This window comes from Phreatobacter stygius, assembly GCF_005144885.1.
In the GTDB taxonomy this organism is placed as follows: Bacteria; Pseudomonadota; Alphaproteobacteria; order Rhizobiales; family Phreatobacteraceae; genus Phreatobacter; species Phreatobacter stygius.
This window is the reverse complement of record NZ_CP039690.1, coordinates 1,412,269-1,866,381: the sequence shown is the minus strand read 5'-3', so window position 1 is coordinate 1,866,381 and position 454,113 is coordinate 1,412,269. Positions and strand designations below refer to the sequence as shown.

Annotated in this window: 409 protein-coding genes, 1 tRNA gene, 4 pseudogenes and 2 riboswitches (2 of these 416 cut by a window edge); of the genes and pseudogenes, 210 read left to right on the top strand and 204 right to left on the bottom strand. The window is 66.8% G+C overall.

Going from position 1 to position 454,113, the window contains the following annotated elements; genetic code table 11:
• The 6 genes from E8M01_RS08515 to E8M01_RS08480 all read left to right on the top strand — a co-directional run.
• Positions 1 to 1,683, top strand: the 3' portion of a protein-coding gene (locus tag E8M01_RS08515; RefSeq protein ID WP_136959733.1) for an IlvD/Edd family dehydratase. Its footprint begins 123 nt before the window's first position; the window shows 1,683 of its 1,806 coding nt (coding positions 124-1,806); the start codon falls outside the window, past its left edge; it ends in the stop codon at positions 1,681 to 1,683.
• Positions 1,684 to 2,146: 463 nt separating this feature from the next.
• Positions 2,147 to 3,496, top strand: coding sequence for a group II intron reverse transcriptase/maturase (gene ltrA / locus E8M01_RS08505; protein ID WP_246088531.1), 1,350 nt, complete (start codon positions 2,147 to 2,149; stop codon positions 3,494 to 3,496).
• Positions 3,497 to 3,634: 138 nt separating this feature from the next.
• Positions 3,635 to 4,570 carry a class I SAM-dependent methyltransferase gene (locus tag E8M01_RS08495; protein WP_136959732.1) on the top strand — a complete coding sequence of 312 codons (936 nt, stop codon included), beginning with the start codon at positions 3,635 to 3,637 and terminating at the stop codon, positions 4,568 to 4,570.
• On the top strand, positions 4,567 to 5,310 hold the full coding sequence (locus E8M01_RS08490) for a pseudouridine synthase (protein ID WP_136959731.1): 744 nt from the start codon (positions 4,567 to 4,569) through the stop codon (positions 5,308 to 5,310). The genes E8M01_RS08495 and E8M01_RS08490 overlap by 4 nt, the downstream gene beginning before the upstream one ends.
• A 101-nt stretch (positions 5,311 to 5,411) precedes the next feature.
• Entirely contained in the window at positions 5,412 to 6,245 is an 834-nt protein-coding gene (locus tag E8M01_RS08485; RefSeq protein WP_211596706.1) for an isocitrate lyase/PEP mutase family protein, read from the top strand.
• Between the two features lie 39 nt (positions 6,246 to 6,284).
• Entirely contained in the window at positions 6,285 to 7,433 is a 1,149-nt protein-coding gene (locus E8M01_RS08480) for a GNAT family N-acetyltransferase (RefSeq protein ID WP_246088646.1), read from the top strand.
• A 29-nt stretch (positions 7,434 to 7,462) separates the two neighbouring features.
• Here E8M01_RS08480 and E8M01_RS08475 read toward each other — a convergent pair whose 3' ends face one another.
• Positions 7,463 to 7,702 carry a hypothetical protein gene (locus E8M01_RS08475; protein WP_136959728.1) on the bottom strand — a complete coding sequence of 80 codons (240 nt, stop codon included), beginning with the start codon at positions 7,700 to 7,702 and terminating at the stop codon, positions 7,463 to 7,465.
• A 195-nt stretch (positions 7,703 to 7,897) separates the two neighbouring features.
• Between E8M01_RS08475 and E8M01_RS08470 the strand changes: the two genes are divergently transcribed.
• Entirely contained in the window at positions 7,898 to 8,824 is a 927-nt protein-coding gene (locus E8M01_RS08470) for a metallophosphoesterase (protein ID WP_136959727.1), read from the top strand.
• 70 nt (positions 8,825 to 8,894) lie between these two features.
• Here E8M01_RS08470 and E8M01_RS08465 read toward each other — a convergent pair whose 3' ends face one another.
• The 5 genes from E8M01_RS08465 to E8M01_RS08445 all read right to left on the bottom strand — a co-directional run bounded on the left by E8M01_RS08465 (position 8,895) and on the right by E8M01_RS08445 (position 16,055).
• On the bottom strand, positions 8,895 to 12,407 hold the full coding sequence (locus E8M01_RS08465; protein ID WP_246088645.1) for an indolepyruvate ferredoxin oxidoreductase family protein: 3,513 nt from the start codon (positions 12,405 to 12,407) through the stop codon (positions 8,895 to 8,897).
• Between the two features lie 287 nt (positions 12,408 to 12,694).
• A complete protein-coding gene (locus tag E8M01_RS08460; protein WP_136959726.1) occupies positions 12,695 to 13,531 on the bottom strand; it encodes a class I SAM-dependent methyltransferase in 837 nt (278 codons plus the stop codon).
• A complete protein-coding gene (locus E8M01_RS08455) occupies positions 13,528 to 14,592 on the bottom strand; it encodes a glycosyltransferase family 4 protein (RefSeq protein WP_136959725.1) in 1,065 nt (354 codons plus the stop codon). The genes E8M01_RS08460 and E8M01_RS08455 overlap by 4 nt, the downstream gene beginning before the upstream one ends.
• Positions 14,589 to 14,990: a 6-pyruvoyl trahydropterin synthase family protein gene (locus E8M01_RS08450; RefSeq protein ID WP_136959724.1), complete on the bottom strand. Its 402-nt coding sequence runs from the start codon at positions 14,988 to 14,990 to the stop codon at positions 14,589 to 14,591. Before E8M01_RS08450 ends, E8M01_RS08455 begins: the two co-directional genes overlap by 4 nt.
• An 87-nt stretch (positions 14,991 to 15,077) precedes the next feature.
• Positions 15,078 to 16,055: a zinc-dependent alcohol dehydrogenase gene (locus E8M01_RS08445; RefSeq protein ID WP_246088644.1), complete on the bottom strand. Its 978-nt coding sequence runs from the start codon at positions 16,053 to 16,055 to the stop codon at positions 15,078 to 15,080.
• Positions 16,056 to 16,104: 49 nt separating this feature from the next.
• Here E8M01_RS08445 and mdoH point away from each other — a divergent pair, with 49 nt between their 5' ends.
• From mdoH to E8M01_RS08425, 4 genes are all read left to right on the top strand, one after another.
• Positions 16,105 to 17,910 (top strand): glucans biosynthesis glucosyltransferase MdoH, encoded by a 1,806-nt coding sequence (gene mdoH, locus E8M01_RS08440; protein WP_425467712.1) that lies wholly within the window; start codon positions 16,105 to 16,107, stop codon positions 17,908 to 17,910.
• Positions 17,907 to 18,665 carry an FkbM family methyltransferase gene (locus E8M01_RS08435; RefSeq protein ID WP_136959723.1) on the top strand — a complete coding sequence of 253 codons (759 nt, stop codon included), beginning with the start codon at positions 17,907 to 17,909 and terminating at the stop codon, positions 18,663 to 18,665. The genes mdoH and E8M01_RS08435 overlap by 4 nt, the downstream gene beginning before the upstream one ends.
• A 4-nt stretch (positions 18,666 to 18,669) precedes the next feature.
• A complete protein-coding gene (locus tag E8M01_RS08430; protein WP_136959722.1) occupies positions 18,670 to 19,647 on the top strand; it encodes a hypothetical protein in 978 nt (325 codons plus the stop codon).
• Between the two features lie 74 nt (positions 19,648 to 19,721).
• Positions 19,722 to 20,609, top strand: a complete 888-nt coding sequence (locus E8M01_RS08425; RefSeq protein ID WP_136959721.1) for a UTP--glucose-1-phosphate uridylyltransferase — start codon at positions 19,722 to 19,724, stop codon at positions 20,607 to 20,609.
• Positions 20,610 to 20,630: 21 nt separating this feature from the next.
• Here the strand turns inward: E8M01_RS08425 and E8M01_RS08420 are convergent, their stop codons facing one another.
• The 3 genes from E8M01_RS08420 to E8M01_RS08410 form a co-directional block, all read right to left on the bottom strand.
• The gene (locus E8M01_RS08420) at positions 20,631 to 22,322 is read right to left on the bottom strand and encodes a pilus assembly protein TadG-related protein (RefSeq protein ID WP_136959720.1); all 1,692 of its coding nucleotides are present in this window, start codon (positions 22,320 to 22,322) and stop codon (positions 20,631 to 20,633) included.
• A gap of 13 nt (positions 22,323 to 22,335) precedes the next feature.
• Entirely contained in the window at positions 22,336 to 22,773 is a 438-nt protein-coding gene (locus E8M01_RS08415) for a TadE/TadG family type IV pilus assembly protein (RefSeq protein WP_136959719.1), read from the bottom strand.
• 408 nt (positions 22,774 to 23,181) lie between these two features.
• Positions 23,182 to 25,065 carry an outer membrane beta-barrel protein gene (locus E8M01_RS08410; RefSeq protein ID WP_136959718.1) on the bottom strand — a complete coding sequence of 628 codons (1,884 nt, stop codon included), beginning with the start codon at positions 25,063 to 25,065 and terminating at the stop codon, positions 23,182 to 23,184.
• Positions 25,066 to 25,258: 193 nt separating this feature from the next.
• Between E8M01_RS08410 and E8M01_RS08405 the strand changes: the two genes are divergently transcribed.
• Together E8M01_RS08405 and E8M01_RS08400 are read left to right on the top strand one after the other, a co-directional pair.
• Entirely contained in the window at positions 25,259 to 26,257 is a 999-nt protein-coding gene (locus tag E8M01_RS08405) for a KpsF/GutQ family sugar-phosphate isomerase (RefSeq protein WP_136959717.1), read from the top strand.
• Between the two features lie 77 nt (positions 26,258 to 26,334).
• Positions 26,335 to 27,057, top strand: coding sequence for a lipase family protein (locus E8M01_RS08400; protein WP_136959716.1), 723 nt, complete (start codon positions 26,335 to 26,337; stop codon positions 27,055 to 27,057).
• Here the strand turns inward: E8M01_RS08400 and E8M01_RS08395 are convergent.
• The 3 genes from E8M01_RS08395 to E8M01_RS08385 all read right to left on the bottom strand — a co-directional run bounded on the left by E8M01_RS08395 (position 27,020) and on the right by E8M01_RS08385 (position 28,986).
• The gene (locus E8M01_RS08395; protein ID WP_136959715.1) at positions 27,020 to 27,325 is read right to left on the bottom strand and encodes an AzlD family protein; all 306 of its coding nucleotides are present in this window, start codon (positions 27,323 to 27,325) and stop codon (positions 27,020 to 27,022) included. The two genes, E8M01_RS08400 and E8M01_RS08395, sit on opposite strands and share 38 nt — an antisense overlap.
• Positions 27,322 to 28,053 (bottom strand): AzlC family ABC transporter permease, encoded by a 732-nt coding sequence (locus tag E8M01_RS08390; protein WP_246088642.1) that lies wholly within the window; start codon positions 28,051 to 28,053, stop codon positions 27,322 to 27,324. The genes E8M01_RS08395 and E8M01_RS08390 overlap by 4 nt, the downstream gene beginning before the upstream one ends.
• 66 nt (positions 28,054 to 28,119) lie before the next feature.
• Positions 28,120 to 28,986, bottom strand: coding sequence for an AraC family transcriptional regulator (locus tag E8M01_RS08385; RefSeq protein WP_170181832.1), 867 nt, complete (start codon positions 28,984 to 28,986; stop codon positions 28,120 to 28,122).
• A 298-nt stretch (positions 28,987 to 29,284) separates the two neighbouring features.
• Between E8M01_RS08385 and E8M01_RS08380 the strand changes: the two genes are divergently transcribed.
• The 8 genes from E8M01_RS08380 (at position 29,285) to E8M01_RS08345 (ending at position 37,928) form a co-directional block, all read left to right on the top strand.
• Positions 29,285 to 31,279 carry an AMP-dependent synthetase/ligase gene (locus E8M01_RS08380; RefSeq protein WP_425467711.1) on the top strand — a complete coding sequence of 665 codons (1,995 nt, stop codon included), beginning with the start codon at positions 29,285 to 29,287 and terminating at the stop codon, positions 31,277 to 31,279.
• On the top strand, positions 31,276 to 32,076 hold the full coding sequence (locus E8M01_RS08375; protein WP_136959712.1) for an ABC transporter ATP-binding protein: 801 nt from the start codon (positions 31,276 to 31,278) through the stop codon (positions 32,074 to 32,076). The genes E8M01_RS08380 and E8M01_RS08375 overlap by 4 nt, the downstream gene beginning before the upstream one ends.
• 142 nt (positions 32,077 to 32,218) lie before the next feature.
• Positions 32,219 to 33,193 carry a branched-chain amino acid ABC transporter permease gene (locus tag E8M01_RS08370; RefSeq protein WP_136964514.1) on the top strand — a complete coding sequence of 325 codons (975 nt, stop codon included), beginning with the start codon at positions 32,219 to 32,221 and terminating at the stop codon, positions 33,191 to 33,193.
• 13 nt (positions 33,194 to 33,206) lie between these two features.
• Entirely contained in the window at positions 33,207 to 34,286 is a 1,080-nt protein-coding gene (locus E8M01_RS08365; RefSeq protein ID WP_136959711.1) for a branched-chain amino acid ABC transporter permease, read from the top strand.
• 104 nt (positions 34,287 to 34,390) lie between these two features.
• Complete coding sequence (locus tag E8M01_RS08360; protein ID WP_136959710.1) at positions 34,391 to 35,722, top strand: ABC transporter substrate-binding protein; 1,332 nt, start codon at positions 34,391 to 34,393, stop codon at positions 35,720 to 35,722.
• A 171-nt stretch (positions 35,723 to 35,893) separates the two neighbouring features.
• Positions 35,894 to 36,739: an ABC transporter ATP-binding protein gene (locus E8M01_RS08355; protein ID WP_136959709.1), complete on the top strand. Its 846-nt coding sequence runs from the start codon at positions 35,894 to 35,896 to the stop codon at positions 36,737 to 36,739.
• 80 nt (positions 36,740 to 36,819) lie between these two features.
• Positions 36,820 to 37,506 carry a zinc metallopeptidase gene (locus tag E8M01_RS08350; protein WP_136959708.1) on the top strand — a complete coding sequence of 229 codons (687 nt, stop codon included), beginning with the start codon at positions 36,820 to 36,822 and terminating at the stop codon, positions 37,504 to 37,506.
• Positions 37,507 to 37,532: 26 nt separating this feature from the next.
• Positions 37,533 to 37,928, top strand: a complete 396-nt coding sequence (locus E8M01_RS08345) for a nuclear transport factor 2 family protein (protein ID WP_136959707.1) — start codon at positions 37,533 to 37,535, stop codon at positions 37,926 to 37,928.
• Between the two features lie 186 nt (positions 37,929 to 38,114).
• Here the strand turns inward: E8M01_RS08345 and E8M01_RS08340 are convergent, their stop codons facing one another.
• The 3 genes from E8M01_RS08340 to otnK are packed head-to-tail and all read right to left on the bottom strand — an operon-like array spanning position 38,115 to position 40,812.
• Positions 38,115 to 38,897 carry a hydroxypyruvate isomerase family protein gene (locus tag E8M01_RS08340; RefSeq protein ID WP_136959706.1) on the bottom strand — a complete coding sequence of 261 codons (783 nt, stop codon included), beginning with the start codon at positions 38,895 to 38,897 and terminating at the stop codon, positions 38,115 to 38,117.
• A 5-nt stretch (positions 38,898 to 38,902) separates the two neighbouring features.
• A complete protein-coding gene (gene otnC / locus E8M01_RS08335) occupies positions 38,903 to 39,559 on the bottom strand; it encodes a 3-oxo-tetronate 4-phosphate decarboxylase (RefSeq protein ID WP_136959705.1) in 657 nt (218 codons plus the stop codon).
• On the bottom strand, positions 39,556 to 40,812 hold the full coding sequence (gene otnK / locus E8M01_RS08330; protein WP_136959704.1) for a 3-oxo-tetronate kinase: 1,257 nt from the start codon (positions 40,810 to 40,812) through the stop codon (positions 39,556 to 39,558). The genes otnC and otnK overlap by 4 nt, the downstream gene beginning before the upstream one ends.
• Positions 40,813 to 41,026: 214 nt before the next feature.
• Here otnK and E8M01_RS08325 point away from each other — a divergent pair, with 214 nt between their 5' ends.
• The 10 genes from E8M01_RS08325 to E8M01_RS08275 all read left to right on the top strand — a co-directional run bounded on the left by E8M01_RS08325 (position 41,027) and on the right by E8M01_RS08275 (position 49,643).
• A complete protein-coding gene (locus E8M01_RS08325; RefSeq protein ID WP_136959703.1) occupies positions 41,027 to 42,442 on the top strand; it encodes a flagellar hook-length control protein FliK in 1,416 nt (471 codons plus the stop codon).
• A 13-nt stretch (positions 42,443 to 42,455) separates the two neighbouring features.
• Positions 42,456 to 43,106, top strand: a complete 651-nt coding sequence (locus tag E8M01_RS08320; RefSeq protein ID WP_170181831.1) for a flagellar hook assembly protein FlgD — start codon at positions 42,456 to 42,458, stop codon at positions 43,104 to 43,106.
• Between the two features lie 190 nt (positions 43,107 to 43,296).
• Entirely contained in the window at positions 43,297 to 43,572 is a 276-nt protein-coding gene (gene sciP / locus E8M01_RS08315) for a CtrA inhibitor SciP (protein WP_038301404.1), read from the top strand.
• Between the two features lie 420 nt (positions 43,573 to 43,992).
• Positions 43,993 to 44,730, top strand: a complete 738-nt coding sequence (aztA, locus tag E8M01_RS08305) for a zinc ABC transporter ATP-binding protein AztA (RefSeq protein ID WP_136964513.1) — start codon at positions 43,993 to 43,995, stop codon at positions 44,728 to 44,730.
• A gap of 14 nt (positions 44,731 to 44,744) precedes the next feature.
• Positions 44,745 to 45,611, top strand: a complete 867-nt coding sequence (gene aztB / locus E8M01_RS08300) for a zinc ABC transporter permease AztB (RefSeq protein ID WP_136959700.1) — start codon at positions 44,745 to 44,747, stop codon at positions 45,609 to 45,611.
• 22 nt (positions 45,612 to 45,633) lie between these two features.
• Positions 45,634 to 46,581 carry a metal ABC transporter solute-binding protein, Zn/Mn family gene (locus tag E8M01_RS08295; protein WP_136959699.1) on the top strand — a complete coding sequence of 316 codons (948 nt, stop codon included), beginning with the start codon at positions 45,634 to 45,636 and terminating at the stop codon, positions 46,579 to 46,581.
• 65 nt (positions 46,582 to 46,646) lie between these two features.
• Positions 46,647 to 47,726, top strand: coding sequence for a CobW family GTP-binding protein (locus E8M01_RS08290; protein ID WP_136959698.1), 1,080 nt, complete (start codon positions 46,647 to 46,649; stop codon positions 47,724 to 47,726).
• Positions 47,723 to 48,460, top strand: a complete 738-nt coding sequence (locus E8M01_RS08285; protein ID WP_215908870.1) for a hypothetical protein — start codon at positions 47,723 to 47,725, stop codon at positions 48,458 to 48,460. Before E8M01_RS08290 ends, E8M01_RS08285 begins: the two co-directional genes overlap by 4 nt.
• Before the next feature lie 88 nt (positions 48,461 to 48,548).
• Positions 48,549 to 49,259, top strand: a complete 711-nt coding sequence (locus E8M01_RS08280; protein ID WP_136959697.1) for a class I SAM-dependent methyltransferase — start codon at positions 48,549 to 48,551, stop codon at positions 49,257 to 49,259.
• Between the two features lie 102 nt (positions 49,260 to 49,361).
• Entirely contained in the window at positions 49,362 to 49,643 is a 282-nt protein-coding gene (locus tag E8M01_RS08275) for an Rdx family protein (RefSeq protein WP_136959696.1), read from the top strand.
• Positions 49,644 to 49,792: 149 nt separating this feature from the next.
• Here E8M01_RS08275 and E8M01_RS08270 read toward each other — a convergent pair whose 3' ends face one another.
• Complete coding sequence (locus E8M01_RS08270) at positions 49,793 to 51,388, bottom strand: OpgD/OpgG family glucan biosynthesis protein (RefSeq protein ID WP_136959695.1); 1,596 nt, start codon at positions 51,386 to 51,388, stop codon at positions 49,793 to 49,795.
• Between the two features lie 196 nt (positions 51,389 to 51,584).
• Here E8M01_RS08270 and E8M01_RS08265 point away from each other — a divergent pair, with 196 nt between their 5' ends.
• From E8M01_RS08265 to E8M01_RS08250, 4 genes are read left to right on the top strand one after another with little or no spacing between them, the layout of a single operon-like run.
• Positions 51,585 to 52,364 carry an SDR family NAD(P)-dependent oxidoreductase gene (locus E8M01_RS08265; protein WP_136959694.1) on the top strand — a complete coding sequence of 260 codons (780 nt, stop codon included), beginning with the start codon at positions 51,585 to 51,587 and terminating at the stop codon, positions 52,362 to 52,364.
• 48 nt (positions 52,365 to 52,412) lie between these two features.
• On the top strand, positions 52,413 to 52,727 hold the full coding sequence (locus E8M01_RS08260) for an NIPSNAP family protein (RefSeq protein ID WP_136959693.1): 315 nt from the start codon (positions 52,413 to 52,415) through the stop codon (positions 52,725 to 52,727).
• 32 nt (positions 52,728 to 52,759) lie between these two features.
• Positions 52,760 to 54,304 carry an acetolactate synthase large subunit gene (locus E8M01_RS08255; protein ID WP_136964511.1) on the top strand — a complete coding sequence of 515 codons (1,545 nt, stop codon included), beginning with the start codon at positions 52,760 to 52,762 and terminating at the stop codon, positions 54,302 to 54,304.
• A gap of 40 nt (positions 54,305 to 54,344) precedes the next feature.
• The gene (locus E8M01_RS08250) at positions 54,345 to 55,100 is read left to right on the top strand and encodes a hypothetical protein (RefSeq protein ID WP_136959692.1); all 756 of its coding nucleotides are present in this window, start codon (positions 54,345 to 54,347) and stop codon (positions 55,098 to 55,100) included.
• A gap of 18 nt (positions 55,101 to 55,118) precedes the next feature.
• On the opposite strand, the gene E8M01_RS08245 is transcribed toward E8M01_RS08250, so the two are convergent.
• Both E8M01_RS08245 and irrA read right to left on the bottom strand, forming a co-directional pair.
• On the bottom strand, positions 55,119 to 55,916 hold the full coding sequence (locus E8M01_RS08245) for a creatininase family protein (protein ID WP_136964510.1): 798 nt from the start codon (positions 55,914 to 55,916) through the stop codon (positions 55,119 to 55,121).
• 160 nt (positions 55,917 to 56,076) lie between these two features.
• Complete coding sequence (gene irrA / locus E8M01_RS08240) at positions 56,077 to 56,592, bottom strand: iron response transcriptional regulator IrrA (protein ID WP_136959691.1); 516 nt, start codon at positions 56,590 to 56,592, stop codon at positions 56,077 to 56,079.
• Positions 56,593 to 56,810: 218 nt separating this feature from the next.
• Here irrA and fabA point away from each other — a divergent pair, with 218 nt between their 5' ends.
• From fabA to fabI, 3 genes are all read left to right on the top strand, one after another.
• Positions 56,811 to 57,323: a 3-hydroxyacyl-[acyl-carrier-protein] dehydratase FabA gene (gene fabA / locus E8M01_RS08235; RefSeq protein ID WP_136959690.1), complete on the top strand. Its 513-nt coding sequence runs from the start codon at positions 56,811 to 56,813 to the stop codon at positions 57,321 to 57,323.
• Positions 57,324 to 57,388: 65 nt separating this feature from the next.
• A complete protein-coding gene (fabB, locus tag E8M01_RS08230) occupies positions 57,389 to 58,615 on the top strand; it encodes a beta-ketoacyl-ACP synthase I (RefSeq protein ID WP_136959689.1) in 1,227 nt (408 codons plus the stop codon).
• A gap of 209 nt (positions 58,616 to 58,824) precedes the next feature.
• Positions 58,825 to 59,670 carry an enoyl-ACP reductase FabI gene (fabI, locus tag E8M01_RS08225; protein WP_136964509.1) on the top strand — a complete coding sequence of 282 codons (846 nt, stop codon included), beginning with the start codon at positions 58,825 to 58,827 and terminating at the stop codon, positions 59,668 to 59,670.
• A gap of 60 nt (positions 59,671 to 59,730) precedes the next feature.
• On the opposite strand, the gene E8M01_RS08220 is transcribed toward fabI, so the two are convergent.
• From E8M01_RS08220 to efp, 3 genes are all read right to left on the bottom strand, one after another.
• Positions 59,731 to 63,210, bottom strand: a complete 3,480-nt coding sequence (locus E8M01_RS08220) for an ATP-binding protein (RefSeq protein ID WP_136959688.1) — start codon at positions 63,208 to 63,210, stop codon at positions 59,731 to 59,733.
• Entirely contained in the window at positions 63,210 to 64,484 is a 1,275-nt protein-coding gene (locus E8M01_RS08215) for a metallophosphoesterase family protein (protein WP_136959687.1), read from the bottom strand. The genes E8M01_RS08220 and E8M01_RS08215 overlap by 1 nt, the downstream gene beginning before the upstream one ends.
• A 158-nt stretch (positions 64,485 to 64,642) precedes the next feature.
• The gene (gene efp, locus E8M01_RS08210; protein WP_136959686.1) at positions 64,643 to 65,212 is read right to left on the bottom strand and encodes an elongation factor P; all 570 of its coding nucleotides are present in this window, start codon (positions 65,210 to 65,212) and stop codon (positions 64,643 to 64,645) included.
• 116 nt (positions 65,213 to 65,328) lie between these two features.
• Here efp and epmA point away from each other — a divergent pair, with 116 nt between their 5' ends.
• Positions 65,329 to 66,387, top strand: coding sequence for an EF-P lysine aminoacylase EpmA (gene epmA / locus E8M01_RS08205; protein WP_136959685.1), 1,059 nt, complete (start codon positions 65,329 to 65,331; stop codon positions 66,385 to 66,387).
• On the opposite strand, the gene E8M01_RS08200 is transcribed toward epmA, so the two are convergent.
• From E8M01_RS08200 to E8M01_RS08185, 4 genes are read right to left on the bottom strand one after another with little or no spacing between them, the layout of a single operon-like run.
• Positions 66,377 to 66,979, bottom strand: coding sequence for a GNAT family N-acetyltransferase (locus E8M01_RS08200; protein WP_136959684.1), 603 nt, complete (start codon positions 66,977 to 66,979; stop codon positions 66,377 to 66,379). The two genes, epmA and E8M01_RS08200, sit on opposite strands and share 11 nt — an antisense overlap.
• Complete coding sequence (locus tag E8M01_RS08195) at positions 66,976 to 68,922, bottom strand: molybdopterin biosynthesis protein (RefSeq protein ID WP_136959683.1); 1,947 nt, start codon at positions 68,920 to 68,922, stop codon at positions 66,976 to 66,978. Before E8M01_RS08195 ends, E8M01_RS08200 begins: the two co-directional genes overlap by 4 nt.
• The gene (locus E8M01_RS08190) at positions 68,919 to 69,974 is read right to left on the bottom strand and encodes a MoeA family protein (RefSeq protein ID WP_136959682.1); all 1,056 of its coding nucleotides are present in this window, start codon (positions 69,972 to 69,974) and stop codon (positions 68,919 to 68,921) included. Before E8M01_RS08190 ends, E8M01_RS08195 begins: the two co-directional genes overlap by 4 nt.
• Before the next feature lie 11 nt (positions 69,975 to 69,985).
• On the bottom strand, positions 69,986 to 70,876 hold the full coding sequence (locus tag E8M01_RS08185; RefSeq protein ID WP_136959681.1) for a helix-turn-helix transcriptional regulator: 891 nt from the start codon (positions 70,874 to 70,876) through the stop codon (positions 69,986 to 69,988).
• 104 nt (positions 70,877 to 70,980) lie between these two features.
• Here E8M01_RS08185 and E8M01_RS08180 point away from each other — a divergent pair, with 104 nt between their 5' ends.
• The 3 genes from E8M01_RS08180 to E8M01_RS08170 are packed head-to-tail and all read left to right on the top strand — an operon-like array spanning position 70,981 to position 73,285.
• Positions 70,981 to 71,682 (top strand): ABC transporter permease, encoded by a 702-nt coding sequence (locus E8M01_RS08180; RefSeq protein WP_136959680.1) that lies wholly within the window; start codon positions 70,981 to 70,983, stop codon positions 71,680 to 71,682.
• 5 nt (positions 71,683 to 71,687) lie between these two features.
• On the top strand, positions 71,688 to 72,419 hold the full coding sequence (locus tag E8M01_RS08175) for an ATP-binding cassette domain-containing protein (protein ID WP_136959679.1): 732 nt from the start codon (positions 71,688 to 71,690) through the stop codon (positions 72,417 to 72,419).
• Between the two features lie 26 nt (positions 72,420 to 72,445).
• Positions 72,446 to 73,285, top strand: a complete 840-nt coding sequence (locus E8M01_RS08170; RefSeq protein ID WP_136959678.1) for an ABC transporter substrate-binding protein — start codon at positions 72,446 to 72,448, stop codon at positions 73,283 to 73,285.
• Between the two features lie 6 nt (positions 73,286 to 73,291).
• Here the strand turns inward: E8M01_RS08170 and E8M01_RS08165 are convergent, their stop codons facing one another.
• The 16 genes from E8M01_RS08165 to E8M01_RS08090 form a co-directional block, all read right to left on the bottom strand.
• Positions 73,292 to 74,176, bottom strand: coding sequence for an ABC transporter permease (locus E8M01_RS08165; protein WP_136959677.1), 885 nt, complete (start codon positions 74,174 to 74,176; stop codon positions 73,292 to 73,294).
• Positions 74,177 to 74,179: 3 nt separating this feature from the next.
• Complete coding sequence (locus tag E8M01_RS08160) at positions 74,180 to 75,121, bottom strand: ABC transporter permease (RefSeq protein ID WP_136959676.1); 942 nt, start codon at positions 75,119 to 75,121, stop codon at positions 74,180 to 74,182.
• Between the two features lie 13 nt (positions 75,122 to 75,134).
• Complete coding sequence (locus E8M01_RS08155) at positions 75,135 to 76,658, bottom strand: ABC transporter substrate-binding protein (RefSeq protein WP_136959675.1); 1,524 nt, start codon at positions 76,656 to 76,658, stop codon at positions 75,135 to 75,137.
• A 65-nt stretch (positions 76,659 to 76,723) separates the two neighbouring features.
• The gene (locus tag E8M01_RS08150; protein WP_136959674.1) at positions 76,724 to 77,785 is read right to left on the bottom strand and encodes an ABC transporter ATP-binding protein; all 1,062 of its coding nucleotides are present in this window, start codon (positions 77,783 to 77,785) and stop codon (positions 76,724 to 76,726) included.
• Positions 77,782 to 78,804, bottom strand: a complete 1,023-nt coding sequence (locus tag E8M01_RS08145) for an ABC transporter ATP-binding protein (protein WP_246088641.1) — start codon at positions 78,802 to 78,804, stop codon at positions 77,782 to 77,784. The genes E8M01_RS08150 and E8M01_RS08145 overlap by 4 nt, the downstream gene beginning before the upstream one ends.
• Positions 78,801 to 79,517 (bottom strand): DUF1028 domain-containing protein, encoded by a 717-nt coding sequence (locus E8M01_RS08140; protein ID WP_136959673.1) that lies wholly within the window; start codon positions 79,515 to 79,517, stop codon positions 78,801 to 78,803. The genes E8M01_RS08145 and E8M01_RS08140 overlap by 4 nt, the downstream gene beginning before the upstream one ends.
• Positions 79,514 to 81,316 (bottom strand): gamma-glutamyltransferase family protein, encoded by a 1,803-nt coding sequence (locus E8M01_RS08135; RefSeq protein ID WP_246088640.1) that lies wholly within the window; start codon positions 81,314 to 81,316, stop codon positions 79,514 to 79,516. The genes E8M01_RS08140 and E8M01_RS08135 overlap by 4 nt, the downstream gene beginning before the upstream one ends.
• A 72-nt stretch (positions 81,317 to 81,388) precedes the next feature.
• Entirely contained in the window at positions 81,389 to 82,165 is a 777-nt protein-coding gene (locus tag E8M01_RS08130; protein ID WP_136959672.1) for an SDR family oxidoreductase, read from the bottom strand.
• A gap of 24 nt (positions 82,166 to 82,189) precedes the next feature.
• Positions 82,190 to 82,978 (bottom strand): enoyl-CoA hydratase, encoded by a 789-nt coding sequence (locus E8M01_RS08125; RefSeq protein ID WP_136959671.1) that lies wholly within the window; start codon positions 82,976 to 82,978, stop codon positions 82,190 to 82,192.
• Between the two features lie 12 nt (positions 82,979 to 82,990).
• Positions 82,991 to 84,184: a CaiB/BaiF CoA transferase family protein gene (locus E8M01_RS08120; protein ID WP_136959670.1), complete on the bottom strand. Its 1,194-nt coding sequence runs from the start codon at positions 84,182 to 84,184 to the stop codon at positions 82,991 to 82,993.
• Between the two features lie 90 nt (positions 84,185 to 84,274).
• Positions 84,275 to 85,072, bottom strand: a complete 798-nt coding sequence (locus E8M01_RS08115; RefSeq protein WP_136959669.1) for an alpha/beta fold hydrolase — start codon at positions 85,070 to 85,072, stop codon at positions 84,275 to 84,277.
• 3 nt (positions 85,073 to 85,075) lie between these two features.
• Positions 85,076 to 85,450 carry a hotdog family protein gene (locus E8M01_RS08110; protein WP_136959668.1) on the bottom strand — a complete coding sequence of 125 codons (375 nt, stop codon included), beginning with the start codon at positions 85,448 to 85,450 and terminating at the stop codon, positions 85,076 to 85,078.
• Positions 85,437 to 85,871 (bottom strand): MaoC/PaaZ C-terminal domain-containing protein, encoded by a 435-nt coding sequence (locus E8M01_RS08105; protein WP_246088639.1) that lies wholly within the window; start codon positions 85,869 to 85,871, stop codon positions 85,437 to 85,439. The genes E8M01_RS08110 and E8M01_RS08105 overlap by 14 nt, the downstream gene beginning before the upstream one ends.
• Complete coding sequence (locus tag E8M01_RS08100) at positions 85,868 to 87,376, bottom strand: acyl-CoA synthetase (protein WP_136959667.1); 1,509 nt, start codon at positions 87,374 to 87,376, stop codon at positions 85,868 to 85,870. The genes E8M01_RS08105 and E8M01_RS08100 overlap by 4 nt, the downstream gene beginning before the upstream one ends.
• Entirely contained in the window at positions 87,373 to 88,146 is a 774-nt protein-coding gene (locus E8M01_RS08095) for an enoyl-CoA hydratase/isomerase family protein (protein WP_136959666.1), read from the bottom strand. The genes E8M01_RS08100 and E8M01_RS08095 overlap by 4 nt, the downstream gene beginning before the upstream one ends.
• The gene (locus E8M01_RS08090; RefSeq protein WP_136959665.1) at positions 88,139 to 88,759 is read right to left on the bottom strand and encodes a TetR/AcrR family transcriptional regulator; all 621 of its coding nucleotides are present in this window, start codon (positions 88,757 to 88,759) and stop codon (positions 88,139 to 88,141) included. Before E8M01_RS08090 ends, E8M01_RS08095 begins: the two co-directional genes overlap by 8 nt.
• Positions 88,760 to 88,988: 229 nt before the next feature.
• On the opposite strand from E8M01_RS08090, the gene E8M01_RS08085 reads away from it, so the two are divergent.
• The 8 genes from E8M01_RS08085 (at position 88,989) to E8M01_RS08050 (ending at position 99,113) form a co-directional block, all read left to right on the top strand.
• Entirely contained in the window at positions 88,989 to 90,176 is a 1,188-nt protein-coding gene (locus tag E8M01_RS08085) for a substrate-binding domain-containing protein (RefSeq protein WP_425467732.1), read from the top strand.
• A gap of 152 nt (positions 90,177 to 90,328) precedes the next feature.
• Complete coding sequence (locus tag E8M01_RS08080; protein WP_136959663.1) at positions 90,329 to 91,111, top strand: ABC transporter ATP-binding protein; 783 nt, start codon at positions 90,329 to 90,331, stop codon at positions 91,109 to 91,111.
• The gene (locus tag E8M01_RS08075) at positions 91,104 to 91,841 is read left to right on the top strand and encodes an ABC transporter ATP-binding protein (protein ID WP_136959662.1); all 738 of its coding nucleotides are present in this window, start codon (positions 91,104 to 91,106) and stop codon (positions 91,839 to 91,841) included. The genes E8M01_RS08080 and E8M01_RS08075 overlap by 8 nt, the downstream gene beginning before the upstream one ends.
• Before the next feature lie 12 nt (positions 91,842 to 91,853).
• Positions 91,854 to 92,885, top strand: a complete 1,032-nt coding sequence (locus E8M01_RS08070; protein ID WP_136959661.1) for a branched-chain amino acid ABC transporter permease — start codon at positions 91,854 to 91,856, stop codon at positions 92,883 to 92,885.
• A 5-nt stretch (positions 92,886 to 92,890) separates the two neighbouring features.
• Positions 92,891 to 93,952: a branched-chain amino acid ABC transporter permease gene (locus E8M01_RS08065; RefSeq protein WP_136959660.1), complete on the top strand. Its 1,062-nt coding sequence runs from the start codon at positions 92,891 to 92,893 to the stop codon at positions 93,950 to 93,952.
• Between the two features lie 145 nt (positions 93,953 to 94,097).
• Positions 94,098 to 94,706: a TetR/AcrR family transcriptional regulator gene (locus E8M01_RS08060; RefSeq protein ID WP_136959659.1), complete on the top strand. Its 609-nt coding sequence runs from the start codon at positions 94,098 to 94,100 to the stop codon at positions 94,704 to 94,706.
• 12 nt (positions 94,707 to 94,718) lie between these two features.
• Positions 94,719 to 95,816, top strand: a complete 1,098-nt coding sequence (locus E8M01_RS08055; protein WP_136959658.1) for an efflux RND transporter periplasmic adaptor subunit — start codon at positions 94,719 to 94,721, stop codon at positions 95,814 to 95,816.
• Positions 95,817 to 95,924: 108 nt separating this feature from the next.
• Positions 95,925 to 99,113: an efflux RND transporter permease subunit gene (locus E8M01_RS08050; RefSeq protein ID WP_136964505.1), complete on the top strand. Its 3,189-nt coding sequence runs from the start codon at positions 95,925 to 95,927 to the stop codon at positions 99,111 to 99,113.
• A 16-nt stretch (positions 99,114 to 99,129) separates the two neighbouring features.
• On the opposite strand, the gene E8M01_RS08045 is transcribed toward E8M01_RS08050, so the two are convergent.
• Positions 99,130 to 100,230: a calcium:cation antiporter gene (locus E8M01_RS08045; protein ID WP_136959657.1), complete on the bottom strand. Its 1,101-nt coding sequence runs from the start codon at positions 100,228 to 100,230 to the stop codon at positions 99,130 to 99,132.
• 149 nt (positions 100,231 to 100,379) lie between these two features.
• Here E8M01_RS08045 and E8M01_RS08040 point away from each other — a divergent pair, with 149 nt between their 5' ends.
• Positions 100,380 to 100,949, top strand: coding sequence for a hypothetical protein (locus tag E8M01_RS08040; protein WP_170181830.1), 570 nt, complete (start codon positions 100,380 to 100,382; stop codon positions 100,947 to 100,949).
• Here the strand turns inward: E8M01_RS08040 and E8M01_RS08035 are convergent.
• From E8M01_RS08035 to E8M01_RS08005, 7 genes and pseudogenes are all read right to left on the bottom strand, one after another.
• Positions 100,862 to 101,752 (bottom strand): sugar kinase, encoded by an 891-nt coding sequence (locus E8M01_RS08035; RefSeq protein WP_136959655.1) that lies wholly within the window; start codon positions 101,750 to 101,752, stop codon positions 100,862 to 100,864. The genes E8M01_RS08040 and E8M01_RS08035 overlap by 88 nt on opposite strands.
• A 97-nt stretch (positions 101,753 to 101,849) precedes the next feature.
• Complete coding sequence (locus E8M01_RS08030; protein ID WP_136959654.1) at positions 101,850 to 102,191, bottom strand: cupin domain-containing protein; 342 nt, start codon at positions 102,189 to 102,191, stop codon at positions 101,850 to 101,852.
• Positions 102,192 to 102,205: 14 nt separating this feature from the next.
• Positions 102,206 to 102,963, bottom strand: a pseudogene (gene kduD, locus E8M01_RS08025) (2-dehydro-3-deoxy-D-gluconate 5-dehydrogenase KduD).
• The gene (gene kduI / locus E8M01_RS08020) at positions 102,963 to 103,799 is read right to left on the bottom strand and encodes a 5-dehydro-4-deoxy-D-glucuronate isomerase (protein ID WP_136959653.1); all 837 of its coding nucleotides are present in this window, start codon (positions 103,797 to 103,799) and stop codon (positions 102,963 to 102,965) included. The pseudogene kduD and the gene kduI overlap by 1 nt, the downstream one beginning before the upstream one ends.
• Before the next feature lie 28 nt (positions 103,800 to 103,827).
• Positions 103,828 to 105,108 (bottom strand): TRAP transporter large permease, encoded by a 1,281-nt coding sequence (locus E8M01_RS08015; RefSeq protein WP_136959652.1) that lies wholly within the window; start codon positions 105,106 to 105,108, stop codon positions 103,828 to 103,830.
• A 4-nt stretch (positions 105,109 to 105,112) separates the two neighbouring features.
• Positions 105,113 to 105,640 (bottom strand): TRAP transporter small permease, encoded by a 528-nt coding sequence (locus E8M01_RS08010; protein WP_136959651.1) that lies wholly within the window; start codon positions 105,638 to 105,640, stop codon positions 105,113 to 105,115.
• A gap of 65 nt (positions 105,641 to 105,705) precedes the next feature.
• Positions 105,706 to 106,698, bottom strand: coding sequence for a TRAP transporter substrate-binding protein (locus E8M01_RS08005; protein WP_136959650.1), 993 nt, complete (start codon positions 106,696 to 106,698; stop codon positions 105,706 to 105,708).
• 136 nt (positions 106,699 to 106,834) lie between these two features.
• Between E8M01_RS08005 and E8M01_RS08000 the strand changes: the two genes are divergently transcribed.
• Complete coding sequence (locus tag E8M01_RS08000) at positions 106,835 to 107,530, top strand: GntR family transcriptional regulator (protein WP_246088638.1); 696 nt, start codon at positions 106,835 to 106,837, stop codon at positions 107,528 to 107,530.
• A gap of 131 nt (positions 107,531 to 107,661) precedes the next feature.
• Here E8M01_RS08000 and E8M01_RS07995 read toward each other — a convergent pair whose 3' ends face one another.
• Genes E8M01_RS07995 through E8M01_RS07985 form a run of 3 tightly spaced genes read right to left on the bottom strand, consistent with a single transcriptional unit; the run spans position 107,662 to position 110,462 of the window.
• Positions 107,662 to 108,063, bottom strand: a complete 402-nt coding sequence (locus E8M01_RS07995) for a (R)-mandelonitrile lyase (RefSeq protein WP_136959648.1) — start codon at positions 108,061 to 108,063, stop codon at positions 107,662 to 107,664.
• A 30-nt stretch (positions 108,064 to 108,093) separates the two neighbouring features.
• On the bottom strand, positions 108,094 to 109,689 hold the full coding sequence (locus E8M01_RS07990) for an MBL fold metallo-hydrolase (protein WP_136959647.1): 1,596 nt from the start codon (positions 109,687 to 109,689) through the stop codon (positions 108,094 to 108,096).
• Positions 109,689 to 110,462, bottom strand: a complete 774-nt coding sequence (locus E8M01_RS07985; RefSeq protein ID WP_136959646.1) for an LOG family protein — start codon at positions 110,460 to 110,462, stop codon at positions 109,689 to 109,691. The genes E8M01_RS07990 and E8M01_RS07985 overlap by 1 nt, the downstream gene beginning before the upstream one ends.
• A 264-nt stretch (positions 110,463 to 110,726) precedes the next feature.
• Between E8M01_RS07985 and E8M01_RS07980 the strand changes: the two genes are divergently transcribed.
• On the top strand, positions 110,727 to 112,172 hold the full coding sequence (locus E8M01_RS07980) for an aldehyde dehydrogenase family protein (RefSeq protein WP_136959645.1): 1,446 nt from the start codon (positions 110,727 to 110,729) through the stop codon (positions 112,170 to 112,172).
• A gap of 160 nt (positions 112,173 to 112,332) precedes the next feature.
• Here the strand turns inward: E8M01_RS07980 and E8M01_RS07975 are convergent, their stop codons facing one another.
• From E8M01_RS07975 to E8M01_RS07965, 3 genes are all read right to left on the bottom strand, one after another.
• Complete coding sequence (locus tag E8M01_RS07975; RefSeq protein WP_136959644.1) at positions 112,333 to 116,721, bottom strand: autotransporter domain-containing protein; 4,389 nt, start codon at positions 116,719 to 116,721, stop codon at positions 112,333 to 112,335.
• Positions 116,667 to 117,587 carry a GAF domain-containing DNA-binding protein gene (locus tag E8M01_RS07970; RefSeq protein ID WP_215908869.1) on the bottom strand — a complete coding sequence of 307 codons (921 nt, stop codon included), beginning with the start codon at positions 117,585 to 117,587 and terminating at the stop codon, positions 116,667 to 116,669. Before E8M01_RS07970 ends, E8M01_RS07975 begins: the two co-directional genes overlap by 55 nt.
• Before the next feature lie 185 nt (positions 117,588 to 117,772).
• On the bottom strand, positions 117,773 to 118,381 hold the full coding sequence (locus tag E8M01_RS07965) for a TetR/AcrR family transcriptional regulator (protein WP_136959643.1): 609 nt from the start codon (positions 118,379 to 118,381) through the stop codon (positions 117,773 to 117,775).
• Positions 118,382 to 118,678: 297 nt separating this feature from the next.
• Here E8M01_RS07965 and E8M01_RS07960 point away from each other — a divergent pair, with 297 nt between their 5' ends.
• Positions 118,679 to 120,064 (top strand): aspartate aminotransferase family protein, encoded by a 1,386-nt coding sequence (locus E8M01_RS07960; protein ID WP_136959642.1) that lies wholly within the window; start codon positions 118,679 to 118,681, stop codon positions 120,062 to 120,064.
• A gap of 112 nt (positions 120,065 to 120,176) precedes the next feature.
• Here E8M01_RS07960 and E8M01_RS07955 read toward each other — a convergent pair whose 3' ends face one another.
• From E8M01_RS07955 to E8M01_RS07945, 4 genes are all read right to left on the bottom strand, one after another.
• Positions 120,177 to 120,929: an SDR family NAD(P)-dependent oxidoreductase gene (locus E8M01_RS07955; RefSeq protein WP_136959641.1), complete on the bottom strand. Its 753-nt coding sequence runs from the start codon at positions 120,927 to 120,929 to the stop codon at positions 120,177 to 120,179.
• A 44-nt stretch (positions 120,930 to 120,973) separates the two neighbouring features.
• A complete protein-coding gene (locus tag E8M01_RS35030) occupies positions 120,974 to 121,123 on the bottom strand; it encodes a hypothetical protein (protein ID WP_170181829.1) in 150 nt (49 codons plus the stop codon).
• A 186-nt stretch (positions 121,124 to 121,309) separates the two neighbouring features.
• Entirely contained in the window at positions 121,310 to 121,693 is a 384-nt protein-coding gene (locus E8M01_RS07950) for a type II toxin-antitoxin system VapC family toxin (RefSeq protein ID WP_136959640.1), read from the bottom strand.
• Entirely contained in the window at positions 121,693 to 121,905 is a 213-nt protein-coding gene (locus E8M01_RS07945; protein ID WP_136959639.1) for an AbrB/MazE/SpoVT family DNA-binding domain-containing protein, read from the bottom strand. Before E8M01_RS07945 ends, E8M01_RS07950 begins: the two co-directional genes overlap by 1 nt.
• A gap of 261 nt (positions 121,906 to 122,166) precedes the next feature.
• On the opposite strand from E8M01_RS07945, the gene pimC reads away from it, so the two are divergent.
• Positions 122,167 to 123,366, top strand: coding sequence for a pimeloyl-CoA dehydrogenase large subunit (pimC, locus tag E8M01_RS07940; RefSeq protein ID WP_136959638.1), 1,200 nt, complete (start codon positions 122,167 to 122,169; stop codon positions 123,364 to 123,366).
• A gap of 108 nt (positions 123,367 to 123,474) precedes the next feature.
• Complete coding sequence (locus E8M01_RS07935) at positions 123,475 to 124,623, top strand: acyl-CoA dehydrogenase family protein (protein ID WP_136959637.1); 1,149 nt, start codon at positions 123,475 to 123,477, stop codon at positions 124,621 to 124,623.
• 244 nt (positions 124,624 to 124,867) lie between these two features.
• On the opposite strand, the gene E8M01_RS07930 is transcribed toward E8M01_RS07935, so the two are convergent.
• The 4 genes from E8M01_RS07930 to E8M01_RS07915 all read right to left on the bottom strand — a co-directional run bounded on the left by E8M01_RS07930 (position 124,868) and on the right by E8M01_RS07915 (position 127,064).
• Positions 124,868 to 125,536, bottom strand: coding sequence for a DUF998 domain-containing protein (locus tag E8M01_RS07930; protein WP_136959636.1), 669 nt, complete (start codon positions 125,534 to 125,536; stop codon positions 124,868 to 124,870).
• A gap of 45 nt (positions 125,537 to 125,581) precedes the next feature.
• Complete coding sequence (locus E8M01_RS07925) at positions 125,582 to 126,061, bottom strand: SRPBCC family protein (RefSeq protein ID WP_136959635.1); 480 nt, start codon at positions 126,059 to 126,061, stop codon at positions 125,582 to 125,584.
• Complete coding sequence (locus E8M01_RS07920) at positions 126,058 to 126,378, bottom strand: ArsR/SmtB family transcription factor (protein WP_246088637.1); 321 nt, start codon at positions 126,376 to 126,378, stop codon at positions 126,058 to 126,060. Before E8M01_RS07920 ends, E8M01_RS07925 begins: the two co-directional genes overlap by 4 nt.
• Before the next feature lie 356 nt (positions 126,379 to 126,734).
• Positions 126,735 to 127,064 carry a hypothetical protein gene (locus tag E8M01_RS07915; protein ID WP_136959633.1) on the bottom strand — a complete coding sequence of 110 codons (330 nt, stop codon included), beginning with the start codon at positions 127,062 to 127,064 and terminating at the stop codon, positions 126,735 to 126,737.
• 14 nt (positions 127,065 to 127,078) lie between these two features.
• Here E8M01_RS07915 and E8M01_RS07910 point away from each other — a divergent pair, with 14 nt between their 5' ends.
• Positions 127,079 to 127,333 (top strand): hypothetical protein, encoded by a 255-nt coding sequence (locus E8M01_RS07910; RefSeq protein WP_136959632.1) that lies wholly within the window; start codon positions 127,079 to 127,081, stop codon positions 127,331 to 127,333.
• A gap of 132 nt (positions 127,334 to 127,465) precedes the next feature.
• Here the strand turns inward: E8M01_RS07910 and E8M01_RS07905 are convergent, their stop codons facing one another.
• From E8M01_RS07905 to E8M01_RS07885, 5 genes are all read right to left on the bottom strand, one after another.
• On the bottom strand, positions 127,466 to 128,389 hold the full coding sequence (locus E8M01_RS07905; RefSeq protein ID WP_136959631.1) for a dihydrodipicolinate synthase family protein: 924 nt from the start codon (positions 128,387 to 128,389) through the stop codon (positions 127,466 to 127,468).
• A 99-nt stretch (positions 128,390 to 128,488) separates the two neighbouring features.
• Entirely contained in the window at positions 128,489 to 130,009 is a 1,521-nt protein-coding gene (locus E8M01_RS07900) for a tripartite tricarboxylate transporter permease (RefSeq protein WP_136959630.1), read from the bottom strand.
• Positions 130,010 to 130,019: 10 nt separating this feature from the next.
• Complete coding sequence (locus E8M01_RS07895; protein ID WP_136959629.1) at positions 130,020 to 130,496, bottom strand: tripartite tricarboxylate transporter TctB family protein; 477 nt, start codon at positions 130,494 to 130,496, stop codon at positions 130,020 to 130,022.
• Positions 130,497 to 130,597: 101 nt separating this feature from the next.
• Entirely contained in the window at positions 130,598 to 131,596 is a 999-nt protein-coding gene (locus tag E8M01_RS07890; protein WP_136959628.1) for a Bug family tripartite tricarboxylate transporter substrate binding protein, read from the bottom strand.
• A 74-nt stretch (positions 131,597 to 131,670) separates the two neighbouring features.
• Positions 131,671 to 132,708 carry a 4-hydroxythreonine-4-phosphate dehydrogenase PdxA gene (locus tag E8M01_RS07885; protein WP_136959627.1) on the bottom strand — a complete coding sequence of 346 codons (1,038 nt, stop codon included), beginning with the start codon at positions 132,706 to 132,708 and terminating at the stop codon, positions 131,671 to 131,673.
• 150 nt (positions 132,709 to 132,858) lie between these two features.
• Between E8M01_RS07885 and E8M01_RS07880 the strand changes: the two genes are divergently transcribed.
• Positions 132,859 to 134,244, top strand: a complete 1,386-nt coding sequence (locus tag E8M01_RS07880) for an SAF domain-containing protein (protein WP_136959626.1) — start codon at positions 132,859 to 132,861, stop codon at positions 134,242 to 134,244.
• 115 nt (positions 134,245 to 134,359) lie between these two features.
• Here E8M01_RS07880 and E8M01_RS07875 read toward each other — a convergent pair whose 3' ends face one another.
• Positions 134,360 to 134,791: a MarR family winged helix-turn-helix transcriptional regulator gene (locus E8M01_RS07875; protein ID WP_136959625.1), complete on the bottom strand. Its 432-nt coding sequence runs from the start codon at positions 134,789 to 134,791 to the stop codon at positions 134,360 to 134,362.
• A gap of 65 nt (positions 134,792 to 134,856) precedes the next feature.
• On the opposite strand from E8M01_RS07875, the gene hmgA reads away from it, so the two are divergent.
• From hmgA to E8M01_RS07855, 4 genes are all read left to right on the top strand, one after another.
• The gene (gene hmgA / locus E8M01_RS07870; protein ID WP_136959624.1) at positions 134,857 to 136,206 is read left to right on the top strand and encodes a homogentisate 1,2-dioxygenase; all 1,350 of its coding nucleotides are present in this window, start codon (positions 134,857 to 134,859) and stop codon (positions 136,204 to 136,206) included.
• Positions 136,207 to 136,213: 7 nt separating this feature from the next.
• Positions 136,214 to 137,521, top strand: a complete 1,308-nt coding sequence (gene fahA, locus E8M01_RS07865; protein WP_136959623.1) for a fumarylacetoacetase — start codon at positions 136,214 to 136,216, stop codon at positions 137,519 to 137,521.
• 65 nt (positions 137,522 to 137,586) lie between these two features.
• The gene (gene maiA, locus E8M01_RS07860) at positions 137,587 to 138,222 is read left to right on the top strand and encodes a maleylacetoacetate isomerase (protein ID WP_136959622.1); all 636 of its coding nucleotides are present in this window, start codon (positions 137,587 to 137,589) and stop codon (positions 138,220 to 138,222) included.
• A 258-nt stretch (positions 138,223 to 138,480) separates the two neighbouring features.
• On the top strand, positions 138,481 to 139,287 hold the full coding sequence (locus tag E8M01_RS07855; RefSeq protein ID WP_170181828.1) for an IclR family transcriptional regulator: 807 nt from the start codon (positions 138,481 to 138,483) through the stop codon (positions 139,285 to 139,287).
• A 97-nt stretch (positions 139,288 to 139,384) separates the two neighbouring features.
• On the opposite strand, the gene E8M01_RS07850 is transcribed toward E8M01_RS07855, so the two are convergent.
• From E8M01_RS07850 to E8M01_RS07820, 7 genes are all read right to left on the bottom strand, one after another.
• Positions 139,385 to 139,912 carry a carboxymuconolactone decarboxylase family protein gene (locus E8M01_RS07850; protein ID WP_136959620.1) on the bottom strand — a complete coding sequence of 176 codons (528 nt, stop codon included), beginning with the start codon at positions 139,910 to 139,912 and terminating at the stop codon, positions 139,385 to 139,387.
• A complete protein-coding gene (locus tag E8M01_RS07845; protein WP_136959619.1) occupies positions 139,887 to 140,741 on the bottom strand; it encodes an SDR family NAD(P)-dependent oxidoreductase in 855 nt (284 codons plus the stop codon). Before E8M01_RS07845 ends, E8M01_RS07850 begins: the two co-directional genes overlap by 26 nt.
• A gap of 184 nt (positions 140,742 to 140,925) precedes the next feature.
• On the bottom strand, positions 140,926 to 141,657 hold the full coding sequence (locus tag E8M01_RS07840) for a glutathione S-transferase N-terminal domain-containing protein (RefSeq protein WP_215908868.1): 732 nt from the start codon (positions 141,655 to 141,657) through the stop codon (positions 140,926 to 140,928).
• Positions 141,658 to 141,681: 24 nt separating this feature from the next.
• On the bottom strand, positions 141,682 to 142,353 hold the full coding sequence (locus E8M01_RS07835; RefSeq protein WP_136959618.1) for an EthD domain-containing protein: 672 nt from the start codon (positions 142,351 to 142,353) through the stop codon (positions 141,682 to 141,684).
• Positions 142,354 to 142,530: 177 nt separating this feature from the next.
• Positions 142,531 to 143,484, bottom strand: coding sequence for an MBL fold metallo-hydrolase (locus tag E8M01_RS07830; protein WP_136959617.1), 954 nt, complete (start codon positions 143,482 to 143,484; stop codon positions 142,531 to 142,533).
• A gap of 52 nt (positions 143,485 to 143,536) precedes the next feature.
• A complete protein-coding gene (locus tag E8M01_RS07825; RefSeq protein WP_136959616.1) occupies positions 143,537 to 145,294 on the bottom strand; it encodes an FAD-dependent oxidoreductase in 1,758 nt (585 codons plus the stop codon).
• A 12-nt stretch (positions 145,295 to 145,306) separates the two neighbouring features.
• Positions 145,307 to 146,485, bottom strand: a complete 1,179-nt coding sequence (locus tag E8M01_RS07820) for an NADH:flavin oxidoreductase/NADH oxidase (protein ID WP_246088636.1) — start codon at positions 146,483 to 146,485, stop codon at positions 145,307 to 145,309.
• Between the two features lie 431 nt (positions 146,486 to 146,916).
• On the opposite strand from E8M01_RS07820, the gene E8M01_RS07815 reads away from it, so the two are divergent.
• The 5 genes from E8M01_RS07815 to E8M01_RS07795 all read left to right on the top strand — a co-directional run bounded on the left by E8M01_RS07815 (position 146,917) and on the right by E8M01_RS07795 (position 152,815).
• On the top strand, positions 146,917 to 148,140 hold the full coding sequence (locus E8M01_RS07815; protein WP_136959614.1) for an ABC transporter substrate-binding protein: 1,224 nt from the start codon (positions 146,917 to 146,919) through the stop codon (positions 148,138 to 148,140).
• Between the two features lie 153 nt (positions 148,141 to 148,293).
• Positions 148,294 to 149,226 carry a branched-chain amino acid ABC transporter permease gene (locus E8M01_RS07810; protein ID WP_136964502.1) on the top strand — a complete coding sequence of 311 codons (933 nt, stop codon included), beginning with the start codon at positions 148,294 to 148,296 and terminating at the stop codon, positions 149,224 to 149,226.
• 4 nt (positions 149,227 to 149,230) lie between these two features.
• Positions 149,231 to 151,042 carry a branched-chain amino acid ABC transporter ATP-binding protein/permease gene (locus E8M01_RS07805; RefSeq protein WP_136959613.1) on the top strand — a complete coding sequence of 604 codons (1,812 nt, stop codon included), beginning with the start codon at positions 149,231 to 149,233 and terminating at the stop codon, positions 151,040 to 151,042.
• 8 nt (positions 151,043 to 151,050) lie between these two features.
• A complete protein-coding gene (locus tag E8M01_RS07800) occupies positions 151,051 to 151,764 on the top strand; it encodes an ABC transporter ATP-binding protein (RefSeq protein WP_136959612.1) in 714 nt (237 codons plus the stop codon).
• A 349-nt stretch (positions 151,765 to 152,113) separates the two neighbouring features.
• Positions 152,114 to 152,815, top strand: coding sequence for a GntR family transcriptional regulator (locus E8M01_RS07795; RefSeq protein WP_246088635.1), 702 nt, complete (start codon positions 152,114 to 152,116; stop codon positions 152,813 to 152,815).
• Between the two features lie 15 nt (positions 152,816 to 152,830).
• On the opposite strand, the gene nikR is transcribed toward E8M01_RS07795, so the two are convergent.
• Positions 152,831 to 153,277 (bottom strand): nickel-responsive transcriptional regulator NikR, encoded by a 447-nt coding sequence (nikR, locus tag E8M01_RS07790; protein WP_136959610.1) that lies wholly within the window; start codon positions 153,275 to 153,277, stop codon positions 152,831 to 152,833.
• A gap of 231 nt (positions 153,278 to 153,508) precedes the next feature.
• Between nikR and denD the strand changes: the two genes are divergently transcribed.
• Positions 153,509 to 154,483, top strand: a complete 975-nt coding sequence (gene denD / locus E8M01_RS07785) for a D-erythronate dehydrogenase (RefSeq protein ID WP_136959609.1) — start codon at positions 153,509 to 153,511, stop codon at positions 154,481 to 154,483.
• Positions 154,484 to 154,538: 55 nt separating this feature from the next.
• On the opposite strand, the gene E8M01_RS07780 is transcribed toward denD, so the two are convergent.
• On the bottom strand, positions 154,539 to 157,739 hold the full coding sequence (locus E8M01_RS07780; RefSeq protein WP_136959608.1) for an autotransporter outer membrane beta-barrel domain-containing protein: 3,201 nt from the start codon (positions 157,737 to 157,739) through the stop codon (positions 154,539 to 154,541).
• 610 nt (positions 157,740 to 158,349) lie between these two features.
• On the opposite strand from E8M01_RS07780, the gene E8M01_RS07775 reads away from it, so the two are divergent.
• From E8M01_RS07775 to E8M01_RS35755, 13 genes are all read left to right on the top strand, one after another.
• Positions 158,350 to 158,814 carry a (2Fe-2S)-binding protein gene (locus E8M01_RS07775; protein WP_136959607.1) on the top strand — a complete coding sequence of 155 codons (465 nt, stop codon included), beginning with the start codon at positions 158,350 to 158,352 and terminating at the stop codon, positions 158,812 to 158,814.
• A 21-nt stretch (positions 158,815 to 158,835) separates the two neighbouring features.
• Positions 158,836 to 160,992 carry a xanthine dehydrogenase family protein molybdopterin-binding subunit gene (locus E8M01_RS07770; RefSeq protein WP_136959606.1) on the top strand — a complete coding sequence of 719 codons (2,157 nt, stop codon included), beginning with the start codon at positions 158,836 to 158,838 and terminating at the stop codon, positions 160,990 to 160,992.
• 103 nt (positions 160,993 to 161,095) lie between these two features.
• A complete protein-coding gene (locus E8M01_RS07765; protein ID WP_246088634.1) occupies positions 161,096 to 161,329 on the top strand; it encodes a c-type cytochrome in 234 nt (77 codons plus the stop codon).
• The gene (locus E8M01_RS07760) at positions 161,326 to 162,609 is read left to right on the top strand and encodes an NAD(P)/FAD-dependent oxidoreductase (RefSeq protein WP_246088633.1); all 1,284 of its coding nucleotides are present in this window, start codon (positions 161,326 to 161,328) and stop codon (positions 162,607 to 162,609) included. Before E8M01_RS07765 ends, E8M01_RS07760 begins: the two co-directional genes overlap by 4 nt.
• Entirely contained in the window at positions 162,602 to 163,045 is a 444-nt protein-coding gene (gene soxX / locus E8M01_RS07755; RefSeq protein ID WP_136959604.1) for a sulfur oxidation c-type cytochrome SoxX, read from the top strand. The genes E8M01_RS07760 and soxX overlap by 8 nt, the downstream gene beginning before the upstream one ends.
• Before the next feature lie 4 nt (positions 163,046 to 163,049).
• The gene (locus E8M01_RS07750; RefSeq protein WP_136959603.1) at positions 163,050 to 163,514 is read left to right on the top strand and encodes a SoxY-related AACIE arm protein; all 465 of its coding nucleotides are present in this window, start codon (positions 163,050 to 163,052) and stop codon (positions 163,512 to 163,514) included.
• 2 nt (positions 163,515 to 163,516) lie between these two features.
• Positions 163,517 to 163,834, top strand: a complete 318-nt coding sequence (gene soxZ, locus E8M01_RS07745; protein ID WP_136959602.1) for a thiosulfate oxidation carrier complex protein SoxZ — start codon at positions 163,517 to 163,519, stop codon at positions 163,832 to 163,834.
• 2 nt (positions 163,835 to 163,836) lie between these two features.
• The gene (gene soxA, locus E8M01_RS07740) at positions 163,837 to 164,640 is read left to right on the top strand and encodes a sulfur oxidation c-type cytochrome SoxA (RefSeq protein ID WP_136959601.1); all 804 of its coding nucleotides are present in this window, start codon (positions 163,837 to 163,839) and stop codon (positions 164,638 to 164,640) included.
• A gap of 281 nt (positions 164,641 to 164,921) precedes the next feature.
• On the top strand, positions 164,922 to 166,391 hold the full coding sequence (locus E8M01_RS07735; RefSeq protein ID WP_136959600.1) for an efflux transporter outer membrane subunit: 1,470 nt from the start codon (positions 164,922 to 164,924) through the stop codon (positions 166,389 to 166,391).
• Positions 166,388 to 167,815, top strand: coding sequence for an efflux RND transporter periplasmic adaptor subunit (locus tag E8M01_RS07730; protein WP_136959599.1), 1,428 nt, complete (start codon positions 166,388 to 166,390; stop codon positions 167,813 to 167,815). Before E8M01_RS07735 ends, E8M01_RS07730 begins: the two co-directional genes overlap by 4 nt.
• On the top strand, positions 167,812 to 170,931 hold the full coding sequence (locus E8M01_RS07725) for an efflux RND transporter permease subunit (RefSeq protein WP_136959598.1): 3,120 nt from the start codon (positions 167,812 to 167,814) through the stop codon (positions 170,929 to 170,931). The genes E8M01_RS07730 and E8M01_RS07725 overlap by 4 nt, the downstream gene beginning before the upstream one ends.
• 3 nt (positions 170,932 to 170,934) lie before the next feature.
• On the top strand, positions 170,935 to 174,039 hold the full coding sequence (locus tag E8M01_RS07720) for an efflux RND transporter permease subunit (RefSeq protein ID WP_136959597.1): 3,105 nt from the start codon (positions 170,935 to 170,937) through the stop codon (positions 174,037 to 174,039).
• Positions 174,040 to 174,368: 329 nt separating this feature from the next.
• Positions 174,369 to 177,026 carry an OmpA family protein gene (locus E8M01_RS35755; protein ID WP_281287840.1) on the top strand — a complete coding sequence of 886 codons (2,658 nt, stop codon included), beginning with the start codon at positions 174,369 to 174,371 and terminating at the stop codon, positions 177,024 to 177,026.
• Between the two features lie 154 nt (positions 177,027 to 177,180).
• Here E8M01_RS35755 and E8M01_RS07710 read toward each other — a convergent pair whose 3' ends face one another.
• The 8 genes from E8M01_RS07710 to E8M01_RS07675 all read right to left on the bottom strand — a co-directional run bounded on the left by E8M01_RS07710 (position 177,181) and on the right by E8M01_RS07675 (position 186,627).
• Positions 177,181 to 178,326 carry an acyl-CoA dehydrogenase family protein gene (locus tag E8M01_RS07710; protein ID WP_136959596.1) on the bottom strand — a complete coding sequence of 382 codons (1,146 nt, stop codon included), beginning with the start codon at positions 178,324 to 178,326 and terminating at the stop codon, positions 177,181 to 177,183.
• Positions 178,327 to 178,411: 85 nt separating this feature from the next.
• Positions 178,412 to 178,849, bottom strand: a complete 438-nt coding sequence (locus E8M01_RS07705; protein ID WP_136959595.1) for a MaoC family dehydratase — start codon at positions 178,847 to 178,849, stop codon at positions 178,412 to 178,414.
• Complete coding sequence (locus E8M01_RS07700; protein ID WP_136959594.1) at positions 178,846 to 179,685, bottom strand: shikimate dehydrogenase family protein; 840 nt, start codon at positions 179,683 to 179,685, stop codon at positions 178,846 to 178,848. Before E8M01_RS07700 ends, E8M01_RS07705 begins: the two co-directional genes overlap by 4 nt.
• Positions 179,682 to 181,298 carry an acyl CoA:acetate/3-ketoacid CoA transferase gene (locus tag E8M01_RS07695; protein ID WP_136959593.1) on the bottom strand — a complete coding sequence of 539 codons (1,617 nt, stop codon included), beginning with the start codon at positions 181,296 to 181,298 and terminating at the stop codon, positions 179,682 to 179,684. Before E8M01_RS07695 ends, E8M01_RS07700 begins: the two co-directional genes overlap by 4 nt.
• Positions 181,299 to 181,314: 16 nt before the next feature.
• Positions 181,315 to 183,381, bottom strand: a complete 2,067-nt coding sequence (locus E8M01_RS35505; RefSeq protein ID WP_246088632.1) for an ABC transporter ATP-binding protein — start codon at positions 183,379 to 183,381, stop codon at positions 181,315 to 181,317.
• An 8-nt stretch (positions 183,382 to 183,389) separates the two neighbouring features.
• Positions 183,390 to 184,268, bottom strand: coding sequence for an ABC transporter permease (locus tag E8M01_RS07685; protein WP_136959592.1), 879 nt, complete (start codon positions 184,266 to 184,268; stop codon positions 183,390 to 183,392).
• A 2-nt stretch (positions 184,269 to 184,270) separates the two neighbouring features.
• Positions 184,271 to 185,281 carry an ABC transporter permease gene (locus E8M01_RS07680; RefSeq protein WP_136959591.1) on the bottom strand — a complete coding sequence of 337 codons (1,011 nt, stop codon included), beginning with the start codon at positions 185,279 to 185,281 and terminating at the stop codon, positions 184,271 to 184,273.
• 302 nt (positions 185,282 to 185,583) lie between these two features.
• Entirely contained in the window at positions 185,584 to 186,627 is a 1,044-nt protein-coding gene (locus tag E8M01_RS07675) for a LacI family DNA-binding transcriptional regulator (RefSeq protein WP_136959590.1), read from the bottom strand.
• Between the two features lie 110 nt (positions 186,628 to 186,737).
• Here E8M01_RS07675 and E8M01_RS07670 point away from each other — a divergent pair, with 110 nt between their 5' ends.
• The 6 genes from E8M01_RS07670 to E8M01_RS07645 all read left to right on the top strand — a co-directional run bounded on the left by E8M01_RS07670 (position 186,738) and on the right by E8M01_RS07645 (position 192,355).
• Complete coding sequence (locus tag E8M01_RS07670) at positions 186,738 to 187,457, top strand: enoyl-CoA hydratase/isomerase family protein (protein ID WP_215908866.1); 720 nt, start codon at positions 186,738 to 186,740, stop codon at positions 187,455 to 187,457.
• Positions 187,454 to 188,476 (top strand): Gfo/Idh/MocA family protein, encoded by a 1,023-nt coding sequence (locus tag E8M01_RS07665; protein ID WP_136959588.1) that lies wholly within the window; start codon positions 187,454 to 187,456, stop codon positions 188,474 to 188,476. The genes E8M01_RS07670 and E8M01_RS07665 overlap by 4 nt, the downstream gene beginning before the upstream one ends.
• The gene (locus E8M01_RS07660; RefSeq protein WP_136959587.1) at positions 188,473 to 189,480 is read left to right on the top strand and encodes an NAD(P)-dependent oxidoreductase; all 1,008 of its coding nucleotides are present in this window, start codon (positions 188,473 to 188,475) and stop codon (positions 189,478 to 189,480) included. The genes E8M01_RS07665 and E8M01_RS07660 overlap by 4 nt, the downstream gene beginning before the upstream one ends.
• Complete coding sequence (locus tag E8M01_RS07655; protein WP_136959586.1) at positions 189,477 to 190,322, top strand: amidohydrolase family protein; 846 nt, start codon at positions 189,477 to 189,479, stop codon at positions 190,320 to 190,322. Before E8M01_RS07660 ends, E8M01_RS07655 begins: the two co-directional genes overlap by 4 nt.
• 141 nt (positions 190,323 to 190,463) lie before the next feature.
• Positions 190,464 to 191,498: a Bug family tripartite tricarboxylate transporter substrate binding protein gene (locus tag E8M01_RS07650; RefSeq protein WP_246088631.1), complete on the top strand. Its 1,035-nt coding sequence runs from the start codon at positions 190,464 to 190,466 to the stop codon at positions 191,496 to 191,498.
• Positions 191,495 to 192,355 (top strand): transglutaminase domain-containing protein, encoded by an 861-nt coding sequence (locus tag E8M01_RS07645; RefSeq protein ID WP_136959585.1) that lies wholly within the window; start codon positions 191,495 to 191,497, stop codon positions 192,353 to 192,355. Before E8M01_RS07650 ends, E8M01_RS07645 begins: the two co-directional genes overlap by 4 nt.
• 55 nt (positions 192,356 to 192,410) lie before the next feature.
• Here E8M01_RS07645 and E8M01_RS07640 read toward each other — a convergent pair whose 3' ends face one another.
• The 9 genes from E8M01_RS07640 to E8M01_RS07600 form a co-directional block, all read right to left on the bottom strand.
• Positions 192,411 to 192,761 carry a type II toxin-antitoxin system RelE/ParE family toxin gene (locus tag E8M01_RS07640; RefSeq protein WP_342778691.1) on the bottom strand — a complete coding sequence of 117 codons (351 nt, stop codon included), beginning with the start codon at positions 192,759 to 192,761 and terminating at the stop codon, positions 192,411 to 192,413.
• 2 nt (positions 192,762 to 192,763) lie between these two features.
• Positions 192,764 to 193,051 (bottom strand): CopG family ribbon-helix-helix protein, encoded by a 288-nt coding sequence (locus tag E8M01_RS07635; protein ID WP_136959583.1) that lies wholly within the window; start codon positions 193,049 to 193,051, stop codon positions 192,764 to 192,766.
• Positions 193,052 to 193,175: 124 nt separating this feature from the next.
• A complete protein-coding gene (locus tag E8M01_RS07630) occupies positions 193,176 to 194,801 on the bottom strand; it encodes an ABC transporter substrate-binding protein (protein ID WP_136959582.1) in 1,626 nt (541 codons plus the stop codon).
• A gap of 196 nt (positions 194,802 to 194,997) precedes the next feature.
• Positions 194,998 to 195,495, bottom strand: a complete 498-nt coding sequence (locus tag E8M01_RS07625) for a MaoC family dehydratase (protein WP_136959581.1) — start codon at positions 195,493 to 195,495, stop codon at positions 194,998 to 195,000.
• Positions 195,496 to 195,525: 30 nt separating this feature from the next.
• Complete coding sequence (locus E8M01_RS07620) at positions 195,526 to 196,311, bottom strand: 3-ketoacyl-ACP reductase (RefSeq protein WP_136959580.1); 786 nt, start codon at positions 196,309 to 196,311, stop codon at positions 195,526 to 195,528.
• Positions 196,312 to 196,506: 195 nt separating this feature from the next.
• Entirely contained in the window at positions 196,507 to 198,123 is a 1,617-nt protein-coding gene (gene ggt, locus E8M01_RS07615; RefSeq protein WP_215908865.1) for a gamma-glutamyltransferase, read from the bottom strand.
• A 38-nt stretch (positions 198,124 to 198,161) separates the two neighbouring features.
• A complete protein-coding gene (locus E8M01_RS07610) occupies positions 198,162 to 199,700 on the bottom strand; it encodes an ABC transporter substrate-binding protein (protein ID WP_170181826.1) in 1,539 nt (512 codons plus the stop codon).
• A gap of 128 nt (positions 199,701 to 199,828) precedes the next feature.
• Positions 199,829 to 201,013, bottom strand: a complete 1,185-nt coding sequence (locus tag E8M01_RS07605) for an ABC transporter substrate-binding protein (protein ID WP_170181825.1) — start codon at positions 201,011 to 201,013, stop codon at positions 199,829 to 199,831.
• Entirely contained in the window at positions 201,010 to 203,166 is a 2,157-nt protein-coding gene (locus E8M01_RS07600; RefSeq protein WP_170181824.1) for a TonB-dependent siderophore receptor, read from the bottom strand. The genes E8M01_RS07605 and E8M01_RS07600 overlap by 4 nt, the downstream gene beginning before the upstream one ends.
• A 352-nt stretch (positions 203,167 to 203,518) precedes the next feature.
• On the opposite strand from E8M01_RS07600, the gene E8M01_RS07595 reads away from it, so the two are divergent.
• Positions 203,519 to 204,250, top strand: a complete 732-nt coding sequence (locus E8M01_RS07595) for an AraC family transcriptional regulator (RefSeq protein ID WP_246088630.1) — start codon at positions 203,519 to 203,521, stop codon at positions 204,248 to 204,250.
• A 75-nt stretch (positions 204,251 to 204,325) separates the two neighbouring features.
• Here the strand turns inward: E8M01_RS07595 and E8M01_RS07590 are convergent, their stop codons facing one another.
• The 3 genes from E8M01_RS07590 to E8M01_RS07580 form a co-directional block, all read right to left on the bottom strand.
• The gene (locus E8M01_RS07590) at positions 204,326 to 205,117 is read right to left on the bottom strand and encodes an ABC transporter ATP-binding protein (RefSeq protein ID WP_136959575.1); all 792 of its coding nucleotides are present in this window, start codon (positions 205,115 to 205,117) and stop codon (positions 204,326 to 204,328) included.
• Positions 205,117 to 206,190 carry a FecCD family ABC transporter permease gene (locus tag E8M01_RS07585; protein WP_136959574.1) on the bottom strand — a complete coding sequence of 358 codons (1,074 nt, stop codon included), beginning with the start codon at positions 206,188 to 206,190 and terminating at the stop codon, positions 205,117 to 205,119. The genes E8M01_RS07590 and E8M01_RS07585 overlap by 1 nt, the downstream gene beginning before the upstream one ends.
• 115 nt (positions 206,191 to 206,305) lie before the next feature.
• Positions 206,306 to 206,995, bottom strand: a complete 690-nt coding sequence (locus E8M01_RS07580) for an RraA family protein (RefSeq protein WP_136959573.1) — start codon at positions 206,993 to 206,995, stop codon at positions 206,306 to 206,308.
• A gap of 208 nt (positions 206,996 to 207,203) precedes the next feature.
• Between E8M01_RS07580 and putA the strand changes: the two genes are divergently transcribed.
• The 8 genes from putA to cydX all read left to right on the top strand — a co-directional run bounded on the left by putA (position 207,204) and on the right by cydX (position 219,190).
• Complete coding sequence (gene putA / locus E8M01_RS07575) at positions 207,204 to 211,079, top strand: trifunctional transcriptional regulator/proline dehydrogenase/L-glutamate gamma-semialdehyde dehydrogenase (protein WP_136959572.1); 3,876 nt, start codon at positions 207,204 to 207,206, stop codon at positions 211,077 to 211,079.
• Between the two features lie 3 nt (positions 211,080 to 211,082).
• Positions 211,083 to 211,919 (top strand): pyrroline-5-carboxylate reductase, encoded by an 837-nt coding sequence (proC, locus tag E8M01_RS07570; RefSeq protein ID WP_136959571.1) that lies wholly within the window; start codon positions 211,083 to 211,085, stop codon positions 211,917 to 211,919.
• Between the two features lie 188 nt (positions 211,920 to 212,107).
• Complete coding sequence (locus E8M01_RS07565) at positions 212,108 to 212,680, top strand: GbsR/MarR family transcriptional regulator (RefSeq protein ID WP_136959570.1); 573 nt, start codon at positions 212,108 to 212,110, stop codon at positions 212,678 to 212,680.
• Between the two features lie 166 nt (positions 212,681 to 212,846).
• Positions 212,847 to 214,502 (top strand): thiol reductant ABC exporter subunit CydD, encoded by a 1,656-nt coding sequence (gene cydD / locus E8M01_RS07560; RefSeq protein WP_136964496.1) that lies wholly within the window; start codon positions 212,847 to 212,849, stop codon positions 214,500 to 214,502.
• Positions 214,499 to 216,187, top strand: a complete 1,689-nt coding sequence (locus tag E8M01_RS07555) for an amino acid ABC transporter ATP-binding/permease protein (protein WP_136959569.1) — start codon at positions 214,499 to 214,501, stop codon at positions 216,185 to 216,187. The genes cydD and E8M01_RS07555 overlap by 4 nt, the downstream gene beginning before the upstream one ends.
• An 86-nt stretch (positions 216,188 to 216,273) precedes the next feature.
• Entirely contained in the window at positions 216,274 to 217,851 is a 1,578-nt protein-coding gene (locus E8M01_RS07550; protein WP_136959568.1) for a cytochrome ubiquinol oxidase subunit I, read from the top strand.
• Positions 217,852 to 217,856: 5 nt separating this feature from the next.
• Positions 217,857 to 219,011 carry a cytochrome d ubiquinol oxidase subunit II gene (cydB, locus tag E8M01_RS07545; RefSeq protein WP_136959567.1) on the top strand — a complete coding sequence of 385 codons (1,155 nt, stop codon included), beginning with the start codon at positions 217,857 to 217,859 and terminating at the stop codon, positions 219,009 to 219,011.
• A gap of 14 nt (positions 219,012 to 219,025) precedes the next feature.
• Positions 219,026 to 219,190, top strand: a complete 165-nt coding sequence (cydX, locus tag E8M01_RS07540; protein WP_136959566.1) for a cytochrome bd-I oxidase subunit CydX — start codon at positions 219,026 to 219,028, stop codon at positions 219,188 to 219,190.
• Between the two features lie 57 nt (positions 219,191 to 219,247).
• Here cydX and E8M01_RS07535 read toward each other — a convergent pair whose 3' ends face one another.
• Both E8M01_RS07535 and E8M01_RS07530 read right to left on the bottom strand, forming a co-directional pair.
• On the bottom strand, positions 219,248 to 220,786 hold the full coding sequence (locus E8M01_RS07535) for an MFS transporter (protein ID WP_136959565.1): 1,539 nt from the start codon (positions 220,784 to 220,786) through the stop codon (positions 219,248 to 219,250).
• 30 nt (positions 220,787 to 220,816) lie between these two features.
• Positions 220,817 to 221,557, bottom strand: coding sequence for a 3-oxoacyl-ACP reductase family protein (locus tag E8M01_RS07530; RefSeq protein WP_136959564.1), 741 nt, complete (start codon positions 221,555 to 221,557; stop codon positions 220,817 to 220,819).
• A 100-nt stretch (positions 221,558 to 221,657) separates the two neighbouring features.
• Between E8M01_RS07530 and E8M01_RS07525 the strand changes: the two genes are divergently transcribed.
• The 3 genes from E8M01_RS07525 to E8M01_RS07515 all read left to right on the top strand — a co-directional run bounded on the left by E8M01_RS07525 (position 221,658) and on the right by E8M01_RS07515 (position 224,017).
• A complete protein-coding gene (locus E8M01_RS07525) occupies positions 221,658 to 222,320 on the top strand; it encodes a TetR/AcrR family transcriptional regulator (RefSeq protein ID WP_136959563.1) in 663 nt (220 codons plus the stop codon).
• 90 nt (positions 222,321 to 222,410) lie between these two features.
• Entirely contained in the window at positions 222,411 to 222,860 is a 450-nt protein-coding gene (locus E8M01_RS07520; protein WP_136959562.1) for a nuclear transport factor 2 family protein, read from the top strand.
• A gap of 126 nt (positions 222,861 to 222,986) precedes the next feature.
• A riboswitch (SAM riboswitch) is annotated at positions 222,987 to 223,064 on the top strand.
• Between the two features lie 32 nt (positions 223,065 to 223,096).
• Entirely contained in the window at positions 223,097 to 224,017 is a 921-nt protein-coding gene (locus E8M01_RS07515) for a homoserine O-succinyltransferase (protein WP_136959561.1), read from the top strand.
• 23 nt (positions 224,018 to 224,040) lie between these two features.
• Here the strand turns inward: E8M01_RS07515 and E8M01_RS07510 are convergent, their stop codons facing one another.
• The 7 genes from E8M01_RS07510 to E8M01_RS35025 all read right to left on the bottom strand — a co-directional run bounded on the left by E8M01_RS07510 (position 224,041) and on the right by E8M01_RS35025 (position 231,306).
• On the bottom strand, positions 224,041 to 225,459 hold the full coding sequence (locus E8M01_RS07510; protein WP_170181823.1) for a patatin-like phospholipase family protein: 1,419 nt from the start codon (positions 225,457 to 225,459) through the stop codon (positions 224,041 to 224,043).
• Positions 225,460 to 225,694: 235 nt separating this feature from the next.
• A complete protein-coding gene (locus tag E8M01_RS07505) occupies positions 225,695 to 227,089 on the bottom strand; it encodes a sensor histidine kinase (protein ID WP_136959559.1) in 1,395 nt (464 codons plus the stop codon).
• 38 nt (positions 227,090 to 227,127) lie between these two features.
• Positions 227,128 to 227,802 carry a response regulator transcription factor gene (locus E8M01_RS07500; RefSeq protein ID WP_136964495.1) on the bottom strand — a complete coding sequence of 225 codons (675 nt, stop codon included), beginning with the start codon at positions 227,800 to 227,802 and terminating at the stop codon, positions 227,128 to 227,130.
• A gap of 117 nt (positions 227,803 to 227,919) precedes the next feature.
• Positions 227,920 to 229,245, bottom strand: coding sequence for a S1 family peptidase (locus E8M01_RS07495; protein WP_136959558.1), 1,326 nt, complete (start codon positions 229,243 to 229,245; stop codon positions 227,920 to 227,922).
• A gap of 216 nt (positions 229,246 to 229,461) precedes the next feature.
• Positions 229,462 to 229,938, bottom strand: coding sequence for a hypothetical protein (locus E8M01_RS07490; protein WP_136959557.1), 477 nt, complete (start codon positions 229,936 to 229,938; stop codon positions 229,462 to 229,464).
• Between the two features lie 54 nt (positions 229,939 to 229,992).
• Positions 229,993 to 230,226: a hypothetical protein gene (locus E8M01_RS07485; RefSeq protein WP_136959556.1), complete on the bottom strand. Its 234-nt coding sequence runs from the start codon at positions 230,224 to 230,226 to the stop codon at positions 229,993 to 229,995.
• Between the two features lie 153 nt (positions 230,227 to 230,379).
• Entirely contained in the window at positions 230,380 to 231,306 is a 927-nt protein-coding gene (locus tag E8M01_RS35025; protein WP_170181822.1) for a hypothetical protein, read from the bottom strand.
• Between the two features lie 171 nt (positions 231,307 to 231,477).
• Here E8M01_RS35025 and E8M01_RS35020 point away from each other — a divergent pair, with 171 nt between their 5' ends.
• Positions 231,478 to 232,545 (top strand): caspase family protein, encoded by a 1,068-nt coding sequence (locus E8M01_RS35020; RefSeq protein WP_170181821.1) that lies wholly within the window; start codon positions 231,478 to 231,480, stop codon positions 232,543 to 232,545.
• A 34-nt stretch (positions 232,546 to 232,579) separates the two neighbouring features.
• Here E8M01_RS35020 and E8M01_RS07475 read toward each other — a convergent pair whose 3' ends face one another.
• The 4 genes from E8M01_RS07475 to E8M01_RS07460 form a co-directional block, all read right to left on the bottom strand.
• Entirely contained in the window at positions 232,580 to 234,355 is a 1,776-nt protein-coding gene (locus E8M01_RS07475; protein ID WP_136959554.1) for a caspase family protein, read from the bottom strand.
• Between the two features lie 130 nt (positions 234,356 to 234,485).
• Positions 234,486 to 234,794, bottom strand: coding sequence for a hypothetical protein (locus E8M01_RS07470; RefSeq protein WP_136959553.1), 309 nt, complete (start codon positions 234,792 to 234,794; stop codon positions 234,486 to 234,488).
• Between the two features lie 244 nt (positions 234,795 to 235,038).
• Positions 235,039 to 235,401, bottom strand: coding sequence for a hypothetical protein (locus E8M01_RS07465; protein ID WP_136959552.1), 363 nt, complete (start codon positions 235,399 to 235,401; stop codon positions 235,039 to 235,041).
• A gap of 135 nt (positions 235,402 to 235,536) precedes the next feature.
• The gene (locus tag E8M01_RS07460) at positions 235,537 to 236,049 is read right to left on the bottom strand and encodes a hypothetical protein (protein ID WP_342778690.1); all 513 of its coding nucleotides are present in this window, start codon (positions 236,047 to 236,049) and stop codon (positions 235,537 to 235,539) included.
• A 138-nt stretch (positions 236,050 to 236,187) separates the two neighbouring features.
• On the opposite strand from E8M01_RS07460, the gene E8M01_RS07455 reads away from it, so the two are divergent.
• Positions 236,188 to 236,709, top strand: a complete 522-nt coding sequence (locus E8M01_RS07455; protein ID WP_170181820.1) for a hypothetical protein — start codon at positions 236,188 to 236,190, stop codon at positions 236,707 to 236,709.
• On the opposite strand, the gene E8M01_RS07450 is transcribed toward E8M01_RS07455, so the two are convergent.
• A complete protein-coding gene (locus tag E8M01_RS07450; RefSeq protein WP_136959549.1) occupies positions 236,676 to 237,383 on the bottom strand; it encodes an IS1 family transposase in 708 nt (235 codons plus the stop codon). The genes E8M01_RS07455 and E8M01_RS07450 overlap by 34 nt on opposite strands.
• 1,229 nt (positions 237,384 to 238,612) lie before the next feature.
• Here E8M01_RS07450 and E8M01_RS07445 point away from each other — a divergent pair.
• The 9 genes from E8M01_RS07445 (at position 238,613) to E8M01_RS07405 (ending at position 251,074) form a co-directional block, all read left to right on the top strand.
• On the top strand, positions 238,613 to 239,470 hold the full coding sequence (locus E8M01_RS07445; RefSeq protein ID WP_136959548.1) for a hypothetical protein: 858 nt from the start codon (positions 238,613 to 238,615) through the stop codon (positions 239,468 to 239,470).
• A 124-nt stretch (positions 239,471 to 239,594) separates the two neighbouring features.
• Positions 239,595 to 241,604, top strand: a complete 2,010-nt coding sequence (locus E8M01_RS07440; RefSeq protein ID WP_136959547.1) for a hypothetical protein — start codon at positions 239,595 to 239,597, stop codon at positions 241,602 to 241,604.
• Positions 241,605 to 241,665: 61 nt separating this feature from the next.
• Positions 241,666 to 243,732 (top strand): type I secretion system permease/ATPase, encoded by a 2,067-nt coding sequence (locus E8M01_RS07435; protein ID WP_136959546.1) that lies wholly within the window; start codon positions 241,666 to 241,668, stop codon positions 243,730 to 243,732.
• A gap of 49 nt (positions 243,733 to 243,781) precedes the next feature.
• A complete protein-coding gene (locus tag E8M01_RS07430) occupies positions 243,782 to 245,125 on the top strand; it encodes an HlyD family type I secretion periplasmic adaptor subunit (protein ID WP_246088629.1) in 1,344 nt (447 codons plus the stop codon).
• 111 nt (positions 245,126 to 245,236) lie between these two features.
• The gene (locus tag E8M01_RS07425) at positions 245,237 to 245,539 is read left to right on the top strand and encodes a hypothetical protein (protein ID WP_136959545.1); all 303 of its coding nucleotides are present in this window, start codon (positions 245,237 to 245,239) and stop codon (positions 245,537 to 245,539) included.
• Between the two features lie 158 nt (positions 245,540 to 245,697).
• On the top strand, positions 245,698 to 246,729 hold the full coding sequence (locus E8M01_RS07420) for an ABC transporter substrate-binding protein (RefSeq protein WP_246088628.1): 1,032 nt from the start codon (positions 245,698 to 245,700) through the stop codon (positions 246,727 to 246,729).
• 33 nt (positions 246,730 to 246,762) lie between these two features.
• Entirely contained in the window at positions 246,763 to 247,788 is a 1,026-nt protein-coding gene (locus E8M01_RS07415) for an ABC transporter substrate-binding protein (RefSeq protein WP_136959544.1), read from the top strand.
• A gap of 11 nt (positions 247,789 to 247,799) precedes the next feature.
• Positions 247,800 to 250,016, top strand: coding sequence for an ABC transporter permease (locus tag E8M01_RS07410; protein ID WP_136959543.1), 2,217 nt, complete (start codon positions 247,800 to 247,802; stop codon positions 250,014 to 250,016).
• A complete protein-coding gene (locus E8M01_RS07405; RefSeq protein WP_136959542.1) occupies positions 250,013 to 251,074 on the top strand; it encodes an ABC transporter ATP-binding protein in 1,062 nt (353 codons plus the stop codon). The genes E8M01_RS07410 and E8M01_RS07405 overlap by 4 nt, the downstream gene beginning before the upstream one ends.
• Before the next feature lie 24 nt (positions 251,075 to 251,098).
• On the opposite strand, the gene E8M01_RS07400 is transcribed toward E8M01_RS07405, so the two are convergent.
• From E8M01_RS07400 to E8M01_RS07375, 7 genes are read right to left on the bottom strand one after another with little or no spacing between them, the layout of a single operon-like run.
• Positions 251,099 to 251,992, bottom strand: coding sequence for an amidohydrolase family protein (locus E8M01_RS07400; RefSeq protein WP_136959541.1), 894 nt, complete (start codon positions 251,990 to 251,992; stop codon positions 251,099 to 251,101).
• Positions 251,993 to 252,012: 20 nt separating this feature from the next.
• On the bottom strand, positions 252,013 to 252,813 hold the full coding sequence (locus E8M01_RS07395) for an SDR family NAD(P)-dependent oxidoreductase (protein ID WP_136959540.1): 801 nt from the start codon (positions 252,811 to 252,813) through the stop codon (positions 252,013 to 252,015).
• A complete protein-coding gene (locus tag E8M01_RS07390) occupies positions 252,810 to 253,328 on the bottom strand; it encodes a carboxymuconolactone decarboxylase family protein (protein ID WP_136964492.1) in 519 nt (172 codons plus the stop codon). Before E8M01_RS07390 ends, E8M01_RS07395 begins: the two co-directional genes overlap by 4 nt.
• Positions 253,329 to 253,345: 17 nt before the next feature.
• Complete coding sequence (locus tag E8M01_RS35015; protein ID WP_170181819.1) at positions 253,346 to 253,498, bottom strand: hypothetical protein; 153 nt, start codon at positions 253,496 to 253,498, stop codon at positions 253,346 to 253,348.
• Positions 253,499 to 253,519: 21 nt separating this feature from the next.
• A complete protein-coding gene (locus E8M01_RS07385) occupies positions 253,520 to 254,125 on the bottom strand; it encodes a DUF4286 family protein (protein ID WP_136959539.1) in 606 nt (201 codons plus the stop codon).
• A gap of 8 nt (positions 254,126 to 254,133) precedes the next feature.
• Entirely contained in the window at positions 254,134 to 254,946 is an 813-nt protein-coding gene (locus E8M01_RS07380; RefSeq protein WP_170181818.1) for an alpha/beta fold hydrolase, read from the bottom strand.
• A gap of 5 nt (positions 254,947 to 254,951) precedes the next feature.
• Positions 254,952 to 255,920 (bottom strand): Bug family tripartite tricarboxylate transporter substrate binding protein, encoded by a 969-nt coding sequence (locus E8M01_RS07375; protein ID WP_136959537.1) that lies wholly within the window; start codon positions 255,918 to 255,920, stop codon positions 254,952 to 254,954.
• A gap of 195 nt (positions 255,921 to 256,115) precedes the next feature.
• On the opposite strand from E8M01_RS07375, the gene E8M01_RS07370 reads away from it, so the two are divergent.
• Positions 256,116 to 257,078 carry a LysR family transcriptional regulator gene (locus E8M01_RS07370; protein ID WP_246088627.1) on the top strand — a complete coding sequence of 321 codons (963 nt, stop codon included), beginning with the start codon at positions 256,116 to 256,118 and terminating at the stop codon, positions 257,076 to 257,078.
• On the opposite strand, the gene E8M01_RS35310 is transcribed toward E8M01_RS07370, so the two are convergent.
• The 4 genes from E8M01_RS35310 to E8M01_RS07350 all read right to left on the bottom strand — a co-directional run bounded on the left by E8M01_RS35310 (position 257,052) and on the right by E8M01_RS07350 (position 260,524).
• The gene (locus E8M01_RS35310; RefSeq protein WP_215908864.1) at positions 257,052 to 257,417 is read right to left on the bottom strand and encodes a TfoX/Sxy family protein; all 366 of its coding nucleotides are present in this window, start codon (positions 257,415 to 257,417) and stop codon (positions 257,052 to 257,054) included. The two genes, E8M01_RS07370 and E8M01_RS35310, sit on opposite strands and share 27 nt — an antisense overlap.
• A gap of 84 nt (positions 257,418 to 257,501) precedes the next feature.
• Positions 257,502 to 258,698, bottom strand: coding sequence for an ABC transporter substrate-binding protein (locus E8M01_RS07360; protein WP_136959536.1), 1,197 nt, complete (start codon positions 258,696 to 258,698; stop codon positions 257,502 to 257,504).
• Positions 258,695 to 259,750, bottom strand: coding sequence for an N-acetylglucosamine-6-phosphate deacetylase (locus E8M01_RS07355; protein WP_136959535.1), 1,056 nt, complete (start codon positions 259,748 to 259,750; stop codon positions 258,695 to 258,697). Before E8M01_RS07355 ends, E8M01_RS07360 begins: the two co-directional genes overlap by 4 nt.
• 27 nt (positions 259,751 to 259,777) lie before the next feature.
• Positions 259,778 to 260,524, bottom strand: coding sequence for a glucosamine-6-phosphate deaminase (locus E8M01_RS07350; RefSeq protein ID WP_211596704.1), 747 nt, complete (start codon positions 260,522 to 260,524; stop codon positions 259,778 to 259,780).
• Between the two features lie 139 nt (positions 260,525 to 260,663).
• On the opposite strand from E8M01_RS07350, the gene E8M01_RS07345 reads away from it, so the two are divergent.
• A complete protein-coding gene (locus tag E8M01_RS07345; RefSeq protein ID WP_170181817.1) occupies positions 260,664 to 261,854 on the top strand; it encodes an ROK family transcriptional regulator in 1,191 nt (396 codons plus the stop codon).
• A gap of 311 nt (positions 261,855 to 262,165) precedes the next feature.
• Here E8M01_RS07345 and E8M01_RS07340 read toward each other — a convergent pair whose 3' ends face one another.
• Positions 262,166 to 263,356, bottom strand: coding sequence for an extracellular solute-binding protein (locus tag E8M01_RS07340; RefSeq protein ID WP_136959533.1), 1,191 nt, complete (start codon positions 263,354 to 263,356; stop codon positions 262,166 to 262,168).
• A 111-nt stretch (positions 263,357 to 263,467) separates the two neighbouring features.
• Here E8M01_RS07340 and E8M01_RS07335 point away from each other — a divergent pair, with 111 nt between their 5' ends.
• A complete protein-coding gene (locus tag E8M01_RS07335) occupies positions 263,468 to 264,637 on the top strand; it encodes an AGE family epimerase/isomerase (RefSeq protein ID WP_136959532.1) in 1,170 nt (389 codons plus the stop codon).
• A 31-nt stretch (positions 264,638 to 264,668) separates the two neighbouring features.
• On the opposite strand, the gene uxuA is transcribed toward E8M01_RS07335, so the two are convergent.
• Together uxuA and E8M01_RS07325 are read right to left on the bottom strand one after the other, a co-directional pair.
• Positions 264,669 to 265,850 carry a mannonate dehydratase gene (gene uxuA / locus E8M01_RS07330; protein ID WP_136959531.1) on the bottom strand — a complete coding sequence of 394 codons (1,182 nt, stop codon included), beginning with the start codon at positions 265,848 to 265,850 and terminating at the stop codon, positions 264,669 to 264,671.
• 32 nt (positions 265,851 to 265,882) lie between these two features.
• The gene (locus E8M01_RS07325; protein ID WP_246088779.1) at positions 265,883 to 266,578 is read right to left on the bottom strand and encodes a GntR family transcriptional regulator; all 696 of its coding nucleotides are present in this window, start codon (positions 266,576 to 266,578) and stop codon (positions 265,883 to 265,885) included.
• Positions 266,579 to 267,063: 485 nt separating this feature from the next.
• Here E8M01_RS07325 and E8M01_RS07320 point away from each other — a divergent pair, with 485 nt between their 5' ends.
• The 3 genes from E8M01_RS07320 to E8M01_RS07310 are packed head-to-tail and all read left to right on the top strand — an operon-like array spanning position 267,064 to position 269,883.
• A complete protein-coding gene (locus tag E8M01_RS07320; RefSeq protein ID WP_136959530.1) occupies positions 267,064 to 268,131 on the top strand; it encodes an ABC transporter ATP-binding protein in 1,068 nt (355 codons plus the stop codon).
• Positions 268,132 to 268,139: 8 nt separating this feature from the next.
• Complete coding sequence (locus tag E8M01_RS07315; protein ID WP_136959529.1) at positions 268,140 to 269,036, top strand: ABC transporter permease; 897 nt, start codon at positions 268,140 to 268,142, stop codon at positions 269,034 to 269,036.
• Between the two features lie 4 nt (positions 269,037 to 269,040).
• A complete protein-coding gene (locus E8M01_RS07310) occupies positions 269,041 to 269,883 on the top strand; it encodes an ABC transporter permease (protein ID WP_136959528.1) in 843 nt (280 codons plus the stop codon).
• Positions 269,884 to 270,207: 324 nt separating this feature from the next.
• Here E8M01_RS07310 and E8M01_RS07305 read toward each other — a convergent pair whose 3' ends face one another.
• The 7 genes from E8M01_RS07305 to zwf all read right to left on the bottom strand — a co-directional run bounded on the left by E8M01_RS07305 (position 270,208) and on the right by zwf (position 277,441).
• Positions 270,208 to 270,606 carry an MmcQ/YjbR family DNA-binding protein gene (locus tag E8M01_RS07305; RefSeq protein ID WP_136959527.1) on the bottom strand — a complete coding sequence of 133 codons (399 nt, stop codon included), beginning with the start codon at positions 270,604 to 270,606 and terminating at the stop codon, positions 270,208 to 270,210.
• Positions 270,606 to 271,880 (bottom strand): peptidase T, encoded by a 1,275-nt coding sequence (gene pepT / locus E8M01_RS07300; protein WP_136959526.1) that lies wholly within the window; start codon positions 271,878 to 271,880, stop codon positions 270,606 to 270,608. The genes E8M01_RS07305 and pepT overlap by 1 nt, the downstream gene beginning before the upstream one ends.
• Positions 271,881 to 272,031: 151 nt before the next feature.
• Positions 272,032 to 273,048, bottom strand: a complete 1,017-nt coding sequence (locus E8M01_RS07295) for a Gfo/Idh/MocA family protein (RefSeq protein WP_136959525.1) — start codon at positions 273,046 to 273,048, stop codon at positions 272,032 to 272,034.
• A gap of 10 nt (positions 273,049 to 273,058) precedes the next feature.
• Entirely contained in the window at positions 273,059 to 274,075 is a 1,017-nt protein-coding gene (locus E8M01_RS07290) for a Gfo/Idh/MocA family protein (RefSeq protein ID WP_136959524.1), read from the bottom strand.
• Positions 274,076 to 274,083: 8 nt separating this feature from the next.
• The gene (locus tag E8M01_RS07285; protein WP_136959523.1) at positions 274,084 to 275,271 is read right to left on the bottom strand and encodes an extracellular solute-binding protein; all 1,188 of its coding nucleotides are present in this window, start codon (positions 275,269 to 275,271) and stop codon (positions 274,084 to 274,086) included.
• A 191-nt stretch (positions 275,272 to 275,462) separates the two neighbouring features.
• Positions 275,463 to 275,966, bottom strand: coding sequence for a CinA family protein (locus E8M01_RS07280; RefSeq protein ID WP_246088626.1), 504 nt, complete (start codon positions 275,964 to 275,966; stop codon positions 275,463 to 275,465).
• The gene (zwf, locus tag E8M01_RS07275) at positions 275,963 to 277,441 is read right to left on the bottom strand and encodes a glucose-6-phosphate dehydrogenase (protein ID WP_136959522.1); all 1,479 of its coding nucleotides are present in this window, start codon (positions 277,439 to 277,441) and stop codon (positions 275,963 to 275,965) included. The genes E8M01_RS07280 and zwf overlap by 4 nt, the downstream gene beginning before the upstream one ends.
• Before the next feature lie 118 nt (positions 277,442 to 277,559).
• On the opposite strand from zwf, the gene E8M01_RS07270 reads away from it, so the two are divergent.
• Positions 277,560 to 278,168 (top strand): YdeI/OmpD-associated family protein, encoded by a 609-nt coding sequence (locus E8M01_RS07270; RefSeq protein ID WP_136959521.1) that lies wholly within the window; start codon positions 277,560 to 277,562, stop codon positions 278,166 to 278,168.
• Positions 278,169 to 278,212: 44 nt separating this feature from the next.
• On the opposite strand, the gene E8M01_RS07265 is transcribed toward E8M01_RS07270, so the two are convergent.
• Positions 278,213 to 278,866 carry a phosphoribosyltransferase gene (locus E8M01_RS07265; RefSeq protein ID WP_136959520.1) on the bottom strand — a complete coding sequence of 218 codons (654 nt, stop codon included), beginning with the start codon at positions 278,864 to 278,866 and terminating at the stop codon, positions 278,213 to 278,215.
• A 223-nt stretch (positions 278,867 to 279,089) separates the two neighbouring features.
• Between E8M01_RS07265 and E8M01_RS07260 the strand changes: the two genes are divergently transcribed.
• Complete coding sequence (locus E8M01_RS07260) at positions 279,090 to 280,010, top strand: adenylate/guanylate cyclase domain-containing protein (RefSeq protein WP_136959519.1); 921 nt, start codon at positions 279,090 to 279,092, stop codon at positions 280,008 to 280,010.
• Between the two features lie 27 nt (positions 280,011 to 280,037).
• Here the strand turns inward: E8M01_RS07260 and E8M01_RS07255 are convergent, their stop codons facing one another.
• The 3 genes from E8M01_RS07255 to E8M01_RS07245 all read right to left on the bottom strand — a co-directional run bounded on the left by E8M01_RS07255 (position 280,038) and on the right by E8M01_RS07245 (position 283,736).
• Positions 280,038 to 280,319, bottom strand: coding sequence for a PAAR domain-containing protein (locus E8M01_RS07255; protein ID WP_136959518.1), 282 nt, complete (start codon positions 280,317 to 280,319; stop codon positions 280,038 to 280,040).
• Positions 280,320 to 280,438: 119 nt separating this feature from the next.
• A complete protein-coding gene (locus E8M01_RS35500; protein ID WP_246088625.1) occupies positions 280,439 to 281,041 on the bottom strand; it encodes a tail fiber domain-containing protein in 603 nt (200 codons plus the stop codon).
• 37 nt (positions 281,042 to 281,078) lie between these two features.
• Positions 281,079 to 283,736, bottom strand: a complete 2,658-nt coding sequence (locus E8M01_RS07245; RefSeq protein WP_136959517.1) for a caspase family protein — start codon at positions 283,734 to 283,736, stop codon at positions 281,079 to 281,081.
• A gap of 526 nt (positions 283,737 to 284,262) precedes the next feature.
• Between E8M01_RS07245 and E8M01_RS07240 the strand changes: the two genes are divergently transcribed.
• The 8 genes from E8M01_RS07240 (at position 284,263) to E8M01_RS35260 (ending at position 296,833) form a co-directional block, all read left to right on the top strand.
• Positions 284,263 to 285,597 (top strand): M23 family metallopeptidase, encoded by a 1,335-nt coding sequence (locus E8M01_RS07240; RefSeq protein WP_170181816.1) that lies wholly within the window; start codon positions 284,263 to 284,265, stop codon positions 285,595 to 285,597.
• A 187-nt stretch (positions 285,598 to 285,784) separates the two neighbouring features.
• On the top strand, positions 285,785 to 286,576 hold the full coding sequence (locus tag E8M01_RS07235; RefSeq protein ID WP_136959515.1) for a Crp/Fnr family transcriptional regulator: 792 nt from the start codon (positions 285,785 to 285,787) through the stop codon (positions 286,574 to 286,576).
• 222 nt (positions 286,577 to 286,798) lie between these two features.
• A complete protein-coding gene (gene tssK / locus E8M01_RS07230) occupies positions 286,799 to 288,136 on the top strand; it encodes a type VI secretion system baseplate subunit TssK (RefSeq protein WP_136959514.1) in 1,338 nt (445 codons plus the stop codon).
• The gene (tssL, locus tag E8M01_RS07225) at positions 288,133 to 289,602 is read left to right on the top strand and encodes a type VI secretion system protein TssL, long form (protein WP_136959513.1); all 1,470 of its coding nucleotides are present in this window, start codon (positions 288,133 to 288,135) and stop codon (positions 289,600 to 289,602) included. The genes tssK and tssL overlap by 4 nt, the downstream gene beginning before the upstream one ends.
• Before the next feature lie 22 nt (positions 289,603 to 289,624).
• Entirely contained in the window at positions 289,625 to 293,209 is a 3,585-nt protein-coding gene (tssM, locus tag E8M01_RS07220) for a type VI secretion system membrane subunit TssM (RefSeq protein WP_136959512.1), read from the top strand.
• A gap of 7 nt (positions 293,210 to 293,216) precedes the next feature.
• The gene (gene tagF / locus E8M01_RS07215; protein WP_136959511.1) at positions 293,217 to 293,888 is read left to right on the top strand and encodes a type VI secretion system-associated protein TagF; all 672 of its coding nucleotides are present in this window, start codon (positions 293,217 to 293,219) and stop codon (positions 293,886 to 293,888) included.
• A gap of 4 nt (positions 293,889 to 293,892) precedes the next feature.
• On the top strand, positions 293,893 to 294,711 hold the full coding sequence (locus E8M01_RS07210) for a PP2C family protein-serine/threonine phosphatase (protein ID WP_136959510.1): 819 nt from the start codon (positions 293,893 to 293,895) through the stop codon (positions 294,709 to 294,711).
• Positions 294,704 to 296,833, top strand: coding sequence for a serine/threonine-protein kinase (locus E8M01_RS35260; protein ID WP_136959509.1), 2,130 nt, complete (start codon positions 294,704 to 294,706; stop codon positions 296,831 to 296,833). Before E8M01_RS07210 ends, E8M01_RS35260 begins: the two co-directional genes overlap by 8 nt.
• Positions 296,834 to 296,849: 16 nt before the next feature.
• Here E8M01_RS35260 and tagH read toward each other — a convergent pair whose 3' ends face one another.
• From tagH to E8M01_RS07190, 3 genes are read right to left on the bottom strand one after another with little or no spacing between them, the layout of a single operon-like run.
• The gene (tagH, locus tag E8M01_RS07200; RefSeq protein WP_170181815.1) at positions 296,850 to 298,256 is read right to left on the bottom strand and encodes a type VI secretion system-associated FHA domain protein TagH; all 1,407 of its coding nucleotides are present in this window, start codon (positions 298,254 to 298,256) and stop codon (positions 296,850 to 296,852) included.
• 52 nt (positions 298,257 to 298,308) lie between these two features.
• Positions 298,309 to 298,863 (bottom strand): DUF6931 family protein, encoded by a 555-nt coding sequence (locus E8M01_RS07195; RefSeq protein WP_136959507.1) that lies wholly within the window; start codon positions 298,861 to 298,863, stop codon positions 298,309 to 298,311.
• Positions 298,864 to 298,876: 13 nt separating this feature from the next.
• The gene (locus E8M01_RS07190; protein WP_136959506.1) at positions 298,877 to 300,736 is read right to left on the bottom strand and encodes a type VI secretion system Vgr family protein; all 1,860 of its coding nucleotides are present in this window, start codon (positions 300,734 to 300,736) and stop codon (positions 298,877 to 298,879) included.
• A gap of 424 nt (positions 300,737 to 301,160) precedes the next feature.
• Between E8M01_RS07190 and E8M01_RS07185 the strand changes: the two genes are divergently transcribed.
• The 11 genes from E8M01_RS07185 (at position 301,161) to E8M01_RS07135 (ending at position 315,427) form a co-directional block, all read left to right on the top strand.
• Entirely contained in the window at positions 301,161 to 301,718 is a 558-nt protein-coding gene (locus E8M01_RS07185) for an OmpA family protein (protein WP_136959505.1), read from the top strand.
• Positions 301,719 to 301,813: 95 nt separating this feature from the next.
• Complete coding sequence (locus tag E8M01_RS07180; RefSeq protein WP_136959504.1) at positions 301,814 to 303,205, top strand: type VI secretion system protein TssA; 1,392 nt, start codon at positions 301,814 to 301,816, stop codon at positions 303,203 to 303,205.
• 85 nt (positions 303,206 to 303,290) lie between these two features.
• Positions 303,291 to 303,815 (top strand): type VI secretion system contractile sheath small subunit, encoded by a 525-nt coding sequence (gene tssB / locus E8M01_RS07175; protein ID WP_215908911.1) that lies wholly within the window; start codon positions 303,291 to 303,293, stop codon positions 303,813 to 303,815.
• Between the two features lie 63 nt (positions 303,816 to 303,878).
• On the top strand, positions 303,879 to 305,372 hold the full coding sequence (gene tssC / locus E8M01_RS07170) for a type VI secretion system contractile sheath large subunit (RefSeq protein WP_136959502.1): 1,494 nt from the start codon (positions 303,879 to 303,881) through the stop codon (positions 305,370 to 305,372).
• 104 nt (positions 305,373 to 305,476) lie between these two features.
• Complete coding sequence (locus E8M01_RS07165) at positions 305,477 to 305,956, top strand: Hcp family type VI secretion system effector (protein ID WP_170181814.1); 480 nt, start codon at positions 305,477 to 305,479, stop codon at positions 305,954 to 305,956.
• Positions 305,957 to 306,132: 176 nt separating this feature from the next.
• Positions 306,133 to 306,699, top strand: a complete 567-nt coding sequence (tssE, locus tag E8M01_RS07160) for a type VI secretion system baseplate subunit TssE (RefSeq protein ID WP_170181813.1) — start codon at positions 306,133 to 306,135, stop codon at positions 306,697 to 306,699.
• Positions 306,696 to 308,660: a type VI secretion system baseplate subunit TssF gene (gene tssF / locus E8M01_RS07155; protein WP_136959499.1), complete on the top strand. Its 1,965-nt coding sequence runs from the start codon at positions 306,696 to 306,698 to the stop codon at positions 308,658 to 308,660. The genes tssE and tssF overlap by 4 nt, the downstream gene beginning before the upstream one ends.
• Positions 308,657 to 309,676, top strand: coding sequence for a type VI secretion system baseplate subunit TssG (gene tssG, locus E8M01_RS07150; RefSeq protein WP_246088624.1), 1,020 nt, complete (start codon positions 308,657 to 308,659; stop codon positions 309,674 to 309,676). The genes tssF and tssG overlap by 4 nt, the downstream gene beginning before the upstream one ends.
• A 93-nt stretch (positions 309,677 to 309,769) precedes the next feature.
• Positions 309,770 to 312,397 (top strand): type VI secretion system ATPase TssH, encoded by a 2,628-nt coding sequence (tssH, locus tag E8M01_RS07145; RefSeq protein WP_136959498.1) that lies wholly within the window; start codon positions 309,770 to 309,772, stop codon positions 312,395 to 312,397.
• A gap of 125 nt (positions 312,398 to 312,522) precedes the next feature.
• Positions 312,523 to 313,656 carry a hypothetical protein gene (locus tag E8M01_RS07140; RefSeq protein WP_136959497.1) on the top strand — a complete coding sequence of 378 codons (1,134 nt, stop codon included), beginning with the start codon at positions 312,523 to 312,525 and terminating at the stop codon, positions 313,654 to 313,656.
• Positions 313,657 to 313,828: 172 nt separating this feature from the next.
• Complete coding sequence (locus E8M01_RS07135; RefSeq protein ID WP_136959496.1) at positions 313,829 to 315,427, top strand: ABC-F family ATP-binding cassette domain-containing protein; 1,599 nt, start codon at positions 313,829 to 313,831, stop codon at positions 315,425 to 315,427.
• Here E8M01_RS07135 and E8M01_RS07130 read toward each other — a convergent pair.
• Positions 315,424 to 316,398, bottom strand: a complete 975-nt coding sequence (locus E8M01_RS07130) for a Bug family tripartite tricarboxylate transporter substrate binding protein (protein ID WP_136959495.1) — start codon at positions 316,396 to 316,398, stop codon at positions 315,424 to 315,426. The genes E8M01_RS07135 and E8M01_RS07130 overlap by 4 nt on opposite strands.
• 137 nt (positions 316,399 to 316,535) lie before the next feature.
• The gene (locus tag E8M01_RS07125) at positions 316,536 to 317,309 is read right to left on the bottom strand and encodes an IclR family transcriptional regulator (RefSeq protein WP_136959494.1); all 774 of its coding nucleotides are present in this window, start codon (positions 317,307 to 317,309) and stop codon (positions 316,536 to 316,538) included.
• Positions 317,310 to 317,403: 94 nt separating this feature from the next.
• On the opposite strand from E8M01_RS07125, the gene E8M01_RS07120 reads away from it, so the two are divergent.
• On the top strand, positions 317,404 to 318,021 hold the full coding sequence (locus tag E8M01_RS07120; RefSeq protein ID WP_136959493.1) for a nuclear transport factor 2 family protein: 618 nt from the start codon (positions 317,404 to 317,406) through the stop codon (positions 318,019 to 318,021).
• 27 nt (positions 318,022 to 318,048) lie between these two features.
• On the opposite strand, the gene lpdA is transcribed toward E8M01_RS07120, so the two are convergent.
• The 10 genes from lpdA to E8M01_RS07075 all read right to left on the bottom strand — a co-directional run bounded on the left by lpdA (position 318,049) and on the right by E8M01_RS07075 (position 326,845).
• Complete coding sequence (lpdA, locus tag E8M01_RS07115) at positions 318,049 to 319,446, bottom strand: dihydrolipoyl dehydrogenase (RefSeq protein WP_136959492.1); 1,398 nt, start codon at positions 319,444 to 319,446, stop codon at positions 318,049 to 318,051.
• A 5-nt stretch (positions 319,447 to 319,451) separates the two neighbouring features.
• Entirely contained in the window at positions 319,452 to 320,768 is a 1,317-nt protein-coding gene (locus E8M01_RS07110; RefSeq protein ID WP_136959491.1) for a dihydrolipoamide acetyltransferase family protein, read from the bottom strand.
• 2 nt (positions 320,769 to 320,770) lie between these two features.
• Complete coding sequence (locus E8M01_RS07105) at positions 320,771 to 321,784, bottom strand: alpha-ketoacid dehydrogenase subunit beta (RefSeq protein ID WP_136959490.1); 1,014 nt, start codon at positions 321,782 to 321,784, stop codon at positions 320,771 to 320,773.
• A 3-nt stretch (positions 321,785 to 321,787) separates the two neighbouring features.
• Positions 321,788 to 323,020: a 3-methyl-2-oxobutanoate dehydrogenase (2-methylpropanoyl-transferring) subunit alpha gene (locus E8M01_RS07100; protein WP_136959489.1), complete on the bottom strand. Its 1,233-nt coding sequence runs from the start codon at positions 323,018 to 323,020 to the stop codon at positions 321,788 to 321,790.
• A gap of 529 nt (positions 323,021 to 323,549) precedes the next feature.
• Entirely contained in the window at positions 323,550 to 324,188 is a 639-nt protein-coding gene (locus E8M01_RS07095) for a VOC family protein (RefSeq protein WP_136959488.1), read from the bottom strand.
• Positions 324,175 to 324,351, bottom strand: coding sequence for a hypothetical protein (locus tag E8M01_RS35000; RefSeq protein WP_170181812.1), 177 nt, complete (start codon positions 324,349 to 324,351; stop codon positions 324,175 to 324,177). Before E8M01_RS35000 ends, E8M01_RS07095 begins: the two co-directional genes overlap by 14 nt.
• Positions 324,352 to 324,359: 8 nt before the next feature.
• Positions 324,360 to 324,674 (bottom strand): antibiotic biosynthesis monooxygenase family protein, encoded by a 315-nt coding sequence (locus tag E8M01_RS07090; protein WP_136959487.1) that lies wholly within the window; start codon positions 324,672 to 324,674, stop codon positions 324,360 to 324,362.
• A gap of 115 nt (positions 324,675 to 324,789) precedes the next feature.
• Positions 324,790 to 325,698, bottom strand: coding sequence for a LysR family transcriptional regulator (locus tag E8M01_RS07085; protein ID WP_136959486.1), 909 nt, complete (start codon positions 325,696 to 325,698; stop codon positions 324,790 to 324,792).
• A gap of 80 nt (positions 325,699 to 325,778) precedes the next feature.
• Positions 325,779 to 326,375 carry a hypothetical protein gene (locus E8M01_RS07080; RefSeq protein WP_136959485.1) on the bottom strand — a complete coding sequence of 199 codons (597 nt, stop codon included), beginning with the start codon at positions 326,373 to 326,375 and terminating at the stop codon, positions 325,779 to 325,781.
• A gap of 38 nt (positions 326,376 to 326,413) precedes the next feature.
• The gene (locus tag E8M01_RS07075) at positions 326,414 to 326,845 is read right to left on the bottom strand and encodes a VOC family protein (RefSeq protein WP_136959484.1); all 432 of its coding nucleotides are present in this window, start codon (positions 326,843 to 326,845) and stop codon (positions 326,414 to 326,416) included.
• A gap of 69 nt (positions 326,846 to 326,914) precedes the next feature.
• Between E8M01_RS07075 and E8M01_RS07070 the strand changes: the two genes are divergently transcribed.
• The 15 genes from E8M01_RS07070 to E8M01_RS07000 all read left to right on the top strand — a co-directional run bounded on the left by E8M01_RS07070 (position 326,915) and on the right by E8M01_RS07000 (position 340,273).
• Positions 326,915 to 327,526 carry a TetR/AcrR family transcriptional regulator gene (locus E8M01_RS07070; RefSeq protein ID WP_136959483.1) on the top strand — a complete coding sequence of 204 codons (612 nt, stop codon included), beginning with the start codon at positions 326,915 to 326,917 and terminating at the stop codon, positions 327,524 to 327,526.
• Positions 327,527 to 327,632: 106 nt separating this feature from the next.
• Positions 327,633 to 327,935, top strand: coding sequence for a hypothetical protein (locus E8M01_RS07065; RefSeq protein ID WP_136959482.1), 303 nt, complete (start codon positions 327,633 to 327,635; stop codon positions 327,933 to 327,935).
• A gap of 73 nt (positions 327,936 to 328,008) precedes the next feature.
• Positions 328,009 to 328,683, top strand: coding sequence for a response regulator transcription factor (locus E8M01_RS07060; RefSeq protein WP_136959481.1), 675 nt, complete (start codon positions 328,009 to 328,011; stop codon positions 328,681 to 328,683).
• Between the two features lie 13 nt (positions 328,684 to 328,696).
• On the top strand, positions 328,697 to 330,040 hold the full coding sequence (locus tag E8M01_RS07055; protein WP_136959480.1) for a sensor histidine kinase: 1,344 nt from the start codon (positions 328,697 to 328,699) through the stop codon (positions 330,038 to 330,040).
• Between the two features lie 161 nt (positions 330,041 to 330,201).
• Positions 330,202 to 330,828, top strand: a complete 627-nt coding sequence (locus tag E8M01_RS07050) for an outer membrane protein (RefSeq protein WP_246088623.1) — start codon at positions 330,202 to 330,204, stop codon at positions 330,826 to 330,828.
• Between the two features lie 246 nt (positions 330,829 to 331,074).
• Positions 331,075 to 331,908, top strand: a complete 834-nt coding sequence (locus tag E8M01_RS07045) for an energy transducer TonB family protein (RefSeq protein ID WP_136959478.1) — start codon at positions 331,075 to 331,077, stop codon at positions 331,906 to 331,908.
• Positions 331,909 to 331,936: 28 nt separating this feature from the next.
• The gene (locus E8M01_RS07040) at positions 331,937 to 332,848 is read left to right on the top strand and encodes an alpha/beta fold hydrolase (protein ID WP_136959477.1); all 912 of its coding nucleotides are present in this window, start codon (positions 331,937 to 331,939) and stop codon (positions 332,846 to 332,848) included.
• Positions 332,845 to 333,492, top strand: a complete 648-nt coding sequence (locus tag E8M01_RS07035) for a TenA family protein (protein ID WP_136959476.1) — start codon at positions 332,845 to 332,847, stop codon at positions 333,490 to 333,492. Before E8M01_RS07040 ends, E8M01_RS07035 begins: the two co-directional genes overlap by 4 nt.
• A 1-nt stretch (position 333,493) precedes the next feature.
• Entirely contained in the window at positions 333,494 to 334,165 is a 672-nt protein-coding gene (gene tenA, locus E8M01_RS07030) for a thiaminase II (protein WP_136959475.1), read from the top strand.
• A 264-nt stretch (positions 334,166 to 334,429) separates the two neighbouring features.
• Positions 334,430 to 336,175 (top strand): cyclic peptide export ABC transporter, encoded by a 1,746-nt coding sequence (locus E8M01_RS07025; protein WP_136959474.1) that lies wholly within the window; start codon positions 334,430 to 334,432, stop codon positions 336,173 to 336,175.
• A 206-nt stretch (positions 336,176 to 336,381) separates the two neighbouring features.
• Positions 336,382 to 337,407 carry a tonB-system energizer ExbB gene (exbB, locus tag E8M01_RS07020; protein WP_136959473.1) on the top strand — a complete coding sequence of 342 codons (1,026 nt, stop codon included), beginning with the start codon at positions 336,382 to 336,384 and terminating at the stop codon, positions 337,405 to 337,407.
• A 4-nt stretch (positions 337,408 to 337,411) separates the two neighbouring features.
• Complete coding sequence (gene exbD, locus E8M01_RS07015) at positions 337,412 to 337,906, top strand: TonB system transport protein ExbD (protein ID WP_136959472.1); 495 nt, start codon at positions 337,412 to 337,414, stop codon at positions 337,904 to 337,906.
• Positions 337,903 to 338,754, top strand: a complete 852-nt coding sequence (locus tag E8M01_RS07010; RefSeq protein WP_136959471.1) for an energy transducer TonB family protein — start codon at positions 337,903 to 337,905, stop codon at positions 338,752 to 338,754. Before exbD ends, E8M01_RS07010 begins: the two co-directional genes overlap by 4 nt.
• Positions 338,755 to 338,759: 5 nt before the next feature.
• Positions 338,760 to 339,587 (top strand): ATP-binding cassette domain-containing protein, encoded by an 828-nt coding sequence (locus E8M01_RS07005; protein ID WP_136959470.1) that lies wholly within the window; start codon positions 338,760 to 338,762, stop codon positions 339,585 to 339,587.
• A 41-nt stretch (positions 339,588 to 339,628) separates the two neighbouring features.
• Positions 339,629 to 340,273, top strand: a complete 645-nt coding sequence (locus tag E8M01_RS07000) for an invasion associated locus B family protein (RefSeq protein WP_246088622.1) — start codon at positions 339,629 to 339,631, stop codon at positions 340,271 to 340,273.
• Positions 340,274 to 340,327: 54 nt separating this feature from the next.
• Here the strand turns inward: E8M01_RS07000 and E8M01_RS06995 are convergent, their stop codons facing one another.
• The 3 genes from E8M01_RS06995 to E8M01_RS06985 are packed head-to-tail and all read right to left on the bottom strand — an operon-like array spanning position 340,328 to position 344,260.
• Positions 340,328 to 341,875 (bottom strand): ABC transporter substrate-binding protein, encoded by a 1,548-nt coding sequence (locus tag E8M01_RS06995; RefSeq protein WP_215908863.1) that lies wholly within the window; start codon positions 341,873 to 341,875, stop codon positions 340,328 to 340,330.
• 25 nt (positions 341,876 to 341,900) lie between these two features.
• Positions 341,901 to 342,749, bottom strand: a complete 849-nt coding sequence (locus E8M01_RS06990; RefSeq protein ID WP_136959469.1) for an alpha/beta hydrolase — start codon at positions 342,747 to 342,749, stop codon at positions 341,901 to 341,903.
• Positions 342,749 to 344,260, bottom strand: coding sequence for an amidase (locus E8M01_RS06985; RefSeq protein ID WP_246088621.1), 1,512 nt, complete (start codon positions 344,258 to 344,260; stop codon positions 342,749 to 342,751). The genes E8M01_RS06990 and E8M01_RS06985 overlap by 1 nt, the downstream gene beginning before the upstream one ends.
• Positions 344,261 to 344,319: 59 nt before the next feature.
• Here E8M01_RS06985 and E8M01_RS06980 point away from each other — a divergent pair, with 59 nt between their 5' ends.
• Positions 344,320 to 345,237 carry a GntR family transcriptional regulator gene (locus E8M01_RS06980; protein ID WP_136959468.1) on the top strand — a complete coding sequence of 306 codons (918 nt, stop codon included), beginning with the start codon at positions 344,320 to 344,322 and terminating at the stop codon, positions 345,235 to 345,237.
• Between the two features lie 117 nt (positions 345,238 to 345,354).
• Positions 345,355 to 346,689, top strand: a complete 1,335-nt coding sequence (gene aptA, locus E8M01_RS06975; protein WP_136959467.1) for an omega-aminotransferase AptA — start codon at positions 345,355 to 345,357, stop codon at positions 346,687 to 346,689.
• Positions 346,690 to 346,812: 123 nt separating this feature from the next.
• Here the strand turns inward: aptA and E8M01_RS06970 are convergent, their stop codons facing one another.
• Entirely contained in the window at positions 346,813 to 348,024 is a 1,212-nt protein-coding gene (locus E8M01_RS06970; protein ID WP_136959466.1) for an MFS transporter, read from the bottom strand.
• A gap of 112 nt (positions 348,025 to 348,136) precedes the next feature.
• Between E8M01_RS06970 and E8M01_RS06965 the strand changes: the two genes are divergently transcribed.
• Together E8M01_RS06965 and msrA are read left to right on the top strand one after the other, a co-directional pair.
• Positions 348,137 to 348,742, top strand: coding sequence for a TetR/AcrR family transcriptional regulator (locus tag E8M01_RS06965; RefSeq protein WP_136959465.1), 606 nt, complete (start codon positions 348,137 to 348,139; stop codon positions 348,740 to 348,742).
• Positions 348,743 to 348,874: 132 nt separating this feature from the next.
• Positions 348,875 to 349,621 carry a peptide-methionine (S)-S-oxide reductase MsrA gene (gene msrA, locus E8M01_RS06960; protein ID WP_136959464.1) on the top strand — a complete coding sequence of 249 codons (747 nt, stop codon included), beginning with the start codon at positions 348,875 to 348,877 and terminating at the stop codon, positions 349,619 to 349,621.
• 18 nt (positions 349,622 to 349,639) lie between these two features.
• Here msrA and E8M01_RS06955 read toward each other — a convergent pair whose 3' ends face one another.
• A complete protein-coding gene (locus tag E8M01_RS06955) occupies positions 349,640 to 350,344 on the bottom strand; it encodes a haloacid dehalogenase type II (protein WP_136959463.1) in 705 nt (234 codons plus the stop codon).
• Positions 350,345 to 350,645: 301 nt separating this feature from the next.
• On the opposite strand from E8M01_RS06955, the gene E8M01_RS06950 reads away from it, so the two are divergent.
• A complete protein-coding gene (locus E8M01_RS06950) occupies positions 350,646 to 351,875 on the top strand; it encodes an aminotransferase-like domain-containing protein (protein WP_136959462.1) in 1,230 nt (409 codons plus the stop codon).
• Between the two features lie 11 nt (positions 351,876 to 351,886).
• Here the strand turns inward: E8M01_RS06950 and E8M01_RS06945 are convergent, their stop codons facing one another.
• The gene (locus E8M01_RS06945) at positions 351,887 to 353,731 is read right to left on the bottom strand and encodes an ABC transporter ATP-binding protein (protein WP_170182208.1); all 1,845 of its coding nucleotides are present in this window, start codon (positions 353,729 to 353,731) and stop codon (positions 351,887 to 351,889) included.
• 375 nt (positions 353,732 to 354,106) lie between these two features.
• Between E8M01_RS06945 and E8M01_RS06940 the strand changes: the two genes are divergently transcribed.
• The 5 genes from E8M01_RS06940 to E8M01_RS06920 all read left to right on the top strand — a co-directional run bounded on the left by E8M01_RS06940 (position 354,107) and on the right by E8M01_RS06920 (position 359,681).
• Positions 354,107 to 355,042: an SMP-30/gluconolactonase/LRE family protein gene (locus tag E8M01_RS06940; RefSeq protein WP_136959461.1), complete on the top strand. Its 936-nt coding sequence runs from the start codon at positions 354,107 to 354,109 to the stop codon at positions 355,040 to 355,042.
• A 59-nt stretch (positions 355,043 to 355,101) separates the two neighbouring features.
• On the top strand, positions 355,102 to 355,845 hold the full coding sequence (locus E8M01_RS06935; protein WP_136959460.1) for an SDR family NAD(P)-dependent oxidoreductase: 744 nt from the start codon (positions 355,102 to 355,104) through the stop codon (positions 355,843 to 355,845).
• A 250-nt stretch (positions 355,846 to 356,095) separates the two neighbouring features.
• A complete protein-coding gene (locus E8M01_RS06930) occupies positions 356,096 to 356,563 on the top strand; it encodes a (2Fe-2S)-binding protein (RefSeq protein ID WP_136959459.1) in 468 nt (155 codons plus the stop codon).
• A gap of 2 nt (positions 356,564 to 356,565) precedes the next feature.
• Positions 356,566 to 357,543, top strand: a complete 978-nt coding sequence (locus E8M01_RS06925) for an FAD binding domain-containing protein (RefSeq protein WP_136959458.1) — start codon at positions 356,566 to 356,568, stop codon at positions 357,541 to 357,543.
• Positions 357,540 to 359,681, top strand: a complete 2,142-nt coding sequence (locus E8M01_RS06920) for a xanthine dehydrogenase family protein molybdopterin-binding subunit (protein ID WP_136959457.1) — start codon at positions 357,540 to 357,542, stop codon at positions 359,679 to 359,681. Before E8M01_RS06925 ends, E8M01_RS06920 begins: the two co-directional genes overlap by 4 nt.
• A 27-nt stretch (positions 359,682 to 359,708) precedes the next feature.
• Here the strand turns inward: E8M01_RS06920 and E8M01_RS06915 are convergent, their stop codons facing one another.
• From E8M01_RS06915 to E8M01_RS06905, 3 genes are all read right to left on the bottom strand, one after another.
• Positions 359,709 to 365,807, bottom strand: coding sequence for a DUF4347 domain-containing protein (locus E8M01_RS06915; RefSeq protein ID WP_170181811.1), 6,099 nt, complete (start codon positions 365,805 to 365,807; stop codon positions 359,709 to 359,711).
• Positions 365,808 to 366,364: 557 nt separating this feature from the next.
• Positions 366,365 to 367,681: an HlyD family type I secretion periplasmic adaptor subunit gene (locus E8M01_RS06910; protein ID WP_136959455.1), complete on the bottom strand. Its 1,317-nt coding sequence runs from the start codon at positions 367,679 to 367,681 to the stop codon at positions 366,365 to 366,367.
• On the bottom strand, positions 367,674 to 369,446 hold the full coding sequence (locus E8M01_RS06905; RefSeq protein ID WP_136959454.1) for a type I secretion system permease/ATPase: 1,773 nt from the start codon (positions 369,444 to 369,446) through the stop codon (positions 367,674 to 367,676). The genes E8M01_RS06910 and E8M01_RS06905 overlap by 8 nt, the downstream gene beginning before the upstream one ends.
• A 364-nt stretch (positions 369,447 to 369,810) precedes the next feature.
• Here E8M01_RS06905 and E8M01_RS06900 point away from each other — a divergent pair, with 364 nt between their 5' ends.
• The 4 genes from E8M01_RS06900 to arsC are packed head-to-tail and all read left to right on the top strand — an operon-like array spanning position 369,811 to position 371,792.
• Positions 369,811 to 370,167, top strand: coding sequence for an ArsR/SmtB family transcription factor (locus E8M01_RS06900; protein ID WP_136959453.1), 357 nt, complete (start codon positions 369,811 to 369,813; stop codon positions 370,165 to 370,167).
• Positions 370,160 to 370,687 carry an arsenate reductase ArsC gene (locus E8M01_RS06895; RefSeq protein ID WP_136959452.1) on the top strand — a complete coding sequence of 176 codons (528 nt, stop codon included), beginning with the start codon at positions 370,160 to 370,162 and terminating at the stop codon, positions 370,685 to 370,687. Before E8M01_RS06900 ends, E8M01_RS06895 begins: the two co-directional genes overlap by 8 nt.
• Positions 370,687 to 371,388: an aquaporin gene (locus tag E8M01_RS06890; protein ID WP_136959451.1), complete on the top strand. Its 702-nt coding sequence runs from the start codon at positions 370,687 to 370,689 to the stop codon at positions 371,386 to 371,388. The genes E8M01_RS06895 and E8M01_RS06890 overlap by 1 nt, the downstream gene beginning before the upstream one ends.
• Positions 371,385 to 371,792 carry an arsenate reductase (glutaredoxin) gene (arsC, locus tag E8M01_RS06885; RefSeq protein ID WP_136959450.1) on the top strand — a complete coding sequence of 136 codons (408 nt, stop codon included), beginning with the start codon at positions 371,385 to 371,387 and terminating at the stop codon, positions 371,790 to 371,792. The genes E8M01_RS06890 and arsC overlap by 4 nt, the downstream gene beginning before the upstream one ends.
• A 73-nt stretch (positions 371,793 to 371,865) precedes the next feature.
• Here the strand turns inward: arsC and E8M01_RS06880 are convergent, their stop codons facing one another.
• Together E8M01_RS06880 and E8M01_RS35495 are read right to left on the bottom strand one after the other, a co-directional pair.
• Positions 371,866 to 372,252 (bottom strand): hypothetical protein, encoded by a 387-nt coding sequence (locus E8M01_RS06880; protein ID WP_211596703.1) that lies wholly within the window; start codon positions 372,250 to 372,252, stop codon positions 371,866 to 371,868.
• A complete protein-coding gene (locus tag E8M01_RS35495; RefSeq protein ID WP_136959449.1) occupies positions 372,245 to 372,496 on the bottom strand; it encodes a GDCCVxC domain-containing (seleno)protein in 252 nt (83 codons plus the stop codon). Before E8M01_RS35495 ends, E8M01_RS06880 begins: the two co-directional genes overlap by 8 nt.
• A 75-nt stretch (positions 372,497 to 372,571) precedes the next feature.
• Between E8M01_RS35495 and E8M01_RS06870 the strand changes: the two genes are divergently transcribed.
• From E8M01_RS06870 to E8M01_RS06850, 5 genes are all read left to right on the top strand, one after another.
• Positions 372,572 to 372,970 (top strand): MerR family transcriptional regulator, encoded by a 399-nt coding sequence (locus E8M01_RS06870; protein WP_136959448.1) that lies wholly within the window; start codon positions 372,572 to 372,574, stop codon positions 372,968 to 372,970.
• Positions 372,971 to 373,081: 111 nt separating this feature from the next.
• Positions 373,082 to 373,405, top strand: coding sequence for an ArsR/SmtB family transcription factor (locus E8M01_RS06865; protein WP_136959447.1), 324 nt, complete (start codon positions 373,082 to 373,084; stop codon positions 373,403 to 373,405).
• Positions 373,406 to 373,450: 45 nt separating this feature from the next.
• Positions 373,451 to 374,881 (top strand): NAD(P)-binding domain-containing protein, encoded by a 1,431-nt coding sequence (locus tag E8M01_RS06860; RefSeq protein WP_136959446.1) that lies wholly within the window; start codon positions 373,451 to 373,453, stop codon positions 374,879 to 374,881.
• A 3-nt stretch (positions 374,882 to 374,884) separates the two neighbouring features.
• A complete protein-coding gene (locus tag E8M01_RS06855) occupies positions 374,885 to 376,072 on the top strand; it encodes an MFS transporter (RefSeq protein ID WP_136959445.1) in 1,188 nt (395 codons plus the stop codon).
• Positions 376,073 to 376,107: 35 nt separating this feature from the next.
• On the top strand, positions 376,108 to 377,310 hold the full coding sequence (locus E8M01_RS06850; RefSeq protein ID WP_170181809.1) for an MFS transporter: 1,203 nt from the start codon (positions 376,108 to 376,110) through the stop codon (positions 377,308 to 377,310).
• Between the two features lie 44 nt (positions 377,311 to 377,354).
• On the opposite strand, the gene E8M01_RS06845 is transcribed toward E8M01_RS06850, so the two are convergent.
• Together E8M01_RS06845 and E8M01_RS06840 are read right to left on the bottom strand one after the other, a co-directional pair.
• Positions 377,355 to 378,587 (bottom strand): MFS transporter, encoded by a 1,233-nt coding sequence (locus E8M01_RS06845; protein ID WP_246088620.1) that lies wholly within the window; start codon positions 378,585 to 378,587, stop codon positions 377,355 to 377,357.
• Positions 378,588 to 378,741: 154 nt separating this feature from the next.
• Positions 378,742 to 379,788, bottom strand: coding sequence for an MBL fold metallo-hydrolase (locus tag E8M01_RS06840; RefSeq protein ID WP_136959443.1), 1,047 nt, complete (start codon positions 379,786 to 379,788; stop codon positions 378,742 to 378,744).
• Positions 379,789 to 380,020: 232 nt separating this feature from the next.
• Positions 380,021 to 380,120: riboswitch (glycine riboswitch) on the top strand.
• A gap of 132 nt (positions 380,121 to 380,252) precedes the next feature.
• On the opposite strand from E8M01_RS06840, the gene E8M01_RS06835 reads away from it, so the two are divergent.
• Positions 380,253 to 381,518 carry a D-amino acid dehydrogenase gene (locus E8M01_RS06835; protein WP_136959442.1) on the top strand — a complete coding sequence of 422 codons (1,266 nt, stop codon included), beginning with the start codon at positions 380,253 to 380,255 and terminating at the stop codon, positions 381,516 to 381,518.
• A gap of 79 nt (positions 381,519 to 381,597) precedes the next feature.
• Here E8M01_RS06835 and E8M01_RS06830 read toward each other — a convergent pair whose 3' ends face one another.
• From E8M01_RS06830 to fmdA, 3 genes are all read right to left on the bottom strand, one after another.
• A complete protein-coding gene (locus E8M01_RS06830) occupies positions 381,598 to 381,897 on the bottom strand; it encodes an FmdB family zinc ribbon protein (protein WP_136959441.1) in 300 nt (99 codons plus the stop codon).
• A gap of 56 nt (positions 381,898 to 381,953) precedes the next feature.
• On the bottom strand, positions 381,954 to 382,466 hold the full coding sequence (locus E8M01_RS06825; RefSeq protein ID WP_136959440.1) for an AmiS/UreI family transporter: 513 nt from the start codon (positions 382,464 to 382,466) through the stop codon (positions 381,954 to 381,956).
• 86 nt (positions 382,467 to 382,552) lie between these two features.
• Positions 382,553 to 383,779 carry a formamidase gene (gene fmdA / locus E8M01_RS06820; protein WP_136959439.1) on the bottom strand — a complete coding sequence of 409 codons (1,227 nt, stop codon included), beginning with the start codon at positions 383,777 to 383,779 and terminating at the stop codon, positions 382,553 to 382,555.
• A gap of 394 nt (positions 383,780 to 384,173) precedes the next feature.
• Between fmdA and E8M01_RS06815 the strand changes: the two genes are divergently transcribed.
• On the top strand, positions 384,174 to 384,911 hold the full coding sequence (locus tag E8M01_RS06815; RefSeq protein ID WP_136964479.1) for a response regulator: 738 nt from the start codon (positions 384,174 to 384,176) through the stop codon (positions 384,909 to 384,911).
• On the opposite strand, the gene E8M01_RS06810 is transcribed toward E8M01_RS06815, so the two are convergent.
• Entirely contained in the window at positions 384,881 to 386,110 is a 1,230-nt protein-coding gene (locus E8M01_RS06810) for a response regulator (protein WP_136959438.1), read from the bottom strand. The genes E8M01_RS06815 and E8M01_RS06810 overlap by 31 nt on opposite strands.
• Positions 386,107 to 388,767: an ATP-binding protein gene (locus E8M01_RS06805; protein WP_136959437.1), complete on the bottom strand. Its 2,661-nt coding sequence runs from the start codon at positions 388,765 to 388,767 to the stop codon at positions 386,107 to 386,109. The genes E8M01_RS06810 and E8M01_RS06805 overlap by 4 nt, the downstream gene beginning before the upstream one ends.
• Positions 388,768 to 389,039: 272 nt before the next feature.
• On the opposite strand from E8M01_RS06805, the gene E8M01_RS06800 reads away from it, so the two are divergent.
• The 6 genes from E8M01_RS06800 (at position 389,040) to E8M01_RS06780 (ending at position 394,316) form a co-directional block, all read left to right on the top strand.
• Positions 389,040 to 389,648 carry a putative glycolipid-binding domain-containing protein gene (locus E8M01_RS06800; protein WP_170181808.1) on the top strand — a complete coding sequence of 203 codons (609 nt, stop codon included), beginning with the start codon at positions 389,040 to 389,042 and terminating at the stop codon, positions 389,646 to 389,648.
• Positions 389,645 to 390,196 carry a hypothetical protein gene (locus E8M01_RS06795; RefSeq protein ID WP_136959435.1) on the top strand — a complete coding sequence of 184 codons (552 nt, stop codon included), beginning with the start codon at positions 389,645 to 389,647 and terminating at the stop codon, positions 390,194 to 390,196. The genes E8M01_RS06800 and E8M01_RS06795 overlap by 4 nt, the downstream gene beginning before the upstream one ends.
• A gap of 202 nt (positions 390,197 to 390,398) precedes the next feature.
• Positions 390,399 to 390,953 carry a class I SAM-dependent methyltransferase gene (locus E8M01_RS06790; protein ID WP_246088619.1) on the top strand — a complete coding sequence of 185 codons (555 nt, stop codon included), beginning with the start codon at positions 390,399 to 390,401 and terminating at the stop codon, positions 390,951 to 390,953.
• Between the two features lie 32 nt (positions 390,954 to 390,985).
• Positions 390,986 to 391,201 carry a hypothetical protein gene (locus E8M01_RS35490; protein ID WP_246088618.1) on the top strand — a complete coding sequence of 72 codons (216 nt, stop codon included), beginning with the start codon at positions 390,986 to 390,988 and terminating at the stop codon, positions 391,199 to 391,201.
• A gap of 235 nt (positions 391,202 to 391,436) precedes the next feature.
• A complete protein-coding gene (gene pstS / locus E8M01_RS06785; protein WP_136959434.1) occupies positions 391,437 to 392,495 on the top strand; it encodes a phosphate ABC transporter substrate-binding protein PstS in 1,059 nt (352 codons plus the stop codon).
• A 90-nt stretch (positions 392,496 to 392,585) separates the two neighbouring features.
• Entirely contained in the window at positions 392,586 to 394,316 is a 1,731-nt protein-coding gene (locus E8M01_RS06780) for a Na/Pi cotransporter family protein (protein ID WP_136959433.1), read from the top strand.
• Positions 394,317 to 394,457: 141 nt separating this feature from the next.
• Here the strand turns inward: E8M01_RS06780 and E8M01_RS06775 are convergent, their stop codons facing one another.
• The 3 genes from E8M01_RS06775 to E8M01_RS06765 form a co-directional block, all read right to left on the bottom strand.
• Positions 394,458 to 395,351: an alpha/beta fold hydrolase gene (locus tag E8M01_RS06775; RefSeq protein WP_215908862.1), complete on the bottom strand. Its 894-nt coding sequence runs from the start codon at positions 395,349 to 395,351 to the stop codon at positions 394,458 to 394,460.
• A 5-nt stretch (positions 395,352 to 395,356) separates the two neighbouring features.
• Complete coding sequence (locus E8M01_RS06770; protein ID WP_136959432.1) at positions 395,357 to 396,496, bottom strand: alanine racemase; 1,140 nt, start codon at positions 396,494 to 396,496, stop codon at positions 395,357 to 395,359.
• Positions 396,497 to 396,601: 105 nt separating this feature from the next.
• Positions 396,602 to 397,432 (bottom strand): GntR family transcriptional regulator, encoded by an 831-nt coding sequence (locus tag E8M01_RS06765; protein WP_170181807.1) that lies wholly within the window; start codon positions 397,430 to 397,432, stop codon positions 396,602 to 396,604.
• A gap of 253 nt (positions 397,433 to 397,685) precedes the next feature.
• Here E8M01_RS06765 and E8M01_RS34995 point away from each other — a divergent pair, with 253 nt between their 5' ends.
• From E8M01_RS34995 to E8M01_RS35485, 10 genes and pseudogenes are all read left to right on the top strand, one after another.
• The gene (locus E8M01_RS34995) at positions 397,686 to 397,823 is read left to right on the top strand and encodes a hypothetical protein (RefSeq protein WP_170181806.1); all 138 of its coding nucleotides are present in this window, start codon (positions 397,686 to 397,688) and stop codon (positions 397,821 to 397,823) included.
• A 23-nt stretch (positions 397,824 to 397,846) separates the two neighbouring features.
• Complete coding sequence (locus tag E8M01_RS06760) at positions 397,847 to 398,626, top strand: putative hydro-lyase (protein WP_136959430.1); 780 nt, start codon at positions 397,847 to 397,849, stop codon at positions 398,624 to 398,626.
• Between the two features lie 35 nt (positions 398,627 to 398,661).
• Positions 398,662 to 399,621 (top strand): glutamate cyclase domain-containing protein, encoded by a 960-nt coding sequence (locus tag E8M01_RS06755; protein ID WP_136959429.1) that lies wholly within the window; start codon positions 398,662 to 398,664, stop codon positions 399,619 to 399,621.
• Between the two features lie 60 nt (positions 399,622 to 399,681).
• Positions 399,682 to 399,834 (top strand): annotated as a pseudogene (locus tag E8M01_RS06750) (SDR family oxidoreductase); the annotation flags it as partial.
• A 25-nt stretch (positions 399,835 to 399,859) separates the two neighbouring features.
• Positions 399,860 to 400,867: a DUF2891 domain-containing protein gene (locus E8M01_RS06745; RefSeq protein WP_136959428.1), complete on the top strand. Its 1,008-nt coding sequence runs from the start codon at positions 399,860 to 399,862 to the stop codon at positions 400,865 to 400,867.
• A 183-nt stretch (positions 400,868 to 401,050) separates the two neighbouring features.
• Entirely contained in the window at positions 401,051 to 402,811 is a 1,761-nt protein-coding gene (locus tag E8M01_RS06740; protein WP_136959427.1) for a caspase family protein, read from the top strand.
• A gap of 356 nt (positions 402,812 to 403,167) precedes the next feature.
• Positions 403,168 to 404,199: an extracellular solute-binding protein gene (locus E8M01_RS06735; protein ID WP_136959426.1), complete on the top strand. Its 1,032-nt coding sequence runs from the start codon at positions 403,168 to 403,170 to the stop codon at positions 404,197 to 404,199.
• Between the two features lie 82 nt (positions 404,200 to 404,281).
• Positions 404,282 to 405,460: an ABC transporter ATP-binding protein gene (locus E8M01_RS06730; protein ID WP_136959425.1), complete on the top strand. Its 1,179-nt coding sequence runs from the start codon at positions 404,282 to 404,284 to the stop codon at positions 405,458 to 405,460.
• Positions 405,457 to 406,293, top strand: a complete 837-nt coding sequence (locus E8M01_RS06725) for an ABC transporter permease (protein WP_136959424.1) — start codon at positions 405,457 to 405,459, stop codon at positions 406,291 to 406,293. The genes E8M01_RS06730 and E8M01_RS06725 overlap by 4 nt, the downstream gene beginning before the upstream one ends.
• Positions 406,294 to 406,298: 5 nt before the next feature.
• Positions 406,299 to 407,096, top strand: coding sequence for an ABC transporter permease (locus E8M01_RS35485; protein ID WP_136959423.1), 798 nt, complete (start codon positions 406,299 to 406,301; stop codon positions 407,094 to 407,096).
• 102 nt (positions 407,097 to 407,198) lie between these two features.
• Here E8M01_RS35485 and E8M01_RS06715 read toward each other — a convergent pair.
• Positions 407,199 to 408,056, bottom strand: a pseudogene (locus tag E8M01_RS06715) (LysR substrate-binding domain-containing protein); the annotation flags it as partial.
• Positions 408,057 to 408,318: 262 nt separating this feature from the next.
• Between E8M01_RS06715 and E8M01_RS06710 the strand changes: the two are divergent.
• From E8M01_RS06710 to E8M01_RS34990, 4 genes are all read left to right on the top strand, one after another.
• A complete protein-coding gene (locus E8M01_RS06710) occupies positions 408,319 to 410,025 on the top strand; it encodes a class I adenylate-forming enzyme family protein (RefSeq protein ID WP_136959421.1) in 1,707 nt (568 codons plus the stop codon).
• The gene (locus E8M01_RS06705; RefSeq protein ID WP_136959420.1) at positions 410,022 to 411,470 is read left to right on the top strand and encodes an amidase; all 1,449 of its coding nucleotides are present in this window, start codon (positions 410,022 to 410,024) and stop codon (positions 411,468 to 411,470) included. Before E8M01_RS06710 ends, E8M01_RS06705 begins: the two co-directional genes overlap by 4 nt.
• Complete coding sequence (locus E8M01_RS06700) at positions 411,467 to 412,333, top strand: amidohydrolase family protein (protein WP_136959419.1); 867 nt, start codon at positions 411,467 to 411,469, stop codon at positions 412,331 to 412,333. Before E8M01_RS06705 ends, E8M01_RS06700 begins: the two co-directional genes overlap by 4 nt.
• A 190-nt stretch (positions 412,334 to 412,523) precedes the next feature.
• Positions 412,524 to 412,898: a nuclear transport factor 2 family protein gene (locus E8M01_RS34990; protein WP_170181805.1), complete on the top strand. Its 375-nt coding sequence runs from the start codon at positions 412,524 to 412,526 to the stop codon at positions 412,896 to 412,898.
• A 163-nt stretch (positions 412,899 to 413,061) separates the two neighbouring features.
• Here E8M01_RS34990 and E8M01_RS06690 read toward each other — a convergent pair whose 3' ends face one another.
• Together E8M01_RS06690 and E8M01_RS06685 are read right to left on the bottom strand one after the other, a co-directional pair.
• A complete protein-coding gene (locus E8M01_RS06690; protein WP_136959417.1) occupies positions 413,062 to 413,784 on the bottom strand; it encodes an FMN-dependent NADH-azoreductase in 723 nt (240 codons plus the stop codon).
• A 90-nt stretch (positions 413,785 to 413,874) separates the two neighbouring features.
• The gene (locus E8M01_RS06685; RefSeq protein ID WP_136959416.1) at positions 413,875 to 414,753 is read right to left on the bottom strand and encodes an NAD(P)-dependent oxidoreductase; all 879 of its coding nucleotides are present in this window, start codon (positions 414,751 to 414,753) and stop codon (positions 413,875 to 413,877) included.
• Positions 414,754 to 414,892: 139 nt separating this feature from the next.
• On the opposite strand from E8M01_RS06685, the gene E8M01_RS06680 reads away from it, so the two are divergent.
• The 6 genes from E8M01_RS06680 to E8M01_RS06655 all read left to right on the top strand — a co-directional run bounded on the left by E8M01_RS06680 (position 414,893) and on the right by E8M01_RS06655 (position 420,976).
• On the top strand, positions 414,893 to 415,813 hold the full coding sequence (locus E8M01_RS06680; RefSeq protein WP_136959415.1) for a LysR substrate-binding domain-containing protein: 921 nt from the start codon (positions 414,893 to 414,895) through the stop codon (positions 415,811 to 415,813).
• Between the two features lie 526 nt (positions 415,814 to 416,339).
• Complete coding sequence (locus E8M01_RS06675; RefSeq protein WP_136959414.1) at positions 416,340 to 416,741, top strand: hypothetical protein; 402 nt, start codon at positions 416,340 to 416,342, stop codon at positions 416,739 to 416,741.
• Positions 416,738 to 418,420 (top strand): relaxase/mobilization nuclease domain-containing protein, encoded by a 1,683-nt coding sequence (locus tag E8M01_RS06670; RefSeq protein WP_136959413.1) that lies wholly within the window; start codon positions 416,738 to 416,740, stop codon positions 418,418 to 418,420. The genes E8M01_RS06675 and E8M01_RS06670 overlap by 4 nt, the downstream gene beginning before the upstream one ends.
• Before the next feature lies 1 nt (position 418,421).
• Positions 418,422 to 418,715, top strand: a complete 294-nt coding sequence (locus E8M01_RS06665) for a hypothetical protein (protein WP_136959412.1) — start codon at positions 418,422 to 418,424, stop codon at positions 418,713 to 418,715.
• Positions 418,716 to 418,808: 93 nt separating this feature from the next.
• Positions 418,809 to 420,251 carry a type IV secretory system conjugative DNA transfer family protein gene (locus E8M01_RS06660; RefSeq protein ID WP_136959411.1) on the top strand — a complete coding sequence of 481 codons (1,443 nt, stop codon included), beginning with the start codon at positions 418,809 to 418,811 and terminating at the stop codon, positions 420,249 to 420,251.
• A gap of 38 nt (positions 420,252 to 420,289) precedes the next feature.
• The gene (locus E8M01_RS06655) at positions 420,290 to 420,976 is read left to right on the top strand and encodes a hypothetical protein (protein ID WP_136959410.1); all 687 of its coding nucleotides are present in this window, start codon (positions 420,290 to 420,292) and stop codon (positions 420,974 to 420,976) included.
• 42 nt (positions 420,977 to 421,018) lie between these two features.
• On the opposite strand, the gene E8M01_RS06650 is transcribed toward E8M01_RS06655, so the two are convergent.
• Both E8M01_RS06650 and E8M01_RS06645 read right to left on the bottom strand, forming a co-directional pair.
• Positions 421,019 to 421,210: a hypothetical protein gene (locus tag E8M01_RS06650; RefSeq protein WP_136959409.1), complete on the bottom strand. Its 192-nt coding sequence runs from the start codon at positions 421,208 to 421,210 to the stop codon at positions 421,019 to 421,021.
• A gap of 218 nt (positions 421,211 to 421,428) precedes the next feature.
• Entirely contained in the window at positions 421,429 to 422,055 is a 627-nt protein-coding gene (locus E8M01_RS06645; RefSeq protein ID WP_136959408.1) for a tyrosine-type recombinase/integrase, read from the bottom strand.
• A gap of 300 nt (positions 422,056 to 422,355) precedes the next feature.
• Here E8M01_RS06645 and E8M01_RS34985 point away from each other — a divergent pair, with 300 nt between their 5' ends.
• Together E8M01_RS34985 and E8M01_RS06640 are read left to right on the top strand one after the other, a co-directional pair.
• Positions 422,356 to 422,526: a hypothetical protein gene (locus tag E8M01_RS34985; protein ID WP_170181804.1), complete on the top strand. Its 171-nt coding sequence runs from the start codon at positions 422,356 to 422,358 to the stop codon at positions 422,524 to 422,526.
• Positions 422,527 to 422,591: 65 nt separating this feature from the next.
• A complete protein-coding gene (locus tag E8M01_RS06640; RefSeq protein ID WP_136959407.1) occupies positions 422,592 to 423,455 on the top strand; it encodes a hypothetical protein in 864 nt (287 codons plus the stop codon).
• Positions 423,456 to 423,766: 311 nt separating this feature from the next.
• On the opposite strand, the gene E8M01_RS06635 is transcribed toward E8M01_RS06640, so the two are convergent.
• The 3 genes from E8M01_RS06635 to E8M01_RS06625 all read right to left on the bottom strand — a co-directional run bounded on the left by E8M01_RS06635 (position 423,767) and on the right by E8M01_RS06625 (position 426,248).
• A complete protein-coding gene (locus E8M01_RS06635; RefSeq protein ID WP_136959406.1) occupies positions 423,767 to 424,387 on the bottom strand; it encodes a hypothetical protein in 621 nt (206 codons plus the stop codon).
• A 216-nt stretch (positions 424,388 to 424,603) separates the two neighbouring features.
• The gene (locus E8M01_RS06630) at positions 424,604 to 424,933 is read right to left on the bottom strand and encodes a hypothetical protein (protein WP_136959405.1); all 330 of its coding nucleotides are present in this window, start codon (positions 424,931 to 424,933) and stop codon (positions 424,604 to 424,606) included.
• Positions 424,934 to 425,648: 715 nt separating this feature from the next.
• Complete coding sequence (locus E8M01_RS06625) at positions 425,649 to 426,248, bottom strand: hypothetical protein (RefSeq protein ID WP_136959404.1); 600 nt, start codon at positions 426,246 to 426,248, stop codon at positions 425,649 to 425,651.
• A gap of 568 nt (positions 426,249 to 426,816) precedes the next feature.
• On the opposite strand from E8M01_RS06625, the gene E8M01_RS06620 reads away from it, so the two are divergent.
• The 3 genes from E8M01_RS06620 to E8M01_RS06610 all read left to right on the top strand — a co-directional run bounded on the left by E8M01_RS06620 (position 426,817) and on the right by E8M01_RS06610 (position 428,744).
• Positions 426,817 to 427,278 carry a mobile mystery protein A gene (locus E8M01_RS06620; RefSeq protein ID WP_136959403.1) on the top strand — a complete coding sequence of 154 codons (462 nt, stop codon included), beginning with the start codon at positions 426,817 to 426,819 and terminating at the stop codon, positions 427,276 to 427,278.
• Positions 427,275 to 427,871 carry a mobile mystery protein B gene (locus E8M01_RS06615; protein ID WP_136959402.1) on the top strand — a complete coding sequence of 199 codons (597 nt, stop codon included), beginning with the start codon at positions 427,275 to 427,277 and terminating at the stop codon, positions 427,869 to 427,871. Before E8M01_RS06620 ends, E8M01_RS06615 begins: the two co-directional genes overlap by 4 nt.
• A 282-nt stretch (positions 427,872 to 428,153) precedes the next feature.
• Positions 428,154 to 428,744: a sce7726 family protein gene (locus tag E8M01_RS06610; protein WP_136959401.1), complete on the top strand. Its 591-nt coding sequence runs from the start codon at positions 428,154 to 428,156 to the stop codon at positions 428,742 to 428,744.
• On the opposite strand, the gene E8M01_RS06605 is transcribed toward E8M01_RS06610, so the two are convergent.
• The 4 genes from E8M01_RS06605 to E8M01_RS06590 form a co-directional block, all read right to left on the bottom strand.
• Positions 428,698 to 429,780, bottom strand: a complete 1,083-nt coding sequence (locus E8M01_RS06605) for a beta family protein (protein ID WP_136959400.1) — start codon at positions 429,778 to 429,780, stop codon at positions 428,698 to 428,700. The genes E8M01_RS06610 and E8M01_RS06605 overlap by 47 nt on opposite strands.
• Positions 429,761 to 431,038 (bottom strand): helix-turn-helix domain-containing protein, encoded by a 1,278-nt coding sequence (locus E8M01_RS06600; RefSeq protein WP_136959399.1) that lies wholly within the window; start codon positions 431,036 to 431,038, stop codon positions 429,761 to 429,763. The genes E8M01_RS06605 and E8M01_RS06600 overlap by 20 nt, the downstream gene beginning before the upstream one ends.
• Entirely contained in the window at positions 431,035 to 431,556 is a 522-nt protein-coding gene (locus E8M01_RS06595) for a DUF6932 family protein (RefSeq protein WP_246088617.1), read from the bottom strand. Before E8M01_RS06595 ends, E8M01_RS06600 begins: the two co-directional genes overlap by 4 nt.
• Positions 431,557 to 432,219: 663 nt before the next feature.
• Positions 432,220 to 433,419 carry an IS256 family transposase gene (locus E8M01_RS06590; RefSeq protein ID WP_136958310.1) on the bottom strand — a complete coding sequence of 400 codons (1,200 nt, stop codon included), beginning with the start codon at positions 433,417 to 433,419 and terminating at the stop codon, positions 432,220 to 432,222.
• Positions 433,420 to 433,536: 117 nt separating this feature from the next.
• Here E8M01_RS06590 and E8M01_RS35975 point away from each other — a divergent pair.
• Positions 433,537 to 434,217: pseudogene (locus E8M01_RS35975) on the top strand (recombinase family protein); the annotation flags it as partial.
• Between the two features lie 12 nt (positions 434,218 to 434,229).
• On the opposite strand, the gene E8M01_RS06575 reads toward E8M01_RS35975, so the two are convergent.
• From E8M01_RS06575 to E8M01_RS06560, 4 genes are all read right to left on the bottom strand, one after another.
• Positions 434,230 to 434,757 carry a hypothetical protein gene (locus E8M01_RS06575; protein WP_136959397.1) on the bottom strand — a complete coding sequence of 176 codons (528 nt, stop codon included), beginning with the start codon at positions 434,755 to 434,757 and terminating at the stop codon, positions 434,230 to 434,232.
• Positions 434,758 to 434,974: 217 nt separating this feature from the next.
• A tRNA-Arg gene (locus E8M01_RS06570) sits at positions 434,975 to 435,051 on the bottom strand.
• A gap of 246 nt (positions 435,052 to 435,297) precedes the next feature.
• Positions 435,298 to 436,827: a sensor histidine kinase gene (locus tag E8M01_RS06565; protein WP_136959396.1), complete on the bottom strand. Its 1,530-nt coding sequence runs from the start codon at positions 436,825 to 436,827 to the stop codon at positions 435,298 to 435,300.
• A 36-nt stretch (positions 436,828 to 436,863) separates the two neighbouring features.
• On the bottom strand, positions 436,864 to 438,288 hold the full coding sequence (locus E8M01_RS06560; RefSeq protein ID WP_136959395.1) for a dihydrolipoyl dehydrogenase family protein: 1,425 nt from the start codon (positions 438,286 to 438,288) through the stop codon (positions 436,864 to 436,866).
• 256 nt (positions 438,289 to 438,544) lie between these two features.
• Between E8M01_RS06560 and E8M01_RS06555 the strand changes: the two genes are divergently transcribed.
• Positions 438,545 to 439,882 carry an esterase-like activity of phytase family protein gene (locus E8M01_RS06555; RefSeq protein WP_136959394.1) on the top strand — a complete coding sequence of 446 codons (1,338 nt, stop codon included), beginning with the start codon at positions 438,545 to 438,547 and terminating at the stop codon, positions 439,880 to 439,882.
• A 34-nt stretch (positions 439,883 to 439,916) separates the two neighbouring features.
• Here E8M01_RS06555 and E8M01_RS06550 read toward each other — a convergent pair whose 3' ends face one another.
• Entirely contained in the window at positions 439,917 to 440,867 is a 951-nt protein-coding gene (locus E8M01_RS06550) for a LysR substrate-binding domain-containing protein (protein WP_136959393.1), read from the bottom strand.
• Between the two features lie 125 nt (positions 440,868 to 440,992).
• On the opposite strand from E8M01_RS06550, the gene E8M01_RS06545 reads away from it, so the two are divergent.
• Positions 440,993 to 441,418, top strand: coding sequence for a tautomerase family protein (locus E8M01_RS06545; protein ID WP_136959392.1), 426 nt, complete (start codon positions 440,993 to 440,995; stop codon positions 441,416 to 441,418).
• 19 nt (positions 441,419 to 441,437) lie between these two features.
• Positions 441,438 to 441,863 carry a cupin domain-containing protein gene (locus E8M01_RS06540; RefSeq protein WP_136964476.1) on the top strand — a complete coding sequence of 142 codons (426 nt, stop codon included), beginning with the start codon at positions 441,438 to 441,440 and terminating at the stop codon, positions 441,861 to 441,863.
• A gap of 4 nt (positions 441,864 to 441,867) precedes the next feature.
• On the opposite strand, the gene E8M01_RS06535 is transcribed toward E8M01_RS06540, so the two are convergent.
• The 10 genes from E8M01_RS06535 to phnG all read right to left on the bottom strand — a co-directional run bounded on the left by E8M01_RS06535 (position 441,868) and on the right by phnG (position 450,355).
• Positions 441,868 to 442,596, bottom strand: coding sequence for an FkbM family methyltransferase (locus E8M01_RS06535; RefSeq protein ID WP_136959391.1), 729 nt, complete (start codon positions 442,594 to 442,596; stop codon positions 441,868 to 441,870).
• 180 nt (positions 442,597 to 442,776) lie between these two features.
• Entirely contained in the window at positions 442,777 to 443,811 is a 1,035-nt protein-coding gene (locus E8M01_RS06530; protein ID WP_136959390.1) for a MerR family transcriptional regulator, read from the bottom strand.
• Between the two features lie 134 nt (positions 443,812 to 443,945).
• Positions 443,946 to 444,554 carry a phosphonate metabolism protein/1,5-bisphosphokinase (PRPP-forming) PhnN gene (phnN, locus tag E8M01_RS06525; protein WP_136964475.1) on the bottom strand — a complete coding sequence of 203 codons (609 nt, stop codon included), beginning with the start codon at positions 444,552 to 444,554 and terminating at the stop codon, positions 443,946 to 443,948.
• An 8-nt stretch (positions 444,555 to 444,562) separates the two neighbouring features.
• Complete coding sequence (locus tag E8M01_RS06520) at positions 444,563 to 445,720, bottom strand: alpha-D-ribose 1-methylphosphonate 5-triphosphate diphosphatase (RefSeq protein WP_136959389.1); 1,158 nt, start codon at positions 445,718 to 445,720, stop codon at positions 444,563 to 444,565.
• Between the two features lie 16 nt (positions 445,721 to 445,736).
• Positions 445,737 to 446,480, bottom strand: a complete 744-nt coding sequence (gene phnL / locus E8M01_RS06515) for a phosphonate C-P lyase system protein PhnL (RefSeq protein WP_136959388.1) — start codon at positions 446,478 to 446,480, stop codon at positions 445,737 to 445,739.
• Between the two features lie 13 nt (positions 446,481 to 446,493).
• Positions 446,494 to 447,270 (bottom strand): phosphonate C-P lyase system protein PhnK, encoded by a 777-nt coding sequence (phnK, locus tag E8M01_RS06510; RefSeq protein WP_136959387.1) that lies wholly within the window; start codon positions 447,268 to 447,270, stop codon positions 446,494 to 446,496.
• The gene (locus E8M01_RS06505; RefSeq protein ID WP_136959386.1) at positions 447,267 to 448,169 is read right to left on the bottom strand and encodes an alpha-D-ribose 1-methylphosphonate 5-phosphate C-P-lyase PhnJ; all 903 of its coding nucleotides are present in this window, start codon (positions 448,167 to 448,169) and stop codon (positions 447,267 to 447,269) included. The genes phnK and E8M01_RS06505 overlap by 4 nt, the downstream gene beginning before the upstream one ends.
• The gene (locus E8M01_RS06500; protein WP_136959385.1) at positions 448,166 to 449,287 is read right to left on the bottom strand and encodes a carbon-phosphorus lyase complex subunit; all 1,122 of its coding nucleotides are present in this window, start codon (positions 449,285 to 449,287) and stop codon (positions 448,166 to 448,168) included. Before E8M01_RS06500 ends, E8M01_RS06505 begins: the two co-directional genes overlap by 4 nt.
• Position 449,288: 1 nt before the next feature.
• Positions 449,289 to 449,876, bottom strand: a complete 588-nt coding sequence (gene phnH / locus E8M01_RS06495; protein WP_136959384.1) for a phosphonate C-P lyase system protein PhnH — start codon at positions 449,874 to 449,876, stop codon at positions 449,289 to 449,291.
• The gene (gene phnG, locus E8M01_RS06490; RefSeq protein ID WP_136959383.1) at positions 449,876 to 450,355 is read right to left on the bottom strand and encodes a phosphonate C-P lyase system protein PhnG; all 480 of its coding nucleotides are present in this window, start codon (positions 450,353 to 450,355) and stop codon (positions 449,876 to 449,878) included. The genes phnH and phnG overlap by 1 nt, the downstream gene beginning before the upstream one ends.
• A gap of 149 nt (positions 450,356 to 450,504) precedes the next feature.
• Between phnG and phnF the strand changes: the two genes are divergently transcribed.
• Positions 450,505 to 451,239, top strand: coding sequence for a phosphonate metabolism transcriptional regulator PhnF (gene phnF / locus E8M01_RS06485; protein ID WP_136959382.1), 735 nt, complete (start codon positions 450,505 to 450,507; stop codon positions 451,237 to 451,239).
• Between the two features lie 8 nt (positions 451,240 to 451,247).
• Here the strand turns inward: phnF and phnE (E8M01_RS06480) are convergent, their stop codons facing one another.
• From phnE (E8M01_RS06480) to phnC, 4 genes are all read right to left on the bottom strand, one after another.
• The gene (gene phnE, locus E8M01_RS06480; RefSeq protein WP_136959381.1) at positions 451,248 to 452,129 is read right to left on the bottom strand and encodes a phosphonate ABC transporter, permease protein PhnE; all 882 of its coding nucleotides are present in this window, start codon (positions 452,127 to 452,129) and stop codon (positions 451,248 to 451,250) included.
• Positions 452,126 to 453,022 carry a phosphonate ABC transporter, permease protein PhnE gene (gene phnE / locus E8M01_RS06475; RefSeq protein WP_136959380.1) on the bottom strand — a complete coding sequence of 299 codons (897 nt, stop codon included), beginning with the start codon at positions 453,020 to 453,022 and terminating at the stop codon, positions 452,126 to 452,128. Before phnE (E8M01_RS06475) ends, phnE (E8M01_RS06480) begins: the two co-directional genes overlap by 4 nt.
• A 73-nt stretch (positions 453,023 to 453,095) precedes the next feature.
• Positions 453,096 to 454,016, bottom strand: a complete 921-nt coding sequence (gene phnD, locus E8M01_RS06470) for a phosphonate ABC transporter substrate-binding protein (protein ID WP_136959379.1) — start codon at positions 454,014 to 454,016, stop codon at positions 453,096 to 453,098.
• Between the two features lie 35 nt (positions 454,017 to 454,051).
• Positions 454,052 to 454,113 carry the 3' end of a phosphonate ABC transporter ATP-binding protein gene (phnC, locus tag E8M01_RS06465; RefSeq protein WP_136964474.1) on the bottom strand. Its footprint extends 736 nt past the window's final position, so 62 of the gene's 798 nt are visible here — the last part of the coding sequence; its start codon lies beyond the right edge, outside the window — the gene reads right to left on this strand; the stop codon is at positions 454,052 to 454,054.

Sequence of the window (454,113 nt, the reverse complement as noted above, 5' to 3'; positions counted from 1 at the left end):
GAGGAACTGCGCTCGGGCAAGCCGATCATCGGCATCGCCCAGACCGGCTCGGACATCTCGCCGTGCAACCGCCATCATATCGAGCTGGCCCAGCGTGTCCGCGACGGCATCCGTGATGCCGGCGGCATTCCGCTCGAATTCCCGGTCCATCAGATCCAGGAAACCCTGAAGCGGCCGACCGCGGCACTCGACCGCAACCTGCAATATCTCTCGCTCGTCGAGATCCTCTACGGCTATCCGATGGATGGCGTGGTGCTGCTGACCGGCTGCGACAAGACCACGCCGGCGATGATCATGGGCGCGGCGACCGTCAATATCCCGGCCATCGTGCTGTCGGGCGGGCCGATGCTCAACGGCTGGTGGAAGGGCAAGCGCGCCGGCTCCGGCACGGTGGTGTGGGAGGCGCGCAAGCTGCAGGCCGACGGCACCATCACCTATGACGAATTCATCGACGTGGTGACCAAGTCGGCGCCCTCGATCGGCCATTGCAACACCATGGGCACGGCCTCGACCATGAACGCGCTGGCCGAGGCTTTGGGCATGTCGCTGCCCGGCTGCGCGGCCATTCCCGCGCCCTATCGCGAGCGGCCGCAAATGGCCTATGCCACCGGCAAGCGCATCGTCGAGATGGTCTGGGAGGATCTGAAACCCTCTGACATCCTGACCCGCGAAGCCTTCGAGAACACCATCGTCGCCAATTCGGCGATCGGCGGCTCGACCAATGCGCCGATCCATATCAATGCCATCGCCAAACATATCGGCGTCAAACTCGATATCGACGACTGGGAAAAGGTCGGCCACGAGGTGCCGCTGCTGGTCAACATGCAGCCGGCCGGCGCCTTCCTCGGCGAGGAATATTTCCGGGCCGGCGGCCTGCCGGCAGTGATGAACCAGCTCCTGAAGGCCGGCAAGATCCACGCCGGCGCCATGACCGCCAATGGCAAGACCATGGGCGAGAACGTCAAGGACGCGGTCATCTCGGATGAGGAGGTCATCCACCCCTATGACAAGCCGCTGGTGAAGGATGCCGGCTTCATCGTGCTGAAGGGCAACCTGTTCGATTCAGCCATCATGAAGACCAGCGTCATCTCGCCGGATTTCCGCAAGCGCTACCTGTCCAATCCGAAAGACATGGAGGCCTTCGAGGGCCGCGCCATCGTGTTCGACGGGCCGGAGGACTATCACCACCGGATCGACGATCCCGAGCTCAAGATCGACGCGACCTGCGTGCTGTTCGTGCGCGGCGTCGGCCCGCTCGGTTATCCGGGCTCGGCCGAGGTCGTGAACATGCAGCCGCCGGCGGCGCTCTTGAAACAGGGCATCCGTGATTTGCCCTGCATCGGCGACGGCCGCCAGTCGGGCACCTCGGGCTCGCCGTCGATCCTCAACGCGTCGCCGGAGGCCGGGGCCAATGGCGGGCTCGCCGTGCTCAGGACCGGCGACAAGGTGCGTGTCGACCTGAAGAAGCGCTCGGCCAATATCCTGATCTCGGAGGCGGAGTTCAACGAGCGCATGGCCGAGTTGAAGGCCAATGGCGGTTACAAGGTGCCGAAGAGCCAGACGCCCTGGCAGGAGATCCAGCGCTCGATGGTCAGCCAGCTGTCCGACGGCATGGTGCTCAAGCCGGCGGTCAAATACCAGAAGATCGCCCAGAAACGCGGAATTCCGCGCGACAACCACTAAAGCCCCAGGGGTTATCGCCTCATAAGCGCTTCTCGCCTGACCGGCGGGGAGCGCTTTTCGTTGTGCGCCCAGCATGGGCGCAATCTTGGAGGTGGAAGTCCTCCCGTAAGCTGGCCACAGCGAACGAAGCGAAGCGCAACTGCGGAAGGGCGACCGACCGTGGGGAGGAAGCGTGGAGCGTAACCCGCGAGACGATGGACAAGAACCGGATAGAAGGCGGTGTCGAGCAGGGCGAGCGGGCAACGAACCGCAAAGCCCTTGTGGTCAAGGCTCGATGACGTAAATCCGGCGTTTGTGCGGGGAAGGATTGCGTTCTTACCTGGGGAGATCTCGCCTCGTGCCTGAAAGGGCGACAGTGTCGAACCGGAGCGAGAAGTCAGCCGAGGTCGTAGTAGCCGGCGGGCCACCGTCGGCGAAGGACCGAACGAGAGAGAGTGAAGTTCCCCCAAGGATGAGCAAGGCCATGCGTCAGATGCCGGGTACGCCCGGGAAGCGGGAGAGGCGAACGGGTGAAGCCCGCTCGGGCTCCTGTCTCGACGAAGCCGCGCCCCCGCCCCGGACCAGGAACGACACGGGGCCGGGACTGCTCGAAGCGGTTCTGGCGCGAGAGAACCTTCTGCGGGCCTTGAAGCAGGTGCGCGCCAACAAGGGTGCGGCAGGCGTGGATGGTCTGGATATCGACCAGACGGCCAGCATGCTGCGAACCGACTGGTCCGTGATCCGCGACAGTCTGCTGAAGGGGACGTACCAGCCGCAGCCGGTGCGTCGCGTGATGATCCCGAAGCCGGGGGGAGGCGAGCGCGAGCTCGGCATCCCGACGGTGCTGGATCGCCTGATCCAACAGGCGCTCCTGCAAGTCCTGCAGCCGATCCTTGATCCGACCTTCAGCGAGCACAGCTACGGCTTCCGCCCGGGCAGACGCGCACACGATGCCGTTTTGGCGGCGCAATCGTTCGTGCAGTCCGGGCGGCGGGTTGTGGTGGATGTCGACCTGGAGAAATTCTTCGACCGGGTGGACCACGACATCCTGATCGATCGTCTGCGCCGGAAGGTCCCGGATCCCGGCGTTATCCGTCTGGTCCGTGCCTTCCTGAACGCTGACATTGTTGATGGGGATGCGGTCATCAAGCGGACCAGGGGCACGCCGCAAGGTGGCCCGCTGTCACCGCTGCTGGCCAACGTGCTGCTCGACGAGGTGGACAAGGAGCTTGAACGACGCGGCCATGCCTTCTGCCGCTATGCCGACGACAGCAACGTCTATGTGCGGTCCAGGCGGGCGGGCGAGCGGGTCATGGCTCTGCTGCGACGACTCTACGGCCGGCTTCATCTGACGGTGAACGAGACCAAGAGTGCCGTGGCTTCCGTCTTCGGCCGCCGCTTTCTCGGCTACGCCTTCTGGGTGGCGCCGGGTCGGGTGGTCAAACGGCGGGTCGCCGACAAGGCGATCAAGGCGTTCAAGACCCGGATCCGTGAACTGACACCCCGGGTGACCGGGCGATCGTTAACAGCGGTGACGGCGCGGTTGTGCTCCTTCGTGCTGGGGTGGAAAGCCTACTTCCGACTGGCGCAAACACCCAAGGTCTGGCGCGAGCTGGACGAGTGGATGCGTCATCGCTTGCGGGCCATCCAGCTCAAGCACTGGAAGCGGGGCAGGACAATCCTTCGGGAGCTGATAGCGATGGGAGCCAAACCCAACGTCGCTCAGAAGGTAGCGGGAAACTCCCGCTGCTGGTGGCGCAACAGCGGGATGCTCCTCAACTCAGTCCTCACGATCAAATGGGCCGACCAACTGGGAATGCCCAGGCTCGCCTGACCTCAATCTCTCGAACCGCCCGGTGCGGACCCGCATGCCGGGTGGTGTGGCAGGGGTGCGGTCAAACGACCGCCCCCTATGCCGATTGGCGCCGTCCCGCCATGGCCTTGCGGCGGGCTTGAGGCTAAGAAGCGCGCCATGACCCTGTCTTCACCCACCAACAACGCCGCCGCCTTCGGCCTCTATGGCCTGCCGCCCGCCGACCTCGCCGAGGTTCCGGCCGGCGCCATCCAGTTCTCGCCGCTCATGCCCGGCTCAATGGCGCTCGAAGCGCAAGGCGAGGGCTCGCTTGCCGGCATGATCGTGTCGGCGCCGCCTGGCACGCTGGAGCGCCGCTATACGCTGGCGCTGACACTCAAGGCCTTGGCGCCGGGGGCAAGGCTTGTCGTGCTGGCGCCCAAGGACAAGGGCGGTTCGCGCTTGCGCCGCGAGCTCGAAGGCTTCGGCTGCGTGGTCGAAGAGACCGCCCGCCGCCATCACCGCATCTGCACGGTGGCGCGGCCGCAGGCACTCGGCGGCCTGGACACCGCCTTGGTCGAAGGTGCGCAGCGCCTGGTGCCCGACATCGGGTTGCAGTCCCAGCCCGGTGTGTTCTCCTGGGACCGGGTCGATCGAGGCAGTGCGCTGCTGGTCGAACACCTGCCCAATCTGGCCGGCCGCGGTGCCGATCTCGGCTGCGGCATCGGGGTCCTGTCGCGGGCCATCCTGGCTTCGCCCGCGGTCAGCCAGCTCGCCCTGGTCGACATCGATCGCCGGGCTTTGGAGGCGACCAGGATCAATGTCACCGACGCGCGCGTGACCCGGATCTGGGCCGACCTGCGCCAACCGCCCGGCGACCTGAAGGGGCTCGACTTCGTGGTGATGAACCCGCCGTTCCACGACGGCGGGGCCGAGGACAAGGCGCTTGGCCAGGCCTTCGTGCGGCGTGCCGCCGAACTCTTGAAAGCCCGCGGCATCTGCTGGCTTGTCGCCAATCGCCACCTGCCTTACGAAGCGGTCCTGGCGCCTTTGTTCAAGACCGTGACGATGCGGGTCGAGACCGGCGCCTACAAGGTCTATGAGGCGCAGAAATGAGCAAGCCGGCGCTCAATCTCCGGCTCGACCGCCTGCTCGCCAATCTCGGCTATGGCTCGCGCCGGGAGGTGCAGGGCTTCGTCCATGCCGGGCTGGTGACGCTTGACAGCAAGATCATCGACGATGCCGACCAGCGGATCGCGGTGACGCCGGACCTGTCGCAGCGCATGGTCGTGCGCGGCCGTCCGCTCGATCCGCCGCCGGGCGTGGCGCTGATGCTGCACAAGCCGCTCGGGGTCACCTGCTCGCACAAGGAGGTTGGACCGCTGGTCTATTCGCTGCTGCCCGACCGGTGGCGCCGGCGCGATCCGGCGATCTCGACGGTTGGCCGGTTGGACAAGGAAACCTCCGGGCTTTTGCTGCTGACCGATGACGGCGCCCTCCTGCACCGCATCATCTCGCCGAAGAACCATGTCCCTAAACGTTATCGCGTCACGCTCGAACGCCCCCTGCGCGGCGACGAGACGGCGCGGTTCGCCGCCGGCACCTTGCTTCTGGAAGGCGACGAAAAGCCGCTCCTGCCGGCCGAAATGGAGGTCGTCTCGCCGACCCAAGCGATCGTGACCCTGCACGAGGGACGCTATCACCAGGTGCGGCGGATGTTCGCCGCCGTCGGCAATCACGTCGCGGCGCTGCATCGCGACCGTATCGGGCAATTGGCGCTGCCGGATGATCTCGCGCCCGGACGCTATCGCATCCTCGGCGAGGCCGATCTCGCCGCCGTGCTGCCGGCGAAGTAATCGCCTATTCGCCCCTGCGATCGGCGCCATCAGCAGGATTGTCTTGCGCGCGCGGCCTTTCGGCGGAAGGCTGGCGCGATCGAGCCTTGATGAGGGGTGTCATGGACATCGCAGCGAAACGCTCAGCCTTCCGTCGCCTGCACGAAACCGGCTGTTTCGTCATTCCCAACCCCTGGGATACCGGTTCGGCCCTGATGCTCAAACATCTCGGCTTCAAGGCCCTGGCGACGACCTCGTCGGGCTTCTCGTTCTCGCGCGGCCTGCCGGACATGGACTGGGCCGTGCCGCGCGACATGGCGCTCGCGCATATTGCCGAGATCGTCAAGGCGACGGATCTGCCGGTGAATGCCGATTACGAGTCGGGTTATGCCCACGACCCGAAAGGGGTCGCCGAGAATGTCCGGCTCTGCGCCGGGACCGGCGTCGCCGGCCTGTCGATCGAGGACAATACCGGCGATCCGGCAAAACCCCTCTACGACTTCGATCTGGCGGTCGAGCGGGTCGCGGCGGCCGTCGAAGCGCTGAAGGGCACCGGTGTCTTGCTGACCGCACGGTCCGAGGCCCATCTCGTCGGCTACCCCGACGCCCAGGCCGAGGCGGTCAAGCGGCTCAAGGCCTTCGCGGCGGCCGGCGCCGACGTGCTTTATGCACCCGGCCTGCGCAAGGCCGACGACATCCACGAGGTGGTCGCGGCGGCCGGACCGAAGCCGGTCAACCTGTTGATTTCCGGGCCGATCGGCATCAGCGTCGCCGACGCCGAAGCACTCGGTGTCCGCCGCATCAGCGTCGGTTCGGCGCTGGCGCGCGCCGCCTGGGGCGGCTTCCTGAAAGCGGCACGCGAGATCGCCGGACCGGGCACCTTCAATGCGCTGGGCGAGGCTGAACCCTTCGGCGCGCTCAACACCTTCTTCCGTGAGCATGGCGCCAAATCCTGAAGGATGCCGGCGCTGCCCCCGCATGACTGGAGCTGCAACGTGACTGCCATAGACCTTGGGCCGGTGATCGACACGACCCCGGCTCCGCGCCCGGTCCACTGTGTTATCGAGGGGCGTTCCTGCCGCTTGAGGCCGCTCGATGCGGCGCGCGACAGCGACGGTCTCTATGCCTTGTCGCACGGACCGGAGAAGGCTGCGCAATGGGCCTATCTGTCCGCCGGGCCCTTTTCCGACCAGGCCGAATTTAGCGCTTTCGTCGCCAAGATCGCCGCCGGCACGACCGATCAGGTCTATTGGGCGATCGCCGACCGGGATGATCGTGCCATCGGCTGGCTGTCGCTGATGCGCATCGATCCGGCGAACCGGGTCATCGAGGTCGGCTCGATCCTTTATACGCCGGCCCTGCAGCGGACGCCCGCGGCAACCGAAGCCCAATATCTGATGGCGGCCCATGTCTTCGAGACGCTCGGCTATCGGCGCTACGAATGGAAGTGCAACGATCTCAATGCGCCGTCGAAGCGCGCGGCGATCCGTTTCGGTTTCACCTATGAGGGCCTGTTCCGCCAGCACGTGATCGCCAAGGGGCACAACCGGGACACCGCCTGGTTCTCGATGCTCGACATCGAATGGCCGCAACGCAAGCTTGCCTTCGAGCGATGGCTCGATCCTGCCAATTTCGATGCCGCCGGCCGGCAGAAGGTGGCGCTTGGCGTGTTCAACCAGCTGACCGCGACCGAAGGCCCCTTGACGCTGCGCCGGGCGACACTCGCCGATGTGCCTGGGATCCAGGCGCTGAAGACGGCAGCCTACCTGCCCAATGAGGCAATCATCGGCGTCGCATCCATGCCGCGCACCGCTGATTATGGCGCCCTGATATCAAATCATGAGATCTGGGTTGCCGATGGCGAGGATCACCTCGCCGCCTGCGCGGTGTTCGAGCCCGGACCCGAACCGGTCATCTATTCGCTGGCGGTGCATCCGAAATCGCAAGGCAAGCGTTACGGCGATGCCATCCTGGCGTTTTGCGAGACCCGGGCGAGGGCGCTCGGGGCCAAGGCGATGACGCTCTACACCCACGTCAAGCTCACCGAGCGGATCGCCTGGTACGCCCGCAAGGGCTTCGAGCCGACCCATGTCCAGCAATTGCCGGATCGGGCGGCTCAGCACATGAAGAAGACTCTGGGCTAGGGTCCCGGTTATTCCGGGCGCCGGCCTGCTCAGCGGAAGGGTTCGGCCCTTATCGCCGAGCGGTAGAAGGCGACGGTCGCGACCAGGCCGATCAGCGAACCGATACCAACGGCGACATGCACGGCCAGGTCGCCCATCTTCAGCAGGCCGGCCAGCGCCCAGCCGCCGGCGGCGCCCGTGCCGATCGTCTCGCAGGCGATCAGAACGGTGGCGCAGACGACGTTGGTGACGTTCGTCCATTTGATCGGGCGGTCAGCGGCAGCGGCCATGGATCTTCAGGTCCCAGTCGTCGGCCCCTTTCGGGGGAGAAACGGTTTCGACCGTTCTTTTGGCGGCAAAAGCCGGCGGGATCAAGATGTTTGCCTGTCGCAGTTCCGGAACATGCCGCATTCGCCGGTGTCACAAGGACGTAGCCGGCGGCAGGCAGGATCGCGCCTGACGATAGCTGGCATCCGGAGCCCATGATGATCACCAGGCGCAATCTTCTCACATCAGGCGCGGCGGCCACGCTGGTCACGCCGTTCGGCGGCTTTCTGGCCGGTCCGGCGCGTGGCCAGGCCGGGCCGCTGTTTCGCTTCGGCATCGTTGCCGATCCGCAATATGCGCCGGTCGTGCCAAATCTCAGAATGAACCGCTACTACGCCAACAGCCTGTGGAAATTGTCGGCGGCGATCGGCGAGTTCAACAAGCACGACCTGCGCTTCGTCGCGACGCTCGGCGATATCATCGACCGGCATTGGGAGAGCTTCGGCCATGTCCTGCCGGTCTACGACCAGTTGAAGCACGAGCGCTTCTTCCTGCTCGGCAATCACGACTACGATGTCGCCAACGACTATCTCGCCTCCGTCGTGCGCAATACCGGCATGCCCAGGGCCTATTACGATTTCGCCGGAGGCGGTTATCGCTTCATCATCCTCGATGGCAATGACGTCAGCACCTTCGCGCCGCCGCGCGGCGATGCCCGCCGGGAGCTCGCCGCCGAACGGCTGGCGGCGCTGAAGCAGAAGAACGCGATCAACGCGCAGGCCTGGAACGGATCGTTGAGCGATGCCCAGTTCGCCTGGCTCGGCGAAACCATGACCAAGGCCAAGGCATCAGGCGAAAAGGTCATCGTCATGGGCCACTACCCGATCTATCCGGTCAATATCCACAATCTCTGGGATGCCGAACGGATCGTCGAGCTGTTGACCGGCTTCGACAATTTCGTCGCCTATTTCTGCGGCCACAACCATGCCGGCAATTTCGCCGAGGTCAGCGGCAAATATTTCGTCAATTTCTGCGGCATGGTCGATACGCCCGATACCACCGCCTATTCGATCGTCGAGGTCCATGCCGACCGCCTCGAGATCCGCGGTTTCGGCCGCGAACAGAACCGTTCGCTCAAGATCTGAGGCAAATCCGAGCCGATATCCGCTTGTGCCTCAGCCCCGACAGGCCTGTTCTGTCGGGGCTGGCCCGAACTTATTCGGCGGCGAGCTGCACCTCTGGCTTCGGCTGGCTGCGGAACTGGGCAATGAGCGCCGCCTCCTCGGCTTTCGCCGCGGCCAGATGGCGCGCCTTGACATGGCCGAAGCCGCGGATCTTTTCCGGGATGGCGGCAAGTGCGACCGCCAGCGCGTGATTGTCCGGTGTCAGCTTGGCCAGGATCTCGCCGATCAGCCTGTCGTAGTCGGCGATCAGCTGGCGCTCGGTCCGGCGTTCGTGGCTATAGCCGAAAACGTCGAAGGCGGTGCCGCGCAGGGCCTTGAACCTGGCCAGGATCTTGAACCCGCGCATCATCCACGGGCCGAAGCTCATCTTGCGCGGCAGGCCGGTATGCCGGTCGATCCGGGCGAAGAGCGGCGGCGCCAGGTGGAATTCGAAGCGCAGGTTGTCGCCGTCGAAGGCCTTGGCAACCTGTTTCTGGAACCCGCCATCGGTATAGAGCCGGGCGACCTCGTATTCGTCCTTATAGGCCATCAGCTTGAACAGGTAGCGGGCGACCGCGTCGCTCAAAGCCTGCTTCCCCGGGGCCTGCTCGGCTTCGATCCGCCTGACCTTGGCGACACCTTTGGCATAGTGCTCGGCATAGGCGGCGTTCTGATAGGCGGTGAGGAAGGCGATGCGCCGGGCAACGCTCTCGTCCAGCGTCTCGGAAATCTTCTCCTGCGCCGAGATCCCGGCCGCCGGCTTTACCAGTGCCTCGACGGCCGCCATGTCATGGGCCGAGAGCCGGCCCCAGCGGAAGGCGGTGACGTTCATCTGCACGGCTTCGCCGTTCAGATCGATCGCCCGCTCGATGGCCGCAGCGCTCAAGGGCAGGGCGCCGATCTGATAGGCATAACCGACCAGGAACAGGTTCGAGGCGATCGAATTGCCCATCAAGGCGGTGGCCAGCCGCTGCGCGTCGATGAGATGGGTCGTCTCGCGGCTCGCATGGGTGATGATGGCGCGCTTCAGCCGCTCCGACGGCAGCGAGAAATTGGCGTCGCGGGTGAACTGGCCCGGCAACATCTCGACCGTGTTGACCACCACCTTGGTGTCCGGCTTCATCGAAGCCAGCGCCTTCTTGCCACCGGCGATGACGATGTCGCCCGACAGCACGAGATCGGCGGAGCCGGCATGCACGCGGATCGAGTGGATGTCCTGGGGCGTGCGGGCAATGCGCATATGCGAGAACACCTCGCCGCCCTTCTGCGCCAGGCCCGCCATGTCGATCAGGCCGACGCCCTTCTTTTCGAGATGGCAGGCCATGCCAAGGATGGCGCCGACGGTGACGATGCCGGTCCCGCCGATGCCGGCGATCAGCACGTTGTAGGTGTGGCCGATTTCAGGGATCACCGGCTCGGGCAGGCCCGAAACATCAGCCGTGACGCTCAGGCCCTTGCCCTTCTTGATCTCGGCGCCATGGACGGTGACGAAGCTCGGGCAGAAGCCCTTCACGCAGGAAAAGTCCTTGTTGCAGGACGACTGGTCGATGGTGCGCTTGCGGCCGAATTCGGTTTCGACCGGCTGGATCGACACGCAGTTCGACTGCACGCCGCAATCGCCGCAGCCCTCGCAGACGCTTTCGTTGATGATCACCCGCTTGATCGGATCCGGATACTGCTTGCGCTTGCGGCGCCGGCGCTTCTCGGCGGCGCAGGTCTGGTCGTAGATCAGCGCGGTGACACCGGGCAGCTTGGCGAGTTCGATCTGGATCGCCTGCAGGTCGTCGCGATGGTCGAAGGTCGTGCCGGCAGGGAAAACCGCGCCCGCGGCGCCATATTTGTCCGGCTCGTCGGAAACGACCGCAATGCGCTCGATGCCCTCGGCGCGCAATTGCGCGGCGATCATCGGTACCGTCAGACTGCCCTCGTGCGGCTGGCCGCCGGTCATGGCGACCGCGTCGTTGAACAGGATCTTGTAGGTGATGTTGGTCTTGGTCGCGACGGCGAAGCGGATCGCCAGATAACCCGAATGGTTATAGGTGCCGTCGCCGAGGTTCTGGAACACGTGACCGCGCCTGGAGAACGGCGCCTCGCCGACCCAGTTGGCGCCTTCGCCGCCCATCTGGGTGAAGCCCTCGGTCTTGCGGTCCATCCACAGCGCCATGTAGTGGCAGCCGATGCCGGCATAGGCGCGCATGCCGTCGGGCACCACGGTCGAGGTGTTGTGCGGGCAGCCCGAGCAGAAATAGGGCACGCGGGCGGCGATCGAGGGCGTCGTCTTCAAGACCTCCTGGGCCGCCTTCAGGCGTTGCACATTGGCTGCGATGTCCTCGACGAAGCCTGCATGTTTCAGGATGCGTTCGCCGATGCAGATGGCAACGTCGTTCGGATCGAGCGCGCCGTGGACCGGGAACAGCCAGTTGCCGTCTTCGTCCTTCTTGCCGATGACCACCGGCTGGTTGGCCGAGCCGTAAAGCTCCTCGCGCACCTGCACCTCGATCAGCGAGCGCTTTTCCTCGACCACGATGATCAGGTCGAGACCATCGGCAAAGCTCTTCAGTTCGCCCGGATCGAGCGGCCAGGTGCAGCCGATCTTGAACAGGCGGATGCCGAGGTCATTGGCCTTGACCTCGTCGAGGCCCAGTTCGTCGAATGCCTGGCGGGTGTCGAGATAGCTTTTTCCCGTGGTGATGATGCCGAGCTTCGGCTTGCGCCCGCCCGACGTGATGATGCGGTTGATCTTGTTGGCCTTGACGAAGGCGAGCGCCGCCGCGCGCTTGTACATGTGGAGCCGGAGCTCCTGTTCGTGACGGTCGTCTTCCGGGCGGATCGACAGGCCGCCCGGCGGCATGGCGAATTCGTCCTCGCCGGGAATGACGACCTTGATCCGGTCGATCGAACCGTCGATGACGCCGGTTGATTCCACCGTGTCCTTCATGCATTTGAGCGCGACCCAATTGCCGGAATAACGCGACAGCGCCCAGCCGAGCAGGCCGTAGTCGAGGATTTCCTGCGCGCCGGCCGGATTGAGGATCGGCATCATCACGTCGACGAAGTGGAACTCCGATTGGTGCGCGACGGTGGAGGATTCCGCCGTGTGGTCATCGCCCATCAGGCAGAGCACGCCGCCATTACCGGACGATCCCGCGAGATTGGCGTGGCGGAACACGTCGCCGGAGCGGTCGACACCCGGTCCCTTGCCGTACCAGACGCCGAAGACGCCATCATATTTGCCTTCGCCGCGCATTTCGGCCTGCTGGGTGCCCCAGACCGCGGTCGCGGCGAGGTCCTCGTTCAGGCCGGGGGTGAAGATGATGTCATTGGCCAGCAGATTGCGCTGCGCCCGGGCGAACTGCTGGTCCAGACCGCCGAGCGGCGAACCGCGATAGCCGGAAACGAAACCGCCGGTGTTGAGGCCCGCCCGCCGGTCGCGCTCCTTCTGCATCAAGGTGAGGCGAACCAGGGCCTGGACGCCGGTGACGAAGATGTCCTTTTTCGTCAGGTCGAACTTGTCGTCGAGACTGACGTCGTCGAGCCGAAGGCTGTTGACGAGATCGGATGACACAGACGGTGTCTCGGCCCCAGGCATTTTGGCCATCGCGGTCTCCCGGTCGTCTTGCGCCGCCGTCGGCGCCGCGCCCCATGGCCTCGTCGGTCCCATGAACTTCGCATGGAACGCCCGGCCCTTAGGACAGAGATGCTGTCACGCCGAAAAGCCTATGTCGATTTCATTCTAAACTACGCAGGCGCAAGGAGATTGCGTAACGGCTTGAGAAAACTTGTCTTCTTGCTGCAGCGCACAATAGCCGGCCGCGCCCGCAAGCCAGGCAAGCGAGTCGTCGGTGCCGGTGGTCAGCGCGGGATCGCGAACAGATCCTGGTGGCCCACTTCGCAGGCGACACCGCTTAGCCGGGCGGCGAGCCAGGCATCGATCTCGGCCTGGGACAGGCGCCCGGTCTCGCCGACCGCCCCGGCAAAACCGGCCACCAATTGCCGGCCAAGGGCGGCGAGATCGGCGCCGACATGCCAGGGGCTCGGCGCCTGCCTGATCGCATAGCCGGCCTTGGCGAAGGCCGCGGCCATGATCGCGGTGGCCTGCGGGCCGGCGGCGGGACCGAAGCCCTTGTCGGTCGCCTGATGGGCATGAAAGGCCTGGAGCATGGCCTGGTCGGCCGGATGAGGTGGTGTCCAGGCATCGGTGCCGTCATAGGTCAGCACGGTGTAAAGCGGCAGCCGGCGCAGCGCGAGGGCGGCGACGAACCGTTCGATCCAGGTTGCCGACACCAGGTCGAACAGGGCGGCGGCGGTGACGAGATCGGCGCTCGGCGCCAGCACGCGGTCGAGATCGGTATTGAGATCGGCCTGGGTGAAGGTGACACGCAGCGATTTTGCGCCCTTGGCCAGCACCAGCACGTCGCCGTCGCTGGATGCGCCGTCGGCCCAGGCCGTGAGGCGGCCTCGGGCGGCGGCAAGCAGTTTCGGGTCATAGTCGACCAGCCGCCAATATTGCCGGTCCGGCAAGGCCTGAGCGGTGCCGCGCAGGTTCGAACCGGCGCCGCAGCCGAGATCGACCACGCTGATCGCCTCGCGTCCGGCAAAATGGCCGGCGACTTCGGCCAGCAAGGACTTCGACCGCGCGGCGTGATCGGCGGGTTCGCGCAAGGCAAGCCAGTCGGCGGAAAAGCTCATGGTCTCATCGTCCTTGCGGCGAGGTTGCCGAGAACCTCGCAGATCACACGCGCCGTGTCGTCCCAGGTCGGCAAGGCGCGTGCCGCCGCCCAGGATGCCTCGGCAAGCCGCGCCCTCAGCCCGCGGTCTTTCAACGCCGTCGCCAGCGCATCACGCAGCGCCGCCTCGTCGGCCGGCGGCACCTTCAAGGCCGCGGCGTCGGGCACGGTCTCGGCAGCCGCCCCGCCGGTCGTCGTGACGATCGGCAGGCCGCGCGCCATGGCCTCGGTCAGCACCATGCCGTAACCCTCGAACAGCGAGGGCATGACGAACAGGTCGGCCGCGGCATAGAGCTTGTCGAGGCTCCCGTCGTCGACCGCGCCGGCAAGCGCGATGCGGCCGGCCAATCCGGCCTGGTCGATGCTCGCCTGAAGTTCGGCGACGGTTGCCGGGGCACGATCCGTGGCGCCGGCAATGGTCAGGTGCCAGTCGAGTTCCTTCAATTGGCCGAGCGCCGCGACCAGCACGCCATAACCCTTGCGCGGCGATATTGCGCCGACGGCGAGCAGCTCGGTTGTCGTCCCGCCCGACCCGGTCGCCCGCGCCGCCCGCGCAGTGCCAGGTTCGGCAATGGTGATCTTGGCCGCGGCCACGCGGTAGTCGTCGACAAGGATGCGCGCGGTCGTCGGGCTGGGGACGATGACCGCCCGGGCGTGGCCCAGGGCGATGGTCTCGCTGGCCTTCAGGGCGGCAGCAGCGGCTGGCGAAAGCCCGCTCTCGAGCGCCAGCGGATGATGGACGAGAGCGGCGATGGGGCAGGTCACCGCGGCGCACAGCGCCTCGGGAAAGGCGCCATAGGCAAGGCCGTCGGCCAGCAGGACCGTCTGCGGCGCGAGCGATGCCAAGGCGGTGCGGGTGATGTCGAGCGCGCTTTCGTCAGGGAATGGAAAGGAGCCGGGGAGGCCAAGATGGCCGAGCTCCAGCCCATGCGCGGCGGCGCGGGCCAGCACTTCGCGATCGTAGCGATAACCGCCGGTCGGCAGGCTGAGATCGCCCGGAATGGCGAAGACCGCCCTGGTCACGCAACCGGCCCCTCGAAGCTTGCGCGTGCCAGGTCATGCTCGTGCAGCGTGACCCGGATCTTGGCGAGCGTCGCGCCGTCGGTGCCGAGCCCGCCCGATTTCGCCGCCGCGACGCAGGCGTCATAGACATATCGGCACAAGAATTCGGTGGTGGTCAGCTGGCCCTTGAACTGCGGCAAGCCGTCGAGATCCTGATAGGCGAGCTCCTTCAAGGTCTTGCCCAGCACATCCAGGGCCGCGCCAATGTCGACCACGACATTCTGGCGGTTCAGCGTCTCGCGGAAAAATGCGACGTCGATGACGAAACTCGCGCCATGCTTGCCCTGGGCCGGCCCGAAGAACGGATCGGGCAGCGAGTGGGCGATCATCATGCGGTCGCGGACTTCGACGCTGTACATTCCTGGAGTTCCCTTGATGTGGCTCCGATCGAGCCGGGCCAACCTTAGGTCATCCCGGGCGGATCTGAGAAGGCTGGCCCGCCAATGTCAGTAGCGCACGGCAGCGGTGAGGCCCGGCGCGCCGGGCGCCAGGATGCGCGGCATTTCCCGGGCGAGGTCGGCAAAGGCGATCTCCTCGGTGATCAACTGGTCGAGGCGGTCGTCGGCGAGCAGCGCCACGGCCTTTTCGAGCCGGCGCCGGCAGGTCCAGCGTGGCCGGCGCGAGGTGGCGACCTGGCCGACCTGGGATGAGACGAGCTTCAGCCGGCGGGCATGAAAGGCCGCCCCCAGCGGCACCGCCGGATCCTGGTCGCCGAACCAGGACAGTTCGACGACGGTCGCCTCGTCGCCGGCGCAGGCGAGCGCGCAGGCAAGCCCGGCCGCCGTGGCGGACGCATGGAAGGCGACATCGACATCGGCCGGCCCGTCGAGCGGCTTGGTGAAGCGGGCACCGAACAGCTCGGCATAGATCCGGCGGCTCTGGTCGACATCGATCAAGGTCACCTCGGTGCCGGGGATACCGGCGCAGAGATAGGTGACGAGCAGTCCGACGGTGCCGGCGCCGACCACCACGACCCGGTCGCCCGGGCCGACGCCGGCATCCCAGACGGCGTTCAGCGCGGTTTCCAGGTTGGCGGCGAGAATGGCCCGTCGCGGCGGCACATTGGCCGGCAGGACCACCGGCGGGATCTTGTCGAGCGGCACCAGCACGCGGTCCTGATGCGGCGCCAGCGTGAACACGGTCTTGCCGACCAGCGCTTCCGGCCCGGCCTCGACCAGGCCGACGGCGCAATAGCCGTATTTGACCGGAAAGGGGAATTCGCCCTGCTGCAGGGGAACACACATGCGCTCGCGATCGGCTGCCGGCACCAGGCCGTTGAACACGAGCCTTTCCGTCCCGCGGCTCACCCCGCTATACAGCATGCGAACCAGTGCCTCGGTTTCGCTGCGTTCGCTCAAGATGGTTTCGCGCAGCTCGACATGGCGACGCGAGGCATACCAGAGCGCGCGGGCGGCCAGGGCCATGATGTCTTCTCCCTTGACGCCGCCCGGCAGGGGCGACGGAGGTCCGTTGATGAACGAGCTCATGCCCACCGTCTCGAACGATGGCGGCCGTCCTGCGGATCAAGGCTCTACGACGCCGGCGGGGCTCCAGTCCATGGCCGACTTGCGCGACCGCCGCCGCCTGGTGGTCGGATTGAATATAGGCACCTGGTTCATCCTGAACTGGGCGGCTTGGTCGATCCTGGGCTCGGGCGGCTGGACCATCGTCGATATCGTGCTGGCCGTCGCCTTCGCCATCGCCACGCCCTGGACCGTGCTCGGGTTCTGGAACGCGTTGATCGGGCTTTGGCTGCTGCATGGCGTCGATGACGGTTTCGAACAGGTCGCGCCCTTCGCCGCGGCCGGCGATACCGACACGCCGATCACCATTCGCACCGCCATTTTCATGACGCTCAGGAACGAGGATCCGGCGCGCGCCATCGCGCGGCTCAGGATCGTCAAGCAGAGCGTCGACGCCACCGGTTTCGGCGATCGCTTCGACTATTTCATTCTGTCCGACACCAATGATCCCGACGTCGCCGCCAAGGAGGAGACGCTGGCTGCCGGCTTTGCGGCCGAGGCCGGCTCCGACCGCGTCGTCTATCGCCGCCGCACCGACAACCAGGGCTTCAAGGCCGGCAATGTCCGGGATTTCTGCGAGCGCTGGGGCATGCGCTACGAACTCATGCTGCCGCTCGACGCCGACAGCCTGATGGCCGGCAAGACCATCATCCGCCATGTCCGGATGATGCAGGCCTATCCGAAGATCGGTATCCTGCAGAGCCTGGTCGTCGGCATGCCGTCGTCATCGGCCTTCGCCCGCATCTTCCAGTTCGGCATGCGCCAGGGCATGCGCACCTACACGATGGGGCAGGCCTGGTGGGTCGGCGAATGCGGGCCGTTCTGGGGCCACAACGCCCTGGTCCGGATCAAGCCCTTCGTCGAGCATTGCGCCCTGCCGATCCTGCCGGGCAAGCCGCCGCTCGGCGGCCATGTGCTGAGCCACGATCAGGTCGAGGCGACCTTCATGCGCCGCGCCGGCTACGAGGTGCGGGTGCTGCCCGAGGAGGACGGGTCGTGGGAGGAAAACCCGCCCACCATCCTGGAATTCTCGCGTCGCGACGTGCGCTGGTGCCAGGGCAACATGCAATATCTCAACCTGTTCGATCAGAAGGGGCTGCTGCCGATGAGCCGCTTCCAGCTCGTCTGGGCGATCCTGATGTTCGTCGGCGTGCCGGCCTGGACCTTGATGATCGCGCTGTCGCCGTTCCTGGCCTTGCACGAGCCGTCGCGCGCCAGCTTCCCGGCGGGCTTCGCGATCTTTGTCTATATCCTGTTCTTCATCATGTATCTGATGCCGAAGATCGCCGGCATCACCGATATCCTGCTCACCGAGGGCGGTGTCCGGCGTTATGGCGGCGGGGTCCGTTTCGCCGCGGCGGTGGCGATCGAATTCGTCTATTCGTTCCTGGTCGGCGCGCTCACCTCGTTCCGCATCACCGTGTTCATGATCGGGCTGGCGCTCGGCCGCTCGGTCGTCTGGGGCGGCCAGCAGCGCGACGCCATGGCGCTGACCTGGCGCGAAGCCTTCGACGCCTTCTGGCCGCAGATGGCCTTCGGCGTGGCGGTGGTCGGATTGTTGTGGCTCGGTTCGCCGAGGGCCGCCTGGTGGTCGCTGCCGCTGACGCTGGGCTTCCTGGTGGCGATCCCCTTCGCGGTCATCACCGCTTCGCCGCTGCTCGGGCGCCTGTTCGTGGCGCTCAAGCTGTGCGGCGTCCCGGAAGAGTTCAATCCGCCCCACGAGATCGTTTCGGCCAGGGCAGGGGAGGCATCATGACGCTCGACCGGCGCATTGCCGAGCTGGTCGCGGTGGCGCGCTCGGTCGTCACCTATCATGGCGATCCGGCCAAGGCCGCCGCGATGGATGCGCTTTATGCCGGCTTCGTCGGCGCCGGCGATCTCGCCTTCGACATCGGCAGTCATGTCGGCGACCGGGTCGCGAGCTTCCGCCGCCTCGGCGCAACAGTCGTCGCGCTGGAGCCGCAGCCCGGACCGGCGCGGGTGATCGAGACCCTGTTCGGCCACGATCCGGACGTGACGCTGCTGCGCGCGGCCTGCGGCGCAGCCGAAGGGTCGCTCACGCTCAAGGTCAATACCGACAATCCGACGGTGACCACCGCCTCGGCCGATTTCATCGCCTCGGCCGCCGGCGCCGGCGGCTGGGAAGGCCAGGTCTGGGACCAGGAGATCACGGTGGCCTGCACCACGCTCGACCGGTTGATCGAAGTCCATGGCGTGCCAGCCTTCGTGAAGATCGACGTCGAGGGGTTCGAGGCGGATGTGCTGGCCGGACTGACCCGGGCGCTTCCCGCCCTGTCGTTCGAATTCACCACCATCCAGCGCGAGGTCGCGCTCGCCTGCCTCGACCGGCTGGCGGAGCTCGGACCCTATGGTTTCGACGTGGCGCTCGGCGAGAGCCAGCAGCTGACATTTGGACGTTTCGTGTCGAAGGACACCATGGCAGCCCACCTGATCGGGCTTCCGCATCAGGCCAATTCGGGCGACGTCTACGCCGTGCTCTCGAGGGAATGAACGCATGAAGCTCGTCTCCGTCCTCGCCACGCTGATTTTGGCCGCGCCGATCCTTGCCGGGGCCGGCCGGGCCGCGACGCTCGACGGCCTGCCTGTCGAGATCACCAACGGGTCCGAACCGGTGCTCTGCGCGGAAAAGGACAATGTCACCCTGAACCTCGCCAATCCGGCGGTGCGGTCGTTCCGGATCGAGGCAGCCCATCCGGCCTATATCGGCGCGCTCAGCATCGATCGTTTCGCCGCCGACTGGACCGCCTGCCCGATGAAGGAAGCGGCACTCGCCCAGCCCATGCCGGATCGCATCACCCTCTACGAGACGGTGGAATGGCAGGTGATCGGCTATCGCGAGAAGAGCTTCTGGCGCCCCTCCGACACGGTGGTGCGGGTCGGCGACCGCACCGAGCGCAATATTCACCTGATCCAGATCTGGTACCGCTTCCAGGATCGCGCCGAAGAGGTGCTGGTGGTCTATCCGACCGACGGCTATTGGCGCGCCCGGCCTTTGCCGCCGGCCAATCTGCGCTGGACCGCCTATGGCTCCTCCTTCCTGATCGGGCCGGTGGTGGTCGAGGAGCGGCCGATCGTGAAGATCAAGGAGATCGCCTTCGATCCCGCCACCAAGACCTTCACGCTGAGCTATCCGGACGGCAATTCCGCCACGGTGCGGCTCGCGACCCTCAACCAGGAGCTGATCGGCCTCGACGTCGCCTTTGCGCGGCCGATCACCGGCGGCCCGTTCGCCGCGCTTCGCTCGATGTATGTCACTGAATTTAATGCCGATGTGGCGCGGGTGGCGGTGCGCGAGAAGGATGCGGCCGGCTGGCGCGAAGAGGCGATCCTGCCGTTCCGCCGCGCCCATGCGACCGACCTGTGGGCTGGCCGGCTGGTGCCGTCGCGGCACAATACCTCGGCGCCCGACATGGTGTTCAACGCCTTCCGGCCGGAGCCGCCGGCGAGCGCGGCCGCCCAGATCCAGAGATAGGCTGGTCACACGCCGTTCAGAAATTGCGCGCTATGTGCTGGGCATCCCAGCCAACCTGACGAGGTTCTTGATCCATGGTCCGTCGCATTCGCAAGGCTGTTTTCCCCGTTGCCGGTCTTGGCACACGTTTCCTGCCCGCCACCAAGGCGATCCCCAAGGAAATGCTGCCCGTCGTCGATCGCCCGGTCATCCAGCATGTGGTGAACGAGGCGCGCGAAGCCGGCATCGAGCATTTTGTCTTCGTCACCGGCCGCAACAAGCAGATGATCGAGGACCATTTCGACAAGGCTTTCGAACTGGATGCGACGCTCGAGGCGCGCGGCAAGACCGCGGCGCTGGACGAGCTGAAGCGGGACCTGCCGGCCGCCGGCGCCACCTCGTTCACCCGTCAGCAGGAGCCGCTCGGCCTTGGCCATGCGGTCTGGTGCGCCCGCGACATCGTTGGCGACGAGCCCTTTGCGCTGCTGCTGCCCGACATGCTGCACCTGGCCAGGCGTGGCGGCAAAGGCTGTATCGCGGCCATGCTCGAGGCCTATGAGGCAACCGGCGGCAATTATGTCGCGGGTTACGAGGTGCCCGATGACGAGACGCATCAATATGGCATTATCGGCAAGGGCAAGCCGGTCGCCGGTGGCGCTTATGAAATCGCCCGGATGGTCGAAAAGCCGCCCAAGGGCACCGCGCCGTCAAATGTCGCGATCTCCGGCCGCTATATCCTGCAGCCGGATATCTTCAAGATCCTGGAGACCCAGGAGCGTGGCGCCGGCGGCGAGATCCAGCTCACCGACGGCATGTTGAAGCTGCAGCAGCAGCAGCCGTTTTTCGGCTTCACCTTCGATGGCGAGATCCACGATACCGGGACGAAGCTCGGTTTCCTCACCGCCAATGTCGCCTATGCGCTGCGCCGCGACGATCTGGGCGGGCCGCTGAAGGCCGAACTTGCCCGGCTCAGCGCCGGCTGAGACGCGGCCGGACCCCGGCGCTCACTGCACCAGCACCGCGCCGTCGCAGCGCAGGCCGAGGCCCCAGACGTCGGCCTGTCCGAGGCTGACGCCGAGCGTCTGCAGCAGATTGGCCAGCAACAGGTCGATCGACGGCGTGGCGCCTGAAAGGATGCTGGCGACCAGCGGCCCGACGGCGCCGCCGAGCCCGAGATTGAGGCCGCCGAGCACCGAGACGTCGAGCTGCAGGTCGTTGAGCAGGCCGGCCAGCAAGGACTGGGTGAACTGGGTGGTGCCGACCGTCTTCTTGGTCTGGCGGTTGATTTCCGCCATGGTGAAGGTGACCGGCGTCTGCGCCATGTTGGTGACCTGGACATGGGCGCGTCCGAGCACCGCCAGCAGGGGGGTATCGACCAGGGCGGCACGGTCGGGGCGGGGTGCGGTGGTGTAATTGTTGAAATCGGCGACCGAGACATTGCCGATCCAGGCGTCGATGACGCCGGGCCTGACGCCGAGCGTCATGGTCGACGCATTGGCGTCGGGGAAAGCGCAGTTGAGGGCGTTCAGGCGCGCCGTGCCGGCCGCCACCTCGACATAGAGCGGCACATTGACCGATGCGATATTGCCGGCGCCGAGCAGCCGCAGCACCAGCAGCAGGCGGGTCTGCGCGGTGTGGACCTGGGCGCCGACATCACCGACCGTCACCCAGCTGGTGCCGACCGGCCGTTCGCCGATGCCGAGCTTCAGCGTTGCGGTTGCGATCCCCGGCACGTTGACGCCCAGGCCGACCTCGATCTGGCGGTTGCCATTGGCGAGCTGTGCCGTCGCGTTCAGCAGGTCGAGGGCGGAGAGATTGATGCCCATGGTCGAGGTCTGGCCGACCGGCAGGTCCTTGTAGGGGCCGGGATTGATCAGCGAGGCCATGACCATGCTGTTGGTTGCCGCGCTCAGCGACTGAAGGATGCTGGTCAGAGCCCTGCTGGCGCCGGTCGGCGTGCCTTGCGGGCTCAGGGTCGATGCCACCATGGCGCCGAGGACGTCGACCACCTTGATGTTGGAATTCAACAGCTGCGCATAGGTGCCGGCCGTCAGATGGGTCTTCTCGGCAAGCTTGTTCATGAAATTGAACAGGTCGAGCTTGGCATCCACCAGTGACTGATAATCCATTGCCGAGAGCGTGATGGTGGTGCCGAGCAGCTTGCCGAGCAATTGGTTCAAGAGACCGCCGTCGACCGCAACCAGGCGCGAGCCGATGGCAAACGACGCGAAGGACGTGGTGGCGGCGGTCGCCGTCGTGCGGATGACAAAATAGTCCTTGCCGGTGATCACCCGGCCGAAGACCAGGTCGCTGCGCGAATTGATGGTCACCCTGGCCGCATTGGGTGTCGCGCCGGCAATCGTCTGGAACCGGCTAGCGAGCGCAACGTTGGCGTTGGGCGTGTAGGTGCCGAGCTCGACCGAGATCGGGCTGTCGACGGAAAGGCTGTTGCGCTGGACGGTGGCGCTGGCCGCCCGCGCCGCGCGGGTCAGGTCGCTCGCCGCCGACAGGGCGGCGAGGTCGGCCACGCTCTGCGCCTTGCGGCGGTCGACATAGACCTTGCCGAGGTCGACGCTGACCGCGCTGAAGCCGATCACGACCACGGCCAGCACGCCGGAAATGATCGCGATCGAGCCCCTGGTGTCACGAAGGAAGGACTTGGTGTCACGAAGGAAGGAACGGAGTGCCGCGAACAATGCCTGCTCCTCCTCAGTACCCGCCACGTTGGATGGCGGCCGACCGGACGATCTGCGGCGATGGCATCGGGACAAGGCTCGGAAGGCTGTAGATGAAGCTCTGACTGGCGTCGTAACGCAGCCGGACCGTGAATGTGCTGGTGGCCGCATTGGTCGAGGCGGATTCGACGACGAGGCGGCTGCGCTCGATGAAGGGGTAGAAACCCGCCTGGGTCTGGATGTTGCTGTTGGCCAGCGCCGTGCGTTCGTTGTCGCTCAGGCCGCCAATCGAGGCGCGCGCGGCCTCGGCCGCGAGTTGCTGTACGCTGTGGACGACGCTCAGATAGCCGCCGAAGATGATGATCCCGAACAGGATCATCAGGAAGACCGGCACGACGATGGCGAATTCAACGGCCGACGCGCCTTCCTGGCGATGGCGAAACCGACACAGCAATTTCCAGATCCTGCTCATAATCCAGACATTGCTTGTGACAATTAAAGAATTTCTGAATCGAATTCTGTAAACACATATTACGTTAGGTAATGCATTGCTATTTAGTTCGATCTAAAACCTGCGCGTCGCGGTATCCGTGCGCCGAAACTCAGTCTTCACCGGATTTGTTGCATATGGCCATCTTGGTGCTCCTGAAGCTCATGAATCCAATCCTTGGTCAGCAAATTGGATACATCGGGCCAGTTTGCGACGCCAAATGGCGTGAGTTCACGCAAAGAGGTCGCGCGTCTTTGATCAAAGACTGGGTCGTTTGCGCCGCAAGATCGACCATGCAAATTCCTTGCACGATCTTGTGATGACTTGAATGTCTGCTTCTGGTACGTGACGTGGCAGGTCATCTCGGCGCCGGCCAGCGAACCACCCCGATCAGCGTTGCAATCTGAGGCCGAGAAGAAAGATATTGGCCGAGTAGCTCTGCCCAGCCTGATTCGACATCAGCATCTCGCGCCGTATTTCGCCGCGGATCTGCAGGTTGCGCGAGGCGCGATAGACCAGGTTGAGCGAGCCGATCAGCCGCTGATCGATCCTGGGGTCACCGACATAGATGTCCTGCCCATAGGCGAGCCTTGCCGTGCCGATCAGCCAGCGCCGGAAGGAATGCTCGAGTTCGATGGAGAAATCGCGCCGCTGGATACCGGCGGCGCCAGTGGTGAAGGTTTCGTCGATGACCGATTTGGCCGCGAAGCGCAGCGTCGTCAGCGCAGTCGGCGTCCAGACCAGGGCGGCGTCGAAGGTCGGCACGCGGATATCGACCAAGGTCGGGTCGATATTGTCGCGCATCAGATAGCCGGCTGCGACCTCACCGGTGAGCAGCCGGCTCAATTCGAAGGTCGAGCCGATCCGGTAGCTGCTCGACGTCGAGCCCTGCAGGAGCCCGCCCGACGAAACCGGTGTGTCGAAAGCGTGCCGCTCGACGCCGACCTCGATGAAAGGGCGCAGGCCCGGGGTCAGTTCGTAGGAGGCGCGGGCGCGCAGGCCAAGCGAATTGTAGTTGCGCTCCGCCTGCGGAATGGTCGTGCCGTCATTGGTCGTCGCGTCATCATAGGTGAAGCGGTCGACGGCGCCGCGCAGCGTCAACTGAAGCCGCCCGACATCCTGCACCAGGGCCGCCGTCGCGCCATATTGGCGAACCAGGGGCAGGTCCCGCAGCGACGAGGGGGCCGATGGCAGGTTCGACGAGCCGGGCGACTGGGCGGTCAGGTTATAACGCGCCTCGGTGTCGATGCGGGTGGTCCGCGCCAGGTCGATGCGGCCGGTGACGACGGCATTGACCTCGGGCCGATTGACCCCCGGGTCGGAGAAATAGGCGGAATAGGTGCCGCGCAGGCGCGCCGTCATCTCGTGGCGCGTCCAGTCCGAGCGGGCCTGGACCTCGCCATAGGACTGGGTGAACAGCGAGCCTCGTGCCCCGTCATGCAGACGGCGCGGGTTGGAATCGTAGCCGAGCGTCGCGTCGGCCACCGGCGTCACGATGAACGTGCCGAGCCTGAGGCCGGTCGGCGCGAAGGGATCGGCCTCGACCACCGGCGCCCGGGCAAAGGAGACGACCTCGCCGGTCACCGGGTCGACCACGGCGCCGCGCCCGAGCGGATTGGCGTTGGGCAAGGCGCGGCCGCCACCTTGCGTCCGGTCGATGACGATGGGCACGTCGACCGGACGGCGCGGCTGGACCGGGGTCGCGACGCCGCGCCCGCCCGGGCCGAGCGCGCGGATCTCGTCGCGCGACAGGGTAATGGCCGCCGTCGGCGGCCGGCGCGCGGTTGTCGTCGCTGGACGCGAGGCCTGGGCCGCGGCCGGATCGGCCGCGGCTGCCGGCCGTCGCGGCATCCGTCCGGTGCGCCGGTTGGCGACGACGGCCGGGCGTGACGACATGGGACGGGCCGCCGCGGTCGGCGGGGCCGGGGCGGCCAGGCCTCCGCTCGCCAGCGCGTTGGCCCGCCGCGGATCCGGGTCGATCCACGGCGCGCGGCGGTTCTGCGCGCGTTGCCGGTCGCGGCCGGCGGCGTCGGTCCGCGCGGCGCCCGGTGGCGCGGCCGGGGCTTCGGTGCGCAGGCCGGCCGCCTCGGCATCGCTCGCGGCGCCGGCGCGCGACGCCGCACCGGCGTCGGATTCGAGCGGCGCCAAGCCGCGCCAGCCCTCGTTTCGGCCGGGGTCGTCGACCAGCGGCGCGATACCCGGCGCGGGGGTCGAGCCACGCAAGCCCTGGCCATGCGTGGCCGCGCCCGTCCAGGCCAGGACGAGCGCGATCACACTCACAGTTGCGAGGTGGCGGGCTACGAGACCCAACGATGACCCTTCCCGGCGCGAATTTCCTCAACAAGAGGTAAAGAGCCGTGGTTAACGCCGGGTTGATGGCGGCGCCGGCAGGTCAGTTGATCACGGCAAGGTGCACTTGGCGCGCAGCCGTGGTAGAGCGACCAGCCTTCGTCAGCGGACAGGCGTCATGAACTCCAGGACCTCGGCCACGATCTCGGCCCGCAACAGCATTCTTGCGTCGGCGCTGCGCACGCTTTCAGTGGAAGCGGCCGGCATCGTCGCGCTCGAGGAGGCGCTGGCCAACGGGCTCGGCGCGCCGTTCACCGCGGCGGTCGCGCTGCTGATGAAGGCAAAGGGCCGGGTGATCGTGACCGGCATGGGCAAATCCGGCCATGTCGGGCGCAAGATCGCCGCCACCCTTGCTTCCACCGGCACGCCGGCTTTCTTTGTCCATCCGGGCGAAGCCAGCCATGGCGATCTCGGCATGGTGACGGCCGATGACGTCATCCTGGCCTTGTCCTGGTCCGGCGAGACGGTCGAACTGCGTGACCTCGTCGGCTTTTCGCGCCGGTTCGGCGTCGGCCTGGTGGCGATCACCTCGGTCGGCGATTCGGCGCTCGGCAAGGCCGCCGATGTCTGCCTCGACCTGCCGCGTGCCGAAGAGGCCTGCCCGAACGGGCTCGCGCCAACCACCTCGACGCTGATGCAGCTCGCCATCGGCGACGCCCTGGCGGTGGCCCTGCTCGAAGAGCGCGGTTTCACCGCCGCCGATTTCCGCACCTTCCATCCCGGCGGCAAGCTCGGCGCCGTGCTGACCCAGGTCCGCGACGTCATGCATGACGGCGAGGCGCTGCCGCTCAGCCGCCTCGGCGCGCCGATGACCGAGGTGATCCTGGAAATGACCACCAAGGGCTTCGGCTGCTGCGGCGTGGTCGATCAGGACGGCAAGCTTGTCGGCATCGTTACCGACGGCGACCTGCGCCGGCACATGCAAGCCGATCTCCTGGCCTTGCCGGTCGACGAGGTGATGACCCCGGCGCCCAAGACCGTGCGGCCGGACCAGTTCGCCAGCGAAGTCATCGACCTGCTCAACCGCACCAAGATCACCGCCCTGTTCGCGGTCGAGGCCGGCAAGCCCATCGGCATCCTGCACGTGCACGACCTGCTGCGCGCCGGCGTCGCCTGAGGCGCGGTTCACCTCCTGTTCAGTGGTCCTGGGCTAATCGGCAACCGCGTCGATCGGATCTGCCGGGCAGGGATGAAATGAGATTGTATCCGCCGCTGGTTGTGGCGCTCTGCTGCGGCCTCGGCCTCGGCCTTGCCGGCTGCCAGACCCTGGAGCCGGCCGGTGAGGCGGCGGCGCCGGCTCAGATGGCCGGCCGTGGTCAGCCGCAACCGGCGGTCGCGCCGGCGGCGCCGGTCCGGGTCTATCTGTTCCGCGGCCTGTTCGACGTGTTTTCGCTGGGGATCGACAATCTCGGCGGCAAGCTGCGCCGCAAGGGTTATGCGGCGCGCACCATGGGGGTCGCCAGCTGGGAGGCGGTGGCGGCCGAGATCGTGCAGCGGCGGCGCGCCGATCCGGGCGAGCAGATCGTGGTGATCGGCCATTCGCTCGGTGCCGACGCGGCGGTCCGGATCGCCAACCGGGTGGCGCGCGAGGGCCTGGCCCCGCTGGCGCTGGTGGTCACCTTCGATCCGGTGTCACGGCAGGAGGTGCATGGCGGTACCCGCCGGCTGGTCAATCTGTTCCAGTCGAACAATGGCTGGGCCGTGCCGCTCAGCCGCGGCCCGGGCTTCACCGGCCGGTTCGTCAACGAGGACCTGCGCGATCGCGGCGGCGTCAATCACCTGACCATCGACAAGGATCGCCGCCTGCACGACGAGATCATCGGCTGGATCGACGAGGCGGCCGCGGAAGGGCGCAGACCCGGTCCGGACGCAAGCGCACTCAGCCGCCCAGCAGCGCCCGCAGCACCACGACGGTGACGACGCCGGTCGCGATGGTGGCGATCAGCGGCAGCCGGGTGGCGGCCAGGATGGTGATCGCACCGGCACAGGTCTCGGCCCAGCCGGTGGCCAGCAGCGTCGGCGCGATCACGGCGGTGAGCACGGCCGGCGGAATGGCATCGACCGCCGCCTTGGCGCGGCCGGCAAAGGCAAAGCGGCCGGCGATCAGCAATCCGGTGACGCGGCAGGCATAGGTCACCGCGGCCATGCCAAAAATGGCGATCAGGGTCATCGTGTCGAGCGTCATGCGGTCTCGCCTTTCGGCGCGGCGTCGTCGCGATAGGCCAGGACGGCCGCGGCCATGCCGGCAAGGGCGCCGACCAGCACGTGCCAGGGCGAACCGAAGGCGACAAAGGCGCCGGTCGCGGCGAGCGCGCTGACCACCACCACCAGACCGGTCCGCGGACCGGTGACGAAACCGACGATCAGTCCGATGAAGATGGCGGTGAAGGCAAAGTCGGCGCCGAACCGCCGGGGATCGCCGAGCAGGGGGCCAAGGATGGTTCCGGCATAGGACCAGGCCACCCAATTGACCCAGAAGGCCGCGCCCATGCCGAAAAAATAGGCCGCGGTAATCGGCTGCCGGGCGGCGCGGCGCTCGGCCAGCGCCCAGTTCTCGTCGGCCAGCACATGGAAGCCGAAGAGCCGGCCGATGAGCGGCAATCGCGCCACCTTCGGCGCCAGCGACGCGCTCATCAGCAGATAGCGGGCATTGATCAGCAGCGTCGAGACCACCAGCGCCGCGACCGGCACCGGCACCGTCCACAATTCGATCGCCGCCAGTTGAGCGCCGCCGGCGAAGATCAGCGCCGATGACAGCGCGACCTCGATCGGCGACAGGCCCTTGGTGGTGGCGATCGCGCCATAGAGCAGGCCGATCGGGGCCGCCGCGACCATGGCGGGCCACAGGTCGGCAATGCCATCACGGAATTCGGACAGGGGCGTGGAGAGCGGCGCGGCCGGCATGTCGGTCATTGCGCCAGCTTGGCGCAAGGGCGCCGCAGGCTCTTGAACGAAATCGGCATGGCGATGTCGAAACGGTCAGCCGGCGACGGCGCGCCGATAGGCGCCCGGCGTCACCCCAAGCCGGGCCTTGAAGGCGCGGGTCAGGTGGGCCTGGTCGGCAAAACCGACCGCGGCCGCCGTTTCGGCCAGTGCGCTGCCGCTCTTCAGGCTGTCCTGGGCGCGACGGACGCGGACGTCGATGACATAGGCGTGCGGGGTCAGGCCGATTTCGCGGCGGAAGGCGCGGATCAGGTGATGGGTCGACAGGCCGGCGGTTGCGGCGAGGTCGTCCAACCTGAGATCCTCGCCATAACGCGCCTCGATCAGCGAGCGCACCCGGGCGACCGGGCCGGCCTCGCGGCCGATCGCCGCTTCGCCGAGGCCGGCATGCAGCACCAGCATGCGGCCAAAGGCACGCAGCAGCAGTTCTTCGCCGGCCAATCCGTCATGATTTTCTTCGAGCGCGGCATGGGCCGCGGTGAACAACCGGGCGCCTTCCGGGTCACGGACGACCGGTTCGGGGAAGAACGGCGTCTCGGTGACGACCCGGCCGGCGATCGAGCCGGCCACCAGCCGAATGAAATCCAGGCCCGGATAGGTCATGCGGTAGGAATAGCCGCCGTCCAGCGGCGCGCCGTCATGAACGTCGAGCGGATGATTGAACACCAGGTCGCCCGGGCCGGCATGGTGCCGGCGGCCACGGGCGTTCCAGACCTCGCAACCGGCCAGGACACTGCCGATGGCATAGGTTTCGTGGCTGTGCAGGGCGTAGGCGTGGCTGACGAAGGTGGCGCTGAGGCAATCGATGCCGCCGAAGCGGCTGGCTGCGAAAAAGCGCGCCGCCTCGCCCTGGCCAAGCGGCAGGGTGCCGAGCGCTTGCGCTTGGGTGATCGGCCCATCCATGGCCATGCTTTACCACGCGCGCCGGCCCGGTCTTGAACGAAATCGGCATCGTCGGCGCAGGCCGGCAGGCTCGCCGCAGGCGACGGCCGACGTGCCTACGACTTCCGGCTGATTTGGCCTCCTCCTTTCGACCTCTTGATTTCGCCGACCGCGCGTTCAACTATCCAGGCAGGTCGTCTTGACGAGACGGAACGCGGCTGCGCGAGCGGTCGCCATGAACCCGGAAAACCGGGTCGGTCAGAGGGATGGGTGGTGTGGCCTCGCTGCGCCGCCAGGAAAACCAGGGAGGACGCCGGTCGTGGCAAACCACGCCGACGCGCGCGCCGTTTCCGGCGCGGGCGATACGTTTCCGAAGCTGCTGGCCTTGAACGCGACGCGGTTTGCGACGCGTCCGGCCATGCGCCACAAGGATCTCGGTATCTGGCACAGCTGGACCTGGGCGGAGGTTCACCGGGAGGTGCACGCTTTCGCGCTGGGCCTGCGCGAGCTTGGCCTCAACAGCGGCGACAAGGTCGCCATCGTCGGCCGCAACCGGCCGAGGCTCTACTGGTCGATGGCGGCCATCCAGTCCTGGGGCGGCGTGCCGGTGCCGGTCTATTCCGACTCGGTCGCCGAGGAGATGGTCTATGTGCTCGAACATGCCGAGACGACCATCGCCATCGTCGAGGACCAGGAGCAGGTCGACAAGGTCCTGTCGGTGTCCGACCGCCTGCCGAAGCTGACCCACATCATCTATGACGAGCATCGGGGCTTGCGCGATTACGACCATTCGCGGCTGCATTCGTTCGAGCAGGTCCAGGCGATCGGCCGGGCGGTGGGCAAGGACCCGGCCAAGACGGCCGCGCTCGACGCCTCGATCGCCGATGCCAAGGGCTCCGATCTCGCCATCATGCTCTACACGTCGGGCACCACCGGCAAGCCCAAGGGCGTGATGCTGAGCAATGACAACGTCATCATCTCCGCGCGCAACGGCAATCTGTTCGACAAGCTGGACGAGACCGAGGAGGTCATCGCCTATCTGCCGCTGGCCTGGGTCGGTGACAACATCTTCTCCTACGCCCAGTCCTATGTGGCGGGCTTCTGCGTCAATTGTCCCGAAAACGCCGATACGGTGACCGAGGACCGCCGCGAGGTCGGCACGTCCTATGCCTTCGCGCCGCCGCGGGTCTACGAGACGCTGCTGACCCAGACCATGGTGCGCATGGAGGATGCCAGCGCGCTCAAGCGGCGGATGTTCCATTATTATCTCAGCGTCGCCAAGCAATGGGGCGAGAAGATCCTCAACCGCGAGAGCGTGCCGCTCGGCGCGCGGCTGAACTATGCGCTCGGCCGCTTCCTGGTCTACGAGCCGCTGAAGAACCGCTTCGGCCTCAGCAAGATCCGGGTCGCCTATACCGCCGGCGAGGCGATCGGCCCGGAAATCTTCCGGTTCTTCCGCTCGCTCGGCATCAACCTGAAGCAGCTCTACGGCCAGACCGAAGCCAGCGTCTATATCAGCGCCCAGCCCGACGGCGAGATCTATGCCGACACGGTCGGCAAGCCGAACATCGATGTCGAGATCAAGATCGACGACAATGGCGAGGTGCTGTTCCGCTCGCCCGGCGTGTTCCAGGGCTATTTCAAGGACCCGGCCAAGACCGCCGAGACCAAGACGCCCGATGGCTGGGTAAGGAGCGGCGATGCCGGCTTCTTCGATGCCAAGACCGGCCATCTCAGGATCATCGATCGCGCCAAGGACGTCGGCAAGCTGAAGTCCGGCGCCCTGTTCGCGCCGAAATATATCGAGAACAAGCTGAAATTCTATCCCAATATCAAGGAGGCCGTCGCCTTCGGCCAGGATCGCGACTTCGTCACCGCCTTCCTCAACATCGACCTGACCGCGGTCGGCTCCTGGGCCGAGCGGCACAATGTCTCCTATGCCTCCTACCAGGAACTGGCCGGCCACCCGGATGTCATCACGATGCTGGCCAGGCACGTCGACGAGGTGAACCGGTCGCTCGCCGACGAGCCGCTGATGGCCGGCGCCCAGATCAAGCGCTTCCTGATCCTGCACAAGGAACTCGATGCCGACGACGGCGAATTGACCCGCACCCAGAAGGTGCGCCGCGGTTTCATCGCGGAGCGCTACCAGTCGCTGGTGACCGGCCTCTATGACGGCTCCAAGCGCGCCCATATCCGCACCGAGGTGACCTTCGAGGACGGCCGCAAGGGCGTGATCCAGGGCGATGTCGCGGTGATCGACATGGAGCTCCACGCCGTAAGACCTGTACCCTTTCAGGAGGCCGCGGAATGAGGGGCCCATCGCCAACCGACATCGCCGCCGGCGAGGTGATCCTGGCCGTCGAGAACGTCTCGCTCGCCTTCGGCGGCGTCAAGGCGCTGACCGACGTGTCCTTCGATATCAAGAAGGGCGAGATCCGCGCGATCATCGGCCCGAACGGCGCCGGCAAGACCTCGATGCTCAACTGCATCAACGGTTTCTATTATCCGACCGAAGGCCGCATCACCTTCAAGGGCCAGACCCGGCCGAAAATGCGGCCCTATGAGGCAGCCTCCGGCGGCATCGCGCGCACCTTCCAGAACGTCGCGCTGTTCAAGGGCATGTCGACGCTCGACAACATCATGGCCGGCCGCACGCTGAAGATGAACTCCAATTTCTTCTGGCAATTGTGGCGCTACGGCCCAGCCATGCGCGAGGAGATCGAACACCGCAAATTCGTCGAGGAGATCATCGATTTCCTGGAGATCCAGCACGTCCGCAAGGTGCCGGTCGGCAAATTGCCCTACGGCCTGCAGAAGCGGGTCGAGCTTGGCCGGGCGCTCGCCATGCAGCCGGACGTGCTGCTGCTGGACGAGCCGATGGCCGGCATGAACCTGGAGGAGAAGGAGGACATGTGCCGCTTCATCCTCGACGTGTCGAACCAGTACGGCACGACCATCGCGCTGATCGAACACGACATGGGAGTGGTGATGGACCTGTCCGATCGGGTGGTGGTGCTCGAATATGGCCGCAAGATCGCCGACGGCACGCCCGACGCCGTCAAGGGCGACCAGCGGGTCATCGACGCCTATCTCGGCGTGGCGCATTGAGGAGGGTCCGATGACTGACGCAATCATCTCCCCCAAGGCCGGCCTGCCGATCCGCAAGGACCTGCTGGCCTGGGGCGGCGTCCTGCTGGTGGTCGTGCTGATCGCCGCGGGCGCCCAGCTCGGCCTGATCGCCGCCGGCAGCCTGCTCCACAAGATCCTGATCGCGCCCTTCGTCGAAATGGCCGCGATGCCCGATCTGTTCGTCCAGACGATCTGGGAGGGTTTTGTCGGCGGCGTGCTCTATGCACTGATCGCGCTCGGCTTCGTGCTGATCTTCAAGGCCTCCGGCGTGTTCAACTTCGCCCAGGGCATCATGGTCGTGTTCGCCGGCCTGACGCTGGTCGGGGTCTATGAGAAATTCGCCAGCTTCGGCTTCACCGGCATGATCGCCGCCTATCTTTCGGTGGTGGTGGCGCTGGCGGTCATGTTCGCGCTCGCGGTCGCGGTCGAGCGCGTGGTGCTGCGCCCCTTGGTCAACCAGCCGGACATCATCCTGTTCATGGCGACCTTCGGACTGACCTATCTGCTGATCGGGCTCGGCGAGACGATCTTCGGCGGCAGCCCGAAGGTGATGATCGCCGATCAGCTCGGCCTGCCCAAGGGGGTCATCGACCTGAATATCCTCGGCGGCCGGGTCTCGCTGCAGATGCTCGACATCGCGGCAGCCGTGGTCGCCACGGTGATGATCGCGGCGCTCGCGCTGTTCTTTCAATATACCCGCATCGGCCGGGCGCTGCGCGCGGTGGCCGACAGCCACAAGGCGGCGCTGTCGGTCGGCATCAGCCTCAACCAGATCTGGATCATCGTCTGGTTCACCGCCGGCGTCGTCGCGCTGATCACCGGCATCATGTGGGGCGCCCGCTCGGACGTCTCGTTCGGCCTGCAGACGATCGCGCTGAAGGCCCTGCCGGTGCTGATCCTCGGCGGCTTCACCTCGGTGCCGGGCGCCATTGTCGGCGGCCTGATCATCGGCATCGGCGAGAAGATCGGCGAATTCTACTGGGGTCCGCTCATCGGCAGCGGCATCGAGAGCTGGTTTGCCTATGTGATCGCGCTGACCTTCCTGATGTTCCGCCCGCAGGGCCTGTTCGGCGACAAGCTGATCGAACGGATTTGAGGAGAGCGACCCCGTGTTCTACCGCGAAGTCGGTCAGTACAAGACCACCTACCAGGCCGACATGGCGGTGTTCCCGATCCTGCAGGATCGGATTGGCATCGCCGTCATCCTGGCCATAGCCTTCATCGCCATCCCGCTGTTTGCCTCCGAATTCATCATCATGAGCGTGATGGTGCCGTTCCTGGTGTTTGCGCTGGCCGCCATCGGGCTCAACATCCTGACCGGCTATACCGGCCTGATCTCGCTCGGCAGCGGCGCCTTCATGGGGGTCGGCGCCTATGCCTGCTACAAGCTGACGACGCTCTTTCCGGGCGTGAACATCATCGTCTGGATCATCGTCTCGGGCTTCTTCTCGGCGGCGATCGGCGTGGTCTTCGGCATACCCAGCCTCAGGATCAAGGGTTTCTACCTGGCGGTTGCGACGCTCGCCGCGCAATTCTTCCTGCAGTGGTGCTTCGTGCGCATCCCCTGGCTCTACAATTACAATGTCTCGGGCGCGATCGAGGTGCCGGAACGCACCCTGTTCGGAGTGGCGATAACGGGCGCGCGGGCGACGCCGGAGATGCGCTACCTGGTGCTGCTGACCATCGTCGTGGCCTTGACCTGGCTCGCCTCCAACCTGGTCCATGGACGCATCGGGCGGTCCTGGATGGCGGTGCGCGACATGGATATCGCAGCCGAGCTGATGGGCATCAAGCTGCTGCCGACCAAGCTGCTGGCCTTTGCCGTATCGTCCTTCTACTGCGGCGTCGCCGGCGCCTGCATGATGTTCCTCTGGTATGGCGGCGGCGAAGCCAATGACGCCTTCAATGTCAATCAGAGCTTCAATGTGCTGTTCATGGTGATTATTGGCGGGCTCGGCAGCCTGCTCGGCTCGTTCCTCGGCTCGTTCTTCATCTCGACCCTGCCGACGCTCCTGAAATTCGGCGTGCCGGCGATCGGCATCCCCCTGACCGGCGCCTTCGCCGAACACCTCACCCACGTCATGGTGGGTGCGCTGATCATCTTCTTCCTGATCGTCGAGCCGCACGGGCTCGCGCGGTTGTGGCAGATCGCCAAGCAGAAACTGCGCGTCTGGCCTTTCCCCTATTGAGGGCCGGCCGCGCTTCGCAAACGAGACCCGTCGGCAAAGACGGGCACGAACCACCGGATTATCGCGGGCCGCAGACGCCCGGGCTTCCACGGAGGAGGACATTCATGAAACGCTTCAAATGGACGATGGCCGCGGCATTGGTCGCCGGGCTGATATCGGCGGCGCCCGAACCGGCCGCCGCGCAGGACACCGTGTTCATTCCGCTCCTGACCTACCGGACCGGGCCTTTCGCGAGCTCCGGCATCCCGATCGCCGACGGCATGCGCGACTATCTCGAAATGATCAATCAGCGCGACGGCGGCATCAACGGCGTCAAGATCGTCATCGAGGAATGCGAGACCGGCTACGACACCAAGAAGGGCGTCGAATGCTACGATTCCCTGCGCTCGCGCAATCCGGTCGTGGTCAACCCCTATTCCACCGGCATCACGCTGCAGCTGATCCCGCGCGCGGCGGTCGACAAGGTCCCCATGCTGTCCATGGCCTATGGCCTGTCGGCTTCGGCGGAAGGCAACATCTTTCCGTGGATCTTCAATCCGCCGGCAACCTATTGGGACGGCGCTTCCGTCATGGTCGCCTATATGGCGCAGCGCGAGGGCGGTTTTGAAAAGCTGCGCGGCAAGAAGCTCGGGCTGATCCATCTCGACGCGCCTTACGGCAAGGAGCCGATCCCGGTGCTCGAAGTGCTGGCGGCGCGCTACGGCTTCGAGCTGAAGCTCTATCCGGTCGCCGCGGCCGACATGCAGAACCAGAGCTCGGTCTGGCTCAACATCCGGCGCGACCGCCCGGACTACCTCTACAACCAGGGCTGGGGGGCGATGAACCCGACCGCCGTGCGCGAGGCGATCCGCAACAATTTCCCGATCGATCGGCTGGTCGGTGTCTGGTGGGCCGGCGGCGATGACGACGCCCGCGCCGGCGGCGCCCAGGCGCGCGGCTATCGCTCGCTGAGCTTCCATCAGGCCGGCACGAACTTCCCGGTCATTCAGGACATCCTGAAATTCGTCGCCGACCGTAACCTGTCGCGCGTCGCCACCCGCGATCGCATTGGCGAGAACCTCTATAATCGCGGCGTCTACAACTCGATGCTGATGGTGGAAGCCATCCGCACCGCGCAGCAGCTCACCGGCCGCAAGGCCGTGACGGCCGAAGATGTGCGGCGCGGCTTCGAAAGCCTCAACATTACCGAGGCGCGGCTGAAGGAGATCGGCATGGAAGGCTTCGCGGCCCCCGTGCGGCTCAATTGCGCCGACCACAACGGCCACAACAACGTGTTCGTCAATGAATGGGACGGCACCCGTTATGTCCGGTCGTCGGATTGGATCGCACCGCTGCGCGATGTCGTCCGTCCGCTGATCGAGGATGCGGCCAAGAAATATGCCGAGGCCAATGCCGGCTGGCCGCGCCGGACCGAGGTTTGCGACCAGCGGTCTTGAAAACCCGCAGGGGGCGTCGGTTCGTCGAAGCGGACGGACGCCCCGGCTCGTGGCCTTGTCGCGTTTGTCTCGGGCGAAGCGTTGGCCGCTTCGCCCGATGAGGCCGCCATCACATCAAGGGGCCGCGCCGGCCGCGGCCCCTTCGTTTTCCTGTAGCGACCGGACCCGCCGATGACCGCCCAGACCCAAGCTCCCATCGCGCCTGAAACCGCCCATGACGACATTCTGGCGGTCAGCAATATCGAGGTCGTCTACGACCACGTCATCCTGGTGCTGAAGGGCGTGTCGCTGACCGTGCCACGCAGCGGCATCGTGGCGATCCTCGGCGCCAACGGGGCTGGCAAGACCACCACCTTGAAGGCGATTTCCAACCTGCTGCATGCCGAGCGCGGCGAGGTGACCAAGGGATCGATCCTGTTCGAAGGCGAGGAGGTGCATGGTCTGTCGCCCAACGACCTGGTTCGCCGCGGCTGCATCCAGGTGATGGAGGGGCGGCATTGCTTCGGCCATCTGAGCATCGAGGAAAATCTGATGACCGGAGCGTTCACGCGGCGCGACGGCAAGGCCGCCATCCGCGACGACCTGGAGAAGATCTATGGCTATTTCCCGCGGCTGAAGCAGCGGCGCGGCTCGATGGCGGGTTATACCTCGGGCGGCGAGCAGCAGATGTGCGCGATCGGCCGGGCGCTGATGTCACGGCCCAAGATGATCCTGCTGGACGAACCCTCGATGGGCCTGGCGCCGCAGATCGTCGAACAGATCTTCGAGATCGTGAAGGACATCAACACCAAGGAGGGGGTGTCCTTCCTGCTCGCCGAGCAGAACACCAATATGGCGCTGCGCTACGCGACCTATGGCTATATCATGGAGACCGGCCGGGTGGTCATGGACGGCACGGCGGCGTCGCTGCGCGAGAACGAGGACGTCAAGGAATTCTACCTCGGCGTCGCCGAAGGCAACAAAAAGAGCTTCCGCGACGTGAAAAGCTACAAGCGACGCAAGCGCTGGCTGGCATAGCGGGCAGCGAGCCGCCATGTTCGGGCCATGGCCCGCGGCGGATTCGGTTCCGGCCCGGGCGGTCAACGATGCTTGCGACCATGCCCATCCTGATCGTTCTCGCCGGCGCCGCCGTGCTCCTGCTGATTTTTGGGCCACAGTTCTGGGTCAAGGCCGAGATGCGCCGGCATGCGGCCGAGCGGGCCGACTTCCCCGGTACCGGCGGCGAACTCGCCGAGCACCTGCTTGAACGCGCCGGCCTCGCCGGCATCAAGGTCGAGCTGACCGATGGCGGCGACCATTATGATCCGATCGACGGGGTCGTCAGGCTCAGTCCGGATATCCATGGCGGCCGCTCGGTGACCGCCGTGGCGGTTGCCGCCCATGAGGTCGGCCATGCCCTGCAACACCGCGACGGCGACCGCCTGCTGCTCTGGCGGATCAAGATGGCGGAAGGCGCGCGGGTGCTGGAGATCGGCGCGGCGATTTTGTTCGCCACGGCGCCGCTGGTGCTGGCTTTTGTCCATTCGCTGCCGCTGGTCATTCTGCAGATCGTGGTGGCGGTGGCCTTGCTGGCCTCGCGCCTGGTCATGCATCTCCTGACCTTGCCGGTGGAATTCGACGCCAGCTTCGGCCGGGCGCTGCCGATCCTGGACAAGGGCGGCTACCTGCCGCCGGGCGATCTGCCGGCGGCGAAATCGGTGCTGCGGGCGGCTGCCTTCACCTATGTCGCCTCGGCTCTGGTGACGCTGCTCGACGTGACCCGGCTGATCCGGATCTTGCGCTGAACCGGTCTGGCGGGCATGAAGCCTGAATGAGCCTCGACATTCTCGATCGCTGGTATGCGGCGCTGAAGGCCGGTGACGCCCAGGCGCTTTCAGCCGTCACCACCGAAGACGTGACGCTGCGCTGGAACGGCCCGGTCGGTATCGTGCCTTGGGCCGGCCTGTGGCAGGGCCGGGCCAAGGTCATCACCTTCTTCAAGCGTGTCGCCGACCATCTCGACATCGTGTCGATGGAGACGGTGCAGAGGATCGAAACGCCGGGTGCGGTCGCCCTGGTGCTCGACGGCCATTGGCGGGTGCGCGCCACTGGCGAGGAACTGCAGGTGCGTGCGGTCAATCTGTTCCGCTTCGAGGACGGCCGTGTCGCCGCCTACGAGATCTATCCCGACAGCTTCGCTTTCGCCCAGGCCCTCGCCAGGGTCTGAGGCCCGCCGGGATGGTCGACTTCACGACCCTGTCCGTCACGGCCGGCCATGCACGATGGCCTTGCCCTCGCCGGGGCGACCGGACACGCCCGTGTCCAGGCTAGAGTGTGATCAACTCAAGCTGAAACACTCGGCACAAAGCAATGCCGTCCTTGATGCAATGCTTCGATCCGACACGATCACGCGCTAAAGCGTCACGCCGAGCTTCTTCACCCAGGACAGTCCCTCGTCGGTGCCCGCCCGCGGACGGTATTCGGCGCCGACCCAGCCGGTGTAGCCGAGCCTGTCGAGAGCTTCGAACAGCGCCGGGAAATGGATCTCGCCTTCGTCCGGTTCGGCCCGGCTCGGCACGGCGGCGATCTGCACATGGCCGATATGGGGCAGCCAATAGTCGAGCTTGGTCAGGATGTCGCCTTCGGCCACGCCGATGTGGAAGGCATCGAACATGATCTTGATATTGGGCCGGTTGGTGCGGGCGATCATGTCGCCGGCGCCGCGCAGCGTCGAATAGAAATAGCCGGGGGCGGCGCGCGGGTTCAAGGGCTCGAGCAGGATGGTCAGGCCGTGGGCCGCGGCCTTGTCGGCGGCGAGGCGCAAATTCTCGGCGAAAACCGCGGTGGCGACGGGAATGTCGGCCGGGCCGACCATGCCGGCCATGGCATGGATGGCGGTGCCGCCGGCGGCCGTCGCCCAGGCGATCGACTGGTCGATGGCAGCCTGGAACTCGGCCTGCCGGCCGGCGAGCGCACCAAGCCCGTTCTCGCCTTTGGCGACGTCGCCCCGGATCGTGTTGATGCCGAGCACCTGGAGGCCATGGGCCGCGCAGGCGGCCCGCACCGCCGCCGGATCGGTGTCATAGGGCCAATGCATCTCGATCGCCTTGAAGCCGGCCTTGGCGGCCGCCTCGATCTGGCCGAGAAGCGGCCGGTCGGACCAGAGGAAACCGAGATTGGCGGAGAAACGAGGCATGTCGGTCAGCCCTTCAATTGGAATGTCGCTTCGAGATCGGCAATCTCTTGCTGTCCGAGATGGCGCACCGCCATGCCGCGGGTCAGGATGGTGAGCCTGGCGGTTTCCTCCAGCTCCTCCATGGCGAAGACCGCGGCCTCCAGGCTGGTGCCGGCGACCACCGGTCCGTGATTGCCGAGCAGGATCGCCGGGTGGGCCGGCGCCTTGGCGCGGATCAGCGGCGCGACGTCGGGAGAACCCGGGCGCGTATAGGGCAGCACCGGCACGCGGCCGACACGCATCACCACATAGGGCGTGATCGGCGGGATGGCGTCCGCCGGATCGACATCGGCGAGGCAGGACAGCGCGGTCGAATAGGTTGCGTGCAGGTGCACCACGGCGCGCGCCGAGGGGCGGGCTTCGTAGAAGGCAAAATGCAACGGCAATTCTTTGGTCGGGGCGTCGCCGGCAACATGTCTGCCGGCGGGATCGAGCTTGCTGAGGCGGTCGAGATCGAGGAAGCCGAGGCAGGAATTGGTCGGCGTGACCAGGAAACCGTCGGCGAGCTTGACGCTCATATTGCCCGAGGAGCCGGGCGTCAGGCCACGCTCGAACAGCGACCGGCCCCAGCGCACCAGGCTCTCGCGCGCGGCTTCCTCCTCGTCCGACCAGGGCGTCTTCATGGTGCCCCCAGGGCGGCCAGCGCCTTGTCGTAGAAATCGATGGCGCCGAAATTGCCGCTCTTGAGGGCAAGGCGGATCGGCCGCGGGCCCTCGGCCGCGAGTGCCGGCACGCCCGGATCGATCTCCGGACCGATATGGAAACGCTCGACCTCGAGCGCGGTGACCACCGCGCCGGAGGTCTCGCCGCCGCCGACCACCAGGCGCGCGACGCCGGCATCGGCGAGCATGACCGCCAGTTCACCGAAAAAGCCCTCGATCGCCTCGGCGACCTCCGCCTTGCCGTGGCGGTCCTGGGCCGCCTTGACCTCGTCCGGATCGGCCGAGGAATAGACCATGGGGGCAAGCCCGATGCGGCCCATCACGTGGTCGAAGGCTTTTCCGGTGGTCATGGCGCCGCTGATCACCTCGTCGGGCAGAACCAGCAAGCCGGGATGTCTAGCGGTATAGGCGACCACCTGGGCCCGCGACTGGGCCGAGCACGAGCCCGACAGCACGGCCGCCGGTCCCGTTGCCTGCGAGAAACTGGTGCCGCGGCCGGACAGCAGGCCGGCGGCCTGGAAATTCGCCGGCAGGCCGAGCGCGATGCCGGAGCCGCCGGTGACCAGCTTGGCCTCGGCCATGGCCGCGCCGATCGCGTTGAGGTCGGCATCGGCCACGGCGTCGACGACGGCGAGGCGCCGATTGGCGGCGGCTTCGGCGGCAAGCGCCGCGCGGATCGCGGCGGTGCCCTGGCGCACCGTCGCATAGGGCACCAGGCCAACCTCGCCCTTCGTCTGATATGCGAGCCAGCGGCGGATGTCGGGATCGATCATCGGGGTCAGCGGATGGTTCTGCATGCCGCTTTCGTTCAGCAGCCGGCCATTGACGAAGAGATGGCCGTTGAACAGCGTGCGCCCGGTGGCCGGGAAGACCGGACAGACCACCGCGACATCGGCGCCGAGCCGCTCGATCAAGGCCTCGGCCACCGGCCCGATATTGCCTTCTTTGGTGGAATCGAAGGTCGAGCAATATTTGAACAGGATTTGCCGGGCGCCCTGAGCCCGCAGCCACTCGCAAGCGGCCAGCGACTGGGCGATCGCATCGGCGACGGCGATGGTGCGGCTCTTCAGCGCCACCACGCCAGCCTCGCATTCGGCGGGAGCGGCCTCGGTCGGCACGCCGACGAACTGCATGGTGGCCATGCCGCCCTTGGCCAGGGTGTTGGCGAGGTCGCTCGCGCCGGTGAAGTCGTCGGCGATACAGCCGAGAAGCATGGTCCTGGATCCCTGGGATTCGCTCGGGGCTGCGATCTTAGCCATTCCGGACCACCCGGCAATTCTTGCCGTGCCCGGCAGTGGATTCCGGGTGCGAAACGGCCGGGCCATTGCCCTCCATCTGAAATTGCTTGGCTTTTTGACGGGGCGGTGCTGGCCCGGAGCTTGCTGATCCGACGGCGGTTCTTCAGGTCCGGCGACAGGGGCATGCGCGGTGGCAGCGACGGCAACAGGAACGGTTTCGACCGCGACCACGAATTCGGTCCCGCGCAACGACGCGCGCGCGCGCTCCGGCCAGGGCGGCGCGCGCGATGCCGCGTCGGTGCCGTTCAGCGAAGCGCTGGACGCCGAAGACAAGCAAGGCCCGACACGCCCGAACCTGCGTCCGCGCGTCCAGCCGCAGCGGCGACCGACGATTGCCGCCGAGACCTTGCCCGCGCCGACCGACCCGGTCGTCGCGCCGCCGCCGGCATCCGACAAGCGCGAGGCGCCGAAGGCAGCCGCCACAGGCGATGGCAATGCCGCGGCCGAGGACAAGGCGAGCACCGCGCCGCCGGCGAAAAATGAGACGGGCAGCGACAGCGATGCGCCGGCCAACGATGCCCCGGCGGCACAGCCGCAGACGCCGGCGGCCACGGCCACGGCGCCGTCAGTTGCTGCGCCGGTGGCGACCCAGCCGGCGGCTGCCGCCAAAGGCGAGGCCGAGGCACCAGCGATCGCCGCTGCCGGCACCGCCACGCCGGCGGTCGATCCGGCCGCTGCCGCTGCCGCCGCCGCTGGACAGCCGGTGGCCGCCGCGGCGAAGGGCGGCGCCGAGGCGGTCCAGCTCGAGCCGGGCCTGGCAGCGGTCCTGACCGAAGCTGGTGCTGTGGCGCCCGACGCGGTGAAAGCCGACCCGCACAAGACCAAGGCCGATGCCGCGACGCCGGCCAATGCGGGTGCCGCCGCCGCGGTGGCCCCGGGGTCGACGGGCGAGGCGCCCAAAGCCGACATCAAGACCGAAGCCAGGGCCGAGTCTAGGGCCGACGCCAGCACGGCACAGGCCGCCGCGGCTCCTGCCGACGCCAAGGCCGCGCCGCCCGCCGATGTGCCGCCGCCGGCACCGGCGCCGGCGGCGAACACGCCGGCGTCCGGACCGCTGTCCTTTGTCGGCGAGGTTGCCCAGAAGGTGGCGGCCCAGACGGCGGCGGCCGGCTCGGTCGTGCCGGTCCACGCGGTTGCCGTGACCATCGCCGCCCGCGCCAATGCCGGCTCGACGCGGTTCGACATCAAGCTCGACCCGGCCGAACTCGGCCGCATCGAGGTCAGCCTGACGCTCGATCGCGAAGGCCGGGTCAAATCGAAGATCGTCGCCGAGAAGCCGGAGACGCTGGAGCTGTTGCAGCGCGACCAGCGTAACCTGGAGCGTGCGCTCAACCAGGCCGGATTGAACGCGTCCGAAGGCTCGCTCGAGTTCTCGCTGAAGGACCAGAGCAACCAGGGCTCGCCGCACGACCAGCCGCATGCCGGGCAGTCACGGCATTGGCAGGGCCTCGTCGAAGATCCCGATGGATCGACCGCCCAGCAGGCGACGATCACCACCTATGCCCGCCTCGCCGCCGCGCGCGGCGGTGTCGACATCCGAATCTGAGAGGAGCCAAGCCATGGTGGACTCGACCTCACCGGTTTCCAACAACGGCACGTCGAACACGTCGGCCTCGCGGTCGCGCCTGTCGACCAATTTCGACACGTTCCTGCTGATGTTGACGACCCAGCTGAAGAACCAGGATCCGACCCAGCCGATGGACGCCAACCAGTTCACCCAGCAGCTGGTGCAATATTCCCAGATCGAGCAGCAGCTCTCCACCAACGACAAGCTGGACAAGCTGATCGCCAACTCGCAGGGCAATCAGGCGACGACCGCTCTCGGTTATCTCGGCACCAAGGTTTCCTTCGATGCGAGCCAGGCGACGCCGGGCACGTCGGAGACGAAATGGACCTTCACCGCGGCGACCGGCGATTACACGGTGCGCATCCGGGACGCCGCCGGCAAGGTGGTCAAGGAGCAGGCGGTCACCGTCACCGGCGGGGCGCCGTCGAGCTATACCTGGGACAACAACCGCAGCGATGGTTCGCCTGTCGGCACCGGCACCTATACGATGGAGCTGTGGCAGGGCACGGGCGCGGCCGCGACAAAGGTCAACGTGGTCAATACCGGTCAGGTCTCGTCGGTCGACACCTCCGGCAGCGAGATCACGGTGACGGTGGGCACGCAGAAGGTGCCGGTCAGCAAGATCAAGTCGATCACGCTCTGAGGCGGCGGACCATGGCCGCGCGCGCTCTCCGGCAGCCATTCTGCGGGCGCGCCTTCGCGTCGTTGCAGGCGATTCGGAATGGTTACAACGATCGCTTGTTTGTTCGGATCCCATTTAGGCCAAATTTAACCCCCGGCCCGTACTCTCACTGCATGACGTGGTCTGTCGCGTGCGTTGTGTGAGAGTATCTATGACCGAACCCATGCGTCCGAGGGTGAAATACGTGATCGGTCCGGACGGAAGTCCGCTGACGATTGCCGACCTGCCGCCGCCCGATACCCATCGCTGGGTCATCCGGCGGAAAGCGGAAGTCGTCGCTGCCGTGCGTGGCGGCTTGTTGAGCCTGGAAGAGGCTTGCAAGCGCTACACGCTGACGGTCGAGGAATTCCTGAACTGGCAGCATTCGATCGACCGTCACGGCCTCGCCGGTCTGCGCACCACCCGCATCCAACAATATCGTCAATAAATCGTTAATGCGCCTCGCATTGTTAACGTCGGTGCCCGCCGGGCGCCGGCGCTTTCGGCGTTTGACCCGGCCAGCGGCGCCGGCCGGCGCCCATCACGACGGCGCATTCTGGACACCATTTCTGTGATACTATAACGAGATCGCTTGAAACGACGGCGCCCGCGTCATGCACGATCACGTTCATTCTTCACACGCTCATTCACCGCCCGATCATCCCGCGCACAGCCACGCGTCCCATGATCCCGGGCCGGCGGGCCATGCGCATGGCCACGCCGCGGCGGCCGCCGCCGCATCGCCGGTCTCGGTCCTGCTCATGTCGGCGCCGGCGCGGCTTGCGGTGGCGGCCGGGTTCGTGGCCGTCCTGTGGGCGCTTGTCGGCTGGGCCCTGGCCTGATGCGAGACGCGATGTCATCCCCTGCCATGTCCGCCGTCCGGTTTCGCAACCTGACCCTTGGTTACGACCGCCACCCGGCGGTGCATCATCTCGACGGGACGGTCGCGGCGGGCGACATGCTCGCCGTGGTCGGCCCCAACGGAGCCGGCAAATCGACCTTGCTCAAGGGCCTTGCCGGCGCCATCAGCCCGCTCAGCGGCGCGATCGAGCTGGGCGACGCCGGGCGTGGCAAGATCGCCTATCTGCCGCAGGCCGCCGAGATCGACCGGTCCTTTCCGATTTCGGTGTTCGAGCTGGTGGCGATGGGCCTTTGGCGGCGCACCGGCCTGTTTGGCGGCCTGTCGCGGGCCGACCGCGATGCCGTCGATCACGCGCTGTCGGCCGTTGGCCTGACCGGTTTCGAGAGCCGGATCATCGGCACGCTGTCCGGCGGACAGCTGCAGCGCATGCTGTTCGCGCGCCTTTTGGTGCAGGATGCCCAATTGATCCTGCTGGATGAGCCGTTCACCGCCATCGACGCCAAGACGACCGCCGACCTGCTGGCCCTGGTCTGCCGCTGGAATGCCGAAAAACGCACCATCATCGCGGTCCTGCACGACATGGAGACGGTGCGCTCGAGCTTCCCGCAGGCGCTTCTGCTGGCCCGCCGGCCGATCGCCTGGGGCCGCACGGCCGACGTGCTGACGCCGGAGAACCTGACGGCGGCGCGGCGCATGACGGAAGCCTTCGACGACCATGCGGCGGTCTGCGCCGTGGCAGCCTGAGGGCCGATTTCGTGATGTATGACATGTTGATCGGGCCCTTCGTGGAGTTCGAATTCATGCGCCGGGCCCTGGTCGGCGCCGTCGCCCTGTCGCTCGGCGGCGCGCCCATCGGCGTGTTCCTGATGCTCCGGCGCATGTCGCTGATGGGCGATGCCATGGCCCACGCGATCCTGCCGGGTGCCGCTGTCGGCTTCCTGGTGTTCGGCCTGCAGCTGATTCCGATGACGGTTGGCGGCATCGTCGCCGGTCTTGCCGTGGTGTTCGCGGCCGGCGTCGTGGCACGCTTCACCGCGCTCAAGGAAGACGCGTCGCTGGCGGCCTTCTACCTGATCTCGCTGGCGCTCGGCGTCATCATCGTCTCCATGCGCGGCTCCAATGTCGACCTGATGCATGTGCTGTTCGGCACCGTGCTGGCGCTCGACGATCCGACGCTGCTGCTGCTCGCCGGCATCACCACGGTGACCCTGATCGCACTCGCCGTGCTCTGGCGTCCTCTGGTGCTCGACTGCGTCGATCCCGGTTTCCTGCGCTCGGTGAGCCGGGCAGGCGCCCCGGCCCATATGGTTTTCCTCGGCCTGGTGGTGCTCAACCTGGTGGCCGGGTTCCATGCGCTCGGCACGCTGCTGGCGGTCGGATTGATGATGCTTCCGGCCATTGCCGCGCGCTTCTGGGGCCGCGATGTCACAGCCCTTTGCGGCATTGCGATCCTGTTCGGCGTGGTTTCAGGCTATGCGGGCTTAGTGTTATCTTATAACATGGCGACGCCATCGGGCCCGTCCATCGTCTTGATGGCGGGACTGGTCTACGCGGTGTCGCTGGTGTTCGGACCGCGTGGTGGTTTGGTGCCCACTTATTGGCCCGCGCGCCATCGCGAGGCCTGAAAACAGCGAAAAGGACGTCCGGATGATCACGCGCCGCCTGCTCTTGTCATCGCTGGCGCTGGCGCCGGGTTTCACCCCGCTCGCGCTTGCCCAGGCGCCGGCTCCGGCCGCCGCCGGACCCATGCCGGTGGTCGCGACCTTTTCGATCCTGGCCGACCTGGTGCGGGCGATCGGCGCCGAACGGGTGGCGGTGACGAGCCTCGTCGGTGTCGACAGCGATGCCCATGCCTATGCGCCGAGCCCGGCCGATGCCCGGACCATCGCCGGGGCCAAGCTGGTCTTCGTCAATGGCCTCGGCTTCGAGGGCTGGATCAATCGCCTGATCCGTTCGTCCGGCACCCGCGCCAAGGTCATCACCGCAAGCACCGGCGTGGTCGCGCTGAAGGCTGAAGACGATCATGGCCATGGTCACGGTCACGGCCATGGTCACAGCCATGGCGAAAACGATCCGCACGCCTGGCAGAACGCCCTGTTCGTCAAGACCTATGTCCGGACCATCCGCGACGCGCTGGTCGCAGCCGATCCGGCCGGCGCGGCGCTGTTCACCGGCAATGCCGCCGCCTATTCGGCCTCGCTCGATGCGCTCGATGCTGAAATCAAGGCGGCTGTGGCCAGGATCCCGGCCGAGCGCCGGCGCATCCTGACGACGCATGACGCCTTCCAATATTTCCAGAAGGCCTATGGCATCGCGTTCGTGGCATTGCGCGGCGTGGCGAGCGATGCCGAGCCCTCGGCGCGCGACCTCGGCCAGATCATCCGGCAGATCAAGCAGGGCCGGATCACCGCCATCTTCATGGAAAACATCACCGATCCCAGGGCCATGCAGCGCATCGCCTCGGAAACCGGCGTGCGTGTCGGCGGCAAGCTCTATTCCGACGCGCTGTCGGCCGCCGACGGACCGGCCTCGACCTATCTCGACATGATGCGCCACAATATCGGGCAGATCAGCGGTGCGCTGGCGCAAGCCTGACGCGCCTTTTGCAGTGCTGCCCCATACCCTATCTAAGACGCAAGCTTATCCCCGACGGATGACCCATGACCGAAGCTCTCCAGAAGATCCCCGTGACCGTGCTGACCGGCTATCTCGGCGCCGGCAAGACCACGCTGCTCAACCGGATCCTGTCCGAAAACCACGGCAAGCGGTTTGCCGTGATCGTCAATGAATTCGGCGAGATCGGCATCGACAACGACCTGGTGGTCGGCGCCGACGAGGAAGTCTTCGAGATGAACAACGGCTGCATCTGCTGCACCGTGCGCGGCGACCTGATCCGCATCATCGAGGGGCTGTTGCGCCGCAAGGGCAAGTTCGACGCGATCATCGTCGAGACCACCGGGCTCGCCGATCCGGCACCGGTGGCCCAGACCTTCTTCGTCGACGAAGAGGTCGGCGCCAAGACCATGCTCGACGCGGTGGTGACCGTCGCCGACGCCAAGTGGCTCCTGGACCGGCTGAAGGACGCGCCGGAAGCCAAGAACCAGATCGCCTTCGCCGACGTCATCCTGCTCAACAAGACCGACCTGGTCAGCCCGGCGCAGTTGCGCGAGGTCGAGGCGCGGATCCGCGCCATCAACCCCTATGCGGTGCTGCACAAGACCCAGAAATGCGCGGTCGAACTCGACGCCGTGCTTGGACGCGGCGCCTTCGACCTGGAGCGGATCCTCGAGATCGAGCCGGCTTTCCTGGAGCGCGACGATCATGACCACGACCATGATCACGGCCACCATCATCATGGCCATGGCCACGATCATCGCCATGATCACGACCATACCGGTGACGACTGCGACCATCCGAGCCACGGCTTGAAGCATTACCACGACGAAGACATGCAGTCGGTGTCGTTCCGAACCGACAAGGTGCTCGATCCCGACAAGTTCTTCCCGTGGATCCAGGACCTGACTCAGGTCGAGGGCCCCAAGATCCTGCGCTGCAAGGGCATCGTGGCGTTCAAGGACGACCCGGACCGTTTCGTGTTCCAGGGCGTGCACATGATCCTCGACGGCGACCACCAGCGCGCCTGGAAGGCTGACGAGGCGCGCGAGAGCCGAGTGGTGTTCATCGGCCGGGAACTGCCGATCGACAAGATCAAGTCCGGCTTCGAGGCCTGCGTCGCGTGACCGACCGGGCGATCCGCCGGCTGAGGCTCGCCTCCGGCCTGGTGTTGTTCGCCTATATCTCGGCTCACCTGATCAACCATGCGCTCGGCGTGATCTCCCTCGATCTCGCCGAACGCGGGCTCGGCCTGGCGGTGTTGATCTGGCACAGCCGGCTCGGCACGGTGCTGCTCTATGGCGCCGCGGCCATCCATTTCGGCCTGGCGCTGCGCACCGTGTTCCTGCGCCGCCACTGGAACCTGCCCGTCATCGAAATCATCCGGCTCGCCTCGGGCTTCACCTTGCCGTTCCTGCTGATCGGCCATGTGGTGGCGACCCGTGTCGCCGGGGTGTTTTTCGATATTCCTTCGAGCTATGGCCGCGTGGTGACGCTGCTGGTCGCTTCCGGGTCGCAGGGCTGGCAATTGGCCCTGCTGACGCCCGGCTGGCTGCATGGCTGCCTGGGGTTGTGGATCACGCTCAGGCGTTTCGATTGGGCGCGGCGGCTCAAACCCGCCCTGATCACCGTGCTGGTCGCCATGCCGCTGGTCGCCGCGTTCGGCTTTCTCAGGATGGCCAACGAGGTCGATGTCGGCCCGCTGGCGGTGGCCATGCGGCAGCCGTCGGCGGAGGCGCGGGCCGGCCTCATCGCGTGGCAGACCAGCCTGACGCGCGGCTATCTCGTGGTCATTGGCCTGACGCTGGTCGCCGGCCAGCTGCGCCATCGCTGGATGGCCCGACAGAGCCAGGAAACCTGAGGCAACGGATAGCTGGTTTGCCGACGCGGCTCTTGTCCAAGGCCTGAAGCTCTGGTCCCTGCTGTCTCTCAGGAGGTATCGGTCCGACATGAGCAACGATCCCGCGGCGAAATTCGATCCGTCCCGCGCCGGCGAATACCAGCAGCAGAGCCGCATTGCACTCGCCGGCTACGACGCCTGCCACGAATTGTCGGCCTGCATGCTGGCGGCGGCGCTCGGCAGCGGCCAGGCCGCGCGTGTGCTGGTGGTCGGGGCCGGCGGTGGCGGCCAGGAGATCGTGACCGCCGGCGCGCTCGAGCCGGCCTGGCAGTTCGTCGCGGTCGACCCGTCGGATCCGATGATGGAACTCGCCGTCGCGCAAATCGAAGCCAAGGGCCTTGCCGACCGGACCAGCTTCCATCTCGGTTATGTCGACGACCTGCCGGCCCATGACCGGTTCGACGCGGCGACGCTGATCGGCGTGCTGCATCACTTGCCCGGCGACGCGGCCAAGCGGTCGATCCTAGCCGCCATCGCCAGCCGGCTGCAGCCGGGCGCGCCGCTTATTCTGGCCGGCAACCGCTTCGCTTATCGGAGCCAGCCACTGCTGCTCGCCGCCTGGGGCCAGAGGTGGCGCATGCACGGTGCGACGCCGGCCGAGATCGAGGCCAAGCTCGGCAAGATCCTCCAGGGCGCCGATCCGCCACATTCCGAAGAAGCCGTCGACGCGCTCCTGCAGGGCGCCGGTTTCGAGCCACCGACGCGGTTCTTCTCCAGCCTGTTCTGGGGCGCCTGGATCGCCCGCCGGAAAGCCAACTGAACCGATTGCTGGACGCCGCCCGGTCGACCGGGCACTGTCGGGCTTCAGACGCGCGAACCTTCGCCGCCATCCTCATGCCCTGCTGATCGCCGGCCCACTGCCATGACCGACAAACCACGCGTCACCATCCTCTATTGCACCCAATGCAATTGGCTCTTGCGCGCGGCCTGGATGGGCCAGGAACTGCTGTCGTCCTTCGGCCAGGACCTGGGCGAGGTCGCGCTGGTGCCCGGCACCGGCGGCGTGTTCGAGGTCCGTGTCGATGGCGAGCTGATCTGGGAGCGCAAGCGCGACGGCGGTTTTCCCGAGGCCAAGGTGCTGAAGCAGCGGGTGAGGGACCTCGCCTGGCCGGAACGGGATCTTGGCCATTCCGACCGGAAATAGCTCCGGGGCAAGCCGCCCCGCCGCGAGCCCTGCTCGGCAGCCCTGCCATGGAACTCGTTTGATGCGGCGACGACCCGCATCCTCGGCGCGAAGCCAGGTCCGGCCCGATCATCCGCGCCGCCAATGTCCGGATCGAATGACGCCGCGTGCTATTCGACCTTCCAGGGGAAGGTCCAGGTTTCGGTCAGCGCCTTGGTGCCGGTGCGCAGGAAGGCGCGCAGGTTGACCGTCTGGCCGGCCTCGCCAACCACGTCGATGGCGGCGCGGAAGCCGCGCGTCTGGGTGTTCGGCACCAGGAAGGTGCGGGTGATGCGCGCATTGGCAGCCGTTGGCACCACCTGCACCAGATCCGGCTGGCTCAGGTAATATTCCAGGTCGCCGCCGACGAAATCGACGATGAAACGGGCGGCATTGGCCGGAACCGGCTCGCTCGAGCCGAGCGCCGACGGCCTGGTGCGATAGGTATTCAGCGCATAGGCGCCGGGATGAAGCCTGGCCTCGTTGGCGGTCGACACCACGCGATAGGCGAAGGTGAGCGTCTGGCCCTGCTCGACCGGGCGCGAGGGCACCCAATAGGCGACGATATTGTCATTGGTCTCATCCGAGGTCGGCAATTCGACGAGCTCGACCCGGCCGTCGCCGAAACCCTCGCGCGGCTCGACCCAATAGCTCGGCCGCATTTCGTAGGACAGGTCGAGATCCTGGTAATGCTCGAAGACGCGATCGCGCTGCATCAGGCCGAAGCCACGCACATTGCGGTCGGCGAATTGCGAGATCTCCGGGCTTTTCGGATTGCGCAGAGGGCGCCAGATCCATTCGCCGGTGTCGGAATGGATCAGCAGGCCGTCGGAATCGTGCAGTTCGGGACGAAAGTCGTCGAAGCTGCGCCGGTCGTTCTCGGCGTAATAGAACATCGAGGTGAGCGGGGCGACGCCGAGCTTGGGGATGGCGCGGCGCGGAAACAGCGTGCAGTGGACGTCAAGGACGGTTTCCTGGCCCGGGAAGAGGGTGAAGCGATAGGCGCCGGTGAGGCTCTCGCCGTCGAGCAGGGCAAAAATGGTGCAGGATCCGGCGTCGGCTGCCGGCGTCTCGACCCAGAACTCACGAAAGATCGGGAATTCTTCCTGGCCCGGTCCGGCGGTGTTGACCGCGATGCCGCGCCCGGACAGGCCATATTTCTGGCCCCGCCCGAGAAAGCGGAAATAGCTCGCGCCGAGGAACGAAATGAGCTCGTCCTGCACCCGCGGGTCGTTCAGGGGATAGTGGATGCGGAAGCCGGCGAAGCCGAGATCGACCGGCAAGGGCCGCTCGAAGCGGTTGCGGCCGTAATCGAACAGAGCGGCGGCATAAGGCACTGGCGTCGGGATGCCGTCGCGGATGACGTTCACCACCACCGGATCGCGGTAGATGAAGCCGAGATGGAACATCTGCATGCGGAACGGGCCGTTGTTCTGGCCCATCAGCGCCCGTTCCGGACGGAAGCGCATTTCGCGGTACTGGTCGAAATTCATCGTGGTGAGCGCCGGCGGCAATTGCGGTCGCGGCGGCTCGTAGGCAAGGCCCGCGAGATCGCGGGCGCGGCGCACCACATCCTCATAAGCAAAGCGCGCGGTCGGCTGCGGAGTGGCCGGCGCCGGCTGCTGCTGGGTCTGAGTGGTCTGTGCCTGGACAGTGGCGGGCCAGGCGATACCCGCAGCGGCAAGCAACTTCAGGGCATCGCGGCGGGCGAAGATCGGCAGACTCATGACGCCTCTCGGCAGGAACATATGCACGCCGAAGAAGGCGTCCTGGGGTCATGACCCCAGGACATGAAACCGTCAAGAGGGGCGGGCGAGGCCTCCGCCAAGGGGATGCCTCTGCATCGCAGGTCATCACATGGCCGGCTTGCCGAAAGGCCCGGCGATTTGCCAGTGTGCCGCCGCCAACCAGTGGAGATGCGCCATGGCCCCCAGAGATCTTCTCGACATGACCGGGCGCGTCGCGCTGGTGACCGGTGCCGGCACCGGCCTTGGCGCGCGCTTCTGCGTGGCGCTGGCCGAACATGGCGCTGCGGTCGCGGCGGTGGCAAGGCGCGCCGACAAGGTCGAGAGCGTGGCGGCGGCCATCCGTGCCCAGGGCGGCAAGGCCATAGCGGTCTCAGGCGACGTCACCGATCCCGCGTCGATCAAACAGGCCTTCGATGCCGCGGAACAGGCCTTCGGCACGGTTGACGCGGTTGTCGCCAATGCCGGCATCGCCATTCCCGGCCGGGCGGTCGAAACCAGCGACGCCGACTGGCGCGCGGTCATGGCGACCAATCTCGACGGCGTGTTCTTCACCGGGCGGGAGGCGGCGCAGCGGCTGCTGGCCGCCGGCAAGCCGGGCGCGATCGTCAATATCGCTTCGATCCTGAGCTATGGCGTGACCAAGGGAACCGCGTCCTACGCGGTGTCCAAGGCGGCGGTGGCGCAGGTCACCCAGGCGATGGCCTATGAGCTGGCGTTCAAGGGCATCCGGGTCAACGCCATCGCGCCGGGTTATGTCATCACCGACATCAACCGCGACTACCTGACCAGCGAGAAGGGCCAGACCATGCTGCGCGACATTCCGGTCGGGCGGTTCGGTGAGGAACAGGATCTCGACGGTGCGCTTCTGCTGCTGCTCTCGGATGCCGGCCGGTTCATGACCGGCACGGTCGTCACCGTCGACGGCGGCCACCGCATCGGGCTGCGGGGCGTCTAGGCGTCACCGGCATAGCTCCACAGCCAAAACTCGATTAGGGACCACGCCATGATCATCGACGAACGCACCTACACGACGCTGCCCGGCAAGGTGAAGGCCTTCCTGGAGATCTATGAGCGCCTGGCCAGGCCGATCCAGTGGCCGATCCTCGGGGAGCCGATCGGCTTCTTCGTCACCGAAGTGGGCGAGCTGAACCAGGTCGTCCACATGTGGCGCTACGACAGCATGGCCGACCGCGAGCAGCGCCGCGCCAAGCTGGCAGTGGCCGCCGGCTGGGGCACCTATCTCGATACCGGCACACCGCTTCTTCTCAAGATGGAGAACCGGATCCTCGTTCCTACCGCCTTCTCGCCGTTGAAGTGACGGCCGTTTCCGGAGCTCTTATGACCAAGTCCATGAACGGGGCCGAGAGCCTCGTGCGCACCCTCGTCGCCGGCGACGTGACGGTGAGCTTCACCAATCCGGGCACTTCCGAAATGCATTTCGTCGCGGCGCTCGATCGCGTCGACGGCATGCGCTGCGTGCTCTGCCTGCAGGAAAACGTCGCGACCGGCGCGGCCGACGGCTATTACCGGATGACCGGCAGGCCGGGCTCGACCCTGCTGCACCTGGGTCCAGGTCTGGCCAACGGTCTTGCCAACCTGCACAACCTGAAGCGCGCGCGTTCCGGCGTGGTCAATATCGTCGGTGAACATGCGACCTATCATCGCGTTTACGACGCGCCGCTGACCTCCGATATCGAAGGCATTGCCGGCACCATGTCGAACTGGGTGAAGACCTCGGTCTCGGCGACCGACGTCGCCGCCGACGGTGCCGCGGCGATCACCGCGGCGAGCCAGCCTCCCGGCCAGATCGCCACCCTGATCCTGCCGGCCGATACCGCCTGGAACCTCGGCTCGGGTCCGGCGCCGGTCGCCGCCGCGGCAGCTCCGGCCAAGGTCACCGAGGCTGCCGTGGAAGCCGCGGCCAAGGCGATCCTCGCCGGCGGCAAGCCGATGATCCTGCTCGGCACCGACGGCGTGCGCGAGAAGGCGGCGGCGCTCGCCTCGCGCATCCAGCAGAAGACCGGGACGCGTATTCTCGGCCAGACTTCGGTTGCCCGCATGGAACGGGGCGCCGGCCGCGTCGCCCTCGACCGGCTGCCCTATCCGGTCGATGCCGCGCTCGCCACGACCAAGGGCATCACCCATCTGATCCTGGTCGGCACGCAGGCGCCGGTCGCTTTCTTCGCCTATCCGAACAAGCCGTCGACGCTTTATCCACCGGAGGCGGAAGTGGTGACGCTGGCGACGCCTGCCGAAGACGCGGTCGATGCGCTGGAGCGTCTTGCCGAGCGCCTCGGCGCCGCCAAGACCGAGCCGGTGCTGACCGCGCCGCGCCGGACCGACCTGCCGAGGGGCGCGCTCAATCCGGATTCGATCGCGACCGTGATCGGCAATCTCATCCCGGAAAACGCCATTGTCGTCGACGAGTCGGTGACCACCGGCCGCGGCTTCTTCCCGCATTCCTACGGCGCGGCGCCGCATGACTGGCTGCAGCTCACCGGCGGCGCGATCGGCGAAGGCCTGCCGCTGGCCGTCGGCGCGGCGGTCGCCTGTCCGGATCGCAAGGTCGTGTCGCTGCAGGCCGACGGCTCGGGCATGTATTCGCTGCAGGCGCTGTGGACCATGGCGCGCGAGCGGCTGGACGTCGTCGTGTGCATCTGGGCGAACCGCACCTATGCCATCCTGAAGCTCGAGCTCGCCAATGTCGGCGCGGAAAACCCGGGCCGCAAGGCGCATGACATGCTCTCGCTCGGCGATCCCGACCTCGACTGGGTGTCGCTGGCTCGCGGCATGGGCGTCGAGGCGACGCGGGTCGATACGGCGGAGGCCTTCGCCGATGTCTTCGCGTCCGCCGCCAAGCGCAAGGGACCGTTCCTGATCGAGGTCCTGTGCTGAGCCTATCGCGTCGCGCCCGCGATTCAGCGATGATCCGGGCGTGACCGAAATGCCAGCACCTGCCGAGCCCTCCTTTGCCGCGCGTTATGCGCAAGCGCTTGTCGACGCTGGCTGGCGGGTGGCACTGCATCTCCTGCCCTATGCGCTGCTCGCCGGCATCGTCATCGAGATGATCCTCAGGCTGCGCATCGCCTTCATCTGGAAGCTGCCGCTGGTGCTTGGGGCAATCGGCTGCCTGCATCTGGCGGTCATGCTGGGCGCCTATGTCGCGACGCTGCGGCGCCTGGCCAGGCAGGGCGCCGCCGTGCCGCCGGCCCGCCACCATGTCGGCGCGGCCTGGCGGATCACCCTCGAAACGGCGGTCGTGATGGCGGTGGTCCTGCTCGGCGGGCTGGCGCTGACCGGCGCCATCGACGTGACCATTGCGGTAACCGAGGCGAGCTTCGGCGATCGCTGGCCCTGGATGCTGGCGCGCGCCGTGGCGACCGCCACCGCGCTCGCAGTCATTGCGGTCCTGCTGACCGGCGCGACCGCGCTGGCCGGCTCGTCCGCCGGCGGCGTCGTCAGTTTCCCCCAGGCCGCCATCGCGCTGCATCGCCGCTCGACGCAGGCGGCGGCGATCATCTGCGTGGTCATCTCGGTCGGGACGGTGGCGACCGTCGCCGGCTTCCTGCTGGCGCAAGGCGCCGGCGTCTGGCCACCGGCCATTGCCGCGGGTCTCGGCAAGGCGCTCGGCCTGCTCGGCGCCACAACGGTGCTGAGCGTCGGCGCCGCGACATTCGCGGCCGAGAGCTAGCGCCGGATCGCGACCGGCTCAGTCGGTTCTGCCGGAGGTGGTCTGCTGGCCGCGGCCGGCGCGCCAGACCGGGTCGGGGGTCGACCACAACCGTTCGTCGCGGATGGCGGCCGCCAGCTCGCGCGCCTGGATCGCCAGAAAACGCTCACCCTTGTCGGCGCTCGCAGCGCGTGGATCGCCCTTGACACCGGTCGTGGGCGCGCGTTCCGAGAAGGAATAAAAGCGTGTGAAACCGGCCGGTGCGTCAACCGGCTCGGGCCGCTGCTGCATCGCTTCATCAAATTTATCTCGGCGAACCAGTTCGCCGGCGATCGTCAGCATCACCGATGTCTCGCCCTCGCAGGCATGCTTCGGTCCGGTATCGGTTTCGAAGATCGCCGCGACATCCTTCGGCGCGAGCATCCAGGGCGTTGTCGCCACGATCGGCATGGCGAAGGTCACCGCCAGTTCGCGGGCGATGACCGCCAGCGGATCGATATTGCCGCCATGGCCGTTGACCAGCAGCAATCGGGCGAAGCCGAGCGCCTTCAAGGAGCGCACGACGCTGTGGATGATGGCGCGATAGGCCTCGAAGTCGACGCTGATCGTGCCGCCGAATGGAAAATGATGCTCGCTCATCCCGAGCCACAATCCCGGCATGACGGCGACCGGAACGTCGTCGGCGACGAGCCGTGCGGCGCGCAGCGCGGCGGCGCTTGCGCTCGCGGTATCGGTGATGACAGGCAAGTGAGGCCCATGCTGCTCAAGCGAGCCCGTCGGCAGGATTGCGAGAGCATTTGGCCGGGCCGCAATCGCCCGCAGGTCCGGCGCAGTCATGCGCGCCCATTCGACTTCAATCGTCACCGCACATCTCCGGCGCTCGCCACGTCCGATATCTATCCGATATCCGGTTGCGAGCTTCCAGCAGATTGTCCATGCGATGGCGAATTGATCACATCCCGGTCATTGCCGGGAGCAAAAGCCGGAGCCGGACGGCTCAGGTTTCCTTGCGGCGCAGGCGCACGATCACATCGACGCGTGCGACCTCATAACCTTCCGGCGTCTGCGGCAGCTTGTCGACCGCGATATGCGGGCCGGGAATATCGAAGACGGTGGTCTCGCCTTCCACGATGAAGTGGTGGTGATCGGCCAGATTGGTGTCGAAATAGGCTTTCGATCCGTCCACCGCGATCTCGCGCAACAGGCCAGCCTCGGTGAACTGGTGCAGCGTGTTGTAGACGGTGGCGAGCGACACCGGCACCCGCGCCTTGGCGGCCTCGTCGAACAGCATCTCGGCGGTGACGTGCCGGTCGCCCTTGGCGAACAGGATCCAGCCGAGCGCCATGCGCTGGCGGGTCGGCCTGAGGCCAACCTCCCGCAGCATGGTGCGCACGTCATGGATCGGGCAGCCCGTGCGTTGCAGCAGGCTGACCCGCTCCTGGGCCGACAACTTCCCGTCCGCCGAAAGTGGCGGCTCGTGATGCGTGAGGTCGATGAGTGTCCGGATCGTCATTGAACCTATTTTAGGAATTCCACGGCGGTTCTGCAACCCATTCGCAGCCGAGAAGGTTGACGGTTCGGTGCCGCGCCTGACGAGGCGTCAATCGGCTTGTTCGCCATGGTCAAATTCGCACCTCGTCTCCTTTTGCCCCACCCGAATCCCTGTGTTAGAGAGGCGCCGCTACGGTCCCGGCGGAGGGGCCGCGATAAAAGGGCGGTTGAAACAAAGCAATGAGCGAGCGCAAGACGAGCTTCACCTATGAAGAGCTTCTCGCCTGCGGGCGGGGCGAACTGTTCGGCCCCGGGAACGCGCAATTGCCGCTGCCACCCATGCTGATGTTCGATCGCATCACTTCCATCGGTGTCGACGGCGGCGCCAACGGCAAGGGCCATGTCACGGCCGAACTCGACGTGAAGCCGGACCTCTGGTTTTTTCCCTGCCATTTCAAGGGCGATCCGGTCATGCCGGGCTGCCTGGGCCTCGATGCGCTGTGGCAGTTGACCGGGTTTCATCTGGGCTGGCAGGGCTTGCCCGGGCGCGGCCGCGCGCTCGGCGTCGGCGAGGTGAAATTCTCCGAACAGGTGCTGCCGACCACCAAGAAGGTGGTCTATGGCGTCGATTTCAAACGTGTCTTCAAGTCCAAGCTCGTGCTCGGCATCGCCGACGGCTGGCTCGAGGCCGACGGCAAACGCATCTATGAGGTGAAGGACATGCGCGTCGGCCTGTTCGTCGCCGCCGCGTGATCGCCTGATTCGTCAGTACAACGTCGCGGCACGATACCCGCGATATCAAACGAAAGAGGCTGCTTATGCGCCGCGTCGTCGTCACCGGAATGGGCATCGTCTCGTCCATCGGCAACAATTCCAACGAGGTCCTGGCCTCGCTTCGTGAGGCCAGGAGCGGCATCGCGCTGGCGCCATCCTTCGTCGAGCACGGTTTCCGCTGCCAGGTCTCGGGTGCGCCGACACTCGATCCATCGACCATCCTCGATCGTCGCGCCATGCGCTTCCACGGCGGCGGCTCGGCCTGGAACCACGTGGCCATGGATCAGGCGATCCTGGACGCGGGTCTCGAAGAGGCTGAGATCAGCCACGAGCGCACCGGCATCGTGATGGGCTCCGGCGGCCCGTCGACCCGCGCTTTGGTGGATGCCTATGACAAGGCCCGCGAGAGCGGCAATTCCAAGCGCGTCGGTCCGTTCGCGGTGCCGAAGGCGATGTCGTCGACGGCTTCGGCGACGCTTGCCACCTGGTTCAAGATCAAGGGCGTGAACTACTCGATCTCCTCGGCCTGCGCGACCTCCAACCACTGTATCGGCAATGCCTATGAGCTGATCCAGTGGGGCAAGCAGGACGTGGTCTTCGCCGGCGGCTGCGAGGAGCTCGACTGGACCCTGTCGGTGCTGTTCGACGCGATGGGCGCCATGTCGTCGAAATTCAACGACCGGCCGACCACCGCCTCGCGCGCCTATGACGTCAATCGCGACGGCTTCGTCATTGCCGGCGGAGCCGGTGTCCTGGTGCTGGAAGAATACGAGCATGCCAAGGCGCGTGGCGCCAAGATCTATGGCGAAATCGCCGGCTACGGCGCCACCTCCGACGGTTACGACATGGTCGCGCCGTCCGGCGAGGGTGCGGTGCGCTGCATGCGCATGGCGCTCGAGGGCGTGAAGGCCAAGGTCGACTACATCAATCCGCACGGCACCTCGACGCCGGTCGGCGATCTCAAGGAGATCGAGGCGATCCGCGAAGTCTTCGGCGGCGCCGACAAGAGCCCGCCGATCTCGGCAACCAAGTCGCTGACCGGCCATTCGCTGGGCGCAACCGGCGTGCAGGAAGCGGTCTATTCGCTGCTGATGATGAACAACGGCTTCATCTGCGAGAGCGCCCATATCGAAGAGCTCGATCCCGATGTCGCCGACATGCCGATCGTGCGCAGGCGCATCGACGACGCCAAGCTCGGTTGCGTGCTGTCCAATTCTTTCGGTTTCGGCGGCACCAATGCCACCATCGTGCTGAAGCATGTCGATGCCTGAGAACCCGGGGCTCGCTTTCATAATTGGTATCCAATCGTGATGGACTTAATGTCACCGGGTGGTCGCAGACTCATGGAAGATGCGGGAAGATCAGGCTCCCAAGGCGAAAGGCCATGTGGACAGACCGTTTCGCGCATCCCCACCTTCAACTCGTCGACCGCGGTGGCACGGCCGGTATTGAACCGAGGAGCAAGCGCGTGACGGGATTGATGCAGGGCCGTCGCGGCCTGATCATGGGAGTGGCGAACGACCACTCCATCGCCTGGGGCATCGCCCGGACGCTCGCCGCCCATGGTGCCGAGATCGCCTTCACCTATCAGGGGGAGGCGCTCGGCAAGCGCGTTCGCCCGCTGGCCGACAGCATCGGCGCCTCGCTGGTGCTGCCCTGCGACGTCGAGGATATCGCCACCGTCGACCAGACCTTCGCGACGCTCGCGGAAACCTGGGGCGGGCTCGACTTCATCGTTCACGCCATCGGCTTTTCCGACAAGAACGAGCTGAAAGGCCGCTACGCCGACACCTCGCGCGACAATTTCTCGCGCACCATGGTGATTTCCTGCTTCTCCTTCACCGAAGTCGCCAAACGCGCCGCCGCCCTGATGCAGCCGGGCGGCTCGATGCTGACCCTGACCTATGGCGGCTCGACCCGGGTGATGCCGAACTACAATGTGATGGGCGTCGCCAAGGCAGGGCTGGAGGCGTCGGTGCGTTATCTCGCCGCCGATTACGGCCCGCTCGGCATCCGGGTGAACGCGCTGTCGCCCGGCCCGGTGCGCACGCTCGCCGGCGCCGGTATTTCCGACGCACGGCTGATGTTCAACTTCCAGAAGCGCCATGCGCCGCTCCGGCGCACCGTTTCGATCGACGAAATCGGCGGCTCGGCGCTCTATCTGCTGTCGGACCTGTCGACCGGCGTGACCGGCGAAATCCACTATGTCGATTCCGGCTACAACATCGTCTCGATGCCGCATCCGGAGGCGCTGAAGACGGTCGACGCCGCCGAGCAGGCGGTGGAAGATGCGACGACCCGTTCGCGCGGGCAGGCGGCCGAATAGACCGCGGATCGGCTGGCGGGTTCGCCGGCGCCGCGAACGCGGATGCGCCGCGCCGGTCGATCAACCGGGGCCGGGGCCGAGTTCATGCACCCTGACGCCGGGGCAGACCCGCTGGGCAATGTCCAGCAGGTGGCGATGGTGCGTCAGATAGATCACCTGGCCCACCTCGGCCATGTCCGAAAAGACCCGGAAGGCCTCCTCGGCGCGGAAGTCGTCGAAGGTTTCCATGATGTCGTCGGCAACGAAGGGCACGGCCGGGCGCAGGCGGGCGAACTCGTGATAGCCGGCCACGCGCAGGGCGAGATAGAGCTGGAAGCGCGTTCCCTTGGACATGTCCGAGGCGATCTTGGAGCTGCCGTCGGCACCGACGCCGAGCAGGATCTCGCCATCCTTCTCGGGCTGCGTCGCCAGGCCGGTATAGGCGCCGCGGCTGATCGTCCGGAAAGCTTCGGAGGCGCGCTTCATCATGGAACTGCGGTGCCGGTCGCGATAGGAGCGCAGAGCCTGCTCGGCGGCGACGATGCCGACCCGCAGCCGGAAATGGCGCAGGGCCTTGTCTTCAATCTCCAGAAGGCCGGTGCGCCGCCGTTCTTCGAGCCTGGCAACCGCGTCGTCACCGCCCACCGCCTCGACCCGGTCCACCGCCTTGCTATGGGCGGTGAACAGCTCGCGCGCGCGCCGGTCGAGGTCCTCGAAGCGGGCGGTCAGTTCACCGAGCTCGGTTTCGAGCGCCGGCCGATCGAGCCCTTCGAGCAGGGCTTCCGCGTCATGTTCCGCGGTTTCGCCGATCGCGTCGCGCAGCGCACGCGCCTCGTCGATCTCGCGCCTTTGCAAGTCGGCTTTTTTCTCGGCGCTGCGCAGCCTTTCGCCAACCTCGATCAACGAGGTCACGTCGAAATAGCCGGTCATTTCGATCTTTCGCCTGGCGTTGACGGCGATCCGGTCGACAACATCGCGTTGGCGCTCGCGCAGATCGTCAAGCGAGGTCATCCGGGTCGCGCGGGTCGCCTCGGCCGCGCGCGCCGCCTCGACGCGGTGAGCGACATCGTGCGCCAGGTCGAGAGACGGCCGGCTGCGGTCGTCCATGCCGAGCTCGCCGGCAAGCGCGGCAACTTCGTCGGCGAACGCTGCCTGGTCGTGCTCCATCTTCTGGATCCGATCGGCGAGGCCGCTCCGCTTGTCGAGCACCGGTTCGAGCGCCGCGAGCTCGACGAGGCATTCGCGCACCGTCGCGACGCCCGGAATGCCGCCCCGGCCGAGCCAGGAGCCCGCACAGGCCTTCTCCCAGGCCTGGCTCCAGTCCCGCTCGGCGGCCGCCGCGGCGTTCATGTCCGCGTCCCGCCGCGCCAGGTCGCGGCGGCGCTCATCGGCCTGGTCGCGCAGCGCTTGCTTGCCGGCCTCGCGATCGATGGCGGTTTGCGCGGCAAGGGCGAGCGCATCGAGGTCGGCGGCGGCGTCGTGGCTGGTGCCCGCGGCCGCAAGCGCGGACAGCAGCCGCTCGCGTGCCGCCGCTGCGTCCGTTTCCGCCTCGCGAAGGTCACGGTCGGCCTGGCGGCGCTGTTCACGCAGGTCGAGTATCCGTTCGCGCGCCGCGAGCCAGGCCTCCAGGTGGGATAGCGACATGTCCGGCGGCATCGCCGGACCGATCGCCCGCAGCGCCGCGGCGATCTCCGCGCGCAGCGTCGCCATGCGGCCTGACGCGACGGCGTGCAGCTCTCCGGCCCGGTCGAGATCAGCGATGAGGACCGCGATCGCCTGCGTCAGCTGATGCAGCCGCGCCACGTCCTTGGCATTGCCGAAGCGGGCATGGACAACGGCATCGTCGCGGCGAAGCGTGCCTTCGTAGGCGTCGGCGGAGGTGGCGTCGAGCGCGCGCCGGTGCCTTGCCCATGCTGCCTCGCGGGCGGCACGGATCGCCGCGGCCTCCTGATCGCTCACCGGCCCGGCCGTCGCGCCGATCGAATCCCGTTCGGCCTCGAGCCGGCGCCGCTCGGTGGTGAGGCGCTCGATGGCCGAGCCATGCCGGTCGATCTCGGCCTGGGCCTCCGCGGTGGCGGCCTTCCAGCGCTCGATGTCGTAGGCTGCGGGCACGCTGATCGCCGCGAGCTCGTCCGCCTTGCCGCTCCACGGTTTCAACGCGGACAGGCGTTCGGCCAGGACATCAAGCAGGTTCGCCCTGGTTCGCTCGGCGATACGCCGGCGCGCCAGATGGTCGTCGGCGCGGAGCGCGTTCACCGCGCCGGCAAGCGCCGCGAACGCCGTGGCGGCGCCTGGCTGGTCATCGGGGCCGGCGGCACCCAGCCGCTCGCGCAGGTCGGCGAGGCGACGGCCCGCTTCGGTCCATTCGCGCCGGCTGCCGTTCAGCGCCGCCTCGACACCCGACCTCTGTTCGATCAGGCTTCTGAGCGCGCCGACCTGCGAGGCGGCGAGCAGGAGCGAGCCGGGCGCCGTCTGTTCCGGACATTCCAGGCGGCGCAGGATGCCCGAGATTGCCAGGTCGATTTCCTTCAGCTGCAGGTGCCGGAGCGGCAGGTCCTTCTCCGCCGTCACACTGCGCGCCCTGAGCTCGGCCAGCCGGTCGGCCCGCTCGGCCAGCCGAAGGCCATGCTCGTCGACGGCGATCGCCTCGATCTCGTCCGTCACACGGTCGATATCGCGATCGATCGCATCGGCGCGGGTCGCCAGCTCGATCTCCTCGGCCTGCAGCCTGGGGAGGCTTTCCAGCCAGCCGGGCGGCGGTTCGGGCAGGCCGGCCAGGGGCTCCAGATCGGCGCGCAGGGCCTTCAGCGCGGCCAGTCGCGGCATGGCGTTCACGAGGCGCCTGATCTCGTCCATGCGCGAGCGGACCTGACCGCGCTCGCCCAGGGCCTCCTCATACTGGACCGAGGCGCGGTCGCGGGTTTCGACGAGCTGGGCATATTCGGATGCCGCCGTGTCGATCCGCTCCCGCTCCTCCTTGAGTGTCGCCAGTTGGGCCTTGAGGTCATGCAGTTCGCCGCTTCGCGCCCGGAACCGGTAGAAGCCGTCCGCTTCGCCACGCAGCGCGACGAGGGTCCGGCTGAGCTCCGCGAGCCCGGCGCTGGCGGAAAACAGCAATTGGCCGAGATCGCCCTTGCTGGCGAGAATGCTCTCGCCACCGGCTTCCAGCGTGTCGTCGTCGAGCGAGAACATGGTCCGGTAGGAGGCCCGGTCGATGGCGCCGAGATCGCCGAGGATGAGGCCGTCGGGAACCGGCTGCTCGCCGCCATCGAGCAGGCTGTTCTGCGGCCGCTTGATCCGGACGAAGGCGCGTGTGCCGCTGGCGAGATCGAGCGAAGCGCCGATCCGCATGGTCGCATAGGGATGGAGGAAGTCGTAGCGGCTGCGCGCCTCGATGCCGAAGAGCAGGTCGAGAAAGGCGGCCAAAGCCGTCGACTTGCCGGCTTCGTTCGGGCCGTAGACGATGTGCAGGTCGGGCCGGCCGGGCTCGCTCGAGCCGAAATCGATCTGGCGGTCGGTGAACTTGCCGTAGCGTGTCAGGTCGAGACGGTTGAGGCGCATCAGGATTGCCCGCCATCGGCTGCAGCGTGGAGCCGCGCGAGAACGTCTTCGGCACCCTCGCGCGCCAGCCGCCCGAGGGCCGCCTTGAACGCCTCCTCGCTGGTGCCGAAGATGGTCCGGCATTCCACCGGCAATTGCGCCCGCAGTTCCTCGGCGATGACAGTCAGTTCCATCGCATAGGCGCTGGACGACAGGACCTCGCCGGCGATCAGGTCGTGCAGTTCGGCCAGCGGGTCGGCAGGTGCGCCCGCGACGACGCCCGGCGCGGTGCAGTCGATCTCGAGCTTCTCGACCCAGCTCTTGCCGATCACCGACGCCCGGTCGTCGGCCTCCGCCTTCAGGAGGTCGGCATCGCGCCTGATCTGCCAGGCCAGCGGCGTCGTTCCGGTGATGCTGAGGCGCGCCACCAGATGCTCGGACTGGGTCCGCTCGCGCGCCTGCTCGAAGGCCCGGGTCATGGCCGCGACCAGAGCGCGCCAATCCTCGATGCCGTCGACATTCACCGCCACCCGCTCGAACTGGGCAACGCTGGTGAAGCGCTGTTCCATCTGGATCGACCGGTCATCGGCAACCGTGACCAGCGTGACGGATTTGGGCCCAGCCTCGTTGATGTCGCGGCCCTGCGGCATGCCCGGCATGACGATCGCACGCGGGCTTTCGACGACGGCACGCCGGTGGACGTGGCCGAGCGCCCAGTAGTCGAAGCCGCTGGTGCCGAGATCGGCGATGCTGCACGGGGCGTAGGGGTCATGTCCCGCCGCGCCGGCAAGGCTCGTGTGCATCAGCGCGATGTTCACGGCACCGTCGAGCGGGGCTTTGTATTTCGGCAGCAGGCTCTCGGCCGCATGGGCGTTGGCGAAGCTGATGCCGTGGATCGCCACCGCGAAATCGCCGCGCGACCGCTCGATCGAGACGGCCTCGGCCCGGCCGCCGAACACCTTCACGGTGTCTGGAAGGGTCAGTTCCTTGGTGATCCTGGACAGGGCGTCGTGGTTGCCTCGGATGATGAAGACCCGGATGCCGGCTTCGTCGAGCCGCCGGATCTGCATGGCCAGGAACCGCGCCGTCTTCATCGACGTCTGGTCGCCGTCGTAGAGGTCGCCGGCCAGCAGCAGGGCGTCGACCTGTTCGTTCAGGCAGAGGTCGACGATATTGGTGAAGGCCCGCCGCGTGGCGTTGCCGATCAGTTCGGCCAGATCAGGGTTGCGCAGCGCGAGTGATCGAAGCGGCGAATCGAGGTGAACATCCGCCGCATGGACGAAGCGATAGGCCAAGAACGTCCCCCGTCACGCTGCGACCGAAATCTCTCGCCCCTTGTCGCCTCTGCGCGGCCGTTTGAAAAGGCTGGACCCGCGCACGCATCACCGGCCATGGCCAGCGCGGGATGTCCGCGCCAGCTGCAGCCTGGTGGCCGCTCGAATCCGGCAGGCGATCAGTCCTTGGCGCGCTCGTAATAGGCGCCGTCCTCGGTGTTCACGACGATGCGCGTGCCGGCGCCGATATGCGGCGGCACCAGGGTGCGCACGCCATTCGACAGGATGGCGGGCTTGTAGGACGACGAGGCGGTCTGGCCCTTGGTCACCGGCTCGGTCTCGACCACTTCCAGCGTGACGCGCTGGGGCAGTTCGATGCCAACCGGATTGCCCTCATAGACCGAGAGCTTCACTTCCATGTTTTCCTGGAGATAGGGCTTCATATCGCCAAGGATGTCGTCGGGAACCCCGATCTGCTCGAAGGTTTCCTTGTTCATGAAGTGATTGCCGTCGCCATCGGAGTAGAGATAGGTGTAGGGCCGGTCCTCGACGAAGGCGCGCTCGACCATTTCGGTGGTGCGCCAGCGCTCCGACACCTTCACGCCATCCGACAGGCGGCGCATGTCGACCTGGGTCACCGGCGTGCCCTTGCCGGGATGGATATTCTGGGCGGTGACGATCAGATAGAGCCTGCCGTCGACTTCAAGGATGTTGCCCTTGCGGACGGAAGAGGCGATGACCTTCGGCACGGATGTCGTCCTTGGATTGGCGGGTGCAGGTTGGATGGGGCGACCGCCCCTGGCGATCGGTTCCGCCGTCGCATAGACGAAGTTTCCGCAAAGCGCCACCCCGAAGCCTGAAACCGATGTCCATGACAGCCTCTCCCTGGTGGGCCAAGGACCGCCATGCCGACCGCCGGCCGTTCCTGGTCCAGCGCGGCCGGATCAAGCAGCGGCTGCGCTCCTGGTTCGAAGCCGAGGGCTTCACCGAGGTCGAGGCCGGGCTGTTGCAGGTCTCGCCCGGCAACGAGGCGCATCTGCACGCCTTTGCAACCGAGGCGGTCGCCATCGACGGCCGGCGGGCGCCGCTTTACCTGCACACCTCGCCGGAATTCGCCGCCAAGAAGCTGATCGCCGCCGGCGAGACCCGGATCGTCGATTTCGCCCGGGTGTTCCGCAATCGCGAGCGCGGCCCGCTGCACCACCCCGAGTTCACCATGGTGGAATGGTACCGGGTGGGCGAACCCTACGAACAGCTGATGGCCGATTGCGCGGCGCTGATGCGGCTCGCCTGCGAGACCGCCGGCGCTACGCTTCTGACCTGGCGCGGCGCGACAGCCGATCCGTTTCTCGAACCCGAGCGGGTGACGCTGGCCGAAGCCTTCGACCGCCATGCCGGCATTGATCTCCTGGCAACCATTGCTCCGTCGGGCGAGGCCGATCGCGCCGACCTCGCCGGCCGCACCCGCGCGGCGGGCATCCGCGTTTCCGAGGACGACACCTGGGCCGACATCTTCTCCAAGGTGCTGGTCGAGCGGATCGAGCCGAAGCTCGGTTTCGGCCGCCCGGCCATCCTGTGCGAATATCCGGTGAGCGAGGCCGCATTGGCGCGTCCAAAACCGGCCGACCCACGGGTGGCCGAGCGCTTCGAGCTCTACGCCTGCGGCGTCGAGCTTGCCAACGCCTTCGGCGAGCTGACCGATCCGACCGAGCAGCGCCGCCGCTTCGAGATCGAAATGGCCGAGAAGGCGCGGGTCTATGGCGAGCGCTATCCGATCGACGAGGAGCTCCTGGCGGCGCTCGCCCTGATGCCGCCGACCAGCGGCATCGCGCTCGGTTTCGAGCGGCTGGTCATGCTGGCGACCGGCGCCCGCGCGATCGACGAGGTGATCTGGACCCCGGTGCCGGAAACCTTCAGCCGATAAGCGGAATATGCGCTGCGGCCGAGCGCGGCAGCAGGCCGGCGAGCCGCGGATCGTCGAAGATCTCGATACCGGTGGCATAGGGCACGAAGCCGCAGCTCCGGTAGAATTTGAGCGCGCCGGGATGGTCGTGCGAACAGGTGTGCAGCCAGACCTTGGTGATGCCGGGCCGCCAGGCCACCTGCAGGGCGCTCGCCATGGCCATGCGGCCGAGGCCCTGGCCGACGGCCTCCCGGGCCAGGCCGAAATAGACGATCTCGACCTCGGCTTCGACCCTGAGATCCAGCTCGACCATGCCGATCTCGGCGCCGTCGCGCTCGATCGTATAGACCTCGACCCGCGGATTGCCGAGGATGTCGGCCAGCGCCGCGTCGGACAGGATCAGGCGGGAGGTCCAGAGCCAGTCCTCGCCAACCCGGCGGAACAGGGCGCGGTACCAGGCGAGATCCGGCGCCGCGATCCGGTTGAGCCGCAGCGGGCCGGGCGACGCCGCAGGCTCCGGCGCTTTCGCCATGCCGAGCCAGGTGACGGCGGCGGTCAGCTTGCCCTTGGGCACCAGAAAAGTGCCGGAGATGTCGAGCGTCGCATCGGTCATGTCTGCGGTTCCCGGTCGGCCGGCGCGAAGCCAAGGGCTTCGAGCGCGTCTCTCGCCTCGACGATCGCGGCGCGGAAAGCCTCGATCGCCGCCGCCTTGGCGGGTTCGGCGGCGACGGCGAAATCGTAATGCTCCTCGGCGAGCGGGATGAAGCCGAGATCGTTGGCCTCGGCCACCGGGCGGATCGCCACGCCCCAGTCGGCGCGGCCCTGGGCGACGCTCGCGGCCACCGCGTTGTGCGAGCGCGGCTGGTTCCAATAACCAGGTGGCTTCCGTCCTTCGAGCAACTGGTCGATCAGGATGCGCGTGCCGGCGCCCTGGTTGCGGTTGACCATCAGGCAATCGGGATCGGCAAGCGCCTTGTCCACCGCGGCCTTGGCGTCGGTGATGCCGGCAAAGCGCGTATCGGTCCTGGCGTGGACGATGCCCTGCATGCGCCGCCAGCCAGCGATCAAACTCATATCGGGGCCGAGAAACGGCCGGTTGTAGAGGCCGGTCTTCGGATCGAACAGGTGGATCGGAGCGAGATCGCATTCGCCCCGGCGCAGCGCCGAGAGGCCGCCGAGGCTGCCGAGCGCCAGCGACCGGGCGCTCAAGCCGTGGTCGACCAGGCGGCCGATGACCGCGTCGAGGCCAACGCAATGGCTGCCCATGATGACCAGGTCCGGCACATGCAGATGCGGCGTGAACAGGGTCACCGGCGTCACCGTCTCGGCCGGCATGGCTTCGGCCAGCGCATCGATGGTGACGAAACCGTCGGCCTGGGAGAAGGCGGTGACCGAGCCTGAGCCCTTGCCGATCGGGTAGGCCACCGGACCGTCCGGACTTGCCGACAGCGCCACCATGACGAATTCGGTGCGGCCGAGGTCGGAGGGCACGCGCACCGGCACGCGCGCGGTGAGCTGGACGTCCTGGCGCTCCGGTTGGCCGGCCAGGATCCTGAGCACCGGCACCACGATGTCGTGGAAGGTGAACATGGCCGAGGTCGGGAAGCCCGGCAGGATCACCACCGGCTTGCCGTCGGCAACGGCGAGGCAGAGCGGCTTGCCGGGTTTCAGGGCGACGCCATGGGCAACGATGCCGGGGCTCCCGAGCGCGCCGACGATGCGGTAGGTCAGGTCGCCGGCGCCCTTCGACGTGCCGCCCGACAGGATCACCGCGTCGCATGTCGCATGGGCCTCGCGCATCGCCGCCTCGAGCCGGACGGCATCGTCGGCAATGGCGCCGAAACGCACCGGCTCGCAGCCGTTTTCCTCCAGCGCGGCGGCAACGATGGCGCCGTTGGAATCATAGATCGCGGCGGGGCGCAGCGGCTCGCCGGGGGCGACCAGCTCGTCGCCGGTGGAGATCACCGCGACCCGCGGCTTCAGCCAGACCTGGGCCTCGACGAGGCCGACGGCCGCCAACATGCCGATCTCACGGGCGCCGACCGTGGTGCCACGGCGCAGAAGCGTTTCGCCGCGGGCGATGTCGGACCCTGCAAAGGCGATGTTCTGGCCGGGCGCCAGCGCGCGTTTGACCACCAGCCGGCCGTCGGCCGCGATGTCGGTCTGTTCGATCATGACGACGGCATCGGCACCGCGCGGGACCGGCCCGCCGGTGGCGATCGGCGTGGCCGTGCCGGGCCGGACCGCGAGCTTCGGCTGAAAGCCGCAGGCGATCACCTCGCCATTGAGCGCCAGGACGGACGGCGCGGTGTCGGAGGCGGTTGCGACATCGCCGGCATGGAGGGCGAAGCCGTCGACCACCGAGCGGTCGAAGGGCGGCGTATCGACCGGCGCGGCGATGTCGGTGGCCAGCACCCGGCCGACCAGGCGATCGAGCGGCACCAGCTCGGACCCGAGCGGCTTTGGCGCCAGCGCCGCGCGGAAGCGGCTGACGGCTTCCTCGCGCGTCAGCACGGTGAGGAACTGATCCTGGTCGAGGCTTGAGCGTTCGGTCATGAGCTCGGTTCGGGCATCAGCGGGTTGCCGATCGGGATGGCGGCGAGCGGCGTGCCGGCGGCAGCGCCCTCGCTCTCCGGTGGGATCAGCGCGACCGCATCGGCCCTGAGCAGGGCCTGCAGCGTGACCGCGCCGACGATGAGGGGTTCATAACGCCCATCGACGACGTGCAGCAATGCGACATCGGTGCAGCCGATCGTCGAGGCGATCTTGGCGCCGAGCGGCAAGGTGTGCGTGTTGACCCGCCGGGCGGTCAGGCGTGCGACGACGGGCAGGATCAAGGCGTAGAAAGCCGCGATCGCGCCGTCGAAGCGCTCGGGCAGGAGGATGACCGGCCTGCCGTCAGATGCCATGGCCGTGCCGGCATTGTCGCCCGGGCGCAAGGCCAGGCCGCGCGCGACCGGCATCGGCGCGCGATTGGCGAAGGCGCCGGCGCTTTCGCCGAAGCTCGCGATCAGTCCGGCCTCCGGCTCGCCGGTTTCGGTCAGGCCAAGCGCCCGGAGGCGCGCGGCGAGCCAGTCGCGGACCACCGGATCGCCGCCGGGCGTCATGGCGAAGCTTGCCCGGAGAACGGCGATATCGGTCATGCCGGCCGTCGCCAGCGCCAGCCGCAGCTCCGGCGTGACCAGGTCGCCGCGCCCGAGGATCTGGATATCGCCGGCGAGATCGGATCCGGCCGTGGCGACCTGCTCGCCCGGATAAGCGGCCTGGCCGATTTCGACCAGGCGACCGGCCGGGATCGCCGCCGCTGCGGGGATGACCGCATCGGTTGCCGGTGGCAGTGTCGCGCCGCTGCGAACCGCCGGCGGCATGTCGGTCAGGATGACCGGGGCATAAGGGGTGGCGCCGACGATATCGGCCGAGGCGACCGCAATGCCGTCGCGCAAGGCGACGGCCAGTGGCGGGACCGGCCCGGAGGTCCGCGCCGGTTCGGCGGCAATGAGCCCGAGCGCGTCGGCGATTGCGATCCGGGCCTGGTCGAGCGGCTTCGAGCCGGCCAGCAGCGGCTCCAGCGCATCGGCGACCGGCGTGAGGCGAGGCGGCTCGGACATCGGCGGCGGCTTCACATGTTGAGCCGGACCTGGCCGGCCTCACTGACATCATAACCGCCGAAATCGGCGGCGCGACGCACGAAGTCCGGCCGGCGCAGGAAAGCCAGCAGCTTTTGCGGCCCGGGCTCGAAATAGCTCCGCCGGCGCAGCACGAGATCGAAGCGCTCCCAGACGACCGGCAGGAAGCCGAGGCCGTGGGTGGCGGCCACCGCCGATGTCGCGATGCCGCAATCGGCCTCGCCCGAGCGAATGGCGAGCGCCAGGTCGACGCCGGTCGGGTAAGGGGCGGCTGCGCTGTTCAGGCTCTCCGGCGGCACCGACAGCCGGTCGAGCATGGCGGCGAGCAGCAATTGCGCGCCGGCGCCGGTCTGGCGCAAGGCGAAACGTGCGCCGGCCCTGACCGCGCCAGCGAGGTCTTCGAGCTTCAGGGGATTGCCTGGCGCGACGACCAGGCCCTGCTCGCGCCGGGCAAAACCGATGACGACGGCATCGTTCAGGCCGGAGCGCGCCGCGACACCGGTGATATTGGCGCCGTCGTCGTCGGTGGCGCCGTGCAGGTGGATGGCGGCGGCGGCCACCTCATTGCGCTCCAGGCGGTCGAGGCCTGTTTCCGAACCCTCGGCCAGCAAGGCAAGCCCCGAGCCGGACTGGCGCATCGCCCATTCGAGCAAGGGGTCGTGGCTGCCACCGACGATCGGCGGCGGCGGTTCCGCGACGAAACCGGCCGGACGGGCAAGGCCGGCGGCCAGCCAACGGTCGAGGGCGGCGCGCGGAAACAGCCATTTGCCGGTCACCTTGGTGCAAGGCACGGCGCCCTGGGCGACGAGGTCGTAGAGCTTGCGCCCCTTGAGCTTGAGATAGGCCGCCGCTTCATCGGTTGTCAGATAGGTGTTCTCATGCATAGAGCTGCGTTCTCATGCAGGAATTCCATTGTTGAAAATCATACGGGCGGATCCATAACCAATGCAACAAAGAACAGGATCTTGAAGCCGGAGGAACGCCGCCCTTGGACGTCAGCACCGCCTTCGCCGCAGCCTTTGGCCTGATCCTCGGGCTCGATCCGGGTTTCCTCGCCATCGTGCGCCTGTCGCTGACCGTGACCCTGACGGCCGTGCTGGTCGCGGCGGTCATTGGCCTGCCGCTTGGCGCCATGCTGGCGCTGGCGCGCTTCCCCGGCCGGTCGCTGGTGATCGTCGTGGTCAACGCGCTGATGGGCCTGCCGCCGGTGGTCGCTGGCCTGATGATCTTCCTGATCCTGTCCAGGTCAGGCCCGCTCGGCCCCCTCGGGCTGTTGTTCTCGCCGGCCGCCATGGTTGCGGCCCAGGCGCTCCTGGTGCTGCCGATCATCCTGGCGATCACCCGCCAGATCGTCGAGGACCTGCAGGGCGAATATCGCGAACATCTCGCCTCCGTCGGCATGACCGGCTGGCGGGCCATTCCGACGCTCCTGTGGGACGGCCGCTTCGCGCTTGCCACCGCGCTGCTGGCCGGCTTCGGCCGGGCCAGCGCCGAGGTCGGCGCCGTGCTGATCGTCGGCGGCAATATCGCCGGCTACACCCGCACCATGACGACCGCGATCGCACTGGAGACCTCGAAAGGCGATCTGCCCCTGGCGCTCGGGCTCGGCATCGTGCTGATCGGGCTGACGCTCGCCATCAATGCGGTGACCTATGGCGCGAGCCGTATCGGCGCGCGTTATGCGGGGTGACGGCCATGCGTGACACCGTGTCGATCCTGCCGCTGACGGTCGAGGGCCTGGGTTTCGAGGCCGGCGGCAAACAGCTCGTCGCCGATGTCGGCTTCACCGTCCCGCGCGGCGGCATCACCGCGATCCTCGGGCCGAACGGCTCCGGCAAGTCGCTGACGCTCCGGCTCTGCCACGGCCTGCTGGAACCCAGCGCCGGCCGTGTCGCCTGGGCCCATCCCGCCAATGCCCGGCACGGCAGCGCCAAGCGCCACGCCATGGTGTTCCAGAAGCCGGTCATGCTGCGCCGCTCGGCGGAGGCCAATATCGTCCATGCCCTGGCCGCCGGCGGCGTCGCCCGGCGGACCCGCCAGGACCTGGCGCGCCAAGCCATGGAGCGGTTCGGCCTGGCTGCCCTGGCGACCCGGCCGGCGCGGCTCCTGTCGGGCGGCGAGCAGCAGCGGCTCGCCATTGCGCGGGCCTGGGCCCTGAAGCCGGAGCTCATGTTTCTCGACGAGCCGTCGTCGCAGCTCGATCCCGGCGCGGTCAGGCAGATCGAAGCGATGCTCGAGACCCTTGCCGCCGAAGGCGTCACCCTGGTCATGGCGACCCATGATCTCGGTCAGGCCCGCCGGCTCGCCCATCGCGTGCTGTTCTTTCATCGTGGCCGCCTCATCGAACAGGGCCCGGCCGACGCCTTCTTCGCCTCGCCGTCGACCCCGGAGGCCCGGGCCTTCATCGCCGGAGAACTCTTGTGGTGACCACACCCTGCTTCAAGGAGCCGTCCATGATCACGACCCGTCGTCTTCTCCTCGGTCTCGGCGCTGCCGTCGTGCTCGCCGGCGCCGCCGTCGGCCAGGCGGCGCCGCCACGCCTCGTCACGGTCGCCTCGACCACCTCGACGGTCGACTCGGGCCTGTTCAACCACCTCCTGCCGCGGTTCAAGGCGAAGACCGGCATCGAGGTCAGGGTGATCTCGCAAGGCACCGGCCAGGCGCTCGACACCGGCCGGCGCGGCGATGCCGACGTGGTCTTCGTCCATGCCCGGGCGGCCGAGGACAAGTTTGTCGCCGACGGTTTCGGCGGACCGCGCCGGCCGGTCATGTATAACGATTTCGTGCTGGTCGGACCGAAGGCCGATCCGGCCGGCGTGCGCGGCACGCGCGACATTGCCGCGGCGCTGCGCGCCATCCAGACCAAGGCCCTGCCTTTCGTGTCGCGCGGCGACCGTTCCGGCACCCACCAGGCGGAACTGGCCTTGTGGACGGCAGCGAGCATCGACCTCGCGGCCGCGCGGGGGGCCTGGTATCGCGAGATCGGCCAGGGCATGGGCGCGGCGCTCAACACGGCTTCCGCGATGAACGGTTACGTGCTGACCGATCGCGGCACCTGGCTGTCGTTCAAGAACCGCGGCGACCTCACGATCGTCGTCGAAGGCGACCGCCGGCTGTTCAACCAATATGGCATCATGCTGGTCAACCCGCAGCGCCATCCACATGTGAAGGCCGCCGACGGCCAGGCCTTCATCGACTGGGTGCTGGGGCCCGAGGGGCAGAAGGCGATCGCCGACTACAAGATCGAGGGACAGCAGCTGTTCTTTCCGAACGCCGGCGATGCCGGCGCTTGAGGCTGGCTATTTCGCCTTCGGATCGAGCGCATCGCGCAGGCCGTCGCCGAGCAGGTTGAAGCTCAGCACGGTGACGAAGATGGCGAGCCCCGGATAGATCGCCATCCACGGCGCCTGGGTGAGGAAACGCTGGGCCGAGTTCAGCATCGAGCCCCAGGACGGGGTCGGCGGCTGCTGGCCGAGCCCGAGGAAGGACAACGAGGCCTCGGCGATGATGGCGGTGGCGACCGTCAGCGTCGCCTGGACCAGCAATTGCGGCAGGATGTTCGGCAGGATGTGGCGCACGGCGATGCGCCAGCGCGGGTTGCCCACCGCGCGCGCCGCCTCGATATAGTCCTCGGTCTTGACCGCCAGCACCTGGCCGCGGGTCAGCCGCACGAAGACCGGCGTTGCGGTAATGCCGATGGCGATCATGGCGTTCTGCAGCGAGGGCCCCAGAAAGGCCGCCAGCGCAATGGCCAGGATCAGGAACGGACAGGCCAGCATGGCATCGGTGAAGCGCGAGATCAGCCCGTCGGTCCAGCCGCCGATATAGCCGGCGGCGAGGCCGAGCGGTACGCCGGCCAGGATCGCGATGGCGACCGAGACGACGCCGGCGGCAAGCGAGGCGCGGGCGCCAAAGACGACACGCGCGAAGATGTCGCGGCCGACCTCGTCGGAGCCGAACCAATGGGCTGCCGACGGCGCCTGGCGCACCGCCCGCCAGCTCTGCTGGATCGGGTCGTGGGGCGTGAGATAGGGTGCAAAAACCGCCATCACGATGATCAGCACGAGCACGCCGAGCGCCACCATGGCGCCCTTGCGGGCTTTCAGCCGGCGCCAGGCGCGGCGTGCCGGGCTTTCGACCTCGGCCGCGGCAATGGCTGCGAGAACGCCTTGGCTTGACGCCATGGTTCAGCTCCTCAGCCGCGGGTTGGCGAAGATGTAACCGATATCGGCCAGGAGATTAAGCACGATATAGGTGGTGGCGGTGACCAGCACGACGCCCTGGACGACGGCATAGTCGCGGTTGAACACGGCATCGACGATCAGCTTGCCGAAGCCCGGCACCGAGAAGATCTGCTCGGTCAGCACCGCGCCCGACAGGAGCGTGCCGAATTCGAGCGCGCCGAGCGTGATGATCGGGGTCAGCGCGTTGCGCAGCGCATGTTTCAGGATCACCCGCTCCTCGGCGAGCCCCTTGGCGCGGGCGGTGCGGACATAGTCGCTCTCCAGCGCCTGCAGCATGGCCGCCCGGGTGTGGCGCATCAGCACGCCGGCAAAGGAGTTGCCGAGCACGAAGGCCGGCATGACGGTCGCCGCCATCGAGCCCCAGAAATCCTCGAAGGGCGAGACATAACCGGAAGCCGGCAGCCAGCCGAGCTGCACCGAGAACAGGAAGATCATCATGATGCCGAGCCAGAAATTCGGCGTCGAGATGCCCCAGAGCGCGATGACATTGACCGCGTAGTCCCACACCGTGTTCTTCTTGACCGCCGAGACGATGCCGGCCGGAATGCCGATGGCCAGCGTGAACAGCATGGCCATGACCGCCAGCTGCACGGTGACCGGCAGTTTCTGCGCGACCAGGCGCAGGACCGGTTCCTTCAGCCGCATGCTTTCGCCGAGATCGCCGGAGAACACGCCGCCGATCCAGGCGAGATATTGGATCGGCAGCGGCTGGTCGAGCCGGTAGCGCTGGCGGATCTGTTCGATCACCAGCGGATCCTTCTCCTCGCCCGCCATCACCAGAGCCGGGTCGCCGGGCAGCAATTGCTGCAGCAGGAAAATGATCACCGAGACGAAGAACAGGGTCGGGATCAGCTGAAGGATCCGCTTGCCGATGAGCGTCAGCATGGTGCGGGGCCCGTCAGTTCGGCCTGAGTTTCAGGCCGATGACGCGCACCAGGCCGTCGGGCATCGGGCGATAGCCTTCCAGCCTCACGGTATGGGCGATGATGACGGGGCGATGGTAGAGATAGACGATCGATCCTTCGGTCATCAGCCGCTCGGCAACCCGCTCGTAGATCGCCTTGCGGGCGGCAAGATCGGACTTGGCGCGTGCCTCCTGCATCAAGGCGTCGACCTCGCGATTGCAGTAGCCGCCATAGTTCTGCGGCTGATTGCAGCCGTGGAAGATGAACAGGTTGCCGTCGGGATCGGTCCGCCCGGACCAGTTCAGCATATAGGCCTGGTAGCGGCCCTGTTCGGCCTCCTGCAGCGAGGTGGCGAATTCGGTGACGCGGATCTTCAGGTCGAAGCCGGCCTCGGCGGTCATCGCCTGCAGCACCTCGGCGACCTGGCGAACCTCCGGATTGTTCGGCACCATGAAATCGACGGTCACTGGCGTACGCACGCCGGCCTCGCGCAACAGGCGCTTGGCCCGCTCGATGTCGCGCGCGGCAACCGGGAAGCGGCTCTGGTAATAGGGGTGCTGGGGGTTGATCCACTGGTTGCCGGGCGCAGCGCCGCCGTTGAACACGACCTGGTTGATCGCCACCCGGTCGATCGCCAGCGAGAAGGCCTGCATGACGCGTGGGTCCTGGCCGAAGGCGGTCTTGGCCGCGTCGCTCTTGCCGGTGTTGAGCGTCACGCCCTGGTAGCCGAGGTCGATGGCGGTCGACAGCCTGAGCCGCGGATTGGCGCGGATCTCGGCGACGTCGGTGGCCAGCGCCCGCTCGATCAGATCGAGCGAACCGGCGCGCAGATTGGCGAGGCGGACGGTCGAATCATTGATCGGCCGGTATTCGATCCGGTCGATGGTGATCTGGTCCTTGTTCCAGTAGTCGGCGAAACGCTCGACCACGATGCGGTCCTGCTGGACCCGCTCGACCAGGCGGTAGGGACCGGCACAGACCGGCCTGGTGCCGAAGCGCTCGCCGGCCTCACGCGCGGCCTTGGGGCTGACCATCATGCCGGCGCGGTCGGTGAGCTGCGACAACAGCGGCGAGAACGGCTGCTTCAGCACCAGCCGGACGGTCAGCGGATCGACCACCTCGACCTTGTCGACGGAGGCGAGCTCCGGCCGGCGGAACGAGCCCTGCATGGTCATATGCCGCTCGATCGAGAACTTGACCGCTTCGGCATCCATCGGCTCGCCGTCGTGGAATTTGACGTTCGGACGCAGCTTGATGAGCATCGAGAGCCCATCCTCGGCGGTCTCGTGCGACAGGGCCAGCTGCGGCACGACCTGCAGCTTGTCGTCGATGTCGAACAGCTTGTCGCAGATCGAGGCGAAGACGATGCGCCCGACATAGGTGCGGCCGAGCGTCGGGTCGAGCACGTCGGGGTCTTCGGCCAGGCCGATGCGCAGGGTTGTCGGCCGGGCGCCGGCAGCGGTCATCGAGGCGGCGAGCAGCAGTGCCGCGGCAGTCCATCTGGTGAGCTTTTTCATCGGTCCCGTCCTCTGGTGTTCAGGCGCATTCGCGCTCGTGAATTGGGAATTTCATGCGTTTCGGTTCAGCCGGCACTTTCGGGTTCGCGGGCAAAGGCGGCGATCAGCCTTTCGAGCCTGAGATCGGCGATCGCCTCGCGTGGCACGATGTCGCCGGCCGGCGGCAGGTCGGGCCAACGATGGCATGCGGTGGCGTGGCTGTCGCCGATCAGGGCCGGCCGCTCGCTGCGGCAGCGCTCGATGACGAAGGGGCAGCGGGTGTTGAGGTGGCAGCCCGGCGGTGGGTTCAGCGGCGAGGGAACGTCGCCCTCCAGCAACTGCCGGTCGCGCGCGACGCCGGGTGCGGCCACCGGAATGGCTGAGAGCAGGGCGCGCGTATAGGGGTGGCGCGGTTCGGCGAACAGCGTATCGGTCGGCGCGGTCTCGACGATGCGGCCGAGATACATCACGGCGATCCGGTCGGCGATATGTTTGACCACGGCGAGATCATGCGAGATGAACAAAAGGGCCAGGCCACGCCGGCGCTGGAGATCGCGCAGCAGGTTGAGAATCTGGGCGCGGATCGACACGTCGAGCGCCGAGACCGGTTCGTCGCAGACGATCAGCTTCGGCTCCACCGCGATGGCGCGGGCAATGGCGATGCGCTGACGCTGGCCGCCGGAAAACTCGTGCGGATAGCGCAACGCCTGGTGCGGCTGCAGGCCGACCTCGGCCAGAAGTTCGCCGACCCGCTGGGCGCGCGCCGAGGCCGGCACGATCCGGTGCAGCATCAAGGGCTCGGCCAGGATATCGCCGACCGTCATGCGCGGGTTCAGCGAAGCGAACGGATCCTGGAAGATCAGCTGGGCATGCCGGCGTTTTTCGCGCAGCGCGGTCTGGCCGAGCGTCGCGAGGTCGTCGCCGTCGAAGGTCACCTGGCCGCCGGTCGCCTCGATCAGGCGCAGCACCAGCCGGCCAACCGTCGACTTGCCGCAGCCGCTCTCGCCGACCAGGGCCAGGGTTTCGCCGGCGGCAATGCTCAGGCTGACGCCGTCGACCGCATGGACCTTGCTGAGCACCCGTCCGAATGCCGATGTCCTGGCCGGGAATTGCTTGATGAGATCCCTGGTTTCGAGCAGCACGGTCATGCCACCAGCCTTTCCAGCGGCGCGCGCCGGCAGCGCGTGGCATGGCCGGGTGCGGTCGTGGCCAGGCTCGGCACCGCGGCCAGGCAGGCCGGCTCGACGAAGGGGCAGCGCGGCGCGAAGCGGCAGCCCTTGGGCGGCGCGGTCATGTTCGGCACGCTGCCGCTGATCGCGGCGAGCCGGTCCTTGCGGATGTCGAGCCGCGGGATCGAACCGATCAGGCCGACCGTATAGGGATGCTGCGGATTGCGGAACAGTTCGGCGACCGGCGCGCGCTCGACCACCTGGCCGGCATACATGACGATCACCTCGTCGCAGACCTCGGCGACCACGCCGAGATCATGGGTGATCAGGATGATCGCCGTGCCGGTCTCCTGGCGCAGCTGGCGCATCAGTTCGAGGATCTGCGCCTGGATGGTCACGTCGAGCGCGGTGGTCGGCTCGTCGGCGATCAACAGGCGCGGGTCGCAGGCGAGCGCCATGGCGATCATGACGCGCTGGCGCATGCCGCCGGACAGCTTGTGCGGATAGTCGTGGAACCGCGCCTCGGGCGTCGGGATGCGCACGCGCCGGAGCATCTCGACGGCGCGGGCCGCCGCCGCCTCGCGCGACACCTTGCGGTGGCGGATGATCGCCTCGCTGATCTGGTCGCCAATGGTGAAGCTCGGATTGAGCGAGGTCATCGGCTCCTGGAAGATCATCGCGAGCCGGTCGCCGCGCAGGTCGCGCAGGCCGCTTTGCGGCAGTTGCAGGAGGTCGTGGCCTTCGAACCGGACCGCTCCGGTCACCTCCGCCGCGCCCTGCGGCAAGAGGCCCATGATCGACAGCGAAGTGACGCTCTTGCCCGACCCGGATTCACCGACAATGCCGAGTGTGCGGCCGGCTTCGAGCGCGAAGGAGACGCCGTCGACCGCCTGGGTGCGCCGGCCGTCCTGGCCGTGGAAGGCGACGGCGAGATCGTCGACCTGGAGCAGCGGCCCGGTCGCTGTGCCCATGGCGGATGACGGCTGGGCCTCGTTCATCGCTCCGCCTCCCGCGCCACGGCCTCGGCGATCGCCGCGTTGATCGCGTCGCGGTCGATGCCGCCGACCGGATCCGCCTTGGTCGCGAAGAACCGGGCGAAATGAACATAGCGCTCGTGCGAGACCCGCTCGAGCCGGTCCAGTTCGGCCAGCGGATCGCTGTGATCGTCGACGCGCAGCGACAGCGCCGGATAGTCCTCGGTGGTGTGGATCACGAGCGCCGCCGATTGCCGGCCGCGCTTGTCGCCGCCGGCCGCCTCGCCGGCCTTCATCGCCTCGATCAGGCGGCGGGCGAAGGGCAGCAGCGCATGAGCCTGGAACGTGGCCGCGGTCGCGTCGATGACCGCGGGCCCGGTCAGCATGTTGCCGGCGACCGAAAAGCCGTCGCCGATCAGGTGGCCGCACCAGCCGACGCAATCGGCGCCGGTATGGGCGGCAAAACTCCCGGTCCGGTCCATCACATGCAACTGGCGCTGGCTGGCGCCAGGGTCGGGCGCGGTGAGCCCGCGGACCACGTCCTCGGCCGAGGCGCCGTCGCGCAACAGGCGGAGCCCGCGCGCGCCATAGGTCGGATTGGTCAGGGCCTGGGTCGCCAGCGCGCCGGCGTCCGGATCGATATGCGGCACCAGCGCGCCGGCGGCGAAGAAACGGGTCGCCACCGCGATCCCGATCGCACCCGTTTCATGATCCCGCGCGACGATCGACCAGGTCATCGGCCGACCGCATAGCCCTGCATGCCGCGCGGATTGGCGGCAGCCTTCAGCCTGACGCCCTCGCGCCGGGCGCCGGTCAGCCGGCCTTCCGACCAGTCGCCGCCGATCTCGACCTTGTGGCCGCGCCGGTCGAGTTCTTCGATGGTGGCACGCGGCAGCCGGTTCTCGACCACGACAACGCCCGGGCGCGACTCGCGCGGCCAGAACGAGCCGGGGAAATGTTCGGTGTGCCAGGCTGGCGCATCGATCGCCTCCTGCAGGTTCATGCCGGAATGGACATGGCGCAGGAACATTTGCGGGATCCACTGGTCCTGCTGGTCGCCGCCGGGCGAGCCCCAGGCGAGATAGGGCTCGCCGTCGCGGAAGGCGATGGTCGGGGTCAGCGTCGAGCGCGGCCGCTTGCCCGGCTGGAGTGCGGCCGGGTGGCTCTCGTCGAGCCAGAACATCTGGGCGCGCGAGCCGAGGCAGAAGCCGAGTTCCGGAATGATCGGCGAGGATTGCAGCCAGCCACCCGAGGGCGTCGACGACACCATGTTGCCCCAGCGGTCGATGATATCGAAATGGACCGTGTCGCCACGGGTATTGCCACTGGCGAAGGTCTGGATCTCGCCAACCGTCGGTTCGCCGGCGCCGGTCGCGCCGACCGCCACCCGCTTGCCGGCCGAGACCCGCGCCTCGACCTTGCCGCCGGCGCCGGCAATGCTGCCGGGACGCAGCTCGAGCGAGGCGCGCTCGGTGATCAGCTTGCGCCGCTCGGCATTGTAGGCCTCCGACAGCAGCGTCTCGATCGGAACGTCGACAAAGGCCGGGTCGCCGTAGAAGGCCTCGCGGTCGGCGAAGGCGAGCTTGGCGGCCTCGACCACCAGGTGGACGAAGTCGGGGCCGGCCGGATCGAGCTTGTCGAGGTCGTAACCCTTGAGCAGCGCCAATTGCTGCAGGCAGACCAGGCCCTGGCTCCAGGTGGTCGGCTTGAACACCCGATAGCGGCCGTAATCATAATGGATCGGCGCCTCGACGGTCGCCTTCCAATGGGCCATGTCGTGGCCGTTCAGCACGCCGCGATGGTGCCGGCCGGTGACGTCGAAGACATCCTGGGTGCGGCAGAAGGTGTCGATCGCCTCGGCGACGAAACCTTGCGACCAGACATGGCGGGCGCGCTCGATCTCCTGCTCGCGCGTGCCGCCCTGGCATTCGCGCAGGATCCGCTCATAGGTTTCGGCGAGCCGGACATTGGCGAACAGTTCGCCGGCCTCGGGCACCCGGCCTTCGGGCAGGTAGACCGCGGCGGAGGTCGGCCAGTGGTCGCGGAACAGTTGCTCGACGGTCCGGATGGTTTCGGTGATGCGCTCGACCAGCGGATAGCCGTGGCGGGCATAACCGATGGCCGCCTCCAACACGTCGCGCGGCCGCATGGTGCCGTAGTCGCGCAGCATCAGCATCCAGGTGTCGAAAGTGCCGGGAATGCAGGTGGCGAGCAGGCCGGTGCCGGGCACGAGATCGAGGCCGAGCGAGCGGTAATGGGCAATGGTCGCGCCTGCCGGCGCCGGACCCTGGCCGCAGATGACCTCGGTCTGCTGGCGCCTGACATCATAGAGGATGACCGGCACGTCGCCGCCCGGACCGTTCAGATGCGGCTCGACGATCTGCAGCGTGAAGGCCGCTGCGACCCCCGCGTCGAAGGCATTGCCGCCGCGCTCCAGGATGCCCATGCCGACGGCGGAGGCGATCCAGTGGGTGGTGGTGACGACACCAAAAATGCCGTCGATCTCGGGGCGGGTGGTGAAACGGGGAGCGCTCAAAGTGTTGTCCTGAATGACAAGGAAAGGCAGGGCCAAGAACCGCGCCGGAGGCAAGCCGGCGCGTATCGATCATCATGCGCCGCGGAAGGCGCCGCCGCCGTCGACATCGAGGACGGCGCCGGACACATAACCGCAGGCGGGAGAGGCCAGGAATGCCGCGGCATTGGCGATCTCGGCCGGCTCGATCGGCCGGCCGAACGGTAGGTCGGTGAGCATTTCCTCCCAGCGGTTCTCGTCGCCGAAGGCCGCCTGGGCGCGCTGCTTCGACAGCGAGACGATCCGGTCGGTGCGGGTCGCCGCCGGATTGATGCCGAAGACGCGGACGCCCCATTCCTGGGACTTGCCGCCGACCGCGCCGGTGAAGGCCATCAGCGCGGCATTGCCGGTGGCGCCGCAGAGATAACCGTAGCGCGGCGAGCGGCCGGCCATGCCAATGATGTTGACGATGACGCCGGAGCCACGTTCCTTCATCGTGGTGAGCGCCAGCCTGGTCAGGTGGATATAACCCATCACCTTGAGCGACCAGGCCTCCTCCCACTGTTCCATGGTGAGATCGAGCAGTCCGCCGCCGGGAATGGCGCCGGCATTGTTGACGAGGATGTCGATAGTCGGCTGGGCCGCCCAGAGCTTGTCGCGCTCCGGACCCTTCGACAGGTCGGCGGCAAAAATTTCGATCGGGCCCTGGTGGCGCGTGCGCAGGTCGGCCGCGGCCTCATCCAACCTGGCCCGATCGCGCGCCACCATGATGACGCGCGCGCCTTCGGCCGCAAAAACCTCCGCGCAGGCCAGGCCGATGCCCTTCGAGGCACCGGTGACCAGGACAGTCTTGCCGCTCAATCCGAGATCCATCGATCGGTCTCCCTGCCGGGCCTGCTACTCGCCGATGAAGTTGGGCAGTCGCTTTTCCAGGAAGGCCTTCTGGCCCTCCTTGTAGTCGGTGCTGTCGAAACATTTGGCGATCAGCGCGTCGACCGCCGCCGGGTCCTGCTTCGCCTCAGGCCGCGACAGCTCGATCAGCGAGCGCTTGATCGCGGCCAGCGTCAATGGCGCATTGGCGGCGACCGTGCCGAGATAAGCTTCGACCTCGGCCTGGAAGGCCTCGCGCGACCAGGCGCGGTTGATCACGCCGAGCCGCTGGCCGTCGGCCGCATCCAGGATGCGCGCCGAGATCATGATGTCGGCGACCGGGCCGATGCCGAGCTTGTTGACCATCATGCGCATGTTGGAAAAGCCGTAGCCGAGCCCGAGGCGGGCGGCCGGCACGCGGAAGCGCGAGTCGGCGGTGGCGAAGCGCAGGTCGCAGGTCAGGGCGAGCGCGCAACCGCCGCCGAAGCAGATGCCGCGGATCACCGCCACCGTCGGCTTGGCCGCGTCGTGTACCGCCGCCATGCCGGCCGCGACCGCCTTGTCATAAGCCTTCACCGCGTCTTCGCCGGTGCGCCTGGCGCCGAATTGCGAGATATCGGCGCCGGCGCAGAAGGCCTTGTCGCCGGCCCCCTGCAGCACGATGACGCGCACCGACCTATCGTCCTCGGCACGTTTGATCAGGGCCGGGACGCTCGACCACATGTCGAAGGTCATGGCGTTCATCTTGGCCTGCTGGTCGATGGTCAGCCGGGCGATGCCGCCGGCGGCTTCGTATTGGATCGATGCCTGGTCCACCGGGATGCCCTTTCAAACGATCTTGTCGGTCTTCAGCTTGGCGATGGCCGCTTGGTCGAAACCGGCCTCGCGGAGGATCTCGTCGGTATGTTCGCCGGCTTCCGCGATCGGCGTGGCGATGCCGGCGGGCGTGCGCGACAGCACGACCGGCTGGGCGATCAGCCTGATGTCGCCGCGCGCATGGTGGTTGATCGGCACGGCCATCTCGAGATGCTGGACCTGCGGGTCGGCGAAGACCTCGTCCATGCGGTAGATCGGCCCGGCCGGCACGCCCTCGGCCTCCAGCCTGTCCAGCCAGACGGCCGAAACCTCGGTGCGGAAGATCGCCTCGAGGATTTCACGCAGTTTCGGCCGGTTGGCGAAACGCTTGGGCGCCGACAAGAAGTCCGGATGGCTGGCCAGGTCGGTGCGCGCGATGGCCCGGCAGAAGGCCTTCCACTGGCCCTCGCCGCCAACCGCGACGTTGATATGGCCGTCCTTGGTCGGCACCACGCCCATGGGCGTGGCATTGGGATGATCATTGCCGTTCTGCGGCGGCACCTTGCCGTCGACCGTATAGACCGCGGCCTGGAAGTCGCACATGGCGATCTGCGCCTGCAAGAGCGAGGTATGCACCCATTGGCCTTCGCCCGAGCGCTCGCGCTCGGCGAGCGCCACCAGGATGCCGGTCGCGGCATAGAGGCCGGCGGCGCTGTCGGCGACCGCGATGCCGGCGCGCATCGGACCCTCGCCGGGATGGCCGGTGATCGCCATCAGCCCGCCCATGCCCTGGGCAACCTGGTCGAAGCCGGCACGGGTGCGATAGGGGCCGTCCTGGCCGAAGCCGGAAATGGACGCGAGGATGATGCGCGGATTGACCGCCTTCAGCGCCTCGTAGCCGATGCCCATGCGGTCCTTGACGTCGGGCCGGAAGTTCTCGACCACGATATCGGCGGTCTCGACCAGCTTCATGAAGACAGCGAGGCCGTCCGGCGTCTTCAGGTTGAGGGTCAGCGACCGCTTGTTGCGATGCAGGTTCTGCATGTCGAAGCCGTGGCGCGTGCCCGACATGCCCTCGTTGGGGTCGACGCCGGGCGGGGCCTCGATCTTGATCACATCGGCGCCGAAATCGGCCAGCACCCGGCAGCAGGTCGGGCCGGCGCGCACCCGCGTCAGGTCCAGGACCTTCAGGTTCGACAGGGCTGATGATGGCTGTGGACGTGTCATGACTGTCTGGGCACTCGCCTCGGGGGCGTCACACTAGGATCGAATGACGCCCGGCAGGAAGAGGGCAGCAGGCATGACAGCTTGTTTTGATCAGAGGTGATCGGCGAAGGCGGCGATCGCCGCGTTGAAGGCCTGGGGTTGTTCGAGATGCGGCGTATGGCCGGCGCCGGCGAGGCTGATCGCCTGGCAGCACGGCGCGCTGGCGGCGATCCAGCGGGCGACCTCGGGCGCGTAGAGCCGGCTCTCGGCGCCAGCGACCGCCAGGACGGGAATGCCGAGCCCGGTTACCGTCGCGCGGTGGTCGGCTGCGACCAGCGAGCGCCAGAGGCTCGCCATGGTCGGCCCGTCATTCGCCGCCACGGCCAGGGCCGCCTTCCGATAGGTCTCACCGGTCAGATCGACGCCGGCTGCGAACATCGCCTCGGCGATCTTCGGCGCATAACGTGGCCAGTTTGCCGCCATGCGGTCGGCGGCGGCGTCCGTGTCGGCGAGAGTCTGGCCGTTGGAAAGGCCGAGCGACCAGCCCGCGTCATTGGCAACCTTGGCTGTCATGTCGACCACGACCAGTCCGGCCAGGCCGGCCGGTCCACGGCGGGCAATGTGGTCGAAGGCGACGGTCGCGCCCATCGACCAGCCGATCAGCACGGCATCATCCAGCCGGGCCGCGGCGAGATAGGCGGCCAGCGCCGCCGAGAGATCCTCGATCGAAAGCCGCGGGTCGGAACGCCGGTCGCGGCCGTGGCCGGGCAGGTCCGGCGTGATGACGCGAAACCCGCGGGTAACGAGATCCTGTTGGGCGGCAAAGAAGCCTGAATTGACCGACCAGCCGTGCAGGAAGACCAGCGGCCGGCCGCCGCCGGCATCGTCAACATGGGTGAAGCCCGCCACGCGTCAGGCCTCGATCGGCCGGGCGACGTCCTTGATCAGGACGAGCGCGCGGCCGGTCGCCAGGACACGGCCGTCGGTACCGGTCAGCGTGGTCGAGAGATCGCAGAGATGCTTGTCGGGGCGCAATCTGACGACGGCGACAGTGGCGGTCACCGCCTCGTCGAGCGGCGGGCTGCCGGAAAAGGTCAGTTCCTGCTTGAGATAGTTGGTGCCGGAGCCCGGCAGCTCGACGCCGAGGAGATAGGAAAACAGCGCGGCGATCAGCGGTTCGGGCACATGGGTGATGGCCTGGGGGCTGACGCCGGCGAGCGCGGCGAAAGCCTCGATATCGTCGACCTGATAGCGTCGGGTCAGGCAGGCGCTGTCACCGACTTTCATGGTCGCTTCCTGATATGGCGACGGCAGCGGTGGCCTCGCAGACGGGTTCGCCGTCGGCGAGGCGGATGACCCGGAACGTCAGACGCACACCGGTCACCTCGATCGCTTCGACGCGGCCGGTGAAGACCAGCGGCTCGTCGGCGAAGGCCGGGGCCGGGAACATCAGGGTCTGGCCGGTCTGGCGGGCGTCGGGCCATTGCCGGCGCAGCAGGCCCCAGAGCACGGTGTAAAGCAGCATGCCGTGCGCGACGGTGCGGCCGAAGCGGGTGGCGCGTGAGAAGCCAGGATCGACATGGATCGGATTGTCGTCACCGCTGACCCGCGCGAAGAGGTCGAAATCGGCTTGCGTCAGCGTCACCGTTTCGCTGAAGAGCGGGCCGGCCGTGATCGTCGCGTCGGCCATCATGGCATGAGCGCTCATGAACTGGCCTCGGTCGCGACAGTGGCGCGCAGCACATGTTTCTGCACCTTGCCGGCGGCGGTGCGCGGGAAATCCGTGACCAGGGTGATGTATTTGGGCACCTTGTAGGCGGCGAGCCTTTCGCGGGCATGCCGGCGCAAGGTTTCGATGTCGACCTCGGCGCCTGGGCGCAGCATGACGACGGCATGGCCGACCTCGCCCCATCTGGCGTCGGCGACGCCGAGGACGGCAGCCTCCAGCACCGCCGGATGGGCGTGCAGCACGATCTCCACTTCGGCCGGATAGACGTTTTCGCCACCGGAAATGAACATGTCCTTGATCCGGTCGACGATGAAATAATAGCCGTCCGCATCTTGCCGACCGACATCGCCGGAGCGCAGCCAGCCGCCTGGCGCAAAGGCCTTTTCGGTTGCTTCCGGATTGCCGAAATAGCCGGGGGTCACCCCCGGCCCGCGAAACAGGATCTCGCCGGCCGCGCCTTGCGGCACATCGTGACCGTCAATATCGACCAGGCGTACCTCGGCGAGCAATTGCGGCTTGCCGACCGAGCCGATCTTGGCCACCGCGTGATCGCGGTCCATGAAGAAGGCCGTCGGCCCGGTCTCGGTCATGCCCATGCCGTTGCAGACCACGACGCCCCGGCCGAGGAAGGCGCGGATCAGGCTTTCCGGCAGGGGCGCGCCGCCGCAGCCCCAGTGGCGCACCGCCGAGAAATCGGTGGTGGCGAAGGCCGGATGCAGGCTGATCGCCTGGTAGATGGCCGGCACCCCGAAAAACAAGGACAGCTTGGCCTCGGCGACCAGCGCGATGACCGCGTCGGCGTCGAATTTCGGGATGATGTGCGAGGTGCCGCCGGCGATGAATACCGGCAGGCTGTGCAGGTTGATGCCCGCGGTATGAAACAGCGGCAGGAAATTGAGCACGTGATCGGTGGCCGAGGCGCCGGTCGCCTGCTGCACGTTGATGGCGTTCGCCATCGCCATGCCGGCGGTCTGGATCACCGCTTTCGGCTTGCCCGTCGTCCCCGAGGTATAGAGCAGGTACCAGGGCCGGTCGGTTTCCCAAAGTGTGGCAGGACGGGCGCGCGGGGCGATCTCGTCGCGCCGTTCCTCGTAATCGGCGAAGCTCAGGAGCGGGATCTGGTCCGAGCTGAGCGCTGCTGCGAGATCCGCGGTGGCGGCGTCGGCGAGCAGCAGGTGTGCGCCGCTGTCGATCATGACGGGGGCGAGTTCGGCCGCGGTCTGGCGCCAGTTGAGCGGCACCAGGATGAGCCGGGCCTTGGCGCAGGCGAACAGGATCTCGAAAAACACCGCCGTGTTGTGGCAGAGCACCGCGACGCGGTCGCCCTCGGCAAGCCCCATTGTCTCGAACAGGGCGGCGGCGCGTTCGGCACGATCGTCGACATCGGCGAAAGTCCAGATGCGGCCGGTCGCCAGCTCCTCGAAGGCGATCGCGTCGGGCATCAGTTCGGCCCGTCGGCGGCAGAGATCGGGAACGGTCTTCATGCGGTCCTCGACAGGAAACGGGCCATGCCGGCCTCGGTCTCAGGCGTTTCGATCAGGGCCAGGAAGCGCTGGCGCTCGCGTTCGAGACCGCGGGCGATGGTCTCGCGGCGCTCGGGGCTGAAGAGCAGGGAGCGGGTCGCCTGAAGGCTCGACGGCACCTTGGTGCGCAAGGTCGCAAGCCAGGTCTCGATGGTCGGAGCGAGCTCGGCGTCGGCGACGGCCACGGTCGCAAGCCCGAGCGCCACGGCGTCTTCGGGCCCGATCCGGCGGTTGAGCAACTGGATCGCGCCGGCCCGAGCGGATCCGATGCGCTCGGGAAGCAAGGCGGTCCAGCCGCCATCGGGGCCAAAGCCGACATCGACATAATAGGGCTGGATGAAGGCGCGCGGGCCCATGGCGACGAGATCGGCCGCAAAGACCAGGCCACAGGAGCCGCCGGTGACCGGGCCGGCGAGCGCGGCGACCACAGGACAGGGCAGGTCCAGGAGTTTCAGGATGACCGCATTGAGCGCGCCGACAAGAGCTCCCGCATAAAGCAGCCGCTCGCCGCGCGGCCGGTCGGCAAAGGCCGCGACATCGCCGCCGGTCGAGAAGCTGCGGCCCTCGCCCGTGATGACCACGGCGGCCAGGTTTGCGCCGGCGCAAGAGACGAGCGCGGTGTCGAGCTCGCCAAGCAGTTCCGGCACCAGGCTGTTATGCCGCTCCGGCCGGTTCAGCACGAGGCGGGCGACGCGGTCGTCGATGCTGAAGCGGACCAGGGGCTCAGCCATTGCGATGCGGTCCCATGCCATGGGCGATGAAGTCATAGGCGGCTTCGGCGATATCGTGGAGCGGGGTTTGCTGGTCCCAGATGGCGAAGCGGCGGCCGACCATGTCGGCAACCCCCATCAGGGCCCAGGCGCGCACCTCGGCATGACCGGCCGAGAGTTCGTTGCGGCTGACCGCGGCCGCGAGGCTCGCCGTATAGGTGGCGGCGAGGTCGACATAGTAACGGCGGTGAATGGCGGCATCGACGAACTGGGATTCCGCCACCACCCGGTAGAGGTTCGGATTGTCGCGGACGAAGGCCAGGAAGGCGTGAAGGCCGCGCCGTTCGGCGTCCAGCCGGTCGGTCGCGTCGACGATCGCCAGCGAGAGATGGCGGCGCAGCTTCCGCCCCATGCGCAGGACCAGCTCGCGCAGCACGTCCTCCTTGGAGCGGAAGTAGAGATAGAAGGTGCCCTGGGCGACATCGGCTTCAGCGGTGATGGCGGCGATCGAGGCTTCCGCGAAACCCTTCACGCCGATCTCCCGCTCGGCGGCGTCGAGGATGTTCTGACGCGTCCGCTCACCGCGTTTGGTCTTCGGAACGGGCAGCGGACCTGCGGGGTGGGGCGACGACATGGCGGACTCGAGGGCTGGTTTCGCGGGTGCTCCGGCGCTGATCGGCTCGCCTTCGCGCTTGACGCGTTTCGATGTCGAAGCTAGCGTGACATGAAACATGACTCAAGTGTCAGTTTTGATGTCATCAACCGGTGGCGCCGGGATCGAATGATGATCCGGACCGGGCGATGGCATTGAGCATTCGATGATCCGGATCAGGGAGGATCCCATGCGGAAACTGAAATTGGCGATGGCGGCGGCAACGCTGGCCGTCGGTGCGCTGGCCGGCATGACGGCCGAGGCGAGCGCCCAGGTGCGTGACGTCAAGATCTGCCTGATCGCCGGTCGCACCGGCCCGTTGGAAGCCTATGCCAAGCAGACCGAGGCAGGCTTCATGATGGGGTTGGAATTCCTGACCCGCGGCACCATGCAGGTCGGCAACATGCGTCTGCAGGTGATCGTCAAGGACGATCAGCTCCGGCCCGATCGCGGCAAGGCGCTGCTGGAAGAATGCTATAACGACGACAAGGCGGACATTGCCGTCGGCACCACCGGCTCGCCGGTGGCGCTCGCCATGCTGGCGGTGGCCGAAGAAGCCAAGAAGATCCTGATCGTCGAACCGGCGGTGGCCGACAGCATCACCGGCGAGCGCTGGAACCGCTACATCTTCCGCACCGGCCGCTCGTCCTACCAGGATGCGCTCGCCGCGGCCGCCTCGGTACCGGCCAATGAAGACGTGTCGATCGGCATGCTCGGCCTCGACACCGCTTTCGGCCGCGACGGGGTCGCCGCCTACAAGGCGGCGCTCGCCGCCATCCGGCCGCGCGCCCGGATCGTCGCGGAGGAATATGCCGCCGGCAATACCGCCGACTTCGCGCCCTTCGCCGAGCGGCTGTTCGCCAGCCTGCGCGACCGGCCGGGCAAGCGGATCATCGGCTTCATCTGGGCCGGCGCCCATCCGATGGCGAAGTTTGTCGACATGCGTCCGGAACGGTTCAATATCGCCTTGGCGCCGGGCGGCAATATCCTGCCGGCAATGAACGCCTGGAAGGCTTTCGCGGGTACCGAGGGTGGCATCTATTATTACCACGACTTCCCGCGGAACCCGCTGAACGACTGGCTGAAGGCGGAATACCAGAAGCGCTTCAACGCGCCGCCGGACTTCTTCGTCGCCGGTGGTTTCGCCGCCGCCGCTGCGGTCGTCGCGGGGCTCGAAAAGGCCGGCTCGCCCGAGACCGAAAAGCTGATCACGGCGCTCGAGGGCCTGACCTTCCAGACCCCCAAGGGGCCGATGACCTTCCGCCGCGAAGACCATCAGGCGCTGCAGGACATGTATCACTTCCGGATCCGGCCGAATGCGCGCGACAATGATCTGCTCGATCTGGTCGCAACCGTTCCGGCAGCGGACATGCCGCTGCCGATCACCAACCGGCGCTGAGGCCTGCCGCAGCCGTCATGGCCGGGCCTGGCCCGGCCATCCACGCCTTCGATCGCTCCGACGAGACGTGGATGCCCGGCACAAGGCCGGGCATGACGACTTGGTCGAGGCTCGATCTCGTTGAGACACCCAAAGTCTTGTCTGAAGCACCCATGGCCACACCCGTCCTTGAAACGCGCGACCTGACCATCCGCTTCGGCGGACATGTCGCCGTCGACACGGTCAGTTGCGCCTTCCATGCAGGCACGCTGACCGCGATCGTCGGCCCCAACGGCGCGGGCAAGACGACCTATTTCAACCTGGTGTCCGGCCAGCTCAGCGCCACCTCGGGCATCGTGCTGCTCGGCGGTGCCGACATTACCGGCCTTGGCGCCGCCGGCCGGACCAAACGCGGCATCGGCCGGGCCTTCCAGATCACCAATCTCTTCCCCAACCTGTCGGTGGTCGAGAATGTGCGGCTCGCGGTCCAGGCCAAGGCACGCGGCGCGAGCGGCCTGTTCAGCCGCTGGTCGAGCCATGCCGACTGGATCGACAAGGCGGAATTTTACCTTGCCGAGGTCAATCTCGGCGGCGTGCGCGACACCCTGGCGGCGGCCTTGCCGCATGGCGACAAGCGCAAGCTCGAAGTGGCGATCATGATGGCGCTGGAGCCCGACGTCTTCATGTTCGACGAGCCGACCGCCGGCATGTCGGTCGACGAGGTGCCGGTCATTCTCGACCTGATCCACAAGCTCAAGGCCCGCGGCGACAAGACCATCCTGCTGGTCGAACACAAGATGGACGTGGTCCGCTCGCTCGCCGACCGGATCGTCGTGCTGCATAACGGCCGCCTCGTCGCCGATGGCGAACCGGCCGAGGTGATCGCCTCGCCCGTGGTGCAGGAAGCCTATCTCGGCCAGGCGCCGAAGCGCGCAGCGGAGGCGTCCCATGGCTGACGAGCGGCCGGCTGATCCGTTGATGACGCTAAAGGGCGTCCACACCCATATTGGCCAATATCATATCCTGCAGGGCGTCGACCTCGTCCTGCCGCGCGGCGGCATGACCGTGCTGCTCGGCCGCAACGGCGCCGGCAAGACCACGACGCTGCGCACCATCATGGGGCTGTGGGCGCCGTCGCAGGGCACCATCCATTTCGATGGCCGGCCGATCGGCGGCCTGCCGACCCCCGACATTGCGCGCGCGGGCATTGCCTATGTGCCGGAGACCATGGCTGTCTTCTCCGATCTTTCGGTGCGCGAGAACATGGTCCTGGCGGCGCGCGACGGGCCGATCGACAAGGCACGCCTGGACTGGATCTTCGGACTGTTCCCGGCGCTCAGGAAGTTCTGGGAACTGCCGGCGGGCGTATTGTCAGGCGGCCAGAAGCAGATGCTGGCCATCGCCCGCGCGATTGTCGAGCCGCGCCGGCTGATCCTGATCGATGAGCCGACCAAGGGCATCGCGCCGGCGATCATCGAGGCGATGATCCTGGCCTTCGCGGAATTGAAGCGGGAGACGACGATCCTGCTGGTCGAACAGAATTTCCGCTTCGCCGCGAGCCTCGGGGACCAGGTGGCCGTGATGGATGACGGCCGCATCGTCCATCGCGGCGCGATGGCGGAACTCGCCGGCGACGAGGCGCTGCAGACGCGGCTCCTCGGGCTTTCCCTCGATACCCACCAATAGGACGGGCGCGCCATGACGATCGCCACACCTGGTGCCTCGACGAATGTGCCGGCTGACACGCTGCCGGCGGTGCGCCGCGACTTTCTGCCGATCCTCTTGCCGATCGGGCTGGCCGCCGCGGCGCTGCCGTTCATCGGCAATCCCAGCACCTGGGTGACCCTGACCATCGCGGCGCTCGCCATGGGCATGATGATCTTCGTCATCGCCAGCGGGCTGACCTTGGTGTTCGGCCTGATGGACGTGCTGAATTTCGGCCACGGCGCCTTCATCGCGGTCGGTGCCTATATCGCCATGAGCGTCTTGGCGCTGCTGTCGGGCTGGATGCAGGTGGATTCGCTCGGCTGGAACCTCACCGCGCTCGGGCTCGCCGTCACCGTGGCGATGATCGGCACCGGACTGCTCGGCTGGGCCTTCGAACGGATCATCGTCAGGCCGGTCTATGGCCAGCATCTCAAGCAGATCCTGATCACCATGGGCGGCCTGATCGTCGCCGAACAGATGATCCACGTGATCTGGGGCGGCGACCAGAAGGCCATGCCGCTGCCGGCCGGCCTGCGCGGCGCCTTCATCGTCGGCGACATTGCCTTCGAGAAATTCCGCCTGCTGGCGGTGGTCGTCGGCCTCGCCGTCTTCGCCACCATGGTGCTGGTGCTCAACCGCACCAAGATCGGCCTCCTGATCCGCGCCGGCGTCGAGAACAGCGAAATGGTCGAGGCTCTCGGCTATCGCATCCGCCGGCTGTTCGTCGGCGTGTTCGTCGCAGGCTCCGCGCTGGCAGGCCTCGGCGGCGTGCTCTGGGCGCTCTACCGCGAGACGCTGACCGCGGCGATCGGCGGCGACGTCATGGTGCTGGTCTTCATCGTCATCATCATTGGCGGCCTCGGCTCGGTCGGCGGCTGTTTCCTCGGCGCGATCCTGGTGGCGCTGATGGCCAATTACACCGCCTTCCTGGTGCCCAAGGTGGCGCTCGCCTCCAACATCCTGCTGATGGTCGGCATCTTGATGTGGCGCCCGCAGGGGCTCTATCCGGTCGCGAAGAGGTAAGCGCCATGATCAATGCGATCCTGTCGGACGACCTGCCGAAAAGCCGCATCCTCAGCGTCGTCCTTGCGGCGATCCTGATCGGGCTCGCCTTTGCGCCGTTCCTGTTCAGCGGGGCGGCGGCGATCAACACCGCGGCCAAGATCTGCATCTTCATCGTGCTGGTGGCGAGCTACGATCTGCTGCTCGGCTATACCGGCATCGTCTCATTTGCCCACACCATGTTTTTCGGCATCGGCGGCTATGGCATCGGGCTTGCCATGTACAGTTTCGGCCCGACCTGGGGCTTTGCCCTCATCGGCCTTCTGATTGCGCTCGCCGTCGCGGTGGTGCTGGCCTTCCTGATCGGCCTCTTGTCGCTGCGCGTGCGTGCGATCTTTTATGCCATGATCACGCTGGCCGTCGCCTCCGCCGTGACCATCCTGGCGACCCAGTTCTCCGAATATACCGGCGGCGAGGACGGCCGCTCGTTCCGGGTACCCGAGGTGCTCCGGCCCGGCTTCAAGCTGATCGACACGCCGCTGTTCGGCGTCGACATCACCGGCCGCATCATTGCCTACTACCTCGTCTTCATTTCGGCGCTGGTGCTGTTCCTGGCGGCGCTCAGGGTGGTCAATTCGCCGTTCGGCCGCGTGTTGCAGGCGATCCGCGAGAACGACATGCGCGCCGAGGCGCTCGGCTACCGCGTGGTCTATTACCGCACCGTCGCCAATTGCCTGGCCGCCGCGATGGCGGTGCTGGCCGGCGCCATGAGCGCATTCTGGCTGCGCTATACCGGGCCCGACACCACGCTGTCCTTCGCCATCATGCTCGACATCCTGCTGATGGTGGTGATCGGCGGCATGGGCACGATGTATGGGGCGGTGGTTGGTGCGACCCTGTTCATCGTCGCGCAGAACTACCTGCAGAAACTGATGGCCAGCGGGGCGGCGGCGACCGAGGGCATTCCGCTGCTGCCCAAGCTCTTGCATCCCGATCGCTGGCTCCTGTTCCTCGGCGTGCTGTTCGTGCTCAGCGTCTATTTCTTCCCGACCGGCATCGTCGGCCGGCTCCGGGCACGCCGCCGCTAGCCCGATCCCGGGGCGTTCAGGCCCGACGGACAATCTGTCGCAGTCTCTTTTGACCGATCCGGGCCGTCTTCCGGTCGATCGGGCTTGACCGATTGCTGATAACTGATAAATATCCAAAATCATCAGTCATCAATAAATAGGCGCCATGACGGTCAAAGCTCGCCTCACTCCGGAAGAGACCCGCGAACGCATTCTTGTTGCGGCCGAGGAGCATTTCCGGCGTGTCGGCTATGCCAAGACCGCGGTTGCCGACATTGCCAGTGCGCTCGCCATGAGCCCGGCCAATGTCTATCGCTTCTTTCCGACGAAGTCGGCGATCTGCGAAGAGATCGCCCGGCGCATGCTGGCGGCGAGCATGGCGCAGGTGCGCGCCATCGCCGCCGAGAAGATTTCCGCCGCGGATCGTCTGGGCGAGATGGTCCTGGCGATCCATCGTTACAACAAGGGCAATTTCACCGAAGAGCGCCGGCTCCACGACATGGTCGAGAACGCCATGGTCGAGAGCTGGGGTGTCATCAAAGCCTATCTCGAGGGGCTCACCTTCATTTTCGCCGACGTTATCCGCGAGGGAATGGTGGCGGGTGAATTTGCCGTCCAGGATCCGATCGAAGCTGCCCTGTCGTTCAAACAGACCCATGTGAGCGTGTTTCATCCAACCCTGATCGCCCATTGCGCCGGAATGGACGCGATCGACGACCTGGAAGAGCAGGCTCGCCGTCTCACCCGTTTTGCCCTTCGCGCCCTGAAAGCCTGAGGAACCGTCGCCATGCGTCACCGCGTCCTCCCCCTTCTCGCCGTTTCGTTGCTGGGGCTGGGCCTGGCGGCGTGCAATGACGGCAATGCCCGGACCGAAGCCCGCGCCGCTGAAGGCGATGCCCGTGCCGTGGTGGTCGAGACCGTGCGCTTCCGCTCGCGCACCAGCGAGCGCAGCTTCGTCGGCAGCGTGCGTCCGCGCATCGAGAGCGATCTCGGCTTCCGTGTCGCCGGCAAGATCGCCGAGCGTCTGGTTCAACAGGGCGAGCGGATCGCCCGCGGCCAGCCGCTGGCCAAGCTCGATCCCACCGACCTGCAGCTGCAGAAGGAGCAGGCCGAGGCCGAACTCGCCGCCGCCCAGATCAATCTCACCGCCGGTGAAGCCCAGGACAAGCGTTCGCTCGATCTGAGGCGTGCCGGCTGGGCGACGCAGGCAACGGTCGACCAGCAGCTCGCCCGCACCGCCGATGCCCGTGGTCGTGTCGACCGGGCCAAGCGCGCGCTCGACCTCGCGGTCAACCAGCTCGCCTATACGACGCTGATCTCGGATGTCGACGGCCTGGTCACCGCGACGCTGGCCGAGCCCGGCCAGGTGGTGACGGCGGGCACGCCGGTGATCCGGGTCGCCCGGGCCGGCGAGCGCGAGGCCGTCGTGGCCGTGCCCGAGGCGCTGATCGAGCGCGTCCGCACCGGCCAGGCCACGGTGTCGCTGTGGTCGAATGCCGATAAGCGTTATGGCGCCAAGCTGCGCGAATTCGCGGCCTCGGCCGACACCGCCACGCGGACCTTCCAGGCCCGCTTCACCATTCAAGACGCCGATGATGGCGTCGTCATTGGTATGACGGCGACCGTCACGGTCGGCGAGCCCGCGTCCGCCCGCGTGGCTCGCCTCCCTATCTCCGCGCTCTATTCCGAAGGGCGTGGTCCGTCGGTCTTCGTGGTCGATCAGGCCACCGGTGGACTGACACTGAAGCCGGTCACCGTCGAAGGCTATGACAGCCGCGACGTGCTGATCAGCGGCGGGCTCGCCGATGGCGACAAGGTTGTCGCGCTCGGCGTGCACAAGCTCGATGCCGGTCAGCGGGTGCGGGTGGTCGATACCCGCAACTGAGCCGGCCGTCAGGTCCTAGCAGCGCATCGTCAGATCATTCTTGAAGCCACCGCCCGAGTTCGCGGGAGAGACCCCATGTCCGCTGCACACGACGCCCATGATCCGAACCTGAGCAAGGGCAACTGGTCGTATTGGGCGGTGACCCATCCGGCGCTGGTCCTGTTCATGATCCTGGCGCTGGTCACCGGCGGCGCCTTTTCCTATTTCAGGCTCGGCCGCGCCGAAGACCCGTCGTTTACCATCAAGGTCGCGGTCATCACCGCCGTCTGGCCGGGCGCCACGGCGCGCGAGATGCAGGACCAGGTCGCCGAGCGCATCGAGAAGAAGCTGCAGGAACTGCCCTGGTTCGAGCGGGTGCAGACCTATACCAAGCCCGGCTTCACCGCGATGCAGCTGGTGTTCCGCGACAATACGCCGGCGCGCGACGTGCCGACCTTGTTCTACCAGACCCGCAAGAAGCTCGACGATCTCAGGGGTGAGCTGCCGGCCGGTCTGATCGGGCCCAACGTCAACGACGAATATGGCGACGTCGATTCGGTGCTGTTCACCCTGACCGGCGACGGCGCCAGCTATGCCGAACTGAAGCGCATCGCCGAGCGGCTGAAGAGCCGGCTGCTGCGCGTGCCGAACGTCACCAAGGTCAATCTCTACGGCGCGCAGGACGAGCGCATCTTCGTCGAATTCAGTCATGCCAAGCTGGCCACGCTGGGCGTGCCGGCTTCCGCCATTTTCGAGAGCCTGCAGCGGCAGAACGCCGTGGTGCCGGCCGGCACGATCGATACCGGATCGGCGCGCGTGCCGCTGCGGGTCACCGGTGCGCTCGACGGCGTCGCCGCGGTGGCGGCAACCCCTGTCGACGTCAATGGCCGGATCTTCCGGCTCGGCGACATCGCGACGATCACCCGCGGTTTCGTCGATCCACCGACCTATCTGATCCGCCAGGAGGGCCAGCAGGCCCTGCTGGTCGGCGTGGTCATGCAGAAGGGCGCCAATATCACCACGCTCGGTGAGGACCTGGCCCGTGCCCGCGACGAGTTCCGCCGCGACATCCCCGTCGGCATCGAGCTCGGCCAGATCGCCGATCAGCCGAAAGTGGTCGAACACGCGATTTCGGAATTCGCCCGTTCGTTCGTCGAGGCGCTGGCCATCGTCCTTCTGGTCAGCTTTCTGTCGCTCGGCTGGCGCACCGGCATCGTCGTGGCGCTGTCGGTGCCGATGGTGCTGGCTGTGGTGTTCATCGCCATGTTCGCGCTCGGCATCGACCTGCATCGCATTTCGCTCGGCGCACTGATCATCGCGCTCGGCCTCCTGGTCGATGACGCCATCATCGCGGTCGAAATGATGGTGGTGAAGATGGAGCAGGGCTGGGACCGCCTGTCGGCCGCCGCCTATGCCTGGACCTCGACCGCCTTCCCCATGCTGACCGGCACCTTGGTGACCGCCATCGGCTTCCTGCCGGTCGGTCTCGCCAATTCATCCGTCGGCGAATATGCCGGCGGCATCTTCTGGGTCGTCGGCCTGGCGCTCATGGTGTCCTGGTTCGTCGCGGTGGTGTTCACGCCCTATCTCGGCTCCAAGCTGCTGCCGGACTTCCACAAGCTGGAACAGCGCAAATATGAGCGCGCGGTGATCCGCGCGGCCAAGCGCGGCAAGCCGGCTCCGCCGCAGCCGGACCATTCCGATCCGCATGCGATCTACGACACCCGCATGTATCGGGGCCTGCGCCGGGCGGTCGGCTGGTCGGTCGATCACAAGTTCTTCGTGGTCGCGACCACGCTGGTGGTGTTCGTCGGCGCGGTCGTCGCTTTCGGGCGGGTTCAGCAGCAGTTCTTCCCGATCTCCGAGCGGCCCGAGCTGTTCTTCGAAATGCGCCTGCCCCAGGGCACCGCGATCACCTCGTCGCTGGAAACCGCCAAGCGCGCGGAAGCCATGTTGAAGGGCGATCCCGACATCACGACCTATACGACCTATGTCGGCCAGGGTTCACCGCGCTTCTGGCTCGGTCTCAATCCGCAATTGCCGGATGAGTCCTTCGCGCAGATCGTCATCATATCCAAGGATCTGGAAGCCCGCGAGCGCATCAAGACGCGGCTCGAGGCGGAAGTCGCGGGCGGCAAATTGTCGGAGGCGCGGGTGCGCGTCGACCGGTTCAATTTCGGCCCGCCGGTCGGCTTCCCCGTGCAGTTCCGGGTGATCGGCATCGAGCCGCAGGCCGTGCGCGACGTGGCGATCAAGGTGCGCGACATCATGCGCGGCAACCCGAACACGCGTGATCCGCATCTCGACTGGAACGAGCAGTCGCCCTCGGTCAAGCTGGTGGTCGACCAGGACCGTGCCCGCTCGCTCGGCCTCAACGTTCAGGACGTGGCGCAGACGCTGCAGACCCTGCTCTCGGGGGTGACGGTCACCAGCGTGCGCGACCGCACCGAGCGGGTCGATATCGTGGCGCGCGCGGTGGGTCCCGAGCGCGTCGATCTCGGCCGCATCGGCGATCTGACCATCATTGCCCGCGGCGGCGTTCCGGTGCCGCTGGCACAGGTCGCCCGCATCGAGTTCGAACAGGAGGACCCGATCCTGTGGCGGCGCAACCGCGACCTGACCATGACGGTTCGCTCCGACGTCCGCGACGGCATCCAGCCGCCGGTCGTCAGCGCCCAGGTGCAGACGGCGCTGAAGGATCTGATCGCGGCGCTGCCGGCCGGCATGCGCATCGAGCAGGGCGGCGCGGTCGAGGAATCGGCCAAAGCCAATACCTCGATCTTCATCCTGTTCCCGGTCATGCTGCTCGCCATGCTGAGCGTGCTGATGCTGCAGCTGCAGTCGTTCTCCCGGCTGTTCCTGGTGTTCTCGACCGCGCCGCTCGGCCTGATCGGTGCGTCCTTCGGGCTCAACCTGACCGGCGCGCCATTCGGTTTCGTCGCGCTGCTCGGCCTCATCGCGCTCGCCGGCATGATCATGCGCAACACCGTCATCCTGGTGCAGCAGATCGACGAGGACCAGGCCAGCGGCTATTCGCTGCATGACGCGATCATCGAGGCAACCGTGCGCCGCTCCCGCCCGGTGGTGCTGACGGCGCTGGCCGCGATGCTGGCGATGATCCCGCTGGCGCGTTCGCTGTTCTTTGGTCCGATGGCGATCACCATTGCCGCAGGCCTGTTCGGCGCGACGATCCTGACGCTCTTGTTCCTGCCGGCGCTCTATGCGGTCTGGTTCCGGGTCAAGCCGTCGCACAAGCAGGCAGCACCGGCCGAGCCGGAAGCCGCCGAGCAGTTGCGGCTGCCGATGGCGGCCGAATAACCCGCGCGCCCGTCTGTCAGGGCGCGAAGATCAGGAAGACATAGGTCGCGAACAGCACCAGGTGGACCACGCCGGGCAGGATGTTGGTGCGGCCGCCGCCGAAGGTGACCAGGCTGACGCCGAAGGTCAGGATCAGCACCACCATGTCGCGGTTGTCGAGGCCGAGGCCGAGCGGCTGGCTGAGCACGATGGCGACCAGGCAGACCGCCGGAATGGTCAGGCCGATGGTGGCGAGCGACGAGCCGAGCGCCAGGTTGAGGCTCTTCTGCAGCTCGTTGCGCTTGGCCGAGCGGATGGCGGCGATGCTTTCCGGCAGCAGCACCAGCATGGCGACCAACAGGCCGATGGCACCGACCGGCGCCCCGACAAAATTGACCGCGATCTTGACCGAACCGGCAAAATGTTTGGCGAGCAGCACGACGCCGACCAGCGCCAGGATCAGCAGGGCGACGCTCTGGGCGACTTCGCGGTCGCTTGGCACCTGGGCATGTTCATCCGGTGTCGAGATGCCGGAATCCGACAGGAAATAGTCGCGGTGACGCACCGTCTGGACATAGAGAAACACGCCGTAGAGCACCAGCGTCGCGACGCTGACATAGATCAGCTGAGTCAGGTTGAAGAACGGCCCGGGCACGCTGGTCGTGTAGTTCGGCAGGATCAGTGTCAGGGTCGCCAGCGGCATGAGCACGACCAGATAGGCGCTGGCGCCGGGCAGCCGGAAGCCCTGCTCGCCATAACGCAACCCGCCCAGGATGATGCAGATGCCGACGAGCCCGTTGCAGACCACCATGACGACGGCGAAGACGGTTTCGCGGGCGAGCATCGGACTGCCGTCGCCGGCCAGCATGATCGAGACGATCAGCGCCACCTCGATGATGGTCACGGCAAGCGTCAACACCAGCGTGCCATAGGGCTCGCCGGTGCGGTGGGCGACGACGTCGGCATGGTGGATGGCGGCAAAGACCGCGGCGACCAATACGGCAAATTCGACCAGCGGCCAGACGACACCCGTGCCTGGAATGGCGCTGATCACAGCCGGAACGAAGGTGCCGATCAGCGCGACGACCAGCGCAAGAATCGGTGTGATGACGGATTTCGGGCGCCGGGCGGCGGTCATGCGGGACTGTCCATTGCTTTTGAGATGCCGCCGCACAGTGCGGGTGATCGCCCGATGGTTCAACCCCGCGTTCCCGTCGAAACGGTCATTGACCGGTTTTTCCGACGCGGCCTAGGGTCGCGACGACCGCAACAGGAGGAGATGTCCGCGTGATGAGCTGTGTCGACGGCAAGGCAGATCGACTGGCCACGTGGCTGGCGATCCTGATCGCGGCGGCAGCTCCCGCCGTGCCGGGGACGGCCCTGGCGCGTCCGGCCGACGATATCGCCGCGGCTCGCAGCTGGGGCATCCTCGGCACCTGGCGGCTCGACTGCAGGGCGCCACCGAGCCGGGATAATGGCAGCCTGACCTATGCGGTTCGCGGCGGCCGGCTGGTTCACCCCCGTGATTTCGGCAGCGAGCGTGACGAACTGGATGTCCTGTCGGGTCGGGTCCTGTCGAATGGCCGGTTCGAATTCGTCATCCAGCTGCCGCCCAGCGGCCAGCGCCGCCGATTCACCTTGACCAAGGGCGACGACGGCCGGATCCGGGTAATCGACAATGTCGTTGATGGAACCAGCGATTATTCGATCCGCGACGGCGCCTTTGTCACGACCGGCAAGCCAAGCCGCTGGCAGACCCGCTGCAACGATCAGGTGGGTTCGAATTCCGCCCGGACCTTGGCGATGTCGGCCAAGGTCGGCAGGCTCGCCTCATTGCCGAGCTTCTGGACCGAATGAGCTGATGCCGCGCGGGCGAAGCGGAAATGCTCGTCCCAGCCAGCCTCGGGATGCGCCAGGTAGGAGGTCAGATAGGCGCCGTGGAAGATGTCGCCGGCGCCGTTGGTGTCGATCACCCGGCTGGCCGGGACGCGCAGCGCCGGCATCTCGCGTTTCTCCGCCTTCTCGTCGATCCAGATCAGACCGCGCTCGCCGAGCGTCACCGCGCCGATCCGGCAGCCGCGCGCATGCAGATAGGTCAGCATTTCCGTCGGCGTCAGTTCCATCTGCTCGCACAGCCGCTCGGCGACCACGGCGATATCGATGAATTCGAGCAGGTCGTGGGTGTTCGAGCGCAGGCCGCCGCCGTCGAGTGACGTCGGGATGCCGGCCTCCCGGCAAGCCCGGGCATAGGCAATGGCGGCATCCGGCTGGTGGCCATCGAGATGCAGGATGCGGCAGCCGGCGAGGTTGAGGGTCGGGAAGGGGTGCAGGTAGTCGTCATCGCGGGCCCGCAGGATGGCGCGCTTGCCATTGTTGGGGATGACGAAGGACAGCGAGGAGCGCTTCACCGGGCGCGGATGGATGAACACGCCATAACGCACCGCCATGTCGGAGAACATGCGGCCGAGCCAGTCATGCGCCAGCGAGGTGAGCAGGTCGGGTGACACGCCGAGCTTGGCGGCGGCAAAGGCGGCGGTCACCGCATTGCCGCCGAACGACACCGCATAATCCTTGGCAACGGCCTTGTCGTCGCCGGTCGGAATGGCGTCGGCGACCAGTGTCACGTCGATATAGGTCTGTCCGATGAAGAGCGCTTCCACGGTTCCTCTCGCTGCCGGTCGACAAAGTCAGATGCGAGAGTGGCCGAGATGAGGCGGATGTCCAGGGCGGCGCGCCCAAGGCTGCCTTGCGCGGGCCTCAGCCGGCGAAATCCGCGCGCATCGGCGCGAAAGTGTCGACCAGTTCGCCGGCCTCCAGGCACAGCGCGGAATGAACCACGTCGGTCGGCACGATGAAGCTGTCCCCGGCGGTCAGGATGCGCTTGGCGCCGCCGATGGTCATCTCGAACCGGCCGCTGGCCACCAGCGTGCACTGGATATGCGGGTGGTGGTGCGCGGCGCCCACCGCGCCGGTCTCGAAGACCACGCGCACCAGCATGACGGAGGCGTCGTAGCACAGGACCTTGCGTCTGACGCCGCCGCCGAGGTCCTGCCACGGCACGTCGGCGTCGTGCAGATAGATGTCGCTGCCCTGGGTCATGTCGGGCCTCCGGATCAGCGCGCGAGCCAGCCGCCGTCGACGGCGAGCACGGTGCCATGGACATAACTTGCCGCATCGGAGGCGAGGAACACGGCGGCGCCGCCGAGCTCGCCGGGCTCGCCCCATTTGCCGGCGGGAATGCGCGCCAGGATGGCGGCGTTGCGCTCCGGATCGGCGCGCAGGGCGGCAGTGTTGTTGGTGACGAAATAGCCCGGCGCGATGGCATTCACGTTGATGCCCTTCGGGGCCCATTCACAGGCCAGAAGCCGGGTGAGACCCGCCAGTCCGCTCTTGGAGGCAGTGTAGGACGGTATTCTGATGCCCCCTGAAACGACAGCATGGAGGCTATGTTGATGATCCGCCCGCGGCGCCGGTCGGCGACCATGCGGCGGGCCACCGCCTGGCTGAGAAAGAACACCGACTTCAGATTGAGGTTCATCACGTCGTCCCAGTCGGCCTCGGTGAAATCGAGCGCGTCGGCGCGCCGGATGATGCCGGCATTGTTGACCAGGATGTCGATCGGCCCGGCATTCATCGACGCCTCGGCCACCACCGGCTCGAGCACGTCGATCCGCGAAAGATCGGCCTGGATCGCCAGGAAACGCCTGCCGAGCGCGGTCACCGCCGTCTCGGCCATGGCCGAGCGGCCGACGGCGACGATGTCGGCGCCGGCGACGGCAAGAGCAATGGCGATCGCCTGGCCGAGGCCGGTATTGGCGCCGGTGACCAGGGCGCGGCGGCCAGCGAGCGAAAAATTGACCGGGTTGGTCATCACCTGAGCTCCGCCATCGGCACCATGTCCATGTCGGCGAAATCCTGGTTGTCGCCGCCCATCGCCCAGATGAACGAATAAGCCGACGTGCCGCAACCGGAATGGATCGACCAGCCCGGCGACAGGATCGCCTGTTCGTTGGCAACGACGAGATGGCGGGTCTCGGCCGGCTCGCCCATCATGTGGAACACCCGGGCGTCCGCCGAGAGATCGAAATAGAGATAGGCCTCGCAACGCCGGTCGTGGACGTGGCTCGGCATGGTATTCCAGATATTGCCTGACTTCAGTGTGGTCAGGCCCATGACCAGCTGGCAGGAGGCAACCCGGCCGGGAATGATATATTGGCGCAGCGTCCGGCTATTGGCCTGTTCCTGGCTGCCGAGCTCGACCGCATTGGCGTCACTCTCGCGCACCAGCACGGTCCGGTGGCGGGCATGGGCCGGCGTGCTCAGGAGATAGAACCGGGCCGGGTTCGCCGGGTCGGTGCTCTCGAAGGTCACCTCCCTGGTGCCCATGGCGACATAAAGCATGTCGCGCCGCGCCACTCTGAAGGCCTCGCCGTCGCAGCTGATGCGGCCGGGACCGCCGATATTGCAGATGCCCAGCTCGCGCCGCTCCAGGAAGGTCTCGGTGCCGATCGCCCTGGCCGCCTGAAGCGTCAGCGGCGTCCTGACCGGTGTCGCGCCGCCGACCACCAGGCGGTCGACATGCCAATAGGTCAGTTTGACCTCGCCCGGCTGGAACAGGCTTTCGATCAGGAAGTGCCGGCGCAGCGCCGCGGTGTCGTAGCCGGCAGCGGCTTCCGGGTGTGAGGCTTGACGAATGTCGATGGTCATCGAAATCCCCGATGCGGTGAGACTGAAATCAGCGGAACAGATTGGGCAGCCAGAGCGAGAAGGCCGGCACATAGGTGATCAACAGCAGCACGGCGACGGAAGCGCCGTAGAACGGCCAGATCGTCCGCATGCTCTCGGCAATCGTCACCTTGCCGATGGCGCAGGCGACGAACTGCACCGAGCCGACCGGCGGCGTGTTCAGCCCGATACCGGCATTGAGGATCAGGATCACGCCGAAATGGATCGGGTCGACGCCGAAGGCCTTCACGACAGGCAGGAAGATCGGCGTGCAAATGATGATCATCGGCGCCATGTCCATGAAGGTGCCGAGCACCAGCAGCACGATGTTGATCAGGAGCAGAATGACGACCGGATTGTCGGAGAGCTGGCGCATGAAGGCGATGGTCGCCGCCGGCACCTGCAGGAAGGCCATCAGCCAGCCGAAGGCGCCGGCCGTGCCGATGACCAGCAGCACCATGGCGGTGGTGCGCACCGCGCCGAGCGTCGCATCGACGAACTCGTTCCAGTCGAGCTGGCGATAGACCACCAGCGTCAGGAGCAGCGCATAGAGCACCGCGATGCAGGAGCTCTCGGTCGCGGTGAACACGCCGGAGCGGACGCCGCCGAAGATGATGCCGATCAACAGGAGGCCGGGAACCGCGACGACGAAACCGCGGGCGATCGCCATGCCGCCGGGAAAGGGTTCGGCCGGATAACCGCGCCGGACCGCGACGATATAGGCGGTGATCATCAGGGCGAGCGCCAGCAGCAAGGCCGGCACGATGCCGGCGGTGAACAGGTCGGCGATCGAGATATTGCCGCCGGCGGCGAGCGAATAGATGATCATGTTGTGCGAGGGCGGCACCAAGAGCGCAATGATCGCGGCATTGGCCGTGACGTTCACCGCGTAGTCCTTGTCGTAGCCGCGCTTGGCCATTTGCGGGATCATGATGCCGCCGATCGCCGAGGCATCGGCCACCGCCGAGCCGGAAATGCCGCCGAAAAAGATCGAGGCCAGCACGTTGACCTGGCCGAGCCCGCCGCGGAGATGGCCGACGAGCGTCGCCGCGAAGGCAATGAGGCGGTCGGCGATGCCGCCGCGCATCATCAGGTCGCCGGCATAGATGAAGAAGGGGATGGTCAGCATGGCGAAGGCGTTCATGCCGGAATTGATCTGCTGGAACACCACCATCGCCGGCAGGCCCATATAGACGACGGTGGCCAGCGAGGCGATGCCGAGGCAGAACGAGACGGGCGTGCCGATCAGCAGAAGGCCGCCGAAGACGCCGAAGAGTATCCAGAGTTCCACGGCGTCAGATCTCCACTTTGGGGGCTTCGACCGCCTTGATGGCGGCGTCGGGGTCGGCGATGACGCGCACGAGCTTTTCGAACGAGAACAGGGCGATCAGCAGCCCGCCGCCGGCCAGCGGCATGTAGTCGACGCCCTGCGGCAGGTTGATGCCGGGCATCTTGGCGGCCCAGGTCTCGACGGTCAGTTCGTAGCCGTACCAGGCCATGAACAGGCCGAAGAAGACGATCAGCAGATTGGTCGTCTGGATCAGCACGATCTTCAGCACCGGCGGCGCGTAATGCAGGCCGATCTCGAAACCCATATGGGTGCCGTCGCGCACGCCGACCGCCGAGCCGAGCAGGATGAACCAGCTCATCAGCAGGAGCGCCGCCGGTTCGGTCCAGCTCGGCGATGAATTGAGCACGTAGCGGCCGAAGATCTGCCAGGCGACAAAGACGGTCATGACCAGGAGGCCGAGGCCCGAGATCCAGAGCGCCAGTCGTGAAATCGGTGCAAGCACGCGCGCAAGGACGGCTGCGGTGTGACGCATGAAAGCCTCGTTCGAAGCGATGAGGTGAAAATGGGCCGGCGCGCCGGGCGCCGGCCCGCTCCGGGTCAGGCTAAGGTGACCGCCTGGATCTTGGCGACCATGGCCTTCAGGGCCGCGTCCTTCACATATTTCTCGTAGATCGGCCTCATCGCGTCGATGAAGGCCTGTTTCTCGACCGGATTGACCTGGGCGCCGCGGCCGCGGACGGTGGCCTCCGAGCTCTTCTCGCGGGCTTCCCAGAGCTCGCGCATTTTCGCGACCGATTCCCTGGCTGCCGCGCGGACGATGTCGCGATCGCCGGCTGAGAGCCTGTCGAACGAGCGCTTCGACATGACCAGCACTTCCGGCGACATCGAATGCTCGGTCAGCGAGTAGAATTTCGCCACCTCGAAATGGCGGGTCGATTCAAAGCTCGGCCAGTTGTTCTCGGCGCCGTCGATGACGCCGGTCTGCAGGCTGGTATAGACCTCGCCGAACGGCATCGGCGTGGCATTGGCACCGAGCGCGTTGACCAGGTCGATGAACATGTCGGACTGCTGGACGCGGATCTTCATGCCCTTCATGTCGGCCAGCGTCGCGATCGGTCGCTTGGAATTGTAGAACGAGCGCGCGCCTGAATCGTAAAACGCCAGGCCGACCAGGCCATGGGCCGAGAAGGCATTCAGGATGCCGTCGCCGATCTCGCCATCCATCACCTTGCGCATATGCGCCACCGAGCGGAACAGGAACGGCAGCGAGGGCACATTGGTCTCGGCGATCAGATTGTTGAACGGCGCCATGTTGATGCGGTTCATGTCGATGACGCCGAAACGGGTCTGCTCGATGGTGTCCTTTTCGCCGCCGAGCTGGGCTGAGTGGAACACGTTGATCTTGATCCGGCCGCCGGTGCGCTGCTCGATCAGGCTGCCCATGAACTTGACCGCTTCGATGGTCGGATAGCCATCGGGATGGATGTCGGTCGAGCGCAGCGTCACGGTCTGGGCGAAGGCCCGGCCTGTGACGGCGGGGGTTGCAAGAAGGGCGGCGGCGGTGGACACGAGTGTCCGGCGTGACAGCATGGTTTCCTCCCGGGTGAGACCTCAAGTTCCCTTCTGGGGTTGGGGAACGTGCAAAGCGGCCGCCCGGTTTTATGGCTTCCGCTTCGGCGGATATCCTAGTATGCACTTGTATGGAAGTTCAAGCCCAGGACCCATGATGCTCGATCTCGCAAACCTTCAATCCGGTTCGGCCCGCGCGGTCGAAAGCGCTGCAGCCCGGATCGAACGCGAATTGCGGACCCAGATCATCGATCTGACCATCAAGCCGGGCGAACGGCTGTCGGAAACCGAAATCGGCGACCGCTTCCATGTCTCGCGCCAGCCGGTGCGCGAGGCCTTCATCGCGCTGATGCGCGCCGGCCTGCTCGACGTCCAGCCGCAGCGCGGCACCATCGTGGTGAAACTGTCGGTGCGCCGCATGCTCGACGCACGCTTCATCCGCGAGGCGCTCGAGCTGGCGATCGTCCGGCGGGCCTGCGAGCGGTTCGATCCGCATTACCGGGATCGGGCAAGCGCGCTGATCGAGGCGCAGGCGAGGGCGGTCGAGGCCGACGATCACCGGACTTTCCAGAAGCTCGACACGCTGTTCCATGTGACGCTCGCCGAAGGTGCCGGCTGCCTTGCGGCGTGGGGCGCCATCGAACAGCAGAAAGCCCATATGGATCGGGTCTGCGCGCTCACCCTGCACAGCGCCGGCACGATGGGCCCGCTGGTCGAACAGCACCGGGCGATCCTGGCCGCGGTCGAGGCCGGCGATGCCGAGGCGGCGGTCGCGGCGATGACCCATCACCTCAACGAAATCCTCCGGGCGGTGGCCGGCATCGAGCTGCAATTCGCCGATTTGTTCGAGTGAGGCGGGGGCTCGACACGGGGCTCGGCTAACGGCCCGGGGCAAAGAGAAAGCACTGATGAATCAATCCTCTCCCTTTGGGAGAGGGTCGTTCGGTCGGCGGTTTCTATCCCCAACGGCCCATCGTCGCCACCTCATCCCTCGATCGCGTATTGCTCCTCCGACACCTGCTCCAGCCAATCCACCGTCTTGCCGTCCAGCCCCTCCTGGATGGCGATATGGGTCATCGCCGTCGTCGGCGCCGCGCCGTGCCAGTGTTTCTCGCCCGGCGGAAACCAGATGACATCGCCGGGGCGGATCTCCTGGATCGGTCCGTCCCAGACCTGCGCCCGGCCGCAGCCGGAGGTGACGATCAGGGTCTGGCCGAGCGGATGGCTATGCCACGCGGTTCTTGCGCCCGGTTCGAAGGTGACGTTGAGGGCGCGGACCCTGGCCGGGGCGGGGGCTTCGATGATGGGGTCCTGTCGCACGCTGCCGGTAAAATAATCGCTCGACGGCTTGGTCGAGGGGCGGGATCCAGACCGCTTGATCTCCATCTTCGTCTCCTTCGGGTTGGGACAACCGTTTCAATCCTCGCCGGCCAGCGCCCGTTTCAGCCGCCGCAGGATGACGCCGCGGGCGCGATCGTCGGCCGCCTTGTCGAGGGCCGCGCGCAGGTCGAGCACGAAGGCGGCGCTGTCATTGTGCCAGTCGGGACCGGCGACGCGCTCCGGCTCGATCCGGCGCGCCGGCGCCGGCAGGATGCGCGCCTGGCCGGCGGTGATCTCGATGGTGTCGTCGAGATGCGGCACCATGACCTGGTCGGGCGCGACGATCGTTTCGCCAACCGTCGGCGCGAAAGCGGCCAGCGCCCGTTCCTCGGCATGAACCAGCACGACGCCTGAGCGGACCGGCTTGCGCGCGGCCAGCCAGTCCAGCACTTCGCCGCGGTCGGCATGGCCGGAATAGGCATCGATCATCCGGACCGTCGCCTGGACCTTGACCGCGTCGCCATGGATCTGGACGGTGCGGGCGCCGTCCAGGATGATCCGGCCGAGCGTGCCCTCGGCCTGGTAGCCGACCATCAGCACGGTGGTCGACGGCCGCCAGAGATGGTTCTTCAGGTGATGCCGGATACGGCCGGCATCACACATGCCGCTGGCCGCGATGATGATGTGGAAGCCGCGCAGGCGCTCGAGCGAGCGGCTCTGGTCGGCCGATTCCGTGAAGCGCACCTGCGGCGCATTGGCCAGGCGCTCGAGCCCGCCATTGTCCTCCAGTTCGCCGGCATGGGCCTGGAAGATCTCGGTGGCTTTGATGGCCAGTGGCGAGTCGACGAAGATCGGCGCCTCCGGCACCTCGCCCTGTTCCATGGCGGCGAGCAGGTCGGCCAGGATCTCCTGGGTGCGCTCGACCGCGAAACAGGGGATCAGCAGCGGCCCGCCGCGCTTGGCCGCGGCATTGACTTCGGCTGCCAGAACCGCGCGCCGGCCGCTGACCGATGTCGCCGGCCGGTCGCGGTCGCCATAGGTTGCCTCGCAGACGATCAGGTCGAGATCGACGGGGCCGTTCGGATCGGGGTGGAACAGCTTGGCGTCGGGCCCGAGGTCGCCGGACATCAGCACCCGGACCGGGGCCGCGGCGGCGTCGGCAGCGGCAAATTCGAGCTCGATCGAGGCGGAGCCCAGAATATGGCCGGCATTCCACCAGCGGGCGCGGATGCCGTCGCCGAGCGGCAGCCATTTGCCATAGGTTACGGAGCGGAACTGGTCGAGGCAGGCGACTGCGTCGGCGGCGGTATAGATCGGCTCGACCTTGGGCTCGCCCCGGCGGCTCTTGCGCCGGTTGAGCTGCTCGACCTCCATTTCCTGGATATGGCCCGAATCCGGCAGCATGATCGAGCAGAGGTCGACGGTCGAGCGGGTGGCGTGGATCGGGCCGCGATAGCCGGCCTTGGTCAGTTTCGGCAGAAGCCCGGCATGGTCGATATGGGCATGGGTCAACAGCACGGCGTGGAGATCGGCCGGGCGGAACGGGAAGGTCCGGTAGTTCAGCGCCTTGAGCGTCTTGGAACCCTGGAACATGCCGCAATCGACCAGGATGCGGCGGCCATTGGCCTCGAACAGATAAGACGAGCCGGTAACCACCCGGGCGGCGCCCAGCACATGCAAGCGGATCGACATCAACGGGTTCCCTTCGGTGGCGGCGCGATGCCGTCGGCCTCGGCGATCAGGTCCCAGATCGCCTGGGGCGTATCGGCGAAGCGCACGAGATCGAGCTCGGTCCGGGTGATCATTCCAGCCTCGACAATGGCGTCGAAATTGATCACCGAGCGCCAATAGTGCTCATCGAACAGCACCACTGGAATGACATGCATCTTGGTGGTCTGCATCAGCGCCAGCACCTCGAACAGCTCGTCGAACGTGCCGAAACCACCGGGAAACACCACCAGGGCGTTGGCGCGCATGGCAAGGTGCATTTTGCGCATGGCGAAATAGTGGAACAGGAAGGTCAGATCGGGGGTCGAATAGGCGTTCGGCCCCTGTTCCTGCGGCAGGCGGATGTTGAAGCCGATGGACGGCGCGCCGGCATCCGCCGCGCCCCGGTTGGCCGCCTCCATCAGGCCGGGGCCGCCGCCGGTGGCGATGACGTTGTCGCGGCCGCCCTGGTTTGCCCTCAGCGCGCCGCCATTCTCCGAGGCGAGCCGGCCAAACTCGCGGGCCGCCGCATACCAGGCGGCGTGCCGGCCGGGGCCGTCCTCGCGCACCCGGGCGCTGCCGAACACGACAATGGTCGAGCGCACCGCCCAGCGGCGCAAGGTCTGCTCGGCTTTTTCATATTCGAGCAGGAAACGGACGCCGCGCTGCGGCTCGGCCAGCAGGAAGTCCTGGTCGAGGGCGGGCAGCACATAGGAGGGGGAAGCGAGCTGAGCGGCATTGTCGGCGGGGTCATGCATATCGGGATCTCGGTCGGGCGATCGGCAGGTGATGCTAGACCCGCCCGCGGCCGCGGTCGACTGAGGCCGAGGCAACGGGAGCCTCGCTTGCCTTGCCGGCGACCCTGCCATGCGGGCGGCGGTCTCTGGTTTCACGGCGCGGAATGTGCAAACCATGCCGGCCCATCAGGGCTTTGGTCGTGCGGACTGGCACCCAGGCCCGACCACAGGCCGCGATCCGGTATCCCCTCACCGGGTCGGCACACTCTTGAGAGAGGCGACGCCATGACCACAGTGTTCCGCAATTTCATCGCCGGCGAATTCGTCGCTGTCGAAAAGGCCTCGCCCAACCTCAATCCGTCCAACACCAAGGATGTGGTCGGTGAATATGCCCAGGGCTCGGTCGAGGATCTGAAGGCGGCGGTTGCCGCCGCCAAGGCCGCGTTTCCGGCCTGGAGCCGGTCGACCCCGCAGGAGCGCTACGAGGTTCTGAAGAAGGCCTCGGACGAGGTGCTGGCGCGCAAGGAAGAGCTCGGCAAGCTGTTGTCGCGGGAAGAGGGCAAGACCTTGCCCGAGGGCATTGGCGAGGCGACCCGCGCCGGCCAGATTCTGGCCTTTTTTGCCGGCGAGACGCTGAGGCTCAACGGCGAGCTGGTCAATTCGGTGCGTCCGGGCGTCGGTATCGAGGTCACCCGCGAGCCGGTCGGCGTGATCGGCCTGATCACGCCCTGGAACTTCCCGATCGCCATCCCCGCCTGGAAGCTGGCGCCGGCGCTGGCCTATGGCAATACCGTGGTGATCAAGCCGGCCGACCTGGTGCCGGGCTCGGCCTGGGCGCTGGTCGACATCCTCAACCGCGCCGGCCTGCCCAAGGGCGTGCTCAACATCGTCATGGGCCGGGGCTCGGTGGTCGGCCAGGCCATGCTGGAGCACCCTGACGTCGCGGCGATCTCGTTCACCGGCTCGGTCTCGACCGGCCGGCGGGTGGCGGCGGCCTGCGTCGCCTCGACCCCGATGAAGAAGGTGCAGCTCGAAATGGGCGGCAAGAACCCGCTGGTCGTGCTCGACGATGCCGATCTCGGCGTCGCGGTCGAAGTCGCCGCCAACGGCTCGTTCTTCTCCACCGGCCAGCGCTGCACGGCGTCTTCGCGCCTGATCGTCACCGAGGGCATTCACGATCGTTTCGTCGATGCCCTGACCGAGCGGATGAAGGGCCTGGTGGTCGACGATGCCTTGAAGGCCGGTACCCATATCGGCCCGGTGGTCGATGAGAGCCAGCTCGGCCAGGACGAGAAATATATCGCCATCGGCCGCGACGAGGGCGCCAAGCTGCATTGGGGCGGCGAGCGGCTGAACCGCGACACGCCCGGCTTCTTCCTGCAGCCGGCGCTGTTCACCGGCGTCTCCAACTCCATGCGCATTGCCCGCGAGGAGATCTTCGGGCCGGTGGCGGCGGTGCTGAGGGTGAAGAACTATGACGAGGCGCTGGCGGTGGCCAACGATACCGACTTCGGCCTCGCCTCGGGCATCTGCACCACGTCGCTGAAATATGCGACCCATTACAAGCGCAACTCGGATGCCGGCATGGTGATGGTCAACCTGCCGACCGCGGGCGTCGACTATCACGTGCCGTTCGGCGGCCGGAAGGGCTCGAGCTACGGCCCGCGCGAGCAGGGCGCCTATGCCCGCGAATTCTACACCACGGTGAAGACCAGCTACACGCTCGCCTGATCATCGACGATGGCGCTCCGGGCTCGATCGGGCTCGGAGCGCCTATATTTCTTGGAGTGTTGGTTTCGGATTGAATCGGTGTGCAAAGCGCCCGGCCCGATCCGAGACAATCAGACCAAGGGCTCAGTCCGCCCTGGCGTTTTCCGGCGGAGCCAAGGCTTCAGAACCTCACCGCGAGGTTGGCTTTCATGCCGTGCTGCTGGGCGCCGGAGGCGAGCTGGCCGGAATAGGCCAGGCCAAGGGTTGCCGCGGGCGACAGATTGAGATCGAGCCCGGCCTCGAGCACGGCGGCATTCTTGGCGATCGGCACGCCGCCGACCGTGAAGGCGCTGCTCCCGGCAAATGCCAGGGTGACGAGTGGGGTGATGTCGCCGAAGGCATGCCGCCAGCCGAGCGTGCCGCGCACGGTGGCCCGAACGCTGGCCAGGTCGAAGCCGGCGGCAGCGCGAAGGCCGAGCGTGGTGAAGGTCGCCTGTGTCGTCTGGCCAGTACCGCTGAGCGCCGCTGCGCCGCCCTGCTCGGTGAAGCCGTCGGTGCGCAGGTTGACATAGGCCAGGTTGGCGAAGGGCTCGAGCGCGACCTGTGACAGATCGATCCGGTAGCCGAACTCGCCGAAGGCCTGGAAGGTGCCGGCGTGGTAATTGCCCTTCAGGCTGTCGTTGAAGCCCGGGAAGACGACCGACCGATTGGCCGAGATGTCGTGCCACGTATAGGCGAGGCCCGTACGGAAGCCGAGCGAACCCCACTGCGTGCCGCCATAAAGGCCGAGGTGGTAGTTGTCGCTGCCCCCATTGGACGCGCGGTCCCGGGCGCTGAACGAGGTCCGGCTGTAACCGGCGAGAACGCCGAGCCGCCAGCTGTCGAAGACGGGGGCGTCGGCGCCCAGGAAGAAGCCGCCGGTCGAGCGGTCGAGGCGGGCGGCATTGCCGTCGCTCTTGGTATGTCCCCAGGCGCCGAAGGCCTGGCCCCAGACGGCCAGGCGATCGGTGGTTGCCGCCACCGGGATCGGATCCCCTCCGGCATAAGCCATGACCGGCAGGGTGGAGGCGGCGACCGCCCCGAAGGCCGCGCGCAGGCGGTCAGTGGCGGCCTCGCGGACGAAGCGACTGTCCTCGACAAGTGCGGTCTTGGCCGAGGCATGGATCTCGCCCGACAGCGCATCAAAGCTGCGGCGGACGATATCCGGGTCGCTCGACAGCGCGACCGCTTGCCAGATCGGATTGCTGTTGGGCAGGCTCTCGATGGCGCCGGCGGTGGCGATCTGGTTGCGGGTGATGGCGAGGCTCGAGAAGCTGGCATCATTGCGGGTCAGCTGCAGCGTCACGTCGTTGCCGTCGCCGCCGGCATAGTTCAGGCTCAGGTCGAGAAAGAGCAGGTTGTTGGTGACGGTGCCGAACGTCCCCGTCACGGCGCCGGCGCTCTGCTTGTCGATCAGGATATAGGGGCCGTTGAGCGCGGGCCAGCTCGCAGCGGTTGCCGGCGACAGCACCAGGTTGAGCGTTGCGCCCGATATGTCGACGCTGCCGGCGACCACGAGCTTGTCGGTCGCCGCCGGCGTTCCCTCGATCACCAGCGCGCCGTGGTTGACATAGTTCCCGGCGATGATCTGGGTGCCGATCGAATTGCCCGGCGCATGCACGCCGCCGGCCGCGATGGTCGCGCTGGAACCGAGGCTGCCCACCGTGCCGATGCCGCCGAGCGTCGCGCCGGACTGCACCACAAGCGTTCCCCCGAGCGCGCCGTTGACCGCGAGCGTGCCGGCCTCGACGGTGGTCGTCCCGGAAAAGCCGCCGCTGTTTCCGCTCAGGTTGGTCAGGCCGCCCCCGATATGGCGAAGCGTGCCGGATCCGGACACGGCGCCAGTGAAGGTGACGGCATCGCTGCGGTTGAAGATGAGCGCGGCGTTGTTGACGACGTTACCGGTGATCGAACCCGAGGTGCCGCCCGTGCCGAGTTGCAGCGTGCCCGCGCTGATGGTGGTGGTGCCGGCATAACTGTTCGCGCCGGTCAGGGTCAGCGTGCCCGCGCCTGTCTTGGTCAGCCCGCCGGCGCCATCGATATCATCCGACAGCACATGCCCGCCGGCCTGGATCTCCATGGTCGCGGAGGCACCGGTCAGCACCACGTTCCGGCCGCTCGCAAATCCGCTGGTGACGCGCAAGGTGCCGTTGCCGATGGTCAACCCGCCGGCGACATCGCCCAGATTGGCCTCGCTCGTCACCTGCAGCACGCCGCCGACAATCGCCGTGCCGCCGGAATAGGTATGGGCACCGGCCAGGATCGTCGTGCCGTTGACCTGGCGGACCTGGCCGGCGCCGACGATCGTCGGCGCGAAGCTGTAGCCAGCCTCGGTATGGTTGAACGCGAGCCGGCTTGCGGCATTGAGATCCACGATGCCGACCTGCAGCGTGCCGGCGGCGGCGGCGGCCGACGCCTCCGCCGCGCCGATATTGATGGTGCCACCGGCCGCGCCGCCGGATAGGCCGGCGATGATCGTGCCGTTGCCGGCGGCACCGAGCCGCAGGACGCCCTGGTCGGACACCGTCAGTGACCCGGCATTGGAATGGCCGACATAGAGGTTCGCGCCATTGCCCAGCCATTGCGAGCCGAGCCCAGTGATGACGACCTCGCTTGCGCCGCCGCCGCCGACAATGCCGACCGTGCCGCCGCCCGAGCCGTTCCTGACCGTGCCGCCATTCTCGATCCTGAGCGTGCCCGAACCATGTTCGCCGACCCGCATCTGGCTGAAGGTCTCCCAGGCTGATCCGCTGCCGGTGACAACAACCGTGGCGCCGTTGCTGATATAGGCCTGCCCCCCGGTGGCGACACTGCCGAGCTTGCCGCCGCCTTCGATCCTGAGCGTGCCGCCATGCACCCATGTCCGGCCGAAATAATTGGCCGAACTGTCGCCGGTCAGCACCAGCGTGCCGTCACCCTGTTTAAAGAAGCTGGCGCTGCCGCCTGTGGAGATCGCCCCCGACAGCGTCAGCGTGGTGCCCGCAACCGTCTCGATGCGCCCGCCGCCGGAGGTGAAGGCCATGGTCTTGGCGCTGGAGAACGAGGTTGTCGTCCGCAGAACCGCATCGGCGCCCGTGCCGGCGCCGCCAACGATGGTCGTATTGGAAAAGGTGATCTGTCCGCCGGGAGTGCCGAGATTGCCGTCGCTCGCCGCCTGCACCGTGCCGCCATTGATGGCCATGCCACCGGTAAAGGTGTTGACGCCATTGAGCGTCAGCGTGGCGCTGCCGTTCTTGAACAGCCCGCCGGCGCCGCTGATCCCGCCGTTGAGGGTCAAGGCATTGCTGCCGCCGATCGTCAGATTGGCGTTCAACACGATAGCGTTCCCCAAACTCACGCTGGCATTGCTGTCCAGCGTCGAGGAACCGCCGACGGTGAGACCGCCCAGACCGAGCGCTGCTGAATTGCCCACAGTCAGGACGCCGGCATTCAGCGTGGTGCCGCCGGTATAGCTGTTGGCGCCGGTGAGGGTCACCGTGCCGCTGCCGTTCTTCACGACGAAACCGCTGCCGGTGATCAGCGGGGCGAAGGCCTGGCTGCCGGTCCCGTCGAACACCACGCTGGAGGCGTTGTTGCGCAGGTCGACCGTCGACGCGGCTAGCGTGCCGACGCCAGTGGCATCGCCCATCCTGAGCGTCCCCGCGCCGCCGCCCGCCGTGCCGACATTGAGCGTGCCGATGCCGCCGACGCCGACGCTCACCGCGCCACCAGCGCGGATCGTCAGCGTGCCCGCGCCACTGCCGCCGATCTCCGCCTGGCCGATGACATGCAGCGCGCTGGCGGCACCAGAGACGTCCACGACGCCGCTGCTGCCCGTCGCATTGCCGACAAACAGGCCGATGGTGGTGGTCTGGGCGCCTCCCTCGACACGCAGTGTCGACACCGCCGCGTTGTTGATCGTGCCGATCAGGATGTTGGTGCCGACCCCAAGCGTGGCGTTGTTGTCGAGGATGAGCTGCGCGTTGTCCCGTAGCTCGATGCTTCCCGCCACCCCCACGCCGGACAGCGTCGAGATCACGGCGGGGCCGCCGCCGCCGTTGAGAATAGCCCGGTCGGCGGACGTTGGCGGGTTGGCTGGCGACCATTGGCTGCCGTCGGTCCAGCTCTGGTTGCCAATGCCGATCCAGGTCACGTCAGCGGCGCTTACCGGCGCCGCCCCCAGCAGCGTCACCAAGCCGGCTAAGGCGAGCGACAGCGTGGGGGCTGTCGGCCCGGCCGGCCGGCATCCGGCCAGGGCGGTCGAGCTCAGGAGGCGGTTTCGGCGGAGATGGGCAACCATTCGGGGAGGCTCGCGCAATGATTGTGATGCGGGGCCGCATCGCCAGGCTCTTGGTGTGCGAGAGAGCACAAATCTACGCAAGTGCCGTGGGAAAAACACGACATGCCGGTTCGACCAAGCGACAGAGCTTCGACATTTTTCGGTTGATGTCTCGGTTTTTCGACCGCGTGGCGAGGTAGTACCGCGTGGTGAGACCGTCAGATGCCGAGCCGTGACCGCAGTTGTGCCCGGTAGGGACGAGACACCACCCATAGCGTGTCGAGCGAGCGCAGGCGCAGCTCCCAGCGTTCCCTTAGCCGGCCGGCATGGCGGTCGAGAACCTCGACATGGCCGAGGTTGACGATGGCGGTACGATGGATGCGCAGGAACGTCGCCGTGGGCAACATGCCGGCCCAGACCGACAGCGCGCGGTGATCGGTCAGCTTGGAGCCGTCGACCAGCCAGACATCGGTATAGTCGCGTGCCGCGCGCAGGCCGAGGATCTCTTCGGGGACAATGCCGCGGGCGCGGCCCGGCATCCTCAGATAGATCAGCGGCGTGAAAGGACCCGAGGCCGCCTGAACACGGGATATGTAGGTGTTCCGGCCGGAATAGCGGGCAAGGCCAATCAACTGGGCGCAGTGAAACAGCGCGCTGATCGTCCCTCCTTCCCACCGGCGGATCCGCGCCGTCGCATCAAAGCCGATGCAGCCGCGCAAGACGCCCTGGTGGACCAGCGGGACACTCAGGACGCTCTTGTCGTCCTGGCGCAGCAGTTCGGCCTGAAGCGACCTGGCCGTGCGCGGAAGGCCGGCGACGTCGTTGATCATCACCGCCTGCCCCTGGACCAGGAACCGATGCAGCCATGCGATCATCGTCACCGGCGCGTCCTGCAAATCCTCGACGTGCGGGCTCACGCCGGCGCGGCTCCATTCATGGGTGTTGCGAAACCGCAGCAGGCTTTCATCATATTCGAACATCCAGGCGCGGTCCGCCCCGGCCAGTTCACCGAACTCCGCCAGGATGGCCGAGATCGCCCGGTCGATCGGCATGGCGAGCAGATGGGTCGCGGCGCGCAACACCCAGCCGGAAGCACGCGCGGCGTCATCCGGCGCGGCCGCCATGTCCGGCGCAATCATTTCGTATGCCGGATATCTTTCAGTCAGCCGTCCGCTCCTGTCTCGCAGCCCATCTCACGCCGAAGACGCTGGGGCTCAGCCGATCTGAGCCTTGGTCGAGGCGGGTGGCAAGAGGGCTGGCGGGACCCGCCATCGCCCGTCGCGCGTGGACCTGTCGAGACGCGCCGGAAACGCCCGCGCAAACCTTATTGAGCGAGTTGGTGGGCGTAAGCCTGAGTCGCGGCGATGAGGGCATCGATCCCGCGCTTGGACCGGGCTCGGCTCGGCTTGGCCAGTTCCTGCAGGATGAGGCCATCGACACCGGCCAGGATGAAGCGTGCAAGCGCGTCGCAGGCGGCGGCCGGAAGCTGGCGCGGTCCCTGCGTGATGCTCATGAGATGTTCGTGATAGAGGCGATGATAGGCCGCGTACTGGCGCTCGGCCAGCCATTCGGCGCCCTCGCGTAGCGCATAGAGCGTCAGCTCGTATTGAACGATCTGAATTGATTTCGTCCGCATGACCGAACGCCATATGCCAAGCAGCAACTGCTCGATGCCGTCATCGAGATCCGCGCCGCTCTTCACCTGCTGCCGACGCAGCCGCGCGGCCATGTCGTCGATATAGGCCTCGAGCACCGCGACCAGCAGCGCACTCTTGCTGTCGAAGTGATAGTGCAGCGTCGCCAGCTGCACGCCGGCTTCCGTGGCGATCTGGCGGGTGGTCGTGCCGATGACGCCGGTCTTGGACATCGCGCGCAGCGCGCCATCGATGATCTGGGCGCGCGTCTGATCGCTTTTCGTCGTCGGTTTCTTCATGGCGCCCTGTCTTGTCCGCCACCCCGGGTTTGTCAAATCGGTGCGGGAGACAGCCGTTCGCCGCGCGCGAGCGGCGGTTCGCGGTCGCAATCGGCGCTCTCGCCAGTCGAAGGGCCAGGACCGGCGTTTCTCGCAAATATGGTCATGTGACCAAAATTGGTCGATTGACCAAATGTCGAAACCACGGATATGCTCCGGTCAGACGGCGAAGAGACAAGCCGCGACGGGCACAGCGCCGATCAGCGATCGCCTGCACCGGCGCATGTCGTCGTGGGTGACATAACCGGAGAACGAGCCATGGCTATCAGGCCAAATTCCATCGAGGCGCGCGACGTCGCACACGTGCTCCATCCCTATACGAATGCGGTCGCGCACGAGAAAAGCGGCCCGGTCATGATCGCGGGTGGAGACGGCATCTACGTCATCGACAGTGAGGGAAATCGCTATATCGAAGGGCTTGCCGGACTGTTCTGCGCGTCGCTCGGCTTCAGCGAGAAGCGCCTGGTCGATGCCGCGACCCGGCAGATGAGCACATTGCCGTTCTATCACAGCTTCAGCGGCAAATCGCACGAGACCGCCGTCGAGCTCGCGACGCGGTTGATCGAGCTCGCGCCGGTGCCGATGAGCAAGGTCTTCTTCGTCAACTCCGGATCGGAAGCCAATGATACGGCGGTGAAGCTGATCTGGTATTACCACAATGCCATCGGCAAGCCCGAGAAGAAGAAGATCATCTCACGGCTGCGGGCCTATCACGGTGTCACCGTCGCATCGGCAAGCCTCACCGGCCTGCCATACAACCACCGGGATTTCGACCTTCCGATCGACCGCGTCCTCCACACCGATTGCCCGCTGCACTATCGCTACGCCGAAAAGGACGAGAGCGAGGATGCCTTCGCCACACGCTGCGCCGCTTCGCTGGAGCAACTGATCCAGAAAGAAGGGCCGGAAACGATCGCCGCGTTCTTCGCCGAGCCGCTGATGGCGTCCGGCGGATGTATCGTGCCGCCGCCGACCTATTACGAGAAGATCCAGGCGGTCCTGAAGAAATACGATATCCTGCTGGTCGCCGACGAGGTGATCTGCGGTTTCGCCCGGACCGGCAACATGTTCGGTTGTGAAAGTTTCGGGATCAAGCCGGACATGATCTCGATGGCGAAGCAGCTTTCAGCCGCCTATCAGCCGATCGCCGCCTTGATGATCAATGACAAGATCTATGATGGCATCCGCATCGAAAGCGAAAAGATCGGCACGTTCGGCCACGGCTTCACCTATGGCGCGCATCCGGTCGCCACCGCCGTCGCCCTCGAAACGCTGAACATCTATCGGGATCGCGACATCCTCGGCCACGTTCGGTCCGTCATGGCCGATTTCCAAAGCGGACTTCATGCCTTTGCGGATCACCCGCTGGTCGGCAATGTCCGCGGCATGGGCCTGATCGGCGCGCTCGAACTGGTCAAGGACAAGGCCACCAGGGAAAGCTTCGACATGGCCTGGGGCGTCGCGGGACATGTCGGAGAACGGGCTCTCGCGCACGGCCTGATTACCCGGGCGCTCGGCGATACCGTCAATTTCTGTCCGCCGCTGATCATCACCAAGGCTGAGATCGCCGACATGTTCGCACGCGCCAAAGTGGCCCTGGACGAAACCCATGCTTGGCTCCAGGCCGGTCGCCCGTCGCTCTGACGGCAGCCCAGCATGGTCGGCCTGACCGGCGATGACGGCAGCGCCGGGCGCGACGCGCCCGGAGCAATGTCTGCGGGAATGGCGGTTCGACGGGCGTGGCGTGCCGGCCGGCTCAGCCGAGCAATTGGCCGCCATCGGCGACGATGGTCTGGGCGGTCACCCAGCTCGCCAGGGGCGACGCCAGGAACAGCACGACATTGGCGATCTCTTCCGGGCTGCCCATCCGGCCGAAGGGGATCGAGCCGAGGGTGCGGTTATAGAGCGTCGGATCGGTGGTCTTGCGCTGTTCCCACATGCCGCCGGGAAACTCGACCGAGCCGGGCGCCACGCAATTGACCCGGATGCCCTTCCGGGAGAGTGCCGCGGCCTGCGAGGTGGTGTACTGGATGACCGCCGCCTTGACCGCCGCATAGGCGGCCGTGCGCAGCGACGGCCGGTAGCCCGAGATCGACGCGATGTTGACGATCGACGCGCCCTTGGCCTGTTCGAGGAAGGGCTGGGCGGCGCGGCTCGCCCGGACCACCGCCATGATGTCGACCTGCATGCCGGCTTCCCAGCCTTCCTCGGTATCGCCCTGGCCGAAGCCCGAGGCATTGTTGACGAGGATGTCGATGCCGCCCAGCGCCTGGGCGGCGGCCGGAATATAGCCGGCAATGGACGCGGCATTGGCGAGATCGCAAGGGGCGAAATGGACGGCGCCGCCGAAGCGGCCGATCTCGGCGGCGGTCGCCTTCAGGCCATCCGCGCCGCGGGCGCAGATCGAGACGCCGGCGCCGGCCTCGGCAAAACCGAGCGCAATGGAACGGCCGATGCCGCGGCTGCCGCCGGCAATGACGACGCGCTTGCCTTTGAAATCAAAACTCATGATGCACTCCGGCTGGGGTTGGTAATGGGTGAACTGAACCGCGGTCAGGCGGCGAGACGCGGTTTCATCCGGTCGACGATCACATCGGTCTCGGCGGTGACGACCGCGCTGGTTATGGCGGAAAAGCCGATACGGGCATTGGCGATCGCCAATCCGGTCGGCGCGACAATGTCGCGGATGACGATGATGCGCATTGTCTGATGGTCCTGACGCCTTGCGGGTTCGCGAGCCTAGCCGCGACGGCGCATACCGCAAGGGCCGAAAGGCCGGCCTGCGCGCGGGGCAGGCGCGCTCTTGTTCATGGCGTCCTGTTGCGGCGAACGCGCGGCCTCCGGCGCCTCAGGCCCCGTATCGAGTCGTTGGCCGCGTCCTCTTCGCCGTCACCCTGATTTGCCCTTCGGCACCAAGACGACGTCGGGGAGACCTTCGAAATGGCTGTCACACGTGAGGCAATCCGCACCGAGATCGAGCGCGGTCGCATAAATGATCGCGTCGGCCGTCGCGAGCTTATGGGTGCGACAGATCTCTGCTGCCCGCAGCGCAATGCGTGTTTCCAACGGCGCGACCAGGCATCCCATCGTATAGGCGATGGCTTGATCGGCGGCTTCTTCGGAAACCTCCCGTGTCAGCCATTTGGCGAGCTCGAGCTGAACGAGCGTCGGTACGACCGTGTCTGCGGCATTCGGCCAATGTTCCGTCAATGCCGCGGCGGTTGGGCTTGCCCTCAGCCATTCGATCCAGGCGGAGGTATCGACGACCCGCATTACCCGCGATCCTTTCGGTCGCGATAGCCCTTGTCGTCGGCTCCGCGGGCGATGCCCGCCAGATCGGCAAGCTCCGGAGCGGGCATCACCATGACACCCTTGCCTTTGGGAATGAAAACGAATTCCTGGCCTGCGCGCCATTGTTGGGCGGTGCGGACTTCCTTTGGAATGCTGATCTGGAATTTTGCCGACAGTCTCGCGCGAGCGGTCATTTCTGGCGATTTCCCTATCGACCGAGGAGGCGTAAGAATAACATGACTCCGGGCCTCGCCAAAGATCTCAGCGGTCCTCCCGGTGATGTTGACCCTGGCCCTCGGCTGAAAGAGCGACCCCAGGTTCCTGTTGCCATGACGGGCGCATGGCGGTTGAATGCGCCAACAAACATTCGCACGGGTATGTCGGCCCGGGCACGAGGAAACAACCAACCCGGTGCCGGCAGGCGGCCGGGCCGTGATGGTCCGAGGGAGGACGAGATGGAACTCAAGTTCACCGATGAAGAACTGGCTTTCCGCAAGGAGGTCCGCGCCTTCATCGACAAGCACCTGCCGAAGGCGCTGCGCGAGAAGCTCGCGGCTGGCCACCATCCAAGCCATGACGACATCGTGTTCTGGCAGAAGACCTTGAACGCCCATGGCTGGGGCGTGCCGCATTGGCCAAGAGACCATGGCGGCACCGGCTGGAGCGCCATCAAGCAATATATCTTCCAGGAAGAGATGATGATGGCGCCGTCGCCGCCACCGCTCGCCTTCGGCATCAATATGGTCGGTCCCGTCATCGCGACCTTCGGCAACGACGCCCAGAAGGCGCGCTACCTGCCGCGCATCGCCAATCTCGACGACTGGTGGTGCCAGGGTTTCTCGGAGCCCGGCGCCGGATCGGATCTGGCTTCCCTCAAGACCAAGGCGGTCAAGGACGGCGACCACTATATCGTCAACGGCCAGAAGACCTGGACGACCCTTGGCCAATATGCCGACTGGATCTTCTGCCTGGTGCGCACCGACCCGACGGTCAAGCAGCAGCTCGGCATCTCGTTCCTGCTGATCGACATGAAGACGCCGGGCATCACGGTGAAGCCGATCCAGACCATCGACGGCGGCCACGAGGTCAACGAGGTGTTCTTCGACGACGTCCGGGTGCCGGTCGAAAACCTGGTCGGCCAGGAGAACAAGGGCTGGGACTATGCCAAGTTCCTGCTCGGCAACGAGCGCACCGGCATTGCCCGGGTCGGCATTTCCAAGCAGCGCATCCGGCGCATCAAGGAGCTTGCGGCGATCGAGCAGCGCGGCGGCCGGCCGCTGATCGAGGACCAGCGCTTCCGCGAGAAGGTGGCGGCGGTCGAGATCGAGCTCAAGGCGCTGGAAATCACCCAGCTGCGCGTGATCGCGGCGGAAGCCAAGCGCGAGAAGGGCCGCCCGGATCCGGCCTCCTCGGTGCTGAAGATCAAGGGGTCCGAGCTGCAGCAGGCGACCACCGAACTCCTGATGGAAGTGATCGGCCCGCATGCCGCGCCCTATGCGCCGGAAGACGATCACGGCTCGAACGAACCGCCGATCGGGCCGGAATGGGCCCAGACCATCGCGCCGACCTATTTCAATGTGCGCAAGGTCTCGATCTATGGCGGTTCGAACGAGATCCAGAAGAACATCATCGCCAAGGCCGTCCTCGGGCTTTGACCGCCTGACAGGATGGGTCGGTCGCGGCGGGCCAGGCCGGCCGCGGCACGAAGCCTCCTCGCCGATCACCCGACATCAGCCCCGTCATGGGCAACAGGATCGCAAGACATGGATTTCGATCTGACGGAAGAACAGCGCCTCTTGAAGGACTCGGTCGACGGCCTGCTGGCCGATACCTACGACTTCGAGACGCGCAAGAAATACGCAGCCTTGGCCGGCGGCTACAGCCCCGAGATCTGGGCGAAATTCGCCGAGCTCGGCCTGCTGGGCCTGCCCTTCGCCGAAGACGATGGCGGTTTCGGCGGCGGCGCGGTCGAGACCATGCTGGTGATGGAAGCGCTCGGCAAATCGCTGGTGCTGGAACCCTATCTCGCCACCGTCGTGCTGGGCGGCGGCGTCTTGCGCCATGCCGGTTCGGCGGAGCAGAAGGCCGCCCATATCCCGGCCGTGGTCGACGGCTCGCGGACGCTGGCGCTCGGCACCACCGAGCGGCATTCCCGCTACGACCTGTTCGATGTCTCGACCACCGCGAAAAAGGATGGCTCGTCCTTCGTACTCGACGGCGAGAAGGCCGTGGTGATCAATGGCGGAACCGCCGACCATGTCATCGTCACCGCCCGGACAGCGGGCGCCAGGCGTGACAAGGGCGGCATCGGCCTGTTCCTGGTGCCGGCCAATGCCGCCGGCCTGACCCGGCGCGACACGGCGACCCAGGACGGCACCCATGCCGCCGAGATCACGCTCTCGGGCGTGCGCGTGGACGCCGACGGCGTCATCGGCGATCCCGAAGGCGGGCTTGCCGTGGTCGAGCGGGTGGCCGACGAAGCGATCGCGGCGCTTGCCGCCGAAGCTGTCGGTGCGATGGATGAGTTGCAGACGCTGACCGTCGACTACCTCAAGACCCGCAAGCAGTTCGGCGTCAATATCGGCGCCTTCCAGTCGCTGCAGCACCGCGCGGCGGAAATGTTCGTGGCGCTTGAACAGGCCCGCTCCATGGCCATGCTGGCGGCCATGACCAGCGGCGAAACCGATGCGGTGGAACGCCAGGCCATGGCGTCGGCAGCCAAGGTGCAGATCGGCCGTTCCGCCAAGATCATCGGCCAGGGCGCGATCCAGCTCCATGGCGGCATCGGCATGACCATGGAGTACAAGGCCGGCCATTACTTCAAGCGGCTGACCATGATCGACACGCTGTTCGGCGATGCCGACCACCACCTCGCCAAGGTCGCCGATTTCGGCCGGCTGGTCGCGGCCTGAGGGGCGCCAAGGGCGGCACTGAATCAACCCTCTCCCCCGCGACGAAAGCTTCGCTTTCGCGCTTGAGGGAGAGGGTGGCAGCGTCAGCTGCCGGGTGAGGCGACGTCCATCTCCGAGCCTGGCGGTATGCTCGACGAGCGGCGGCATCAGTTCCGAGCGCTTGCGCCCCTTGCCCGCCGGCTCAGCCGGCACCCCATCCCTCTGGGACAGGGTTGATTCATCAGAGCTTTTTGTTCCCTGCCCGTCATCCGGCACGCAGGGCCGAAATCCCCTGGTTCTCCTGCGACAGGCGCAGCACGATCGCCGCCAGCCAGCACCAGGCGAGCATGCCGCCAAAATAGATGGCGATGCCGGCAGCGACGATGCCGCTCATGCCGATGATGATGAACAGCGGGATCGCCACGCCGGCCGCTGCCGAAAAGGTCGCCCAGCCCCTGGCATCGATCTTCACGAACCGGCGGGCGAAGACAAAGCAGGCCGCGATCAGCGCGGCAAAGCCGACCATGAAGGCGAGGCCGTGCAGGATGGCGACCGGGGTGGTCATGTCAGGCATCAGGTCGTCGGGTGTGCCCGGCGGAAAACCCATGCCGGCCTGCGCCGGAAAGAGGCCGGCGGCGACCATGCCGGCGCCATAAACCCCGATAAGCCCGGCGCCCCAGGTTCCCAGCCGGTCGCCGACCAGGATGCGCCGCATGCCGATGGCCGAGAGAATGGTGAGCAGGCCTGTCACGATGAAGGTCGCGGTCATCAGCCAGCCCCTTTCGCCAAGGCTCAGCATGCTGATCGCATGGCGGGCGAGGTCGAAGCCGGGACGGATGAAAATTTCGATGGTGGGGACAGTGAAAAAAATGGCGCCGGCGGCGAGGCCGGCGCGCAGCAGCGCGCGGTCGGCCGCCTGATGGTCTCGGGTCATGATGGGATGTCCTTGATAGGGGGCGCAGGCGCCGTCGGCAGCCGGTCAGGACGCCTTGATGAAGGCGACGAGCTGATCGAGCACGGTTGCCCAGCCGTTGTGGAAGCCCATCTCCTCGTGGGTCTTGCGCGCGGCCTCGTCGCCGTGGATGGCGGTCGCGGTGTAACGGGTGCCGGACCCGGCCGGCGCCAATTCGAGCGCGCCGGTGAAGAACGGCTTGGGCGAGGGCCGATAGCCGGGCAGCAACGCATCGGTCCAGATCAGCCGCCGGTTCACGACCACGTCCAGATAACAGCCGATATTGGGGAATTCCTGGCCCTCGGGCGAGCGCATCACGGTGCTGAAGACGCCGCCGGGACGCAGGTCGATCTCGCAGGCCGTGATGGTCCAGGGCTTGGGAACGAACCATTGGCGGATTTGAGCGGGTGTCGTCCAGGCCTTCCAGACGAGATCGACAGGCACGTCGACGTCGCGCTGGAGAACCAGGTCGAGCCTGGGGTCGTGCGCGGCCAGCGGGGATGTCATTCGGATCGTTCCTCTTTCAGGGTCAGGAGATAGCTGTCGAGACGGTCGAGGCGGCGCTCCCAGAGCGTCCTTTGCAGGCCCAGCCAGTCCTCGGCGAGCTTCAGCCGGTCGGGCGCGAGCTGGTAGGTGCGGACCCGGCCGGTCTTGTGCGACTGGACCAGGCCGCAGCCCTCGAGCACTTTCAGATGTTCGAGAAAGGACGGCAGCGCCATGCGATAGAGCGCGGCGAGCTCGCTCACCGAGGCCTGTTTCTGGCTCAGCCGCTCCAGGACGTTGCGGCGGGTCGGGTCGGACAGGGCGCGGAAGATGCCGTCCATGGCTGGCGCCGCGGGCGGCGCCTGTGCAGGTCCCGCGCTCGCCGGCGCGGGGGTCATCGCCGGCCGTCCCGAGAGCCGACAGGCGCCATGAGACTGAACATCGGTGGTTGCGGCATGGCAGATCTCCCCGCGGGTTCGCGGGGCTTCTACGGCCTCGCAATACTTAGGTCAATCCCTAGGTATTGCGAGAAGGGTGTCCTTGCAAGGGGCCGTGCCGCGCGCGCCTGGCTACTCTGTCAAACGGCTGGCCATGATCGACACGCTGTCCGGCGATGCGCCATGGCCAAGGCCGTCCACCGGCCCGTCAACACGCCTTGCGGTTCCGGTTCCTTCGGGGCGTTGCGGGCGGGAACCGGTCAGCCCCGCAGCAAGGGTTTGGCGCTGAAGCACAAGACCGCGACCGTGAGGCCGCCGAAATAGAGGCGCGCCGCCAATTCCAGGCCGGGCGCCGTCAGGTCGACCGCCGACAACAGAAAACCCGCGCCGCTGGTCAAGGCACCAGCGGTGCCGATCGCGCCCGCGATCCTCGCCGCAATCTGACGGCTTCTCAGGCTCATCGGCCATTTAAGGGCAATTTGCGGCCGGAAGTCACGACTCTCTTCAAAAGGGTGGCCGAGAATGCCCTTGGGTATTTTGTTTCGCCGCCGGGAACCGATGGCGTTCCGCCTCGTTATCGCAGCACCCAAGCTGGAGTTGTGTCATGGCATGGGATGACAAGTTATCGAAGCCGGTCACGCTCGGCGCCGGCAGGCAGCTGACGACCTTGCGCGAAGCCGCCGATTATTTGCGGACGCATTTTGCCACCGCGAGCCGCAATGCGTTGCTCGATGCGGCGCGCGAAGACCTGATGCAGGCGGCGAGCACCGGCAATTCCGCCGATGTCAAAGCCGCAACCGATCAGGTCAGATCCCTGCTCGCCGCCGAACACCACCTGGACGAAATGGCCGGCCGGTGACGGCTTGGCGCGACGGGTCGCCGGTGTCGGGCGGACAGGGCCGCCCTTCGAGGCCCAGCTGAGCCAACCGTCTCCGTTCAGTTTTTAGCTTCGAGATCGGCTTCGGCCGCATGGCGAGCCGGCCGCCTAAGCTCAATGCCCCCAGCGCAGCGCCAGCGGGTTGGCCTCGCGGGCGAGCTCCAGCAGCCCCGCCCTGGTCGCCGGATGCAGCGCGTCGAGCGGGTGGCGGACATGGTCCGACACGATGACCTTGCCGGCCTGCATCACCGTCTTGGTGGCGCGCAGGCCGCATTGCCGGTTCTCGTAATTGATCAGCGGCAGGATGCGGGCATAGTGGGCGGCCGCTTCCGCACGCCGGCCGGCGGCGTGATGTTCGACCACCGGCCTGATCAGGTCGGGCAGCAAGGCGCTCGACATGGTGGCGGTGGCGCCGGCATCGAGATCGGCCATCAGGGTGATCGATTCCTCGCCGTCCCAGGGCCCGACAATGGCCGCGCCGCCCTGGTCGATCAGGCCGCGGAGCTTGGCGGCGGCGCCCGCCGTCTCGATCTTGAAATAGCACACCGCCGGCACAGCCTTCGCGATCCGGACCAGCGCGGGCACCGGCAGCGCGACGCCGGAGAGCGGTGCGTCCTGCAGCATGAGCGGGATCGGGGCTGCCTCGGCGACGCGGGCGAAATGCTCGATCATGCCGGTCTCGTCGGCGCGCAAGGTGGCGCCGTGATAGGGCGGCATCAGCATGAGCATTTTGGCGCCGGCCTTATAGGCCTTGGCGGCTCGCTCGGCGGCGATGCGGGTGGAGAAATGGCTGACCGTAACGATGACAGGCACGCGGCCGGCGACATGGTCGAGACAGAGCGTGGTGAGCTGGTCGCGTTCGGCATCGGTCAGCACGAATTGCTCGGAATAATTGGCCAGCACGCAAATGCCGTCGACGCCCTGGTCGATCATGCAGTCGAGGACGCGGCGCATGCCGTCGAGGTCGAGATCGCCATTGTCGAGGAAGGGGGTCGGGGCGACCGGGTGGACGCCCTTGTAGACGGGGAAGGCCGACATGCGTTTCTGCTCCCAATGATGCAGGTCTCTTCGATCGCGAGCGCATCGTCATCGATGCGGTGATGCAGGTCCTCGATGGAGGTTACAAGCCTTGGGGGCTCAGCGGGGAGCCTGAGGATCGGGGCGGGGTGCCGCCAGGACCTGGCCGAGGAGGCGGCCGATCACCGGCCAGGCGAGCAGCACCAGGCCGACGACCATCAGGGTGGCGACCAGCGGGTTCGACCAGAAGATGGCGAGCGAACCCTTGGACATGATCAGCGACTGGCGGAAGGCATCCTCGGCCTTGTCGCCGATGACCATGGCGAGCACCAGCGGCGCGATCGGATAGTCGAGCTTCTTGAAGAGATAACCGACGACGCCGAAAGCCAGCACCAGCCAGAGATCGAAGGGGCGGCTCGCCACCGTATAGGCGCCGACGAAGCAGATGACGATGATCGCCGGGCCGACAATGGCGAAGGGAATGCGCAGGATGGCGGCGAAGGCCGGCACGGTGGCGAGCACCAGCACGACCGCGACGATGTTGGAGAGATACATCGAGGCGATCAGGCCCCAGACGAAGTCCGGCCGCTCGACGAACAGCATGGGGCCGGGATTGAGCCCCCAGATCATCAGGCCGCCGAGCATGACGGCGGCGGTGGCGGAGCCGGGCACGCCGAGCGCCAGCATCGGCAGCATGGCGCTGGTGCCGGCGGCATGGTCGGCGGTCTCGGGCGAGATGATGCCTTCCGGTTCACCGGTGCCGAGCTTGTCGCGGTTGGGCGAGAAGCGGCGCGCCAGGCCGTAGCTCATGAACGAGGCGGCGGTCGGCCCGCCCGGCGTGATGCCCATCCAGATGCCGACCAGGCCGGAGCGGATGAGCGCCACCCAGTAGCGTGGCAGAGTGGCGGCGGTGCGCAGCACGTCGCGCAACGATACGCGGGCGCGGATGCCGTTGAGCTTGGTGCCTTCCTCGACGGTGACGATCAGCTCGCCGATGCCGAACAGGCCAATGACCGCGACCAGGAAGCTGACGCCGGCGATCAGCTGATCGAGGCCGAAGGTCAGCCGGAGGCTGCCGGAGACCGAATCCATGCCCATGGCGGCGAGCGAGAAGCCGATGCCGATCGAGATGATGGTCTTCAGGGGCGAGGCGTTGCCGAGGCCGACGAAGCTGGCGAAGGCCAGGAAATAGACCGCGAAGAACTCGGGCGAGGAGAAGCGCATGGCGAAGCGGGCGACCGAACCCGACAGCGTGGTGATCAGGATGATGCCCAGAAGGGCGCCGAAACCGGCCGACAGGAAGGCATAGCTGAGCGCCGCGGTGGCCTCACCGCGCTTGGCCATGGGGTAGCCGTCGAAGGTGGTGGCGACCGATGACGGTTCACCGGGAATGTTGAACAGGATCGAGGTGGTCGAACCGCCGAACAGCGCGCCCCAATAGATCGAGGTGAGCAGGATGATGGCGGCGACCGGGTCCATCGTGAAGGTCAGCGGCAGGAGCAGCGAGACGCCGTTGGGCGCGCCAAGGCCCGGCAGCACGCCGACCAGGATGCCGAGCAGCACGCCCGCGATCATCAGCGCAATATGATAGGTGGTGAGCGCGACGGTGAAACCGTGGATCAGCGCATTCAGTCCGTCCATGACCAGCCCCTCAAAGTCCGAGAGCGGCCTCGAGAGGCCCTTTCATGAGGCTGACCTGGAAGGCCCACTCAAGCACGAGATAGAGGAACAGCGGCAGGCCGAGAGCGATGGCCGCCGCGGTCGGCCAGCGATAGTGGCGCTGCAAGGCGAGCGTGCCGAACATGTAGAGCGCGGTCGCGACATAAAGGCCGAGAAACACCGACACGGCGACGAAGGCGACGAAAGGCAGGACGAAACGGATGATCGACTTGACCTGGCCGGCGGTGAGGAAGACCTGGCCGAGCGTGCCGCGCTGGACCGCCGACTGGGCCAGCGTGCCCAGGCTGGCGGCCGTGATCAGCAGCCCGATATAGAACGGAAAGGTTCCGGGCTCGGGACCGGCGCCGCCCCAGCCAATGCCGAATTCGGTGGCGCCGACCGCGATCACCAGGCCGAAGGCGGCGGTGGCCGCCGCGGTGGCAAGCTCCGCATGAAAGCGAGAAATCATGCTGTCCTCCGGGCGTTGCGGGCGGGGGTCGCACGCAGCGGATTGGGCTGCGCGCGACACGGCCGTGGCTCAGGCGGGAGATCCGGCAAAGCCGGCAGCCCCTAGCGGACGATCCAGCCCTGCTGTTCGAACACCGCGCGGCTTTTCGCCTCGTCGTCGGTGATGAAGCTGGTGAGCCGGGGGCCGGTCAGGAAGACGCCGGTCTGCACGGTACGGGCAATGTAGTCCTGCCACTCCGGCGTCTCGCTGACCTTTTTCAGCACGTCGGCATAAAAGGCGACGGCGTCGGCCGGGACATTGGCCGGCAGCCAGACCGTGCGCGGCATCTGGAAGCGGTCGATCGGAATGCCCTCTTCGCGGCAGGTCGGAATGTCGGCCCAGCCCATGTCGGCGGTGACCCGGGGGCCGGCGGCCAGCCGCTGGACCGAGAAGACGCAGAGCGGGCGCACCTGGCCGGCCTTCCACTGGCCGATATTCTCGTTGGGATTGTTGGTGTTGGAATCGATATGGCCGCCGGCGAGCTGATTGGCCGCCGCGCCGCCGCCCTGGAACGGCACATAGATGAACTTCACGCTTGCGGCGGTCTCGATCATGCCGGTCAGCGTCTGGTCGGTATCGCGCGACTGGCTGCCGCCCATCTTGATGGCCTCGGGCCGGGCCCTGACCGCATCGAGAAAGGCGCGCGCCGAGCGGTATTCGGAACCGCCATTGACCCAGAGCACGAATTCGTCGAGCGCCATGCCGGCGACCGGGGTGAGATCGGTGAGCTTGTAGGCGAGCCTCGCCACATAGGGCAGCAGATAGGCATTGTTGGTGCCGAAGATCAGCTTGTGCGGATCGGCCGCGACGGTGCGGGCATAGATATAGCCCTCGGCGCCGGAGCCGCCGCCCTTGTTGACCACCACGATCGGCCGGTCGAACAGCTTGTATTTGGCAATGATCGACTGGACGACGCGGGCGAAATTGTCGGTGCCGCCGCCGGGCGACGAGGTGACGACAAATTCGACCGGGCGCGAGGGCTGCCAGGCGGCATCCGCCACCCCTGCCGTCAGCGCCATGCCGAGCAGCGCCGATCCGATCCGTTGAGCCAGTTTGAGCATGAGCCTTCTCCCTGATGGTGCTGGTGGTCCCGGCGGCCGTTGGTTCGGCCGTCCGGTCTGGATCGGTGAAACCGTCAGGCCGCGGCCTGGCGGCGGTTGGTTCCTTCGGTCGCCATGCGGATGGCGAGCATGAGCGCGGCGCGGCTGGCGCCGAGATTGGCAATGCCCTCACCGGCGATCTCATAGGCCGTGCCATGGGCCGGTGTGCAGATCGGGAAGGGGAAGCCGCCGATCAGGGTGACGCCGCGGTCGAAGCCCATCAGCTTCATCGCGATCTGCCCCTGGTCATGATACATGGTCAGCACCGCATCGAAATCGCCGTTCCTGGCGCGCAGGAACACGGTGTCGGACGGGAATGGCCCCTGGACATTGAAGCCCTGGGCCTTGGCCTTGGCGACCGCCGGCTCCAGGATGTCGATCTCCTCGCGACCGAAATTGCCGCCATCGCCGGCATGCGGGTTGAGCCCGGCGACGGCGATGCGCGGCGACGCGAAACCGGCCGAACGCATGGCGGAATCGGCCAGCGCCAGGGCGCGCAGGATGCGCTCCTCGCTGATGTTGCGGGCGACCTCGCCAAGCGGGATATGCGAGGTGACGCGGGCGTTCCACAAGCCTTCCAGGATGTTGAACTCGCTCGCCGGCCCGTCATAACCGATGGCATCGCGGACGAAGCGGATCTCGTCGTCATAGCCTGGATAGGCAAAACGCATCGCCGCCTTGTTGAAGGGGGTGAAGAACACCGCATCGGCCCGGCCGCCGGCGGCGAAACGCAAGGCCCGGCGGAAATTCTCGGTGGCGAAGCGGCCGCCGGCCAGCGTCGCGGTGCGCGGCGTGACGTCGGCCGGGTCGAGATGGCCGATATCGACCAGCACCGGACGACCGGCGTCGACAGGGACCGCATCGTCCGAGGCCACGACCTCGACCGCCGGATCGACCTTGGCGACGGCTGCGCCGGCGTCGAGGATCCGCCTGTCGCCGAAGATCACGAAATGGGCAGCCGGCCGGATATCCGGCTCGACCAGAAGCCTTGCCAGCAATTCCGGGCTGATGCCGGCTGGGTCGCCCATGGCGACGGCAATGGTGGGCGGCGCGGTTGCGGCCTTGGCTGTCATGGGGCGCCTCTTTCGTGCCGTCTCGCGGACGAGACGTTGCGTGTTCAGTATTCTGTATGCAATATCCAGAACAGAGATCAAGAGGCGGGTCAAGGCGCCCAGTCAAACTGCCGTGTGCAAGGACAAGCGCGAGAGGACGCCGGTCGCCCGATGAATTTTCACAGCCATTATTCCGGCATCCGAACGCCGGTCGAGACCTGCATCATCGGCACCGGCGGCTTCGGCCAGAGCTTCATCGCGCAAGGCCAGCATGTCGGGCTGATGGGTGCGCGCATCGCGGTCGATCGCGATGGCGAGACGGCGGCCAAGGCGCTCCAGCTGTCGGGCGTTGCGGCCGAGCGGATCCGTGTCTGCCGCGACGCGCGGGCTGCCGCATCGGCCTGGGCCGACGGGCTGTTCGTCGCCGCCGGTTCGCTCGAGACGGTCATCGACCTGCCGTTCCAGGTGCTGGTCGAGGCGACCGGCCATCCGGAGGCCGCCGCCCGCCACGCGCTTCTGGCGATCGAGGCCGGCCGGCATGTCGCGCTGGTCACGAAAGAGACCGACAGCGTCTGCGGGCCGGGGCTCGCCCTTATCGCGCGCGATCGCGGCCTGGTGGTCACGCCGGTCGACGGCGACCAGCCGAGCCTGCTGATCGGCCTGATCAGTTGGGCCGAGGTGCTCGGCCTGGAGATCGTCGCGGCCGGCAAATCGAGCGAATACGACTTCGTTTTCGATCGCGCGCGCGGCACCCTGACCAGCAATGAGGTCAGCCGGCCGCTGCCGGAATTGATCGGCGCATGGGATATCGGCGCGCGCGATCCAAGAGAGGTCAGCGCCGCGCGCGAACGGCTGATCGGCGAGCGCTTTCGGCTGCGCGCCGTGCCGGATCTCTGCGAACTGACGCTGGTGGCCAATGCCACCGGCTTCGATCCGGACCGCGCCGATTTCCACGCGCCGGTGGCGCGCATCCCGGAGGTCGCTGGCCTGTTCGCCGAGCGGCACCAGGGTGGCCTGCTCGGCGGCGCGCGCCGGCTCGACGTGTTCCACCATTTGCGCGCGCCGGACGAAGCAAGCTTTGCCGGCGGCGTGTTCATCGTGGTCAGGTGCCAGGATCGGATCAGCTGGGACATGCTGGCCCGGAAGGGCCATACGGTCAGCGCTTCCGGCGATACCGCCATGCTCTATCTGCCGCGCCATATTCTGGGCCTGGAAGCGGCGACCAGCATTCTTGATGCCGCCGGCCTCGGCCGCTCGGGTCATGGCGACGACTACCGGCCGCGAATCGACCTGGTGGCGGTGGCCGAACGGGATCTCGCCGCCGGCACCGTGCTGACCGCGTCGGGCCATCACCACACGATCGACGGCGTCGGCGCCGAGATGCGGCCGGCCGCGTCGCTGGCCGCCGACCGGCCGGCGCCGTTCTACCTCGTCGCCGACCGGCCGCTGGCGCGCGCGGTCAGGGCCGGCGAGCCGATCCGGCTCGAGGACATCGTGGTCGACGACCGGTCGACGCTTTTCGGCCTGCGTTTGCGGCAGGACCAATTGTTCGCCTAAGGACAGGTGCGGGGTCACATCGCCGGCTATTCTTGTTGCCGGAGCCGTTCGCTCGAGCTTCGACACACGGGCGTTGCCGTCATGCCGAGGCCAAAAAACCCGGCGCCGCCCGTCATCATACCCGGAACAGCCTCTCGAGTTTATCCAGCGAGGCGATGAGCTTTCCGGCCTCGGGGCCAAGTGCGGCCAAGATGCGCTCTTCGAATGCAAGAGCCCGGGGAACGAGCTCGGTATAGGCGTGACGTCCGAGCGTCGTAAGCGTCAGGATCTCTTCACGGCGGTCGGCATCGCTCTCGCGTCTTTTGAGCCATCGTCGCTCCTCCAAAGCGCGGACGGCGCGGCTCACCTTGGTCTTGTGCATGGATGAATGCGCGCCAATCGCTTTCGCGCTCATCTCGTTGAATTGGCCCAATGTCGTCAGCACGCGCCATTCGGGCACCGTGAGATCGTGGTGGGCGCCATAGACCGTCCTGAACTCGAGGGAGACGGCGTTGCTGATCCGGCTGAGCCGATAGGGGAGGAAGCGCTCGAGCGAAAGCGTGGTCATGGATTGTTAGTTACATAAGCGACGGTTACAAATGCAACCGATATTGAACGGACGGGATCACGGACATGGAAAAATCCTCGCTTCTGACGCAATCAGCCGCGACTGGCGGGACTACCCTGCAGGCCGGCTACATGTCGGGCTTCGGCAACGGCTTCGAGACCGAGGCGCTTCCCGGCGCGCTGCCGATCGGTCGAAATTCGCCGCAGAAATGCGCTTACGGTCTTTATGCCGAGCAGCTCAGCGGTTCGCCCTTCACGGCGCCGCGGACAACCAACGAGCGCTCCTGGCTCTACCGCATTCGCCCGACCGTGGCGCATTGGGGACAGTTCAGGAAGGTCGATGCCGGCCTCTGGCGCACCGCGCCCGCCGTCGAAGCGGATCTGCCGATCGGGCCGATGCGCTGGGACCCGATTCCGATTCCCAACGAGCAGGTGTCATTTGTCGAAGGGGTCCGCACGATCACCACGGCCGGTGACGGTGGCACCCAGGCGGGCATGGGTGCCCATGTCTACCTGATCACGCGTTCGATGGTGGACGAGTATTTCTACAATGCCGACGGCGAGATGCTGTTCGTTCCGCAGCAGGGGGATCTCCGGCTCTGGACCGAATTCGGCATCATCGACATCGAACCGGGCGAGATCGCGGTCATCCCACGCGGCGTGAAGATCCGGATTGAGCTTCGAAACGGCCCGGCGCGCGGCTATCTCTGCGAGAACTATGGCGGAGCCTTTTCGCTGCCGGAACGCGGGCCGATCGGCGCCAACTGCCTTGCCAATCCACGTGATTTCCTGACGCCGGTGGCAGCCTATGAGGACAAGGACGCGCCCTCCCGGATGTATGTCAAATGGGGTGGCTCGATCTGGGCTGCCGACATGGAGCATTCGCCCCTCGACGTCGTCGCCTGGCATGGCAACTTTGCCCCCTACAAATACGATCTTCGTCGCTATTCGCCGGTCGGCCCGGTCCTTTTTGACCACGCCGATCCGTCGATCTTTACCGTGCTGACGTCGCCGTCCGAGACGCCGGGCACGGCCAATATCGACTTCGTGATCTTCTCCGACCGGTGGCTGGTCGCGGAAAATACCTTCAGGCCGCCCTGGTACCACATGAACGTGATGAGCGAGTTCATGGGCCTGGTCTATGGCCAATACGACGCCAAGCCCCAGGGGTTCGTGCCGGGCGGGATCTCGCTGCACAACACGATGCTGCCGCACGGCCCCGATGTCGAAGCCTTCGAGAAGGCCAGCAATGTCGAGCTCAAGCCCCACAAGCTCGAGGGCACGATGGCCTTCATGTTCGAGACGCGGTTTCCCCAGCGGGTCACCGCCTATGCCGCCGGGTCCGAGGCGCTGCAGAAGGACTATGGCGCTTACGGCCACCAGTTGAAGAAGCACTTCAACCCGAACCAGCGATAATAGGACCATGCCGCAGATCGATCAAACGCACGACCGGACGCTCCGGAGCTGGTTGCCGTCAGCCAATGGTCATCAGGATTTCCCGATCCAGAACCTGCCATTCGGCGTCTTCAGTCCGCCCGGCGGCACGGCGCGGGCTGGGGTCGCCATTGGCGACGCCATTCTGGACCTTGCTGCGGCCCTGGCTTCCGGCCTTTTCGAAGGCGACGCGCGCCAGGCCGCGGAGGCTGCTTCAGGTGCAACGCTCAATGCATTCCTGGCGCTTGGGGCCGAGCCGCGGCGACGGCTGCGCGCGCGCTTGTCGGAGCTCCTGGCCGTCGGTAGCGCCGCGCAGCGCGAGGTGGAACCGTGCCTGCATGCCGCGGCGGATTGCACACTGCACCTGCCTGCCAGCATTGGCGACTACACCGACTTTTATGTTGGCATCCATCACGCCACCAATGTGGGTCAGCAGTTTCGACCGGATAATCCCCTGCTGCCCAACTATAAACATGTCCCCATCGGCTATCACGGCCGGGCCTCGTCGATTTGCCCATCCGGGACACCGGTCCGTCGCCCCAGTGGCCAGTCGAAGCAGCCCGATGCCATTGGCCCGGGTTTCGGTGCAACGCAGCGGCTCGACTACGAGCTGGAGCTCGGGGTCTGGGTCGGCCGCGGCAATGCGCTCGGCGAAGCGATCCCGATTGCCGAGGCAGGCGCGCACGTCGCGGGCTATTGCCTGCTGAACGACTGGTCGGCGCGCGATATCCAGGCCTGGGAATATCAGCCGCTCGGGCCATTCCTGGCCAAGAACTTCGCCAGCACGATTTCCGCCTGGGTCGTTACGCCCGAAGCTCTGGCGCCGTTCCGTATCGCTCAGCCGCCACGGCCCGGGGGCGATCCCGCGCCACTCCCCTATCTCATGGATCTGGCCGATCAGCGCGAAGGCGCGCTCGATCTGGAACTCGAGGTCCTGCTTCTCACGCCCGGCCTGCGGGCCAAGGGATTGCAGGCGCATCGCCTCGGCCTTTCCAACGCGCGACACATGTATTGGACGGTCGCGCAGATGATTGCCCATCACACCTGCAATGGGTGCAATCTGAGGCCAGGCGACCTGCTCGGCACCGGAACGATTTCGGGGCCGGACGCCACGGCGTGCGGCAGCATCCTCGAAGCGACGCTCGGCGGGAAAAATCCCATCGTGCTTGCTTCCGGCGAAGAACGTCGCTTCCTGCAGGACGGAGACGAGGTGATCCTGCGGGCCCGTGGCCGCCGCGAAGGTTTTGCCCCGATCGGTTTCGGCGAGTGTCGCGCCACCATCGTGCCGGCATCGTGAGGCGCCTTGCGATGCGGCGCCCGTCGCGTCGCGATCGCGCATGTCCCGAAGAGCGAGAAGACAATTTGAAACTCTATACCTACTGGAGGTCCACCTCTTCCTATCGGGTGCGGATCGGCCTCGCGTTGAAGAACATCGAGGTCGAACACTGCCATGTGCACCTGGTGCGCAATGGTGGCGAGCAGAAAGCCGACAGCTACAGGGCGATCAACCCCCAGGGCCGCGTTCCGGCCCTTGCTCTCGACGACGGGACGGTCCTCACGCAATCGCCGGCCATCCTCGAATATCTCGAGGAGGCCTATCCCGATCCAAATCTCCTGCCGTCCGATCCGGTCAAGCGCGCCAAGCTTCGATCCGTCGCGGCGATCATCGGCTGCGATATCCATCCGCTGCACAATGTCGGTCCGCCGAACCATCTCCGGAAGGAGTTCGGCCGTTCGGAGGCGGACGTCGGCAGTTGGATCTCGACCTGGCTGGGCCAGGGCTTCGCCGCGATCGAAACCATGATTGGCGACGACGGATTTTGCTTCGGCGCCGAGCCGAGCCTGGCCGACGTCTATCTGGTGCCGCAGCTCTATGCCGCGCGGCGGTTCGATGTGCCATTGGCCGGCTATCCCCGGATCGTCCGGGTCGAGCGCATCGCGGCCGAGCATCCGGCCTTCCGGAAGGCGCATCCGTCGCGCCAGCCGGACGCCGAGTAGCATCGCCATTCCGGACGCGCGGACACCAACGGGCCCGATCCCGGGCTGTTCGCCCTGACCTTCGCCGAGGCCGGCGCGCGGCTCGCGGTCCGGCAGGAGGGCTGCTGCGGCGGCATGACCTTCTCCCCGGGCTCCATTGGGAACGGCCGCATGTGACGTAGCGGCAGGCAGCTCGCCTTGAGGTGCCTCCCAGGCTCGGCTATAGCCGGCGCGGTGGCGAGCCCGCCGCCGATTCGACAACTTCACGGGATGCGGGGGATGAGCATCAAGGGGCGCGGCGTGCAGTCGATCGAGGTCGGCGGCCGCATTCTCATCGTCCTCGGTTCCGAGGCGCGGCCGATGATGTTGCGCGACCTGGCGCTTCGGGCAAAGCTCACCCCGGCGCAAGCCCACGCCTATCTGCTGTCGCTCCGCCGGCTCGAGCTGGTGGAGCAGGACGAAGTTGGCCGCTATCGCGTCGGCCCCTTTGCACTGACCCTGGGCATGGCCCGCATGTGGGGCTCCGATCCGCTGAAGCTCGCCATGCAGCGGCTGTCGCAGCTGGCCGAAGATACCGGCATGATGGCGACCATACTGGTGTTCGGCACGCGTGGCCCGACGGTTGTCTATGTCGAGGAAGGCGCCAACCAGATTCAGGTGAACGTGCGCGCCGGCACGCTCTATTCGTTGATGGGAACCGCCAGCGGCCGGGTGTTCGCCGCCTATCTGGCCGATAGCGTCGCCAGGGAGCGGATCAAGGCGGAGATCGCCGAAGGCCCCTCGCAGTTCATGGTCGGAACACCGGCGTCGCTCCGTGCGTTCGGAGCCTCCAACAAGAAGGTGCGCGCCGCCGGCTATGCGACGACCGAAGGTGTGCCGATCCCCGGCATCAACGCGGTGTCGGCACCGGTGTTCGACAGTGCGGGCAGGATGCAGTTGGCGATCACCCTGATCGGACCCGCCGGGGCGATGAGTGTCGAGGACGAGAGCCCGTTCGTGGCGGCGACGGTCGCCTTCTGCGCGAAGCTGTCGGCCGATCTCGGCTATGATCCGAAAAGGCTGCCGGGCGGCGAAGGTGCGGCCTGACGGGAAATGCAGGGGCGGCCAAGCTGCCGAGCCATGGACGCCCGCCGGTGCGTCATCGAGGCGATGGCAGCACCGGCGGGTTCCATGAGGGACGAGGTCAGGACGCGACGCGCGTGGCCTTTTCGATCCCGTTACGGATCCAGTTGTTGTACATGGTCTTCATTTCCGGCGAGGCCGGCTGGAGCTTCATCACCGCGCCCACCATCTCGCTGGCGAACATGAAGGTGATCCAGGCGGACAGCTCGACGATTTCCTCGTCGGAGAAATGCTCCTTCAGCGCCTGCCAGTCCGCGTCCGGCACGTCTGTCGGGTTGGTGGCGACGGCCTTGCCGAAGGCGACGGCAGCCGCCCAACGGGGATCGTCATAGCTGCCCTTCGGCGCGCCGAGCGAGGCGCAGAACGCGCAGCCCGAGTGCTGGGCGACCATCCGGCGAACTTCTTCCTTGAGGCCGGCATCGACGATGCCATTGAAGCGGATCGCCTCATCGAGAGCGTTCCACGGTTTGGCGATTTCCGGACGAAGCGCCATGATCTGGCGGAATTCGCTGCCCAGGACGCTCGTCTTTCCTTGAATCCGTGCCATTGTTAGTCCTTTCCGTTCACATCGCAAGAAATCCGCCGTCAACGGGAATCATGACCCCGTTGACGTAGCTCGCCAGCGCATCCGAGGCGAGGAACAGCGCGGTGCCGACGAGTTCGTCCGGCTCGCCCACGCGGCCCATCGGGATGCGCTTCACCAGCATCTCCATCTTGGCGTGGTCGACGCCGATCCAGGTGTTCATCGGGGTCCGCATCGTACCCGGCGCGATGCCGTTCACCCGGATCCCGAAGGGCGCGAATTCGACCGCCATCTCCTTGGTCAGAAGCAGTACGCCGCCCTTCGACGCGGCATAGGCCGCCCCTTTGGTCGCCAATCCGAGAAACGACTGCAGCGAACCGATGTTGATGACCGTGCCACGCGCGCGCTTGAGCTGATCGAGCAGCGCGACGGTCGCGTAATAGACGCCGGTCAGGTTGACGTCGATGATCCGCCGCCAGGCATCGAGCGCCTGCTCGCTGTCGCTGTCGCCACGGAAGATGATCCCGGCGTTGTTTATCAGGATCGACGTATCGCCCATCGTCTCGGCGATGCGCGTGGCGACGCGCGTCCCGTCATCGCGACTGGACACATCCCAGCGCAGCCCGAGCGCGGATCGACCCTCGGCCCGCACCAACTCGGCCGTCTCGTTGGCCAAGGCCTCGTCGACATCGGTCGCGACGATGTCGGCGCCCCATTTCGCCAGGCCGACCGCCAGTGCGCGGCCATTGCCCTGCCCGGCACCGGTGATGACGCAGAGCTTACCGTCGAGAAGTGGGTACATTGAAGCTGGTTCCCTTGTGTGAACGATGGTCGGCTGGCGTGCGGGAGCGATCGTGCGGCCGGTCCGGCGATGCCTGGTCGCGGCTGAAGCCATCGCCGGCCCCGCCGAACATCGACCTTCCGGTCCCTGACTTGGTCGATCACCGCTGCCTCTCTGCAGCCAGCTCGTGGCGTCCTGTTCGATGTTCGTTATAGGCGAATTTATTCGCTATTAGATACTAGCCAGCGGTGCCTTCCGCAAGCCAAAAAAAGCCCGGTTCCGCACGGGCTTGGCGGCGTCAGCGCGTAGCCGCATGGGATCCGCGGCCGAGGACGCGATCCACCTCCGTGACGGTCGCCGTGGCGAAGGTGGATGGATGCGCGTCGATCACCGCCAGCGCGCGCATGGCCGCCGGTCGCTCGGCGATCTGCCGGTACCAGCGCCAGAGATGGGGATAGCCGTCGCCATCCGCCGCGGTGAACGGATGGGTATCGCCAAACATCCGCGCTTCGGTTCGGAACCATGGGAAGGTCGCGATATCGGCGATCGAATAGTCGTCACCGCCGAGGAAGGCGGTCCTGGCCAGCCGGTCGTCGATCAGCCGGTAGAGCCGCTGGGCCTCGGTGGTGTAGCGCGACACGCCGTAACGGTTCTCGGCGGCGAAGCGGTTGAAATGGTTGAACTGGCCGAACATCGGTCCGATGCCGGTCAACTGGATCATCAGCCACTGAAGCGTGTCGCCGCGCTGCCGCGGGTCCGAGGGCAGCAGGGCGCCTGTCTTTTCGGAGAGATAGAGGAGGATCGCCCCCGATTCGAAGACCACGTAGTCGCCGCCGCCGGGACCGTCGTGATCGACGATTACCGGAACCTTGGCGTTCGGATTCAGCGCGCGAAATCCTGGCTCGAACTGTTCGCCCTTCCAGATGTTGATCTGATGCGCGACATAACGAAGCCCGGTCTCCTCCAGCATCAGGTAGATCTTCTGGACGTTCGGACTGGCCATGGCATAGAGCTCGATCACAGACAGCATTCCCTGGTTGGTTGCGACGCCGGCTCAAGCGATCCGGGTCGTCTCGACGAAATATGGCGCGACACTGGCCACGATCGTCTCGGTGTGTTCCTTGGTCCGCGCGAAGGCGGCGGTGGTCACGACCTCGGCGGCGTCTTCCTTGCTGCGGAACCACAGTTCGACGACGCCATCGACCGGGATGTCGTCATGCGAGGCTTCGCGCGTGTGCTCGTCGTAGCGGGCAATGACGAGGTTCTGCGTATAGCCCAGCAGTTTCGGCCAGGTTCGCACCAGTTCCGCGTGGCGGCCGAGCCATTCGCGCCGGAACTCTTCGGGCGAAACCTCCGGGCGGCGACGCAGGATCGACATGCGCTTGACCGCCGGGAGATCGTCCGCGGTGCAGGGGATCGCCTCGTGTTTCTCGCAGACGACAATGCTGGCCGGGTCTCGAAATTGCGCCGCAGCCGCCGTCATGGCCGCAAAGGCCTGCGATCCCAAGGCGGCGCGCATGGTGTCGGCATTGGCGAACTGCAGTTCGCAAATGCCGTCGATGTTCCAGTCGCCCCGCGGCCCCGGATCGGTGACACGATGCCGGAGATAGCCGCGGAGACCGGGCAGGCGAGCGGCCAGCGTTCCATCGGCGTCGCGCCAGCGCGCGGCGAAATCCGCGTTCTCGAGGCCGGTCTTGCGTCGCAGCAGGCTCAGGCGGTTCATCATGGTATTTCTCCATTGGCAGACAGCGCGGTCGAAACCCGCGGCGACGTTGAGTTTCTCAGCGGCGCAAAATCACCGTCCGGTTGTGCAGCGGCCAGCGCTGCCCGCCAGGCCGGGTTTCGACGATCCGCCGGATCGACAGCAGCGCAAGCGCCCGGGCACGACCAATTTGCTCGCCGATCAGCCCTGCAGGTCCGCCCACATGCTGCGGTCTCGCTCGGCCGTCCAGATGCGCGGCCGGTCGATGCCGCGTGCCTCGTCATAGGCGCGGGCGACGTTGAAGGGCATGCAATGCTCGTAGATCGCGTAGTCGGCGAACTTCGGATCCATGACTGCCCGGCATGCGTCGAAGCTCTGCTTAAGGCTGAGGCCGCGCGCCGCACTCTTCGACACCGAACCGTAGAGCGTCGTCAGGAAATCGCGGGTGCTGGCAAACGCTGCCCGCACCTTGTCCTCGCCGACTACTGCGCTGCCGCGGCCGGGAACGATGGCACGGGGCTGCAGTTCGGCGATGCGATCCAGCGTGACCGGCCAGTCCGTGAAATGCGCGTCGCCGCAGTAGCAGGCCGAACGGTATTCGACGAGATCGCCCGAGAAGATCACGTCGGCGTCCGGCACATAGGCGACGATGTCGCCAGCGGAATGGCCGCGCCCGAGATGCATCAGCCGGACCTCACGGTCACCGAGCCACACCGACATGCGATCCTGGAAGGTGACCGTCGGCCAGGTCAGGCCGGGCACCGTCTCGGCCGCCTGGAACAGGCGCGGGAACCGACCGAGCTCGCTGTCCCAGTCTTCCTGCCCGCGCTCGACGATCAGTTCGCGTGTCGCCTTCGAGGCGATGACCTCCGAAGCGCCGAAGCCGGAGGCGCCCAGCACGCGCACCGCGTGGTAGTGGCTGAGCACGACGTGCTTGATCGGTTTGTCGGTAACCGTCCGTATCTTCTCGATGACGGTCTTTGCCATCACCGGCGTTGCCTGGGCATCGATGACCATGACGCTGTCCCGGCCGATGACGACGCCAGTGTTCGGATCACCCTCCGCGGTGAAGGCGTAGAGGCCCGGGCCGATCTCGTCGAAGGCGATTGTCCGTTGCGTCGTATCGGCGGTCGAGGCAAAGCTGGGCTTGTTCATATCATTTCCTTGAAAACTCGGGGTGCTGGTTGCCGGCCGCCGGCCGCCGGCGTCAGGCAGGGCCGGTGACGGAGTGGTGTCCATCGGTCGCTGCGCGTGCCAGGGCGCCGCCACGCGCGGCAGCCAGGTGCCTGCCGGCGATATAGCCAAAGGTCAGGGCCGGCCCGAGGGTGATGCCCCCGCCCGGATAGTTGCCGCCCATGATGCTGGCCATGTCGTTGCCGGCGGCATAGAGCCCGGCTATCGGCCGGCCCTCCGGGTCGAGGACCTGGGCATTGCCGTTGGCCCGGAGCCCGGCGAAGGTTCCAAGATCGCCGACGACCACTTCGACCGCGTAGAACGGCCCGGTGGCGATCGGCGCGAGGCAGGGGTTCGGCTGGAAATCGGGATCGCCGTTGAACCGGTTGTAGGCGGTCGATCCCTTGCCGAAGGCGCGGTCCTCGCCCGAGGCGACGTCGCGGTTCCAGGTGGCGATGGTCGCCTCCAGGCCCGCCGCGTCGATCTTGGCGTCACGCGCCAGTTCGGCAATGGTCTTGCCGGCCTTGAGATAGCCGGAACGGATGTTCGGACCGACCGGGACCGGGAAGGGTTTGACGAAGCCGAGGCCGAAGCGCTTCAGGAACGGCTTGTCGACGATGAGGAACGCCCGCGCCGGACCCTTGGCGCCCGCGCCACGAGCGGCGAACAGCGCCTGCACGAAATCGTGGTAGGAATTGGCTTCGTTGACGAAGCGCTTGCCGTTCGAAAGCACCGCGATCAGCCCAGGCTTGGCGCGGTCGATGAAATGTGGGAACACGCCGAAGCTTCCGTCAGCGCGCGGCACCCGCGAAACCGGCACCCAGGCCGCGGCGTTCGGATAGCTGTCTTCGACCTTGGCGCCGACCGCCTCGCCGAGGCGCAGGCCGTCACCGGTGTTGGATGCAGGCGCGGGCGAGAAGTGCCCCTTGTTGTCGGCGTCGTGCGGGAACATGGCGCGGCGCCGCGCAGCGTCCTGCGGGAAACCACCGGCGGCCAGAACCACGCCGTAGCGGGCGCGCACCGTCACCGTCTGGCCGGTCTTCGTCACCTCCGCGCCGCGGACGGCGCCAGCCTCGACGAGCAGCCGCGAGACCGGCGCATCGGTCCAGACATCGACACCGAGGTCGAGCGCGCTGCGGAACAGGCGCCCCGCCAGCGCATTGCCGTTGGTCAGCAGCATGCCGCGCCCATGCCGCGCGAGGTCGCCGGCATGGGCGACCAGCCGCTTTGCGACATAGACGGCGGATTTGAGCGAGCGCGTCGCGTTGAAGAAATGCTTCAGTTCCGGGCCGGAGCCGATCATCAGCCCGACGAAGGTCAGCTCGGGCAAGGGCGGGCGCAGGCGTTTGAGCTCCTTCCCCAGTTCCTCGCCACGAAAGGGCTGTGCCTTGATCGACCGGCCACCCGTCCGCCCGCCCGGCACGGTCGGATGATAGTCGGAAAAGGCCGAGGCCGGTTCGAATGTCACGGCCGTCCTGGTGTCGAAGAAGCTGATCGCCTCCGGGCCAGTGCGCAGGAACGCGTCGACGCAGTCGGGGTTGAAGTGATTGCCGGCCTCGTTCTGCAGATAGGTGCGCGCGGACTCGACCGTGTCCTCCATGCCGTCGCGGCGGGACACCGGATTGTTCGGTACCCACATGAAGCCGCCTGAGAAGGCGGTTGTGCCGCCGACCCAGTGATCTTTCTCGGCGAGGATTACCTTCAGGCCCTCGGCTGCGGCGGTGACCGCCGCAGCAAAGCCACCGGCGCCCGACCCCACAACCAGCACGTCGCAGTCGAAATTGTGCGTCATATCGCGCGACCCTCAGTTCCGAATGCCAAGGCTGCGGCGCGTCGCCGACAGCAGGTCCTTGCGTTCTCGCAGTGTGTCGCCGAGGCTCTGCTCGCGCTTGGCGAGCCAGGCGCCGTGGCGAACCGGCCAGGTGGAATAGTCCGCCCCGAACCCGAGCTGCTCGGCCGCACGACGCGGCCAATAGGGGTCCTCGAGCGCGGCGCGGCCGATGGCGACAAGATCGGCGGCTCCGGAACGCAACGCCTCTTCGGCCTGCGGCCCGTCGACGATCATGCCGACCGCCTGGGTCAAAACCTGCGCCTCGCGACGGATGGTTTCGGCAAATCCCAGCTGGAAACCCAACCCGCGCGGCACGTTCATCCGGCTGATCTCCTCGGACAGGCCGCCGGAGGAGACGTCGACGACATCGACGCCAACCGCCTTCAGCTCACGGGCGAAGATGATCGAATCCTCGAGGTCCCAGCTGTCGACCGCACCGTCCACGGCCGAGATCCGGCAGAAGAGCGGCCGTTCCGCCGGCCAGGCAGCGCGGACCCGGCTGGCGATCTCGAGCGGATAGCGCATCCGGTTCTCGATCGGACCACCGAACGCGTCGGTGCGACGATTGGCCAGCCGCGAGAGAAAGGTCGGGATCAGATAGCCGTGCGCGAAGTGCAGCTCGACCGCGTCGAAACCTGCGGCCAGCGCCCGGCAGGTGGCCGTCTCAAACTGCTGGGCGACCTCTTCCATGCCGGCGCGGTCGAGCTCTTCGGGCACGGTCCAGGTGGGACCGGCGGAGACCGCGCTCGGTCCGATGCGGCGCCAGCCCTCCGCGCCGGCGAAACGGTCGAGGTCCGCCGCCGTGAACGGCTGGCCACCCTCCCAGACGGGGAAGCTGCCGGTCTTGCGCCCGGTATGGGCGAGCTGGACGCCGACCAGTCCTGACTGCGCATGAATGAAATCGACCACCCTGGCGAGCGGCGCCACTTGATCGTCCTTCCACAGGCCGAGGTCGTTGATCCCGACCCGGCCATGCGGCGACACCGCCGTGCTCTCGGTAAAGATCAGGCCGGCCCCGCCGAACGCGAACTTGCCCAGATGCACCAGGTGCCAGTCGCTGGCGCGGCCGTCGTCCGCGGCGTGCTGGCACATGGGTGAAATGACGATGCGGTTGGGCAGGACCAGATCGCGCAATGCGAGGGGGGAGAACAACGCGGGGACATCCGCGCTTCTGGTGGAATCGGTCGTCACGAGGAAACTCCGCTCAAGGACATCGATTTTCTCAGGGACGAAGACGGCTGGCTCCGCCGGACGGCGCAGGTGGTCGCAAATGCGGCGACGTTCCTACGTTTCCGCATCGCAGCGTTCCTCCTCGACGGGTCCGTGAGGTGGCTTGGCGACCGACCCGGCTGCCTGCTCACGGTGATCGCATTTAACGAGTCGATTCACAATAGGCAAATTTGCGGCAATTCATCTGTTGCTAAACGTTTCGCGGTGAGCTAATTCACAGATGGTCTGCCGGTGAGCCGAGAATGCCAAACATGCCGCCGGCACGACGACGGCTGGAGGAGCCGCGCTGAGGCCTGTCGTGTTCTGTGGTGCACAGCATCGCGACGGCCTGCGCGGGCCATAGGGAGGAAAAAATGAACAATTTTTCAAAGGCGCGGAGACGCTTTCTGCGTGGTGCGGTCGCCATCGGCGCGACAGCGCCCTTCGTCGATATGGTCCGCCCGTCATGGGCGGCGGATGACATCAAGGTCGGCTTCAACGGCGACCTTTCAGCATCGCCTTCCGCCCAGTCGGGCCGCGCGGCCATCGTCGGAATCCAGGCGGCGCTCGACGATCTGAACGCCAAGGGCGGCGTACTCGGCCGGAAGCTGACCCTGGTGGTTCGCGACGACCTTTCGCAGCCGCCCAAGTCGATCCACAACATGAGCGAGCTGATCGACAACGAACGCGTGGTGGCGGTGTTCGGCCCGACCAATTCCGGCAATGCCCTTGCCTGGAAGCATATCCCCAATCGCAAGAAGATCCCGGTCGTCGGCTGCCTGGCGTCCGCGACGGACATCACCAAGCCGACCAGCCCGTCGGCCGACAACTATATGTTCCGTGTCGGCAGCGTCGACCGCTTTCAGGTCGTGGCGCTGACCACCTATGCCCGCAAGAACCCCACGACCAAGGTCATCGGCTTCCTGACCGAGACCACGGGTTATGGTCAAGCCGGGCTCAAGGACCTCGAGGAGGTCGCGGAAGCGCAGGGCATCAGGCCGGCCGCGAGCGGGAAGTTCGGCGTCGCCGACACCGACATGACCTCACAACTCAGCAAGCTGCGTGACGCCGGGGTGGACACCGTTTTGATCTGGGCGCAAGGCACGCCGACCGGCCAGCTTCTGCGCAGCATGGACAAGATCGGCTATTTCCCGACGATCCTGACCAGTTGGGCGGCCCTCAACCTCAGTTTCGTGAATACCGCGGGCCCGGTCCTGGCCGAGAAACCGATCTTCCTGCAGACGGTGTCGGAGGATCGCACGCCGCACCAGCAGGCCTTCTTCGACCGGATGCTGCCGAAGCTCGACAATGCCTCGTCCTTTGCCTTCGCAGTCCATGCCTATGACGCGGCCCAACTGGTCGCCATCGCGATCGCACAGGCAGGGTCGACCGAAGGGTCGGGCCTCCGCGAGGCGCTCGAGAACCCGAAGAAACCTTACGAAGGCATTGCCAAGACCTATCACCCGTCGTTCACGCGCGAGCGGCACGAGGCGCTCGGTCCGGCCGACCAGAAATGGACCTGCTGGCGGGGCGGCAAACTCGCGGCCTATACGGACGCGGTGGTGGCGTCGCTGAAGCCGGAAGACTTCAAGGGCTGACGGTCGGGCAGGCGGCCTGCAGGCAACCGACCGGGTGCCGCTGAGTTCCTGGGGCCGCAGCCGCCGGCCCGTTCACCGACATCAAGGATTTCGCGGTCGGAGCCTCACCCGGTTCGCCGGGCGGCTTTGCATTGCGTGGGAGGCGTGACGCCAATGACTTCTACACTGTTGCAAGCCCTCGTCAGCGGGCTGGCGATCGGCGGCGTCTATGCCCTGATCGCGCTCAGTTTCAGCATTACCTTCACCACGACGAATTCGCTGAACTTCGGCCAGGGCGAGTTTGTCGGCATCGGAGCCTTTCTGGGGGTGACGGTGCTCTATGTCATCGCGACGACGGCCGGCGAGGCCATATCCTTCAGCTCGCTGCCGCCATCGACGTCGAACGGCCTTACCTATCCGGTTGCCGCCGTCGTCGTGACCTTGCTGTTCGGCGTTCTCGGGATCCTGCTGTTCGTCCTCGCCGTTCGGCCCTTCGCCGGCAAGACCGGAATGAACTGGGTCATGAGCACGATCGGCTTCGGCATCATCCTCCAGAGCATCGGCCTCGCCATCTGGGGACCGGCGCCGGTCAACCTGCCGTCGCCGCTCGGCGACGACGTCATCCGCATCGCGGGAACCGGTGTTCGGCCGCAAGAGATCCTCATCCTCGTCGTCGCGCTGGCCCTCATGGCCGGGCTGGACTTGCTGATGCACCGCACCCGCGTCGGCAAGGGCATGCGCGCGGTTGCCGCCAATCCGCAGGCGGCGGCACTGATGGGGATCGACGTCTCCAGCATGATGATCGGCGCCTTCGCGCTCTCCGCGGCACTCGCCGGGCTTGCCGGTCTCCTGGCCGCGCCGATCGCATCCGCCTCGCTGTTCCTCGGCCTTGGGATCGCGCTCAAGGCCTTCTCCGGGGCGATTGTCGGCGGTCTTGACAATCCGCGCGGCTGCATCCTCGGCGGCTTCATGCTGGGGCTGCTCGAGTCCGGCGTCGCCCTCTGGAATGCCCAATGGCGCGAGATCGTGATTTTCGTGCTGATCATTCTGGTGCTCGCGGTGAAGCCGAACGGCCTGTTTGGCGCCCAGTCCCTCGACAAGGTATGACGTCATGAAGGACATCGCTTTCGCCGTCGTCATTGCGATCTGCGCCGCGCTGCTGGTCGCGTTCCTGACCAACGACTTCTACCTCAGGATCCTGTTCTCGATCGGCATCTATTTCATCTGCGCCTCGGGTATGAACGTGCTGCTCGGCTACGCCGGGCAGAAATCGCTGGGGCAGGCGGGACTGTTCGCGGCCGGCGCCTATTCGGCGGCGCTGCTGACGACGGCGGGCGGGATGAACGGGTGGGTCGCCCTGGTGCTGGCCACACTCATCTCGGCGCTCTGCGGCGTGCTCATCGCGGTGCCGTCGCTGCGGGTCCGCGGGCCCAGCCTGGCGATGGTGACGCTGGCCTTCGGCGTCGTGATCGAGAAGCTCGTCACCGAGGCGACCGAGATCTTCGGCGGTGCGATGGGCATCTACGACGTGCAACCGCCGACCATCGGCGGCGAGGCGCTGACCATGTCGCAATGGGTGTGGTTCACCATCGCGCTCGGTCTCATCACGCACCTGCTGCTTCGCAATCTTCTCGTCGGCCGCTTCGGCCGGGCCTTCCGCTCGATCCAGGCCGATGAGGTTGCCGCAAGCGCCGTCGGCATTCCGGTCGTGCGCTACAAGGTGCTGGCCTTCGTCATCGCAGCGGCGACCTGCGGTTTGGCCGGAGCGCTTGTCGCCCAGCAGAACGCCTATATCAATTCCGACTTCGTCACCTTCCATCTGTCGATCTTCATCCTGCTCCTGGTGCTGTTCGGCGGCAGCGGCTCGCTCGGCGGCCCCTTTCTCGGAGCGGTCATCCTCACCCTGCTGTCGAGCCTGCTCGCGCGGTGGACCTGGATCGAGCACCTGGTCAACGGCGTGCTCCTCCTCTTCGCGCTCTATGCGATGCCGGGCGGGATAGCCGGCATGCTGTCCAGCCTCAAGGATCGCCTTTTCGCGCCCGCCGCCGGGATCCGGAAGGCCGTTCCAGGCCCGGCCGGCGCCGCATCGCTGCCCGTCCGCAAGAACGAGCTGGCGGTCGGCGCCACGGTGATGACCGCCGAGAACGTCTGCAAGTCGTATGGCGGCATCAAGCCGGCTCGCGACATCACCTTCTCGTTGAAGGCCGGCCATATCCACGCGCTCATCGGCCCGAACGGCGCCGGCAAGAGCACAATGATCAACATGCTGTCGGGCATCGTTCGCAAGGATCAAGGCAGCATCGCCTTCCTCGGCCACGATCTCAGCCGTCGGCCAACTTACAGGATCTGCGAGCTCGGCATCGCCCGCACGTTCCAGAACCTGCGGCTGTTCAAGGAATTGACGGTTCTCGACAACGTGCTGCTCGGCAGCCATAGCCGCATGAAGAACGGCTTCTTCCGGTCGCTGTTCGGGCTGGGCGGTCGGGAGGAGGCCGCGGCGCGGGCCCGTGCGTTCGACATTCTTCGCTTCGTCGACCTGGCCGATGTCGCCGGGATGCGCGCCGGCAGCCTCGCTTACGGATTTCAGCGCCGGGTGGAACTGGCCCGCGCCCTGGCGACCGAACCGGTTCTGCTGCTGCTCGACGAGCCGGCGGCCGGGCTGAACCCGCAGGAGACGGCCGAACTGGGCCAGTTGCTGCTCCGTATCCGCGATCAGGGGCTCACCATCCTGTTGGTGGAACATCATATGGATCTGGTCATGCGCATTTCCGACCACGTGCTGGTGCTCGACTATGGCGCGAAGATTGCCGAGGGCGAGCCGGCGCTGGTGCAGGCCGACCGCCGGGTGGTGGAAGCCTATCTTGGCGCCGACGACAACGAGATCGCCGATCTGGCGCGTCCGGCGGAGCGCGTTCCGGCATGAGCGACATGATGTTGGAGTTGGACAACGCCTCTCTGTCCTATGGCCCGATCGAAGCGGTCAGCGGCGCTTCGATCCAGGTCCGGCGCGGCGATGTCGTCGCCATTGTCGGCGCCAACGGCGCGGGCAAGTCGACGCTTCTCAAGGCGATTTCGGGCCTGATACCGCTGAAAGCCGGCCGCATCCGTTTCGAAGGCGCCGATATCACCACGATGCCCCCGCACAAGCGCGTGCAGGCGGGGATCGCGCAATCGCCCGAAGGGCGGCAGGTCTTCCCGAACCAGTCGGTCATCGACAATCTCGCGCTCGGCGCCTATGCGCGGCGGCTGTCGTCGTCCGCCCTGGCCAGCGAGATCGACGAGCAGTTCCGCTTCTTCCCGCGGCTTGGCGAGCGGCGCAGCCAGGTCGCGATCACGCTGTCGGGCGGCGAGCAGCAGATGCTCGCGATCGGCCGGGCGCTGATGGCGGGACCGCGGCTGCTGCTGCTCGACGAGCCCTCTCTCGGCTTGGCGCCGCTGGTGATCAAGGACATCTTCCGGGCGATTGCCCGTCTGCGCGACAGCGGGATGACGATCCTGTTGGTCGAGCAGATGGCGAACCTCGCCCTGGCCATTGCAGACCGTGGTTATGTTCTCGAAACCGGGCGCATCAGCATGTCGGGATCCGGGCGCGAACTGATGCGGGATCCCAGAGTTCGCGAAGCCTATCTCGGCGCCGGGCACTGACCGCCGGCGCCCTTCGCCCCCGCCATCATGAGCCCATGGCGACAGGCCCCTGGCTTTGAACTTTTTCAGTTCATCTGCCAATCCTCCCGCGACGATCGCGGCAGGGCCGGACCGTCTTGTCCATCGGTCGCCAAACGGGATTTCCGATGCCGATCCGGAGATCCGGGTCCGCGCCGGAAAACAGCGCTCCGGAGCGCGCGTCCGACCCGCGCATCGACTGCCCCCGGCCAAATTCCCACGCCGCCTGCATCGCGCCGAACGTCGTGTCGCTACAGACTTCCGCGACAGCCTGCTAAAGCTTGGCATGCAGCGCTCCGGCGCCGCGAACAGCCGTCGAGGAGAGGGTCCATTGAGCGAAACGCCTGAGGGCAGCACGCCGCCGCCGGAACCCGAAATCTTCGGCGAGATCACCCGCATCACCCGCCGCACCCTGCATGGCGAGGTGGTCAGCCATGTCCGCGACATGATCATCGAGGGCCGGCTGGCGCCTGGCGCGCGGATCAACGAGGTGCAGGTCGGCGCGCTCCTCGGCGTGTCGCGCACGCCGCTGCGCGAAGCCATCAAGACGCTCGCCAGCGAAGGCCTGGTCGAGGTCGTGCCGGCCAAGGGCGCGATCGTCCGGCGGTTCAGCGAGCAGGACCTGTTCCAGATCCTGGAAGTGCTGAAATCGATCGAACAACTGGGCGGCCGGCTCGCCTGCGCGCGGGCCGACCAGGCCACCATCGAGGCCATCGCCGACCTGCACCGGCGGATGCTCGGCTTCTACCAGAGCCGCGACCGGCTCGAATATTTCAAGCTCAACCAGGCGATCCACAGCGCCATCGTACAGGCCTCCGGCAATGCCGTGCTGGCCGAGACCCACACCATGCTGCAGTCGCGGATCAAGCGAGCGCGCTTCATCGGCCATGGCGAGCCGCAGAAATGGGCCGGCGCGGTTGCCGAGCACGAAGAAATGGTCGCGGCGCTGACGGCGCGCGATGCCGACCGGCTGGCCGAGGTCATCGGCCGCCATCTCGACGCCTCGCTGACCCGGGTGCGCGACGCGATCTGACCGGCGGGTGGCCGATCAGTCGTGATCGTGGTCGTGGGGATGATCGCCGACGCCGTGGCTGTGCCCGACCGGGATGATCTGCAGGTTGCCGAGCCTGACGCCACGCTGGGTGACGACGCCGTCGGCGAAACGTCTGACGGCGCTGACGCTGCCTTTCAGGATCGCCACCTCCAGGCAGTCGTGGTGATCGACATGGACATGCAGGGAGGCGACCGACAGGTCGTGATGTTCGTGCTGCGTCTCGGTCAGGCGCCGGGCGAGGTCACGGGTGTGGTGCTCGAACACATAGGTCAGCGCGGCAATGCACGGCGTGTCGTCTTCGGAAGCGGCCTGCTCGCTGGTCACCGCCTCGCGCACGATGTCGCGTAGCGCCTCGGAACGGCTGGTATATCCGCGCCGGTCGCTGAGCCGGTCGATCATCGCGAGGAGATCGTCGTCGATGCTGATCGTGATGCGTTGCACAGCCGAATCCCTGTTGCCGGTCGTTTTTCGATCTTATCGTCTCTACGTGCGCCAGCCAGGGACTGGATCAAAATCCGACAGGGCAGCAGACCTGACATGGCCGGCGCGCTTGCGGCTTGACTGGCGCGGCGGCTGTGCAACCGTGACGGGCACCGATCATCGCGCGAGAACGAGGCGCGGCCGACGACGCGCCGCGGTTTGATCCGGACCGGACAAGAGGAAACCCCCGACATGCGCATTGTCATCCTGGGCGGCGCCGGCATGCTCGGCCGCAAGCTGGTCGAGCGGCTGGCCGCCATCGGCTCGCTCGGCGGCCGGCCGATTACCGGGGTCGTGCTGCACGACGTGGTCGAACCGGCGCTGATATCGGCGCCGTTTCCGGTGAGCGCGGCGACCGGCGACCTCGCCGATCCGGGCGTGGCGGAAGCGGCGATCGCCGGCCGGCCGGAGCTGATCTTCCATCTCGCGGCGATCGTCTCGGGCGAGGCCGAGGCCGATTTCGACAAGGGCTACCGGGTCAACCTGCATGGCACGCTGAAACTGTTCGAGGCGATCCGCCATGCCGGCATCACCCCGCGGCTGGTGTTCTCGTCCTCCATCGGGGTGTTCCGCGGGCCGTTCCCCGAGACCATCACGGATGACTTCCACACGGTGCCGCAGACCTCCTACGGCACCCAGAAGGCGATCGACGAACTGCTTTTGACCGACTACTCGCGCCGGGGCTTTTTCGACGGCGTCGGCATTCGCCTGCCGACCATCTGCGTCAGGCCGGGCAAACCCAACAAGGCGGCGACCGGCTTCTTCTCCAACATCATCCGCGAGCCGCTGGCCGGCCACGCGGCGGTGCTGCCGGTCGGCGACGAGGTTGGCATGTGGCACGCCTCGCCGCGCGCCGCGGTCGGCTTCCTGATCCATGCCGCCAGCCTCGCCAGCGGGCTGATCGGTCCGCGCCGCAACATCACCATGCCGGGCGTCTCCTGCACGGTCGGCGACCAGATCGCCGCCTTGCGCGCCATCGCCGGCGATGCGGTGGTGGCGCGCATCCGGCGCGAGCCGGACCCGACGATCCAGCGCATCGTTTCAGGCGCCGCCTGGAAGTTCACGCCGAAGCGGGCGCTCGATCTCGGCTTCACCGCCGACCGGGACTTCGCCGGCATCATTGAGGCCCATATCGCCGACGAGCTGGGCGGACGTATCATGGCCTGACGCCCGAACGCGACAGGACCTGGCCGGTTGCGAGATGAGCCGCCCTGCCGGCGCCTCACCAGGCGTATCTGAGGCCGGCATTCGCCCGGATCGCCTGGTGCCGCTCGCCGAGCTCGCCCTCGATGGTCGAGGACAGCCTGAGGCCATTGGCGAAGCGCAGTTCGGCGCCGAGGGTCGCCAGCGCGGTATGCATGGACGGTCTGGCGCCGAACACGGTGAAGCCGGAGTCGGCCAGGGTCTGGAACGTCGCGTTGAGCGAGCGCTCGGTATTGGCCTGATAGGCCCAGGCGAGCCGGCCATAAGTGATCAGGTCGGTGGTTTCGGCGATGCGGGCCCTGCCGTCGAGCCTGACACCGAGTTCGGCGCGCGCCGTCGCCGTGCTCCTGGCCGCGAAGCTGAGCGCGAAGGCGCCGCCCGCCGGGGTCGACGCCTCGCGGTAGCCCGGCGCGGAATAGCCAATGGCCTCGATGGCGGCATAGGGTGTCCAGCCGAAACTGGCCAGGCCGGCGGCGGCTGAGCCGAAGCGCCAGCCGGTCTCGAGCCGGGCGCCATAGGTCTGGGCGGTGACGCGTGAGGAATAGACCTCGGGGCCGGCGATATTGACGTCGCGCTTGATGTCGAAGCCGTTCCAGCCATAGGCGATCGCCGCCGAGACATAGCCGTCCTGGACGCGGGTGGAGCCGTAGAGGCCGATCTGGAAGAGATCGCCGGTGCCGCCGCCGCGGCCGCCGAGGCCATAGGAGGTGCCGCCGCCGGCCAGCGCGAAACCGACCAGCGTGTCGGGCGAAAGCCTGCGGTCGGCGCCGGCCGCCACGCCATAGAGGCCGCCGGAGGTGCGGGCCGAGCCGACCGCCGCGTCGGCATTCATCCGGCTGGACTGGCCAAAGGCCTTGGTCCAGATCGACCAGTTTTCCGTAACGCGCAGGCCCGGTGTCGCCGGGCCCGGCGGATCGGCCATCTGAACCAGCGACGGCCCGGCGCCCGACGCCAGGGCGCCGCGGCTACCGACCATCGGATCGAGCATCAGGTTGAGGAACAGGCTCGCGGCGTTGAATGCGGCCTGCTGGGTGCCGGTCGCCGCCTCGCCGGAGAGTGTGTCGAGGCCCTGGACGATCCCCGCCGGCGTCCGATCATAGAGCGGGTAGAAGGCCGAGACATTGGCGCCGCCGAGGACCGCGCGGTCGATGCCCCCGGCGACATTGCCCGGGTTGGTGCCCGTGCCGGCCGGCAGGACCGGCCGCAAGAGGCCGGGCTTCAGCGTCAGGATCGCGTCGCTCGCCGTATAGATCACGGTCGCGCGCAGCGCCGGTGACAGCGTCGCGACGGATGAGAACGTGCCGGTGCGGCCGCCGGCTGCCGACAGGATCGTGTAGGGGGTGTCGAAGCTGAACCCGGTGCCGAGGCCGACCACGCGGAGGCCGCCGGCAAGACTGGCCGTGCCTGTGACGTTGATGCGGTCGGTGCCGGCGCTCGACGCTTCGATCACGGTGGTGCTGCCGGCGGCGAGCGTGAGAGTGCCGCTGACCGTGATCGTGCCGAGGGAGTTGCCGGGCGCGAGCACACCGCCGGCATTGATCGTGGTCGTGCCGACCGTTCCGGTGCCGCCGAGCGTTCCGCCGCTGCTCACCGTCAGGCTCGCCGCCGAGGCGAGATTGCCGTTCACCGACAGCGTGCCGCCGCTCACCGTCACTGGCCCGGCATAGGTCGAGGTACCGGTCAGCGTCCAGTTCGACGATCCCGCCTTGTCGAGAAGCGACCAGCCCGAGCCGATCTGACTGACGTCGAACGTATTGCCGCCCGCGCCGGCGAAGCGGAAGGTGTCCGTGCCGCTGCCGACCGCCTGGCCGGTCAGCGTCGCGGCCGATCCGCTCATGCTGAAGAGGTTGTTGGCACCGAGGAGGATCACCGCAATGCCGCCAGTGCCGGTGATGCTGCCGGTATTCGTCACCGCGGTCCGGCCCAGAGACGTCGCGATGCCTATGTTGCCGGCGATCGCGCCGTTGTTGGTGATCGTGTTGACGCCGCCGCCCGCGACCAGCACACCGATGCTGGCCGCGCCCTGCACGGTGGCACCGGCGCCGATCGACACAAGCACGCTGCCTGTGCCCTGCGTAACGGCCGCGATGGCGGTATTCGCGGCGGTGATGTTGCCGTTCGCCGCGACCATGATGTTGCTGGCGTTGAGGACGTTCAACATGGAGGCTTGAACGCCGAACACCCCTCCGCTGATCGTGCCGGCGGTCGTGACGTCGACCGCGCCGGTGCCGGTCGAGATGGCCTGGATACCGGAGCCGCCGCCGGCCATGGTGATCACGCTGCCCGCGGCCGTATCAACCCAAAGCCGGCCTGCGCCACTGTGCTCCGCACGGACGCCCGCGGTTGTCGCGAAGATCGTGCCGCCTTGGAACAGGCTGACATTTCCGCTGCCCGACCCGTTCAATTGAATGCCGTTCTTGAACGACGTCGCGGCGCCGGCGCTGCCGATATTGGCGTTCGAAGCGATGGTGACTGTGCCGCCGAACGACAGCGCAGCGATACCAGCGGTGTCATTGGCGGCCCCGCTGGCATTGGTGATCGTCGTGTTGCTGATCAGCCGGGCGGAGACGTTTCCGCCGCCGCCGCTCAGCAAGAGCAAGCCCGTTCCAGTGGCAGCGGTCGCCGCGAGGCCGCCGCCATTCAGAAAGACGGCGATCGCGCCGGAATTCGATTGGGCGACCAGGCCGCTCCCGCCGGAAAAATTGGCCGCGACCGGCGTGCCGCTCGCGCCGACCGTGATGGCGCCGGCACCGGTTGCGTTGAGAAAGAGGCCGGCACCCGTGGTGGAGATGCCGCTGAGACTGCCATTGCCCGAATAAGTGATGTCCCCGCCATTGGAACTGAGATGGAGTGCGCTGGCGGACCCCGTCAGCGCGCCGTTATTGGTGAACGTCAGGGGCGCGCCGAGCTCGTCCGCGGCGATCCAGAGCCCCTCGCCCATGACCGTCTGGCCGGCATTGACCCTGGCGGTCACCGCGCCTCCGACGGTGAACTGCTGCTTGTAGTCGTTCGACGACGGGCTTGCCGCATCGACATTCGTCGAGGCAATCGTGACCGTCGTGGCGCAGGCGACGGTGTTGGGCGCCGCCGTAACCGTGCAGGCAGCAAGCGCGCTGCCGGGATGGCCGGCGATGACCGCAATGAATGCGCCGGTGAAGGCCGTGCCGGCGAGCAGGGCCCGCTTGGCCGTGCCCCGGGCCTGCCTGATATGCTGCTGCATGCTGCCCCGCTGAGCCGACTGCCAGTCCCCCGAACCACGGCCCTAAACTCCGAGGTATCGCAGATCCGGTTGCGCGCGCCAGTACCTCGCGCGCGGCCAGTGCCTGCATAGGCAAGGCCCGGCGCCGATTCCCGGCCGTTGTGATCATTATGCAACGACAGGTTGCCGCACCATCGAACCCGCCCGTCGCGCGCAGGTTCAGTGTCACGTCGGTAGCGATCGATCGCGGCTTCGCCACCGACCGGGATTTCGCCGGCATCATCCAGGTCTTGCGCGGCGGCCGAGGTCGCGCCTTCCGCTTGTGGTTTTGCCGGCTCCGGACCGCCGCACCGGCGGCCGCCGGCGCGCCGCGACCGGCCACATCATCACAATTCCACGTCATCACAATTCATTGAGACCGCTGCCGATTGACGCTCGGCCGCCGCCCGTCCCACACTTTGGAAATATTCTGTTCTGACGGGCCAGGGCTGTCGGGGGATTTCGGTCGGCGATCGTCCGCGAGCGGGCGGCGCGGCCGCCGATCTCCCAAGCCGAGAAGAGCCCCGGTCCCACCAGCCTTCGTCCAGAGCCAGCCTTCGTCCCAGAGCCTTGCCGAGAAGGGGAAAGCGTCATGCCGAGATTGATGATCAATGGGAAGGCCGTCGACGTCACGGTCGAGGACGACACGCCGCTGCTCTGGGTGCTGCGCGAACAGGTCGGACTGACCGGCACCAAATATGGTTGCGGCATCGCCCAGTGCGGCGCCTGCACCGTTCACATCGACGGCCAGCCGGTGCGCTCCTGCGCGATGCCGGTCGGCTCGATCACCGCCGAGCAGCAGATCGTCACCATCGAGGGCCTGTCGGCTGATAGTTCGCACCCGGTGCAGAAGGCCTGGGCGGCGCTCGACGTGCCGCAATGCGGCTATTGCCAGTCGGGCATGATCATGGCGGCGGTGGCCTTGCTGGCGGCCAAGCCGAAACCGACGGATGCCGATATCGACGCCGAAATGACCAATATCTGCCGCTGCGGCACCTATAACCGGGTGCGCGCGGCCATCCATCTCGCCGCCGATGGCGGCGTGCGTCGCGGCTGACGGTTTGAAACGGGGATTGCCATGACAACGCTCGATGTTTCACGCCGCTCGTTCCTGGTCGGCTCGGCCGCCGCGGGTTTCACGCTCGGTTTCCACGTGCCCTTCGACGGCGAGGCGCTCGCCCAGGGCCTGCCGCCCGAGGTCAATGCCTGGGTCGTCATCAGGCCCGACGACACGGTGGTCATCCGCATCGCCCGCTCGGAAATGGGGCAGGGCACCTTGACCGGGCTTGCCCAGCTGGTCGCCGAAGAGCTCGAATGCGACTGGTCGAAAGTGACGACCGAATATCCGACGCCGGGTCAGAACCTGGCGCGCAGCCGGATCTGGGGCAATTATTCGACCGGCGGCAGCCGCGGCATCCGCGAGAGCCAGGACTATGTCCGCCAGGGTGGGGCTGCGGCGCGCGTCATGCTGGTCGCGGCGGCGGCACAGCAATGGGGCGTGGCGGCCTCCGAATGCCGGGCCGCCAACAGCCGGATCACCCATGCGGCCTCGGGCCGCTCGGTCAGCTATGGCCAGGTGGCCGCGGCGGCGGCCCGGATCGAGCCGCCCAAGGACGTGCCGCTGAAGGACCCCAAGGATTGGCGCATCGCCGGCCAACCGGTGAAGCGGCTCGACACCGCCGACAAGCTGAACGGCCGGCAGGTCTATGGCGCCGACCTGGTTCTGCCGGGCATGCTGAACGCGGCGATCAAGGACTGCCCCGTGTTCGGCGGCAAGGTGAAGAGCTTCGATGCCGCGGCGATCGCATCCCGCCCCGGGGTCAAGCAGGTGGTTGCGGTCGGCGACAGCGCGGTGGCGGTGGTCGCCGACACCTGGTGGCGGGCCAAGACCGCGCTCGATGCCCTGCCGATCGTCTGGGACGAGGGGCCGAACGCCCAGGTCAGCAGCGCCACCATCGACGCCATGCTGAAGGAGGGCCTCGCCGCGCCGCAGGCCCATGTCGGCAACGAGGCGGGCGATGCCAAGGGCGCCATCGCGCGCGCCGCCAAGACCGTCGAGGCGACCTATAACTACCCGTTCCAGAACCACGCCACGATGGAGCCGATGAACGCTACCGCCAGGTTCACGCCAGGCAAGCTGGAGGTCTGGTGCCCGACCCAGAACGGCGAGGCGGCGCTGGCGGCAGCCGCCGCCGCGGCCGAACTGCCGGTGCAGAACTGCGACGTCATCAAGCTGCATCTCGGCGGCGGTTTCGGCCGGCGCGGCGCGACCCATGATTTCGTCCGCCAGGCGGTGCTGATCGCCAAGCAGATGCCGGGCATTCCGGTCAAGCTCCTGTGGTCGCGCGAAGAGGACATGCTGCACGGGCGCTACCACCCGATCACCCAGGCCAAGATGGTCGGCGGGCTCGACGCCTCGGGCAAGCTCGTCGGCCTGCACATGCGCATTTCCGGCCAGTCGATCCTGGCCGGGCTGGCGCCACAGAACATGCAGAACGGCGTCGACCGCGTGGTGTTCCAGGGTGTCGCGCCGAGCGGCGAGGCGGCCTTCGGTTACACCATTCCGAACCTGCTGGTCGACCACGCCATGCGCAATCCGCATGTGCCGCCGGGTTTCTGGCGCGGCGTCAATGCCAACCAGAACGCCATCTATGTCGAGTGCTTCATGGACGAGCTCGCGAAGGAGGCCGGCAAGGATCCGCTGGCGTTCCGGCGCGAGATCATGACCAACAACCCTCGGAATCTGGCGGTGCTCAACGCGGTGGCCGAAAAGGCCGGCTGGGGCACGCCGGCGCCGGCCGGGGTGTTCCGCGGGCTGGCTCATCTGATGGCCTTCGGCAGCTATATCGCGGCCTGCGCCGAGGTTTCGGTCACCCAGGGACGGCTGAAGATCCACCGCATCGTGGCGAGCACCGACCCCGGCTATGTGGTCAACCCGCAGCAGGTGGAGGCGCAGATCGAAGGCTCCTTCGCCTATGGCCTGTCGGCGCTTCTTTACGGCGAATGCACGGTCAAGGGCGGCCGGATGGAACAGGAGAATTTCGACACCTACAATGTCGTGCGCATGGACGAGATGCCCAAGGTCGAGTTCGTGCTGATGCCATCGGGCGGGTTCTGGGGCGGGGTCGGCGAACCGACCATCGCGGTGGCGGCGCCGGCGGTGCTGAACGCCATCTTCGCGGCGACCGGCAAACGCATCCGTTCGATCCCGCTGAAGAACCAGCAACTGGCCTGACATGGCGCGACCGCGGCCAGCGATGGGCGCGCTCAGGGTCGCCGCGACGGCATGCGTCGCGGCGGGCCTCGCCTTGGCCTGGACGCCAGCCCGGGCGCAGTCCGTGCCGCAGTCCATGCCCGTTGGGGCGCTCGCCTGCGGCGGCTGCCATCCGGCGGTATCGGGCGGCCTGGTGCCGCCGCTCGCCGGCATGCCGGCCGACGGGGTGACCGAGGCCATGCTGGCGTTCCGCTCCGGCGCCCGGCCGGCCACCGTCATGGACCGTATCGCCAAGGGATTTTCGGAAGACGAGATCAGGGCGCTCGCCGCCTGGTTCGCCCGGGAGAAGCCGCCGTGAGGGATCAGAGCCTCAACCGCCGGATCCTGCTGGGCGCCGTGGCGAGTTCGGTCGCGAGTTCGGTCGTGGACTTGGCCACGCCGCGGCTGGCGCGCGCGCAGGGCCGGGCCCAGGTGGTGGTGGTCGGCGGCGGTTTCGGCGGCGCCACCGCCGCGCGTGCGCTCGCCCGCAGCGGCCATGCCGTGACACTGGTCGAGCGCGACGCGGCGTTTCTCGCCTGTCCGTTCAGCAATGCGGTGCTGGTCGGCCTGCGCCGCCTCGACCAGCAGCGCTTCGGTTATGACGGGCTGACCGCCGCCGGGGTGAAGGTTGTCATCGACACCGCCACCGGCGTCGATGCGGCGGCGCGGCAGGTCACGCTCGCGGCCGGTGCGACGCTTGGGTTCGACCGGCTGATCCTGGCTCCCGGCATCGACCTGAACCACGGCGGCATCCAGGGTTACGGCGAGGCGGCCGCCGAGGTCATGCCGCATGCCTGGCGGGCGGGCGCGCAGACCACGCTGCTGGCGCGCCAGCTGGACGCCATGGCCGATGGCGGCACGGTGGTCATGTCGGTGCCGGCCAATCCCTATCGTTGCCCGCCCGGGCCTTATGAACGCGCCAGCCTGATCGCCTGGTATCTGAAGGCGCGGAAACCGCGGTCCAAGCTGATCGTGCTCGACGCCAAGGATACGTTCTCCAAGCAGCGGCTGTTCCAGCGTGCCTGGAACGAGCTCTATCCCGGGCTGATCGAATGGGTTGGCCAGTCGGCCGGCGGCACGGTGACCGCGGTCGATGCCGAGACCAGGACCCTGAGCACCGATTTCGGCCGGCACAAGGCCGATGTCGCCAATGTCATCCCGCCGCAGCGCGCCGGCCGCATCGCCGAGCTCGCCGGCGTCGCCGACCGCAGCGGCTGGTGCCCGGTCGACCCGGTGTCGTTCGAATCGCGCCGCCAGCCGGGCATTCATATCGTCGGCGATGCCGGCATCATGGGCGCCATGCCGAAATCGGCTTTCTCGGCCAATGCCCAGGCCAAGGCCTGCGCGCTCGCGATTGCGGCCCTGCTCAAGGGCGCCGAGCCGCCGCCGGTCCGGCTGATCAACACCTGCTACAGTCTGGTCGCGCCGGATTACGGCATCTCGGTCGCCGGCGTTTATCGGCCGGCCAACGGCCTGCTCGCCGATATCGAGGGCGCCGGCGGCACCAGCCCGCTGGACGCGCCGCGCGACCAGCGGCTGGCCGAGGCGCATTATGGCGAAGCCTGGTTCCAGACCATCACCAGCGACGTCTATGGCTAGGTCCATGCTGGTGCTCGGTTTCCTGTTGGCGAGCCTTGCCGCGGCGGTGGCCGAGGACAGGCCGCAAGCCCCCGGCGCGCTGGATCCTGGTGCCGTGCCGTTGACCGACGCGCCGGGCGACGCGGCGCGCGGCCGCGCCATCGTCGCCGACCGGCGCAAGAGTTTCTGCCTGTTGTGCCATTCAGGACCGATCCCGGAGGAGCGTTTCATGGGCAATCTGGCACCGCCGCTCGACGGCGCGGGGGCCCGCTGGAGCGCCGCCGCGCTCAGGCTCCGGCTGATCGATGCATCGCGTCTCAACCCCGACACGATCATGCCGCCCTATTTTCGCACCGAGGGGTTCGAGCGGATGGCGCCGGCCTTGCGCGGCCGGACCATCCTGACCGCCCAGGAGATCGAGGATGTCGTTGCCTATCTCGTTAGCCTCAGGGAGTGAGCCGATGCCGGAGACGATCGCCGTCCTGCCGTCGCGCCGGACCTGCCTCGCGGCCGGCGCAGGCCTCCTGTCGCTCGCCATGGTGCGGCCGGCACGCGCCACGCCCGACGCCATGGCCGAGGCGATCCGGGCCTTCACCGGCGGCGACCGGGTGACGGTTGGCCGGGTCACGCTCGACATTCCGCCGCTGGTCGAAAATGGCAATACCGTGCCGCTGGCGGTCAGTGTCGAAAGCCCGATGACGGCGGCCGATCACGTCACCGCCATCGCCGTGTTCAACGAGAAGAACCCGCAGCCGAATGTCGCCACCGGCTATTTCGGGCCGCGCTCGGGCCGGGCCGGCTTTGCCACCCGCATCCGGCTGGCCGATACCCAGCAGGTCACGGCCGTCGCCCGGATGAGCGACGGCACGTTCTGGTCCTCGACCGCCGACGTCATCGTGACGCTGGCCGCCTGCCTGGAGGGGTGACCATGGCTGCCCTCCTGAACGTGCCGACGAGCGCCAAGGCCGGCGAGATCATCGAGATCAAGACGCTGATCTCGCACCCCATGCATACCGGCTACAACAGGGACGACAACGGCCAGCCGGTGCCGCGCGACATCATCCGGCTGTTCACCTGCCGTTATGACGGCGCGGAAGTGTTCCGCATGGAGCTGACCCAGGCGATCGCCTCCAATCCGTTCATCGTGTTCTCGACCATCGCGACGGCCAGCGGCCCGTTCCTTTTCGAATGGACCGACGACAAGGGCCAGGTCTGGCGCGAGACCGCCACCATCACGGTGGCTTGAGCATGCGGGCGCCGGTCCTGGTGCTGTTGACCTCGGTACTGGTCGCGCTCGGCCTGGTTTCGCGGGCATTGGTCGTGCCAGGGGCGGCGCGCGACATCGCGCCGGCCGAGCGGCTCTCGGGTTTCGACCAGATGCAGGCGGAAACCCAGGCCATGCAGCGCGAGGACACGTCCAATCCGGGCATGCTGGCGGCCCGCTCGGGCGAAGCCTTGTGGACCGCCAGGACCGGATCGAGAGGGGCTGCCTGCGTCGACTGCCATGGCGACGCGGCGACGTCGATGCGCGGCGTTGCGGCCCGTTATCCGGCTTACGATGCCGCCAGCGGCCGGCCGATCGATCTCACCGGCCAGGTCAATCAGTGCCGCAGCGAGCGTCAGGCCGCGGTACCGCTGCCGGCCGAATCCCAGGACATGCTGGCCCTGACCGCCTTCATCGGCCTGCAATCGCGCGGCTTGCCGATCGCGCCGCCCGACGATGCCCGGCTCGACGGCGCGCGCGCCAATGGCGAGAGCCTGTTTCGCCGGCGGATGGGCCAGCTCAACCTGTCCTGCAGCCAGTGCCACGACGACAATTGGGGCCGCCGGCTCGGCAGCAGCCTGATCCCGCAGGCGCATCCGACCGGCTATCCGATCTACCGGCTGGAATGGCAGTCGGTCGGTTCGCTGGCGCGCCGGCTGCGCAATTGCATGGTCGGCATCCGGGCCGAACCGGTCGCGGCGGGGTCGGCCGAGGCGATCGAACTCGAGCTCTATCTCGCGACCCGGGCGCGCGGCATGCCGGTCGAGACCCCCGCCGTCAGGCCTTGAGGCTGAGACCCGGCCCGGCCTCACTGTTCGCGTAATGCTCCCGCAAAGCTGTGGACGAAAGGTGGCGGGTGCCAGGAAACCCGGCCCGGCGCCGCGCGTCGACATGACAAGGGGAAACGTAATGATACACGATAGACGATGGACAAATTGTAATGACACAAACAGATGAGATCAGTGCACTCTCGCGAGAATGCATCGCCTGTCCGAACCGGCCGCCGATGACTTGACTTTTGACCGGCCGTCCTCGGATCGGCCGGTTTTGATTGCAACAGAACTGCATCATGTCGCCGATTGTTGAACGCATCGAACGATCTTCGAAAAGAGAATCGCGTGTCTTTCGCGCGCTGATGATGACGCTTGCCGGTCTGCTCGTCAGCGGTTGCTCGACCGATACACCGACCCGTGAGCTCGGCTTCCAGATGCCGGTCCGTTATACCGAAGCCTTACCTCAGGCCGGCAATATCAGCCCGAACTGGTGGCGCGCCTATCGGTTGCCGGCGCTGACCGTGCTGGTCGAGACCGCGCTCGACAAGAACCTCGACATCCGCGCGGCGATCGCCCGCATCCGCCAGGCCGAAGCGCAGATCATGACCGCGCGGGCGCCGCTCCTGCCGACGCTCGGCGGCACCGCCAGCGGCAGCCGGGCGCGCTCGTCGGGGGGCGGTTTCGAGGCGAGTTCGTTCTCCACCGCGCTCAGCACGACCTATATCCTGGATGTCTTCGGCCGCAACCGCACGCTCTTGGAGGCGGCGCAGGCGACGGCGGAAGCCAGCCGCGTCGACAAGGATCATGTCGCCCTGGTCACCGCCGCGACGGTGACCTCGACCTATTTCCAGTTGCTGGCGCTGCAGGACCGGGTCGCCATCGCCGAGCGCAATGCCGCCTCGGCGGCGCGCATCCTCGCCGCCATCAGGGCGCGGGCGACCGCCGGCACGGTGTCCGATTTCGAGATTTCGCAACAGGAAGCGCTGGCGGCGAGCGTGCGCGCGGCGGTGCCCGGCCTGCGCCAGCAGGTCGGCGTGACCCGCAATGCGCTGGCCATCCTGGTCGGCAGCGTGCCGCAGCAATTCAGCCCGCGCGGCGGGTCGCTCGCCAGCCTGTCGATCCCGTCGGTCAGGCCGGGCCTGCCCTCCGACCTGCTGCAGCGCCGGCCGGACGTGAAGGAAGCCGAGATCAGGCTCGCCTCCCTCGATGCCAATATCCGGGCTGCCAGGCTCGCCTATTTCCCGACCATCAGCCTGACCGGCCAGGGCGGTTTCCAGAGCGCCGCGCTCGGGCTCCTGCTGCAGCCGCATTCGGCGATCTATTCGGTCGCGGCGAGCGCCACCCAGACGATTTTCGACACCGGCACGTTGCGCGGCAATCTCGAGCTGCAACGCGGGCTCCACGACGAGACGCTGCAGACCTATCGAAAGACCGTGCTGACCGCGCTGTCCGATGTCAGCAACGGGCTCGAAGGCTCCAGGCAGACCGCCGAACAGGTGCGCTACCAGACCCAGGCGGTGGCGGCGGCGAGGCGGGCCTTCCGCATCACCGACGACCGCATCACTGCCGGCGTCATCGACATCGTGACCCTGTTGAACACCCAGCAGACGCTGTTCTCGTCGGAGGATGCGCTGGCCCAGGCCCGGCTCGGCCGGGCCCAGGCCTCGGTCCTGCTGTTCCAGGCGCTGGGTGGCGGATGGACGCCGGAAACATCACATACGGTCATCGTGCCGAATGCGGACGCTGAATGGAGGCGCACGCCATGACGCGGTCGCGCCTTGTTCTGCTGGTTCTCGCCGCCGCCGCGGCCGGCGCCGGCTATTATTGGTGGGAGATCTACCGGCCGGCGCAATTGGCCCAGTCACCCGACGCGACGCCGGGCGCATCCGCGCCCCGGGGTGGCGGCGGCGGCCGCGGTGGCGGCCGGCGCGGCGGCTTTGCCGGCGATCCGCCGCCCTCCGTCGTGGTGGTCGCGCCGCGCGTCGCCGACGTGCCGGTTCATATCGACGCGGTCGGCACGGTGCTGCCGCTGCGCAATGTGACGGTCCGGCCGCAGGTCGACGGCCGGCTGATCGAGGTCACCTTCCGCGAAGGCCAGACGGTCAAGGCCGGCGATGTGCTGGCGCGGATCGATCCGACCGTCTACCAGGCGCAATATGACCAGGTGGTCGCCAAAAAGGCGCAGGACGAGGCGATCCTGGCCAATGCGCGGCTCGATCTCGCGCGCTACACCCGGCTCGCCACCGACAATTCCGGCTCGCGCCAGCAGGCCGATACCCAGCGCGCGCTGGTCGCCCAATACGAGGCGCAGGTCAGGCTCGACCAGGCGGCGATCGACAATGCCCGCGCGGTGCTGTCCTACACGACGATCGTTTCGCCGATCGACGGGCGGACCGGCATCCGCATGATCGACGAGGGCAATTTTGTCCAGGCAAGTGCCACCACCGGGCTTGTCGTGGTGGCTCAGGTCAATCCGATCGCGGTGACCTTCAGCGTGCCGCAGCAGCAGTTGCGCACGGTGGTCGCGGCGCTGGCACGCGGCCGGCCGAAGACCGAGATCGTCGGCGCCGAAGGCGGACGGGTGCAGGAGACCGGCACGCTGGAGGTGGTCGACAACCAGATCGACCAGACCACCGGCACGGTCAAGCTGAAGGCGATCTTCGGCAATGACGCGGCGCATCTGTGGCCCGGCCAATATGTCTCCGTCCGGCTGGAGGTCGACATTCTCAAGGGCGTGACGGTGGTGCCGGGCGAAGCGGTGCAGCGCGGCCCGAGCGGCACTTTCGTCTATGTCATGAAGGACGAGGCGAGCGTCGGCGTCCGGCCGGTGCAGGTGGCGCGCGAGGCCGACGGCCTGGCGGTGCTGACCGGCGTGACGCCGCAGGACCGCGTGGTGACCATCGGTTTCGCCCGGCTCGCCGACGGCGCGGCGGTGCGCGTGGCGCAAGGCCAAGGTGGCCGTGCTCCCGGCGGCGCGCCGGCGGGCGCCCCCGGCAGCACGCCGGACCAGGTGACGCCTCCGGCTTCGCCTGCATCACCGGGCGCACCGACATCACAGAGCGCGCCGGCGACGGGCAACCCGACCGCCCAGGACACGCCGGCGCCGGCCGGTCCGCAGCCCGAACAGGGGCGGCGTGGCCGCAGGGCCGAAAACGGCGGGCAGCCCGGCGGAAGGCCGGCAACCCCATGAACGTCTCCGCGCCCTTCATCCACCGGCCGATCGCCACCTCGCTCCTGGCCTTCGCGCTCGTGCTGGCCGGTGTGCTGGGCTATCTCAGGCTGCCGGTCTCGTCGCTGCCGCAGGTCGAGTTTCCGACCATCCAGGTGACCACCCTGCTGCCCGGCGCCAATCCGGACACGGTCGCGGCCCTGATCACCGCGCCGCTCGAGCGCCAGCTCGGCCGGATCCCGTCGCTGGCCACCATGACCTCGGCGAGCTCGTTCGGACTGTCGCAGGTGACGCTGCAGTTCGATCTCGACCGCGACATCGACGCGGCCTCGCAGGATGTCCAGTCGGCGATCAACGCGGCCGGCTCGGTGCTGCCGCGGACCCTGCCTTATCCGCCGACCTATTCGAAGGTGAACCCGGCCGATGCGCCGATCGTGACGCTGGCGATCACCTCGGAGACCGCACCGCTCGAACGCCTCGCCGACATTGCCGACACGCTGCTGGCCCAGCGCCTGAGCGAAATATCCGGCGTCGGCCGGGTGTCGGTTGCCGGCAACCTGAAGCCCGCCGTGCGCATCCAGGCCGATATCAGCCGGCTCGCCGCCTATCAGATCAGCCTTGAGGATGTCCGTACGGCCATCGCCAATGCCAATGTCGCCGGCCCGAAGGGCTCGCTCGACGGTCCGCGCCAGTCCTTCACCATCGCCGCCAACGACCAGGTGACCGCGGTTTCGGCCTACAAGGCCGTCATCATCGCCTATCGCAACGGCGCGCCGGTGCTGCTGTCCGACCTGGCGCAGGTGAGCGAAGGGCTGGAGAACGCCCGGGTCGGCGCCTGGTATCAGGGCAAGCCGGCGATCGTCATCGATATCCAGCGCCAGCCCGGCGCCAATGTGGTCAGGACGGTGGAACGGGTCCTGGCCGAACTGCCGCGCCTGGAGCGCGCGCTGCCGAGCGGCGCCCGGCTGACCGTGGTCAATGACCGGACCGGCACGATCAAGGCCTCGATCCACGACGTCCAGCTGACGCTGGCGATCAGCGTCGCGCTGGTGGTCATGGTGGTGCTGATCTTCCTGCGCTCGTGGCGCGCCACCGTGGTCGCGGGGGTCGCCCTGCCGCTGTCGCTGGTCACCACTTTCGCCGTCATGTCGCTGATCGGCTTCTCGCTCGACAACCTGTCGCTGATGGCGCTCACCATCGGCACCGGTTTCGTCGTCGACGACGCCATCGTCATCATCGAAAACATCGTCCGGCGCATGGAAAAAGGCGAGGCGCCGTTCGAGGCGGCGCTCAAGGGCTCCAAGGAAATCGGCTTCACCATCGTCTCGCTGACGGTCTCGCTGGTCGCCGTGTTCATCCCGCTCCTGTTCATGAGCGGGCTGGTCGGGCGCATGTTCCGCGAGTTCGCGCTGACCCTGACGATCGCCGTGGTGGTCTCGGCGGTGGTGTCGCTGACGCTCAGCCCGATGATGTGCAGCCGGCTGTTGAAGCAGAAGCCGGAAGAGGCGGGCGAGCCGCGGCCGAACTGGAGCTCGCGGCTGGTCGACGCTTATGGCCGCAGCGTTGCCTGGGTGGTCGACCGTCCGGCCGGCATGCTGCTGTTGACCGCGCTGACGCTGGCGATCACCGTCTGGTTCTACATCGTCATGCCCAAGGGTTTCCTGCCGCCGCAGGATACCGGGGCTCTCACCGCCATCCTGCAGGCCGGCCCGACGACGTCGTTTCCCGAACTGAAGCGCCTGCAGGAAGAAGCGACCACCCTGTTCCGCGCCGACCCTGATGTGTCCGGACTGGTCTCGGTGGCCGGCGCCGCCGCCTCCAACCCGACCACCAACATGGTGCGGATGCAGATCTTCCTGAAACCGCGCGACGACCGCGCGGACACCGCGAGCGAGATCGCCATCAGGCTGCAGCGGGCGGCGTTGCAGAGCCTGACCGGATCGGTCGTCACCGTCAGGCCGGTCTCGGATATCCAGATCGGCTCGACCGAGAGCCGCGCGGCCTATCAATATACGCTGGTCGGGGCATCACGCCCGGAAGTGGTCAGCTGGGCCCGGCGGCTGGCCGAGCGGATCGAAACCGAGCCGCATTTCCGCAACGTCTCGCTGGAGATCCAGGAGGGCGGCGGCCGGATCACCATTGTCATCGACCGCGACGCGGCGTCCCGGCTTGGCGTTTCCATCCAGGGCATCGACGATACGCTTTACGATGCCTATGGCCAGCGCCAGATCAGCACGATCTATGCCCAGACCAACCAGTATCGGGTGATCCTGGAGGCCGACCCCCGGCAGGCCAGCGATCCCGCCGCGATCGCCCGCCTCTATGTCCCGGCGGTCAACCAGACGACCGGCGTCACCGTGCCCGTGCCGCTCATGGCGGTGGCCCGGATCGAGCGCGGCACGGCGCCGCTGATGCTGACGAACCAGGAGCAGTTTCCCTCCGCCACCGTCAGTTTCGATCTGTCCGCCGGGGCGGCCCTGAGCGATGCGGTGACGGCGATTACCGCGGCCCGCACCGAGCTCGGCGTACCCGACTCGGTGTCCGGCGATTTCACCGGCGAGGCGGCGGAATTCGCCCGTTCGCTCGCCGGCCAGCCCTGGCTGATCCTCGCCGCGGTGGTGGTCATCTATATCGTGCTCGGCGTGCTCTATGAGAGCTATATCCATCCGATCACCATTCTCTCCACCTTGCCCTCGGCCGGCATCGGCGCGCTGCTGGCGCTCTGGCTGACCGGCAACGACCTGTCGCTGGTTGCCCTGATCGGCATCGTGCTGCTGATGGGCATCGTGAAGAAGAACGCCATCATGATGATCGATTTCGCGCTCGACGCGGAACGGGAGCGCGGCATGGACCCGCGCTCGGCGATCATCGAGGCTTGCCGGCTGCGATTTCGGCCGATCATGATGACGACGCTGGCCGCCCTGTTCGGCGCGCTGCCGCTGGCGCTGCAGCAGGGCACCGGGTCGGAATTGCGCATTCCGCTCGGCATCACCATCATTGGCGGGCTGCTGCTCAGCCAGCTTCTGACGCTCTATACGACGCCGGTGATCTATCTCGAGCTGGAACGGCTCAGGCTGGCGCTGGGCGGAACGGTCCACGTGCCTGGCCAGCAGCCCCAGATCAAGCCTGGAGAGTGAGCGATGGGTTTCTCCACGCCGTTCATCCTGAGGCCGGTCGCCACCAGCCTGCTGGCCCTCGGGCTGCTGATGGCCGGCATGGTGGCCTATGTCTTCCTGCCGGTGGCGAGCCTGCCGAGCATCGACCTGCCGACCATTCGGGTGCAGGCGTCGCAACCGGGAGCCGATCCGGCGATCATGGCCGCAACGGTTGCCGCGCCGCTGGAACGGCGCCTCGGCGAAATCTCCGGGGTGACCGAGATCACCTCGACCAGCTCGCTCGGCGCGACCTCGATCGCCGTGCAGTTCGAACTCGGCCGCAACATCGACAGCGCCGCGCGTGACGTCCAGGCGGCCTTGAACGCGGCCGCCACCGACCTCCCGCCCAACCTGCCGTCGCTGCCGACGTTTCGAAAGGCCAATCCGGCCGCAGCGCCGATCCTGATCCTGGCGCTGACCTCGGACACGCTGCAGACCAGCGCGCTCTATGACGTCGCCGACAGCGTGCTGGCGCAGCGCATCTCGCAATTGCCTGGCGTTGCCGATGTGACGGTGACCGGTGCCGAACAGCCGGCGATCCGGGTGCGCGTCGACCCGGGCCAGCTGGCCTCCCTCGGGCTCGGCATCGACGCGGTCCGCACCGCCATCGTCAGCGCCAATACCTTGTCGCCGGTCGGCAGCATCGAAGGCGAGCGGACGAGCTTCAGCCTTGGCGCGAACGACCAGATCACCAAGGTCGACGACTACAAGGCGCTGATCCTGCGCACCGCCACCGGCGACATCATCCGGCTCGGCGCGATCGCCGACGTGCGCAATGCGACGCGCAATTCGCGCGCCGCCGGCTGGTACAACGGCAAGCCCTCGGTGGTGCTGATCATCACCAAACAGGCCGGCGCCAATGTCATCGAGACCGCCGACCGGGTGCGCGAGCTCTTGCCCGAGCTGCATCGCTGGATCCCCGCCGGCATCGACATCTCGATCATGAACGACCGCACCACGACGATCCGCGCCAGCGTCGCCGAACTCTACCGGACGCTGGCCATCTCGGTGGTGCTGGTCATGGCCGTGGTGTTGGTGTTCCTGCGCCGGGCGCGCGCGACGATCGCCGCCGGCATCACCGTGCCGCTGTCGCTCGCCGGCGCCTTCGCCTGCATGTGGTTCGCCGGGTTCTCGATCGACATCCTGTCGCTGATGGCGATCATCGTGGCGGTCGGCTTCGTCATCGACGATGCCATCGTGATGATCGAAAACGCCGACCGGCATGCCGCGATGGGGCTCAATCCCATGCAGGCGGCGATCGACGGGGCGAGGCAGATCGGCTTCACCGTCGTGTCGATCAGCATCTCGCTGATCGCCGCCTTCATCCCGCTCCTGTTCATGCAAGGGGTGATCGGCCGGCTGTTCAGCGAATTCGCCTGGACCATGGTGTTTGCCATCGCCGTGTCGGCGGTGGTGTCGCTGACGGTGACGCCGATGATCATCGCCCGCATGAAGCCGGCCGGCGATGCCAGGCCCTGGCTCATCGGCCGTGTCATCGATGCCGGGCTCGGCGCCATGACGCGCGCCTATATGGCCACGCTGAAACCCGTCCTGGCGCGTCCGGGCCTGGTATCCCTGGTGCTGGTCCTGACCATCGTCTGCACGGTGGTGCTGTTCCAGCGGCTGCCCAAGGGCTATTTCCCGCAGGACGACACCGGCCTCTTGATCGCCTGGACCGAGGCCTCGCCCGAGATCTCCTTCCCGGCGATGCGCGAGCTGCAGACCCGGGTGAACGCCATCATCGCCAATGATCCGGCGATCGCGGGCGCTGCGTCCTCGGTCGGCGGCAGCAGTGGCGGCTCGGTCAATAACGGGCGCCTGTTCATTTCGCTGAAGCCGCTGGACGAGCGCAAGGTGGAGACGCAGGCGGTGATCACGCGGCTGCGCCGGGCCCTGTCGAACATCCCGGGCATGCGGGTGTTCATCGTCCAGGCCCAGGACCTGAGGGTCGGCGCGCGCGCCGGCAAGTCGCAATATCAGTTCACCCTGTGGGACGCCGATTACGACGAGCTGCAGGCCTGGGTGCCGCGCATCGTCGAGGCGGTGCGCAAGATTCCGGGGCTGGTCGACGTGTCGACCGACCAGGAGCGCGGCGGATTGCAGACCAAGCTGAGCATCGACCGGATGACCGCACAACGCCTCGGCGTCGAGGTCAGCAGCATCGACGCGGCGCTGTCCAGCGCCTTCTCGCAGCGTCAGATCGCGACCATTTACGGGCCGCGCAACCAGTACAAGGTGATCCTCGAGGTCGAGCCGCGCTTTGCTCGTTCGCCGAGCGACATTTCCAGGCTTTATGTGCCCGGCACCGGCGGCGTGCAGGTGCCGCTGTCGACGCTGGTCACCGTGGACACGACCACCGCGCCGCTGGTGGTCAATCACCAGGGCCCGTTTCCCTCGGTGACCATCACCTACAACCTGGCCGAGGGCGCGAGCCTGGACGAGACCATGGTCCTGCTCCGGCGGGCGGTCGACGACCTGCACCCGCCGCAGGGCCTGCGCACCGAGTTCGCCGGCGACGCCAAGGATTTCGCGCAGAACGCGAGCGGCCAGGCGATGCTGATCATCACCGCGCTGCTGGTCATCTATATCGTGCTGGGTGTGCTCTACGAGAGCCTGATCCACCCCTTGACCATCCTGTCGACCTTGCCGTCGGCCGGCCTCGGCGCGCTGCTGGCACTGTGGGGCGCCGGCATGGACCTGTCGGTGATCGCCATGATCGGCATCATCCTGTTGATCGGCATCGTCAAGAAGAACGGCATCATGATGGTCGACTTCGCCATCGAGGCGACGCGCGACCGTGGCCTGGCGCCGCGCGAGGCCATGCTGGAGGCCTGCAGCGAGCGGTTCCGGCCGATCCTGATGACGACGCTCGCCGCCATGCTCGGCGCCTTGCCGCTGGCGCTCGGCCACGGACCGGGGTCGGCGCTGCGCCAGCCGCTCGGCGTCACCATCATCGGCGGCCTCGTCGTGTCGCAGGTGCTGACGCTCTACACCACGCCGGCGCTCTATCTGGTGCTGGAGAACTGGCGACTGAAATTTGCGCGCCGGAGAGCCGCGCCGGCACCCGATCTCGCCACGGAGAAACCCTGACCGGCAACGCGCAGCGCCAGAGTTCGGCCTGGCGCTAAAATCCGCGAAGCGCCGGAACCCTGCGGCCGGCCGGGCGTTCTATCGGTCGCGTGGTCTTTGGCAAATCAAGGCTTCTGTTTGCCTTGGCTGTTGCCGAACCGGACCCGCGAGACGGTCGGCTGCCGGCGGTCTCTGGCCGCCAGGCGCGGAATTTCGTGTTTCGAGGCGCCAGGGTTCTGCCACAACCTGATCGCGATCTGACCCTGATGACGCCGCCTTTGCACTATGCGATGTCATGGTGGGGTAATTCTCGAGTGATCCGGCGACCGGTCGCCGCGAGAAGGGGAAACATGTCCAAGACGAGAGAACTGCTGCTGGCCGGCACGATGGTGCCTGCCCTCATGCTCACCCAGCCAGGCCTGGCGGTCGCGCAAGCGGTTCCCGGATATCTGATCTTGGCGCAGGGACAGAACGAGCCTGATCCGCGCCGCCCGCGCCCGCCGGGACAGGCACCACAGCAGCAGCGGCCGCAGGCGCCGCCGGCCCAGGCGCCGCGGCCGATGCCGCCCGCCGCCCAGCCGCAGCCGCAGCGTCAAGCCCCGCCGGCCATGGCGCCGCGGCCGATGCCGCCGGCGGCCCAGCCGCAGCCGCAGCGTCAGGCCCCGCCGGCCATGGCGCCGCGGCCGATGCCGCCGGCCGCCCAGCCGCAACAACCCCGTCCGGCCCCGCCCGCCATGGCGCCGCGTCCCACGCCGCCGGCCGTGCAGCAGCCCCGGCCGATGCCGCCCGCCGCGCAGCCGCAACAGCCGCGCCCGGTGCCGCCGGCCGCCCAGCCGCGCGAGCCGCGTCCGCCGGTTGCCCCGCCTGCCATGGCGCCACGCCCGGTGCCGCCGGCCGCCCAGCCACGCGAGCCGCGTCCGCCGATTGCCCAACCGCCGGTGGGCCAGCCGCCCATTGGCCAGCGACCGGGCCAGCCGCCGATCCCGCCGGCCGCCGGTCAACCGCCTATTCCCGGCCAGCCGCCGGTCGGCCAGCGCCCAGGCCAGCCGCCGATCCCGCCGGCCGCCGGTCAACCGCCTATTCCCGGCCAGCCGCCGGTCGGCCAGCGCCCAGGCCAGCCGCCGATCCCGCCGGCCGCCGGTCAGCCGCCTATTCCCGGCCAGCCGCCCATCGGCCAGCGTCCGGGCCAGCCGCCGATCCCGCCGGCCGCCGGTCAGCCGCCGATCCCCGGCCAGCCGCCCATTGGCCAGCGTCCTGGCCAGCCGCCGATTCCGCCGGCCGCCGGCCAGCCACCGATCCCCGGCCAGCCGCCCATTGGCCAGCGTCCTGGCCAGCCGCCGATTCCGCCAGCCGCCGGCCAGCCACCTGTTCCCGGCCAACCGCCGGTCGGCGTGCGTCCGGGGGTTCCGGGCCAGCCGCCGATTCCGCCGGCTGCCGGCCAGCCACCTGTTCCCGGCCAACCGCCGGTCGGCGTGCGTCCGGGCGTCCCCGGCCAGCCGCCGATTCCGCCGGCCGCCGGCCAGCCACCTGTTCCCGGCCAACCGCCGGTCGGCGCGCGTCCGGGCGTCCCCGGCCAGCCACCGATTCCGCCGGCTGCCGGCCAGCCGCCTATTCCCGGCCAGCCGCCGGTCGGCGTGCGTCCGGGGGTTCCGGGCCAGCCGTCGGTGCCGTCGGTCGGCGGTCCGCCGCAGGTTCCGGGTCAACCGCCGATCGGCCTGCGTCCGGGTGTTCCGGGCCAGCCGCCGGTGACCGGCCAGCAGCCCATTCCGGGCCAGCCGCCGGCGCCCGGCCTGCCGCCGCCCGGCGGTTTCACCGGCCAGCGCCCTGGCGGTCCGGGCCAACCGCCATTCACCGGACAGCCGGGTGGACAGGGACAGTTCCCGCAGGGCCAGCCGCCCTTTGCCGGCCAGCCGCCCGGTGGTCAGGGATCGTTTCCCGGCGCTCCGCCGCCGCCGCCACGCACCACCGGCTCACGCATCGGGCCGGCCGGCGCCTTGGCCATTGGCGGCGCGGCCGGTCTTGTCGGCGGGTTCATTGCCGGGCGCGCCATGCGCGGCGGTGGTGGCATCGACGAGGTCCGCCAGCAACGCCAGGAGCATAGCCGCGACGGCGTGATGGTGATCCAGGAACCGGGGCGCACCATCGTGCGTGACGGCGACGGTTACTTCATGCGCCACGACGAGACCTCCCGCTTCCGCGATCTCGGCGGCGAGATCCGCAGCGAACGCCGCAATGGCGAGATCTACTCGGTCTATGATCGTCCGGGTGGCGTCCAGGTCATCACCGTCACCGACGAATATGGCCAGCTGACGCGTCGTATCCGCCGCTATCCCGATGGACGCGAGGTCGTGCTGATCGAGAACAGCTATGGCCGCGGCCAGCAGCGGGCCTTCGAGGATCAGATCGTGGTGCTGCCGCCGCCGCAGATGGACATCCCGCCGGATCGCTACATCCTGGATGCCGACGAGGCCGACGAAGGGCAGATCTACGAAACCCTGGCAGCCCCGCCGGTCGCGCGGCTGCCGCGGCGCTATACGCTCGACGAGGTGCGCAACAGCCCGGCGGTGCGGGCCTATACGCGCAGCGTCGACATCAACACGATCAATTTCGCGACGGGATCGTGGACGGTGACGCCGGATCAGGTGCAGCGCCTGGCCGCCCTGGCCCGGGCGATCAACCAGGCGGTGCAGCGCAATGCGAACGAGGTGTTCCTGATCGAGGGCCATACCGATGCGGTCGGTTCGGATGTCGACAATCTGTCGCTGTCCGACAACCGCGCGCAGGCGGTGGCGACGATCCTGACCAGCAGCTTCAATGTGCCGCCGGAAAACCTGACCTCCCAGGGTTATGGCGAGCAATATCTGAAGGTGCAGACCCAGGAGGCGTCACGCGAGAACCGGCGGGTCACCGTGCGCCGGATCACCGACCTCCTGGCGCAGCAACAACAGCAGCTGCAGCAACAATCACAGCAGCCGCAGCAGCCTCAACCGCAGCAGCAGCCGCAGTGACGAGATCAGCGGCGCCGCCTTCGGGCGGCGCCGCATTTCTTTGCCAAACCCGGTTGCCCGGAAACTGTCCGTGAGGACATGGCTGGTGTGAGATGCCGCTGGCGGATGCGCAATGCGGATCAACCGGGCTCGCCCCGGCAAAGATCCCTGGGCTTCAGCCGGGCACGCCGTGGCTCAGCAGCTCGCGGGCGATGATCGAGCGCTGGATCTGGTTGGTGCCCTCGTAGATCTGGGTGATCTTGGCGTCGCGATAGAGCCGCTCGACCTCGAAACCCCTGATATAGCCGCTGCCGCCGAAGATCTGCACGGCATTGGCGGTCTGGGCCACCGCCATGTCGCCGGCAAAACATTTGGCCATGGAGCAGTAGATCGTCGCCGACCGGCCGGTTTCCAAAGCTTCGGCGGCGTTGTGAACCAGGAGCCGGGCGGCGGTGATCTCCTTGGCCATGTCGGCCAGCATCCATTGCAGGCCCTGGAACTCGGCCACCGCCTGGCCGAACTGGCGGCGCGTCTTGGCATAATCGAGGGCGGCCTCGAGGCCGGCCTGGGCAATGCCGACGGCAAGGGCGGCGATGCCGACCCGGCCCTTGTCGAGCGCGCTCATCATGATGTGGAAACCGCGGCCTTCGGCGCCGAGCATGGCATCGGCCGGCAACTCGACAGCGTCGAACTGCAGCCCGCCGACCTGCGAGGCGCGCTGGCCCATCTTGTGCTCTTTCGGCCCGCGCGAGACGCCGGGCCGGTCGAGCTCGACAATGAAGATGCTCATGCCGCGTTTTCCCGCGGCCTTGTCGGTGCGGGCCAGCACGAAACCGACATCGGCAACCGGCGCATTGTGGATCCAGAGCTTGGAACCGGTGAGCCGCCAGCCGGTCGGGGTGCGCTCGGCCGTGGTCTTGATGCCCGACACGTCGGTGCCGGCTTCCGCTTCGGTGATGCAATAGGCCGGCCTGAAATCGGCCCGCAGCAGGCGCCCGAGCCATTTCGCCTGCTGGTCCGGCGTGCCGTGCACCGACAGCAGCGTGGCGATCAGCTCATAGAGGCCACACTGGTCGGCGACCGAGGCATAACCGCGCGACAATTCCTCCATGACCAGGGCATAGGCCAGGGCGTCGAGCCCGGCGCCGCCGAGCTCGGCCGGCGCGGTGATGCCGAACAGGCCGAGCTCGCCCATCTGCCGGTAGATGTCGCGCGGAAAGGTCTCGTCGCGATCCAGTGCCTCGGCCTGCGGGCGAATGACCTCGTTGGCGAAGCGACGGGCGGTGCGGCGGATTTCTTGATGGGTTTCGGAGAGCGGCATGGTGAGGGGCTTTCAACGTGCGAGAGGAGGCCTCAAAGGACGGCCAACCAATGGGCAAGCGACGGGGCATCCGCCGCAGGGTCGCTCAGCCCGCCTTGACCCATTTCATGATGTGGGTGCCGACCAGGCAGAGCTCGCCGTCCTGGTTGAGAACCTCGACCCTGGAGCGGCTGCGGCCCTGCGCCTCGTCGATCTCCTCGATGGTGTAGCGGGCGGTCAGCGTGTCCTGAATGAACACCGGTTTCAGGAAGCGGATCCGGTCGTAGCCGAGTGACACCGAGACGCCGGTCGAGCCGCGTTCGGTCGAGCGGCGCGACATCATCGAGGCGGTGGTCGACAGGAGGCCCATGACCAGCGCGCCATGGGCGATGCGCCGGCCGAACACGGTTTTGCGGGCATAGTCCTCGTTGACATGGATCGGGTCGAAATCGCCGGTGAGCCCTGAGAACAGCACCAGGTCGGCTTCGGTGATGGTCTTGGCGAAGGTCGCGGTTTCGCCGACCTCGAGACGGGTGGTGTTCATGGCTTGCCTCCGATGCCGAAAAAGCGCGCGACCTCCTCGGCCTGACCCTCCAGCATGACCCGCCCGCCGAAGGCGACGCAGCCGAGGCTTCGCGCATGGGCAAGGAGTGGCGTGACCTCCGGCTTCATGATGATGTCGACGACCAGCATGTCGGCGGTCAGCCCATCGAGCGGCGCCGGAAAACCGTCGCCCGGCGCCATGCCGATCGGGGTGGCGTTGATCAGCATGTCGTGGCCGTCGATCGCCGGTGCGCCGGCGCGGACGGCACAGGCCGGATAGGCTTTCGCCGCGCGGGCGGCGAGCGCCTCGGCCTTGGCCGGGTCGACGTCGAAAATGGTCAAGGCGGCGGCGCCGGCATCGGCGACCGCAATGGCCACCGCGCTGCCGCCACCACCGGCGCCGATGAGCATGATGCGGCGGCCGTCGAGCCTGATATCGCGCTCGTGCAAGCCGCGCACCAGGCCGCGGCCGTCGAACATGTCGCCGGTCCAGCTGCCGTCCGGTTCGCGCCTGATGGCATTGACCGCGCCGACCTTGGCCGCCATCGGCAGGACCCGGTCGAGGAGCGGAATGACCCGCGCCTTGTAGGGCACGGTCACCATCATGCCGTCGAGATTGCCGATCGCCATCAGGCCGCGGACGGTCTCCTCGAACCGCTCGGGCCGGACATGGACCGGGATCTTCACCGTGTTCAAACCGGCCGCCGCGAAGCGCGGATTGAACACGCCGGGCGATTTCACCTGGGCGATCGGGTCGCCGATGATGGCATAGAGGCGGGTGGCGCCGTCGATCAGCACCTGCCGGTTCAAGGTATCGGTCATGGCGTTCACGGTCATTCCGCCGCCACCTGGTGGGCCGGGGCCGTCGCGAGATGGGCCGGCGGGGTCCGGCCCGGCCGGCGGCTGAGGTGCTCGGCGAGCCCGAGCGGCTCGGGCCGGAACAGCCGCGGATCCATCAGCTTCAGCTCGGGCGAGATGATCGGCCGGAAACGCATGCGGCCGACGACGTCGCGCTCGACGTCGACGCCGGGCGCGACCTCGATCAACTCGACGCCACCGGGCCCGAGCCGGAACACTGCGCGTTCGGTGACATAGAGCACGCGTTGCCCGCGTTCGGCGCCATAAGGCCCGCTATAGGTGATCTGCTCGACCGCCTGGACGAGCTTGGCCTGCGGCCCGTCCTTGACGATGCGCATGGCGCCGTCGTCCCAGGCGAGCTCGGATTTGCCGGCGGTGAACGTGGCGCTGAAGATGACGGTCTTGGCGTTCTGGCTGATATTGATGAAGCCGCCGGGACCGACGATGCGGTCGCCGAAGCGGCTGACATTGACATTGCCCGAGGCGTCGACCTCGGCAAAGGACAGGAAGGCGAGGTCGAGCCCGCCGCCGTCGTAGAAGTCGAACTGATAGGGCTGGTCGACGATCGCTGCATAGTTGCGCGCGGCTCCGGCGTCGCCGCCGGAGGCCGGCGCGCCGCCGATCAGGCCCTGCTCATTGGTCAGGCAGACCTCGTCGAGCACGCCTTCTTCCGCCGCGACATTGGCGATGCCGGTGGAAATGCCCGAGCCGAGATTGCAGATGGCGCCGGGGAACAACTCGAGCGCGGCGCGGCGGGCGATGATCTTGCGGGCATCGAGCGGCAGCACCGGAATGTCCGACAGCGGCATGCGCAGCTCGCCGGCATAAGACGGGCTGTATTCGACCAGGTAGGTTTGCCACTGGTCCGGCTCGACCACCACCAGATCGACCAGGATGCCGGGGATCTTGACTGACTTCGGCGGCAGCGTGCCGCGCTTGGCGATGCGCTTGACCTGGGCGATGACCAGGCCGCCGCAGCGCTTGGTCGCCTGGGCCTCCGACAGCATTTCCAGGAAGACGGCTTCCTGCTCCATGCTGATATTGCCGTCCTCGTCGGCGGTGGTGCCGCGCAGGAAACAGACATCGATGTGGAAGGACTTGAAGAACAGGTAGTCCTCGCCGCGGAAATCGACCCGTTCGACCACGCCTTCCGGGGCGCATTGGCTCTGCCGCCCGCCGCCATGGCGCGGGTCGACGAAAGTGTGCAGGCCGGTCTTGGTCATCAGGCCCGGCCGGCCGGCGGCGATCTCGCGCATCAGCTGCGACAGCGCGCCCTGCGGCAAGGTGTAACCCTCGACCTTGTCGGCGATGGCCATGTCGGAAATCGCCGGCGAATTGACGAAGGTGCCGCAGACGATACGCTTCAACAGGCCTTCATGGGCGAAATGACTGGCGCCCTTGGAGCCGCCGTCGCCGAGGCCGACGGGATGCACGGCGGTGATGTCGCGCGGCAGGCCTTCGGCGAGGAAACGGCGCTCGACGGCGGCCATCAAAGCCTCGGGAACGGCGTGGCCGCCGCCGGAACCGCCAATGACGATGGTGTCGCCGGAGCGGATCAACTTGACGGCTTCATCCGCGCTCACGCGTTGCACGGCAACCTCCTGATGTTCACGACAACTGGCCCGCGAAATGGCAGGCGGCGAATTGGTTGGGAGCATGTTCGACGAGCGGCGGCGGCTCGCTGACGCAGATCGGCTTGGCCAGCGGGCAGCGGGTGCGGAAGCGGCAGCCGGACGGCGGGTCGATGGCGCTCGGTGGCTCGCCGGTCAGTTTCAGGTGCGACCGGCCGCGTTCGACCGCGGCATCCGGGATCGGCACCGCCGAGATCAGGTAGCGGGTATAGGGGTGCAGCGGCCGGTCGAAGACCGCATCGGCGGGTGCCACCTCCATGACCTTGCCGAGATAGAGCACGACGACCCGGTCGGAGATGTGGCGCACCACCGCCAGGTCATGGGCGATGAACAGATAGGTCAGCCCGAAGCGATCCTGCAGGTCGAGCATCAGGTTGATGATCTGGGCCTGGATATTGACGTCGAGCGCCGAGATCGGCTCGTCGGCGACAATGAAGTCGGGCTTCACCGCGAGCGCCCGGGCGATCGAGATGCGCTGGCGCTGGCCGCCGGAAAACTCATGCGGGAAGCGCTCGGCCGATTTCGGGCTCAAGCCCACGGTGGCCAGCAGTTCCTGGATCCGCTCGCGGGTCTCGGCGTTGGTCGTGGTCAGGCCGTGGAAACGCAAGGGCTCGCCCAGGATGTCGGCGACGCTCATGCGCGGATTGAGCGAGGCATAGGGGTCCTGGAAGACCATCTGCATGCGCTTGCGCAGGGGCCGGATCTGGCTTTGCTTGGCCTGTGCGATGTCGGTGCCGTCGAAACTGATCTCGCCTGAATCCGGCTGGTGGATGCGGGTGACGACCCTGGCGAGCGTCGACTTGCCGCAACCGGATTCGCCGACCAGCCCGACCGTCTCGCCGCGCCAGACGTCGAGATCGACATGGTCGACGGCATGGACATAACGGTGCGGCTGGAAGAAGCCGCTCTTCGGCAAGGCGAAGTGCTTGACCAGGCCACGCACCTTCAGGATCGGCGCGCCGTCATGTTTCGGCCCTTCGCGTCTCGCCGATCCGGCGGCTGCCGCGGCAACCCGCTGCTTCAGCTCCAGCGTCTCGCCGCCCTGGGTCACCCAGCAGCGGGCCTTGCGGCCGGGCAGAACCTCGCCGAGCTCGGGATGCTCGTCGCAGCGCGCCACCCGGAACGGGCAGCGCGGCGCGAAACGGCAGCCGGCCGGCATGTTCAGGGGGTCCGGCGGCTGGCCTTCGATGGTGGTCAGACGGCGATCGCCCGAGGTCGTTTCGTCGATGCGCGGCACGGCGTTGATCAGCGCCCAGGTATAGGGATGGCGCGGGTCCTTGAGCAGGTCCTCGGTCGGGCCCTCCTCGACCACCTCGCCGCCATACATGACGATGGTGCGGGTGCAGACCCTGGCGATGACGCCGAGGTCGTGGCTGATCAGCACGATCGCCGTACCGAAATCGCGGTTCAGTTCGCGCAGCAGGTCGAGGATCTGCGCCTGGATGGTGACATCGAGCGCGGTGGTCGGCTCGTCGGCGATCAGCAAGGCCGGTTCATTGCTCATGCCGAGCGCCAGCATGACACGCTGGCGCATGCCGCCGGAGAACTGGTGGGGATAGCTGTCGATGGCGCGCTCGGGCGCGCTCACCCCCATCCGGCCGAGCAGGTTGACCGCCCGCTGGCCGGCCTGTTCGGGCGTGTAGCGGCCATGAACCACCATGGTCTCGATCAATTGCTTGGCGATCTTGATCACCGGATTGAGCGAGGTCATGGGGTCCTGGAACACCATGGCGATGCGGTCGCCGCGCAGGTTGCGCAGCTCCTCGTCGGAGGCCTTCAGCACGTCCTTGCCCTGGAAGCGAATCTCGCCGCCGACAATGCGGCTCGGTTCGTCCAGGAGCCGCATCAGGGAGAGCGCCGTGACGCTCTTGCCCGAGCCGGATTCGCCGACAATGCCGAGGGCATCGCCGGCAGCGACCGTGAAGCTGACGCCGTCGACGGCTTTCACCACGCCCTCGTCGGTGAAGAACTGGGTGCGCAGGTCCTTGACCTCGAGGGCCGGCGTGACGACCTGGCTGTCCGGTGGCTTGATGCTCATGTTCATCGGACCGCTCACCGTTTTCTCGCGCGCGGATCGAGCCAGTCGCGCACCCCGTCGCCCAGGAAGTTGAAACCGAGCACGATGCTCAGGATGGCGATGCCGGGGAAGGCGGCGACCCACCATTGCTGCACCAGCTCGCGGCCCTCGGCGACCATCGAGCCCCATTCGGGCGTCGGCGGCACCACGCCGAGGCCGAGGAAGGACAGGCCGGCGAAGGTGATGATGGCATTGCCGACATCGAGCGTGACCAGCACGATCAGCGGCCCGATCGAGTTCGGGATGATGTGCCGGATCAGGATGCGCGCCGGACTGAGGCCAATGACCATGGCGGCCTCGACATATTCCTGCGAGCGCTGGACCAGCACGAGGCTGTGGGCGAGGCGGGCGAATTTCGGCCACCAGACCACCAGCATGGCAATGATCGTGTTGAACGTGCCGATGCCGAGCGCGGCGGCGATGGCGAGCGCCAGGATGATCGGCGGGAAACACAGGACGAGGTCGGTGATGCGCATGATGACGCCCTCGATCCGGCCGCGCGCATAGGCCGCGAAGCCGCCGACCAGGGTGCCGAAGACCGCGCCGACCAGCACCACGACGAAGCCGGTGGTGAGCGAGATGCGGGCGCCATAGAGCAGCCGCGTCAGCACGTCGCGGCCGAGCACGTCGGTGCCGAGCCAATGTTGCCAGGACGGCGCCTGCAGCCGGTTGGTGACGTCGACGGCGTCGGGCTTGTAGGGCGTCAGCCAGGGCGCCACCAGGGCAATGACCACCCAGATGAGCACGATGGCCGCGCCAATGGCGGCCAGGCCGTAGCGCCTGCGCCAGCGCTGCGCCTTGGTGGCGACCGGTGCGATGGCATGCGCCGTCGCGGTTTCGCGTTCCGCCGCCATGGTCATCGCTTCACCCGGGGGTCGAGCAGCGCGTAGCTGATGTCGATCAGGAGGTTGATCACCAGATAGACCAGGGCGACGATCAGCGTGATGCCCATGATCGCCGGAAAATCCAGCGTGGCGGCGCTGCGGAAGGTGTAGCGGCCAAGCCCCGGCCAGGAAAATACCGTCTCGGTCATGACCGCGCCGGTGAGCAGGTTGGCATAGGCGAGGCCGCCGAGCGTGACCACCGGGATCAGCGCGTTCGGCAGCACGTGGCCGGTGATGATGGTGAAGCCCTTCAGCCCCTTGGCGCGGGCGACCCGGACATAGTCCTGCTGGATGCTCTCGAGCATGCTGGCGCGGGTGGTGCGGGTGATCAGGCCGAGCGTCGCCGCGGCCAGCACGATGGAAGGCAGCACGAGATGGGCGGCGGCGTCGCGGAAGGTCTCCCAGTCGCCGGCGACAAGGCTGTCGATCAACAGCAGGCCGGTGATGGTGGGCGGCGGCATGGCGATGGCGTCGAGCCGGCCGGGACCCGGCGCGATCTCGAGCCCGCCGTAAAAGATCGCCAGCATGATGAAGGCGAGCCAGAAGGTCGGCGAGGAGACACCGACCAGCGAGACGACGCGCGCGACATGGTCGATCCAGGTGTCGCGCCAGACCGCCGCCATGATGCCGAGCGGAATGCCGATGACCAGCGCCAGGATGAAGCTGATGGTGGCGAGCTCGAGGGTTGCCGGCGCGAACTGGGCGATGTCGTCGAGCACCGGCCGCTGCGAGGCGATGGAGATGCCGAGATCGCCCTGGACGAGGCCCTTAAGGAAGAGCAGGTAGCGCTGCCAGAGCGGCAGGTCGAGGCCCCATTTGGCCCGCCATTCCGCGACGAATTCCTTGTTGGAGGCGGCGATGTCGCCGAGCTGGGCGAGGATCGGATCGCCCGGCACCATGTTGGAAATCAGGAAGATCACCAGGGTCGCCATGATCGCCATCATGACGGTGATGCCCAGCCGCGAAACGATGAAGCGCGTCATGGCCTAGCTCCCCGAAAGCCGGGGAGGACGGCGGCGCCCGGCGCCGGCGCGCGAGGCGAATGGAGCAGCAGCCAATAAGCCGCACAAATTGCGGGCGAGCATGTTTCCTCCGGTATTTTTATTATTTAGATCGTTCTAAATTCCTGATGACGACGTGTCAATCCCGACGTAGTCTAGCCGGAAATCAGGCGGCCGCATCTGAAAACGAGGCCGCCCACGGGGGAGGCATGTCGCGGCGACCGGGTGCTGAACGGCAGCATGATCCAAGTGGGACCGGCACGGGCGCCAGGGCCGCGACGGTGCTATTTCAGCGGCAGGCCACTCGACTCCCGGAGCACCAGTTTCGGCTGCAGGATGACCCGGCGCGCCGGCGCGTCGGGGTTTTCGATGCGCTCGAGCAGCAGCTTGGCGGCGGCATGGCCAATGCTGACGGAATCGATCTCCACCGTCGACAGGGCCGGCACCCACAGCTCCGCCTCGGCGAGGTCGTCATAACCCATCACGGCGAAGTCGCGGCCGGGCTCCCGGCCGATCTGGCGCAGCCCCAGCATGACGCCGAAGGCGATCACGTCGTTGAAGCAGACGGCGGCGGTCGGCGGGTCGGTTTGCGTGAGCAGGGCCTTGACGGTCTGGGCGCCGAAGCTGCGGGTGGCGGCGCCCGGCGCGATCAACCGGGGGTCGATGGCGATGCCGTGATCGGTCAGCGCCTGGCGATAGCCAGCGCGCCGCTCGGCGCCGGTGGAGACCAGGTCGTTGCCGCCGATCATGGCGATGCGGCGATGGCCGAGCCCGATCAGGTGATTGGTCGCCATGCGCATGCCGGCCTGGTTGGCATGGCCGGCGTAATCGAGGCCGGAGCCGGCAATGTCGCGCGAGATCAGCACGCAGGCGACGCCCTGTTCCTTCAGCCGGCGAAGCGTCTGCCGCGAGGTGCCTTGCGCCGGGCAGATCGCCAGGCCGTCGGCGTTATACTCGCGCATGGTGGCGATGAACTGGTCCTGGCGGGCCGGATCCTCGTCGGAATTGGCGATGAACACGGTGCGGCCGAGATCGAGGAACGACCGCTGGATCGCCGCGGTCAGTTCGGTGAAATAGGGGTTGGTGATTTCGTTGATCGCCACCCCAATGGTGTGGGTGCGCTGGGTGCGCAGGTTGGCGGCGCCGCGGTTGTAGACATAACCCAGCGCCTGGCAGGATTCGAGCACCTTCAGGCGGGTCTTTTCGGCCACCAGCGGGCTCTTGCGCAGCACCAGCGAGACGGTCGCGCGCGACACGCCGGCATGACTGGCCAGGTCGTGCAGGGTCACCCGCGGCGGTCTCACGAGGCTCTTCGGCTGACCGGTCATGCCCTGTCGCGCGCCCTTCAAACGTCAGTCCCCGATCTGTCCTTATTGGAAAGGAAAGCCCGATGGAAGATGAGGTAATACTCATAAAAGACGGATTCGTCGCGGAAATCGTGCTGAATCGGCCGACCAAGCTCAATGCGGTGACGCCGGCCATGGCGGCGCGCCTGGAAAGCCTGTGCCGCGACATCGATCGCGACGACGGCGTGCGTGCCGTGCTGATCCGGGGTGCCGGGCCACGCGCCTTCTGCGCCGGCAGCGACCTGAATGCGCTGGCCGACTATCCAAGCGCGTGGACATTCCGCAACCGGGTGGAATATGCCACCGCCGTGCGCGACATCAGGAAGCCGGTGGTGGCGGCCCTGCACGGTTGGGTGCTGGGCGGCGGGGCCGAGACTGCGCTGTCGGCCGATATCCGGGTGATGGGGCGCAGCGCCCGTTTCGGCTTTCCCGAGGTGCAGCGCGGCTGGGTCGGCGGCGGCGGCGCGTCACAAATGCTGCCGCGGCTGATCGGCTACGGCCAGGCGATGAAGCTCCTGCTCACTGGCGATCCGATCGACGCGACGGAGGCGCATCGGCTCGGCCTGGTCGAGTACCTCGTCGACGACGACAAGGTCGAGGACGAGGCGCGCGCGCTGTGCCGGAAATTTGCCGGCTTCAGTCCGGTGGCGGTGGAATCGGTCAAGGCCTCGGTGCGCATGGCGATGGCCTCGACCTTGGCCGCCGGGCTTCGCTACGAGAATGAGATGAACACGCTCTGTTTTGCCGCCGGCGATCACATGGAGGGGATCCGGGCCTTCCAGCAGAAGCGCGACGCGGAGTTCAAGCAGTGACCATCGGGATCGCCGTGGTGGGCCTCGGCATGGCCCACAAGCCACATATCCAAAGCCTGCGCGAGCTTAAGGACCGCGCCCGGATCGTCGCCTGCCAGGCGCCGAGCGTGGAGCGGCGCCAGGCCTTTGCCGAGGCCCATCCGGACCTGCCCGTGGTGGCCGATCTCGATGCGGTGCTGGCCGACCCCGCGGTCGACGCGGTGATCCTGCTGACCCCGCCGATGACCCATCTGGACCTGACCCGGCGCGCGGCGGCCGCCGGCAAGCACGTGCTCCTGGAAAAGCCGCTCGACGTGACGGTCGAACGCGCGGAACAGTCGGTTGCCGCCATGGCCGCGGCCGGCCGCCGGTTCGGCGTCGTGCTGCAGCATCGGTTTCGGGCAGCCTCACTGAAGCTCGCCGCGATGGTCAAAAGCGGTGAGCTTGGTCCCCTGGTCTCCGGTTCGGCGGCGATCCGCTGGTGGCGCTCGCCTGACTATTTCGCTCAAGCCGGGCGCGGCATGATGGCGCGCGACGGCGGTGGCGTGCTGCTGACCCAGGCGATCCATACGCTCGACCTGTTCCAGAGCCTGACCGGTCCGATCACGCAGGTTGCCGCGATGGCGGCAACCTCACCGTCGCGCCGCATCGACACCGAAGATATCGTCGCCGCGGCGGTCCGCTTCGGCAATGGCGCGATCGGCACGGTCGACGCCACCACCGTGTCGTTTCCGGGCTTTCCGGAGCGAATCGAGCTGGCCTGCGAGAAGGCGACCGCGGTGCTCGAAGCCGAGACCCTGAAGGTCCATTTCCGCGACGGCCGCGTGGTGGTTCATGAAGGCGGGGAATCGAAGAGCGGCGGGGCCGACCCGATGGCCTTTTCCCATGAGGCGCACAAGGCGGTCATCACCGACTTCCTGGATGCCATCGACGCGGACCGCGACCCCGTGATCAGCGGTCGCGAGGCGCTGAAGGTCCACCGGCTGATCGATGCCCTGCTGGCCTCGGCGAGTGCTGGCGCAACACGAGACATTCCATGACAGCCAAACGTGTCTTCCTGACCCATACCCCGGACATGCTGGCCAATTATTACGGTCCGCGCGCGGTCGCGGCGCTGCGCGAGATGGCCGAGGTGGTGATCAACCCGACAGGCCAGGTGCTGGACGCCGAGGGCCTCGCCAAGGCCGCGGCGGGCGCTGCCATCATCGTCTCCGACCGCCTGACGCCCGGCTACGGCGCCTTCTTCAAAAGCGCTCCCGACCTCGTCGCCTTCCTGCGCTGCGCCGTCGATATCCGCAATGTCGACGTCGCCGCCGCCAGCCGCGAAGGCGTCCTGGTGACCCGCGCCACGCCGGGCTTCATCGCTTCCGTCGCCGAGCTCGGCTTCGGCATGATGATCGATCTCGCCCGCGGCGTGTCGCGCGCGGTCGGCAGCTATCGCGCCGGCGCAGCTCCGGTGCCGCGCATGGGCCGGCAGCTCAGCGGCTCGACCATCGGCATCATCGGTTATGGTGCGATCGGCCAGCATATGGCTGGCCTCGGCAAGGCCTTCGGCATGCGGGTGCTGGCGAGCGACCCCTATAAGACGATCGACGAGGACGGCATCGAGCAGGTGTCGTTCGAGGCGTTGCTGGCCGAGGCCGATTTCGTCATTTGCCTTGTCGTGGCGACCGAGGCGACCGAGAACCTGATGAACGCGGCCGCCTTCGCCCGGATGAAACCGGGCGCCTGTTTCGTCAACCTGTCGCGCGGCAACCTGGTCGACGAAGCGGCGCTCGCGGCGGCCCTGGATGCCGGCAGGCTCACGGGTGCCGCCATGGATGTCGGCCGCGCGCCGGACCAGATGCCGTCGCCCGCGCTCGCCGGCCGGCCCGATGTGGTGGCCACGCCCCATACCGGCGGGCTGACGCCGGCGGCGATCGAACACCAGGCCTTCGACACGGTTGGCCAGGTGCGCGCCCTGCTGTCGGGCGCAGTGCCGCCCGGCGCGGTCAATACCGAAGCGGCGACGCGGCTCGGCCGGTTGAAGGGGGGAGCATCATGACCACGACGGAGGGCACGGCCTTGCCCCGGCTGACGGCGCCGGCCAATGCCTGCGACACGCATCTGCATGTCTATGACCCGGCCTATCCGCTGGCGCCGACGGCGGCGAGCAAGCCGCCGGCGGACGCGACGGCTGCGCATTATCTCGCGGTCAGGGCACGGCTCGGGCTGACCCGGGCGGTGATCGTCCAGCCCTCGGTCTATGGCACCGACAATGCCTGCACGCTGGCCGGCATCGCGGCGCTCGGCCGTGAGGTCGCGCGCGGCGTCGCCGTGGTCGACGACCAGGCGTCGGAAGCTCACCTCGCGGCGCTGACCGCGGGCGGCATGCGCGGCGCACGCTTCCTGATGATGCCGGGAGGCGCCATCCCCTGGGACCAGCTCGACCGGATCGCCGCCAAGGTGCAGAGCGTCGGCTGGCACGTGCAATTGCAGATGGACGGCCGGCTCCTGCACGAACGCATCGCCCAGATCCGGTCATGGCCGGGCCGCATCGTCATCGACCATGTCGGCAAGTTCCTGGAACCGGTGCCGGTCGACAGCCCGGCCTTCCGGCTGCTCCTTGAGCTCGTTGCGTCCGGCCGGGTCTGGGTCAAGCTGGCCGCACCCTACGAGGTGTCGAAGACCGGCGGGCCGCGATACGAAGACGTCAGCCGGCTCGCCCGCGCGCTGGTGAAAGCCGCGCCCGAGCGCATGCTCTGGGCGAGCAACTGGCCACATCCTGGCATCAACCCACGGCCGGATGCCGCCGATCTCCTGGATATCCTGGCCGACTGGGCGCCTGACGAGGCCGATCGCCGGCGCATCCTGGTCGACAACACGGCGCAAGTTTACGGGTTCTAGCCGAAGAGGTTCGGGTGACGGCATCAAGACAAACTGTCTAAACTTCCGCGGCATGGTGCCAATGTCCGCCGGTATCCCGTGGCCTCGCAATGTCGTGCCATGGGTGGGCGGACCTTCCGGAAAGATCAAGGGAACGGACAGATGAGCAAAGCTTTCGATCGCGGCCGGTCCATGCCGTCGTCCGAACCGACCGGCAATGCCGCCATCAGCCGCCGGCATTTCGCCGGGCTTGTCGGCGGTTCGGCCGCGCTGGTCGCAGCACCGCGCATCGCCTCCGCGCAGGCCTATCCGGCCCGCCCGGTTCGCGCCATCGTGACCTTCGCCCCTGGTGGCACGGTCGACGTCTACGCCCGCCTTGCCTGCCAGCATCTGTCGCAGAAGCTCGGCCAGCAATTCGTCGTCGAGAATGTCGCCGGCGCCACCGGCAATCGCGGCACCACCCAGGCAGCCCGCTCAACCCCGGACGGTTACACGCTCTTGTTCGCGCTCAGCACGCATGCGGTGAACGCGTCGATATTCAGCAATCTGCAATATGATCCCGTCGCCGATTTCGTGCCGATCAACCTGTCGGTCTCCTCCACCCATGTGGTCTCGGTCCACCCTTCGGTTGCCGCCAAAGGCGCCAGGGAATTCGTCGCCGACCTGAGAGCAAGGCCCAACCAGAACTATGCGCATGGCGGCCTCGGCACCCAGGGCCATCTGCTCGCCGAACGCCTGAAGGTCACGCAAGACCTCGACATGGTGGCGGTCACCTTCCCGGGCGCGGGACCGGCGATCCAGGCCGTCGTCGCAAACCAGATATCGAGCGCCTGGACCACCATGGCCTCCGCCGGCCCGATGATCGCCGGCGGCCGCCTGAAGGCGCTGGCCGTCACCGGCCAAACGCGCTCGAAGCTGCTGCCTGATGTGCCGACCATGATCGAACAAGGCTTCCCCGAAGTCGTCGGCGACACCTGGGTCGGCATCATGGCGCCCAAGGGCACGCCGGAAGAGGTCGTGACGACCATCAACCGTGAGATCGCGGAATTCCTCGAGCAGCCGGCAGCACGCCAGCGCCTCGCCGACGTCGGCTTCGACGTGGTCAACAAGGGGCCGGCGGAATTCGCCGCAGTGCTGAAGGACGAGATCGTCTTCTGGAAGAAGGTGGTCGAGGAGACGAAGGTGAGAATCGAGTGACCCAAACCGGGCCGCGGGCCCTTTCAGGCAGTCTGGAGGTCTACGCGAAGCAGGATCACGTCACCGATCCCGGCGGGCTCGCGGCGCTGTATGACGACCTGCCTGCCGAGCCCGGGGCCCTGCGCGACATCGTTTCAGGGCTCATCATTCACGTGTCTTGGGCTGCGCAATACGGCATCTCGCCCGACACCGCCATGCCGCGCGAGACGCAATCGGTCGCCGATCGACTGCAACTGATCCAGAAGAATTGTCCCGGGCCGCTTGCGGCAGAGCGCCCAGCCGAGAGACGGACGTTCGGCACCTGCCGCGATTATTCGTTGCTGCTCTGCAGCATGCTCAGACAGCGGTCGGTCCCGGCGCGGGTCAGATGTGGTTTCGCAACCTATTTCAGCGCCGGGCCATACCAGGATCACTGGATCGTCGAATATTGGATCGGCCTCGAGCAGCGCTGGGTTCGTGCCGACGCACAGCTCGACCAGCTTCACCGCGATCGACTGGATATCACCTTCGACTGCGCCGACATGCCAACAGGAACTTTTCTCGACGGCGTGCGCGCATGGACGCTGGTGCGGGCAGGTGCCGCCGCGCCGGACCAATTCGGCCACGGCGATTCAAATGGCCTGTGGTTTCTCAGGGTCAATCTTCAGCGAGATCTTCTGGCGCTGACGAACCAACCTATGTCCGCGTGGGACAGCTGGCGCAACGCGACCTCGCCCAGCAAAGGTCTCAGCGACAAGGGGCTCGCCTCGGCCGACCAACTGGCGCGTGCGGTGGAGGCGGCGGAAGGCGCCGCGGATGGCATTGCCGGGCTGCGGGAGCTGGCGGCCATGGGGCAGACGCCGCCGTGGCAGGGCTGATCGGTTTCGAAAATTCGCGACGCTGATTCATGGTGCGCCTCGGACCCGCCCCGGCTCATGGCGGATCATCGCGTTTTGCGATTTCCGAGCTGGCGCCTGGTTCGCCGTCCGGTCGACGGGCCTCATCGACAGTTCTCGCCGGCGGCCACTGCCTCGCAACATGCAGCAGACGGAGGATACGGACGAGGTCGCCGGCCGTATCGTAGATCAGGATGTAATTCTGATGCGCGACCAGTTCGCGGGTGGCGGCAACACGACCAGGGCGCCCGAGGCCCGGATGATCGAGAAGACCGCTGGCCTTCTGCGAAAACAGTTCGTCGAGGCCGAGCGCGGCGCTCGGATTGGCGGCCTCGACATAATCGTAGATCGCACGGCGATCATCGAGAGCTTCCGGGGTCCAGAACAACCTCAAGATGGGGTGGTGAGCTTGCGGCGTGTCCGGCTCCTGCGAGAGGCGAATTCCGCTTCCACATCCTCGTTTGCGACAAGGCGGCCCGCGGCAGCGGAATCCAGCCCAGCCTGGACCTGGCGACGGAACCAGGCGTCATGTTCGGCAGCGTCCTGCTGCTGCCGTACGAAATCGCGCATGAAGTCGCGCAGTAGCTGCGCGCCGGTGCGGTCGCGGGACTTTGCCGCCGCGGCGAATTGTTCTTTCAGGGTCTCCTCGACACGGAAAGTGAAGGTTGCCTCGGTCATGACACCAAGCCTCTTGTGTTACATGATCAGTACAATGTAGCACATCAGTCGGCGTCGCGAAATTCCCTGGACCGATCGCAATGCCGCGGCTCCCGAACCAGCAGGCCGGGAGCCGCGCCGTGGGTCAGGACGAGACCGGCTTCACGTCATACATGTCGAGCATCCAGCCGGCCGCGGTCAGCGGCAGTTTCGAGAGATTGCTGCGCACCGCGATCTGGTAGACCGGCTGGAACAGCATGATCAGGTTGGCCTGGTCGACCAGGCGCTTCTGATATTCGACCCAGAGCTCGGCCTGTTTCTTGGCGTCGGTCTCGGCGGCGGCGTCGCGGACCAGCTTGGTGACGTCGGCCGGCACCTCCCAATGGACCCGCTTGGCGACGCGTTCGACGGTGGCGGCGGCCCAGAGCAGGTTCTCCACCGCCGGCGGGTTCCAGAAGGTCAGGAGACCGCCCTGCGCCTTGTTGCCGGTATAGGTGGTGCGCAGGTTGACCTGATCCATCGGATTGAGCCGGGCGCGGATATTGACCCGGGCGAGGTCGGCCTGGATCTTCTGGGCCAGCGTCTGGTAGGTGACGCCGGCGATCGCCGCATTGCCATAGGCGATCTCGAATTCGAAACCGTCGGCGAGCCCGGCGCTCTGCAGGAGCTGCTTGGCCTTGTCGAGGTTCTGCCGGAAGCCGATCTGCCTGGCGATCTCCTCGGTCGATCCGGCAACCCCGATCGGCAGGAAGTGGGCCGGGTGCAGGGCCGCCCCGCCGAGCAGGTTCTTGATGATACCGTCATAGTCGATGGCATAACCGATGGCCTGGCGTGCGCCCTTCTGCGCCAGCGCCTTGTTGTATTCGACCTCCTGGGTCACCGCCATGTAGACGAAGTCGAGGCTGGTGAGAGCTTCCAGGCGCAGGTTCGGATCGGCCTTGATGGTCGAGACCTGCTCGGGGATCAGGTTGAAGGCAATGTCGATATCGCCGCGCCGGATCGACAGGAGCTGGGCCGCGCTGTCGCCGATATGGCGGATGATCACCCGTTCGAAGGGCGGCTTGCCGCGCCAGTAATTGTCGTTGCGGGTGAACTGGATCTGGGCGTTGCGCTCCCAGCGGGTCAGCCGGTAGGCGCCGGTGCCGGCCGAGTTCTCGTTCAGCCAGGTGGTCGCCTTGTCCTTGGTCTTGGCCTCGCGGCTGGCGTCGCCGCCATGCTGCTCGACCAGCTTGCGGTCATAGATGACGAAGCCGGGGGCGGCGATGATGGTCAGGAGCGGCTGGGTCGGGTCCTTCAGGATGATGTCGACGGTCTTGGCGTCGACGATCTCGGTGCGCTCGACATGCGAGATATATTGCGAGGTCTGGTCGCCGATATGGAGCACGCGGTCCATCGACCACTTGACGTCCTCGGCGGTCATCGGATTGCCGCTGGCGAATTTGACGTTGTCGCGCAGCGTGAAGCGCCAGCCCTTGCCGTCAGGCGTGCGCTCCCATTTGGTGGCGAGCGAGGGGCGAATGGTGATGTAGTCGCCGGGCGCCATGGTGACGAGCATGTCATAGGCGGCCAGCAGCGTCATCGGCGGGGTATATTGCGCCTGGCGGGCCGGATCGAGGGTGATCGTGTCGCTGATGTCGATGCCGATCACCAGCGTATTCCGGCGCGTCTGGGCATAGACCCGCTCGGGCAAGCCGGCGGCGATCGCGGCGCCGCCAATGCCGAGCAGCTTCATCAGCTCGCGCCGGTCCATCCAACCCTTTTCGAAAGCCATCGTCGTTTCTCCCTGATCGTTGTTGCTGCGCCAAGGTTCGAGCTCGGCTGCGGTTGTTTTGGATCGATCTAAATTGCGGGCAAATCAAAGCCCCGTATCGCCGTCTCCCGACGTGGGGAGCCGAACTTTGCGTCGGGTCGCCGGTCCCGTCAATCCGCGCGGTGCCGCGCCTGCCGGGCCGCGGCGCCGCCCATGCTCAGGCGGCCGTGTCTCCTTGCGGCTTCAGCCGGGTCAGCAGGGCGGTCTCGCCGTCCTGGACCACCGCGCCGTGCTGATTGGTGACGGTGAAACCGAGGGTCGCGATGCCGCGGTCGCCCTTGCTGGTCAGGCGCCTGGCTTTCACCTCGACCGTCACGCCGATCCGGTCGCCGGCCAGGATCGGGCCCTTGAAGTTCCAGTTCCAGCCGAGCGACGCCACCGCCATGATACGCACCGAGGAGCGGTTCTTCAGCCCGTCGGCCATGGCAAGGCCGAGCAGGCCATGGGCGACGCGCGCCTGGAACCCTTGCGAGCGGGCGAATTCGTCGTCCATGTGCAGGTCGAAGAAGTCGCCGGAGAGACCGGCGAAGCCGACGATATGGGCGTCGGTGATGACGATGTGGCCGGTCGTGTAATGATCGCCGACGCGCAGATCCTCGAACCAATATTCGCCCGGCCCGAGCAGCCGTGTTGCGTCCTTGTTCGTCTCGCTCATCGGCGGTTCACTCATGTTCTTGTGCCCCCGTCACAGCTTGGAAATCGACAGCCCACCGTCGACATGGACGATCTCGCCGGTCGTATAGGCGAGCGCGCCGCTGGCCAGGGTTGCGACCGCGCGGCCGACATCCTCCGGCTCGCCCCAGCGCGAGATCGGCGAAAAGCCGTCGGCGAACATCTGGTCGTAGCGCGCCTTGGCGACCGCCGTCATGGCGGTGCGGATGACGCCGGGGCGGATCTCGTAGGTGTGGATGCCCTCGCCGGCGAGCCGCAGCGCGAAGACCTTGCTCATCATGCTCAGCCCGATCTTGGAGATGCAATATTCGGCGCGATCGGGGGAAGCGGCCTCGGCGTTCATCGAGGAGATGGTGATGATGCTGCGGAAGGCCGCCGAAGGCGCCAGGGTCATCCGCCTGGCCACGCCTTGAGTCAGGAAGAACGGCCCGCGCAGATTGGTGCCGATCAGCCGGTCGAAACTTTCGGCCGAGACGTCGAAAATGTCGCCGCGGGTCTTCACCGATATGCCGGCATTGTTGACCAGGCAGTCGATGCGGCCGAAGCCCGACCAGGCGGCGTCGACAAGCGCGCCATGGCCGGCCAGATCGGCAATGTCGCCGGCGACCGCCTTGGCCTCGGCGCCGCGCGCCCGCAGCGCGCCAAGCGTTTCCTCGAGTTCGGGCGAGGCCTGGAGATCATTGACGACCAGGCGGAATTTCCGGTCGGCCAAGGCGAGCGCGATGGCGCGGCCGATGCCACGGCCGGCGCCGGTGACGAAGGCGACCGGCGATGGGCCGTCCGATGCTGTTTGGGCCATGCCCTTGGTCCTCGACTGGCGCAGCCCGCTCATGCGCGCTGGTGTTCTCCCGCGATCGCGCCGATTGCTTCCGGCACTGGCCGGAAGCCCCCAGGCGATCGCCTCGTTCTTATCTATTAGAACGATCTAAATGGCGTCAACTGTCAAGCGTCGGCCGGGACCGCCGGACCAGATGACCGGGAGTTCAGGCGCTGGTCAGGTGACGCTGACGCCATAGGCGACGCCGTCGCGGCCGGGATCGGCGCCGCCCTCGAGCCGGCCGTCCGGGGTCACCCGGATGCCGTGGACGACGCCGAAATAGTGGCTCATCGGATTGCGGATGACCTCGTAGCCCATGGCTTCGAGCGGTTCGGTGATCCAGCGCGGGATGCGGTTGGTGACGTCGATGGCATTGCTGGTGGCGGAGAAGCGCGGCGCGCTCACCGCCTGCTGCATGTCCATGCCGAAATCCACGACGTTGAGGATCGCCTGCAAGACGCCCATGACGATCTGGGTGCCGCCGGGCGCGCCGATCACCAGCTCGACCTTATCCCCGTTGAACACGATGGTCGGGCACATGGCGCTGAACCGGCTCTTGCCCGGCGCGATGCTGCCGGCGCGGCCCGGGCGCGGATCGAACACGCCCATGCAGCCATTGTACATGAAGCCGAGCCCCTCGGTGATGACGCCCGAGGGCATGCCGAGCGAATGGGTGACGGTGACGCAATTGCCCTCGGCATCGACCACGCTGACATGGGTGGTATCCTTGGGCACTTCGGAGGCCTGGTAGCGGGTGACATGGGCCTTGATCCCGGCCTTGATCTCGGCCGCCGCTTCGCGGGCATAACGTTTCGACAGCAGGTGCTCGACGGGGATATCGACGAAACGGGGATCGCCGACATGACGGTCTTTGTCGATGGTCGAGCGCTTCATCGTCTCGCAGACGACACGGATATATTCCGGCGTGTTGTGACCGAGCGCCCGAAGGTCGAAATTCTCCAGGATGTTGAGCATCTGGACCAGCATGATGCCGCCGCCGGGCGGCTGGTTGGTGGTGATGCGGCGGCCGCGATAAGTGCCCTCCAGCGGCGCCTGGCGGGTCGGCTCGAAGAGCGCGAGATCCTTGCCGCTGAGAAGGGCACCGTTGGCGCGCATGTCGGCCGCGATCCGCTGGCCGATCTCGCCGGTGTAAAAATCCTGCGCCCCGGCTTCGGCGATCCGCCGGAGCGTCGCGGCATAATCGGGATTGCGGATCAGCTCGCCGAGGCGCTTCGGCGATCCGTCGGGCCGGCGGTAGAGCGCCCGGCCGGCGGCGGTGTAATTGACCCGGTCCTGGTTGGAGGCGCGGCCCATGCTGCCCTCGTCGGTCCAGAACGAGACGACCGCCGGACGCACCAGCCAGCCCGCCTCGGCGAAGCGGATCGCCGGCGCCAGCACGTCGGCCCAGGTCAGGCGGCCATGGGTCCGGTGGGCGATGTCGAGCGCCTTGAGGGTCGCCGGCATCGCGATCGAACCGTAACCGACATCGTTGACACCGCCCTTCAGGATGAAACCGAAACCGTCGCGGGTCTCGCCCTCGATCAGGTCCTGCCACATGGTCGGCGTCGCCTTCAGCGGCGCGGGGGCGTGGAAGTCGATATAGTCGTGGCTCTTGCCCGGCCGGTAGATGCCCATGCTGCCGAAGCCGGCAATGCCGCACATCAAGGGGTCGACCACGGTCTGGACGAGCGCCGCGGCGACCGCCGCATCCACCGCATTGCCGCCGCGCATCAGCATCAGCGCGCCGGCTTCGGCCGCCTCGGGCTGGGCGGCAACGACCATCGCATTGTCCATGGCTGGCTCGTCCTCTGATTGACGGTAGCGGCGGCGTGTCAGCGCCAGCGCTGCATGTAGAAACGTGGGTTCTCGTCCGGCCAGGTCCGGTAGGCGAGATCGCTGGTGAAGGCGGTGACCGAGGGGTTGGTATAGAGCGGCAGGACGAAGACATTGTCGGCGATCTTGCGCAGGATCAGGCCATAGAGGCGCTTGCGCTCCTCCGGGTCGATGGCGGTGGAGGCGGCCTCGGCCCAGGCCTTGATCTCGGCATCACGCACCATGTCGTCGGGCAGGTGGGTGAAGAACGGGTTGACCATGGCCGCGGTGTCGTTGAGCGAATAGGACCCCCAGGAGGTGTCGACCAGGCGGGCCTGGCCCTTGTGCTGGCGGTCGCGCACCGCCGCATAGGCCATGAAGGAGAGCCTGGTGCGGATGCCGGCGGCGGCCAGGAAGCCGTTCAAGGCCTCGATGCGCGGACGCGAGCGGAAGCCGAGGATCTCGGTGTCGAAGCCGTTGGGATAACCGGCCTCGCTCAGCAGCTGGCGGGCTCGTGCCGGATCGTAGGCGATGCGCCGGACCTCGGTGGTGCAGCCGAACTGGGTCTCGAAACAGAAGGCGTGCCAGGTGCGCGAGCCGGCGCCGATCAGGTTCTTGACGATGGCGTCGCGGTCGATCGCATGGGCCACCGCCTCGCGCACCCGGCGATCCTGGAACGGGTTCGGGCCGGCGCGGCCCTCGACGTCGAACTGCAGGAAGATGATGCGCATGGTCTCGGCCGACAGCACCGCGATATTGGGCACGGTCGCGAGTTTCTGCGCGGTCTCCTCGGGCAGCTGGCTGATCCAGTCGACGCCGCCGGCCATCAGCTCGGCCATTTGCGTGCCGGCATCCGGCACGACCCGCATGACCACGCGCCGGATCGACGGCCGGCCCTTGGGGCTGTCGGCCATATAGGCCGGATTGATCTCGAACTGGGCTTCCTTGCCGGGGTCCCAGCGGGTGAAGCGATAGGGCCCGGTGCCGATCAGCCGCGCCGCCGGAACCGCCCGGCCGGCGCCGGCATCGCGGTAGAAATCGACGGGCATGATGGCAATGGGGCCCGAGAGATATTCGAGTGCCGCCGGGAAGGGCGCGTGAAGCAGCAGGCGGACCTGGTGCGGGCCGGTCTTTTCGGCGCGCCTGATCCAGTTCACATTGCTCGGATTGTTGACCTTGTTGGCGGGGTCGATGACGAAGTTGAGGGTGTAGACGACGTCGTCGGCGGAAAAGGCCCGGCCGTCGTGGAAGCTGACATCGCGGCGCAGATCGAGCTCCAGCGTCAGCGGGTCGATCCAGCGCCAGGCGGTGGCGAGCAGGGGCTTGTATTGCGAGGTGTCGGGATCGCGATGGATCAGCGTGTCCCAGACCATCTGGCCAATGAACAGCACACCCTCGCGGAACGAATTGTAATAGGGCTCGCCCGAGGGGATGGCGAAGGTCGAGGCCCAGCGCAGCGTGTCGTCACGTTTGCCGGCTTCGGCCGGACTCCCGCCGAGGACGAGCGAGAGCAGCGCGGCGGTCAGCGCCGGCCGCAGTCTTGTCGATAAAGCGCTCATGCCGTCACTCCCCGAGGCGACGGCATGGCCCATCTTGACGTGGCTCACCGACCTCTAGCCGAACCATGACAAGAAAGGCCGCAGCCGACAACGCCGAGCACCGCACGGGAGCATGGCGCGGGAAATGGCTAGCGCCGCGTGGGGGCAGGCGCCGCGGGCGGACCGTCGGTCCAGAAGGAGCCGTCAAGCGGTGCCGCCAGGTAGCGCGTGTTGATCTCGTAAAGCGTTGCGTCGGGGTCGAGATCGGCGAACAGGCGCGGGTGCAGCCATTTGGCCAGGCGCTCGATGGCCACCACATGCACGGGCGTGTGGACGAAGAGATGCCAGAGGCCATGGGCCCGGCCGCCCGCCATGGCGCCGAGCGCCGCGAGATCCGGCCGGCGGATCAGCGCGGCGAAGCCCGACGCGGCGCGCTCGGCGGCAATGCCGGGGCCAAAGGCAAGGCCTGCGGGAGCACCGATGGCACTGGCGACATAGACATCCGGGTTGCGGCTGATCAGGAATTCCAGGCTGACCTGGCCGATCGGCCCGGTCAGGCGCTCGCTGCCGATATTGACCCCGCCGGCGGCGCGGATCATGCCGTCGACGGTGCCGGGCCCGGCGGTGAAACAGCAGTCCGGCCGGTCGGCGAAGGCATGGAAAAACACCGCCGGCCGCGGCTGTTTGGCGTCAGCCAGCCGCCCGGCAATGCGGTCGAGCCGGCCGCGGTAAAAGCCGATATAGGCTTCGGCCTGGGCCTCGCGGCCAATCAGCTTGCCGAGCAAACGCAGGCTCGGCTCGGTGTTCTCGAGCGGCTGCAGGAAGAAGTCGACGACCACAATGGCAATGCCGGCGGCCTCGAGCTGGCCGAAGGCCGGCGGATAGGACGCCGGGCCGGAACCGTAACGCTGCAGGTCGAAGCTGCTGAGCACCACCAGGTCGGGTTTCAGCGCGATGATCGTCTCGGCCGACAGGCTGTCGAGCGTGCCGCGGCCAATGGCGGGGATCCGGTCGACGGCCGGATAGCGGGCCCGGACAATGGCCGGCTGGATAGTGTTGGCGCCGCCCTCGGCCCAGCCGACGACGAGGCCGACGGGGTCCGGATGCAGAAGCGACAGGGCATCGAGGCTGACCCAGGCGCCGAGCACCAGGCGGCGGGCGGCCCGCGGCAGCACCACCTCGCGGCCGGCGAGGTCGGTGACCTTGATCGGCAGTTCCGGCATGGCGCGGGCCCGCGCCTCGGGCGGCAAGGCCAGCGCCAGCAAGAGGCCGGCGGCCAGCAGCCGCACCAAAGTCCGCCAGGCCGGTGGAAAGCCCAAACGCAACACGTTCACCACCGATAGCTCAAGGTTGCCAGCACGGTGCGGCGCGAACCGAGCGTGCAGCCCGGCACATTGCCGCATTGGGAGACGTAATAGGTGTCGAACAGGTTCTTGGCCACCACCGAAAGCCTGGCCCCGGCCAGCCGCGGCGAAGCGTTACCGAGATCATATTGCAGGCTGGCATCGACAAGGGCATAGGCCGGCACCTGCACGCTGTTGGTGCCGTTGAAGGTCCCGCCGACATAACGCAGGCCCGCGCCGACGGTGAGGCCGGCGAGCCCGCCCGACTGCACGGTGTAATCGGCCCAGAGCGAAGCCTGGTGCACCGGCGTTGCCGCCAGCCTTTTTCCCACGTCGGCCGCGACCGAGCTTTTGGTCACCTCATGGTCGAGATAGGCATAGGAGGCAATGATGCCCCAGCCTTCGCCGAGCCTGGCGCGCGCCTCGACGTCGAAACCGCGCACCGAGACCTCGCCGAGCTGGACCCGGGCGAAGGGATGGGCGGGGTTGGTGTCGCCGGTCAGGCTGTTCTGCTGGCGAATGTCGAAAATGGCGGCGGTGATCGAAGCGTTGACGCCGGCCGGCTGGTATTTGATGCCGGCCTCGTATTGCCTTGATGTCAGCGGCCGGAACACCTGGCCGAAAAAGTCAGTCTCAGCCGTCGGCTGGAAGGCGCTGGAATAACTGACATAAGGCGCCAGGCCATTGTCGAAGACATAGCTGAGGCCCGCTCGGCCGGAAAAAGCGCGGTCGTCGGCGGTGGCGGCGACCAGCGCCTTGGTCGAGACCGTGGTGGTGCGGGTCTGCACGCTCGACCAGTCGTAACGGCCGGAGAAGGTCGCGATGAAACCGCCGAACTTGATCTGGTCCTGGGCATAGACGCCGAGCTGGCGGAGATCGGCGGTCTTGCGCTGGAAATTGATGCCGGGGTCGGTGACGGCAAGGCCATAGGTCGGGTTGAAAATGTCGATCGCGGGGGCGCCGCCACGGCCGACATCATAGGTGCTGTGCTCGTTGCGGTAGTCGAGGCCGAACAGCATGGTATGCGCCAGCGCGCCGGTCTGGAACCGCGCGACCAGGCGATTGTCCAAGGTCACCGCGCGGGCCGTGGCATCGATGCGGAAGGCGTTGCGGTTCAGCGTGCGGTTGTCCGGCTGCAGCTCGCCATTGCGGTTCAGCGCGCGCAGATAGATGTCGTTTGCCGTGTAGCGCAGGTTCTGGCTGAAGCTGAAGGTGTCGTTGAAGCGATGGTCCAGGGCATAACCGACCATGGCCTGGTCGCGGTCGAAGCGGTCGAAGGTCGGTTCGCCGGCATAACGGTTGAACGGCAGGCGGCCGTTGACCGGATTGGGGTTCAGCGTGCCCGAGGTCGGCAGGTAGTTGAAGCTCGCATGGCCGTTCCGGTCGCGCAGCACCTGGCCGAGAATGGTCAGCGTGGTGTCGTCGCCCGGCCGCCAGGTGAAGGCCGGCGCCAGGAACAGCCGGTCGTCATGCATGAAGTCGACCTGGGTCTGCGACTGCCTGACCACGCCGGTGAGCCGGTAGAGGAAGGTGCCGCCGGCATCGATCGGTCCGCCAAAATCGAACGATCCCTGCAGGCGCGAGAAGCTGCCGGTCTGGACTTGCACCTCGCGCAGCGGCGTCGCGGTCGGACGCTTGGACACCATGTTGACGATGCCGCCCGGGCCGCTCTGGCCGTAGAGCCCGGAGGAGGGGCCGCGCAGGATCTCGATACGCTCCAGGCCGTAGGGCTCGACGACGGAAGTGGTCCAGTCGGCGGTGGCGCTGCCGTCGGGCAGGCGCATGCCGTCCAGGAACATGTCGGCCTTGAAGCCGCGGATCTGGACATAGCTGTCGAATCGCGAGGCGGCGCCATAGGTCTCGGCTGCGACGCCGGCGGAATAGCGCAAGGCCTCGCCAATGGTCTGTGCGCCCTGCACGCGGATCTGGTCAGCCGGAATGATGTTGACGGTCTGGGGGATCTCGATGACCGGCGTATCGGTCTTGGCGCCGGCCAGCGTGCGGCGCGCGACATAGCCGGAATCGGGGCCGAACGGGCCGGCGGCGCTGGCGCCCTGGATGACGATCTCGTCGAGCTGCACCGGGCGGTTGGGATCTGCCGGCACAACGGTCTGGGCCAGTGTTGCTTGGGTCAGGCAAGCCATGGCGACAGCCGATGAGCCGGCGAATACCGTTCTTTTCTTAAACGGACGCGCGTGATGCGGCTGGGGTGGCTGAAGACGCGGGGGCGATATCGACATAAGAGGCTCATATGACTTTATAGAGACAAAATTGTTGTACAGTTATTTCTGATATTACTACATTTGATCCATTCTAACCAAGCGCAGTCGCTCGAATATTATAGTCTTGCCCCTGTTTCACGTGTGGATCATAGTTCACCGAGATCAGGTCAAAATCCGCTGAGATATGGCAAAACAGGCAAAAGCACCGCAAACGGGTCATCCGGGTCCGCCCATCGTCGACAAGCTGCCGCTGCCCGAGGAAACGCCCCGGCCGGTGACCGTGCTGGACCAGAGCTTTCCGAACGGCGCCCGCACTCGCTGGCACAGCCACCGGCGCACCGAGCTTGTGCATGCCTCGGGCGGGCTTCTGGTGCTCAACACCGAGGACGGCACCTGGACCGCGCCGGCTGGCCACGCGCTGCTGGTGGCGGCCAATGTGCCGCATGAGCTCGCCGCTTACGGCTGTTCGGAGATGCGCGCGGCCTTCTTGACCGACGAGGCGCTCGGTCTGGCCCTGCCGACCACCTGCCGGGTGATTGCGGTCTCCGAACTGCTCGACATTGCGCTGCGGGCGCTGGCGGCGGGACCCTTGCTCTATGATCTTGGCGGGCGCGGCGGGCATCTCGCGGCACTGATCACCGATGAGATCACCAAGGCCGCGGAAATCCAGATCGCCCTGCCGGTGCCGCAAAACAAGACGCTGCGCAAGCTCTGCCGTGAGCTGATCCAGACGCCGTCGCTGGCGCTCGACCTCGACGGCTGGTCCGACCGCATCGGGGTCAGCCGCAGCACCTTCACCCGCCGGTTCCGCGCCGAGACGGGCTTGAGCTTCGCCGAATGGCGGCGGCGCCTGCGCATGCTGCACGCGCTGACGCTACGCGCCGACGGCGCGCCGCTCAGGCTCGCCGCCCAGACCGCCGGTTACCGCAGCACCAATGCGCTGCGCGACATGATGCGCCGGACCATGGCGGCAACCATGACGCCGCTGGAGCCGGAGGGGTTTTGAGGGGAATAGCGGGTGGCGAGTGGGGAAGGAAAAGCGCTGCAGATCGGCTGATCGCCGTGCAATGACCTCGCCGGTTCAGCCAGGGACGGGCCCATCCACCGCAATGTGCAGCCGGCCGCGCGAGCAGCGCTCGACCCGGGCGTCGACGCCATAGACGCTGCGCAGGATCTCCGGCGTGATGGCGGTCTCGGGTCGGCCCTGCGCCGCGCAGCGGCCATGGTCGAGCACCACGACATGGTCGGCCCAGGCGGCGGCGAGCGTCAGGTCGTGCAGCACGGCGACGACGATGCGGCCTTCACGCGCGAGTTCGCGCACCACGGTCATCACATCAAGCTGGTGGCGGAGATCGAGCGCGCTGGTCGGCTCGTCGAGCAGCAGGAGTTTCGGCGCCCGCACCATGGCCTGCGCAAGACTTGCAAGCTGGCGCTGGCCGCCGGAAAGCCGGCCAATGCCGTCGAGCGCCAGGTCGACAATGCCGAGCCGGTCGAGCACGTCGACGGCGCGCCGCCGGGCTTCGGTGAGGCCACCGTCGAATTCGGCCAAAGGCGAGGCCTTCAAGGCGCCAATGACAGCCTCAAGCACGCTGAGCTCGGCGCCCTGCGGCAGGCTCTGCGGCATGAAGGCGACATGGCCGGCGCGCTGGGCCAGGCCCAGCGCCGAGAGCTCGATGCCGCCGAGCCGGACCGAGCCGGCGGCCGGCAGCAGGCCGGCAAGGCCGCGCAGCAAGGTCGATTTGCCGGCCGCGTTCGGCCCGACCAGCGCGGTGACGCTGCCTTCAGGGATGGGCGACAGCGAAAAATCCGTCAGCACCGGGCGGTTGCGGTAGCCGGCGCTGAAACCGGTAATGGCGAGCGGGCCCGAGGTCATCAGAGCGGCTCGCGCCGGCGCAGGATCAAGGCGAGGAAGACCGGCAGGCCAACCAGCGAGGTGACGATGCCGATCGGCAGGATGACGCCGGGCGCGATCGACTTGGAGGCGACATCGGCGAGCGCCATGACCAGCGCGCCGGTCAAGGCGCTCGCCGGCAGGAAGAAGCGGTGGTCCTCGCCGATCAACAGGCGGGCAATATGCGGCCCGACCAGGCCAATGAAACCAATGGTGCCGACAAAGGCGACTGAGGTGGCGGCGAGCAAGCTGATGCGGAACAGGGAGAAGAAGCGCAGCCGGCCGACATCGACGCCGAGGCTGCGGGCGCGGTCTTCGCCGAGCCGGAGCGCGGTGAGTTTCCAGGAGGCGGCAACGGAAAAGGGAAAGGTCAGCGCCACCACCACGGCGAGCACGCCGATCGCCTCCCAGGTAACCCGGGTGAGGCTGCCCATGCCCCAGAACACCAGTTGTTGCAGGGCGTCGGCGGAAGCCACGTATTGCACCAGGGCGACCAGGGCGTTGAAGGTGAAGACCAGCGCGATGCCGAACAGCACGAGGCTGTCGACGCCGGCACCGCGCAGGCTCGCGACGCTCTGCAGCAAGAGCACGGAGGCGAAAGCGAAGATGAAGGCATTGCCGGTGACGATCCAGCCGGCCGGTATGCCGGGCAAGCCGATGCCGAGCACGATGGCGAGCGCCGCGCCGAGCGAGGCGGCCGAGGAGACGCCGAGGGTGAAGGGGCTCGCCAGCGGGTTGTTCAGGATGGTCTGCATCTCGGCGCCGGCCAGCGACAGGGCGACGCCGACCAGCAGGGCCATGACCGCCGGCGGCAGGCGAACGTCCCAGATGATGACGGCCGTGCTGCGGCTGACCGAACCCGGCGCGACCAGCGCGTTCAAGGCATCGCGCAGACCGAGGCCGGAGGGACCGGTGGCGAGATCGAGCACGAAAGCCGACGCAAGCAGCAGGGCAAGCACCGCGACGATCGCAACGCGGCGCCGGACCAGGCGGCCATAACGCCAAAGGACGGCCTCTCTGGCGGCGGCGCCTGTGCCGAGGCCTGTGCTGTTCATTTTAGGTCTTGCCTGTCCGCGATGGCGGGAGGCGAGCCATAACGCAGGACACTGGCAAGGTTCAAGGCCGGTCGACATGACCGGTTCAGTCGACCCGGGTTCAATCGATCGAGGTTCAATCGATTTCTTGGACGCGGCCGCCGGCATGGAGATCCTTTACCCAGTCGGGAATGGTCAGGCCGGCCTTGACGCGGGCAACCAGTGCGGCCTCGGCGGCCTTGATCGCGGCAAGGCGCGCGATGACGCCGTCGATCCGGGCAAAGGGCACGACCACCACGCCGTCGCTATCGGCAATGACGATGTCGCCGGGGGCAATCTGCACGCCGCCGGCGACAACCGGCAGGTTGACCGTGCCGGGGCCGGTCTTGGCCGGCGAATTGGGCGTCACGCCCGAGGCGAAACAGGGCAGGCCAACCTCACGAATGCCGGGCACGTCACGCACGCAGCCATCGGTGACGAAACCGACCGCGCCGAGATTGCGCGCCATGCCGAGTACGAGGTCGCCGACCACCGCGGTTTCGCGATAGCCGTCGGCGGCGGCGACCAGCACGTCGCCGGGTTGGACGAGCGGGAAGGCGGCGAACACCGCGAGATTGTCGGCCGGCCCGGCATGGCAAGGCACGGCGACGCCGCAGAAGATCGCCTGTTCGGGCACCACCGGCTTGATCTCGGGCGCCATGGCGCCGCGCCCGCCGAGCGCGTCGACGATGAAACCGGTCGGCACGCCGTCAAGCGCCGCGATCTGGGCGGCGGTCGGGCGCGGCACCTGGCGGCGCAGCGTGATCAGGGGAGGATCGTCGATCATCTGATGGCTCCGGTTGCAGGGCCTCAGTCTTTTCCGGTGATCCGCGTGCTGTCCATGCGCGATGCCGGGAGGCAGCCCCGACAGGGGCCGAAGACTCCTTGTCGATCTCGCCGGGTTGCGCCTCATGTCCTTTCGGGTTGCGCCTCTGCGCAAACTGGTGCTACCAAATGCGATATTCTCGAACGGATCGCACGCGGAGCTGACGGCCATGGCCAATACGACGATCGGTGTGAAGATCGACGAGGACCTGCGCAACCGGCTGAAGGCGGCCGCGGAAAGCCAGGGCCGGTCGCCCCATGCCTTGATCAAGCATTCGATCCTGTCGGTGCTGGAACATCTCGATCGCGGCGATGCCCTGCCGGACTTCCTCAGCGCCGCCGGCGCAACCGGGCCGTCCGACGGCGACCACGGCCTGGCCTTGCCGTTCCTCGCCTTCGCCCAGTCGGTGCAGCCGCAAAGCGTGTTGCGCGCCAAGATCACCGCCGCCTATCGGCGTCCCGAGCCGGAATGCGTTCCGGTGCTGCTGGCCGAAGCCGCCATGCCGGAGCCGCGTGTCGCCGCGACCCAGAAGCTCGCCCGCAAGCTGGTCGAGGCTTTGCGCGACAAGGGGCAGCGCGGCGGCGTCGAGGGGCTGATCCACGAATATGCCCTGTCGAGCCAGGAGGGCGTCGCGCTGATGTGTCTCGCCGAGGCGCTCCTGCGCATTCCCGACCGGGCGACCCGCGACGCGCTGATCCGCGACAAGATCAGCCATGGCGACTGGAAGTCGCATCTCGGCCACAGCGCCTCGGTCTTCGTCAATGCCGCGACCTGGGGCCTGCTGGTCACCGGCCACCTGACCTCGACCTCGAGCGAGGCTGGCCTGTCCTCGGCCCTGACCCGGCTGATCGGCCGCAGCGGCGAGCCGGTGATCCGCAAGGGCGTCGACATTGCCATGCGCATGATGGGCGAGCAGTTCGTCACCGGCCAGACCATCTCGGAGGCGCTCGCCAACAGCCGCAAGATGGAGGCGCGCGGCTTCCGTTATTCCTATGACATGCTGGGCGAGGCGGCGATGACGGCGAGCGACGCCGAACGTTATTTTGCCGACTACACACAGGCCATCCACGCCATCGGCAAGGCCGCCGGCGGCCGCGGCATCTATGAAGGGCCGGGTATTTCGATCAAGCTCTCGGCGCTGCATCCGCGCTATTCACGCGCCCAGCGCGACCGGGTGATGAGCGAGCTGCTGGCCCGGGTGAAGACGCTGGCCGTGCTGGCGCGGCGCTATGACATCGGCCTCAATATCGATGCCGAGGAGGCCGACCGGCTGGAACTGTCGCTCGATCTCCTGGAGGCGATCTGCTTCGACCCGGAGCTCGCCGGCTGGAACGGCATCGGCTTCGTCGTCCAGGGTTACCAGAAGCGCGCGCTGTTCGTGATCGACCACCTGATCGACCTGGCGCGGCGCAGCGGCCGGCGGCTGATGGTGCGCCTGGTCAAGGGCGCCTATTGGGACAGCGAGATCAAGCGCGCCCAGCAGGACGGCCTCGAGGGTTTCCCGGTGTTCACCCGCAAGGTCCACACCGACCTGTCCTATCTCGCCTGCGCCAAGAAGATGCTGGCGGTGCCGGATGCGCTGTTCCCGCAATTCGCCACCCACAATGCCCATACGCTGGCTGCCATCCATTCGATGGCCGGCGAGAATTTCTACTCGGGCCAATATGAGTTCCAGTGCCTGCACGGCATGGGCGAACCGCTCTACGAAGAGGTGGTCGGCCGCGACAAGCTGAACCGGCCGTGCCGGATCTATGCCCCGGTCGGCACCCACGAGACGCTGCTCGCCTATCTGGTGCGCCGCCTCCTGGAGAACGGCGCCAATACCTCCTTCGTCAACCGCATCGCCGATCTGTCGCTGCCGATCGAGGAATTGATCGCCGAGCCCGCCGATATCGCCCGGTCGATCACACCGCTCGGCGCGCCGCATGACAAGATCGCCCTGCCGGCCGACCTGTTCGGCGCCGAACGGGCCAATTCCGCCGGCATCGACCTGTCGAACGAACAGCGCCTGGCGTCGCTCTCGGCGGCGCTCCTGCTCAATGCCGCCGAGCCCTGGCGGGCCGCGCCGACCCATGCCGAGGCCGCCGGCCAGGGGCCTGCCCGCGATATCCTCAACCCGGCCGACCGGCGCGATGTCGTCGGCCATGTGCTGGAGGCGACGCCCGGCGATGTCGAGGCGGCGCTCGGCCACGCGGTGGCGGCGGCGCCGATCTGGCAGTCGACCCCGCCGGAGGAGCGTGCCGCCTGCCTCGACCGTGCCGCCAACCTGCTGGAAGCGCGCATGCCGGTGCTGCTCGGCCTGATCGTCCGCGAGGCCGGCAAGTCGCTGGCCAATGCGGTCGGCGAGGTGCGCGAGGCGGTCGACTTCCTGCGCTATTACGCCGGCAAGCTGCGCCAGGGCTTCTCCAACGACACGCACCGGCCGCTCGGGCCGGTCGTCTGCATCAGCCCGTGGAATTTCCCGCTGGCGATCTTCACCGGCCAGGTCGCAGCGGCGCTTGCCGCCGGCAATCCGGTGATCGCCAAGCCGGCGGAAGAAACCCCGCTGATCGCGGCCGAGGCCGTGCGCATCCTGCACGAGGCCGGCATCGGCGCCGGCGCGGTGCAGTTGCTGCCGGGCGCCGGCGACGTCGGCGCGGCGCTGGTGGCCGATCCGCGCGTGCGCGGCGTCATGTTCACCGGTTCCACCGAGGTGGCCCGGCTGATCCAGCGTCAGCTTGCCGGCCGGCTCAGCCCGGAGGGCCGGCCGATCCCGCTGATCGCCGAGACCGGCGGCCAGAATGCGCTGATCGTCGATTCCTCGGCGCTGGCCGAACAGGTGGTGGCGGATGTCCTGCTCTCGGCCTTCGATTCGGCCGGCCAGCGCTGCTCGGCGCTGCGTGTGCTCTGCCTGCAGGAGGAGATCGCCGACCACGTGATGACCATGCTGAAGGGGGCGCTCGCCGAACTGGTCGTCGGCAATCCCGACCGGCTGTCGACCGATGTCGGTCCGGTGATCAGCACCGAGGCGCAGGACCGGCTGCGCGGCCATGTCGAGGCGATGCGCGGCAAGGGTCACAAGGTCCATGCCCTGGACCTGCCAGCGGACTGCCGCAATGGCATTTTCGTCGCGCCGACCATGATCGAGATCGGCGGGCTCGCCGAGCTCGAGCGCGAGGTGTTCGGCCCGGTGCTGCATGTGCTGCGCTACCGGCGCCAGGATCTCGACGGCCTGATCGCCGACATCAACCGCACCGGTTATGGCCTGACCTTCGGCCTGCACACGCGCATCGACGAGACCATCGCCCATGTCACGGCCAAGGTCGAAGCCGGCAATATCTATGTCAACCGCAACATGATCGGCGCGGTGGTCGGCGTGCAGCCGTTCGGCGGCCATGGCCTGTCGGGCACCGGGCCGAAAGCCGGCGGGCCGCTTTACATGCGCCGCCTGGTCGCCGCCTACCCGGCCGATAGCGAGAGCCTGCCGCGTTCCGAGCAGCCGATGCCGGCGGCCAAGGCCTTTCAAGCCTGGCTCGGTGCCAAGGGTTTCGGCGACGCGGCCAGCCGCTTTGCCAGATATCGCGAGCGCTCGCGCGCCGGCGCGGTGAAGGAGCTGCCCGGCCCGGTCGGCGAGCGCAACCTCTACGTGCTCGAAGGCCGCGGCACGGTGCTTTGCCTGGCCCAGACCGAGACCGGCCTTCTCGCCCAGATCGGCGCGGCGCTGGCCACCGGCAACCGGGCGGCCGTGCTTGGCGCCGAGCCGCTGTTCGGGCCGCTCAAGGCGTCGCTGCCGAAAGACCTGAAGGACTGGATCACGCCGGTCGCCGATATCGCGGCAGAGCCCTTTGGCGCGGCGCTGTTCGAAGGCGACAGCGACACGCTGCGCGAGCTCAACCAGAAGCTGGCCGAGCTTGCCGGGCCGATCGTGCCGGTCTTCGGCGTCGCCCGCGAAGCGCTGGCCTCGGGCGCCGAGGACTATCCGATCGTCTGGCTCTTGCGCGAACGGGCGGTGAGCACCAACACCGCCGCGGCCGGCGGCAATGCCAGCCTGATGAGCATCGGCTAGGCGATGATCGCCAGCCATTCCGCTCATCCGGCCGAGGCCGGCGTGGTGATTGTCGGTGGCGGCAATATGGGCCTGGCGCTCGCCGCCGGTTTCGCCGCGACCGGCGCCCTGGCCGTGACGGTGGTGGATCCGTCGCCGGAGCGGGCCCGCGCGAAACTGCCGGCCGGCGTCGCGGTCACGCTCATCGATTCCCCGGCGGGCATTGCCGGCCAGCCGGGCATGATCGTGCTGGCGGTGAAGCCGGCCCTGGTTCCCCGGGTGCTCGCCGGCTATCGCAGCCTGATCGATGCCGGCGCGCTGGTCGTGTCGATCGCCGCCGGCGTCGGCCACGACGCCATCCGGTCGCGGCTCGGCCCGCAGGCCCGGGTGATCCGGGCCATGCCCAATACGCCGGCCTTGGTTCGCCAGGGCATGACCGTGCTTCATGGCGGGCCCGGGCTCGCGGAGGCCGACCGGCAGAGCGCCGAGCGCCTGTTCCAGGCGGTCGGCGCGACGGCCTGGGTCGACCGGGAGGAGCTGATCGATGCGGCGACCGCCGTCTCCGGCAGTGGCCCGGCCTATGTCTTCGCTTTCGCCGAACACCTGGCCGCCGCCGGTGCCGCGGCTGGCCTGCCGGCGGCGCTCGCGGCCGAACTCGCGCGGGCGACGCTGGTCGGCGCCGTGGCCCTGATGAACCAGCCGGGCGCCGAGGCCCGCGCCCTGAAGCGCATGGTCTGCAGCCCCGGTGGTACCACCGAGGCGGGGTTGAGCGTGCTCGAGGGCCAACCCGGCCTCGCCGAACTGCTGGAGGGCACGGTCCGCGCGGCCCGCGAGCGGGCGGCGGCGTTGAGCAGGGGGTAGGGGCGTAGAAAAAAAAGCTGCGCTTTTTGCCTCGATGCCGCTCTGCTGCGATCGCTGGCCGATCGCGTTCCACCTCGCCGGTGCGTCGGCGCCACCTGCGGCATTGCGTCTCGCTTGTCAGAGCCTCGCGCCAGCTTGTACTGTGATTTCAGAAATTACTGAAATGACCGACTTTAGGAAAATTGACGATGAACCTGCCGCCGCTGGTCCAGGCCTTCGTGCTGCATTTCGGCGAGATGGGCAGCCGCTGGGGCATCAACCGCACGGTCGGGCAGGTCTATGCCTTGCTCTATGTCTCGCCGGATCCGCTGTGCGCCGACGAGATCGTCGCGGCACTCGGCATTTCCCGGTCCAATGTCTCGATGAGCCTGAAGGAGCTGCAGGCCTGGAACCTGGTCCTGCTGAAACACCTGCCCAATGACCGGCGCGACTTCTTCACCACCCCCGACGACGTCTGGCAGATCCTGCGCACGCTGGCCGAGGAGCGGAAGAAGCGCGAGGTCGATCCGACCCTGTCGGTCTTGCGTGAGATCCTGATGCAGCAGCCGGCGAGCGATGCCGAACGCCATGCCCAGGCGCGGATGTCGGAGATGCACGGCCTGATCGAGCGCCTGACCACCTGGTATGACGAGGTCAAGCAGCTGGAGACGACGCGGCTGACGACGCTCCTGACGCTGGGCGCCAAGGTCACGCGGCTGTTGGAAACCAAGGACAAGATCGTGTCCCTTGGCCGTTCCCGGCGCGCCGGCGACAAGGGGTGATGCGGTGGACGAAAACGCCCGAGCCGATCTCGGTCTGACCCAGGCGGGGCGGGGCGCCGCGGCGGCGCTTCGGGGTTTCCCGCAGGGCCGGCGCCGGGGAAAGCCCGATGGCGGAACGCCCGGCGCAGCCTCCAATGCGACGACGGCGGAGCAGGGAGCGCAAGCCATTGCCGCGCATCGGCCAGGTCTTCGCATCGGCGGCTGGCTGCAGGTTGCGGCATCGCTGCTGTGGCTGCCGCAGGCCGCGCTCATCGCCCAGGCGGTCGGGCGGCTGGCCGATGGCGGCGGCGTCGAGGCGGTCGTCTGGCCGGCCGCCCTGGTGCTCGGGCTTGGCCTCGCCCGTGCCGGGATCGAGGCGGCGGGAAGCCGTCTTGCCTTCCGCGCGGCGCGCGCGACCCTGTCCGACCTGCGCGACCGGGCGGTCTCGGCGCTCTCCGCCGGCTCGCCGCTCGACAGCGCCCGCCCGGCCTCGGGCCTCGCCGCCAGCGTCATCGCCGAACAGGCCGATACCGTGACGCCCTACCTCGCCCGGTTTCAGCCGGCCCGGCTGCGCGCAACCGTCGTGCCGCTGGTGATCCTCGCCGCGGTCCTGCCGCTGTCCTGGACCGCCGCGCTGGTCCTGCTGATCGCCGCGCCGCTGATCCCGATCTTCATGGCGCTGATCGGCTGGCGCGCCAAGGCCGCCAGCGAGGCGCAGATGGTCGAGCTCGGCGGCATGAATGCTTTCCTGCTCGACCGGCTGCGCGGGCTCGCCACCATTCGCGGCCTCGGCGCGGTCGACCTGACGGCGCGCCGCCTGCGCGCCAATGCCGAGGCGCTGCGCCGCCGCACCATGGCGGTGCTGCGCATCGCCTTCCTGTCCTCGGCGGTGCTCGAACTGTTCGCGGCGCTGGGTGTCGCCATGGTTGCCGTCTATATCGGCTTTCACCTGCTCGGCCAGCTGCCCTTCGGCGCCTGGGGCGCCAAGCTCGACCTGGCCCAGGGCCTGTTCATCCTGCTGCTGGCGCCGGCCTTTTTCGAGCCGCTGCGCGATGTGTCGGCGGTTTGGCATGATCGCGCCGCGGGCGAGGCGGCGATCGGCGCGCTGCACCGCCTGTCGCTCCATCGCCTTGCCTTGCCCGGTGCGGCCGGCGATGTCGAATCGGCCGCAAATCCACCGGCGACCCGGCCGGCAGGTCCGCCGGCGGTCCGGATCGAGGGCCTCGGGTTTCGCCATGCCGGCGCCGGCGCGGCCGTCCTGGAGGATTTCGACCTGACGGTCGCGGCGGGTGAACGGGTTGCCCTGCTCGGCCCGAGCGGATCGGGAAAATCGACGCTGCTGGCACTGGTCGCCGGCCTGGCGCCGGCGGGGTCCGGCCGCATCAGCATTGGTGATGTCGCGCTCGGCCCGGAGACATCGGCGGCGCTGCGCCGGCGCATGGCCTGGATCGGCCAGCGCCCGCATATCTTCGCCGGTTCGATCCGGACCAATATCGCGCTCGGCCGGCCGGATGTGACGCCGACCGACGTCGCCGCCGCACTCAAGGTGGTGGCGCTGGACAAGGTTGCTTCGGCGAGATCCGATGCCGAGATCGGCGAAGGCGGCACCGGGCTTTCCGGTGGCGAGATCTTGCGGCTGGCGCTGGCGCGGGCCGCCGCCGACGGCCGGACCGACCTCTTGCTGGTCGACGAGCCGACCGCCCATCTCGACGGCGCGACGGCCGCCGAGGTCACCGACGGCCTGATCGCGGTTGCCGCGGGCCGCACGCTGATCCTCGCCACCCATGATCCGGTGCTGGCCGCGCGCATGGACCGGATCATCAGGCTTGAGGCGCGGTCATGACGATCCGGCGCGACCTCGGTCCGGTGCTTGCCCTGTTCGCCGGCGAACGCCGGGGCCTGATGGCCGGCGGCGCGGCGCTGGCGGCCGCCACCGTGCTCGCCGGTGTCGGGCTGCTCGGGCTTTCCGGCTGGTTCATTACCGCGACCGCGATTGCCGGGGCGTCCACTGCGACGGCGCTGGCCTTCGACGTCTTCGCGCCCTCCGCCGGCATCCGCTTCCTGGCGCTGGCGCGCACCGGCGCACGTTATGGCGAGCGCCTGGTGACCCATGACGCGACGCTGCGGATCCTGGCGGCCCTGCGCGAGCGGCTGTTTCGCGGCTGGACCGAACCGCAGGCGGCGCGCGCCTTGCTGGTCCGGCCGGCCAAGCTGCTGTTCCGGCTGACCGCCGATATCGATGCGCTGGACTCGCTCTATCTGCGCCTGATGGTGCCGGCCGCGGCAGCGCTTGCAGCGGCGCTCGTCGCCGGCGTGGCGCTCGGGCTGATGCATGCCGGGCTCGGCCTGGCGCTGGCCGGCTGGCTCGTCCTGGTCGGCTTCGGCCTGCCGCTGCTTGCGGCGCGGCGGGCAGGGCCATGGTCACGCCGGCGCGCCCATGCCGTCGAGGCGCTGCGCTCGCGCAGCATCGACCTGGTCGCCGGCCAGACCGAGCTTGTCATGGCCGGCCGGCTTGGCGCCCAGCGCGCGGCGGTCGAGGCCGCCGACCGCCGGCTCGCCGTGGCCGAGGATCATCTCAACCGGATCGAGACCGGCGTTGCCGCAGGCTTCGCCGTCGCCACGGCGGTCGCGCTCGCCGGCACCCTTGTCGGCGTCGCCCTGCTGGCCGAGGCGGGCCTGATCGGCGCGCCGGTCGCGGCCCTTGGCCTGCTGATCGCGCTCGGATCGGTCGAACCCTTCGCCGGCCTTCGGCGCGGCGCCGTCGAGCTCGGCCGCACGCTGCTCGCCGCGCGCCGGCTGTCGCCGAGGCTTCGGGCCGCGGCCGAACCCGCGCGCCTGCTGGCACCCGATGGCGCCGGCGCGGTGCGGCTCACCGATGTCTCGGTCCGGCATGCCGGGGCCGCTACACCGCTTCTGCAGTCGCTGTCGCTGACCCTGGCCGGTGGCGAACGGGTCGCGGTCATTGGCCCGAGCGGCGCCGGCAAATCCACCTTGCTCGGCCTGATCGCCGGCGAGATCGCGCCGGAGGCAGGCGAGGTCCGGGCGATCGCCAGCACGCGTCTGACGCAGCGGACCGAACTGTTCAACGACAGCCTGCGCGAAAACCTTGGTCTCGCCAATCCGGCCGCCGATGACCGGCAATTGTGGGATGCGCTCGATGCGGCGGGCCTCGGGCCGGCCATGCGCACCAGCGCGCGCGGCCTCGACACCAGGCTCGGCGAGGGCGGCCTCGGCCTCTCCGGCGGCCAGGCGCGGCGGCTGGTGCTGGCCCGGCTGATGCTGCGCGACGAACCGCTCTGGCTGCTCGACGAGCCGACCGAGGGCCTCGATCGTGAGACCGCGCGCGACGTGCTCGACCGCCTGGCTGAGCGGCTCGCGGGACGTTCGCTCGTCGTCGTCACGCATCTGAGGCGCGAGGCGGCACTCACCGACCGCTTGCTGATCATGGAACCCGGCCGCATCGTCGCCAGGCCGCGACGCGGCGAACCTGGTTTTGATACCGCACTCGCTGGCCTGCGGCCGGATTGAGTGAGGCCTTCGTTTGGATGGCCGGTCCCGCCCGTTGCGGCGCCGGCGCACAGCAGAGGACGCCGGGTCGTCTCGGCGGAAACAGGATGGAACTCGACATCGTCGCGCTTTCGCGCCTGCAATTCGCACTGACGGCTCTCTATCATTTCCTGTTCGTGCCGTTGACCGTCGGTCTCGCCGTGCTCCTGGCGATCATGGAGACCGTCTATGTGATGACCGGCCGGATCATCTGGCGCGAGATGACCAAGTTCTGGGGCGGGCTGTTCGGCATCAATTTCGTGCTCGGCGTCGCCACCGGCCTGGTGATGGAGTTCCAGTTCGGCATGAACTGGAGCTATTACAGCCATTATGTCGGCGACATCTTCGGCGCGCCGCTGGCGCTTGAAGGCCTGATGGCCTTCTTCCTCGAGGCGACCTTCGTCGGCCTGTTCTTTTTCGGCTGGGACCGGCTGTCCAAGGTCGGCCATCTCATCGCCACCTGGGCGGTCGCCGCCGGTTCGAACTTTTCGGCCTTATGGATCCTGATCGCCAATGGCTGGATGCAGAACCCGGTGGGGGCTGCGTTCAACCCGCAGACCATGCGCATGGAGGTGACCGACTTCTACGCGGTGCTGTTCAATCCGGTGGCCCAGGCGAAGTTCGTTCATACGGTTTCGGCGGCCTATGTGGTCGCGTCGATCTTCGTGCTCGGCGTCTCCGCCTGGTATCTCCTGAAGGGCCGGCATATCGATCTCGCCAAGCGCTCGATGACGGTCGCCGCCTCCTTCGGCCTGGCCGCCTCGCTGTCGGTGGTCGTGCTGGGCGACGAGAGCGGCTACCTCTCCACCGAGCATCAAAAGATGAAGCTCGCGGCGATCGAGGCGATGTGGAAGACCGAGGAGGCGCCCGCCGCCTTCACCCTGATCGGCTTTCCCGACCAGGCCGCGCGCGAGACCCATTATGCCATTCACGTGCCCTGGGTGATGGGCCTGATCGGCACGCGCTCGCTGACCACCGAGATCCCCGGCATCACCAATCTGGTCGAGCGGGCCAAGACCCGCATCCGGCTCGGCATCACGGCTTACGACGCGTTGCAGAAGATCCGCGCCGCCGGCAGCACCGCCGCCATCCCGGCGGAGGCCAGGGCCGCCTTCGAAACCAATGGCGCCGAGCTCGGTTATGCCCTGCTCTTGAAACGTTATGTCGACGACCCGCGCCTGGCGACCGATGCCCAGATCGACAAGGCGGCCTGGGATACCGTGCCGGCGGTGGCGCCGCTGTTCTGGTCGTTCCGGATCATGGTCGGGCTCGGCATGTTCTTCATCCTCTTGACCGCGACCTTCTTCATCCTGTCGGCGCGGCGCATGCTGGACCGCTATCCGATCCTGCTGCGCATCGCGGTCATGGCCATTCCGCTGCCCTGGATCGCGGCGGAGGCCGGCTGGATCGTCGCCGAGCTCGGCCGCCAGCCCTGGGTGATCGAGGGCGTGCTGCCGACGGCCGCCGCGGTGTCGAGCCTCGGCGTCGGCCAGGTGTTGTTCACCATCATCTGTTTCGCACTGATCTACACGGTGCTGTTCGTCATCGAGATGGGCCTGATGATCCGGGCGATCAAGGCCGGGCCCGAACCCGACCAGGAGCCGGAAGCGGCCCTGCTGTCGCCCCTCGTCGTGCCTGCGGAGTGAAGACCATGATCCTGCACGAACTGATCGACTATCAAACCTTGCGCCTGATCTGGTGGGTGCTGCTCGGCGTGCTGCTGATCGGCTTCGCCGTGACCGACGGCTTCGATCTTGGCGTCGGCATCCTCCTGCCCTTCGTCGGCCGCACCGATCTCGAACGGCGCGTTGCCATCAACACCATCGGGCCGGTCTGGGAGGGCAATCAGGTCTGGCTGATCCTCGGCGGCGGCGCCATCTTCGCCGCCTGGCCGGCGCTCTATGCCGTGTCGTTCTCCGGCTTCTATCTCGCCATGTTCGCGGTGCTGGCGGCGCTGATCCTTCGTCCGGTCGGCTTCAAGTACCGCAGCAAGCGCGAGAGCCCGAGCTGGCGCCAGGCCTGGGACTGGGCGCTGTTCACCGGCGGCTTCGTGCCGGCGCTGATCTTCGGCGTGGCGGTCGGCAATGTGCTGCAGGGCGTGCCGTTCCGCTTCGATGCCGACCTGCGCATCTTCTATGACGGTTCGTTCTTCGGCCTGCTCAACCCCTTCGCGCTTTTGTGCGGGCTCCTGTCGGTCGCCATGATGATCATGCATGGCGGCGCCTGGCTGGCGCTCAAGACCGAAGGTCCGGTGAGCGACCGGGCGCGGGCCTATGGCAGCCTGGCGGCACTCGCGGTCATTGCGCTGTTCGCGCTTTGCGGCGTCATCCTCTGGCTGTTCGTCGACGGCTATCGCATCACCAGCGCGCTGGTGACCAACGGACCGTCGAACCCGCTTCTGAAGACGGTCGCCCGCGAGCACGGCGTCTGGTTCGCCAATTATGCGGCGAGGCCCTGGCTTCTGGCCGTGCCGGCGCTCGGCTTCCTCGGCGCGCTCGGTGCCTTTTTCGGCCTCAGGTCGAAACGCGAACTGACCACCTTTGGCGCCAGCAAGCTTGCGGTGATCGGCATCGTGGCGACCGTCGGTGTCGCGATGTTCCCGTTCATCCTGCCCTCGTCGATCGATCCGCGCGCCAGCCTGACCGTGTGGGATTCGTCCTCCAGCCATCTGACCCTGTTCATCATGCTGGTGTCCTGCGCGATCTTCCTGCCGCTGATCATCGCTTATACGAGCTGGGTCTACTGGGTGCTGTGGGGCAAGGTCGACGAAGCCTCGGTCACCGATCATGGCGGCCACGCCTACTGAGACGGAGCAAAACGATGTGGTATTTTTCCTGGCTTCTCGGCCTGCCATTGGCCGCCGCTTTCGCCGTGCTCAACGCCATGTGGTACGAGCTGATGGAGGACGCGGCGCGCGACAAGGCGCAGCAGGCGTCAGCCGCTGATCGCGCGGCGGATCGCGCGTCCGACTATGTCAGCACCTGACCGCCTCACGATGTCCGGACCGACGCCGCCGGCGGAAGCGGCGCCGGTCCGGCGGCATCAGGCCCGGCAGGCCTGATGCCCATCGATGCCGGCCGCGCGTTGCGGCCGGAGGGTCAAGAGCGCGATCACTGCGGTGGCGAGATTGATCAGCGCCAGCACGATGAGCGTCGACCGGTAGGCGTCGCCATAGACCAGCATCATCGCCGCGCGGCTGAGCTCCGGCGCCAGCACCGACGCCTGGGCCAGCCCGCCGCCGGCGAGTTCGTTGGCAAGCGTGGTCAACTGCGCCTCGCCGCGGCCGGCGACAGGGCCGAGGCCGGCCCGGGTCAGGCCCATCAGCACCGCGCCGGTGGCGGCGAGCGCCAGGGCCTCGCCGGCGACCCGGACGGTGCTGAAGATGCCGGTTGCCATGCCGGCGCGTTCCTTCGGCACGACGCTGACGGCGAGCGCATCCATCAGCCCCCAGGGCAGGCCGCTGCCAATGCCGATCAGCGCCAGCGGCAGGATGAAGGCCATGCGCGGCGAGCCGGGTGAGACGGTGGCGAGCCAGGCAAGCCCCGCCGCGGCCAGTGTCAGGCCGATGGCGGCAAGAGTGGCTGCCGGGATCCAGCGGGTGAGGAAGGCGCCGAGAAGCGGCACGATGGCGATCGGCAGGCAGAGCGGCAGCAGCATCAGGCCAACCTCGATCTCGGTCATGCCCTCGGCACCGATGAAACGGGCCGGCAAGATGACCAGCGGCACGACGAAACCGAAGGCGGTGGCGAGCGGCAGGGCCTGGGCGCCGAGGAAACGCGGATAGGCGAACAGGCTGAGATCGAGCATTGGGCGCTGCTGCAGTTTCTCGACCAGGATGAACAGGCCGAGCATCAGGGCGGCCCCCGCCAGCATGGCGATGACGCCGGCATCGGACCAGCCCCGGTGCGGTGCTTCCATGACGGCGAAGGTGAACAGGAGAAGCGTCGCGGTGAAGGTCGCGGTGCCCCAGGGATCGACGCCGGTGGCATCGGGATCGCGCGATTCGCTCATGCGCGGCACGCCGAAAGCCAGGACCAGAAGACCGATCGCCACGCCGGTCAGAAAGACCGAGCGCCACCCGAAAGTCTCGATCAGGTAGCCGGCCCAGACCGGCCCGAGCGCCAGCCCGACGCCGAAACTGGTGCCGAGCATGCCATAGGCGCGGGTGCGCGCCTCGCCGTCGAATTCATGGGCGAGCGAGGCGGCGCCACCGGCCATGGCAAGCGCGGCGGCGACGCCCTGGACGGCGCGCAGAAGCTCGAGGACGAGCAGATTGGGCGCATAACCGATAACCGCCGAGATGACGGTGAAAGCGGCCATGCCAATGGTGAACAGGCGCTTGCGGCCGTAGCGGTCGGCGAGCGCGCCGGCGGCCATGACGGTGGAGCCGAAGGCCAGGATGAAGGCATTCATCACCCAGCCGAGCGCCACCGGGCTGACGCCGAAATTCCGGCCGATCGCCGGCAGCGCCACGCTCGGCGCGGTGAAGCTCAAGGGCATGCAGAGGCCGGCGAAACAGACGGCCGCAAGAATGAGCAATTTGTCGGTGCTGCCCGAACGGGCGGCCGTCTGAACGGTCATGTTGATGAACCCTGAGGTAGACGGCTGGCGTCAGGCGGCGAAACCGCCGTCAACGGCGAGCGCGGCGCCGGTGACGAAACCGGCATCCTCGCCGGCGAGATAGGCGACCGCGGCGGCAATGTCGGTGGCCTTGCCGTAATGGCCGAGCGGCAGCCGCGAGCGCTGCTGGTCGGCATGCGCGCCTTCGGCCGGGTTCATGTCGGTGTCGGTCGGGCCGGGATGGACGATATTGACGGTGATGCCGCGGGGACCGAGGTCGCGCGCCATTCCCTTGGTCAGTCCGACCAGCGCGGCCTTGCTCAGCGAATAGAGCGTGATGCCGGGATCGCCGACCAGTTCGGCGAGGCAACTGCCGATCGAGATGATCCGACCACCTTTGCCCATGTGGCGCGCGGCCGCCTGCGAACCGACATAGACGGCGCGGACATTGACCGCGAGCGTCCGGTCGATGTCTTCCAGCGTGTCGTTGTCGAGTGAGCCGCCGATGAAGATGCCGGCATTGTTGACGATGATGTCGATCCGGCCGAACACCTCGACCGTGCGCTCGACGGCGCTGACCACCGCGGCGGCATCGGCGCTGTCGGCGGCGAGCGCCAGGCCCTTGCGGCCGAGCGCCTTGATCTCGGCGACGACGGCATCGGCCTTGGCCGGCGAACTGACATAGGTCAGCGCCACGTCGGCGCCGTCCTCGGCCAGTCGCCTGGCGATGGCGGCGCCGATGCCGCGGCTGCCACCGGTGACGAGGGCGACTTTGCCAGCAAGCCTGCTCATCGGAAACTCCATTTATGTGATGATCGATACATAAATAAGATCGAAGTTGCACAACCGCGTCAAGAGAATTATTTATCGATCGTCACAGAAAGGGAGAGCCATGGCCGAACGTGGCCGTCCACGCCGTTTCGACCGGGTCGAGGTGCTGCAGAAAGCCATGGAGCTGTTCTGGCGGCGCGGCTATGACGGCGCCTCGGTGGCCGACCTGACGACGGCGATGGGCATCAACTCGCCGAGCCTCTACGCCTGTTTCGGCTCGAAGGAACAATTGTTCCGCGACGCGGTGGCGCTTTATGGCGAGACCGACGGCAAGCTGACGGCCTGCGCATTGCGTGAAGGCGCGACCGCCCGCCAGGCGGTCGATGGCATGTTGCGCAGCAATGCGGCAGCCTTTGTCCGGCCTGACCATCCGACCGGCTGCATGGTGACGCTGGCCGCCCCGACCGCCAGTTCGCAGAGCGACGCGGTCTGCCAGTTCCTGATGGAGCTGCGCCGCCAGGCGCGCGCGGCGCTGGAAGAGCGGCTGAACCGTGGCATCAGCGACGGCGACCTGCCCGATGGCACCGACACCGCCGCCTTGACCGACTTCTATTCGACCGTGCTGCAGGGCCTGTCGATCCAGGCCCGCGACGGCGCGGACCCACGGACGATGAACACCATCGTCGATTGTGCCATGGCCGCCTGGCACGCCTTGCTGCCGGTTGCGCCGGAGCCCCCGGACTTACACGGCGGCCAATGCCGCCATCACGCGAATGTGCCCTGATGTGACCGGGCCAGGGCCGCGCAAAGCGACAGGGTTGATATAGCCTCGCCGACGGAATGATCTGGGACGAGCTCAGATTGGAGACCTGTCATGGATAGACGACGCTTTGGGCTGGCGCTGGTTGCGGCGCCGGTCGCCGCGGTTCCCGCGATGGCCGCCGATGCCACGCTGGAGGCCAACAAGAAGGTGGTTCTCGACTTCTACGAAAAGGCGCTCAACCAGCGGGATTTCGAGGCGGCGGCCAAACATTTCGGCGACCGCTATATCCAGCACAACCCGACCGCGCCCGACGGGATCGAGGGTTTCCGGCGGTTCCTGGCGTTCTTGAAAGAGCGCAACCCGAATGGCCGCAACGAGATCAAGCGGGTGCTGGCCGATGGCGACCTGGTCGCCCTGCATGTCCATTCCAGGCGCGAGCCGGCCGACCGGGGCCTCGCCATCGTCGACATCTTCCGGCTCGAGGCCGGCAAGATCGTCGAGCACTGGGATGTGATCCAGCCGGTGCCGGAAACCGCGGCCAATAGCAACGGCATGTTCTGAGGCGCTCGGGTCTTGGGTCTTGGGTCTCGGGTCTTGGGTCTTGGGTCTCGGGTCTCGGGTCTTGGGTTTCGGGCCTTGGGGTATCGGTCCATCGGGGCCGTAGCCATCCGGCCCTGTGTCTTGTAATAAAGATGCCGTGGTGATTTGGCCGGCCGGCTTGCAGCCACGTTAAAAAAATCGCTAAAGGGCCGCGTGCGGACCAGAAGCGATCTATTGCCGTTATTCTGGTGACCGCCATGCCGATCAAAATTCCCGACACCCTGCCTGCATTCGACGCCCTGGTGAACGAGGGCGTGCGGGTGATGACCGAGACGGCGGCGGTCCGCCAGGACATTCGGCCGCTGCAGATCGGCCTGCTCAACCTCATGCCCAACAAGATCAGGACCGAGCTGCAGATGGCGCGCCTGCTCGGTGCCTCGCCGCTGCAGGTCGAACTGTCGCTGATCCGGATCGGCAATCACCGGCCGAAAAATACGTCGGAAGACCACATGCAGGCCTTCTATCAGGCCTGGGAGACGGCCCGGGACCGGAAGTTCGACGGTTTCCTCATTACCGGCACGCCGGTCGAGACGATCCCCTACGAGGACGTGACCTTCTGGCCGGAAATGCAGGACATTTTCGAATGGACGCAAACCCATGTCCATTCGACGATGAATGTCTGCTGGGGCGCGATGGCGGCGCTCTATCATTTCCATGGCGTGCCGAAACACCAGCTTGCCGAGAAAGCCTTCGGGGTCTACGGCCAGAAAATCCTGAAGCCGTCGTCACCCTATCTCAGCGGCTTCGCCGACGATTTCGCCATTCCGATATCGCGCTGGGCCGAGATCCGGCCCACGGATCTGGCCGGCCACGCCGACCTCACCTTGCTGGCCCATTCCGACGAGAAGGGCGCCTGCATCGTCGAGGACAGACGGGGCCGGCGCCTCTATGTGCTCGATCATCTCGAATATGACGCGGGGTCGCTGGCGGACGAGTATTTTCGCGACATCAAGGCCAAGGTGCCGATCAAGCTGCCATTCAACTATTTTCCCGACGACGATATGTCACGGCCGCCGCAGAACCGCTGGCGCTCGCATGCCCATCTGCTGCTGTCGAACTGGATCAACGAGATCTACCAGACGACACCCTTCGACATCGGCCTGATCGGCGAGAGCTGAGGGCGCGGAATGGCATCGTCCGTCTAGCGCCGCGCCATGGCCGGGCCCCGCGGCAGGCGGGGCCGTCCGGCGAAGACGCGCTGGAAGGTCGGGTCGCCGGTCAAAAGCCGGCGGCCGAGGCCTGCGACCAGGCCGACATCGTCAGGTCTCAAGGTCAGCTTGTTGTGCAAGGCCAGAATGCGTTGCCGCCGCGAGTGGTCGGTGACGTCGGCGAGCGCGATCCTGATGACCTCGACATCGAAGCTTGCGCAGTCCGCCAGATGTTGCGGGCGGGCGCAGCGCCAGCGCACCAGCTTGTCGCGCCAGGCCTTGGCCTGCAGGGTCAGGGCATCGACGCTATGCCGGCTGGCGCTGTCGATCATCGCGTCGGTCGCGCCGACAATGGCGTCGATCGCATTCGGCCCCGCCGCGGTCCGTGACATGTCGCCGCCGATCCGGGTCGAGGCGTCGACGACGATGAAGACAACCCGACGCAGCCGCTCCGCCTGGGCCGCCGACAAGGGTTCGGGCGCACCGCGGCGCATCAGATGGATCAGGCTCTGGGTGCCGAGGCCGTCGACCAGGCCGCCGTCATAAAGCTTGAGGAAGTTGAGGTCCGGCGCGGTGCGGTAGCGCACGAGCGCTGCCTGATAGTCTCGCTCGGTCAGGGCCGGGTCGATGCTGCGGGCCGGGCTCAGCTGGCGCCACTGGGCGGCCGGGCCGACCGGGCAGGCCGTGTTGAAATTGCGCAGCACGATGGGCGAGAACACCACCGGCACCGCGGCCGAGGCGGCGACCGCATGGGACAGCGGGAAACCGTCGAGATTGCTGCACAGCGCGGCGAAAGACGGCTGATCGAAGACGAAAGGCGCCCGGTTGTAGAGATCGGTGGCGTGCACGATCAGGCGCGGGCGCGAGGCGCGCCGAAGATCGCCGAAGGTCGCGCCATGGAACAGGTTGGCGTCGAGCCAGGCCGGCAGGCCGGTGAGGTCGTTCACCCCGCCCTGATAGGCGCGCAGGAGATTGACCGGGGTAAGGGAGGTGCGCAGCGCCGCCTCGACGTCCTGATCGAGGAATGCCCGGCGGAATGTTTCGAGGCCGGCCGGTCCGTTGAGTGCGTAATAGGAGGCGAGGATCGCGCCGCCCGAGACGCCGGAAACGACCAGCACGTCGTCGGCCAGGCTGCGCCCCCGATGGCCCGACGGGCGTTCGGCGAGAGCCGTGAGCGCGCCGTAACCGAAGGCGGCCGAGCGGGCGCCGCCGCCGGAAAAAGCCAAGACGATGCCGGTATCGGCGTCCGGCGGAAGCGGGCCCGGCGAAAGCGTGGCCGGCGTGGTGGTCACGGCCGGCAGGAGCGGGCCGTTGACCGGGCTGATGTCGGAGGTCGCGCAGGCCGCAAGCAGCAGGCACAGGAGCGCGGCAAGGCCGCGCCGTGGCCCGCCACGCGTGGCGATCGCGATCACGCGAAGCCTCGTAGCTTGACGGCGCCGTGCCTCGATCTTTTGTGCAATGTCCAAATAATCGCCGGTCACGCTGTCGCAATAAGGCAAAGAAGGGCCGCCGCCTCGCAATCAATGCAAGGCGAAGCTCTCCCGGTCAGCAAATGATGCGATATGCCAATTGTGCGAACATTGCGGATAGCAGGCGGCAACGAAGGAATAGTTCAAAAGCCGCCGGAAGGCCGCCGATCGTGCTCGATCATACTTCGGCTGTACGGCCGGGCGACGGGCGAGCAAGCCGCGGCACGGTCAACCGGAAACAGGCGCCGCCGCCCGGCCGCTCGAACACGCTGACGTCGCCGCCATGGATGTCGGCGATCTCGCGCACCAGGTTGAGACCGAGGCCAGCGCCGCGGTCGAGTGGTGTCAGCCGATGGAACGGCTCGAAGATCCGCTCGTGCTGGTCGGCCGGAATGCCGTCGCCCTCGTCGGCGACCTCGACGGAGCCGTCGGCGGTCACCGCGATGGTGATCGCGCCGCGCCGGCCGCCATGCTGGATAGCGTTCTGCACCAGGTTGGTCAGCGCCCGTTCCAGCGCCGCCTGGTCGCCCATGACGGGAACGGCCTGGGCGGCGGTGTCGAAGGACAGTTCATAACCGGCGGCGATGGCGAGCGGGGCCAGGTCGGTGGCGACGCGGCGGCCGATCGTGACCAGGTCGATCGGCGCGAAATGACCGACCCGCTGGTTGAGACGCTGCAGGTCGAGCAATTGCTCGGCAAGATTGGCGAGCCTGGCTATGTCTTCCAGAAGCCGCGTCTTGTCCGGCGTCTGGGGCAGCGCCTCCAGCCGCGTCTGCAGGATGGCGATCGGCGTGCGCAGCTCATGGGCCGCGTCGACCAGGAAACGCTTGTGCCGTTCATAACCCTCGTCGAGCCGGCCGAGCGCATCGTTGACCGCCTTGACCAGCGGCGTCACCTCGGTCGGCACGGTGTCGGCCGGCAGGCGCATGCCGCGCTTGTCGATGTCGATACGTTCGGCTTCCGCCGCCGCTTCGCCAAGGCCGGCCAGCGCCCGGCGGACCACCATGGAGGTGGCGATGATGGTCGCCAGCGTCATCAGCACGAGATTGGGCAGGATGGCGCTGAGGAACAGGATGGAGGCGCCGAGCACCAGTTTGCGCAGCAGCAGCTTGCCGCCCGAGCCGGAAATGATCTGGACATTGCCGGCCGCGGTATCGACCCGTTTGACCCGGGCGGTCGGCAGTCCCGGCTCGTCGCCGATCTGCCAGCCGAGGCGGGCCTGGCTGATATGATCGAGGGCGTCGCCGATACGGGCGAATTCCGGCGGCGCCTGCCCCTCGGACAGGACCTGGCCCTGGCGGTCGCGCACGATGAACCACAGATTGGGGCTGTCCTGGCGGAGCTGGACCAGCTCCTTGGTCCGGCGCAGCATCAGCCGGCCCTCGGCGTCGCGCGTCAGCGCCACCTGGACCGCATCGGCGACGGCGTCCTCGTCCGGCTCGTCGATCAGGTAACCGGTCGCCCAGAGCGTGCCGACGGCGAGCACCAGCAGCAAGGCCAGCATGGCGCCTTGCAGCAGCACCAGCCGCCAGACCAGGCGCCATTTCAGGGATCGGACGCGGCCGAAAATCATCGCGGCAGCTTCATCGCTTTCGGATCACGGCACGTGTCTCACGGCGCATGTTTCAGGAGATAGCCGATGCCGCGGATGGCGTGGATGGCAATGCCGGCGTCGGCGTCGGCGAGCTTGCGGCGCAGCCGCGAGACGTGGGTGTCGAGGGCGTTCGACTGGATCTCGTCATCCATGCTGTAGACGGCCTCCTCGAGCGACGAGCGCTGGACGGTGCGGCCCATGCGGCGCAGCAGGGTTTCCAGCACCAGGAGCTCGCGCCGCGGCAATTCCAGGGCGGCGCCGTCGATGCTCGCCTCGCGGTGGCTGAAATCGAAGGACAGCCGGCCGACCCGAATGATGTCGGCGGACAGTTCGGCGGAACGGCGGCGCACCGCGCGCAGCCGCGCCAGCAGTTCCTCGACGGCGAAGGGCTTGGCCAGATAGTCGTCGGCGCCCTTGTCGAGCCCGGCGATCCGGTCGGCGAGATCGCCGCGCGCGGTCAAGACGATGATCGGCACGGCGATGCCTTTGGCGCGCAGCGCGGGAATCAGGGTCAGGCCTTCGCCGTCGGGCAATTGTCGGTCGAGCAGGATCGCGCCATAGGCGCAGGAGGCGATGGCTTCGTGGGCATCGGTCAGTGTCGCCACATGGTCGACGATCATGTCATATCGTTTCAGGGCCGCACCAAGCGCCGAAGCCATTTCCGGCTGGTCGTCCACCAACAAAACACGCACCATCAATCCCTTCGCTGCAGTGCAGCCCCGCAAGGCCGTTAGCATCCGGGCATTGCGCCAGCATTGCGCCAGCATTGGGCCGGCGGCCAAGCAGCCGGGCTTCGCCTCGGATCACAGCTACTGGACGCAGTCGAGCGGCAGCACCACCGGAAAGGCATAGTCCTGCGTGGTCGGCAGCCGGCGCGCCTCGCCCTGGGCGACTTCGGTGATCTCGACATTGTTGCGGCGCAGGAAGCGGGCGATGGCGTCGCGCTGGATGCCGGTTCCCGGCCGTCCGATGAATTGCGGATCGTTGGCGATGCCGACGACCAGGCCATTGCCGTCATAGATCGGCGCACCCCAGGGCTCCTCGACCGCGCCGCCCTGGAACTGGAAGCGGTTCTGGTCGCTGCCCGAGCCTGATGTCGCGGTGACCGTGCTGCTGACCACGGCGACCGCGCCGAGCACGCGCCGCGCCGGGTAACCGACGATCACCACGGTTTCGCCCAGCCGCAACCCGGCGGAGCCGAGCCGGAACGGCGCAACCGGGCTGACCAGATCCGGCACCTGATAAAGCGCCAGGTCGAATTCGGCGTCATCGGCGACCCGGACCATGGTGACGCGCTGCCCGCCAGGCCGGGCGATCGACACGGCCGAGCAATTGCGCACCGAATGGAAGGTGGTCAGGACATGGCCGAAACGGCTGACGTAAAAGCCGGTGCCGGACGAGATGACCTGCCCGGGCTGGGCGCGGGCGGCGACGGTGAGCTCCGGCAATTCGCAGAGGTTCTGGGCCTGGCGGGTTTCGACACCGCCGCCGGCGAAGACGAAACGCAGGTTCCAGATGCAGCCCTGGTCGCTGGCGAGCCTGAGGTGGAACCGGCCGGTGGCGCGCAAGGTGCTGGTGCTCAGCCGGTCGCGGCCCCAGTCGGTGGCATTCTGCCCCTGCGCGAACAGCTGAACGATGACCGCCGGCCCCTGGTTGATGATCATCGTATCGGCCGCGCGTGGCGGCTGGGCGGGCTGCGTCGGTTGGGTGGGCTGGGCCGGTTGGGTGGGCTGGGTCGGTTGGGTGGGTTGGACCGGCTGGGTCGGCTGGGTCGGGTTGGTTGCCTGGTTGCCCTGCGGAAAGATGGCATTGGCGCCGTCGAACACCACTTCGCTGACCTCGCACAGGCCCTGCCGGCGCTTTTCCTCTTCCCGGCCATTCTGGTAGATGACCTTGATGTCCCAGATGCAGCCGCGGCCGCGCTCCGGGCGCAGTTCGCCGCGCTGGCCGGCGGCGATGCTGGTGCCGCTCAGCCGGTCGCGGCCCCAATTGTCATCGCTGACCGGCGAGGCGTAGAGCCTGGTGATGGCGGCCGAATAACGATTGACGATGAACACGTCGGGATTGTTGCGGTCGGCCCCCCCGCGCTGCTGGGCATGGACGGCCGGCGGCCACAGCACCGCGACGCTCGGCATTGCTGCAACGCTCAGGCCAAGGGCGACAAGTGTGCTCAGGACGCGCGGAAACCGCATCGACGAATGCCATCTGTTGATCGGTCGGTGAACTTAGACGGCGCGTCATCGGCTGTCACGCAGGCAGGCCGGATCGGGCGGATCGGCCAAGCACCGATCACGCGGCCGATGGGTCAAGCACGGCTGGTCATCGGCCGTCGGGGCCTGCCGTTCCGCCGGTCAGAAACGGCCGTCGTCATGGGCGCGCTCGATGCCGCCCTGGCTGCCCTGGCGGTCGCGCGGCCGCGCGATGCCATCCCAGAAGCGGCCGAGGGCGCCGCGCGCGGCGGTCGCGTCGCGGCTGGAGCAGCCCTTTTCGCCGAGAAAGGCCCTGGCATCCTGATAGCCGGCCTCGACCGCCCCTGCCGCCCGCGAATCATGGGTCTGGTTGGCGTCCTTGACCAGCCGCCGGATCGCCTCGAAGGTCGGCATCGGCAGGAAGTCGCAATTGCTGTCATACCAGAGGGTGAAACCGGCGAGATAGTTGGTCCGCTCGCTGCGGGTCGCAGGGGTGGCATGATGGAACAGGTCGATGATCCGGTCGTTGACCACCGCCTCGACAAACCGGTCCTGCCGATAGGGCCCGGCCTCGACCGGAGCGGCGGCGAAGCCCGAGGCGATCGCGACCGCGGTCAGAAGCGTAGTGATGGCCGACATATCCTGCTCCTTGAGGTCAGGGCGGATGGCTGATCCGCTCCGTCTGCTTAGGGCTTAGCGAGCGGCCGCGATGTGCGGCATTGCACAACGTTGCGACGTGTTGCGGGACATGGGGCGGGCGCGCCGGAGGGGCATGCGGGTATCGCCGGCGACCGCCGCCGCGCTGGAGCGCCGGGCGCAGGCCATCAGCGCGGGAGCGCGCCGGCGCCGGGCGTGGCGGCAGAGCGACACCATGGCAATCATCCAGGGCAGCGCGGCAGCGAGGGTGAGAAAGGCAGTGAAGCGCATGGCGGGCTCCCGAGGTGCAAGGCGGCTGAACCGCTTGCAACCTGACTAGACGGGAGCCCGTCGGCCGGGCATTGCTGGATGTTGCAGGGACTTGCGACCGGTGTCGGGCGGTGGCCCGGGATTACACCTCAAACCCGGGTCATCAAATCTGGGTCAGGCGGCTTTGGGCTCGCGCACGACATAATCGCTGCCGCAGAAGCCGACGGCATTGGCATGGCTCTTGGTCAGGCGGGCGAGATTGGTCAGGAAACGGGCGGTCTCCTCCTCGTCGAGCGGCGCCGGCGGTGGATTGCCGCCACGCGGATCGAGCCGGCCGAGAATATCGGGATTGCGCACCACGATGGCGGTCAAACGGAAGCGGCCGGGGATCGGCTGGACCGGCTTCGGCTCGCGCATCAGGAGAATGCGGCCGTCTTTGACCGTGGGTTCGAAGGGCGAGGGCAGCCAGCGCACGACGTCCTGAAAGGTCATGTCCCAGATCCGGCCACCGAGCATGGATGGGTCGCGCGAGAACATGACATAGACCTTCAAGGCGCCGGCGGCGGCCTCGGCCGGAATGCCGTCAATGGCGAACAGACCCTTGTGCCGGCCGATCTCGAAGACCGGCGGTCCGGAGGCCGCGGCCGAGGCGCCTTCGAAGAAGCGGGTCGAGCCATATTGTTCGATGGCGACCTGCAGGCTGCCGGGATTGTTGGGTGCGTCAGGCGCGAATTCGCGGACCAGCGCCTTGTGGGTGCGATCGAGCACGTCCTGGTCGATGACCTCGGTGGTGTCGATGAGCTGGCGGGTGAAGGACAGAACAGGCGATTCGAAATCGAGCGGCCGGAAGGCATAGGCCGCCGGCTGCGTCCGGCCGGCGGCGCCGCGGACCACCGCCACGCGCTTGTTGACCACATCGGCCAATTCGCCGGCGACATCGGGTTCGCAGCCATAGTCGCCGCGCAACATCTTGGAGAACTTCGAGGGCCCGTCGTCCGGCCCCCACAGCCGGGTGGCGATTTCGGCATTGGACTGGGGCAGGCGCAGGAGCTCGCGAACGGCGAGCCATTTCAGGAACAGATTGGGGATAGCGTTGGCCATCGGTCATCTCCGGTTCGCGGCCCAATCAGCCAGATCTTGCGCCCGCGGGAAAGACCACGGGCAAGGCACCGCAACGCCGTGCAAGGCGCTGCAATTCCGGCCGGCCGGCACGCATCGCAGGGTTCAGCCGGACAGCGACGACGCCTGTCGAACCAGGATGGAGTTCCGGCCATGCGCAGTCGCCGCCTTATCGTAGCGCTTCTCGCCGCCCTGTCACTTGTCCTGAGCGCGGCCCATGCCGCCGCCGGCCCGCGGGTCGCGCTCGCCATCGGCGTGTCCGCCTATCGCTCGTCGCCGCTGCCGAGCCCGGTCAAGGACGCGACCGAGATGGCCCGGGCACTTGCCGGTTTCGGTTTCGCGGTGACGCTGGCCAAGGATCCGAATTCCGAGGAATTCAAGGCCGCCGTCGACGCCTTCATCGCCAGCGCCCGCGGCGCGGAGGCGGCGATCGTCTATTTCTCCGGTCACGGCCTGCAGGTGAACGGCGAGGTCTACATGATGGCGAGCGACACCCGTGCGGACCGGCCGGAGACCTTCCAGCGCGACGATTTCACCGTCAACGGCATTCTCGACCGCCTGCAGACGGCGGGCGTCGATTTCAAATTTGTCATCGTCGATGCCTGCCGCGGCAATCCGTTCCTGGAGGCCAATGGCCGGACCGCGCTGGCGACCGCCAATGCCGGACGCGCCGAGCGGCGCCGGCCGGCCACCCATGCCCTGGTCAGTTTCTCGTCCGCCTCCGGCCAGCTGTCGCAGGACTGGGGCGGTTCGGTGGGCTTGAGCCTCTATACCTCGTCGCTGCTCGAGGTCATGCGCCGCAACGACCGCATCGAGGTGCGCGACCTGACCCAGCAGACCCGCGCCCTGGTCGAGCAAAGGGTCGCCAGCCGCGGCGCCAATGCCCAGAACCCCTGGGAAGGCTCGTCGCTGGTGCGTCCGGTCCATCTGGCGCGTGGCGTGGCCGGCCCGGTGACCGCCTTCCTGCCCGGCCAGCGCCAGGACCGGGCCTCGTTCGATCGCCGGGATGGCCGTGTCGCGCCGCTGGAGCGGCTGTCGACCCTGGCCCCGGCCCGCGGACGCAACGGCGACATGAACGTGGCGCGTCCGCTCGGCGACGGCGGCCGTGGCCGCGCCTGGGAATATAATACCGCAGTCGCCGGCGAGGCCGGCGGCGGCCGGGCCGAACGGCGCAGCGCGATGAGCTCCGGCGGTCGTTACGGCACCGCGGAATGGCGCTGATGCCGGGCGGTCAGGCGGCGCGTCGCGGCAAGCGCTACCACAAGGCCATGGCCAGGCAATATTTGTCGTTTTCCAGCACGGTGGTTTGCGGTGGACAGCTTGCCAGCCGCTGGTAGGCGGTCAGCGTTATGGCACCGGCGCTGCCGTCGAGACCGGACAGGCGCTCGTGGCCGAGCGCCGTCGGCGTGACCAGGCCGAGGCGCGCCGCGCCGATCAGGCAATAACCGGCGAAGGGAAACTGGGCCGAGGACGAGGCGCAGTCGACCGAGGTCTTGGGGGTCAGGACCGCCATGCCGGCGCTGGCGCCCGCAATCGTCATGGCGGATGGGCCGGCGGCACGGGCGCCGGTCGAAAACCAGGATGGCGTGACCGGGTCGAGACAGGCGGTCTCGGCTTCGAACAGGCTGGTGGCCGGGCAGCGGCCACCGGTCTTGGCCGAGATCTTCAGGTTGACCGCACCGGCGAGCGGCGCAACCAGGCGGCCGGCCTCCCAGATCGCGCCGAGCGGCTGGCCGGACCTGAGGCAATAGAGGCCGTCGAGCACGCGGGTCCAGCCGTCGCGGCAAGGCTGATCCGGCGGCGCCCGCCAGACCAGCGCGCCGTCCGGTGCGACCGGCCAGGAGGCGGGGTCGCCGACATCGACGGCGAGGCGCGCCGGCCACAGCGCGTAGCCGCCGATGAGCGCGGCCAGCGCCAGCGCCAGAGCGCCGCCGAGGACCGATCGTGACGGCAGCAGGCGCGCGGCGTCCTCAAGCCTGGTGCGCAGGCTGGGGCCGGAGAAATCGCCGGCGAGCGTCTGCGGCCGGCTCCGGACTGGGGCGGGAGCGAGTGTTGCCGTGGCGGGAGCGTTCCATGGGCTCGCGGCAGCCGGCGTCGGCGTGGCGCCATTGCCGATGCTGGTTGGCCAGGGCGCCGGCTCGGTCGGGGCCTCGATGGTGGCTTCGACGGTTCTTGGTGTCGCCCGGGCTTCAACCGCGGCGTGAGCCGGCGGCGGTGGCGGCAAGACGGCCGGGGGCGCGGCAATCCAGACCGGTCCGGGCGGCGGCAGGCTCGGCGGCTCGGGCGCCGGTTTCAGCACGAGCGGCGCGATGGCACCCTGGACGAACAGCGCCGGGCGCTGGCTGTTGCCGGTGGTCAGGGCCACGTCGCGCGAGACCGAGAAGAAGATTTCCTCGAGCCGCCGGTTCGGTTCGAGCAGATGGCGCACCAGCGCCCCGGCATAGGGGCTGTTGTCGCCCGAGCCGTCATCGGCGACCTGGCCGGCGGCGGTCGAGAACACCACCAGCGTGCCGTCGGGCAGGTTCTGGATCGAGGCGAGCCCCTGGGTCAGGCTGCCGCCGGTGTCGCGCACCGCGCTGTCGCGGCAGGCGTCGAGCACGATGACATTGGCGAGCGAATGGGTCCGGCCGAGCTCCTCGACCAGATAGTCGACCAGGATGGCGCCGCTTTTCAGGTAGCGCGTGTCGGGAATATGGGCATCGATCGGCACCAGATAGTTGGCGCCCTGGTGCTGGATGCCGTGACCGGCGAAATAGAAGAAGCCGACGGCTTCGGGCCCGGCCTTTTCCAGCCGCTCGCCCAGCCGCACGATGGCGGTTTCCAGAATGGTCTTGCTGGCGTCGATCGCCAGTTCGGTGTCGAAACCGAGCTGGTCGAGGGCGCCGGCCACCAGCCGTGCGTCGCGCGCCGGATTTTCCAGCCGGCTGGTTCGATAGGCGCCATTGCCGACGACCAGCGCAACCCGGCGCGACGGGGGCGCGGCCGGGGCTGTCCAACCTGAATCATCGTCGCCGAAAAACCGAGGAGGCATGGCTCGTGGGTCGTCATGAAAGGCGGCGAAGATAGATCGCCAGCCCCGTCAATTCAACGATCCGTCGTGCCGCAGCCTGTTGGTCGCGCCGGTCGAGCGGCCGGCATCGCCGATCCGTGCCGCGCCGGTCTCAGGCGAAGGTGGACGCGCGGTGGCGGTCGGACAGCCGCTTGCCTTCGGCGGTCCCGGCGAAGCGCTGGGGGCTGCGCGGCAGGCGCGGCGCGCGCAGGCGGGCGGGGGCGAGCGTGGTTTCGTCGGCCCGTTCGAGGACGCGCTGGACCGGCGCGCCGGCCTGGATGGCGGCGGAGGCGTCGCCGTGAGCCGAGGCGACGATGCCGGAGAGCAGCGCCAGGCTTGCCAGGGTGGCGAGCAGGAACGAGGCATGACGCCGGTCGATGCGGCTCAAGATGCCTGTCTTGTTGTCGGGGTGGGTGGTCATGGTGCGGTCTCGTTTTGGCCTGCCCGCGGCAACAGCGCGGGGCGTTGGAAACAGGCTTAGCGAGAAGGCGCGGCCGGCGGCATTGCCGGGCATTGCAGCGTCTTGAAGCTGGTTCCGGCGGCTTTCGCCCGGTTGCCGGCGTGCCGGGCGGCCGGCAACCGGGCGAAAGCCGCCAAAACGGCAACGACCCGCCGAGCGTGACGCCGGGCGGGTCGTGGATGCGGGACGGGCGATGACGGTCGCGTCACTCGTTCAGGGTGTAGCGGCCGAGCCGGCAGATGTTGATCCGGCGCTTCTCGACGATATCGCCGTCGGCGAACCTGAACTTGAAGTCGTAGACGCAGTTGGGCCGGCCGTCCGACATGTTGATATTGATGCTGCGGCCGGCACCGAGCGTGCTGTCGCCAAGGATGTCGTTCTCCCAGTTGGAGACGCTGGGCGGCGACGCCCAGAAGGAGTGCAATTCGACGCTGGTATTGTTGATCAGGCGGAACGAACAGACGTCCTCGCCGCGATCGCAGGCGCTGGCCGCGCCGGTACCGGCAACCAGGACGGCGGCGGCCATGGCAAGGCCCGCGGCGGTGGCGCGAAAATGCGTGAAGGGCATGGCTGGCTCCTCTTGGGCTTGGACACTCTTGGGCTCGGACAGCGTCGCTCGCTGTCGAGGAGATCCATAAGCCGACGCCGGCGGCTGCGGCATTGCTGCGGATTGCAGGGAGTTGCGGCGGGTTTCCGCTAAGCGTCAGGATCCGGTCGAAGCGCCGGCGTCGCCGGCCGGGCGTCCGGCCGGGCCATTGCGATGCGCCTCCAGTTGCGGCAGCAGATCCCAGATCTTGCGATTGAGGCCGTTCAATTCGCCGATCGCCGCGGTGAGCTCCTGAATCCGCGCGTCGTCGAACGGATGACGGACGCCGAAACGCATGCGGCGACGGGATTCTTCGATCTTCATGGTCTGGGTATCGGTGATAGCGCCGTGCTCGTCGACCACGAAGATGCAATGGGTCAGCTCGTTGCGCAGGTGCGTCAGCTTGGAAAAGGTCGCGACGATCCGGCTGATCTCGCGCCGGAGGCGGACATCGGTCACATGCGCCTTGGCCAGCCGTGTCACCAGATCGAGCCGTGCGCGGGTGGTGTTGAGTGTCGAAAAGACAATGGCCGCCGACATGTCGTCCGTGCCGAGCAGCAATCTCAGGACATAAATGAACAGGCTCTCGTTGTTGGTCCAGCTGAAGTTCAGGTCACCGATCAGGGCCATGATGGTCTTGCGCCGCTCCGCCGATGTCGCGGCTGCAGCTTCGATGGCCGCAAAGTCTGGGCGCGGGGGTAGCGACGACCAGGTCATGCACCTAACTCTATCATGAACAAGCTGGCTTTGCGCGCGCTTGAGGCTCGAATGCTAGACTTCTGGAAGGCGCGGCAAGTCAAGACGACGGCAATCGATCTACTGGCGCCCTTTGCCGGCAAGCGCGACCGGGACAAGGCGCTGATCGAGCCCGATGCCTGGCTGCATCCCCATGTCGTCGGTTTTCTCGCCATGTTCGTCACGGCCGTCGCGCGGCGGCGCGTTGGTCGGCTCGGTCAGAGCGCGCTCGGCGACGCGCAGACCGGCGTCCTGGCCGCCTTGTCCGGATTGGGGCCGGATCTGATCGGCGAAGAAGTGCTGCTGCTCAGCGCGCAAAGGCATCCGGCCTTCGAGGAGGGATGCCGCGGCGCGCTGGCATTCTTCCGCACGATCTTTCGGGACACCGGTTCGGACGGCCCGGACGGCGATCCGATGATCGCCCTTCTGGCGATCGCCAAGGCGCCCATCCAGACCGGGCTCATCCGGTCGGAGCATGACCAGGCCCTGCTTGCCGAGATCTGGGCGGAGCATGTCGATGCTTATTTGTCGGCGCGCATGAACAGGTCGAATTGACCTTGAGCTTCCAGGCCCCGGAACAGGCCGGGCTCCGAGCCTGCGGCGTCCGAGGCTGCGGCGCTCGAACCTGCGGCGCTCGAAACCGTCGCGCTCTTGGGATTGAATAGCAGGAGCCGGATAACGGCTTCCTCGAAACGCTCGGCCAGTTGTGGGTGGTCGAAAATCTCGGAGGCGAGGCGCAGGTTTTCCATGCGCTGTTGGGCCACGGTCTGCTTGCGTTGACCGTCCAAGGACGCGGGTATGGCGGGCCACCGGATCGGCGGCCCGGCCGTGGCGTCACCGGCGTCGCGTTCCGGGCAAATCAGGTCCCAGCCGACCGCGTGGATAATCTTGCGCTTCAGGCTCCAAGCCGACATCAGCGAAACATGGAGCAGGCGTTCGAGATTATGGGCGCCAAGCCGCCCGCGCGAGGCGACCGTCAAAAAAAGCGCCTGGAGCCAGATGTGCAGCGGAATATGGCTGCCTTCGAAGATCGTACCGGCACGCAGCGAGAATGACTTGCGGCAAGAATAGCATTTGAAGGTTGACTTGCGCGTCGACCTGCCCTCGAGGCGTCCAATTCGCTTGATTTCCCCGCAGTGAGGGCAGTTCAAATTATCGAGATCAAGGCAATATTCCAGAAATCGGCAGGCCGCGTCTTCGTCTTGCATGTCTTCGAGATTGATCGACATCACAATCCCCACCCCAATCGGAGACGATATCAGGATTGACCACGAGGCGTCGCCTTGGGTGCTCTTAATCGATCGCAACCGAAGCTCGCGCCGTTGGACGCACTTACCGCGGACAGGCGTCGAAGCCCGCCGCGGAGGCTGAAGCCGGCTGCGATCCGACCGCGACGCGATCTTGTCGGCCGACCTTTGGAGTTTGCAGAATGACTTGCGGACAAAAATACCCCTTCCGCGTCATGGCAGAGCCTTGGCGCTGGACGGGTCGCTTCATGCTCCGAGCCTGGACGTTGCCAGCTCCTGTGCCGGCTGTCATTGGCCGGCTGTGGTTCTCCAGCCCTCGTGATGTCGAACGGTGCTCGCCGTCCGACATGCGGTTCCTGGATTCCGTCAAGCCGCTTTCGGAGTAGGTCCGGCCGCAGAATCTCTCTCATGGCCCGGCGCCCGACGATCGGCGCAAACGAAGCCATCTCGGATGAGGCAGGTATCATGGTGCCTCGATGATCAATCCATTACACGATGATGACCGTGAGGTCCATAATTTTACCGATGGGTCCGGCTTATAGGACGCGTTCGGGTCTCGCGGGTTGTGGTTCGAGGATGCGTTTCCCGGGTTTTGGTGGCCATTCTAGAACTTGACGAAAACGCTTGGGGCCACCCATCATCCGGAGTATCGGCAAGACTTCATTGCTATTTGGCCGGTGACCGTCAGCGTATTTGACCGGCGCCGGAGTACAGAGACAGGGGGAGTATCATGTCCTGGGCTCAGTTTATGGGTGCTGTCGGGTAGCGATAACCCAATCCAGGCCTATGGCCGCAGCCTTCGGGCGACCTTCAATTCCACGCCAGACCGGAATGTAGCCGCAGGCACATCGCCTGTGCCGGCGGGCGCGTCGCGTCCGTGCCGGCTTCGCCTTCCGCATCCGGTGCTCAGATCAAACTCTTACGGGCAATGCGTCCTCCGACGCCGTGTATCCGGCTGTTTCGTATCCGCGGCGGGCGACGTCCGTCAGTGGAAGCGGCGGAGATTTGCCCGTTCCACGACAACCAGGGAGGTCATCATGCCCGGGTAGCTCAGGAGCCCAAGACCGCAGAGCAGCATTCATTCATTCTGTTGCATCGCGTTTCAATCAGCCGAAGCAGACACACAGGCCTCATGGTTTGTGCCGCGACCCAGAAGAGACGCGGACAAGCGCTAAGGTTCTGGTGTCTCCATCTTCGATGAGGAGATCACCATGCCTACACAGGCTCAACTCCAAGCCCAGCTCGAAGCACAGGCTCAGCTCCAGGCGGAACTCCAGGCGCAGAAGCAAGGCCAGGGTCAAGGTCAAGGCCAAGGCCAAGGTCAAGGCCAGGGTCAAGGCCAAGCTCAGGGCCAAGGTCAGGGCCAGTATCAACATGCCGCTCAGTCGGTTGATACGTCCGTCTGGAACGACAACGCCAACCTCAATGGCAATGTCAACCTGAATGGCAATGGCAATCTGAATCTCAACGGCAATGCCAATATCAACGAGAATACCAATACCAACACCAACACTGTCGACGTGGATGTCACCGTCGATGTCGGGGTCACGGCTCGTCTCACCCCGCCGGAAGACAACGATGTCATCGATATCGACTATATCCAGAGCATTGACGATAGCGTCGTGATGCCGGATGTGGTCTGGCAGACCCTCAACGATGGCAACAACTTCAATATCGACCAGATCAACAATCTGGCCGATAACGATTCGCTGTCCAATCCCTCCGTGTCCTATTCCGGCACCAATAGCGGTGGCGGCGGTGGCGGCGGCGGTGGTGGCGGCGGCGGCGGTGCCCTCGGCGGCGCCGGCGGCGCCGGCGGCGATGGCGGCGGTGGCGGCGACGCCGGCAATTTCGCCTTGACCGCGACGGCGAGCGGCGGCAGCGCGGTAGGTGCCGTGCTCGGATCGATCACCGGCGATGATGGCAACCTCTCGGGTATCGGCGCCACAGCCGCCAACACGACGCTGACCCAGGAAGCCTTCACCCAGACGATCTCGATGGGTTCGAACGTCCAGTTCAACCAGATCGACCAGAACGTTGCCGGTGGCGACGTCCTCGACAGCTTCTGATCACCGTCCTGACGACTGGGTCCGCGCGCCGTCACGCGCGGGCCCGCACTGTCCTGCGAACATCGTGATCCTTCGGGCCGGCGGCTTCGTATCGGAGGCGACGGGCCGATGAATGCTGCGTCGAGTGCGTCAGGAGGCGGTCATGCTATCCGGTAGCTTCACCGAAACCATATGGCATTTTGCCGGCTATCTCCGGATCTTCGAGGACACCTGGCGCGACCCGGAGCGCTATGACGGGAATGACCAGGCCCGGATCCGCGAAGACGCCTTCTCGCATCGGCAATCCGGGCTCAATCGGTTCGAGGATGATGAACTCGAAGGCAAGGCAACGCGGCCGCCGGCGGTCGAGTTGTCGGAGCCACCTGTCGCGCAAGGTGCCGTTTTGCGCGCGGACATGCCGGTTGCGAAATTGGCGATGCTCCCGTCGCCCAAGGTCGAGGCGGCTGCGGCGCCCAAAATCCAGCCGGCCACTATTCAGGCCGAGGTCCATTCCGGGCGAGCGATCAGCGTCGAATATACGACCGACGTTGCGCAACTGAAGCTGGACATTCGCCAGCTCAACACCATGACCGACAACGATCGCGTCACGGACAATGACGTGGTGATCGTCGGTGCGTCCGATCAATCGGCCGATCTCAGCCCGCCAAACACCGCCGCGTCGCTGGATGCGATGGTGCGCGCCGCCGAGGGGTCTACGCCTGCTTCGCTTGTCCTGCCCATTTCGGGTGGCGGTGCCCTGCTTCCCGGCTTCGTCGCCGAGCGCGACGCGCAGTGGAAGGCCGGCGCCGATTCAGCCTCGGACTGGTCCGGACATCGGGTCGAGGCCGGCCGCTATGTCGATGGGGTGCTCACTCAGGAGGCCGTGGCGAAACCGGCTGAGGCGCCGTCGCTCGAACCTGCCGCCATCGCCGTTACCGAGATTGCCGGCAATACCGCGACCAGCACATTGACGGGCCCGAGCCATGGTATCGGCACGACGGCTGTCGTCGGTGCCAACGCGGTGCAGAACGTCGCCGTCATCTTCGATGGTTCGGAGATGACCGGCTCGCTGATCGTCACCGGCGATGCCTTCTTCAGCAAGGCGATCATCCAGGTCAATATTTTCGTCGACAGCGACTATGTCGAGGCGAGCGCTCCGGCCGCGCTCCAGGCGCTGTCCGCCTCGGGCAACGAGGTGCACAACATTGCCGAGTTCGTCACGCATGAATCGACCATCAAGGTCGCCGGGGCATTCGCCACCGCGCGTTGGAAGGTCGATTCCCTGGACGGAAATTTCTACGATGTGAAGTCGATCCAGCAGACCAATCATCTCGTAGACAACGACATCACCGTCCAGGAGACCAATTCGAGTTTTTATGCGCTCAGCACCGGTGAAAATCTCGACATCAATTTCGTCAAGCTCATCGATATCGGCCACTACGACATCATTGTCATCGCCGGCGATTACCATCGGGCCGATTGGATATTTCAGAAAAACATCGTCATCGATGCAGACTATGTGAAATTGTTTCTCGGCGCGGAGAAGCAGGGCGGGTCGCAGACCGTCGCCACCGGGCTGAACGCGCTGACCAATGACGCCACCATCGAGACCTATGACGCCAAGGCCTTCGGCGACATCAGCCCGTTGCAGCAACAGCTCATCGATGCGCTCGACCGGGGCGATAAGGTGCTGACCCCGAATGCCGACTGGCATCTCAGCGGCAATCTCTCGGGAAAGCTCCATATCCTCTACATCAAGGGCGACTACTGGGACGTCAACGTCATCGCCCAGACCAACGTCATCAGCGACACGGACCTTGCGGTCCAGCAGGGACTGCTCCCGGCGGCCGGCACCGGCGTAACTCAGGGGGTCGTCTCCGGCGCGAATACCGTGGCCAACGACGCCAGGATCATCGATGTCGGGACGCTCGCCGATTCCCAATATCTGGGCGGCGAGGCCTATGAGGAGAGCATCCTGGTCCAGACCAACATCATCACCGACGAGGACCAGGTGGTCACCCACGACACCGAACTGCTGGTGTCCGAGGTCGTCGTTTTTGTCGGCGCCGAAAGCCAGGACCAAGAGCCCGACAGCACGCCATGTTCCGTTCCAGACCCGGCCAACCACGATAGCCTGGGCAATGTCATGACCTGATGCGCCAGCGACGAGGCCCGTCGCGCCGGCATTCCCGCCTTTGGGAGAGAGGGGACCAGTCATGAATCGCGATGACGATCGGTCAGCCGACGGCAGCAAGGATGGCCGGGCAGTTCCATCGGGCTGGTCAGGGTCGCCCAACGGCCATGGCATCGGGCCTGCCGGCGGCTTGCCCCGGGCCGACGCTTTCGCGCCTTTTTCCTCCACACGCCCGGCGACACCTCCGCCAATCCCACCGTTGCCGGTCGCGTCGGACGCCGCCTCCGTTGCGCCTCTCGATGGTGTGACGGGGGTGGCGACGTCGGTCGCGCCTGCCGCCGGTCGGCAGGTGGCCGAGAACAAAGCGGCCCCGCGCATGGTCCAGCGCACCGCTGACGGCGATTTCAGGCAGGTGCTGAGCAAGGGGCTGGCGGGGGTCAGGCGCAACCTGGTCACCGTTGCGATCTTCTCGCTCGTGGTCAATCTGCTGGTTCTGGCGATCCCGATCTATCTGTTCCAGATGTCCGATCGGGTGCTGACCAGCCGCAGCATCGATACGCTCATCATGCTGACGATCATCGTCATGATCGCAGTTCTGGCCCATGTGCTGCTCGACATGATGCGCCGCTATATCCTGACGCGCGTCGCGGTCGACGTCGAAGCCCGGCTTGGCGCACCGGTTCTCGCCGCCGCCGCCCGGTCGGCCCAGAACGGCTCCAGCCGCGAATTTCAGATCCTGTCGGATCTCCAGAACATCAGAAGCTTCCTGACCGGGCCGGTGCTGCTCACCATGCTCGATGCTCCGGTGGCCCCGGTCTATTTCCTGGTGGTTTTCCTGATCCATCCGGATCTCGGTTACATCGTCGTGGCGGCCGGCCTGATCCTGTTCGTTCTCGCCTATATCAACCAGAAGATCACGGCGGTGTCCTATTCGCGGGCGAGCGCCTTCAGCGTGCGGGCCAATCTCCAGGCCGACGCCATGGCGCGCAATGCCCAGGTGATGAACGCCATGGGCATGATCCCCGAAGGCGTCAGCATATGGGGGCGGGAAACGGCGGAATCGCTGCGGGCGCAGGTGATCGCGCAAGATCGCAACGTGCTGATGACCGGCCTGTCGAAATTCACGCGCCTGGGGACCCAGATCGGCATGCTCGGCTGGGGCGCCTGGCTGTCGCTCGCCGGCCAGTTGACCGGCGGCATGGTGATCGCCTCGTCGATCGTCGCCGGTCGTGCGCTGGCGCCGCTGGAAGGCACGATCGAGGGGTGGCGCAGCTTCATCCATGCGCGCGCCGCCTACGCCCGCATCCAGCAATTGCTGCAGACCTCGCCGCTGAACATGGAGCGCCTGCGCCTGCCGCAGCCGGAAGGGCGTCTCGACGTCGAGCGCATTCTCTACGTGCCGCCGCCGAACAAGAAGGTGATCCTGAACGGCATTACCTTCTCGCTGCATCCCGGCGAGTCGCTGGCGATCGTCGGCGCCTCCGGCTCCGGCAAGTCGACACTCGGCAAGATGCTCGTCGGTTCGATCATGCCCACGGCCGGCAGCATCCGGCTCGACCATATGGACCTGAAGAACTGGGATCCGCGCCAGTTCGGCGAGAGTGTCGGTTATCTGCCGCAGGATGTGCAGCTGTTCCCCGCCTCGATCAAGGCGAACATCGCGCGGATGCGCGACGACGCCAGTGACGAGGACGTGTTTGAAGCCGCCGCGATCGCCGATGTGCACGAGATGATCGCGCAATTCGCGCAAGGCTACGAGACGCAGATCGCCATGGATGGCAGCCCGCTGTCGGGCGGCCAGAAGCAAAGGATCGGCCTGGCGCGGGCCTTTTTCGGCAATCCGCGACTGGTCGTCCTGGACGAGCCGAACTCGAACCTGGATACGCCCGGCGAAATGGCGCTGGCGCGTGCCATCGAACAGGCCAAGCGGAAAGGCATCACCGTGCTGGCGATCACCCAGCGTCCGGCCCTGCTGCGCAGTGTCGACAAGATCATGATGATCAAGGATGGGGCGGTTCAAGCCATCGGGCCGCGCGACGAGGTCATCCCGCTCGTCACCGGTCAGCGCCCGCTGCCGGCTGCGACCGCATCGTCCCCCATAACGCCGCCCGCGGCGCCAGCCGGCGGCCTCGCCCCGGCGCAGGCCTAGGAGACAGTTCGCGGAAGACCGCAGTTCAGGACACGGCAGGAGGTCGTCAGTGGCCCACAGTCTCGTCATTCCACCGACCTGGTATGCCACCTTGCCGCGGGCCACCAAGGTCCCGACGGTCTTGGGCATCCTGATCATCGGTTTCGTGGTCCTCGGCTTCGGCGTCTGGGGCAATACCGCGCCGATCTCCGGCGCGGTCGTCACGTCGGGCGCTTTCGTCGCGACCGGCCAGAACAAGACGGTTCAGCACTTCGAAGGCGGGGTCATTCGCGAGATCCTGGTGCGCGAGGGCGACATCGTCGTGCCGGGCCAGACGCTGGTCATCCTGGACGACACCGCGCCACGGGCGGAACTGCGCCGCCTGGAACTGCGCGAAGCGCGACTTTCAGCGATCGAGGCCAGGTTGAAGGCGGAAATCTCCGACCAGGATACGCTGCGCTTTCCGCCCGGCCTGCAGAGCCGGGGCGGCGATCCCGAGGTTGCGACGCTCCTGGGCATGCAACTGATTACCTTCACGGCGCGCCGGAACATGGTGAACTCCGACGTCGTCGCCCTGGAAAGGGCGATTGACGGCATCGAGGAACGAATCCGGGGCACGAGAACGCAGCTGAGTGCCGTCGAGCGGCAGGCCGTTCTGATCGCGGAGGAGCTGAAGGGCAAGGAGCAGCTGATGGGCCAGGGGCTGATCCGGCGTCCCGAGGTTCTGGCGATCCAGCGGGCTCACGCCAATCTGCAGGGCGAGGTCGGCCGGCTGATCGGCGAGCTCGGCGATCAGCGCGAGCGGATCGGCCGGACCCGCGAGCAGATTGCCGGTGTGCGCAAGACGGCGGTCAAGGCGGCGGTGGAACAGCTCCACGAAACCGGTGGCGAGTTGAACGACGTCCGGGAACGCATGCGGACGGCGCGCGGCGTGCTCGACCGCATGCGGATCGACGCGCCGGTCCGGGGCTCCGTCGTCAAGCTGCGCTACCACACGTCGGGCGGCGTCATCGAGGCGGGCAAGGCCATTCTCGAGATCGTGCCGCTGCAGGATGAGCTGATCATCGAGGCGCGCGTCCGGCCGCAGGACATCGACAAGGTGAAGCGCGGCAAGCACGCGATGGTCAGGCTGACCGCACTCAACCAGCGGATCACCCCGATGATCGCCGGCGAGGTCATCTACCTCTCTGCCGATGCGCTGCCGGATGAAAGAAATCGCCAGCCGGCACAGCCGAGCGACCTCTATGTCGTGCGTGTCCGGCTGCAGCGCGACGATGTCGACACAATACCCGACTTCGAACCGACGCCGGGAATGCCGGCGGAAATCTATATCCAGACGGCCGAACGGACCTTCTTCGAATATCTGATGCAGCCCCTGAAGGACAGCATGTCGCGAGCCTTCAGGGAGAGATGAGCCACCGGCGGGAAGCCGATGCGATCGGATCCGGCCGGTGCTGACGACCGCGCCCCCCGGGATCGGTGATGTCGATCGTGCAGAGCAGGATCCTCCGACGGAGCGACTCCCATGGCAGGCCGGTCATCACTGCGGTGGATCCTGGTTCTGGACATTGCCGCGCTGCTGGCGCTCGGCTTGATCCCGGCTCTGGCGATCGCGGCCCTGCTGGCGCTTCGTCAGGTCGACCGGCAGGTGACGCTCCGCCAGGCGAACCCCATTCAGATCATCACCCGCGACGATTTCGACCATGCCCATAGCGTGTTCAACGGCGCCCGGGCCTGCGGCAGCGAAGCCCCGGGGGCTACCCGGCCATGCCCGCCCAAGGCGTCCGGGGCCGATGCCGGTCAACGTCCAGCCGTCGGCACCAAATAGATCGAAGCGTCGCGCCTCCGGGCCGGGGCGACGAGGCTGAGCGACGCGGATCGCTCGAGATGCCCGTGACACTATCGTGACAATCCCGTGACAAGGCTGCCAAGCCATTCTAATCCTAGCGTCAAGGTCCGATCAAAAAGGGCCACGGAGGCGACGCTATGACGGGAATGAAAAGGGTTGTCTGCGCGGCGATCGCGCTGGCCTCGGCGGCATCGACGCCGGCTGGGGCGCAGGGCGCGCTCAACCTCTATTGCTCGGTTCAGGTCGAGTGGTGTCAGGCCATCGCCACGAATTTCCAGCGTGACACCGGCATCCGCGTCAGCATGACCCAGCGCGGCTCGGGTGAGAACCTCGCCGCCATCCGTGCCGAAGCGCAGAACCCGCGCGCCGACGTCTGGTTCGGCGGTACCGGCGACCCGCACCTGGCGGCGGCGGAAGAAAACCTGACGCAGGATTACGAGAGCCCGAACAGCGCGCAGCTTCAGCCCTGGGCGCTGACCCAGTGGCGCCAGTCCAATCGGCGCGCTGTCGGGGTCTACGCCGGTGCCATCGGTTTCGGCTTCAACACAGAGCTGCTCGGGCGCAAGAATATCGCCAGCCCGCGCTGCTGGGCCGATCTGGTCGATCCACGCTTCAAGGGCGAGGTTCAGCTGGCCAACCCGAATTCCTCGGGCACCTCCTATGTGATCATCGCGACGCTGGTGCAGTTGATGGGCGAGGACCAGGCCTTCACCTATCTGCGCCAGCTGCACCCGAACGTGAACGCCTATGCGCGCGCCGGCACCGGCCCGATCAAGGCGGTGGCGCGTGGCGAGACCGCTGTGTCGTTGTCATTCGTCCATGACGCTGTGGTCGAACGGAACGCCGGCTTTCCCGTCGACTATGCCACGCCCTGCGAAGGCACCGGCTTCGAGATCGGCTCCATGTCGATCCTGCGCGGCGCGCGCAATCTCGCCCAGGCCCGGCGGTTCTACGACTGGGCGCTGACCGCCGATGTCCAGCGTCTCGGTTATGACGTCGGCCGGCAATTGCAGACGCCGTCGAACCGGGCGACGCCCTTGCCGCCGAATGCACCCGATCTCACCCGGATCAAGCTGATCGACTACGATTTCGCCAGATATGGCCGCTCCGCCGAACGGCGCCGGCTGATCGAGCGCTGGGATCGCGACGTCGGCAGCCTGCCGCGCTGAACCCTGTTTCGCACCTCCGACAGAGGCTTTCCCATGCTGCTTCGATCGATCCTCGGCGTCGCGCTGGCGCTGGTCTGCGGGCAAGTGACGCCCGCACGCGCCCAGGGCCAATTGAACATGCTCTGCGCGCCGCAGGCCGACTGGTGCGAGGCGATCGCCACGGCGTTTCAGCGCGAGACCGGCATCCGGGTCAACATGACACGCAAGTCGACAGGCGAAATCCTGGCGCAGGTTCGCGCCGAGGCGCAGAACCCGCGCACCGACATCTGGTTCGGCGGCTCGGCCGAACTGCACTTCGCGGCGGCGGAAGAGAACCTGCTGCAGGCCTATACCTCGCCCAACATGGCCGAGCTCCATCCCTGGGCGCAGCGCGTCCATGCCCAGTCGAATGGGCGCTGTGTCGGCGTCTCCTCGGGCGCCATCGGGATTGCCGCCAATACCGAGCTGCAGACGCGCAAGAACCTGCCGGAGGCGCAGAGCTGGGCCGATCTGCTGAAGCCGGACTATCGCGGCGAGATCCAGCTGCCCAATCCGAATTCTTCGGGCACGGCCTATACGATCATCGCCGGCCTGGTTCAGCTCTGGGATGAGGATCGGGCCTTCGATTACCTGCGCCGGCTGCATGCCAATGTGAACGCCTATACGCGTTCGGGCGCCGCCCCGATCCAGGCGGTGGCGCGCGGCGAGACCGCGCTTGCCGTCACCTTCAACATGGAAGCCCAGTCGGTGATCCAGGCCGGCTTCCCGGTCGCCGTCACCTATCCGGCCGAGGGGACAAGCTACGAGGTCGCCTGCCTGTCGATCATTCGCGGCGCGCGCAATGTCGCCGCCGCCCGGCGCTTCTACGACTGGTATCTGACGCCGGCCGCGATGGATATCGCGTCCAAGGCCAACCAGTGGCATGTCCCGGCGCATCGCGGCGCCACCCCGGATCCGCGGGTGCCGGACATGAGCAAAATCAAGCTCATCGACTATGACATCGCGACCTATGGCGCGAGCCAGATGCGGCGGCGGTTGATCGACCGGTGGGACCGCGAGATCGGTTCGCTGCCGCGGTGAGGGCAGGGCCGATGTTCGCCCGCAGCTCTTTGTCGTTCTGGTTCATCGCCGTGATCGGGACGGTCGTGGTGCCCTGGCACATGCAGCAGTCGGGGCTCGAACTCGCCGGCCTCGTCGGGTTCGGGCAGTCCGATCCGGAGGCGGCATCCGCCTTGTGGCAGGCGCTGGCGCATCGACGCTTCTGGTTCTGGCCGGTGATCGCGGCGCTGCTTGTCGCTCTGCTCGGGGCCTTGCCGGACACCTGGCCTTGGCTCGGCGGCGGCCGGCGCGCGACCCTGCTGCTCGCTGGCGGCGGGCTCGGGCTTGTGGCCATCGGGCTGCAGGGCCTCGCCATCGGCATCCAGGGCTGGTCCTGGGCATGGCTCGAGGCCCTGTTCGGCGACCTCGGCGACCGGCAATTCGGCATCGGCCTCGGCGGCACGCTCGCTGTCGTCGGTTGTCTCGTGCTGTTCACCGACGGACTGGCGTTGAAGGGCCTGTTCCGGGGCGACCGCTTCATCGCTGGCACGGTCGGCATGCTGGTCCTGTCGATCGCCATTTTCACCGCTTGGCCGGTCGGCAATATTCTCGGCCAGATGTTCATCCCGCGCGGTGACCTCGGCATAATCGGCTCGTTCGCCGAACGCCTCGTCGACGGCAAGATCTGGGGCCTTGGCTGCGTCACCCGGGGGGCCAATTGCGGGGTGTTCTGGAACACACTGACCCTGGCCATCGCGACCGCCAGCGCCGCTACGCTTCTCGGCCTCTGCTTCGCGCTGATCGTCACCCGCTCGCGTTTTCCGGGACGGCGCGCCATGCGCCTGCTGACCGTTCTGCCGATCATCACGCCGCCTTTCGTCATCGGTCTCGGGCTGATCCTGATCTTCGGCCGGTCGGGCGTGCTCAACCAACTGGTCGAGGCGGTGAGCGGCGTTGCGCTCGGCCGCTGGATCTACGGCTTCAGCGGCGTCTGGCTCGCCCAGGTCTTCTCGTTCACGCCGACCGCCTTCCTGGTGCTGATCGGCGTCGTCGAAGGCATTTCGCCAAGCATGGAAGAGGCCTCGCAGACGCTGCGCGCCAGTCCGATGCGCACCTTCAAGACGGTGACCTTGCCCTTGATGCTGCCCGGGCTCGCCAATGCCTGGCTCGTCGTCTTCGTCGAGAGCCTCGCCGATTTCGGCAATCCGATCGTGCTCGGTGGCTCCTTCGGCGTGCTGTCGACCGAAATCTTCTTCGCGGTGGTCGGAGCGCAGCAGGATTTCGGCCGTGCCGCCGTGCTCGCCAGCATCATGCTGGTCATGGCGCTGGTGGCCTTCATGCTGCAGCGGGTCATCGTCGGCACGCGGTCCTATGTGTCGATGACCGGCAAGGGCGACAGCGGCCTTCCGACGCCGCTGCCGGCACCGGTCAGGCGGCTCGCCTTCGCCATCGCCATTCCCTGGGCGGTGCTGACGCTGACCGTCTATGCGATGGCGCTGGCCGGCGCCTTCGTGAAGGTCTGGGGCCGCGACTGGACGCTGACGCTCGACCATTTCCGGCGTGCCTTCGCGGTCGAATGGGCGCGCGACGGCGCGATCCTGTTCGCCGGCGGCGCCTGGCATTCGCTCGGCACCACGATCGGGCTCGCGACGATTGCCGCACCGATCACCGCTGGCATAGGCCTGCTTGCCGCCTGGGTCTTGAGCCGGCAGAGCTTCGCCGGCCGCACCGCGCTCGAATTCGCGCTGATGCTGACCTTTGCGGTGCCCGGCACGGTGATCGGCGTCGCCTATATCCTGACCTTCAACGTGCCGCCGCTGGAGATCACCGGCACGGCGGCCATCCTGATTGCCTGTTTCGTGTTCCGCAACCTGCCGGTCGGCGTGCGTTCGGGCGTCGCGGCGATGAGCCAGCTCGACAAGTCGCTGGATGAGGCCGCGACGACCTTGCGCGCCTCGACCTTCCGGACGCTGCGCACGATCGTCCTGCCGCTGATGAAGCCGGCGATCGTTACCGCGCTCGTCTATTCCTTCGTGCGCGCCATGACGACGGTCTCGGCGGTCATCTTCCTGGTCTCGGCGGAATATGAGATGGCGACCGTGTTCATCATCAACCGGGTGATCAATGGCGATTATGGCCTCGCCATCGCTTATTGCGCGGTTCTGATCGTGCTGATGATGGCGGCGATCGGGCTCATTCAACTGCTCGTGGGCAACAGAAAACTCGGGCGGCGCGGCGCCGCGCCGATCGTTGTCGGAGGTCGCGCGTGACGAACAAGACCGGCGCCGAGGTTCGCCTGCAGGGCATCGCCAAACGATATGGTCAGGTGACCGCGGTCAAACCGCTCGACCTGATCATCGAGGGTGGCACGCTGGTCACGCTGCTCGGGCCTTCCGGCTGCGGCAAGACGACGTTGCTCAGGATGATCGCCGGGCTCGAACAGGCTTCCGAAGGCAAGCTGTTCATCGGCGGCAAGGATGTGACGCTGCTCTCGGCCGGCGAGCGCAATGTCTCGATGGTGTTCCAGAGCTATGCGCTGTTTCCGCATATGAGCGTGCTCGACAATGTCGCCTATGGGCTGATCTCCTCGGGCGCGGCCAAGCGTGACGCCCATGCCAGAGCCGAACTGACGCTCGAGACGGTCGGACTGAAAGGCTTCGGCCGGCGCCTGCCTTCGGAACTGTCGGGGGGCCAGCAGCAGCGGGTTGCCGTCGCCCGTGCCCTGGTGCTCGAGCCCGATGTGCTGCTGTTCGACGAGCCTCTGTCCAATCTCGATGCACGCCTGCGCCGCTCCATGCGCGAGGAGATCCGCGCGCTGCAGCAGCGGCTGGGCCTGACCGTCGTCTATGTCACCCATGACCAGTCGGAGGCACTCGCCGTGTCCGACACGATCGTGGTCATGCGCAATGCCGAGATCGCCCAGGCCGGCAGCCCGGCGCGGCTTTACGCGATGCCCGACAACGTCTTCGTCGCGACCTTCATGGGCGAAGCCAATGCGGTGAAAGGCCGGATCGAGGCGATATCAGGCGATCAGGCGACGGTTGCTCTCGACGAGGTCAGGCTGACCTTGCCGCATCGTGGCCTGCCGCTGGGGCCTGTCGACGTGGTCATCCGGCCGGAGGCGATCAGCCTCGATGATCCCGGTCAGGCCGGGCTCGCCGGCACCGTCGCGCGCGGCACCTATATGGGCTCGCACATGGAATATCACCTGGCGACGTCGCTCGGCGACCTCTTCGCCATCTGTCACGACCGCCTGGCGGCGCGTGAGGTCGGCGCCAAGGTCACCGTTCGCCTGGCGCCGGAAGGGGTGATCGCGGTCAGGCCGTGACCCCGATCGCGTTAGCGATCGTTATCAATTGAAACCGAACAGCCGCGCCGGATTGGCGACGAGCAGTTTGTGGCGGGCCGCTTTGTCCGGGGCGATCCCGGCGATCAGGTCGACCAGGTCGCCGTCGTCGGGCATGGGGCCGTGAAGATTGGGGTGGGGCCAGTCGGTGCCCCAGACGACCTGATCGGGTGCATGCGCGGCGAGGGCCCGGGCAAAAGGCAGGGCGTCGTCGTAAGGGGCTGCCTGCCGGGACAGGCGATCGACGCCGCTCAGCTTGACCGAGATCCGGCTACCTTCGAGCAGTTTCAAGAGCGTCGCGAAGGCCTGGCCCGCCCGCCCCTCGCGGATATCGAAACGCGCCATGTGGTCGATCACCACAGGCACGCGGATCGACCGGATGAGCTCCTCGCAGGCGATCAGGTCGGCGCCGGTGACATGGACGGCGAAGTGCCAGCCATGGGGCGCGACCAGCCGCTCGACATGGCGGATCAGGCTCTCCGGCGGATAGCCGCCGAGATGCGGCAGGAAATTGAAGCGGGCGCCGCGCACGCCGGCCTCATGCAGATCGGCGACGTCGGTCGCGGTCGCCGCCGCGCCGAGCAGGGCGACGCCGCGATAGCGGCCCGCGCCGGTTCGAAGCGCGTCGATCAGGGCTGCATGGTCGGCGCCGTGGCAGGCCGACTGGACGATCACCGCGCGGTCGAAACCGAGATGATCGTGCAGAGCTCTCAACCGCTGCTCGGGCATGTCGTGGGGCGTGAAGCTGCGCCCGGCCGCATAAGGAAACCGGTGATGCGGACCGAAGACGTGGCAATGGGAATCGCAGCTTCCCGGCGGCAAGCGCAGGTGCGGCCGGCGCGGCGCGGCCAGAGGCGGTGGAATGGTCGGCTCGGGCGAAACGAGGGACGTGTCGGTCATGGCAGGAGCTCTCACGAGACTTAGTCGCAGCGGGCGGTCATGCCGCCATCGACGACGATCTCGGTTCCGGTAATGAAACGGGCTTCGTCGGACGCCAGGAACAAGGTCGCATTGGCGGTGTCGCGGCCGTCACCCATGAAGCCGAGCGGAATGCGCGCGACGCGCTGCTTGAGGAGAGCCTCGACATTGCCGCCAGCGCGCTGGCCGGCCAGGCGTGCCTCGACCATCGGGGTGTGCAACTGGCCGGGAACCACGGTGTTCACGCGGATGCCGTGTTCGCCATATTGCACCGCCAGCACCCGTGAGAATTGGATGACCCCGGCCTTGGCGGCGGCATAAGCGACCTGCGCCGCGCCGGTCCAGCGCAGGCCCGAGGTCGAGGCGGTGTTGACGATGGTGCCGCCGTGCTGGGCGACCATGATCGGCAGCACGTGTTTGCAGGTGAGGAACACGCTTTTCAGGTTGAGATCGATCTGCGCGTCCCAAGCGGCTTCGCTGAGCTCGACCGGGCCGCCGGGGGCCGAGCCGCCGATATTGTTGACCAGCACGTCGATGCGGCCGAAGCGGGCCATGCCAGCCGCGACCATGGCCGTGACGTCGCCAGCCCGGGTCGCGTCGCAGGCATAGGGCGTGATGCGGTCGGCCAGATCGCCGGCCCGCGCCAGGGTTTCGTCGAGCGCCAGCCGGTCGCGATCGACGGCAAAGACATTCGCCCCCTGTTCGACGAACGCCACCGCCGTCGCACGGCCATTGCCCCAGCCCGAGCCGACAGAGCCGGCACCGGTGACGATGGCGACCTTGCCCTGCAGCCGGCCACTCATGGCCGCAGTTCCGGGCGCTCGCCTTCGGGCAAGCCGATCTCGAAGGCGTTCAGGGTCATGGCGACCAGCGTGTAATATCCGAGCACGCCAACCAGTTCGACCACACCGCGCTGGCCGAGCACCTTGACCGCCTCCGCATGCAGGGCGTCGGGCACGACGGACGTCTGGTGCAGCGCGCGGGCATAGTCATGGACGATGCGCTCGGCCTCGTCCTTGAACGGCGGCGGCCGCCGCTCGGCGATGGCCGCGATGATCTCCGGCGCAAGGCCAGCCTTCAGCGCCTCGGAGCGGTGGGCGTACCATTCGTATTGCGAGGTCCAGTGGCGCGCCGTCACCAGGATCGCCAGTTCGGAGAGCCTTGGCGCCAGCGTCGTGTCGTAACGCAGGAAGGCGCCGAGCCGCTGGCCATGGCGGGCCAGTTCCGGGCTCTGGATCCAGGCCCGCATGGGCGCCGGCATGCGGCCGCGCTTGCCCGCGACCGCCTCGTCATGGACCGCCCGCTGCTCGGATGTCATCTCGTCAAGTCCCGGTGTCACCAGCCGCACCACATGTCCTCCTTGGCCTCTTGCCCCGTGGCAGCCGTCGCCTCGGCCCGTGGCGCAACCTGCGCCACCGCCGGGGCGACCAGCAGAACGGTCGCGATCAGCACGATGATCCGATATCGCATGGCCCGGTCTGCCTGCATCTGGTCTCCAGGTCGCGCCGGTCAGCTGCGTCGGTAGGGCGCGTAAATGTTGAGGATCTCGGCGCCCCGGCCATCGACGGCGCCGATCGCGTGGCGCAGGTCGTCGGCACCGACCGGCTGGTTGAAAGCCGAGACGAGCCAAAGGTCGTCGCCATCATCGGCCATCGGGCGAAAGGCGCGCACCTGGGCCGCCGCGGGCAGCGCTTCGAGACGCGCTCCAAGCGCCGTGATGACCGCCGGTTCATCGGCCTTGCCGATGCCCGGATATTTCGCCAGCGCGAGGCGCGTGGTCGGCGCCGCCGTGATGATCGCGTTGCCGGGCGAGACCTGACGGGCGACCAGCCTGTGCCGGCCGATCATGCGCGGCAGGATGCGGCGGCTCCAGGGCGTGGCGTTGGCGCCCGAGACGGCGCGATAGTCCGGCGTCTGAAGCGCCTCGGCCGAGGCGAGATCGTAAAGCGCCAGCCAGCGCGGCCAGCCATCCAGGCAGACGAAGCGCCGGCCGGTCTCGAAGCCGGGGAGGGCCGAGCGCTGGGGGAAATGCTCGCTGTCGTACCAGTCGTTGAATTCCTCCTCGAGGCCTGCCGGAGGTTCCATCATGACGAGCAGCAGGGCTTTGTGGGACACGGGCGGCCTCACGGGTGAAGAGCCACGGGGGCCAGGCGGGAATGGGCCGTGGTGAAGTCTTCGACATGGCGCGCGACCGCGCCGGGCGCCTGGACGGCCATGAGATGGCCGCTGGCCACCTCGGCGAAATGGCCGTCGCGAAACCGGGCGGCGAGCGCGCGCAGGTCTTCGGCCGGCCGCAGCGGATCCATGGTCCCGGCGAGCACCAGGCAGGGGATGGCGAGCGCACCGATGACGGTAGCGAGATCGGTCGCCGCCAGCAGCCGGTTGGCCGCGGCATAGCTCACCGGATCATTGGCGATGAAGCGTTCGCGGTAGCTGGCGAAGCGCTGGATGTCGGGGCGCAGCGCGGCCGGGAACGAGCGATCGAGTGTTGCCTCGGCGATGGCCGCCATGCCGCCTTCGAGGCAGGCTTCGGCGCGGGCCTCGAGATAGGCCCGGCGCGCGTCATCGGCGCTGACGGCCGGCGCCAGGAGCACCAGGCTCGCCACCCGGTCCGGATGCCGCCCGGCATAACCGAGTGCGATCAGCGCGCCAGCCGCGGCGGCGACCAGATTGAGGGGATGCGGCAGGCCGAGATCGGCGACCAGCCGGCCGAGATCGGCGACATGCTGGTCGAGCGTCGCCGGGCGCGGCGGCGTTTCGGACCGGCCGGCGCCACGCTGATCGTAGCGTAGCACATGGGCCGCGGTGTCGAGGCCGGGCGCGACCGCGTCGAAGCTTTCCAAGGAGCCGCCGAGTTCGTGGATCAGCACGATGGTCCGGCTGCCGGTGCCGGAGACGCGGTAAGCAAGCCCATGCAGCATGGGCGGAGCGGGCATGGAGGTCATCGGGCGCGCGCGCCGGAGGCCGCGACCACCGCCGCCCATTTGTCGATTTCGCTCTTCAGATAGGCGGTGAATTCTTCGGCTGAATTGCCGACCGCGATGGCGCCCTGTTCGGCGAGCTTGGCCCTGACATCGGCAGCCTGCAATCCCGCGACCATCGCGGCGCGCAGCTTGGCCAGCACCGGCGCCGGCATGCCGCGCGGTCCGATCATGGCGTACCAATTGTCGGCCTCGACCGCGGGAAAGCCGAGCTCGGCGGTGGTCGGCAGATCGGGCAGCGCCGCCACCCGCTGGCGCGAGCCGACCGCAACCGCCCGGACCGCGCCGGATTGGACATGCGGCAGCAGCACCGCGATATCCATGAACATCATCTGGATATGGCCGCCGATAATGTCGTTCACCGCGGGGGCAGCGCCCCGATAGGGCGTGTGGACGATGTCGATGGCGGCATGGCGCTTGAGCAATTCGCCGGCGAGATGGGGCATGCTGCCGGGCCCGGAGGAGGCAAAATTGAGCGTGCCCGGGCGAGCGCGGGCCAGCGCCACCAGTTCGGCGAGGTTGGCCGCCGGCAGGTTCTTCGCCACCACCAGCAGTTCGGGCACGCGGGCGGCGAGCGTCAGCGGCTCCAGGTCCTTGACCGGGTCGTAGCCGAGCCCGTCCTGCAGGCTCGGGCTGATCGCCAGCGCGCCGGCGGTGCTGATGCCAATGGTGTAGCCGTCGGGCTCGGCGCGCGCCACGGCGAGCGTGCCGGTGGCGCCACCGGCGCCGCCGCGGTTCTCGATCACCACAGGCTGGCCGAGGCTCGACGCCATTTTCTCGGCGACCAGCCGGCCGATGATGTCGGCGGGGCCGCCGGCCGGAAACGGCACGATCAGCCGGATCGGCCGGGTCGGAAAATCCTGCGCCACCGCGCTCGCAGGCAGGCCGGGCAAGAGCACCGCCAGCACAAGGCCGAACCATCTGATCATCATCGTCTCCCCGGACCGGATCGAAGCCGCCGGAATTCTTGCAAGTCTCGATTCTTGGGCATCCGGCTCGACCATGTCCGCTCGATAGTGCCAGCCGGCAGCGGCCAATGACCAAAACCTTCTTGCGATGGCATTTCATGCCGTAGCGGCATAGCTTGATCGAGATATGCTGATGTGGTGCGGAAGGTTTCTGCCTTGGATCTGAGAAAGCTGCGCTATTTCGCTGCCGTCGCCCGTGCCGGCAGCTTCAGCCGGGCGGCGGAGGACTTGCGCATCGCCCAGCCGGCGCTGAGCCGGCGGGTGCGCGAACTGGAAGACGAACTCGGCAAGCCGCTGCTGGTGCGCCATGGCCGCGGCGTGCGCCTGTCGGCGACCGGCGCGGTCATCCTGCAGCGCGCCGAAGAAATCGATCATCTCGTCGCGCAGCTGCGCATCGATGCCGATGATGGCGCCGAGGCCATGCGCGGCAGCATTTCACTCGGTGTGCCGCCGGTGGCCGGCTTGCTGATGGTGCCGGCGGTGGTCGCGCGTTTCGCCGCGGCGCGGCCGGATGTCGCTTTGCACGTGCGTGAGGGCATCAGTTCGCTGATCCACGAATGGCTCGGCGAGCAAAGGATCGATGTCGGCGTCGTCTACAATCCGCTGCCGGTTGAAGGCACCCATGTCGTGCCGGTGCTGCGCGAGCGCATGGTGCTGGTCGGGCCGCCGGATGGCGGCGATGCCGCGCCGCTGCCGCTGGAGATCCGGATCAGGGATCTGGCCGACCTGCCTTTGATCATGCCGAGCCTGCCGCACAACAACCGGCGGGTGCTGGAACAGGCGGCGGCGCAGCACGGCATTCGCCTGCGCATTCGCTCCGAGGTCGACAGCGTGGCGCTGACCAAGGCGCTGGTCGGCGCCGGCCGCGGCTACACCATGCTGACCTATGCCTCGGTCCATGATGCGGTGATGCGCGGCGAGTTGACGGCGCGGCGCCTCGACCGGCCACCGATCGTCGCAACGCTGGCCATCGCCATGCGCAAGGACCGGCGGACGGCGCCGCTCGCCCGGGAACTCTCGGCGACGCTCACATCGGTCATGGCGGAACTGGTCGCGTCGGGAGGCTGGCGCGGCGCCCGGGTCTTGTCCGCGTCAGCCGAGGCCCCGCCCGACTGGTGACGCCCCGACGAAGGCGATCGCCTCGCGCGCCAGGCCCGCCCAGTCGGGCTCGTCGCCGATCAGCGAAGCCCATTCCTTCATCGGACGGCCATGGCCGGGGTCGAAGCGCTCGGCCAATCCGGCCGCGACGAGTGCGTCGACGCGCGGCTTGGGCAGCTTCACGACCAGCCGGCCGCCGACCAGCATGGCGAAGATCTTGCCGCCGACCTTGAGGCCGTAGGAGGCCATCATCGTGCCGTGGCTGACGCGGCTGTCGTCCACGAACAGGTCGGCAATGGCCGTGAAGCGAGGATCCTCGATCATCGCGCGCTTGCCGGTCGAGGACGGCGGCTTCGCCATGGGCGCTCCTCCGGATCTCCGCCGCGATCAGAAACGATCGGCCGGCCGCGCGCAAGGCGCTGCCGGCCGGACCACCTTCGCAGGTCAGCGCGGCCGCTTGGAGCCGACCAGTTCGTCCCAGCGGCGGAAGGCCAGCACCATCTTGTCCGGCTTCAGCGGCAGCTCGATCGGGTTGTTGGCGATCAGGTCGGCATATTCCGGCCGGCCGAATTCGGCGATCACCTCCTGGCTGCGGCGCGGCGCCATGGTGATCGGCACGTTCCGGACCGCGGGACCGGGATAGAGATAGCCCTCGTCATATGCATAGGCTTGCGCCTCGGGCTTCAGCACATGGGCCATCAGGTCGAGCACGACTGCCAGGCGATCGTTCGGAATGCCCTTGGGCACGCACATGAAAAAGGCGTCCGAGACCCAGTGGAACCCTTTCAGCGTGCCGATCATCGCCGATTTCGGCACGATGCCCAGCGCCCTCGGATTGATGTCCCAGCCGGTGGTGGTGATGATGATGTCGCGCGAGCCCTCGCCGAATTCCTTCATCGTGACGCCGGTGCCGGCCGGGTAATAGTCGATGAACTGGCCGATCTCCTGGAGATAGGCCCAGGTCTTGTCCCAGCCGCCGATCGGATCCTGCGGGTCCTTGTCGCCGAGGATATAGGGCAGCCCCATCATGAAGGTGCGGCCGGGGCCGGAATTGGCCGGCCGGGCATACATGAACTTGCCCGGATTGGCCTTGGCCCAGGCGAGCAGTTCTTCGGCCGTGGTCGGCACCGCCTTGACCCGCTCGGGCGCATATTCGATCAGCGGGCCGGAGGGGTAATAGTTCACCACCACGCCGAAGCCGTCGCCCTGGGCCTTGTGCAGGGCGAGCGCGGCGGGCTCGTAATTCGCTTCGATATCGGGAAATTTCGCGGCGAAATCCGGCAGGATCTTCAGCCAGAGGTTCTGCTCGAGGCCGGCGGCGAGGCCGTCGCTGCCGGTCAGCACCAGGTCGAGATCGGAGCGCCCGGCATTCTGCTGCGCCTTGATCTTGCTGGCGAGTTCGGGCGCCGGCGCCTTCACGAAGACGATGCGCGAGACCAGGTTGGGTTTGGCCGCGGCATAGTCCTCGAACGCCTTCTGCATCAGGGCGAGCGCTCCGCCGACATCGATGACGCTGATCACCACAGGTGAGCGCGGCATGGCCGGCACCGCGGCGCGGGCGCCGGATCCACCCATGGCGACCGTGGCGGTCAGGCCGCCCAGCACGGTGCGCCGGTCCAGATTGCCAATCCGTGACGTCATCTCAAGTCTCCCCTCCTGGTGTCATGTGCGGATGCCGGATAGTTGCGTTCGAAGCCGGCGAGGCTGAGGCGCCGGACATGGAGATCGTCGGACCAGGTGACCTGGCTTTCCGGCAGCCGAAGGCCATGGGCGTCGAGCGCCGGCGCGATGAGCGCGAGCGGCCGGCTCGAGGCCATGGCGATGGCTTCGTCTGATGTTGCGAGGCCCCAGGCGACGACATTGCGCAGCGCCTGGTCGAGGCAGAGCGACGAGCCGGCGAGCAGCTTGCTGTCGGCGAGGCGCACCGTGCCATCGGCCGAACGATCGATGTCGGTGCCGGCGAAACGGTAACGGCCCGGTTCGGCCGCGGCCGCGGCGACAGCGTCGGTGACCAGGATCGACCGCGCGAGGCCCTTGGCCCGGATCAACACTTTCAGGGCCTTGGGGTGGATATGGATGCCGTCGGCGATGAAGCTTGCGGTCAGCTGGTCTTCGGCGAGTTGGGCGACGATCGGATTGGCCAGCTTGTGGGTGGTCTGCGGCATGCCGTTGCCGAGATGGGTCGACAGGCTGGCGCCGGCCGCGGCCGCGGCCTGGACCTGATCGAAATCGGCCGCGGTATGGCCAAGCGCGACGACGCGGCCGGAACCCCGGAGTGCCGCGATGAGAGCGAGCGCGCCATCGATTTCCGGGGCCATCGTCACCATCAGGATCGGCCGGCCGAGCACGGCCTGCAGCCGGTCGATCAGGCGAGGATCCGCCGCCGTCATGGCCTCGGGCGGATGGCAGCCGGAAAAGCCCGCGACCGGACTGAGGAAAGGCCCTTCCAGGTGATAACCAGGGCACATCAGAGGGCCGAGCCGGCTCGCCTGGATCGCCGTGTCGAGCGCCTTGAACCTGACCTCGAGTTGATCGGGATAGGCGGTGATGACGGTCGGCAGGCAGGTCGTCACGCCGGTGCGCAGCATGGCTTCCAGTGCGTGGTCGAGCGCGGCCGCGGTGATCGTGCCGGAATTGAAATCGACGCCGGCGAAACCGTTGACCTGGAGATCGACGAGGCCCGAGGACAGCATGGGTCTATATCTCCATCCGGTCCGAGGTCAGCGGCGCTGCAACAGCGATGCGGCGGCGGGGTCGAGCAGCAGCACGGCGTGAGCATGCTGCTGCAGGATCGAGGCGGGATGGGCGGGGCTCACCGCGCCCTCAACCGCATGGCGCACGGCCTCGGCCTTGCGCTGGTCGGGCACTGAGAGGACGATCAGTCGGCTCTTCAGGATCTGTCGGATGCTCATCGAGATGGCGCGCGCCGGCACCGCCTCGAGGCTTGGAAACCAGCCTTCGCCGAGCTGCTGGCGGCGGCAGGCCTCATCGAGCGTCACCACGATGAACGGCGCCTCGGTGTCGAAATCGGCCGGCGGATCGTTGAAGGCGAGATGGCAGTTCTCGCCGATGCCGGCAAAACAGACATCGATATGCCGGTCGCCGATCAGGTCGTTCAGCCGCCGGGCTTCGGCCTCCGGATCGGCCGCGTCGCCGTTGACCGGCACAAATTCGACCGCGCCGTTCAAGGGTTGGACGAAGCGTTCGAGGAGATATTTGCGGAAGCTCGCGGGATGGCTCTCAGGTAGTCCGACATATTCGTCGAGATGGAAGGCGGTGACCTTCGACCAGTCGATATCTTGCGCGCCGACCAGATGTTTCAGCGTGTCGAACTGGCTCGCCCCGGTGGCGACCACGATGGTCGCATGGCCAGCCTCGGCAATGGCCTTGCGGATGGCATCCGCGCCGAGTGCGGCGGCGGTCGCGCCGATGGCCTGCTTGTCCTCGACGATACGGATCTCGATCATGCTAATTTTGAACCTCGAAGACATAAATCGTTTCATTTATGATCTACGAAGTTTATGAGCGTGGCGGGGAAAGGCAATCTCTATTTCGAACGCTTGCGTTCTAAATAAAATGCGCATTGCAAAGCAGGACGACAGAGCATTGGTCATTGCAACGATCGCCGACATGCCGTTTGCCGGCGCCCATGAGCGCGACTGCGCCAGGGCCTTCACGCTGGTGGCGCGCGGCGCCGCACGGTCGCGCGCCGAGATCGGCGAGCAGCTCGGGCTTCGCTCGACCACGACCTCACGGGTGGTCGGCGATCTCGTGGCGCGCCGCCTGGTTCTGGAAAGTGCCGGCGAAAAGGCCGGGCGCGGCCGGCCGGCGGGGCTCCTGACGGCCAATTCGCGGCGCATCGGCGCGTCGGTCCTTCATGTCGCCAGCCGGTCGCTCGCCGGTGCGCTGGTCGACCTGAACGGCCAGGTGATCGAGCAGCGCTTCGCCGAGATCGCGCCGGATGCCGACAACGCGGTCATCGCCAAGGCCATGGCAGCGCTTGCCTCGGGGCTTGCCGATGCCATGCCGCGCGGCATGGAGCATGCCGGCACGGCGGTGTCGCTCTCCGGCCTGCTCGACCTCAAGCAGAAGACCTGGCTGATGTCGTCGCGCTGGCCAAGCATGCGCGGCCTCGACGTCCAATCGGTCCTGGCGCCGATCACGCCGCCGGTGGAGGTCTGCCGCAATCTCGATGCCGAGCTCAGGGCGCGCGCGATGCAGCGGCCGGCCGAGCATGCCGGCGGCGCGCTGCTGCTGCACTGGGGCTGGGGCGTCGGGCTCGCTTATGCTGTCGACGGCCAGTCCTTTGCGCCGGCCGGCGGGTCGTTCGGCGAGATCGGCCATTGGCGCTTCCAGACCTTGGCCGGGCGAGCCTGCGGCTGCGGCAATACCGCCTGTCTGGAAACCGGCGCGGCGCTCTGGGCGCTGATGCCGCGGCTCCGGCAGGACTGGCCGGAGCTCAGCGAGGACGAGGCGGCGCTGCAGGCGCAATTGCCGGATTGCGACCTGATGAGCCTTGCCGAGATCGACACGGCGGCGCGGCTCGTGGCGCGTGCGCTCGCCAATGTCTGCCGGCTGCTGTTTCCCGCGCGCATCACGGTCACCGGTCCGCTGGTCGCCAATGCGCGGCTCTGGGCGCATTTCGACGCCTTGTTCCGCGCCGAAGGCGTGATGCAGGGAATGGCCATGCCGCAGCTCGGCAATGACCGGGCGAGCCAGCATTACGAGATCTATGGCGCGGCCCAGCCGCTGCTGAGCCGGGCGGTGGAACGGGCGTTGTCGGCGACAAGGGGGTGAAGGGGCAACGAACCCTCTCCCTTTGGGCTACCGGATTCACACATCTCGACAATCCATGTCTTGGCGCGGTGTTTCTCGCTTCGTCATGGCCGTGCTTGTCACGGCCATCCACGTCCTCCCCGGTCAAGGCAATGCGTGGATGGCCGGCACAAGGCCGGCCATGACGAAAAAGGACGGCGCATGCGCTATCCGTGGTTCTCGTGCGAAGCCTTCAGAGGTGGCGAATTCAGGCCCCTTTGAGAGATGTGTGAATGTCGTAGCCCTTTGGGAGGGGGTCGGTTCGGCGCGAGCGCCAGCGCGGAGGTTACCCATCACGCTCGCTTGGAGCCGACCTCTTCGTCCCAGCGACGGAAGGCGAGCACCATTTTGTCCGGGTTGATCGGCGTCTCCACCGGCACTTCGGCGATCAGCTTGTCATATTCCGGCCGGCCGAATTCGCGGATCGCCGCCTGGCTTTCCGGCGGCGCCATCGACAAGGGCACGTCCTTGACCGCCGGGCCGGGATAAAAATAGCCCTCGTCATAGGTATAGGCCTGCTGAGCCGGGCTCAGCACCCATTTGATCAGCTCGAGCAGGACGGCGAGCTTGTCGTCGCCAACGCCCTTGGGCACGAACATGAACTGGGCATCCGACACCCAGTGGAAACCTTTCAGCGTCTGGATCCGCGCGGCCTTCGGCACGATGCCCAGCACGCGCGGATTGATGTCCCAGCCGGTGGTCGTGACGATGATGTCGCGCGAGCCTTCGCCGAGCTCCTTCATGGTCGCGCCGGTGCCGCCGGGATAATATTCGATATAGCGGCCGAGTTCCTTCAGATAGGCCCAGGTCTTGCTCCAGCCATTGACCGGGTCCTTCGGATCGCTGTCGCCGAGAATATAAGGCAGGCCCATCATGAAGGTGCGGCCGGGACCGGAATTGGCCGGCCGGGCATAGAGGAAGCGATTGGGATTGGCCTTGGCCCAGGCGAGCAGTTCCTCGGCGCTGGTCGGCGGCGTCCTGACCCGTTCGGGCAGATATTCGAGCAGCGGTCCCGAGGGGTAATAGACCATGCACATGCCGAAACCCTGGCCGAGATTGTGATTGTCCAGCGCGCCCTTGAGATAGATGTCCTCAGGCTTGGGCAGCACCGAGGCATAGGTCGGCAAGAGCGGCACCCAGAGCTGCTGGTCGATGCCGGCGGAGAGCACGTCCATGCCGCCGAGCACGAGATCGAGATCGACCCGCCTGGCGTCCTGCATCGCCTTGATCTTGCCAGGCAGTTCGGGGGCGGGCGCCTTGGTGAAGGTCATCCGCGAGACCAGGTTCGGCTTGGCCGCGCGGAAATTGTCGAGCGGCTTCTGCACCAGCGCCAGCGCGCCGCCGACATCGATGACATTGAGTGTGATGGGCGAGCGCGGCAGCGCCGGCCCTTGCGCTCGGGCGCCGGTGGCGCCGAGCGCCGCGGCTCCCGCGATACCACCCAGAACCAGGCGGCGCGACAGATCGTGATCGAAGGTGTCCATGGCGTGGTTTCCTTATCCCAGAGCGGAAGCTTGGCGCTTCCTCGTTGACCTGCCCGCGGGCAGAATTGCAGTTTCGATGGCGTGGCTTTCGGCCAGGGGCGGAGTGACGCGGTGACGGATCGAAAGAGCGGCGGCGCGGCGGGGGTGCCGACCGACATCAGGGCCTGGCTGACCCAGGTGCTGGTGCCGGCCTGGGCGGCGGCGGTTGCCGATCCGCGCCGGCCGGGCTTCGTCGAGCTGATGCGGCCGGGTTTCACGCCTGTCCTGACCGAGCGGCGGACGACCCTGGTGACCGCGCGGCTGATCTATGTGTTCAGCCATGGCCATTACCTCGATCCGGCCGGCCCCGGGCTTGCCGCCGCGCGCCACGGCCTGGACTTCCTGCTCGGCGCCTGCCGCGGCCCGGACGGCCGGTTCCGCCATGCCGTCACGGCCGCCGGCGAGGTTATCGACGGACGCTCCGATCTCTACGATCTCGCCTTCGTGCTGTTCGGGCTCGGCTGGTATGCCCGCGCCTCGGGTGATCTTTCGGTGCTGAGGGTTGCCGACGATGTCGCCGGTTTCATCGAGGCGAACCTCGCCCATGCGGCGGGCGGTTTCGCCGAGGATACGCTTCAGACCCTGCCGCGCCGGCAGAACCCGCATATGCACCTGCTCGAGGCTTTCCTGCTTTTGGCCGAGGTCGCGCCGGAGAGCCCCTGGCTCGGCCGGGCGACCGGCATGGTCGATTTGCTGCGCGCGCATCTTTTCGACGCCGAGACCGGCTCGCTCGGCGAATTCTTCACCGACGACTGGCGGCCGGCGGAGGGCCCGAGCGGCGCGATCCGCGAGCCCGGCCACCATTTCGAATGGTGCTGGCTCATCCACCACTACGCCCGCCTCGGCGGCGATGCGAGCGTGCTCGCCATGGCCGACAGGCTGTTCGCTTTCGGCCGGGCCCATGGCCTGGCAGCGGCCGATCCCGTCGGCGCCGCCTTCGATGAAATCGATCGTTCCGGCCAGGTGATCAAGCCGTCCAAGCGGCTCTGGCCGCAGACGGAACTGTTGAAAGCGCTGACCGCGCGCCTGGAATTCGGCCGTGACGATCAGGCCGGAGCGGCGATCGACCAGGTGCTGGCGCTGATCTTCCGGCATTATGTCGAGGCCGGCAGCGGCCGCTGGCTGAACCAGCTGGATGCGGCGGGACAGCCGGTCAGCGCCGATGTTCCGGTCCGGGTGCTCTATCACCTTGTCTTTGCGCTGGCCGAACTGGCGCGCGTCCGGCCCGAGGCCGGCGCCTGAACGGCTCCGGCCCCTGTCGGGTCGAACCGCGTCAGAGCGCGCCCAGCGCATAAAGAATGCCGCGCAGTTCGGCGAGGCCGCGCAGACGGCCGATCGCCGGATAGCCCGGGCTTACCTGTTTGGTCAGATCATCCAGCATGCGATGACCGTGGTCGGGGCGGAAGATGATGGTCTCGCCGGCTGCCCGCTTGCGGTCCTCGGCGACCAGCTCGCGCAGCACCGCGAGCATGTCGACATCGCCTTCGAGATGGGCCGATTCGTGGAAGCTGCGGCCGTCGCCCTCGCGCTTGGTGGCGCGCAAATGGGCGAAATGGATGCGCGAGGCGAAACGCCGGGCGATGGCGGGCAGGTCGTTGTCGGCGCGCACGCCAAGGCTGCCGGTGCAATAACACATGCCGTTGGCGGGTGAGGGCACGGCATCGAACAGGGCGGCATAGTCGTTGGCGGTGGAGGCGACGCGCGGCAGGCCGAACAGCGAGCGCGGCGGGTCGTCCGGGTGCAAGGTGAGCTTGACGCCAAGCGCTTCCGCCGCCGGCGTGACGGCTTGAAGGAAGCCGACCAGATGCGCGCGCAGCTTCGCCGCATCGATACCGGCATAGGCGCGCAGCCGGTCGCGGAAGGCCGGAATGGTCAGCGGTTCGGTGGTGGAGCCGGGCAGCGCGCTGGCGATATTGGTGGTGAGTTCGGCGATCTCGGCGTCGCTCATCGCCGCATGGACGGCGCGGGCGCGCTCCTTGTCGGCCACCGAATAGTCTTGGTCCGCGCCGTCGCGCGCCAGGATGAACAGGTCGAAGGCGGCGAAGCGGTCCTGGTCGAAGCGCATGGCGGTGGCGCCGGTCGGGATGACATGGTCGAGGTCGGTGCGCGTCCAGTCCACCACCGGCATGAAATTGTAGCAGATGACCTGGATGCCGGCGCCGGCGACCGCCTCCATGCTGGCGATCCAGGCCTCGATCTCGCTCCGGGCGGCGGCGCCCTGGCGCTTGACCGCGTCGGGGATCGGGATGCTCTCGACCACCGACCAGGTCAGGGGCGAGCGTCCCGGCGGGGTGGTCTCGATCAAGGCCAGGTGGTCGGTGACCTCGGCCAAGGTCCAGGCGCGTCCGATCGGCACATGGTGAAGCGACGAGACCACGTCGGTCGCGCCGGCCTGGCGCACCGCGTCGAGCGGCACATTGGCGTGCGGGCCATACCATCTCCACCCCTGCCGCATCCTGTTGGCTCTCCTTGAGGTCTGTTCGGCGTTCAGACGAAACTGTCGGGGAAGGTGCTGCGCAGCTTCTCGGTATCGGGAATGACCGCGCTCAGGTGCTTGTGCATGGCGGCGCGCGCCGCCGTGACGTCATGGGCGGCGATGGCGTCACGGATCAGGGCATGTTCGCTGAGCACGAATTCCATGCGGCCGAGCGCCGGCAAGGTCAGCCGGCGGCAGCGATCGATCTGGACCTTGGCGGGTTTCAGATAGGTCCAGATGCCGGGATGGCCCGATATCGCCGCGATCGTCTCGTGGAAGGCCTCGTCAGCCTCGTGGAAGGCGTTGAGGTCCTGCCGGTCGCTGAAAAATTTCTGGCGGGCCAGAATATCGTCGAGCCGCGCCATGTCCTCCGGCGTCGCCGAAGCGGCGGCGCGCGACACGGTCGCATCTTCCAGCGCCTGGCGAATGATCACCGCCTCGGGGATCAGCCCGACCGGGATACGTGCGACGAAGGTGCCGGATTGCGGGAAGATGTCGACAAGGCCGTCCTCGACCAGGCGGATCAGCGCCTCGCGCACCGGCGTGCGGCTGACGCCGAAACGTTCGGTCAGCATCTTTTCGTTCAGCGCGGTTCCAGGCGTCAGTTGCATCGAGACGATCGCGGCGTGAAGGTCACGGTAGATCGCGGTGGCGGTCGTGGTTCGCTTGATCGCCGGGCTGCGCTGCTGGGCGGATACCGGTCGCAGCGACGGGCTCGCCGACGCGGGTGCCGCGCCGGCCTTCTCACCCGGTTTTTCAAACAGGCCCACGCGCTTGCTCCCGCCTTCAGCATTGTTGGAATACTAATATATTGTTTCTCGAGGCGCGCCAAGCTACCAAGCTATCTCCGGATTGGAGGAGGCCCGTCCTGGCAGGGCGTCCCGGGTTGCAATGAGCCACTGATAGATTAGTATATCAATAAGGGATGCGATCCGAAATCAGCAAGGACCTGGTCAACAGGGTCTGCCGGATCGCCCTTCGCAAGGTTTGAGGAAACGCATGGGAATGCCGACGGGACAGGCCGACGGAGCATCGAAGGCCGGCGCGGCAGGGCCTTGGCCATGGCTGGCCGGTGGCCACAGCGCGACCTCGCCGGTGCGGCCGATCCGGCCCGGCGCACGGCGGGCCTCCGGTCGCGGCGGCGTCGCGTTCCGTCATCATCATTGGACCCGAGAACAGGACACGCCTTGAGATGTTGCTTGCCTCGTCCCCCTTCAAGGAAATCCGGCTGGATCGCGTCAGCCGCGCCTTCGGCAACGTCAACGCCTTGCGCGACGTCTCGCTGTCGATCGCCAAGGGTGAGTTCATCGCGCTGCTCGGGCCATCGGGCTGCGGCAAGTCGACCGCGCTCAATTGCATTGCCGGGCTGCTGGCGACCACCGCCGGCGGTATCTATGTCGACAGCAGGCGCATCGACCAGCTGAAGCCGGAAGATCGCGGCTTCGGCATGGTGTTCCAGAATTATGCGCTGTTCCCGCATATGACGGTGCGCCAGAATATCGGCTTCGGCCTGAAGATGCGGCGCACCCCCAGGACCGAGATCGACAAGCGGGTCGAAGAGGCGCTCGGCCTGGTCCGGCTGGAGACGCAGGGCCACAAGCTGCCGGGCCAATTGTCGGGCGGCCAGCAGCAGCGCGTGGCGATTGCCCGGGCCATCGTCATCGAGCCGCCTTTGGTGCTGATGGACGAACCCTTGTCCAATCTCGACGCCAAGCTGCGGCTGGAAATGCGCGCCGAAATCCGCCGCATCCACAACCAGCTCGGCGCCACCACCATCTATGTCACCCACGACCAGGACGAGGCCTTGTCGCTGGCCGACCGGGTGGTGGTGCTGCGCGACGGTGCGATCCGCCAGGTCGGCGCGCCGCCCGAGCTCTACGAGAGCCCCGACCATCTCGACGTTGCGGAGTTCATGGGCTTCCGCAACCGACTGACCGGCAAGGTCACGGCGCGCGAGGGTTCGTTTGCGACGATCGCGGTCGGCGGCACCACGCTGTCGGGCCGCTTGCGGGCGGATCTTGCCGTCGGCGCCGACGCTGTTATCGCGGCCCGGCCGGACGACGTCGCCGGGGGGCCCGGCGGCGCCAATTCGATCGGCGCCACCGTCGAGACGATCGAATATCGCGGCCGCGAATTCGTCGGCACGGCGCGCACCGCCGATGGCCTGGAACTGATCTTCCACGCGCCCAGCCGCGCCGCTCTCGGCAGCGCCATTTCGCTCACGGTCGATCCCGGCCGTGCCCTCGTCTTTGCCGCGTGAGGCCGGTCATGGCTGACACAGACCTCGCCGCCGGCCCCGGATTCCGCCAGCGCCTGGCGCTGCGTGGCATCGACGGCATCACCTTGCTGATCCTGCCGGCCGTGCTCTTCGTGCTGGCGATCTTCGTCTATCCGTTTCTCTACGGCCTGATGCTGTCATTCACGCCGCGCGAGGGCGGCATGCTGGCCAATTACCAGAAGTTCTTCGCCGATCCGTTCCTCTACGACACGATCTGGACGACGCTGAAGCTCGCCCTGCCGGTGACCATCATCAGCCTGGTGCTGGCCGTGCCGATCGCCTTCCGCGTCAGGCTGATGTATCGCCAGCGCCTGTTGACCACCATCCTGGTGCTGCCGGTGACGCTCGGCACGGTGCTGGTGGCCGAAGGGCTGCTCAACTATCTCGGCCCCCAGGGCTGGTTCAGCCGCACGCTGATGCTCATCGGCGCGATCGACCGGCCGGTGAAGCTGACCAACAATTATTGGGGCGTCTTCGCCTCGCTGATCATTACCGGCTTCCCCTTCACCTTCCTGCTCACCCTGTCCTATGTCACCGGCATCGACCCGGCGCTGGAACAGGCGGCCGCCACTCATGGCGCCAAGAGCTGGCAAAGGTTCCGTTTTGTCCTGCTGCCGCTGCTGATCCCGGGGCTGGCCATCGCCTTCTGCCTGTCCTTCGTCCAGGCCTTCGCGGTGTTTCCCTCGGCCGTGCTGCTCGGCGCGCCGGCCGGGCCGACGCGGGTCATCTCGATCGCGGCTTATCAGGCGGCCTTCGAGCAATATGACTACGCCATGGCCTCGGCCATCGCGATGATCATGGCGGTGGTCCAGCTGGCGATCGTCATTGGCGTGCTGGGCCTGCGCGGCCTGTTCTATCGCGGCGCGACCGCCGGCGGGAAAGGCTGAAGCGATGATCCGCGATACCACTGTCGGAGCCAAGCTCTGGATCACCGCCATCTGGGTGATCGTCGGCTTCTTCGTGCTCAACCTGTTCGCCATGATCGCCACCGTCGTGTTGTCCTCCTTCGGCACGCGCTGGCTCGGCACCTGGCTGCCGGCGGCCTTCACCACGCGCTGGTATTTCGCCGCCTGGGCCGAATTCCAGCTCTATGACGTGCTGATCGTCACGCTGCAGATCGCCTTCACCGTGGTGGCGATCTCAGGGCTGCTCGGCGTGCCCGCCGCCTATGCGCTCGCCCGCCGCGAGTTTCCCGGCAAGAAGGCGGTGATGCTGCTGTTCCTGCTGCCGCTGCTGGTGCCGCCGATCACCTTCGGCATACCGCTCGCGACCGTGCTCTATCAGGCCGGCGTCGGCGGCACGTTCTGGGGTGTCGTGCTCGCCAACCTGGTGCCGACCGTGCCCTTCGTCATTCTGGTGATGATCCCGTTCATCGAGCAGATCGACCCGAAGGTCGAAGCCGCCGCCCGGGTGTTCGGCGCCGACACGTTTCGGCTGTTCCTGCATGTGCTGCTGCCGATGCTGCTGCCCGGCATCCTGGCGGCCCTGCTCCTGGTGCTGGTGCGCACCATCGCCATGTTCGAATTGACCTTCCTGACCTCGGGCCCGACCAGCCAGACGCTCGTCGTGGCGCTCTATTATTCGGTCTTCGCCTCGGGCGTGCGCGCCGTGCAGTCGATCGACGCCATGGCGGTGGTCTATATGGTCACGACACTGATCTGGCTGTTGATCGCGCTGCGTTTCGTCAACCCGACCCAGATCGTCGCGCGGGCAAAACAGCAGCAGACGACCTGAAGGGGTCGACGCATTTCGCTAAGACAAAAGCCTCGGCGAGTGATCTCGCCGAGGCTTTTTCATGGGCTGATGTTCCGATTCGAGAGCAGGACGTTTTGAGGGCGAGGCATTGGAACCGTATTGCAATTCGGTCTACCGTCCTTCGAGGCTCGCTGCGCTCGCGCCTCAGGATGAGGATCGTAGAGAATTGCAGGGGCGGCGGCGCAGAGTGCACGCCTTGCTTCGCGCTTCATGAGCAAGGCTGATGCAATACACTTCCCCACCTCATCCTGAGGTGCGAGCGTAGCGAGCCTCGAAGGACGGCAAACCGCAGTGCAGCATTGGTCAGTCTCGCTTGCGTCGAGACGTCGGCCGGGCTGATGGAACCGTCTCCGGGGCGTCAAAGCCGAGTTCGGCTCGCAACTTCCTGGGCAGCGCGCGCGCCACCATGGCGTGGGCGTGGCGCAGATAGTCGGCCAGCGCGTCGTCGGGCAAGCCGGGTTCGGCATATTGCTGCAGCCATTTCAGGCCGCGCGAGGCGAGATAGGGGGCCGGCCGCAAGCCTGGATGGTCCTGCAGCAGTTGATAGGTCATGTCGCTGACCTTGAAGGTGATCGCGCCGGCGGGCACCGCCAAGGCGAAGACCTTGCCGCCGACCTTCCAGACATGGGAACCGCCCCATTGGATGACGCGGGTCGTCGCGGGAAGCGACCCGCACAAGAGATCGAATTCTTCGCGGGTCATCAGCGATCATCCCGCGGTACGCGGCTGACCGCACGATCCGGAGCGCCGCCTGGCTCGGCGGCCAGCACGCAGATCTTGCGTGCCACCTGCCACGACTTCTCGAAGGCGGGCACGGGCAGGAACTCGAAACGCGAGTGGAAATTATAGGCCCCGGTAAAGAAGTTCGGCGTCGGCAGGCCCCGGGCGGAGAGGGCCGCGCCGTCGGTGCCGCCACGCATGGGCAGCTGCTTGGGCTGGATGTCGAGCGCCGCCAGCGCGGCGAACAACAGGTCGACGGAACGACGGTCGTCGCCCAGGCTGTCGAGAATATTGCCGTAGGTGTCGGTGATCCGGCAGTCGACACGGCCGGTCGGATAACGCGCCGCGATCGCCGCCGCCGCCGCCGCGAGCCGCTGCTTGCGCTGTTCGAACCGCGTCTTGTCGAAATCGCGGATCATGACCTTCAGGCGCGCCTCGCCGGCATTGGCCGTCATGTCGGTGAACCAGACATAGCCCTCGCGCCCCTCGGTGCGCTCCGGCGTCTCGGCACGGTCGAACATGGCGACGAGATCGAGCGCCATCAGCAAAGGGTTGACCAGGACATCCTTGGCCGACATCGGGTGGGCGCTGACGCCGGTGAAGACGATCTCGGCGCCCGCGGCGTTGAAGTTCTCGATCACCACTTCGCCCAGCTCGCAGCAGTCGATCGTATAGGCGAAATCGGCGTCGAAACGGGCGAGGTCGAGGGCCTTGGCGCCACGCAGCCCGATCTCCTCGTCTGGAACGAAGGCGACCAGGATGTCGCCATGGGCATCCTCGGGGCCGAGATCCGCCACGAGCGTCATGATCGCCGCGATCGCGGCCTTGTTGTCGGCACCGAGCACGCTGGTGCCGTCGCCGACGATTATATCGGCGCCGAGCCAGGGCAGGATCTCCGGATGTTCCGCCACGCGCAGCCAGATGTCCTGTTGCCGATTGAGGCAGAGATCGCGACCCTCGAACCGCAGGAGCTGCGGCCGGATCACCGGGGAGAGGCCCGAATCGACCGTGTCGAGATGCGCGATGAAGCCGATCTTCGGCGCGCCGGGCCGGTTGCCTCGCTTCAGCGCGGTGACGGTCGCGTGGTCGTCGACGACCACCTTGTCGAGGCCGAGGCCGCGCAATTCGTCGGCAAGCAGGCCTGCCAGCCGCTGCTGGCCGGGCGTGCTCGGCAGCGACGGCGATTTGGCGTCGCTCTGGCTCTCGATCGCCAGATAGCGGAAGAACCGCTCGATCAACTGCTCGCGAGTACTCATGCCGGCTCCGTTCGATCGGCCGGTCCGCGGCGTCGGTCATGATCGCTGCGAACTGGCTCTGCGAACGTTCTACCCGAAACGATGGCGCCGCCAAGACAAGGGCGGCGGGGTGTCCGCCAGCCGTCCAAGTGCCCCGGGCCGCCCTTGCCGATCAGATCGGCTGGCTGCAGCTCGGATCGGCGCGGATGATGTCGGCGATCAGTTGCTGGGTCGCCAGCGCCTCTTCGCCGGTCACGACGGGATCGCGTCCGCCGGCGATCGCATCCAGGAAGTCGGCGATCAGCGCGCGATGGGCGTCGTGGGGGAAATCCATGATCGCGGCACCGCCGCCGGAATTGCCCTCGGGCGCGATGGTCTCGTTGCGGCCGTCGAGAGTGCCGACGGTCAGGCCGCCGCCGGCGAGCGTGGCGGTGCCGGCCGAACCGATGATCTGCATGGTCTCGGCGGAGCCCGGATAAGCCGAGGTCGTCGCGACGAGCGAGGCCGGCGCGCCGCCCCTGAGCGTCATCAGCGCGGTGACGTGGTCTTCCGCCTCCATCCGGTGCAGGCTGGTGCACCGGACCTGCGAGGCGACCACCTTGTCGATGCCGAGCAGCGAACGGAACAGGTCGAGGGCGTGGATCGCCTGCGACATCAAGACGCCGCCGCCGTCGCGGGCGAAGGTGCCGCGGCCCTCGGCGTCGTAATAGCTCTGCGGCCGCCACCAGGGCACGGTCAGCGAGGCCGCTTCGATCGTGCCGAGACCGCCTTCGGCCAGGATGTCGCGCAGGCGCAGGCTCGCCGGGCGGAAGCGGTGCTGCAGCACGACACCGAGCCGGCGGCCCGAACGGCGGCCGCTCGCGACGATCGCCTCGGCGCGCGCCAGCGTGGTGTCGAGCGGCTTTTCCAGGAGCACGTGCTTGCCGGCGGCAAAACAGGCTTCCGCCACGCTGCCATGGGCATTGGCGGGGGTCAGCACCAGCACGGCCTGGACGGCGGGATCGGCCAGCGCCCGGGCCATGTCGGTGGTCACGGGAAAGGGGAACTGTCCGGCGAAAGCGCGGATGCGCTCTTCACTGCGGCTCACCGCCCAGCGCACGTCGACGCGGTCGGCAAGGTCGATCAGGCTTTTGGCGTGGGGCAGCGATGCCGGCCCAAGGCCTATGACGGCGATACCGGTCCTGGTCATGCAATCATCCTCAGTTCGGCCGGGCGTTCAACACGGTCGCCTTCGCCTGGGCCTCCAGCGCCACGCGGCTGACGGTGAAGACGTGAGACTGCGGCATGGCGGTCTCGGTACGGTCGCGGCAGTCGGCCAGGAAGCGGCGGAAATAGGTGACCGGTTCTTGCGACGCGTCGATATGGCGGGTGCCGTGGCGGTCGACCAGGAAGACATGGTCGGTGCCCGGCCGTCCCGCGATATCGACATATTTGCGCAGCTCGATGGTGCCTTCGGTGCCGAGGATGACCAGCCGGCCGTCGCCCCAGGTCGGCAAGCCGTCGGCGGTGAACCAGTCGACCCTGACATAACCGGTGGCGTGGTCGCTGCGCAGCAGTATTTCGCCGAAATCCTGGAAGTGGGCCAAGTCGGGCGCGCCGAAATGGCCAATGGCGCTCGATGCGATCGTCGCGTCGTCCGAGCCGGTGAAGATCAGGAACTGGTCGATCTGGTGTGAGGCGATATCGACCAGGATGCCGCCGAACCGGGCGGCGTCGAAAAACCAGGAGGGGCGGATCGCCCGGTTCAGCCGATGCGGCCCGAGACCGAGCGTCTGCACCACCCGGCCGATCGCGCCACCGTCGATCAGTTTGCCGGCGACCGAGGTCGCCGGCACGATGAAACGTTCGGAAAAGCAGATCGAAAAGATCCGGCCGGTTTCGGCCGCCACGCGCCGCACCATGTCCAGTTGCTCCGATGTGGTGATGCCCGGCTTGTCGGTCATCACATCCTTGCCGTGGCGCATGGCGGCCACCGCGATGCCGGCCCGCTCGGCCGGGATCGCGGCGGTGATGATCAGGCCAATCGAGGGGTCCTCGAGAAAGACCCGGCGGTCGGCGACCTCGGCGAGGCCGGGGAAGCGCTCGCGCACCCCGTCCAGCACTTTCGGATCGGACGTCCCGGGATCGAAGCCGGCGCAGGTCGCGCCAGCGTCGATCAGCCCGGAGATCATGTGGTAGATATGGCGGTGATCGATCCCGATGACGGCGAAACGCATGGCCCGGTTCAGCCCCGCCGTTTGGCGCCGCCGACCTCGCGGTCCCATTTCTCGAAAGCCGCGACCAGGGCCGCGGGCTTCAGCGGCACTTCGACCGGATATTTGGCGATCAGCGCGTCATATTCCGGGCGGCCGAACTCGGCGAGCACCGCGCGGCTCTCGGCAGGCGCCGCGCTCAGCGGCACGTTCTTCACCGCCGGGCCGGGATAGAAATAACCCTTGTCATAGGTATAGGCCTGTTGCTCGGGTTTCAGCATGAAGCTCATCAGGCGCAGCAGAGCCGCCACCTTGGGCGTCGGCACGCCCTTGGGGATGCACATGAACTGGGTGTCGGGCACCCAGTGCGTGCCATCCAGCGCGAAGGTCTTGACCTCGGCCGGCACGACGCCGAGCGCGCGCGGGTTGATGTCCCAGCCGAAGGTCGAGACGATCATGTCGCGCGAGCCCTCGGCAAGCTCCTTCATGGTGACGGTGGTGCCCGGCGGGTAATATTCGATGCCCTTGTCGAGCTCCTTCAGGTAGGCCCAGGTCTTGTCCCAGCCGTTGATCGGATCGGCTGGATCCTTGTCGCCGAGGATGTGAGGCATGGCCATCAGGAAGGTCCAGCCGGGGCCGGAATTGACCGGCCGGGCGTAACAGAAGCGGCCCGGATTGGCCTTGACCCAGGCGAGCAGCTCCGCGGCGTTTTTCGGCACGACCTTGACGCGGTCGGGGGCATATTCGAACAGCGGACCGGACGGCGAATAGACCACCGCGACGCCGGCGGTCTGGCCGAAGTTGCGCTGCATCATCAGCGCGCTGTCATGGTAGATGTCTTCGGGCTTCGGCAGCTCCTCGGCATAGTCTTTCCAGACCTCGATCCAGAGGCCCTGGGTGATGCCGTCGGACATGGCGCCAGGGCCGGTCAGCACCAGGTCGATGTCGACCGCATTGGCCTGCTGCTGGGCCTTCAGCTTGGCCGGCAGCTCGGGCGAGGGTGCGCGCGAAAAGATCAGGCGCGAGACGATCCGGGGGTTTTCGCGGGCGAATTTTTCGAGCGCCGCCTGGGTCAGCTGCAGGTTGCCGGCGACGTCGACGATGTTCAGCGTCACCGGGGTCGAGGCCAGCGGCAGGCTGGCCGCCAGCGCCTCGGCCGCGGGAAAAGTCATGGTTCCGGCCATGCCGGCGAGCGCCTGGCGCCGCGTGATCCCAAACATTGTCTTGGTTTCCTGTCCGTTTCCACCTGATACCGGCCAGGCTTTCTCGATCCGCTTCGTTCGGTGAGCGGTGCCTGGCTTTCTGATATACTAGTGGACCAGCAGCGATTGGCAATCGCCGCGCGCCAGGATTTGCAGGATGGCGGCCGGGCTGAAACGGCGGCCCGGCGCTGCAGCGCGGCCCTGCCGGATCAGGCCTGGTCCAGCGCCTGTTCGAGCAGGGCGAGCGCCTGGATAGCGAACAGGCGCATATTGGCTGCGCGATCCGACAGGCCGGTTTCCAGCGTCTCGACCCGCGACGACGGGCCGCTGATGGCAAGGCAGCTATGGCCGGCGGCATCGCCATAACGATTGCCGGTCGGACCGGCGGCGCCGGTCTCGGCGAGGCCCCAGCTCGCCTGGAAGGCGATGCGCGATCGTTCGGCCAGCAGCCGCGCATAGGGCTCGGAGGACGAGCGCATGCCGGCCATGTCGTCGAGCGAGATGCCGAGCAGGGCTTCGCGGGCCGTGGCCGTATAGACCACCGCGCCGCCGAGGAAATAACGCGATGCCCCGGGCACGGCGAGCAGCGCCGCCGAGAGCAGTCCGCCGGCGGAGGATTCGGCCACCGCGATGGTCTCTCTGCGCGCGATCAGGCGCGCCGCGACGCGGCCGGCGACCTCATCCAATTCCGTGCTCATCATGTCCTGCCTCATGCTCCATCCTCCTGCCAGGTCCGCCCGTCACGTTCGATCAGCGCGATCGCGGCCGAGGGCCCCCAGGTGCCGGCCGTATAGGGGCGCGGCGGCTCGTCCATATTGCGCCAGGCCTCCAGGACGGGATCGATCCAGCGCCAGGCCGCCTCGACCTCGTCGCGCCGCATGAACAGCGTCTGGTCACCGCGCACGACATCGAGGATCAGGCGTTCATAGGCATCGGGATTGCGCACCTTGAAGGCCTCGGCGAAGGTCATGTCGAGCGGCACATGGCTGAGGCGGATGCCGCCGGGCCCGGGGTCCTTGATCATCAGCCAGAGCTTCACGCCTTCGTCCGGCTGTAGCCGGATGACCAGCTGATTGGGCAGGATCGGCCCGGCCGTTTCGCTGAAGGCCGAATGCGGCACCGGCCGGAAACCGATGACGATCTCGGAGACGCGGGCGGCGAGGCGCTTGCCCGTGCGCAGATAGAAGGGAACGCCGGCCCAGCGCCAGTTCGCCAGCTCGGCCTTGACGGCGACGAAGGTCTCGGTCCGGCTCTGCGGCGAGCCGAGTTCGTCGAGATAACCTGGCACCGCCCCGCCGGCCGAGGCGCCGGCCCGATATTGGCCACGCACGGTGGCACCCGCGGCATTGTGCCGGTCGATCGGTTTCAGCGCGCGCAGCACCTTGAGCTTCTCGTCGCGCACCGCATCGGCCTCGAGCGAGGGCGGCGGCTCCATGGCGACCAGGCAGAGGAGCTGGAGCAGGTGATTCTGCACCATGTCGCGCAGGGTTCCCGCGGTGTCGTAATAGCCGGCGCGGCCCTCGACGCCGAGGCTTTCGGCAACCGTGATCTGGACATGGTCGATATGGGCGCTGTTCCACAGCGGCTCGAACAGCGCGTTGGCGAAGCGCAAGGCCATCAGGTTCTGCACGGTCTCTTTGCCGAGATAGTGATCGATCCGGTAGACGCGCTCCTCGGGAAACACCTTGCCGATGGCCTGGTTCACCTGGATCGCAGAAGCGAGGTCCCGGCCAATCGGCTTTTCGATCACCACCCGGGCATCGTTGCCGGACAGCCCGAAACGGCCGAGCTTCTCGCAGATCGGCCCGAACAGTTGCGGTGCGGTGGCGAGATAGTGGACCGGAATACGATCGGCAAAGGCGGCGACCTTGCTCGACAGATCGCTCCAGCCGTCCTCGCCCTCGGCGTCGACTGCGGCATAATGCAGCCGGGCCAGGAAGCGATCGAGGTCCGGCCCGGCGCCGTCGGCAGCCGGGACATGTTCGATAATGGCGGCGCGGGCGAGCGCACGGAACGCGTCCTGTGTCATGGCGCGCCGTGCCACCCCGATCATGACGGCTTCGGCCGGCAACTGGCCGGCGAAATCGCGCTGGAACAACGCCGGCAGCAGCTTGCGGCGCGCCAGATCGCCGGTCGCGCCGAACACGGTCAGGACAAAGGGCGCCACCGGTATCACGCGGCTGGTCATGCAAGGGCCTTTCTTCGGTGCGATCGAGAGCCATCCCAGCCGGCCGCGTGATCATGCCCTGGACGAAGCCTGGCTGGAAGCCTATCGGCTTGTTCCCGCCAAGGAGTGTTTAAGCCCGATGAAAGCAGAAGACACGGACCTGCCGATTATTGCCTTCGCCAGCGCCGCGGAGTGGGAAGCCTGGCTTGGCGCGCAGCCCAGGACCGCGCCGGGCGTCTGGCTGAAATTTGCCAAGAAGACCTCGGGAATCGCCAGCGTGTCGCAGCTGGAGGCGGTCGAAGGCGCGCTCTGCCACGGCTGGATCGACGGCCAGAGCAACCAGGTCGACAAAGACTTCTGGCTGCTCCGCTTCACCCCGCGCAAGGCGCGCAGCCGCTGGTCGGAGGTCAACCGGACCAAGGCGCTGAAGCTGATCGAGCAGGGCCGGATGGCGCCGGGTGGCCTCGCCGAGGTGGAGCGCGCCAAGGCCGACGGCCGCTGGGAGGCGGCCTATGCGCCGCAGAGCACGATCGGCATTCCCGACGACCTCAAGGCGGCGCTCGACGCCGCCGCGGAGGCCAAAGCCCTGTTCGAGCAACTGGACGGCCGGAACCGCTATGCCATCCTGCATCGCATCCACGCGGTCAAGAAAGCCGAGACCCGGGCGCGCCGGATCGAGACCTATGTCGCGATGCTCGGACGCGGCGAGACGATCTATCCGCGGACGGGCAAGCGCCAGCCAGTGTGAGGTGTTCGGGCCGGGCGCGCCGGCGACGGAACCGCTTGATCCCATCAAGGGTCTTGGTTCCGCCGTCCGGCTGCCTCCAGGCAGGCGATGACCTCGGCATCGTCCACCTGCGGGAAGCTCAGGTAGTGGCGGCTGACCGCGCTCAGGTCTGCGGGCGCCTCCTGGCAGACCACCACGTCGACCTCGGCCTGGAGCGCCGTCACCTGGTCGGCCGCGGCGACCGGAACGGCAAGAATGATCCGGCCGGGCCGGCGGCGGCGCACCGCCTGGATCGCGACGCGGATCGAGGCACCGGTCGCGATGCCGTCATCGACGATGATGACGTCGCGCCCGGCGAGTTCCACCGGGCTGCGGCAGGCGCGATAGCGCTGGCCGCGCCGTTCGAGCTCAGCCCGCGCCCGTGCGACCAATTGGTCGGCTTGGGCACTGCCGACGTGCAGGTACCGCAACAAGACATCGTCGAGCACGATGTCGGCTTCGGCTCCCTCGACGACGGCGCCGAGCGCCAGTTCGGGCTGGGCCGGTGCGCCGATCTTGCGGACCAGGACGAGATCGAGAGGCGCGCCGAGAATCGTGGCGATTTCGGCGGCGACCGGTACGCCGCCGCGCGGCAAGGCGAGGACCACCGGCCGGTCCAGCGTCATGGCGGACAGTCGGGCCGCGAGCAGACGGCCGGCGTCTTGCCGATCCCTGAGCATTCGGCTGCCTCCTCCGCTTCTGCGGCCGTGGCGGCGTTCCTGCCCGATCATAACACGAGCGCGGCCATCGCCAGCCGCCATCCGTGCCGAGACGCTTGACGTCCGGGGGTGTCGCGAACCAAGCTCGGCGGGTCCGAAACGTGGTATGCCGCGACAGGCCCCTGGCCATCCGGCCAGACCTCCCCTGTCGTGAGCGCCAGCCCCTTTCGAGTGCGGACCCCAGATGAACCAGAGCCGGGTAGACCGCGGGATCCTGTTTGCCGATGTCGAGGGCAGCGTGCGGCTGTTCCGCCGCCTGTCCGACCCGGTCGCGCATGACGCGGTCGAGGCTTGCCTCGGCGAAATCCGCGGGGCGGTCGACCAGGCCGGCGGGCAGGTGGTCAAATCGATCGGCGACGGTGTCATGGCGGTGTTCGACGATTTGGCGATGGCCTGCGAGGCGGCGGTCGCCGCCCAGCGCCGGTTGAACGCCCGTTTGATCGACCGGCCGGTGCCGGAGGGCGAGGCGACCCGCCTGCGGATCGGCATCCACGCCGGTCCGGTGATTGCCGAGGCCGGAGATTTTTTCGGCGACACCGTCAATATCGCCTCGCGGCTCGCGGGCGTCGCCAGCGGTGGCGAAATCATCATGGACATGGCCTTGGCCAAGCAGCTGTCGCCGATCCAGCGGCGCATGGTTCGCCGCCTCGGCACGATCGCGATCAAGGGGCTGACGCCGCCGCGCGCCATCGCCGAGCTGTTGTGGGACACCAATCCGGGCTCCACGGTGACGGTGGTGACCGGCCGGTGGGGCGGCTCGCGCGGGCCCCAAGGCGGTCCACGCCTGGGCCTTGCCTATGCCGACCGGCGCTGGACCTCGCTCGACGGCAGCGAGCGGATCACCATTGGCCGGAACGAAGGCAATACCATCGTCGTCGCCGAGCCGCGCGCCTCGCGCGACCACGCCACCATCGAGTTCCGTGGCGCGCTGTGGGTGCTGATCGATCACAGCACCAATGGCACATCGGTGGCTTTTGCCGACGAGGCCACGATCATGTTGAAGCGCCAGGAGCTGATCCTGCATGGCCTGGGCACGATCGGCGCGGGGTTCGATCCGGCCAAGGCGCCCGGCGGGGCGATCCGCTTCACCGTGCTGAGCACCTGACGCGGCGGCCGGTTCGAGGGCGGCCCGTTATCCGCCGATCAGCACCGTGAAGCAGCCGGTCAGGATGGCGCCGCCGGCCAGCGTCAGGTCGGCGATGCGGGCGGCCGGCAACCCGCCGATCAGCACCGAGGTCGAGCCGGTGATGATCGGATCCGGCACGGGCACGCAGACGCAGACATCGGTTATGCGGGCCGCCGGCAGGGCGCCGATCAGCACATTGGGCATGCCGACGGCGACGATCGGCGTCATCGCCGGCGCCACCATCGGGCACATGTGCATGTCCGTCAGCCGTGCGGCGGGGCGACCCATCCGACCTGTCTCCCTGGGTGGCGAGAGCCGCCTGCCGCGGTCTCGCGGATTGATGGCCGGCGCGGCTGGCGACCGCGCCTGCGGCGCCGGCCGGCGCCGCGCTGCGAGGGCTGCCGCCGTCAGGCCGGCGCGTGGGCCTTGGTCCATTCCTCGAAGGTGGTCATGCGCACGTCGATCAGGTCGTAGGCGACCATCAGATAGCCGCTCTCGGTGGTGATCACCGCTTCCGGCTTCACCTGCATCACGTCCTGCGCCATGACGCCGACATAACGCGGCCCGCCCCAGATATATTCGAAGGCGTAGATCGGCAGGCCGCTGGCCGACGAGCCGACCCGCTCGATATTGCGCTTCAGGCGGATATCCGACCAGCCGCCGCTGCCCGCGCCGCCGCCGCCGCCGCCGGCATCGCCACCGCCGCCCATCGTGCCGACAGTGCCGGGAACATCGGGTGCCACCTGCCGCGGACGGACCCGCTCAACCTGCCGCGTCTCGGCCCTCGGCGCCTCCCGGTACCGGCGCGGTTGCTCGACATAACGCACCTCGCGCTCGCGGTACCGGCGCGGCTGCTCGACGTAACGCACGGGGGCTTCCCGATAATAGGTGCTGGTGACCCGCGTGCGCGGACGGTCGTCCCATTCGGCTCGATCACTGACGCAGCCGGTCAGGATGAACCCGGCCGCCAGGATGCATGCCGCACCAGTGGTCTTGTGCATTTTCGACATCATGTCCTCCATTGGGCAGTCGTTCCGCCCGTCCGTCTCAGAACAGGTCAATGCGCGGGTTGCGTTGTTCCCAGCTGCGCCGCGCCAGGGCGACCAGCCGGTCTTCGAGCGAGGCGGCGCTGACCGCGGCCGCGTCAGCGCCGGTCAACTGCCTGAGCAGGCGTTGCTCGACCTTTCGCTTGTCGTCTTCCGGCAGGCGATGAAGCAGCTGCCGGGCATTGTTGTCGGGATCGCCGACGCCTGGACGATTGAGCGCCGTGGCGAGCGCGAAATAATAGCCGGCATCGACATTGTTGCGCAGGCGGCCAGCGCCCTGCAGTGCCAGCCGGCCCCGGTCGAAGGCGCCCCAATAGTCGCCCCGCTCGGCACCACGTTCGAACCAGGTCGCGGCGAGCGCTTCGTTGCGTGGCACGCCGGCGCCGTCGCGATAGAGCCTGGCGACATTGGTCGGCGCATAGGGATGCCCGCCCGAGGCGGCCCGGACGAAATAGTCCATGGCCTTCCTGACGTCGCGCGGCACGCCGGTGCCACGCAGATAGGCGACGCCGACATTGTTGAAGGAGTAGATGTCGCGCCGCTCGACGCCGGCCTGGTAGAAGCGCATGCCGCGCTCGGTGTCGGCGGTCATGCCGGAACCCGAGGTGAAGATATAGCCGAGCTCGTTCATCGCGTAGGTGTGGCCGAGATCGGCGGCGCGCAGCATCATGGCCAGCCCGTTGCCGACATCCTTGTCGACGCCGCGGCCATAGAACAGGGCCTTGCCATAGTCATAGATCGAGTAGGGGTCGCCACGGTCGGCGCCGCGCTTGAACATCTCGACGGCGGCCGCCTCGGATGCCGGCCGGCCGACGCCGAGGCGATTGAGATAGCCGATCTGATAGAGCGCGCGAACATGACCGCGATCGGCCGCCGCCTCGGCATGGCGCCAGCCTTCGGCGACCGCGCGGGCGGCGAGATGGGCACGGCCGAGCTGGAACTCGAACCGGGCGATCGCCGGATATTGCCGCATGGCCTCGCCGCAGGCCCGCAGCGCGGCCGGCGGGTCGATCTCATTGGGCAGCCGCCCGGGCGCCACGCCCTGAAGGTCGAAAGGCTCGGCCGCGGCGGTGTCGCAAGGATGGATGACCGGCCGCGCGGCGAAACCCGAAGCGGTCCGGCGCTCGCCGGTATCGAAGGTCAGGCGGAATGATTGGGTCCGGCCCTGGGTGCCGATCTGCGGCTCGAAGGTCAGGCTGGCGATCTCCGCCAGCGGCAAGGTCGAGCCGGCTTCGACGACCCGGTCGCCGGCGCGCAGCATGCCGGTCGCCGGGACCTCGTTGACGGTGACGTTCAAGGTCTCGCCGCCCGGCGGGACACGCACCTCCGGCAATCTCAGCGGCACCGGGCCAACCCCGATCGGCGCTTCCGGCGACAGGCGCTGCAGCGAAGCGACATAGGCGTGGGCCTCCTGATGGCGCGGCGGGGGCGCGACCGGGCGGGTCTGCTGGGCGAGACGGGTGGCGGATGAGCGCGCCATCTGGGCGGCCTCGGTGACCGACACCGCGATGGCGCCCTGGCTGGACTGCTTCCAGGGATCGGACACGGCATAGGTCAGGAGTTCGACATGGCCGGCCGGTGCGGCGCCGGGATCGAAGGTGAGGTGGGGCAGCCTGGCGGCCGGGATCGGGCTGCCGGCCTGGACCGGGCGCCCGTCGACCAGCAGGCGACCGGTTTCGGGAATGCGGTCGAAGGCGATGGTCAGGGGCGCGCCGGAGGGGCTGCGCGGTGTCGGCAGGTCGATCGGCGCGCCGCCGCTGCCGGCGACGATATTGAGCCGGTGGATCGCCGCCGTGCTCGGCGCGCCGGGCAGCCGCAGCATGAAGAAATCGTCGACCAGCGACGAGTTCTCCCAGGGCCTCTGCTGGCCGTTGGTGGCGGTGATGACGTCGCGCCGGACCTGGGTCAGCATCTGCCTGAGCTCGAGATTGGGCGTCAGGGCGCGGCGCACGAAGGCCTGGGTATAGTGGCTGAGGTCGCCGGAGCCGTCATAGGCGACTTGCCGCGGTTCGGTCGAGAAGGCGAACAGGCTGCCATTGCCCGACAGGGCGCCGGCCGGCGACGATGTGCTGGCCGGACGTGCCAGGCCGCGATTGCCGGCCGCACGCTCCAGCCGGTCGGCGATCCAATATTGTTCGGCGTTGAACGGATTATCCCGGCAGGCATCCAGGAAAATCAGCTGAACCTTGGTCGTTTCGCGAATGTATCTGTAGATATTGTCAACCCGAATTGTCTCGATCTCGACGTCGTAAGGCGTCGAAAGTTTGGCATCGATCGGGATCAGGTAATTGTGGTCAGCGACATGGACGCCGTGGCCGGAATAATAAATGAGGCTGACATCGGCGCTCTCGACCGAGCGGAGGAACGTCTTGACCAGCTCCTCGAACTGGACGCGGGTGAGATCGCGCCCGTAAATGACCTCGAATTGCGCCGAGCGGAGCACCGCGACGACCTCGCGCACGTCGTTTGTCGGGTTCTTCAGCCGTGGCAGGTGTGCATATTCGGAATTGCCGATGACCAAGGCGACCCGCTTGGCGGGGGCCTGCGCCGCGGCCGCCTGAACCATCCAGAAGGTTGCCAGCACGACAGCTGCGGCGGTCGCGAGCATGCGGGCAAAGCGGCGGGTTGCGGTACGGAACCTGTCTCGTTGTGCTATCATTTCTCGCCTCGCCCTGTTGTCGGCCGTGCAGAGAAGGATGGTTGCACTCTCATCCCATTGAAGCTTGTCATGACGATGAACCAATGCTTGGGGAGCGTCAACGAACCAATGCTTGAGCGGCCTTGACGATTGCTCCCCCAACTCATCGATATGGTCCGTGCGCTGGCGCACATGACGCAGAGTTGGGGGACGTTATGACATGCGCCGCTGGGCTGTTTATTCGTGTGACGCGGATGTCAAAGCTGATACCCGGTGCCAAAAATGGGCCAGGAATTGCCACAAGCGATCACTTGGCCGAAAATTGACAGCCCAGGCATTGGTGCTTATTTTTTTAAGTAAACTTGACCCTTAACCGCTGAAAACTCCCATGTGGAAGGCCGGTTCATCAGGTTCTGCTTCAAAGAGACGCCCGCTCAATATTGCGGGCGCGAAAGCGAATTCGCGGGTTCGTGAATTTTCCGTCGGCAACGGCACGCTATTTGTCGTCATATTTGTCTTTGGCCTGGTCGCCGCCTGGGGCGCCGGCATGACTTACTTGCTGTTCTCCGGCAACAGGCTGGCGGCGAGCGCGGTGGCCCGGACCGGGCAACTGCAGGACCTGCACGAGCAGCAATCGCTGGAATATCGCCGGGCGCTGACTGCCGCGCGGGCCGAGGCCAGCCGGGCCCAGCGCGATCTCGACCGGATGAGCCTGGACCGGACCGGCGTCGAGGGACGGTTGGTCGACCTGGCCCGGCGCCAGAGCCAGATCGAGACCCGGCAATCGGCTTTCGTCAGGCTGACCGAACAGATCGGCGGGGCGCCGATCGCGGCGCTCGGCGCCGGCCTCGGCCGGGTCGGCGGCGACGCGGTGCCGGTGCCGACGGCGCGTCCGGGTGGACCGCGGGAGCGGACGCGGTCGCTGTTGCCGGAAACCGAAGAGGCCGAGGCCGAGGTCAATCTCGACCCGGATGCCGAGCCGGCCGAACTGCCGCCGCCGGAAGAGCATCACGGCGACGCCGGCGCCTCCGAATTCGGCCCGGCGCGGGCCATCGCCAGCCGCCCGAGCCGACCCGGCCGGCCGGCACCGGCGACACCGGCTGCCCCAGCCATCCCGACATCGCTCGCCGCGCGCGAGGCGCTCGAAGTGGTCGAACTGCTCGACCGACGCGTCAAACGGCTGGAGACCGACCAGGTTCGGGCGGTTCAGGCGATGGGCGCGGCGACCCGGACACGGGCCAATCTGTTGCGCCAGGCGGTCGATGTCGCCGGCCGCGAGCTGACCGGCATCCTCGAGCCGGCCCGCAACAGGGCGGCGGCGGTGGTTTCCGTGGTGACCCGGCGCGACGCGGAGGATGCCGGCCCCTTCGGGCTGGCGATCACCGAAATTCGCCAGAACGTTGCGGTCATCCGGCGCCTGGGGCCGACCATCGAGACCTTGCCGCTGCGCCGGCCGGTGGGGCCGGAGAACCGGATCTCCAGCCGTTTCGGGCCGCGCTCCGATCCCTTCCTCGGCACCGCCAGGCTGCATGCCGGCCAGGATTTCGCGGCCCCCTCGGGGACGCCGGTTTTCGCCACCGGCGGCGGCGTCGTCCTTTCCGCCGGCTGGGGCGGCGGCTATGGCAACCTGGTCCAGGTCGACCACGGCAACGGCCTGGTGACGCGTTATGCCCATCTGTCGGAAATCCTGGTGACGCCGGGGCAGCCGGTCGCGGTCGGTGCCCGGGTCGGGCTGGTCGGTTCGACCGGCCGGTCGACCGGCGCGCATCTGCATTACGAGACCCGGCTCCACGGCACCTCGAACGATCCGATGCGCTTCATGCGGGTCGGCGAAGAACTCGGCATGAGCCAGACGCGGCCGCGGGCGGACTTCATTCCCTAGGTGTTTGATCCCGGCATTATCCATATTGGCCCGATATCGGGCCAAGATCAGTTCCTGGCGTTTCACACAGTCGACGCGGGCCGACTTGAGGGCCATGCTGCCACCAAGGCATGTCCCTCGGGTTCGCGGCCGGTCTTGATCCCGACGCTTACCTTAGGGCAAGCTCCCGGCCCCAGAGAGGATCGTCATGTCGCAGTCTGACCATGCCGGGCGTTCGCCGGTCGAGGCCAAGGATGACGCGCCGCTGCCGCCGAAGGTCGCTGGCGCCGCCGCATCCCATCAGCTGACGGATCTGGCCTTCTTCGCTGGCGCCGACCCGGCCATCGCCAAGCGCAACGAGGCGCGGGTGCGCTGGATCGAGTTCAAGCCCGACGCGCTGGTGATGGATTTCGACGACGAGAGCGACGATGTCTTCGTGATCATTCGCGGCTCGGTCCGGGTGTTGATGCGGACCAATCTCGGCCACGAGCTGATCCTGGGCGATTTCGAAGGCGGCACGATCATCGGTGAAATGGCAGCCATTGACGGCCTCCGGCGCGGCGCCAACGTCACCGCGCTGGTGCGCACCCAGGTTTGCCGGATTCCGGCGGCGGTGTTTCTGGACATCGTGCTCGGCTCGCCGCCGGTCGGGCTCAGGCTGATGCGCATGCTCACCGCGCGGGTTCGCCTCGGCAATATGAAACTCTTGGAACACACGATCCTGTCGGTCCGGCTCAGGCTGCTCAGCGAGCTGTTGAGGCTTGCCCGGCCGGCGCGTGGCGCCCCCGGGCTGGTGGTCAGTCCGCCGCCGATCCAGTCGGATCTGGCCGCCCGCATCGGCGCGCGCCGCGAGGCGGTCTCGCGCGAGCTCAACGACCTCGATCACATCGGCCTGATCCGCCGCGACCGCGGCGCCCTGTCGATCCCGAAACCGGACCTCATCCGTAGCGAGATCGAGAAGCTGGGCGTGGTCCCCGGCGGTCGCGCCGGGGCCTCGTGAGCGATCTGCCGCGGCCGGCGATGTGCGGCAGCACACAGCCTGACCGGGTCACGGCCGTCATGGTTTGCCGACAAGAAGTCACTTGGAAACAAAGCTGCGTTACGCTCTGCTCAGTCTTCGCCGAAGACGAGGCAAATCGTGCCACCTCTTCTCAACCTTGGAATGCCGCGCTACGATCTTTGAAGCCTTAAGTCGCTGCGCGATAGAACGCATGGATTGTTCATGTCGTGGTTCGGGAAAGTCGCGTGGTCTGAGGGTCTGTTTCTGCGACCCCACCACATGCAACAAGGCGATCGCTATCTCGAGCGCCTGGTGGAAACGCGTGCGCGTGACATCACGCCCTACCCTTGGGGTTTCGCGCAGGTCGAGATCGATCGCGACCTCGCCCAGCAGAGCCGCTTCGCGCTGCGCCGGGCCAGCGGCATCATGCCCGACGGCACGCCCTTCGACCTGCCGATGGACGGGCCGCTGCCGGCGCCGATCGAGATTCCCGACAATGCCGCCAAGAGCACCGTCTGGCTGTCGCTGCCGGTGATCTCGCCGAACACCCGGGAAGTCGACACCGGCAGTGCGGAGACCGGCAGCCGGTTCGTCACCGCGACCCAGACCATCATCGATTCCAATTCCTCGCTGCGCATCGAGGAAGAGATCGACATCGCCTTTCCACGCCTCAGCTTCGATGTCCGCAAGACCCAGAAGCCCGGCTACGTGTCGCTCGGCGTCGCCCGCGTGCTGGAAATCCGCGACAAGGCGATCATCTTCGACGACCGCTATGTGCCACCGCTGCTGATCTGCAACGCCCATCCGACCGTCGACGGCTGGATGGACCGGATCATCGGCTGGATGGACAACAAGCTGGAGGAGCTGGCCCGTTATGCCGCCGATCCGACCGCCGGGGGCGGCCTGCAGACGGTCGACTATTTCGTGCTGCAATTGCTCAACCGGCACCTGGCCGTGCTCAAGCATCTGAGGATGACCCGCTACGCCCATCCGGAGCGGCTCTATGTCGAGCTCTTGCATTTCGTCGGCGAGCTGGCGACCTTCGCCTCGGCCGAGCGGCGGACCAATGATTATCCGGCTTACGACCACGACGATCTGGAAAATACCTTCGCGCCCGTGGTGCGCGACATCCAGGAATATCTGAGCATCCGCTACGGCCGCCGGGCGATCCGGCTGGAGATCGTCGAGCGGGCGGCCAATGCCTTCGTCTCGACCATCAAGGACCGTTCGCTGTTCCGCAACGCCAACCTGGTGCTGGAGGTTTCGGCGCGCCGGCCGCTGACCGAAATCCAGACCGAATTCCCGCAACTGTTCAAGGTCGGCCCGAACACCAAGATGAACGAGATCGTGCATGCCCATCTGCCGGGCGTGCCGCTGATCCACCTGCCGACCCCGCCGCCGCAGATCCGCGCCATGGCGGACCACGTCTATTTCCTGCTCGACCGGACCTCGCCGCTCTGGCCGGAATTTTCCACCGCCAGCGCCGTCGGCTTCCATTTCTCGGGCACCTGGCCTGACCTGGAGCTGGAGTTCTGGGCGATCCTCGGAGATCGTCCGTGACCGACAAACCCCCGCCCTTCGATCCGTTCGGCCGCAGCGACCGCACCATCGTGCAGCCGAACCCCGGAGGGCGCCGGGCCCAGCCGCAGTCTCCGGCCCAGCCGCCTTCGCCGCCCCAGGCGCCGTCCGGCGGCGCCGGAGCGGCGGGACGGGAGGACGACTGGACCAGCGGCCGGGCGGCCGAGCCCGAGCCACCGCCGCCGCCGGCGCGGGGCGCCGCGTCGCCGCAGCCCGGCCAGGTCATGCTGCTCAAGCGCGACGTGCCGATCGCGCCGAACGACAACATCCTGCTGGAAGCGGCCTGCCCGCTGCTGCTGCTGCTCGGCCGGCTGCGCGCCTCGTTGATGCAGGCCCGCTTCGCCGACCTGATGGACCAGGTGGCCGACGCCATCGACACGTTCGAGAAAGAGGTGCTGGCGCATGGCGCGAGCGCCGAACAGGCGGCCGACGCGAAATATGCGCTGGCCGCCACCGCCGACGACATCGTCCAGAACATTCCATCGGAAGACCGGCCGATCTGGACCCAATACAGCATGCTGTCGCGCTTCTTCGGCGAGCGGACCGGTGGCGTGCGCTTTTTCGAGAAGCTCGACAAGGCCAAGCTCGACCCGCTCAGGAACTACGACCTGCTCGAGCTGATGTATGTCTGCCTGGGCATCGGCTTCCAGGGCATCCACCGTACCTCCGGAGGCGGGGCGGCGGCGCTCCAATCGATCCAGCGCAATCTCTACGAGACCCTGAGGCGGGTCCGGCCAAGGACCGATCTCGACCTGTCGCCGCATTGGCGTGGTCAGGATCTCCCGCCGGCCGCCGCGACCTTTCGCGTGCCGCTCTGGTCGGTCGCCGCGGTCGCCGCGGCGATCCTCGGCGTGACCTTTATCACGCTCAGGCTGCTGCTGGCCGGATCGTCGGACACGGTGGCGACCGAGACGCGCCGGGTGGTGCCGGACGGTACCATCGCCTTGCTGCGCCGGGCGCCGGTGCAGCCGCCGCCACCGCCGCCCGCCTCGACCCAGCTCGACTGCATCCGGGCGGGGCTCGCGGCCGAGATCAGCGCTGGCCGCCTGAGCGTGGTCGAATCGGCCAATTCGGTGATCCTGCGGGTCGGCGCCTTCGCCTCGTTCAATTCCGGTCAGGCCACCGTGCTCGACAGTTTCCGCCCGGTCGCCACCAAGATCGGCGCGATCCTCGAACAGCAGGCCGGCGCCATCAAGGTGATCGGCCATTCCGACAGCACGCGGATCGCGACCGCGCGCTTCCCGTCGAACTGGCATCTCTCAGTCGAGCGCGCCCAGGCGGTGGCCAATCTGATTCGCCCCGCCCTGACCCAGCCGCAGCGGGTCGAGGTCGAAGGCAAGGGTGCCGACCAGCCGATCGATTCCAATGAAACGAACGAGGGCAGGGCCCGCAACCGGCGTGTCGAACTGATGATCCCGCGCGACCGCGCGGCGACGTCATGCCGGTAAGCCGCGCGAGAGGCTGCAGGCGATGAAGATGAAGATCTGGCTGTTGCTCGTCTGCTACGCGATCGGAGGGCTGGCGCTCGCCGCGCTGGTCTGGTTCGTCGGACCGCTGATCGCGATTGCCAATGTCCGGCCGCTCGATCCCGCCTGGGTCCGCTGGCTGATCATCGGACTGATCGCCGTCACGCTTCTGGCCGCCATCGTCATCACCATCGTGAGGCGCCGGAAGGCCGAGGCGATGCTGGCCAAGAGCCTCGAGGGCGAGGGCCAGGGCGAGGCCGAACCGACCGGCGACGGCGAGGTTCTGGCCGACAAGATGAAAGATGCGCTGCAGACGCTGCGCAAGGCGTCGGGGGCGAGCGGCGATTATCTCTACGATCTGCCCTGGTACATGATCATCGGGCCGCCGGGCTCGGGCAAGACCACCGCGCTGATCAATGCCGGCCTCAAGTTTCCGCTGGCGCGCGGCATGACGCCGGCGGCGGTGGCCGGTGTCGGCGGCACCCGCTATTGCGACTGGTGGTTCACCGAGGACGCCGTGCTGATCGACACGGCGGGCCGCTATACCACGCAGGATTCGGAGCAGAAGGGCGACCAGAAGAGCTGGCTGTCCTTCCTCGAACTGCTCAAGGAGAACCGGCCGAAACAGCCGATCAACGGCGTCATCGTGTGCATCAGCCTCGAGGACCTGGTGACCGGCGGGCCCGAGATGACGCGCGCCCATGCCGAGGCCATCCGCGCCCGCCTGATCGAATTGCACGACCATCTCAAGGTCGACTTCCCGGTCTATGCGATGTTCACCAAAGCCGACCTGGTCGCCGGCTTCGTCGAGTTCTTCGGCCATCTGAACGAGGCCGGACGCAAGGTCGTCTGGGGCGCGACGTTCCAGACCGACGACAAGACGCTGAACAAGGTCGGCGAGGTTCCGGAAGAATTCGACCTGCTGATCGAGCGGCTGAACCTCGAACTGGTCGACCGGCTGCAGGACGAGCCGACGCCGGTGTCGAAGGTGCAGGTGCTGAGCTTTCCGAGCCAGATGGCGGCGAGCAAGGAGGCGATCGTCAATTTCCTCGGCCGCATCTTCGAACCGACCCGCTACCATGCCAATGCGACGCTGCGCGGCTTCTATTTCACCTCGGGAACCCAGCTGGGCACACCGATCGACCGGCTGATCGGCGCGCTCAGCCGGTCGTTCGGCGCGCAGGAACTGGCCGCCAGCGGCTATTCCGGCATGGGCAAAAGCTATTTCCTGACCGACCTGATCACCAAGGTGATCGTCGGCGAGGCGGGCTGGGTGTCGACCAACCGGGCGGTGGTCCGGCGCAACAGCCTGGTGCGCGGCGCCGGTTTCGCAGCCATCGCCCTGGTTTGCGCCGGCCTGTTCGGCGCCTGGTGGGTCAGCTATCAGCGCAACAGCGAGCTGATCGAGCAGACGTTCCAGAGCACCACCCGCTACCGGCTGATCGGCGAGGATGTCAGCGCCGAGACGGTGATCGCCGATGGCGACCTGAGCCGGCCGCTGCGGCACCTCTTCCATCTGCGCCAGATGCCGGCCGGTTATGCCGAGCGCGACATGGCGACACCGCTGCCCGAGACTTTCGGGCTGAGCCAGAGGCCGCGGCTCAATTCGGCGGCCGAAAGCACCTATCAGGCGGCGCTCGAGCGGCATTTCCGTCCACGCCTGCTGTTCCGCCTGGAAACCGAGCTGCGCAGCCGGCAGCAGGACGCGGCCTATGCCTACCAGGCCTTGCCGATCTATCTGATGCTGGGCGGCCGGGAGCCGCTCGCCAAGGACCAGGTCCGCGCGTTCCTGCGCAATGACTGGGAGCAGAACCAGTTCCGCGGCGCCGCCAATGCCGACGGCCGGCGGGTACTCGGCGAGCATCTCGACGCGCTGATGGAGTTCGACCCGCCAACCGACACGCGGGCGGTGGCGCTCGACGAGGCGCTGATCCAGGAGACCCAGAGGACGCTCGGCCGGATGGGCGTGATCGACCGCGCCTTCGAGCTCATTCGTTCGGCCGCGGCCCAACAGCGCAGCCGCGACTGGACCGCCAAGGCCAAGGGCGGGCAGGACGCCGCGCGGGTGTTCGAGGCGCGTGTCGGCGAAGATCTCGATGCCGCCCGCGTCCCCTTCCTGTTCACCTATGACGGTTTCCACGAGGCTTTTCTCGGCCGCCTGGCCGAGGTCCGGGCGCAGGTCGAGCGCGAGCGCGGGCTGATGGGCGAGGTCGCCGACCAGCAGGCGCTGCAACGCCAGTTCGATCAGCTCGAGCCGGCTTTGCTGGCCCGCTACGGGCGCGAGTTCGGCAGTGCCTGGGATACGGCGCTGCGGACGCTGCGCATCAGGTCGCTGACCGCCGACCGGCCGCGCTATGTCACGCTCGACGCGGCGGCACGCGCCACCTCGCCGCTGATCGCGCTGTTCGAATCGATCCGCGACGAAACCCAGCTGACCCGCGACCGGCCGAAGCCGGCGGGCGCGCCGGCGACCACGAGCCCTGCGACCCCGCCGCGCGTCGCCTTCCCGGCCGGCGTGGTTCCGGGCGCCGAGATCGAGGCATCGTTCCGGGCCATGCATGTGGTGGTCGAGGCTCAGGGCGGGCGGCGGCCGATCGACGATCTGATCAAGAATCTCAGTGATATCCACCAGTCGCTGATGGCGATGTCGGATCCGGCCCAGACCACAGCCGCAACGCAGATGTTCCGCACCCATCTGCAGTCCCTGCGCGGCAATGCCACGCGCCTGCCACCGCCGTTCTCGACGATGATGCAGACGGCCGCCAATTCGTTCGATTCGGATGCGACCGGCACCACCCTGGCGCGGCTCGGCCAGGCGCTGACCGAACAGGTCGCCGAGCCGTGCCGACTGGCGACCGCCGGTCGCTATCCGTTCACCCGCGGCTCGACCAACGACATGTCGATCGGCGATTTCGAGCGACTGTTCGGCACCAATGGCACGATCGACCGCTTCTTCGCCGCCAATCTCGCACCCTATGCCGATACCACGCGGCGCGACTGGACCTGGAACCAGACCAATCCGGTCGGGCGGGAATTGCCGGTGGCCCTGCTGCGCGATTTCCAGCGCGCCGCGGCGATCCGCGAGACCTATATGCGCACCGGCGCCGCCGGCTTTTCCTTCGTCGTCCGCAACATGACCATGCCGCAAGGCATCGTGTCGGCGAGGCTCGAGGTCAATGGCGCGATCCTCGCCAAGGACGCGCCGGAACCGCCGCCGCCACCGCCGCCAGCCCCCTCCGGACTGGAAATCCTGTTCGGCCAGCGCCCGCCGCCACCGCCCCAGCCGCAACGGCCGCGGCCGCCCGACGCGCCGACCCCGATGCAATGGCCCGGCCCGGCCGGCATGCAGAAGGCCGCGGTCATCCTGGTCCAGGACCAGGCCGGCCGCACCGCGACGCTGGAGCGCAGCGGACCCTGGGCGCTGTTCCGGCTGCTCGAAGCCGGCACCGTCCAGCGCAGCGGCGAGACGGTGATCGCGACCTTTTCGGTTGGCGGGCGCGAGGTCGCCTATCAGATCAACGTGGCGGCGGCGGTCAATCCCCTGACCTCGACGGTGCTTCGCGAATTCCGCTGTCCCGGCGGCCGGTGACTGGCCCATGGCTTATGGTGTCTTCGGAAAATTGCCGGCCAAACGCGATTTCGTCGCGATCGACCTGCCATCGCCGGTGCTCAGGCCCTGGGAAACCTGGCTGCAGGGCGTCATGGCGGCCAGCAAGCTGTCACTCGGCAACCATTGGAACGCGGCCTTCATCAAGGCGCCGATCTGGCGGTTCTGGTGCGGTTCGAGCGTTCTTGGCACATCGGTCGTCGGTGCCCTGATGCCGAGCGTCGATGGGGTCGGGCGCTATTTTCCGCTGACGGTAGCCGCCCCGGCGCCGACAGGCCATCGCTTCGCGCCGCCGAGCCAGGACAACAGGACCGCGGATTTCGAGGCGCTGGAGGATCTGATGCTGCTGGCGCTTGATCCGGACTGTGATTTCGATGCCTTTCTGGCAAGCCTGCGCGCGATCGAGGCGCCCGCGGCCCTGACCGGTCCGGCCCTCGGCGATGGCGAGACCTTCCTCGGCATCGGCGCCGGCGAGGCGACGCTAGACGACCGGCTGAACGATGCCCAGCGCCGGGCCGAGGCGGCGGCGGTCGAGGCCATGTCGGCCTGGTGGACGGTTGGCGGCGACGGCTTCGCGCCGGCGGCGCTGAACGTCCGCGGCCTGCCGTCGTCGGCGACATTCGCCGCCATGCTGACCGGCACATTCGAGCAGGGGTCGTAACGCCATGCCCGCACGTCGCTCACCCCAGGACAACGGCCTGACCTTCGAGACCGCCGCGGCCAGCCATGTCGGCTGCGTGCGCGGCGAGAACCAGGACGCCTTCATCGCCCGTTCGGATATCGGCCTCTGGGCGGTCGCCGACGGTGTCGGCGGGCTCTCCGACGGCCAGTTGGCCAGCGCGACCATGGTCGAGGCTCTGGCAACCATCGGCCCGCCGGCGACCGCCGCCGATCTGCTCGCCCAGTTCGAGGAGCGCGCCTGGCAGGCCAATCGTGCCCTGCGCCGCTATGCGGTCGAGAAGGAGGTGTCGCTTGGCACTACCGTCGTCGCGCTGCTGGTCTTCGATGACGCCTATGCCTGCGTCTGGGCCGGCGACAGCCGGCTCTACCTGGTCCGCGACGGCGCGATCAGCTGCGTCTCGGAGGACCATACCGAGGCGGCGGCCCTGCTGAAGCGCGGCCTGGTGACCGCGGAGGAGGCGCAGAACTGGCCGCGGCGCAACATCATCACCCGCGCGATCGGCGTCGTCGACGAGGTCGAACTGGATATCGCGCAGGGAAAGGCGGAAGATGGCGATGTCTTCGTGCTGTGTTCGGATGGGCTGAACACCCATCTGGCCGATGCGGAGATCCTGGCGCTGCTCGCCGGCCGTACGCCGCGCGCGGCCTGCGACGCGCTGGTCGATGCGACATTGTCGCGGGGCGCCACCGACAACGTCACCGTGATCGTCGTCTGCCTGCGCGGCCATGAAAAGACCGGCTCGACGCGCAACCCTCGCGAGCGCACCGTGCTGATGTCGCGAAGGAATGCCGCTGATGGCTGATCAGACCGCCGTCATCTTTGGCCGGGTGCCGCCGGGAACGCGGCTGAACGACACCTATGAGATCGACACGCTGATCGCCGCCGGCGGCATGGGCGAGGTTTATCGCGGCCACCTGATCGAGACCAGCGACCAGGTGGCGATCAAGCTGATCCGTCCGGAACTGATCGGCAACGAAGCCGCGCTCGCGCTGTTTCGCAAGGAAGCCTCGGCGCTGCATCACCTGCATCACGAGGCGATCATCCGCTATTTCGTCTTCGCCATCGATCCGGTGCTCAAGCGGCCCTATCTGGCGATGGAGTTCGTCGACGGCGAACCGCTGTCGGACCTGATCAAGCGCGGCCCGCTCGCCGTCGGGCAATGCGCCATCCTGCTGCGCCGGCTGGCCGCGGGGCTCGCCGCCGCCCATGAGATCGGCATCATCCACCGCGACATTTCCGCCGACAACGTCATCCTGCCCGGCGGCGACGTGCGCCGGGCCAAGATCATCGATTTCGGCATCGCCAAATCGACCCTGTTCGGCGCGACCACCGTGATCGGCGATGGTTTCGCCGGCAAATACAACTATGTCTCGCCCGAGCAGCTCGGGCTGTTCGGCGGCACGATCACCGCGAAATCCGACATTTACAGCCTCGGATTGCTGATCGCCGAGGCGCTGCGCGGCAAGCCCCTCGACATGGGCCGCAGCCATGTCGAGACGATCGAGCGCCGCCGCGAGGTGCCTGACCTTGCCGGCGTCGATGCTGCGCTTGCGCCGCTGTTGAGCGACATGCTGCAACCGCAGCCGGACGATCGGCCAGCCTCGATGGAGGCGATCCGCGACTGGTCGGCGCGGCCGCTGCCGTCGGCCGCGGCCGAGGCGGCGCCGATGGCCGAATTCGGCGCGCGGCGGCGTGGGCGGCTGCGCGCGGCGGAAGCCGAATTGCACGCGCCGCCGCGCCGCCGCTGGGTGCCGGTCGCGGTCGGCGCGGCAGCCCTCTTCGCGGTCGCGGCGACCAGCCTTGCCGTCATCACCTGGGCGCCGGGCCTGATCCCCGGCCAGACGACGGGGGCGGCCGACGACGATCCGTTCCCGCCGCTCACGCCGGCCAACCGGCCACCGGCCGAACGGCGAGACGGGCAATCGCCGCCGCTGCTGACCCAGTCTCCGGGGCAGGAGCCGCGCGACGGTGCCGCGCCGGCATCGCCCGCCGATCAGAACGACCAGGCGCCGACGAGCCTTGCCGAGGCGCTGGAGCGACTGCGGCGGCAATCGCAGGGCCGCGAGCAGGGAGCACAGGGCCAGACGCCGGCGACCGTCGAACCTGTGCGAACCGAACCTGGCGCGCCATCGCCCGAACCGGTCCGGACCGATCCGCCGCCCCGGCCGGGGCCCTCGCGGCCGGAGCCGGAGGGAGCGCCGTCCCCGGTCGTTCTCGGGCCCGCGACACCGGCCGTTACCCCGGTGACGCCGCCGCCGTCACCGACGCTGCCGCTCCCGACACTCCCGACACCGCGCCTGCCCGAGCCGGCGACACCGGCCGATTTCGTCCGTTCCTATGATGGCGGACCCTGCCTGTTCCTGGCGGTCCGTTCGGCCGGCGATCGGCAGGTCGACGTCGAAGGCTTCGGTGTTTCGAAAGCGGCGATCGATCGGTTCGACGTGGATTTCAAGCGCGCCAACGGCTTCGAGGCGCAGATTCAATTCCGGCCGCTCAGCCAGGCCCAATGTCCCGCCGTCGATTTTCTGCGCATGGTGGCCGGCGAGCGCGATCCCGCGCTGCGCTTCGATCTGCAGACCTTCAACGTGCGGCCGGGCCGGACGATCGACGGCACCATCCAGGGTGCCGGCCTGAAGAGCGTCAGCGTGCTGATGGTGACGGATGACGGCCTGGTGCAGCATGTGCCGGCGCGGTCGCAGCCGAGCGGGCGCGTCAGCCTGATCAGCATCGCGACAGAACCGGGCACCGTGGCGCGGCAGCGGCCCAAACTGGTGCTGGCCATCGTCGCCGCGCAACGGCCGGCGGCGCTGGACTTCCGCGGGCAGGCATCGGCGGCGACCCTGTTCCCGGCGCTGCAACGCGAACTGGCCGGCAATCCGCAGTCGGTCAGCGTGCTCCGGCAATATTTCCGGATCGAGAATTGAGCCTCCGGGGTTTAGCCTAGCCGCGTCCGCCGGTCCGGCGATCATAGGCGGCGGCGAAGAAGCTCATGAAGGCGCCGCGCAAGCCGTCGTCATGGGCGGCCGCCAGGGCTTGCCAGCGCGCGACATGAAGATCCCACAGCCTGGCCTTGCGCGAGGCGAAGAGCTGGCCGAGCGCCTTGTCCGGCTCGGCGCTGCGGTCGACGGCAACCGGATCCAATTGTTCGACCATGGCGTCGACCGCCGCCTGCATGGCAATGAAAGTGTCGAGCTGGTGGGTCTTCAGGGCATCGAAACTCTTCTTCAGTGCCGCCTCGGCGCCGAGATAACCAGGACCGGTGCCGGCCAGCATGAGGCGAAGCGCGTCTTCAGGCGTCGGCGCGAAGGGGATCGGATTGTTGTCGAGGGCCTGGACCGTCGTCTGATTGGTGCTGCGGATCGCCCCCTTGGTCTGGGCGCGCGCCTGCATCAGCGCCTTGAGTTCGGTCGTCATGGCGATCATCAGGCGCCCGAGCTGTTCGGCGAATTCGGCGGGATCGCGGCCCTGCAGAAGCTCGGGCGGGAGTCCGGCACCCTTGGCGAAATGGCTGAGAAAGGCGCTTGAAAACGCGTCAGGCCGTGCCGGCGGCGCGGCCTGGCGTGGCGGTTCCGGCCTTGCCGGTTCGACGTCGCGCGCCTGCGGCATGTCGCGGGCCATGTCTGGCGGGCCGGGTTGCGCGGTGCCGGGCAACGACCAGTCGAGATCGTCACGGGCGCCGTCGGCTTGTACGCCGTCGGCATGAGCGACATTGGCTTGAGCGAGATCTTTGGGCAGGCGCATGGGTTCGCCGGCGAAGGCCTTGTCGGCGACTTCGGCGGCTGGCGTCGTCCGGCCGGATCGTGGCACGGGAACCGCGGCCACCGGCGCCGGCCGGCCGACCGGGCCCGGCAGATCGACGGCCCAATCCATCATGTCGCCCGACACCACCGGGCGCGACGAGCGCCGGGCGCGGATCTCGCCCGCAGCGGCAGGCGCCGCGACTTCGCCGTCGACGCTCCAGATATCGCCGGACATGCCGGTGGCGGCCGAGACGGCGTCCGGCTGCGGCCGATCAGCGAGGGTCTCGCCGCTGACCTCGACCCGGATGATGTAGCGGCCGATCTCCAGACGGTCGCCGGTGCGCAGGCGCCGCGGCTCGACCGGCCGCGATGCGCTGCCGTTGATGAAAGTGCCGTTGCTCGACACGTCGTGCAGCCAGTAGCCGCCATCGCGAAAGCGGATCTCGCAATGTTTGCTCGAGATATAGCGGCTGGGATCGGGCAGCACCCAGTCGAGATGTTTGTCGCGGCCAATATCGATGCCGCGCGTGCCGGTGAGCGTATAGGACAGCGGCCCGCCGTCGGGCAGGGAGGTTTCGTTCTCGATCGTCAGGCGCAGGGCGATCAACGACGGTCTCCGCGGAATGAGGCAGGATCCGGCCGCACCGGACCCACCCGTTTCACGTCGCTTCTGCGGCGGCGAGCCGAATGCCGCCTTCGATGCAGGCGCGAAGTTTAGCACGGCGTTCGGTGGCTGGAACCCTGGCCAGCGCCATCAGCACGCAGGCGCGCGCCGCCTTGGCGGTCAGGTGCGGCGGGGCCGGCGCGCCGGGGTGCTCGCCGAGCGACAGATTGCCGCCGGACCAGGCCGCGGCCAGCGCCGCCCAGGTCGTCGGCACGGTCCGGTTGGCGGCATTGCCGACACTCATCGCGGCGGTGCGGCTCTCTTCATTGGGCTCCCGAACCCAGGCTTCGGCCGCGGCCAGCGCCTGGTCCTCGACCGGCTCCTGCGGGCGGGTCAGCGACCGGGTGCAGCGGCAGGCCCACCAGACCGCGTCCCGGCGCGGCAGCACATAGGCGCAGAAGCTGACCGCGTCCTCAGGCGTCGGACCGGCGGCAAGTTCGGCCAGGAAGGCCAGGGGCTCGCGTTCCGAGGGGGATGCCAGCATGTCGTCGGCGAGCGTCGGGAACGCCTCGAAGACGTCGCGGGCGGTTGCAAAGCGGAGCTTTCCCATCACGCATGCTCATTCAGTTGATGGTGACGAGGGCGCCGCGGAGCATCAGCAGGCCGTCGCCGCTGACCTGCGTGATCGGTGCGCTGGCCATCAATGTGGCGTCGGCCTTGACGGTGATCAGCGGTGACTGGATCGAAATCGAGGCTGGCGTCATGGTAATCTTGCTGGCGCCGACCACAAGCTGCAGGCACAGCCCGGCGGTGATCTTCACGGTCTGGGCGACATCGACCGTCTGGTTGCCGGTTTCGACCGTCAGTTCGTCGTCGCCGGCTTTCAGCGTGGTGCTGCGCGAGGCCTTGCCCATCGGCACCGGAAACTCCACGCCGATCTCGCGGGTCTCGGAATTCTTGATCTTCGCCTCGAGGTCCTTCTCGGCATGGAGCCGGACTTTCTCACTGGACGACTTGTCCTCGAAGATCAGCTCGTTATAGCCGTTGTCCGACTTCGACGAGCGCGATTTGACGCCGGAGATGGTCTTGTTGGCGGGCAATTCGTAAGGGTGCTTGTTCTCGCCATTATAGACCGTGCCGGTGACCAGAGGATAATCCGGGTCGCCCTCGATGAACTCGACCACGACCTCCATGCCGATGCGCGGGATGACCACGCCGCCCCAGGCCTTGCCCGACCAGGTCTGCGCCACGCGCACCCGGCGCGACGGCTTCTTGTCGCGGTCCCAATGGAACTGGACGAGAATGCGCCCGTGCTCGTCGACGTCGATCTCTTCGCCCGACTTGCCGACGACCTTGGCGGTCTGCGGTCCAGATATGATCGGGCGCGGCGTGACCGGGGGCGCCCGGAACGGCCGGTTGCCCGGCTGGAACAGGTAGCGCCCCTCGTAGATCGTCTCGGCGCTGGCGTCGCCCGAGACATAGTCCTCGTCGCGGATCTGATGCGTGCAGGAGATCACCAGATACTGCTTGTTCTCGCTGCCCTCGGCATGGTCCTTCAGCGTGGTCAGGCCGCCGGGCAGCAGGGAGGCGGCATCACCCGCGCATTCCCGGCGCAGGTCGAGGGCCTGGCGTGCCTCGAGCCGGACCTTGGCGAGCTTCTCGCCCTTGCTCCGCTCCTTGTAGCTGGCGTGATAATCGTAGATTTCGAGCCCGCCCTTGGCGTAGCTGCCCGGCTGGTTCGATTCCGCCAGCAGCGAGGCGTTCGGCTTCAGATAGTCGAAATCGTTCAGGCTGACCTTGCCGGTCTGGAAACGCCGGCCCGGCCGCCATTCCGCCAGATATTGTTCGGCGCGATAGTTCGCGGTGCCCAGATGCCGGAACGGCACGGTGGCCAGGCCGCTGATCGGCTGATGCGACGAGCGGCCGTCGCCCAGGATCATCTCGTGCTTGTCGCTCGAGTGCTCGAAAAAATAATAGATGCCGTAATGCTCCATCAGGCGGCTGACGAAGGCGAAATCGGTTTCCCGATACTGAACGCAATATTCGATCTTTTCGTAATTTTCGCTGGTCTTGAACATGAAATCGGTAAAGCCGGCGTCGGCGAAAACCTTCTTGATGATGTCGGTGACCGACATTTCCTGGAAGAAGCGGCAGTTGGAGGTGAAGCCGAGCAGCGAAAACCACGGCTGCAGCGTCAGCCGGTAATGATGCAGCCCGCTGCGCTTGCCGAGCCATTCGCTTTCGGTCAGGACGCCGTTGAAATGGCGCTGGGCCTTGTCATAGGTGTGGTAGGTGACGCAGCAATTGCGGCCCAGCGCCTTGTCGAAATCCAGGCCCGCCTCGGTGCTGACCGCCTCGATCAGGTATTCGAACGGCTGGCTGATCGTCTCGCGCCCGCTCAGGCTGGAAAAGCTGAGAACATCGCCTCCAAACGGGCTCTTCAACCGCGCGGGCCGTTGATCTTGCTTGAGAGTGACCGGCATGAGTCTTCCTCGTTGACGGCTGGATGCCTTGGTCTATCGATACCGCGATCGGTCTGATTGAAAACCGAAGACGATCCGAAATCCCGACTTCGAAATCCCTTGCGACGGGTCGCCCGAGCGTCTGGGTCCGCGCCTTGAACTCAAGACCCGCAGCCAAGCAGCGATCCGCCGGCGGCGATGTGCGTTCCGACACACCGGCGGCCGGTCTGTCATGCCAGTTTTGCCGATGTCGGCTGCACTCCACAGCCGCTCGCCGCAGGCGCAATACGGCGCCGGCTGGATGGCATGCATCGGACATCCGTCTCGCAGAGGACCGCTCGTCATGGTTGCTCATTTGCAAAGAATCCACGCCGCCCGCTCGATTGACGCTCCTAGCAGTCTGAGTCATTCTTGCCGAGTATTCAATCGCTTCGGAGAACGTGCCATGCGCCCGATCTTCTGGTGCTTTATTTTATTGATGCCGATAACTGTATCGAGCCCACTGATTGCGCAGCCGGCTTACACGGCCGATCAGATCATCGAGCGGTTCTCGGCCTCCAGGCCGTCAGAGACAAGCCTTCCTCTCGGGCAGAGCCGGGGGCTGGGTGCGTCGCGCGCCGTCTGTGTCGGAACGGAAGCGGAGTGCGGCCGGCAGGCAAGGCCGCCGTCGCCGACCTTCGACCTGATGGTGAATTTCGGGCTCGATTCCGACCGGCTGACGCCGGAGGCCCGGCGCAATCTCAACGAGTTCGCCCGCGCGCTCAAAGACCCGCGCCTGACCGAGTTGAGCTTTGCCGTCGAGGGCCATACCGACGGCCGCGGATCCGACGGTCACAACATGGATCTGTCGCGCCGCCGCGCCAGCGCGGTGGTGAGCTATCTCGAAGCCCGCGGTGTCGACCGGTCGCGCATCGTGCCGCGCGCGCTCGGCAGCAGCCAGCCAAGAACCTCCGACCCGATGGACGCTACCAACCGTCGTGTCGAAACGCGCCTTGCTCAGTAACCGACGCATCAAGCGACCCGTCGCCCGCAGCGTGCAGCGATGGTCATCCCCACCAGGTCGACCATCGACTGCGCAGTATTGGATGAGTTGAAGACATGAGCGCCATCGATTACGCAAAATTCGCGGCGCCCATCTCCGAGGATGCGCCCTGCGGTCCTGATCTCGATGCCCTGGCGGATGACGATCACCTGAACTTCCTCGCCCGGGTCGAAGGCGTCCTGCCATCGGTTTTCGCTGAATTCGACCGATCGACCATCGACTTCAATTCCGAAGTCAAAGTTGCCGATGGCCTGCTCGACCGGTCGCGCGATCTGCGCGTCCTGGTTCTCCTGGCCAAGCTCACGATCCTCGATCGGCGGCTGGCCGATTTCGCCGCCGTGGTCGATGTCATGGCGGCGCTGCTCGAGCAGCAATGGGCGAACGTGCATCCGGTCGCGGCCGGCGACAATGGCGAATTGCGCCGCGGCGTCCTGATGGCGCTCGACGACATGCCGCACACGGTCATGCCGCTGCAATCCGTGCCGCTGTTCGAAGCGCGCAATATCGGGACCGTGTCCTATCGCAACTATCTGGTGGCGAGCGGCGGCGCGTCGCCGCGCGACAACGAGAGCGTGGTCCAGGCCAGCGCCATCGCAACCGCGCTGGAACGGGCCGAGCTTGATGAGCTTCAGGCCGGTCACGAGGCTTTCGTCAGGCTGCATCAGGCGCTGGCGCGCATGGCGGCGAGCTTTTCGACCGAGCTCGGAGCGGGCCGGGATCTCGCCGTGCCCAACCTGCGCAAGCTTGCCGGCGAACAGGCGGCCTGGCTCGGTGCCGAGCTGAAGCGGCGTGATCCGAAGCGGGTCGTCGAAGGCCTGGAGCCGGCCGCGCCGGAGGACGGCGAGCCGGTGGCCGGCCTGCCCGGCGAAGTCGCCGACCATGGCCAGGCCGTCGCGGCGCTCGATGCCGTCGCCCATTACCTCGCCCAGCGCGAGCCGTCCTCGGTCGGGCTCCTGCTGGTGCGCCAATGCCGGCAGCTCGCCGGCATGTCGTTTCTGGAAGCCTTCCGGACCCTGGTGCCCGACTCGGTCCAGGCCGCCAGCATCCGGGTTGGCCAGACCTCCGGCTTCAACATTCCGATCGAAAGATTGGCGGCTTTCGAGGTGTCGGCAGCGCCTGGTTATGGCGATGGCGGCGACGGCGCGGTCGACCAGCCGTTCGCCGAGGAGGCCGCGGCCGACGAGCCCCAGCCATTCGCCGCCGCCGAGGAGCCGGGCGGCGCCGCCGCGCCGCCACTCGGCCCGGTCGTGCCGATGATCCGGCTCCGATCGCGCGGCCAGGCCAACGACCTGATGGCCCAGGTGGCGCAGTTCTACCGCGCCATGGAGCCGTCCAGCCCGCTGCCGCTGCTGCTCGATCGCGCCCGTGGCCTGGCCGGGCGGGATTTTCTGGCAATCCTGGAGGAAATGCTTCCAAAGTCGCATCTTCGCCTCAGTAGCGATGAGTAGATCGACCTTCGATCGCTGTTCGATACTGTTCCATTCGTTCTATCGGAGAGTTCATCCGGCATTCAGAACCTGAGAGAAGGGGCATATCATGAGTGACAGTGGCCAGAAGTTCATCCGCCGCAACCGCAAGCCGCGCGTGCACATTACCTACGAAGATCCGTACAATTCGGAAAAACTGGTCGAGCTGCCCTTTGTCATGGGGGTTCTGGCCGATCTCTCGGGCAATGCCTCGAAGGTCGAAAAACCCGAAGTGGCGCAGCGCAAGTTCCTCGACATCGACATGGACAATTTCGAGAAGCGCATGGCGGCGATCAAGCCGGGCCTGGCGTTTCGCGTCGCCAACAAGCTGGGCGACGAAACCGAGAAGCTCGGCGTCAACCTCGAGTTCAGCTCGATGGACGATTTCAAGCCAACCGCGATCGCCCGCCAGGTGCCGGCGGTGGCCAAACTGCTGGAAGCCCGCGAGCAGTTGAAGAACCTGCAGCGCTACATGGACGGCAAGGTGGGCGCCGAGAACCGGTTGAAGGAACTGCTCGGCGATCCCGAGCTGATGGCGGCGCTGCGCGACCGCCGTGCTGAGACCCCGGAAGAGCCGGGCGACAAGCAGTGACGCCGTCGCTGCTCCGCCGCGACCGCACCGATTTGGACTGCACCGATTTGAAGGGGATAGATCATGGCCAATGAACGCCAGAAATCCACGACCGAGCCTGGTGTCGCGACACGCGATGTCGACGAGTTCGCCACGCTGCTGAAGCAGAGCTTCAAGCCGCGCAACGAGCGCGCCGCGACCGAGGTCGAGAATGCGGTGGCGACGCTGGTCCGCGAAGCGCTTGCCGACCAGTCGCTGGTGAAGTCCGACGTGCTCGACACGATCGACGAGATGATCGCCCGGCTCGACGAAAAACTGTCGGCGCAGATGAACGAGATCATGCACGCGCCGGAATTCCAGCAGCTCGAGAGCTCTTGGCGCGGCATCAACTATCTCGTCTTCAACTCCGAGACCGACGCCACGCTGAAGATCAAGTTCATGAATGTCGGCAAGACCGAATTGAACAACAATCTCAGGAGCTATCCCGGCGCGCGCTGGGATCAGAGCCCGCTGTTCAAGCAGGTCTATGAGCAGGAATTCGGCCAACTCGGCGGCGAGCCTTTCGGCGCCATGGTGACCGACTACCAGTTCTCCCACGAGGCGGTGGATATCCAGCTGCTGCGCGCCCTGACCAAGGTCGCTGCCAGCGCCCATTGCCCATTGTTCGCCGCGGCGAACCCGACGCTGATGGGCATGGACAGCTGGACCCAGCTGTCGGATCCGCGCGACCTGTCGACGATCTTCGAGACGCCCGACTATGCCGCCTGGAAGAGCCTGCGCGATTCCGACGACGCCCGTTATCTCGGCCTGTGCCTGCCGCGCGTGTTGTCGCGGCTGCCTTATGGCGCCAAGTCCGACCCGGTCGAGGAGTTCGGCTTCGAGGAACAGACCGACGGTCACGACGGCAACAAATATGCCTGGATGAGCGCGGCCTATGCGATGGCGACCAATGTCAACCGGGCCTACAAGGAATGGGGCTGGTGCACGCGCATCCGCGGGGTCGAGTCGGGCGGCGAGGTGATCAACCTGCCGGTCCACACCTTCCCGACCGATGACGGCGGCATCGACCTGAAATGCCCGACCGAGATCGCCATTACCGACCGGCGCGAGGCCGAGCTTGCCAAGTCGGGGCTGATCCCGCTGATCCACCGGAAGAATTCCGACAAGGCGGCGTTCATCGGCGCCCAGTCGGTCTATCGGCCGAAGAAGCGGATGACCGACGAGGCCACCGCCTCCGACAACCTGTCGTCGCGGCTACCCTATATGTTCGCCGTGTCGCGCTTCGCGCATTACCTGAAATGCATGGTCAGGGACAAGATCGGCTCGACCAAGGAGAAGGTCCAGCTGCAGCGCTGGCTGAACGACTGGATCAATCTCTACGTCGACGGCGACCCGACCAATTCTTCGGAGGAGACCAAGGCGCGCCGGCCGCTGGCCGGTGCCTCGGTCGAGATCATCGAGAACGAAGAAAACCCAGGCTACTACTACGCCAAGTTCATGCTCAGGCCGCATTACCAGCTGGAGGGCATGGATATCGGGCTGAGCCTGGTGTCGCGCCTGCCGGCCAAAGCAAGCTGAAACCACCCCGGAAATGAGCACGTCGCCGAGTGCGACGTGCTTCAGCGCACAGCCGGCATGATGCCGGCCCGCTATAGATGGCAAGTCCACACAAGGAGGCTTTCATGGCTGTAGACATGCTTCTCGAACTTGACGGTGTGAAGGGTGAATCCGCCATCAAGACCAATGCGATCGACATTGAATCGTGGTCGTTCGGCATGAACCAGACTGCGACGGCCCATACCGCGACCGGCGCCGGCGCGGGCAAGGCGAATGTCCAGGACATTCATGTGATGAAGAAGCTCGACTTCGCGACGCCGACCCTGATGAAGATGTCGCTGCAGGCCCACCATATTCCGAACGGCAAGATCATCTGCCGGAAGTCGGGCGGCCCCAAGGTGATCGATTATCTCGTCATCGAAATGAAGAACATCGTCGTCTCATCGTCGCAGGTGACCGGGTCGAACGGCACGGACCTGGTCAGCGAGAGCCTGGCGCTCAACTTCGCCTCGTTCAAGGCCGTCTACAAGACCCAGAAGGAGGACCAGTCGGAAGGTCCTCAGAACGAAGTTGCCTGGGATATCGCGGCGAACAAGACCAACTGATCGGCGCCATCGCGGCGACCACGGTCGGCCATCGACGGGCCGCGGGCTGCAAGGCTCGCGGCTCGATCGCCTCCGGATCCGGGGGCGGCGGCATCGATGCCGGCAGGGTGCCGGGGCCGGCCGGGACATGCGGTCCGCGGCCGGCGTTCTGTACGACAGGCATTATGGGGGGTGTCATGGGAGTTTCGCCAAGGAAGGACAGGCTCTCGCCGCCTTTGATGCATGCGTTCCGCAGCGCCCATGCCGAGCGCGTCTTCGCGGCCAAGATCGTTCCCGTTGCGGCCGAAGAGCCGAGCCCCCGCAAACGTGGCGCCTCCAGCCGGATTTCGCTGAGGCCGCCGATCACCGAAGCGGCGCTCCGCCAGGAGGTGGCGCGCGACCTCGCCGATCTGGTCAACACCGTCAACCTGGAATCGGCCGTCGATCTCGAGGGCTTCGATGCGGTTCGCCGCTCGATCCTGAATTTCGGCCTGCGCGAGGTCACCTCCCGTTTCGCCGATCAGGCCGCCGATGGCCGGCTCGCCCGCGACGTCGAGGAGGCCATTCGCCGATACGAGCCGCGTCTCGTCGCCGGCAGCCTCAGGATCAATCAGGTGGTGCGGGTCGACGAACCCTCGCTCAGCGTCAGGCTGGAGATCAGCGGCGACCTGTCCTGCGAGCCGGTCGACGTTCCCGTGGTGTTCATCGCCGATGTCGATGTCGACAATCGCAAGATCAATGTCAGCCGGACAGCGGCGCCATGAACCGGGAATTCCTCGATCTCTATAACCGGGAACTGCTGCTGCTCTACGAGCAGGCCAAGGAGTTTTCCGAGGAATATCCCGACATCGCCCAGCGGCTCGGCGGCCTGGCCGGGGAACGCACCGACCCGATGGTGTCGGGCCTGCTGGAGGGCTGCGCCTTTCTGGCAGCGCGTGTGCAACTGAAGATGAAGCACGAGTTTCCGGAGTTCACCGGCAACCTGCTCGAACAATTGCTGCCCAATGCGCTCGCGCCGATCGCCTCAACGGCGCTGGTGCAGGTGCGCCCGCGCTTCGGCGACCCGGCGCTGCGCGAAGGCCGGCTGATCGAGGCCGGCGAGGCGATGGATGCGGTTCACGTCGAGCGCGACCGGCAGGTCGCCTGCCGGTTCCGCCTGTCGCAGGGTGTCACGCTGTGGCCGTTCGAGATCGCCCGGGCGCATTATTTCGGCGCGCCGGCGCCGCTGCAGTCGATGGGCATTCCGATCGATCGCAGTGTCGCGGCGGGCCTCGTCCTGTCGCTGCGCCATCGCAGCGTCGCGGATGCCGCCGAGGAGCCGGATGATGCGGCGGCGCTGGCCGAACCACTCGGACTGTTCGCCGGTTGCCGCGTCGACCGGCTGCCGTTTCACATCCTGGGTGCCGAAGCCGATGCGATCGGGCTCTACGAACAATTGTTCGCCCGCCGCCTGTCCATCCATGTCCGGTTCCTCGACGAATTCGGCGACCCCGTGGTCATCCGCGCCCCAGGGGTCGCGCTGCGCCAGCTCGGTTTCGGCGACGACGAACAATTGTTTCCCGACGACAAACGCGTGTTTCGCGGCTTCGAGCTCTTGCGCGAGTTCTTCGTCCTGCCACGCAAGTTCATCGGCTTCGAGCTGACCGGCCTCGCCTCGGTCATGCCGAAGCTCAAGGCGAAGACGGTCGACGTGGTGTTCACTTTCGACGAGGTCAATCCGAGGCTCGCCGCCTTCGTCAAGCCGGAGGCCTTCGCGCTCTACACGGCGCCGGCGATCAACCTGTTCGAGAAGACCACCGACCGCCTGCCGGTCAAGACCGGCCTGCACGAGTATAATGTGGTGCCCGACCGCGGGCGGCCACTGGACTATGAGCCGCATCGGATCATTTCGGTCCACGCGCACCGGCTGGGCGGCCGGGACAAGATCGCCGTGCCGCCGCTCTACGGCGCATCGCTGGAGGGCGTGCCGGGCGCCGACCGGCTGGCCTATGCGGTCCGGCGGCTGCCGCGCCGGCGCACCGCGACCGAGCGGCGCTACGGCACGGCGTCCGATTATGTCGGCACCGACATGTACCTGGCGATCACCTCGCCGCTCGGCAGCAGCGAAGAGGATCGCTTCGTCGAGCTCTCGGTGCGTGCGTTGTGCTCCAACCGGCATCTGCCGGAACTGCTGCCGGTCGGTTCGGGCGGCGCCGATTTCCGCCTGCTCAACGATACCGAACTGGAGGTTGCCTGCGTCGCCGGCCCGACCCGCCCGCGCGAGCCGGTGGTGTCGCAGCGGCGCGGCCGCACCGAGACCTGGTCGACCGGGGCTACGGTCTGGCGGCTGCTCAATCTGTTGAGCCTCAACCATCTCGGCCTGATCCAGGACAAGGCCGGCGGCGATGCGCGCATGCTGAAGGAGACCCTGTTCATCTTCGCCGACATTACCGACGGCAGCGCCGAGCGGCGGATCTGGGGTATTCGCTCGGTGGTGAGCCGCCCGATCGTCCGGCGTGTGCAAAGGCGCGACGGCGCCAGCGTCGCCCGCGGCCTGGAGATCACGGTCAGCTTCGACGAAAAGGCCTTCGAGGGTTCGGGTATCTTCCTGATCGGCGCGGTGCTCGACCGTTTCTTCGCCGAGTACAGCCACCTCAACCAGTTCACCCAGACGGTCGTCCGCAGCACCGAGCGCGGCGAGATCATGCGCTGGCCACCGCGCATGGGCCTGAGGAGGCAGCTGTGAAACTGCCTGACGGACTGACCGAAGCACCGGAGCTCTACGACTTCTTCGCGGTCATGCGCATGCTCGAAGCCGCGCATCCGGAGCGGCCGCGGATCGGCGACAGCGCGACCCTGCGCAGCGAATATGTCAGCCTCGGCCAGGATCCGTTCCTGATCTTTCCGGCGTCCAATATCAGCAAGGCGGAACTCGGCCGGGCAGGGCGCCTGCGCCTGGCGGTGCGTTTTCTCGGCCAGCTCGGGCCCCAGGGTGCACTGCCGCTCGCCACCACCGACGAGGCGAACAGCTATGTCCTGCGCGGCGACGATGCCTTCGCCCGCTTCGTCGACCTGTTCAACAATCGCTTCCTTCAGCTGTTCTACCGGGCCTGGGCGGATGTCCGGCCGATCGCCCAGGCGGATCGGCCGCTGGAGGACCGGTTCAGGGCCTATCTCGGTTCATCGATCGGCCTCGGCACACCGAATACCGGCGGGCTGGGCACCATTCCCGATGCGTTGAAGCTGCATTTCGCCGGCTTGATGAGCGCCCAGGCGAAGAGCGCGTCGCGCCTGACCTCGCTGATCTCGGGCGTGTTCGGCATCCGCTGCGAGGTGGAAGAGTTCATCGGCAGCTGGCAGACGCTCGAGCCCACCGACCGCAGCAGCCTCGGCGGCGCCAATGCCGGCCTGGGGACGACCCTGATGCTCGGCTCCAGGACCTATAGCGTTTCCGACAAGTTCCGCATCCGCCTGTTCACCGCAACGCTTGCCGAATACGAAACCTACCTGCCGGGCCAGCCGCGCGCCGACCATCTCGACGATATCGTCAGCTTCTATCTCGGCGAGGAGCTGGAATGGGATGTCGAGCTGGCCATCCCCTCCGGCCAGGTCGCGCCGGTGACGCTCGGGCGTGCCGGCCGGCTCGGCTGGACCAGCTGGATGGCGCCCGACTGGGCCGAGGCCGACAGCGCGCTGCGCACCGACGCCCGTTTCGACGTGCATGAAAGAGCCAAGCGGCAAGGCGACGCCGCGAACCCCTGACCATGGCATGCCCACGATCACTGCAAGTCCATGCCGACTGCCAGTCCATGACCGCCGAGCGCATGTTCACCGGGACAAACGAGGACGAGACCAATGGCCGATATCAGCCTGGAAACCGTTGCCGGAAAGCTCAATCGCGTCGGCTATGACGCCTTCATCCAGGCGCTCCGGCAGGCCAAGACCGCGGGCAACCGCAATCTCGAACTGGCGCACTGGCTCCATCAGGTGATGCAGGCGGAGCGCACCGATCTCGGCGCGACCCTCGACTATTTCAAGGTCGACCGCGGCAAGCTCTCGGCCGAGACGCTGGCGACCATCAACGGCTTTCGCAAGAACGAGAGCGAGATGCCCGGCGTCGCCAATGCCATGGTCGATCTGCTCGACCGCGGCTGGCACTACGCGACGCTGTTCTTCGGCGAGGTTCAGATCCGCACCGGCCATGCCCTGCTGGCGGCGATGAAGTCGATGGATCTGCGCCGCGCGCTGATCTCGATCTCGCCGGAGTTCCAGAAGATCAATGCCGATACGCTGGCCGCCGAGCACCGTGCCATCTGGAGCGGCTCGGTGGAAGACAGCATGCGTCCGATGGACGGCTCGGGCGCCATCCTGCCGGACCCGGCGACCGGCCAGAAGGGCACCACGGCGCTCGACCGGTTCAGCCAGGACCTGACCGCCCGCGCCAGGAGCGGCGGCATGGATCCGGTGCTCGGCCGCGATGCCGAGATCCGCCAGCTCATCGACGTGCTGCTGCGCCGCCGGCAGAACAACCCGATCCTGACCGGCGAGGCCGGCGTCGGCAAGACCGCGGTGGTCGAAGGGCTGGCGCAGCGGATCGTCGCCGACGACGTTCCGCCCCTGCTGCGCGGCGTCAGGCTCTGCGCGCTCGATGTCGGGCTGATGCAGGCCGGCGCCTCGATGAAGGGCGAGTTCGAACAGCGGCTGCGTTCGGTGATCGACGAGGTCCAGTCCTCGCCGACCCCGATCATCCTGTTCATCGACGAGGCCCATACGCTGATCGGTGCCGGCGGCTCGGCCGGTACCGGCGATGCCGCCAATCTGCTGAAACCGCCGCTGGCCCGCGGCACCTTGCGCACCATTGCCGCGACCACCTGGTCGGAATACCGGCAATATATCGAGAAGGATCCGGCGCTGACCCGCCGGTTCCAGCCGATCGCCATCGACGAACCGGACGCGGCGCGTTGCTGCGACATGCTGCGCGGCATTCTGGCGCCGATGGAGAAGCACCATGGCGTGCGCATCTCGGACGCTGCGGTGGTCGCCGCGGTGACCCTGTCGCAGCGCTATATCCCGGCGCGCCAGCTGCCCGACAAGGCAGTCAGCCTGATCGACACGGCCTGCGCCCGGGTCGCGGTGAGCCAGACCACCACGCCGGCCGCGATCGAAGGCACGCGCGCCCAGATCGCCGCGCGCGAGACGGAAAAGACCGCATTGCAGAACGACACCGACCTCGGATCGGACACCGCCGCGCGGATCGCCGAGATCGGCCAGGAGATCGCCGGACTGACCGAAAAGCTCGGCGTCGCCGAGACCGGTTATGCCGCCGAAAAGGCGCTGGTCGAGGAGATCCTGGCGCTCAGGACCGGCCTTGCCGCGTCGCCGCCGCCTGATGACGGGCCGGCACGCCGGACCGAGCTGAAGGAGCGCAGCAGCGCGCTGGACGAGATCCCGGCGGATAGCCGCATGATCCATCCCCATGTCGACGAGGATGCGGTCGCCGCCGTCGTCTCGGCCTGGACCGGCATTCCGGTCGGCCGGATGGTCAAGGACGAGATCGAGGCGGTGCTGACCTTGGCCGAGGTGCTCAATCGCCGGGTGGTCGGCCAGTCGCACGGGCTCGCCATGATCGCCAAGCGGATCGAGACCAACCGGGCCAAGCTCGACAATCCGAACAAGCCGATCGGCGTGTTCATGCTGTGCGGCCCGTCGGGCGTCGGCAAGACCGAGACCGCGCTGGCGCTGGCGGAAGCGCTTTATGGCGGCGAGCAGAACATCATCACCATCAACATGAGCGAGTTCCAGGAGGCCCATACCGTCTCGACCCTGAAGGGCGCACCTCCCGGTTATGTCGGCTACGACCAGGGTGGCCGGCTGACCGAAGCGGTCCGCCGCAAGCCTTATTCGGTGGTCCTGCTCGATGAGGTCGAGAAGGCCCATCCGGATGTCCACGAGATCTTCTTCCAGGTGTTCGACAAGGGCGTGATGGAGGATGGCAGCGGCCGGCGCATCGATTTCAAGAACACCCTGATCATCCTGACCTCGAATGTCGGCACCGAGCGGCTGATGCACCTGGCCGCCAAGGACGAGTACAAGAACGACACCGAAAAGCTCGGCGCCGCGCTGAAACCCGACCTGCTCGAGGTGTTTCCCCCGGCGCTGCTCGGCCGCATCGTCACCATTCCCTATTTGCCGCTGTCGCCGGACATGCTGGCGGGCATCGTGCGCCTGCAGCTCGACCGCATCGGCCGGCGCATCAAGGACAATCACGGCGCCGTCTTCAGCTATGACGACGCGGTGGTCGAGAAGATCGTCGGGCTGTGCAACGACCCGGCCAGCGGTGGCCGGATGATCGACAATGTGCTGACCAATACGGTGCTGCCCGAACTGTCGCGGCGCATCCTCAACCAGCAGGTCGAGAAGAAGGACTGGAGCACGGCCAGCATGGCGCTGGCCGACGGCAACTTCGTCTTCGAGGTCCGCTAGCAAATTCCCGCGCAGTTGCGCCCGGGCCGGCCGCTGGCCGGCGCCGCAAGGGCCTTGCTTGCGATCATGCCGATGCCGTCGCTTCCCGAACACTCGTCGGAAGCATCACCCCATGGAGGTTTGCCTTGGCACATTTCGTCAAATGGTCCGGCCCGAACTACCACAACGGCGCACCGCGGATTTCCAAGACAATCCAGACGATCGATTTCAACCAGGCGTTCAAATTCGGCGTCTGGGGCCTGCCCGACGGGCTGGAGGTCGGGCCGAACGACCCCTCGTTCGGCGTGACGACGCGCGCGGAAGCGGTGGTCAAGCGGGACAACGACATTACCTGGTTCGATATCACGCCGAGACGCGCCGGCAATGTTCTGGTCGACATCCGCGACTCCGGCGGCGCCTCCTGGGACATGTTTCAACTGGCGGTGAAGCCGCAAAAGAGCGCGCAGCGCCCGATGCTCAGGGGCATCGACTACGACGTCAGTCTGGATACCAAGGGGATCTCGAAAAGCTGGAATGCCAGTCTCAAGGTGGTTTTGCGCATCCATTTCAAGCAGATCAATCCCAAGGCGAACCCCTATGTCACCGATACTTCGGGCTTCAAGTGGTTCACGCAGGTGTGGACGGCGAAGGAGTGGAACGCCTTCATCATCGAGTTCATTGCCCAGGCGAAGCGCAGCCTCAACGAGAAATTCTGGCTGAAGGCGCCGGCGGGAGTCAGCGAACTGTCGACTGCCGACGACGCCAGCGGCTCGACCTTCATTTCGAACCTGCACTGCCAGTTCGACATCGTGCCGGTCTGGGACCCGAAGGGGGCTCACCAGACGGTCGAATTCACCAAGATCCCCAAGACCCCGGCCAACAAGTTGCCCATGCTGCCGGCCGACTCGACACACATGAACAACATGGTGATCTACAAGATCCCGTCGTCATCGCTGGTGGTGGGCGTGCCCGGCGAGCAGCACCGGGTGCCCCATGAAGTCCGGCATCTCTTGGGGCTGCACCACGTCTTCGAGGGCATGGCAGTCGACGCCAATGCGAAGGCCACGGCGAACCCGAACTATTGCCGGCTCGATGCGGCCAACAATCCGCATCCGGGCTGCATGCTGTCGATGGGTGTCGGCGACGGGATTTCGGTTCTCGATGCGAAGCCGTGGCAAAGGGCCGCGGTCAAATGGTTCAAGGCCTTGGGCAAGGGTTATAACTTCGCTGACTACGACTTCCCGCCGTCGATGACCCGGGTGCTGCCCTACCGCAAATGATCCCGCCGGCCGGGCCATGATCGCGGCGGCCAGCCTGGCCGCCGCTTGGTGCGCTTGATCGGGCGCGCGGCAGGCCTTATTGAACGGCGCCTCAGACCCGCTGGAGAGCCGCCGATGACCATGAGGACGCATACCGGATCCGCCCGTATCGCCCTCGTCTCATCGGTTCGCCATGTCGGCTCTTCTGACCCTACGCAACCTGTCTTATTCGACACCCGACGGCCGTGAGCTCTTCCAGGGGCTGAACCTCAGTCTCGGGCGTGAACGCTACGGTCTGATCGGACGCAATGGCGTCGGCAAGTCGACGCTCATGACGCTCATGGCCGGCGCGCTGGGGCCGAAGACGGGCGCCGTGCTGCGCCACGGCTCGCTCAGGCAGCTTCGTCAGAGCGTCCAGGTCGCGTCAGGCGAGATGGTCGCCGATGCGCTTGGCGTGAGCGAGGCGCTGGCGCGTCTTGCCCTGGTCAGCGCCGGGCGCGGCGGCATCGAGGCGATGCAGGACGCGGATTGGACGCTGGAGGCGCGGCTGTCGGAGGCGATGGCCCGGATGGATCTCGCCGGCATCGGGCTCGACCGGCCGCTGGCGACGCTGAGCGGCGGCCAGCGCACCCGGCTGGCGCTTGCCGCCATCCTTGTCGACCCGCCCGACCTCATCCTGCTCGATGAGCCGACCAACAATCTCGACCGTGACGGCCGCGTGGCGGTGGCGCGTTTTCTGGGGGAGTGGCGCGGCGGCGCGGTCGTCGTCAGCCACGACCGGGAATTGCTCCGGCACATGGACCGGATGGTCGAGCTCACCAGCCTCGGCGTGACCACCTATGGCGGCAATTGGGACCTCTATGCCGAGCGGAAGGCGAATGAACTCGCCGCCGCCGAGCGCGACCTGGCGGTCGCCGAACGCGATGCCGGGGAGGCGGCGCGCAAGGCCCAGGTCGCGGCCGAGCGCCAGGCGCGCAAGGACGGCGCCGGCAAGCGTTCGCGTGCCAAGGCCGGTCAGAGCAAGCTCCTCCTGGATGCCCGCCAGGATCGGGCGGAAAAGACCCTCGGTCGCGGCAATCGCTTGGCCGACCGGCAGCGGGCGGCAGCCGCCGGCGCGCTTCAGACCGCCCGCGCCAAGATGGAAACCGTCAGGACATTGGCCTTTTCCGTCGGGGCTGTCCGTCTGCCCGCGGGCAAGACCGTGCTTGCCTTCGATCAGGTGACCGGCGGGCCGGTTCCGGGCCGGGCGATCATCCATGACCTGTCATTTGCGATCGTCGGGCCCGAGCGGGTGGCCGTCACCGGTCCGAACGGCAGCGGCAAGTCGACGCTGCTTCGGCTGGCGACCGGCGCGCTCCAACCCTTCGCCGGATCCGTCGTCCAGGCGCGCCGCTCGGTCATGCTGGACCAGCAGATGAGCCTGCTCGATCCCGATCGATCGATCCTGGACAATTTCCGCCGGCTCAATCCGGGCTGCAACGACAATGCCTGCCGCGCCGCCCTGGCCCGCTTCCTGTTCCGCGCCGATGCGGCGCTCCGCCGGGTCGGGGAGCTCAGCGGCGGCGAGATCCTGAGGGTCGGCCTGGCCTGCACGCTCGGCGGCGGCGATCCGCCCGATCTCCTCATCCTCGACGAGCCGACCAACCACCTCGACATTGCCTCGATCACGGCGGTGGAGGCGGCGCTCGGCGGTTTCGACGGGGCGCTTCTGGTGGTCAGCCACGACGAGGACTTCCTGAGCGCGATCGGCGTCACCAGGCGGATCGTGCTGTCTCAGGCCTCAGCGGGTTAGTTCGGCGTCTCGCGCAGGCCGGCGGCCTGAACCAGCGCGGTCCAGCGCTCGACGTCGCGGCGGATCAGCGCCTCGGTCTCGTCACGGCTCAGGCGCAGCACCCGGCCGCCGGTGCGTGCGAAGACCGTCTCGAGCTCGGGCAGGGCGAGCACGGCGGCAAGCTCGCGGCGCAGGCGGTCGAGCACATCGGGCGGCGTCGCGGCCGGCGCGAAAAGGCCGAACCAGCTCTCCATGTCGAGTGCCGCGACGCCGGTCTCCGCGACGCTCGGCACGTCAGGATGGAACGGCTGGCGGTTCGCCGACGACACGGCCAGGGCCCGGACGGTGCCGGCCTGGACCTGCGCCATGGCGGTGGACGAGATATCGAAGAACAGGTCGACGCGACCGCCCATCAGGTCCTGGTAGGCGGCCTGGGCGCCGCGATAGGGCACATGGGTCATCCTCACGCCGGCCAGGTGCTCGGTGACCGCCGCCGCAATGTGCTGGCCGGAGCCACGGCCGGCCGAGGCATAGGTGACCTGAGCCGGATTGGCCCTGGCGAAGGCGATCAGCGCCGGCAGGTCGGCTTGCGGCAGGTCCTTGCGGGCGATCAGCGTATAGGACCAGCTGACCGCCAGGCCGATCGGCACCAGGTCCTTGCGCGGATCATAGGGCAGGTTCGGATAGAGCCCCGGGTTGAGCGCGATGTTGGAAAGGCCGCCGAGCAGCAAGGTGTAACCGTCGGGCGGCGCCTGGGCCGCGGCCTGGGTGCCGACAATGGTGCCGGCGCCCTGCCGGTTTTCGACGACAACAGCCTGGCCGAGCCGTGGCGCCAGCCGGTCCGCCAGCACCCGGGCGACCGTGTCGAAGCCGCCACCGGCGGGCTGCGGGACGATCAGCTTGATGGTCTGCCGGGGATAGTCGCTCGCCTGTGCCGGCGTCCAGGCGGCCAGCGCGCACAAAGCCAGCATCACTCGTCCTGCACGACGCATGGGTGTCTCCCCTCCGGTGGCGAGCGATTGGTTTCGCTCATTTGGTTTTATATGTGAAACTATTCTTGTCTATGAACTAAACATGCTCCGCGGATCGGGTCAACCAAAACGGTCTCGCGCTGCTCAACCGACAGGCGTCAGAGCGCCGTGCCGGCCTCCAGGGCGCGGGTCAGCGCCGCGGCGGTCGACTGCAATTGCCGGCGGAAGACACCGTCCTGGCTTTGCGAGAAGCGGGCGGTCGGGACAGCCAGGTTGAGCGCGCCGAAGACCTGGCCGTGGCGCAGCACGGCGGTCGCGATGCCGGTAATGCCGGGGGTGAACTCTTCGCGCGAATAAGCGAAGCCGTCGCGCTGGGCGGCGGCGATGTCTTCGCGCAGCCGGTCCTTGGAGCGGATCGTATTGGGCGTGATCTCGTCGAGGCTGACACGTTCGAGATAGGCGACGAGATCCACCGGCGCCATGGCGGCGAGCAGGATCTTGCCGCCCGAAATGGCATAAAGCGGCGCCCGTTCACCTGACTTCATGGTGTAGGACAGCGCTTGCCGGCCAACCGCGGAAGCAATCGTTTCCATGGCGTCGCCGACCCTGAGATAGAAGGCCGAGGTCTCGTTCAGGACGCCGCTCAACTGGGTGAGCAGCGGCTGGACGATGGCGGCCAAAGGCGGGCCCGAGATCCGCCCCGCCAACTGCCGGATGCGGTCGCCGAGCCGATAACGTGCGCTGGCCGGATCCTGTGCGAGATAGCCGCGGGCCTGCAGGTTGTTCAACAGATGGAACAGGCTGCTTCTGGGAATGGCGAGATCGGCCAAGAGCTTGGAAAAGGACGGGGGCTCCGGCGCGTCGGCGACATATTCCAGGATGTCGAAGGCGCGGTCGGCCGACTTGACAGTCGCATGGGCTTCAGGTTTCATAATTCAAACCAGTTCATAATTGGAAACTTAGCGTCATCCGCGAACCTTGTCCAGGGAGGCGGGTGACGCGGGAACCGCAGGGAGCACCACCGCCATGGATGCCGAGCTGATTGATCGACTGGCCATCCGCGACCTCCTGGAAAACTGGGCCGTGTGGCGCGACGCCGGGGATTGGCAACGCTTCCAGACGGTCTGGCATGACGACGGCTGGATGTCAGCCACCTGGTTCCAGGGCCCGGCGGCGGACTTCATCCGGGTCAGCCGTGAAGGCTGGGACAAGGGTGTCAGCATTCTGCACTTTCTCGGCGGCACCAGCATCGACCTCGACGGCGAGAGAGCGATCGCCCAGACCAAGATGACCATTTCCCAGCGCGCGACGGTTCACGATGTGCCGTGCGACGTCGTCTGCACCGGCCGCTTCTTCGACTTTCTGGAGAAGCGCGGCGGCCGTTGGGGCATCGTGCTGCGCCAGCCGATCTATGAGAAGGACCGGCTCGATCCGGTCGATCCGGCAGTCTCCGTGGCCTTGCGCCAGGATGCCTTGATGGCGCTGCCGGAGGGCTATCGCCATCTCGCTTATATCCAGGAAGAGATCGGCTACCGGGTGAAGCGCGACATGCCCGGCCTGAAGGGCCCTGAAGTCGAGGAGCTCTATGCCCGCGGCCGGGCCTGGCTCAAGGGCGGCCCGGCAACCGGGGCGGTTGCGGCCTGAGGCTCGCCCACGACCGGCCGGGCGCCGTCAGATATGCAGCGCATGGCCGAGCGTCTTCAGGGCCGCCTCCTGGAAGCCCTCGCCCTGGGTCGGATGGGCGTGGATCGTGCCGGCAATGTCTTCGAGCCGCGCGCCCATTTCCAGCGCCAGGCCGAAGGCCGTGGCAAGCTCGGAAACGCCGTGGCCAACCGCCTGGATGCCAAGGACCAGATGGTTGTCGGCGCGGGCGACGACCCGGACGAAACCGGCCTCGCCGATCTTGGTCATCGCGCGGGCATTGGCGGTGAAGGGAAACTGGCCGGTCTTGATCTCGATGCCGGCCTGCCGGGCTTCGTCGGGCGAGAGGCCGGCGGTGACGATTTCCGGGTCGGTGAAGCAGACCGCCGGAATGGCGCGCTTGTCCCAGCTCCTGGAGTGGCCGGCGACGATCTCGGCGACCATTTCGCCCTGCGCCATGGCGCGGTGCGCCAGCATCGGCTCGCCGGTGACGTCACCGATCGCATAGATGCCGCGCATCGATGTCCGGCACTTGTCATCGATGCGCAGGAACCGGCCGTCCATGTCGAGGCCGAGCTCTTCCAGGCCCCAGCCCTCGGTCACCGGCCGGCGGCCGACGGTCACCAGGATCTTGTCGGCGTCGATGCGGCGATCCTCGCCGCCGGCGGTCTCGACCAGCAGGGCCTGGCCCTTGGGGCCGAGCGCCTTGGCCTTGGCGCCGGTCAGGAGTTCGATCTTGAGCTCAGTCAGGCGCTTGGCGACCGGACGGGTCAGCTCGGCATCATATTGCGGCAGGATGCGTGGCTCCGCCTCGACCACGGTCACCGTGGTGCCGAGCTTGGCAAAGGCCATGCCGAGCTCCAGCCCGATATAACCGGCGCCGACAATGGCGAGCCGCGCCGGCAATTTGGTCAAGGCCAGCGCCTCGGTCGATGAGACCACCGGTCCGCCGAAAGGCAGGAAGGGCAGTTCCACCGGCGCCGAACCGGTGGCAATCACGATGGTCTCGGCGCGGATCACCTGAAGACCGGTCTCGGTCTCGACCTCCACCGTCTTGCCGTCGCGAAAGCGGGCGCGGCCGCCGACGATCTTGACCCGGGCCTTTTTCAGCAGACCGGCGACGCCGCTGTTCAGGCGCCCGACAATGCCGTCCTTCCAGCCGATGGTCTTGGCGAGATCGAGCACGGGTTTGCCGACGCTGATGCCGAGCGGGCTCGATCCGCCGGCCATGTGCATGGCCTTGTCGAATTCTTCCGCCGCGTGGATCAGTGCCTTGGACGGGATACAGCCGATATTCAGGCAGGTGCCGCCGAGCCGGCGCCGTTCGACGATGACGGTGTCGATGCCGAGCTGGCCGGCGCGGATGGCCGCGATATAACCACCGGGGCCGGCGCCGATCACCAGCAGCTTGCAGGAGATTTCTTTCATCGGCTTCAGCCTTCCACGAAAATCATCGCTGGCGTTTCGAGCAGCGTCTTGATGCGCTGGATGAAGACGGCGGCATCCCAGCCGTCGACCACCCGGTGGTCGAAGCTCGACGACAGGTTCATCATTTTGCGCGGGATGAAGCTGGCGCCGTCCCAGACCGGACGCACCATCATCTTGTTGACGCCAATGATGGCGACCTCCGGATAGTTGATCACCGGCGTCGTCACCACGCCGCCGAGCGCGCCGAGCGAGGTGATGGTGATGGTCGAGCCGGTCAGCTCGTCGCGCGTCGCGGTGCCGGCCTTGGCGGCATCGGCCAGCCGGTTCACCTCCGCCGCGCAATCCCAGAGATCACGCGCCTCGGCGTGCTTGACCACCGGCACGACCAGGCCGGACGGCGTCTGCGCGGCGATGCCGATATGGATGCCGCCATGCTGGTGGATGATGCCGGCGTCGTCGTCGAACAGGGCGTTGAGGCCGGGCTGATCGGCAATGGCCTTGACCATCGCGCGCATCAGGAAGGGCAGGATGGTCAGCTTCGCCTGGTCGGCGCGCTTGCCCTTGTTCAGGGCCGCGCGCAGGTCCTCGAGCGCGCTGACATCGACCTCCTCGACATAGGTGATGTGCGGGATGCGCGATTTCGACAGCGCCATCTTTTCGGCGATGCGGCGGCGCAGGCCAATGACCTTGATGTCCTCGACCGCATGGTTTTCCTGAAGCCCGGCCGCACGCGCCGCCTGGGGCCCGCGCGCGATGAAGGCATCGAGATCCTCGTGACCGATCCGGCCGGCAGGTCCGGTGCCGCGCACCTGGCGCAGGTCGATGCCGGCCTCCCTGGCGCGCAACCGGATCGCCGGCGAGGCGAGCGGCTTGTCGCCCTCGGGCCGCGGGGCGCCGAAGGACGCCTGGCGGGCCGGTGCTGCCGGTGCGGCGCGTGCCGGCGTGGCTGCCGGTTTGGCGGCCGCTTTGGTCGGCTCAGGGGCGGCCTTGCCGGCGGGTGGCCTGGCCTCGGCCTTGGTGGGCGCTGCGGCTGGCGGTTCGGCCGCCGCCGGTTCGTCAGGCGCCGGGGCGCTGCCTTCGCCTTCGACCTTGAGGCGGATCAGCGCCGAGCCGACCGCGACGACGTCGCCGATCTCGGCGCCGAGCCAGGTGATTTCGCCGTCGACCGGGGAGGGGATCTCGACCGTTGCCTTGTCGGTCATGACCGCGGCGAGCAAGGTATCCTCGCGCACGAGGTCGCCGACCTTGACGTGCCATTCGACCAGTTCGGCTTCCGCGACGCCTTCGCCGACGTCGGGCAGCTTGATCACATGTTCACCCATGATCAGGCCTCCATGGCATCGACAAGGGCGCGGCCGAGCCTGGCCGGCCCCGGGAAATAGTCCCATTCCTGGGCGTGCGGATAAGGCGTGTCCCAGCCGGCGACCCGGATGATCGGCGCTTCCAGGTGGAAGAAGCAGTTCTCCTGGACCAGCGCCGCAAGCTCGGCGCCGAAACCGGAGGTCAGAGTCGCCTCGTGGATGACGACGCAGCGGCCGGTCTTCTTGACCGAGGCGACGATGGTCTCGAGATCGAGCGGCAGCAGGGTCCTGAGATCGATGATCTCGGCATCGATGCCGGTTTCGGCGACGGCGGCTTCGGCGACATAGACCATGGTGCCATAGGCCAGGATGGTGATGGCGGCGCCCTTGCGGCGGATCACCGCCTTGCCGAGCGGCACGGTGTAATGGCCCTCGGGAACCTCACCGAGCTCGTGTTTCGACCAGGGCGTGACGGGCCGGTCGTGATGGCCGTCGAAGGGGCCGTTATAGAGCCGTTTCGGTTCGAGGAAGATCACCGGATCGGGGTCCTCGATCGCCGCGATCAGCAGGCCCTTGGCGTCATAAGGGTTGGACGGCACCACGGTCTTCAGGCCGGAGACATGGGTGAACAGCGCTTCCGGGCTCTGGCTATGGGTCTGGCCGCCGAAAATGCCGCCGCCGGTCGGCATGCGCACGACCAGCGGGCAGGTGAACTCGCCGTTGGAGCGATAGCGCAGCCGCGCCGCTTCCGAGACGATCTGGTCATAGGCCGGATACATGTAGTCGGCGAACTGAATTTCGACGCAGGGCCTGAGGCCATAGGTCGCCATGCCGATCGCGGTGCCGACAATGCCGAGCTCGCTGATCGGCGCGTCGAAACAGCGGCTCTTGCCGTATTTCTGCTGCAGCCCCTGGGTGCAGCGGAACACGCCGCCGAAATAACCGACGTCCTCGCCGAACACGACGACGTTGGCGTCACGCTCCATCGATACGTCCATGGCGCCCCGGATGGCCTCGATCATGGTCATTCTGGGCATGGTTCAGACCCCCGCCTGTTGCCGCTGGCGGCGCAGATGCGGCGGCATCTCGGCATAGACGCCCTCGAACATGTCGCGCGTCGAGGGCTTGCCGCCGGCATGCAGCGTGCCGTGGCGCTCGGCCTCCTTCTGCGCCGTGATCACCGTGTCGAGGATCTCGGCTTCGGCCTGCTTGTGGCGTTCCTCCGACCAGAGGCCGCGCAGGATCAGATGGTTCTTCAGGCGGATGACCGGGTCGCCCAGCGGCCAGGCCGCGGATTCGGTCTTCGGCCGGTAGGCGGAAGGGTCGTCCGAGGTCGAATGGGCGCCGACGCGATAGGTGACATATTCGACCAGCGTCGGCCCGAGATTGCTGCGGGCCCGTTCGACCGCCCATTTGGCCACCGCATGGACCGCCAGATAGTCATTGCCGTCGACCCTGAGCGCCGGCAGGCCGAAACCGAGGCCGCGGGCGGCGAAGGTGCCCGAGCCGCCGCGGGCAATGCCCTGGAAAGTCGAGATGGCCCATTGGTTGTTGACGATATTGAGCACGACGGGTGCCCGATAGGTCGAGGCGAAGACCAGGGCTGCATGGAAATCGGATTCGGCGGTGGAGCCGTCGCCGATCCAGCCGGCGGCGATCCGGGTGTCGTTCTTGATCGCCGAGGCCATGGCCCAGCCGACGGCCTGGACGAATTGCGTGGCGAGATTGCCCGAGATCGAAAAGAAGCCGTGCTGTTTCGACGAATACATGACCGGCAACTGCCGGCCCTTCAGCGGATCGCTTTCGTTCGAATAGATCTGGTTCATCATTTCGACCATGGGATAGCCGTCGGCGATCAGGAGGCCGGCCTGCCGATAGGTCGGAAAGTTCATGTCGCCGGGCTGGAGCGCGCGGCGAAACGCACAGCTCACCGCCTCCTCGCCCATATGCTGCATGTAGAACGAGGTCTTGCCCTGGCGCTGGGCCATCTGCATGCGCGCGTCGAAGGCGCGCAGCGTCATCATGTGCCGGAGCCCCTCGGCAAGCTCGTCGTCGGTCAGCGATCCGGCCCAGGGGCCGACCGCCTCGCCGTCGCGGTTGAGCACGCGGATGATCGAATAGGCGAGATCGCGGATCGATTCAGGGTTGGCGTCGATATCGGGGCGCCGGACCGAGCCCGCTTCGGGAATCCTCACATTGGAGAAATCGGGCGTGCCGCCGGGGCGGACCTCCGGCTCGGGCACGTGAAACTGCAAGGGGGCAGTGTCGGTCATGTCGGCTTCCTCGTCGACCCGCGCGGGCGAACCGCCGGGCAGGTCCCTGTGATATCAAGATGGCAGTGCAAGTGTCGCAGAGGAAGGGCCGGCGCGGCCGCTCGCGACGGTGGCGGGCCCACGGGACCGGGCGAATTTTCGCGGAGGCTCATGCGGCTGGGCGATCGCGGCGAGGACCGGCGAAACGCCCGCGATCCGGTGCGGTCCCGGCCGGGCGCGCGCAACGGCAGTCCGGGCCTGGATATCTTGCGGCGTCTTGGTCCATGAACACGATCAACCCCGGATCGTCAGGACGATATTTCATAAGGCCGGGTGCGTCTCGTTTCGAAATTTCTAAAACCTGTGCCGGCACAGAATTTCATTGCTAAGTTTGCCGCTGAAATCAGCGATACTTGCGGCAGGCAGGTTTTCGGGCGCGACTGATCATGAATCAGCGATCGGCGTGGCGCTGCGGGCGCGGTTTCGCGTCGCCCCCGGCGTCGTCGGGCGAGGCCCGGTCGCACCGCCACCGAGCCCCGCCGGCCTTGTGCTATTGCAAGATCCGGATGCCATGCGGCGTTTCGATGATCGCGCGATAGCGCAGTTGGGTGCCGCGCAGAATATCCGGAGGATCGGCCAGGCCGAGCGTATCGTAGAGGCCGGCGACCCTGGCCGGATCGGGGTGCTCGACCTCGAAACGCTTCAAGCGCGCGCCAAGGTCCGGCATGGCCGCCGCCGGTGTTGGCCTGCCGTCCCAATCGATGAGCGAAGGCGCAAGGCCGTTCATCGGCAAGGCGCCATCAGGCGGCACCGCGAACAGCCAGGATCGATCGCCGCGCGACACGCGTCGCTTGTCGCCGAAGACCGGACCATGCCACGCCAGGACCACATCGATCTCACCGGACCGTGCGACCCAGCCGCCAAGACGCCGGCCGTCGTCCCACGCGGCCCGTACCGCCTTCGCGTCGTCGAGGCCGAACCAGCGCGCCGCCGCCGGCCTCTCCGCCTGCGGATCGACCGCGATGACCTCCAGAAAGATGTCGTCGCCGAGACGCAGCAGATGATTGTGCGTGGCCATTTCCGGATGTCGGCCGCCAAACGGCATGTCGATGCCGAGCGCGTCGCGGACGTGGTGCACGCCCTCGGCGAGCGAGGGCGCGATGATCGTGAGATGATCAAGTTTCAACATGCCGGGCCCTCCGGATCCTTGCCGCGCGCAGCAGTGAGAGGCCTTGGCGCGCAACCCTGCCGATCGCCGCGCGGATTGCGGCATTGCGCATCTCATGCGCCAGGCGGCGATGCAAGGCGATCAGCTCGGCGCTGACGACGGGCCGGTAGGTGACGTCGGCCACAAGTGCCCTCACGCCTGACGGGGCTTGGAGGCCCATGAGCGCTCGCGGATGACCTGGCAGATCTGGAACTTGTAGTCGCTGAACAGGCTTTCGATGCCGCGCCGCTTGGCCTTGGCATGTTCGGGGTGGATCCGCCATTCCTGCAGGGCTTGCTCGGACTCGAACTCGACGATGGTGACGCGCTCGCCGTCCTCGGCGGTGAAACTCTTGTGCGAGACATAACCGGGAATGGTCTCGGCCAGCGCGCTCATCTGCCTGGCCAACGGGCCATATTCGTCCTGCGCGCCCGAACCGAGCCGCGAGCGGAAAACCGTGACGATCATCTGACATCTCCATGCCGAACCGCGATGGAGCCCGGTCAGGGCTCGCGTCGAGGCGGCAAGATCGACCGTCAGGCATTATAAATCAAATGCATTGTTTCTATAATGATTATGCCGTTCACGGCGATGCGGCGAGCTTGTCGCGCAGCGCTTGCTCAGCCGTGTCGATCACCGGGTCGAACCGTCCAGGCGTGGCATTGCGGATCAAGGTCACGGTCGCGCCCAGCTGAAAGTCGAGCACGTCCAGAATGCGCAGGCCGTGACGGTAGGCGCTCTCGTCGAACTGGCGGCGCGGCACGAGGCCAAGGCCGCCACCGTGGGACAGCAGCGACAGTTGCAGGTCCTCGCCAAAGACCTCGGCCGCCACCTGCAGCGGCAATTGCAGCCGATCGAACGATTTCACCAGCGCGGCGCGGCAGCCGCAGCCGGGCGGGTTGAGGAACCAGCCGTCGTCGGCGAGGTCACGCAGGCGCCATGGCGTGCCGTCGCGCCTGGTCGCCTCCCGTGAGGAGGATACGACGACGACCTGTTCGGCGCCGAGCGGGACGCGCAGCAATCCGGCCGGAACCGCATGCGCCTCGGTCAGGAGGCCAATCGCGAAATCGATGGCGCCACTGCGCACGGCCTCGATCAGCTCGGTGCTCCAGCTGGAGCTGATCCGCAACCGGACGCGCGGATAGGCTCGGCGCAAGACATCGAGCGGTGTCGTCAACACCATTTCACCCAGGCCATGGGCAACGCCGGCCCGCAGCTCGCCGGCCGGGCCGGCGGAGCTGGACGTGCAAGCCTCAAGCTCGGCCACTGCGCCGAGAACCCGGCGGCAATGTTCGAGTACGTGGCTGCCGAGCGCGGTCAGGACCGCCGGCTTGACCGAGCGGTCGAACAGCGGGCCGTCGCCCATTGCGGCCTCGAAGCTCTGGATGCGCCGGGTGGTCGCGGGCTGGGTGAGATGGAGGCGGGCTGCGGCCCGATTGACCGAACCGGTTTCGGCAACGGCGACGAAAGCCTGGAGATCCTGAAGGTTCATAGGCAATGAGCATAATCAAGTCCAGATTATGCGAAAAGCCTTTCAATACCCGGAGTGCAGGAATCGGCAGTCGGGAGGGGTCATGCCCCGTCGCTGCCGGCACGGTCGCGGCCGAGGAAAGCCCGGCCGCGCGGCGACAGGCGATAGCCTGACGCCAGGCTCTCGGTCAGGCCGAATTCCTTCAGCTTGCGGATCTTCACCTTCAGCGCGGGCCTTTCCATGCCAAGCCGGTCGGCGATCTCGCCGGCGGTGATGCCGTCACGCGACCCGATCAGCGCCAGGGTCTCGCGGGTCCAGGGTCCGGCATGGCTGCGTTGATCGAGCGCATCGAGGCGCGCCTGCAGCGCGGTCTGCGCGGCCGGACCGATGCGGTCGTCGCCGCGCAACGCTTCGCGCGGATCGTCGCCGGCGCGATGAAAGCCGATCCGGTAGAGCACACCGGCACTGGAACGCCCGAGCTCGGCGAGCAGGGCGGTTCTCGAGGCAAAGCCGGCGGCGACCGCGTCGGCCTCGGTCAGTTCGCCGGCGTCGACCGGCTCGAGCCGGTCGATGGCCAGCACGCCGGCGGCGGTGCGCAAGGTGCCGCCTGGCCGGACCGTCGGCTTTTGCCAGCGCCGGAAGGCCTGGCGGATCTCGCCGGTGGCGATCCGGTCGAGCACGGCCTGTTTGAACAGCATGCGGCAACACCCAGCGATGGCATGGCCGCCGGTTGTCGTCAGGCGTCGGGCGGCAAAGCGGAACCGACATAGTGTAGCGCGAATTCGGCGCTCGGCGGGATCGGCTTGATGATGTCGATGAGCACGCCATTGGGATCGGCGGTGATGAAATGACGCTGGCCGAACGGCTCGTCGCGCAAGGGCGTCAGGATCGGCAGGCCCGCCGCCACGAGATCGCGATAGATGCTATCGGGATCCTCGACCTCGAAATTGAGGAGCAGGCCGGAGACCTGGCCACGCGCCTGTTCGGGCACGGTGTGGTGGTTGCCGTCGAGAATGGCGAGATTGTTGCTGCTCTCCTCGGTCGACTGCAGATGCACGTACCAATCGGTGATGAACAGGGCCTGGTAGCGGAAATGGCGGATATAGAAATCCGTGGTCGTGGCGACGTCGCGGGTCATGATGACGGGATAATAGCTGGTGGTTTTCACGGCTGGTCCTTCCTGTTGATATGACATACAGTCTGTATGTATCTTCCAATTAACATACAGGCTGCATGTATGCAACAGGCGAAGCAACGCTCCAATCGCGAGCGTACGGAGACCACCCGCCATGCGCTGCTGTCGGCGGCCCGCGGGCTGTTCGTCGTCAAGGGATATGCCGAGACGTCGACGCCCGAGATCGTTGCACTGGCCGGCACGACGCGGGGCGCGCTCTATCACCACTTCGCGGACAAGCGCGCGCTGTTCCGCGCTCTGCTGGAACAGGAGGCCCGGGCGGTTGCCGAGGCGATCGAGGCGCAGGCCTCGTCGGGCCGGTCGGCCGTCGAGGCCCTGACAACCGGCAGCACCGCCTATCTCGATGCCATGACGGTCGCCGGGCGAACCCGCCTCCTGCTGGTCGAGGGTCCGGCGGTGCTTGGCAGTGCGGAGATGACGGCGCTGGACGAAGCCAATGCCGGCCGGACGCTGCGCGACGGGCTGGCGGCGGCGATGTCGGATCAGGCCAAGGCCGCCGTGCCGCTCTCGGCGCTCGCCGTGCTGCTGTCGGCTGCCTTCGACCGGGCGGCGTTGGCGATCGACGCCGGCGCCGACCCGGTCGCTTTCAGGGCCGCGGTGACCGGGCTCATCGCGCGGGTTGTCGGTGCCGGCGGCGGTCGCGGCCGGGACTAGCCGGCGGCCGCCGACAGGGTCAGCGCCGTTCGATCGGCGCGCCGCGCTCCACCCGATGGTCGGGTCCGCCGCGATGGTGGTGATGCCAGCCGCGCGACGGCTCGACATGACCGTGACCGTGATGCCAATGGCCTCGGTGGTGCCGGTGATGCCGATGACGATCGGTTTCGCAGCCGGCGAGAACTGTGCCGAGAACCATCGCGACCGCCGCCAATTTCAATCCATGCATGTCATGTCTCCTGCTGATGCTGGAGCCGGCAATGCTGGGCCGGCGACATTGCACCGGCATTGCGCGGTGTCCGGCCATGGCCGCGGCGGGCCGGCATGCGACACCGCACCGCCGGCCGTGGCGCTAGGCGAAGGCCATCCAAACGACCTAGAAGCCTGGCCGGGATCGCAAAACCCGTGAGCCGACGCGGCGCTGCAATGTGCCTGCAATCCGGCCGGCGTGATTGGGCCCTGGCTGCCGGAGCACAGACATCATGCGAATCATGCTGGTCGAAGACGAACGCGAGATGGCCAATGCCTTGCGCGCGGCGCTGGCCAAACATGACATGCTGGTCGACCACGTGCTGACCGTCGGCGACGCCGCCGCGGCGGTGGCGAGCTTTCAATATGACGCCATCCTGCTCGACCGGCAGCTGCCGGACGCCGACGGCCTGACGCTGCTGCCGATCCTGCGCAAGCGCGGGCTCAACGTGCCGGTGATCGTGCTGACCGCCAAGGGCGACCTTGCCGACCGGATCAGCGGGCTCGATACCGGCGCCGACGACTATCTCGCCAAGCCTTTCGCCCTGGAGGAACTGCTGGCGCGCCTGCGCGCCGTGCTGCGCCGCCCCTCCGGGCTCGTCATCGACGTGCTCCGGCTCGGCCAGCTCACCTTCGATTTCGGCAACCGGCAAGCCTTTGTCGGCGGCCAGCTCATGGCCTTGCGCCGGCGCGAGCTCTTGGTTCTCGAAGCACTGGCGCGCCGCAGGGGCCGGACCGTGCTGCGCTCGGCGCTCGAAGAGGCGGTCTATAGTTTCGACGACGAGATCCAGTCGAATGCCCTGGACACCCACGTCTCGCGCCTGCGCAAGAAGCTCAACGAGGCCGGCGCCGGGGTGGATATCCATCCGATCCGGGGTGTCGGCTACCTGATGAAGCGAGCCTCATGACGAGGCGGCTGTCATGAAGAAAAAGGCTCGCTCGCTGAAGTGGCGGCTGGTCTGGCAATTGATCGCACTGCAGGCGGCGGTTCTGTCGGTGATCGTGATCGGCGTCATGAGCCTGCTGCTGGAGGCCAATATCTCCGACAAGATCATGGAGGCGGGCGCGGCTGAAATCGTCGCCAATGCGGTCTCGCGGGATGCCGCCGGCGAGCTGACGCTCGATCCTTCGCCGGATCTCAACTGGCTCAATGCGGAAGCGCCGGATTTCTGGTTCGTGGTCGTCGACGACCGCGGCAAGTCGCTGTCGCGCGGTACCATACCGCCGGCATTCCGGCGCATGGCGGAAGACCTCGGCCGGTTCAGTTATGGCGACATCCGCGGGGCGAGCGGCGACGAAAAGCTCTCCGGCGTGATCCGGACGTTTCAGAGCAAGGTTGGCCCGATCAGCGTGCTGGCCGGCGCCGGCCGCATGCTGAGCGTGCCTTTCGTCGTGTTCGTCCTGTCGCAGCTGCTGGTCGTGCCGCTGCTGGCGCTCCTGGCCCTGGTCACGCTGGTGGTCATTCCGGTCATCGTCACGCGTGCCTTTGCGGGCATGAAAGAAATTGCCGGCGAGGCCGAGCGTATCGATATCGACCGGCGCGGCACCAGGCTCTCGGCTGAAAATGTGCCGGCGGAAGTCGCGCCGCTGGTCAATGCGGTGAACGACGCGCTGAACCGGCTCGACGAGGGTTATGACCGGCACAAGCGCTTCCTGGCCGATGCGGCGCACGAATTGCGCACGCCGATCGCCATCCTGCAGACCCGCCTGGAGGATCTGGCCTCGGGCCCCGAACAGGGGCGCCTGCTGGCCGATATCGCCCGGCTGTCGCTGACGGCCGAACAATTGCTCGACTTGCAGCGGCTCGATCAGCAGCCGTGCCAGATGTCGCCGGTCGACCTGGTCGCGCTGGGCCTCTGCGTCACCGCGGACCTGGCGCCGCTGGCCATCGCCGCCGGCTATCAATTGTCCTATGAGGCCGGCAAGGAGCCGGTGCTGGTGTCGGGCGACCAGGCCTCGCTCCAGCGCGCCGTGACCAATCTCATCCAGAACGCCATCGAACATGCCGGCGGCCAGGGCACGATCACGGTGACCGTCGAGCGCAGCGGCTGCATCGAGGTCTCAGACGAGGGCCCGGGCATTCCGGCGCAACATCGCGAACAGATCTTCGAGCCATTCTACCGGCTGCAGGCGCGCGACCACGGCGCCGGCCTCGGGCTGCACCTCGTGCAGGAGGTGGTGCAGCGCCATGACGGCCATGTCGTGGTGATCGACGGCCCGCAGGGCGGCTCGTGCTTTCGCATGACGCTGCCGTTGCTGTCCTGAGCCGCGAGGGCAGCACAGCTGATACAATTTTAGACAAATCCCGCCTTCCGACGATCCGCTGCAACGCTGGTGCAATTCCGATCCGGACAATGGCTCGTGTCGTTGCCAGTCGGGCGCGACGCGTTCCGCGCCCCTCGTTTTGCGTATCCGGGAGCAGCAAAGTGACTATTCGGTCCACCACTTTCCTTATTGCCGCCGGCCTTTCGGTCCTGGTTCCGGTCGCCGCGGCGGCCGATCCCCATGGCGGCCGCCATGGCTTCGGCGACCGTGCACCGGCTTTCGACTGGAGCAGCAGCTATGTCGGCCTGCATGGCGGCATGGCCCTCAGCGGAACGCCGAACCCGTTCTCCCGGCGCAACGGCTTTGCCGGCGGCCTGCAGCTCGGCCTCCTCAGGCAGTTCGGTCCCGCGGTGCTCGGCACCGAACTGGAAGGCAGCTATCTCGGCCGGGCCGAGCACGGCGTGCCCCATGGCGCGCTGCAACAGACCTGGCGCATCGCCGCCAAGCTGCGCGGCGGGCTCAGTTTCGACCGCACCCTGGTCTACGGCACGTTCGGTTATGCGATGACCCGGTTCAACGCGGTGGGCGACCTCACCCCCCGGGGCTCCTGGCAAGGCGGCATTCTCTGGGGCGGCGGCATCGAGCAGGCCTTCGCTGGCGGGCTCTCCGCCCGCATCGAGTACAATTATGTCGCCAGCCGCAACGTCAAGAGCCTGTCGCCCGCCGGCATCAGCCATTCCGATCTCGCCGGCCACATCGTCAAGGCCGGCATCAACTACCGGTTCTGACGGCGGAACGAAGGCGAATGCAGCAGGGCCGGAGGCGCCTGCCCGGATCCGGCGGTATCCCTCCGGCAGCCCCGCTTCGGGCATTCGGCCCGGCAGCCGGTATCAGCCGGTAAAAGGCCGCCCGGCCAAGACTATTTCGGCAGTTTCGAACGGTTCTATTTTACTAATAATAACAATGGCTTGCGGTCTCGTCGCTGGGGTCATATCTGTGCCTCCGAGATCATCGACGCGAGGGTGGCGGACGAGATGCAGCGCAGCCGCACCGGGGCGATCGCTCGGGGCCTGGCCTTATGGGCCGGCGCCGCGGCGCTCGTGCTGTGCAGCCATGTCGCCTTTGCCTGGATGCTGATCGCACGGGACAAGCCGAAACTCTCGGCGGGTGAGCCGCCGGCGGCGATCATGGCCGATCTCGCGCCCATGCCGGTCGCGGCCGCGCCGGCGCCCGATCCGAAAGCGTCGGACACCACCATGCGCGATCCGGCGTCGCACCGGATGGTCGAGACCGCGCTGATCGCCGTGCCAGGCCCGGGGATGGCCAGGCCGTCGGCACCGGCAGCCCTGGCTGGCCAGGTGCCCTCGCCGGTTGCCGCGGCAGCGGCAACACCGATCGCCGTGCCCCTGCCGGTGCAGCGGCCAAGGCCGCGCACGGCGCCGTCGCGGACGGCGGATGCGCGACAGCCGGAGCGGATGCAGCGCCGCCCGGCGCCAGCTCCGGTCCAGGACATCGCCAGCACATCCGACCATATGGCGAGCGTCGCGGCCACGCCGACATCGGGCGCCGGTGCGGCGGCAGCCCAGATCCAGTCGACCTGGAAAACCCGGTTGCTCGCCCATCTCGATCGGCACAAACGCTATCCGGCCAATGCGCGCGGCGCCGAGGGCGTCTCGCTCCTGAGCTTCACGATGGACCGCGAGGGCATGGTGCTCGGTTTCTTCATCGCCCGGTCGTCCGGCTCGGCGGCGCTTGACCAGGAGACGCTGGCGATGATCCAACGGGCAGCGCCGCTGCCAGCGGCACCTGGCGAAATGCCGGGAAGCCGGTTGCAATTCACCGTGCCCGTGCGATTCACCATGCGATGAGCGACACCATGTCTCAGGAGCATGCGACGTGACCGGCCGTGAACTGATCTGGAACTGGCACGGCCAGCCGGTCCGGCTCGGTCTCGACGAGGCCGGCGAGGGCGCGACCGTGCTGTTGCTGCCAGCCCTCAGTTCGATTTCGACCCGCGGCGAAATGATCCCGCTGATGCGGTCGCTGTCGTCGCGGTTTCGCGTCGTGACGGTCGATTGGCCGGGTTTCGGCGACCGGCCGCGGCCGCGTATCGACTGGACGCCCGACAGCCTCCAGGCCTTCCTGGAATGGCTGCTCGGGGAGGTGGTGTCCGATCCCCTTGCGATCGTCGCCGCCGGCCATGCCGCGGGCTATGTGCTGCATCACTTCGCCGCGAGACCCGGCGCTGCGACACGGCTCGTTCTCGTCGCGCCGACCTGGCGCGGCCCGTTCCCGACCATGATGGGCGGCCAGCGTCCGTGGTTCCGGCGCATCCGCGCGGTGATCGACGCACCGCTGATCGGGCCGGCGCTTTATGCCTTGAACCTGAGCGGGCCGGTGGTGCGCAAGATGGTCGTCGAACATGTCTATAGCGACAAGGGCTGGCTGACGCCGGACCGGCTGGCGGCCAAGCGCGCGGTGACGGCGCAGCCCGGCGCCCGCCATGCCTCCGTGCGCTTCGTCACCGGCGGCCTGGATCGCATTGGCGACCGCGACGGTTTCATTGATCTTGCCCGCGGCACCGGCCTGCCGACCTTGCTGGTCTATGGCGCGGAGACCCCGCCGAAATCGCGCGCCGAAATGGACGCGCTCAGCGCCGTCGCCGGCATCGAGACCGTGCGGCTCGGCCATGGCAAGCTGGCGATTCACGAAGAATTTGCCGATGAAGTCGCCGGTGCGATCATGGGGTTTCTTGCTGCCGGCACCATCCCCGGCATGCCTGCCGGCCAAACCAGGGGCGATCGATGACCGAACGTTTTACCGAAATCCTGCGGGCCGCCAGCCAGCCGGTCTGGTCCGAGGCCGTCGACCACCGGTTCGTCAAGGAGCTGTTCAAGAGCACGATCCCCGACCCGGTGATGGCTGCTTACCTGATCCAGGACCACCGGTTCCTGGACAGCTTCCTCACTTTGCTCGGCGCGGCCATCGCCAGCGCCGACACGTTCCAGGCACGGCTGCGCTTCGGCCGTTTCATCGGCATGGTCTCGGGCGAAGAGAACAGCTATTTCCTGCGCGCCTTCGAGGCGCTCGGGGTCACCGAGGAGCAGCGGGCGGCGATCGCCGATAGCCAGGCCACGGCCGGTTTCAAGGCGATCATGCGCGAGGCCGCCGGCACGCGCAGCTATGCCGCGGCGCTTGCCGTGCTGGTGGTCGCCGAATGGCTCTATCTCGACTGGGCGTCGCGGGCGCCGCAGCGGCTGCCCGGCAATTTTGTCCATTCCGAATGGATCACGCTGCACGACAATGCCGATTTCCGTGACTTCGTCGGTTTCCTGCGGGCCGAGCTCGATCGGGTCGGTCCGGCAGAGGCCGACCTGAGCCGGGACTTCTTTCTGCGCGGGGTCGCCCTGGAACGCGCCTTCTTCGATGCGGCTTATGGGAACGAGACCTGAGATGGATATTTTCGAACGCCTGAAGGCTGCCGCGAAAGCCGAGTGGTCCAGTTATGTCGATCATGATTTCGTCCGGCAGATGGGCGCGGGCACGCTGGCTCCGCCGGCCTTCCAGACCTATCTGGTGCAGGACTACCTGTTCCTGATCCAGTTCGCCCGCGCCTATGCACTGGCGATCTACAAGAGCCGATCGCTTGCCGACATGCGCGCGGCGCAGCGGGGCCTGTCGGCGATCCTCGATGTCGAGATGGATCTGCATGTCCGGCTCTGCGGCCGATGGGGCCTGACGCCGGCGGCCATCGAGGCGGCACCCGAACATCTGGCAACCATTGCCTATACCCGTTTCGTGCTGGATTGCGGCGTCTCGGGCGACCTGCTCGACCTGCATGTGGCCTTGGCGCCCTGCGTCATCGGTTATGCCGAGATCGGTCGCCGGCTCGCGCCCGACGGCGTCGCGGCCCTCGGCGATCATCCGTATCGGGACTGGATCGGCGAATATGCCGGCGAGGTCTATCAGGAGATCGCGGCCGGCGCGCGCGCCCATCTCGCCGCGCTCGCCGCCCGCTCGATGACCGAGCAGCGCTTCGCCGAACTGGCGGCGCTGTTCGCCAAGGCCTCCAGGCTGGAAGCCGATTTCTGGCAAATGGCGCTCAATGACGTGGCTGCGGGGTAACAGGGGAGCGTCAGCGGGCGGCTGCCCACGGTCATCGACGGTTAGCTTAGAATTCGTCTAAACTATTGAGATTGCGTGACAATTGGTTAGCGGCTAATCAGCCTCAGGCCAATGGCGATGGGTGCTCCGGCGCTGGCGTGGCTCGCCGCCACGACACGATTGGCCGGGTTTTGAAAAAATACCCCGGGGCAGGGGAGGCAATGCCTGCTTCGTTCGTCTTACCTCATGGAGGTCGGACGGACCTCGCCCGATGACAGGAAGACGATGGTTCTGAACCGGCCCCATATCCTGACGGAAGCAGGCCGCCTGTTGCGACCGTTCTGGCCGATGGCCGCGTTCGCGACGGCAATGGGCGGCTTGAGCGGCGTGGCCACGGCCTGGCTGCTGGCGACCATCAACCGGTCGTTTCACAGCGAAGACGGGGTGACGACGACCTTCGTCCTGACCTTCGCCGGCCTCGTCCTGCTGACATTCACGGGCAAGATCGTTTCGGATCTCGGCAACAGCTTCGTCGGCCAGCATGTTGTCGCCAACCTGCGCAAGGAGCTGACGGGCCGGATCCTGGCGGCGCCGATCGACCGGCTGGAACGGTTCCGGGCTCATCGCCTGATCGTGGCGCTGAACCAGGATGCCGAGATGATCTCGGCCTTCACCTCGAATTTCTCGGCGCTCACCATCGCGGCGTCCGTGACGCTCGGCTGCATCGTCTATCTCGTCATCCTGTCGCCGATGCTGTTCCTGATCGCGGCCCTGGCGATCGCGGCGGGGCTTGCGATCAATACTTATGCGCGCCGCAAGGGCATCAAGGGGTTCGAAGCGGCCCGCGCGGCCCAGGACGAGCTGCAGAAGCACTATCGCGGCATTACCGAAGGCGCCAAGGAGCTGCGCCTCAACCGGCAAAGGCGAGCCCGCGCCCATGGCGTGCAGCTCGCCGGGGCGATCGACGGCATCCGGAACCTCAGATTGCGCGCCATGCGCATCTTCGCCACCGCCAATGCCGTCGGCAGTGCCGTGTTCTTTGCCGCGATCGGCGTGTTGATCGCCCTGCAGGCCGGGTTTTCGGTCGACAGGAGCGTGTTGTCCGGTTTCGTCCTGGTGCTGCTCTATGTCAAAGGCCCGATCGACCAGCTCACCGGCTCGCTGCCGTTGTTCGAGCAGGCGCAGATCTCGTTCAAACGGGTCGCCGAGCTCTCCGCCGAGTTCGCCAATCCGGAACCGGGCCTGCTGATCGACGCGCCGCAGGCGAGGCCGGATGGTGGCGACGGCCCGCAGGGGCTGCGCGCCGTCATCACGCTGACCGGCCTCAGCCATGCCTTCCCGGCGGCCGAGGGAACCGAGCCCTTCGTGCTGGGTCCGATCGATCTCAGCATCCGGCGCGGCGAGACCCTGTTCATCGTCGGCGAGAACGGTTGCGGCAAGACGACCCTGATCAAAGTGATCCTCGGCCTCTATGCGCCGCAGGAGGGCGTCGTCGCGATCGACGGCATGGCGGTGACGGACGAGAACCGCGATGCCTATCGCCAGCTGTTCTCGGCGGTGTTCTTCGACTATTTCCTGTTCGACGACCTGGTCATGGCGCCGGGCACGCCGCCGGCCACCGTCCAGGCCTATCTCGAGCGCCTGGAGATCGCGCATCGGGTGACGATCGCCGATGGCCGGTTCTCGACCACCGACCTGTCCGCCGGACAGAAGAAGCGGCTGGCGCTGATCCAGGTCTATCTGGAGGGCAGGCCGATCATCGTCTTCGACGAATGGGCTGCCGAACAGGACCCGACCTTCCGGCGCATCTTCTATGACGAACTGCTGCTTGACTTGAAACGCCAGGGCAAGACCTTGATCGTGATCAGCCATGACGATCGCTATTTCGGTGCCGCCGATCGTATCGTGCGCATGGAAAAGGGGCGGATCGTCGAGGTCACCGAGCCGTCGGCAAGCCGGGCGCCCGGCCTGTCGGACGCGCCCGACCCCTTGTCCGACCGGCACGGGCACAACGCCGGAGCGATAGCGTGACCGCAATACGACCGCGCGTGGCGCACACCAGTGTCAACGCCAGGACATGGTCCACGGGTTGGATCATCCCAATTTCGACATCTCCGGCCGCTAGCGCGCCGGATGATCACGCCCCACGGGGCTCGAGCGACCCGCAAGCCGGCCTGCTCCCGACCTCCGGGCAGCCTGCCAGCGGCAAGCTCTCATTCAACGGACGAGTGAGAACCATGGTTGGCGAGTACCAGGCGCGGGCGATCCGCGAAGCCTTTGCGAGATTGCGGCGCGGCGGTCCGGCCTTGCTGGCGGTCATTGTGCTCGCGGTGGCGCCGCTCGGCGGTGTCCAGGCCCAGGTCGCGCCGGCTCAGGTGCCGCCCGCGTCCGGTGCGCCGCAGGCCATACCGGCGGCGCCGGCAAGCCCCTCCATGCTCCAGGCACAACCGGACAGGCCGGCGCCCCAGACGGCACCTGCAGCCCAGCCGTCGCCCGCGCCGACACCAGCGGCACCAGCCGTGCTGCCGCATGACCTGTCGCCCTGGGGCATGTTCATGGCCGCCGACATCATCGTGAAGGCGGTGATGGTCGGGCTTGCCTTCGCCTCGCTGGTGACCTGGACGGTCTGGCTCGCCAAGGGGCTGGAACTGTTCGGCGCCAAACGCAAGGCGACACGGGCGGTGCGCAAGCTCAACGAGGCCGACGGTCTCGACCAGGCGGCGCGGGCGGTCGATGCCGGCTGGACCCGCCGCGGTCCGGTCGCCGATCTCGTCCAGGCCGCCATGCGCGAGACGGTCCGTTCCTCCACGCTGTCGGCCGAAGGCATCAAGGAACGGGTGGCGATCGCGCTGTCGCGGATCGAGGCGCGGGCCGGGCGCAACATGGCCAAGGGCACCGGCCTGCTCGCGACCATTGGCGCCACCGCGCCGTTCGTTGGCCTGTTCGGCACGGTCTGGGGCATCATGAATGCCTTCATCGGCATCTCGCAGTCGAAAACCACCAATCTTGCCGTGGTTGCCCCCGGCATTGCCGAGGCGCTGCTGGCCACCGCCATCGGCCTGGTCGCGGCGATCCCGGCGGTGATCATCTACAATGTCTTCGCCCGCTCGATCGCCGGCTACCGCGCGCTCCTGTCGGATGCCTCGGCCGAGATCCTGCAGCACCTCTCGCGCGATCTTGCCCGCGATGACGCGGAAGGCGCCGGGCTTATGGCCGATACCCCACCGTCGCGGGCCTCCGCGATCCATGCGGCGGCGGAGTAAGGCCATGGCCGTCAGTCTCAAGGATCCGCAGGACGGCGATCTCGCCGAGGTCTCGGACATCAATGTCACGCCGTTCATCGACGTGATCCTGGTGCTCCTGATCATCTTCATGGTGGCGGCGCCGCTGTCCACGGTCGATGTCGCGGTCGACCTGCCGGTATCCAATGCGCAGGCCCAGCCGCGGCCCGACAAGCCGGTGTTCCTGACCGTGAAGAACGACCTGATGCTGGCGCTCGGCAATGACGAGGTGCCGCGCGAGGCGCTGCAGGCAACGCTCGACCGACAGACCCAGAACGACCGCGAGCAGCGGATCTTCCTGCGCGCCGATGGTGCGGTGGCCTATCGCGAGCTGATGAACGTGATGAACCTCCTGCGTCAGGCCGGCTATCTGAAGATCGCGCTGGTCGGCCTCGAAGACACCAGCGCGGCGAGCGGATCCGCGGCCACGCCGGGGGTCCTGCCCGCGCCCGCCCCGGCCGGCGAACCGCCGCGGCCATGACGGCTGTCGCGACCGATCGCCGGCGCGATACGGCATCGCGCCTCTTGCTCACGCTGGCCCGCTGGACCGGCGCGGCGGCGATCGTCTGCGGGGTTCATGCCGGCGCCGTCTGGCTGGCGATCCATTGGCGGCCGGTCGAGGCCGCCGCCGGTGAGCCGCCGCCGGCGGTGATGATGGAGCTCGCGCCGCTGGCGGTCGCCCCGGAAGCGCCGCCGCAGGAGGTTGCTCCCGGGCCACAGATGACCGAGGCCGAACCCGAGCCGGCGCCGCCGGAGCCGCAAGTGGAGCGCGTGCCGGTCGACGACACACCGCCGCCGCCGGAGCCCGAGCCGGAGATCCGCATTCCCGACCTGCCGCCCATGCCTGATGCAGCGGCGGTGCTGACCCCACCGCCCCCGCCGCCGCCCCGGCAGGTCGAGCCGCCGCGCCCGGTGCAGCGGGTCGAGCGGCCCCGGCCGGTCCGGCCGGACCGGACAAGGGTGCGCCAGACCACCGCGCCGCCGACCGCGCAGGCCCAGCGCGCCGATGCCGCGGCGGCGCCCTCGGCCGGAGCCGCGTCGTCCACCTCGTCCGCCTCGCCGGCGAGCTGGCGCGGCAGCCTGATGGCCCATCTCAACCGTTTCAAGCGCTTCCCCTCGGGCGCCTCGACCGGCGTCGCCCAGGTCGCCTTTACCATCGACCGTTCCGGCCGGGTGCTGTCGTCGCGGCTGGTCCGCGGCTCCGGCGACAGCGCGCTCGACAACGAGGCGGTCTCGATGATGCGCCGTGCCAGCCCGGTTCCGGCGCCGCCCGCGAGCGTCGCCGGCGGCTCGATCACGCTCGCCGTTCCCGTCCGGTTCAACCGATGATGTCCATGCTCAAGCTCGTCACCAGGCCTGCCGAACCGGCGCCGCCGCAAGCCGATGCGGCGCCGCCGTTCGATCTCGACGGTGTCAGCTTCACCATTCCCGGGCGCGTGCTGCTCGAACCCCTGACCATGAGCCTGCCGGCGCGCCGGGTGGTGGGCCTGATCGGCCATAACGGCTCCGGCAAGTCGACGCTGGTCAAGCTTTTGGCACGCCAGCAGCCAGCCTCGGCCGGCACCATCCGCTTCGAAGGCAAGGCACTGGAGGCCTGGGGCGACCGTGCCTTCGCCCGCAAGGTCGCCTACCTGCCGCAGCAGACGCCGCCGGCCGCGGGCATGCTGGTGAGGGAGCTGGTGGCGCTCGGCCGCTATCCCTGGCACGGCGCGCTCGGCCAGTTCGGCCAGACCGACCGCGACAAGGTGAGCGAGGCCATGGCGCTGACCGATGTCGAGGGTTTTGCCGACCGGTTGGTCGACACATTGTCCGGCGGCGAGCGGCAGCGCGCCTGGCTCGCCATGCTGGTGGCGCAGGATGCCGAATATCTCTTGCTCGACGAGCCGATCTCGGCGCTCGACATCGCCCATCAGATCGAGGTGCTGTCGCTGGTGCAAAGGCTGTCGCGGGATCGCGGCCTGGGCGTCGTGGTGGTGCTGCACGACGTCAACATGGCGGCGCGGTTCTGCGACGAGATCGTCGCACTGCACTCCGGCAAGCTGGTCGCCCGCGGCGCGCCTCCGGCGATCATGACGCCGGCCGAACTCGAAGCGATCTATGGCGTCGCCATGGGCGTGACGCCGCATCCGGTCTCCGGCCTGCCGATCAGCTACGTCCATTGACCGCCGCCATCGATCTTCCGACCCCAACAAGGCCTCAACCGATGTTCCGCTCCAAGCTCCTTCTGTCCGCCGCCATGATCGTCGGCACTGCCGTTTCGGCCGGTCTGGTGTTTGCCCAGCAATCGCCGCCGCCCGCCAATCCGCGTCGGGCGGCGCCGGCTCAGACGCCGGCTCAGGCGCCGGCCGCACCGGCGCCGCTGGCCGCACCGCTCATGCCGCCGGCCCAGGCAGCGCAGTTGCCGAACGGTGCGACCGCGATCAACGAGACCTATGGCGACTGGACCGTCGATTGCCGCATTGTCGAGGGGCGCAAGGCCTGCGCCTTCTCGCAGGCCCAAGGCAATCAACAGACCGGCCAGCGGACTTTCGCGATCGAGCTGCGCATGTCCGATGGCGCCAGGACCGATGGCATCCTGCTGCTGCCCTTCGGCCTCAACCTGGATCTCGGCGTGAAGCTGAAGATCGACGAGCAGGATCTCGGCCAGGGCGTACGCTTCTCGACCTGCCTGCCGTCGGGCTGCCTCGCGCCAATCAGCCTGCCGACGGCCGCCACCGAAGCGCTGAAGAGGGGCACCCGGCTGATCGTCAGCGCGACGATGCTGAACAGCGGCGAGGCCGCCACATTCAATGTCTCGCTCAACGGTTTCGCCGCCGCGATCGCGCGCGTCGCGCAGCTCGGCGGCTGAGCCCGGCCGACCGGCGCCGGTGGACGGCGGCCGCCGGCTTGGGCTCGGCCTCGGTCAGCGCGTGCGGACGCCCCAGGTGATCGGCTGGTTGGCCGGCCATGACACATAGCCCTGGACCCGCGGGTGAATGGCCTCGAGCACGGGGTCGTAATAGAGCCCGATGATCGGCATGTCGGCCCTGACCTTGGCATGGATGCGGGCGAAGATCTCGCGCCGGGCGGTGTCGTCGGTGATCCGCGCGCTTTCGGCGAGCAGGGCAATGGCTTCCGGATCGCCATATTGTGCGGTTTTCGCCGCGGCCTTGTTGCCGATGAAGGTCGTATACATCTGGGTCGGATCGAAACGCACGGAAAAGGCGAAGGACTGCAGCTGGAAGCGGCCGTTCAGGTAGTTGCTGAGCTGGGTCGCCCAGTCGAGCACTTCCAGCTCGACCTTGAAACCGGCGGCGGTCAGCATGGCCTCGATGACCACGGCATTCTGATACATGCCGGGATATTGCCGGTTGGTCTGCAGCTTGATCGGCTGGCCGCGATAGCCGGCTTCGCGCAACAAGGCCGCGGCGCGTGCCGGATCATAGGCCGGCCATTCGGCGAAACGCGGATCGTAGAAGGCGGTGGAATTGCTGACGCCCGACGGATTGGCCTGGGTCATGCCGGCGGCGCGCGCCTCGGCAATGTCCTTCAGGCTGATGGCATGGGCGAGTGCCTGCCGGATCTTCGGATTGGCCATCACGGGATCGTCGGTCTGCACCAGGAGCGCCGCCCAGCCGAGGCCCGGCGTCGTGACGATGCGCATGCCGCGCTGGCGCAGCGGCTCGATCTGCTCCGGCTCGATCCGCGCCAGCACGTCGACCGCCCCGGTGGTCAGCGCCGCCTCGCGCGCGGTCGAATCGGGGATGATGCGGAACATGACCTGGTCGACCAGCATATTGCGGGCGCCGGAAAAGCCGCTGGCCGGCGCAGTGCTTGGTTTGTAGTCGGCAAAGCGTTCCAGCAGCACATATTCGCTGCGGCGCCATTCGCGCAGCCGCAACGGGCCGGAGCCGATCGGCGTGGTCCATTTGCCCGATGCGTCGACGCTGCCGGGATGGGCGGCGACGACATGGCACTGGATATTGGCGAGTTGCCGGATGAACAGCGCATTGGCCTGGTCGAGCCTGAACACGACTGTCCGGGGATCGGGTGTTTCGACGGCGACGACCTTGACGCCGGACGAGCCGTCGAAGGTGGTGCGGCAAGCCCAGGCGGCGCCCTGGACCAGCCGGTCCCACATCCATTTCACTTCCGCCGAGGTGATCGGCTGGCCGTTGTGGAACAGGGCCCCGGCACGCAGCTTGAACGTATAGGTCTTGCCCTCGTCGCCAACCTCCCAGCTGTCGGCGAGCGCCGGGCCGACACCGAGGTCGGCGCGGAAGGCCACCAGGCCCTCGAAGACCTGGTGGATGACCGCATCGGTATTGGCGTCGCGGTTGACGCCGGGTTCCAGGCTGCGGATATCGGCGTTGAGGGCAACCACCAGCCGGTTGGCGGCGGGCGGGGTCTGGGCCAGGGCGGGGGAGGCGATGATCGCTCCCAGGAGGCCAAGCCAGGCGGTGCGGATCATGCTGTGTCCCCTTCTGTTCTGGTTCTCAACCGGCCGGCCAGCCGGCCGTCGCGTCGTTCAGGAAAGCCTCCACCGCCGGGAAAATCCCCGAGCTGCGATGTCCGACGCCCGGCACGATGTCGTGACGCACCGTGATCCCGTGGTTCTCGAAACTGGCTTTCAGCGAGCGCATCCGGTCGTGCCGGTTGGCGCCGGCGATGTCGCCATCGGGGCGCCAGGCCGGGCTGCCGGGCGGAATGGCGATTTCCCAGGTCTCGGTGTCGTCGGCGCCAATGACCATCTGCACGGCGGCGCGGCGCATGGCTTCGAGATTGATCGGGCGGCCCATGACCTGTTCGATGTTGCGGACGCCAACCCAGAAGTCCCGCTCGAAATCGAGCAGCGTGACCACGCCGGGCGCGCCGATCGAGACCGCCGAAATGCGTTCGGGATGCAAATAGAGAAAACGGTGGGCGAAATGGCCGCCGCCGGAGAAACCGAACATGGCGAACCGGTCGCCGCCGATCCGGTAGCGCGCCTTGATCTCGTCGATCATCGACAGGAGCACGAGGTCGTAGCGGACCGAGCCGGGTGTCAGCATCTTGTAGCTGGAGACGTCGGTTTGGCTCTCGATGCCGGCGGGAAATAGCGGCGCCAGCACGATGCAGCGGTGGCGCTCGGCGAAGGGAATGAAGGCCTCGCGATAAGGCGTCATGTCGCGCAGCGTGCCGTGGACAGCGACCAGCAGGCGATAGCTGTCGCTGCCGTGCTCGTCATAATCGTCAGGCACATAGGCCGAATAGGAAAAGCGCGGATCCATGCGGCAGGCATAGACCGTGGTCCGGCCGAAATCATAGGCCGAAAGCCTGGTGCCGTGAGCCCTGACGCGCGCCATCAGCGTGCTCCCGCCGGTGCTGAAACGGCAGGTCTCGCAACAGCAGGTCTTGCAACAGCAGGTCTTGGGTCGATCGGCGTCGCGATCGCGCCCTGCGCCTCGATGACTTCGCCGATCTCGAAACAGAGATCCTCGCGGAAGCGGCCGGCGACCACCTGCACGCCGACCGGAACGCCGTCGACAAGGCCGGTCGGCACCGAAAGCCCGGGCAGGCCGAGAACCGACACCGACATCATCGGGTTCTGGGCGGCGATCACGCTGGCCGTGGTGGCGGCGTCGGCGACGTCGAAGCCGACCGCGAAGGGCAGGCGGGTCGACACCGGCATGACCAGCACCGGATGGGTTTCGAAGAAGATCTGCCAGTTGCGCAAGGCCCGGGACCGTTCGCCGAGCGCCACCAGCACGTCGCTTGCGGTAAATCGCGGCAAGGCTTCGTTCCACAGGCCAATGGCGCGCTTGATGCCGTCATCGCCATTGGCGTCGATCTGCGGTTGCAGCGCCGCCATGATGTCGGCCATGGCAAGTTTCGGCCAGATGTCGCCGGCCTCGGCGAGGTCGGGCGGGGCGACCTCCTCGACGAAATAACCGGCGGCTTCCAGGCTGCGGCCGGCCCGGCGAACGGCTTCGGCCACCGCCGGATCGACACCGCGGCCGCCGGGATCGACGACCAGCGCGATGCGCATCGGCCGCGCCGGCGGGGCGAAGGGGGCCGGCACGACGCAGCGCGGGTCGAGCGGGCTCGGCCTGGCCATGGCGGCGAAGGCGAGCCGCTGGTCGCGGATCGTCCGGGTCAGCGGCCCCTGCACCGCCATCAATTGCGAGGAGATCGGCGCAAGCCCCGTGGCGGTGGCATTGCTCGACGGCACCCGGCCATGGGTCGGGCGCAGGCCAACCAGTCCGCAGCAATAGGCGGGGTAACGCACCGAGCCGGCGATGTCGTTGCCATGGGCGATCGGCCCGATGCCGGCCGCCACCGCCGCGCCCGCGCCGCCGCTCGAGCCGCCGGGCGTAATGCCGGGATGCCAGGGATTGATGGTCGCGCCATGCAGGTCGTTGGCCGTATGCCAGCGCATCGAATAAGCCGGGGCATTGGTGCGGCCAATGATGACCGCGCCGGCATCGCGCAGGTTGGCGACCACCGGATTGTCGCTCGTCGCGACGAGGTCGGCATAGGCCCCGACGCCGCCATTGGTCGGATGGCCCTTCTGGTCGATATTGATCTTGATCGTCACCGGCACGCCGTGGAGGGGCCCAAGCGCCTCGCCGTTCAGCCTTGCCGCGTCGGCGGCGTCGGCGGCGGCCAGGGCTTCCTCATCGAAGCGGCGGACCACCGCGTTGATCGCGCCGTTGACCTGGTCCATGCGGGCGAGACAGGACGACACCACCTCGCGCGCCGAGACCGCGCCGCTGCGGATCAGCGCCGCGATCTCGGCAGCCTCCATTTGCCAGGGTTCGCCGGCCTTGGGCATGATCGCGGCGGGAGGAGCTGTGCGGGCGGATTGCGGCTGCATCGTCAGGCCTTTCGATCGATGCTTCCTATGGAGGCGCATTCAATGTATTTTGTCAAACCATGATACAGAACAAAGCCACGTCGCCGCCGATCGAAGGCGAGCCGCCGAGCAAGCTTCAGCGCGACCTGCTGCCGCGTATCGTCGAACTGATCCGGCATGACGGCCTTGAGCCCGGCAGCCGGCTGCCCGAGGCGCTGCTGGCGCAGCGGCTGCAAGTGTCGCGCACGCCGGTCCGCGCGGCGCTGCGCCATCTCGCCGAACGCGGCATGATCAGCCCGCTGCCCGGCGGCGGTTATGCCCTGTCGACCCCGCTCGACGAGATCCGGCCCGGTGAATTCGCGCCGGTCGCCTCCGACCTTGACGAATATTGCGTGCGCATCGCCCGCGACCGGGTCGATGGAACCTTGCCGCCGCAGATTTCGGAAGCCGACCTGATGCGGCGCTACGAGCTCGGCCGGCCGCTGCTGCTGCGCGTGCTGAACAAGCTCGCCGAGGTTGGCCTGGTCGAGCGCCTGCCGGGACATGGCTGGCTGTTCTCGCCGGTCAATGACCTCACGGCCATCAATGAGAGTTATGCGTTCCGGCGGATCATCGAGCCGGCGGCGCTGTTCGAACCGGGTTTTGCCCTCGATCCGGCCTGGCTCGCCGACATGCGCCGGCGGCACGAGGACATGCTGCAGCAGCCCTGGACCGCCATGCTGAGCGTCGGGCTGTTCGAAATGAATGCCGAATTCCACGAAGGGCTGATCGCGGCCTCGGGCAACCGCTATCTCGTGCTGGCGCTGCAGCAGCAGACCCGGCTCAGACGTTATGCCAATTATTCCTGGCGCTACGGGCCCGATCGGGTCGCGATTTCCTGCCGCGAACATCTCGAAATCATTGCCCGGCTGGCGGCCGGCGAGATCGAGCTGGCCGCCGCGCTGCTGCGCCGGCATCTCGATCTTGCCCGTGATCTCAGCACGGCGCCGCGCGGATAGGCACTGCCGATCGCGTCATCGGCATTGCAGAAGGTACTTTATGTAGACATAGTACCGCAATGATCAACCGAGCCGCAGCCATCAGAGGGAACCGCGGCCTGACCCGGCGGTGAAACCATGACGATCGTTCCGCAGATGAACCTCAGCCGCGAGGCGCTCGAACCCTATTGGCTGCCGTTCACCTCGAACCGCGCCTTCAAGGCGAAGCCGCGGCTGTTCGTCGGCGCCAAGGGCATGTTCTACACCACGGCCGAAGGCCGCCAGCTGCTCGACGGCATGGCCGGGCTCTGGTGCGTCAATGCCGGCCACGGGCCGGAGCGGATCACCGCGGCCATTCGCGAACAGGCCGGCCATCTCGACTATGTCTCGTCGTTCCAGATGAGCCATCCGCTGGCGTTCAAGCTGGCCGGACGGATCGCCGGCCTGACGCCCGAAGGCCTCGACCGGGTGTTCTTCGTCAATTCGGGATCGGAGGCGGTCGACACCGCGCTGAAGATCGCGCGGGCTTATCACCGGGCCCGGGGCGATGCCGGCCGCACCCGCCTGATCGGCCGCGCCAAGGGTTATCACGGCATGGGCTTTGGCGGCCTGTCGGTTGCCGGCATCGCGCGCCATCGCCGCGACTTCGGACCGCTGCTTGGCGATGTCGACCACCTGCCGCACACCTATAATCGCGAGCACCAGGCGTTTTCGCGCGGCCAGCCGGACTGGGGCGCTCATCTTGCCGACGAACTGGAGGCGATCGCCCAGATCCACGATCCTTCGACCATCGCCGCCGTCATCGTCGAGCCGGTTACCGGGTCGGGGGGCGTACTGCCGCCGCCGAAGGGTTATCTGGAGCGCCTGCGCGCGATCTGCGACCGGCACGGCATCCTGTTGATCTTCGACGAGGTGATCACCGGTTACGGCCGGCTCGGCGCACCCTTCGGTTCGACCGCGCTCGGCGTCACCCCTGATATCATCACCTGCGCCAAGGGCATGACCAATGGTGCCGTGCCGATGGGTGGTGTCATAGCCTCGACCAAGGTCTACGACGCCTTCATGACCGGGCCGGACGAGGCCGTCGAACTGATGCATGGCTATACCTATTCGGGCCATCCGCTGGCCTGCGCCGCCGGGCTTGCCGCGATCGACGTCTATGAGGAGCTGGACCTGTTCGCGCGGACCGCGCGGATCGCCGGCTATTGGGAAGCGCAGGCGCATTCGCTGCAAGGCGAACCGCATATCGTCGATATCCGGAATATCGGCCTGCTGGCGGCCATCGAGATCGCGCCGAAGCCCGGCGAACCGGGCAGCCGCAGCGCCGCCGCCGGCAATCTCTGCTACGAGGCGGGCGTGCTGGTCAGGACCGCGGGCGACGCCCTGGTGCTGTCGCCGCCACTGATCATAACCGAGGCCGAGATCGACCGGATCTTCGACACGATCCGCCAGGCGGTCAGAGCGCTGGCCTGACGCCCCGGTTGTTCCGGCCAGGGCCAGGACAATTGCAACGGTGGCGCCATTCGCGCCGCCGTCGCTGCTGCTGCCTGAGTTGAGGCCGCGCCGGACCGATCCTGCCCGATGAGTTTGCGCCGGTCAGGCGACCGCCGGTGCCAGGGCGCATTCGCGCGTCTGTTCCGCGACGTGGCGATAGCCGAGCAGGACGGTGGCGAGTGCCACGCCGCCGGCGGCGATCGACACCCAGAAGCCGCTCGCCGCGCCGAACTCGTCGATGACCCAGCCGGACAGGGACGAACCGATGGCCATGCCGATGCCGATCCCGGTCATCGCCCAGGTGATGCCCTCGGTCAGCTTGGCCGCCGGCACCAGGCGCTCGATCAGGCCGATCGAGATGATGATGGTCGGCGACACCGCGGCGCCGGCCAGGAACAGCACCGCGGCCAGCACGGGGATGCTGCCGATGACCAGAAGCGGCAGGGTGGTCAGCGCCGCAAGCCCGATCGCGAACAGGAGCTGGCGGGCCAGCGGCATTTGAAGCTTCAACGCGCCGAAGACCAGGCCAACGATCAGCGAGCCGGCGGCATAGCTCGCCAGCACGAAGCTGGCCGCGGCCTTGTGGCCCTGCTGTTCGGCAAAGGCGACGGCGGTCACTTCGGCCGTGCCGAAGATCGCACCGATCGCGATCAGGGTCAGCGCGATGATCCTGACCGAGCCGAGGCGGATGACCGAGCTTCCGGCGCTCCGGCCCTGGGCATGGACCAGCGGCTCGGTCGCCTTCTGCGGCACGAACAGCAAGGTGCCGACGGCAAGGAACAGGGTGGCGGCCAGCGGCCCGGCTTCCGGGAAGACCGCGACGCTGAGCCCGATCGAGATCACCGGGCCAGTCATATAGATGACCTCGTCAACAACGGATTCGAAGGCGAAGGCGGTGCGCAGCTTCGGCGTGTCGCGGTAGAGCTCGGTCCAGCGGGCGCGCACCAGGGCGCTCATGCTCGGCATGAAACCGGCCAGCATGGCGAACAGGAACAAGGCCCAGGCCGGCGCGCCGAACCGGGTGGCGAGCATCAGGCCGGCCAGCGCCGCGATGGCCAGCGCCGTCGCCGGCGGCAGGACCCGGCTCTGGCCGTAGCGGTCGACCAGCCGGGAGACCTGCGGCGAGATCAGGGCATTGGCAAAGGCGAAAGTCGCGGCCACCGCACCGGCCAGCCAATAGCCGCCACGGGCCTGGGACAGCATGGTGACGATGCCGAGCGTGATCATGGCCAGCGGCAGGCGGGCGATGAAGCCCGCCGCCGAAAAGGCCTTGGCTCCAGGAGCCCGGAAGATCTCGCGATAGGGATTGGACATGACGGACGCCTCGATGGGAGGAGCCACTTGCATACGTGGCGTATGCAAACGAGATAATTGCATACAGGGCGTATGTCAACTAATATACGGTGCGTATGTGAAAGGGGCAGGCATGAGCCACAAGCCGCGCAGCGTCATGATCGCCGAGACACGCGCCAAACTGGTCGGCGCGGCGCGCCATGCCTTCGGCACGGTCGGTTATGCCGAAGCGTCGATGGACCAGTTCACCGCCGCCGCCGGCCTGACGCGCGGCGCGCTCTACCATCATTTCGGTGACAAGAAGGGACTCCTGGAAGCGGTCATCGCCGAGATCGATGCCGAGATGAACGTCAGGCTGAGCGCTGTCTCGCGCAGCGCCGCCGATCGCTGGCAAGGCTTCGTCGCGGAATGCACGGCCTATATCGAAATGGCCCTGGAACCGGAGATCCAGCGGATCGTGCTGCGCGACGGGCCCTCGGTGCTGGGCGATCCCTCGACCTGGCCAAGCCAGAGCGAATGTATCCGCTCGCTGTCGGCGGGCCTGCAGCGCCTGGCGGAGGACGGCGTCATCGTGCCGGTCAATCCCGAGGCCGTCGCCCGGCTGCTCAACGGCGCGATGCTGCAGGCCGCGCTGTGGATCGCCCATGCGCAGGATCCGCAAGCGACATCGGAAAAGGCCGTCGGCGCTTTCCGCGCCTTGCTCGACGGGTTGCGCGCGGCGCGCCGCGCGCCGGACTGACGCCGGGCTGGTGCGTCCGGATCACATGCGCGTGAGCCGCGCTATTTCCGCAACAAAAGCATGCTTCCCTCCGTATCCGCTGCAGCGGCCCCTCATCCGTTGTCGAAACGGGGCGGCCGACGGAGACAAGCCATGCACCCATCGTTGCCGAAATCGTTTTCGATCCGTGTCGTGTCCGGCGTCCGCCGGGTCGGGTTTGCCGTCGCTTTGCTGCTGGCGGGTACCGGGCTGAGCCTGCCGTCGTCGGCCGCCGCGGGCGGGCGCGTCATCCCTCAGCCGGTCCAGGACGAGGCGGCCGGGCGATCGGCAACCGCGGTGGCGGTCTTTGCCGGCGGCTGCTTCTGGGGTGTCCAGGGCGTGTTCCAGCATGTCGAAGGCGTCAGCAATGCGGTTTCGGGTTATGCCGGCGGCGACCAGGCGACCGCCAGCTATGATCGCGTCGTAAGCGGCCGGACCGGCCACGCCGAGGCCGTCCGGATCAGTTATGATCCCGCCAAGATCAGTTATGGCCGGCTGCTGCAGATCTATTTTTCGGTCGCCCACGATCCGACCGAGCTCGACCGGCAGGGCCCGGATGTCGGGCCGCAATATCGCTCGGCGATCTTCCCGGTGAATGCCGAGCAGGCGCGCGTCGCCAAGGCCTATATCGCCCAGCTCGACCAGGCCCGGGTGTTCGGCAGCGCGATCGTCACCCGGATCGAGCCCGACCGTGCCTTCTACCCGGCCGAGGCCTATCACCAGGACTTCATGACGCGGAACCCGCGCCATCCCTATATCGTCATCAACGACCTGCCGAAGATCGCCGATCTGAAGCGCCATTTCCCCGGGATCTATCGTGCGGTTCCGGTGCTGGTCGCAACCGCCGGCGTGTCGAACTGAGCATGCGCGGCCGCTGCGTCACGCCATGACGGTCGCGAGATCGGTCATCGACGGCACGCGAATGTCCGGCTGGTGCGGCGTGATGCCGAAAGGCCGGCCGCGCCGGTCGATGAAGGCGGTGCGCATGCCGGCGGATTTCGCGCCGATGCAATCGAAGGCATGGTTGGCGACGAACAGGATCTCGTCCAGGCCAAGGCCGATGAGTTCGGCGGCCTTGGCATAGGTTGCGACATGGGGCTTGAAGGCCTTGGCCTCGGCGACCGAGATGACCCGGTCGAACGGGATGCCGTGATGGGCCTTGGCGGTTTCGAGCATGTCCGGGTCGCCGTTCGACAGGACGACGAGCTGATAGCGGGTCTGCAACCGGGCGAGTGCGGCGGGCACCTCGGGAAAACAGCGCAGCCGCTCGATCGCACCGACGAGAGCTCTGACCTCGTCCATGGTATGGGCGATGCCGGCGCGTTCAAGCACCAGCGCGACCGAGCGATGGCCGATCTCCCGATAGGACGTATGGTCGCGATGGAGCAGCGCGTCGATCATCGAATTCTCGAAATGGGTGCGGCGCCACCAGGTCACGAAAGCACCGGGATTGCCGATCCAGCCTTTCGATTTCAGGTAGGGCGTGGCGATCTCGGTCAGGCCCGACTGCATGTCGACCACCGTGCCGTACTGGTCGAACATGCAGACCTTGACGGTTCGCTTCAACGCGTCGATGTCGCTCATCCCTGATCTCCCCCTGATTGTCCGGTCCGGCCGAGGTCCCGGCCACTGGCTTAGGCCACGGCACAATCAACCGCGGATCGGGTGGCAGATGAACCGTCGTTTCCGCGTGGCTTCCCGGCGCCATCGCCGGGCCGGCCCGGCCGGTGGTCTCAGGATGCTTGCGCCGGCCGCAGGGCGGCTGTCGCCCAAGCAGGCCTTGCACGACGATCCCACGCGCCTCAAACAGGACAGGGCCCCGACAAGAGGGCCCGGCGCGCCGGCCCCTGGGCCTGGCGCGACCGATGACACGGGGGAGACACCGATGAGCGACCAGTCCTTTGCGCTGACCGACATGTTCCGGGCGGGGCTGCCGGATCCGGCGCCGCGTTTTGATGGGCTGCCGAAATACAACTTCGTCTATGGCCATAACGACCCTTCGCAAGTGCCGGCCGAGGCGCTGGCCGAAGCTGCCGCGACCGTGCTGCGCGACAATGGCCGGCTGCTCGGCATGTACAATCTCGGCCAGGCGCCGCAGGGCCATGACCGGCTGAGAGCCTTCATCGCGGCCAAGCTCGCCCGGCGCAGCGGCATCACCTGCTCGGCCGATGACGTGCTGGTCACCTCCGGTTCGCTGCAGGCCATGGATCTGGTCAACAACCTGCTGGTGGCGGCCGGCGACACGGTGATCCTGGAGGAATTCACCTATGGCGGCGCGATCAGCAAGGTCCAGAAGCTCGGCGCCAGGGTGATCGGCGCGCCGCTCCACGATGGCGGCATCCGGATCGACGCGCTGAGGACGATCCTCGAAGACCTCAAGCGGCAGGGCGTCCGGCCGAAATATATCTACACCATCCCAACCGTGCAGAACCCGACCGGCAGCATTCTCGATCTCGATCGCCGGCATCAGCTGATCGCGCTGGCGCGGGAATTCGGCGTGCCGATCTTCGAGGACGAATGTTATGCCGATCTGGTCTGGGCGGGCGCGCGGCCGCCGGCGCTCTATGCGCTCGACCCGAGCCGGGTGATCCATATCGGCTCGTTTTCCAAGTCGCTCGCGCCGGCGCTCAGGGTTGGCTACATCGTCGCCGACTGGCAGGTGCTGAGCCGCATCCTGGCGACCAAGACCGATGCCGGTTCCGGCGCGCTGGAACAGATGGTGGTCGCCGAATATGTCGAGCGGAACTTCGACCGCCATGTGTCCGTGCTGACCGGGGCGCTGCGCGGCAAGCTCGATGTGCTGGTCGACGCGCTCGGCCAGGAATTCGGCACCTCGGCCGAGCTCTTCGTGCCGCAGGGCGGCATCTTCCTCTGGCTCAGGCTGCCCGACCATGTCGATGTCCGGCGCTTCGCCCAGGCAGCGCTTGCCGGCGGGCTTGCCTTCAATCCGGGACCGGACTGGGCCTGCGACGGCGAGGCGGCGAAAAGCCATATCCGGCTCTGTTTCGCCCTGCCGACGGTCGAGACCATCAGGCAAGGCGTCGCCGAGCTTGCCCGGGTCTGTTTCGAGCACACCGGCGTGCCGGAACATGGCGTCAATCGCCGCCGAGGCTGAAGGGGCGCGGGTTACGACCCCTCGCGCTTCTCCCATTCCTCGCCCCAGACCTGCACGACATGGCCGGGCGAGGCCTCGCGATACTGGCGCGCCGGCGGCACATAGTCGGGCGGCCGGACCGGGCTCCTGATCTCGTCATTCGACACGCCGCGCTTGTCGCCGCGGCGCGCCGGGTCGGGGATCGGCACCGCCGCCATCAACTTCCTGGTATAGGGGTGCTGGGGATTGCCGAAGACTGCCGCGCGCGGGCCGATCTCGACGATTTCGCCGAGATACATCACCGCGACGCGATGGCTCATGCGTTCGACCACGGCAATGTCGTGGGAAATGAAGAGATAGGCGAGCCCCATGCTGGCCTGCAGGTCGAGCATCAGGTTGACCACCTGGGCCTTGACCGAGACGTCGAGCGCGGAAACCGCCTCGTCGGCGACGATCAGCTTCGGTTCGAGCGCCAGGGCGCGGGCAATGCAGATGCGCTGGCGCTGGCCGCCGGAAAATTCGTGCGGATAACGGTCGGCCATCTCGGGCGTCAGCCCGACCCGGACCAGCAGGTCGGCGACCTTGTCGCGGGCTTCCGCCTTGGTCGCCAGGCCATGGGCGTAGAACGGCTCGGCAATGGCTGTCCGCACCGACATGCGCGGATTGAGGCTGGCGAAGGGATCCTGGAAGATGATCTGCATGCGTCGGCGCATGGCCCTGAGCGTGATGCTGTCCATGGCCAGCACGTCCTCGCCGTCGACCAGCACCGAGCCGCTGTTCGGCCGGATCAGCTTGAGGATCGAGCGGCCGGTGGTCGACTTGCCGCAACCCGACTCGCCGACCAGCGCCAGGGTCTCGCCGGCATGCAGGCTGAACGAGACGTTCTCCACGGCATGGACCCGGCCGCAGACCGATCCGAACAGGCCCGACTGGATGTCGAAACGGGTGGTGAGGTTGGCGACCTCGAGCACCGGCCGTTCGGCCGCGGCGACCGTATCCGGCGTCTCGACCGGCACGTCGGACGTGCCGGTCAGCTTGTCGACGATCGGGAAGCGCATGGGCCGCGGCCGGCCGGCCATCGAGCCGAGGCGGGGAACTGCGGAGAGCAGGGCGCGGGTATAGGCATGGGCGGGGCTCGCGAAGATCCGCGCGGTATCGCCGGCCTCCACCGCCTCGCCGCCATACATGACCACGGTGCGATCGGCGATCTCGGCGACCACGCCCATGTCATGGGTGATGAAGAGGACGGACATGCCCTCTTCCTCCTGCAGCAGTTTCAACAGTTCCAGGATCTGCGCCTGGATGGTGACGTCGAGCGCTGTCGTCGGCTCGTCGGCGATCAGCAGCTTGGGCCGGCAGGCCAGCGCCATGGCGATCATCACGCGCTGGCGCATGCCGCCGGACAGCTTGTGCGGATATTCGTGGAAGCGGGCGGCAGCGGCGGGAATGCGCACCTTTTCGAGCAGCCGGATCGCCTCGGCCTCGGCCGCCGAGCGCGACATGTCGCGATGGTAGATCAGTGCCTCGGCGATCTGGAAACCAATGGTCAGCACCGGATTGAGGCTGGTCATCGGCTCCTGGAAGATCATCGCGATGTCGTTGCCGCGCACCTTGCGCATGGCCTTGTCGGGCAGCGTCAGGAGCTCCAGGCCGTTCAGCCTGATGCTGCCCTGGATGCGGCCGTTCTGGGCCGGCACCAGCCGCATGATGGAGAGCGCCGTGACGCTCTTGCCCGAGCCGGACTCGCCGACGATCGCGACGGTTTCTTTCAGGCCGACATCGAAGCCGACATTGCGCACCACCGGATGCCAGTGGCCCTCGCGCAGGAACGAGGTGGTCAGCCCGGCCACCGAGAGGACCGGTGTGGCGGCTGCGATGGCGGGATCGACGACGGCCGAGGCCGGGGGCGCGGCGGGATGGTCGAGTTCAATCACGGGAAGACCTGCTCAATGTCGACAATGCAAAAATCAGATTGGTTCTCATGCCGCTGTTCCCGCGACCTTAGGGATCGCTGGAATAATCTTCAAGCCATTGAAAAATATATGGAATTATAATCATTAAAAGGTAATGCGTCGACGCGGAGGACATGCCGGCGGCTCAGCCGGACCGGTCACGCCCAAGGACCCGTGGCCCTTTCCGGGTGCGACCAGCGGCACTGCAAGCCTGCCGTCCGCCAGGCCCTGATGCGCAATCGCCGGCTTTGCTGTTTCATCGGATGGCGACGCCACGTCGTCCAGCCGTAGGAGACCGCCATGCAAGACACCCTGCGTGAACTCGCGACAGGACTGCTGTTTCCCGAGGGGCCGGTCGCCATGGCGGATGGCTCGGTGCTGCTGGTCGAGATCGGCCGGGGCACGCTGACGCGGGTCGGCGCGGACGGCACGGTCTCTTATGTCGCAACCCCTGGCGGCGGCCCCAACGGCTTGGCGATCGGCCCGGACGGCTTCTGTTATGTCTGCAACAATGGCGGTTTCAAATGGACCGAGCCGAACGGTCCCGGCGGCTACCGGCCGATCGCCCAGGCCGACGACTATAGCGGCGGCCGTATCGAGCGGGTCGACCTCGCGAGCGGGGCCGTGGACGTTCTCTATACCGGCACCGACAAGGGGCCGCTGAAGGGCCCGAACGACATCGTCTTCGACACCGAGGGCGGTTTCTATTTCACCGATCTCGGCAAGGTCCGGGCGCGCGATCAGGACCGCGGCGCGGTCTATTATGCGCGCGCCGACGGCAGCATGATCCGCGAGATCGTCTTTCCGATCCTGACGCCGAACGGCATCGGCCTGTCGCCGGATGGCAAGACGCTCTACGTCGCCGAGACCCAGACGGCGCGGCTCTGGGCCTTCGACATTGTCGGTCCGGGCGAGATCGCCAAACAGCCATTTCCCTCACCCCATGGCGGCCGCCTGGTGGCCGGGCTCGGCGGCTACAGGATGTTCGATTCGCTTGCCGTCGACGCCGAGGGCCAAATCTGCGTCGCCACCCTGGTCGAGGGCGGCGTCACCATCATTTCTCCCGATGGCCAAAGCATCACGCATGTGCCGATGCCCGACCGCTGGACGACCAATATCTGTTTCGGCGGGGCGGAGCTTCGCACCGCCTTCGTCACGCTGTCATCGAGCGGGCGCCTGGTCGCGCTGCCGTGGCGGACGCCGGGATTGCCGCTCAACTATCTCAACCGCCGCTGACCGTCGCAGCGTCGACCGAAACGAGGTCGCGGCGGAATGCGACCAGGAAAGCATGGATCATGACAAGCCAAGACAATCAAACGACCGGGCCGGCGGCATTGGTGACCGGCGGAAGCCAGGGCATCGGCGCGGCGATCGTCGCGCGGCTCGCGCGGCGCGGCATTCCGGTGATCAATCTCGATCGGACGCCGGCCGCGGCGGCGTCGCCGGCACGCTGGGTCGAGGTGGACCTGACCGACGTCGCGGCGACCAGCGCGGCCCTGGCCGAGATCACACGGCGCCACGACATCCTGTGGCTGGTCAACAATGCCGGCATCGCCGCGCCGGCCTCGCTCGAGGAGACCACGCTTGATGATTTCGAGCGGGTCGTGGCGGTCAATCTGCGCAGCACCATCCTGTGCGCCCAGGCGGTTCTGCCAGCCATGAAGCAGGCCGGCCGGGGCCGCATCGTCAGCATCAGCAGCCGCGCGGCGCTCGGCAAGGAATTGCGCACCGCCTATTCGGCCACCAAGGCCGGCGTGATCGGCCTCACCCGCACCTGGGCGCTCGAACTGGCGCCGTTCGGCATCACCGTCAACGCCATCGGGCCGGGACCGATCGAGACCGAGCTGTTCCGCACCGCCAATCCGCACAACAGCCCGCGCACCCGGGCGATCATCGAGGGCGTGCCGGTGCGCCGTCTCGGCCAGCCCGACGATATTGCCCATGCCGCGGATTTTTTCCTGTCGGACGAGGCGTCCTTCGTGACCGGCCAGGTGCTTTATGTCTGCGGCGGCATGACCGTCGGCGTCGCGCCGATCTGAGCCAGGGCCCGCGCCTGGGGGCGTCGCAGCCGAAAGCATCGGCGGCGTTCGCAGGCGCGAACGCGACCGGGCCCGTGGGCGAACGGCCGGACCGGCCGGCAACCGACACCCGCGGCACGTTGCGGCTGATCTGCGGCGCTTCGGCCGGCGCGATCGGTCCGTCGTGCCGCCCGCCCCGGCCTGCCTTTGGTCTCGCCTTGGCCTGATATCCTTGGCATTGTCTCGGTCAGGCGCCTCTGGAGGTCAGGACATGGAACTGCAACCAGTCGCTTTGACGATCAACGGGCAAGCCTACCATCTCGATCTCGATCCGCGCATGTCGCTGCTCGACGTGCTGCGCGAACGCCTGCATCTGTCCGGGACCAAGAAGGGCTGCAACCAGGGCGCCTGCGGCGCCTGCACGGTCCTGCTCGGCGACCGGCGGATCAATGCCTGCCTGACGCTGGCGATCATGCATGACGGAGCTGCGATCACCACGATCGAGGGCGTGGCCGATGGCGACGGCCTGCATCCGCTTCAGGCCGCTTTCATCGCCCATGACGCCTTTCAGTGCGGCTATTGTACGCCCGGCCAGATCCTGTCCGGCATCGGCTGCATCGCCGAGGGACATGCCGGCTCGGACGACGAGGTCAGGGCCTGGATGAGCGGCAATGTCTGCCGGTGCGGCGCCTATCCCGGCATCGTCGCGGCGATCGCCGAAGTCGCGAAGGGAGGCTGACCATGATCCCCTTCGCCTACCAGCGCGTCCGGAGCGCGCCCGACGCCATCACCGCGGCACTGGCCGGCGGACGCTACATCGCCGGCGGCACGACGTTGATCGACCTGATGCGCGAGGAGGTCGAGCGGCCCGAGACATTGGTCGATATCAACGACCTGCCGCTCACCGACATCCGGCTGGAGGCGGACGGACTGGTGCTCGGGGCGCTGGCACGCATGGCCGAGGTCGCCGGCCACCTGGCCACGGTTGCGGCGCAGCCCCTGATCGTCGAGGCCTTGCTGGAGGGCGCGTCGCCGCAGCTGCGCAACATGGCGACGATCGGCGGCAACCTGCTGCAGCGGGTGCGCTGCCCCTATTTCCGCACGCGTGATGCCGCCTGCAACAAGCGCCTGCCCGGCTCGGGCTGCGCGGCGATCGGCGGCATCAATGCCGGTCACGCGATCCTGGGGACCAGCGACCATTGCGTGGCCACCCATCCGTCCGATCTCGCGGTGGCCCTGGTCGCGCTGGACGCGGTCGTGCATGCCCATGGCCCGGACGGCGAGCGGGTTTTTCCGGTGGAAGAGCTCTATCGCCTTCCCGGCGACACGCCCCATCTCGAGCACAGCTTGCTGCCGGGCGAACTGATCACCGCCGTCACGGTGCCGCACGGCACCTATTCGCGCCGGGCGCGCTATCTGAAGGTGCGTGACCGGGCATCCTATGAGTTCGCCCTGGTCTCGGTCGCGACCGCGCTGGACATCGAGGATGGCCTTGTCCGCAGCGCGCGGATCGCAGCCGGCGGCGTCGGCACCAGGCCCTGGCGCCTGCGCGCATGCGAAACGGCGCTTGTTGGTCAGCGCGCCGGCCCGCACGCCTGGCAGGCCGCGGCCGAAGCGGCGGTGGCGGGCGCGAGGCCGCTGCCGGGCAACCACTACAAGATCGAGCTGCTGCGCCGGACCGTGGTCCGGGCGCTCGCCATGGCGGGGGATCCGTCATGACCGAATTGTCCTTCGGGCTGCCGCTGCCACGGGTCGACGGACCCGCCAAGGTCACCGGCCAGGCCCGCTATGCCGCCGAGTTCGACCAGCCGGGCCAGGCCCATGGCGTCATCGTGTCGAGCACGGTCGGCCTTGGCCGCATCGTCGGGATCGACGACAGGGAGACGCTGGCGCTGCCGGGCGTGCTCGCGGTGCTGAGCCACCTGAATGCGCCCAAGCTCGCCTATCGCAAGCACAAGAGCGGTATCGATCCGGCTTTCGGCGAACGGTTGCACGTGCTGCAGGACGATCGTATCCGGTTCTTCGGACAACCGGTCGCGGTGGTGGTTGCCGAGACGCTGGACCAGGCGGAACACGCCGCCAACCGGCTCGGGCTCAGCTATGAGAGCGAGCCGCCGGTGGTCGGGCTCGATCACGCCGAGGCCGTCGAGATCATTCCGGATGCCGGGCGGCAGCCGGGCGGCCGCGCCAGCGACAGCGCCAGGGGCGACGCGGATGCGGCACTGGGCCGGGCCGAGGTTCAGGTCGATGCGACCTATGGCATGGCGCGCGAGAACCACAATCCGATGGAGCCGCATGCCACCGTCGCGGCCTGGCAGGGCGACCAGCTGACGCTCTGGAGCAAGAGCCAATATGTCGTCAACGAGGCCGCCCAGATCGAAGCGGTGTTCGGCCTTGCCAAGCGCAGCGTGCGGGTCATCTGCCCCTATGTCGGCGGCGGCTTCGGCACGTCGCTCAGGACCTGGCCGCATGTGACCTTGGCGGCGCTGGCCGCCCGCCATGTCGGCCGGCCGGTGAAGCTGGTGCTGACCCGCCGCCAGATGTTCGATACGACCGGCCATCGCCCGTGCACCCGCCAGCGTGTCGCCCTGGGCGCGTCGGCGGATGGCGTGCTGTCGGCGCTGATCCACGAGGGCACCGGCGAAACCTCGCGTCACGAGCAGTTCGTCGAGGCCCTGACGGCCGCCTCGCGCTATCTCTATTCCTGCCCGAATGTCCGCACGCGCTACCGGCTGACGCCGCTAGACACCGGCACGCCGACCTATATGCGCGGGCCGGGCGAGGCGAGCGGCATCTTCGCGGTCGAAAGCGCCATGGATGAGCTGGCGGTGAAGCTCGGCATGGACCCGGTGGCTCTGCGCCTGCGCAACGAACCCGATCATGACGAGGCGCATGACCTGCCTTTCTCCAGCCGTTCGCTCAGGGCCTGTTACGAGGCCGGTGCCACGCGCTTCGGCTGGAGCCGGCGCGACCCGCGTCCCGGCTCGATGCGCGACGGCCGCCTGCTGATCGGCTGGGGCATGGCCTCGGCGACCTATCCGACCATGCGGGCCGGGGCGAAGGCCCGGGCGCGCCTGCTCGCCGATGGCAGCGTCGAGGTCGAGACCGCCGCCAGCGACATGGGCCCGGGCACCTATACCTCGATGAGCCAGGTTGCCGCCGATGCCCTGGGGCTCGCGGTCGACGATATCCGGTTTGCGCTCGGGCGGTCCGATTTTCCGGCCGCCCCGCCGCATGGCGGCTCGATGACCATGGCGTCGGTCGGCTCGGCGGTTCAGGCTGCCTGCCTGGCGCTGCGCGAGGCATCGGGTCTCGGCAATGCCGTGCCCAGCCGCCAGGCCTATGGCGCGCTGGTGGCCCGGCGCGGCGAACCGATCGTGGCGGATGCGGCAAGTGCCGGCGGGGCTGAGCAGCAGCGCTTCTCCATGCATGCCTTCGGCGCGGTGTTCGCCGAGGTCGCGGTGGATCCCGATCTGGCGATGGTGCGGGTGCGCCGGGTGGTTGGCGCCTATGGCGCCGGCCGCATCGTCAATCCGCTGCTCGCCCGCAGCCAGTGCACCGGCGGCATGGTCGGCGGCATCGGCATGGCGCTGATGGAACAGACCGTGCTCGACCCGCGCGACGGCCGGCCGGTCAACGCTTCGATGGCGGACTATCTGGTGCCGGTCAGTCTCGACATCGGCACGCTGGAGGCGCTGTTCGTCGAGGAGACCGACCCGCATCTCAATCCGCTCGGCGTCAAGGGATTGGGCGAGATCGCGCTGGTCGGCACCGCGCCCGCCGTGACCAATGCGGTCTTCCATGCGACCGGCCGCCGGGTGCGGGACCTGCCGATCCGGATCGAGGCTCTGCTTTGACGGCTTGTCGGGAGGCGGTTGCCCGCCTCACGCCAGCAGGAAGTCGTTGGCGGCGAACTGCGACTTGTTCAACCCGCTGATGAACACGCTGTCGTCGGCGTCGAGCACAAACATGACGCCGCCATTGACGTTGATGGCCGCATTGAGCACGGCCGCTGCGTCGGCAAAGCCGAAGTCCCTGAGATCCAGGACATCGCCAAGGCCGGCGCCTGCCTCGAAGTCGGCGATCTGGTCGCCGCCCGTGCCGTTGCGCATGACGAAAGTGTCGCGGCCGGTGCCGCCGTTCAGATAGTCGTTGCCGGCGCCGCCATTGATGAGGTCATTGCCCTCGTAACCGAACAGCTGGTCGTTGCCGTCGTCGCCGTTGAGGATATTGGTGCCGGAACCGCCGACGAGCCTGTCCTGGCCCGCGCCGCCGTTCAGGGTGTCGTCGCCGGTGAAGCCGAAGATGTAATCGTCGCCGCCGGCGCCCGACAGGACATTGGTTCCGGCACTGCCGAAGATCTGGTCGCTGAAGGCGGTGCCGGTGATGCTCTCGATGCTCCGGAGCTGATCGCCCGTGGCATCGCCACCGGTGACCATGTTGAGCAGCAGAGAAGCGTTCAGCGGCGCGTTGGACGCCGAGTAGTCGGCGGTGTCATTGCCCGCGCCGCCGCTGAGAATGTCGCCGCCGGCCCCGCCGGCCAGGAGGTCGTTGCCGTCGCCGCCGTCGAGCGTGTCATTGCCGCCACCGCCATAAAGCGCGTCGTCGCCGCCCCGGCCGGTCAAGGTCTCGGGCTGGCCGGTGCCAATGATGATGTTGGGATTGTCGTCGCCGGTCGACGAACCGCTGACCGACACCGTCAGTCGCGCCGTCGAGGACGCGCCACTGGGATCGGTGATCGTGTAGTCGAAGATGTCGGTGGCGCCGGGGCTGGGGAACGCCCCGCTATCGGCACTATAGGAATAGCTCCCGTCGGGGTGGATGGTCAGGTGGCCGTAGGCGCCGGTCACCACCGTGCCGCCGGCGACCACTGTCTGGTTCACATGCGTCGTGTTGAAGGCGACATTGGTCACCGTCAGGCTGCCGGTCGGGTTGTCGACATCGGTGTCGTTGGTCCTGACCGAGCCGCTGGTCGACAGGAACTGACCGACGCTCGCCGCATCATTCGCCGCGACCGGCGCATCGTTGACATTGGCAATGATGCCGGTCGAGGCACTGGTCGCGCTTTCGGCGGTGCCAGTGCCATCGACATAGCTGACGACGACCCGGACGACCGCGCCGACATCGGCGTCACCGAGCCCATAGGTCGCCTGGTCGAGGCCGACATTGGTGAAGCCCGAACCCGAGTCGCGCTGCCACTGGTAATGCAGGGCCCCGAGGCCATCGGGATCGGCCAGCGTCGAGGTGGCGGTCAGCACTTGGTCTTCGGTGGCCGTGCCTGATATCGCAACGCCGCCGGTATGCGGGTCGTTGACATCGGCAACGGGAGCGGTCGCGGTGCTGGTCTTGGCCTGGGCGGTGCCGCGGCCGTCGGTATAGCTGACGACCACCCGGATGATCGCCCCGACATCGACGTCGTCAAGCCCATAGGTCGCCTGGTCGGCGCCGACATTGACGAAGCCGGAACCCGAGTCGCGCTGCCACTGATAGTGCAGCGTGCCGAGGCCGTCGGCATCGCTGAGCGCCGCGGTGTCGGCGGTCAGCACCTGGCCGTCGGCCACCGTGCCGGTGATGGTGACGTTGCCGGTCGGGGCATCGTTGATATTGGCGATCGCGGCGGTCGTCGCACTGGTCGCGGATTCGGCAAAGCCCTGGCCGTCGACATAGCTGACGACCACCCGCATGATCGCGCCGACATCGGCGTCGCCGAGTGTATAGCTCGCCTGGTCAGCACCGACATTTGCAAAGCCCGAGCCCGAGTCGCGCTGCCACTGGTAGTGCAGAGCTCCCAGGCCGTCGACATCTGCGAGCGTCGAGACCGCGGTCAACACCTGGTCTTCGGTGGTTGTGCCGGTGATCGAGGCAGCGCCGGTATGGGGATCGTTGACGCCGCTGATGGGGGCCGTGGCGGCGCTGGTCGCGCTCTCGGCGGTGCCGCCGCCATCGGTATAGACGACCACCACCCTGATGGTCGCGCCGACATCGGCGTCGCCGAGCGTATAGGTCGCCTGGTCTGCGGCACCTGTATCGACGTAGCCCGAGCCCGTGTCGCGCTGCCACTGGTAATGCAGCGTGCCGAGGCCGTCGCCATCGGCCAGCGTCGAGACGGTGGCCAGGAGCTGGTTCTCGGTCGTCGTGCCGGAGATCGCAACGTTGCCGGTCGGGGCATCGTTGATATTGGCAATCGCCGCGGTCGCGGCGCTGGTCGTGGATTCGGCAAAGCCCTGGCCGTCGGCATAGCTGATCACCACCCGGACGATCCCGCCGACATCGGCGTCGCCGAGCGTATAGGTCGACTGGTCGGTGCCGACATTGACGTAGCCCGAACCCGTGTCGCGCTGCCACTGGTAGTGCAAGATCCCAAGGCCGTCGGCGTCGGCAAGCGTCGAGACGGCGGTCAGCACCTGGTCTTCGACCGCGCTGCCCGTGATCGAGGCGCTACCGGTATGGGGATCGTTGACACCGCTGATCGCCGTGGTGGCGGCACTGGTCACGCTTTCGGCCGTGCCCTGGCCGTCGATATAGCTGACCACGACCCGGACGAGCCCACCGACATCGGCGTCGCCGAGTGTATAGGTCGCCTGGTCGGTGCCGACATTGACGAAACCCGAGCCTGTGTTGCGCTGCCACTGGTAGTGCAGGACCCCAAGGCCGTCGCCATCGCTGAGCGTCGTGGGATCGGCGGTCAGCACCTGGTTCTCGGTCGACGTGCCTGAGATCGAAACGCCACCGGTCGGCGGGTCATTGACATCGGTGATGGCGGCGGTCGCGGCACTGGTCGCGCTTTCGGGGGAACCGCCACCGTCGGTATAGCTGATCACCACCCGGACGATCGCGCCGACATCGGCATCGGTGAGCCCGTAGGTCGCCTGGTCGGTGCCGACATTGACGTAGCCGGAACCTGCGTCGCGCTGCCACTGGTAGTGCAGCGTGCCGAGGCCATCGAGGTCGGCCAGGGTCGAGACGGCGGTCAGCACCTGGTCGTCGGCCGCCGTGCCGGTAATGGCGGCGCCGCCGGTGTGCGGGTCGTTGACATTGGCGATGGCCGCGGTCGCCGCGCTGGTCGCGGATTCGGCAAAGCCCTGGCCGTCGACATAGCTGACCACCACCCGGACGATCGCGCCGACATCGGCATCGCCGAGCGTATAGGTCGACTGGTCGGTGCCGACATTGACATAGCCCGAGCCCGCGTTGCGCTGCCACTGAAAGTGCAGGCCCCCAAGGCCGTCGGGGTCGGCCAGCGTCGAGACCGCGGTCAGCACCTGGTCTTCGGTGGTTGTGCCGGTGATCGCGGCGCCACCGGTATGGGGGTCGTTGACGCCGCTGACAATGGCCGTCGCGGCGCTGGTCTCGCTCTCGGCCGTGCCGCCGCCATCGGTATAGCTGACGACGACCCGGACGGTCGCGCCGACGTCGGCATCGCCGAGCCCATAGGTCGCCTGGTCGATACCGACATTGACGAAGCCCGAGCCGGCGTCTCGCTGCCACTGATAGTGCAGGGTGCCGAGGCCGTCGGGATCGGCGAGCGTCGAGACGGCGGTCAATACCTGATCCTCCGCCGCCGTGCCCGAGATCGAGACACCACCGGTATGGACATCGTCGACGGCGGTCACGCCCACCGTCACCGTCGCGGCAGAACTGGCGCCGCCATCGCCATCCGTGACGACGATGCTGATCGTGCGGCTATTGGTCGAGGGATTGCCCGCATTTGTGTTGTTGTAGGTCAGCGCGCGCACCAGCGCCTGCACCGCGGCGGGGGTCGCATCGGAATCCAGCGTGACGACGAGATCATTGGCGCCGCTGCCGCCGGTGAATGCACCGATCGTGACGCCGCCAAAAGTGACATTGCCGCCGGACAGCCCGATCTGCCCCGGACCGGTTCCTTGGTTGGCGATGCCAAGGACATCCTCGCCCACCACCCGGTTGCCGGTGATCGCCACTGTCACCGTACCGCCGTCGAAATTGGCGGAATCCGGATCGGCGACCGTGGCATTGCCGCTTGCGTCAAGCAGAACGGCGCCGCCTTCCTCGGTAAAGGCGGCCGTGTCGCCGTTCACGTTGCCGAGCGTGGGCGAGATATTGGGGACGGCCGTCGTGAAGTTGAGAAAGGTCTTGTCGGTGATCGCCTCGCGCACCACGCCGTTCGACCGGCCGAAACCGACGCCGTCGGTGTCGACGAAAGCGTCCAGGTCGAAGGTCAGGTAATAGCCTGTCAGCCCCGCCAGCGTGGTTGCCGGATTGATCGTAACCGTCGCCGTGCCAATCCCGGAGATCTTCGACCCGTCCGAAGCGGAAATGGTTTCGATCAGCGCATCGTCCGAGCTGCGGCGCAAATAGATGTTGCCGGCCCCGGCATTGACGGTCTCGCTGAAGGCCAGCGTGATATTCGCGGTCGGCGAAATGCCGGTGGCGTTGTCGGCCGGCGTGCTGGAAACCAGTTGCGGAGGCGCACCGTCGCCGTCTCCGCCTTGGACGAAATAGCTGTCCGGCGCGCTGCTCACGCCCGCGATGAGGTCGATGTCGCCGTCGCCGTCGAAATCCCCGGGATGGTAGAAGCCCGCCCCAGCGATGTTCGGCAGGCTCAACCCGGCAAACGGCGAAGCCGCCTGCGACTGAATGGTGAACGTGCCGTTGCCGTTGCTCCTGGCGTATTCGATGGCACTTCCGTTGCCTGCGACCTGGTAGAGGATGTCGACATCGCCGTCGCTGTCGAAATCGGCGACGACGATACGGCTCGCGGTCGCAAGCAAAGGGAAAGTCGATTCGTCGGCGTCGACGAATGTGCCGCCGTCATTGCGAAAGTAGCTGCCATTGGCCCCTGCGACGGCCGCCCAGAGGTCCTCGTCGCCGTCGCCGTCAAAATCGGCAAGAAAATGGGTTCCACCGCCATTGTCCGGCAGCGTCAGTCCGGCAAACGGCGAACTCGATTGCGGCAAACTCGTAAACGTGCCGTCGCCATTGCTCCTGGCGTACGCAAAAGGGGTGCCATTGCCGACGGTCTGGTAGAGAATATCGGCGTCGCCATCGCCGTCGAAATCTCCGGCGACCATACGGCCAGCGGCCCCCGGAGACGGAAAGGTCGCGCTGGATTGGGCGCTGAAGGTGCCGCCGTTGTTGCGGAAATAGCTGCCGGTTGCGCCATTGACCGCCGCCAGGAGATCAAGGTCACCATCGCCATCGAAGTCGGCATGATAATAGTTCGTGCCGGTGTGATCCGGCAGCGTCAGGCCGGCAAAGGGCGAGCTCGCTAGCGGCAGAATCGTAAACGTGCCGTCGCCGTTGCTCCTGGCATACTCGAAAGGAGTGCCATTGCCGGCGGTCTGATAGAGAATGTCGTCGTCGCCGTCGTTGTCGAAATCTCCGACGACTGCGCGGCTGCCGGCTACGGGCTCCGGGAAGGTGGAGTTGTCACCGCTGGTGAATTTGACGGCGAGCAATCCGGCATAGGCATTGCGCGCTTGCTGGCCGACGAACAGCGCCGTCGTTGGGGCACCAACCCGCACGCCAAGGTGCCAGTCTCCACCGAGATCGATCGCGCCAGTCAAACCCGCGGAAGCGGCAACCGATGCGCCGGTGAGGTCCGCAATGCCTTCGATGAAATCCCGGCCTTTCGACCCGCTCCCGACTTCGCAGCCGTAGATGAGGATATCGCCATCCGGGCGCAGCGAGGCCCCGATCATCGCGAGCTCGGCGGCATAGCCGGGGAGATTTTCGGCGGTCAGGCCGTTGACGCCGACATGGATGTCCGCCTCGGTCCCATGCGAAAGAATATGGATGGCGGCAAGGCCGCGCGCGTCTTGCAGCGCGGCTGCGATTTGCGTCACGCCATCAATAGCGGCATCGAGCACGATGATACGGATGGCGGGTGGGAGATCGGCCGTGAGGCTGCGCCAGCCCGCGACGCGCGGATCGACAAACAGAAAGGCGTCGACCTCGCCGCCCTGCAACGGGATCGACAGCACGGTTCTATTGGATGAGCTCACGATCCCCTCCCCATAAGCCAACGTCATGAATGCGTTTCATGTGGCTGTGACGGTCGCACGCTGCCGGATCGTCGCGTCCAGCTCACAGGCGGTCGTCAGTGGCTCACGCCGCTGGCGCCGTCGCGTTCGAGCGAACCGCCGTCGGTCTCGTCGTCGGGATTGGTGAGCTGCGTCATCACTCAGTCCTTTCGCACCGGCTGAGGCGTAGCCGGCTCGGCAGATTCGGGTGCATGCAAGAGCAGCATCGCATAGCAGGCTAAGACAGGCATGACGGAGCCCAAGCGGGCCGTTGCGCCTGCACCGCGCACACGAACGCGGCCCACAACCCTAAGGTCTGGCTTTTGCGCAGGCAAGTCTTGATGATCTAATCTTTCGCTTCAACCTGAAATTTTTTGCGCCAGTTTAAGTTTTGTTTCATCGGCACGACACTTCCGCTTCGGAATATCGCAGCAAACGGGTGAGTAAGTCTCACTTCTCAGGTTGCCAGGCCTGGTTCGCCCGAGCGGTCGGCGGCAACCGGATCGCCGCGCCGGCTGCGGGCCGACCCGGCGGTCGGTTCACTCCCGGAATGCGCGCCGGATCTGATCGACGATCGGCTTGACCAGATATTCCAGGACGGTGCGCTCGCCCTTGATGATGAAGGCCTCAGCCGGCATTCCCGGGACCAGGGTCAGCGGCTGGCCGCTGGCGCCGATCGGCGGCACCACCGCCAGCTTGATCTTGTAGAAGCGGCGACGGGTCGCCGGATCCTCGACCAGGTCCGGCGAGATGACGATGACCTCGCCGGTCGCATCCTTGAGATTGCGGTCCGGAAAACCGGTGAACCGGACCTGGGCCTGCTGGCCGAGGTGGAGATGTTCGATCTCCTGCGGCTCGATCATCGCGTCGACGACGAGCTTGTCGTTGTCGGGCACGATCAGCATCGCCACTTCGCCCGTCGCGATCACGCCGCCGACGGTGAAGACGTTGAGCTGATGGATCATGCCTGAGGCGGGGGCGCGAATCTCGACCCGGCTCAACCTGTCCTCGGCGGCGATCTTGCGTTCGATCGCCTCGTTCATCTTGTTGCGCGCCTCCGACAATTCCTGGACCACGCCCGAGCGGAAATCGTCGTCGAGGCGGAGGATCTGGATTCTCTTCTCGGCGATCGAGCCGCGCGAGCCGGCAATGTCGGCGATCAGCTTGCCCCGTTCGCCGTCGATCCTGGTGCGGTCGCGATCGAGTGCATTGACCCGGTTCAGCGGCACGAGATTTTTGGCGTAGAGATCGCGGACGCCGCGGAGCTCTTCGGCGATCAGCTTGAGCTCCTCCTCGCGGGCCGCGCGCTGGGCGGTCAGGCCTTCGATCACCGACTCGAGCTGGGCGACCTGTTCGTTCAACTGTGTCCTGGCGGAGGCGCGCACTGCGCGGCGGCTCTCGAAGATGATGGTCTGACCGGCGATCGAGGCCCGGACATCGAAGTTGGTTTCGGCGCGTTTCAACAGGGCGTCAGGGAAGACGATCGATGGCGTGCCGCTGCGCTCGGCGACCAGCCGCGCCTCCTGGGCGGTCAGTTCGTCCAGCGTCTTGACCAGGATCGACAGATTGGCACGCAGGATGGTGTCATCGAGCCGGATCAGCAGGTCGCCGGCCCTGACGCGGTCGCCTTCGCGCACCTTTAATTCGGCGACGATGCCGCCTTCGGGGTGCTGGACCTTCTTGGCGCTGGACTCGACTGCGACTTGTCCGGAGGCGATCACCGCGCCGGAAATGCTGGCGGTGGCCGACCAGACGCCGAGACTGCCCATCAGGCCGAAGATCACGAGCATGCCGAGGGCGCCGTGGTTGCGTATCGAGCGATCGGTGGCGTTTTGCTTTTTCCCGGGATCAGCCATCGCCCACCACCTTGACGTCCTGCGGGTTTTGCCGCGCCGGCGCGACCGGTGTTGCCTGGGTTGCCGGTGCCCCGAGCTGCATGGCGGCAATCTTGGCCAGCACCTCGTCCCGCGGGCCAAAGGCGATCTGCCGTCCGTCGCGGATGGCGACCAGCTTGTTGACGGCGCCGATGGCGCTACGGCGATGGGCGATCAGGACGAAGATGCCGCCGCGCGCCCGGACCGCCAGCAGCGCCGCATTCAAGGCGGCATCACCCTCGCCGTCGAGATTGGAATAGGGTTCGTCCAGCACGACGACAAAGGGGTCGCGGTAAAGCGCACGGGCAAGGCCGATCCGCTGGCGCTGGCCGGCCGAGAGCTTGAGCTCACCGTCGCCGATCCGGGTGTCGTAACCCTGTGGCAGCCTCAGGATGAGGTCGTGGACATTGGCGAGCTGGGCGGCGGCCACGATCGCGTCGTCGGTCCGCTCCGGGTCGAAGCGCGCGATGTTCTCGGCAATGGTTCCATCGAACAGGTCGACATCCTGTGGCAGGTAGCCGATCGCCGCGCCGCGGTCCTCGGCGGTGTACTGGCCGAGCGGGGCGCCATCCAGCGTGACCTCGCCGCGCGCCAAGGGCCAGACGCCGGTGATCGCGCGCGCCAGCGTGGTCTTGCCGGAGCCGGACGGCCCGACGATGCCGAGGCCGTCACCGGCCGTCACGGTGAAAGCGACGTTGGTGACGATTGGCAGGTTGGCGCCTGGCGGCGCGACGAAACCGGCATCGACCAGGAGCTGGTCCTTCGGTGTCGGCAGGCGTGTCACCGGTTCGGGCGTTCTGGCCGGGACCAGCGCGTGCCGGAGCCGGGCCACCGCCTGGCGAGCACCAAGGAAGAGGCGCCATTGCGAGGCCGCAAGGTCGATCGGCGCCAGCGCCCGCGACGACAGGATGGAGGCCGCGATGATGGTGCCCGCCGAGATCTCCTGGCGCACCGCCAGAAACGCGGCGAGAGCCAGCACAAGCGATTGCAGCAGCATGCGCGTGCCGCGCACCAGCGCGCTGATGCCGGCTGATCGGTCGACGCCGGTCTGCTGGGCATCCAGGAATTCCAGATTGGTCTTGGCGAAACGTTGTTCCATCTGGCGGGTCAGGTTCATCGTCGCCAGAACCTCGGCATTGCGGCGCCCGCTGTCGACGGCGGCCTGGCGGCGCTGTGAGGTCTGGGCCGATTGCAGGATGGCCGCGCGAGTGCGGAACTCGCCCCACAGCGTCAGCCCCAGGACGATCGCCGCGCCGGCAACGGTCAGCCATCCGAGCCATGGATGGAACAGGAAGCAGATGGCGACGTAGAGCGGAACCCAGGGCAGATCGAAAAAAGCCGCAGGGCCTTGTGAGCCGACGAACTGTCGGACGTGGTCGAGATCGCGGATCGAGTCGACGCGGTCCTGGCCAGGCCCGGTCCGCGACGGCAAGGCCACCACCGAGCGGAACGCCGCGGCCGAGAGGTCCTCATCGAGCAGGCGGCCGATGCGCCCGACCATGCGGCTGCGGATCGCCTCCAGCACGACCTGGAAGCCGTAGAGCAGGGCCACGATCAGCACCAAGGCGGCAAGGGTCGGGATGCTGCGGCTCGGCAGCACCCGGTCATAGACCTGCAGCATGAACAGCGAGCCGGTCAGGGTCAGGATATTGATTGCGCCGGAGAACAGCGCCATGGCCAGAAGCGCCTGGCGCGAGCGCTTGATCGAGCGGACGAACAGGTCCGTGCTGGCGCCGGCGTCACTCATCCCGGCCAGATCCGACGCCGGCCGCGACTGGTCGAACGGCGATCCGCCCATGGGCGGCGTCCATCTCCGGGGCAGCTAACCGTCCATGCCTGTTGCGCGACATCGAAGTCCTGGCCTGGTGGCTCCTGCACTCTGTTACCACTTCTTTTGACGTGCGGTCATCATCCATCACCATGGGCGCTGATGGTGAGAGGCCGCCGCTGGAATGGCTTTCCAGCTCTCCGGACGGGTAGTTTCGCCGCTCGCGGGGGACTTTTTCGACGGTGGCCTTGCGGATGGGAATGCCCTTGCCCGCGGTGTCGCGCCATCGGCGCGGGAGGCGAACCGTCATCGACACGTCACATATATCCAATAATCCGGATATATGGATTCAGAAGCCGCCATTCTCGCGCTCGCCGCTTTGGCTCAGCCGACCCGTCTCGAAGCGTTTCGACTGCTGGTCAGCCGCCAGCCCGACGGCGTGCCATCGGGCGAACTGGCGCGCCTGATGGATGTCCCGCAGAACACCATGTCGGCGCATCTGGCGGTCCTGTCGCGCGCCGGCCTGATCATCGGCGAGCGGCAAAGCCGCTCGATCCTCTATCGCGCCGACCTCGGAGGCTTTCACGCACTCACGCTGTTCCTGCTGAGAGATTGCTGCGGTGGCCGGCCGGAGGTGTGCGCGCCGCTGATCGCAGACCTGACCCCGTGTTGCACGCCGAAGGTTCTCGTCCATGGCTGACCGCGTCTTCAACGTCCTGTTCCTGTGCACCGGCAATACCGCCCGCTCGATCCTGGCGGAGGTCATTCTCAACAAGGATGGGGCGGGGCGCTTCCGCGCCTTCTCCGGCGGCAGCACGCCGAAGGGGCAGGTCAATCCGCTCGCGCTTCAGGTGCTGGCCTCCTTCGGCTATCCGACCGAAGGGCTGCGCTCGAAGAGCTGGAGCGAGTTCGCGGCGCCCGGCGCGCCCGAGATGGATTTCATTTTCACCGTTTGCGACAGCGCGGCGGGCGAGGTCTGCCCGGTCTGGCCAGGGCACCCGGCAACCGCGCATTGGGGCATCGAGGATCCGGCCGCCGTCGAGGGCACGACGGTGGAGAGGACTGCGGCCTTCGTCGCAGCCGCGCGCTATCTGAAAGCGCGCCTGTCGGTCTTCGCGGTGCTGCCATTTGACACTCTCGACCGCATGGCGCTGCACCACGAGCTGCGGGCGATCGGCCGGCTGGAGGGCGCGACGCCGCCGAGGCCGGAGCCACGGTGATGCTTGGGTTCGATTTGCCACGCCGGCTGACTGCGGAAGCGCTCGGCACGGCGATCCTGGTCGCAACCGTCGTCGGCTCCGGCATCATGGCCGAAAACCTCACCCGGGACGTCGCCCTGGCGCTACTTGGCAACACGCTGCCGACCGGCGCCATCCTGGTGGTGCTGATCACCATTCTCGGACCGGTGTCGGGCGCCCATTTCAACCCGGCGGTGACGCTGGTCTTCGCTCTGAGGCGCGAATTGCCGATCGCTGAGGCGGCCTCCTATGCGGCGGCCCAGATCCTCGGCGGCATCGCCGGCACGATCATCGCGCACCTGATGTTCGCCCTGCCAATGATCGACCTGGCGCTGAAGGTCCGCACCGGTGGCGCCTTGTGGTTCGCCGAATGGGTCGCGGCCTTCGGCCTTGTCGCCACCATTCTCGGTGGCCTCCGCTTCGCGCCATCCGCCATTCCCTGGCTGGTCGGCCTCTACATCACCGCAGCCTATTGGTTCACCGCCTCGACATCTTTCGCCAATCCGGCGGTGGCGATCGCGCGCGCGCTGACCAATACCTTTGCCGGCATCCGGCCATGGGATCTGCCGGGGTTCATCGTCGCCGAGGTGATCGGCGCCGTCTGTGCGCTGGCACTGATGACCTGGCTGCTCCAGCCCGGATCGGTTGGCGTCAATTCTTCGAAAGCCGAGCTCCAGCCATGACCGTCACGATCTATCACAACCCGGCCTGCGGCACGTCCCGCAACACGCTCGCCATGATCTGCCAGAGCGGCGAGGATCCGGTGGTGATCGACTATCTGAAAGATCCGCCGAGCCGCGCACGGCTGGTCGCACTCATGGCCGCCATGGCGATCTCACCGCGCGACCTCTTGCGCCAGAAGGATACGCCTTATGCGGCGCTCGGCCTCGACGATCCCGCGCTCGGCGACGATGCCCTGATCGATGCGATGATGGCACATCCGATCCTGATCAACCGGCCGATCGTCGAGACACCCAAGGGCACGCGACTGTGCCGGCCGTCCGAGGTGGTGCTCGATATCCTGCCCAATCCGGCCATTGGGGTGTTCACCAAGGAAGACGGCGAAGTGATCACCCGGACGGCCTAGCGAAAAGAACGAGCGCGGCGCCCGGCCAGATGCTCGAACCCTGTTCTCCAAGGCTGCCCGGGGCCATGACATTCTAACGCGAGAACATGCCCCAGGCGCGCTCGCTGCCCCACCACAGGGCCGCGTTGCCAAGCAGGATAGTGCCGCCAAGGATGGCCCAGCCATGAGGACCGAGAGGCAGCAGTCCGGCGGCGTAGCCAACCACACAAGCCGCCATCACGACGAAGAACGGCCCGGTCAATCGGCAATGGGTCCGGCCACAGCGGCGGGCATTGATGACGCAGGCGGCACCCATCCAGATGAGCATGACGGTCCAGATGACGGCGCGCGGCAGCGGTTCCAGCCATCCCGCGGCGAGCATGGCGGCGCCGGGAATGCCCCAGAGCCCGGCAAGGGTGCGCCAGTCGCTGGCCCAGTCCTTGGTCCGGGCGTCAGAACAGGCGTCGCATTCGTCAGCCATGACCGCCTCCGCCACAACATGGGTCAGCCTGTCCGCCGGCTCGTGCCTCCTGGATCGGTGGACACGGCACGTCGCCATAGGAGCAGAATACACAACAATCGCCCGGCTTCGGCTTGAGCAAGGTCCGGCATGCCTTGCATTCATAGAAGAACTGGCAGGCGTCGATCGGCATGCTCTCGGCGGCCCTATGTCCGCAATCGGGGCAGGTGAGGATCGATGTGAGCTGTGGTTTGTGACGGGCCATGGATGTCTTCCTCGCGCGACCGATCTATGCTGAACCCCGTAGTCACTACGGGCTCAAGCGAAAAAGAGCACGACCATGCGCGGCCTGACGATCGGCAAACTGGCGGATGCGGCCGGCGTCCATCTGGAGACAGTCCGCTATTACGAGCGGATCGGCCTGATGGCCGAACCAGGCCGAACTGCCGGCGGCTATCGGATCTATGGCGCCGAGCACGCGCGCCGGCTCTCCTTCATCCGGCGTGGGCGCGAACTGGGTTTCGGGATCGAGGACATCAGGGCTCTTCTGGCCTTGGCGGAGCCCGGTCACAGGTCCTGCGCGGACGTCAAGGCGCTGACCATGACCCATCTCGATGATGTCAGGACCAAAATCTCGGATCTGCGCAGGCTCGAAGTCATTCTCACGAAGACGGTCGATCAGTGCTCAGGCGGGGAAACACCGACCTGTCCCGTCCTCGATATGCTGAGCGATGGTTGAACCTCGCGACAGCTTGCGCCAAAGGCTTCCACGCCCGAGGTCGACGATGCTATTTCGGTAATTCCGGAAATACGGTTGACGGCAAGCAAAAGATCAGCCAGTCTCACGACCATGAACATCGATGACGCCTCCGCCCGCCTTGAAGCGCTCGGCAATCCGACACGCCTGCGGATCTATCGCACCCTGGTGCGCGCCGGCCACGCGGGCCTCAGCGTCGGCAAGCTGCAGGCGAGCCTGGATGTCGCGGCATCGACCTTGTCGCATCACCTGAAGTCGCTGCTGATCGTCGGCCTGATCGCCCAGGAGCGGCAGGCGACCACGCTGATCTGCCGGGCCAATTACGACGTGATGCGCGGGCTGGTCGATTTCCTGGTCGAGGAATGCTGCGCCGATGCCGGATGCGCCGGCGCATCGTCCGCCGAGCAGGCGGCCTGATCTTCTTTTTGCGCTTTAATTCGGTATTTCCGGAAGGAACGAGACATGAATGCGGAGAAGCGGACGACGGTGGCGATCATCGGTGGTGGGCCGGTCGGGCTGGCGGCGGCTTCGCATGTGCTGGAGCGGGGGCTTGAGCCTGTCCTGCTCGAGGCCGGTCCTGAGATCGCCGACGCGGTTCGTCAGTGGCGCCACGTCCAGCTGTTCTCGCCCTGGGAGTTCAATGTCGACAAGGCCGCCGCCAGGCTCTTGACCGCCACCGGCTGGAACTCGCCGGATCCCGCGCAGTACCCGACCGGCGCGGAGCTGATCGAAGGCTATCTGTGGCCGCTGGCGGCCCGTACCGCGCTGAAGGATCATATCCACACATCGAGCCGGGTCACCGGCATCAGCCGCGTCGGCTTCGACAAGGTGAAGACCGGGGGCCGGGCCGAAGCACCCTTCGAGATCCGCTACCAGAACGGCGCCGGACCGAAGACGGTTCTCGCCGATGCGGTGATCGATGCCTCCGGCACCTGGTCGTCGCCCAATCCGGCCGGCGCCAATGGCCTGCCGGCGATCGGCGAGGCGGCGGCGTCCGCCAGGATCGCCTATGGCATGCCGGATGTCGGCGGTGCCGGCCATCATCGTTATTCCGGGCGGACCGTTGCCGTGCTCGGCGCCGGCCATTCGGCGGTGGGAACGCTGATTGACCTGGCGCGCCTCGCGGCCGCGGAGCCAGCCACCTCGGTCATCTGGCTGTTGCGCGGCAAGGACCCGGCGAAATCGTTCGGCGGTGGCGCCAATGATGCGCTGGCAGCGCGCGGCGAACTGGGTTCCGTGCTCGCCGGCCTGGTTGCGGACAAGCGCATCCGGATCGAGACGGAGTTCCGCGTCTCCCATATCACGGCAACGCAAGCTGGTTTGCGCATCGGCGCCGGCTCGGCCTGTTGCGGCCGCCATGTCGACGTCGACGAACTGGTGGTGGCCACCGGCTTCCGGCCCGATCTCGGTTTCCTCGGCGAGCTCAGGCTCGGTCTCGACCCGGCACTCGAATGCCCGCCGCTGCTGGCGCCGCTGATCGATCCGAACGAGCATAGCTGCGGCACGGTGCGTCCGCATGGCGCGCGCGAACTGGCCCAGCCCGAACCCGGCTTCTATTTCGCCGGCATGAAGTCTTACGGCCGCGCGCCGACCTTCCTGATGCTGACCGGTTATGAGCAGGTGCGCTCGATCGTCGCTGAAATCGCCGGCGATCACGAGGCGGCCCGGCGCGTCGAACTGGTGCTGCCCGAGACCGGGGTGTGCAGCGCCTCGCGCTCGTCGACGGAAACGACGGGTTGCTGTGGCGGCCCGGCCGAGGCGGATGCCGCTGCCTGCTGCCGAACGGACGAGGCTGTGAGGCAGGCGGGCGGGGAGGGATGTGGCTGCGGCTCGGTCGATGCCGCGCCGAGGCGTGAAACGGCGTCCGGCCCAACCGCTGCCTGCTGCGCCTGAGCGATGTCGAGGAGCCGGCTAAGCATCACTATCGTTCTTGGAACCACCCAGACCCTGGCCTGGGCCTCCAGCTATTATCTGCCGGCGATCCTCGCCGATGCGATGGCCAGAGATCTCGGCGTGTCGAGCGCCTGGATCTTCGCGGCCTTTTCCGTCGCACTGCTCGCTTCCGCCGTGCTCGGTCCGCGGATCGGCCGGACCATCGATGCCGTCGGCGGGCGTGGCGTATTGGCCCTGTCGAGCCTGGTCTTTGCCGCCGGCCTGATCCTGCTCGGCCTGGCGCAATCCCAGTTCGTCATGTGGCTCGCCTGGCTGGTGCTCGGCGTCGGCATGGCGCTCGGTCTCTACGACACGGCCTTTGCGACGCTCGGCCGGATCTATGGGGCGTCGGCCCGCTCGACGATAACAGGCATCACCTTGATCGCCGGTTTCGCCAGTACCATCGGCTGGCCGCTGACCGCCTGGGGGCTCGCCGAATATGGCTGGCGGCCAACCTGTTTTGCCTGGGCCGCAGCCCATCTCCTGATCGGCCTGCCGCTCAACTGGTTTCTCTTGCCGCGGACCGAAACGGCGCAAGCGGCACCGACGGCCGGACCAACGGGGTCGGTCGCCTGGGACCGCAACATGGTGCTGCTGTCGATCGCCTTCGCGCTGACCTATCTGGTCGCCGGCGCCATGGCGGCACATTTGCCGCGATTGCTGCAGGCCGCCGGCGCCTCTGCGACCGAGGCGATTGCGGCAGGCGCGCTGATCGGCCCGGCACAGGTCGCCGCGCGCCTCGTCGAAGCGGGTTTGCTGAACCGCTTCCACCCTTTGCTCTCGGCCAGGCTCGCGGCCATCACCCATCCGATCGGCGCGGCCGTGCTCGGGCTGTTCGGTGGCGGCGCAGCGGCCGGCGCCTTCGCCATTCTGCACGGCTCGGGCAATGGCGTTCTGACGATCGCCCGCGGCACCGTGCCTCTGGCGATCTTCGGCCCTGACAATTACGGCTATCGCCTGGGCCTCATCGGCGCGCCGGCCCGGATCGCGCAAGCTGCCGCGCCACTGCTGTTCGGCCTGTTGATCGAGCGCTGGGGATCCGGCGCGCTGGTGGTGTCGAGTGCCTTCGGCATCGTCGCCTTGATCGCGCTGTGCTTCGTCCGGGCCGAGAAGACGGCCGAATATGTTCCGGCCGACCGCGGCAGCGGATGATCGTCTCGACAAGCAAACCCGGTGATGAGCCCGCCATGATCGCTTCGCGCTTCGTTGGCGCCGTGGTCGCGGCCCAGGTGCTGGCGCAGATCGGCACCTTCACCTTGCCGGCGCTGCTGCCCGGCTTCATCACGGGCTGGTCGCTTTCGGCAACCGAGGCGGGCTGGCTGGTCGGCGCCTATTTCGCCGCCTATGTGGTGGCCGTGCCGGTTCTGGTCGCGCTGACCGACCGGGTTCCGGCGCGCCGGATCTATCTGTTCGGCACGACGCTGACGGCAGCGGCCCATCTCGGTTTCGCCCTGCTGGCGGAGGGTTTCTGGAGCGGGCTGGCGCTTCGGGCCGTCGCCGGCATCGGCTGGGCTGGCTGCTATATGCCTGGACTGAAGGCGATCGCCGACCGGCTGGAGGGCGACGCCCAGTCGCGCGCGGTCTCCTGGCACGCCGCCGGCGTCGGCATCGCCGGCGCCGTGTCCTTTGCGATTGCCGGCATGCTCGATGCGATCGGCGGCCCCGTCCTGGCCTTCCTGCTTGGCGCCGCGGCGGCAGCCATCGCCTTCGGCATTGGCGTCGCGGTCATGCCGCGCAGCGTTCCGCTCCGGCTTGCGGACGCCCCGGCGCCATCAGCGCTGCTGGACTTCCGGCCGGTCTTCAAGAACCGCGCCGCCATGGCCTGGATCGCCGGCTATACCGTGCATACCTGGGAGCTCGCGGCCTTGCGCGCCTGGGCCGTGACCTTTCTTGGCCTGACGATCGCGCGGGACGGGGCGCCGGGCTGGCTGCCCGGCCCGACGATCATCTTCACCGTGGCCGGCCTTGTCGGCATCGCCGTGTCGATCCTCGGCAACGAGACGGCGCAGCGGTTCGGCCGGGCGCGTGTGGTTGCCGTGGCGATGGGGGCGGCCGCGGTCCTGGCGCTGGTCACCGGCTGGTCCAGCATGATCTCGGCGCCACTGGCGGCGATCTCAGTGCTGCTCTGGAACGCGGCGATCTATCTCGACAGCTCGGCCTTGACGGCAGGCACCGTCCAGGCCGCCACGCCGGGCCGGCGCGGGGCGACCATGGGCCTGCACAGCATGTGCGGTTACGCCGGCGGCTTTTTCGGGCCCTTGGGTGTCGGCATCGCGCTGGACCTGGCCGGCCCGGCGAGCGCCTTCGGCTGGGTCCTGGCCTTCGGTCATGTCGCGGTCGTGACCCTGATCGGGCTCGTCATTCTCCGCCGGATCGGCCGGGGCGGCTGATCGGGTCTGGCGTGGGCTTGATCAACCGCGCCGCGCCGGTACGCCTATCGGGTCGTCCGTCCGCGCTCCTGGTACAGGGCCAAGGCGACGGTCAGCAACATGAAGACCACCGCCGTGCCGAACACGCCCTGGGGATAGCCATGGTCCAAGAGACCGGCGAACAGCAGCGGGCCGACCGCGCCGCCGATATTGAAGCCGGTGGAGACGATGCCGAAGACCCGGCCTTCGGCGCCGGGCGGGGCCGCAGCCCGAACCAGCATGTCGCGCGAGGGGGTGATGACGCCCGACAGGAAGCCGGCCGCGGCCATCAGCAGGACCAGGGCGACGGGCGGCAGCCGGACCAGCGCGATGATCGACACCAGAAGTGCTGTGGCGAGGAAGGCGCCGGCCGTGAGATGGCCGTGGCGGCTGGTGCGGTCGGCGAGCGTGCCGCCGGCCAGAACGCCAAAGGCGCTCGAGAACAGGAACACGGTGAGCGCCAGATTGGCCAGCGCCAGGTCGACGCCATAACCGGCGACAAAGGCCGCCACGGAGAAGTTCTGGATGCCGGCGGTGCTGAGGTTGAGCAGCATGAAGAGGGCGGTCAAGGTCATGACCGCGGGCGTGAACAGGCCGGATCGTCCGCCCGCCGGGCTGGCCGGAACACGGCTCTTGGCGGCCGACGGCCGGGACGAGCCGGTCAGCAGCAAGGCCGCGACCGCCAGGCCGAGCAGGCCAGCGGTCGCAAAAGCCATCTTGACGCTGGTCAGCGATGCGATGCCGAGCAGGACTGCGGGGGCGATCGCCGTGCCGAGGAAACCCGCGAAGGTATGGATCGAGAAAGCGCGGCCCATCCTGTCCTCATCAATGCCGGAGGACAGCAAGGCATAGTCGGCGGGATGATAGACGCCATTGGCAAAACCCGCCGCGGCCATGGCGACCAGCAGCCAGGGATAGCTGTCGAACAATGCCACCGACAGGAAGCTGGCGCTGCCCAGCATGAGGCCGCCGACCAGCATGCGGCGCGCGCCGAACCTGTCGGTGAGAAAGCCGATCGGCGTCTGCACCACCAGCGATACCAGGTTGAAGACGGCAAGCGCGACGCCGACTTCGACGAAACTCACGCCGAGATAGCCCGGCAGCAGCGGAATCAGCGCGGGCAGCGTCATGATGTGGAAATGACTGACCAGATGCGCCATCGACACATGAACGAGCAGCGATGTCTCGCCGCGCCTGGTTCGCACCGGGCCTTCGGTTGAGGCCGTCATCGCCGGTTCGGTCTTTCGTTCATTCGGCACCTGGGCTCCGCTGCGGCGTCCCTTGGCTCAGGGCTTCCGACGCGGGGCAGGGGCAGAGCGCCACGGCCCGGCGGATACCGCCGTCATAGCGCGGCGGCGGCCGCTTCATAAGCCCCGAAAGGCGAAGACCTGCCTTGAGGCTGGTCCGGCGCGATCACCCGGCCGCGAAATATTCGACCACGTCGCTCTTGCCGGTGCGCACCAACTGGCCCTGGTTGAGCGTGTAATTGACATGCGCCAGGACCTCGCTGAAGGCAAAGCTCGTCTGATGCGCGTCAAGCTTGCGCGGGAAGATGATGGGGATGAGATCGGCGGCGGAGCGCGGCGCCTCGCGGCAGGCTTCGAGCAGCGCCGCGCAGCGGGATTCGTGATGCGCGATGAGCTGAGCGCTGCGCAGATGGATGCCGATGAAGGGCAGTTGATGCCCGGGCAGGACCAGGGTGTCATCCGGGATATCGGCGTTCAAGGCACGCAGCGAGCGCAGGAAGAGCCCGAGCGGATCGCCATGCGGATCGACCGCCCAGACGCTGACATTCGGCGTGATCTTGGCGAGCACCTGATCGGCGACGAACAGGATCTTGTCGGATGGGCAATGCAGCATGATCTGTTCGGCTGCGTGGCCGTCGCCGACGCGCACGGAAAACACCCGCCCGCCGATCTCGATGGTATCGCCGCCGACAATGCGCAGGAAGGTTCCGGGCAGGTTTGCCACCATCCGGAGATATTCGTTGCCCTGCGTGCTGACCAGCTCGGTCAGTTCGGCGCCGAGCCCATGGCTCAGATAAAAGTCGCGATAGAGCTTGGCATCGAGCGCGTTGGGGCTGAGCGAGATGTTGAGGCAGCTCAGATAGGAGGTCTGGCTGGTGATCAGCGGGATCTGAAAACGTTCGGCGAGCCATCCGGCAAGGCCGATATGGTCGGGATGGAAATGGGTGACGATCAGCCGGGTCAGGCGCCGGCCTCTGAGCGGGCCAGAGACCAGGGCTTCCCAGGCCGCGCGGGTCACACGATCGTCGATGCCGGTGTCCAGCACCGCCCAGCCGTCGCCATCCTCGATCAGATAGATGTTCACGTGGTTCAGGCGGAACGGCAGCGGCAGACGGGTCCACAGGACACCCGGCGCGATCTCGATGACTTCGCCCGCTTCGGGCGGGGTCAGGACCGGATAGATGATGTCGTTGTCTGATGGGGCGGCGGACATTCTTGGAAGGCTCACGGGTTCGATCAATGGGGTGGTCGTACGGATCAATTGAAAAAGTGACGGCTCAATGATCGTCGGAAGGCATGAAGCGAGCGCGCATCGACGCGGAAGCGGGCACGGCCCTGACCTCGCAGACTATGGCATTCCGGTCCAGCTGCCAGACCCCCATCCGGCAGGCATAGGGCCTCCGGCCTATGTCGGTCTTGACAGGCGGTGCCGGAAGGCGGAAGAGCCAGTCGACGCGGAAGAGACCGTCCTGTCATGGTCGACAGGAAGGCGCCGACGGAGCAACCGCCCCGGAAACTCTCAGGCAAAAAGACCGCGTTCGATTTTGGACTCTGAAAAGTGGAGCCGCATGCTCCCGCCGACGGTGTAAGTCGCTGCTCAGTCCGTGAGCGGCGGTGATGCTCTCAGGCCAATGACAGAGGGGGCGTTCGAACCCGCATGAGCGGGAAGGAGCGCCTATGTATTCAGAGCAAGGGCCCAAGGTCGCCGTGATCGGCGCGGGCATCACCGGCATCACCACAGCCTATAATCTGGCCAAGCGCGGCTGCCGCGTGACGGTTTTCGACCGCCACCCCTATGCCGCGATGGAGACGTCGTTCGCCAATGGCGGGCAGCTGTCGGCGTCCAATGCGGAGGTCTGGAACAGCTGGGCGACCGTGCTCAAGGGGCTGAAATGGATGTTCACGCCAGGGGCGCCGTTGCTGGTGAACCCGACGCCGTCCTGGCACAAGCTGTCCTGGATGGCCGAGTTCGTCGCGGCGATCCCGAAATATGAAGAGAACACCGTCTCGACGGCCCGCCTCGCTGTCGAAGCCCGGGCCCATCTCATCCGCATGGCGGTGGAAGAGGGCATCGACTTCGACTGCGAAACCCGCGGCATCCTGCACTTCTACCACACCAAGGCGGATTTCGAGGCGGCCGCGCGTGTCTCGAAACTGCTCGCCAAGGGCGGGCTCGAACGGCGCGCGGTGACGCCGGAGGAAATCCGGTCGATCGAGCCGGCGCTCAAGGGCCAATTCTACGGTGGCTTCTACACGCCGTCCGATTTCACCGGCGACATTCACAAGTTCACCCATGGCCTGGCGCGCGCCTGCGAGCGGCTCGGCGTCACCATGCGGCTGGCGACCGAGGTCACCCATGTCGCCGCGACCGATCTGGCGGTCAGCATTTCCAGCCGGTCGGTCGAGCCTACGACGGAAGCCGGCGATGCGCCGGTCGGGATCGACCGGTTCGACCAGGTCGTCGTCTGTGGTGGCGTCATGTCGCGCGAGCTCGGCCGGCAGGTCGGCGACCGGGTGAACGTCTATCCGGTCAAGGGCTATTCGATCACGGTGAACCTGCCGGACCAGGCCGACCAGGATGCGGCACCCTGGACCAGCCTGCTCGACGACAAGGCCAAGATCGTCACCAGCCGGCTGGGCGCGGCGCGTTTCCGGGTTGCCGGAACGGCCGAGTTCAACGGCGCCAACAAGGACATCCGGGCCGAGCGCATCGACCCGCTGATCGCCTGGTGCCGGGCGCATTTCCCGGGCATCAACACCCGCCAGGTGGTGCCTTGGGCCGGCCTGCGTCCGATGATGCCGGACATGCTGCCGCGCGTCATGCGCGGGCGGAACCCGCGTGTGCTCTACAATACCGGCCACGGCCATCTCGGCTGGACCCTGTCGGCGGCGACCGCCGACGCGATCGGCGCGCTCGCCACCTCGCGGAGCAACGCGGCCTGAGCGATCTTGGGGCCGCAATCGGAGGCACCCGCCTGGCCTTGGCCGAGCGGGTGCCTCGCCGGGCATCATATGCCTGATATCAATGCCCGATCATCCAGCGCCGGCGCACCGACGGCGGCTTCTTGCTGACCTTGCAGAGCGAACAGCCGCAGCCGGCGAGATGACTGCGTTTGACGACGCTCGGCTCGCTGGTGCTCTTTTCCGAGCGGGCGAGCGCCCGCCTGAGCGTGGTGTTCATCAGGCCGAGATGAGGGGCTGCGACATCGCGCTCACTGGCACCCGAACAGTCCGGGCAGGCGCAGCCGCGGTCTTCCTCGGACATGGACGACCACGACTCGAACGGGCCGCAGGCGTTGCAGACATAATTGTAGAGCGGCATTTCCGTCTCCTGGAACGACAAGCGGCCGGGCGGACCTGGCGCCCGCCCGGCACGGATCAAAGCTTGCCCTGAAGCAGCAGGAAGCCCGGCAGCCAGCCGGTCACCACGCCGGCGGCGAGGGTGGCGAAACCGGTGGCGTGCTGGATCGGGCGCTTCAGGGCCAGGAGCAGGAAGAACATGAACCAGACGATCGCCCATATGGCCCAGTTGAAGCCGAGCCAGACGTCGATGGTGCTCTGGGCCGAGGTGAAGCTCAGCACCGAAATCGGGGTGACGGTGATGGCGACGAACAGGCTGAACCAGCCGAGCCCGCGCCCGTCGACCGCGACGAACCGGTTATAGGCGACCCACAGATAGGTCGTGGTGAACAGCAGGATCAGGGCCGCGGCCTTGATCGAGGCCGCGTTGGCGCCCGGCCCGAAGGCAAAGGAGAGCGAAACGCAGAGCGTCACGAAACCCGAGACGATGTTGATGACGACGATCTCCTTGTCGTCGACCTTGCCGAGAAGCCAGAGGCCGTTGAGAAACAGCACGGCGCCGACATAGAGCAGATTCAGACCGAGCAGCATGGCTGCACCTCCCCCCGAGACAGATCCCCCGGGCCGGGGCATGCCCCGGCCGGCGACGCATTCCCGCCATTGGCGGATGCTGCGGTTCAGGTCGTCCTGGCGACGTCGACCCCGGAGACCTGGCGGGTGGGCCCGGTTGAATTGGGGTTGATGTCGAAGTCGAAAATGGCTGTCGGGATGGCGAGCGTCGCGCAGACATTGGGAATGTCGACAATGCCGCTGATCCGGCCTTCGACCGGCGCGGTGCCGATGATCATATAGGCCTGCTCGCCAGTGTAGCCGAATTTCTTGAGATATTCGATGGCGTTGAGGCAGGCGCGCCGGTAGGCGACATGGGCATCGAGGTAATATTGCTCGCCGGTGTGCTCGTCGACGGAAATGCCCTCGAAGATCAGGTAGTCGTCGAAATGCGGATCGATCGGGCTCGGCTTGAAGATCGGGTTGGTAATGCCGTATTTGGCCATGCCGCCCTTGATCAGGCCAACGCCGATATCGATCCAGCCGGCCATTTCGATGGCGCCGCAGAAGGTGATTTCGCCGTCGCCCTGGGACCAGTGAATGTCGCCCATCGAGAGGCCGCCACCCTTCACATAAACCGGGAAATAGACCTTGGAGCCGCGCGACAGGTTCTTGATGTCGCAATTGCCGCCATGCTCGCGCGGCGGCACCGTGCGCCAGGCTTCGCTTGCCGCTTTTCTGGCGGCGTCGCCGCTCATCTGGCCCATCAGCGCGGTCGCCGCATGGGGCGGGGCGGCCAAGGGCGGGACGCGCTCGGGATCGGTGGCGATCAGCGCAGCCTCGCGGCGGTTGGCCTCGGCCAGAAGCTTGTGGTCCGGCAGGCAGCCGATCAAGCCGGGATGGATGATGCCGGGATAACGGACCCGTGGAATATGCCTTGAGGTCGTGTAGATGCCCTGGAAGTCCCAGCAGGACTTGCGCGCCTCCGGATAGTGCTCGGTGAGGAAACCGCCGCCGTTCTCCTTGGCAAAAATGCCGTTGAAGCCCCATTCGGACTCGGGGAAGGCGCCGATATCGAGAATATCGACGACCATCAGGTCGCCCGGTTCCGCGCCTTCGACGCCGAAGGGCCCGCTGAGATAGTGGACACGGGTCAGGTCGACGTCGCGGACGTCGTTGGCGCTGTCATTGTTGCCGATCTGACCGCCGGTCCAGTCGTAACATTCGACCCGGAAGACATCGCCGGGCTTGAAGGTTTCGACCATGGGCAGGTCGGGATGCCAGCGGTTGTGGGTCTTGATCGCCTGCTGTTCAGGCGCCTTTTTCAGATCCACCGAGAATACGGTTTTCGGCATGGTGTCCCTCCCAGGACCTCGAGGCGCACTGGAGGTCACGTTTGCCGCGCCCCCGTGTCATCGGCGCCGGGCATCACACATGCCCGATCGCCGCCGCCGTCTTGACCGGAAGGCTAGGTTGGGCGTGTAACCGCGATGAATCCGAAGACCCGAGGCTTTGTAATTTTTTGTAAAGGCCGGCTCCGGTGCCGTCATTGCCGGCACGGCCGGGGCTGAAAAGGATAGCGGCATGATTTCAGCCGGTTATCGGGTCTTTCCTGGCCGGGGAGCCGGACCGAATGGCGTCGCGAGCAGGCACAACGGCCCGGCGACGGCCGGAGCCGGGATGGCTACGGCGCGTGTCGGTGCTTCGCCCGGCTCGACCGGCGCGCCGATTTGCGATTATCGTTCGGACATGTCGGCTGCCGATGCCAAATCGCGGATCCTTGTCGTCGACGATGACCGTCGGCTGTGCGGTTTCTTGAGCAAGTTTTTCACCAGCGAAGGTTATGTCACCGCCGCCGCCCATGACGGCCGCGCCATGCGGCGCGCGCTGGCCGACATGTCGTTCGACCTGATCATCCTCGACCTCACCTTCCCGGCCGGCGAGGACGGCATCACGCTGGCGCGCAATCTGCGCCTGCAATACGACCTGCCGCTGATCATGCTGTCCGGCAAGAACACGACGATCGACAAGGTGGTCTGCCTGGAGATGGGCGCCGACGACTATGTCACCAAGCCGTTCGAACCGCGCGAGCTCCTGGCGCGCATCCGCACCGTCCTGCGCCGGTTCGGCAATCGCGTGGCGACCGGCGATCCGGCCGCGCAGCATGCGTCGCAGGTCATGAGTTTCGCCGGCTGGCGGCTCGATCCGGCACGCTATCGGCTGTCGTCGCCCGGAGGCGAGGAGGTCAGGCTGACCAGCCAGGAATTCCAGCTGCTGACAGCGCTGGTCAGCCGCCGCGGCCGCATCCTGTCGCGCGAGCAGATCCTGGACATCGTCGCGAACCGGGACTGGACGCCTTATGACCGCAGCATCGACGTGCTGATCGGCAAGATCAGGCGCAAGCTGCAGGATGACGCGCGCGACACTCAGTTCATCAAGACCATTCGGGGTGTCGGTTACATGTTCGCGCCGCCGCCCGAGGCCTGAACGGCGCCGGCCGCGGCCCTGGGCAGATAGAGATTGACGGTCGTGCCCTGACCCGGCGCGCTGTCGATCGCGAGGCGCCCGCCGGACAGGCGCACGAAGCTGTCGACCATGGCCAGGCCGAGCCCGCTGCCGTGCCCCGGCGTCTTGGTGCTGAAGAACGGCTCGAGCGCCCGGCCGCGTACCGCTGGCGACATGCCGTGGCCGGTGTCGATCACCGACAGCACGACATAGCGGCCAGGCAAGAGGCCCGGCACGGCATGGGCATGGTCAGGCGTGATGATCGTGTTGCGCGCGTCGAAGCGTAGGTCGCCGCCGTCGGGCATGGCGTCGCGCGCATTGATGGCGAGGTTGAGCAGGCTTGTTTCCAGCTGGATGCGATTGATGTCGAGAGCATCGAGATCGCCGTCCATGCGCAGCGAAATGGCGATGGTCTCGCCAAGCGTCCGGCGCAACATGCGCATCAGCGGCGGCAGCTGCTCGCGCAGGTCGGTGACGGTGGTGTTGGTCGGCTGCACCCTGCCGAAGGCCAGAAGGCGTTCGGTCAGTTCGGTGCCGGCGCCGGCCGCATCCAGTGCGTCGTCGACCAGCTCGAGCAGCGCGGGCTGATCGGTGACGCGCTCCTGCAGCAGGCGCAGATTGGCGTAGAGCACCGCCAGCACATTGTTGAAATCATGGGCAACACCGCTGGTCAATTGCCCGACCGCCTCCATCCGCTGGATCTGGCCCAGCCGTTCGGCGGCGCGCCGGTTCTGGGCATAAAGCGTGATGCGTTCGAAGCAGCGGGCCAGCGTCGCGAGCAGGTCCTCGCTGTGGAAAGGCTTGCAGAGATAGTCATAGGCGCCGGCCTGCAGGGCCTCCACCGCGGTATCGATCGAGGCGAAGGCGGTGACCATGACGCAGACCAGGTCCGGATCGCGCCGGCGCAGGCTGCGCACCAGGTCGATGCCGTTGCCGAGGCCGAGGCGGACATCGACCAGCGCCACCGCGATGGATTGCCGGTCGAGGCAAGTCAGCGCCGCCTCGGGATCATGGGCCACCGCGACGTCGTAACCGTCGAGCTGCAGCAGGCCGGCGAGACTGGCGGCGAAATCGATGTCGTCATCGACCACCAGTACGCTGCGCCTGGTGCCGCCGGCGTCGGGGCCGGCAGCGCCATCCGCGCCGGCGCGGGCCAAAGGTTGCTGGCGGTCCTGGCTCATTGTGGCCTCGCAGGCTTGCCCGGCAGGTGGAGCGATACGGTGGTTCCCCGGCCTTCGGTCGTGTCGATCGCGACCGTGCCGCCATGTTGCTCGACGATACGCTTGACCAGGGGCATGCCGAGCCCGACGCCGAAGGCCTTGGTGCTGAACAGTGGCTCGAACACACGCTGGGCGACATCAGGGCGCATGCCGCCGCCATTGTCGGATATGGCGAGAACCACCTCGCCGCCGTCGCGGCGGGTCGAAACGACGATCCGGGCGCTGCCGGCCGCGCGGCCTTCGCAAGCCTGGGCGGCGTTCAGGAGCACGTTGACGAAAGCCTGGCGCAAGCGTTCTCCGTCAGCCGGCACATGGGTGTCGGCTTCAAGGTCTAAGGTCAGGGTCGGCCCCTTGACCATGTCCTGGTCGGCCACCTGCTGCTCGACCCAGGCGTCGATGGCAATGGGCGCCAGGACCAGTGCCTGCCTGCGCGAAAAATCCAGGAGGTCGTCGATGATCCGGACGCAGCGCCAGACATTGCGCTGAAGCCGCTGCAACTCGCCCGCCGCGGGCTCGCCGATATCCTTCAGCGACCGGCGCAGGATATCGGCCGAGGTCACCAGCGTGCCGAGTGGATTGCGCAGTTCGTGGCTGACGGTGGCGGTGATCTGGCCGATCGCGGCCAGCCGTTCGTTGCGCGCCAGCTCCTGCTGCGTCTCGCCGAGCTTTTCCAGCGAAGCGACAAGGTCGCGCTCCGCCAGTTCGCGGCTCTCGTGCGACAGCACGATCCACCAGGCGCCGATGCACAGGAGCGGCAGCACCGCGAGGAAGACCCGGAGCAGCAGTGCCCCGTTGTCGAGATGCGGTCCGTCCAGGCGCGGCTCGATCAGCCGGTAGGTCAACAGGAAGACGGCGGCGGTGACCACCGCCAGCGCGACCAGGACGCCGCCGACCTTGAGCAGGCGCTGGCCCATATGGGGGGCGATCTTGGCGGTGAACGAGCGGCCGAGATAGAGCGACCGCGACGTCTCCAGCGCGCTCAGCGAGGTCTTGCAGGCGTCGTGGCAATGCGATTCCAGGCTGCAGCAGAGCGAGCAGATCGGCCGTTCGTAGAACGAGCAATAGGCCATGTCGGGGCGCTCGTAGTCATGGGCGCAGATCTCGCAGCGAATGCTGGCCTGGCCGGTGCCGGTCATGGCGACCGGGGTGCGGGCCAGATAGTAGCGGCCCTTGGTGGCGATGCCGATCAGCGTGGCGCTGGCCACCGCGATGACGAAGGACATCGGCGCGGCATAGGCCTGCGCCAGCGCGCCGCATTGGCCGGTGAAACAGATCACCCCGACGACCGACGCCAGGACCATCGCGCCGCAACCGACCGGGTTGAAGTCGTAGAGATGGGCGCGCTTGAACTCCATGAAGGAGGGGCTGATCTTGAGCGGCTTCAGGATGACCAAGTCGGCGAACAGCGCGCCGATCCAGGCGGTTGCGATGATCGAATAGACCGCGAGCACCAGTTCCAGCGTCTGGAAGATGCCGAGCAGCATCAACAGAAGCGATATCAGGATGTTGAAAACCAGCCAGACGACCCGGCCGGGATGGTAGTGGGTGACCCGGGCGAAGAAGTTCGACCAGGCGAGCGAGCCGGCATAGGCGTTGGTGACGTTGATCTTGACCTGCGAGATCAGCACGAAGATCGCCGCCGCTGCCAGCACGATGGCCGGATCGGCGCTGACGAACTCATAGGCCTTGATATACATGTGGATGGGTTCGAGCGCGGTGGCGCGGGGCAGGCCGGCGGAGACCGCCAGCACCGCCAGCAGGCTGCCGCACAAGATCTTGAAGCCGCCAATGACGATCCAGCCCGGACCCGCGGCAATCACCGCCAGCCACCAGCGGAACCGGTTCTGCCGGGTCTTGTCCGGCAGGAAGCGCAGGTAGTCGACCTGCTCGCCGATCTGGATCGCCAGCGCGCAGAGCACGCCCACCGCCGAACCGAAGGCCAGGGCGTCGAACTGGCCGCCGCCCTGGTCGCTGCCGGTGAAGGCCAGCCATTGCTTGAACACCTGCGGATGGCCGATCGCGATATAGGCGAAGGGCGTCAGCAGCATGGCGATCCAGATCGGCTGGGTCAGCATCTGCAGCCTCGAGATCATCGTCACCCCCATGAAGGTGATGGGGATGATGACCAGGGACGAGATGATGTAGCCGACGACCAGGGGTATGTCGGCGTAGAGCTGGAGCGCCTGGGCCATGATAGCCCCTTCGAGCGCGAAGAAGATGAAGGTGAAGGTCGCGTAGATCAGCGAGGTGATCGTCGAGCCGATGTAACCGAAACCGGCGCCGCGCGTCAGCAGGTCCATGTCGATATTGTAGCGGCTGGAATAATAGGCGACCGGCAGGTTGGTGACGAAGACGAAGAAGCAGACCACCAGGATCGCCGGAAAGGCATTGGCGAAGCCGTAGCTCAGCGTGATGGCGCCGCCGATGGCTTCCAGCGCCAGGAAGGAGATGCCGCCAAGCGCGGTATTGGCAATGACGAAAGGCGACCAGCGGCGGAACGAGCGGGCCGCGTAGCGCAGCGAATAATCCTCGAGCGTCTCGTTGGCGATCCACGACTGATAGGACCGCAGGGCCGGCAGCCGTGAGGTGTCCGTGACGCCGCGCGCTCCCTGAGGCATGATCGGGCCCTCTCCAGCGGCAGATCCGGCGGCGGCCCCCGAGGTGGCTGCAGCCATCGTCAATGTGAAGCTAATTCAATGATTTAGCGCCCATCGCCCGGACCTTGGTAGGCAATCCCGCCAGGGATTGCAATGGCCCGCGATCGATGGGCCTGCGGCGCGCCGGCGTCGCTGCAAAGCTGTTCGCGGGTCGAACCACGGAGCAATTTTCGCCAAGATCGGGTGGCGGCGGTTTGCGATAGATTGGCACGCAACTGGGGACGGGGGCGGTCGTGGCGGACGCTGATCGTGAATTTCCGGCGGTGGTCTTGTCCAGCACGGTCTGGCGTCGCGTCCTCGACGACAAGGCTTATGAACATTGCAGCGTGAAACAGGTTGGCGGCGGGCTGGTCGTCTGCGGCAGCATCGTCGCCGTTTCCGGCGATGCGCCAGCCCTTTGCCACTACGAGCTGACCTGTTCAGCTGACCTCGACCAGGCATTCGCACTGACACTCACCTGCGCTCATCGCGGGCGCGAGCCAAGCCTCAGGCTGCGTCGCTCGGCTGCCGCCTCGTGGCTTGTCGATGACCTGCCCGCAGCTCAGCTCGATGGTTGCACCGACATCGATATCGAGTGGACACCGGCGACAAACCTGCTGCCCATTCGCAGGCTCGCCGCCGCGCCAGGATCGGTGCTCGACGTGACCGCGGCCTGGGTGCGCCTGCCGGGTCTCGCGATCGAACCGACGCACCAGAGATATGAACGGATCGCCGCGGATCGGGTGCGCTACACCAATGTGCCGAGCGGGTTCACCGCGATCCTGACGGTCGACCCCCGGGGCATGCCGGTCGACTACGAGGGCATCTGGATCAGGACCGGCCGGTGGAGCGTCGAGCCATGACGGCCAGGCGCGGTGACGTCAGGGCGTTGCAGCGTGATTTTTCCGCAGCCTTGCTGTCCGCGGGGCGGTCGTCCGACATGCTGGCGAGCGATGACATCTATGCGCCGCTGCTCGGCATCTGGGATGTCGACACCTGGGACTTCACCACCGCCGGCGCGACGATCGAGGGGCGGGGCGAGTGGCTGTTCTGCCGCGTGCTGGAGGGCCGCGCGGTGCAGGATGTCTGGATCGCGCCGCCGCGTGGCGCGGGCGGAGCGCGGCAAAGCCATCCGCACAGCCGCTACGGCACCAGCCTGCGAACCTTGGATCCCGCGACCCGGCATTGGCAGGTCGTCTGGCTCAACCCGGTGTCGGGAACCCTGGACGTGCTGCAGGCCCATGGCGAAGCGGGGCGCATCGTCCAGACCGGCACCGGCTCCGACGGACAGCCGATCCGGTGGAGCTTCGATCAGCTGACCGCGGTGTCGTTCCGCTGGATCGGCGAGGCCGAACAGGCGGACGGTTCGTGGCGGGCCGAGGCCGTATTCAGAGGCCGTCGCCGGAGCTGAGACGGGCGACCGCGGTTGCAGCGTCCCGGGCCTTCGGTCCGAACTGGGCTTGTTCGGGTCGCCATCGTCATTGGCCGCGGTGGTCTGGCCCACATGGACGTCGCGCTAGCGCCAACGCGCCGGCGGGATGGACGACCATCCCGAATGAGCACATCGTTTGGCGGCAGACGAGCACCATTGATTCCGTCAATGTGAGCGGACGATGAAGGCACCTGACGCATTCGACGGCTGGAGCGCGGCACGGAGCTACGACCACTATATGGGTCGCTGGAGCCGGCGGATCGCGGCGAAATTCGTCGCCTGGCTGGCGCCGCCGCGCGATGCCGCCTGGCTCGAGATTGGGTGCGGCACGGGCGCGCTGACGGCAGCCATCCTGGCCGAAGCGGAGCCGCGATCGATCCTGGCGATCGACCCCTCGGCGGATTTCATTGCCCATCTCCGCTCCGTGGTCGATGACCCGCGCCTCCAGGCCGAAATGGCGGACGCGCGGAAACTGCCGCGCGAGGACGCCAGCATCGACGTCGTCACCTCCGGGCTCGTCATGAACTTCATTGCGGACCGGGCATCCGCACTTCGAGAGATGCAACGGGTGCTGAAGCCGGACGGCCGCTGTCATTTTATGTCTGGGACTATCCCGGCGGCGGCATCGGCTTCATCGATGCCTTCTGGAAGGCGGCAGCCGACATCGATCCCGCGGCCAGCGCCCTGGACGAGGCGAGCCGGTTTCCCTTCTGCACAGGCGACGGCCTCTTGGTGATCTGCCGGCAAGCCGATCTGCGGTCGCTTGCCGTGGAGCCGATCGACATCGAAACCCGCTTTCCTGATTTCGAGGCGTTCTGGCGCCCCTTCACGCTCGGCGCCGGGCCAGCTCCCGGTTATTGCGCCAGCCTCGCCGAGGATCATCGCGCAAGCCTGAAAGCGCGCCTTGCCGGCACGCTGGGGGGTCATGGCCCGATCCGCCTCGTGGCGCGGGCCTGGGCGGTCAAGGCCCGTCGGCCGGCGTGACAGCCCGCCACCCGTGAGGGCGATCCCGGCCGGATGGGGTCAGATCCGGATACCCGTCCCTTGTCGCAAGGGAAAAATCGCAAGCGCAAGACACCTGTCACCGCGATGTCAAATCGCTGCGCCATAGTCGAGAAATAGTGATGAAAACCTGACTGATCAGGTCAGCGGGTTGTTGTCCTTTGTACGTGCGGACGCTGCGTAATCATGCCTCGTCTTGTAAAGTGAAAGATCTGCCATGCGTGCGATCAGCTCTCGGTTATTGTGCGCGCTGGCTGCCGTTCTCATTGCCTCAGTCAGTTCTTTGCCGGCGCAGGCCGAGCCCATCCGCGGCGCGGGATCGACGTTCGCAGCGCCGGTGATTGGGCGCTGGGCGAAGAATTACGAGACCGCGCGCACCGATGGCGGCAGCTATACGTCGCCGGACTGGACAGTCGACTATGAGCCGGTCGGGTCGCTGGCCGGCATCATGCGGCTGGCGCAGCCGGAGATGGATTTCGCGGCGACCGATGCGCCGATCCCACCAGCGGATCTCGCCCAGCGCAATCTGGCGCAGTTCCCCATCGTGCTGGGCGGCGTCGCGATCGTCACCAATATCGACGGTGTCGCCGCCGGCAAGCTCAGGCTCTCCGGCCCGGTTCTCGCCGATATCTTTCTCGGCCGGCTGCAGAACTGGTCCGATCCGGCGATCAGGGCGCTCAATCCGGACCTGACCCTGCCCGATCTCAGGATCGCGCTGCTGCACCGCAAGGACGGCTCCGGCACGACCTTCGCCCTGACCGAATATCTCTCCTCGGTCAGCCCGGAATGGAAGGCGAAATTCGGCGCCGACACGCTGATCGCCTGGCCGTCGGGAACCGGTGCCGAGGGATCGCAGGGCATCGTCCGGGCGGTCGCGGCGACCAAAGGCGGCATCGCCTATGTCGAGTTCGGCCAGGCGCGGCGCGCCAGCCTGGCTTTTGCCACGCTGCAGAACCGCAACGGGCAGTTCATCCAGCCGGATGCCGTCGGTTTCCGCCGCGCAGCGGAGGCTGCCGACTGGGCCAATGCCCGGGACTTCTTCGTCAAGCTGACCGACCTTTCCGGCGAGGGCGTCTATCCGATCGCCGCCGCGACCTTCGTGGTCGTGCCGCGCAATCGCGCCGCCGGACGCATCGCACGCGTCCACGACCTGTTCCGGCTTGCCTTCGAGACGGGTGCCGACGACGCCACCGCGCTCGGCTACCTGCCTTTGCCGGCGCCGCTGGTCGACCAGATCAAGCGTTCCTGGGGGAACGCCGCGCGCACCGGTGGCTGATCCGGATCCATTCCCGCCGGCGCGCCACAGGCCGCCGGTACAGACCGACATGACGAGACCCTTGGCAGGGTCGAGCGAGGGGTGCCGAGCATGAACATCGATATTTTCAAGGACATATTGGTCCCCGTGATCGGCGGCCTGGGCATCTTCATGCTCGGCCTCGAATTCATGTCGAACGGCATCCAGTCGCTGTCGGTCAACAAGATGCGCGCCTTCCTGGCCAAGGCCGCGGGCACGCCGATCAAGGGCGTGCTGGCCGGCACGCTGATCACCGGCGTCATCCAGTCCTCGACCGCGATGACCGTGATGGTGGTCGGGCTGGTCAATGCCGGTGTGGTTGGCCTCAGGCCGGCGATCAGCGTCATCATGGGCGCCAATATCGGCACGACGCTGGGCAATGGCCTGATCGCCCTGCCGCTCGGTCCGGTCGGCCTGATCCTGTCGGGCTTCTTCGCGCTGGTCTATGTCTTCGCCAAGAGCGAGAAGGTGCGCAACATTGCGCTCGCCTGCATGGGCTTCGCGCTGATCTTCTACGGGTTGAACCTGATGACCGGCGGCCTGCGCCCGCTGCGCAACATGCCCGAAGTCATGGCGATGATCGGCGGCTTGAAAGCCGATACCTTCGTCAACCTGATGGTCTGCGTCGTCATCGCCGCGCTGGTCACCGCGATGATCCATTCGTCGTCGGCGACGATCGGCATCGTCATGGGTCTCGGCGGCGCCGGCATCGTCGACTGGCAGACCGCGGTGGCCTTCTCGCTGGGCGCCGATCTTGGCACCACGATCACCTCGTGGATGGCCTCGCTCAATCTGTCCAGGAACGCCAAGCGCGCGGCCTATGCGCATATATCGTTCAACATCATTGGCGTGCTGGTGACGATCCCCTTGTTCTTCGTCTCCATGGACGTGCTGCGATATGTCATGCAGTGGTTCGGCGGCGATCCGGGCGTAGCCGTCCTGGTCAATGGCAAGGACACCTTCCCGCTGGTGGCGGTGGCGGTCGGCCTCTATTCGACCTTCTTCAACATCTTCAACACCTTCCTGCTGTTCCCCTTCGTTGGCATGTTCGAGCGGGTGCTGTCGCGGGTCGGCCGCACCGATGCGGAGGACATCGAGGACTATTCGACGCCGAAATTCCTCTCCGCCGAGATCGCCGGCGACTTCGCCCGGGCGGTGCCGGCCGTGCAGAAGGAGACGCTGCGCCATCTCGAGGCCGGCGCCATGTTCCTCGACATCGCCCGCGGCTCGAAGAAGGCGCCGTCCGACCCGGGTGAGCACTATCTCGCCACCGATATCCTCAGCCGCGACATCCGCGCCTATACCGCCTCGCTGCTGAAGTCCGACCTGCCGCACGAACAGCTCGACCTGGTCGCCAGTCTGATCGAGGAGGCCGATTTCACTGCCGCCCTGACCGAATCACTGCATCAGGTGGCGCGTCGGGTGAAGCGCGAGAGCTTCGGCCCGGAGGCTCTCGAGATCGTCAAGACCGCGCTCGACAAGCTCGAATTCTCGCTGCGCGACATCCTGCCGTCCTACGGCCTGCGCCAGGCGAGCATGCCGGCGATGCATGTCGCCTTCCCCGAGCTCGACGCGCTTCGGGCCAAGACCCTGGCGCTCGGACCGAGCGCCGGCGCCGGCGAGCGCGGCACCATCCTGACCTTGCTCGGCAGCGTCGAGCGGGCCGACTTCCTGATCCGCCGCATCGATGCGGAGCGGAAATCGGTGGCGCGGCCGGCGCCGGTCGTCTCGCCGGGACACGTGGTCGTCGACCGGCCGAGGCCGGCCCCGGACAGCGGCATGGCGCCAGTGCCGGCCGGCTGAGGCGGCTGAGTTTTCGCAAGGCGCGCGGCCCGTCGGGAACCGGCGAGGCCGCGCGCCACGCCAAGGGTCGCAGCCAGCCCTCAGGCCCGATGCAACCGGTTCGACCTCGCCGCGCGGCGAACCCCGCGCCTCACCGCGAAGTCACCGGTCTTCGCCGAAAAAGGCGAGCATCCGCTCGGCGATGACTTCGGGCTGTTCCTCCGGCATGTAGTGGCCGCAGTCGGCGACGATGCCGCCCTGGACGTTTTCGCCGAGCGGCTTCATGGCGTCGTAGATGTTCGGCGACATGCCGACATCGCCGCCAAGCGCCAGGATCGGCGTCTTCAGCCGGATATTGGCCAGGTGCTTGTTCTGCTCGATGTCCTCGAACACTGCCCGGTAATAGCCGAGCGCCCCGCGTAGGTTGCCGGTCATGCGATAGACCCGCTCATATTCGTCGACGTCTTGGGCCGAGAATGTCGCGGCGGGATTGGCGGTTTTCCGCTGGAAGAACCACTCGATATAGAGCCGCTCGCGGCCGGTGATGAGAGCTTCCGGCAGGTCCGGCACCGGATGGAAGAAGAAGTGCCAGCTCTTCCAATTGTCCGGACCGACATCGACGGTCGGGCGCAGCGTCACGCCGGGGATATTGGCATCGAGCAGGACCAGGCGGCGCACCTCGTCGGCGTAACGCGCGACATAGGGATAGGCGACCCAGGCGCCGATATCATGGGCGCCGATGAAATAGCGGTCATGGCCGAGCGTCTGCAGCAGGGCGTGGATACGTTCGCCGGTGGTGCGCGTGTCATAGCCGTCGACCGGCTTGTCGGAATCGCCCTGGCCCGGCAGGTCGATGGCGATGACCTTGTGCCGTTCGGCGATGAGCGGCATGACCCGCCGCCACGCGTACCAGCTTTGCGGAAAGCCTGCGAGCAGCACGACGGGCGCGCCGCTGCCGCCTTCGACGGTGTGGAAGCGCAGACCGGCGGCGGTCACCATCCGGTGTTCGAACGGCTTGCCGCCAAGCGCTATGGTGCCGTGAGGGGGCTGGATCATCGCGGTCACTCCGTCGTTGCCGGGCCCTGGCGCGATGCGCCGAGCTGGGCGCGGTATTGCCAGCTGCCGTCGCGCAGCCTGACCAGCGCGCGATCATAAAGATAGGCGGCGGTACAGCCATGGCGCGGGATCAGGGGAACCTGCTGGCCGACAGTGAGGCTGTCGGTGGCGATCACCACATGCTCTTCCTTCATCAGCCGGATCGGGCCGGGCCCGCGGAACCGGTCGGCGAGCGGAATGTCGGGCGAGATCGCCTTGGAGCCGGCATCGAGCGTGGCGGTGCCGTCGCGCACCGACAGTACCGTCGCCAGCACATAGCCGGCGACCTGCCAGCCGACATCGGCAAGGTCGACATCATGCTGCGAGCTCGAATAGGTCCAGCTGCCGGGCGAGACCCAGCGGGCAAGCTCGCTCGGCCAGAGGTCGAAGGAATAGCTGCCGGCGGCGATGAGATCGCCCTCAAGGCCGTGCTCCTGGCCGCCGGCGATGAGGTCGCGAATGCGGCCGCCGAGTTCGGTCACGCGCGCGATGCGCTGCTGCCGGTCGGGGTTCTGGATGTGGCCGTCATAGGCGTGCCAGCCGGCGAACAGGCCGGCGGCCTGAATTGCCGATGCCAGGTCGTAAGCCGCCGGGCCAATGGCGACGCCGGTCCGGCCGAGGCCGGGGTCGAGATCGAGCCGCAGGCGCAGGTTGGCGGCCGGTGCCGTCGTGAGTTCGCTCCGCCAGGCGGCGAGCCCTTCGGGTGAATCGACGAGTGCCTCGATCCGTACCGCAGGACAGGCCCGGGCGGCGCGCGCGACCCGGGCGATCGCCAGCGGGTTGACCGTCGGATAGGCCCAGACCACGAGCGGCGCGCCGGCCGCTGCGGCAATCTCGACCTCCGCCGGCGTCGCCGCCTTGAAGGCCCGCACGCCTTCCGCGAGCATGACCGCGACCAGCCAGGGCGCGCGATGGGTCTTGATATGCGGCATCAGCCGGCCGATCCCGCCGGCGCCCTTGGCCGTCTGGCGGAGATTGTGCAGCACGGCGTCTTCCAGGATGACGAAACAGGGCGTCTCGACCGGGAACGGCGGCAGCGGCAGGGTGTCTGACGGCGTCCCCGCGACGGCGGCGGCGGCGACTGGCGGGCGGACATGCTCGGTCATGGCAATGAACTCCAGTTAGATATATCTGACGTATATTTATCCAGGCGCCAACGCAAGATCCTTGTCGCCGGCGTGATGCATCGCTGGCCGAACGGTCTTGCGCGGTCAGGTCCGATCGGTGAGGTCGAGCGGGCGCAGGTCGAGTGACAAGGGGCCGATGGCCTTGCCGCTCAACAGCCGGAGCAGGCGTTGCTGGGCTTGCCGGGCATGGGCCGGCAGCAGGTCCTTCAGGCGGGCGCGATCGCGCTTGCGGATCGCCTCGATGATCTGGCGGTGCTCATCCAGGTTCATCTCGAACTGGTCGTCGAGCACGTTCTGCTCGGCTTCCTCCATCTTGTAGATCAGCACCAGCAGGCGGCGGACGTGCCGATGGGTCGACTGGGCGAATTCGAAAAAGAACGAATTACCGATCGACCGGTGCATGCGCAGGTGGAACTCCTCGTTGACCGAGGTGATGCCGAGATAGGTGCGCTGTTCGACCTCGCGGATATAGCGGTCCTGGATCGCTTCGAGGTCGACGACCAGTGTCGGGTCCTCGAAACGGCAAAGCTGGGCGAGAATGGATTCAGCCAGTTGCTGAGCCGCGACGACCTCGCCGATCTCGCGGAAGTCCAGGCCGCGAACATAGGTCCCGCCACGGTTCGGCACGATATTGACCAGGCCTTCGGCGACCAGCCGGTTGATCGCCTCGCGGGCCGGCGTGCGGCCGAGCTTGAACTCCTTGATCAGCAGGGGTTCGTCGATCCGGCTGCCTGGCTCCAGCGTCAGGTCGATGATCTTCGAGCGCATCAGGTCGAGCGCGGCATCGGTCTGGGAGGGCTTCGCCCGTGGCGCGCCCTTGGCGCTCTTGGCGGCCCTGGCAGGCGCCGCCGGGTCGCGCCGCGGCTGCGCGGTGCCCGCTTTCCCTGCCGTTTCAACCTTGCTCGATCGGCTCATTTTGTCCTCGTCATGTGCCGCAGCGGGCCGTGTCCCGATGCCGTCAACGGCGCGATTCCTTAAGCGGAACAAGGCTCTGCGCAGCCCAAGACGTTGCATATCCGCGTGCTCAAAGAAACTGCTTGAATGAAATATATGTCACGTATACTAAATCTCCAACAAGGCAGCCGGGCTCGCCTGGGCCGGCGGAAACGACGGGAGGACCAAAATGCGGGCAATCGGTCGACGCGAAATGATGCTTGGGGGAGCGGCCATGCTGGCGGGCCTGGAGGTGCGGGCTCAGACCCAGCCGCCGGAGGTCCGTATTGGCGTGATCTATCCACTGTCGGGCGCCAATGCCCAGATCGGCGTCGATGCGCGGCACGCGATCGAAGCGGCGGCTGTCCGATGACCGAAAGGGCGACACCGGCCGCTATGCGCCCAGCCGCGTCCGAGGCACGCCGACCGATCCGGGCCGGCAGCTATCGCGGCCAGACCGGCACGCTGGCCCGCGGTTTCGTGCAGGCCAATATCGTCATCCTGCCCGAGCGCCATGCCGCGGATTTCCTGGCCTTCTGCCAGCGCAATCCAAAACCCTGTCCCTTGCTCGCGATGGGACGGCCGGGCGATCCGTCGCTGCCGATGCTCGGCAACGACATCGACATGCGCACCGACGTGCCAGCCTATCGGATCGTCGAGCACGGGCGGGAAACCGCCATTGTCCACGACATCACCAGTCACTGGCGCGACGACCTCGTCAGCTTCGCGCTCGGCTGCTCGTTTTCTTTCGAGGAGGCGATCGAGGAGGCCGGTCTCGGCATCCGCCATAACGAGCTCGGCCTGGTCAACCCGATGTACACGACCAATATCGCGACCACGCCGGCAGGCCCGTTCAAGGGGCCTGTCGTCGTCACCATGCGGCCATTCACGCCGGCCGGCGCGATCCGCGCGATCCAGATCACCAGCCGCTTCCCGCAGGTGCATGGCGCGCCGATCCATTTCGGCGACCCGGCGGCGATCGGCATCGCTGATCTGGCCAAGCCCGAATATGGCGGCGATGCGGTGCCGATCCATGCCGGCGAGGTGCCGGTATTCTGGGCCTGCGGCGTCACCTCGCAGCAGGCCGTGGAACAGGCCGCGCTGCCCTTCTGCATCACCCACAAGCCGGCTTCCATGCTGATCACCGACCGGCGCAATGCCGAGCTGTCGGTCTGAAGACCGGCCCAAGGAACCGACGATGAGCAGGTGTCATGACTGAGCGGATCGCAAGGATCGAGGCCGTGGTCGGCCAGCATGTCCGGCGCGACATTTCTCGTTTGGTCGACTTCGCCAGGGGCAATCTCGGCCGGGCCGCCCGGTCGATCGCGACGACGCCGGCGCCGCATGTCGGCATCGTCGTCGGCTTCTTCATCCGCCACGCCAATCCGCCGTCGCCCGAGACCGACGGCCTGAACGGCATGGCCCATCTCGCCGCCGGCTTCGCGGCCGCCGGGTTCCGCGTCACTGTCATTACCGACGCGCCCTGCGCCAAGGCGGTCTGGGCGGTGCTCGATGCCTTGCCGCTCAAGGTCGAGCTCGAAATCGTCGACGTCACCGAGGCGGCGGTCCGGCGCCTGCGCCAGCGGCTGGCGGCGGACGAGGCGCCGCTGACCCATCTGGTCGCCATCGAGCGGGTCGCGCCGGGTTCGGACGGCAAGCCGCATCGCGAGCATGGCTGGGACATGTCGCGCGAAACCGCGCCGCTGCATCTTCTGTTCCACGAGGCCGGCTGGCAGCGGCCCTGGACGACGATCGGCATTGGCGACGGCGGCAATGAGATCGGCATGGGGTCCTTGCCATCAGAGATCGTCAAGGACGACATCCCGAACGGCCCGTTGATCGCGGCCCAGACGCCGAGCGACCACCTGATCGTCGCGGGCGTGTCCAACTGGGGCGCCTATGGCCTGCTGGGCGCGGTCGCTTGCCTGCGGCCAGATCTGACATCCGCGTTGCTCGGCTGTTTCGACCGGCACCGCGAGCGTGAGTTCCTGGCGGCTGCGGTCGATGTCGGCCAGGCGATCGATGACAGCCGCATCGACCGGCTGGGCAGCCTGCAGATGAGCGTCGACCGCATCCCGGTCGACCAGCACGGCGACCTGATCGAACAGATCCGCGCGCTTGTCCTGTCCGCGCCCGCCGCTGCGGCGGCCGTTCACGCGAAAGGGGGTTGACTGGGCCGCGATGGGTCCGTCGATCGAGGCTTCGTCGACCCGACCATCGCGCTCGCGGCGGTGGTTGCCGAAAGCACCGGCGCGATCCCGCTTGGCCGTTACGGCCGCCCGGAGGAATATGCCGATGTCGTGGCTTTCCTGGCGAGCGAGCGTGCCTCCTATATCACCGGCAGCGTCATCCGGGTGGATGGCGGGTTGATTGCCAGCATCTGACGGGAAGACCGGCAAAGGAACGACGATGGAACGACTGAGCCTCACCCCCGATCTCGCCGCCCGCTTCGCGACAATCGCGCTTGGCCATGTCCGGCGCGAATATCCGAACAAGCCCGATCATGTGCTGGCCGGTCCGGCCGACGCCCAGACGCCGAGCGCGTTGCACCCGGTGTTCTATGGCAGCTACGACTGGCATTCCTGCGTACACGGCTACTGGATGCTGGGGCATCTGCTCAGGCGTTTCCCGGCCATGCCCGCGGCCGCCGAGATCCGCAGTCTGTTCGACGCCCAGTTCGTCGCCGACAAGGTCGCGGTCGAATGCGCCTATCTGGCCACCCCGACCGCCCGTGGTTTCAAGCGCCCCTATGGCTGGGCCTGGCTCCTCAAGCTCGCCGAAGAGCTGAACCTGCATGACGACAAGCGCTGGGCGCGGACGCTGGCACCGCTCGCCGAGATCTTCGCGCAGCGGTTCCGCGACTTCTTGCCCTTGGCGACCTATCCGGTGCGCGTCGGCACCCATTTCAACACCGCTTTCGGCCTCAGGATGGCGGCCGATTATGCCGCCGCAACCACGGATGTTCCGCTTGCCGAACTGCTTCGCGACACCGGCCGGCGCTGGTACGGCGCCGACGTCGATTGCCCGGCCTGGGGTGAGCCGAGCGGCGACGACTTTCAGTCCTCGGCGCTGATCGAAGCCGAATGCATGCGTCGCCTGTTGTCGGCGGAGGAGTTCCTGCCCTGGTTCGATCGGTTCCTGCCGCAGCTTGCGCAGAGCCAGCCGGCAACTCTGTTCCGGCCGGCAACCGTTTCGGACCGCTCGGACGGCAAGATCGCCCATCTCGATGGCCTCAACCTCAGCCGCGCCTGGTGCTGGCGTTCGATCGCCGCGGCGCTGCCGCTGGACGACCCCCGCCAGGTCGTGGCCGAGGGCGCGGCGGAGCGCCATCTGGCCGCCGGGCTGCCGCATATCGCCGGCGACTATATGGGCGAACACTGGCTGGCGAGCTTCGCCGTTCTGGCGCTGGACGCCTGAGAGGGCAGCAGAGCAGGTCCGCGCGCCCGCCCCATCGGCCGCCCGCGCGCCGTGCGCGGTGTCGGATGACACGCGCCGGCGATATTGTCGCCTGGTTTCCGTCATCTTTGGTTCAACCGCCATTCACAACAAATCGCGAAGAATTGGAGACCGAAAAAGCGAGCGTGACTGGGAGGTTCTGCGATGCTCGGGGCCCGAATTCTTCAACTTGCCTGTGTATTATTCGTCTTCCTATACGGCCCCGGTCCCGGCCAAGCCCAGCAGATCGAAAAGCGGATTGCGCTGGTCATCGGCAACAGCGCCGAGCGGGCTGGCCCGATCGCGACGGCAGCGAACGATGCCGGCCTGATCGAGCAGGCCTTGCGGGCCGCCGGTTTCGATGTGATCGGCGCGCGCGACCTCGACGCTGGCGCCTTGCGATCCACATTCCGCGAATTCCTCGACAAGGCCCGTTCATCGGGTCCCGATACCATCGCCTTCGTCTATTTCGCCGGCCTTGGGTTGCAGTTGGAGGGCGAAAATTATCTCGTCCAGGTGAATGCGCGCATCGTCGACGTCAGCGACGTGCCGCTGCAGGCGGTTCGCCTGACCGATATCACCGGACCGCTGGCCGCGATTCCCCTGAAGGCGCGTATCGTCGTGCTCGACGCCGCGCGCGCGAACAGCTTCGCCCTTTCAGGTCGGCGGCTGGTCGAGGGCCTGGCCGCGATACGGTCCGCCGCCGGCACGCTGATCGCCTTCAATGCCACACCGGGGACGGTCGGCGTGGAAAGCGGAGCCGCTTACGGCCTCTATGCGGTGGCTTTGTCGGACGTGATCAAGGTCAGTGGGGTGTCGCTCGACGCGCTGTTCGCGCAGGTTCGCGAGCGGGTCAACGAATCGGCGAAGGGCGCGCAGCTCCCCTGGAATACGTTGTTCAGCGGGCCGCCGGTCATGCTGTTCCAGCGCCCCGCCGCCGCGGCCGTACCGGGTCGAACAGGTCCTTCTCGCGCCCCCGCCGCCCAGCCGCGGTCCGAACGGTCGCTGCGGCAAAGGGCCATCGAGCTGGAAGCGGCGCAGCGGGCGGCCGAACAAATCGCCGACGAACGGGCAGAAGCGGCCGAGCGGTCCGCCCGGGAATGGGCGGAGGCGGCTGAGCAAGCCGCTCGCGAAAGAGCGGAAGCGGCCGAGCAAGCTGCCGAGCAGGCCGTGCAGGCGGAACGCCGGTCGGCTCGCGAGCGTGCGCAGGCGGCCGAGCACGCCGCGCGAGAGAGGATGCAGGCGGCCGAACGGGCCGCACGCGAGAGGGCCCGGCAGGCGGCCGAGCAAGCGGCCCGCGAGAGGGGCCAGACCGCCGAGCAAACCGCCACGCAGAGGGCCCAGCAGGCGGCCGAGCAAGCCGCGCGCGAGCGGGCCGAGACGGCCGAGCAGGCCGCCAGGCAGAGGGCCCAGCAGGCGGCTGAGCAAGCCGCGCGCGAGCGGGCGGAGACGGCCGAGCAGGCCGCCCGCCGGAGGGTGCAAGCCGCCGAGCAAGCCGCGCAGCAAAGGGCTCAGGCGGCCGAGCAGGCCGCCCGCGAGAGGGTCCAGCAGGCCGAACAGGCCGCCCGGCAGCGGGCGCGCGAGGCCGCCGAGCAACGGACGCGCGAGGCCGCCGAGCAACGGACGCGCGAGGCTGCGGAACAGAGAGCACGAGAGACCCAGCAGAGGGCTCGGGAGGCAGCGGAACAAAGGGCACGCGAGGCTGAACAGCGGGCGCGTGAGGCAGCCCAGCAAAGGGCGCGCGAGGCCGCCGAACAGAGGGCTCGCGACGCCGAACAGAGGTCGCGCGAGGCCGCCCAGCAGAGAGCGCGTGAGGCTGAGCAGAGAGCCCGGGATGCGGCCGAACAGCGGGCGCGCGAGGCTGAGCAGCGGGCGCGCGAGGCCGAGCAGAGAGCGCGTGAGGCGGCGGAACGCCAGAGACGGTAGGATCGCGCGCGTTCGGGGCTCCGTCATGCCGATGAAGGCGCGGATCGAGGAAAGCCGGAGGCGCGCGCAGGTGCGCCTGACGGACCTTGCAGCCTCCGTCGACCGGCGGGCGGAGGCTGCCCGCACGCTGTCTGGCCATCCCCTGTTCAGCGCCGTCGCGGCATCGGGAAACATGTCACGCGTCGCGACGTCTCGGGGGAACCGTCCGGGGCGCTGCCGGACCTGGGCCATTCATAACCTGTGGGAATGAAGTGCTCGCCTCTTTGAATTTGCAATGGCGTTGAGCGCAGATGACTCTTCCTGTCTGAAGGAGCCGCAGCGGAGAATGGCTCGCACGGAAGCTTGGGAGAAGCCAAATGAAGAAATGGGTCTGGGCCTTCGCGGTTCTGGCGATGGGCGTCGGCGTCGCGCGGGCCGACATCATCCACGCGACCTGGGGCGGTGGCGGCGCGGCCGTATTGCGCGATCACTTTCAGGCACCGTTCACCCAGCGGACCGGCATCGCGGCCCGGATGGCCGAGGTCCCCAACACGGCCGGCTTGGTCAGGTCGCCGACAGCCGCCCAGTACAACGTGGTCGAAGTGACCTATTTCGAAGCCATCGGGCTTGCCAAATCCAGCCTGCTCGAGACTTTCGATGACCGCGAGATCCCGGGCATCGCCAACCTGCCCAGGGAGCTCGTGGTGCGCAATGCGCAGGGCAGGATCGTCGGCCTGTCGACGCATTTCGCCTATTACGCGATCGCCTTCAACACGACCCTTGCCAAGGCATCCGACTTCCAATCCTGGAACGACCTCGCGGATCCGCGCTGGAAAGGCAAGCTGGCGGTCACCAGGCCCATCTATGCCACGTCCTATGATCTGACGATCATGGCGCATGCCAATGGCGGCAGTGCCAGCAATGTCGAGCCTGGGATCCCGCCGCTGCGCGCCATATTCGGCAATGCGCTGACGACCTATACCTCGCTCGCCCACATGAACACGCTGCTGGCGCGGGGCGAGGTGACCGCGGTGCCCTTCTATTCCACGCGTGTCTGGAATCTGCGTCGCGAAGGTCAGATGACGATCGACATGGTCATTCCGCGAGAGGGCGCGCTCATGCTGCCCTATGTCGTGGTGGTGCCCAGGGGGTCGGCCAACCGCGCCCAGACGCTCGCCTATCTCAATGCCCTGATCGATGCCGAGGCGCAGACCCGCATGTCCGCCCAGAACGGCTCGATCCCATCCAATAATATGGCGGTCCTGCCACCGGAAGTCGAACGCAGCCTCGGCATGACCCGCGCCGACCTGATGCAGCGCATGTACATTCCGGATTGGAATGTCGTCGTCAGCAATTATGAGGACCGGCTCAATCAGGTCGAGCAGATCGCGGCCGGCGCGCGCCGCTGAGACGGCTTTCGACAGCTTTCCCTCTCGGGGGAGGCGGCACGTCCGCCTCCTGCTTCTCCATCGTTCGGTTGGTGATCAATCCATGTCTCATGCCACGTCTGGGCCGCGCGCAGTGGCCCATCCCGGCCCCGCGCCCCAGGGATCCATTCACATCGCCGGCGTATCGAAGCACTACGGAAACACACGAGTCCTGTCGGATGTCGACCTGGCGATCGATTCAGGCACGTTCCTGACGCTGCTCGGTCCTTCCGGCTGCGGCAAGACCACGCTGCTCCGCCTGATCGCCGGTTTCATCGAACCGAGCGCCGGCGAAATCGCCATCGATGGCCGCGACATGGCGGGCCTGCCGCCGCAGCGCCGGCCCATCGGCATGGTGTTCCAGAACCTCGCACTGTTCCCGCATTTCTCCGTCGAGGAGAATATCGCCTATGGCCTGCGGCTGCGGAAGGTCGGCGCCGAGGAGATGCGCCGCAAAGTTGAGCTGTTCCTCGACCTCGTCGGCCTCGTCGGCCTCGGCGGTCGCCGCATTTCCCAGCTCTCGGGTGGCCAGAAGCAGCGCGTCGCGCTGGCCCGCGCGCTGGTGCTGGAGCCGTCGATCCTGCTGCTGGACGAGCCGCTCTCGGCGCTCGATCTGCAATTGCGCAAGCAGCTTCAGGTCAGCCTCAAGGAGATCCAGAAGAAGCTCAAGACCACCTTCGTCTTCGTCACCCACGACCAGGAGGAAGCGACCCTGATGTCGGACAGCGTCGTCGTGATGAGCGCGGGCAAGGTGCAGCAATTCGGCTCGCCCCAGACCATCTACTCGCGGCCGGAAAACCTGTTCGTCGCCAAGTTCATCGGCGAACTGAACGAGATCGCCGGTTCGGTCGTGTCGGCAGGCGGCGGCGCCCTGGATATCGACACGGCGGTCGGCCGGCTCACCCTGCCGGCGGCCATCGCGCGCGGCCTGGTGGCCTCCGCGGGATCGGCATGCCTGGTCTGCCTGCGCCCCGAACATATCGACGTGCGGCGCGAAGGTGAGGCCACGCCCGGTCGCGTCGCCCTGCCGTCGACGGTGGTCGACCGCATCGCGCTTGGCCCGGTCATCCGGGTCGCCGTGCGCTGCGGCGAGAGCCGGATGACCGCTGTCCGGCTCGCCCGCGACAGCCAGGCCCTGCCGGAGGTCGGCGCGGCCTGCATCGTGGAATTCGACCCCGCTGACGCCCAGATCTTCGCGCCGCTCGCGGGCGAGATGGCGACCGCCTTCGGAGAGCCGGAATGACCGAAGCAGAACCCGCTTCGCCGGCCAAGGCGCTGCTGCTCCTGCCGGTCCTGTTGCTGCTCGCCATGTTCTTCGCATCGGCGATCCACCTGTTCAGCAGCGGCTTCACCGACGACAATGGCTGGTCGCTCCGCTATTTCAGGCAGATCGTCAACCGGCCCGACTACCACGTCGTCTTTGCCCGCACGATCCTGTCGTCGCTGGTCGTCTCGGTCCTGTCGGTGGTTCTGTCATATCCCATTGCGCTGCTGCTCTGGCGCACCGACCGCTGGCGCAACACGCTGCTGATCGTGGTGCTGGTGCCATGGCTGGTGAGCCTGGTGGTGCGCACCTATGGCTGGCTGGTCCTGCTCGGCCCCAAGGGCGTGATCAATGCCATGCTGGCCTGGGTCGGCGTGATCGATCAGCCGCTGGCGCTGATGTTCAACGACCTCGGCATCATCATCGGCCTGACCCATGTCCTGATCCCCTTCGCGGTGATCTCGATCCTGTCGTCTTTGCTGGCGATCGAAGCCAATCTGGAAGAGGCGTCGGGCGTGCTCGGCGCCGGCGGCTACCAGACCTTCCGCTACATCGTGCTGCCGCTGTCGCTGCCGGGCGCCTTCACCGCACTGATGGTGATCTTCCTGGCCAGCATCGGCGCGATCGTCACGCCGATCCTGCTCGGCGGCATGTCGCATCAGTTCGTCGGATCGCAGATCTATCAGGAGGTCATGTACACCTTCAACATCAACAAGGCCGCCGCCTGGTCGATCTGTCTCCTGTCGATCAGCTTCCTGTCGCTGCTCCTGCTCAAGCTGATCGAGCGGCGCCTGATCAAGGGCCAGGAGTGAGAGCCATGTCATCGATGAACCGCCTTGCCAAGGTCCTCGGCATCGTCCTCCTCGCCTCCCTGCCGGCGCCGATCATGATCGTCGCGGGGGCCTCTTTCAGCGACAGCAGCTACATTCAGTTTCCGCCTGAAGCGCTGAGCCTGAGATGGTATCGCGAGACCATCATCGACCCGCGCTGGCCACGCGCTTTCGCCATCAGCATCGGCATTGCCGCGGTCACGGCGGTGATCGTCACCGCGTTCAATTTCATGGCCGCCTACTACACCCAGCGCTATGCGCCGCGGATCGCCTCGGCGCTGGAACTGGCCATCTTCTCGCCGCTGTTCTTTCCCCATGCCGCGATGGGCGTCGCCATGGTGGCGCTGATCGCCAAGCTCGATCTGATCGGCACGGCGCCGGGCATCATTCTGGCCCATCTGATCGTGACCCTGCCGTTCTCCTACCGGCCGATCCATGTCGCGCTGCGCAGCATCGACCCCGACCTGATCCGGGCGGCCAATGTGATGGGCGCCAGCGAATGGCGGGCGCTCAACGACATCGTGCTGCCGATGTGCCGCTCGGGCATCCTGACGTCGCTGCTTTTCGCCGGGATCATCTCTTTTGACGAGGTGACGGTGACGATGTTCCTCATCGGCCCCAACATCACGACCCTGCCGGTGCAGATATTCTCATTCGTCCAGGATTCCGCGACGCCGGTGCTTGCCGCCATCTCGACGATCTGCGTGCTGGTCACCTTCATCGCGGTGCTCGTTCTCGATCGGGTCGCCGGCCTCGCCTTCTTCGTCCGGCGCGACGGCGCCTGAGGCATAGCCGTCCCGCCCGCGGCGCTGCGGCAGCCGGATCGACAGGCTGGCCGCCGCGCGCGGATCCTCGCCGCGGCTTAAGCCCTCGATCCGCCGCCGCAGCTGCTGCAGGAAGGCCCTGGTCAGCGGCGAGACCTGCCGGCCGCGCGGCAGGACCGCATTGAAGGTAAATTCTATCGCGGGTTCGAACCGGCGTGCGACCAGGCCCGGCCAGAATCCCTCGTGGACGCTCATGGGCTCGACGATGGCGATGCCGAAGCCACGCGACACCAGTGCATTGGCCTCGACCGACGAGAAGACTTCGGCACGCATCTTGCGCGAAACCCGTTGCTGCTCGAACACCGCGTCGGTGAGATGACGCATCCGGCTGTTGCGGGTGAAGGAGATGAACTCCGCACCCTCCAGGTCGCGCGCGACGATCACCTCGCGTGTGGCGAGCGGGTGGTCATCGGTCATGACGCAGACCGCGCCGGCGTGGAACAGCGGGTAGGATAGCAGGTCCGGGTGGTGGAACTGGCTGACCGAGAAGCCGACATCGACATTCTGCCCCAGCACGTCGGTGCCGACGACGCTGGAGACATCGAGCGAGACGGAGACCGAAGGATTGGCCTTGGCGAAATCGACCAAGGCATCCGCCACCAGGGTGTGGCCGATCGACGCCGCCGAGACGATGCGCAACTCGCCCATGCGCAAGCTGCGCAGGTCCTGGGCGAAACGCTCGACATCGGCCAGCGCAGCGAACAGCCGGCGAACCTCCTTGTAGAGCAGATGCGCCTCGTTGGTCGGCACCAGGCGTTTGCGCTTGCGCTGAAACAGGGTGAGCGCCAGGTCGATCTCGAGACCCGCCAGGATCTTGCTCATGGCCGGCTGGGAGAGCCGCATGCGCTCGGCGGCGGCGGTGACCGTGCCGGTCTCCATGAACTGGATATAGGCCTCGAGCTGGCGATGAGTGATCCGCACGGCGTCCTCGCATGTCTGCAAACCAACATAACCTGAGAGAATGATTTACGGCAAAAAAGAAATTTGCAGCTTTTGACCGGGCACGGAATACTTCGCATTGCAGTCGCCCGCGAGTCCCGAAAGCCGCCGTCGATATCCAGGAATGACGGACAGTTCACCGACCCCAGGAGCCCGCCGTCACAGCCTGTTCCGGCTTCCCGACGCGGCCGCAATATTCATAACGTCCGAGCTTGTTCGAACGCAGATCGCCTTTGGAAATGACATGACGCAAGAGCCTATCGAGACGACGCAGCCGGTATGGGCCGATGCCTATCTGGCCCGCCTGGCGAGCCTGAACGTGGCCGACCGGCATCGCGAGATGGAGGCCTTCAGCTTCCCGCCCAATATCGGCACTCTGCTTCGCGAAGCCGCGGCCGAAACACCTGATGTACTCGCCTGGAATTTCTTCGAGACCGGCGAGACGATCACCTATCGCGCTCTGGATGGCGCGGTCGATCGCATGGCGGCGGCGCTGGCGAAATTTGGCGTCGGCCGCGGCACGCGGGTTGGCGTGATGCTGCCGAACTGCCCGCAAATGCCGACGACATGGCTGGCGCTCGCGCGGATCGGCGCGGTCATGGTGCCGGTGAACCTGCGCTACACCGGCCGCGAGCTCGCTTATGTGCTCGGCGATGCCGAAGCCGAAGTGCTGGTCATTCACGACGAATGCGGTCCGCAGTGGAAGGAGGCGATCGAACTGGCGCAACCCGGACGGTTTCCGGCGCGGGATCGGGTGGTCCGGATGGTCGGTGAAGCCGGGACAGCCAGCCTCCTGCCGGCCGAAGCGGTGACGCTCGACCAACTGTTCGCCTCGGTTGCCGCAGATGCCCGCTACGACGGCACCGAACCCGGGCACGGCGACCTGATGAACATCCAGTACACCTCGGGAACCACAGGCTTTCCGAAGGGCTGCATGCTCACTCACCGCTACTGGCTGGGCGCGGCCTTCGTCAACGGCTTCAGGGATGCCCAGCGGTTCCACCGCGTCCTGGCGTCGACGCCGTTCTTCTACATGGACCCGCAATGGCTGCTGCTGCTGTCGTTCTACCAGCGCGCGACCCTGTTCGTCGCCAAGCGCCAGAGCGCGAGCCGCTTCGCCGCCTGGCTGCGCGAGCACCGGATCAATTTCTGCCTGTTTCCGGAGATCGTCTTCAAGCAGCCCGAAACGCCCGATGACGGCAAGACCGAATTGCGCCGGGCGAACATCTACGGCCATCGCAAGGAGATCAACGCCGCGCTCCGCCGCCGCTTCAACGCGCCGGCCATGGAGGCCTTCGGCATGACCGAGGTCGGGCCGGGCCTCTACATGCCGCTTGATGCGCTTCACATGGTCGGATCCGGCTCCTGCGGCATCCCATCGCCGTTCCGCGAGGCGCGCATTGTCGACGAGGACGGCCAGGACGTGGCGCGTGGCGAGATCGGCGAACTGGTGCTGCGCGGATCGGGCCTGATGCTCGGTTATTATAATCGGCCCGAGGCCAACCGCGACAGCTTCTTCGGCGACTGGTTGCGCACCGGCGACCTGTTTCGCCAGGACGGGCAGGGCTATTTCTACATCGTTGGCCGGCTGAAGGACATGGTGCGCCGCGCCGGCGAGAACATCGCCGCCCGCGAGGTGGAGACCGTCTTGCGCAACATGGACGAGCTCGAAGAGGTGGCGGTCGTCGCGGTTCCCGACGACCGGCGGGGCGAGGAGGTCAAGGCCTATGTCCTGCCCGCCGCTGGCGTCATTGCGGACGGCAGCCTGATCGAGCGGATCGCCCGCCACTGCGAGGCCAATCTCGCCTCGTTCAAGATCCCTCGCTACATCGCCTTCGTTGACGATATCCCGCGCACCGCTTCGCAGAAGGTCGCCAAGACGGCATTGACCGCCGGCCAGGACGACTTGCGGATCGGTGCCTTCGACCGGGCGGAAGGAATTTGGCGATGAGCGAACCGTTATGGAGCCGCAGCGCGGCCGATCTCCTGCCTGATCTCAGGTCGGGCGTCCTGAAGGCCGAGACGCTCATGCAGGCGGTGCTCGACCAGGTCGCCTCCCGCAACGGTCCGGTCAATGCCTTTGCTCATGTCGACGCGGAGGGCGCCCTCGCCGCCGCGCGCCGGGCAGACCGTGATCTGGCGGACGGCCGGACGCCGGGGCCGCTCCACGGCATCCCGTTCAGCGTCAAGGACCTGCTGGCGGTCGAGGGCATGCCGCTCGAATATGCCTCGGAAGCCTTCGCCGGCGAGGTGAGCGGCGAGGATGCCCTGGCCGTCAGCCGGCTGCGTCGCGCCGGTGCCCTTGTTTTCGCAAAATCCACCACACCCGAATTCGGTCACAAGGTGCTGACCGACAGCCCGCGCCAGGGTGTCAGCCGCAACCCCTGGAACCCCGCGCTCAGCTGTGGCGGGTCCAGCGGCGGCGCGGCGATCGCGGCGGCCATGGGGTTCGGGCCGCTGCACGTCTCGACCGATGGCGCAGGGTCGGGACGCATCCCCGCTTCCTGTTGCGGCATTGTCGGCCTGAAGCCGACCTGGAGCGCGGTTCCACATGAGACCACCACCGATCTCTTCGGTTCGCTCACCTGCATCGGGCAAATGGGGCGCACCGTCGGCGACGTCACCATGATGTTCAACGCAATGAAGGGACCGGATCCGCGCGATCCCTGGTCGCATGGCGGCTCGTTCGAGCCCGTCGTGTTGCCGGAAGACCCATTGGCCGCGTTGCGCGGGCTTCGTTTGCGTTATGTGCCGACGACGGTGAACCGCTGGGTGGATCCGGACATCGAGGCCGCCGTCGGGGCCGCGGTCGACCGTCTTCTCGCCGCCGGTGCCGAGCAGGTCGCGATGCCCGACGACCTCGCCATCGACACCGGGTCCGCCCTGGTCTTGATGCGCGCCTATCAACATGCCCGCTTCGGTTCGCTGCTCGATGAGTTCGGCAGCCGGATGGATGGCACCGCGCGCCTCGGTCTCACCCCCCAGCCCGAGACCCAGACCTATGCCCGCCTGGCCGCGGCCACCCGCGCCCGCACCGACATCTTCCGCGACGTCGAGCGGCTTTTCGACGGCGCCGACATCTTCATCACGCCGACCGTGGCCTATCCGGCCTTGCCCGTCGGGCAGGCCGCCGATGAGCCGCTGGTGGTCAACGGTACAAGCCATGGCCTGCTTCGGGACGCCTGGTATCCCTACACCATTCCCTACAATGCCAGCGGCCACCCCGCCATCTCGATCCCCTGCGGCCTGTCGTCGGGCGGCGTGCCGATCGGCCTGCAGATCGCCGGCCGCTGGCACGACGAGGCGCGCCTTCTCGCCGTCGCGGCGGCGCTTGAAGCACTGCAACCCTGGGCCGGGCGCTGGGCCCCGCTCGCCGGCAAAGGACAGGCATCATGATCATCGACTATGGCAGCCGGCCGCCGGTGCCGGCCTTCGGTCCCAAGGGCGCGCAGCACCTTGCCCGCTACCGTCAGGTCTATTCCAGCAGCGAGAGCGCGGCGGAAGCGCTGCAGGGCGATCTCGAGGGCTACCTTGCCGAATATGACAAGGCCAATGTCAGCCACATCTGCGTCAAGGCGCGCGACCTCGAGACGACCTATGGCTGGCGCATCCGCAACGAGGACGTCGCGGAATTCTGCCAGAGCCAGGGACCGCGCTTCATCGGCTTTGCCGGCGTCGATCCGAACAAGGGCATGACGGCGGTGCGTGAACTCGACCATGCCATCCGCAATCTCGGCTTGCGCGGGCTCAACCTGCAGTGCTTCGAACACAAGATGGCGATCAACGACCGGCGCATGTATCCGCTCTATGCCAAATGCATCGAGCTGGACATTCCGGTGAACATCCACTGCTCGATCAACTTCGCCACCTCGACGTTGATGCGTTTTGGCCATCCCTCGCTGCTCGACGAGGTGATGGTCGATTTTCCGGAACTGCGGGTTTGCGCGTCACCGCCGGGATTTCCCTGGGTTCACGAGTTGATCGGCGTTGCCTGGCGCCATGCCAATGTCAGCATTGGCCTCGTCGCGGTGCGCCCCAAATATCTGGCGGTCGCGGGGTCGGGCTACGAGCCGCTGCTGCAATATGGCCGCACCGTGCTGAAAGACCGGATCATCTTCGGAAGCGCCTATCCGCTGGGGCCGATCGGCCGGGCGATTGACGAGATTCGATCGCTCCCGATCGACGATGACGTACGCCACCTCTGGCTCTACGACAACGCGCGGCGCTTTCTCGGTTTGCCGCTGGAGACCGCAGCGTAACCAGGCCAAATCTGCGGCGCGCGGAGGCGGCTGCCGCAGCCTTGCCGATCCCGTTCGAGGTCGCCGCCGAGCGCGCCGGGGCCTGCCGGGATTGCGCAGGCGATGGTCGTCGGCGCCGATGCATGTCGGACGCTTCTCAGGTAGACATTGTCGCTGGAGAATTCTTGGCGCGAAGTCGGGGAGAGAGACATTGGGAAAGACGATGACGTTGGAGCGGGCCACCGCATTCGGATCGGCCTGGAACAGTGGCGATCCGGACCTGGTGACAAGCTTCTTCACTGCCGACGGGGTCTATCATGCCTCCGTCGGGCCGGACCAACTTGGCAAGACCTACATTGGCAAGGAAGAGATCCGCCGCGGCGTAAAGGCTTTCTTCGATCGTTTTCCTGATGGCAGGTTCGAGAACCTGAAGGTGGTCGTCGCTGGCAATATCGGCACTTTCGAGTGGGATTTCATTGCCTCCTCGGCAAGCGGAGAAAGGGTCAGCACGGCCGGCTGCGACCTGCTCGAATTCGAGGGCGACATGATTGCGAAGAAAAACGCATTCCGAAAGGCGCGGGCCTGAAGCGTGGCTGCGCCTGCCCTGGGTGCGGACGCTCGCTGAAGGTGGCGGAAATGGCCGAGAGGGCGGCGGCGCTGCCGATCCATCGAACCGCGACGTAAGTCGCGGGTGTTTGGGCGACAGGCATCGTGGCCGCTCCCAATCCCCACCCTGACGCATGCTGCCCTCACGGCGTGGCAACTTCATCTGACATGGTGCCCGGCGATACCTCCACCGGTTCGGCGGTGAGTTTTTGCACCAGAGCGTCGACGGCACCTTCGGCCTTGGCAATGGAGGCCGATAAGCGATCATCGGCGAATTCGTCGTACTCGATCGCGATGCAGTAGGTTTCGGTGAGCCCGACATAGGACATCGGCATTGTGATGCTGCGTTCCACCAGGTTCAGGGACTCCAGCCGACCGCCGGGATCGTATCCCGCATCGCCGCGCGAGGAGAGGATGACGAGCCGCTTGCCAGCGGGAAGCATCGGCCAATAGGGACCTTCGGCACGCGCGCGATCGAAGCCGAAGGTGGCGCCGACGCGGACCACGTTGTCGATCCAGGCCTTGAGCGTGGCCGGAACGCCGAAATTGTACATCGGCACGCCGATCACCACGAGATCGGCCCGCCTGAGCTCCTCGATCAGGCGATCGCTCTCGGCGAGGTACGCATTCATGCCGGCGTCGCGTCGCTCCGGCGGGGTGAAGGCGGCTGCGATCCATTCCGCAGTGACAGGGGACGGCGGCTCGCGGCTCAGATCGCGATGGATAACCCGGTCCGCCGGTCGGACGGCGCGCCAGCGATCGACAAGATGCCTGGTCAGCCGCCGCGTGTGCGAACCATGCGGGTGGATGCCGGAAACACCGGGGCGGGCGCTTGCGTCTATATGCAGCAAATGCAGCGCGGGCATGCTGAACTCCTAAGCTGGCTTCATTCTGGATTGTCGCTGCGAGGCCGGGGGGTCGGCAGCGATGGGGACATCGCGCGATCCACGACGGCTTCACCGCCCTTGCCCGCTCTTTCGCCGGATCAGCTCGAATAGGCCTGAAATATCTTCGTCTCCGAACCCGGCACCGGCCCGCTTGCGGAACAGTTCCAGCATGGGATCGAGCAGATCGGTGGCGACGCCCTGCTCACGGCTCGCGGTGAGAATGTTGTCCAGCGAGGCGGCCTGCATGCCGAGGTTCGACACCACGTTCACGCCGTGCCTGCCGCTGTCGATCTTCTCCGCATATTCGGGCAGCGCGCCCATCATCGCGGTCATCCATGGGCTAAGAAGCTTGAGAAACGAAGCCGCGCGGATGCCTTCGGAATCGATGAGCGCGCTGGCATGAAAGAAGCCCGCGAAAAGGCCATACATGCCGCTGAGAAGCGCGAGATCGTGCAGTGACGCCAGCCCGGCATCCGCACCCAAATAGTTCGCGGCGCCAAGTCCCTCGAGCGCACCGGCATGCGCATCGAAGGTCGCCTTCGATCCGCTGTAGAGAATGAGCGCGTGTTCGCCGCCGATCATCGGAGGCGTCGCCATGATGCCGCCGTCGAGATAGGCAGCGCCGAGCCCGGCGACTCGCCCGGCGGCGGCGCGCGCCTGTGCCGGCGTACCGTTGGTGAGATTGACCAGCGCCCGCCCGGAGAGCGCCGAAGCCGCTTCATCGATCACCGAATCCGACGCGGCATAGTCCAGCACGCACATCACGGTGACGTCGCTTGCGGCGATGGCGCCGGCGGCGGACTTCACCTCGCGCGCCCCTTTGGCGACCAGTGAGGCGGCCTTGCCGGGCGTGCGGTTCCAGATCGTGACCGTGTGGCCCTGTTGAAGAAATCGGGCGGTCAGCGCCTGCCCCATGGCCCCGAGGCCGAGGATCGAAATATTGGCCATAGACGTGTGTGTCCTTCTACGTCCGAGTTGCAGCCCCGCCTCGACGGCGGTGGCTACCAAGAGATGCGACATTGGACGCAGAAGCAGTAGCGGGCTATCCGTAGACCTATCGTCTACATTTAGGAACGATGAAGCTCCGATGCTGAATCTCAACGACCTCCTCGTTTTCGTTCAGGTGGTGGATCATGGCGGTTTCGCTGCGGCCGGGCGTGCCTTGGGCATCCCCAAGTCCACTCTCAGCAAGCGGCTCTCCGAACTGGAGAAGGCGATCGGCGTACGTCTGGTCCAGCGGACCTCGCGCAGCTTCGCCGTGACCGAGATTGGCCGAGATTTTCATCGCCATGCGGCCGCCATGCTGATCGAAGCGGAGGCGGCGGAGCATGTCATCAAGGGGCGTCTGGCGGAGCCGAGCGGAACTGTGCGGATCACGGCATCGCTGCCAATCGCTCAGTTCCGTTTGGCGGCGCTGCTTCCGCGCCTCGCAACGCGCTATCCGAAGGTGCACATCATGCTCGACGTTTCCGACCGGTTCGTGGACATCGTGCAGGAAGGCTTCGATATCGCCATCCGCAACCACTTCGCCCCGTTACCGGATACCGATCTCGTGCAACGCCGCATCTATTACGACCCCGCCTGGCTCGTCGCCTCGGCCGATTACATTCGGGAGAAGGGCATGCCTTCTCGACCCCAGGAAGCGAATGGGCTCGATGGGCTCATGGCATCGTCGTCGGACCGGGTCTGGACGCTTCACGATGGGGAGGGCGCCGTTGCCGAGATCGCGCCATCGTCGCGCTATGTCGCCAACGAAACCGTCTCCTTGCGGGAAGCCGCCAGGGCGGGGCTCGGGGTGGCCTGTCTGGCGAGCAGCTTCTGTGCGCCGCTGATCGAATCCGGCGCGCTCGTCCGCATCTTACCAGGCTGGACAGCGCGTGGCGTGGCGACGACTCTGTTGATGCCGCATCGTCGCGGGCAGCTTCCCTCCGTTCGGGTCGTTGCCGACCATCTGATCGCTGAGCTCTCGCAACGGCCACAAGGTGCTGATCTGATCAATGCAGACTGATCGTCCTTGGGCGGACACGGTGGAATCCAGGCCGATCACGATCGATTGAGCCACATCATGTGCCTCGTGGAGCCTATTGAGAAGCACCTGGCATTATTTTGACCGCTTCAAGGCTGGCAATTCGCCTTGTCTCGATCGCCTGCCCTCACCAGTACGGGCCGCGACGGAGTTGCTTGCTGCCAGAACAGTTCGGCCTGCGCGGTACCGCTCGCGAGGCGGGCTGCACGGTTCCGCAGATCGCTGCCATCACCGGCCACTCGATGAAGACGGTGCACGCGATCCGCGAATAGTACCTGTCGCGAACACGCCTTCTCGCCGAGCCGGCGATTGTATGGTTCGAGAACGCCAAAGGAACGAAGTTTGCAAACCGTTTGCAAACCGGCCCTCAAAAGGTCCGGAAGGAACGAGCCAAGTGCTTGAAAAGAATGGCGCACTCTCTCGAAGAGTGTTCGAACCTTTTCCAAGCCTTAGAAGACTGGAATCATCAGCTTAAGCAAGCCCAGAAGCAGCCTCGGGGATTGCGCCTATGAGCAATCCTCCCGCCCGCATCACGCCGGCGCGTCGTCCGCCTCCGCTCTCCGTTCGGCTGAACCCCGACGAACTTGAAGCCCTTAGGCGACGAGCCGGAAGCGTGCCGCTCTCGACCTACCTGAAACAAGTCGCGCTGGGCTCCGAACTGCCCGCTCGGCGGGTGTCGAGAAATTCGCATGCCGATCGCGCGCGGCTCGCCCAAATCCTGGCGATCCTCGGTCAGTCACGCCTTGCGAGCAACTTCAATCAGCTCGCTAAGGCGGTGAACCTCGGCTGCCTCCCGGTCAATGAGCAAACCGAAGCGGACCTGCAACGCGGCTGCGCCGAAATCATCGCGATTCGGCAGCTCCTGATGACGGCATTGGGTCTCAAGAACGAGGGTCGTTCCGCGTTATGATCCTGAAGGGTTCGCAGCGAGGCGGCGCGCGGCAGCTTGCGGCGCACCTGCTCAACGATCACGACAACGATCATGTGACGATTCAGGAATTGCGCGGGTTCGTCGCCGACGACCTGCACGGCGCGATGGCTGAAGCGCACGCGGTCGCGACCGGAACGAAATGTCGGCAATGCGTTTTTTCGCTAAGCCTCAATCCGCCGAAGGACGCGAGTGCCAGCCTCGACGACCTTGTCGTTGCGGCTGATCGTGCGGAAGCGGCGTTGGGCCTTACAGGTCAACCCCGCGCCCTTATCATTCACGAAAAGGCCGGGCGCAGGCACGCCCATGCAGTTTGGGGGCGCATCGACCCGACGGAGATGCGGGCAATCAACCTTCCCTTCTTTAAGCGGAAGTTGAATGCCCTGTCGCGCGAACTCTACCTCGAGAATGAGTGGGACCTACCGGATGGTTACAAAACCAATGGCTGGAGACATCCCCTTACGCTCAGCCTTGCCGAATGCCAGCAGGCCAAGCGTTTCGATCTCGATCCGCGTGAAGTCAAACAGGTGTTCCGTCAGGCATGGGATCGCTCGGACGGGCTTGCTGGATTCCGAAACGCGCTTGAGGAAAGCGGCTACTACCTTGCCAAAGGTGATCGTCGCGGCGTCGTCGCGGTCGATATCAACGGCGAAGTGTTCTCCGCGTCGCGATGGACGGGGGTCAGTCCAAAGGAGCTTCGCGATCGATTGGGCTCGCTCGACGCGTTGTCCTCCCTTGAAGAGACCCGCGAAAGCGTCCAGTCGCAGGCGACGCAGCGCAAGCGGCAGCTCGTTGCCGAAGACCGAAACCAAAAGCGCGCCGAGCTGAAGCCCTTGTGGGATGAGCGGCGGCGCATGGTGACGATCCAGCGTGAAGAGCGAACGCGTCTCGACGATGGGCAAACTGCGCGTTGGGAGCGTGAGTCGAAGGAACGGGCCGCACGATTCCGCACCGGATTTGGGAAGGTGTTCGACATCCTGACCGGCAAGGTCTTTTCGATCCGCCGCCAGAATGAATTGGAAGCGTATGAAGGGTTGATGCGCGATCGGACGCAACGCGAGTCCCTGGTTACGGCCCAAATGAAAGACAGGGAAGAACTTCAGAAACGAATTGAGCAGACGATATATGGACATCGGAAAAATCAGATGAATAAATCTGACAAATGGGAGTTTGCCATGCCGAAGGATGTGAGTGGACGTTGGGTTCCTGAATCATACAAGGCGCATACATATTCCGCAGAAGAGCGCGCCTCAGCCCAAAAAGTCATGACGGATTTTGACAAGGCGCGGCGAGAGCCCATCCAGGCTCCGCCGACCATTGCAAAACTTGGCAAAGCGGCCACCCATCGGATGGCAATTCGACCTCCGCGACTTGGCGGCTCCGGTTCAACGCTGCACAGGCCATCCAACGGACCGGCTCTGGCGGAACAGCGTGCCGGTTCCAACCCAAAAGGTATCGCCGATAAGCCTGTAACGACGATCGGGGGTCCGGCCATGGAAGAGGCGTTACGAAAGATGCTGAGCCCTGGTCAGGATCGCGCAACCAAAGTGGTGCGACGTGAGTGGCGCAAATACGACCTTATGAACGAATTCAATAAAAATTATATTGGACCGGACGGGCCGGGCGGCCCTAAAATTAAAGGTCCAGATTTCGAGAGGTGAGATGAAGGCCATTGAGAAGGTAGATTGGGAAACCGTCGACTTCGATAAAGTCGTTGGTGATTACGTCCCGCTACCGGACGGATCACAGCATTACATCGAAATGGACATGCTGCATTGGCACGTCCTCCTGTTCATTGCTGAACGCGGCGAGCCATTGGAAGATGTCGCGCAAGACGCGCTAAATGTCATTGCCGATACCCCTGGCACCAACTTTGAGGAGCATTTTGATGAACTCTTCAAGGCCGGGATTATGGCCTTTGGGCGCCAATGGGTTCTATTGACGACCGGGAAATGAGAGGCGAGAGAACGGGCGAGCGCAGCGTTACCGCGTCAATCGAATTCCTCAGTCTCAAATAGCCTGTTCCTTTCTCGCAGTTGGAATTGCGCCATGTCCGGTTCAGGCAAGATCGATTTCCCGCCGCGAGGATCGGGCGTCCCCGGACGACGCGAAACCCCGCCCTCCGCGACCTGGGGGCATCCGTGGGAACTGAGTACCGGCTGGGACTATGCTGCCGGAAAGATACTTCTGGGGCGGTGGCAGGGGCGCAATCTCGGTGATCCAGACGGACCTGAGAGGAAGGGGCGCGGCGACGACCGGCATATCGTGACGGTGGCCGGATCGCGCGCCGGAAAGTCGTCAACGGTGCTTATCCCGAACCTGAACCGCTATCCCGGCTCCGTGATCGTTATCGACCCCAAGGGCGAACTCGCCAAAGCCACGGCTCAGCATCGCAAAGCCGCATTCGGCCACGAGGTCTATGTCATCGATCCATTCAATACCTCAGGCCTGCCGTCTTCCTCCTACGATCCCTTGAGCGAGCTGAACGTCAAATCGGACACGTTCGTTGATGACGTGTCGCTCGTGGCGGATGCGCTGATCATCGATCAAGAGGGAGAAAATCGGCATTGGAGCGACTCCGCCAAAAATCTCGTGCGGGCGATCATCCTGTTCATGTTCGCGGTCGGCGGCGAAAAGACGCTGATGCGCTTGCGAGCGATCCTGTTGGGGTCTGAAGGCAAACTCATTGGGCCTGAAACAAGAATCGGGCACGCCGACGAATATCTTTTCTTTCGTATGGCGGCGGAAGAGGACGCCTTCGGCGGCCTGGTGGCGAGACTTGGACTTTCCTTCAAGGAAAAGACCTCGAAGGAGATGGACTCGATCGCGTCCACGGCGCGGGAGCAACTGACCTTTCTCGATTCAGTCCCGTTGGGGCGGGTCCTGAAACCGTCGCCCCTGCGACTTCGGAACATCAAGCGGGAGCCTTCGACCATCTATCTGTGCCTGCCGGCCGGACGACTGGCGACGCATGCCCGATGGTTTCGGCTTGTCATCAGCCTCGGGCTGATCGAGCTGGAACGCGACCCGACAATTCCGCCCTATCCCGTCTTGTTCATGCTTGAGGAGTTTGCCGCGCTTGAACGCCTTCGTCCTATCGAGCGGGCGGCGGGATTCTTCGCAGGCTTCGGCGTTCGTCTTTGGGCCGTGTTGCAGGATTTATCGCAGCTCAAAGCGCACTATCCGCGCTCGTGGGAAACATTTTTGGGCAATGCCGGCGTCGTCCAGGCCTTCGGCAATGCGGATTTCACGACGACGGAGTACCTGTCGAAAAGGCTGAGCAATACCCAGGTGATCCAATCTCAGGATACGTGGATTTCATCCGCGGCGATGGATCAAGGCGATACGGGCAGGCGGGAACACATCCGGGATGTGAGGCTGATGGACCCAAGCGAGATCACGCAACATTTTTCTCGCGAAAGCGAACGCCAGCTCATCTTGGTTCCGGGTCGCCCGCCCATTTACATGCAGCGATCGGAAAGAGACAAATAGCGATCAGCTTTGCTCGGCAAAGAATAGGTGATGCGCCGATGAGCTTTTACGAGAAGCTTGAAACCCGGAGCGAGGATGGAACAATCCTCTGCATCGGCGGCAAATGGCAGGAAGAACTCGCGACGAATAAGCGGGGACGCCGAGTCGGAATGTTCCTGGGGACTGTGCTCATGGCGATTGCGGTGCTCGGCGCGTATGCGCTCGCGTTCGTCGCTATCCGTTCGATGCGCAATCCGCCTCCGCTCTTGTTCGACGATATCTCCAATCCCTACAATTTAGGCTTGTTGATTGCAGGCATCCTCGTTTTGGCCGGAGTGCTGTTCTTCACGGTCAAAACGTTCGTCCACATTTTCATGCCGTTCCCCAAACGCTCGGTCCTGTTTTTCCGGGTTGGAACGATCGCGACGCCGCAAGGCACTCCCGATTATCGACGCGTGAAGTCGCTTTCCATTCCGCATTTCAAGGTCAAAAGCATCGAGATCGGACCTGACTACAAGCAATGGAATTGGGTGAAGCGGGTGAACATCATTACCCTTGCGGGCGACACGATCACCATCGCTGCCCGGCTTCATCCCGAGGAAGCCCGCTTAGTCACAGTTGGCCTGTCGCAGGCGTTGGATGAGCTGCGCTTGTCCATTGCGCGCACGGATCGCTCGAACGAGCACGTCGGCGCGACCCATGCGCCGCTGAGCGGCGAGATTTCCGGCGCGCGGCAGATCGATTAGGCCGGTGGAATAAAAAGGCCGGGCTCACGCCCGGCCTCCTGCTTATTCCTGTTCGGTCAGTTCGCGGATGACCGTGCGGCCAGCGACCGGGTATGCGTCGAATTTCAGCGTGAGGCCCTTGCCGTCTTTGTTGGCCCAGCCTGCGCCAACCCTGATCCAGCGCGCCTTGCCGGTTTCGCCGATCACTTGCCAGATGATGTGGCTGGGGCGGTTGGGTTCGTTCGTGTTTTTCATGTTCGTCTCCTTTTGTTTTGGCGGACACCGCGTCCGGCCTGATGGGGACGACAGAGACCGCGCCGCAGGGACGAGGGGTCACACCGGCAACACGGGAGCGCAGCGAATGGAGCGGGCAACCGGTTGATCCCCGCGTCCCGGCGCGGTCAGACCCCATCCTTCAAGGCCGGATGCGGCGTCCGCCACCTTCGATCCGGAGACGTTGAAGCGAACGGTTCCTAAATGCGCGGCGCAACTGGTTCATCGCGAGGCGCGATCCACATGCGCGCTGCGATCTGACGTTCCTCGTCGCCCATGACCTGCAAATAGATGGCGGTGGTTTCCATGCGCGCATGCCCAAGCCAACGCTGGACGAGGTTGAGCGGAATGCCGGACTGGATGGCGTGAACGCCGAAGCCGTGGCGCAGACCTTTCGGCGTCGCCTGCGGTCCTTCCGCGATTCCAGCTTCGCGCATGAGCTGCTTTACCAGAGACCACGCGCGGCTGCGTGAGAGCGGCCAAAGGCGGCGATCCTTCGGGCCGTCATCGAGCGCGTGAACGGTCGCGAGTTCGCGCAACAGGTCCGGGGGCGCGGGCACTTCGCGAATGACGATCACGCGCTTGCGCTTTTTGAGGCTGCGTACGGCGATGAACCCGGATGCGGGTTCGATTGAAGCCGCCGTCAGGGCCAACGCTTCGGAAATCCGACATCCGGTGTGCACGAGAAGAAGACAGAGCGCGCGCAGATCGGCGCGGGGGCAGGACCAGGCCGCGCGCAGGAACCGGGCGCGTTCGTCGGCGGTGAGATATTTGCGCAGGCCGCGCGGCGTGTAGAGGCTTGTCGCCTGCTGATAGGAAACTGGCATTTCAATCGTCCCTTCGGGCAAGGCCGACGATGGGACGCGACAGTTTTGCCTATTCTGTTGAGTTACCGCGAGCACCGCGCAATTCGTGCGTTTTTGGCGTTTCAAACGCTGCGATTTTCTATCATGGGCGCCACACTGTGGCAACGATTTGACGGCCAAATCGTCCTTCACGCGACGGAATTGCCCTTAACGCGACAGAATAGGCAATTCTGTCGAGGCCCGAACTCCCGCAACGAACCAAAGCCTCACGGACAATCCGGGGGCTTTTTTGATTCCAGCGCGACCGATGGGAGTTGCATCATGTCTGACGTGGAAGAAGCCCGCCGCCGAGCGGAAGAAGATCATCGTCGCAACCAGCAAGCGCAGATGGCGACTGAACAGGCCATCCGGAATTCTGAAGAGCGCAACGCCTACAACGCCGAACTGGAGCGACAGCGGCGGCTCGAAGAAGCGCGTCGCAAGCAGGGTTGAAACGCACGCGCGGCGGCGCGGGCGATCCCCGCCGCCGGCCTTTTTGAACATCAGGGAGCAAATCAATGTCTCGTATGAAAGGCGCGCTCGCGGGCGCGACGTTGGCCTGCGCTGTCATGACGGCGGTTTACGCGCAGACGCCTCAAGTCCAGTGGCGGCAGGTGGCGAATACGCCCAAGGGCCTCAATCTGCCGTCTGGCGTGAAGGCCGATATTCTCGGCATCGGACTTGGCGATACCTATGCGGAGGCGACGGCCGCGCTGGCGCGCTTGCGGACGGAAGCCGGCCCCACCAGCCCTCCGCCGCAGGAGCGAAAGACGGAGATTCTGCACCACACCTCAACCGGCGGCCTGCTGGCGTCATTCGTGAGCGACATCATCATGATCCGTCCGCTGCCCGGAACGGGCGGCGCGGGTCGGATTTCGGAATCGCTCTCCGTGAGGTTCAGCGCGCCCGCGTCGGGTCATCAGGTGGTCGCGGTATCGCGCAATCTGACCTACCAGAATTCCGCCGACGAACCGCGTCTCTCGGAAGTGCTGGCCCAGCTCAAGGCCAAGTTCGGCGCGGAGCCGCGCGTGCTGACCGGCAGCGATCAGCGCACGCGCTATCTGCGCATCCAGTATGACAATGGCCGCGCCATCGCGCCTGCGGACGGCAACCTGATGTCGTCGTGCATGGCGCAAACCACGATCACCGCCGCATCATCGATCGCCAGCATCAACACGGCGGGCAATTGCGACGTGGTTCTGAACATGACGGTGACGACGGGGATTTCGCCGGATCATATCCAGCGCGTCGAGTTCGTCCTCAGCGACAACGAGCGGGCCAAGGTCAATGCGACGGCGGATTACGCCTTCATCGAAGCCTACGCCAAAGAGGTCATGCAAGGTCTGCAAAACCAAAACCGGGCGGCGACGCCACGGCTCTGATCGGATCACGACGACGGCTGCCATACGCGCCGTCGTCGTTTCATCCAGGCCGGATCACGCGAAGGCAGCGGCATAGAGCAACCATAGCCACGCCAGGATCGTGCCGAACCTAACAACTCTATCAGTGATCCAATCGCAGACGAACCACGCTCGACGAAGATGCGGTTTGAGCGTCTTGGCTTGCTGTTTGAGGCGATCTGCGATTCTTGCGAGGGCGGCTTTCAACCTGTGAAACGGCGACATGCGGTGGCTCCTTCCTGAGCCACCATTGCCCGCACTCTCTTAAAGGAGGGCTAACAAAACGACAGTCACTATTTTTTATTGAGGCCTGCGACTTTTTGCAGGCGGTCATGCGCTCGCCAGCGTCGAAGCAGTTCCTTGCGCTCATGAGGCGGGAGATATTCGAGACCGGCGAGAGATATGGGTTCTACGGGATCATTGATCTGATCCAGCGCGTCCAGCCTCGTGGGAAGGTCAAAGTCGGCGGGCCAGCCATGTTTCGTTTTGTAGTTCTCTAGGGCCTTGGCAAGTTTGCGATCCGCTTGCCGGACGCCGTTCAGCGACAGTCCCTTTTTGTAAGTCGCATAATTCTCCACGACGAATTGGCAGGGGCTGTACTTCCAATTGGGGCGGTCATCCCATAGCATTTTCGGCGCAGGGGTTTCCTCGCTCGTGAGCGTTTTGAAAGCGTTTGCGGCGGCTTTATATATCTCTGCAAGAATGCCGATTTTCTCTTTAGTCGAGATATCGTCCTTTTCAGAGACCTGCTTTATAAACTCCAAAGAGCCAGCAAGAACTGCGTTGCGAAAATCGCGCTGAATAAGCGCCTCTCTCTCAAATTCTTTTTTTAACCTGGCCACGAATTCATGGACAGGGTGCTTTTCGACTTTACTCGCGCCTGACTCCGGCTGCAATTTTTTCGCGCTGTTCATCAAGCTGGCCCGTTGTCCGGTTCCGAGGAATCTGGCTGCTGGAATCAAAAAGCCCGCTTGCGCGGACTCTGGATACAGGCAAACAAACTCTTGGCTCGTCGCCTCAAAAGGGCATTAACCTTTTGATTCGTCTATAAGAACGAATGTCAGCATGGATTGGGCGAAGTGTCCATTCCAGTGATAGACGGCACGCTCTATCCGGCGCGTCAGCGCGGTTTAGAACAGCGAAAGTTGTCGCACCTTCGCTTGCCTCGCCTTCCATTCAGATGATTTCGCGGCGTGGTCCAGCCACGCCATGGCGTAGGCGACGGGACCGCCGCGCTTTTCCACATCGTCGCGCTGCACGAAATGCGAACGGTAGCCGGTCTTGGTGATCGGCAGTTCGGCGCGATTTTCGGATTTGATCTCAAGATCGGCGACGCAGTATGCGCCGTCGTTCATGACCGCCCATACCGGCGTCCAGGTGATGGTGAGGGTGATCCCTTCCCATGATGCGCTGTAGGTTTCTTCCGTGCGGGTCTCGCGGTCATCGACTTTGTTTTCCATGGCCTTCTCTCCTTGCTGTTCGGGTTGCGGCATTCGCTGCAAACCGACTAGCCAAGCGGCGATGAGCGGGGGGTGGCCGTCACAGGCCGGGAAACGCCGGAATGGCGCGGGCCGGAGCGATGAGCGACAACACGGTCCGGCGTTTTTCGCCCGAAGGGCTTGGCCTTGACGCGCCTGGGGGCGGCACGCCCCAAACGAACGAGCGGGCGGTACGCCCCGATCGGCAGCCGTCTGGCTGCGTATCGCATGCGCGAGGGACTGCGCCTCGTCTCTAGTTCCAAGGGGGTGATCCGTCCTACGGGCGGGTCATCCCTTGCGAGTGACCGAAGCGACTATGAGCACAAGCCAGGTGGCGAGCGTCCCGTAAATAACGATCCTGCTCGCCGCCCAATCACTGAACTGACAGATGCGCCTAATCTTGGATGTGGGTTCGCATAGGTTCCGCTTGAAGCGTCCCATGGCATTGCGAAAAGCCCTGAATCCTCTCAGCGGCTTCAACATGGCGGCGGACTTTTTCCAACCGGCGCGCGCAGCTTGAACCGCATCCCGCGCCCGTTGTTTTTGTCTTACGTAGAACTGGCTCCTCATGATCTTTGGCGCCTTTACTCGACCAACGCTCAAGATCATGTGGCGCGCGCACCCGCTAAAGGACCGTTAAAGACCCTGTCGATCGCGGTCAGTTATAAGCTTCAGAATCTCTTTTTGCGGTAAGAAGCTATTTCTTGAGTCGGCGCGTCTGCGCTTTCCAAATGCGGACGCGTTCCCGCTGGACAGCGGGGGGCTCGGCGGCCAACCCCCGAAGATTGATGTCTGGGCCTTGCTCAGCGATCACTCGATTCATTGCTTGGGCTTTGGTTGGCAGGTCGAAATCCTCCGGCCAACCATATCTTTTCTTGTAATTCAGAAGAGCCTGGGTGAGCTGTTTATCCTCGATATCGCCGCTGCTCAGTCCCTTGCCGTACGTGGGAAAGTTGATTTTTACGAAGTCGCAGGGCGACATGCGCCATTCCGTCCGCTCGGCCCAGAGCGGAATATCGGTTGGGACTTTCGCAAGCTCTTCGACGGCGCGGTTCGCTGCCGCGTAAATCTTCGAGAGGAGTTCGATCTTCGTCTTGGTCGGAAGCGATGCGTTCTGCGCGATTTCCTGAACAATTCCCAATGACCCCGTCAATGCGGCTTTGGCGAAATTCGGCTTGATACGACCCCCTTGAGGAAAAGCGCGCTGGACGAGCTCCCTCAGTTTATGAACAGCGTTCATTTCGACCGTAGCGGGATCGGGTCGTTCCGGCAATTTTTTGAGGCGTTTCGCGTTCATTGCGTTGATCGGCTCCGTGGCGGAGAGAACGCAGAATCAAACGAGCCCGCGGGGGGAACGCGGACTCGGGTACGCATGGAAGTAAGGCGTTATGGTTAACGGCTGGTTTAAGGCCTGAGGTTGGGTTTGCGCCCGCAAACCGGCTAGCCCAGCGGCAATGAACCAGGGAAAGCCGTCACAGGCCATGCGTTCACGCGCGCCCGAAAGGATTGCCTTTGACGGCTGGGGCGGCACGCCCCGATCGGCAGCCGTCCGGCTGCGCGTGACTTGCGCGAGGGATCGAAGCCGAATGGCGGAAACCAGCGCAGCGGGTTCCGTTCACGAGAGCCCGGCCGGCGAAGCCGGCGCGCCCGAGGCATAGAAGAGCATTCTATAGCTCAGGAATCGGTCCATCATTGAGCGATAGGCCTGTTTCTCTGCGGCTTTTGGGATCGACGCGCAGCACCGATCTTACGAAAAATAAGCCTGCAATCTGATTTCTCGCTACAAAAATCAAACTGTGATATGATTTTAAGAGATAAATATCAGACTGTAGTATGATATAAAACCACAACGATCAGGCTCCGCCATGAAACCCGACCTCCGCCACAAGGCCCGAAACAGGCTCGACGAGCGGCTGCTGCCGCTTAAACCCACCGACCGATTCAAGGCTCCGCCCAAGGGCTGGATTAGGGCGGTGCGCGACGCTTTGGGCATGACGGGCGTCCAATTCGCAAAGCGTCTCGGCGTCAGTCCGCAGAGCGTGGACGCGCTGGAGAAGTCGGAGGCTACCGGCTCGATCAAGCTGGAGTCGCTGCGCCGCGCGGCCGAGGCTCTCGACTGCACGCTGGTCTACGCGCTCGTGCCGAACAACTCGCTTGAGGGCACGGTGCGCGATCGCGCCCGCCGGATCGCGCTGCGTGATCTTGGCCGCGTCGCGCATACGATGAAGCTTGAAGCGCAGGGCACCGGCGACGCCGATCTGGAAGCGCGGATCGGCGCCTATATCCGCGACGCCCTCAAGGACCGCGATCTGTGGGATCAGCCATGACGGATTTGTTCCAGGAACCGGACGACGCAACGCCCCTCGCGCCCGAAGAGCGTGAGGGGCTATTGCAAACCTGGGTGACGCATCGCCGCGATCTCAACGAGGCCGAACAGGAAAACATCGTCAAAGGCGCGGCTTGGGCGCGCCGCAGCCGAGCCTTAAGCGCAACGGGCCTGCTCGATGACGCCTTCGCCAGAACCCTGCACAAGCGCATGTTCGGCGACGTGTGGCGATGGGCCGGGACTTACCGGCAGACGGAACGCAATATCGGCGTCGACGCGTACCGGATCGCCAACGATCTCGCGACCATGTTCGACGACGTGCGCTATTGGGTCGAGCACGCCACCTATCCGCCCGATGAAATCGCCGTGCGCCTGCATCACCGTCTGGTCGCGATCCATCCGTTTCCGAACGGCAACGGAAGGCACGCGCGGCTGATGGCGGATTTGCTAATCCAGCGACTTGGCGGCGAACCGTTCAGTTGGGGCGGCGGCGGGCTTGCCGATGTCGGCGAACTGCGCGCGCGATATGTCGCCGCGCTCCAGGCGGCGGACAATCACGATATTGGGCCGCTGTTGGCGTTTGCCCGGGCATAAAAATGCGAGGGGCGGACCGCTACGTATCGATAATCTCGATTAGAACATGTGGGCTGAACTAAGTGGCGACTCACTCGATCTATGTTGCGACGATGGCTGCGAGCTGTAGGGCCACGCACGATTTTCATAACGATAAGAACTTGTCCCGCGCATAGCGGTTTGGCTCCGGAATAGCCCCATCAACGAGCGACGACCCGGCATAGAAAGAATGCGTTTACGGGGCTTCCGAGGGCATCAGAATTCGGGCATCCATGCCGACGCAAATCACGTACACTCCCGATCATGGCTGTCACCAACGACAAAGAAATTCGCGAGGCCCTTCACTTGAAGCGGCTGAGCGCGATCAAATCTGCTCCCAACACGATTGTGATTGACGAGCTGGGATTGGCGCACGCCAAAGCTCGCATTGACGTGGCAGTCATCAACGGCTGTATCCACGGATACGAAATTAAGAGCGGCATGGACACGCTCGTGCGTTTGCCTGCCCAGTTAGAGCTCTATGGACAGTGCCTCGAAAAACTGACCCTGGTTTGCGCCGCTCGCCACATTGAACAAGTTGATAAGCTGGCGCCCGATTGGTGTGGCATCATAAAAGTTGAGAAAGGCCCTCGGGGTGGGATCAGTTTTTCGACGGTTCGTCGCGCTCGCCAGAATCCACAAATTGACGCGTTTCAGCTCGCTCATTTGCTTTGGCGGCCTGAGGCTCTTGAGCTGCTAGTTCGGCAGGGCGTTTCGCAAACCGCGTCAAAAAAATCGCGCAAGGAGCTTTACACAGCCCTTGCTGAGACGATGGATATCCAGCAACTCACAGCCGCCATTCGCGAATTTATGCAGCTAAGGCGGTCATGGCGAGATCGTCCAGCACATGTGTGATGTGGTGATTAATCGCCACGCGTTTCCAATAACTTAGAGTGCTGGGGCCTTTTAGGTGCTTTGCGCACTGATCGATGTAGCTGTCGCCGTCAGAGAACGATGCCCCGCGAAAATTGCCCGAACTGACAATCGTTTTGCAATGATCGTGCATCTGAGTAGGGCTATCGCGAAACGCGCCCCCTTTCCGAATGAACCAGCTCGCCGGAAGGGTGTAAACTACTTTTCCCCCGGCTTTTATGAGACGCATGTCCTTTGGCGTAAATTCAGGATTCACGATTGTGTAGTCACCGTAGTTTGGTACCCGCATTGAGGGTCCAAGCATTCCAACGAATGTCTTATAGAATAACCAGTCGTGCCTCGGGAGTTCTCCACCCGGCTTGTCCAATGGAACCGTTTCTGGATATGCCGATCCCATAAGCACGTAGCTTCGAAAGACGGAAAGGTCACCGAGCAGCGAAAGAGCGTAGATCAGCGCATCAGCAAAGTCGGTGTAGGGCTGATAATTTGGTGCACCGAGATCGACGATCAGGTCCACTTGGTCAGGCGTAACGCCAGACGCTAGTATTAAAGCATCCAACGCGGTTTTGCAGCCCGGCTTCATGACATGCTCTATACGAAGTCGGAGACCCAGTCCTCGCCCATCTCGTTTCACAATTTTTGCGACGGCTGCGTTAATCGCAGCGGTCGCGTCCAGAGACGTAACAGGAACGGCCTTGTTCCCGAGCACGCTCAGCTCGTCAAAGACGTAAGCGATCGGAAGTTTTCCGTCATCCATCTTCTGGGACTGGACCTTCGGGTGAATATCAATCCAAGCGGGCCGCATCCCCCATTTGTCCTTGAACCGCCGAGGAAAGGGTTCGAGGTGCTCTTGCATCGTCTTCTTGTCGCACCATTCCTCGAAATCGAACTCAATTTCCGGAATGACAATGAAAGGTATCACACGGCTTTTGGCGACATCGCTAAGCGAAGCCAGGGCTTGATACTCACCTTGGCGCCATCGCAGCGATGGCACATAGCTATCTGGCGTGACTATCATTTTCGATCCTCCAAAATTGACTCCGAACGCTTCCGGAGCCAATAAGATTGTTAAACATCTGATAGTTTCCCCGCTCCTTCCGAATGCGTCCTGCAATGATGCTAGGATCAACGCCAATTCTCTCTGCGTCAATCAGGATTGCTTCTTCCGTTAACGCGAAACGCGACAAGCATTGCTTCCAAAGGACTTCGGGAATTAGTCGATCTAAAGCAAATTTATCCGCTTCATTCTCGACATAATCGTTCCCTGTCCCGTCCTCTTCGTCAAAGAAGTCAAGGCGTAACGCTGTAAAAAGATGCAGAAATACATGCCCAAGCTCGTGAAAGAGCACGAACCAGAAATTATCTAGTCGATCATAACGCAACGTCAGCGCAACGACAGGATGGCCTGCTGGTGATAACATTGCAGCTCCATCAAGATATGTTCCTGGCAAATGCGGTTCGACGACGAGAACGATGCCATTACGCTTCAGACATTCGCGCGCCTTTATCGGGCCATCATGATCGCGAGTTAGAACTACGAGTTCGGATAGCCAACTATCATTGAGTTGAAACTCTCCAATGTCTTTCGCTTCGCATTCGATGCGCGCGATCTCAAGAACACGAGCTTGCCATGCCAGGAGAGAAAACTCATCTGGCGCGTTTCCGCTGCGAACTTTCTTTCGATGTAATGCAGTTGCAAACTGTGGACCGGCGGCCGAAAAGAAGTAGGAACGCGCGGCTTCAGCGAGATTTGCGCCCCGAATCCAGCCGCGCTTGGCCATTTCCCTCAAAGGGAATCTCGACCAATCAACGTCTCCTGCATCCGACCACGCATAAAGCGCATTCTCTGCAGGGGCTTGGGCAGAGGAGAACGACTGGGAAACCCGAACGTGCAACGCGTCGGCCACCTCGATAATACGTGAAAGGCTGGCACTCATATATTCAGTCGCCTCATATCGCTGCACCTGCTGCGGCTTCATACGCAACCGCTCAGCCAAATCAGTTTGGCTAAGGCCTTGGGCAATTCGTGCTTGTATAAGGACGCGCGGTAAGTCACCGAGAGAAAAGCTTTCGGTGAACGAGACCGAACCCGATTTCAGCAGCTCGTAATCGGCGATCTCCCGTTCGATATCTGACACTTGACTCTCAAGTGCCTTCGCTTCGATCTTCCGCAGGCGTTCGTGCTTTTCATTGTCTTTGTGTACATGTCCGAGAGCAGCTTTTAGCTTATTCGCTTGCTCCATCGAAACGGCATACTGGCGATCACTGAAGATCATGATGTCATCCTCCTTATGATCGTTTCATCGGTGGAAAGTGTGATGCGTAAAATTCCTTTTTTCTTTCCGGTGAAGCGATCGATCTGAAAAAATTCTGTAAAAACAGCTCCGATATCCAACGACATAAGAGTCGACGGAAAAAACTCGCCGCCAAACCGCGCCTTTTGGTTGGCCCGCCCGTTGTCGAAATCGTCAAATACGGGGTCGAGTTTTGTGAAATCCACGCCGACAGGATCCCAGCACGCATCATAGTCGCCAGGGATAGGCTTCGCGGAGACATAACTGCCGTCGAGGAAAACGATCTGGCATCCCGCCTTTGCCAAGTGCAGCGAAGCGTCGATCAATCCCGCAAACAAGAAGCGACGGCGTTCGTTGTAAGCGTACCCATGCTCGATCTCGGCGAATGTCGCCGGATAGATGCCCGGGGGAAGAACATCCCAAGGCGAGCCGGACAGCGTGACGAGTGATGGAATCATCATACAACAATATTGTTGTAAGGCGTCGGATGTCAAGGACATTCGTTGGCTCATTCAGCGAATGGGAAGCCGCAGCCCTACCCGTGATCCAACGGCAAGACACTCGGTCGTGATCCAACGGCGATGCGTTGGCCATGGGGGTCTCGGGGGAGCGCGGAGGCTCCCCTGATGTGGTGACCGAACGGCCAGTCGTTCGTCCATGGTTCGGCGCCGGTGGAGCGGGAAGGCTCCAGGTCCGGCGAGTGATCAACCGGAGATACGGTTGAATGGCGTGGTGACGGCTCGATGCCGGAACCGCGCCACGCGCCGGGGGGATGCAACGGGGACGCGCCAGCGGGTCCCCTTGCCAAGATTGTGCGGTACTACCGCACACATCTTGCGTGCTTCTGATCTCACGAAAAAAGCACGTTCGTTTGACAGATGGCCCATCGGGAATGTGATGCGCTCAAAATGGCGGGAATAGCCTCAAGCTGAGTGGGCGAGATCGGCGCGCCTGGTTTCCATGCTTGGGAGATTGCCTTCAGCGGCTCCTCCGACCCCACGACGATAACGAAGGCGTGGATGCCCGGGTGACGGTCTTCGATCAATGGCATGCCCTCTTTGCTCGGCAGAAAAGCTGCTCCTTCTTCAATCCTGACCGGTCATGTCCCGTAGCGTGGTGTAGCTGGCGCAAGGCCCCACGATCGCCGGCATAGGCCGGGCTGGTCAGGCTGCCACGGCTGGCAGGCCGACACTAGGATCATCGCTCAGGCCGGCCATGGTTTCCAGGGTCATGTAGCGGGCCCGCTGGACGGCCCATTCATCGTTCTGTTCGAGCAGGATCGCGCCGACGAGCCGGGCGATGGCGGCCTCGTTGGGGAAGATGCCGACCACCTCGGTCCTGCGCTTGATCTCGCCGTTGACGCGCTCCAGCGGATTGGTGCTGTGGAGCTTCGCCCGATGTTGCGTCGGGAAGGTCATATAGGCCAGCACGTCGGTCTCGGCGGTATCCATCAGAGCCGCCAGTTTCGGCACCGTTGGCCTGAGCTGGTCGGCGACCCGGCGCCATTGCTGGCTGGCGGCGGCGGCATCGTTCTGGGCGAAGGCGGTGGCGATGAAGGCTGAGACAACGCGCCGCCCGCTGCGGCCGGCATGGGCGAGCGCATTCCTCATGAAGTGCACGCGGCAGCGCTGCCAGGTCGCGGTGAGCACCTTGGAGACCGCCGCCTTGATGCCTTCGTGGCTGTCGGAGACGACGAGTTTTACGCCGCGCAGGCCGCGTCTGGCCAGTTTGCGCAAGAACGCCGTCCAGAACGTCTCTGCCTCGGAGGGGCCGATATCCATGCCCAGCACCTCGCGCCGACCGTCGCCGCTTACACCGACCGCCACGATCACCGCCACCGAGACAATCCGGCCGGCCTGGCGGACCTTCACATAGGTCGCGTCGATCCACAGATAGGGCCAGTCGCCCTCGATCGGCCGGTCGAGGAACGCATGGACGCGCTGGTCGATTTCCTCGCAGAGCCGGCTGACTTGGCTCTTCGAGATGCCGCTCATGCCCATCGCCTTGACCAGGTCATCGACCGAGCGGGTCGAGATGCCCTGGATGTAAGCCTCTTGGATCACCGCGGTCAGCGCCTTCTCGGCCAGCCGGCGCGGCTCCAGAAAGCCCGGAAAGTAGGAGCCTTTGCGTAGCCTCGGGATGCGCAGCTCGACCGTGCCGGCGCGGGTCTCCCAATCCCGCTCGCGATAGCCATTGCGCTGGGCCAGGCGGTCCGGGCTCTTCTCGCCGAAGCCGGCGCCGGCAAGGCCGCTGACCTCAAGCTCCATCAGCCGCCCGGCGGCAAAGCCGATCATCTCGCGCAGCAAATCGGCGTCGGGGCTCTTCTCCAGCAGCCCGCGCAGGTTCATCATCTCGTCGGTCATCGGTGGATCTCTCGGTTCGGGGTTGGTCGTCGCAACCCAAACCTAACCGGCAACCGCCGATGACCACCCGTCAGTTACACCACCAATCGGGACACGACCGAGAGACGTGGAAGCGGCCTGGCTTCTCAGGAAGCGTGCTGCCGTGAGTATGCGCGCTTCAAAGGGTATGAGGTTGTTGACGTTTTCCGGGAGGTGCTGACCGGCGGAGAACAGGACCGGCCGGCCATGACTTTGCTTCTTTCCTATCTGCGCAAGCATAAGAAGGAAGGCCGTATCGTCATTATCGACGATATCAGCCGCTTCGCCCGCGATCTCCGAGGCCATCTGGCGTTGCGCGATGAGCTGAAAGCTGCGGGCGGGCTATTGGAAAGTCCGCGCATCGTGTTTGCGGATGATGCGGACTCCGTTTTCCGCGAGAACATTCTTGCAAGTTCGGCCCAACATCAGCGGCAGAAGAACGCGGAACAGACCAAGTCCCGGATGCGGGGCCGCGTGCTCAATGGCTATTGGCCGTTTGCTGCCTGCGTCGGCTATCGCCACGAACGTCGTCCTGGTGAAGGCATGGTGCTCGTTCGGGACGAACCGACCGCATCGCTCGTGCAGGAAGCACTGGAAGGCTATGCCTCTGGACGGTTTCAATCCCAAGGGGAGGTTTTGCGCTTCCTTGAATCAAACCCGTCGTTTCCGAAAAATCGTTTCGGCAAGGTCCGATATCAGCAGGTCTACGACATTCTCACGCGCCCGGTTTACGCGGGATATGTCGAGGCGCGAAAATGGGACGTGCCGCTTTTGAAGGGGCGTCACGAGGCTCTAATTGATTTCGGCACCCATGAGCGGATTCAGCATCGGTTGACGGAAGGGGCGAAAGCTCCAACGCGCGTCGATATCCGACAGGATTTCCCGCTGCGCGGCATGGTGACCTGCGCCCGCTGCAACACCTTGATGACCTCCTGCTGGTCCACCAGCAGGAGCGGCGATAAGCACCCCTATTACATGTGTTTTGGCAAAGGGTGCCTGCGCTATCGGAAGTCGGTGAAGCGCGCAATCATCGAAGGTGAATTTGCGGCTCTGCTCGAAAGGCTCACGCCAAGCAAGGCTCTGTTCGATCTGGCGCGGGCGATGTTCAAGAACGCATGGGATCAGCGTCTTGCTCAGTCCGCCAACCTTGCTCAAACCTACAAGCGCGAAATCGCGAAAATGGACCAGGACATCGCTGCGCTGGTCGATCGACTGATCGAATCCAACGCGCGATCGGTTGTGGCCGCCTATGAGAACCGCATTGTGGAGATGGAGCGCAGAAAGGTCGCGCTCGAAGAGAAGTGCCAAAAAAGCGGCCAACGGCAGGCTGCCTTCGAGGAGTTGTTCGAACTCGCCTGCCGGTTCCTCGCAAACCCTTCCAAACTTTGGAATCTTGGCAAGTTTGAGTACCAGAAACTGGTGCTCAGACTGACCTTTGCGGATCGGTTGGCCTATTGCCCCGAAAACGGATTTCGAACCGCAAAAACCACCTTGCCGTTCAAGGTGTTAGAAAGGCTCGGCGGGGGAGAAAGTGAAATGGCGCGCCCGAAAGGATTCGAACCTCTGACCCCCAGATTCGTAGTCTGGTGCTCTATCCAGCTGAGCTACGGGCGCGCGCCGCGTTCGGAAGCGACGAGCGCCTCGAACGGAGGCGGTCGAATAAGCTGTTTCGCGGAGGAATGCAAGAGTGTGTCCAGCGGCTTGTGGATGATTTGTCGGCTTGCGTGAAACCGCCGGATCGGCGCCCGAGCGAGGGCTTTATCGGAACGTGGCGGCTGCCGCGATATCGTCGGCGATGAGATATGGCGACCGACATCTCCGGCACAGATGATTCGTGCGGCCGGGACGTGACCCGGCGCTTCAGGCGCGCCGCCTCTGCGTCTTGCGGATGGCGGCGAGATCGATCGGCCGGTCGGGAATGGAGATCTGGAAGGTCGCGCCCAAGGTCCCCTCGGCGAGCGTGATGGTGCCGCCATGGGTGCGCACCAGTTCGGAGGCGATGGCAAGGCCAAGCCCGGTGCCGCCGGGGCGGGTGGAGCCCTGGAACGCCTCGAACAGATGGGCCCGCGCCCGCTCGGGAATGCCGGGACCGGTGTCGGAAATCTCGATCACCGCCACCGCGCCCTCGCGCCGGCCGATCACCCGGATCTGGTCACGCACCGGATCGTTGGGCGCGCGCGCCTCCAGCGCCTGCTGGGCGTTGCGGCCGATATTGAGCAGCACCCGGAACAAGTGGTCTGGGTCGGCATCGACGGTCAGGTCGTCAGGCACGGCGTTGACGAAGGCGATCCGGGCCTCGAGGCCGAGGCCCATGGTGTCGCGCACCTCGTCGGCGAGAACCGCCAGCAGCACGGCGCTGCGCTGGGGCGGCGCCTCATGGGCGCGGCCATAAGACAGGGTCGACTGGCAGAAGGCGATGGCGCGGTCGAGCGCTTGAATCATCTTCGGCGCGAAGCGCTGCACGGTCGGATCCGGCACATCGGCCAGCCGGTCGGAGAACAGCTGCGCCGAGGCGAGCAGATTGCGCAGGTCGTGGTTGATCTTGGAGACCGCCAGGCCAAGGGCCGCGAGCCTGGAACGCTGCGCCAGCATGTCGTGCAGCGATTGCTGCATGGTCTGCAGTTCATATTCGGCGACGCCCACCTCGTCCTTGCGCCCACTCGGCACCATCACCCGGCTCAGATCCTCGGGGTTCTCGCGGAAGGCGATCATCGTCTTGGTCAGGCGCGCCATGGGGCGGACGAACATCAGGTGCAGGGTCAGGTAGACCAGCGCCGCGGTGATGCCGGAAATGAACAGCGACAGCAGCAGGATGGTCTTCGAGAAGCGCAACATGGCCCGTCTGAGCGGTGTCTCGTCCATGATGATCTCGACGAAATCGCCGGCGCGCGGCGCCGTGCCCATGACCCTGAGCGTCCGGCCGTTGCGGGCAAACAAGGTTTCGAAGGCATCGCCGATCGAGCTGAGCAGGGTCATCTCGCGCATGTCGACGGTGACATCGATCTCAGGCAGCTGTTCGGACACGGCGAGCAGGCGGCGCGCCGGTCCGGTCTTCAGGGCCACGGCTTGGGCGCCGGCGCTGTTCAGGAGCTCGCGCACCAGCGCTTCCGGCACCATGCCGCTGGGCGCTGCCTCCAGCACCAGGGCGGCGGTGCGCGCCGAGGACAGTCGATCGTCTAGCAGCCGCGTCCGAAAATTGGCGATGGAGGGCAGGAAGATCAGGATTTCCGCCAGCGTCACGAAAATGCCGGTCAGGATCAGCAGCTTGCCAGACAGGCCGATGCCGCGCGAGGGCACCGGCGCCGCGACGTCCAGATCGGCGCGCCGCTGCTCGGCGAGGGCTTGCGCCGCCGCGTCCCGGGTCTGGTCCTGTGGCGTCTCTCGCGACATGTGTCAGGATCCGATAGGCACGTGGGGATCATAGTCTCAGCCGAACCGCCGCAGAAGGCGCATGATTCGACCAATCCAGGGGTTGCCGAGGCGCGCTTGGAGATAGGTACTCGCGGCGCGCTTGCCTACCTCTGATAAGCCTGGATAGGGCAGAACAATGGCGGCAAGCTCGGCGGCGGTCCCGCCCTTGGCTAGCGCCAGAGCGTAAAGGCCAATCAATTCAGTGGCTTCGGCACCAACGATCGAAGCGCCGAGAAGCCGGCCCTTGGCGGATATGACGAGCTTGATATGGCCCTGGCGCCGGCGCGCGGTGACCGCCCGGTCGTTTTCGGCGAAGGGCCAGCGCAAGCTCCGGGCCTTCGGGTCCAGCTTGCGCGCCTCGGCCTCGGTCAGGCCGACCTGGGCGAGCTCGGGGTCGGTATAGATGACCCGCGGCACCGCGGTGCCGCCGGTGTCGACGGGACGGCGGAACAGGATGTTCTGCGCCACCATCTGGCCGTGCCAACCGGCGACATGGGTCAATTGCGGGCCGCCGCCGACATCGCCAATGGCATGAATGCGCGGATTGGAGGTTCGCAAGGTCTTGTCGACGGTGATGCCGGCGCTGGTGAAAGCCACGCCGGCGGCCTCCAGCCCGAGATTTTCGACATTGGCCCGCCGGCCGGTCGCAACCAAGAGATGAGACACCCCGATCGCGCCGTCGTCGTCGCCGCGCCGGGCGATCAGCCGCAGCGCGCCCGGCTCGCCCTCGACCCGCGTCAGTTCGACGCCTTCGAGAAGTGCGATGCCTTCGTCCTGCAATTGCCGCCTGACCACGTCGACCATTTCCGGGTCTTCGCCGGGCAGCAGGCGGTCGCGCTCCAGCACGGTGACCTCGGCGCCGAGCCGGCGGAAGGCCTGGGCCATTTCAAGGCCGACCGGCCCGCCGCCGAGCACGCCGAGATGACCAGGACAGGCGGCAAGGTCGAAGATCGTCTCGCTGGTCAGAAAGGGCAGGGCGTCGAGGCCGGGAATATCAGGCAGCAGCGGCCGCGAGCCGGTGGCGATGACGAAGCGCCGCGCCGCTATCGTGGTGTCGCCGACGGTGACTGCCCCGGGGCCCAGGAAGCGCGCCTCGCCCTTGATCACCTTGACCCCGAGGGCGCTGAAACGGGCCACCGAATCATTCGGCGCGATGGTTGCGATCGCATCGCGGACATGGCGCATGACCTGGGCGAAATCGATCGCCGGCTCGCCGGCGCGGATGCCGAAACCCGATGCCTGGCGGATGTCATGGGCGCGCCTTGCCGCCGCGATCAAGGCCTTGGAGGGCACGCAGCCGGCATTCAGGCAGTCGCCGCCCATCCGGTCCTTTTCGACCAGCACGACCGGCGCGCCGAGCATGGCGCAGAAGGCGGCGACCGTCAGGCCACCGGAACCGGCGCCAATGACGCAGACATCGGGGGAGAGGGTTTCCGGCACGGGCGTCCTTCGGCGTCGGGAGGCTTGAGCGCTGCTTCTTTGTCGACCGGCTTTCCGGCACTGTCGAGAGCTCATTCGGTCCGGACCGGCATCCTGTTACCGGTCGCTGCGGCCGAGCGTCGCAAGCGAGAGCAGCACGGCCATCGTCATCGCGGTGTCACCGAACCGTTACGCGCCTGTCAGGCTGATCCCGCAGGGAACGCGGGTTCGACCACCCATTGGATCCCCCTCTTCGACCACCTTCCTGGAGCCTTCGATGCGCGCTCTCGTCCTCGCCGCCGCGGTTTTTGCGGCATCGCCTGCCTTCGCCCAGCAGGAATTCCCGGCGACGCTCGCCGGTCATGCCCTGCTGCCGGCGGCGACCTTCATCCAGCCGCCGGCGGATGCGCCCGCCGACCTGGCGACGCCGGGCAAGTTCACCGGCGCGGCGCGCAACGAGGCCGTCGGCTCGGTGATGGGCCGATCCGCCGGCCGCCCGACCGGTCTGTCGCTGCCGTTCCGCGGCCAGCCGGCCCAGGGTCATTCGGGCATCAAGCGCATGCCCGACGGCACGTTCTGGGTGATCACCGACAACGGCTTCGGCGCCAAGGCCAATTCGCCGGATTCGATGCTCTATCTGAACCGCTACCGGATCGACTGGGAGAAGGGCGCATTTGAACGGCTGCAGACCATTTTCCTGTCGGATCCGGACAAGAAAGTGCCGTTCCGCATTGCCAACGAGGCGACCGAGCGGCGCTATCTGACCGGCTCGGATTTCGACCTGGAGAGCTTCCAGATCATTGGCGACAAGATCTGGATCGGCGACGAGTTCGGTCCCTATCTCATTCGCATCGACATGACCGGCAAGGTCGAGGCGGTGTTCGACACGCTGGTCGACGGCCAGGTCGTGCGCTCGCCCGACAATCCGGCGGTCACCACCCCTGCGGTTCCCGGCGGTCCGGTCGATTTCCGGGTACGCCGCTCGAAGGGCTTCGAGGGCATGGCAGCTTCGCCCGATGGCCGCTTCCTCTACCCGCTGCTCGAAGGCGCGCTCTGGGACAGCCAGACCAATGCGCTCGAAATGCTCGACGGCAAGCAATATCTGCGCATTCTCGAATTCGACGTGCAGGCGGGCCGCTGGACCGGCCGGCACTGGAAGTTCGTGCTCGACGAGAACAACCTGTCGATCGGCGATTTCAACATGATCGACGCCACCACCGGCATGATCATCGTGCGCGACGACAATGAAGGCGTGCCGGAGCGCGCCTGCCCGCAGGGCCAGCGGGCCGAGACCTGCTTCCATGCGCTGCCGCGCATCAAGCGGATCTGGAAGATCGAAATGACCGATGCCAATGCCGGCGGCGCGGTGCGCAAGATCGGCTTCATCGACCTCCTGCGCATCCAGGACCCGAACAATCGCGCCCGCAAGCCCTTGTCGGGCGGCGCCTTCCAGTTCCCGTTCTTCACCATCGAGAATGTCGAAGTGGTCGATGCCGACCACATCATCGTCGGCAATGACAACAACCTGCCGTTCTCGTCGAGCCGCGATCCGAACCAGGCCGACGACAACGAAATGGCGCTGCTGCGCGTGCCGGAATTCCTGCGCGCCCGCTGAAGTCCCGGCGTTCAGGACGACAGAGGGGCCCGGCTCATGCCGGGCCCCTTTTTATGGTGTCGGTCGTGGTTCCGATCGTGGCGGACTGGCCGGTCGCCTCCGGCCGGCGGGCCCGGGCGCCTTCCAGGGTTTCGAGCACGATGGTGGCGAGACGGGCGGTGGCGGGCGCCGGCTCCGCCTCGGCCTGGCAGAGGGCAAGTGCGATGGACGGCAAGGCCGGCAGGCCGGCTTCGCCGGGATCGAGCGCGCGGACGCTTGCCGGCAGGCCCATCTCGGTGCGCACGCTCAAACCCAGGCCGGCCGACACGGCAGCCCAGAGGCCGCCAAGGCTCGGGCTGATGAAGGCCGATCGCCAGGCGAGGCCGGCATGATCGAGCGCCGTCGTCGCCGCCGTGCGCATCAGGCACGGTGCTTCGAAGGTCGCCAGCGGCACGACAGCCTCGTCGCCCAGCTGCCAGGGACCGGTCGCCGGCCCGATCCAGCGCATTGGCCACTCGCCGACACGCCGGCTGTTCAGCTTCGCCGGGCCGTCGTCCCAGGCCAGCGCCAGGTCGAGCTTGCCGGCGATCAGCCGGTCGACGATGTCGGCGTTGCGGCCAACTCTCGCCTCGATCCTGACCTTCGGATTGGCGCGGGCGAAGCGGCCGAGCACGTCGGGCAGCAGCACCTCGCCGAAATCTTCCGGCAGGCCGAGCCGGACCCAGCCTTCGAGCTCGATGCCGTTGACCGCAGCCGCGGCCTCGTCGTTCAGGTCGATCAGGCGGCGGGCATAGGCCAGCATGACCTCGCCCGCATCGGTCAGGGCCAGACCCCGGCCGGCCCGGCGGAAGATCGGCGTGCCGGCCTGGTCCTCGAGCTTTTTCAGTTGCGCGCTGACGGCCGAGGTCGACCGGCCCAAGCGTTCCGCGGCGCGGGCGAAACTGCCGAGATCGACGCCGGTGGCGAAGCTGCGGAGCACGTCGAGGTCGAAGGTTATCCGGCGCATTGATAGTCCTAAAAATTGGAATCCTTGATCCAATATTTCCCGATTTTCAGGATTAACGTGCGGCGGCATGATGGCTGCCGTCAAGCCCGTTCCGGGGCCTGGCCTGTCGCATCAGGAGGACGGTCATGCCGTTCGCACGCATCTCGCTTCTCAAGGGCAAGCCGCCGGCCTATCTCGGCGCGCTCTCCGATGGTCTGCATCAGGCCCTGGTCGAAGCCTTCGACGTGCCGCGCGACGACCGCTTCCAGGTCATCCATCAGCTCGAACCGGGTGAGCTGATCTTTGACCGGCATTATCTCGGCGGTCCGCGCTCGGACGACTTCGTGCTGATCCAGATCACGGCCGGCCGGCCGCGCTCGACCGAGGTCAAGCGAGCCTTCTACCGCCGCCTGGTTGCCGTGCTGGCCGAAGCGCCCGGCCTCCGACCGGAGGATGTGATGGTGGTGATCACCACCGGGGGCGCCGACGAGTGGTCGTTCGGCAGCGGCGAGGCGCAGATGGTCGCATCGACCGAAGCGCCTGCGGAGGCCGGTCATGCGCAGCAGCACTGACCGGGCCGACCTGCCCTTCATGCGTGACGACGGCGCGGACGAGATACCGCGGGCTCCGAAAACCATGACCATCATCCGCGCGGGAAGCGCGATTGCGTCTGGCCCAGCTGGCGTCGCCAGCGGGCCGTTCTGGGCCGAGACGCTGATCGCCAGCGCCGGCGATGGCGATCCGACGGTGGTGCGCGCAACCTTCGAGCCGGGCGCCATCACCCATTGGCACAGTCATCCGCTCGGTCAGGTGCTCTATGTGCTGACCGGCGTCGGCCGGGTGCAGCGCGCGGGTGGGCCGGTCGAGGAGATCAGGAGCGGCGACTGCGTCTGGTTCGCGCCCGGCGAGCGTCATTGGCATGGCGCTTCGCCGGACAGTCTGTTCGGCTATGTCAGCATCCAGGCCGTTCACGAGGGGACGGCCGTCCATTGGATGGAACCGGTGGCCATGGGATAACGGCTCAGAGCTCGATCGGCGGCCGCCGGGTCATCCGCGAGACATTCTTGCGGACCGCGAAGATCCGGCCATAGGCGTCGCCTTTCAGGTCAGCGCGATAGCCTTGATAGGCGAGCAGCGGGTCCCAGGAACATTCCTCGTCGTGCAGGATGTCGAAGCCGTCGGCCAGGATGGCACGGATCTGTTCGCGGTTCCGGCGGTTCTGGAATTCGAGCAGCACCAGCGAGGTCTTCGACAGGTCGAGATGGGCAAGCACGTCGCCTTCGCCGCCCTCGATGTCGATCTTGACCACATCGGCCGAGGGCAGGCTCGCCGGATCCACCACGTCGACCTCGTAGGTCTCGGCCATATGGCCGTCGACGAAGGTGTCGCCGGAATAGGCGGCGAGCCCGGATTCGCCGTCGCCGGCATAACGGCTGACGAAGGTGGCGCGTTTCTCCGGGCCCGGAAACAGCGCGGCATTGACGATGGTGATGTCGCGCCGGCCTTCGGTGTTGCGCCGGAGATAGTCGAAAGTGCCGGGATGGGGCTCGAAGGACTTGACCGCGCTGCCCGGCCAGCGGGCGGCGGCCCAGAGCGCGAACGAGCCGACATTGGCGCCGATATCGAGAATGTCGAGGCCGATGCCGTCATAATTGGCCTCATATTCGCCTTCGAGCACGTCCTTGATGGCGAATTCCATCGGTTCAGGGCAGAAGACCATCATGGGGATGCGGGCGACATAACGATTCAAGGGATGGTCCTCCTGCGGGCTTGCCGTCCGTGACGCCTCGGCGCCCCGGCATGATCCGACAAGCTACCGCGCGGCGCGCGCTTTTCCAGGGGCATGCTGGAGATTGCCTGCCAAATCGGCCATTTGGCCACTTCCTGCGCGGTCCGCGAGGCCTTTTCCTGCGCGGTCGAGAAGCGACGATCACGCCACCTGGGGCCGCCAGGCGATGACCCCGTCGGTCCGCGCCCGCACCTCGGGCGAGGCCAGACAGGTGGCGACCGCCTCGTAGCCCGGCGCGCCCGGATAGGGCGCGACCCGGGTTGGCGGACTGTGATTGGCGGGACAGAGAAGGATCGCCTCGTCGGCACCCACGGCGGCCAGGTCGAGGATCGCGGAGGAGCGCGTCAGCAGGAACAGCGGTCGCGCGCTCGGCCCACGCCGGCGCAGCGAGGCGATCAGGGCCTCCTGGCTGGCCTGATCCAGCCCCTGTTCCACCATGTCGATCACCAGGACCGCCGGGCTTTCCGATTCCAGTTCGACAAGCAGGGTGACCAGGGTTTCCGACACCAGGGCGCCGTCCTCGACGAGCCAGGCCAGGGTCCGATCGACCCGCGCCTTGAGCGCCGCATCGGCGTCGAGCCGGGTCCGCGCCGCTGCGCCGCCGTCCGCCAACCGCTCAAGGCCCAGGAAGCCGGCGTCAGGCAGGGCCTCGGCCAGGCGTTGCGCCAGTCGCGTCTTGCCGCTCCCCAGCGGGCCGATGATGTAGTTCAGCGGCCGGATGTCGCTGAACTCGAACCGTTCGCCGCCCCACGGCCAGGGCAAGTCGAAGGCGACACCGAGCTCGGCTGCCGATCCGAGCAGGCGTGTCAGTTCGCCGGCGGCCGGCGCCTTGCCCCGGGCGAGATCGGCGCGCAGGCCGCGGATCTTCTCGACGGTGCCGGCGAGCTGGCGGACCCGGTCTTCGAGCGTGGCTTCATGGGCGGCGAGCGCCGGCTCCAGGCCCTCGGGGTCACCGCTGAGCACGCGTGCCACCTGGGCGAGGCTGAGGCCGAGCGCACGCAACGCTACGACCTCGGCGGCTCGGGTGATCTCGCCCGGGCCATAGGCCCGCCATCCGGCCGCGGTGCGGCCTGGGGCGACGAGGCCGTGCTGCTCGTAGAGCCGCAGGGCCTTGGCTGAGACGCCGAGCCGCCTGGCCGCCTCGGACGGGCTCAAAAAACGGGTGGAAGAGCTCACGAATCACCTCGCTGTTCGCTGACCCCTGGGTCTATCGGGGCGGCCCCAGGGGCCGGGTCAAGCGGGTCTTCGCGGAATTCGCTTGGGTCCTCCCGCGTCGAAGTCGATCGACGGCGGATGAGGGAGCTTGGGTCTCAGCGGGTGGCACGCACCGGCTTGGCTGGCCCGTCGACAATGGCCAGGAACTGCTGGATCGCGGCTTCGACCGGGCCGTCGTTGAGAATGGTCAGGTCGGCCGGCGCCACGGTCTCGACGAGACGGGCCACCCGCGCTGTCGCATCGCCGTCGCTCGACCGGCCGCGTGCCGCGATGCGGGCCGCCAGCACGGCCGCCGGAGCGGTGATCTCGACCACGATCACCGCCTCGTAGCGCCGGCGCGCGGCTTCCAGAATGCTGCGCGAGACATTGCAGACGACGGTGCGGCCCTCGGTCAGCAGGTGATCGATGGCGATCGGAATGCCATAGTCATGGCCATGTGCCGACCAGGACAGCGCGAAGCCGCCGACCCTGGCCAGGGTCGCGAAGGTCGCGGCATCGACCTCGGCATTGGCTTCCGCCGCCGATGGCGGGCGGGTCACCACGCGGCTCGGGAACAGCACGGCATCGCTGCCGGCGAGCCGCCGGCGCGCCGCGTCGATCAAGGTGTCCTTGCCGGCACCGCTCGGGCCGACCACCAGCACCAGCCGGCCCGGCCCGATCCGGGCAGGGCCGTCGAGTGGTGCGCGATCCTGGGCGCCGGGCATGGACATGGTCAGGAGATCCTGAGGCCGGTGCGCCAGACCTGGCGGACCACCGGCTGGTTGCCGACCAGCGCCACGCGCACCAGATCGCCGCGCTTGCCGAGCGCGATCTCGCCGCGATCGGTCATGCCGGTCGCCGCCGCCGGGGTCTTGGACACCGTACGGATAGCGCCGGGAAGGCCGCCCATGGCCGGCACGCCGGCAAGCCCGAAGGCGCCCTGGATCAGGCTGATCGGCACATAGTCGGAAGACAGAATGTCGAGCACGCCGGCCTCCGCCAGCTCGACCGCCGAGACATTGCCGGAATGGGAGCCGCCGCGCACCACATTGGGCGCGCCCATCAGCACCGAGATGCCGGCGGCGTGGGACGCCCTGGCAGCCTCCACCGTGGTCGGGAATTCGGCGATCGACACCTGGTCGGCCAGCGATTCCGTGACGTGCTCTTCCAGCGTGTCGTCATGGCTCGCCAATGCGATCCGGCGGCCATGGGCGAGCGCCACCAGGCCGCGCTTGTTCGGCTCGGCAATGATGGCGGAGCGCGCCTTGCGCGCCTCGAACAGGCCGGTCAGTTCGTCCTCGTTCAGCCCGCTCTTGCCGCGGTAATAGATCCGTTGCTTCTCCTCGTCGCGGAATTGGCGCTGGCCGGGCGTGTGGTCCATCAGCGACATCAGCCGCACGTCGAAGCGGGCGAGATAGTCGGCGGCCTCCTCGACCACGCCGCGCGAGGGGATCTCACAACGCAGGTGGGTGTGATGGTCGGCGCGCAAGAGCCCGGTGTTTTTGGCCGCTTCGATCGCCTCGGAGAGTTCCAGCAGGGCATCCGAAACACCCGGCCGGTCGTCATCGCGGCCAACCCTGAGGCTGTCGAACACCGTGGTAATGCCGGAGGCGGCAATCTGCGCGTCATAAGCGAAGACCGCCGAGAGCGGATCCCAATAGACCTTGGGCCGCGGCGCGTAATGCGGCTCCAGGTGGTCGGTGTGCAGTTCGACGAGGCCCGGAATGATCAGGTCGTCGCCACAATCGATGGCGTCCGACCGCTGCCGGTCCTCTTCGAGCCCGACGATGTCGCCGTTCTCGACGACGATGGTGGCCGCGACCTCGCGGTCGGCGAGAATGACGCGGCGGGCGAAGAGCGACGCTGAGCCCTTGTCGGTGGTTGCTCTCATGGTCGTCTTTGGCTCCTCATGCGGCACGTGCGGCGAATGTGGTGACGTCGACGATGCGGGTCGCGACCCGTTCGCGGACGTCGTCATCGTGGAAAATGCCGACGATCGCCGTGCCGTCGGCCTTCTTGGTGTCGATCAGCTCGACCACCGCGGCGCGGTTCCTGGCATCCAGCGAAGCGGTCGGTTCGTCAAGCAGCAGAATGGGATGGTCGGCTATGAAACCGCGCGCGATGTTGACGCGCTGCTGCTCGCCGCCGGAAAAGGTCGCCGGCGGCAGGGACCAGAGCCGCTCGGGGACATTCAAGCGGGTCAGCAGCGTCCGGGCGCGGGCTTCCGCCTCGGCGCGCTCGATGCCGAAGGCAATGGCTGCCTCGGCGACCACGGCGAGTGCCGGCACACGCGGAATGACCCGCAGGAACTGCGAGACATAACCAATGGTGCGGCGGCGCAGCGCCAGCACGCGCCGGGGTGCCGCGGTGGCGATGTCGACGGTCTCGGCACCGGCCGTTTCGCTGGCGAAGGTGGTTTGGGCGACGGTGGTTTGGGCAACGACGCGGATGGCGCCGGAATCGACGCGGTAATTGCCGTAGATCATTTTCAGGATCGACGACTTGCCGGCGCCGGAGGGGCCGCCGAGCACAATGCACTCGCCAGGCTTCACGGTCAGCGAAACGCCGTTGACGACGGGAATCGTCAAGCCGTCCTGCAGGTGCATGACGAAACTCTTGGCGACATTGTCGAGGGTCAGGATCGCGCTCATCTCGAAAGGGTCCTCACGGCTGCAGGATCGAAGAGACGAGCAGCTGGGTATAGGGCTCGCGGGGATCGTCCAGCACCTGGTCGGTGAGGCCGGTCTCGATGGCGCGGCCATCCTTCATCACCAGAATGCGGTGGGACAGGAGCCGCGCGACGGCGAGATCATGGGTGACGACGATGGCCGCAAGGCCAAGATCGGCAACCAGGCCGCGGACCAGATCGAGCAGGCGCGCCTGGACCGAGACGTCGAGGCCGCCGGTCGGTTCGTCCATGAAGACGAGGCGCGGATTGGTCACCAGGTTGCGGGCGATCTGCAGGCGCTGGCGCATGCCGCCGGAATAGGCGGTGGGCTTGTCGTCGATCCGGTCGCGGTCGATCTCGACGCGTTCGAGCCAGGTCTCGGCCTCGTCGCGGATCCGGCCGTAGTGACGCCAGCCGACCGCCATCAGCCGTTCGCCGACATTGGCGCCGGCCGAGACGCCCATGCGCAGGCCGGCGGCCGCGTCCTGGTGGACGAACCCCCAGTCGGTGCGAAACAGGAAACGCCGCTCGGCTTCCGAGAGCGAAACGATGTCGCGGGTGACGCCGTCGCGCATGGCATACATCACCTGGCCGGCGGAGGGCGGCATCTGGCCGGAGAGCAGCTTCAGGAGCGTCGACTTGCCCGAGCCGGATTCGCCGACCACCGCCAGCACCTCGCCGGCGTGGAGATCGAACGACACGTCGCGGCAGCCGGTGCGGGCGCCGTAGAATTTCGACAGGCTGTCGGCGGTCATCAATGGCTGGTCGGTCATGACGTCGCTCCCGCGATGGCCTTCCCAGCGATGGCCTTGGGCGCCTCGCCCAGCAGTTCGCCGCGATGGCCCTCCGCCCGGCGCTCCTCGCAATGGTCGGTATCGGAACAGACGAACATGCGGCCGCCGCGGTCGTCGGTGATGACCTCGTCGAGATAGGTGTGGCGCGCACCGCAGAGATCGCAGGGCCGGTCGAATTTGGTCGGCTCGAAGGGATGGTCCTCGAAATCGAGCGACACCACGCTCGAATAGGGCGGCACCGCGTAGATGCGCTTTTCGCGGCCGGCCCCGAACAGCTGCAGGGCGGCGCAGTCATCCATCTTCGGATTGTCGAATTTCGGCGTCGGCGAGGGGTCCATGACATAACGGCCCTCGACCTTCACCGGATAGGCATAGGTCGTGGCGATATGGCCGTGGGTGGCGATGTCCTCATAGAGCTTCACATGCATGAGGCCGTAGTCTTCCAGCGCATGCATGACGCGGGTTTCGGTCTCGCGCGGCTCCAGGAAGCGCAGCGGCTCGGGGATCGGCACCTGATAGACCAACACCTGGCGGTCGGTCAGCGTCTTCTCGGGGATGCGGTGGCGGGTCTGGATGATGGTCGCATCCGCCGTCGCCGTGGTGGTGGCGACATCGGAGGTCTTCTCGAAAAACTTGCGGATCGACACGGCATTGGTGGTGTCGTCGGCGCCCTGGTCGATCACCTTCAAGACGTCGTCGGCGCCGAGGATCGCGGCGGTCACCTGCACGCCGCCGGTGCCCCAGCCGTAAGGCATGGGCATTTCCCGCGAGGCGAAGGGAACCTGATAGCCGGGAATGGCAATGGCCTTCAGGATGGCTCGGCGAATCATCCGTTTGGTCTGCTCGTCCAGATAGGCGAAATTATAGTGGGCGGTCATTCCGCGGCATCCTTCAGCGGGGCGAGCCGGTTCTTCTCGGCAAGGTCCTGCCGCTCGGCCAGTTCCTGACGCATCTTGCGGACCAGGCCGAGTTCGGCCTGGAAGTCGACATAGTGCGGCAGTTTCAGGTGTTCGACGAAGCCGGTGGCCTGGACGTTGTCGGAATGCATCAGCATGAATTCCTCGTCCTGGGCCGGCGCGGTGATCTCCTCGCCGAGTTCACGGGCGCGCAGCGCCCGGTCGACCAGGGCCATGGCCATGGTCTTGCGTTCGCAATGGCCGAAGGCCAGGCCGTAACCGCGGGTGAAGCGCGGCGCCTCGGTCGACGAGCCCTTGAACTGGGTGACCATCTGGCATTCGGTGATGGTGAGGTCGCCGAGCGGCACGGCGAAACCGACATCCTCGGTGACGAATTCGAGCTCGACCTCGCCGAGCCGGATTTCGCCGGCGAAGGGATGGGTGCGGCCATAACCGCGCTGGGTCGAATAACCCAAGGCCAGCAGGAAGCCTTCGTCGCCGCGCGCAAGATTTTGCAGACGGAGATCCCGGTCGGCCGGAAAATCCAGCGGTTCGCGGGTGAGATCGCCGACCGGCGCGCCGGGTTCGGCCTCGGGGTTGCGCTCGATCAGGTCGTCATGGCCGAGCAGGTCGGTGACCCGCGGCATGGCCGTGTCGTCGGCCGGCGCGGTCGGCGGCTCGGCGACCGGAGCGCCGGCTTCCAGCATGAAATCGAGCAGGCGATGGGTGTAGTCGAAGGTCGGGCCCAGAACCTGGCCGCCCGGGATGTCCTTGAAGGTCGCCGAAACGCGCCGCTGCACCGCCATGGCGGCGGTGTCGACCGGTTCGCTCGCGCCGAAGCGCGGCAAGGTGGTGCGGAAGGCGCGGATCAGGAAGGCGGCTTCGACGAGATCGCCGCGCGCCTGCTTGATGGCGAGCGCCGCGAGGTCGCGGTCATAAAGCGAGCCCTCGGTCATCACCCGGTCGACCGCCAATGTCAGCTGTTCGCGGATCTGCGCCGGGACGACTTCGGCAATGGCCGGATCGCCGCGCCTGGCATGGGCGAGCAGCGTGTGCGCATTGTCGATGGCGCGTTCGCCGCCTTTGACTGCCACATACATGTCAGGCCTCGCTGATGCGGGTGGTGCGCGGCAGGGCGGCCACGCCGGTGGGGGCCGCCAGCACCAGGTCGACGCCGCGCGGGAACAGCGCGTGGTTTGCGGCCAGGCGCGCGGTGATGTCGGCGGGCAGGCCGGTGACCGTCAGCTTGGCCGAACCCTTGATGCCCGGACCCTCGAGCCTGAAGGAGCGGCCTTCGGTCAGGCTCGGCACTTGCAGGATCAGGGTGGTCGAACGATCCGGATAGGCATCGGTGCCGAGTGCGAAGCTCGAAAGGTCGGCGAGAGCCAGCGGATCAGCGATGACGGCGAAGGCGGCCTGCGCGGGGTCCTGGGCCAGCCTGGCGCCGCTGTGGAAGGTCAGGTAGGTCCTGACATCGTCGGTTGACGCCGGCCGGTCCAGGAAGACCGAGGTCTCGAAATCGGCCAGCGCCAGAAGCACGGCGGCGGCAACCGGATCAAGCGGAGCCGGCGCCTCGGCGAGGCCGGCGACCGGCTGGACCGTGCCGGGCCGGGCAAGCGCGTTCATCACGGCGCGAAAGGCCTGCTGTGCCTCGTGCACCGGATCGGCATAAGCCAGGGCGATGGCCATCAATTGTCTCCCCGCACCATGGTGAAGAAGTCGACGCGGGTCGCGGCGGTGCGTTCGGCCTTCAGGGTCTTCTCGGTTGCCAGGCGCTCGCGCACCGGCTGGAGCACGGCTTCCACCGCGGCACGGTGGGTTTGGTTCTGCCAGAGCGCATCGGCAAGCGCGGCCAGCCGGGCCTTCTCGCCGTCGCGCCCGAGCACGTGGCCGAAACCGATCTCGCCGCTCGGCAGCGCAACGGCGGCGCGGGTGACGGTCGCCTCGCCGAGATTGAACGGCGCGCCGTCGCCGCCGATCCGGCCGCGCACCATGACGAGGCCGATCTCGGGCGCTCGCAGCGTCCGGACCGCCGGCATGGGCGCGATCGCGGTCTCGATCAGCGCCAGTTCGGCTGATGTGGCGCGCGCGGTGATGGCCATGGCGGTCTTGCGGGCGGCCTGGCTGGTGTCGGATCTGGAATCGGTGTCGGTCACTGCTTTGATCATGAGTTGTATATTCATCTAGATGATTATACTTTTATGACAAGGGACCCTGATGATCAAGCCGTCTCGGCGTGATATCGACGATCGCATCAAAGGTGCTCAGGTGGCGCTCCGGCGCGCGGCGCATTTCCCACCGGGGGCATGACAGGCGAATGACGAGGCGAGCGATGCTGGCACGCGGCGGCGGTGTGACGGTCTGGCGGCAGATCGCCGAGGCGATGGAGGCCGATATTGTCGGTGGCGGGCTGCCGCCGGGGTCGCGCATGCCAACCGAGGCCGCGCTGTCGGAGCGGTTCGGCGTCAACCGGCATACCGTCCGACAGGCGTTGAAATCGCTGGTGGAGAAGGGGCTGGTGCGGGTGACGCAAGGCTCCGGCACCTATGTCGAGGCGAAACCCTTGACCTATCCGATCGGCGCGCGCACGCGCTTTTCCGAGATCGTGCTGGGCCAGGCGCGCGAACCGGCGGGCCGGTTGATCGGTCATCGGATCGGTGGCGCCACCATTGCAATGGCCGATGCGCTGGGGCTGTCGCCCGAGGATCCGGTCGTCGTCATCGACAGCGCCCATTTCGCCGATCGCGTGCCGATCTCCTGGGCCATCATCGCTTTTCCGCTGCCGCGTTTCGCCGGCGTGCCGGAGGTCTATGCCGCGACCGGTTCGATCTCGGCCGCGCTCGCCGCCTGCGGCGTGCCGGACTATCGCCGGGCGACCACCCATGTCGGCGCGGCGATTGCCGATGCGACCGATGTCGAACGGCTGGAAGTGGCGGCCGGCCGGCCGATCCTGGTGGTGGAAAGTCTCAACGTCGACCGCGACGGCGTGCCGATCCAATGGGCCCGGTCGCATTTCTCCGCCGACCGCGTGCGCATCACGGTCGGCAGTTGAGCCAAGGATCAGCGCCGGCTGGCGCTGTCGCCGATCAGTGCGTGACGCAGGCGGGTGGAGACCAGATCGATCGCCACGACGGTCAGCAGGATCATCAGGATCAGGGCCGAGACGTGCTGATATTCCAGCACGCGGATCTGTTCGGCCAGATGCAGGCCGATGCCGCCGGCGCCGACAATGCCGATAATGGTGGCCGAGCGGGTATTGCTCTCGAAATAATAGAGCACCTGGCTGCCGATGACCGGCAGGATCTGCGGCAACAGGCCGAAACGCATGCCGTCGAGCCTGCTGCCGCCAACCGAAGCGACGCCCTCGACGGCCTTGCGGTCGGCCGCCTCGACGGCTTCGGAAAACAGCTTGCCGAACGTGCCGAAATTGGCGGTGACCAGCGCCAGCACGCCGGCGAAGGGGCCAAGGCCAACCACACTGACCCAGATCAAGGCCCAGATCAGCTCGTCGACACCCCGGATGGTGTCGAGAAAGCGTCGCGACAGGAAGTGAACGATCGCATTGGGGATGACGTTCTTGGCGGCGAGAAAGCCGAAAGGAAAGGCGAGCAGGGCCGCCGCCATGACACCGAGGAAGGCGATCGCCACGGTCTCCGCGAGGGCATGCAGGTAGATCAGGAACTTCGCCCAGCTGCCGGTCGAGGGCGGGATCATGCGCCAGAGGAATTCGGCGAGCTTGCCGAGGCCGAAGAGCATTTTCGGCAGGGAAAACTCGAGCTGGACGAGGCCGAAGAGCAGCAGCGCGGCGAAAGCGGCAAGCGTCCCGACGACCTTGACGCGATGGCCGAGCGAGGCGGTGAAGACGGCCGGGTAGCGGGTCCGCAATTCGGCCTCGCGGGCGCGCGCCTCGGCGACCACGGGATGCAGGGCATTGGCGGTCATGGCCGGTTCTCCATGCCGATCAGCGCATGGCGGACGCGCTCGGTGCCGAGGTCGATGATCATGACGGTCAGGATGATCAGCACCAGGATCGCCGAGACATCGGGATAGTAGAATTTCCGGATCGCCTCGATCAGGTCCTGGCCAATGCCGCCGGCGCCGACAAAGCCCATGACCGCGGCGCCGCGGACATTCACCTCGAAGCGCAGCAGCGCGTAGCTGACAAAATTCGACAGGACCTGCGGCACCACGGCGAAGCGCACGGTCTGGCCCCAGGTGGCGCCGGTCGCGGTCAGGCCGTCGACCGGTTTCATGTCGATATTCTCGACCACTTCGGCGAACAGTTTGCCGAGCGCGCCGGTGGTATGAATGGCGATGGCGAGCACGCCGGGCACCGGGCCGAGGCCGAAGGACACCACGAAGATCAGGGCGAAGACGATCTCGGGGACGGTGCGGCAGAATTCCAGGAAGCGTTTGGCGGCGCCGCGGAGCCAGCGGTTCGGCGTCAGATTTTCCGCCGAGAAGAAGCACAGTATGAAGCCGGCCATGGCGCCGAGCACCGTGCCGACATAAGCGATCAGCAGTGTCTCGGCGAGCAGCTTCAGCCACTTGTCGAGCCCCCACATCCATTCGGCCGGATCGGCCAGCACCGTGCGCCCGGCGGCCGGGCCATTATCGAGGATGAAGATGCGGCCGATATAGTCGGAGAAGCGCCAGAGATTAGTGATGAATTTCGACAGGTCGACATCCGCCACGACGCCGGCCAGCACGGTGGCGCAGCCGAACAGGACAAGGCCCAGGATCAGCTGTCGGCGCTTGGCGCCGACCGCTTGCCGGTAGGCGCGGGCCAGCGGCTCGAGCTGCTGATCGGGAAGGCGTGGAACGGCGCTCGCCATGAACCTGGGTTCTTCTCGACAAAAAAAGGGTGGGCCTCGAACGGGCCCACCCGGGAGGTTGCTTGAGGGGACGTCAGGTCCGCGCGCGGCGCATCTGATCGACGAATTTCTGCAGTTCGACGATCGGCTCGTAGTCGCGATGGGTGACCGCGTGGAAACCGAGATCCTTGCCGTCGGACAGGCGGTCGAAGGCGGCCTTGGCCCTGGCCGGCGCTTCCATGAAAGCCTTGACGATGGCCGCCCGCGCCTCTTCCGGCAGGGTGGTGATGAAGGCATAAGGCGAACCGGCGATCAGGTCGGACTTGAAGATCATCTTGAAGTCCTCGGCACGCACCATGTTCTTGTTGGCCATGCGCGAGAGGTTGGAGTCGGTCTCCGAGTTCCACCAGTTGAAGGCGGCATCGCAGGTGCCCTGCTGCACGGCGGTCACGGCGTTCTCATGTGATCCGGCATAGACGACGCGGGCGAAGAACTGGTCGGGATTGGCGATGCCGAGCTTGCTCAGAGCAAAACGCGGCACGTTGTTGCCGGAGGTCGAGTTGGGATCGACCAGACAGAGGTTCTTGCCGCGCAGGTCCTCTATCTTTGTCGCCGGATTGTCGGCGCGCACATAAAGCACCGAATAATAGCCGATCGAACCGTCCGAATTGATCGAGGTGACGAAGGGGTCGACGACGCCGTTGGTGACGGTGCGGGCGCGGACGTAGGACGCCGGGCCGTAATAGGCGAGATGGATCTGGCCGGCGCGCTGGCCCTCGATGACCGCGGCATAGTCATTGGCGATGCGCAGCGTCACCTTGGTGCCGAGCTCGCGCGACAGATATTCGACGAAGGGTCCGTAGCGCTCGGTCACGCCCGAGGCGTTCTCGGCCGGGATGACGGCGAACACCAATTCGGGATAGCGGCTCTGCCAGCCCTGCGTCTGGGCCTGGACGGCGGTGGCGGCAAGGGCGAGGCCGGCGAGGCCGGCCAGCACTTTGCGACGGTTGAACATGATCGTGTCTCCGGGATGGGGAGGAAAGCGTCGGGTCAGGCGGTGGCGAAGACGCCGGCCGCCGCGGGAACGGGGGTATGGCTGTCGATGACGTCAT

Bases quoted from the DNA above. Each gene is read 5' to 3' on its own strand.
- ltrA (WP_246088531.1), top strand. From the start codon at position 2,147: ATGCGTCAGATGCCGGGTACGCCCGGGAAGCGGGAGAGGCGAACGGGT.
- E8M01_RS08495 (WP_136959732.1), top strand. From the start codon at position 3,635: ATGACCCTGTCTTCACCCACCAACAACGCCGCCGCCTTCGGCCTCTAT.
- E8M01_RS08490 (WP_136959731.1), top strand. From the start codon at position 4,567: ATGAGCAAGCCGGCGCTCAATCTCCGGCTCGACCGCCTGCTCGCCAAT.
- E8M01_RS08485 (WP_211596706.1), top strand. From the start codon at position 5,412: ATGGACATCGCAGCGAAACGCTCAGCCTTCCGTCGCCTGCACGAAACC.
- E8M01_RS08475 (WP_136959728.1), bottom strand. From the start codon at position 7,702: ATGGCCGCTGCCGCTGACCGCCCGATCAAATGGACGAACGTCACCAAC.
- E8M01_RS08470 (WP_136959727.1), top strand. From the start codon at position 7,898: ATGATCACCAGGCGCAATCTTCTCACATCAGGCGCGGCGGCCACGCTG.
- E8M01_RS08460 (WP_136959726.1), bottom strand. From the start codon at position 13,531: ATGAGCTTTTCCGCCGACTGGCTTGCCTTGCGCGAACCCGCCGATCAC.
- E8M01_RS08450 (WP_136959724.1), bottom strand. From the start codon at position 14,990: ATGTACAGCGTCGAAGTCCGCGACCGCATGATGATCGCCCACTCGCTG.
- E8M01_RS08445 (WP_246088644.1), bottom strand. From the start codon at position 16,055: ATGGCCCTGGCCGCCCGCGCGCTCTGGTATGCCTCGCGTCGCCATGTC.
- mdoH (WP_425467712.1), top strand. From the start codon at position 16,105: ATGAACGAGCTCATGCCCACCGTCTCGAACGATGGCGGCCGTCCTGCG.
- E8M01_RS08435 (WP_136959723.1), top strand. From the start codon at position 17,907: ATGACGCTCGACCGGCGCATTGCCGAGCTGGTCGCGGTGGCGCGCTCG.
- E8M01_RS08430 (WP_136959722.1), top strand. From the start codon at position 18,670: ATGAAGCTCGTCTCCGTCCTCGCCACGCTGATTTTGGCCGCGCCGATC.
- E8M01_RS08425 (WP_136959721.1), top strand. From the start codon at position 19,722: ATGGTCCGTCGCATTCGCAAGGCTGTTTTCCCCGTTGCCGGTCTTGGC.
- E8M01_RS08415 (WP_136959719.1), bottom strand. From the start codon at position 22,773: ATGAGCAGGATCTGGAAATTGCTGTGTCGGTTTCGCCATCGCCAGGAA.
- E8M01_RS08405 (WP_136959717.1), top strand. From the start codon at position 25,259: ATGAACTCCAGGACCTCGGCCACGATCTCGGCCCGCAACAGCATTCTT.
- E8M01_RS08400 (WP_136959716.1), top strand. From the start codon at position 26,335: ATGAGATTGTATCCGCCGCTGGTTGTGGCGCTCTGCTGCGGCCTCGGC.
- E8M01_RS08395 (WP_136959715.1), bottom strand. From the start codon at position 27,325: ATGACGCTCGACACGATGACCCTGATCGCCATTTTTGGCATGGCCGCG.
- E8M01_RS08390 (WP_246088642.1), bottom strand. From the start codon at position 28,053: ATGACCGACATGCCGGCCGCGCCGCTCTCCACGCCCCTGTCCGAATTC.
- E8M01_RS08385 (WP_170181832.1), bottom strand. From the start codon at position 28,986: ATGGATGGGCCGATCACCCAAGCGCAAGCGCTCGGCACCCTGCCGCTT.
- E8M01_RS08375 (WP_136959712.1), top strand. From the start codon at position 31,276: ATGAGGGGCCCATCGCCAACCGACATCGCCGCCGGCGAGGTGATCCTG.
- E8M01_RS08360 (WP_136959710.1), top strand. From the start codon at position 34,391: ATGAAACGCTTCAAATGGACGATGGCCGCGGCATTGGTCGCCGGGCTG.
- E8M01_RS08355 (WP_136959709.1), top strand. From the start codon at position 35,894: ATGACCGCCCAGACCCAAGCTCCCATCGCGCCTGAAACCGCCCATGAC.
- E8M01_RS08350 (WP_136959708.1), top strand. From the start codon at position 36,820: ATGCCCATCCTGATCGTTCTCGCCGGCGCCGCCGTGCTCCTGCTGATT.
- E8M01_RS08345 (WP_136959707.1), top strand. From the start codon at position 37,533: ATGAGCCTCGACATTCTCGATCGCTGGTATGCGGCGCTGAAGGCCGGT.
- E8M01_RS08340 (WP_136959706.1), bottom strand. From the start codon at position 38,897: ATGCCTCGTTTCTCCGCCAATCTCGGTTTCCTCTGGTCCGACCGGCCG.
- otnC (WP_136959705.1), bottom strand. From the start codon at position 39,559: ATGAAGACGCCCTGGTCGGACGAGGAGGAAGCCGCGCGCGAGAGCCTG.
- otnK (WP_136959704.1), bottom strand. From the start codon at position 40,812: ATGCTTCTCGGCTGTATCGCCGACGACTTCACCGGCGCGAGCGACCTC.
- E8M01_RS08320 (WP_170181831.1), top strand. From the start codon at position 42,456: ATGGTGGACTCGACCTCACCGGTTTCCAACAACGGCACGTCGAACACG.
- sciP (WP_038301404.1), top strand. From the start codon at position 43,297: ATGACCGAACCCATGCGTCCGAGGGTGAAATACGTGATCGGTCCGGAC.
- aztA (WP_136964513.1), top strand. From the start codon at position 43,993: ATGTCCGCCGTCCGGTTTCGCAACCTGACCCTTGGTTACGACCGCCAC.
- aztB (WP_136959700.1), top strand. From the start codon at position 44,745: ATGTATGACATGTTGATCGGGCCCTTCGTGGAGTTCGAATTCATGCGC.
- E8M01_RS08295 (WP_136959699.1), top strand. From the start codon at position 45,634: ATGATCACGCGCCGCCTGCTCTTGTCATCGCTGGCGCTGGCGCCGGGT.
- E8M01_RS08290 (WP_136959698.1), top strand. From the start codon at position 46,647: ATGACCGAAGCTCTCCAGAAGATCCCCGTGACCGTGCTGACCGGCTAT.
- E8M01_RS08280 (WP_136959697.1), top strand. From the start codon at position 48,549: ATGAGCAACGATCCCGCGGCGAAATTCGATCCGTCCCGCGCCGGCGAA.
- E8M01_RS08275 (WP_136959696.1), top strand. From the start codon at position 49,362: ATGACCGACAAACCACGCGTCACCATCCTCTATTGCACCCAATGCAAT.
- E8M01_RS08270 (WP_136959695.1), bottom strand. From the start codon at position 51,388: ATGAGTCTGCCGATCTTCGCCCGCCGCGATGCCCTGAAGTTGCTTGCC.
- E8M01_RS08265 (WP_136959694.1), top strand. From the start codon at position 51,585: ATGGCCCCCAGAGATCTTCTCGACATGACCGGGCGCGTCGCGCTGGTG.
- E8M01_RS08260 (WP_136959693.1), top strand. From the start codon at position 52,413: ATGATCATCGACGAACGCACCTACACGACGCTGCCCGGCAAGGTGAAG.
- E8M01_RS08255 (WP_136964511.1), top strand. From the start codon at position 52,760: ATGAACGGGGCCGAGAGCCTCGTGCGCACCCTCGTCGCCGGCGACGTG.
- E8M01_RS08245 (WP_136964510.1), bottom strand. From the start codon at position 55,916: ATGACTGCGCCGGACCTGCGGGCGATTGCGGCCCGGCCAAATGCTCTC.
- irrA (WP_136959691.1), bottom strand. From the start codon at position 56,592: ATGACGATCCGGACACTCATCGACCTCACGCATCACGAGCCGCCACTT.
- fabA (WP_136959690.1), top strand. From the start codon at position 56,811: ATGAGCGAGCGCAAGACGAGCTTCACCTATGAAGAGCTTCTCGCCTGC.
- fabB (WP_136959689.1), top strand. From the start codon at position 57,389: ATGCGCCGCGTCGTCGTCACCGGAATGGGCATCGTCTCGTCCATCGGC.
- fabI (WP_136964509.1), top strand. From the start codon at position 58,825: ATGCAGGGCCGTCGCGGCCTGATCATGGGAGTGGCGAACGACCACTCC.
- E8M01_RS08220 (WP_136959688.1), bottom strand. From the start codon at position 63,210: ATGCGCCTCAACCGTCTCGACCTGACACGCTACGGCAAGTTCACCGAC.
- epmA (WP_136959685.1), top strand. From the start codon at position 65,329: ATGTCCATGACAGCCTCTCCCTGGTGGGCCAAGGACCGCCATGCCGAC.
- E8M01_RS08200 (WP_136959684.1), bottom strand. From the start codon at position 66,979: ATGACCGATGCGACGCTCGACATCTCCGGCACTTTTCTGGTGCCCAAG.
- E8M01_RS08195 (WP_136959683.1), bottom strand. From the start codon at position 68,922: ATGACCGAACGCTCAAGCCTCGACCAGGATCAGTTCCTCACCGTGCTG.
- E8M01_RS08190 (WP_136959682.1), bottom strand. From the start codon at position 69,974: ATGTCCGAGCCGCCTCGCCTCACGCCGGTCGCCGATGCGCTGGAGCCG.
- E8M01_RS08185 (WP_136959681.1), bottom strand. From the start codon at position 70,876: ATGCATGAGAACACCTATCTGACAACCGATGAAGCGGCGGCCTATCTC.
- E8M01_RS08175 (WP_136959679.1), top strand. From the start codon at position 71,688: ATGCGTGACACCGTGTCGATCCTGCCGCTGACGGTCGAGGGCCTGGGT.
- E8M01_RS08170 (WP_136959678.1), top strand. From the start codon at position 72,446: ATGATCACGACCCGTCGTCTTCTCCTCGGTCTCGGCGCTGCCGTCGTG.
- E8M01_RS08165 (WP_136959677.1), bottom strand. From the start codon at position 74,176: ATGGCGTCAAGCCAAGGCGTTCTCGCAGCCATTGCCGCGGCCGAGGTC.
- E8M01_RS08160 (WP_136959676.1), bottom strand. From the start codon at position 75,121: ATGCTGACGCTCATCGGCAAGCGGATCCTTCAGCTGATCCCGACCCTG.
- E8M01_RS08155 (WP_136959675.1), bottom strand. From the start codon at position 76,658: ATGAAAAAGCTCACCAGATGGACTGCCGCGGCACTGCTGCTCGCCGCC.
- E8M01_RS08150 (WP_136959674.1), bottom strand. From the start codon at position 77,785: ATGACCGTGCTGCTCGAAACCAGGGATCTCATCAAGCAATTCCCGGCC.
- E8M01_RS08145 (WP_246088641.1), bottom strand. From the start codon at position 78,804: ATGAACGAGGCCCAGCCGTCATCCGCCATGGGCACAGCGACCGGGCCG.
- E8M01_RS08140 (WP_136959673.1), bottom strand. From the start codon at position 79,517: ATGACCTGGTCGATCGTCGCGCGGGATCATGAAACGGGTGCGATCGGG.
- E8M01_RS08130 (WP_136959672.1), bottom strand. From the start codon at position 82,165: ATGGATCTCGGATTGAGCGGCAAGACTGTCCTGGTCACCGGTGCCTCG.
- E8M01_RS08120 (WP_136959670.1), bottom strand. From the start codon at position 84,184: ATGACACGTCCACAGCCATCATCAGCCCTGTCGAACCTGAAGGTCCTG.
- E8M01_RS08110 (WP_136959668.1), bottom strand. From the start codon at position 85,450: ATGAAAGTCGGTGACAGCGCCTGCCTGACCCGACGCTATCAGGTCGAC.
- E8M01_RS08105 (WP_246088639.1), bottom strand. From the start codon at position 85,871: ATGAGCGCTCATGCCATGATGGCCGACGCGACGATCACGGCCGGCCCG.
- E8M01_RS08100 (WP_136959667.1), bottom strand. From the start codon at position 87,376: ATGAAGACCGTTCCCGATCTCTGCCGCCGACGGGCCGAACTGATGCCC.
- E8M01_RS08095 (WP_136959666.1), bottom strand. From the start codon at position 88,146: ATGGCTGAGCCCCTGGTCCGCTTCAGCATCGACGACCGCGTCGCCCGC.
- E8M01_RS08090 (WP_136959665.1), bottom strand. From the start codon at position 88,759: ATGTCGTCGCCCCACCCCGCAGGTCCGCTGCCCGTTCCGAAGACCAAA.
- E8M01_RS08085 (WP_425467732.1), top strand. From the start codon at position 88,989: ATGGCGGCGGCAACGCTGGCCGTCGGTGCGCTGGCCGGCATGACGGCC.
- E8M01_RS08080 (WP_136959663.1), top strand. From the start codon at position 90,329: ATGGCCACACCCGTCCTTGAAACGCGCGACCTGACCATCCGCTTCGGC.
- E8M01_RS08075 (WP_136959662.1), top strand. From the start codon at position 91,104: ATGGCTGACGAGCGGCCGGCTGATCCGTTGATGACGCTAAAGGGCGTC.
- E8M01_RS08070 (WP_136959661.1), top strand. From the start codon at position 91,854: ATGACGATCGCCACACCTGGTGCCTCGACGAATGTGCCGGCTGACACG.
- E8M01_RS08065 (WP_136959660.1), top strand. From the start codon at position 92,891: ATGATCAATGCGATCCTGTCGGACGACCTGCCGAAAAGCCGCATCCTC.
- E8M01_RS08060 (WP_136959659.1), top strand. From the start codon at position 94,098: ATGACGGTCAAAGCTCGCCTCACTCCGGAAGAGACCCGCGAACGCATT.
- E8M01_RS08055 (WP_136959658.1), top strand. From the start codon at position 94,719: ATGCGTCACCGCGTCCTCCCCCTTCTCGCCGTTTCGTTGCTGGGGCTG.
- E8M01_RS08045 (WP_136959657.1), bottom strand. From the start codon at position 100,230: ATGACCGCCGCCCGGCGCCCGAAATCCGTCATCACACCGATTCTTGCG.
- E8M01_RS08030 (WP_136959654.1), bottom strand. From the start codon at position 102,191: ATGACCCAGGGCAGCGACATCTATCTGCACGACGCCGACGTGCCGTGG.
- kduI (WP_136959653.1), bottom strand. From the start codon at position 103,799: ATGACCATCGACATTCGTCAAGCCTCACACCCGGAAGCCGCTGCCGGC.
- E8M01_RS08010 (WP_136959651.1), bottom strand. From the start codon at position 105,640: ATGCGTCACACCGCAGCCGTCCTTGCGCGCGTGCTTGCACCGATTTCA.
- E8M01_RS08005 (WP_136959650.1), bottom strand. From the start codon at position 106,698: ATGCTGTCACGCCGGACACTCGTGTCCACCGCCGCCGCCCTTCTTGCA.
- E8M01_RS08000 (WP_246088638.1), top strand. From the start codon at position 106,835: ATGCTCGATCTCGCAAACCTTCAATCCGGTTCGGCCCGCGCGGTCGAA.
- E8M01_RS07995 (WP_136959648.1), bottom strand. From the start codon at position 108,063: ATGGAGATCAAGCGGTCTGGATCCCGCCCCTCGACCAAGCCGTCGAGC.
- E8M01_RS07990 (WP_136959647.1), bottom strand. From the start codon at position 109,689: ATGTCGATCCGCTTGCATGTGCTGGGCGCCGCCCGGGTGGTTACCGGC.
- E8M01_RS07985 (WP_136959646.1), bottom strand. From the start codon at position 110,462: ATGCATGACCCCGCCGACAATGCCGCTCAGCTCGCTTCCCCCTCCTAT.
- E8M01_RS07980 (WP_136959645.1), top strand. From the start codon at position 110,727: ATGACCACAGTGTTCCGCAATTTCATCGCCGGCGAATTCGTCGCTGTC.
- E8M01_RS07975 (WP_136959644.1), bottom strand. From the start codon at position 116,721: ATGGGTGGTGTCTCGTCCCTACCGGGCACAACTGCGGTCACGGCTCGG.
- E8M01_RS07970 (WP_215908869.1), bottom strand. From the start codon at position 117,587: ATGATTGCGCCGGACATGGCGGCCGCGCCGGATGACGCCGCGCGTGCT.
- E8M01_RS07965 (WP_136959643.1), bottom strand. From the start codon at position 118,381: ATGAAGAAACCGACGACGAAAAGCGATCAGACGCGCGCCCAGATCATC.
- E8M01_RS07960 (WP_136959642.1), top strand. From the start codon at position 118,679: ATGGCTATCAGGCCAAATTCCATCGAGGCGCGCGACGTCGCACACGTG.
- E8M01_RS07955 (WP_136959641.1), bottom strand. From the start codon at position 120,929: ATGAGTTTTGATTTCAAAGGCAAGCGCGTCGTCATTGCCGGCGGCAGC.
- E8M01_RS35030 (WP_170181829.1), bottom strand. From the start codon at position 121,123: ATGCGCATCATCGTCATCCGCGACATTGTCGCGCCGACCGGATTGGCG.
- E8M01_RS07950 (WP_136959640.1), bottom strand. From the start codon at position 121,693: ATGCGGGTCGTCGATACCTCCGCCTGGATCGAATGGCTGAGGGCAAGC.
- E8M01_RS07945 (WP_136959639.1), bottom strand. From the start codon at position 121,905: ATGACCGCTCGCGCGAGACTGTCGGCAAAATTCCAGATCAGCATTCCA.
- pimC (WP_136959638.1), top strand. From the start codon at position 122,167: ATGGAACTCAAGTTCACCGATGAAGAACTGGCTTTCCGCAAGGAGGTC.
- E8M01_RS07935 (WP_136959637.1), top strand. From the start codon at position 123,475: ATGGATTTCGATCTGACGGAAGAACAGCGCCTCTTGAAGGACTCGGTC.
- E8M01_RS07930 (WP_136959636.1), bottom strand. From the start codon at position 125,536: ATGACCCGAGACCATCAGGCGGCCGACCGCGCGCTGCTGCGCGCCGGC.
- E8M01_RS07925 (WP_136959635.1), bottom strand. From the start codon at position 126,061: ATGACATCCCCGCTGGCCGCGCACGACCCCAGGCTCGACCTGGTTCTC.
- E8M01_RS07920 (WP_246088637.1), bottom strand. From the start codon at position 126,378: ATGGACGGCATCTTCCGCGCCCTGTCCGACCCGACCCGCCGCAACGTC.
- E8M01_RS07910 (WP_136959632.1), top strand. From the start codon at position 127,079: ATGGCATGGGATGACAAGTTATCGAAGCCGGTCACGCTCGGCGCCGGC.
- E8M01_RS07905 (WP_136959631.1), bottom strand. From the start codon at position 128,389: ATGTCGGCCTTCCCCGTCTACAAGGGCGTCCACCCGGTCGCCCCGACC.
- E8M01_RS07900 (WP_136959630.1), bottom strand. From the start codon at position 130,009: ATGGACGGACTGAATGCGCTGATCCACGGTTTCACCGTCGCGCTCACC.
- E8M01_RS07895 (WP_136959629.1), bottom strand. From the start codon at position 130,496: ATGATTTCTCGCTTTCATGCGGAGCTTGCCACCGCGGCGGCCACCGCC.
- E8M01_RS07890 (WP_136959628.1), bottom strand. From the start codon at position 131,596: ATGCTCAAACTGGCTCAACGGATCGGATCGGCGCTGCTCGGCATGGCG.
- E8M01_RS07885 (WP_136959627.1), bottom strand. From the start codon at position 132,708: ATGACAGCCAAGGCCGCAACCGCGCCGCCCACCATTGCCGTCGCCATG.
- E8M01_RS07880 (WP_136959626.1), top strand. From the start codon at position 132,859: ATGAATTTTCACAGCCATTATTCCGGCATCCGAACGCCGGTCGAGACC.
- E8M01_RS07875 (WP_136959625.1), bottom strand. From the start codon at position 134,791: ATGACCACGCTTTCGCTCGAGCGCTTCCTCCCCTATCGGCTCAGCCGG.
- hmgA (WP_136959624.1), top strand. From the start codon at position 134,857: ATGGAAAAATCCTCGCTTCTGACGCAATCAGCCGCGACTGGCGGGACT.
- fahA (WP_136959623.1), top strand. From the start codon at position 136,214: ATGCCGCAGATCGATCAAACGCACGACCGGACGCTCCGGAGCTGGTTG.
- E8M01_RS07855 (WP_170181828.1), top strand. From the start codon at position 138,481: ATGAGCATCAAGGGGCGCGGCGTGCAGTCGATCGAGGTCGGCGGCCGC.
- E8M01_RS07845 (WP_136959619.1), bottom strand. From the start codon at position 140,741: ATGGCTTCAGCCGCGACCAGGCATCGCCGGACCGGCCGCACGATCGCT.
- E8M01_RS07840 (WP_215908868.1), bottom strand. From the start codon at position 141,657: ATGCTGTCTGTGATCGAGCTCTATGCCATGGCCAGTCCGAACGTCCAG.
- E8M01_RS07835 (WP_136959618.1), bottom strand. From the start codon at position 142,353: ATGATGAACCGCCTGAGCCTGCTGCGACGCAAGACCGGCCTCGAGAAC.
- E8M01_RS07830 (WP_136959617.1), bottom strand. From the start codon at position 143,484: ATGAACAAGCCCAGCTTTGCCTCGACCGCCGATACGACGCAACGGACA.
- E8M01_RS07825 (WP_136959616.1), bottom strand. From the start codon at position 145,294: ATGACGCACAATTTCGACTGCGACGTGCTGGTTGTGGGGTCGGGCGCC.
- E8M01_RS07815 (WP_136959614.1), top strand. From the start codon at position 146,917: ATGAACAATTTTTCAAAGGCGCGGAGACGCTTTCTGCGTGGTGCGGTC.
- E8M01_RS07810 (WP_136964502.1), top strand. From the start codon at position 148,294: ATGACTTCTACACTGTTGCAAGCCCTCGTCAGCGGGCTGGCGATCGGC.
- E8M01_RS07805 (WP_136959613.1), top strand. From the start codon at position 149,231: ATGAAGGACATCGCTTTCGCCGTCGTCATTGCGATCTGCGCCGCGCTG.
- E8M01_RS07800 (WP_136959612.1), top strand. From the start codon at position 151,051: ATGTTGGAGTTGGACAACGCCTCTCTGTCCTATGGCCCGATCGAAGCG.
- denD (WP_136959609.1), top strand. From the start codon at position 153,509: ATGCGCATTGTCATCCTGGGCGGCGCCGGCATGCTCGGCCGCAAGCTG.
- E8M01_RS07780 (WP_136959608.1), bottom strand. From the start codon at position 157,739: ATGCAGCAGCATATCAGGCAGGCCCGGGGCACGGCCAAGCGGGCCCTG.
- E8M01_RS07775 (WP_136959607.1), top strand. From the start codon at position 158,350: ATGCCGAGATTGATGATCAATGGGAAGGCCGTCGACGTCACGGTCGAG.
- E8M01_RS07770 (WP_136959606.1), top strand. From the start codon at position 158,836: ATGACAACGCTCGATGTTTCACGCCGCTCGTTCCTGGTCGGCTCGGCC.
- soxX (WP_136959604.1), top strand. From the start codon at position 162,602: ATGGCTAGGTCCATGCTGGTGCTCGGTTTCCTGTTGGCGAGCCTTGCC.
- E8M01_RS07750 (WP_136959603.1), top strand. From the start codon at position 163,050: ATGCCGGAGACGATCGCCGTCCTGCCGTCGCGCCGGACCTGCCTCGCG.
- soxZ (WP_136959602.1), top strand. From the start codon at position 163,517: ATGGCTGCCCTCCTGAACGTGCCGACGAGCGCCAAGGCCGGCGAGATC.
- soxA (WP_136959601.1), top strand. From the start codon at position 163,837: ATGCGGGCGCCGGTCCTGGTGCTGTTGACCTCGGTACTGGTCGCGCTC.
- E8M01_RS07735 (WP_136959600.1), top strand. From the start codon at position 164,922: ATGTCGCCGATTGTTGAACGCATCGAACGATCTTCGAAAAGAGAATCG.
- E8M01_RS07730 (WP_136959599.1), top strand. From the start codon at position 166,388: ATGACGCGGTCGCGCCTTGTTCTGCTGGTTCTCGCCGCCGCCGCGGCC.
- E8M01_RS07725 (WP_136959598.1), top strand. From the start codon at position 167,812: ATGAACGTCTCCGCGCCCTTCATCCACCGGCCGATCGCCACCTCGCTC.
- E8M01_RS07720 (WP_136959597.1), top strand. From the start codon at position 170,935: ATGGGTTTCTCCACGCCGTTCATCCTGAGGCCGGTCGCCACCAGCCTG.
- E8M01_RS35755 (WP_281287840.1), top strand. From the start codon at position 174,369: ATGTCCAAGACGAGAGAACTGCTGCTGGCCGGCACGATGGTGCCTGCC.
- E8M01_RS07710 (WP_136959596.1), bottom strand. From the start codon at position 178,326: ATGCCGCTCTCCGAAACCCATCAAGAAATCCGCCGCACCGCCCGTCGC.
- E8M01_RS07705 (WP_136959595.1), bottom strand. From the start codon at position 178,849: ATGAACACCACCCGTCTCGAGGTCGGCGAAACCGCGACCTTCGCCAAG.
- E8M01_RS07700 (WP_136959594.1), bottom strand. From the start codon at position 179,685: ATGACCGTGAACGCCATGACCGATACCTTGAACCGGCAGGTGCTGATC.
- E8M01_RS35505 (WP_246088632.1), bottom strand. From the start codon at position 183,381: ATGAACATGAGCATCAAGCCACCGGACAGCCAGGTCGTCACGCCGGCC.
- E8M01_RS07685 (WP_136959592.1), bottom strand. From the start codon at position 184,268: ATGGCGGCGGAACGCGAAACCGCGACGGCGCATGCCATCGCACCGGTC.
- E8M01_RS07680 (WP_136959591.1), bottom strand. From the start codon at position 185,281: ATGACGCGCTTCATCGTTTCGCGGCTGGGCATCACCGTCATGATGGCG.
- E8M01_RS07675 (WP_136959590.1), bottom strand. From the start codon at position 186,627: ATGACCGGTCAGCCGAAGAGCCTCGTGAGACCGCCGCGGGTGACCCTG.
- E8M01_RS07660 (WP_136959587.1), top strand. From the start codon at position 188,473: ATGACAGCCAAACGTGTCTTCCTGACCCATACCCCGGACATGCTGGCC.
- E8M01_RS07655 (WP_136959586.1), top strand. From the start codon at position 189,477: ATGACCACGACGGAGGGCACGGCCTTGCCCCGGCTGACGGCGCCGGCC.
- E8M01_RS07650 (WP_246088631.1), top strand. From the start codon at position 190,464: ATGAGCAAAGCTTTCGATCGCGGCCGGTCCATGCCGTCGTCCGAACCG.
- E8M01_RS07635 (WP_136959583.1), bottom strand. From the start codon at position 193,051: ATGACCGAGGCAACCTTCACTTTCCGTGTCGAGGAGACCCTGAAAGAA.
- E8M01_RS07630 (WP_136959582.1), bottom strand. From the start codon at position 194,801: ATGGCTTTCGAAAAGGGTTGGATGGACCGGCGCGAGCTGATGAAGCTG.
- E8M01_RS07625 (WP_136959581.1), bottom strand. From the start codon at position 195,495: ATGAGCGAGACGAACAAGGACGCAACACGGCTGCTCGGGCCGGGCGAA.
- E8M01_RS07620 (WP_136959580.1), bottom strand. From the start codon at position 196,311: ATGGCCCAAACAGCATCGGACGGCCCATCGCCGGTCGCCTTCGTCACC.
- ggt (WP_215908865.1), bottom strand. From the start codon at position 198,123: ATGGACAATGCGATGGTCGTTGCCGCCCAGCCCGAGGCGGCCGAAGCC.
- E8M01_RS07610 (WP_170181826.1), bottom strand. From the start codon at position 199,700: ATGAGCGCTTTATCGACAAGACTGCGGCCGGCGCTGACCGCCGCGCTG.
- E8M01_RS07600 (WP_170181824.1), bottom strand. From the start codon at position 203,166: ATGGCTTGCCTGACCCAAGCAACACTGGCCCAGACCGTTGTGCCGGCA.
- E8M01_RS07590 (WP_136959575.1), bottom strand. From the start codon at position 205,117: ATGACCTCGGGCCCGCTCGCCATTACCGGTTTCAGCGCCGGCTACCGC.
- E8M01_RS07585 (WP_136959574.1), bottom strand. From the start codon at position 206,190: ATGAACAGCACAGGCCTCGGCACAGGCGCCGCCGCCAGAGAGGCCGTC.
- E8M01_RS07580 (WP_136959573.1), bottom strand. From the start codon at position 206,995: ATGATCGACGATCCTCCCCTGATCACGCTGCGCCGCCAGGTGCCGCGC.
- putA (WP_136959572.1), top strand. From the start codon at position 207,204: ATGGCCAATACGACGATCGGTGTGAAGATCGACGAGGACCTGCGCAAC.
- proC (WP_136959571.1), top strand. From the start codon at position 211,083: ATGATCGCCAGCCATTCCGCTCATCCGGCCGAGGCCGGCGTGGTGATT.
- E8M01_RS07565 (WP_136959570.1), top strand. From the start codon at position 212,108: ATGAACCTGCCGCCGCTGGTCCAGGCCTTCGTGCTGCATTTCGGCGAG.
- E8M01_RS07555 (WP_136959569.1), top strand. From the start codon at position 214,499: ATGACGATCCGGCGCGACCTCGGTCCGGTGCTTGCCCTGTTCGCCGGC.
- E8M01_RS07550 (WP_136959568.1), top strand. From the start codon at position 216,274: ATGGAACTCGACATCGTCGCGCTTTCGCGCCTGCAATTCGCACTGACG.
- cydB (WP_136959567.1), top strand. From the start codon at position 217,857: ATGATCCTGCACGAACTGATCGACTATCAAACCTTGCGCCTGATCTGG.
- cydX (WP_136959566.1), top strand. From the start codon at position 219,026: ATGTGGTATTTTTCCTGGCTTCTCGGCCTGCCATTGGCCGCCGCTTTC.
- E8M01_RS07535 (WP_136959565.1), bottom strand. From the start codon at position 220,786: ATGACCGTTCAGACGGCCGCCCGTTCGGGCAGCACCGACAAATTGCTC.
- E8M01_RS07530 (WP_136959564.1), bottom strand. From the start codon at position 221,557: ATGAGCAGGCTTGCTGGCAAAGTCGCCCTCGTCACCGGTGGCAGCCGC.
- E8M01_RS07525 (WP_136959563.1), top strand. From the start codon at position 221,658: ATGGCCGAACGTGGCCGTCCACGCCGTTTCGACCGGGTCGAGGTGCTG.
- E8M01_RS07520 (WP_136959562.1), top strand. From the start codon at position 222,411: ATGGATAGACGACGCTTTGGGCTGGCGCTGGTTGCGGCGCCGGTCGCC.
- E8M01_RS07515 (WP_136959561.1), top strand. From the start codon at position 223,097: ATGCCGATCAAAATTCCCGACACCCTGCCTGCATTCGACGCCCTGGTG.
- E8M01_RS07505 (WP_136959559.1), bottom strand. From the start codon at position 227,089: ATGATTTTCGGCCGCGTCCGATCCCTGAAATGGCGCCTGGTCTGGCGG.
- E8M01_RS07495 (WP_136959558.1), bottom strand. From the start codon at position 229,245: ATGCCGAGCGTCGCGGTGCTGTGGCCGCCGGCCGTCCATGCCCAGCAG.
- E8M01_RS07490 (WP_136959557.1), bottom strand. From the start codon at position 229,938: ATGTCGGCCATCACTACGCTTCTGACCGCGGTCGCGATCGCCTCGGGC.
- E8M01_RS07485 (WP_136959556.1), bottom strand. From the start codon at position 230,226: ATGCGCTTCACTGCCTTTCTCACCCTCGCTGCCGCGCTGCCCTGGATG.
- E8M01_RS35025 (WP_170181822.1), bottom strand. From the start codon at position 231,306: ATGGCCAACGCTATCCCCAATCTGTTCCTGAAATGGCTCGCCGTTCGC.
- E8M01_RS35020 (WP_170181821.1), top strand. From the start codon at position 231,478: ATGCGCAGTCGCCGCCTTATCGTAGCGCTTCTCGCCGCCCTGTCACTT.
- E8M01_RS07475 (WP_136959554.1), bottom strand. From the start codon at position 234,355: ATGCCTCCTCGGTTTTTCGGCGACGATGATTCAGGTTGGACAGCCCCG.
- E8M01_RS07470 (WP_136959553.1), bottom strand. From the start codon at position 234,794: ATGACCACCCACCCCGACAACAAGACAGGCATCTTGAGCCGCATCGAC.
- E8M01_RS07465 (WP_136959552.1), bottom strand. From the start codon at position 235,401: ATGCCCTTCACGCATTTTCGCGCCACCGCCGCGGGCCTTGCCATGGCC.
- E8M01_RS07460 (WP_342778690.1), bottom strand. From the start codon at position 236,049: ATGGCCCTGATCGGTGACCTGAACTTCAGCTGGACCAACAACGAGAGC.
- E8M01_RS07455 (WP_170181820.1), top strand. From the start codon at position 236,188: ATGCTAGACTTCTGGAAGGCGCGGCAAGTCAAGACGACGGCAATCGAT.
- E8M01_RS07450 (WP_136959549.1), bottom strand. From the start codon at position 237,383: ATGTCGATCAATCTCGAAGACATGCAAGACGAAGACGCGGCCTGCCGA.
- E8M01_RS07445 (WP_136959548.1), top strand. From the start codon at position 238,613: ATGCCTACACAGGCTCAACTCCAAGCCCAGCTCGAAGCACAGGCTCAG.
- E8M01_RS07435 (WP_136959546.1), top strand. From the start codon at position 241,666: ATGAATCGCGATGACGATCGGTCAGCCGACGGCAGCAAGGATGGCCGG.
- E8M01_RS07425 (WP_136959545.1), top strand. From the start codon at position 245,237: ATGGCAGGCCGGTCATCACTGCGGTGGATCCTGGTTCTGGACATTGCC.
- E8M01_RS07420 (WP_246088628.1), top strand. From the start codon at position 245,698: ATGACGGGAATGAAAAGGGTTGTCTGCGCGGCGATCGCGCTGGCCTCG.
- E8M01_RS07415 (WP_136959544.1), top strand. From the start codon at position 246,763: ATGCTGCTTCGATCGATCCTCGGCGTCGCGCTGGCGCTGGTCTGCGGG.
- E8M01_RS07410 (WP_136959543.1), top strand. From the start codon at position 247,800: ATGTTCGCCCGCAGCTCTTTGTCGTTCTGGTTCATCGCCGTGATCGGG.
- E8M01_RS07400 (WP_136959541.1), bottom strand. From the start codon at position 251,992: ATGACCGACACGTCCCTCGTTTCGCCCGAGCCGACCATTCCACCGCCT.
- E8M01_RS07395 (WP_136959540.1), bottom strand. From the start codon at position 252,813: ATGAGTGGCCGGCTGCAGGGCAAGGTCGCCATCGTCACCGGTGCCGGC.
- E8M01_RS07390 (WP_136964492.1), bottom strand. From the start codon at position 253,328: ATGACATCCGAGCAGCGGGCGGTCCATGACGAGGCGGTCGCGGGCAAG.
- E8M01_RS35015 (WP_170181819.1), bottom strand. From the start codon at position 253,498: ATGCAGGCAGACCGGGCCATGCGATATCGGATCATCGTGCTGATCGCG.
- E8M01_RS07380 (WP_170181818.1), bottom strand. From the start codon at position 254,946: ATGCCCGCTCCGCCCATGCTGCATGGGCTTGCTTACCGCGTCTCCGGC.
- E8M01_RS07375 (WP_136959537.1), bottom strand. From the start codon at position 255,920: ATGATCAGATGGTTCGGCCTTGTGCTGGCGGTGCTCTTGCCCGGCCTG.
- E8M01_RS35310 (WP_215908864.1), bottom strand. From the start codon at position 257,417: ATGGCGAAGCCGCCGTCCTCGACCGGCAAGCGCGCGATGATCGAGGAT.
- E8M01_RS07360 (WP_136959536.1), bottom strand. From the start codon at position 258,698: ATGACGTCACGGATTGGCAATCTGGACCGGCGCACCGTGCTGGGCGGC.
- E8M01_RS07355 (WP_136959535.1), bottom strand. From the start codon at position 259,750: ATGCTGTCCTCGGGCCTCGTCGATCTCCAGGTCAACGGTTTCGCCGGC.
- E8M01_RS07350 (WP_211596704.1), bottom strand. From the start codon at position 260,524: ATGATCGAGATCCGTATCGTCGAGGACAAGCAGGCCATCGGCGCGACC.
- E8M01_RS07340 (WP_136959533.1), bottom strand. From the start codon at position 263,356: ATGGACACCTTCGATCACGATCTGTCGCGCCGCCTGGTTCTGGGTGGT.
- uxuA (WP_136959531.1), bottom strand. From the start codon at position 265,850: ATGCGGCAGGGGTGGAGATGGTATGGCCCGCACGCCAATGTGCCGCTC.
- E8M01_RS07320 (WP_136959530.1), top strand. From the start codon at position 267,064: ATGTTGCTTGCCTCGTCCCCCTTCAAGGAAATCCGGCTGGATCGCGTC.
- E8M01_RS07315 (WP_136959529.1), top strand. From the start codon at position 268,140: ATGGCTGACACAGACCTCGCCGCCGGCCCCGGATTCCGCCAGCGCCTG.
- E8M01_RS07310 (WP_136959528.1), top strand. From the start codon at position 269,041: ATGATCCGCGATACCACTGTCGGAGCCAAGCTCTGGATCACCGCCATC.
- E8M01_RS07305 (WP_136959527.1), bottom strand. From the start codon at position 270,606: ATGACCCGCGAAGAATTCGATCTCTTGTGCGGGTCGCTTCCCGCGACG.
- pepT (WP_136959526.1), bottom strand. From the start codon at position 271,880: ATGAGTACTCGCGAGCAGTTGATCGAGCGGTTCTTCCGCTATCTGGCG.
- E8M01_RS07295 (WP_136959525.1), bottom strand. From the start codon at position 273,048: ATGACCAGGACCGGTATCGCCGTCATAGGCCTTGGGCCGGCATCGCTG.
- E8M01_RS07290 (WP_136959524.1), bottom strand. From the start codon at position 274,075: ATGCGTTTCGCCGTCATCGGGATCGATCACCGCCATATCTACCACATG.
- E8M01_RS07285 (WP_136959523.1), bottom strand. From the start codon at position 275,271: ATGTTTGGGATCACGCGGCGCCAGGCGCTCGCCGGCATGGCCGGAACC.
- E8M01_RS07280 (WP_246088626.1), bottom strand. From the start codon at position 275,966: ATGAGGCAGGACATGATGAGCACGGAATTGGATGAGGTCGCCGGCCGC.
- zwf (WP_136959522.1), bottom strand. From the start codon at position 277,441: ATGACCAGCCGCGTGATACCGGTGGCGCCCTTTGTCCTGACCGTGTTC.
- E8M01_RS07270 (WP_136959521.1), top strand. From the start codon at position 277,560: ATGAAAGCAGAAGACACGGACCTGCCGATTATTGCCTTCGCCAGCGCC.
- E8M01_RS07265 (WP_136959520.1), bottom strand. From the start codon at position 278,866: ATGCTCAGGGATCGGCAAGACGCCGGCCGTCTGCTCGCGGCCCGACTG.
- E8M01_RS07260 (WP_136959519.1), top strand. From the start codon at position 279,090: ATGAACCAGAGCCGGGTAGACCGCGGGATCCTGTTTGCCGATGTCGAG.
- E8M01_RS07255 (WP_136959518.1), bottom strand. From the start codon at position 280,319: ATGGGTCGCCCCGCCGCACGGCTGACGGACATGCACATGTGCCCGATG.
- E8M01_RS35500 (WP_246088625.1), bottom strand. From the start codon at position 281,041: ATGTCGAAAATGCACAAGACCACTGGTGCGGCATGCATCCTGGCGGCC.
- E8M01_RS07245 (WP_136959517.1), bottom strand. From the start codon at position 283,736: ATGATAGCACAACGAGACAGGTTCCGTACCGCAACCCGCCGCTTTGCC.
- E8M01_RS07240 (WP_170181816.1), top strand. From the start codon at position 284,263: ATGACTTACTTGCTGTTCTCCGGCAACAGGCTGGCGGCGAGCGCGGTG.
- E8M01_RS07235 (WP_136959515.1), top strand. From the start codon at position 285,785: ATGTCGCAGTCTGACCATGCCGGGCGTTCGCCGGTCGAGGCCAAGGAT.
- tssK (WP_136959514.1), top strand. From the start codon at position 286,799: ATGTCGTGGTTCGGGAAAGTCGCGTGGTCTGAGGGTCTGTTTCTGCGA.
- tssM (WP_136959512.1), top strand. From the start codon at position 289,625: ATGAAGATGAAGATCTGGCTGTTGCTCGTCTGCTACGCGATCGGAGGG.
- tagF (WP_136959511.1), top strand. From the start codon at position 293,217: ATGGCTTATGGTGTCTTCGGAAAATTGCCGGCCAAACGCGATTTCGTC.
- E8M01_RS07210 (WP_136959510.1), top strand. From the start codon at position 293,893: ATGCCCGCACGTCGCTCACCCCAGGACAACGGCCTGACCTTCGAGACC.
- E8M01_RS35260 (WP_136959509.1), top strand. From the start codon at position 294,704: ATGGCTGATCAGACCGCCGTCATCTTTGGCCGGGTGCCGCCGGGAACG.
- E8M01_RS07195 (WP_136959507.1), bottom strand. From the start codon at position 298,863: ATGGGAAAGCTCCGCTTTGCAACCGCCCGCGACGTCTTCGAGGCGTTC.
- E8M01_RS07190 (WP_136959506.1), bottom strand. From the start codon at position 300,736: ATGCCGGTCACTCTCAAGCAAGATCAACGGCCCGCGCGGTTGAAGAGC.
- E8M01_RS07185 (WP_136959505.1), top strand. From the start codon at position 301,161: ATGCGCCCGATCTTCTGGTGCTTTATTTTATTGATGCCGATAACTGTA.
- E8M01_RS07180 (WP_136959504.1), top strand. From the start codon at position 301,814: ATGAGCGCCATCGATTACGCAAAATTCGCGGCGCCCATCTCCGAGGAT.
- tssC (WP_136959502.1), top strand. From the start codon at position 303,879: ATGGCCAATGAACGCCAGAAATCCACGACCGAGCCTGGTGTCGCGACA.
- E8M01_RS07165 (WP_170181814.1), top strand. From the start codon at position 305,477: ATGGCTGTAGACATGCTTCTCGAACTTGACGGTGTGAAGGGTGAATCC.
- tssE (WP_170181813.1), top strand. From the start codon at position 306,133: ATGGGAGTTTCGCCAAGGAAGGACAGGCTCTCGCCGCCTTTGATGCAT.
- tssF (WP_136959499.1), top strand. From the start codon at position 306,696: ATGAACCGGGAATTCCTCGATCTCTATAACCGGGAACTGCTGCTGCTC.
- tssH (WP_136959498.1), top strand. From the start codon at position 309,770: ATGGCCGATATCAGCCTGGAAACCGTTGCCGGAAAGCTCAATCGCGTC.
- E8M01_RS07135 (WP_136959496.1), top strand. From the start codon at position 313,829: ATGTCGGCTCTTCTGACCCTACGCAACCTGTCTTATTCGACACCCGAC.
- E8M01_RS07130 (WP_136959495.1), bottom strand. From the start codon at position 316,398: ATGCGTCGTGCAGGACGAGTGATGCTGGCTTTGTGCGCGCTGGCCGCC.
- E8M01_RS07125 (WP_136959494.1), bottom strand. From the start codon at position 317,309: ATGAAACCTGAAGCCCATGCGACTGTCAAGTCGGCCGACCGCGCCTTC.
- E8M01_RS07120 (WP_136959493.1), top strand. From the start codon at position 317,404: ATGGATGCCGAGCTGATTGATCGACTGGCCATCCGCGACCTCCTGGAA.
- lpdA (WP_136959492.1), bottom strand. From the start codon at position 319,446: ATGAAAGAAATCTCCTGCAAGCTGCTGGTGATCGGCGCCGGCCCCGGT.
- E8M01_RS07110 (WP_136959491.1), bottom strand. From the start codon at position 320,768: ATGGGTGAACATGTGATCAAGCTGCCCGACGTCGGCGAAGGCGTCGCG.
- E8M01_RS07105 (WP_136959490.1), bottom strand. From the start codon at position 321,784: ATGCCCAGAATGACCATGATCGAGGCCATCCGGGGCGCCATGGACGTA.
- E8M01_RS07100 (WP_136959489.1), bottom strand. From the start codon at position 323,020: ATGACCGACACTGCCCCCTTGCAGTTTCACGTGCCCGAGCCGGAGGTC.
- E8M01_RS07095 (WP_136959488.1), bottom strand. From the start codon at position 324,188: ATGTTGAAACTTGATCATCTCACGATCATCGCGCCCTCGCTCGCCGAG.
- E8M01_RS07090 (WP_136959487.1), bottom strand. From the start codon at position 324,674: ATGATCGTCACGGTTTTCCGCTCGCGGCTCGGTTCGGGCGCGCAGGAC.
- E8M01_RS07085 (WP_136959486.1), bottom strand. From the start codon at position 325,698: ATGAACCTTCAGGATCTCCAGGCTTTCGTCGCCGTTGCCGAAACCGGT.
- E8M01_RS07080 (WP_136959485.1), bottom strand. From the start codon at position 326,375: ATGCTGTTCAAACAGGCCGTGCTCGACCGGATCGCCACCGGCGAGATC.
- E8M01_RS07070 (WP_136959483.1), top strand. From the start codon at position 326,915: ATGCAACAGGCGAAGCAACGCTCCAATCGCGAGCGTACGGAGACCACC.
- E8M01_RS07065 (WP_136959482.1), top strand. From the start codon at position 327,633: ATGACCGTGACCGTGATGCCAATGGCCTCGGTGGTGCCGGTGATGCCG.
- E8M01_RS07060 (WP_136959481.1), top strand. From the start codon at position 328,009: ATGCGAATCATGCTGGTCGAAGACGAACGCGAGATGGCCAATGCCTTG.
- E8M01_RS07055 (WP_136959480.1), top strand. From the start codon at position 328,697: ATGAAGAAAAAGGCTCGCTCGCTGAAGTGGCGGCTGGTCTGGCAATTG.
- E8M01_RS07045 (WP_136959478.1), top strand. From the start codon at position 331,075: ATGCAGCGCAGCCGCACCGGGGCGATCGCTCGGGGCCTGGCCTTATGG.
- E8M01_RS07035 (WP_136959476.1), top strand. From the start codon at position 332,845: ATGACCGAACGTTTTACCGAAATCCTGCGGGCCGCCAGCCAGCCGGTC.
- tenA (WP_136959475.1), top strand. From the start codon at position 333,494: ATGGATATTTTCGAACGCCTGAAGGCTGCCGCGAAAGCCGAGTGGTCC.
- E8M01_RS07025 (WP_136959474.1), top strand. From the start codon at position 334,430: ATGGTTCTGAACCGGCCCCATATCCTGACGGAAGCAGGCCGCCTGTTG.
- exbB (WP_136959473.1), top strand. From the start codon at position 336,382: ATGGTTGGCGAGTACCAGGCGCGGGCGATCCGCGAAGCCTTTGCGAGA.
- exbD (WP_136959472.1), top strand. From the start codon at position 337,412: ATGGCCGTCAGTCTCAAGGATCCGCAGGACGGCGATCTCGCCGAGGTC.
- E8M01_RS07010 (WP_136959471.1), top strand. From the start codon at position 337,903: ATGACGGCTGTCGCGACCGATCGCCGGCGCGATACGGCATCGCGCCTC.
- E8M01_RS07005 (WP_136959470.1), top strand. From the start codon at position 338,760: ATGCTCAAGCTCGTCACCAGGCCTGCCGAACCGGCGCCGCCGCAAGCC.
- E8M01_RS07000 (WP_246088622.1), top strand. From the start codon at position 339,629: ATGTTCCGCTCCAAGCTCCTTCTGTCCGCCGCCATGATCGTCGGCACT.
- E8M01_RS06995 (WP_215908863.1), bottom strand. From the start codon at position 341,875: ATGATCCGCACCGCCTGGCTTGGCCTCCTGGGAGCGATCATCGCCTCC.
- E8M01_RS06990 (WP_136959469.1), bottom strand. From the start codon at position 342,749: ATGGCGCGCGTCAGGGCTCACGGCACCAGGCTTTCGGCCTATGATTTC.
- E8M01_RS06985 (WP_246088621.1), bottom strand. From the start codon at position 344,260: ATGCAGCCGCAATCCGCCCGCACAGCTCCTCCCGCCGCGATCATGCCC.
- E8M01_RS06980 (WP_136959468.1), top strand. From the start codon at position 344,320: ATGATACAGAACAAAGCCACGTCGCCGCCGATCGAAGGCGAGCCGCCG.
- aptA (WP_136959467.1), top strand. From the start codon at position 345,355: ATGACGATCGTTCCGCAGATGAACCTCAGCCGCGAGGCGCTCGAACCC.
- E8M01_RS06970 (WP_136959466.1), bottom strand. From the start codon at position 348,024: ATGTCCAATCCCTATCGCGAGATCTTCCGGGCTCCTGGAGCCAAGGCC.
- E8M01_RS06965 (WP_136959465.1), top strand. From the start codon at position 348,137: ATGAGCCACAAGCCGCGCAGCGTCATGATCGCCGAGACACGCGCCAAA.
- msrA (WP_136959464.1), top strand. From the start codon at position 348,875: ATGCACCCATCGTTGCCGAAATCGTTTTCGATCCGTGTCGTGTCCGGC.
- E8M01_RS06955 (WP_136959463.1), bottom strand. From the start codon at position 350,344: ATGAGCGACATCGACGCGTTGAAGCGAACCGTCAAGGTCTGCATGTTC.
- E8M01_RS06950 (WP_136959462.1), top strand. From the start codon at position 350,646: ATGAGCGACCAGTCCTTTGCGCTGACCGACATGTTCCGGGCGGGGCTG.
- E8M01_RS06940 (WP_136959461.1), top strand. From the start codon at position 354,107: ATGCAAGACACCCTGCGTGAACTCGCGACAGGACTGCTGTTTCCCGAG.
- E8M01_RS06935 (WP_136959460.1), top strand. From the start codon at position 355,102: ATGACAAGCCAAGACAATCAAACGACCGGGCCGGCGGCATTGGTGACC.
- E8M01_RS06930 (WP_136959459.1), top strand. From the start codon at position 356,096: ATGGAACTGCAACCAGTCGCTTTGACGATCAACGGGCAAGCCTACCAT.
- E8M01_RS06925 (WP_136959458.1), top strand. From the start codon at position 356,566: ATGATCCCCTTCGCCTACCAGCGCGTCCGGAGCGCGCCCGACGCCATC.
- E8M01_RS06920 (WP_136959457.1), top strand. From the start codon at position 357,540: ATGACCGAATTGTCCTTCGGGCTGCCGCTGCCACGGGTCGACGGACCC.
- E8M01_RS06910 (WP_136959455.1), bottom strand. From the start codon at position 367,681: ATGGCTGATCCCGGGAAAAAGCAAAACGCCACCGATCGCTCGATACGC.
- E8M01_RS06905 (WP_136959454.1), bottom strand. From the start codon at position 369,446: ATGAGTGACGCCGGCGCCAGCACGGACCTGTTCGTCCGCTCGATCAAG.
- E8M01_RS06900 (WP_136959453.1), top strand. From the start codon at position 369,811: ATGGATTCAGAAGCCGCCATTCTCGCGCTCGCCGCTTTGGCTCAGCCG.
- E8M01_RS06895 (WP_136959452.1), top strand. From the start codon at position 370,160: ATGGCTGACCGCGTCTTCAACGTCCTGTTCCTGTGCACCGGCAATACC.
- E8M01_RS06890 (WP_136959451.1), top strand. From the start codon at position 370,687: ATGCTTGGGTTCGATTTGCCACGCCGGCTGACTGCGGAAGCGCTCGGC.
- arsC (WP_136959450.1), top strand. From the start codon at position 371,385: ATGACCGTCACGATCTATCACAACCCGGCCTGCGGCACGTCCCGCAAC.
- E8M01_RS06880 (WP_211596703.1), bottom strand. From the start codon at position 372,252: ATGGCTGACGAATGCGACGCCTGTTCTGACGCCCGGACCAAGGACTGG.
- E8M01_RS35495 (WP_136959449.1), bottom strand. From the start codon at position 372,496: ATGGCCCGTCACAAACCACAGCTCACATCGATCCTCACCTGCCCCGAT.
- E8M01_RS06870 (WP_136959448.1), top strand. From the start codon at position 372,572: ATGCGCGGCCTGACGATCGGCAAACTGGCGGATGCGGCCGGCGTCCAT.
- E8M01_RS06865 (WP_136959447.1), top strand. From the start codon at position 373,082: ATGAACATCGATGACGCCTCCGCCCGCCTTGAAGCGCTCGGCAATCCG.
- E8M01_RS06860 (WP_136959446.1), top strand. From the start codon at position 373,451: ATGAATGCGGAGAAGCGGACGACGGTGGCGATCATCGGTGGTGGGCCG.
- E8M01_RS06855 (WP_136959445.1), top strand. From the start codon at position 374,885: ATGTCGAGGAGCCGGCTAAGCATCACTATCGTTCTTGGAACCACCCAG.
- E8M01_RS06850 (WP_170181809.1), top strand. From the start codon at position 376,108: ATGATCGCTTCGCGCTTCGTTGGCGCCGTGGTCGCGGCCCAGGTGCTG.
- E8M01_RS06840 (WP_136959443.1), bottom strand. From the start codon at position 379,788: ATGTCCGCCGCCCCATCAGACAACGACATCATCTATCCGGTCCTGACC.
- E8M01_RS06835 (WP_136959442.1), top strand. From the start codon at position 380,253: ATGTATTCAGAGCAAGGGCCCAAGGTCGCCGTGATCGGCGCGGGCATC.
- E8M01_RS06830 (WP_136959441.1), bottom strand. From the start codon at position 381,897: ATGCCGCTCTACAATTATGTCTGCAACGCCTGCGGCCCGTTCGAGTCG.
- E8M01_RS06825 (WP_136959440.1), bottom strand. From the start codon at position 382,466: ATGCTGCTCGGTCTGAATCTGCTCTATGTCGGCGCCGTGCTGTTTCTC.
- fmdA (WP_136959439.1), bottom strand. From the start codon at position 383,779: ATGCCGAAAACCGTATTCTCGGTGGATCTGAAAAAGGCGCCTGAACAG.
- E8M01_RS06815 (WP_136964479.1), top strand. From the start codon at position 384,174: ATGTCGGCTGCCGATGCCAAATCGCGGATCCTTGTCGTCGACGATGAC.
- E8M01_RS06810 (WP_136959438.1), bottom strand. From the start codon at position 386,110: ATGAGCCAGGACCGCCAGCAACCTTTGGCCCGCGCCGGCGCGGATGGC.
- E8M01_RS06805 (WP_136959437.1), bottom strand. From the start codon at position 388,767: ATGCCTCAGGGAGCGCGCGGCGTCACGGACACCTCACGGCTGCCGGCC.
- E8M01_RS06795 (WP_136959435.1), top strand. From the start codon at position 389,645: ATGACGGCCAGGCGCGGTGACGTCAGGGCGTTGCAGCGTGATTTTTCC.
- E8M01_RS06790 (WP_246088619.1), top strand. From the start codon at position 390,399: ATGAAGGCACCTGACGCATTCGACGGCTGGAGCGCGGCACGGAGCTAC.
- pstS (WP_136959434.1), top strand. From the start codon at position 391,437: ATGCGTGCGATCAGCTCTCGGTTATTGTGCGCGCTGGCTGCCGTTCTC.
- E8M01_RS06780 (WP_136959433.1), top strand. From the start codon at position 392,586: ATGAACATCGATATTTTCAAGGACATATTGGTCCCCGTGATCGGCGGC.
- E8M01_RS06775 (WP_215908862.1), bottom strand. From the start codon at position 395,351: ATGATCCAGCCCCCTCACGGCACCATAGCGCTTGGCGGCAAGCCGTTC.
- E8M01_RS06770 (WP_136959432.1), bottom strand. From the start codon at position 396,496: ATGACCGAGCATGTCCGCCCGCCAGTCGCCGCCGCCGCCGTCGCGGGG.
- E8M01_RS06765 (WP_170181807.1), bottom strand. From the start codon at position 397,432: ATGAGCCGATCGAGCAAGGTTGAAACGGCAGGGAAAGCGGGCACCGCG.
- E8M01_RS34995 (WP_170181806.1), top strand. From the start codon at position 397,686: ATGCTGGCGGGCCTGGAGGTGCGGGCTCAGACCCAGCCGCCGGAGGTC.
- E8M01_RS06760 (WP_136959430.1), top strand. From the start codon at position 397,847: ATGCGCCCAGCCGCGTCCGAGGCACGCCGACCGATCCGGGCCGGCAGC.
- E8M01_RS06755 (WP_136959429.1), top strand. From the start codon at position 398,662: ATGACTGAGCGGATCGCAAGGATCGAGGCCGTGGTCGGCCAGCATGTC.
- E8M01_RS06745 (WP_136959428.1), top strand. From the start codon at position 399,860: ATGGAACGACTGAGCCTCACCCCCGATCTCGCCGCCCGCTTCGCGACA.
- E8M01_RS06740 (WP_136959427.1), top strand. From the start codon at position 401,051: ATGCTCGGGGCCCGAATTCTTCAACTTGCCTGTGTATTATTCGTCTTC.
- E8M01_RS06735 (WP_136959426.1), top strand. From the start codon at position 403,168: ATGAAGAAATGGGTCTGGGCCTTCGCGGTTCTGGCGATGGGCGTCGGC.
- E8M01_RS06730 (WP_136959425.1), top strand. From the start codon at position 404,282: ATGTCTCATGCCACGTCTGGGCCGCGCGCAGTGGCCCATCCCGGCCCC.
- E8M01_RS06725 (WP_136959424.1), top strand. From the start codon at position 405,457: ATGACCGAAGCAGAACCCGCTTCGCCGGCCAAGGCGCTGCTGCTCCTG.
- E8M01_RS35485 (WP_136959423.1), top strand. From the start codon at position 406,299: ATGTCATCGATGAACCGCCTTGCCAAGGTCCTCGGCATCGTCCTCCTC.
- E8M01_RS06710 (WP_136959421.1), top strand. From the start codon at position 408,319: ATGACGCAAGAGCCTATCGAGACGACGCAGCCGGTATGGGCCGATGCC.
- E8M01_RS06705 (WP_136959420.1), top strand. From the start codon at position 410,022: ATGAGCGAACCGTTATGGAGCCGCAGCGCGGCCGATCTCCTGCCTGAT.
- E8M01_RS06700 (WP_136959419.1), top strand. From the start codon at position 411,467: ATGATCATCGACTATGGCAGCCGGCCGCCGGTGCCGGCCTTCGGTCCC.
- E8M01_RS06690 (WP_136959417.1), bottom strand. From the start codon at position 413,784: ATGCCCGCGCTGCATTTGCTGCATATAGACGCAAGCGCCCGCCCCGGT.
- E8M01_RS06685 (WP_136959416.1), bottom strand. From the start codon at position 414,753: ATGGCCAATATTTCGATCCTCGGCCTCGGGGCCATGGGGCAGGCGCTG.
- E8M01_RS06680 (WP_136959415.1), top strand. From the start codon at position 414,893: ATGCTGAATCTCAACGACCTCCTCGTTTTCGTTCAGGTGGTGGATCAT.
- E8M01_RS06675 (WP_136959414.1), top strand. From the start codon at position 416,340: ATGAGCAATCCTCCCGCCCGCATCACGCCGGCGCGTCGTCCGCCTCCG.
- E8M01_RS06670 (WP_136959413.1), top strand. From the start codon at position 416,738: ATGATCCTGAAGGGTTCGCAGCGAGGCGGCGCGCGGCAGCTTGCGGCG.
- E8M01_RS06665 (WP_136959412.1), top strand. From the start codon at position 418,422: ATGAAGGCCATTGAGAAGGTAGATTGGGAAACCGTCGACTTCGATAAA.
- E8M01_RS06660 (WP_136959411.1), top strand. From the start codon at position 418,809: ATGTCCGGTTCAGGCAAGATCGATTTCCCGCCGCGAGGATCGGGCGTC.
- E8M01_RS06655 (WP_136959410.1), top strand. From the start codon at position 420,290: ATGAGCTTTTACGAGAAGCTTGAAACCCGGAGCGAGGATGGAACAATC.
- E8M01_RS06650 (WP_136959409.1), bottom strand. From the start codon at position 421,210: ATGAAAAACACGAACGAACCCAACCGCCCCAGCCACATCATCTGGCAA.
- E8M01_RS06645 (WP_136959408.1), bottom strand. From the start codon at position 422,055: ATGCCAGTTTCCTATCAGCAGGCGACAAGCCTCTACACGCCGCGCGGC.
- E8M01_RS34985 (WP_170181804.1), top strand. From the start codon at position 422,356: ATGTCTGACGTGGAAGAAGCCCGCCGCCGAGCGGAAGAAGATCATCGT.
- E8M01_RS06640 (WP_136959407.1), top strand. From the start codon at position 422,592: ATGTCTCGTATGAAAGGCGCGCTCGCGGGCGCGACGTTGGCCTGCGCT.
- E8M01_RS06635 (WP_136959406.1), bottom strand. From the start codon at position 424,387: ATGAACAGCGCGAAAAAATTGCAGCCGGAGTCAGGCGCGAGTAAAGTC.
- E8M01_RS06630 (WP_136959405.1), bottom strand. From the start codon at position 424,933: ATGGAAAACAAAGTCGATGACCGCGAGACCCGCACGGAAGAAACCTAC.
- E8M01_RS06625 (WP_136959404.1), bottom strand. From the start codon at position 426,248: ATGAACGCGAAACGCCTCAAAAAATTGCCGGAACGACCCGATCCCGCT.
- E8M01_RS06620 (WP_136959403.1), top strand. From the start codon at position 426,817: ATGAAACCCGACCTCCGCCACAAGGCCCGAAACAGGCTCGACGAGCGG.
- E8M01_RS06615 (WP_136959402.1), top strand. From the start codon at position 427,275: ATGACGGATTTGTTCCAGGAACCGGACGACGCAACGCCCCTCGCGCCC.
- E8M01_RS06610 (WP_136959401.1), top strand. From the start codon at position 428,154: ATGGCTGTCACCAACGACAAAGAAATTCGCGAGGCCCTTCACTTGAAG.
- E8M01_RS06605 (WP_136959400.1), bottom strand. From the start codon at position 429,780: ATGATAGTCACGCCAGATAGCTATGTGCCATCGCTGCGATGGCGCCAA.
- E8M01_RS06600 (WP_136959399.1), bottom strand. From the start codon at position 431,038: ATGATCTTCAGTGATCGCCAGTATGCCGTTTCGATGGAGCAAGCGAAT.
- E8M01_RS06595 (WP_246088617.1), bottom strand. From the start codon at position 431,556: ATGTCCTTGACATCCGACGCCTTACAACAATATTGTTGTATGATGATT.
- E8M01_RS06590 (WP_136958310.1), bottom strand. From the start codon at position 433,419: ATGACCGACGAGATGATGAACCTGCGCGGGCTGCTGGAGAAGAGCCCC.
- E8M01_RS06565 (WP_136959396.1), bottom strand. From the start codon at position 436,827: ATGTCGCGAGAGACGCCACAGGACCAGACCCGGGACGCGGCGGCGCAA.
- E8M01_RS06555 (WP_136959394.1), top strand. From the start codon at position 438,545: ATGCGCGCTCTCGTCCTCGCCGCCGCGGTTTTTGCGGCATCGCCTGCC.
- E8M01_RS06550 (WP_136959393.1), bottom strand. From the start codon at position 440,867: ATGCGCCGGATAACCTTCGACCTCGACGTGCTCCGCAGCTTCGCCACC.
- E8M01_RS06545 (WP_136959392.1), top strand. From the start codon at position 440,993: ATGCCGTTCGCACGCATCTCGCTTCTCAAGGGCAAGCCGCCGGCCTAT.
- E8M01_RS06540 (WP_136964476.1), top strand. From the start codon at position 441,438: ATGCGTGACGACGGCGCGGACGAGATACCGCGGGCTCCGAAAACCATG.
- phnN (WP_136964475.1), bottom strand. From the start codon at position 444,554: ATGCCCGGCGCCCAGGATCGCGCACCACTCGACGGCCCTGCCCGGATC.
- E8M01_RS06520 (WP_136959389.1), bottom strand. From the start codon at position 445,720: ATGAGAGCAACCACCGACAAGGGCTCAGCGTCGCTCTTCGCCCGCCGC.
- phnL (WP_136959388.1), bottom strand. From the start codon at position 446,480: ATGAGCGCGATCCTGACCCTCGACAATGTCGCCAAGAGTTTCGTCATG.
- phnK (WP_136959387.1), bottom strand. From the start codon at position 447,270: ATGACCGACCAGCCATTGATGACCGCCGACAGCCTGTCGAAATTCTAC.
- E8M01_RS06505 (WP_136959386.1), bottom strand. From the start codon at position 448,169: ATGACCGCCCACTATAATTTCGCCTATCTGGACGAGCAGACCAAACGG.
- E8M01_RS06500 (WP_136959385.1), bottom strand. From the start codon at position 449,287: ATGTATGTGGCAGTCAAAGGCGGCGAACGCGCCATCGACAATGCGCAC.
- phnH (WP_136959384.1), bottom strand. From the start codon at position 449,876: ATGGCCATCGCCCTGGCTTATGCCGATCCGGTGCACGAGGCACAGCAG.
- phnG (WP_136959383.1), bottom strand. From the start codon at position 450,355: ATGATCAAAGCAGTGACCGACACCGATTCCAGATCCGACACCAGCCAG.
- phnF (WP_136959382.1), top strand. From the start codon at position 450,505: ATGACGAGGCGAGCGATGCTGGCACGCGGCGGCGGTGTGACGGTCTGG.
- phnE (WP_136959381.1), bottom strand. From the start codon at position 452,129: ATGACCGCCAATGCCCTGCATCCCGTGGTCGCCGAGGCGCGCGCCCGC.
- phnE (WP_136959380.1), bottom strand. From the start codon at position 453,022: ATGGCGAGCGCCGTTCCACGCCTTCCCGATCAGCAGCTCGAGCCGCTG.
- phnD (WP_136959379.1), bottom strand. From the start codon at position 454,016: ATGTTCAACCGTCGCAAAGTGCTGGCCGGCCTCGCCGGCCTCGCCCTT.